The organism is Pseudomonas viciae, from assembly GCF_004786035.1.
Taxonomy (GTDB): Bacteria; Pseudomonadota; Gammaproteobacteria; order Pseudomonadales; family Pseudomonadaceae; genus Aquipseudomonas; species Aquipseudomonas viciae.
Genome location: NZ_CP035088.1, coordinates 5,047,955 through 5,509,327 on the forward strand (window position 1 = coordinate 5,047,955; position 461,373 = coordinate 5,509,327).

405 protein-coding genes, 5 tRNA genes, 3 pseudogenes and 2 riboswitches (2 of these 415 only partly in view) are annotated in these 461,373 nt (G+C 60.5%); of the genes and pseudogenes, 180 read left to right on the top strand and 233 right to left on the bottom strand.

The genetic code is table 11. From position 1 onward, the window contains the following. The 3 genes from rdgC to sugE form a co-directional block, all read left to right on the top strand. Nucleotides 1–486: the 3' portion of a recombination-associated protein RdgC gene (rdgC, locus tag EPZ47_RS22310; protein ID WP_135846711.1), read on the top strand. 435 nt of this gene lie to the left of the window's left edge; 486 of the gene's 921 nt are visible here — the last part of the coding sequence; its start codon lies beyond the left edge, outside the window; it ends in the stop codon at nt 484–486. A 190-nt stretch (nt 487–676) separates the two neighbouring features. Continuing rightward, entirely contained in the window at nt 677–1,642 is a 966-nt protein-coding gene (locus EPZ47_RS22315; protein WP_135846712.1) for a bile acid:sodium symporter family protein, read from the top strand. 117 nt (nt 1,643–1,759) lie between these two features. Beyond that, nucleotides 1,760–2,074: a quaternary ammonium compound efflux SMR transporter SugE gene (sugE, locus tag EPZ47_RS22320; protein WP_003204587.1), complete on the top strand. Its 315-nt coding sequence runs from the start codon at nt 1,760–1,762 to the stop codon at nt 2,072–2,074. 131 nt (nt 2,075–2,205) lie between these two features. Here the strand turns inward: sugE and EPZ47_RS22325 are convergent, their stop codons facing one another. The 4 genes from EPZ47_RS22325 to EPZ47_RS22340 form a co-directional block, all read right to left on the bottom strand. Further along, entirely contained in the window at nt 2,206–4,080 is a 1,875-nt protein-coding gene (locus EPZ47_RS22325; protein WP_135846713.1) for an MFS transporter, read from the bottom strand. Nucleotides 4,081–4,160: 80 nt separating this feature from the next. After that, the gene (locus EPZ47_RS22330; RefSeq protein ID WP_135846714.1) at nt 4,161–5,309 is read right to left on the bottom strand and encodes a TDT family transporter; all 1,149 of its coding nucleotides are present in this window, start codon (nt 5,307–5,309) and stop codon (nt 4,161–4,163) included. 103 nt (nt 5,310–5,412) lie between these two features. Then, complete coding sequence (locus EPZ47_RS22335) at nt 5,413–5,724, bottom strand: cupin domain-containing protein (protein WP_178084275.1); 312 nt, start codon at nt 5,722–5,724, stop codon at nt 5,413–5,415. 70 nt (nt 5,725–5,794) lie between these two features. Next, nucleotides 5,795–6,988, bottom strand: coding sequence for an MFS transporter (locus EPZ47_RS22340; RefSeq protein ID WP_135846715.1), 1,194 nt, complete (start codon nt 6,986–6,988; stop codon nt 5,795–5,797). A gap of 104 nt (nt 6,989–7,092) precedes the next feature. Here EPZ47_RS22340 and EPZ47_RS22345 point away from each other — a divergent pair, with 104 nt between their 5' ends. Together EPZ47_RS22345 and EPZ47_RS22350 are read left to right on the top strand one after the other, a co-directional pair. Then, nucleotides 7,093–7,632 carry a TetR/AcrR family transcriptional regulator gene (locus EPZ47_RS22345; RefSeq protein ID WP_135846716.1) on the top strand — a complete coding sequence of 180 codons (540 nt, stop codon included), beginning with the start codon at nt 7,093–7,095 and terminating at the stop codon, nt 7,630–7,632. Nucleotides 7,633–7,809: 177 nt separating this feature from the next. Continuing rightward, complete coding sequence (locus EPZ47_RS22350; RefSeq protein ID WP_135846717.1) at nt 7,810–11,280, top strand: hybrid sensor histidine kinase/response regulator; 3,471 nt, start codon at nt 7,810–7,812, stop codon at nt 11,278–11,280. Between the two features lie 133 nt (nt 11,281–11,413). Here the strand turns inward: EPZ47_RS22350 and EPZ47_RS22355 are convergent, their stop codons facing one another. Continuing rightward, a complete protein-coding gene (locus tag EPZ47_RS22355) occupies nt 11,414–12,802 on the bottom strand; it encodes a DNA recombination protein RmuC (protein ID WP_178084327.1) in 1,389 nt (462 codons plus the stop codon). 175 nt (nt 12,803–12,977) lie between these two features. Then, nucleotides 12,978–13,301 carry an SEL1-like repeat protein gene (locus EPZ47_RS22360; protein ID WP_135846719.1) on the bottom strand — a complete coding sequence of 108 codons (324 nt, stop codon included), beginning with the start codon at nt 13,299–13,301 and terminating at the stop codon, nt 12,978–12,980. Between the two features lie 908 nt (nt 13,302–14,209). On the opposite strand from EPZ47_RS22360, the gene EPZ47_RS22370 reads away from it, so the two are divergent. From EPZ47_RS22370 to EPZ47_RS22380, 3 genes are all read left to right on the top strand, one after another. Then, nucleotides 14,210–14,434, top strand: coding sequence for a hypothetical protein (locus EPZ47_RS22370; protein ID WP_007898912.1), 225 nt, complete (start codon nt 14,210–14,212; stop codon nt 14,432–14,434). Nucleotides 14,435–14,708: 274 nt separating this feature from the next. Further along, on the top strand, nt 14,709–15,191 hold the full coding sequence (locus EPZ47_RS22375) for a hypothetical protein (RefSeq protein ID WP_135846720.1): 483 nt from the start codon (nt 14,709–14,711) through the stop codon (nt 15,189–15,191). Between the two features lie 145 nt (nt 15,192–15,336). Next, nucleotides 15,337–16,617: an OmpP1/FadL family transporter gene (locus EPZ47_RS22380; protein WP_135846721.1), complete on the top strand. Its 1,281-nt coding sequence runs from the start codon at nt 15,337–15,339 to the stop codon at nt 16,615–16,617. Between the two features lie 89 nt (nt 16,618–16,706). Here the strand turns inward: EPZ47_RS22380 and EPZ47_RS22385 are convergent, their stop codons facing one another. From EPZ47_RS22385 to EPZ47_RS22395, 3 genes are all read right to left on the bottom strand, one after another. Beyond that, nucleotides 16,707–17,258, bottom strand: coding sequence for a glutathione peroxidase (locus EPZ47_RS22385; RefSeq protein WP_135846722.1), 552 nt, complete (start codon nt 17,256–17,258; stop codon nt 16,707–16,709). A 183-nt stretch (nt 17,259–17,441) separates the two neighbouring features. Next, entirely contained in the window at nt 17,442–18,650 is a 1,209-nt protein-coding gene (locus EPZ47_RS22390) for an MFS transporter (protein WP_135846723.1), read from the bottom strand. Nucleotides 18,651–18,702: 52 nt separating this feature from the next. Then, nucleotides 18,703–19,107, bottom strand: a complete 405-nt coding sequence (locus EPZ47_RS22395; RefSeq protein WP_135846724.1) for a MarR family winged helix-turn-helix transcriptional regulator — start codon at nt 19,105–19,107, stop codon at nt 18,703–18,705. A 315-nt stretch (nt 19,108–19,422) separates the two neighbouring features. Here EPZ47_RS22395 and EPZ47_RS22400 point away from each other — a divergent pair, with 315 nt between their 5' ends. Further along, nucleotides 19,423–19,698 carry a helix-turn-helix transcriptional regulator gene (locus EPZ47_RS22400; RefSeq protein ID WP_135846725.1) on the top strand — a complete coding sequence of 92 codons (276 nt, stop codon included), beginning with the start codon at nt 19,423–19,425 and terminating at the stop codon, nt 19,696–19,698. Between the two features lie 227 nt (nt 19,699–19,925). Here the strand turns inward: EPZ47_RS22400 and EPZ47_RS22405 are convergent, their stop codons facing one another. The 5 genes from EPZ47_RS22405 to EPZ47_RS22425 all read right to left on the bottom strand — a co-directional run bounded on the left by EPZ47_RS22405 (nt 19,926) and on the right by EPZ47_RS22425 (nt 34,210). Continuing rightward, entirely contained in the window at nt 19,926–24,764 is a 4,839-nt protein-coding gene (locus tag EPZ47_RS22405; RefSeq protein ID WP_135846726.1) for an RHS repeat-associated core domain-containing protein, read from the bottom strand. A gap of 132 nt (nt 24,765–24,896) precedes the next feature. After that, complete coding sequence (locus tag EPZ47_RS22410; RefSeq protein WP_135846727.1) at nt 24,897–27,734, bottom strand: hypothetical protein; 2,838 nt, start codon at nt 27,732–27,734, stop codon at nt 24,897–24,899. Next, a complete protein-coding gene (locus tag EPZ47_RS22415) occupies nt 27,724–30,234 on the bottom strand; it encodes a hypothetical protein (RefSeq protein WP_135846728.1) in 2,511 nt (836 codons plus the stop codon). The genes EPZ47_RS22410 and EPZ47_RS22415 overlap by 11 nt, the downstream gene beginning before the upstream one ends. 43 nt (nt 30,235–30,277) lie before the next feature. After that, nucleotides 30,278–32,623: a hypothetical protein gene (locus tag EPZ47_RS22420; protein ID WP_135846729.1), complete on the bottom strand. Its 2,346-nt coding sequence runs from the start codon at nt 32,621–32,623 to the stop codon at nt 30,278–30,280. Between the two features lie 138 nt (nt 32,624–32,761). Further along, complete coding sequence (locus tag EPZ47_RS22425; protein WP_135846730.1) at nt 32,762–34,210, bottom strand: hypothetical protein; 1,449 nt, start codon at nt 34,208–34,210, stop codon at nt 32,762–32,764. A gap of 700 nt (nt 34,211–34,910) precedes the next feature. Between EPZ47_RS22425 and EPZ47_RS22430 the strand changes: the two genes are divergently transcribed. Beyond that, nucleotides 34,911–40,001: an RHS repeat domain-containing protein gene (locus EPZ47_RS22430; RefSeq protein WP_135846731.1), complete on the top strand. Its 5,091-nt coding sequence runs from the start codon at nt 34,911–34,913 to the stop codon at nt 39,999–40,001. 323 nt (nt 40,002–40,324) lie between these two features. Here EPZ47_RS22430 and EPZ47_RS22435 read toward each other — a convergent pair whose 3' ends face one another. The 13 genes from EPZ47_RS22435 to cobO all read right to left on the bottom strand — a co-directional run bounded on the left by EPZ47_RS22435 (nt 40,325) and on the right by cobO (nt 55,578). After that, nucleotides 40,325–41,791: a hypothetical protein gene (locus tag EPZ47_RS22435; protein WP_135846732.1), complete on the bottom strand. Its 1,467-nt coding sequence runs from the start codon at nt 41,789–41,791 to the stop codon at nt 40,325–40,327. A 101-nt stretch (nt 41,792–41,892) separates the two neighbouring features. Beyond that, on the bottom strand, nt 41,893–44,106 hold the full coding sequence (locus tag EPZ47_RS22440; RefSeq protein ID WP_135846733.1) for an autotransporter outer membrane beta-barrel domain-containing protein: 2,214 nt from the start codon (nt 44,104–44,106) through the stop codon (nt 41,893–41,895). Between the two features lie 244 nt (nt 44,107–44,350). Beyond that, a complete protein-coding gene (locus tag EPZ47_RS22445) occupies nt 44,351–46,366 on the bottom strand; it encodes a hypothetical protein (RefSeq protein WP_135846734.1) in 2,016 nt (671 codons plus the stop codon). Nucleotides 46,367–46,557: 191 nt separating this feature from the next. Beyond that, on the bottom strand, nt 46,558–47,289 hold the full coding sequence (locus EPZ47_RS22450) for an adenosylcobinamide-GDP ribazoletransferase (RefSeq protein WP_135846735.1): 732 nt from the start codon (nt 47,287–47,289) through the stop codon (nt 46,558–46,560). A 2-nt stretch (nt 47,290–47,291) separates the two neighbouring features. Beyond that, on the bottom strand, nt 47,292–47,867 hold the full coding sequence (gene cobC, locus EPZ47_RS22455; RefSeq protein WP_135846736.1) for an alpha-ribazole phosphatase family protein: 576 nt from the start codon (nt 47,865–47,867) through the stop codon (nt 47,292–47,294). After that, nucleotides 47,864–48,919 (bottom strand): nicotinate-nucleotide--dimethylbenzimidazole phosphoribosyltransferase, encoded by a 1,056-nt coding sequence (cobT, locus tag EPZ47_RS22460; RefSeq protein ID WP_135846737.1) that lies wholly within the window; start codon nt 48,917–48,919, stop codon nt 47,864–47,866. Before cobT ends, cobC begins: the two co-directional genes overlap by 4 nt. Beyond that, on the bottom strand, nt 48,916–49,437 hold the full coding sequence (gene cobU / locus EPZ47_RS22465; protein WP_135846738.1) for a bifunctional adenosylcobinamide kinase/adenosylcobinamide-phosphate guanylyltransferase: 522 nt from the start codon (nt 49,435–49,437) through the stop codon (nt 48,916–48,918). The genes cobT and cobU overlap by 4 nt, the downstream gene beginning before the upstream one ends. A 132-nt stretch (nt 49,438–49,569) precedes the next feature. Next, a complete protein-coding gene (locus tag EPZ47_RS22470) occupies nt 49,570–51,021 on the bottom strand; it encodes a cobyric acid synthase (RefSeq protein WP_135846739.1) in 1,452 nt (483 codons plus the stop codon). Continuing rightward, nucleotides 51,018–52,010, bottom strand: a complete 993-nt coding sequence (gene cobD, locus EPZ47_RS22475; protein ID WP_135846740.1) for a threonine-phosphate decarboxylase CobD — start codon at nt 52,008–52,010, stop codon at nt 51,018–51,020. The genes EPZ47_RS22470 and cobD overlap by 4 nt, the downstream gene beginning before the upstream one ends. Continuing rightward, nucleotides 52,003–52,911, bottom strand: coding sequence for an adenosylcobinamide-phosphate synthase CbiB (gene cbiB, locus EPZ47_RS22480; protein ID WP_135846741.1), 909 nt, complete (start codon nt 52,909–52,911; stop codon nt 52,003–52,005). Before cbiB ends, cobD begins: the two co-directional genes overlap by 8 nt. Further along, nucleotides 52,908–53,558 carry a 5,6-dimethylbenzimidazole synthase gene (bluB, locus tag EPZ47_RS22485; protein ID WP_135846742.1) on the bottom strand — a complete coding sequence of 217 codons (651 nt, stop codon included), beginning with the start codon at nt 53,556–53,558 and terminating at the stop codon, nt 52,908–52,910. The genes cbiB and bluB overlap by 4 nt, the downstream gene beginning before the upstream one ends. After that, nucleotides 53,555–54,955 carry a cobyrinic acid a,c-diamide synthase CobB gene (locus EPZ47_RS22490; protein WP_135846743.1) on the bottom strand — a complete coding sequence of 467 codons (1,401 nt, stop codon included), beginning with the start codon at nt 54,953–54,955 and terminating at the stop codon, nt 53,555–53,557. The genes bluB and EPZ47_RS22490 overlap by 4 nt, the downstream gene beginning before the upstream one ends. After that, entirely contained in the window at nt 54,952–55,578 is a 627-nt protein-coding gene (gene cobO, locus EPZ47_RS22495) for a cob(I)yrinic acid a,c-diamide adenosyltransferase (RefSeq protein WP_135846744.1), read from the bottom strand. The genes EPZ47_RS22490 and cobO overlap by 4 nt, the downstream gene beginning before the upstream one ends. An 81-nt stretch (nt 55,579–55,659) precedes the next feature. After that, nucleotides 55,660–55,868: riboswitch (cobalamin riboswitch) on the bottom strand. 153 nt (nt 55,869–56,021) lie between these two features. On the opposite strand from cobO, the gene EPZ47_RS22500 reads away from it, so the two are divergent. Together EPZ47_RS22500 and EPZ47_RS22505 are read left to right on the top strand one after the other, a co-directional pair. After that, complete coding sequence (locus tag EPZ47_RS22500) at nt 56,022–56,606, top strand: hypothetical protein (protein ID WP_135846745.1); 585 nt, start codon at nt 56,022–56,024, stop codon at nt 56,604–56,606. A 131-nt stretch (nt 56,607–56,737) separates the two neighbouring features. Continuing rightward, complete coding sequence (locus tag EPZ47_RS22505) at nt 56,738–58,048, top strand: PQQ-dependent sugar dehydrogenase (protein ID WP_135846746.1); 1,311 nt, start codon at nt 56,738–56,740, stop codon at nt 58,046–58,048. Nucleotides 58,049–58,141: 93 nt separating this feature from the next. On the opposite strand, the gene EPZ47_RS22510 is transcribed toward EPZ47_RS22505, so the two are convergent. The 5 genes from EPZ47_RS22510 to EPZ47_RS22530 form a co-directional block, all read right to left on the bottom strand. Further along, a complete protein-coding gene (locus EPZ47_RS22510; protein WP_135846747.1) occupies nt 58,142–58,678 on the bottom strand; it encodes a C40 family peptidase in 537 nt (178 codons plus the stop codon). Nucleotides 58,679–58,843: 165 nt separating this feature from the next. After that, the gene (locus EPZ47_RS22515; protein ID WP_135846748.1) at nt 58,844–59,470 is read right to left on the bottom strand and encodes a C40 family peptidase; all 627 of its coding nucleotides are present in this window, start codon (nt 59,468–59,470) and stop codon (nt 58,844–58,846) included. Between the two features lie 212 nt (nt 59,471–59,682). Then, complete coding sequence (gene hda, locus EPZ47_RS22520; protein WP_003178999.1) at nt 59,683–60,387, bottom strand: DnaA regulatory inactivator Hda; 705 nt, start codon at nt 60,385–60,387, stop codon at nt 59,683–59,685. Between the two features lie 181 nt (nt 60,388–60,568). After that, nucleotides 60,569–61,642, bottom strand: a complete 1,074-nt coding sequence (locus EPZ47_RS22525) for an AI-2E family transporter (RefSeq protein WP_135846749.1) — start codon at nt 61,640–61,642, stop codon at nt 60,569–60,571. 33 nt (nt 61,643–61,675) lie between these two features. Further along, nucleotides 61,676–62,734 carry a DUF2066 domain-containing protein gene (locus EPZ47_RS22530; protein WP_135846750.1) on the bottom strand — a complete coding sequence of 353 codons (1,059 nt, stop codon included), beginning with the start codon at nt 62,732–62,734 and terminating at the stop codon, nt 61,676–61,678. Between the two features lie 364 nt (nt 62,735–63,098). Here EPZ47_RS22530 and purM point away from each other — a divergent pair, with 364 nt between their 5' ends. The 4 genes from purM (at nt 63,099) to EPZ47_RS22550 (ending at nt 66,019) form a co-directional block, all read left to right on the top strand. Beyond that, the gene (purM, locus tag EPZ47_RS22535; RefSeq protein ID WP_135846751.1) at nt 63,099–64,157 is read left to right on the top strand and encodes a phosphoribosylformylglycinamidine cyclo-ligase; all 1,059 of its coding nucleotides are present in this window, start codon (nt 63,099–63,101) and stop codon (nt 64,155–64,157) included. Continuing rightward, entirely contained in the window at nt 64,157–64,807 is a 651-nt protein-coding gene (purN, locus tag EPZ47_RS22540) for a phosphoribosylglycinamide formyltransferase (RefSeq protein ID WP_135846752.1), read from the top strand. Before purM ends, purN begins: the two co-directional genes overlap by 1 nt. 8 nt (nt 64,808–64,815) lie before the next feature. Continuing rightward, nucleotides 64,816–65,529, top strand: coding sequence for a DUF3108 domain-containing protein (locus EPZ47_RS22545; protein WP_134925419.1), 714 nt, complete (start codon nt 64,816–64,818; stop codon nt 65,527–65,529). Between the two features lie 295 nt (nt 65,530–65,824). Then, nucleotides 65,825–66,019, top strand: coding sequence for a hypothetical protein (locus EPZ47_RS22550; protein ID WP_025215049.1), 195 nt, complete (start codon nt 65,825–65,827; stop codon nt 66,017–66,019). Between the two features lie 83 nt (nt 66,020–66,102). Here EPZ47_RS22550 and EPZ47_RS22555 read toward each other — a convergent pair whose 3' ends face one another. From EPZ47_RS22555 to cysM, 5 genes are all read right to left on the bottom strand, one after another. Next, nucleotides 66,103–66,642, bottom strand: a complete 540-nt coding sequence (locus tag EPZ47_RS22555; RefSeq protein WP_135846753.1) for a DUF2058 domain-containing protein — start codon at nt 66,640–66,642, stop codon at nt 66,103–66,105. Nucleotides 66,643–66,668: 26 nt separating this feature from the next. Beyond that, nucleotides 66,669–67,502 carry a nucleoside triphosphate pyrophosphohydrolase gene (gene mazG / locus EPZ47_RS22560; RefSeq protein WP_135846754.1) on the bottom strand — a complete coding sequence of 278 codons (834 nt, stop codon included), beginning with the start codon at nt 67,500–67,502 and terminating at the stop codon, nt 66,669–66,671. A 187-nt stretch (nt 67,503–67,689) separates the two neighbouring features. Further along, entirely contained in the window at nt 67,690–69,936 is a 2,247-nt protein-coding gene (relA, locus tag EPZ47_RS22565; RefSeq protein ID WP_135846755.1) for a GTP diphosphokinase, read from the bottom strand. A 101-nt stretch (nt 69,937–70,037) separates the two neighbouring features. Next, the gene (rlmD, locus tag EPZ47_RS22570; RefSeq protein WP_135846756.1) at nt 70,038–71,408 is read right to left on the bottom strand and encodes a 23S rRNA (uracil(1939)-C(5))-methyltransferase RlmD; all 1,371 of its coding nucleotides are present in this window, start codon (nt 71,406–71,408) and stop codon (nt 70,038–70,040) included. Further along, nucleotides 71,408–72,310 carry a cysteine synthase CysM gene (gene cysM / locus EPZ47_RS22575; protein ID WP_135846757.1) on the bottom strand — a complete coding sequence of 301 codons (903 nt, stop codon included), beginning with the start codon at nt 72,308–72,310 and terminating at the stop codon, nt 71,408–71,410. The genes rlmD and cysM overlap by 1 nt, the downstream gene beginning before the upstream one ends. Nucleotides 72,311–72,566: 256 nt before the next feature. Here cysM and EPZ47_RS22580 point away from each other — a divergent pair, with 256 nt between their 5' ends. The 4 genes from EPZ47_RS22580 to EPZ47_RS22595 all read left to right on the top strand — a co-directional run bounded on the left by EPZ47_RS22580 (nt 72,567) and on the right by EPZ47_RS22595 (nt 77,350). Continuing rightward, nucleotides 72,567–75,317, top strand: a complete 2,751-nt coding sequence (locus tag EPZ47_RS22580; protein ID WP_135848054.1) for a response regulator — start codon at nt 72,567–72,569, stop codon at nt 75,315–75,317. A gap of 86 nt (nt 75,318–75,403) precedes the next feature. Continuing rightward, nucleotides 75,404–76,393 (top strand): 2-hydroxyacid dehydrogenase, encoded by a 990-nt coding sequence (locus EPZ47_RS22585; protein ID WP_135846758.1) that lies wholly within the window; start codon nt 75,404–75,406, stop codon nt 76,391–76,393. Nucleotides 76,394–76,511: 118 nt separating this feature from the next. Beyond that, nucleotides 76,512–76,946 (top strand): hypothetical protein, encoded by a 435-nt coding sequence (locus EPZ47_RS22590; RefSeq protein WP_135846759.1) that lies wholly within the window; start codon nt 76,512–76,514, stop codon nt 76,944–76,946. Next, the gene (locus EPZ47_RS22595; protein WP_135846760.1) at nt 76,946–77,350 is read left to right on the top strand and encodes an META domain-containing protein; all 405 of its coding nucleotides are present in this window, start codon (nt 76,946–76,948) and stop codon (nt 77,348–77,350) included. Before EPZ47_RS22590 ends, EPZ47_RS22595 begins: the two co-directional genes overlap by 1 nt. Nucleotides 77,351–77,406: 56 nt before the next feature. On the opposite strand, the gene EPZ47_RS22600 is transcribed toward EPZ47_RS22595, so the two are convergent. Then, nucleotides 77,407–77,874: a TlpA family protein disulfide reductase gene (locus tag EPZ47_RS22600; RefSeq protein WP_135846761.1), complete on the bottom strand. Its 468-nt coding sequence runs from the start codon at nt 77,872–77,874 to the stop codon at nt 77,407–77,409. A 114-nt stretch (nt 77,875–77,988) separates the two neighbouring features. On the opposite strand from EPZ47_RS22600, the gene arsC reads away from it, so the two are divergent. From arsC to EPZ47_RS22615, 3 genes are read left to right on the top strand one after another with little or no spacing between them, the layout of a single operon-like run. Continuing rightward, on the top strand, nt 77,989–78,342 hold the full coding sequence (gene arsC / locus EPZ47_RS22605; RefSeq protein WP_135846762.1) for an arsenate reductase (glutaredoxin): 354 nt from the start codon (nt 77,989–77,991) through the stop codon (nt 78,340–78,342). Next, on the top strand, nt 78,339–78,944 hold the full coding sequence (wrbA, locus tag EPZ47_RS22610; protein WP_135846763.1) for an NAD(P)H:quinone oxidoreductase: 606 nt from the start codon (nt 78,339–78,341) through the stop codon (nt 78,942–78,944). The genes arsC and wrbA overlap by 4 nt, the downstream gene beginning before the upstream one ends. After that, entirely contained in the window at nt 78,937–79,362 is a 426-nt protein-coding gene (locus tag EPZ47_RS22615) for a DUF2069 domain-containing protein (RefSeq protein WP_135846764.1), read from the top strand. The genes wrbA and EPZ47_RS22615 overlap by 8 nt, the downstream gene beginning before the upstream one ends. A gap of 98 nt (nt 79,363–79,460) precedes the next feature. Here EPZ47_RS22615 and EPZ47_RS22620 read toward each other — a convergent pair whose 3' ends face one another. Together EPZ47_RS22620 and ttcA are read right to left on the bottom strand one after the other, a co-directional pair. Further along, nucleotides 79,461–80,135 (bottom strand): DNA-3-methyladenine glycosylase I, encoded by a 675-nt coding sequence (locus EPZ47_RS22620; protein WP_135846765.1) that lies wholly within the window; start codon nt 80,133–80,135, stop codon nt 79,461–79,463. Between the two features lie 67 nt (nt 80,136–80,202). Then, nucleotides 80,203–81,027, bottom strand: coding sequence for a tRNA 2-thiocytidine(32) synthetase TtcA (ttcA, locus tag EPZ47_RS22625; protein ID WP_058542563.1), 825 nt, complete (start codon nt 81,025–81,027; stop codon nt 80,203–80,205). 393 nt (nt 81,028–81,420) lie between these two features. Between ttcA and EPZ47_RS22630 the strand changes: the two genes are divergently transcribed. Beyond that, the gene (locus EPZ47_RS22630; RefSeq protein ID WP_135846766.1) at nt 81,421–82,023 is read left to right on the top strand and encodes a Yip1 family protein; all 603 of its coding nucleotides are present in this window, start codon (nt 81,421–81,423) and stop codon (nt 82,021–82,023) included. A 158-nt stretch (nt 82,024–82,181) separates the two neighbouring features. Continuing rightward, nucleotides 82,182–82,676: a SprT family zinc-dependent metalloprotease gene (locus EPZ47_RS22635; protein ID WP_135846767.1), complete on the top strand. Its 495-nt coding sequence runs from the start codon at nt 82,182–82,184 to the stop codon at nt 82,674–82,676. Nucleotides 82,677–82,775: 99 nt separating this feature from the next. On the opposite strand, the gene EPZ47_RS22640 is transcribed toward EPZ47_RS22635, so the two are convergent. Next, complete coding sequence (locus EPZ47_RS22640) at nt 82,776–83,957, bottom strand: CaiB/BaiF CoA transferase family protein (protein ID WP_135846768.1); 1,182 nt, start codon at nt 83,955–83,957, stop codon at nt 82,776–82,778. Between the two features lie 154 nt (nt 83,958–84,111). Then, nucleotides 84,112–85,446, bottom strand: a complete 1,335-nt coding sequence (locus tag EPZ47_RS22645) for a dicarboxylate/amino acid:cation symporter (protein ID WP_135846769.1) — start codon at nt 85,444–85,446, stop codon at nt 84,112–84,114. A 334-nt stretch (nt 85,447–85,780) separates the two neighbouring features. Here EPZ47_RS22645 and EPZ47_RS22650 point away from each other — a divergent pair, with 334 nt between their 5' ends. Beyond that, entirely contained in the window at nt 85,781–86,779 is a 999-nt protein-coding gene (locus EPZ47_RS22650; RefSeq protein ID WP_135846770.1) for an AraC family transcriptional regulator, read from the top strand. Between the two features lie 162 nt (nt 86,780–86,941). Here EPZ47_RS22650 and EPZ47_RS22655 read toward each other — a convergent pair whose 3' ends face one another. The 3 genes from EPZ47_RS22655 to EPZ47_RS22665 form a co-directional block, all read right to left on the bottom strand. After that, nucleotides 86,942–88,288, bottom strand: coding sequence for an ATP-binding protein (locus EPZ47_RS22655; protein WP_135846771.1), 1,347 nt, complete (start codon nt 88,286–88,288; stop codon nt 86,942–86,944). Beyond that, nucleotides 88,285–88,962, bottom strand: a complete 678-nt coding sequence (locus EPZ47_RS22660) for a response regulator (RefSeq protein ID WP_135846772.1) — start codon at nt 88,960–88,962, stop codon at nt 88,285–88,287. Before EPZ47_RS22660 ends, EPZ47_RS22655 begins: the two co-directional genes overlap by 4 nt. A 105-nt stretch (nt 88,963–89,067) precedes the next feature. After that, nucleotides 89,068–89,667: a hypothetical protein gene (locus EPZ47_RS22665; RefSeq protein ID WP_135846773.1), complete on the bottom strand. Its 600-nt coding sequence runs from the start codon at nt 89,665–89,667 to the stop codon at nt 89,068–89,070. Nucleotides 89,668–89,810: 143 nt separating this feature from the next. Here EPZ47_RS22665 and EPZ47_RS22670 point away from each other — a divergent pair, with 143 nt between their 5' ends. Together EPZ47_RS22670 and EPZ47_RS22675 are read left to right on the top strand one after the other, a co-directional pair. Continuing rightward, nucleotides 89,811–90,602, top strand: coding sequence for a dienelactone hydrolase family protein (locus EPZ47_RS22670; RefSeq protein ID WP_135846774.1), 792 nt, complete (start codon nt 89,811–89,813; stop codon nt 90,600–90,602). A 90-nt stretch (nt 90,603–90,692) separates the two neighbouring features. Beyond that, complete coding sequence (locus tag EPZ47_RS22675) at nt 90,693–91,418, top strand: 4'-phosphopantetheinyl transferase family protein (protein ID WP_202879080.1); 726 nt, start codon at nt 90,693–90,695, stop codon at nt 91,416–91,418. A 114-nt stretch (nt 91,419–91,532) separates the two neighbouring features. Here EPZ47_RS22675 and EPZ47_RS22680 read toward each other — a convergent pair whose 3' ends face one another. Both EPZ47_RS22680 and EPZ47_RS22685 read right to left on the bottom strand, forming a co-directional pair. After that, the gene (locus EPZ47_RS22680) at nt 91,533–93,143 is read right to left on the bottom strand and encodes an ATP-binding protein (RefSeq protein ID WP_135846776.1); all 1,611 of its coding nucleotides are present in this window, start codon (nt 93,141–93,143) and stop codon (nt 91,533–91,535) included. Then, nucleotides 93,140–93,862 (bottom strand): response regulator, encoded by a 723-nt coding sequence (locus tag EPZ47_RS22685; RefSeq protein WP_135846777.1) that lies wholly within the window; start codon nt 93,860–93,862, stop codon nt 93,140–93,142. The genes EPZ47_RS22680 and EPZ47_RS22685 overlap by 4 nt, the downstream gene beginning before the upstream one ends. Nucleotides 93,863–94,657: 795 nt before the next feature. On the opposite strand from EPZ47_RS22685, the gene EPZ47_RS22690 reads away from it, so the two are divergent. Further along, complete coding sequence (locus EPZ47_RS22690) at nt 94,658–97,549, top strand: ribonucleoside-diphosphate reductase subunit alpha (RefSeq protein WP_135846778.1); 2,892 nt, start codon at nt 94,658–94,660, stop codon at nt 97,547–97,549. A 197-nt stretch (nt 97,550–97,746) separates the two neighbouring features. On the opposite strand, the gene EPZ47_RS22695 is transcribed toward EPZ47_RS22690, so the two are convergent. The 10 genes and pseudogenes from EPZ47_RS22695 to EPZ47_RS22735 all read right to left on the bottom strand — a co-directional run bounded on the left by EPZ47_RS22695 (nt 97,747) and on the right by EPZ47_RS22735 (nt 111,593). After that, a complete protein-coding gene (locus tag EPZ47_RS22695) occupies nt 97,747–102,993 on the bottom strand; it encodes a beta strand repeat-containing protein (protein WP_238346769.1) in 5,247 nt (1,748 codons plus the stop codon). A 39-nt stretch (nt 102,994–103,032) separates the two neighbouring features. Then, nucleotides 103,033–103,191: pseudogene (locus tag EPZ47_RS31030) on the bottom strand (calcium-binding protein); the annotation flags it as partial. Between the two features lie 56 nt (nt 103,192–103,247). Next, complete coding sequence (locus EPZ47_RS22700; protein WP_135846780.1) at nt 103,248–104,558, bottom strand: HlyD family type I secretion periplasmic adaptor subunit; 1,311 nt, start codon at nt 104,556–104,558, stop codon at nt 103,248–103,250. Further along, a complete protein-coding gene (locus EPZ47_RS22705; RefSeq protein ID WP_135846781.1) occupies nt 104,558–106,297 on the bottom strand; it encodes a type I secretion system permease/ATPase in 1,740 nt (579 codons plus the stop codon). Before EPZ47_RS22705 ends, EPZ47_RS22700 begins: the two co-directional genes overlap by 1 nt. 212 nt (nt 106,298–106,509) lie before the next feature. Next, the gene (gene flgE, locus EPZ47_RS22710; RefSeq protein ID WP_135846782.1) at nt 106,510–107,808 is read right to left on the bottom strand and encodes a flagellar hook protein FlgE; all 1,299 of its coding nucleotides are present in this window, start codon (nt 107,806–107,808) and stop codon (nt 106,510–106,512) included. 30 nt (nt 107,809–107,838) lie between these two features. After that, a complete protein-coding gene (gene flgD, locus EPZ47_RS22715; RefSeq protein ID WP_135846783.1) occupies nt 107,839–108,561 on the bottom strand; it encodes a flagellar hook assembly protein FlgD in 723 nt (240 codons plus the stop codon). 15 nt (nt 108,562–108,576) lie between these two features. After that, entirely contained in the window at nt 108,577–109,020 is a 444-nt protein-coding gene (gene flgC, locus EPZ47_RS22720) for a flagellar basal body rod protein FlgC (RefSeq protein ID WP_135846784.1), read from the bottom strand. Between the two features lie 3 nt (nt 109,021–109,023). Continuing rightward, nucleotides 109,024–109,431 (bottom strand): flagellar basal body rod protein FlgB, encoded by a 408-nt coding sequence (gene flgB / locus EPZ47_RS22725; protein ID WP_135846785.1) that lies wholly within the window; start codon nt 109,429–109,431, stop codon nt 109,024–109,026. Between the two features lie 354 nt (nt 109,432–109,785). Further along, complete coding sequence (gene cheR / locus EPZ47_RS22730; protein ID WP_135846786.1) at nt 109,786–110,613, bottom strand: protein-glutamate O-methyltransferase CheR; 828 nt, start codon at nt 110,611–110,613, stop codon at nt 109,786–109,788. A gap of 53 nt (nt 110,614–110,666) precedes the next feature. Next, nucleotides 110,667–111,593, bottom strand: a complete 927-nt coding sequence (locus EPZ47_RS22735) for a chemotaxis protein CheV (RefSeq protein WP_135846787.1) — start codon at nt 111,591–111,593, stop codon at nt 110,667–110,669. A gap of 78 nt (nt 111,594–111,671) precedes the next feature. Between EPZ47_RS22735 and flgA the strand changes: the two genes are divergently transcribed. The 4 genes from flgA to EPZ47_RS22755 all read left to right on the top strand — a co-directional run bounded on the left by flgA (nt 111,672) and on the right by EPZ47_RS22755 (nt 114,282). Continuing rightward, nucleotides 111,672–112,436, top strand: a complete 765-nt coding sequence (gene flgA / locus EPZ47_RS22740) for a flagellar basal body P-ring formation chaperone FlgA (protein WP_135846788.1) — start codon at nt 111,672–111,674, stop codon at nt 112,434–112,436. A gap of 173 nt (nt 112,437–112,609) precedes the next feature. After that, a complete protein-coding gene (gene flgM / locus EPZ47_RS22745; protein ID WP_135846789.1) occupies nt 112,610–112,927 on the top strand; it encodes a flagellar biosynthesis anti-sigma factor FlgM in 318 nt (105 codons plus the stop codon). A gap of 48 nt (nt 112,928–112,975) precedes the next feature. Continuing rightward, entirely contained in the window at nt 112,976–113,443 is a 468-nt protein-coding gene (locus tag EPZ47_RS22750; protein WP_135846790.1) for a flagella synthesis protein FlgN, read from the top strand. Nucleotides 113,444–113,535: 92 nt separating this feature from the next. Next, nucleotides 113,536–114,282: a flagellar brake protein gene (locus EPZ47_RS22755; protein WP_135846791.1), complete on the top strand. Its 747-nt coding sequence runs from the start codon at nt 113,536–113,538 to the stop codon at nt 114,280–114,282. A 63-nt stretch (nt 114,283–114,345) separates the two neighbouring features. Here the strand turns inward: EPZ47_RS22755 and EPZ47_RS22760 are convergent, their stop codons facing one another. The 5 genes from EPZ47_RS22760 to EPZ47_RS22780 form a co-directional block, all read right to left on the bottom strand. Then, a complete protein-coding gene (locus EPZ47_RS22760) occupies nt 114,346–115,713 on the bottom strand; it encodes an MFS transporter (protein ID WP_135846792.1) in 1,368 nt (455 codons plus the stop codon). A gap of 69 nt (nt 115,714–115,782) precedes the next feature. Then, entirely contained in the window at nt 115,783–117,024 is a 1,242-nt protein-coding gene (locus EPZ47_RS22765; protein WP_178084328.1) for a glutamine synthetase family protein, read from the bottom strand. Between the two features lie 281 nt (nt 117,025–117,305). After that, nucleotides 117,306–117,998, bottom strand: coding sequence for a sensor histidine kinase (locus EPZ47_RS22770; protein ID WP_135846794.1), 693 nt, complete (start codon nt 117,996–117,998; stop codon nt 117,306–117,308). Continuing rightward, complete coding sequence (locus EPZ47_RS22775) at nt 117,991–119,598, bottom strand: tetratricopeptide repeat-containing response regulator (RefSeq protein ID WP_135846795.1); 1,608 nt, start codon at nt 119,596–119,598, stop codon at nt 117,991–117,993. Before EPZ47_RS22775 ends, EPZ47_RS22770 begins: the two co-directional genes overlap by 8 nt. Nucleotides 119,599–119,871: 273 nt before the next feature. Then, nucleotides 119,872–119,948 (bottom strand) — tRNA-Arg (locus EPZ47_RS22780). 526 nt (nt 119,949–120,474) lie between these two features. On the opposite strand from EPZ47_RS22780, the gene EPZ47_RS22785 reads away from it, so the two are divergent. Then, nucleotides 120,475–120,801, top strand: a complete 327-nt coding sequence (locus EPZ47_RS22785) for an Arc family DNA-binding protein (protein ID WP_077048487.1) — start codon at nt 120,475–120,477, stop codon at nt 120,799–120,801. Nucleotides 120,802–120,926: 125 nt separating this feature from the next. Here EPZ47_RS22785 and mgtE read toward each other — a convergent pair whose 3' ends face one another. Beyond that, on the bottom strand, nt 120,927–122,369 hold the full coding sequence (gene mgtE / locus EPZ47_RS22790) for a magnesium transporter (protein WP_135846796.1): 1,443 nt from the start codon (nt 122,367–122,369) through the stop codon (nt 120,927–120,929). 321 nt (nt 122,370–122,690) lie between these two features. Here mgtE and EPZ47_RS22795 point away from each other — a divergent pair, with 321 nt between their 5' ends. Next, nucleotides 122,691–123,194 carry an outer membrane protein assembly factor BamE gene (locus EPZ47_RS22795; RefSeq protein WP_135846797.1) on the top strand — a complete coding sequence of 168 codons (504 nt, stop codon included), beginning with the start codon at nt 122,691–122,693 and terminating at the stop codon, nt 123,192–123,194. A gap of 40 nt (nt 123,195–123,234) precedes the next feature. Here EPZ47_RS22795 and EPZ47_RS22800 read toward each other — a convergent pair. From EPZ47_RS22800 to ltaE, 7 genes are all read right to left on the bottom strand, one after another. Next, a tRNA-Arg gene (locus EPZ47_RS22800) sits at nt 123,235–123,311 on the bottom strand. A gap of 72 nt (nt 123,312–123,383) precedes the next feature. Then, nucleotides 123,384–123,460: transfer RNA gene (locus tag EPZ47_RS22805), tRNA-Arg, on the bottom strand. Between the two features lie 108 nt (nt 123,461–123,568). After that, a tRNA-Ser gene (locus EPZ47_RS22810) sits at nt 123,569–123,659 on the bottom strand. Nucleotides 123,660–123,721: 62 nt separating this feature from the next. Continuing rightward, nucleotides 123,722–123,910: a carbon storage regulator CsrA gene (gene csrA / locus EPZ47_RS22815; protein ID WP_003178872.1), complete on the bottom strand. Its 189-nt coding sequence runs from the start codon at nt 123,908–123,910 to the stop codon at nt 123,722–123,724. A gap of 184 nt (nt 123,911–124,094) precedes the next feature. Next, the gene (locus EPZ47_RS22820; RefSeq protein ID WP_135846798.1) at nt 124,095–125,336 is read right to left on the bottom strand and encodes an aspartate kinase; all 1,242 of its coding nucleotides are present in this window, start codon (nt 125,334–125,336) and stop codon (nt 124,095–124,097) included. 89 nt (nt 125,337–125,425) lie between these two features. Continuing rightward, on the bottom strand, nt 125,426–128,047 hold the full coding sequence (alaS, locus tag EPZ47_RS22825; RefSeq protein ID WP_135846799.1) for an alanine--tRNA ligase: 2,622 nt from the start codon (nt 128,045–128,047) through the stop codon (nt 125,426–125,428). A gap of 146 nt (nt 128,048–128,193) precedes the next feature. Continuing rightward, nucleotides 128,194–129,198 carry a low-specificity L-threonine aldolase gene (gene ltaE / locus EPZ47_RS22830; protein WP_135846800.1) on the bottom strand — a complete coding sequence of 335 codons (1,005 nt, stop codon included), beginning with the start codon at nt 129,196–129,198 and terminating at the stop codon, nt 128,194–128,196. Nucleotides 129,199–129,399: 201 nt separating this feature from the next. Further along, a riboswitch (FMN riboswitch) is annotated at nt 129,400–129,567 on the top strand. Nucleotides 129,568–129,667: 100 nt separating this feature from the next. Between ltaE and EPZ47_RS22835 the strand changes: the two genes are divergently transcribed. Then, a complete protein-coding gene (locus tag EPZ47_RS22835) occupies nt 129,668–130,177 on the top strand; it encodes a 6,7-dimethyl-8-ribityllumazine synthase (RefSeq protein ID WP_135846801.1) in 510 nt (169 codons plus the stop codon). A 59-nt stretch (nt 130,178–130,236) separates the two neighbouring features. On the opposite strand, the gene astE is transcribed toward EPZ47_RS22835, so the two are convergent. The 13 genes from astE to acs form a co-directional block, all read right to left on the bottom strand. After that, the gene (gene astE, locus EPZ47_RS22840; RefSeq protein ID WP_135846802.1) at nt 130,237–131,244 is read right to left on the bottom strand and encodes a succinylglutamate desuccinylase; all 1,008 of its coding nucleotides are present in this window, start codon (nt 131,242–131,244) and stop codon (nt 130,237–130,239) included. 12 nt (nt 131,245–131,256) lie between these two features. Then, a complete protein-coding gene (locus tag EPZ47_RS22845) occupies nt 131,257–131,544 on the bottom strand; it encodes a hypothetical protein (RefSeq protein WP_003178862.1) in 288 nt (95 codons plus the stop codon). Between the two features lie 69 nt (nt 131,545–131,613). Then, complete coding sequence (astB, locus tag EPZ47_RS22850; RefSeq protein ID WP_135846803.1) at nt 131,614–132,960, bottom strand: N-succinylarginine dihydrolase; 1,347 nt, start codon at nt 132,958–132,960, stop codon at nt 131,614–131,616. A gap of 144 nt (nt 132,961–133,104) precedes the next feature. After that, nucleotides 133,105–134,574 carry a succinylglutamate-semialdehyde dehydrogenase gene (gene astD / locus EPZ47_RS22855; protein WP_178084329.1) on the bottom strand — a complete coding sequence of 490 codons (1,470 nt, stop codon included), beginning with the start codon at nt 134,572–134,574 and terminating at the stop codon, nt 133,105–133,107. Further along, nucleotides 134,571–135,596: an arginine N-succinyltransferase gene (gene astA, locus EPZ47_RS22860; RefSeq protein ID WP_135846805.1), complete on the bottom strand. Its 1,026-nt coding sequence runs from the start codon at nt 135,594–135,596 to the stop codon at nt 134,571–134,573. Before astA ends, astD begins: the two co-directional genes overlap by 4 nt. A 54-nt stretch (nt 135,597–135,650) precedes the next feature. Beyond that, a complete protein-coding gene (gene aruF, locus EPZ47_RS22865; RefSeq protein WP_003178851.1) occupies nt 135,651–136,670 on the bottom strand; it encodes an arginine/ornithine succinyltransferase subunit alpha in 1,020 nt (339 codons plus the stop codon). A gap of 243 nt (nt 136,671–136,913) precedes the next feature. Further along, complete coding sequence (locus EPZ47_RS22870; RefSeq protein ID WP_135846806.1) at nt 136,914–138,134, bottom strand: aspartate aminotransferase family protein; 1,221 nt, start codon at nt 138,132–138,134, stop codon at nt 136,914–136,916. A 400-nt stretch (nt 138,135–138,534) separates the two neighbouring features. Continuing rightward, entirely contained in the window at nt 138,535–139,515 is a 981-nt protein-coding gene (gene argR, locus EPZ47_RS22875) for a transcriptional regulator ArgR (RefSeq protein WP_135846807.1), read from the bottom strand. 113 nt (nt 139,516–139,628) lie between these two features. Continuing rightward, nucleotides 139,629–140,393, bottom strand: a complete 765-nt coding sequence (locus EPZ47_RS22880) for an ABC transporter ATP-binding protein (RefSeq protein ID WP_135846808.1) — start codon at nt 140,391–140,393, stop codon at nt 139,629–139,631. A 56-nt stretch (nt 140,394–140,449) separates the two neighbouring features. After that, nucleotides 140,450–141,148: an ABC transporter permease gene (locus EPZ47_RS22885; protein ID WP_135846809.1), complete on the bottom strand. Its 699-nt coding sequence runs from the start codon at nt 141,146–141,148 to the stop codon at nt 140,450–140,452. Continuing rightward, complete coding sequence (locus EPZ47_RS22890; protein WP_135846810.1) at nt 141,145–141,834, bottom strand: ABC transporter permease; 690 nt, start codon at nt 141,832–141,834, stop codon at nt 141,145–141,147. The genes EPZ47_RS22885 and EPZ47_RS22890 overlap by 4 nt, the downstream gene beginning before the upstream one ends. 90 nt (nt 141,835–141,924) lie before the next feature. Next, the gene (locus EPZ47_RS22895) at nt 141,925–142,698 is read right to left on the bottom strand and encodes an ABC transporter substrate-binding protein (protein WP_135846811.1); all 774 of its coding nucleotides are present in this window, start codon (nt 142,696–142,698) and stop codon (nt 141,925–141,927) included. 686 nt (nt 142,699–143,384) lie between these two features. Then, nucleotides 143,385–145,340 (bottom strand): acetate--CoA ligase, encoded by a 1,956-nt coding sequence (acs, locus tag EPZ47_RS22900; protein WP_135846812.1) that lies wholly within the window; start codon nt 145,338–145,340, stop codon nt 143,385–143,387. Between the two features lie 567 nt (nt 145,341–145,907). Here acs and EPZ47_RS22905 point away from each other — a divergent pair. The 4 genes from EPZ47_RS22905 to EPZ47_RS22920 all read left to right on the top strand — a co-directional run bounded on the left by EPZ47_RS22905 (nt 145,908) and on the right by EPZ47_RS22920 (nt 149,601). Continuing rightward, nucleotides 145,908–146,171, top strand: a complete 264-nt coding sequence (locus tag EPZ47_RS22905; protein ID WP_135846813.1) for a DUF2790 domain-containing protein — start codon at nt 145,908–145,910, stop codon at nt 146,169–146,171. 31 nt (nt 146,172–146,202) lie between these two features. Continuing rightward, entirely contained in the window at nt 146,203–146,418 is a 216-nt protein-coding gene (locus EPZ47_RS22910) for a hypothetical protein (RefSeq protein WP_135846814.1), read from the top strand. 487 nt (nt 146,419–146,905) lie between these two features. Then, the gene (locus EPZ47_RS22915; protein WP_135846815.1) at nt 146,906–148,153 is read left to right on the top strand and encodes a ribonucleotide-diphosphate reductase subunit beta; all 1,248 of its coding nucleotides are present in this window, start codon (nt 146,906–146,908) and stop codon (nt 148,151–148,153) included. A gap of 458 nt (nt 148,154–148,611) precedes the next feature. Then, a complete protein-coding gene (locus tag EPZ47_RS22920) occupies nt 148,612–149,601 on the top strand; it encodes a hypothetical protein (protein ID WP_135846816.1) in 990 nt (329 codons plus the stop codon). A gap of 5 nt (nt 149,602–149,606) precedes the next feature. Here EPZ47_RS22920 and EPZ47_RS22925 read toward each other — a convergent pair whose 3' ends face one another. Continuing rightward, on the bottom strand, nt 149,607–150,419 hold the full coding sequence (locus tag EPZ47_RS22925; protein ID WP_135846817.1) for a sulfite exporter TauE/SafE family protein: 813 nt from the start codon (nt 150,417–150,419) through the stop codon (nt 149,607–149,609). Nucleotides 150,420–150,531: 112 nt separating this feature from the next. On the opposite strand from EPZ47_RS22925, the gene EPZ47_RS22930 reads away from it, so the two are divergent. Both EPZ47_RS22930 and EPZ47_RS22935 read left to right on the top strand, forming a co-directional pair. Beyond that, nucleotides 150,532–151,308, top strand: coding sequence for an AraC family transcriptional regulator (locus EPZ47_RS22930; protein WP_135846818.1), 777 nt, complete (start codon nt 150,532–150,534; stop codon nt 151,306–151,308). Nucleotides 151,309–151,390: 82 nt separating this feature from the next. Then, nucleotides 151,391–151,708, top strand: coding sequence for a helix-turn-helix domain-containing protein (locus EPZ47_RS22935; RefSeq protein ID WP_063324696.1), 318 nt, complete (start codon nt 151,391–151,393; stop codon nt 151,706–151,708). Nucleotides 151,709–151,723: 15 nt separating this feature from the next. Here the strand turns inward: EPZ47_RS22935 and EPZ47_RS22940 are convergent, their stop codons facing one another. Next, nucleotides 151,724–152,782, bottom strand: coding sequence for an MBL fold metallo-hydrolase (locus EPZ47_RS22940; protein WP_135846819.1), 1,059 nt, complete (start codon nt 152,780–152,782; stop codon nt 151,724–151,726). Nucleotides 152,783–152,970: 188 nt separating this feature from the next. Here EPZ47_RS22940 and EPZ47_RS22945 point away from each other — a divergent pair, with 188 nt between their 5' ends. Beyond that, nucleotides 152,971–153,579: a TetR/AcrR family transcriptional regulator gene (locus tag EPZ47_RS22945; RefSeq protein ID WP_135846820.1), complete on the top strand. Its 609-nt coding sequence runs from the start codon at nt 152,971–152,973 to the stop codon at nt 153,577–153,579. A gap of 26 nt (nt 153,580–153,605) precedes the next feature. Here the strand turns inward: EPZ47_RS22945 and EPZ47_RS22950 are convergent, their stop codons facing one another. Beyond that, nucleotides 153,606–154,136, bottom strand: a complete 531-nt coding sequence (locus tag EPZ47_RS22950) for a DUF1003 domain-containing protein (protein WP_135846821.1) — start codon at nt 154,134–154,136, stop codon at nt 153,606–153,608. Between the two features lie 93 nt (nt 154,137–154,229). Next, the gene (locus EPZ47_RS22955) at nt 154,230–155,177 is read right to left on the bottom strand and encodes a LysR family transcriptional regulator (protein ID WP_135846822.1); all 948 of its coding nucleotides are present in this window, start codon (nt 155,175–155,177) and stop codon (nt 154,230–154,232) included. 14 nt (nt 155,178–155,191) lie between these two features. Between EPZ47_RS22955 and EPZ47_RS22960 the strand changes: the two genes are divergently transcribed. Together EPZ47_RS22960 and EPZ47_RS22965 are read left to right on the top strand one after the other, a co-directional pair. Further along, nucleotides 155,192–155,902: a CTP synthase C-terminal region-related (seleno)protein gene (locus EPZ47_RS22960; RefSeq protein WP_135846823.1), complete on the top strand. Its 711-nt coding sequence runs from the start codon at nt 155,192–155,194 to the stop codon at nt 155,900–155,902. Then, nucleotides 155,899–156,213, top strand: a complete 315-nt coding sequence (locus tag EPZ47_RS22965) for an antibiotic biosynthesis monooxygenase family protein (protein ID WP_135846824.1) — start codon at nt 155,899–155,901, stop codon at nt 156,211–156,213. The genes EPZ47_RS22960 and EPZ47_RS22965 overlap by 4 nt, the downstream gene beginning before the upstream one ends. Before the next feature lie 275 nt (nt 156,214–156,488). Here the strand turns inward: EPZ47_RS22965 and EPZ47_RS22970 are convergent, their stop codons facing one another. After that, nucleotides 156,489–156,815, bottom strand: coding sequence for a DUF2025 family protein (locus EPZ47_RS22970; protein ID WP_135846825.1), 327 nt, complete (start codon nt 156,813–156,815; stop codon nt 156,489–156,491). Nucleotides 156,816–157,059: 244 nt separating this feature from the next. Between EPZ47_RS22970 and EPZ47_RS22975 the strand changes: the two genes are divergently transcribed. Together EPZ47_RS22975 and EPZ47_RS22980 are read left to right on the top strand one after the other, a co-directional pair. Beyond that, a complete protein-coding gene (locus EPZ47_RS22975; protein WP_135846826.1) occupies nt 157,060–158,187 on the top strand; it encodes a glycerophosphodiester phosphodiesterase in 1,128 nt (375 codons plus the stop codon). A gap of 152 nt (nt 158,188–158,339) precedes the next feature. Beyond that, nucleotides 158,340–158,645: a PepSY domain-containing protein gene (locus EPZ47_RS22980; RefSeq protein ID WP_135846827.1), complete on the top strand. Its 306-nt coding sequence runs from the start codon at nt 158,340–158,342 to the stop codon at nt 158,643–158,645. A 78-nt stretch (nt 158,646–158,723) separates the two neighbouring features. On the opposite strand, the gene EPZ47_RS22985 is transcribed toward EPZ47_RS22980, so the two are convergent. Then, nucleotides 158,724–160,349, bottom strand: a complete 1,626-nt coding sequence (locus tag EPZ47_RS22985; protein WP_135846828.1) for a methyl-accepting chemotaxis protein — start codon at nt 160,347–160,349, stop codon at nt 158,724–158,726. 362 nt (nt 160,350–160,711) lie between these two features. On the opposite strand from EPZ47_RS22985, the gene EPZ47_RS22990 reads away from it, so the two are divergent. The 4 genes from EPZ47_RS22990 to EPZ47_RS23000 all read left to right on the top strand — a co-directional run bounded on the left by EPZ47_RS22990 (nt 160,712) and on the right by EPZ47_RS23000 (nt 163,607). After that, complete coding sequence (locus EPZ47_RS22990; RefSeq protein ID WP_135846829.1) at nt 160,712–161,734, top strand: transporter; 1,023 nt, start codon at nt 160,712–160,714, stop codon at nt 161,732–161,734. Nucleotides 161,735–161,889: 155 nt separating this feature from the next. After that, complete coding sequence (locus tag EPZ47_RS30255; protein WP_162893862.1) at nt 161,890–162,033, top strand: hypothetical protein; 144 nt, start codon at nt 161,890–161,892, stop codon at nt 162,031–162,033. A 77-nt stretch (nt 162,034–162,110) separates the two neighbouring features. Next, the gene (locus EPZ47_RS22995; RefSeq protein WP_135846830.1) at nt 162,111–162,305 is read left to right on the top strand and encodes a hypothetical protein; all 195 of its coding nucleotides are present in this window, start codon (nt 162,111–162,113) and stop codon (nt 162,303–162,305) included. A gap of 102 nt (nt 162,306–162,407) precedes the next feature. Continuing rightward, on the top strand, nt 162,408–163,607 hold the full coding sequence (locus EPZ47_RS23000; RefSeq protein ID WP_135846831.1) for an MFS transporter: 1,200 nt from the start codon (nt 162,408–162,410) through the stop codon (nt 163,605–163,607). Here the strand turns inward: EPZ47_RS23000 and arfB are convergent. Both arfB and EPZ47_RS23010 read right to left on the bottom strand, forming a co-directional pair. Continuing rightward, nucleotides 163,604–164,017, bottom strand: a complete 414-nt coding sequence (gene arfB, locus EPZ47_RS23005; RefSeq protein ID WP_060740976.1) for an alternative ribosome rescue aminoacyl-tRNA hydrolase ArfB — start codon at nt 164,015–164,017, stop codon at nt 163,604–163,606. The two genes, EPZ47_RS23000 and arfB, sit on opposite strands and share 4 nt — an antisense overlap. Before the next feature lie 161 nt (nt 164,018–164,178). Further along, nucleotides 164,179–165,597 carry an amino acid permease gene (locus EPZ47_RS23010; protein ID WP_135846832.1) on the bottom strand — a complete coding sequence of 473 codons (1,419 nt, stop codon included), beginning with the start codon at nt 165,595–165,597 and terminating at the stop codon, nt 164,179–164,181. Between the two features lie 934 nt (nt 165,598–166,531). On the opposite strand from EPZ47_RS23010, the gene EPZ47_RS30260 reads away from it, so the two are divergent. Continuing rightward, the gene (locus tag EPZ47_RS30260) at nt 166,532–166,669 is read left to right on the top strand and encodes a hypothetical protein (RefSeq protein WP_003178782.1); all 138 of its coding nucleotides are present in this window, start codon (nt 166,532–166,534) and stop codon (nt 166,667–166,669) included. Nucleotides 166,670–166,763: 94 nt separating this feature from the next. Further along, entirely contained in the window at nt 166,764–167,729 is a 966-nt protein-coding gene (locus EPZ47_RS23015) for a M29 family metallopeptidase (protein WP_135846833.1), read from the top strand. Between the two features lie 220 nt (nt 167,730–167,949). Here the strand turns inward: EPZ47_RS23015 and rluB are convergent, their stop codons facing one another. From rluB to EPZ47_RS23040, 5 genes are all read right to left on the bottom strand, one after another. Next, complete coding sequence (gene rluB / locus EPZ47_RS23020) at nt 167,950–169,185, bottom strand: 23S rRNA pseudouridine(2605) synthase RluB (RefSeq protein WP_135846834.1); 1,236 nt, start codon at nt 169,183–169,185, stop codon at nt 167,950–167,952. Between the two features lie 254 nt (nt 169,186–169,439). Then, nucleotides 169,440–170,399, bottom strand: a complete 960-nt coding sequence (scpB, locus tag EPZ47_RS23025; RefSeq protein WP_135846835.1) for an SMC-Scp complex subunit ScpB — start codon at nt 170,397–170,399, stop codon at nt 169,440–169,442. Between the two features lie 11 nt (nt 170,400–170,410). Further along, nucleotides 170,411–171,109, bottom strand: coding sequence for a segregation and condensation protein A (locus EPZ47_RS23030; protein WP_165826070.1), 699 nt, complete (start codon nt 171,107–171,109; stop codon nt 170,411–170,413). A gap of 129 nt (nt 171,110–171,238) precedes the next feature. Beyond that, nucleotides 171,239–171,868, bottom strand: a complete 630-nt coding sequence (locus EPZ47_RS23035) for an L-threonylcarbamoyladenylate synthase (protein WP_135846836.1) — start codon at nt 171,866–171,868, stop codon at nt 171,239–171,241. A 13-nt stretch (nt 171,869–171,881) separates the two neighbouring features. Beyond that, on the bottom strand, nt 171,882–172,745 hold the full coding sequence (locus EPZ47_RS23040; RefSeq protein ID WP_135846837.1) for a PHP domain-containing protein: 864 nt from the start codon (nt 172,743–172,745) through the stop codon (nt 171,882–171,884). An 87-nt stretch (nt 172,746–172,832) separates the two neighbouring features. Here EPZ47_RS23040 and EPZ47_RS23045 point away from each other — a divergent pair, with 87 nt between their 5' ends. The 11 genes from EPZ47_RS23045 (at nt 172,833) to EPZ47_RS23095 (ending at nt 185,143) form a co-directional block, all read left to right on the top strand. Further along, on the top strand, nt 172,833–173,429 hold the full coding sequence (locus EPZ47_RS23045) for a septation protein A (RefSeq protein ID WP_135846838.1): 597 nt from the start codon (nt 172,833–172,835) through the stop codon (nt 173,427–173,429). A 1-nt stretch (nt 173,430) separates the two neighbouring features. Beyond that, on the top strand, nt 173,431–173,730 hold the full coding sequence (locus EPZ47_RS23050) for a YciI family protein (protein ID WP_135846839.1): 300 nt from the start codon (nt 173,431–173,433) through the stop codon (nt 173,728–173,730). 106 nt (nt 173,731–173,836) lie between these two features. Beyond that, nucleotides 173,837–174,247, top strand: coding sequence for an SH3 domain-containing protein (locus tag EPZ47_RS23055; RefSeq protein ID WP_135846840.1), 411 nt, complete (start codon nt 173,837–173,839; stop codon nt 174,245–174,247). Nucleotides 174,248–174,254: 7 nt separating this feature from the next. After that, on the top strand, nt 174,255–174,932 hold the full coding sequence (locus EPZ47_RS23060; RefSeq protein WP_135846841.1) for a response regulator transcription factor: 678 nt from the start codon (nt 174,255–174,257) through the stop codon (nt 174,930–174,932). Nucleotides 174,933–175,191: 259 nt separating this feature from the next. Then, nucleotides 175,192–175,629, top strand: a complete 438-nt coding sequence (locus EPZ47_RS23065) for a Spy/CpxP family protein refolding chaperone (RefSeq protein ID WP_135846842.1) — start codon at nt 175,192–175,194, stop codon at nt 175,627–175,629. A gap of 65 nt (nt 175,630–175,694) precedes the next feature. Beyond that, nucleotides 175,695–177,035, top strand: coding sequence for a sensor histidine kinase (locus EPZ47_RS23070; RefSeq protein WP_135846843.1), 1,341 nt, complete (start codon nt 175,695–175,697; stop codon nt 177,033–177,035). 142 nt (nt 177,036–177,177) lie between these two features. Further along, the gene (locus EPZ47_RS23075; RefSeq protein ID WP_135846844.1) at nt 177,178–178,605 is read left to right on the top strand and encodes a di-heme oxidoreductase family protein; all 1,428 of its coding nucleotides are present in this window, start codon (nt 177,178–177,180) and stop codon (nt 178,603–178,605) included. 29 nt (nt 178,606–178,634) lie between these two features. Continuing rightward, the gene (locus tag EPZ47_RS23080) at nt 178,635–179,699 is read left to right on the top strand and encodes an imelysin family protein (RefSeq protein ID WP_135846845.1); all 1,065 of its coding nucleotides are present in this window, start codon (nt 178,635–178,637) and stop codon (nt 179,697–179,699) included. 2 nt (nt 179,700–179,701) lie between these two features. After that, nucleotides 179,702–180,799 carry a DUF1513 domain-containing protein gene (locus EPZ47_RS23085; protein ID WP_135846846.1) on the top strand — a complete coding sequence of 366 codons (1,098 nt, stop codon included), beginning with the start codon at nt 179,702–179,704 and terminating at the stop codon, nt 180,797–180,799. A gap of 155 nt (nt 180,800–180,954) precedes the next feature. Then, on the top strand, nt 180,955–182,103 hold the full coding sequence (locus tag EPZ47_RS23090; protein ID WP_135846847.1) for an efflux RND transporter periplasmic adaptor subunit: 1,149 nt from the start codon (nt 180,955–180,957) through the stop codon (nt 182,101–182,103). Nucleotides 182,104–182,116: 13 nt separating this feature from the next. Then, a complete protein-coding gene (locus tag EPZ47_RS23095) occupies nt 182,117–185,143 on the top strand; it encodes a multidrug efflux RND transporter permease subunit (protein ID WP_135846848.1) in 3,027 nt (1,008 codons plus the stop codon). A gap of 170 nt (nt 185,144–185,313) precedes the next feature. Here EPZ47_RS23095 and EPZ47_RS23100 read toward each other — a convergent pair whose 3' ends face one another. The 5 genes from EPZ47_RS23100 to colR form a co-directional block, all read right to left on the bottom strand. Continuing rightward, nucleotides 185,314–185,541 carry a hypothetical protein gene (locus EPZ47_RS23100; protein WP_135846849.1) on the bottom strand — a complete coding sequence of 76 codons (228 nt, stop codon included), beginning with the start codon at nt 185,539–185,541 and terminating at the stop codon, nt 185,314–185,316. Between the two features lie 2 nt (nt 185,542–185,543). Next, entirely contained in the window at nt 185,544–186,254 is a 711-nt protein-coding gene (locus EPZ47_RS23105; RefSeq protein WP_135846850.1) for a lipopolysaccharide kinase InaA family protein, read from the bottom strand. A gap of 4 nt (nt 186,255–186,258) precedes the next feature. Beyond that, the gene (locus EPZ47_RS23110; protein ID WP_135846851.1) at nt 186,259–186,927 is read right to left on the bottom strand and encodes a class I SAM-dependent methyltransferase; all 669 of its coding nucleotides are present in this window, start codon (nt 186,925–186,927) and stop codon (nt 186,259–186,261) included. A gap of 116 nt (nt 186,928–187,043) precedes the next feature. Next, nucleotides 187,044–188,321 carry a sensor histidine kinase gene (locus EPZ47_RS23115; protein ID WP_135846852.1) on the bottom strand — a complete coding sequence of 426 codons (1,278 nt, stop codon included), beginning with the start codon at nt 188,319–188,321 and terminating at the stop codon, nt 187,044–187,046. Then, nucleotides 188,311–188,994 (bottom strand): two-component system response regulator ColR, encoded by a 684-nt coding sequence (gene colR, locus EPZ47_RS23120; protein WP_025215158.1) that lies wholly within the window; start codon nt 188,992–188,994, stop codon nt 188,311–188,313. Before colR ends, EPZ47_RS23115 begins: the two co-directional genes overlap by 11 nt. 331 nt (nt 188,995–189,325) lie before the next feature. Here colR and EPZ47_RS23125 point away from each other — a divergent pair, with 331 nt between their 5' ends. Beyond that, entirely contained in the window at nt 189,326–190,069 is a 744-nt protein-coding gene (locus EPZ47_RS23125) for a phosphatase PAP2 family protein (protein WP_135846853.1), read from the top strand. Nucleotides 190,070–190,261: 192 nt separating this feature from the next. On the opposite strand, the gene groL is transcribed toward EPZ47_RS23125, so the two are convergent. The 4 genes from groL to EPZ47_RS23150 form a co-directional block, all read right to left on the bottom strand. After that, nucleotides 190,262–191,905: a chaperonin GroEL gene (groL, locus tag EPZ47_RS23135; protein ID WP_053124505.1), complete on the bottom strand. Its 1,644-nt coding sequence runs from the start codon at nt 191,903–191,905 to the stop codon at nt 190,262–190,264. Between the two features lie 49 nt (nt 191,906–191,954). Then, a complete protein-coding gene (locus EPZ47_RS23140) occupies nt 191,955–192,248 on the bottom strand; it encodes a co-chaperone GroES (RefSeq protein WP_024619193.1) in 294 nt (97 codons plus the stop codon). A 244-nt stretch (nt 192,249–192,492) separates the two neighbouring features. Then, the gene (locus EPZ47_RS23145) at nt 192,493–192,969 is read right to left on the bottom strand and encodes an FxsA family protein (protein ID WP_135846854.1); all 477 of its coding nucleotides are present in this window, start codon (nt 192,967–192,969) and stop codon (nt 192,493–192,495) included. Between the two features lie 66 nt (nt 192,970–193,035). Beyond that, nucleotides 193,036–193,767, bottom strand: coding sequence for a HugZ family pyridoxamine 5'-phosphate oxidase (locus EPZ47_RS23150; RefSeq protein ID WP_135846855.1), 732 nt, complete (start codon nt 193,765–193,767; stop codon nt 193,036–193,038). Nucleotides 193,768–193,931: 164 nt separating this feature from the next. Here EPZ47_RS23150 and EPZ47_RS23155 point away from each other — a divergent pair, with 164 nt between their 5' ends. Next, nucleotides 193,932–194,690, top strand: coding sequence for an SDR family oxidoreductase (locus tag EPZ47_RS23155; protein WP_135846856.1), 759 nt, complete (start codon nt 193,932–193,934; stop codon nt 194,688–194,690). A 65-nt stretch (nt 194,691–194,755) separates the two neighbouring features. Here EPZ47_RS23155 and apbC read toward each other — a convergent pair whose 3' ends face one another. After that, on the bottom strand, nt 194,756–195,850 hold the full coding sequence (apbC, locus tag EPZ47_RS23160) for an iron-sulfur cluster carrier protein ApbC (protein WP_135846857.1): 1,095 nt from the start codon (nt 195,848–195,850) through the stop codon (nt 194,756–194,758). Between the two features lie 217 nt (nt 195,851–196,067). On the opposite strand from apbC, the gene metG reads away from it, so the two are divergent. The 8 genes from metG to EPZ47_RS23200 all read left to right on the top strand — a co-directional run bounded on the left by metG (nt 196,068) and on the right by EPZ47_RS23200 (nt 202,852). Continuing rightward, nucleotides 196,068–198,113 (top strand): methionine--tRNA ligase, encoded by a 2,046-nt coding sequence (gene metG, locus EPZ47_RS23165; RefSeq protein WP_135846858.1) that lies wholly within the window; start codon nt 196,068–196,070, stop codon nt 198,111–198,113. 129 nt (nt 198,114–198,242) lie between these two features. Further along, on the top strand, nt 198,243–198,815 hold the full coding sequence (locus EPZ47_RS23170) for an Rnf-Nqr domain containing protein (RefSeq protein WP_135846859.1): 573 nt from the start codon (nt 198,243–198,245) through the stop codon (nt 198,813–198,815). Next, complete coding sequence (rsxB, locus tag EPZ47_RS23175) at nt 198,812–199,819, top strand: electron transport complex subunit RsxB (RefSeq protein ID WP_135846860.1); 1,008 nt, start codon at nt 198,812–198,814, stop codon at nt 199,817–199,819. Before EPZ47_RS23170 ends, rsxB begins: the two co-directional genes overlap by 4 nt. Continuing rightward, on the top strand, nt 199,806–200,792 hold the full coding sequence (locus EPZ47_RS23180; RefSeq protein WP_135846861.1) for an RnfABCDGE type electron transport complex subunit D: 987 nt from the start codon (nt 199,806–199,808) through the stop codon (nt 200,790–200,792). The genes rsxB and EPZ47_RS23180 overlap by 14 nt, the downstream gene beginning before the upstream one ends. Continuing rightward, the gene (locus EPZ47_RS23185) at nt 200,789–201,397 is read left to right on the top strand and encodes an RnfABCDGE type electron transport complex subunit G (protein WP_135846862.1); all 609 of its coding nucleotides are present in this window, start codon (nt 200,789–200,791) and stop codon (nt 201,395–201,397) included. The genes EPZ47_RS23180 and EPZ47_RS23185 overlap by 4 nt, the downstream gene beginning before the upstream one ends. Continuing rightward, the gene (locus tag EPZ47_RS23190) at nt 201,394–201,927 is read left to right on the top strand and encodes an Rnf-Nqr domain containing protein (RefSeq protein WP_135846863.1); all 534 of its coding nucleotides are present in this window, start codon (nt 201,394–201,396) and stop codon (nt 201,925–201,927) included. The genes EPZ47_RS23185 and EPZ47_RS23190 overlap by 4 nt, the downstream gene beginning before the upstream one ends. Then, the gene (gene nth / locus EPZ47_RS23195) at nt 201,924–202,562 is read left to right on the top strand and encodes an endonuclease III (RefSeq protein WP_135846864.1); all 639 of its coding nucleotides are present in this window, start codon (nt 201,924–201,926) and stop codon (nt 202,560–202,562) included. The genes EPZ47_RS23190 and nth overlap by 4 nt, the downstream gene beginning before the upstream one ends. A gap of 107 nt (nt 202,563–202,669) precedes the next feature. Next, nucleotides 202,670–202,852, top strand: coding sequence for a PA3496 family putative envelope integrity protein (locus EPZ47_RS23200; RefSeq protein WP_135846865.1), 183 nt, complete (start codon nt 202,670–202,672; stop codon nt 202,850–202,852). Nucleotides 202,853–202,906: 54 nt separating this feature from the next. Here the strand turns inward: EPZ47_RS23200 and EPZ47_RS23205 are convergent, their stop codons facing one another. After that, nucleotides 202,907–203,533: a response regulator transcription factor gene (locus EPZ47_RS23205; RefSeq protein ID WP_135846866.1), complete on the bottom strand. Its 627-nt coding sequence runs from the start codon at nt 203,531–203,533 to the stop codon at nt 202,907–202,909. A 468-nt stretch (nt 203,534–204,001) separates the two neighbouring features. Between EPZ47_RS23205 and EPZ47_RS30510 the strand changes: the two genes are divergently transcribed. Further along, the gene (locus EPZ47_RS30510; RefSeq protein ID WP_135846867.1) at nt 204,002–204,502 is read left to right on the top strand and encodes a hypothetical protein; all 501 of its coding nucleotides are present in this window, start codon (nt 204,002–204,004) and stop codon (nt 204,500–204,502) included. Nucleotides 204,503–204,588: 86 nt separating this feature from the next. Here EPZ47_RS30510 and EPZ47_RS23215 read toward each other — a convergent pair whose 3' ends face one another. Continuing rightward, nucleotides 204,589–205,806, bottom strand: coding sequence for an argininosuccinate synthase (locus EPZ47_RS23215; RefSeq protein WP_003204943.1), 1,218 nt, complete (start codon nt 205,804–205,806; stop codon nt 204,589–204,591). A 128-nt stretch (nt 205,807–205,934) separates the two neighbouring features. Beyond that, complete coding sequence (locus tag EPZ47_RS23220) at nt 205,935–206,915, bottom strand: flagellar protein MotY (RefSeq protein WP_135846868.1); 981 nt, start codon at nt 206,913–206,915, stop codon at nt 205,935–205,937. Nucleotides 206,916–207,106: 191 nt separating this feature from the next. Here EPZ47_RS23220 and pyrC point away from each other — a divergent pair, with 191 nt between their 5' ends. Further along, nucleotides 207,107–208,153, top strand: a complete 1,047-nt coding sequence (gene pyrC / locus EPZ47_RS23225) for a dihydroorotase (protein WP_135846869.1) — start codon at nt 207,107–207,109, stop codon at nt 208,151–208,153. Next, entirely contained in the window at nt 208,150–208,827 is a 678-nt protein-coding gene (gene rnt / locus EPZ47_RS23230) for a ribonuclease T (RefSeq protein WP_123346475.1), read from the top strand. The genes pyrC and rnt overlap by 4 nt, the downstream gene beginning before the upstream one ends. A gap of 99 nt (nt 208,828–208,926) precedes the next feature. Here rnt and EPZ47_RS23235 read toward each other — a convergent pair whose 3' ends face one another. Next, a complete protein-coding gene (locus tag EPZ47_RS23235) occupies nt 208,927–209,529 on the bottom strand; it encodes a peroxiredoxin (RefSeq protein ID WP_047227018.1) in 603 nt (200 codons plus the stop codon). A gap of 317 nt (nt 209,530–209,846) precedes the next feature. Here EPZ47_RS23235 and EPZ47_RS23240 point away from each other — a divergent pair, with 317 nt between their 5' ends. Together EPZ47_RS23240 and bfr are read left to right on the top strand one after the other, a co-directional pair. Beyond that, nucleotides 209,847–210,065 carry a bacterioferritin-associated ferredoxin gene (locus EPZ47_RS23240; RefSeq protein WP_003178704.1) on the top strand — a complete coding sequence of 73 codons (219 nt, stop codon included), beginning with the start codon at nt 209,847–209,849 and terminating at the stop codon, nt 210,063–210,065. 199 nt (nt 210,066–210,264) lie between these two features. Next, nucleotides 210,265–210,738, top strand: coding sequence for a bacterioferritin (gene bfr / locus EPZ47_RS23245; protein WP_135846870.1), 474 nt, complete (start codon nt 210,265–210,267; stop codon nt 210,736–210,738). A gap of 226 nt (nt 210,739–210,964) precedes the next feature. Here the strand turns inward: bfr and grxD are convergent, their stop codons facing one another. From grxD to EPZ47_RS23260, 3 genes are all read right to left on the bottom strand, one after another. Then, nucleotides 210,965–211,306 (bottom strand): Grx4 family monothiol glutaredoxin, encoded by a 342-nt coding sequence (gene grxD, locus EPZ47_RS23250; protein ID WP_135846871.1) that lies wholly within the window; start codon nt 211,304–211,306, stop codon nt 210,965–210,967. An 89-nt stretch (nt 211,307–211,395) separates the two neighbouring features. Then, complete coding sequence (locus EPZ47_RS23255) at nt 211,396–213,504, bottom strand: molybdopterin oxidoreductase family protein (protein WP_135846872.1); 2,109 nt, start codon at nt 213,502–213,504, stop codon at nt 211,396–211,398. A 131-nt stretch (nt 213,505–213,635) separates the two neighbouring features. After that, nucleotides 213,636–213,923, bottom strand: coding sequence for a hypothetical protein (locus tag EPZ47_RS23260; RefSeq protein ID WP_135846873.1), 288 nt, complete (start codon nt 213,921–213,923; stop codon nt 213,636–213,638). 406 nt (nt 213,924–214,329) lie between these two features. On the opposite strand from EPZ47_RS23260, the gene argF reads away from it, so the two are divergent. Both argF and EPZ47_RS23270 read left to right on the top strand, forming a co-directional pair. Beyond that, complete coding sequence (argF, locus tag EPZ47_RS23265) at nt 214,330–215,250, top strand: ornithine carbamoyltransferase (protein ID WP_135846874.1); 921 nt, start codon at nt 214,330–214,332, stop codon at nt 215,248–215,250. Further along, nucleotides 215,247–216,356, top strand: a complete 1,110-nt coding sequence (locus tag EPZ47_RS23270; RefSeq protein WP_135846875.1) for an ABC transporter ATP-binding protein — start codon at nt 215,247–215,249, stop codon at nt 216,354–216,356. The genes argF and EPZ47_RS23270 overlap by 4 nt, the downstream gene beginning before the upstream one ends. A 107-nt stretch (nt 216,357–216,463) precedes the next feature. Here EPZ47_RS23270 and EPZ47_RS23275 read toward each other — a convergent pair whose 3' ends face one another. Both EPZ47_RS23275 and ybaK read right to left on the bottom strand, forming a co-directional pair. Further along, nucleotides 216,464–217,252 (bottom strand): PhzF family phenazine biosynthesis protein, encoded by a 789-nt coding sequence (locus tag EPZ47_RS23275; RefSeq protein WP_135846876.1) that lies wholly within the window; start codon nt 217,250–217,252, stop codon nt 216,464–216,466. Nucleotides 217,253–217,430: 178 nt separating this feature from the next. Continuing rightward, a complete protein-coding gene (ybaK, locus tag EPZ47_RS23280; protein ID WP_135846877.1) occupies nt 217,431–217,901 on the bottom strand; it encodes a Cys-tRNA(Pro) deacylase in 471 nt (156 codons plus the stop codon). Between the two features lie 310 nt (nt 217,902–218,211). Here ybaK and EPZ47_RS23285 point away from each other — a divergent pair, with 310 nt between their 5' ends. The 11 genes from EPZ47_RS23285 (at nt 218,212) to EPZ47_RS23340 (ending at nt 230,697) form a co-directional block, all read left to right on the top strand. Beyond that, nucleotides 218,212–219,063 (top strand): MIP/aquaporin family protein, encoded by an 852-nt coding sequence (locus EPZ47_RS23285; RefSeq protein WP_135846878.1) that lies wholly within the window; start codon nt 218,212–218,214, stop codon nt 219,061–219,063. A 73-nt stretch (nt 219,064–219,136) separates the two neighbouring features. Continuing rightward, nucleotides 219,137–220,642 carry a glycerol kinase GlpK gene (gene glpK / locus EPZ47_RS23290; RefSeq protein WP_135846879.1) on the top strand — a complete coding sequence of 502 codons (1,506 nt, stop codon included), beginning with the start codon at nt 219,137–219,139 and terminating at the stop codon, nt 220,640–220,642. A 90-nt stretch (nt 220,643–220,732) separates the two neighbouring features. Further along, nucleotides 220,733–221,488, top strand: coding sequence for a DeoR/GlpR family transcriptional regulator (locus EPZ47_RS23295; protein WP_135846880.1), 756 nt, complete (start codon nt 220,733–220,735; stop codon nt 221,486–221,488). Between the two features lie 312 nt (nt 221,489–221,800). Further along, nucleotides 221,801–223,339 carry a glycerol-3-phosphate dehydrogenase gene (gene glpD, locus EPZ47_RS23300; protein WP_135846881.1) on the top strand — a complete coding sequence of 513 codons (1,539 nt, stop codon included), beginning with the start codon at nt 221,801–221,803 and terminating at the stop codon, nt 223,337–223,339. Between the two features lie 357 nt (nt 223,340–223,696). After that, a complete protein-coding gene (locus EPZ47_RS23305; RefSeq protein ID WP_135846882.1) occupies nt 223,697–224,611 on the top strand; it encodes a glutamate/aspartate ABC transporter substrate-binding protein in 915 nt (304 codons plus the stop codon). Between the two features lie 192 nt (nt 224,612–224,803). Further along, a complete protein-coding gene (locus EPZ47_RS23310; protein WP_135846883.1) occupies nt 224,804–225,550 on the top strand; it encodes an amino acid ABC transporter permease in 747 nt (248 codons plus the stop codon). After that, nucleotides 225,550–226,221 carry an amino acid ABC transporter permease gene (locus EPZ47_RS23315; protein WP_135846884.1) on the top strand — a complete coding sequence of 224 codons (672 nt, stop codon included), beginning with the start codon at nt 225,550–225,552 and terminating at the stop codon, nt 226,219–226,221. The genes EPZ47_RS23310 and EPZ47_RS23315 overlap by 1 nt, the downstream gene beginning before the upstream one ends. Then, entirely contained in the window at nt 226,218–226,952 is a 735-nt protein-coding gene (locus EPZ47_RS23320; protein ID WP_003204983.1) for an amino acid ABC transporter ATP-binding protein, read from the top strand. The genes EPZ47_RS23315 and EPZ47_RS23320 overlap by 4 nt, the downstream gene beginning before the upstream one ends. A gap of 161 nt (nt 226,953–227,113) precedes the next feature. Further along, nucleotides 227,114–229,018: a two-component sensor histidine kinase AauS gene (gene aauS / locus EPZ47_RS23330; RefSeq protein ID WP_135846886.1), complete on the top strand. Its 1,905-nt coding sequence runs from the start codon at nt 227,114–227,116 to the stop codon at nt 229,016–229,018. After that, entirely contained in the window at nt 229,015–230,343 is a 1,329-nt protein-coding gene (gene aauR / locus EPZ47_RS23335; RefSeq protein WP_135846887.1) for a two-component response regulator AauR, read from the top strand. Before aauS ends, aauR begins: the two co-directional genes overlap by 4 nt. A 24-nt stretch (nt 230,344–230,367) precedes the next feature. Beyond that, on the top strand, nt 230,368–230,697 hold the full coding sequence (locus tag EPZ47_RS23340; protein WP_178084330.1) for a GlpM family protein: 330 nt from the start codon (nt 230,368–230,370) through the stop codon (nt 230,695–230,697). 48 nt (nt 230,698–230,745) lie between these two features. Here EPZ47_RS23340 and EPZ47_RS23345 read toward each other — a convergent pair whose 3' ends face one another. Together EPZ47_RS23345 and EPZ47_RS23350 are read right to left on the bottom strand one after the other, a co-directional pair. Next, on the bottom strand, nt 230,746–231,360 hold the full coding sequence (locus EPZ47_RS23345) for an NAD(P)-dependent oxidoreductase (RefSeq protein ID WP_135846889.1): 615 nt from the start codon (nt 231,358–231,360) through the stop codon (nt 230,746–230,748). Between the two features lie 66 nt (nt 231,361–231,426). Next, nucleotides 231,427–232,305 carry an MBL fold metallo-hydrolase gene (locus tag EPZ47_RS23350; RefSeq protein ID WP_135846890.1) on the bottom strand — a complete coding sequence of 293 codons (879 nt, stop codon included), beginning with the start codon at nt 232,303–232,305 and terminating at the stop codon, nt 231,427–231,429. Nucleotides 232,306–232,417: 112 nt separating this feature from the next. Here EPZ47_RS23350 and EPZ47_RS23355 point away from each other — a divergent pair, with 112 nt between their 5' ends. The 8 genes from EPZ47_RS23355 (at nt 232,418) to EPZ47_RS23390 (ending at nt 242,500) form a co-directional block, all read left to right on the top strand. Beyond that, nucleotides 232,418–233,323 (top strand): LysR family transcriptional regulator, encoded by a 906-nt coding sequence (locus EPZ47_RS23355; protein ID WP_135846891.1) that lies wholly within the window; start codon nt 232,418–232,420, stop codon nt 233,321–233,323. Between the two features lie 114 nt (nt 233,324–233,437). Next, entirely contained in the window at nt 233,438–234,946 is a 1,509-nt protein-coding gene (locus tag EPZ47_RS23360) for a sigma-54-dependent transcriptional regulator (RefSeq protein ID WP_135846892.1), read from the top strand. 427 nt (nt 234,947–235,373) lie between these two features. Then, a complete protein-coding gene (gcvH, locus tag EPZ47_RS23365; RefSeq protein WP_135846893.1) occupies nt 235,374–235,757 on the top strand; it encodes a glycine cleavage system protein GcvH in 384 nt (127 codons plus the stop codon). 10 nt (nt 235,758–235,767) lie between these two features. Then, nucleotides 235,768–238,629, top strand: a complete 2,862-nt coding sequence (gene gcvP, locus EPZ47_RS23370; RefSeq protein WP_135846894.1) for an aminomethyl-transferring glycine dehydrogenase — start codon at nt 235,768–235,770, stop codon at nt 238,627–238,629. A 139-nt stretch (nt 238,630–238,768) separates the two neighbouring features. Next, complete coding sequence (locus EPZ47_RS23375) at nt 238,769–240,145, top strand: L-serine ammonia-lyase (RefSeq protein ID WP_135846895.1); 1,377 nt, start codon at nt 238,769–238,771, stop codon at nt 240,143–240,145. Between the two features lie 39 nt (nt 240,146–240,184). Next, nucleotides 240,185–241,309, top strand: coding sequence for a glycine cleavage system aminomethyltransferase GcvT (gene gcvT / locus EPZ47_RS23380; protein WP_135846896.1), 1,125 nt, complete (start codon nt 240,185–240,187; stop codon nt 241,307–241,309). Between the two features lie 395 nt (nt 241,310–241,704). Next, on the top strand, nt 241,705–241,917 hold the full coding sequence (locus tag EPZ47_RS23385; protein ID WP_003175786.1) for a cold-shock protein: 213 nt from the start codon (nt 241,705–241,707) through the stop codon (nt 241,915–241,917). A 94-nt stretch (nt 241,918–242,011) separates the two neighbouring features. Next, the gene (locus EPZ47_RS23390; protein WP_135846897.1) at nt 242,012–242,500 is read left to right on the top strand and encodes an RDD family protein; all 489 of its coding nucleotides are present in this window, start codon (nt 242,012–242,014) and stop codon (nt 242,498–242,500) included. 234 nt (nt 242,501–242,734) lie between these two features. Here EPZ47_RS23390 and nadA read toward each other — a convergent pair whose 3' ends face one another. Beyond that, complete coding sequence (nadA, locus tag EPZ47_RS23395; RefSeq protein ID WP_135846898.1) at nt 242,735–243,793, bottom strand: quinolinate synthase NadA; 1,059 nt, start codon at nt 243,791–243,793, stop codon at nt 242,735–242,737. A 327-nt stretch (nt 243,794–244,120) separates the two neighbouring features. On the opposite strand from nadA, the gene EPZ47_RS23400 reads away from it, so the two are divergent. From EPZ47_RS23400 to EPZ47_RS23425, 6 genes are all read left to right on the top strand, one after another. Beyond that, nucleotides 244,121–245,896: a copper resistance system multicopper oxidase gene (locus tag EPZ47_RS23400; RefSeq protein WP_135846899.1), complete on the top strand. Its 1,776-nt coding sequence runs from the start codon at nt 244,121–244,123 to the stop codon at nt 245,894–245,896. A gap of 19 nt (nt 245,897–245,915) precedes the next feature. Then, nucleotides 245,916–246,818 carry a copper resistance protein B gene (locus tag EPZ47_RS23405; RefSeq protein ID WP_135848056.1) on the top strand — a complete coding sequence of 301 codons (903 nt, stop codon included), beginning with the start codon at nt 245,916–245,918 and terminating at the stop codon, nt 246,816–246,818. 53 nt (nt 246,819–246,871) lie between these two features. Next, entirely contained in the window at nt 246,872–247,258 is a 387-nt protein-coding gene (copC, locus tag EPZ47_RS23410) for a copper homeostasis periplasmic binding protein CopC (RefSeq protein WP_135846900.1), read from the top strand. 4 nt (nt 247,259–247,262) lie between these two features. Continuing rightward, entirely contained in the window at nt 247,263–248,174 is a 912-nt protein-coding gene (gene copD / locus EPZ47_RS23415) for a copper homeostasis membrane protein CopD (RefSeq protein ID WP_135846901.1), read from the top strand. A gap of 261 nt (nt 248,175–248,435) precedes the next feature. After that, on the top strand, nt 248,436–249,623 hold the full coding sequence (locus EPZ47_RS23420) for a cyanate transporter (protein ID WP_135846902.1): 1,188 nt from the start codon (nt 248,436–248,438) through the stop codon (nt 249,621–249,623). Between the two features lie 134 nt (nt 249,624–249,757). After that, nucleotides 249,758–250,669 carry a DMT family transporter gene (locus EPZ47_RS23425; RefSeq protein ID WP_135848057.1) on the top strand — a complete coding sequence of 304 codons (912 nt, stop codon included), beginning with the start codon at nt 249,758–249,760 and terminating at the stop codon, nt 250,667–250,669. A gap of 6 nt (nt 250,670–250,675) precedes the next feature. Here EPZ47_RS23425 and EPZ47_RS23430 read toward each other — a convergent pair whose 3' ends face one another. The 6 genes from EPZ47_RS23430 to EPZ47_RS23455 are packed head-to-tail and all read right to left on the bottom strand — an operon-like array spanning nt 250,676 to nt 257,580. Beyond that, nucleotides 250,676–252,091: an amidase gene (locus EPZ47_RS23430; RefSeq protein ID WP_135848058.1), complete on the bottom strand. Its 1,416-nt coding sequence runs from the start codon at nt 252,089–252,091 to the stop codon at nt 250,676–250,678. 2 nt (nt 252,092–252,093) lie between these two features. Continuing rightward, the gene (locus EPZ47_RS23435; RefSeq protein WP_135846903.1) at nt 252,094–253,434 is read right to left on the bottom strand and encodes an aspartate aminotransferase family protein; all 1,341 of its coding nucleotides are present in this window, start codon (nt 253,432–253,434) and stop codon (nt 252,094–252,096) included. After that, complete coding sequence (locus tag EPZ47_RS23440; RefSeq protein WP_135846904.1) at nt 253,412–254,536, bottom strand: aminotransferase class III-fold pyridoxal phosphate-dependent enzyme; 1,125 nt, start codon at nt 254,534–254,536, stop codon at nt 253,412–253,414. The genes EPZ47_RS23435 and EPZ47_RS23440 overlap by 23 nt, the downstream gene beginning before the upstream one ends. An 8-nt stretch (nt 254,537–254,544) precedes the next feature. Beyond that, complete coding sequence (locus EPZ47_RS23445; protein ID WP_135846905.1) at nt 254,545–255,426, bottom strand: TauD/TfdA family dioxygenase; 882 nt, start codon at nt 255,424–255,426, stop codon at nt 254,545–254,547. Beyond that, nucleotides 255,401–256,966, bottom strand: coding sequence for an AMP-binding protein (locus EPZ47_RS23450; RefSeq protein WP_135846906.1), 1,566 nt, complete (start codon nt 256,964–256,966; stop codon nt 255,401–255,403). The genes EPZ47_RS23445 and EPZ47_RS23450 overlap by 26 nt, the downstream gene beginning before the upstream one ends. Beyond that, complete coding sequence (locus EPZ47_RS23455) at nt 256,963–257,580, bottom strand: thermostable hemolysin (protein WP_135846907.1); 618 nt, start codon at nt 257,578–257,580, stop codon at nt 256,963–256,965. The genes EPZ47_RS23450 and EPZ47_RS23455 overlap by 4 nt, the downstream gene beginning before the upstream one ends. Nucleotides 257,581–257,751: 171 nt before the next feature. Here EPZ47_RS23455 and EPZ47_RS23460 point away from each other — a divergent pair, with 171 nt between their 5' ends. Next, entirely contained in the window at nt 257,752–258,687 is a 936-nt protein-coding gene (locus EPZ47_RS23460) for a LysR family transcriptional regulator (RefSeq protein WP_135848059.1), read from the top strand. Between the two features lie 126 nt (nt 258,688–258,813). Here the strand turns inward: EPZ47_RS23460 and EPZ47_RS23465 are convergent. From EPZ47_RS23465 to EPZ47_RS23550, 18 genes are all read right to left on the bottom strand, one after another. Further along, a tRNA-Lys gene (locus EPZ47_RS23465) sits at nt 258,814–258,889 on the bottom strand. Nucleotides 258,890–258,952: 63 nt separating this feature from the next. Next, a complete protein-coding gene (gene queC, locus EPZ47_RS23470; protein ID WP_178084331.1) occupies nt 258,953–259,627 on the bottom strand; it encodes a 7-cyano-7-deazaguanine synthase QueC in 675 nt (224 codons plus the stop codon). 19 nt (nt 259,628–259,646) lie between these two features. Next, a complete protein-coding gene (gene queE / locus EPZ47_RS23475; RefSeq protein ID WP_135846909.1) occupies nt 259,647–260,294 on the bottom strand; it encodes a 7-carboxy-7-deazaguanine synthase QueE in 648 nt (215 codons plus the stop codon). A gap of 167 nt (nt 260,295–260,461) precedes the next feature. Beyond that, nucleotides 260,462–261,298 (bottom strand): tol-pal system protein YbgF, encoded by an 837-nt coding sequence (gene ybgF, locus EPZ47_RS23480; protein ID WP_135846910.1) that lies wholly within the window; start codon nt 261,296–261,298, stop codon nt 260,462–260,464. 6 nt (nt 261,299–261,304) lie between these two features. After that, nucleotides 261,305–261,802, bottom strand: coding sequence for a peptidoglycan-associated lipoprotein Pal (gene pal / locus EPZ47_RS23485; protein WP_003205029.1), 498 nt, complete (start codon nt 261,800–261,802; stop codon nt 261,305–261,307). Between the two features lie 52 nt (nt 261,803–261,854). Continuing rightward, on the bottom strand, nt 261,855–263,156 hold the full coding sequence (tolB, locus tag EPZ47_RS23490; RefSeq protein WP_135846911.1) for a Tol-Pal system beta propeller repeat protein TolB: 1,302 nt from the start codon (nt 263,154–263,156) through the stop codon (nt 261,855–261,857). Next, nucleotides 263,153–264,232 (bottom strand): cell envelope integrity protein TolA, encoded by a 1,080-nt coding sequence (tolA, locus tag EPZ47_RS23495; protein ID WP_122569385.1) that lies wholly within the window; start codon nt 264,230–264,232, stop codon nt 263,153–263,155. Before tolA ends, tolB begins: the two co-directional genes overlap by 4 nt. Continuing rightward, entirely contained in the window at nt 264,232–264,684 is a 453-nt protein-coding gene (tolR, locus tag EPZ47_RS23500; protein ID WP_162488970.1) for a protein TolR, read from the bottom strand. The genes tolA and tolR overlap by 1 nt, the downstream gene beginning before the upstream one ends. Before the next feature lie 23 nt (nt 264,685–264,707). After that, complete coding sequence (tolQ, locus tag EPZ47_RS23505; protein WP_135846912.1) at nt 264,708–265,403, bottom strand: protein TolQ; 696 nt, start codon at nt 265,401–265,403, stop codon at nt 264,708–264,710. Next, complete coding sequence (gene ybgC, locus EPZ47_RS23510; RefSeq protein ID WP_025215227.1) at nt 265,393–265,860, bottom strand: tol-pal system-associated acyl-CoA thioesterase; 468 nt, start codon at nt 265,858–265,860, stop codon at nt 265,393–265,395. The genes tolQ and ybgC overlap by 11 nt, the downstream gene beginning before the upstream one ends. Before the next feature lie 127 nt (nt 265,861–265,987). Then, nucleotides 265,988–267,049, bottom strand: coding sequence for a Holliday junction branch migration DNA helicase RuvB (ruvB, locus tag EPZ47_RS23515; RefSeq protein WP_003178599.1), 1,062 nt, complete (start codon nt 267,047–267,049; stop codon nt 265,988–265,990). After that, nucleotides 267,050–267,658, bottom strand: a complete 609-nt coding sequence (gene ruvA, locus EPZ47_RS23520) for a Holliday junction branch migration protein RuvA (protein ID WP_003205039.1) — start codon at nt 267,656–267,658, stop codon at nt 267,050–267,052. A 114-nt stretch (nt 267,659–267,772) separates the two neighbouring features. Further along, complete coding sequence (gene ruvC / locus EPZ47_RS23525; protein ID WP_046062629.1) at nt 267,773–268,297, bottom strand: crossover junction endodeoxyribonuclease RuvC; 525 nt, start codon at nt 268,295–268,297, stop codon at nt 267,773–267,775. 162 nt (nt 268,298–268,459) lie between these two features. After that, complete coding sequence (locus tag EPZ47_RS23530; protein WP_135846913.1) at nt 268,460–269,206, bottom strand: YebC/PmpR family DNA-binding transcriptional regulator; 747 nt, start codon at nt 269,204–269,206, stop codon at nt 268,460–268,462. 119 nt (nt 269,207–269,325) lie between these two features. After that, complete coding sequence (gene aspS / locus EPZ47_RS23535; protein ID WP_135846914.1) at nt 269,326–271,101, bottom strand: aspartate--tRNA ligase; 1,776 nt, start codon at nt 271,099–271,101, stop codon at nt 269,326–269,328. A 75-nt stretch (nt 271,102–271,176) separates the two neighbouring features. After that, entirely contained in the window at nt 271,177–271,398 is a 222-nt protein-coding gene (locus tag EPZ47_RS23540) for an FmdB family zinc ribbon protein (protein WP_003178589.1), read from the bottom strand. Between the two features lie 137 nt (nt 271,399–271,535). Continuing rightward, entirely contained in the window at nt 271,536–271,889 is a 354-nt protein-coding gene (locus EPZ47_RS23545; RefSeq protein WP_135846915.1) for a ribbon-helix-helix domain-containing protein, read from the bottom strand. Nucleotides 271,890–272,096: 207 nt separating this feature from the next. Continuing rightward, nucleotides 272,097–272,570 carry a Dps family protein gene (locus EPZ47_RS23550; RefSeq protein WP_135846916.1) on the bottom strand — a complete coding sequence of 158 codons (474 nt, stop codon included), beginning with the start codon at nt 272,568–272,570 and terminating at the stop codon, nt 272,097–272,099. A gap of 385 nt (nt 272,571–272,955) precedes the next feature. Here EPZ47_RS23550 and EPZ47_RS30630 point away from each other — a divergent pair, with 385 nt between their 5' ends. After that, complete coding sequence (locus EPZ47_RS30630) at nt 272,956–273,561, top strand: cold-shock protein (RefSeq protein WP_135846917.1); 606 nt, start codon at nt 272,956–272,958, stop codon at nt 273,559–273,561. A gap of 71 nt (nt 273,562–273,632) precedes the next feature. On the opposite strand, the gene EPZ47_RS23560 is transcribed toward EPZ47_RS30630, so the two are convergent. Beyond that, the gene (locus EPZ47_RS23560) at nt 273,633–273,839 is read right to left on the bottom strand and encodes a SlyX family protein (protein ID WP_135846918.1); all 207 of its coding nucleotides are present in this window, start codon (nt 273,837–273,839) and stop codon (nt 273,633–273,635) included. A gap of 4 nt (nt 273,840–273,843) precedes the next feature. Further along, a complete protein-coding gene (locus EPZ47_RS23565) occupies nt 273,844–274,269 on the bottom strand; it encodes an HIT family protein (protein ID WP_135846919.1) in 426 nt (141 codons plus the stop codon). Nucleotides 274,270–275,117: 848 nt separating this feature from the next. On the opposite strand from EPZ47_RS23565, the gene EPZ47_RS23570 reads away from it, so the two are divergent. Next, a complete protein-coding gene (locus EPZ47_RS23570; protein ID WP_135846920.1) occupies nt 275,118–276,434 on the top strand; it encodes an OprD family porin in 1,317 nt (438 codons plus the stop codon). A 163-nt stretch (nt 276,435–276,597) separates the two neighbouring features. Here EPZ47_RS23570 and EPZ47_RS23575 read toward each other — a convergent pair whose 3' ends face one another. Both EPZ47_RS23575 and EPZ47_RS23580 read right to left on the bottom strand, forming a co-directional pair. Further along, nucleotides 276,598–277,440 carry a mechanosensitive ion channel family protein gene (locus EPZ47_RS23575; RefSeq protein ID WP_135846921.1) on the bottom strand — a complete coding sequence of 281 codons (843 nt, stop codon included), beginning with the start codon at nt 277,438–277,440 and terminating at the stop codon, nt 276,598–276,600. Nucleotides 277,441–277,602: 162 nt separating this feature from the next. Beyond that, nucleotides 277,603–278,088 carry a YajQ family cyclic di-GMP-binding protein gene (locus EPZ47_RS23580; RefSeq protein WP_135846922.1) on the bottom strand — a complete coding sequence of 162 codons (486 nt, stop codon included), beginning with the start codon at nt 278,086–278,088 and terminating at the stop codon, nt 277,603–277,605. A gap of 143 nt (nt 278,089–278,231) precedes the next feature. Between EPZ47_RS23580 and EPZ47_RS23585 the strand changes: the two genes are divergently transcribed. Genes EPZ47_RS23585 through EPZ47_RS23595 form a run of 3 tightly spaced genes read left to right on the top strand, consistent with a single transcriptional unit; the run spans nt 278,232 to nt 281,816 of the window. Continuing rightward, a complete protein-coding gene (locus EPZ47_RS23585; protein WP_135846923.1) occupies nt 278,232–279,149 on the top strand; it encodes a putative 2-dehydropantoate 2-reductase in 918 nt (305 codons plus the stop codon). A gap of 46 nt (nt 279,150–279,195) precedes the next feature. Next, nucleotides 279,196–281,232 (top strand): sensor histidine kinase, encoded by a 2,037-nt coding sequence (locus EPZ47_RS23590; protein ID WP_135846924.1) that lies wholly within the window; start codon nt 279,196–279,198, stop codon nt 281,230–281,232. Nucleotides 281,233–281,234: 2 nt separating this feature from the next. Further along, a complete protein-coding gene (locus EPZ47_RS23595; RefSeq protein ID WP_135846925.1) occupies nt 281,235–281,816 on the top strand; it encodes a cob(I)yrinic acid a,c-diamide adenosyltransferase in 582 nt (193 codons plus the stop codon). A 74-nt stretch (nt 281,817–281,890) separates the two neighbouring features. On the opposite strand, the gene EPZ47_RS23600 is transcribed toward EPZ47_RS23595, so the two are convergent. The 4 genes from EPZ47_RS23600 to secA form a co-directional block, all read right to left on the bottom strand. Beyond that, nucleotides 281,891–282,835 (bottom strand): Nudix family hydrolase, encoded by a 945-nt coding sequence (locus EPZ47_RS23600; protein ID WP_135846926.1) that lies wholly within the window; start codon nt 282,833–282,835, stop codon nt 281,891–281,893. After that, the gene (locus EPZ47_RS23605) at nt 282,832–283,464 is read right to left on the bottom strand and encodes a glutathione S-transferase family protein (protein WP_135846927.1); all 633 of its coding nucleotides are present in this window, start codon (nt 283,462–283,464) and stop codon (nt 282,832–282,834) included. The genes EPZ47_RS23600 and EPZ47_RS23605 overlap by 4 nt, the downstream gene beginning before the upstream one ends. 168 nt (nt 283,465–283,632) lie before the next feature. Then, a complete protein-coding gene (gene argJ / locus EPZ47_RS23610; RefSeq protein WP_135846928.1) occupies nt 283,633–284,850 on the bottom strand; it encodes a bifunctional glutamate N-acetyltransferase/amino-acid acetyltransferase ArgJ in 1,218 nt (405 codons plus the stop codon). Between the two features lie 118 nt (nt 284,851–284,968). After that, a complete protein-coding gene (gene secA / locus EPZ47_RS23615; RefSeq protein WP_135846929.1) occupies nt 284,969–287,704 on the bottom strand; it encodes a preprotein translocase subunit SecA in 2,736 nt (911 codons plus the stop codon). A gap of 294 nt (nt 287,705–287,998) precedes the next feature. On the opposite strand from secA, the gene EPZ47_RS23620 reads away from it, so the two are divergent. Continuing rightward, entirely contained in the window at nt 287,999–288,454 is a 456-nt protein-coding gene (locus tag EPZ47_RS23620; RefSeq protein WP_135846930.1) for a DUF721 domain-containing protein, read from the top strand. A 63-nt stretch (nt 288,455–288,517) separates the two neighbouring features. Here the strand turns inward: EPZ47_RS23620 and EPZ47_RS23625 are convergent, their stop codons facing one another. Then, nucleotides 288,518–290,005, bottom strand: a complete 1,488-nt coding sequence (locus tag EPZ47_RS23625; RefSeq protein ID WP_135846931.1) for a helicase HerA-like domain-containing protein — start codon at nt 290,003–290,005, stop codon at nt 288,518–288,520. A 218-nt stretch (nt 290,006–290,223) separates the two neighbouring features. On the opposite strand from EPZ47_RS23625, the gene EPZ47_RS23630 reads away from it, so the two are divergent. From EPZ47_RS23630 to EPZ47_RS23640, 3 genes are read left to right on the top strand one after another with little or no spacing between them, the layout of a single operon-like run. Further along, on the top strand, nt 290,224–291,315 hold the full coding sequence (locus tag EPZ47_RS23630; protein WP_178084276.1) for an N-acetylglucosaminyl phosphatidylglycerol synthase: 1,092 nt from the start codon (nt 290,224–290,226) through the stop codon (nt 291,313–291,315). Nucleotides 291,316–291,331: 16 nt separating this feature from the next. Then, a complete protein-coding gene (locus EPZ47_RS23635; protein WP_135846933.1) occupies nt 291,332–292,099 on the top strand; it encodes an N-acetylglucosaminyl phosphatidylglycerol deacetylase in 768 nt (255 codons plus the stop codon). Further along, nucleotides 292,096–293,091: a glucosaminyl phosphatidylglycerol flippase gene (locus EPZ47_RS23640; protein WP_135846934.1), complete on the top strand. Its 996-nt coding sequence runs from the start codon at nt 292,096–292,098 to the stop codon at nt 293,089–293,091. Before EPZ47_RS23635 ends, EPZ47_RS23640 begins: the two co-directional genes overlap by 4 nt. A gap of 4 nt (nt 293,092–293,095) precedes the next feature. Here EPZ47_RS23640 and EPZ47_RS30270 read toward each other — a convergent pair whose 3' ends face one another. Next, nucleotides 293,096–293,269, bottom strand: a complete 174-nt coding sequence (locus EPZ47_RS30270; protein WP_178084277.1) for a hypothetical protein — start codon at nt 293,267–293,269, stop codon at nt 293,096–293,098. A gap of 57 nt (nt 293,270–293,326) precedes the next feature. After that, a complete protein-coding gene (gene purU, locus EPZ47_RS23645) occupies nt 293,327–294,175 on the bottom strand; it encodes a formyltetrahydrofolate deformylase (protein ID WP_135846935.1) in 849 nt (282 codons plus the stop codon). A 306-nt stretch (nt 294,176–294,481) separates the two neighbouring features. Here purU and mvaT point away from each other — a divergent pair, with 306 nt between their 5' ends. Further along, nucleotides 294,482–294,859 (top strand): histone-like nucleoid-structuring protein MvaT, encoded by a 378-nt coding sequence (gene mvaT, locus EPZ47_RS23650; RefSeq protein WP_003205091.1) that lies wholly within the window; start codon nt 294,482–294,484, stop codon nt 294,857–294,859. 92 nt (nt 294,860–294,951) lie between these two features. Here mvaT and sbcB read toward each other — a convergent pair whose 3' ends face one another. Continuing rightward, nucleotides 294,952–296,379, bottom strand: coding sequence for an exodeoxyribonuclease I (sbcB, locus tag EPZ47_RS23655; protein ID WP_135846936.1), 1,428 nt, complete (start codon nt 296,377–296,379; stop codon nt 294,952–294,954). 411 nt (nt 296,380–296,790) lie between these two features. Here sbcB and EPZ47_RS23660 point away from each other — a divergent pair, with 411 nt between their 5' ends. From EPZ47_RS23660 to EPZ47_RS23690, 7 genes are all read left to right on the top strand, one after another. Continuing rightward, a complete protein-coding gene (locus EPZ47_RS23660) occupies nt 296,791–297,516 on the top strand; it encodes an RDD family protein (protein WP_135846937.1) in 726 nt (241 codons plus the stop codon). After that, nucleotides 297,513–298,487: a stage II sporulation protein M gene (locus EPZ47_RS23665; protein WP_135846938.1), complete on the top strand. Its 975-nt coding sequence runs from the start codon at nt 297,513–297,515 to the stop codon at nt 298,485–298,487. The genes EPZ47_RS23660 and EPZ47_RS23665 overlap by 4 nt, the downstream gene beginning before the upstream one ends. Further along, on the top strand, nt 298,474–300,012 hold the full coding sequence (locus EPZ47_RS23670; protein ID WP_135846939.1) for a DUF4129 domain-containing protein: 1,539 nt from the start codon (nt 298,474–298,476) through the stop codon (nt 300,010–300,012). The genes EPZ47_RS23665 and EPZ47_RS23670 overlap by 14 nt, the downstream gene beginning before the upstream one ends. After that, complete coding sequence (locus tag EPZ47_RS23675) at nt 300,009–301,172, top strand: DUF4350 domain-containing protein (protein WP_135846940.1); 1,164 nt, start codon at nt 300,009–300,011, stop codon at nt 301,170–301,172. The genes EPZ47_RS23670 and EPZ47_RS23675 overlap by 4 nt, the downstream gene beginning before the upstream one ends. Beyond that, nucleotides 301,169–302,173, top strand: coding sequence for an AAA family ATPase (locus EPZ47_RS23680; RefSeq protein WP_135846941.1), 1,005 nt, complete (start codon nt 301,169–301,171; stop codon nt 302,171–302,173). The genes EPZ47_RS23675 and EPZ47_RS23680 overlap by 4 nt, the downstream gene beginning before the upstream one ends. Before the next feature lie 7 nt (nt 302,174–302,180). Then, nucleotides 302,181–303,512 carry a DUF58 domain-containing protein gene (locus EPZ47_RS23685; RefSeq protein ID WP_135846942.1) on the top strand — a complete coding sequence of 444 codons (1,332 nt, stop codon included), beginning with the start codon at nt 302,181–302,183 and terminating at the stop codon, nt 303,510–303,512. Nucleotides 303,513–303,855: 343 nt separating this feature from the next. Then, nucleotides 303,856–304,224 (top strand): DUF6124 family protein, encoded by a 369-nt coding sequence (locus EPZ47_RS23690; RefSeq protein WP_135846943.1) that lies wholly within the window; start codon nt 303,856–303,858, stop codon nt 304,222–304,224. Between the two features lie 154 nt (nt 304,225–304,378). Here EPZ47_RS23690 and EPZ47_RS23695 read toward each other — a convergent pair whose 3' ends face one another. Further along, complete coding sequence (locus EPZ47_RS23695) at nt 304,379–304,738, bottom strand: PilZ domain-containing protein (protein ID WP_135846944.1); 360 nt, start codon at nt 304,736–304,738, stop codon at nt 304,379–304,381. A gap of 275 nt (nt 304,739–305,013) precedes the next feature. Continuing rightward, entirely contained in the window at nt 305,014–305,388 is a 375-nt protein-coding gene (locus EPZ47_RS23700; RefSeq protein ID WP_135846945.1) for a tetratricopeptide repeat protein, read from the bottom strand. A gap of 228 nt (nt 305,389–305,616) precedes the next feature. Here EPZ47_RS23700 and pyk point away from each other — a divergent pair, with 228 nt between their 5' ends. Further along, nucleotides 305,617–307,068, top strand: coding sequence for a pyruvate kinase (gene pyk, locus EPZ47_RS23705; protein WP_135846946.1), 1,452 nt, complete (start codon nt 305,617–305,619; stop codon nt 307,066–307,068). Between the two features lie 138 nt (nt 307,069–307,206). Here the strand turns inward: pyk and EPZ47_RS23710 are convergent, their stop codons facing one another. From EPZ47_RS23710 to EPZ47_RS23720, 3 genes are read right to left on the bottom strand one after another with little or no spacing between them, the layout of a single operon-like run. Beyond that, a complete protein-coding gene (locus EPZ47_RS23710; RefSeq protein WP_135846947.1) occupies nt 307,207–307,956 on the bottom strand; it encodes an enoyl-CoA hydratase-related protein in 750 nt (249 codons plus the stop codon). Nucleotides 307,957–307,984: 28 nt separating this feature from the next. Then, nucleotides 307,985–308,920 carry an iron-sulfur-binding ferredoxin reductase gene (locus EPZ47_RS23715; RefSeq protein WP_135846948.1) on the bottom strand — a complete coding sequence of 312 codons (936 nt, stop codon included), beginning with the start codon at nt 308,918–308,920 and terminating at the stop codon, nt 307,985–307,987. Next, nucleotides 308,913–310,019: a GGDEF domain-containing protein gene (locus EPZ47_RS23720; RefSeq protein WP_135846949.1), complete on the bottom strand. Its 1,107-nt coding sequence runs from the start codon at nt 310,017–310,019 to the stop codon at nt 308,913–308,915. The genes EPZ47_RS23715 and EPZ47_RS23720 overlap by 8 nt, the downstream gene beginning before the upstream one ends. A gap of 406 nt (nt 310,020–310,425) precedes the next feature. On the opposite strand from EPZ47_RS23720, the gene EPZ47_RS23725 reads away from it, so the two are divergent. From EPZ47_RS23725 to EPZ47_RS23750, 6 genes are all read left to right on the top strand, one after another. Beyond that, on the top strand, nt 310,426–311,949 hold the full coding sequence (locus EPZ47_RS23725; protein ID WP_014339954.1) for a fumarate hydratase: 1,524 nt from the start codon (nt 310,426–310,428) through the stop codon (nt 311,947–311,949). Between the two features lie 212 nt (nt 311,950–312,161). Beyond that, the gene (locus EPZ47_RS23730; RefSeq protein ID WP_135846950.1) at nt 312,162–313,928 is read left to right on the top strand and encodes a sensor histidine kinase; all 1,767 of its coding nucleotides are present in this window, start codon (nt 312,162–312,164) and stop codon (nt 313,926–313,928) included. Then, nucleotides 313,921–315,246, top strand: coding sequence for a sigma-54-dependent transcriptional regulator (locus EPZ47_RS23735; protein WP_135846951.1), 1,326 nt, complete (start codon nt 313,921–313,923; stop codon nt 315,244–315,246). The genes EPZ47_RS23730 and EPZ47_RS23735 overlap by 8 nt, the downstream gene beginning before the upstream one ends. Nucleotides 315,247–315,554: 308 nt before the next feature. Continuing rightward, nucleotides 315,555–316,874 carry an MFS transporter gene (locus EPZ47_RS23740; protein ID WP_135846952.1) on the top strand — a complete coding sequence of 440 codons (1,320 nt, stop codon included), beginning with the start codon at nt 315,555–315,557 and terminating at the stop codon, nt 316,872–316,874. A 300-nt stretch (nt 316,875–317,174) separates the two neighbouring features. Then, on the top strand, nt 317,175–317,585 hold the full coding sequence (locus EPZ47_RS23745) for a heme utilization protein (protein ID WP_135846953.1): 411 nt from the start codon (nt 317,175–317,177) through the stop codon (nt 317,583–317,585). A gap of 198 nt (nt 317,586–317,783) precedes the next feature. Further along, nucleotides 317,784–318,404, top strand: coding sequence for a flavin reductase family protein (locus EPZ47_RS23750; RefSeq protein WP_135846954.1), 621 nt, complete (start codon nt 317,784–317,786; stop codon nt 318,402–318,404). 69 nt (nt 318,405–318,473) lie between these two features. Here the strand turns inward: EPZ47_RS23750 and EPZ47_RS23755 are convergent, their stop codons facing one another. Together EPZ47_RS23755 and EPZ47_RS23760 are read right to left on the bottom strand one after the other, a co-directional pair. Next, nucleotides 318,474–318,707: a hypothetical protein gene (locus tag EPZ47_RS23755; protein ID WP_135846955.1), complete on the bottom strand. Its 234-nt coding sequence runs from the start codon at nt 318,705–318,707 to the stop codon at nt 318,474–318,476. A 42-nt stretch (nt 318,708–318,749) separates the two neighbouring features. Next, complete coding sequence (locus EPZ47_RS23760; RefSeq protein WP_135846956.1) at nt 318,750–319,103, bottom strand: putative quinol monooxygenase; 354 nt, start codon at nt 319,101–319,103, stop codon at nt 318,750–318,752. Between the two features lie 327 nt (nt 319,104–319,430). On the opposite strand from EPZ47_RS23760, the gene EPZ47_RS23765 reads away from it, so the two are divergent. Continuing rightward, nucleotides 319,431–320,360 carry an AraC family transcriptional regulator gene (locus EPZ47_RS23765; protein WP_135846957.1) on the top strand — a complete coding sequence of 310 codons (930 nt, stop codon included), beginning with the start codon at nt 319,431–319,433 and terminating at the stop codon, nt 320,358–320,360. A gap of 153 nt (nt 320,361–320,513) precedes the next feature. Here the strand turns inward: EPZ47_RS23765 and EPZ47_RS23770 are convergent, their stop codons facing one another. The 6 genes from EPZ47_RS23770 to EPZ47_RS23795 all read right to left on the bottom strand — a co-directional run bounded on the left by EPZ47_RS23770 (nt 320,514) and on the right by EPZ47_RS23795 (nt 327,884). Then, on the bottom strand, nt 320,514–321,569 hold the full coding sequence (locus EPZ47_RS23770) for an ABC transporter ATP-binding protein (RefSeq protein WP_135846958.1): 1,056 nt from the start codon (nt 321,567–321,569) through the stop codon (nt 320,514–320,516). 15 nt (nt 321,570–321,584) lie between these two features. Then, on the bottom strand, nt 321,585–322,433 hold the full coding sequence (locus tag EPZ47_RS23775) for an ABC transporter permease (protein WP_135846959.1): 849 nt from the start codon (nt 322,431–322,433) through the stop codon (nt 321,585–321,587). Next, nucleotides 322,430–323,338 (bottom strand): ABC transporter permease, encoded by a 909-nt coding sequence (locus EPZ47_RS23780; protein ID WP_135846960.1) that lies wholly within the window; start codon nt 323,336–323,338, stop codon nt 322,430–322,432. Before EPZ47_RS23780 ends, EPZ47_RS23775 begins: the two co-directional genes overlap by 4 nt. A 143-nt stretch (nt 323,339–323,481) precedes the next feature. Next, nucleotides 323,482–324,585 carry an extracellular solute-binding protein gene (locus EPZ47_RS23785; protein WP_135846961.1) on the bottom strand — a complete coding sequence of 368 codons (1,104 nt, stop codon included), beginning with the start codon at nt 324,583–324,585 and terminating at the stop codon, nt 323,482–323,484. Between the two features lie 216 nt (nt 324,586–324,801). Next, a complete protein-coding gene (locus EPZ47_RS23790; RefSeq protein ID WP_135846962.1) occupies nt 324,802–326,250 on the bottom strand; it encodes an aldehyde dehydrogenase family protein in 1,449 nt (482 codons plus the stop codon). Next, on the bottom strand, nt 326,247–327,884 hold the full coding sequence (locus EPZ47_RS23795; RefSeq protein WP_135848060.1) for a 5-guanidino-2-oxopentanoate decarboxylase: 1,638 nt from the start codon (nt 327,882–327,884) through the stop codon (nt 326,247–326,249). Before EPZ47_RS23795 ends, EPZ47_RS23790 begins: the two co-directional genes overlap by 4 nt. Nucleotides 327,885–328,032: 148 nt before the next feature. On the opposite strand from EPZ47_RS23795, the gene EPZ47_RS23800 reads away from it, so the two are divergent. Beyond that, nucleotides 328,033–328,914 carry a LysR substrate-binding domain-containing protein gene (locus EPZ47_RS23800; protein ID WP_135846963.1) on the top strand — a complete coding sequence of 294 codons (882 nt, stop codon included), beginning with the start codon at nt 328,033–328,035 and terminating at the stop codon, nt 328,912–328,914. A 77-nt stretch (nt 328,915–328,991) separates the two neighbouring features. Here the strand turns inward: EPZ47_RS23800 and EPZ47_RS23805 are convergent, their stop codons facing one another. Continuing rightward, complete coding sequence (locus tag EPZ47_RS23805) at nt 328,992–330,011, bottom strand: alpha/beta fold hydrolase (protein ID WP_135846964.1); 1,020 nt, start codon at nt 330,009–330,011, stop codon at nt 328,992–328,994. 369 nt (nt 330,012–330,380) lie between these two features. Between EPZ47_RS23805 and EPZ47_RS23810 the strand changes: the two genes are divergently transcribed. After that, nucleotides 330,381–331,115: an EthD domain-containing protein gene (locus EPZ47_RS23810; protein WP_135846965.1), complete on the top strand. Its 735-nt coding sequence runs from the start codon at nt 330,381–330,383 to the stop codon at nt 331,113–331,115. 73 nt (nt 331,116–331,188) lie between these two features. Here the strand turns inward: EPZ47_RS23810 and EPZ47_RS23815 are convergent, their stop codons facing one another. The 19 genes from EPZ47_RS23815 to EPZ47_RS23905 all read right to left on the bottom strand — a co-directional run bounded on the left by EPZ47_RS23815 (nt 331,189) and on the right by EPZ47_RS23905 (nt 353,550). Beyond that, nucleotides 331,189–332,322, bottom strand: coding sequence for an FAD-dependent oxidoreductase (locus tag EPZ47_RS23815; protein ID WP_135846966.1), 1,134 nt, complete (start codon nt 332,320–332,322; stop codon nt 331,189–331,191). 397 nt (nt 332,323–332,719) lie between these two features. Beyond that, entirely contained in the window at nt 332,720–334,189 is a 1,470-nt protein-coding gene (locus EPZ47_RS23820; RefSeq protein WP_135846967.1) for an NAD-dependent succinate-semialdehyde dehydrogenase, read from the bottom strand. 16 nt (nt 334,190–334,205) lie between these two features. Then, complete coding sequence (locus EPZ47_RS23825; RefSeq protein WP_135846968.1) at nt 334,206–335,222, bottom strand: dihydrodipicolinate synthase family protein; 1,017 nt, start codon at nt 335,220–335,222, stop codon at nt 334,206–334,208. 27 nt (nt 335,223–335,249) lie between these two features. Beyond that, entirely contained in the window at nt 335,250–336,260 is a 1,011-nt protein-coding gene (locus EPZ47_RS23830) for an ornithine cyclodeaminase family protein (protein ID WP_135846969.1), read from the bottom strand. A gap of 99 nt (nt 336,261–336,359) precedes the next feature. After that, nucleotides 336,360–337,268 carry a LysR family transcriptional regulator gene (locus EPZ47_RS23835; RefSeq protein ID WP_238346673.1) on the bottom strand — a complete coding sequence of 303 codons (909 nt, stop codon included), beginning with the start codon at nt 337,266–337,268 and terminating at the stop codon, nt 336,360–336,362. 2 nt (nt 337,269–337,270) lie between these two features. Next, the gene (locus EPZ47_RS23840) at nt 337,271–338,056 is read right to left on the bottom strand and encodes a cyclase family protein (protein WP_135846970.1); all 786 of its coding nucleotides are present in this window, start codon (nt 338,054–338,056) and stop codon (nt 337,271–337,273) included. Continuing rightward, nucleotides 338,043–339,050: an NAD-dependent epimerase/dehydratase family protein gene (locus tag EPZ47_RS23845; protein ID WP_135846971.1), complete on the bottom strand. Its 1,008-nt coding sequence runs from the start codon at nt 339,048–339,050 to the stop codon at nt 338,043–338,045. Before EPZ47_RS23845 ends, EPZ47_RS23840 begins: the two co-directional genes overlap by 14 nt. Continuing rightward, nucleotides 339,041–340,033 (bottom strand): fumarylacetoacetate hydrolase family protein, encoded by a 993-nt coding sequence (locus EPZ47_RS23850; RefSeq protein WP_135846972.1) that lies wholly within the window; start codon nt 340,031–340,033, stop codon nt 339,041–339,043. Before EPZ47_RS23850 ends, EPZ47_RS23845 begins: the two co-directional genes overlap by 10 nt. Continuing rightward, nucleotides 340,030–340,602, bottom strand: a complete 573-nt coding sequence (locus tag EPZ47_RS23855) for a cupin domain-containing protein (RefSeq protein ID WP_135846973.1) — start codon at nt 340,600–340,602, stop codon at nt 340,030–340,032. Before EPZ47_RS23855 ends, EPZ47_RS23850 begins: the two co-directional genes overlap by 4 nt. A gap of 63 nt (nt 340,603–340,665) precedes the next feature. Then, nucleotides 340,666–341,622, bottom strand: a complete 957-nt coding sequence (locus EPZ47_RS23860) for a PDR/VanB family oxidoreductase (RefSeq protein WP_135846974.1) — start codon at nt 341,620–341,622, stop codon at nt 340,666–340,668. Next, entirely contained in the window at nt 341,622–342,659 is a 1,038-nt protein-coding gene (locus tag EPZ47_RS23865) for an aromatic ring-hydroxylating oxygenase subunit alpha (protein ID WP_135846975.1), read from the bottom strand. Before EPZ47_RS23865 ends, EPZ47_RS23860 begins: the two co-directional genes overlap by 1 nt. Before the next feature lie 49 nt (nt 342,660–342,708). Continuing rightward, complete coding sequence (locus EPZ47_RS23870; RefSeq protein ID WP_135846976.1) at nt 342,709–343,911, bottom strand: MFS transporter; 1,203 nt, start codon at nt 343,909–343,911, stop codon at nt 342,709–342,711. Nucleotides 343,912–344,037: 126 nt separating this feature from the next. Next, complete coding sequence (locus EPZ47_RS23875; RefSeq protein WP_135846977.1) at nt 344,038–346,566, bottom strand: efflux RND transporter permease subunit; 2,529 nt, start codon at nt 346,564–346,566, stop codon at nt 344,038–344,040. 4 nt (nt 346,567–346,570) lie between these two features. Then, nucleotides 346,571–347,674, bottom strand: a complete 1,104-nt coding sequence (locus EPZ47_RS23880; protein WP_135846978.1) for a YCF48-related protein — start codon at nt 347,672–347,674, stop codon at nt 346,571–346,573. A gap of 71 nt (nt 347,675–347,745) precedes the next feature. Then, nucleotides 347,746–349,110 carry a DUF1329 domain-containing protein gene (locus EPZ47_RS23885; RefSeq protein ID WP_135846979.1) on the bottom strand — a complete coding sequence of 455 codons (1,365 nt, stop codon included), beginning with the start codon at nt 349,108–349,110 and terminating at the stop codon, nt 347,746–347,748. 12 nt (nt 349,111–349,122) lie between these two features. Beyond that, a complete protein-coding gene (locus tag EPZ47_RS23890) occupies nt 349,123–350,802 on the bottom strand; it encodes a DUF1302 domain-containing protein (protein WP_135846980.1) in 1,680 nt (559 codons plus the stop codon). Between the two features lie 128 nt (nt 350,803–350,930). Further along, nucleotides 350,931–352,055, bottom strand: a complete 1,125-nt coding sequence (locus EPZ47_RS23895; RefSeq protein ID WP_135846981.1) for an FAD-dependent oxidoreductase — start codon at nt 352,053–352,055, stop codon at nt 350,931–350,933. 157 nt (nt 352,056–352,212) lie between these two features. Continuing rightward, nucleotides 352,213–352,596, bottom strand: a complete 384-nt coding sequence (locus tag EPZ47_RS23900) for a Rieske (2Fe-2S) protein (protein WP_135846982.1) — start codon at nt 352,594–352,596, stop codon at nt 352,213–352,215. 15 nt (nt 352,597–352,611) lie between these two features. Next, nucleotides 352,612–353,550: a VOC family protein gene (locus tag EPZ47_RS23905; protein WP_135846983.1), complete on the bottom strand. Its 939-nt coding sequence runs from the start codon at nt 353,548–353,550 to the stop codon at nt 352,612–352,614. Between the two features lie 327 nt (nt 353,551–353,877). On the opposite strand from EPZ47_RS23905, the gene EPZ47_RS23910 reads away from it, so the two are divergent. After that, entirely contained in the window at nt 353,878–354,789 is a 912-nt protein-coding gene (locus EPZ47_RS23910) for a LysR family transcriptional regulator (protein WP_135846984.1), read from the top strand. A gap of 23 nt (nt 354,790–354,812) precedes the next feature. On the opposite strand, the gene EPZ47_RS30945 is transcribed toward EPZ47_RS23910, so the two are convergent. After that, nucleotides 354,813–355,676, bottom strand: coding sequence for a methyl-accepting chemotaxis protein (locus EPZ47_RS30945; RefSeq protein ID WP_406550189.1), 864 nt, complete (start codon nt 355,674–355,676; stop codon nt 354,813–354,815). Further along, a pseudogene (locus EPZ47_RS30950) lies at nt 355,671–356,744 on the bottom strand (HAMP domain-containing protein); the annotation flags it as partial. The gene EPZ47_RS30945 and the pseudogene EPZ47_RS30950, both read right to left, overlap by 6 nt. A 432-nt stretch (nt 356,745–357,176) precedes the next feature. Here EPZ47_RS30950 and EPZ47_RS23920 point away from each other — a divergent pair. After that, nucleotides 357,177–358,334: an alpha/beta hydrolase family protein gene (locus EPZ47_RS23920; RefSeq protein WP_135846986.1), complete on the top strand. Its 1,158-nt coding sequence runs from the start codon at nt 357,177–357,179 to the stop codon at nt 358,332–358,334. A gap of 162 nt (nt 358,335–358,496) precedes the next feature. Here EPZ47_RS23920 and metE read toward each other — a convergent pair whose 3' ends face one another. Then, complete coding sequence (gene metE / locus EPZ47_RS23925) at nt 358,497–360,809, bottom strand: 5-methyltetrahydropteroyltriglutamate--homocysteine S-methyltransferase (protein WP_135846987.1); 2,313 nt, start codon at nt 360,807–360,809, stop codon at nt 358,497–358,499. 107 nt (nt 360,810–360,916) lie between these two features. On the opposite strand from metE, the gene metR reads away from it, so the two are divergent. Next, entirely contained in the window at nt 360,917–361,834 is a 918-nt protein-coding gene (metR, locus tag EPZ47_RS23930) for a transcriptional regulator MetR (protein ID WP_135846988.1), read from the top strand. 91 nt (nt 361,835–361,925) lie between these two features. On the opposite strand, the gene EPZ47_RS23935 is transcribed toward metR, so the two are convergent. From EPZ47_RS23935 to nosR, 4 genes are all read right to left on the bottom strand, one after another. Then, complete coding sequence (locus tag EPZ47_RS23935) at nt 361,926–362,423, bottom strand: GNAT family N-acetyltransferase (RefSeq protein WP_135846989.1); 498 nt, start codon at nt 362,421–362,423, stop codon at nt 361,926–361,928. Beyond that, nucleotides 362,420–363,058: a LysE family translocator gene (locus tag EPZ47_RS23940; protein WP_135846990.1), complete on the bottom strand. Its 639-nt coding sequence runs from the start codon at nt 363,056–363,058 to the stop codon at nt 362,420–362,422. Before EPZ47_RS23940 ends, EPZ47_RS23935 begins: the two co-directional genes overlap by 4 nt. A 17-nt stretch (nt 363,059–363,075) precedes the next feature. Then, nucleotides 363,076–363,492 (bottom strand): NUDIX hydrolase, encoded by a 417-nt coding sequence (locus tag EPZ47_RS23945; protein ID WP_135846991.1) that lies wholly within the window; start codon nt 363,490–363,492, stop codon nt 363,076–363,078. Nucleotides 363,493–363,680: 188 nt separating this feature from the next. Further along, complete coding sequence (gene nosR / locus EPZ47_RS23950) at nt 363,681–365,048, bottom strand: response regulator c-di-GMP phosphodiesterase, NosR family (protein WP_135846992.1); 1,368 nt, start codon at nt 365,046–365,048, stop codon at nt 363,681–363,683. Nucleotides 365,049–365,276: 228 nt separating this feature from the next. Between nosR and EPZ47_RS23955 the strand changes: the two genes are divergently transcribed. The 6 genes from EPZ47_RS23955 (at nt 365,277) to EPZ47_RS23980 (ending at nt 375,416) form a co-directional block, all read left to right on the top strand. Further along, nucleotides 365,277–367,568, top strand: coding sequence for a GGDEF/EAL domain-containing response regulator (locus tag EPZ47_RS23955; RefSeq protein WP_135846993.1), 2,292 nt, complete (start codon nt 365,277–365,279; stop codon nt 367,566–367,568). Next, a complete protein-coding gene (locus EPZ47_RS23960; RefSeq protein ID WP_135846994.1) occupies nt 367,565–369,439 on the top strand; it encodes a two-component system response regulator in 1,875 nt (624 codons plus the stop codon). The genes EPZ47_RS23955 and EPZ47_RS23960 overlap by 4 nt, the downstream gene beginning before the upstream one ends. Before the next feature lie 43 nt (nt 369,440–369,482). Then, nucleotides 369,483–370,442 (top strand): cytochrome-c peroxidase, encoded by a 960-nt coding sequence (locus EPZ47_RS23965; protein ID WP_135846995.1) that lies wholly within the window; start codon nt 369,483–369,485, stop codon nt 370,440–370,442. Further along, nucleotides 370,439–372,241, top strand: coding sequence for a DAHL domain-containing protein (locus EPZ47_RS23970; RefSeq protein ID WP_135846996.1), 1,803 nt, complete (start codon nt 370,439–370,441; stop codon nt 372,239–372,241). Before EPZ47_RS23965 ends, EPZ47_RS23970 begins: the two co-directional genes overlap by 4 nt. Continuing rightward, a complete protein-coding gene (locus EPZ47_RS23975; RefSeq protein ID WP_135846997.1) occupies nt 372,238–373,644 on the top strand; it encodes an ATP-binding protein in 1,407 nt (468 codons plus the stop codon). Before EPZ47_RS23970 ends, EPZ47_RS23975 begins: the two co-directional genes overlap by 4 nt. A gap of 152 nt (nt 373,645–373,796) precedes the next feature. Beyond that, on the top strand, nt 373,797–375,416 hold the full coding sequence (locus EPZ47_RS23980; RefSeq protein WP_135846998.1) for an FMN-binding glutamate synthase family protein: 1,620 nt from the start codon (nt 373,797–373,799) through the stop codon (nt 375,414–375,416). Nucleotides 375,417–375,555: 139 nt separating this feature from the next. Here the strand turns inward: EPZ47_RS23980 and EPZ47_RS23985 are convergent, their stop codons facing one another. Beyond that, nucleotides 375,556–376,977 carry an amino acid permease gene (locus EPZ47_RS23985; RefSeq protein ID WP_135846999.1) on the bottom strand — a complete coding sequence of 474 codons (1,422 nt, stop codon included), beginning with the start codon at nt 376,975–376,977 and terminating at the stop codon, nt 375,556–375,558. A 512-nt stretch (nt 376,978–377,489) separates the two neighbouring features. Here EPZ47_RS23985 and EPZ47_RS23990 point away from each other — a divergent pair. Continuing rightward, nucleotides 377,490–380,597 (top strand): transglycosylase domain-containing protein, encoded by a 3,108-nt coding sequence (locus tag EPZ47_RS23990; RefSeq protein ID WP_135847000.1) that lies wholly within the window; start codon nt 377,490–377,492, stop codon nt 380,595–380,597. 21 nt (nt 380,598–380,618) lie between these two features. On the opposite strand, the gene EPZ47_RS23995 is transcribed toward EPZ47_RS23990, so the two are convergent. The 7 genes from EPZ47_RS23995 to EPZ47_RS24025 form a co-directional block, all read right to left on the bottom strand. Then, complete coding sequence (locus EPZ47_RS23995; RefSeq protein WP_135847001.1) at nt 380,619–381,113, bottom strand: CS1 type fimbrial major subunit; 495 nt, start codon at nt 381,111–381,113, stop codon at nt 380,619–380,621. Nucleotides 381,114–381,288: 175 nt separating this feature from the next. Continuing rightward, nucleotides 381,289–382,554, bottom strand: a complete 1,266-nt coding sequence (locus EPZ47_RS24000; protein WP_238346771.1) for a hypothetical protein — start codon at nt 382,552–382,554, stop codon at nt 381,289–381,291. 149 nt (nt 382,555–382,703) lie between these two features. Further along, on the bottom strand, nt 382,704–383,909 hold the full coding sequence (locus tag EPZ47_RS24005; protein WP_238346772.1) for a hypothetical protein: 1,206 nt from the start codon (nt 383,907–383,909) through the stop codon (nt 382,704–382,706). Between the two features lie 94 nt (nt 383,910–384,003). Further along, nucleotides 384,004–384,486, bottom strand: coding sequence for a CS1 type fimbrial major subunit (locus EPZ47_RS24010; protein WP_135847003.1), 483 nt, complete (start codon nt 384,484–384,486; stop codon nt 384,004–384,006). Nucleotides 384,487–384,531: 45 nt separating this feature from the next. Then, the gene (locus EPZ47_RS24015) at nt 384,532–385,275 is read right to left on the bottom strand and encodes a molecular chaperone (protein ID WP_135847004.1); all 744 of its coding nucleotides are present in this window, start codon (nt 385,273–385,275) and stop codon (nt 384,532–384,534) included. 68 nt (nt 385,276–385,343) lie between these two features. After that, complete coding sequence (locus tag EPZ47_RS24020; protein WP_135847005.1) at nt 385,344–387,866, bottom strand: CS1-pili formation C-terminal domain-containing protein; 2,523 nt, start codon at nt 387,864–387,866, stop codon at nt 385,344–385,346. 126 nt (nt 387,867–387,992) lie between these two features. Next, the gene (locus EPZ47_RS24025; RefSeq protein ID WP_135847006.1) at nt 387,993–388,478 is read right to left on the bottom strand and encodes a CS1 type fimbrial major subunit; all 486 of its coding nucleotides are present in this window, start codon (nt 388,476–388,478) and stop codon (nt 387,993–387,995) included. Between the two features lie 429 nt (nt 388,479–388,907). Between EPZ47_RS24025 and EPZ47_RS24030 the strand changes: the two genes are divergently transcribed. The 4 genes from EPZ47_RS24030 to purT all read left to right on the top strand — a co-directional run bounded on the left by EPZ47_RS24030 (nt 388,908) and on the right by purT (nt 392,137). Next, nucleotides 388,908–389,474, top strand: coding sequence for a PadR family transcriptional regulator (locus EPZ47_RS24030; RefSeq protein WP_135847007.1), 567 nt, complete (start codon nt 388,908–388,910; stop codon nt 389,472–389,474). Further along, nucleotides 389,467–390,252: a siderophore-interacting protein gene (locus tag EPZ47_RS24035; protein WP_135847008.1), complete on the top strand. Its 786-nt coding sequence runs from the start codon at nt 389,467–389,469 to the stop codon at nt 390,250–390,252. Before EPZ47_RS24030 ends, EPZ47_RS24035 begins: the two co-directional genes overlap by 8 nt. A gap of 133 nt (nt 390,253–390,385) precedes the next feature. Further along, complete coding sequence (locus tag EPZ47_RS24040) at nt 390,386–390,853, top strand: VUT family protein (RefSeq protein WP_135847009.1); 468 nt, start codon at nt 390,386–390,388, stop codon at nt 390,851–390,853. A 102-nt stretch (nt 390,854–390,955) separates the two neighbouring features. After that, nucleotides 390,956–392,137, top strand: a complete 1,182-nt coding sequence (gene purT / locus EPZ47_RS24045; protein WP_135847010.1) for a formate-dependent phosphoribosylglycinamide formyltransferase — start codon at nt 390,956–390,958, stop codon at nt 392,135–392,137. A gap of 195 nt (nt 392,138–392,332) precedes the next feature. On the opposite strand, the gene EPZ47_RS24050 is transcribed toward purT, so the two are convergent. Continuing rightward, complete coding sequence (locus tag EPZ47_RS24050; RefSeq protein WP_135847011.1) at nt 392,333–394,747, bottom strand: glucose/quinate/shikimate family membrane-bound PQQ-dependent dehydrogenase; 2,415 nt, start codon at nt 394,745–394,747, stop codon at nt 392,333–392,335. A 532-nt stretch (nt 394,748–395,279) separates the two neighbouring features. On the opposite strand from EPZ47_RS24050, the gene EPZ47_RS24060 reads away from it, so the two are divergent. Next, nucleotides 395,280–395,510, top strand: coding sequence for a VF530 family protein (locus tag EPZ47_RS24060; RefSeq protein WP_135847012.1), 231 nt, complete (start codon nt 395,280–395,282; stop codon nt 395,508–395,510). A 9-nt stretch (nt 395,511–395,519) separates the two neighbouring features. Beyond that, entirely contained in the window at nt 395,520–396,158 is a 639-nt protein-coding gene (locus EPZ47_RS24065; RefSeq protein WP_135847013.1) for a Pr6Pr family membrane protein, read from the top strand. Nucleotides 396,159–396,306: 148 nt separating this feature from the next. On the opposite strand, the gene EPZ47_RS24070 is transcribed toward EPZ47_RS24065, so the two are convergent. Genes EPZ47_RS24070 through EPZ47_RS24080 form a run of 3 tightly spaced genes read right to left on the bottom strand, consistent with a single transcriptional unit; the run spans nt 396,307 to nt 397,653 of the window. After that, a complete protein-coding gene (locus EPZ47_RS24070; protein ID WP_135847014.1) occupies nt 396,307–396,516 on the bottom strand; it encodes a DUF1289 domain-containing protein in 210 nt (69 codons plus the stop codon). Next, nucleotides 396,513–397,037, bottom strand: a complete 525-nt coding sequence (locus EPZ47_RS24075; RefSeq protein ID WP_135847015.1) for a gamma carbonic anhydrase family protein — start codon at nt 397,035–397,037, stop codon at nt 396,513–396,515. The genes EPZ47_RS24070 and EPZ47_RS24075 overlap by 4 nt, the downstream gene beginning before the upstream one ends. Nucleotides 397,038–397,053: 16 nt before the next feature. Beyond that, nucleotides 397,054–397,653, bottom strand: a complete 600-nt coding sequence (locus EPZ47_RS24080; RefSeq protein ID WP_135847016.1) for a CoA pyrophosphatase — start codon at nt 397,651–397,653, stop codon at nt 397,054–397,056. A gap of 145 nt (nt 397,654–397,798) precedes the next feature. On the opposite strand from EPZ47_RS24080, the gene EPZ47_RS24085 reads away from it, so the two are divergent. From EPZ47_RS24085 to EPZ47_RS24095, 3 genes are all read left to right on the top strand, one after another. Continuing rightward, entirely contained in the window at nt 397,799–398,350 is a 552-nt protein-coding gene (locus EPZ47_RS24085) for an NUDIX hydrolase (RefSeq protein WP_135847017.1), read from the top strand. 41 nt (nt 398,351–398,391) lie between these two features. After that, the gene (locus EPZ47_RS24090) at nt 398,392–398,898 is read left to right on the top strand and encodes a L,D-transpeptidase family protein (RefSeq protein WP_135847018.1); all 507 of its coding nucleotides are present in this window, start codon (nt 398,392–398,394) and stop codon (nt 398,896–398,898) included. Nucleotides 398,899–399,381: 483 nt separating this feature from the next. Next, nucleotides 399,382–400,455: a scabin-related ADP-ribosyltransferase gene (locus EPZ47_RS24095; protein ID WP_135847019.1), complete on the top strand. Its 1,074-nt coding sequence runs from the start codon at nt 399,382–399,384 to the stop codon at nt 400,453–400,455. Nucleotides 400,456–400,541: 86 nt separating this feature from the next. Here the strand turns inward: EPZ47_RS24095 and EPZ47_RS24100 are convergent, their stop codons facing one another. Together EPZ47_RS24100 and purL are read right to left on the bottom strand one after the other, a co-directional pair. Continuing rightward, nucleotides 400,542–400,853, bottom strand: a complete 312-nt coding sequence (locus EPZ47_RS24100; RefSeq protein WP_135847020.1) for a YqfO family protein — start codon at nt 400,851–400,853, stop codon at nt 400,542–400,544. 4 nt (nt 400,854–400,857) lie between these two features. Continuing rightward, nucleotides 400,858–404,754 carry a phosphoribosylformylglycinamidine synthase gene (purL, locus tag EPZ47_RS24105; protein ID WP_135847021.1) on the bottom strand — a complete coding sequence of 1,299 codons (3,897 nt, stop codon included), beginning with the start codon at nt 404,752–404,754 and terminating at the stop codon, nt 400,858–400,860. Between the two features lie 288 nt (nt 404,755–405,042). On the opposite strand from purL, the gene mltF reads away from it, so the two are divergent. Continuing rightward, nucleotides 405,043–406,503 carry a membrane-bound lytic murein transglycosylase MltF gene (gene mltF / locus EPZ47_RS24110; RefSeq protein WP_135847022.1) on the top strand — a complete coding sequence of 487 codons (1,461 nt, stop codon included), beginning with the start codon at nt 405,043–405,045 and terminating at the stop codon, nt 406,501–406,503. Nucleotides 406,504–406,628: 125 nt separating this feature from the next. Here mltF and pdxJ read toward each other — a convergent pair whose 3' ends face one another. The 8 genes from pdxJ to lptF all read right to left on the bottom strand — a co-directional run bounded on the left by pdxJ (nt 406,629) and on the right by lptF (nt 415,082). Then, entirely contained in the window at nt 406,629–407,372 is a 744-nt protein-coding gene (gene pdxJ / locus EPZ47_RS24120) for a pyridoxine 5'-phosphate synthase (protein ID WP_135847023.1), read from the bottom strand. Between the two features lie 49 nt (nt 407,373–407,421). Beyond that, on the bottom strand, nt 407,422–408,111 hold the full coding sequence (gene recO, locus EPZ47_RS24125) for a DNA repair protein RecO (protein WP_135847024.1): 690 nt from the start codon (nt 408,109–408,111) through the stop codon (nt 407,422–407,424). Between the two features lie 167 nt (nt 408,112–408,278). Then, nucleotides 408,279–409,181, bottom strand: a complete 903-nt coding sequence (gene era / locus EPZ47_RS24135; RefSeq protein ID WP_135847025.1) for a GTPase Era — start codon at nt 409,179–409,181, stop codon at nt 408,279–408,281. Next, entirely contained in the window at nt 409,174–409,863 is a 690-nt protein-coding gene (gene rnc, locus EPZ47_RS24140; RefSeq protein WP_135847026.1) for a ribonuclease III, read from the bottom strand. The genes era and rnc overlap by 8 nt, the downstream gene beginning before the upstream one ends. Before the next feature lie 184 nt (nt 409,864–410,047). Further along, nucleotides 410,048–410,902 (bottom strand): signal peptidase I, encoded by an 855-nt coding sequence (gene lepB, locus EPZ47_RS24145; protein ID WP_135847027.1) that lies wholly within the window; start codon nt 410,900–410,902, stop codon nt 410,048–410,050. A 5-nt stretch (nt 410,903–410,907) separates the two neighbouring features. Beyond that, nucleotides 410,908–412,707: a translation elongation factor 4 gene (lepA, locus tag EPZ47_RS24150; protein WP_135847028.1), complete on the bottom strand. Its 1,800-nt coding sequence runs from the start codon at nt 412,705–412,707 to the stop codon at nt 410,908–410,910. A gap of 199 nt (nt 412,708–412,906) precedes the next feature. Next, nucleotides 412,907–413,968, bottom strand: coding sequence for an LPS export ABC transporter permease LptG (gene lptG, locus EPZ47_RS24160; protein WP_135847029.1), 1,062 nt, complete (start codon nt 413,966–413,968; stop codon nt 412,907–412,909). After that, nucleotides 413,961–415,082: an LPS export ABC transporter permease LptF gene (gene lptF, locus EPZ47_RS24165; protein WP_135847030.1), complete on the bottom strand. Its 1,122-nt coding sequence runs from the start codon at nt 415,080–415,082 to the stop codon at nt 413,961–413,963. Before lptF ends, lptG begins: the two co-directional genes overlap by 8 nt. Nucleotides 415,083–415,398: 316 nt before the next feature. Between lptF and EPZ47_RS24170 the strand changes: the two genes are divergently transcribed. From EPZ47_RS24170 to rlmF, 5 genes are all read left to right on the top strand, one after another. Further along, a complete protein-coding gene (locus tag EPZ47_RS24170; RefSeq protein ID WP_135847031.1) occupies nt 415,399–416,889 on the top strand; it encodes a leucyl aminopeptidase in 1,491 nt (496 codons plus the stop codon). A gap of 60 nt (nt 416,890–416,949) precedes the next feature. After that, complete coding sequence (locus tag EPZ47_RS24175; protein WP_135847032.1) at nt 416,950–417,378, top strand: DNA polymerase III subunit chi; 429 nt, start codon at nt 416,950–416,952, stop codon at nt 417,376–417,378. A 7-nt stretch (nt 417,379–417,385) separates the two neighbouring features. After that, nucleotides 417,386–417,751 carry a DNA polymerase III subunit chi gene (locus tag EPZ47_RS24180; protein ID WP_135847033.1) on the top strand — a complete coding sequence of 122 codons (366 nt, stop codon included), beginning with the start codon at nt 417,386–417,388 and terminating at the stop codon, nt 417,749–417,751. Nucleotides 417,752–417,929: 178 nt separating this feature from the next. After that, nucleotides 417,930–420,776 (top strand): valine--tRNA ligase, encoded by a 2,847-nt coding sequence (locus EPZ47_RS24185; protein ID WP_135847034.1) that lies wholly within the window; start codon nt 417,930–417,932, stop codon nt 420,774–420,776. Between the two features lie 193 nt (nt 420,777–420,969). Continuing rightward, on the top strand, nt 420,970–421,995 hold the full coding sequence (rlmF, locus tag EPZ47_RS24190; protein WP_135847035.1) for a 23S rRNA (adenine(1618)-N(6))-methyltransferase RlmF: 1,026 nt from the start codon (nt 420,970–420,972) through the stop codon (nt 421,993–421,995). A 175-nt stretch (nt 421,996–422,170) separates the two neighbouring features. On the opposite strand, the gene EPZ47_RS24200 is transcribed toward rlmF, so the two are convergent. Next, nucleotides 422,171–422,452, bottom strand: coding sequence for an HU family DNA-binding protein (locus EPZ47_RS24200; RefSeq protein ID WP_007905514.1), 282 nt, complete (start codon nt 422,450–422,452; stop codon nt 422,171–422,173). Between the two features lie 395 nt (nt 422,453–422,847). On the opposite strand from EPZ47_RS24200, the gene yejK reads away from it, so the two are divergent. The 3 genes and pseudogenes from yejK to EPZ47_RS30955 all read left to right on the top strand — a co-directional run. Next, on the top strand, nt 422,848–423,852 hold the full coding sequence (yejK, locus tag EPZ47_RS24205; protein WP_135847036.1) for a nucleoid-associated protein YejK: 1,005 nt from the start codon (nt 422,848–422,850) through the stop codon (nt 423,850–423,852). Then, nucleotides 423,852–424,208, top strand: coding sequence for a glutaredoxin family protein (locus EPZ47_RS24210; RefSeq protein ID WP_135847037.1), 357 nt, complete (start codon nt 423,852–423,854; stop codon nt 424,206–424,208). Before yejK ends, EPZ47_RS24210 begins: the two co-directional genes overlap by 1 nt. A 110-nt stretch (nt 424,209–424,318) precedes the next feature. Further along, nucleotides 424,319–424,402 (top strand): annotated as a pseudogene (locus EPZ47_RS30955) (hypothetical protein); the annotation flags it as partial. A gap of 569 nt (nt 424,403–424,971) precedes the next feature. Here EPZ47_RS30955 and EPZ47_RS24215 read toward each other — a convergent pair. The 5 genes from EPZ47_RS24215 to EPZ47_RS24235 form a co-directional block, all read right to left on the bottom strand. Further along, complete coding sequence (locus EPZ47_RS24215; RefSeq protein WP_135847038.1) at nt 424,972–425,910, bottom strand: glutathione S-transferase family protein; 939 nt, start codon at nt 425,908–425,910, stop codon at nt 424,972–424,974. Between the two features lie 79 nt (nt 425,911–425,989). Then, entirely contained in the window at nt 425,990–426,313 is a 324-nt protein-coding gene (locus tag EPZ47_RS24220; protein WP_135847039.1) for a GIY-YIG nuclease family protein, read from the bottom strand. A 41-nt stretch (nt 426,314–426,354) separates the two neighbouring features. After that, nucleotides 426,355–426,825, bottom strand: a complete 471-nt coding sequence (locus EPZ47_RS24225) for a nuclear transport factor 2 family protein (RefSeq protein WP_003178340.1) — start codon at nt 426,823–426,825, stop codon at nt 426,355–426,357. A gap of 87 nt (nt 426,826–426,912) precedes the next feature. After that, on the bottom strand, nt 426,913–428,217 hold the full coding sequence (locus EPZ47_RS24230; protein ID WP_135847040.1) for a CynX/NimT family MFS transporter: 1,305 nt from the start codon (nt 428,215–428,217) through the stop codon (nt 426,913–426,915). Between the two features lie 36 nt (nt 428,218–428,253). Further along, entirely contained in the window at nt 428,254–428,913 is a 660-nt protein-coding gene (locus EPZ47_RS24235) for a FadR/GntR family transcriptional regulator (RefSeq protein ID WP_135847041.1), read from the bottom strand. 161 nt (nt 428,914–429,074) lie between these two features. Here EPZ47_RS24235 and EPZ47_RS24240 point away from each other — a divergent pair, with 161 nt between their 5' ends. Beyond that, nucleotides 429,075–429,386: a type II toxin-antitoxin system MqsR family toxin gene (locus EPZ47_RS24240; protein ID WP_135847042.1), complete on the top strand. Its 312-nt coding sequence runs from the start codon at nt 429,075–429,077 to the stop codon at nt 429,384–429,386. After that, nucleotides 429,383–429,865, top strand: a complete 483-nt coding sequence (locus tag EPZ47_RS24245) for a type II toxin-antitoxin system MqsA family antitoxin (RefSeq protein WP_135847043.1) — start codon at nt 429,383–429,385, stop codon at nt 429,863–429,865. The genes EPZ47_RS24240 and EPZ47_RS24245 overlap by 4 nt, the downstream gene beginning before the upstream one ends. Before the next feature lie 56 nt (nt 429,866–429,921). Here the strand turns inward: EPZ47_RS24245 and EPZ47_RS24250 are convergent, their stop codons facing one another. From EPZ47_RS24250 to EPZ47_RS24265, 4 genes are all read right to left on the bottom strand, one after another. Beyond that, complete coding sequence (locus EPZ47_RS24250) at nt 429,922–430,686, bottom strand: amino acid ABC transporter ATP-binding protein (RefSeq protein ID WP_003178331.1); 765 nt, start codon at nt 430,684–430,686, stop codon at nt 429,922–429,924. A gap of 10 nt (nt 430,687–430,696) precedes the next feature. Beyond that, entirely contained in the window at nt 430,697–431,794 is a 1,098-nt protein-coding gene (locus EPZ47_RS24255) for an amino acid ABC transporter permease (protein WP_135847044.1), read from the bottom strand. Nucleotides 431,795–431,804: 10 nt separating this feature from the next. Further along, nucleotides 431,805–432,986: an amino acid ABC transporter permease gene (locus tag EPZ47_RS24260; protein WP_135847045.1), complete on the bottom strand. Its 1,182-nt coding sequence runs from the start codon at nt 432,984–432,986 to the stop codon at nt 431,805–431,807. A 65-nt stretch (nt 432,987–433,051) separates the two neighbouring features. Further along, nucleotides 433,052–434,083 (bottom strand): amino acid ABC transporter substrate-binding protein, encoded by a 1,032-nt coding sequence (locus tag EPZ47_RS24265; protein WP_135847046.1) that lies wholly within the window; start codon nt 434,081–434,083, stop codon nt 433,052–433,054. 473 nt (nt 434,084–434,556) lie between these two features. On the opposite strand from EPZ47_RS24265, the gene EPZ47_RS24270 reads away from it, so the two are divergent. The 5 genes from EPZ47_RS24270 (at nt 434,557) to EPZ47_RS24290 (ending at nt 439,787) form a co-directional block, all read left to right on the top strand. Further along, the gene (locus tag EPZ47_RS24270; protein ID WP_135847047.1) at nt 434,557–435,213 is read left to right on the top strand and encodes an alpha/beta hydrolase; all 657 of its coding nucleotides are present in this window, start codon (nt 434,557–434,559) and stop codon (nt 435,211–435,213) included. 92 nt (nt 435,214–435,305) lie between these two features. Then, nucleotides 435,306–436,781, top strand: coding sequence for an ATP-dependent RNA helicase RhlB (rhlB, locus tag EPZ47_RS24275; protein WP_135847048.1), 1,476 nt, complete (start codon nt 435,306–435,308; stop codon nt 436,779–436,781). Nucleotides 436,782–436,905: 124 nt separating this feature from the next. Continuing rightward, entirely contained in the window at nt 436,906–437,859 is a 954-nt protein-coding gene (locus tag EPZ47_RS24280) for an ornithine cyclodeaminase family protein (protein ID WP_135847049.1), read from the top strand. Nucleotides 437,860–437,945: 86 nt separating this feature from the next. Continuing rightward, nucleotides 437,946–439,073 (top strand): NAD(P)/FAD-dependent oxidoreductase, encoded by a 1,128-nt coding sequence (locus EPZ47_RS24285; RefSeq protein WP_135847050.1) that lies wholly within the window; start codon nt 437,946–437,948, stop codon nt 439,071–439,073. An 87-nt stretch (nt 439,074–439,160) separates the two neighbouring features. Further along, entirely contained in the window at nt 439,161–439,787 is a 627-nt protein-coding gene (locus EPZ47_RS24290) for a helix-turn-helix transcriptional regulator (RefSeq protein ID WP_135847051.1), read from the top strand. A gap of 157 nt (nt 439,788–439,944) precedes the next feature. On the opposite strand, the gene EPZ47_RS24295 is transcribed toward EPZ47_RS24290, so the two are convergent. The 6 genes from EPZ47_RS24295 to EPZ47_RS24320 all read right to left on the bottom strand — a co-directional run bounded on the left by EPZ47_RS24295 (nt 439,945) and on the right by EPZ47_RS24320 (nt 445,275). After that, nucleotides 439,945–440,721 (bottom strand): ABC transporter substrate-binding protein, encoded by a 777-nt coding sequence (locus tag EPZ47_RS24295; RefSeq protein ID WP_135847052.1) that lies wholly within the window; start codon nt 440,719–440,721, stop codon nt 439,945–439,947. 268 nt (nt 440,722–440,989) lie between these two features. Continuing rightward, nucleotides 440,990–441,442 (bottom strand): molybdopterin synthase catalytic subunit MoaE, encoded by a 453-nt coding sequence (moaE, locus tag EPZ47_RS24300; protein ID WP_135847053.1) that lies wholly within the window; start codon nt 441,440–441,442, stop codon nt 440,990–440,992. 3 nt (nt 441,443–441,445) lie between these two features. Next, complete coding sequence (gene moaD / locus EPZ47_RS24305; protein WP_135847054.1) at nt 441,446–441,688, bottom strand: molybdopterin converting factor subunit 1; 243 nt, start codon at nt 441,686–441,688, stop codon at nt 441,446–441,448. Beyond that, nucleotides 441,685–442,158, bottom strand: coding sequence for a cyclic pyranopterin monophosphate synthase MoaC (moaC, locus tag EPZ47_RS24310; protein ID WP_135847055.1), 474 nt, complete (start codon nt 442,156–442,158; stop codon nt 441,685–441,687). The genes moaD and moaC overlap by 4 nt, the downstream gene beginning before the upstream one ends. Before the next feature lie 261 nt (nt 442,159–442,419). Beyond that, on the bottom strand, nt 442,420–443,814 hold the full coding sequence (locus EPZ47_RS24315; protein WP_025215363.1) for a PhoH family protein: 1,395 nt from the start codon (nt 443,812–443,814) through the stop codon (nt 442,420–442,422). Nucleotides 443,815–444,150: 336 nt separating this feature from the next. After that, the gene (locus EPZ47_RS24320; RefSeq protein ID WP_135847056.1) at nt 444,151–445,275 is read right to left on the bottom strand and encodes a polysaccharide deacetylase family protein; all 1,125 of its coding nucleotides are present in this window, start codon (nt 445,273–445,275) and stop codon (nt 444,151–444,153) included. Between the two features lie 286 nt (nt 445,276–445,561). On the opposite strand from EPZ47_RS24320, the gene yaaA reads away from it, so the two are divergent. Further along, nucleotides 445,562–446,341: a peroxide stress protein YaaA gene (gene yaaA / locus EPZ47_RS24325; protein ID WP_135847057.1), complete on the top strand. Its 780-nt coding sequence runs from the start codon at nt 445,562–445,564 to the stop codon at nt 446,339–446,341. Nucleotides 446,342–446,350: 9 nt separating this feature from the next. Here the strand turns inward: yaaA and EPZ47_RS24330 are convergent, their stop codons facing one another. After that, nucleotides 446,351–446,680, bottom strand: coding sequence for a hypothetical protein (locus EPZ47_RS24330; RefSeq protein WP_135847058.1), 330 nt, complete (start codon nt 446,678–446,680; stop codon nt 446,351–446,353). Between the two features lie 472 nt (nt 446,681–447,152). Between EPZ47_RS24330 and EPZ47_RS24335 the strand changes: the two genes are divergently transcribed. The 10 genes from EPZ47_RS24335 to EPZ47_RS24385 form a co-directional block, all read left to right on the top strand. Beyond that, nucleotides 447,153–448,469 carry a nucleotide sugar dehydrogenase gene (locus EPZ47_RS24335; RefSeq protein WP_135847059.1) on the top strand — a complete coding sequence of 439 codons (1,317 nt, stop codon included), beginning with the start codon at nt 447,153–447,155 and terminating at the stop codon, nt 448,467–448,469. 101 nt (nt 448,470–448,570) lie between these two features. After that, nucleotides 448,571–450,052, top strand: a complete 1,482-nt coding sequence (gene alg8, locus EPZ47_RS24340) for a mannuronan synthase (protein WP_406550147.1) — start codon at nt 448,571–448,573, stop codon at nt 450,050–450,052. Nucleotides 450,053–450,087: 35 nt separating this feature from the next. Then, nucleotides 450,088–451,257, top strand: a complete 1,170-nt coding sequence (locus EPZ47_RS24345; RefSeq protein WP_135847061.1) for an alginate biosynthesis protein Alg44 — start codon at nt 450,088–450,090, stop codon at nt 451,255–451,257. A 15-nt stretch (nt 451,258–451,272) separates the two neighbouring features. Further along, entirely contained in the window at nt 451,273–452,778 is a 1,506-nt protein-coding gene (algK, locus tag EPZ47_RS24350; protein ID WP_135847062.1) for an alginate biosynthesis TPR repeat lipoprotein AlgK, read from the top strand. A 5-nt stretch (nt 452,779–452,783) separates the two neighbouring features. Next, nucleotides 452,784–454,268: an alginate export family protein gene (locus EPZ47_RS24355; protein ID WP_135848063.1), complete on the top strand. Its 1,485-nt coding sequence runs from the start codon at nt 452,784–452,786 to the stop codon at nt 454,266–454,268. A 26-nt stretch (nt 454,269–454,294) separates the two neighbouring features. Beyond that, nucleotides 454,295–455,884 carry a mannuronan 5-epimerase AlgG gene (gene algG / locus EPZ47_RS24360; protein ID WP_135847063.1) on the top strand — a complete coding sequence of 530 codons (1,590 nt, stop codon included), beginning with the start codon at nt 454,295–454,297 and terminating at the stop codon, nt 455,882–455,884. An 11-nt stretch (nt 455,885–455,895) separates the two neighbouring features. Beyond that, nucleotides 455,896–457,344, top strand: coding sequence for an alginate O-acetyltransferase (locus EPZ47_RS24365; RefSeq protein WP_135847064.1), 1,449 nt, complete (start codon nt 455,896–455,898; stop codon nt 457,342–457,344). A gap of 23 nt (nt 457,345–457,367) precedes the next feature. Beyond that, nucleotides 457,368–458,492: a mannuronate-specific alginate lyase gene (locus EPZ47_RS24370; RefSeq protein ID WP_135848064.1), complete on the top strand. Its 1,125-nt coding sequence runs from the start codon at nt 457,368–457,370 to the stop codon at nt 458,490–458,492. A 220-nt stretch (nt 458,493–458,712) separates the two neighbouring features. Further along, a complete protein-coding gene (locus EPZ47_RS24380) occupies nt 458,713–460,278 on the top strand; it encodes an MBOAT family O-acyltransferase (RefSeq protein WP_135847066.1) in 1,566 nt (521 codons plus the stop codon). 11 nt (nt 460,279–460,289) lie between these two features. Further along, nucleotides 460,290–461,373, top strand: partial view of an alginate O-acetyltransferase gene (locus EPZ47_RS24385; RefSeq protein ID WP_135847067.1) — the 5' portion only. The gene runs 92 nt beyond the window's last position; 1,084 of the gene's 1,176 nt are visible here — the first part of the coding sequence; it begins with the start codon at nt 460,290–460,292; its stop codon lies beyond the right edge, outside the window.

The window sequence follows — 461,373 nt, forward strand, 5'->3', positions numbered from 1 at the left end:
CGCGCCGAAGACCTGCTGTCGACCCTGCGCGAAGTCATCGGCTCGCTGCCAGTGCGCCCACTGACAGTCAAAATGGCCCCGAGCGCCACCATGACCGACTGGGTCAAGACCCAGAAAGCCGCGGACGACTTCTTCGTGCTGGACGAATGCGAACTGCGCGACACCCACGAAGACGGCGGCATCGTGCGCTGCAAGCGCCAGGACCTGACCAGCGACGAAATCCAGCTGCACCTGAACACCGGCAAGGTGGTGACGCAATTGTCGCTGGCCTGGCAGGACAAGCTGTCCTTCGTGCTCGACGACAAAATGGTGGTCAAGCGCCTGAAGTTCGAAGACTTGTTGCAGGACCAGGCGGAACAGGACGGTGGCGACGAAGCCCTCGGCCAACTGGACGCCAGCTTCACCCTGATGATGCTGACGTTCGGCGAGTTCCTGCCAGCGCTGGTTGAGGCGTTGGGCGGGGAAGAGATTCCGCAGGGGATCTAAAGGCCAGATTGGTTACCCTTGTGGAAGATTCCACAGGGGATCTAAAAGCCAAATGATTACCCTTGTGGGAGCGGGCTTGCTCGCGAAGGCGGTGGGACAGTCACAGAAATGTTGACTGACACGCCGCCTTCGCGAGCAAGCCCGCTCCCACATTGGTTTTTGTGGTGTTATTAAAAATAAGGATCAGGTCATGCGCGCATTGGCTGCATTGAGTCGCTTTGTCGGCAACACCTTCGCTTACTGGGTACTGATTTTCGCGGTGCTGGCCTTCTTACAGCCGCAGTGGTTCGTCGGCCTGAAAGTCGCCATCGTGCCCTTGCTGGGGCTGGTGATGTTCGGCATGGGCCTGGCGCTCAAGGTGGAAGACTTCGCCGAAGTGGCCCGTCATCCGGGCCGCGTCGCCCTGGGAGTGGTTGCTCAATTCGTGATCATGCCCGGTACGGCGTGGCTGCTGTGCCAAGTGTTCAGCCTGCCGCCGGAGATCGCCGTCGGCGTGATCCTGGTGGGTTGCTGCCCGAGCGGTACATCCTCCAATGTCATGACCTGGCTGGCGCGCGGTGACCTGGCCCTGGCCGTGGCGATTTCCGCCATCACCACCCTGCTCGCCCCTCTGCTGACCCCCGCGCTGATCTGGCTGCTGGCCTCGGCCTGGTTGCCGGTGTCGTTCTCGGCGCTGTTCTGGTCGATCCTGCAAATCGTCCTGTTGCCGATCGCATTGGGCATCATTGCCCAACGCCTGTTGGGTGCCCGGGTTCGTCATGCCGTAGAAGTCCTGCCGCTGATATCCGTGGTGAGCATCGTAATCATCGTCGCGGCGGTGGTAGCGGCCAGTCAGGCGAAAATCGCCGAATCCGGCCTGCTGATCATGGCCATCGTGATGCTGCACAACAGCTTCGGTTACCTGCTGGGGTATTTCACCGGGCGCCTGTTCGGGTTGCCACTGGCCCAGCGCAAGACCCTGTCGCTGGAAGTGGGCATGCAGAATTCCGGCCTGGGCGCCGCGTTGGCCAGCGCGCATTTCTCGCCACTGGCGGCAGTGCCCAGCGCGCTGTTCAGCGTCTGGCACAACATTTCCGGGGCATTGCTCTCGACCTATTTCCGGCGCATGAGCGAAAAACAGGACCGTGAACTGCTCGCCCGACAAGCAGCGGACTGACAGGCAGACTTGATCGAGCGGTCAATAATTGGCACTCTATCGCCCAGCGCGGGGACGACCCCGCCACTCGATCAAGCTCTATCCGGGGACGACCCCATCCATCGATGGAGGTGTGTGATGTCCTGGATCATTCTGTTTTTTGCCGGCCTGTTCGAAGTCGGCTGGGCGGTCGGCCTGAAGTACACTGACGGCTTCAGCCGCCCGCTCCCCACTGCACTGACCATTGCCGCCATGGCGATCAGCCTAGGCCTGCTCGGCCTGGCGATGAAGGAATTGCCCTTGGGCACGGCCTATGCGATCTGGACCGGGGTCGGTGCCGTGGGCACGGTGATCGCCGGGATCATTTTGTTTGGGGAATCGATGGCGTTGGTTCGGTTGGCCAGCGTGGCGTTGATCGTTGCCGGGTTGATCGGGCTCAAGGTCAGCGCCTGAATGCTCCTGCAGGAGCAAAGTCTGTGGGAGCAAGGCTTGCCCGCGATAGCGATCGCAAGGACGCATCGCGAGCAAGCGTTGCTCCCACAGGTTTTAATCCCACAAGCCTTTTGCTCCCACCGTTTTTCGTTCTAGCGGACAGTCCCGCGCAACTCTCCCACCAACGCCTGCAACTGCGAAGGCGTTGCCGTCTCGACCGCTATCGCCGACCCCGCCACCAGCGTCACCCGCGACCAAAACCGGCGAAACAGGCCCTTGGCCGGGTCACGACTGAAGAAACTGCCCCACAAGCCTTGCAATGCCAAGGGAATCACCGGCACCGGGGTCTCCTGGAGGATGCGCGTCAACCCACTCTTGAACTCATTGATCTCACCGTCAGCCGTCAGTTTTCCTTCAGGGAAGATGCACACCAGCTCACCGTCCTTCAGGTATTGGGCGATTCGTGTGAAGGCCTTTTCGTAGATGTGAATGTCCTCCTGGCGCCCGGCAATCGGAATAGTCCCGGCGGTACGGAAGATAAAGTTCAGTACCGGCAGGTTGTAGATCTTGTAGTACATCACGAAGCGAATCGGCCGACGCACCGCACCGCCAATCAGCAAGGCATCGACGAAGGACACGTGATTGCAGACCAACAGCGCCGCCCCCTCATCGGGAATCGCGTCGAGGTTGCGATGCTCCACGCGGTACATGGAATGGCTGAGCAGCCAGATCATGAAACGCATGCTGAACTCGGGGACGATCTTGAAGATGTAGGCGTTGACGCCGATGTTCAGCAGCGACACCACCAGGAACAGCTGCGGGATCGTCAGTTTGGCCAGGCTCAGCAAGACGATGGAGACAATCGCCGAGACCACCATGAACAACGCGTTGAGAATGTTGTTGGCGGCGATCACCCGCGCCCGTTCGTTCTCGACGGTGCGCGACTGGATCAGCGCGTACAGCGGCACGATGTAGAAACCGCCGAAAATGCCAAGGCCGAGGATGTCGATCAGTACCAGCCAGGCGTGGCCGAAGCCGAGCACTTGGAGCCAACTGTGCCCCTCGACGCTGTCGGGAATCCCACCGGAATGCCACCACAACAGCAACCCGAATACGGTCAGGCCGAAGGAGCCGAACGGCACCAGGCCGATCTCGACTTTACGCCCGGAGAGCCGTTCGCAGAGCATCGAACCCAAGGCGATGCCCACCGAAAACACGGTCAGGATCAAGGTCACCACGGTTTCGTCGCCGTGCATCCATTCCTTGGCATAGGCTGGAATCTGCGTCAGATAAATCGCCCCGACGAACCAGAACCAGGAGTTGCCGACAATCGAGCGCGACACCGCCGGAGTCTGTCCCAAGCCCAGTTTCAGAGTGGCCCAGGATTGGCTGAAGATGTTCCAGTTCAGGCGCATTTGCGGCGAGGCGGCGGCCGCGCGCGGAATGCTGCGGCTGGCCAGGTAACCAAGCACGGCCACGCCGATAATCGCGGTCGAGACGACGGGGGCGTAATGCGCCGAAGACATCATGATCCCGGCGCCGATGGTGCCCGCGAGGATCGCCAGGAACGTACCCATCTCCACCAGCCCATTGCCGCCGACCAGTTCGTCCTCGCGCAACGCTTGCGGCAGGATCGAATACTTCACCGGGCCGAACAGCGCCGAATGGGTGCCCATGGCGAACAGCGCCACCAGCATCAACCATAGATGATCGAACAGAAAACCCACCGCGCCGACCACCATGATGGCGATTTCGCCGAGCTTGATCAGACGAATCAACGCGTCCTTGGCGAATTTTTCCCCGAACTGCCCCGCCAGCGCCGAGAACAGAAAGAATGGCAGGATAAACAGCAACGCACAGAGGTTGACCCAGATCGAGCGGTCACCGTCGATGGTCAACTTGTAGAGGATGGCGAGAATCAGCGACTGCTTGAAAATGTTGTCGTTGAACGCGCCCAGGGACTGCGTGATGAAGAACGGCAGGAAGCGCCGCGTGCGAAGCAAGGTGAACTGCGAAGGGTGACTCATCTTCCATGTTCCTGAGTGGCGTGGACGCTTATTGGAATGAAGCTTTTCGATCCAGGCCACACATTACCTGTCTTTAGCGATTATTTCGCCAGCCCCGCAATACACGGTGACACGAACAACTCACCGTGCCAGGCCCCGAGAACGGTACGCCGAGCCACGATCAGCCACATCACCACCAGCATCGCCACCAACCCGCAACCGAACACGCTGAAAAAACCCAGGTTCAGCAGGTCCGCCAGCTTCAACGTGGTCAGCGCATACACCCCCAAGGGGAAGGTAAAGCCCCACCAGCCGAGGTTGAACGGGATACCGGCGCGCAGATAGCGTGCGGTGATCAGCATTGCCATCAACATCCACCAGAACCCCAGGCCCCATAGCGTGATGCCGGCCACCAGGCCCAAGCCGGCGGCGATGTCGCCGACGCCAGGCAAACCATTGGCAGTAAAGATCATGGGGGCATCGCTTCCCAGCAGCAACATGCCCAAGGCACCGGTGCCGATCGGGCCGAGGGCCAGCCAGCTCGAGGCGGCCATGTTTTCGTGGGGCAGTTTGTGCAGGGCCATGCGCAACAGCAAAATCGTCAGAATGCTGAACGCCACCGGTAGGGAAAAGGCCCAGAGTACGTAGCTGGTTACCAGCATGACCAGTTGCGCATGTGCGTCGGCCAGATGCGGTGCCAACAGCCCGCCGCTGGCGGCAGCGACTTCGGCGGCCACCACCGGCAACAGCCACACGGCGGTCATCTGGTCGATGCGGTGTTCCTGGCGAGTGAACATCAGGAACGGAATCAGCACGCCGCAGGCCAGAGACATGACCACGTCGATCCACCATAACGCCTCCGCCAACGGCAGCACACCGTCGCCCCAGCGCGGCAGGCCAAACACCAGAAAGCCATTGATGATCGTCGCCAGCCCCATGGGAATCGTGCCGAAAAACATCGAAACCGTTGAATGGCCGAAAATCCGCCGCGCCTCGTCGAAGAACAACACCCACCGTGCGCTGTACAACCCGGTGAACAACACGAACAGCACGATGTTGAACAACCACAACCCTTCGCCCAGGAGGCGCAGGCCCGGAACATTCCCAGGCCATTGCGCCAAGGCCAGCGCCAGGACACCGGTGCCCATGACCACGGCAAACCAGTTAGGCGTGAATTGGCGAATGGCTTCCAGTGGCCTGGGCAAATGACTCAAGGGACGAAAGCGGGTCTTGGCGGTGCAGCATGTCATGGCGAACTCCTGTCCTCGGATGAGGTGGAGCCATGCTAGATCCGGATCGAATATCTATATAACGGGTAATTTCTCTATATGTAATCGGTTTTACAGATAACCGTTAAACACTGCCTTCGGTTTCGATCACTAGAATTCGGGCTTCTCCCAACGGCTTGGCCACATGCTCGGTGCCCACCGAGGCGTAGAAAATATCCCCCGTCTGCAGCAACGTATCTTTTTCCACGCCCTGCTCCCGATAGCACATCTGCACCTGCCCATCGAGCACCACGAAAACTTCCTGACCGTCATTGATGTGCCATTTGTACGGCTGATCAGTCCAGTGCAGGCGCGTGGTGATGCCGTTCATGTTGGCAATATCCAGCGCCGCCCAGGCACGCTCGCCAGTGAAGGATTTGCTGCGAATAATTTTCAAGGAAATCGTCCGGCAAAAATGATGAGACGCCAAGACTAACCCACTGCCAGCGGCGCCTGCACTCCTGGTTTCAAGGCCGAACACCCTCGCCCGCCGGTTTTACCGACTGACGCACCAGCCCCAGTAGCGCAGCGGCCGATAACACAATTAACACTGCACCATAGCCATCGGTGGTCGGGATCAACCCGAACACCCGCGTCAGGTTCCCGGCCAGCAGCGATGGCAGGCTGAACGCCAGGTAGCTGAGGACATAAAACGCCGACATCAAGCCGGCCCGCTCGTGGGGCAAGGCCAGCGGCATGATGCTGCGCAAGGCGCCCAGGAACCCTGCGCCGAAACCGCTGCCGGTGACCAGCGTACCGGCGAAGAACAACGGCAAGCTGGCGCCGTGTACCGCGACCAGCACCAGCGCCTGGCCGATCACCAACAGGCTCGCGGACAGGCGCAGCATTTTGTCGGCTTCCTGGTTGCGTAGCGTATAGATGGACAACGCGCCGGTGAGTGTCAACACCGCCACCAACGCCCCACCGATCAGGTTGGACGTCGATCCGGTCGCTGCCCGTACCAGGGAAGGCGCCAGTGACAGATAGAAGCCGCCCACCGCCCAGGCCGCCAGGTTCAGCGGCAGTACCAACCACAAGGCCCGTCGCGCCTGGAGCGGCACATGCAAGGTCGGACGCAGGGACTGCCAGGCCCCGGGTTGCGGGCTGACGCTTTCAGCCAGGCGCCAGAGATAAAGGGCCTGGGCCAGGAACAGCCCGAGCAGAATCCAATACGTCAGTTGCAACGGCCGCGGCGCGAACTCAGCCAGCAGGCCACAGCCCAGCGCCCCGCACGCCATGCCCAACAAGGGCGCGACGCTGGTAATCAGCGGGCCTTGCCGACGGTCGAAGTCCAACAACGCAGCGCCCAGCACACTGGTCGCCATGCCTGTGGCGAAGCCCTGGATCAACCGGGCACCGATCAGCCAGGCGACACTGTCAGCGTTGATGAACAGCAGCATCGCCAGCATATTGAGCAACAGCGCCACGAAGATCACCGGTTTGCGGCCCAGGTAGTCCGACAGCGAACCCACGATCAGCAGGGCAGCCAACAGACTGAAGGCGTACACACCGAATATCAGCGTCAGGATCGCCGGGGAAAACTGCAATTGCTCCTGGTAGAGGTGATACAACGGCGTCGGCGCACTGGACGCGGCGAGAAAACCGAGCAAGGTAATCGCCAGGAATATCAGGCTGGCACCGGTTGAAGCTGGACGGGACATGGGCACGCTCCACAAAAGCCTTCGGCAAAAGCTAATTTTTAGCTTTTGCCGAGTGTGCTACTGGTATGCGCTTAAAGCAAATTCTTTGTGTTAAGGTCCGATGCATGGCTATTAAAGAAGGTTTACGCCCCGGCGGCAGAAGCGCCCGGGTCCAAGAATCGATTCATTCGGCGGTCCGCGAGCTGCTGCAAGAGCAGGATCGCGCCAGCCTGACCGTGCCGCAAATTGCTGCGCGCGCAGGCGTAACGCCGTCCACCATCTACCGGCGCTGGGGCGATCTGCCGGCGCTGCTGGCCGACGTCGCCATCGCCCGCATGCGCCCCGACAGCGAACCGGCCAACACCGGCAGCCTGCGCGGCGACCTGCGCGCCTGGGCCGAGCAATACCTGGACGAAATGAGCTCCGAGCCCGGTCGTAACATGATGCGCGACATCCAGGCCTGCGCCACGCCGGGGTATTGCGTGGGGATCATCAGCAGCCAGTTGCAGATCATCCTGGATCGCTACCCCGATGCGCCGAACCCGGGCGTCGATCGGCTGATCAATGTAGTGGTGGCGCCGACGGTGTTTCGCATCCTCTTCGCTACCGCGCCGTTGGCGGTCGAGGAGTTGTATCGGTTGGTGGATGTGGCGTTGGGTCAGTAACGCCGCCATCGCGAGCAAGCTCGCGATGAGGTCCGCCAGGCCCCCCATAACCCAATGCTGATCGCAACCCGCGACACCCCGCCACGCCTCGACCTTGGTCGACACTGACGAACCCGAGCGGGCATGCGAGACTGTCCTGCCGGGCTCAAGTCCCGGTGTCTTTGTCCGGGAGTTTCCATGTCGTTGTCCAGCGGGCTGATCGCCGTTGTCGCCCTGGCCTATATGGCCATCATGTTCGCCATCGCCTTCTACGGCGACCGGCGCAGCACGCCGCTGCCGCCGCGAGTGCGCGCGTGGGTCTACAGCCTGTCGCTGGCGGTGTACTGCACCAGTTGGACGTTCTTTGGCGCCGTGGGCCAGGCTGCCGAACAGCTCTGGTCCTTCCTGCCGATCTACCTCGGGCCGATCCTGCTGCTGGTGCTGGCGCCGTGGGTCCTGCAGAAGATGGTGATGATCAGCAAACAGGAGAACATCACCTCCATCGCCGACTTCATCGCCGCCCGCTACGGCAAGTCCCAATCCCTGGCGGTGGTGGTCGCATTGATCTGCCTGGTGGGCGTGCTGCCGTACATCGCCTTGCAACTCAAGGGCATCGTGCTCGGGGTGAACCTGTTGATCGGCGCCGGCGCCGACGCCATGGGCACCCGCGCCCAGGATACCGCGCTGATCGTCTCGCTGATCCTGGCGCTGTTCACCATCCTGTTCGGCACGCGCAACCTCGACGCCACGGAACACCACCGCGGCATGGTGCTGGCGATTGCCTTTGAGTCAGTGGTCAAGCTGCTCGCCTTCCTCGCCGTTGGCGCATTCGTGACCTACGGGCTTTACGACGGTTTCGACGACCTGTTCAACCAGGCGATGCTTGCACCGCGCCTGGAGCAATACTGGAAAGAAACCATCAATTGGCCGTCCATGGTGGTGCAGACCGGGGTGGCGATGATGGCGATCATTTGCTTGCCGCGACAGTTCCACGTGACCGTAGTGGAGAACATCGAGCCCCAGGACCTGCGCCTGGCCAAGTGGGTGTTCCCCGCCTACCTGGCCTCGGCAGCGTTGTTCGTGGTGCCCATCGCCCTCGCCGGGCAAATGATGCTGCCCAGCTCGGTGCTGCCAGATTCGTTCGTCATCAGCCTGCCGCTGGCCCAGGCCCACCCGGCCCTGGCGGTACTGGCGTTCATTGGCGGCGCCTCGGCGGCCACCGGCATGGTGATCGTCGCGAGCGTGGCGCTGTCCACCATGGTCTCCAACGACATGCTGTTGCCCTGGCTGTTGCGCCGCAACAACGCCGAGCGGCCCTTCGAAGTGTTCCGCCAGTGGATGCTCTCGGTCCGCCGGGTGAGCATCGTGGTGATCCTGCTGCTGGCCTACGTCAGCTACCGGCTGCTGGGGTCGACGGCGAGCCTGGCGACCATCGGCCAGATCGCCTTCGCCGCCGTGACCCAACTGGCCCCCGCCATGCTCGGCGCGCTGTACTGGAAACAGGCTAACCGTCGTGGTGTGTTCGCCGGCCTCGCCACCGGGATTTTCCTGTGGTTCTACACCCTGGTGTTGCCGATCGCCGCCCACAGCCTCGGCTGGTCGCTGAACAGCTTCCCAGGGCTGGCCTGGTTGCACGGCAATCCTTTGAACCTGCCGATTACCCCGCTGACCCAAGGCGTCGTGCTGTCCCTGACTGGCAACTTCACCCTGTTTGCCTGGATTTCCGTACTGTCGCGCACCCGCGTGTCGGAACACTGGCAGGCCGGACGTTTCATCGGCCAGGAAATCAGCGCCCGCCCCAACCCCCGCTCGATGCTGGCGGTACACATTGAAGACCTGTTGCAACTGGCCGCGCGCTTCGTCGGCGAAGAGCGCGCGCGCCAGAGTTTCATCCGCTTTGCCTACCGCCAGGGCAAAGGCTTCAACCCAAGCCAGAATGCCGACAGCGAGTGGATCGCCCACACCGAACGCCTGCTGGCCGGTGTGCTGGGGGCCTCATCGACACGGGCAGTGGTAAAGGCTGCGATTGAAGGTCGGGAGATGCAGCTCGAAGACGTCGTGCGCATCGCCGACGAAGCCTCCGAAGTGCTGCAGTTTAACCGCGCCCTGCTGCAAGGCGCCATCGAGAACATCACCCAAGGCATCAGCGTAGTCGACCAGTCCCTGCGGCTGGTGGCGTGGAACCGTCGCTACCTGGAGCTGTTCAAGTACCCGGACGGCTTGATCAGCGTCGGTCGGCCGATTGCCGACATCATCCGCTACAACGCCGAACGCGGCCTCTGCGGCCCGGGCGAGGCGGAAGTCCACGTCGCCCGACGCCTGCACTGGATGCGCCAGGGCCGCGCCCATACCTCGGAACGACTGTTCCCCAATGGCCGGGTGATCGAGCTGATCGGTAACCCGATGCCCGGCGGCGGTTTTGTCATGAGTTTCACCGACATCACTGCGTTCCGCGAAGCCGAAAAGGCCTTGACCGACGCCAACGAAGGCCTGGAGCAACGGGTCGCCGAGCGCACCCGGGAACTGTCACAACTGAACCTGGCGCTGACCGCGGCGAAAAGCACCGCCGAGGCGGCCTATCAATCCAAGACCCGTTTCCTGGCGGCCGTCAGCCATGACTTGATGCAACCACTCAACGCCGCGCGCCTGTTCTCCGCCGCCCTGTCCCACCAGCACGAAGGTTTGCCCAGTGAAGCCCGGCAACTGGTGCATCACCTGGACAGCTCGCTGCGCTCGGCCGAAGACCTGATCACCGACCTGCTGGACATTTCCCGCCTGGAAAACGGCAAGATCAACCCGGAGCGCAAGCCATTCGCTCTCAACGAACTGTTCGACACCTTGGGTGCGGAGTTCACGGCGCTGGCCCAGGAACAGGGATTGAAGTTCCGCGTGCGCGGCTCGCGACTGCGCGTGGACAGCGACATCAAGCTGCTGCGACGGGTTTTGCAGAACTTCCTGACCAATGCCTTTCGCTACGCCAAAGGCCCGGTGCTGCTGGGGGTACGTCGGCGCAACGGCGAGTTGTGCCTGGAAGTTTGGGACCGCGGACCGGGCATTGCCGAAGACAAACTGCAGGTGATTTTCGAAGAATTCAAACGCCTGGACAGCCACCAGACCCGCGCCGAAAAAGGCCTGGGCCTGGGCCTGGCGATCGCCGACGGGCTGTGCCGCGTGCTCGGCCATACCCTGCGCGTGCGTTCCTGGCCGGGGCGCGGCAGCGTATTCAGCGTCAGCGTACCGCTGGCCAGCACACAGGCCGTCCTGCCGAGCTCGGTGGCCGAGCCCAACGGCCATTTACCCAGCGGCGCCCAGGTGCTGTGTGTCGATAACGAAGACAGCATTCTGATCGGCATGAACAGCCTGCTGAGCCGTTGGGGTTGCCAGGTGTGGACGGCGCGTAACCGTGAAGAATGCGAGCGCTGGCTCGCCCAGGGCTGCCGGCCCCAACTGGCCCTGGTGGACTTTCATCTGGATAACGGCGAAACCGGCACCGAGCTGATGGCCTGGTTGCGCACCCGCATGGGCCTGCCGATCCCCGGCGTGGTCATCAGCGCCGATGGCCGGCCCGAAATGGTCGCCCAGGTGCATGCGGCGGGCCTGGATTACCTGGCCAAGCCGGTGAAACCGGCAGCGCTGAGGGCGTTGTTGAGTCGGCATTTGCCGTTGTAACAAACAAGCTGTGATTGTGCCACCTGTGGCGAGGGAGCCTTGTGGGAACAAGGCTTGCCTGCGATGGCGGTCTCAAGGAAGTCATCGCGAGCAAGCTTTGCTCCCACAAGATTCCCTCTCCACAAGTTTCTGCTCAGCCCTGGGTTTTCGCGCTGGTTTCTTCAGGCAACCCAGGCAACCCATCCGCGTCTTCCATCGCACGCTCAAGCAATTCGGCGGGCAAACTCTTGCTGGCCCGGGCGCCAAGCAACTTGAGCTGTTCGCTGCGGCTGATCAGATTCCCACGCCCTTCTGTCAGCTTATTGCGCGCCGCGCTGTAGGCTTTGTCCAACTGCTGAAGGCGGCTGCCGATCTCGTCCAGGTCCTGGATGAACAGGACGAATTTGTCATACAGCCACCCCGCTCGCTCGGCGATTTCCCGGGCGTTCTGGCTCTGGCGTTCCTGCTTCCACAAGCTGTCGATCACCCGCAAGGTCGCCAGCAGCGTGGTCGGACTGACGATCACGATGTTGCGGTCAAAGGCTTCCTGGAACAGGTTCGGCTCAGCCTGCAAGGCGGCGGAAAACGCGGCTTCGATCGGTACGAACAACAACACGAAATCCAGGCTGTGCAGCCCATCCAGACGCTTGTAATCCTTACCAGCCAAGCCTTTGACGTGGGCGCGCAACGACACCACGTGTTGCTTGAGGGCGAGTTGGCCAATGGCGTCGTCCTCGGCGGCCACATACTGCTGATAAGCCGTGAGGCTGACCTTGGAATCGACCACCACTTGCTTGTCGCCGGGCAGATAAATCAACACGTCAGGCTGGAAGCGCTCGCCATCCGGGCCCTTGAGGCTGACCTGGGTCTGATATTCGCGGCCCTTCTCCAGGCCGGCGTGCTCAAGCACCCGCTCCAGGATCAATTCGCCCCAGTTACCCTGGGTCTTCTGGCCCTTGAGGGCACGGGTCAGGTTGGTCGCTTCATCGCTCAGGCGCAGGTTCAGCTGTTGCAGCCGCTCCAGTTCCTTGCCCAGGGAGAAACGTTCCCGGGCCTCGGCCTGATAACTTTCTTCGACGCGTTTTTCGAAAGACTGGATGCGTTCTTTCAACGGATCGAGCAACTGGCCCAGGCGCTGTTGGCTGGTCTCGGCGAAGCGCTGCTCACGCTCGTCGAAGATTTTTCCGGCAAGCTCGGCGAACTGTGCCCGCAGCTCATCCCGCGAACCTTGCAGGTCATCCAGGCGTTGCTGATGGCTTTCCTGTTGCTCGCGCAATTCAGCATGCAACGACGCCGCCTGGACATCGAGCCGCCGCAGTTCCGCTTCCTTATTGGCGCGCTCCAGATTCCAGGCGTGGGCCGCATCCCGGGCATTGTCGCGCTCGATCTGCAGCAATTCGACTTCGCGACAGGCAGCGGCGAGCTCGGCTTGCTTGGCGGCATTGGCCTGGCTCAGGTCGCTGATTTCGTCACGGCAGGCATCGAGCTGGGCGTTGAGGCCGTCGTGGGCCATGTGGGCGGTGGCCAGGCGCTCTTCCAGCAAGGCCTGTTCATTCTGCGCGGCGCTGGCCTGGCGTTGCAGGTGCCAGGCCAGTGCGAGCAACGGCACCGCAGCGCCGGCCAGGCCAAACAACAGGCTGGTCAAATCCATAGCCATGACAATTCCTGCCGATCCAATAAAGCCCGAAGGTTAACCAAGCGGCCGGGGGTTGCCCAGCTCAGTCTTCGATTTCACCCAGAGCCTGGCGGGCACGGTGATCCCCGGCCCGGGCAGCTTGGCGCAGCAGCTCGTGACCAATGCGTCGGTCCCGGGCGTTCCCGCATTCACGGCACATCAACTGCCCGAGGCGACTTTGTGCAGCCACCACGCCTTCACGGGCTGGTTGCTTGAGCAGACGACCGGCCAGGTGTTTGACACTGGGGCTGTCTCCCAGGCGCGGGCTGTCGAGCAGCCACTCGGCTACACGCATCGACATACGCTTGGGTGAGGTAACACCGGAGGGTGTGGAAGTAACAGGATTTGATACTGAGCGAAACTTCATAAAGCACTGCGGGACAGATCAGAAGGCGCGCCACTCTACTCCTTTTTTCGCACGGGTAAAGTCGAAAAAAACCAGCACGCCCGTCCTAGAGCAAGCGCTTGGGACAATCCACAGAAGCTGTGGATAACTCAGTGGACAACCGACCCTGAACTCGCCGCAAGCCCTATGGAATGGGGCCTGCGCTCAAACTGACGATTTTTTCACCAGTAAAAAAAAGCGATGTTTTTCATTGACTTAAATTTTGGATACAGGCACCTACCCCAGATTGTTTGCACATGACAGTACGGTGACAAGCCCCATAGCGAGTGTGCACAAGTAACACCTAAACTGGTTATAACGCCGCGATTTCTTGGCGCATCCGGGGGTAAAAACCTGGGGATAACCCGTGGAGTGGCTTTTCTCCCGGCTGACCGGCATTAGGGTTACGCCCTATTTGAATATTTTTTAACCAACGCCCTTCCCTTCAGAGGGGTGATCCGTTAGTATCCGCAGCGTTAGTACCAAGCTGAAAGTCAATTCCGGGTCGAACACATCTCCGCGGTCAGCCTTCCCTCAAGAGAAGCCCTCACCGATAAAAAGAGACCGACCCCCTCGATGGTTTCCAGGTAAACCTTGCACCAACACAGCCTTTGACCCAATGCAAAGGGTGTTGCCAAGCACATTACTCTGACCGAACCAGCCTGCAAATTGATCAGGATCTTCACCCCGGGCCCAGAACCTTTGCCCTTGATGTGTTGCCTGCCCTCCTAAGTACCTACCTGCCAGCCCAAGCGCGCACTTTATATAGCGCTCAAACTGGCTGCTTTGTTCCAGTCGGGTTCTTCGTTCGACCAATGGTGGTCGACGTTACTGGAACGTTTTAACGTTGCACGGTTCTTAACCGTGTCATTTGTAGGAACACCCATAACATGTCTACTCAAATCCATACCCAGGACGCTATCCGCACCCTGACCAACGCTTTTGCCCCAATGAACTGCCTGATCATGGCCGCTCGCAAAGGCTGCTTCAGCTTCACCCTGGTCAACGAACACGGCATCGCTCGTCACAGCGAACGCCTGTACCCCGATCAATACTCCAGCGCCGAACCGCTGCAGGCCGTGATTGAGCGTACCCGTCAGGCACTGGTTGCCTGACACACCAGAAAGGCTGAAACCCAAAAGCCCCGCCGAAAAAGCGGGGCTTTTTGTTGCCTGGAATTTCTCAACCAAGCGCAACGGCTTAAGCACTGGGGGATATAACAGTTATAACCATTCGCTGAAGATGTTTTAAAAACAGTCCTTTACAGCGGAAATATGACACTACACTTCAAGTCAAGCGGCATGAACCGCTTACGGTGGGGCCTGACCGATCCACTGCTGCCAAGCCCACACCTTTCAGGCCCCGCCCCTTTCACACTTCGAGGGTTTTATGGGTATCGCTGCCAGCGAACTGTGTCGATATGTGATCCGCCCGACGCTCCTTTACCTGGGGCGCCACAGCACAACGGCGGAATCCCTGCTGCTAGGCATTGCCGCCAGCCAGTCGGCCCTGGGTTCGGCCCTGCATGACCGTCGCGGCCATGGCCTCTATCGCATTCCCGAGCCCCGCCACCAAGCGCTTTGGGACCATTACCTGGCGCTGGACCCGGAACGTGCCAGCCTGGTGCGCGGCCTCGCCAGTCAGCATGCCTTTCTCAGCGGCCCGCACCTGGAATTGACCGTCAACCTGCGCTACGCCACGGCCATTGCCTGGCTGCTGGTTGAGGAACAGAACACCCCGCTCCCCGACGCCGACGATCTACTGGGTATGGCCCGGATCTGGCGCCAGACGTTTCACCCTCAAGGGCGCCTGCGAGATTTCACCTGCGCCTGGCAAAACTGTGTCTCACCGCTGAATCAGGTCGCTTGCTGACAGGAAATTTAGAAACTTCCTACAACGTTCGCGAATTTGGTCGGATTGTCCTACAAAACCGCTCTAAATCAAGCGAAACAGGCTATAGCGCTTGAACGAAAATGTTGGTAATTTTCGCCCCGGTGATCATCAGGAGTTTCTAACAATGAAAAAAATCATGCTCAAAACCACCCTTGGCCTTGCCGTGACCTTGGCATCCACACAACTTTTCGCCAGTGGCTTTGCCTTGAACGAACAAAGCATCAGTGGCATGGGCACTGGTTTCGCGGGTCGCTCTTCCGCTGCCGACGACGCAAGCACTGTATTTGGCAACCCTGCCGGCATGTCGCGCCTCAAGCGCCAGCAAGTGACCGGTGGCTTCGCCGCCATTGACGCCTCCACCGACATCAACGATGCCAGCGGCACCCAATCCGGTACCAACAAGGGCGACATGGTGCCGCTCACCGGCGTGCCGATGGGCTATTACGTCAAGCCTATCGATGATCAATGGGCTTTCGGCCTGGGTGTCTACGCACCGTTCGGCCTGATCACCGACTACGAAAACAACTTCCAGGGTCGTAACTTCGGCAGCAAGAGTGAAGTGAAGGTCGTGACCTTCCAGCCAACCGTCAGCTACGCCTTCAATGACAAGGTGTCGATTGGTTTTGGGCCGACTATCAACCGGCTTTCCGGGTCTTTGGAGTCCTCGCTGACCACGCCGTTTTCGCCTAACGACGGTAAAGTGAAGATCAAGGGTGACGACATTGGCTACGGCTATAACGTCGGTCTTTTGGTCCAGGCGACCGACACCACTCGCGTTGGCCTGACCTATCACTCCAAGGTCAAGTACAAGCTTGAAGGCCATACCGAAGTAACCCCTGGTGCAGGTACGCCCGCCCCAGTTTTGGGTGCCGGACGTTACGATGCCTCGTTGGACATCACGACGCCTGAGTCGGTGGACTTCTCGGTTACCCAGCAACTCAACGATGCCTGGACTGTTTACGCCGGTAGCACCTGGACGCGTTGGAGCCGCCTGAAAGAAATTACCGTGAACAACGAAGGCGTCACGACAGCCGGTGGTGGGTTCGCACCCGCCCTCCTCGGCACCATCACCGAAGAACAGAACTGGCACGACACCTGGGCCTATGCCATCGGTACCTCCTACCAGTTGAACAAACAGTGGGTACTGCGTACCGGCCTGACCTTCGACCAGTCGCCTGCCAACAACCAGGACCGCTCGCCACGCATTCCGACCGGCGATCGGACCATCCTCAGCCTGGGTGCCGGCTGGAGCCCGACCGAAGACCTGACCATTGACGTGGCTTACTCCTACCTCAAGGAAGAAAAAGTCAACGTCGGCGGCAGCAATGCATTCGGCCAGAGCTACAACGCTGAATACGAAAACAGCGCCAACGGTTTCGGTGTCGGTGCGACCTACCGCTTCTGATGATTCACGGCGAGCCTGAACCGCTCGCCCGCTGAAACGAAAAAAGCCCCGCACTCTGCAAAGAGCCGGGGCTTTTTCGTGGCTGGCGGTCAGGGTTTGGAGGCGATGGCCGTCTCTACCGCCTTGATGAACTCAGGATCGTCAGGTTTGATCCGGCTGGAAAAACTGCCCACGACCTTGCCCTGGCGATCCACCACGTACTTGTAGAAATTCCATTTCGGCGCTGCGGATTGTTCGGCCAGGTGCTTGAACAACGGTATGGCATCAGCACCGCGCACCGGTTGCGGTTCGGTCATGGTGAAGGTCACGCCGTAGTTGACGTAACAGACCTTGGCCGTTTCCGCGCCATCCTTGGATTCCTGCTTGAAATCGTTGGACGGCACGCCCAGCACTTGCAGCCCTTGGTCTTTGTAGCGCTGGTTAAGCGCCTCGAGGCCTTTGAATTGTGGGGCGAAGCCACAGAAGCTGGCGGTGTTGACCACTACCAACGGCTTGCCGGCGAAGCGTTGGCACAGATCGATGGTTTCCTTGGCCCGCAGCTTGGGCAACGAACCCTCCAGCATTGGTGGGCAATCGGCCGCCCATACGTGCCCGGTCACAGCCAGCAACAGAGCGGGAACAGCAAGCCTGCGCATCAGCATGTCGCAATCTCCTTGAAAGCACCTCAGACCACGACGTTACTCCGCAGCGCCTGACCCCGTCCACCGCTCAGCAGTTGCCCATGCCCAATTGCATCAAGGCCAACCCGCCCTGATGCCAGCCCCACCAGGCAAACGCCAGCAGCAGACCGGCGCCAACGGCAATCAACCATGGGCCGACGCGACTCATGCCGCACCTGCCTGGACTTGCAGACGCGCCACCGGACGTTCGCGCACCGGCCAATTCAACGCCGCCGCCAACAGGCTGAGCAGGATCGACACCTGCCAGATCAAGTCATAACTACCGGTGCGGTCGTACACCACCCCGCCCAACCAGCCACCGAGGAACGAGCCCAACTGGTGGAACAGGAACACGATCCCACCCAGCATCGAGAGATTTCGTACGCCGAACAAGGTTGCGACCGTGCCGTTGGTCAACGGCACCGTCGACAACCACAAGAAGCCCATCGCCATCCCGAACGCATAGGCCGTGGTGGTCGTCACCGGCAGCCACAGGAACAAGCCGATCACCACCGCCCGCACCAGGTACAACCCAGTCAGCAGCCGCGGCTTGGACATGCGCCCGCCCAGCCAGCCTGCGGTGTAGGTGCCGAAGATGTTGAACAACCCCACCAGGGCGAGCACGGTCGTGCCGACGCTGGCCGGCAGGTGTTGGTCCACCAGGTAGGCCGGCAAATGCACGCCGATGAACACCACTTGGAAACCACAGACAAAAAAGCCAATCGCCAACAGCCAAAACCCGGAATGGCTGCAGGCCTCGCGCAACGCCTCGGACAAGGTTTGCTCATGGCCCATAAGCGGCGCCGGCACGTCCTTGAGCATGCTCACCAACGGCACGATCAAGGCCACCAGCAGCCCCAGCGCCAACAGGGCGGCAGACCAACCGAGCCAACCAATCAACCCCAGCGTACCGGGCAACATGGCGAACTGACCGAAGGAGCCGGCGGCACTGGCGATGCCCATGCCCATGCTGCGTTTTTCCGGCGGCACGGCGCGTCCAACCACGCCGAGGATCACCGAGAACGAGGTGCCGGACAGGCCGATACCAATCAACAGACCCGCGCTCAACGACAGCGACCAAGGCGAGTCGGCCATGCCCATGAACAGCAGGCCGACGGCATAGAGAACGCCACCGATCAGCACCACTTTCGCCGCACCGAAGCGGTCGGCCAGCGCGCCGGTGAAGGGCTGCGCCAACCCCCAGATCAGGTTCTGCAAGGCAATGGCGAAGGCGAACACCTCGCGCCCCCAGCCGAACTCGGCGCTCATCGGCGCCAGGAACAGGCCGAAGCCATGCCGCACACCCAAAGACAACGCCAAAATCAGCGCGCTGCCCACCAGGACCCAACCACAGGTACGCCACATCGATGTCATTGTTATTCTCCGCTCGCGGGTATATACCCGCTTATCATCGAACGAACCGGCATTACGCCAGTTCATCCAGCAAGGCCAGCAACGCCGCGCGCTTCTCGGCGCCCAGCTTATCGATCAACCGTCGTTGCGCCGCTTCCCAGGCCGGCAACGCCGCCGCCAACCGGGCATGCCCGGCTTCGGTGAGTTCGACGATGCGGTTGCGCAGGTCTTCCCCCTCGGCCAACGCCACCAACCCCTCACCTTCCAGCACCCGCAGGTTACGCCCCAGGGTGCTGCGGTCCAGGCCCATGGCCTCGGCCAGGGAGGAAATACTCGGCTGGTCGAGGCGCGCCAGGTTGCTCAGCAAAGAATACTGGGCAACGTTGATCCCGAAGCCATCGAGGGCGCCGTCGTAATACCTGCTGACGCCACGCGCGGCACGACGCAGGTTGATGCACAAACATTGGGAAGGAAGCATGGTGCGTGTATATACCCGTGATTAAGGGAATGCAAATTTTAATGGCGCAACACAAAACCTGTGAATCCACCAAACCCTGAAAAAGCCTAAAATATCAACCCGTTCGACCTGACAGCCATCGCGACCATTCATCACTCAGCGCCCCCCACCTGTAATGTCTGACAGGTTTCAGCTGGGTTGAATCGAGATATAACGAACCCGTGCCTCCAGCCCTGCACCAGGGCTTCGAAGAAGGGCCGTGTGAACCATGCCGTCACGCAGTAGGAAGATTCCGCCGCCCCCACGCCATCAATGATGATGAATGGGAGAATTTTCATGTACCACGCCACCGTTGTTCCTGGACACCCGTCGCCCTACCAGACCCGCTTCCAACCCACCGAAAGCAAACCGCCTCAAGCCGTCCGACTGACAAACCGGGAAAAGGAATTTTTGCAGTGGAGCGAGGTTGGCAAGTCTTCCTGGGAGATTGCCATGATCGTCGATTGCAGCGAGGCCAACGTCAATTATCACTTCAATAACATCCGCCGAAAATTCGGCGTCAGTTCACGTCATCTTGCGGGGAAGATTGCGCGTGAGCAGGGGTTGATCTGAGCGATTGATCGCGTATCTACCGCAAAATCTGAAACGAGCAATTCTGGGATGTCGGGCAGGAAATTGCAGCCCAGCTCAATCGCTGTGAAAAAAACGCCAGCCAAAAACATTCGCCACCATGAACAAGTTGGAACTTGGTCATGGTGGCGGGCTGGTGGCATTTACTTGAATGATTGGGTTGCGGGTTGACCTTTTTACTCCAACCAGAAAAGTATTTTGACGAGCACTTACTTTCTCCTTACTCCCCTCAGTTGAGCACCCAGTTCTTCTGTTCGTCTCGCCAGCCTGAAATACGTTTCTAAATTCCAGAGTGTGTCTTCATTATTCAGCGCCCTTGTATAGCTAGTAAAGAGTTGTTGTTGTTCCTTCGTTCTAGCGGCGTTTATAGCTGAGTTTCTAGCGGCTTGTTTTGCGATGTTTTCGGTTTCTCTCGCAGTATTTCTAGCGGTGGTTTCGGCGTTTCTAGCAGCGTCTCTTGCCATCTTTTTTATTTCGTAGAGCTTCTGGGCTCTACTAGGAGGAGATGGGGTTGCGACCGGAGGAACTTCGGGCTTTGAAATTCCGCGTGTTTGATCGAGCATGTTCTGCCCCCCAAAGAGTACTCCTGGGGCGGGTGTTCCTGGAGTACTAGGGGGCACTGTTGGCACGTTAGCAGTACGGGGGGCATCTCCAATTTTCAATACCATAACTGGATTACCAGCTCTCGCAGTCGCATCGGCTGCGGCCGCAGTCGTCCGGATTGAGGGTGCAATACCACCGCTACTAGAACCCCGCGTAAATGAAAGTGGTATTTTATATATCACATGCCCCGTCGGATCCGTAAAACTAATCGGATCCCCGTCACAATAAGCATAAGCATTCACCCCCCCATCCCCAAACGGACTCCAACTGTCCGGACTATGAAACCTCATCAGCAACGGATTGAACGCCCGGTAACCATTGCCCAGCAAATACCACCCGGTCTCATCCCTGACTTCACCGTTATAGCCCGGATGTGAAGCCACCACCTGGGTCGCATCGCGATACCCATAAGCGCTGTAAGCGATTTCAGTCACTTCACCGCCTTCAACCTCCCTGAGCACACTACCGCTGCCGTCACCGGCCAGTATTAAAGACTTTGGGGATGCACCTTCCTGCCGCTCGGCGAGCGTCACTCCATCGGCCGATAGGTAAGTCCTGCTCTGGGTCGGGCTGACTGAATTGACGGGTTTCCCATCGCGATAAAACTGTTGCTCCCGGTGGGTATCGCTGCCGCTGGCCGACAACTGATCGCCGCCGTCGTAAGCGTAAAACCGGCTCACCTCCGAATCGGGCCCACTCACTTCAACCAAACGGGACAGCAGATCATAGGACAAGGAGCGCCCCTCTTCGTCCTTGATCAGGTTGCCGTTGGCATCGTACTCAAGTTCGATATTCGGGTAATCGGCATGGCTGTTGGTGACGCGTGTCAGTTGCACCGGGTCCGGGCCGCTGTATTCGAAACGCGCCGTATTGCTTTCAGTGGTCTGGCCCTTGATGAAGGTCGTGCGCACTTCTTCATGATTATCCAAGGCATCGAAGAAAAACATCTGCCGTGTCATGCGGTTGCCAAAGGGGTCCACCGGCGACTGAGGCCCTTCACAGCGATATTCTTCGAGCCGCCCGCGAAGTTCGTATCGATAAGTCTCGTTGCGAAGCAAGGTATCGCCCTGGCTCGCGCCCTCACTCAACTCACGCTGTACGATCTGGTCCAGGCCATTCCAGACCTGTTTCAACCATGACTTGCTGCCATTGAGATTAAACTCGCGCAATGTTTCGCGCCCCAGGGCATCGTACTCAAGATCGATGACCGCACTACTGTTCGCGCTATCCACCGTCGCAATACGCTTCATCAAACCCTGGTCGTTATAGGTAAAGTCACTCCGGATATAGCCATCGGTGCCCACTTGGCCAAGTTGGGTATAGGTCAACCTGCCGTTGGTTAGATCATAGTCAAACAGCTGAACCTGCTCCGTGACATCTTGGTAACGAATCAGTCGCCCGAGCCGGCTATGGACATAAACCATTTCATAAGGATCAGCGACCTCCGTCACCGTGCGTGTTTCCGTCTTTATCTCGCCCTGAACGTCATAAGTCCGTTCCAGCTCAATGTCGAGCTCCGATGAACTGAGAAGCCGGGCGTTCTGCGAATCATAGTCATAGGTGGCTTTGATCGGCGTGGGCACTGCATTCAGACGACTGATCGTTTCTTCGCCCGCAACAGCGTTGCGAGTGAGCGGTTCATCCGTCAGCTCATAGGCATACTCATAGTGGATGACATCGCCGCTGGGCTGGATGACCCGATTGGCCTTGCTGTAGGTGGTGTCGTACTCATGCCGGGTGACTCGCCCGCCGGTCGTGGACAGGGTGATTCGCTCCAGGCTATCGAACGCCTGTGTACCCAGTTCCGTTGCCCCTACTTTGATCGACGTCGGCAGATCGCCACGGCTGTGGCCTGCGTATTCACGAACCACCTTGTCCGTTGTCGGTAAAGTGGTTTCAAGCATGCGATCAAACACATCGTAGGTGTAGGAGGTCTTGTATCCCGCAGCGTTTTCTTCCTGCACAGTGCGCCCCAGGCCGTCATACAGATAGCTATGGAGGCTGATAGAGTTTTCAGCCAGATCGAAACGTTGAACTTTCACCGGTTTTTCCAGGCGGTTGTTGGTCGTGACCGTCTGGCCCATGCCTTGGGTCCACTCTGTTTTGGTGAAGGCGATAGGGTCCTCCACGGTGTGTTGCGTGACGCCCGCCGGGTCGGTGCTGCTGGACTGTTGCCCCCAATCGTCAAAGGTGTAAGTGGTTTTCAAAGGCAGGGGTTGGAGTTCCAGCCAGTCGATTTCCTGCTCTTCAGTCAATTGCCCCAACGCGTTGTAGGTCGCCCGATAGATGTCTCGATAAGCGCCATTGGAGAAGTCGGCATCCTGCTGTTCTTCCCGGACAGCGCGGTTCAACCCATCGAACCAGGTACGGGTTTTGATCTTCTTGACGTTTTCAACTTCCTGGAATGCTTGCCCGGTCGAGGGCTCCTGGCCATCGTCTGTCGGGCGGACGAGCCGGTAAGTGTAGGCACGCGTCGCCGCGTAGGTGGGGTCATCGGGGGCGACCGTTTCCGTCAGTACCCGCACCAAGGCGTCATAGGTCGTGCGAATCCTGATGTCCTTGTCCTGGGTCAACAAGGGTTCGCCATTGAGCAGCGAGCGTTCGGCAGTGATAACTTTGACCAGGCCGTCGTGACCGGTGAGGGTCTCGGTTGTTGCGAACACGGTTTCACCGAGCAGCACTTCGTTGGCGTTATTGATTTTATTATTTTCCGACTTGTCCTCGTCCGTCTTGACCCGGTACTCGTACCCCGTCGTCGAGACGTAATTGCGGCCCCCACCCACCATGGTCAGTGTTTTCAGCTTCTCGAGCCCATGCAGCAACGGATCATCAGGCGTGTCGAAATAATCGAGGGCGCTGGTCTCCAGCAGCACTTCAGTCTGGCCAACCATCTGGTGCAAACTCTCCTCGGTCATGATCACTGAAACTTCGCTGATGGCACTTTTATCCAGCGCTGGCAAAGTCTTATAGCTGTACCGAGTTCGTAATGTCGGCGCACCGGCCTGCAGGTCAGGCACCAGTTCCGGATCCGTTGCCGGTATGATCGTGGTGTGTTCGACATGCCTGACAAAGCCATAAGGGTCTTTTGGGCACTTGTCGGGCACTCCACCAGCCGGGTAGTAGGAACTGGCCTCGGCGACGCCACTGGCCTGGACGCTCAAGGTCTGGTTGCCGTGGATGTCGTACTCACTTCGCTCGACATCTTCACGCCATTTACGCGCATCGTCCGTCAACTCCCAGCGGGTAATCGCCTCTTTGGGCAACTGGCACTGGCGTGGTTGCGCATCGAAAGACAACGTATCGTCGTCATCGGCGTAATAGCGGGTTTTTTGGGTCTGCTTGTGGGTGCCCTGCAGGGTGGTTTCCGACACCAGCAAGTGGAAACGGTTGAACCGGCGGGTCACGCTGCGTACCGCGTTGGTCCCGACCATCAATGTCTCGGTGGACTCATACTCGTACGGGTCGAGCTCCTTATAAAGGTTGTCCAGATGATCCTCCGTCCATCCGATGCCACTGCCATAGCCGAGAAAATTATGGCCGTCGGCGCCATAGGTGTACTTCACCACGATGGGACGCTGTCCACCGCCCGGATCGGTAATATGGTCGGTCACCCTGGGTAATTTGCGTTGCTCATTGCCGGCACCGGGAAAACCATGGCCCGTATCGTTGTACATAACGGTTTCATGGGCGCCCAAGGGCGTCCAGACCTCGCGAATGCAGGTGAGGTCTTTCTCCGGGTTGTATTTGAAACGCCAACCGGCATTCTCGGTGGTCGGCAAGGTAATTCGATCGACACGATCACTCTTCATGCTCAGGACCACCTCGGCCAACGGCGAACCATTGACGATCCTGAAGCCTATTTTGACGGCATTGGTGATGAGATGACGGGTAACTTGCAGCAATAGACCACCGCTGTCTCGGATGGCGCTGAGCATCGGCTCTCCGGAACCGACTGTCATATATTCCAAGGTAATTTCGTGTCCTTGCGGGGAATACATTCTTACCGGCACGGCCACCTGCGGGCTGGCACCTCTGAGTTCCAATATCTCGACAAGCCCGGCCTTGTGAACGATCTTGAACTGGTCGCCAGGCAGCTGGTAAAACTGAAAGTCCTCGATTTTTTGCTCTTTCATGCGCTTACGATTGGCCACGCCTTCATAGGGGCCAGTGACTTTGAATGTCTGCCCCGAATACACCGAAACGACTTGGGTACTGGGCGTGTACTGGCTAAGGGCAAGGTTCCAACCCTTGCCGTATCCGCTATCCGTCAGATTCAAAGGGTTGTAGTTAAGCGTCAATGGAACGGACGGCCCCCGCAGAGAATGACTGAACAGTTCCGGCAACGATAACGACACGGTATAAAAGCCGGTTCGTGGATCGACGCCCGTCTGGATGAAACTCATAAAGTTAAAGGCGTTGGAGTGCACAGCGGTGGACGCAGTCATGGCTAACCTCACGAACAATTCAATATAGATAGCTAATACATGCAATGCGACTGACGCCGCACTGCGTGCAAGCAACTTACCGAAATCCAAGCATGCTTTGATCAACTCTTCCGGACGGGCATACCTGATGACCTACACTTGTTCACTGTCATCAAAATGATCCACATATAATCGATTGCGGTCCGAAGCAGGAAAACCAATAGCAAGGCTGTGTTGATTACCTTCATCATCCGTCAAATAAACATTAATTTTTTTAGCCCTTAGAGGATGTAACTTCTCCCGTTGATCCTGCCGAATACCGTCGGAATGCTCGCAGCGAAACAAGCCAATTCTGAACTTACCTTCCGCCAGGGAATGCCCAGGTTTCATCTCGGTCTGCACGGGAAGACCAAGGTTCTGGACCAATAGCGTTTCATAACGCATGATATTTCCATCACTCGGCTTCAACGGATCGTTATAGCCATAGCCGGTGTAACTGAACATGGTTTCATTAGGGGCAGGGCTTTCCCATTGCACGATCGACCGCAACCCTCGAACCTCCGCCCTCAGGAAATCGACACCGACTTGACCTTCCCGCAGATAAGTCAGCGCCCAGTAATCCGTCGTCTTCAAGTACCAGTCGAAGTCATAATCACTGTCTGGATCACTCCCGCCACCTCCATCAATACGCTGACGTGTCAATTTATAGTGATCTATGTGGGGGGTTGGCGGAGGGACGGGGGTAAACTGAATAATCCCGTCTGGATGTCCCGGTGTCGGCTCAACGTCCGAGCGCCAGGGATGTCCCAACTCATCCTTAAACAGTGCATAAAATTGGGTGGCCTTGGTGGCGCGAGTCACCATGAATACATCGACCCTACTGGGTAGCGATGCACGGTCGTCAGGTTCCGGTTGTGTTTCGCGCGGAGCCGAACCCGGGTACGGTTTAAAACGGTTGAAATCCCTCGTCTGCGCCCACCTCCGTTCGGCTTCCGGCGAGCCCTCATCTTCAATACCCTCTTGCAGGGCCGGCACCTCAGGTACAAGTTGGTTTGATCCGACGTAGACCATCCTCAATGAATCTTCTTCCTCCTGGGTCAGCCTCGCGTCGCCATTGGTCTGGATAACCGCTTGCAATGACAACTGTTGAAACCCGTTGGCGAACAATTGGTCGGAACGCAATGACACCAACTTAAAGCTCGTGAGGCCCGACCACCTGGCTTCCTCAATGTGGGATGCCAGTTTTATGATGCTGTAACCCGCATAGACGAGCATGCCCGAGGCAGAAATCTCGCACCTGACGATGTCGTAGGGCCGACGAGGCGTCGCCGGGGCGGTGTAGACACCATCATTGCTGACAGTCCCGTCTCCAATCACCCGCCAGATGCGCTCAATAGTCGCCGGGGCGCCTGACTTCTCGGTTAACGTCACGGTCGCCGAGCGCCCCACATTGGCAGAATACCGTGGCTCTATTTCCAGCGTAGGTGCAGCCCTCGTCAGCACCACCGCGGCCTCAACCGTCTCGCCCGTGTCATCCTCGACGGTAATAGTGTCCACGACGGTGAATTCAGGCAGGGCAAGCAATACGGCGGCCGACGGCGGTGTATAGATGGCGGTATTACCGGTTGCGGAGAGTCTTCCATACGTGGGTTGTTTCCAGGTCAACGTCGCCCCCTTCAGCGCTGTTGCGACGAAGGTCACGGTATTCGTTTCCCCCTCGATGCGTGCTACGACCCCCGGCGAAATCGTCATCGATTGGGTCGTGACCAGCAACAACGCCTGGACTTTATGCTTTAGCTTTGTCTGAGGATCGACGTAGGAGGCCGTGATGATATTGCGCACCAGTTCCCGGCCTAAATCGGCAGCCGCGACTGGCTGGTAAAGCCCGGAGGTCGGGTTGATCGAACCCGCCGATGTGTTCGAGTTGAGACTCCTGACGCTCCAGCTGACATCCATCGCGGCGCCATTAAGATAAGCCTTGAATTCAACCGGCTCGCCACCAGCCTTCATTACGTGAACCCCAGGCTCGATGATCAGCGACGTGCTGGAGGGGGCCAGGCTGCCGAATATCACCAGGTCGGCAGGTTCACGGCGGGTATGTTCCACAAAGGTATTTTTTTGTCCGGGAAACAACAGACTGTGAATCAGCTCTAATTTGTCGTCGTCGGATCGATCGACATATTCCTGAGCCAGTACGATGGTGGCCGAATAGTCCTGGTCGCTGTCATCGGGAATCAGGTAGGGGAAACGTTCCGGGGGCGGAATATCCCCGCCATGGGCGCTGCCTCGCAGTTTGACCATGACCACCACAGCGCCGTCGGCTGCATTTTTCGCCCCGGCCACTGCGGCCCCGGGCGCCCGCTGGGTCAGGACAATGAAGTTCGTCGGGGTTAAATCACTGCCCCCCTTCAGATCGAGGATACCCAGCACATAAACCTGCTCCTCGGGCGGCAAGGCCTTGAACCGCTGGTCAAAGTACTCACCGAGCTTGGCCTGGCTGTCGCTCGGCCCCACGAGATTGCAGGAAAATCGGGTGCCCTTGGACAAATCCAGCGTTACCCTGCCCAGTCGATCGACCACCCCAACCACCAATGAGAGGTCCAGCTCCACTGTCAATGTATAGCCATGTGCCTCGGTAATGTCGAACTCATACAACAAGCCAACGGTCTTGTCATGAACGCTGAAGTTCCCGCCCAGAATACTCAAGGTCAGCTTGGCCCGGGATGTGTCCAGCCGTGCAGGTTCGAACGACAGCAGCGGCTTACCCAGCAGGATATTCTTCATGATCCCATATTCGGTTGCTGGGGTATTGAGGTCCATCGTGCCGGAGAAGGTCGGCAAATAGTTGGAGCCATCGTATTTATCCAGCCATTGCTGCTGGAGTACCCGATTAAGCCGCTCACGGTTGAAGACACATACAGCACCCCAACCCCAGGTAATCGAGCCTTCTTTCATTTTTTCAACAATATCGGCAATGGAGTTAGTGGCCATTTTGAGTGTCCTCAGCAAGTGAAGCGATCTGGTCCAGACACTCTTTGGCCTTTTCGCGGACGTCAGAGTCCTGGCTGAACTGTTCAACTTTTTCGTAGACGTCTTCCAGCAAACCGTTCAGGTCATCAAGAGCGGTAGTTTGTGGGATTTCAGGTGGAGGCTTCGCCGGAAGGGGAGCGAGTGGGAAGGAAAGAATAGTGAAGCCGGAAAATTGCACCCAACCCAGATCAACCATCGAAGTGATCAGAGCGAACTGACTGTTGGTTGTTTGACTGACGGTAAAAATCCCGCTATCTACATCAATGTTCCCAGCGTCTTCGGGTATACATTGCCAAATAACCGTTTCTGTTGGGGTGGCGCCACTGATCAAGGGGAGCAGCCGTACTTGATTTGCCGACACCCCGTCAAAACTGGTGTCTATAACCATTGAAATATAATGCCTGACGACAATCAGGGTTGTTTGCTCCACATTTGTCGCCGTGTTTTTAACAATGACTTTATCTATCGTGAAGGCCGGGGCGGGCGCTAACAGCTTCGGCGGAGCGTAGTATGTATTTTCCCCATTTTCATTAGCCGTTTCGTTAATACGACCGTCGCCCTCGACACGCCATCTCAAGGCCCCACTCGTGCTATGGGCCGAAAGCATGCGACTTTCTTCGGGTTCCCCAGCTTTAGAGCCATTACAAACCTCGATCAGCGGATTCAATGTGATTGCCCTGGCCACTACCGTCACCAGCGCCTTGCTTATATGGGGGGGATTGTTGCCGATACGCGCGGTGGCGACTATCTTGACCCGCTTATAGGTCCCATGGATATCCGCCAATGAAGGGGCGGTATATTCACCTGAAGTGGGATGTATGCGTCCGACTCCCACAGTACCGCCTTCAAGGTCCTCGACACTCCAGGTTACCCCTGACACCGAAGGCTCTGCCTTGAACGTATGGGTCCCATCGTAAGTCAACATGTGCTCTACAGGTTCGATGGAAAACGTGGTCAGGCGAGGACTGATGGAGCCGAATAGCGCCATTTCCCCGGTAAGGTGCAAAGTCTTGAGTTGTACAGCGTCTTCGCTGTTGAAAAAAAGCGTGTGCAGAACGAATACGTCGATCGCCTCAAGCCCATTGAAAATAGTCATGGCCGCATTGGCCACGGCATCGCCTATTCGAGCTTCGAAGTCACGTGAACTCATATAGTTTCGCACATCAGAAGGTAGGTCTCCGGCACCAGAAATATTCAAAGGTGCTTGATAGCCCGCCACCTCAACCTTAAGCCGTCGCGATGTTTCATCAAGCGAAAACTGATAGTTACCATTCAGTCCTATGGCGATCTGATACGAATAGGGTGTCCCATCCACCGTACATGTCATAGTGCGGTATTTATCATCGGCGCCCATACCCACTCTACAATAGGACAAAGCGTTTAAGGGAAAGAAGAGCGTCATGGTGAGTAAGCGATCACTGTCTATATAGATCGGCATCTTATAATCGGAGAATCGAGCCTTCTTACTACCAACGGTCACTTCAAACGGTGGAATCGCCAAATAACCCTCGGTATCTGGCTTAACCTTAAGATGATAGACGAATTGATTGCTATTCTTCGTACCGATGAATTCAGCATTTGGCGCATTGAACGCCCGGGCAGTACCTTTACCGATAATGCCATGCATGAAAAAGTGACTGCCAAAAATCATCATTGCATCAAGATCAGGCCGATCACTGGGTAAGGGATACAACCAATCCTCGCCTGGGGTACCGCCCATTATTTCGTCATCCATGGCGATGCGTACTTCAACGGCGCCGCTGCCAAAGTTCGCGGCTCCACGTGTAGCGGCGCCTTCTTCCATAATGGTGCGCAGCCTGAACTTCTGGGGTTTTATGAACGCCTGGGTGGTGGTCGCCAACGTCCCCAGGGAGAACGTCCGCTTTACCGGGTCGGCCTCCCGGAACTTGCGCTTGAAGAAAGCCCCAGCCATGCGGCGCTCATGCTCGACCCGGTCGCCCTTCACTTCCCAGATGTAGCGTTGGGAACGAGGATCGCCCAAGTCCAGCACCACTTGGCCATCCTTCTGGACGGTGCCTTGGATATCTTTCAGTTCTACCCTGTCACCCACCAATGTCGGATGATCCAGCGGGTCGTAAGAGCTGATTTTATTGATCTGAGCGAAGCCGAGCACGTCATCCATCGTTATATTTTTACCCCCGAGAATGGCCATGCTCATATTGGCTTCAGCCGAATCCAGGTCGGGGTTGTTCTCGAAGCTCAAACGTGGCGCATCGGTGACGTAGTCAATCAACCAAGTCCACGTCTTGTCTGTTGAACCATAGGGTTCACTGATAGCAGGCATCACCGAATGTTTGTCATGTTTTTCGATATATTCCTGCAGCAGTAACAGGTTGCATTTGCCTCGATCGTAAGCCACCAGCGCGCTCCATTCAGTGGTACGCGGTTTGATGGCGGCCCATTCCAGATATTGGGCAAGGGTTCTTCGCGGTGCGGCCATGATGTGTATCCTCTTCTCAGGACATGAAAGGACTTGCCGATCGTCACGAATGAATAGGCAAGTTATCCGTACACGTTGTGTCAGTGCGGGTAGTTGAAGAGCACTTTGTTTGGTTGGACAAAACTTCTGGGGCGGGCTTGGGCGCAAGGGGGGCGAGCGGTAAAGGAAGAATGGTAAAACCGTCGACCTGAAGCCAGCCTAAATCAATCCGCACGGTGATGAGTACAAATTGACTGCTGGTCGTTTGACTGACAGTGAATAAACCCGTGTCTTGATCAATCGTCCCGGCATCTTCGGGTATATATCCCCACATTGGTGGCTGTGGTGGAGTGCCGCCGCTTAGTTTGCAAGTCAACTTCACTCGATTGGCGGGCAAGTCCTCAAAATCGGTGTATATAACGACGGCCGAAACAAAATGTTTGAGTACCATCAAGGTTGTTTGCTCTTGATGGGTGGTTGTATGGGTAACGATTATTTTATCTAGCGTAAATGAGGGCCCGGGCGCTGCGTGCTTCAGCGGCGCGTAGTATGTATTCTCGCCATTTTCATCAGCGGCTTCGTTAATACGACCGCCGCCCTCGACACGCCATCTCAAGGCACCACCCATGCAATGGGCCGAAAGCGTACGACTTTCTGCTGGTTTCCCAGATTCGGAGCCATTACAAACCTCGATCAGCGGATTGAGCGTGATCGTCCTGGCCACCACCGTGATCAGCGCCCTGCTGATATGGCGGTTGCCGGGTCCGGTCGCAGTAACTTTTATCCGCTTATAAGTGCCGGAGATCTGTGCCAGGGATGGGGCGATATAAGCACCGGTGTCGGCATTCATTTGCCCCGCACCCGCAGCGTTACCCTCGAGATCTTCCACCGTCCATTTGACCCTTGAGGTGGCGGGCAGTGTTCTAAACTGGTGAGCCTGTCCGTGGCTCAACAGAACTTCCACTGGATCAATGACAAATGTGTCCAGGCCAGGGCCAATAGAGCCGAACAGCAGCATTTCACCCGTCAGATCGGCGGTCTTGAGTTGTATGGCATTCTCGGCATTTAATAAGAGCGTATTCAGCGTGAATACATCGATCTCTTCGAGGCCGTTGAATATTTGCATCGCTGTGAGGGCGACAAGATTGCCCAGCCCTGTTCGGAAGGCAGACGTGTCCATGTAGGAAAGCACGTCAAGTGGCAAGAGCAAGTTAGGAACGTAACGTACGAACGAATTGAATGAGCCCAGTTTCACCTTTAAACGATGCGACGCTTGATCCAGTGAAAATCGATAAGTGGCGCTCAAACCAAGGCCCATTAAACAATGGAATGGCACGCCATTCACGGTGCAGACCATCAGCCGTCTTACATCTTGAGAGCCCATGCCCACACCCAGCGATAGCGAGCCATCCGCGTCCCGGAAAAGTGTCATGGTGAGCCGATGATCAGCACTGAGATGAATGGGAAGTTTATAGTTGTGAAACGTCAGCTTTTTTGTGCCAATCAATGCCTCGAACGGTGGAATTTCCAGGTACCCTTCAGTTCCATACTTGACGCCAAGCCATTCGACGAATCCTCTGGAATCCGTTCGACTTTCAAATTGGGCATTGGGCGCATTGAATGCCCTGGCCGTGCCTTTACCAATAATCCCATGCATGAAGAAGCGGGAGCCGAACATCATCATTGCATTGAGATCCGCTCGGTCACTCGGCAGGGGGTATACCCAGTCTTCCCCTGGCTCCCCACCTTGGAGGTCATCATCCAAGGCGATGCGCATTTCAATGGCGCCATTGCCGTAGTTCGAGGCTCCACGAGAAGCCCCGCCTTCTTCCATGATGGCGCGTAGCCGGAAAGATTGAGGTTTCATGAAGGCTTGGCTGGTCTGTGCCAGCGTCCCCAGGGTAAATGTCCGCCGAACCCGGTCAGCCTCCCTGAACTTACGCTTGAAGAAGGCGCCGGCCGCCAGGCACTCATGTTCCGACTCATCGCCAGAAACTTGCCAGTGATGACCCTGGTAATCAGGATCGCCCAAATCCAGCAACACCTCGCCGTCTTCCGTGACCCCGCCCTGAATGTCTTTGAGCTGTACCCGTTCGACCTCCAATGTTGGATGGTCCAAAGGGTCGAAGGAGCTGATTCTATTGACTTGAGCGAAGCCGCCCGCGTCGTTCAGCGCTATGTTCTTGCCTCCGACAATGGCCATGCTCATGTTGACTTCGGCCTTCTGGCCGTCGGGGTCGTTTTCAAAGCTCAGGCGTGGCGCATCAGTGACGTAATCGAGCAACCAGTGCCAGGTGAACTCCGATGAGCCATAGGTTTCATTGATGGGGGGCATCGTCGAGTGTTTGTCGTGCTTCTCGATGTATTCCTGCAACAGCATCTGGTTACATTTGTTTCGGTCATAAGCCACCAGCGCACTCCACCCGCTGGTCCGTGGTTTGAGTGCGGCCCATTGCAAATACTCTGCAAACGTTTTCCGGGGCGCGGCCATGGTACTTATTCTCTTCTCGGGAAATGGAGTGGCTGCCAGTCCACTTAAAGTTGAGGGTCAATCCGCCAATACAAAACCGGCAGGTAGATAGGCTGTTTCCGCACCTTGCTCATAGGTAATAGTGACTTGCACATTGATGCTGCCACGCTTCAAAGGCTGAAACGCCGCAGGTAAAACAGCCTTTGCAATTAACCTGGCCGTAACGTCCGTATCCTTGACAACGTAGTTTTCAAGAATGAAGGCCGATACGGGAGAATCACTGTTGTTCTTCCCATTAATGACCGCATTGACGATCTGGTCTTCACGCATATACGGCCAGGCATGCAGGGTGAACAACTCGCCAACCGGGGTAATTCGGCTGACATAGATGGTCCCGTTGTTTTGCTGGGCCTGGGCGGACTGAATGGTCTGGTAACGATACTTGTCGATGGGCAATACGCGGACAATGAACACTTGCGACGGCACCGGTGCCGGTTCTCCCTGCTGCATTACGGTGTAATAAACCCGAACCGCCTTATCCAGGTTCGCAGGAATGTATTGTGGGGGAATGTTGTACGTACGCCCCTCAGGGGTCACGGGCGCCAAGGCAATATGTTTGCCACTGGTGCCGTAGCCGTCCCAATACACTTTGACTTCGTCATCGGGCCCATAGTTGGCTTGCGGGTCAATATCGATGGTCACGCCGGAGGCGCTTAAGCTCAGGACATCCAAGACGCCCTCACCCGGTACCGGATCCTCCGGATCGGGTCGGGCGTTCTGGACGATGACCATCGGCAGATTCAAAGGTGTGCGCACGTTGACCTGATAGGGTGTAGCCGAGAGCGCCGCACCGACCCTGGCATATTCGTAGCGCAAATCGATCCCGGCGCCCTGGCTGACGCTGACCCATTCGGCATCGAGCATGAATTCAAAAAAGCCTTTGTCCAGGGTCGATGCGTCGACCCTGGCCCGCAAGACGATCGGCACCACGCCCGTGGCGGATGAAACGGCATGGCAGAGAAGGTCATCACCGTCGCTCATGCCGGGATAACCCTCGATGCGCAACGGCAAGCCATCGGGAAACAACAGGGGGTTGATCGTGCCGCCCTCGTGTCCGACGATCGTCAACTCCGGCAACATCGCCGAGCTCGGGGCCAGGAGTTGAAAGGTTTGCCGAGCGGAGAAGGTGACGGCCTGCTCGGTGCCGACGTATTGGATACCGTAGTGCAATTCAATGGAGCCATCCTCGACCCGCATCAGGTCGGAGCGGTTGAGAAACAGGCCCAGGGGTTTGCCCGGCTGCCCCTCCTGAATAACGCTCGGATAGGCCAGCGCCGGGAAATATTCGCTGCCGTCAGGGTAAAACCTGCGGCAATGCAAAGTGACCGTATCGCCCACCGCCATCGCCTGGTACGGCACCATCCACGGGGTGATGATCAACTCCGCCTTCTCCAGGTCCAGATGAAGGTCATGGGCTTCTCTGATCTGCACCACCGGCAGTGGATTGGGCTGCATCCGAATCGTCATGCTCCGGGTTCCTTATGCTTTAAAAATACTTAATGAAGTTTTTTCAGCGATGCAAAGGACAGCTACTGGGCTCCTGTCTTTAAGATTTACGCCTGAACGAGCGGCTTTGGAACTATCAGAAGTGTTAGGTTTACGCGGAAAAATTTTCGGTTATATTTATGCGAACCGCATCCTCTAAAAGCTGAGATCAGAATATGAACACTTTCAGAAAGAGCTTTACCCTTCTTTTATTTAGTCTAATAGGTTCCCATTGCATAATCACCGCAAGCAATGCCGCAGGATACATTATGGTTCGTGAAGGTGATGGCGTCCGAGAGTGCAGCATCCCAGCTATTCCAGGGGAGTATTATGTTGGAAACTATGGATGCACAAATGATCAGGCATATACCGTTCGCTTCGTTAACGTACCGTCCGCACTCCACATCACTTTTTTGGATGATCGGTGGCCTGGAGGTAACTGCAGATGGAACGATAGTTGGGAAATAGAAGTTCGCATGACAAAAGACCCGACCACCACTCCCGCTGACAGCTACATATCTCTCGCTGTAATGTACTCAGCACCTTTGAACTCAGTCATTGCACCTGGCGTATTGAAGATCAGGCATCGCGCAGGCGACAGCCAGATCAATGGACATCTTAGCTGCGTAGCTGTCAGCGAAGGAAAATGAAATATTAATATTACGCTTCAAGAGACATTAATATGGCCACCACCACCGCGGTCCACTCCAACGCCTTCAACTTCCTAAGTTTCGTCCAATCCGGAGTCGACGCGCGCACGGGCCAATACACGGTTTCCTTATCTCTACCAGAAGTCAAAACCTGCGAACTCAGCGGCCCGGTGGTGCCCCTGACACTCAACTTCAACCCTCTCAACACCGTCGACGCCGGTTTTGGCCTGGGTTGGGAAATGGGCCTGACGCAATATGCGTCCGACACCCAGATCATCTCGTTGCATTCAGGCGAAACGTTCAGGGTGACGGGGCCCTACCCCGGTTTTACCCATCGCCTGCGGATGAAAGAGCAGAAAATAGAAAGCTTCCATTTATTCACCCTGCCCGATAACGATAACCGATTCAAGGTCGTGCACAAATCAGGGCTCGTGGAAGTGCTCGAATTGAAGGGGGCCTCGCCACAAGTGGCCGTGCCGGTAAAAATGTATTCCCCGCAAGGCCATGAGGTCAGCCTTGAGTACATTACCGCCCCCAGTGGCCAACCGATGCTCAGTGCCCTTCTCGACAGCACCGGGGCATTGCTGCGGATCACCCGCGATACGGCCGCGCATACCGTCACGTTTGCCATGGGCCTCACCAATGGGATCCCTTCGGCGCAAGTGGTGCTGAACCTGATAAATGATCACGTCGAACGCATCACCCTGCCGACCACCGAAGGCGCCGGCTGGCGCTTCGAATACCAGACGGAGAAAACCCTGAGCTGCATCAGCGCGGTCTGGACGCCTTTGGGTACCCATGAAACCATCCTGTACAACGACGAGGGCCATGGTTTCCCCGGCCGGGATACCCAACGCAAATTGCCCAGGGTGACCCGCCACACCACCGACCCGGGCGGCGATAATCCGCCCATTGTCGTGGCATACAGCTACGGGGCCGATAGCCATAATTTCCTCGGCTATGGCAGCGCCATCAACTGGGATGACGACGGCCTGGACAACCTCTTCAAAGTCCTCGAACCCTACACCTACACCACCACCGAAAGCCTGATGAGCGGGACCGAGACGGTGCGCAGCATCACCCGCACGTTCAACCGCTTCCACTTGCAGACCCAGGAAGTCATCGCCCAGGGCAACCACCAGAAAACCATACGCACCCGTTATTACGCCGATGATGACGACAAGCTGTCCTTCGACAACCAGCCACGGCAATGCCAGCTGCCAAGAAAAATGTCGACGTTATGGTCGATCAGTGATGACCCGCGCTTCTGGCGCATGGACACGGAAATCAGCGAATACGACATCCATGGCAATCAGACGCTACGGGTAGAGCCCAGCGGCGTGACCGAAAAAATCACTTATTACCCCGTTGAAGGGCTCGAAGGTTTTTGCCCGGCGGACCCTTATGGTTTTGTGCGGCATGTCCAGGAGAAGACTCTGGCGCCGGCAAACGACCCCGAGCGGGTTCCGGACCTTCAACCGGGCGCGCCGGTCATGCGCACCCGGTTTCGCTATGAGTCCTTGCCCCCCCTCACGCCCCTCGATGACAGCCCGATCACCTTGCCCTGGTTGTACGTGGTGGAAGAGCGCCTGTATGAATTGATCGACACGCCCGCGTCATCCTTCGGGCGCTCGAATGGGTTCGTGGCGCAAGAGCCGACGGAGCAACAGCTTTCACGCACGGTTTTTCACTACATCAATGCTCCCGCCGACCCACTGACCCACGGCCGGCGCTCCCGGCAAGCCATCACCCTGGGCAGTGACAGCGGCCCCACGTCCTTCATCGAATACAGCTACACAAAAAACCCCAGCAAGCAGTCATTGCGCACCGAGCAACGAGCATCGACCGATGTCGACAGTGCCGTACGCACAGTGGTCGACGAGCGCTCGATGCTCAACGGCGAACCGTTGCTGGTCACCGACAACGGCGTTCAACACAGTTATCGCTATGACGCCCTGAACCGGGTGCTGAGCGAAACCCAGGCCCCCGACAGCGACTACCCGGCCACGCGCCGCTACGGCTACCGTTTGATCCGCCCGGCCGATGCGGGGCAAACCCCGATAAGGACCCAGGCCTACCAGCAGATGGAAGACGTCAAGGGCGTGCGGGTGCGCACGTACTTCGACGGGCTGAGCCGGGCCGTGCGCGAGGAAATGGAAGACCACGACCACTCCGGCGCAAGCTATCGCGATATCTACACCGCGAAATACAACGCCAAGGGCTTTTTGGTCGAGGAAACGGAAATCGATTGGTTGGAAACCACCAACCTCAGCTTGACCACGTCCTACACCTATGACCTGTGGGGGCTGCAGGACAGCGTCACCCGGCCCGACGGGGTGAAGGAGTGGACCCTCAACAACCCGATAGCCTTTACCACCGAAACATGGATCGACGGCACCGCACGGGCCCGGACCATCACCAATCGTTTCGAAAAAACCGTCAGTGTCGAACACATCGGAGTAGATGGGCGACACCTCAGTCAAACAGCGTTCAAGTACGACGGGTTGGGCAATTGCACCCTGGAGATCGACGAACTCGGCCAGGTCACGCGCTATCGCTACGATGCTTTCGCGCGCTTGTGCAGTACCACCCTGCCCGACCTGACCACCGTCCATAACACCTACGCCGAGCACAGCCAGGCCGAGCTGCGCACCTCAATCGATGTCGAACCGGGCAATATCCAGGTGCCCATGCGCAACGTCGGCGAACAAGCATTCGATGGCCTGGATCGGCTGGTCAGCATCACGGTGGGCTCAAGACACGAGCAACAGGTATATGAAGCCGGCCATTTCCAACCCAAACACCGCATCACCCCGGCCGGCAACCAGATCAACTATCAATACAAGCGTGGCCTGAGCGAAAAACCGACACTCATCAGCGCCCCCGACGATGAGTCTTCCTTCGAAGTCGACGTGCTGGACGCTCGGCTCGACAGCTCGAAAAACAACCAGGGCGAATATCACTTTTCCTATGATGAAGTGGGACGCCTGACTGGCGAAACCTGGAAAGATGCCGTCGATAACAAAACCTACCGCACGAGCTACAACACCTCGCTCAAAGGCCGTCGCTTGAGCCGTACCGATATCGGCAACCATCAAACCCTGATGGATTACGACCGACGCAACGGGCGGCTACTCGGCATCGAGCAAGGTCAATTGCAGGCCGTCTTCGAATACGATGCAATCGGCCGCCTGTTCCGCACCACCAGTACCGACAAGACCACTCAAAATAAACTGACGACCACCCTGGAATTCGATGAGCTCGGGCGCGAAACCTTGCGCACCTTGGTTTTGCTCAACGCACAAGGCCAACCAATCGACGCCGAACGCTCCATCGAGTTGACCTACCTGGCCGACAGCAATGTAAAGACCCGGCACCTGCGGGTCACCGGCGCCAGCGCCCTGCTGGAAACCTACAGCTACGACCTGCGCGGTCGCCTGGAGCGCTATCGGTGTTCGGGCAGCGACTTGCCCAAGGACCGTTTTGGCAATGCCATCGTCAGCCAATACTTCGAGTTCGATACGCTGGACAACATCATTTATACGCGCACGGTGTTCAACGATGGACGCCTGGACATCGCGCACTTCACCTTCGCCGAGGACGATCCTTGCCAACTGGTGGGCGCCCGCCACAGCCATCCGGACTACCAGCACCTGGAAACCCGTTTCAACTATGACGCCGACGGTAACCTGGAACACGACGAGTTGGGTCGCCGGCTGAGCTATGACAGCCAGGGACGCCTGGTGGAAGTCAAAACCCCGGCGGGATTGTCCCTCACCGCGTACCGTTATGACCCCCATGACCAGTTGCAGGCGGTCACGCCCCAAGGCGATACCCAGACCTTGCGCTTTTACCAGGGCACACGGGTCACTGACACGCTGCACGATGATCATCATGTCCAGCTCCTCTACCATAAAGGCCAACCCCTGGGCCAACAAACCCCCAGTGACACCGGGCAGACACTGTTGCTGCTGACCGACGCCAAGCGTTCGGTCATCGGCGAAAACCAGGGCAACGACCTGCGCAGTGCCGTCTACGGTGCTTATGGCGAACGGGACGAGAACAGCAGCCTGCAGAGCTTGCTGGCCTTCAATGGCGAGGCGGTAGAAAGCACTGGATGGTATTTGCTGGGCAATGGTTATCGGGCCTACAACCCGAGTTTGATGCGTTTCCACAGCCCCGATGCCCTGAGTCCGTTCGGCTCGGGTGGGCTTAATTGTTATATGTATTGTGCCGGGAATCCGATTGCTTTTAGTGATCCGACTGGGCATCAAGCGCAGAACGAGCTCATTCATAACACTTGGTTCAACCTTGGCGCGGGCTTGGGCGTTTCGCTCTTCGCCTTGTTCGTATCAGTCTTTACACTTGACCCAGCTCCCATGATCGCGGCTTTGGCGGCTATTTCCGGATGGACAGCGAACACGACGGCGATGGTGACAATGGTGGTCGGGGCAACAGGGGCAGCTATCAATGCTGCAGGGCCTGCCATTGCGGGAGCCACGTTTATTGCGTCGTTGGGGGTGGGGGCTGCAGCAATGTTCTTGCAGGATCCGAACCTCAGGAGAGTCGCGCTGTGGGGTGATATAGTCCTCGCTGGGATTGCGTTGCCCAGGATCAAAATTCCGACGCTCAAGATTCCAACGATCATGGGGCCGACGGCGCAAGCCCCGAGTCCCACGCCTAGGCCTTCGACGAGTTCCTTCGGCCCTTTAGATAATTTAGATTTTGATCAGTTCGGGAGGGAGGAGCCGCGAAAGTCATTTTCCAGCGACGCTAGCAGTGAGCACCCGTTCCCCCCACTCTCAAGCGCGCCAAGTTCAAGAACGCCATCGCCTAGGAGCAGTGTTAGCTCACAAGGCTCTGGCAGCAGTAGATCAAAACGAAGCATTAGTGACACTAGCGAGGCCCAAAACGGCAATGGCGCTGGTAAACCTTCGCGAGAAGGCAACGCTCGTGATCGTACTCGTACTCGTACGAGGGAGGAATGGGTGGCGTTAGACCAAGCCAATCTGGAGGTAAATCCTGTAGAGGGGGGGCGAGATTGGTTTGCGCACAGAACAGCTGAGCACCCAGACCAGCTAACTTGGGTGAAGCGGAAGAAGCGGCCGAAGCCCACCATATGAGACCACAGGCAAGCCCAGATTGCCTGGCTTTCCCATAAAGAAACATCATTAAACAACGCCCAGCCTCCCCCAGAATACCAAGAAGGCTGGTCAGATTCATTGTGGCGGACACTCGCCTGATGTCAGTCAGGCAACTGTGGGAGCCAAGCTTGCTCGCGATAGCAATCTTTCTGTGCCGTTGATGTTGGATGTGCCGACATCATCGCGAGCTTGCTCCCACAGGGGGGCACCAGGCTGCATGCAAGGCTGTGATCACCTCGCAAAACGGTGATGCTCGTATTGGCGAGTCCAGCCAAAACACCTACCACAATGACCACCCGGACTCACTCGATCAGCGTCGGCGTCAAAAGGTCGAACCGTGTCCATCTTTCACCCCCATCGAAGCTGACTTTGGTCTCGACGGTGAATTTTTGATTAGCCATCAGAGACGACATAAAGGCCTTCGGCAGCCGGACACGTATCCCTGCCGTGACTTCCGCCTGTTGAACCCGATGCTCATTCAACACAATTTCGCTCACGTTTTGAGCCTGGGCATTCTTACCCAACACCGTAATGGTCACCAGGCACGCCTCGCTGATAAAGGCCCATGCACGTTGATAAACGGGCACTCCCGCATCGGTAATACTCGCTTTAGAGACAGGGTCGGTAAAAGGGGACTCAAGCTGAGGCACGTGGAATCGATACACAGGGTACGAGCCAATCGCTACCGTCAGGGTCCTGGACTGTTTGTTCGAGGAGTCTGCCAGGACCAGATCGTAATAAACCGTCACGCGCTTTTGGAACATCGCCGCAATATTGGCCGGTGGTACGCGCACTTGTTTTGTGCCCCAGGGCACGGGAATGGGGATGGCCCCCACCGTACCTGGCTCACCAAACTGCATATGGACGATATCGTCATTGTAATAGACGGCATCGTCAGGGATTTTCGCCGTGGCACCGACTATTACGTTCTGTGGGTTCAGGTCGGCATACTCCGCGGGGCTTCCTTCAGCCTCGATGATCCACGGATGAGGCACGTAATGCGGCGCGCGCACCACCGCTACTTGAAACGAAACCGCCGTGGACTCGGCTGTTTCATTACCGGCCCTGTCGGCCACGTGGTAGGAAATCGAGCGCATGCCATCGCCCACGATACGGATCAGCGCTTCAGGGAAATCAATGAATATGGGGTCTTCATAGTCATCCCGTGTAAGGTCCTTGATAACCTCTTCGTACTGACCGTTGTTTTCATTCAGCCATTTTGCCGTGATTTTATCGCCGGGATTGGGCTCCGTATAAGGAGGAACCCTCACGGTAACAACCCCGCCATGGTCGATGAGGTACTGCTCGGAGAGGCCCTTCTCGATGATGTACGGGTCGATCAGTAATTGACTGTTCACCGCCAGAATCGGCGCGGTGGTATCGAGCGTGATCACCAACACGGCGGATGTATCAGTCTCATGGTTATAACCCTGCGTCTTGTAATGCAACCGATGACGCCCGTCATTACCGCGCAGAAATCGTTGAAACAAGGTCACATACTGGTCGGATGGCTCAATATCTGCTCCCTCCCAGGTGCGGCGATCTACCGGGTCCGGGTTGTCGTCAAGAAACAGTTCAACCGACTCTTCACCCAGCTTAGGATCAGAGTGCTCCCACAACTCAAACCAGACCTTCAGGTCGTCGTGCGTGGCGGCTTCCGGGAGCAAATTGGGTTCACCACCCGGAATGTTATCGAGCAGTTCCTCCACGCTGGGTGCAAGCAGCTCTTTAGGGCTATAGGAAGACGACGTATTCGTTGACTCGCTCATGAACAAGACTCCTTAAAGAAGCGCGAGGACAATGACCGTGGCCGTTATCCTCGCAGCGTGTAAAGAACATTGAACGCGTCGTGCAGCGTCAGCCCATTGAATTACCAGAGATAGCGCACGCCCACGTTGCCCCCCCACGGTTGCTCGATCTTATTGCCGTTGCTGTAATCAAAATCAGCGTGGACCGACACCTTGTCGGTCAGTGTCACAGAGACACCCGCACCCAGCTCGCCGCGCGAACCCGAGAGATCATTGCTGAACTTGTTGTCGTTCACTTTCACTTCGTTGTTGTTGGCGAACTCGTGCACATACGCTGCACGCAGGTACGGCTGCAACACGTAACCTTCGCCTATGTCGAAGTTGCGTCCGACTGTCGCGCCGACCTTGCCCAACAGCGAATGCGTGCGGTCACCTTCGGCAGCCAAGCCGTTATCCAGGCGATAGTCCTTGCCCTGGATGATCACACCCGAGAGCTGGGTGTAGGGTTCGACAAAGTAGTCGTCGGCCAGCTTGAGGTGACGACCGAACTCCAGGGATGCACCGACGCCGTGGCTGTCATAGCGGCCCTTGGTTTTACGGCCATCGCTCAATTGGACCGAGGACTCGTTCTGGAAGCGGTTGAACTTGAGCACACCGTCGAAGTAGTAGCCGCTCTCCTCATCCAGCCACGTGGTGTAGGCACCCAGGTAGTAACTGTCGACTTCGCCCGTGGTGCCACGGCTAAGGTCCAGATCAGACTTGCTGTAGCCACCCAGCCCCCCCACCAACCACTGCCCATCACCGACCGGCAACGGTGCATCGGCACCCAACGACAGGCCCTGCTGGGTCTGTTTGTAAGCCACGCCAGCACTTGCGCCGACATCGAACTTGTTGCCATAGGCACGCATCCAGCCACCGGCCTTGCCTGTGTCTCTGCGCACTTCGCCCATGCGGCTGCGCAAGGTACTGAGTTCGCCGTACCAGACCGTCGGTGCGGCATTGAACAGCGCCAGCACTGATCGGGTACCGGGACTGATGACTTTTGAAGCGGTATTCAGGTACCAGTCATTGTCGCCTTGCTTGATCAGGTTGTAGGAGAAAGCCCCCAGGTCCACTTCCCCACCCAGCAAGGAAAACTGGGCATCGCCACCGCCGATGTGAACCACCGGAATGGAGCTCGCAGCCCCCGGCTCGGTGCCACTGCTGTCGAGCGCCACCAGATGATTACCGGTGGCCGTGCCGGTCACCGTCAGCGTATCGACCTGGCCCGTGGTGAAGTTGGTGTGCATGTAGAACGTGCCGTTGCCCGACAGCTCGCCCACGGTCAATTTGTAGAATTCGCCCGGGTTGCCGAACTGAATACCACCGCCGTTCATGTCCAGCTTCTCGACCTCGCCGTCACCAACCATCACCCACCGGGCTTCGTTGTTGATAGTCAGGCTCTCGACGTTTTCCAGGCGACCGGTGAGCGTCGCGAAGTTGTCGAACACAACGTTAGCGCTGCTGCCTTCCTCCACGATGATGTCACCGACCAATTGGCTGTTATCGGCCTTGAAATTCGCCGAAGAACCATTGACGACTTCCAAGAGCTTACCGTTGCCAGCCACCAGGGTAGAGCCGTTGTTGACTTCGATATTCACCCGTTCGTTGTTGGTCTGGGTCTGGCCATCGACAACGATCGCCGAACCGGTCAAGCCTTCGACGCGGGAGTTATCCAGGATCAATGCGTTGTCGGCGGACAGGTTGAGGTCGGCAAACACGTACACACCGTTGAGCCCCCCAACGATGGTGCTGTCGGTGGCGGAAATCTTGCCGCCGAAACTTTGTACGCCGACGCCATTGGCGTTGCTGGCAGTCACGGTGGAACCGGCCTCGAGTATCAGTTGGCTGCGGGCACTGAGGACTGCTCCCGCTCGCCCACCCACGATCTCGCTGTCGCTGACCACCGCGGTAGATCCACCGGCGGCCGAGTTTGCCAGGCGCAGCCCGACGTTGCTGCTGACGACTTTGCTGCCGTTGGCGATGGTCGCTTCGCTGCCAACTAAATTGACGCCGTTGGCATTGCCTTGAGCGGTGACCTGGGTATCGCTCAAATTGATCGTCGACCCGCCGGACGCATGGATCTGGTAAGTCGTGGCGCCATTGGCCGTCAGCTTGCTTTCGGTCTCCACCAGGTAATCGTCAGTCGTGGTGGTGGCATCGATGGTCTTGGACGCACCGTTTTCGATGAGCGTCTGTGCCAGGCCGGTCGGACTCAGTAGCAACAATGGCGCGAGGGTCACAAGTTTGAGAACGCGCGCAAGCGGCGTGATGGAGAATGAGTGGCTGACGGACATGAGTAACTCCTGGGTGAACAAGCTGTCTGGCAATCGCCCTTGCCTGGCGCCTTGCTGCCTTGCTCTGGACGATCAAAAGGCGGCAATCCTAAGCACTCGTTTCCGGAAGATATGTAGGACTTATCCCTGTGTTCGTGAGATTTTTCTCATTGCTTCGGTGTGAAATATCGATGTAGAGGTCCCTCCATGAGGGAGCGTCAACATGCACACCCGGGCAACAAACGCCCGGGTGCATGCTTCCAGGCTAAGGCCTTGGGATCTCGCACGGCGTGTCCGGCATGTGGAAGGCGGTGATGGTTGTGTGCGGTGTCGATTCAAGTATTTCCGAGCCGTCATCGTGGAAATACTGGATCTTCGCCCGGCCCCTGTGATTCGTTCCTGCGTTCTCGGTATAAAGCGGCAGGATATGGTCCGCATAAGGTGCCACTCGAATGATAAAGCCGGTCAGAGGTGTACCGGCAGCGCCCAACACGTAGTCTTGCCTGAATATCGCGGCGGTGATCGGATCTTCAGGGTCGTTCAGAAACTCCCCTCTCATGGGGGTGAAGACGAAATTGATTTCGTCACCATCCTCGAGCACGCCGGTGAGGTCAGGGATGGCGACCTGGAGCGCGCCATCGTCATCCAGCACCGAGCAGCCTGGATAAGGGGTAGAGATGGTAGGAAAACTCGCAGGTGGCAGTTCAACGGCTATGGCATTGACGTTGACCTCGGTTGGGATGGATTCCAGGTCATTCTCAATGCCTGGCGCGCTCAACTGATAGTGCACCGGTACCTTGGTGCCATTGCCCCCGTTCTTGATGTAAGTCCAAGGGATCTCGACGGTTTCGTCGTCGCCAGGTGTATGCTGCGTATCATCGAAGGTGATCTGGGCCTCAACGACACGAGTGCCATTCCAGAAAAAATCGATGACATGGCCGTCAACCGCCTCGTCGTACCAGGTAAAGGTGAAATCCGCCGCCTTGTCCTTGTCGTCCCGCGTCAACTGGTTGGTCCGGCTACCATCCCAATTCGTAACGACACCTATCGTCAAGCTTGGATGCACCGGATTGGGCCAGCCGGGAAACGGCCAGGGGACCCAGGGGATCGGCACCTCGAAGTTGACGTCGATATCGAGGTCTTCAGGTCCGAATAGCCGGTTTTTACGCACGACGTGATAACTGATGTTGGTCCCCTTGTCGCCAGTGGTGTTTTCGCCGTATTCCTCGAGCATGAGGAGTTTCGGTTCCACCGGGATCTCGATCCTGGCCGGCGGGTTAGGCCCAACAGCAACGTCCTCCAGCGTCGTACTCCCCCACTTCAATCGAATGTAGTCATAGCTCTTGTGATTGTCATACAGGGGAATCCAGACGCTCACCCCCGACAAAGCATGCTCGACCACCAACGGCCCCGGATCCGCCTGGGGGACCTCCGGTGCTTGCAAGTTGGTCGGTAGCCGTCCGAAGGTGAGGCTTATTTTCTGCCAAAGCGACAGAACGCTGGGATTGGTCGCCTTGTCGATCAAGACATAGATGAACACGCATTCGGCATCGCCAAACTCACGAACACGGTTGCCATCGATTTCTATCTCGGTGTCCGAGATGCCCGGGGCGGGGACATAGTCGAAGAAAATCGGGATGAGCCCAGTCGGCTCGTCAGGAATATGGGCAGCGTCCACCAGATAAACGGCGATTTGATCAGTCGCTTGCCAATCATCATAACCAGGAATCGTGGCCTTCAACTTGCTGCCGGGGGCCAGGTTGCTGTCATCGAAGTAGGTGGTTGCAAAGGTCAGTGCATCCGGCGGGGCACGATCATAGGGTGGCAAGCGGTCGCAAATGAGCGGAGTTATCGGAGATTCGTCTGGTACCTCTGCGTTATAGATCCAATGGTCATATCTAACGCGGCACGGAGAGTTTTGCGGAAGAGCCTCGACCCCGATGAGCATCGGGTAGGGGAAGGTTTCCGGAAAGTCGCTACCACCCATGGGTATTACAAACTCATGTTCTGCCATGATCTCAAAACGACCATTGCCAGTACGATCGAACATGACCTGGATTTTCTCCGGTACGCCCACAGGTGGTAGGGCATCCCACTTACGAATTTGCACCTTCAACCCGTCCTTCAGTTCGGGGCCGCTGAGCAGACCTGTGGCGATGTCCACTATAGGATGATCAATGATGATGTATTGGTTGCCCAACCTCGACTGGTGCTCGGTGCGCTCCCTGAGATAAGCGCTGTTTGCCTCACGTCGCGCCAGTTTTTTATCCGCATTAGCCATGTTATCGCTCTCCCATTGACAACGTTCAGCCGTTGAGACACCCACGGCCATCCAGTTTTTTGGCAGATCGATAACACCGGACACTACACAACGCTTCCCATCGCTCTGCGTGGCAGCCAAGGCCTTGAGCGAATTAAGCACCGGTTTTTAACGAGGCGATACTGTCAGAGTTGACAGGTGCTACCGCCCGTTCAGAGCAACACCACCCCCAGCAACACCGCCATCTCCAGCAATTCCAGCAAGGCCCCGGCGGTATCCCCGGTGCACCCCGCGAGCCTGCGCAGCATCATCTGGCGCAAGCCGATAAACACCGCCGCGGCGACCAGCAGCGCAACGACGCCAGCCCAGCCCACCACCAGCACACAGCCCAGCGCGCACACCCACAACACCTGCCACCCCGCACGCCGGGGCAAGTGATCGGCAAGTGCCTGACCCAAACCACCGGCACGCACATAAGGCGTGGTCAGGAACAGCCCAAGCAACGCGGCACGCCCCAACACCGGCACGATGATCAACATCACGCCCTGCCCTTGCTCGATCAACGCCAGTAGCGCGGTGAATTTGAGCAACAGCACCAACACCAGCGTGATGACGGCAATCGGCCCGCTGCGTGGATCCTTCATGATCAACAGCGTGCGCTCGCGATCGCCGAAGCCGCCCAGCCAGGCGTCCGCGCTGTCGGCCAGACCATCCAGGTGCAGGCCGCCGCTGAGCAATACCCACGCCGTCAGCAACAACGCGGCGTGCAGCAACGGCGGCGCGCCTAGCAGCAGAGCGTTGAGCACCCACAGCAAAACACCGAACAACAGCCCCACCAACGGATAGAACAGCAGCGAACGGCCCAGTTGCTCAGGCTCGGGCATGCCCGGCAGGCGTACCGGCAGGCTGCTGAGAAATTGCAGGGCGATCCAGAATGGCAGCATCTTCAGCCAACCTCTGTCAGCACGGCGTCGGACGACACTTGCAGAGAAAACAGCGCGCCGTGGGCGACTTCGACGTTGAGCAATTGTTCCCGAGGCAGGCCTCGGGCCCGGGCCAGCAGCAAACGCATCACGCCGCCATGGCTGATCAGCAAGATACGTTGCCCGGCGTAGGCCGCGTGCAGGCGTTCGACCGCTGCCAGCACGCGGTTGGAAAACGCCAGCACCGGTTCGCCATCGGGTGGCGTGAAGCTGTAGGGATCGGCCCAGAACCGGCCCAAGGCTTCGGCGTCGGTGTCCATCAATGCCGCCGCGCTGCGGCCTTCCCAGGCACCGAAATGCAGTTCTTGCAGGTCGTTGTCCAGGTGCAGCGGCACGCCGAGTTGGGCGCCGAGTTGTTCAGCGAAGCGGGCGCAACGCTGCAACGGTGAACTGACCAAGCGATCCCACGGTCCGCCCTGCTCCACCGCTGCGTGCATCTGTTCCCAACCCTTGGCGGTCAAGGCGTCGTCGAGGCTGCCACGCAGTCCGCCGCCCAGTTCGGTTTCGCCGTGACGCAGCAGGTCCAGGCGCAAGGTCATGCCGGGCGATCCGCCACGGCCGCTTCGGCGAACGTCGCCATCTGCCCGTGCAGATCACAGGCCAGGCGCAACAGCGGCACCGCCAGCGCCGCGCCACTGCCCTCGCCCAGGCGCAGGCCCAGGTCCAACAGAGGTTCGGCGTTGAGGGTTTCCAGCACGTGGCGATGGCCGGGTTCGGCGCCGCGATGGCCGAACAGCAACCATGGCCGGCACGCGGGATTGAGCCGCACGGCCACCAGGGCCGCAACACTGCAGATAAAACCATCCACCAGCACCGCGACGCCTTGCTGGGCACAGGCCAGATAAGCACCGACCAAGGCTGCGATTTCAAAACCACCGAGGTTGAACAAGGTCTGCAACGGGTCGTTGTGCTGGGCAGCGTGCAGCGCCAGGGCACGTTCGATGACCTGGGCCTTGCGGCTGACACCCGCCGCGTCCAACCCCGTGCCCGGCCCCACCAGATGCGCCACTGGGCAATCGAGCAAGGCGCAGGCCAGGGCGCTAGCGGCCGTGGTATTGCCAATGCCCATCTCGCCGCCGATGAACAGTTGCGCCCCAGTAGCGACGGCCCGGGCCACGCTATCGCGGCCGGCGTGCAAGGCTTGTTCGCCCTGGGACGCGCTCATCGCTGGGCCCTGGAGGAAGTTCGCCGTACCGGGGCCGACATTCAGATGGCGCACACCGGGCAGGGCCAGCGAAGGCATCACGGTGCCCAGGTCCACCACTTCCAGGGACGCGCCCAGTTGCCGCGCCAGGACGCTGATGGCCGCGCCACCGCTGACGAAGTTGAGCAGCATCTGCCCAGTGACTTCCTGGGGATAGGCCGATACGCCTTCGGCCACCACGCCATGATCGCCGGCGAAAATGGCGATCCACAGTTGATCCAGGCTCGGCTTGACCTGCCCTTGCAGGCCCGCCAGTTGCACCGCCACCGATTCCAGTCGGCCCAATGAACCGGCGGGTTTGGTCAGTTGTTGCTGACGGGCCGTGGCCTGCTCCAAAGCCTGGGTGTCGAGGGGCTTGCATGGGTCCAGCCACCAGCGGTGATTCATAACGCAGTACCTTTGAGAGTCAGGGGCAGGCCGGCGACGGTCAGCACGACGCGCTGACAACGTTCGGCCAAGGCTTGATGCAGCCAACCGGCTTCATCGACGTAACGGCGAGTCAACTCGCCCAGCGGCACGACACCCATTCCGGTCTCGTTGCTGACAAAAATGACTTCACCGGGCAACGCGGCCAGGCAGTCCAGCAGTGCTTCGCGTTCGGTATGCAGTTGTTCGGGATCGTCGAGCATCAGCAGGTTGGTCAGCCAGAGGGTCAGGCAGTCCACCAACAGGCATTGCCCGGGAGCGGCGTTTTCCCGCAACACTCGGGCCAGGGCCAAGGGCTCCTCCACCAGCGCCCATTCGGCCGGACGGCGGGCGCGGTGCTGGGCGACTCGCTCGTTCATCTCGCCGTCCAGGGGTTGGCTGGTGGCGATGTAGGTCACCGGCAGTCGAGTGTCCGTGGCGAGCTTTTCCGCCAGGCGACTCTTGCCGGAGCGGGCGCCGCCGAGGATTAGTTGCAGCATGTTGTTTACCTTTCAAATGGCGGTGTTGCTGATGGCCCCATCACGAGCAAGCTCACTCCCACAGGGGACTTATGTACACCGCAGATCCAATGTGGGAGCGAGCTTGCTCGCGATGGCGCCAGCCGAATCGACCTAAATCCCACAGAGTTCACGCAACACCACGGTATCCAAATGCCGCTCCACCAGATCCGCCAACCGCTCGATATCCCGCTCGCGCAAGCCGTGGTAATCCACCGTCTGCACAGACTGCAACCCGGCCCAGCGCAACAACGCACTGCTGGCCTGAGGCGATTCGAACAGGCCATGCAGGTAGGTGCCGAAAATCTGCCCGTCGAGGCTCTGGGCGCCGTCGCAACGGCCGTCCTCCAGATGCACCGCCGGGTTTTCCAGGGCCGGGCCTGTGGTCACGCCCGCGTGAATTTCGTAGCCGCTAACCTCAGCCTCTTCCAAGGCCAATCGCCCGCACACGTTGCGCAGTTGCTTCTCGTGTTCCAGGGTCGTTTCGAAAGCCAGCAGGCCCAGCCCGGCACTGGAGCCCGCCGCGCCTTCCAGCCCCAGCGGGTCGTGAACCTGCTGGCCAAGCATCTGCAAACCACCGCAGATGCCCAGCAACTTGCCACCGTAGCGCAGGTGACGCTGGATCGCCGTGTCCCAACCATTGGCGCGCAAGTAGGCCAGGTCGCTGCGCACGCTTTTCGAACCGGGCAGAATGATCAGGTCGGCCGGCGGGATGGTTTGGCCGGGGCCGATGAATTGCAGGTCAACCTGCGGGTGCAGGCGCAGCGGATCGAAATCGGTGTGGTTGCTGATGCGCGGCAACACCGGCACCACTACTTTGAGTACCTGCTCGACCTTGTCGATCTGGCGTTGGTCGAGGCCGTCCTCGGCTTCCAGGTGCAGGTCCATCACGTAGGGCAACACGCCGATCACCGGTTTGCCGGTGCGCGCCTCCAGCCAGTCCAGGCCCGGTTGCAGCAAGGCGATGTCGCCGCGAAAACGGTTGATGATGAAGCCCTTGATCCGCGCCTGCTCGCTGGGTGAAAGCAACTCCAGGGTTCCGACCAGATGGGCGAACACCCCGCCGCGATTGATATCGGCGATCAGCAGCACCGGGCAGTCCACCGCCTCGGCAAAGCCCATGTTGGCGATGTCACCGGCACGCAGATTGATCTCTGCCGGCGACCCGGCGCCCTCCACCATCACCACGGGATATGCGGCGCTCAAGCGTTGGTGCGAGGCCAGCACCGCTTGCATCGCGATGGCTTTGTAATCGTGATAAGCCACGGCGTTCATGGTGGTGACGGCGCGACCATGGATGATGACTTGAGCGCCAGTATCACTGTTGGGCTTGAGCAGCACCGGGTTCATGTCGGTGTGCGGTTCGAGCCCGGCGGCCTGGGCCTGCACGGCTTGGGCGCGGCCGATTTCGCCGCCGTCGGCGGTCACCGCGCTGTTGAGGGCCATGTTCTGCGGCTTGAACGGCACCACGCTCACACCCTGGCGCCTGACCCAGCGGCACAGCGCCGTGACCAGGGTACTTTTGCCGGCATCGGAGGTGGTGCCCTGCACCATCACAGTGGTCATTGAATGTCCTTGGTGTAAGCCTCAAGCGCCTGTTCCAGACGCAGGAACTCCGCGTCATCCGCCGGGAGCCCGAAGCGCAGGCTGCTGTTGTTCACAAACAGTCGCAGGAGAATGCCGCGATGGGCCATAAAATCGTGAAGCCCCACAGCGTGCTCGGTGACCAGCCATTGGAACAATCCGCAGCCGCCCTGGGGTTTGAAGCCATGGCGTTCCAGAGTCAGCGCCAGGCGTTGGCTGGTGGCTTCGCAGCGTTGGCGCTGGCGGACCTGGGCCCCGGTGTCCAGCAGACAGGCTTGGCCCAGCACCCGGGTGGGTCCGCTCACGGCCCACGGCCCGACCTGCTCAGCAAGCAACTTGAGTAACCGCCGCTCGGCCAGGACAAACCCCAGGCGAACCCCGGCCAAGCCAAAAAACTTGCCGAACGAACGCAGCACAATCAGCCCGACCTGATGGGTGTGAGCCGCCAGACTCAACTGCGGCGTGATGTCCATGAAGGCCTCATCCACCACCAGCCAGCCGCCGCGCTGGGCCAGGCGCGCATGCCAGTCCAGCAAGCGTTCGGGGGTCAGATTCAGGCCGGTGGGGTTGTTCGGGTTGACCACCACCAGTACGTCGAGGCTATCGAGGAAGAAATCCACTTCCGGCTCCAGCACTTCGCGCACGATGTAACCACTGCGGCGCCAGGCTTCGGCGTGCTCGGCGTAACACGGCGAGAGCACGCCGACCTTGCCGGCCCGACGCAGGCGTGGCAACAACTGGATGGCCATCTGTGAACCGGCCACTGGCAGCACATTCAACGCACCGTAGTAGTCGCAGGCAGCCTGCTCCAAACCATCATCGGTTTCCGGCAGGCGCGCCCAGGCTCGCAGGGGAATCGCCGGGACGTCGAATGGCCAAGGCGCCAGGCCGCTGGACAAGTCGAGCCAGTCGGCCTCGGCAATCCCGTATTGCCGGGCCGCGTTGCGCAGGCGTCCACCGTGCTCAAGCATAAAACTCAGCTCCCAGGCAGAGAATCAGCAACCACAACCATACCCCGCGCTGGACCAATTGCCAGCCGCGATCAATGGAATCGGCACTCGCCGGCACGCCCTCGCCCAGCGGTGGACGTTGGTGCAGTTCGCCGTGATACACCGCCGCGCCGCCCAGCTCGACGCCCAATGCGCCAGCACCGGCGGCCATCACCGGCCCGGCATTGGGGCTGTCCCAGGTCGGGCCCTGGCTGCGCCAGCATTTGAGCGCCAGGCGAGTTTGGCCGAGCACGGCGTAGGTCAACGCCACCAGGCGCGCCGGAATGTAGTTGAGCACGTCGTCGATTTTCGCCGCAGCCCAGCCGAAACGCTCGAAGCGTTCGTTGCGATAGCCCCACATGGCGTCGAGGGTATTGCTCAGCCGGTAGAGCACCACGCCGGGCGCACCGGCCACGGCGAACCAGAACAGCGCGGCAAACACCGCGTCGCTGCCGTTTTCCAGCACTGACTCGGTGGCGGCGCGGGCCACGGCGGTTTCATCCAGTTCAGCGGTTTCGCGGCTGACCAGATAGCCAACACGCTTGCGCGCCTCGTCCAGATCGCCACCGCGCAACGCCCGGGCCACCGGCTCGACATGTTCACCGAGGCTGCGCAGGCCGAGGGCGCAATACAACGCGAGGATTTCCACCAGCCAGCCCACCATCGGTGCCCAGGACAGGGCTGTGACCAGCAAGGTCAATGGCACCACAGCGATGATCCACGCCGTCACCCCGTGGCTGCGCCAGCCACGGCCGCCGGAATTGAAGCGTTGTTCGATACGGTCGGCAAAGCCGCCGAATGCCACCAGCGGATGCCAGCGCCGGGGCTCGCCCAACAGCGCATCCAGCGCCACCGCGGCGGCACTGAGCAACGCCACACTCATGGGCTCACTCCCCAATGGTTTTCATACAGCAGTTCATTCAGCGAACGCGGTTGCGCCCAGCCTTCCAGGGCGAGCATCGGCGCCGGGTAAAAAGCCTCGACCGGGCCCAGGCAGAGGATCGCCAGTGGCTTGGCACCGTCGGGCAGGCCCAGCAAGTCGGCCAAAGCCTGGGGTTCGAACAACGACACCCAGCCCATCCCCAACCCTTCGGCGCGGGAAGCCAGCCAGAGGTTCTGGATCGCGCAGGACAGCGAAGCCAGGTCCATTTCCGGCAAGGTCCGGCGACCGAAGATGTGCCGCTCGCGATCCTCCATCAACGCCGCCACCAGCACCTCGGCGCAATCGTTGATGCCTTCGACCTTGAGCTTCATGAAGTCATCGCTGCGCTCGCCCAGGGCCTCGGCGGTGCGGATGCGCTCCTGCTCCACCAGTTGGCGGATCTGCCCGCGCAAGGCGCGGTCGCTGATGCGGATGAACCGCCAGGGTTGCATCAGGCCGACGCTGGGGGCCTGGTGCGCGGCTTCCAGCAGGCGGCGCAGCAAGGCCGGTTCGACCGTGCCGCCAGTGAAGTGGCGCATGTCACGGCGTTCGGCGATGGCGCGATAAATGGCGTCGCGTTCGGCCTGGGAGAAAGCGGTGTCTGTCATGGCCTCTTCGCGAGCAAGCTCGCTCCCACACTGGCTGGCGCTGCACTTGAGATCACACAATCCCCTGTGGGAGCGGGCTTGCTCGCGAAGGCGGCCTCAAGGTCAGGTGCAAACAGCCCGGCAATCGCCCGCGGATTCGACGGAAAATAGAAATGCACATAAGAAGCCGTCATCCGCCCCTGCCGGAACACCGCCTCCGCCCCTCGCCCGCCATTGGGGCTATGCCCACGGGCTATCGGTTCAAGTTCAGTGCTAGTCAGGGAATGATGATAGGTATGCCCACGCAAGGCACCTTCCGGCAACTCCACCGCTTGCAACGCCAGGGCCGCCAGACGCTTTTGCATCTGCGCATCACCAGCGAGCAAACCCAACAGTTCGGCGCGGGTGCCGTCGACGTCAGTCAATGAATCGAGCAGATACAGCATGCCACCGCATTCGGCGAGCAACGGCTTGCCGGCAGCATGGTGAGCCCGGATTGCCGCCAGCATCGGCGCGTTCCGGGCCAACGCAACGTGGTGCAATTCCGGATAACCGCCGGGTAGATAGAGGCTGTCCGCCTCGGGCAGTTGGGTGTCATGGATCGGCGAAAAGAAGCTCAATTGCGCGCCCATGGCCCGCAGCAGATCGAGGCTCGCGCCGTAGGTGAAGGCAAACGCTTCGTCCCGGGCCACGGCGATACGCACACCGTCGAGCCACGGCTGCGGGGTAATCAGCTCAGGCGCGGCGAACGCCACCGCCGGCGGCAGCGCCACTTCACAACTGCCGGCCAAGGCCTCGGCTGCCGCGTCGAGGCGCAGGTCGAGGTCATTCAATTCGCTGGCCTGGACCAACCCTAGATGACGGCTGGGTAATTCGATACCGGTTTCCCGGGACAGCGCGCCGTACCAACGCAGACCTTCGGTCAGGCTGCCTTCAAGCAATTGCGCGTGGCGCAAGGTGCCGACGCGGTTGGCCAAGACCCCGGCAAACGGCAAGTCCGGCTGATAACGCGCCAGGCCCAAGGCCAGGGCGCCGAAGGTCTGGGCCATGGCCGTGCCGTCGATCACCGCCAGCACCGGCACGCCAAAATGCCGCGCCAGATCGGCGCTGGACGGCGTGCCGTCGAACAACCCCATCACCCCTTCAATCAGGATAAGGTCCGCCTCGGCGGCGGCTTCCCACAACAGCCGGCGGCTTTCCTGCTCGCCGACCATCCACATGTCCAATTGATAGACCGGCGCACCGCTGGCCCGTTCGAGGATCATCGGGTCGAGGAAGTCCGGACCGCATTTGAAGACGCGCACCTTGCGTCCCTGGTTGCGATGCAAGCGCGCCAGGGCGGCGGTGACGGTGGTCTTGCCCTGCCCCGAGGCCGGGGCGGCGATCAGCACCGCCGGGCAGTGGCGAGCATCACTCACAGTTCGACGCCTTTCTGCGCCTTGATGCCGGCCTGGAACGCGTGCTTGATCATGCCCATTTCAGTGACGGTATCGGCCAGCTCGATCATCTCCGGCTTGGCGCCACGCCCGGTCACCACCACATGCTGCATCGGTGGACGGGCTTGCAGATCGCTCAACACCTGATCGAGGTCGAGGTAGCCGTGCTTGAGGGCGATGTTCAGTTCATCGAGCACCACCAGGCCAATGGACGGATCGCTGAGCAATTGCCGCGATACAGCCCAGGCGGCTTCGGCGGCGGCGATGTCGCGCTGGCGATCCTGGGTTTCCCAAGTGAAGCCTTCGCCCATGACGTGAAAGCGCACCTGCTCCGGGAAGCGGCGGAAAAACAGCTCCTCACCGGTGCTGCTGCGGCCCTTGATGAACTGCACCACGCCGCATTGCATGCCGTGCCCCATGGACCGCGCCAGCATGCCGAACGCCGAGCTGCTCTTGCCCTTGCCGTTGCCGGTCAGCACCAGCAGCAGGCCGCATTCGTTCGGCGAGTTGGCGATGCGCTCGTCGATCACGGCTTTTTTGCGCAGCATGCGCGCCAGGTGGCGTTCGTCGCGATCAGATGCATTGCTGGTAGGGGAGTCGGTCATGGGGAAGCCTCCGTTGGGGACTGGATAACGGCGGGCGGGCACAAGAAAAGACGGCAACAAGCCTGGCATCGCCCACCGTGATGCCGTTGGATGAATCAGGCCGGTCTCCGGGCTCATGAGCGGCGCAATGCCGGTCTGTGCGCCTTCCCATGTCTGCGACACAGTGGCTTAAGCACAGCGTTGACTCATTTACCGTTGCGGGGGCAGCGCCGGGTTCGTGTGCACTCACCGGCTTCCCTGTTTCACTCTGTCGATCGCAATCACAGAGCACCTGAAACAAGCGGCGAAGGTTAGAGGGTTGGGGGTGGAGCGTCAATTAAAGCCGCCTGTCGGGGCAAGCATTGGCGCCCATCAATAAAGTGACGCCAATCTTGTGTGATCCTGCAGCAAGTGATATCAAAGCGACACTACGACCCGATATCACAAAAACAAGAGGGCAAAGCATGCAAGGGATGATCATCAGCAATCCAAAACTGGAATTCCTGCGCCCGGTGCTGGAACGTTGGTTTGACTGCATCGATCGCTACAATGCCGTGCGCGGTGATAACGACACGCCTTACTGGTTCGATGAAAAAGCCAACCTCGGCTTGCTGTCGGCTGCCGCCTGGATGGCCGAGATGGTCACACTGCAAAGCACCCCGACCCGCAAGCAGAATGAAGAAGGCGAACGCAACGTCAGCGCCGATTTGTTCATCGCCAGCACCGACGAACGCGCCTTCATCCAGGCCACCCAACGCTGGCCCAAGGTCAACAACCTGAACCTGACCCAACCCCTGTCGGAGGCCGCCAGCGATGCCAAACGCATCAGCTATTCCAGCGACCTGAAGCTGGGCTGCCTGTTCGTCGCCCCGCAAAAAGCCCAGCAGAGTGCCACGCCCGAAGAATTGCAGGACATGATCGACGACTTGCAGAAGGAGAACACCTGCGCCGTGGCCTGGTATTTCCCTTACGCCTACCGCAAGTTGCGCAACGAGGCCGGTCACTACCATCCTGGCATTGCGGTGCTGTTCAAACAGGCCCACGGCTGACTCAATCCACGCTAGAACTGTGGGAGCTCGCTCCCACAGGTGGGCTTACCTGCTGACACGCGCCTGCAGTTGAACCATCGCCTGTCTACGCTTCTCTATGAATAACTACATGCATTCATAGGGAAGCCAGCATGCTCAAGCCACCGCACCTTCTGATCGTCGCCCTTGCCGCCGGGCTTGTCGCTTGTGGCGAGTCTTCCACCTTGCAAGTGTCCGACGGCACCGGTCCTGCGCCGAAGCTGCCCGAACCGAACAAGACCCTGGTCCCGACCGTCAACATCGCCGAAGCGATCGGCTGGCCGGAAGGTGCCAAGCCCACCCCAGCCGAGGGCCTGCAAGTGGGCGCCTTCGCCGAAGGCCTGGACCATCCACGCTGGCTCTACGTTCTGCCCAACGGCGATGTGCTGGTGGCCGAAACCAACGCCCCGCCCAAGCCGGATGATGCCAAGGGCATCCGTGGCTGGGTGATGAAGAAAGTCATGGGCCGCGCCGGTGCCGGCGTGCCCAGCCCCAACCGCATCACGCTGCTGCGCGACACCAATCACGACGGCGTCGCTGAAACCCGAACGGTGTTCCTGGAGAACCTCAACTCGCCGTTTGGCATGACCCTCGTGGGCAATGACCTGTACGTGGCCGACACCGACCGGCTGATCCGCTTCCCTTACAAGGAGGGGGACACGCAAATCAAGGCGCAGCCGACCAAGGTCGTCGATTTGCCGGGCGGCACGCTGAACCATCACTGGACCAAAAACGTCATCGCCAGCCGCGACGGCAGCAAGCTGTACGTCACCACCGGCTCCAACAGCAACGTCGCGGAAAATGGCATGGAGGCTGAAGAAGGCCGCGCCGCCATCTGGGAAGTGGACCGCGCCAGCGGTCATCACCGCATCTTCGCCTCGGGCCTGCGCAACCCCAACGGCCTGGCCTGGGAGCCCCGCAGTGGGGCGCTGTGGACGGCAGTGAACGAGCGGGACGAGCTCGGCAGCGACCTGGTGCCGGACTACATCACGTCGGTCAAGGACGGCGCGTTCTATGGCTGGCCCTACAGCTATTACGGGCAGCATGTCGATGTCCGCGTCGAACCGCAGAACCCGGCGCTGGTGGCCAAGGCCATCGCCCCGGACTACGCCGTCGGCCCCCACACCGCCTCACTGGGCCTGACTTTCGCCGAAGGCAGCGCCTTACCCGCGCCGTTTACCGAAGGCGCGTTCATCGGGCAGCACGGCTCATGGAACCGCAAGCCCCACAGTGGTTATAAAGTGATTTTCGTACCGTTCAACGGCGGCAAACCGGTGGGCCAGCCCGTGGATGTATTGACCGGGTTCCTGAACGCCGACGAAAAAGCCCAGGGCCGGCCGGTAGGCGTGGTGATCGATAAACAGGGCGGGTTGTTGGTGGCCGATGATGTGGGGAACAAGATTTGGCGGGTGTCGACTAAATGACCTACCGAAAAAGCTGAGCAGACACTGAAACTTGTGGCGAGGGAGCTTGCTCCCTCGCCACAAGGGTTTTCTAGCGGCGCATATATTTAATGGTCAGGGATTACGCGCCAGATGCTCCGGCTGCAACACCCGCTTGGCGCTCAGATAGGCTTTCTGCCAATAGGCCTTGGACAGGCTGTCGAGCTTGACCGTACCGCCGGTGGCCGGCGCATGGACAAAGCGGCCCTCCCCGACATAGATCCCGGCATGACTGACCTGGGAGCCGCCGTTGGTGGCGAAGAAGATCAGATCACCCGTTTGCAAGGCCTCCTTGCCAACGCTCGGGGCGCGCATGCCGATCATTTCGCGGGTGGAACGCGGCAAGGAAATGCCGGCGGCGTCACGGTAGACGTAGCCAATCAGGCCACTGCAATCAAAACCCGAGTCCGGTGTATTTCCGCCCCAGCGATACGGCGTGCCCACCAACCCCAAGGCACGGAAGAGCACATCTTCGGCGGCCGGGGAAAAGGCTTGCGAGGGCGCAAAGACTACCGGAGCCCGTACCGGCGCGGGTGGCGGTGGTGTACGGCTGGCACAGGCGCTGAGCAGCGCGGCGAGACAGATGAGAGCGAGGCGGGCCGACGTCGACATATGCAGAACAATCCTGATCTGGATGCGGCTTTTCTGCCGTGGGCATGAAAACAAATCCGCCTGCGTAGTACGCAGGCGGATTGCCATCAATCAATGATCAAGGATTCTAGCGACTATGCGGCAAACTTCAAGTAAGACTTTAAGTTTGCCTTACAAACTGTGTGCTTACTTGCGAGCAGTGATCACAGTCGGTGCCATGGCGAGGGCACGCTTGGCTTCGATGAAGGTCTTGTTCCAGTAGCTGTCGCCCAGGCTGTCGATGCGCACGCCACCGCTGCGGCGGCTGCTGGAATGGATGAACTGGTTGTCACCCAGGTAGATCCCGGCGTGACTGACGCGACCACGACGACCGTTGGTGCTGAAGAACAGCAGGTCACCGGGCTCCAGTTGATTGCGAGCTACCAACGGGGCGTTCACGTTGATCATTTCGCGAGTGGAGCGCGGCAGGTTCATGCCGGCCTCTTCGCGGAACAGGTAACCGATGAAACCGCTGCAATCGAAGCCGGCTTCAGAGGTACCGCCAAAACGGTAGCGGGTACCGATCAACGACATGCCACGTTCCAGGATGCTGTCGGCCAGCACTGGAAGTTGATAAGGCTTGCTGCCGGCGAAGGCTGCCAGTTCTTTGTCGGAGGCCATTTCTTCCTGGAACGCAACGGAGGAAGACTGGGCGGTAACGGAATTCTGGACCTGTGGTTGTGGTGCTTGCTGGGACACTGGAGAGTGGGCAGCGCAACCGAACAACAGGGTAACGAGTGCGAGAGGCACGAGGGGTGCGAAGCGATTTAGCATGGGCACGACCGTGGCTGAAGTAGTAAAGATGGCGAGACTATGCCTTCTATCAACCTCATTTGCAAATTCAATCGATGCAAATGTGACTTCTCGGTTTTACGTTTACATCTAAGCGCTTAAGCCCGTTTTGAACGTCACGCAGCCTGCAGCCCAGCAGCGCCGCGGGCTTCGCCGCGCCCAGACAAGGCTATGAGCCACTATTTGCAACGGTTCTACCAGCCCAGGGTTTCTTTCAAAAAAGGAATAGTCAACTTGCGCTGGGCCTGAAGTGAGGCCTGGTCGAGACGTTCGAGCAATTCGAACAATGCGCTCATGCTGCGGGTGCCACGGGTGAGAATGAAATGCCCGACTTCATCGGTCAGGTGCAGGCCACGCCGGGAAGCGCGCAGCTGCAATGCACGGAGTTTGTCTTCGTCGGACAGCGGGCGCATCTGGAAAATCAGCGCCAGGGTGAGACGGGACTTGAGGTCCGCCAGCTTCACCGGCAGTTCCCGCGGCGAGGTCGAGGCGGCGATCAGCAAGCGCCGACCGCTGTCGCGCAACCGGTTGAACAGGTGGAACAGCGCCTCTTCCCAATCAGCCTTGCCGGCCACCGCCTGGAGATCGTCCAGGCAGACCAGTTCGTACTGCTCAAGGTTGTCGAGGATTTCAACGCCGCGATCCAGCAACTCCGCCAACGGCAGATACACCGCCGGCTCGCCCAACTGCTCGAAGCGCAGGCAAGCCGCCTGCAACAAGTGCGTGCGCCCTACCCCATCCTTGCCCCACAGGTAAATCAGGCTCTCGGTCCAGCCGGCGTCGGCTTCGCAAAGCCGCTCGACATAGCCGAGTGCAGCGGCATTGGCGCCTGGGTAGTAGTTGATAAAGGTGGCGTCATCACGCAGACGCACACCTAGGGGCAGCTGAATCGGTTTCATGCTGACTGAACAGTTCCAAAGGAACCGTTAGTGGCCTCTGTGTAAAGTGTGCAAAGTTTATACCCGTGGCGCGGACCGCACAATGCGCCGGACCACGAGCAAAATCAAAGGTTTGCAGCGCCAGGACAGCGGCGCGGCAGTTTCCCTGACGCTGGGGCAGCTGCCACGCCTGCCACTCGCCCTACAGATCAGGGTCTTCGGCGCCGCTATAGATGTCCGAATCCTTGTACAGATCGTGCATATGGCGCACCAGCACCATGATGACCGCCGCCACTGGCAGCGCCAGCAGGATTCCGGTGAAACCGAACAACTCGCCGCCCGCCAGGATCGCGAAGATCACCGCCACCGGGTGCAGGCCGATGCGATCGCCCACCAGCAACGGCGTCAGCACCATGCCCTCCAGGGCCTGGCCAACCATGAACACCGCCACAATGCCAATCATCGGGTAAAAATCGCCGCCGAACTGGAACAACCCGGCGACCAACGCCGCGCCAATCCCGATCACAAACCCCATGTACGGCACGATGGCCGCCAGCCCGGCGATCATGCCGATCAGCAGGCCCAACTCCAGCCCCACCAGCATCAACCCGGCCGCGTAGATAAAGCCCAGCGCCACCATCACCAGCAACTGCCCGCGTACGAACGCCCCGAGCACTTCGTGACATTCGCCGGTCAGGGTCATGATGCGTTCTTCACGGTGCCGTGGCAGCAGGCTGCGGATCTTGGCCATCATCAGGTCCCAATCCCGCAGCAGATAGAAGGCCACCACCGGAATCAGCACCAGGTTCGCCAGCCATCCCATCAACGCCAAGCCCGAGGCCGTGGCCTGGCTCAATACCACGCCAACGATGTCAGTGGTCTGGCCCATGTGCTCGCTGATGGCCGCCTTGACCTTGTCGAACTTCCAGAAACCGTCCGCCAAGCCCAACTTCGATTGCACCCACGGCACCGCGCTGTGCTGCAACCAGTCGAGCATCTGCGGCGCCAGCTCATACAGACGCACCAGTTGCTTGGCGAGCATCGGTATCAACACCAGCAACAGGGCGCTCACAATCAGCGTGAACAGCGCAAACACCGCCACCACGCCCCAAGTCCGCGACAGACCGAGTTTTTCCAGGCGATCCACCACCGGATCGAACAGGTAGGCCAACAGCAACGCAACCAGGAACGGCGTGAGGATCGGATGCAGCAAATAGATAAGCGCAAACAGTAGGGCGACCCCACCCAACCAGAACCAACGCCGCGTATCGCCCATGAACCACTCCTAGCTATATAAAAGAAAGAAAACCTACCAGCGGAAGCGCAGGCTGGGAATCGGCGCAGGCGTTGGCGCTGCGACCGGCGCCGAACCATCAGCAACTGGTTGGGCCGCTGGCTCCGGCGCGACGGCCTCACCGGGCGGAACTTCCTGCAATTTCGCCAGGGCCAGTTGCGCTTTCAACTGCTCGGCGCTGCCGTTGACCCGATAGACGATCCGGTCACCTTCAACCCGCTGCAATTGCCCACCAAACGGCTCGAGCAAACGCCCAAGCGCCGCATAACGCTCAAGGTTCATGCCCTGCACTTCCAACAATTGTTCGGTGGCCACGCCCGGCTTGGCGACGAAGCGCGGCGCCAGGCGCTGGCTCACCGCCAACATCACCGCATCGGCCAGGGCGGCAGGATCGGCGCCCTGGGCTGTGCCCTGCTCGCGCTGATCCCCCAGCCACAAGCGCCAGGTCCCCTGCCACTGACCGCCCTCTTCCTTGGCGTGGACTGCCAGCAAGGCGTCCGCCGCGTAGCGCTCCGAGGCATCCCGCAGCGGAGCGGGATCGTTGCCCTCCAGGTTCGGCGCGGTGGCGACGATCTGCTCGCTCAAGTCTGCCAACGGCAGCCGCAGCGGCAGGCCCCGGTGCTGGGCGGCGCGGCGCAATGGCGCGGCGCTGGCCTGGCCATCGCCCACCAGGCTGGAACCCTCGGTCGAATCGTTCAGCCACCAGCCCAGGATCGACGGCCGGTTCGCCCCCCACAGCGACAACCCCGCCGTGCGCAAGGCCCGATCCGTGCTCACCGGGTCGAAGTCGACCTTGAGGCTTTCCGGTGGGCCGGCGTCGTAGCCATATTGAAGAATGATCTGTTGCGGGTCCTTGCGGACCGCCGCCAGGCCAGGATTCTGGGCGGCCTTGGCGTCGCCGGTCAGGCGCAGAACCAGGGTGTCCAGGGCGCGCAGGGTCGCCTGGTTACGCTCCTCCGGGGCCTGGTTGCTGACCGGCTCAAGCACTTGATAAAGGCCATTGAGGGTTTCGGCATGGCTCGCCAGGCTGATCAGCGACAAGCAGCCCACAGACAAGAATTTGAACAAACGCATGGAAGATTCCCGGACATAACGGCTGGAACAGGCCGCGTGAAGAAGATTGAGCATGGCTGTGACCACAGCACCCGGCAAAACATTCACACGCCCGATGGAAGTTTCGCCCTGTCATCACCATAACCGGTTACCGCTACACCTTATACAGACGCGCTACACAGTACCAATATAAGAAATATCGGTTTTTTTCCGTGGATATGTCCCTGCCCGTCGGCGCGAGGATGGCCGCTGCCCCTCAAGCCTGATAAAATCGCGCGCCTTCGCAGACCGGCAATGGCTGGGCACCCGGAATAATTCGTACAACGGTTATTCAATGGCCCCGGCGTCGGTCGTTACCCAGAAATCCCCCCTAAAGGCCTGGATCATGAGCAAGCAACCCTCCCTGAGCTACAAGGACGCCGGTGTAGACATCGACGCCGGTGAAGCATTGGTCGAACGCATCAAGAGCGTCGCCAAGCGCACTGCGCGTCCGGAAGTCATGGGCGGCCTGGGCGGTTTCGGCGCCCTCTGCGAGATCCCGGCCGGCTACAAGCAACCGGTGCTGGTCTCGGGCACCGACGGCGTCGGCACCAAGCTGCGCCTGGCACTGAACCTGAACAAGCACGACAGCATCGGCATCGACCTGGTGGCCATGTGCGTGAACGACCTGGTGGTCTGCGGCGCCGAGCCGCTGTTCTTCCTCGACTACTACGCCACCGGCAAACTCAACGTCGACACCGCCGCCCAGGTAGTGACCGGCATCGGCGCCGGCTGCGAATTGTCCGGCTGCTCCCTGGTCGGCGGCGAAACCGCTGAAATGCCGGGCATGTACGAAGGCGAAGACTACGACCTGGCCGGTTTCTGCGTCGGCGTCGTGGAGAAGGCCGAGATCATCGACGGCTCGAAAGTCGCCGCTGGCGACGCCCTGCTCGCCCTGCCGTCCTCCGGCCCGCACTCCAACGGCTACTCGCTGATCCGCAAGATCATCGAAGTCTCGGGTGCCGACATCGAGAACACCCAGCTCGACGGCAAGCCACTGGCCGACCTGCTGATGGCTCCGACCCGCATCTACGTCAAGCCGCTGCTCAAGCTGATCAAGGACACCGGCGCCGTCAAGGCCATGGCCCACATCACCGGTGGCGGCCTGCTGGACAACATCCCGCGCGTACTGCCAAAAGGCGCCCAGGCGGTGGTCGACGTAGCAAGCTGGACCCGCCCGGCGGTGTTCGACTGGCTGCAAGAGAAAGGCAACGTTGATGAAACCGAAATGCACCGCGTGCTGAACTGCGGCGTGGGCATGGTCATCTGCGTGGCCCAGGAGCACGTCGAGACGGCCCTGAAGGTACTGCGTGAAGCCGGCGAGCAGCCTTGGGTCATCGGCCAGATCGCCACCGCCGCCGAAGGCGCTGCCCAGGTCGAGCTGAAAAACCTTAAGGCGCACTGATGTCCGCAACCTGTGACGTGGTGGTGCTGCTGTCTGGCACCGGCAGCAACTTGCAGGCCCTGATCGACAGCACGCGGACCGGCGACAGCCCGGTCCGTATCCGCGCGGTGATTTCCAACCGCGCCGACGCCTACGGCCTGCAACGCGCCAAGGATGCGGGGATCGACACCCGCGTCCTGGATCACAAGGCGTTCGAGGGCCGCGAAGCCTTCGACGCCGCACTGATCGAACAGATCGACACCTTCAATCCGCACCTGGTGGTGCTGGCCGGCTTCATGCGCATCCTCAGCGCCGGTTTCGTGCGTCACTACCAGGGCCGCCTGTTCAATATCCATCCCTCGCTGCTGCCCAAATACAAAGGGTTACACACTCACCAGCGGGCGCTGGAGGCCGGTGACACGGAGCATGGCTGCTCGGTGCACTTCGTCACCGAGGAACTCGATGGCGGACCACTGGTCGTACAGGCAGTAATACCGGTAGAGTTGCACGACACGCCACAAAGCCTGGCGCAACGGGTTCACGCCCGCGAGCACCAGATCTACCCGATGGCCGTGCGTTGGTTTGCCGAAGGACGGTTGACCCTCGACGATCGCGGTGCCTCACTGGACGGCCAGTTACTCGCCGCCAGCGGCCATTTGATTCGATACTAGGAGATTTTATGCGTCGCGCCCTGCTCTTCGCTTGCGCTCTGCTGGCCTTGCCCCTGGCACAGGCTGCAGAACTTCAACCGTTCTCCGCCAGCTACACCGCCGACTGGAAACAGTTGCCCATGAGCGGCACCGCCGAGCGCAACCTGACCAAGGAGGCCAACGGCACCTGGAAGCTGAGTTTCAAGGCTTCGATGATGATCGCCAGCCTGACTGAAGAAAGCACCCTGACCCTGGACAAGGACACCCTGCTGCCACAGTCCTACCACTTCGAACGCGGCGGCCTGGGCAAAGCCAAGAAGGCCGACCTGGACTTCGACTGGAACACCAAGATGGTCACCGGCACCGATCGCGGCGACGCGGTCAAACTGCCGCTCAACCGTGGCATGGTCGATAAATCCACTTATCAGCTGGCCCTGCAGCACGACGTAGCGGCCGGCAAGAAAAGCATGAGCTATCAGGTCGTCGATGACGGCGAAGTCGATACCTATGACTTCCGCGTGCTGGGTTCGGAAAAGGTCGACACCAAGGCCGGCCAGATCGACGCAATCAAGGTCGAGCGCGTGCGTGACCCGACACAAAGCAAACGCATCACCGTGCTCTGGTTCGCCAAGGACTGGGACTACCTGCTGGTGCGCCTGCAACAGGTCGAGACTGACGGCAAGGAGTACAACATCATGCTCCTGGACGGTACGGTCAACGGCAAGGCTGTGAAAGGCAGCTGAGCCACGCCGAAAACAAGAAGCCCTGCCTATGCGGGGCTTCTTTTTGCCTGGGTTTCCTGATTACCCAAATGAACCCACAGGTTTTTGCATTTACCGAAGGATTACCTCCTGCATGAAACCTTCTTCATGAACACCTCCTGCGACAGAATGCCGCGCACTGCCTGGCCTGCAGGAATATTGAGTTTTTCATGAAAACTTCTTAACGAACCCAGGCATTTACTTAGCCGGCTATCCAAATCTATAACAAAGTCCTGCACACGCCTTGCTGCAGATAACAGAGATTGGAGCTTGCAAGATGACTGTGAAAGTAACTGAACGTGATGACGCCCATATGTCCCACGAAGGCATTGCCGCCGGTATCCGGATCTGGGATGTGCATCAACAGGATTTGCTGGTGGGGATGTTCCATTCCGAGACGGATGCCCATAGCTACAAGGCTGAGCTGGAGCGCGAAGAAAGGCTGCGCTCGCGCGAGATGGCAGAATCGTAAGAATTGGCGATGAAAATCCTGTGGGAGCGAGCAAGCTCGCTCCCACAGGTTCTGTGTTTCAGCTCAATGGCATTGCGCCCGGCTTACCACATTAAATCATCAGGAATCTGATACGCCGCGTACGGATCATCCGCATCCACTTCTTCGGTCTGGGTATTGAGCTGGACGATGCGCTGGGGGTCGCGCTCCTGGATCTTCAGGGCCGCTTCGCGTGGGATCACTTCGTAACCGCCGGCATGATGGACGATCGCCAGCGAGCCACTGCTCAGCTTATTGCGCATCAGGGTGTTGACCGAGAGGCGCTTGACCTTCTTGTCGTCGACGAAGTTGTAATAGTCCTCAGTGGTCAGCTTCGGCAGGCGCGAGACTTCGATCAATTGCTTGATCTGCGCGGCCCGGGCCTTCTGCTCGGCCTTTTCCTGTTGCTGACGATTGAGTTCCTGGTCGCGCTTGACCTTCTCGGCCATGGCCTCCTGGGCCGCGCGCTGCTGGGAGTCATCCAGTTCGATCTGGCCTTTGTGGGCCAGACGCTGCTGCTTCTGTTTCTCTTTGCCGACCTGCTTGGCCTGCTTTTGGTTGACCAGCCCTGCTTTGAGCAACTGGTCGCGAAGGGAAAGGCTCATGGTGCTTACTCACTTAGGCAACGGCCTCAGCCACAGCTGGGCAAATTCTTTTCCTGGCGTTTGGCTTCGCCCCACAAGGCGTCCAACTCTTCGAGGGTGCAATCTTCCATGGGACGGTGGGTGTCGCGCAATGCCTGTTCGATAAATCGGAAGCGTCTTTCGAATTTCCCGTTGGCGCCACGCAGGGCCGTTTCCGGGTCAACTTTGAGGTGGCGAGCCAGGTTCACCACACTGAACAGCAGATCGCCGATCTCATCGCTGATGGCCACCGGGTCATTGTCGGCCATGGCTTCGAGCACTTCGTCCAGTTCCTCGCGGACTTTGTCGAGCACCGGCAACGGGCCTGGCCAGTCGAAACCGACCTGACCGGCACGCTTTTGCAACTTCGCCGAGCGGGATAACGCCGGCAAGGCCGCCGGCACATCGTCGAGCAACGACAACTGCTCCGGCGCCGAGGCTTTCTCAGCACGCTCCTCGGCCTTGATTTCCTCCCAGCGCCGCTTGACCTGCTCTTCGCTCAGGCGCGGGATGTCCACGGGCGCGTAGAGGTCACCGGTAGGAAACACATGGGGATGGCGCCGGATCAGCTTGCGGGTGATGCTGTCGATCACGCCGGCGAATTCGAAGCGATTTTCTTCCCGGGCCAGCTGGCTGTAATACACCACCTGGAACAACAGGTCGCCCAGCTCGCCCTGCAAGTGATCGAAGTCGCCGCGCTCGATGGCATCGGCCACTTCGTAGGCTTCCTCAAGCGTATGGGGAACGATGGTGGCGTAGGTTTGCTTGATGTCCCACGGGCAGCCGTACTGCGGGTCGCGCAGGCGGCTCATCAGGTGGAGCAGGTCTTCAAGGCTGTACATTAAATCCGTCCCATCACACAAAACACTGTGGGAAATAACCCAATGAGAGCAAGCCTGTGGGAGCAGGTCTGTGAGAGCAAAGCTTGCTCGCGATTGCGGTGGTGACCCCAACCTATATGGGGACTGACCCACCGTTATCGCGAGCAAGCTTTGCTCCCACAGGCTTGCTCCTACATTTGGACTGCGATTAACCCGGCGTCCGATTGCGCCGGGTCTCGATGATGTTCGGCAGCTGGGAAATCCGCCCCAGCAACCGCCCCAGCGCATCCAGCCCCGGAATCTCGATGGTCAGGGACATCAGCGCGGTGTTGTCTTCCTTGTTCGAACGGGTGTTGACCGCCAGCACGTTGATCCGCTCGTTCAGCAACACCTGGGACACGTCACGCAGCAGGCCGGAGCGGTCGTAGGCGCGGATGACGATGTCCACCGGATAGGTGAGCACCGGCACCGGGCCCCAGCTGACCTGGATGATCCGCTCCGGTTCACGGCCGGCCAGTTGCAGCACCGAGGCGCAGTCCTGGCGGTGAATGCTCACGCCACGGCCCTGGGTGATGTAGCCGACGATCGCATCCCCCGGCAACGGCTGGCAGCAGCCCGCCATCTGGGTCATCAGGTTGCCCACGCCCTGGATCTGGATATCGCCGCGCTTGCCTGGCTTGTAGCCGGTGGCCTTGCGCGGGATCAGTTCCAGTTGTTCGTTGCCGCGTTCCGGCTCCACCAGTTGCTGGGCCAGGTTGACCAGTTGTGCCAGACGCAGATCGCCGGCACCGAGGGCGGCGAACATGTCTTCGGCGGTCTTCATGTTGGCCTTTTCGGCCAGCTTGTCGAAGTCCACCTGAGGCAGGCCCAGGCGACTGAGTTCGCGCTCGATCAGGGTCTTGCCGGCGGCGACGTTCTGGTCACGCGCCTGCAACTTGAACCAGTGGACGATCTTCGCCCGCGCCCGCGATGTGGTGATGTAGCCCAGGTTCGGGTTCAGCCAGTCACGGCTCGGCGTGCCGTGCTTGCTGGTGATGATCTCGACCTGTTCACCGGTCTGCAGGCTGTAGTTGAGCGGCACGATCCGCCCGTTGATCTTGGCGCCACGGCAGTTGTGGCCGATCTCGGTGTGGACCCGGTAGGCAAAGTCCAGCGGCGTCGCGCCCTTGGGCAGGTCGATGGCGTGACCGTCGGGGGTGAAGATGTAGACCCGATCCGGTTCGATATCGACCCGCAGCTGTTCGGCCAGGCCGCCGATGTCACCCAGCTCTTCATGCCACTCGAGCACCTGACGCAACCAGGAGATTTTTTCTTCGTAGTGGTTCGACCCGGACTTGACGTCGGTGCCCTTGTATTTCCAGTGCGCGCAGACGCCCAGCTCGGCCTCCTCGTGCATGGCGTGGGTGCGGATCTGCACTTCCAGCACCTTGCCCTCGGGGCCGATCACCGCAGTGTGCAGCGAGCGATAGCCGTTTTCCTTGGGGTTGGCGATGTAGTCGTCGAACTCCTTGGGAATGTGCCGCCACAAGGTGTGGACGATCCCCAGCGCGGTGTAGCAGTCGCGCATTTCCGGGACCAGTACACGCACGGCGCGAACGTCGTAGATCTGGCTGAACTCCAGGCCTTTGCGCTGCATTTTGCGCCAGATCGAATAGATGTGCTTGGCCCGGCCACTGATGTCGGCTTCCACGCCGGTGGCCTGCAATTCTTCGCGCAGTTGGGTCATCACATCGGTGATGAAGCGCTCGCGGTCCAGGCGCCGCTCATGTAACAGCTTGGCGATCTGCTTGTACTGGTCGGGCTCCAGGTAACGGAAGGACAGGTCCTCCAGCTCCCACTTGATATGGCCGATGCCGAGACGGTGGGCCAGGGGCGCGTAGATGTCGAACACTTCCCGGGCGACGCGGTTGCGCTTTTCGTCATCGGCGGCTTTCACCGCACGGATCGCGCAGGTTCGTTCGGCCAGCTTGATCAGCGCGACGCGCACGTCGTCGACCATCGCCACCAGCATCTTGCGCAGGTTTTCCACCTGGCCCTGGGTGCCCAGGACCATGGACTGGCGCGGGCTGAGGCTGGCGCTGATGGCGGCCATGCGCAGCACGCCGTCGATCAGCTTGGCGACCACCGTGCCGAAGCGCTGGCTGACCACCGGGAGCTGGATCTGGCCTTCGCGCACGCCACGGTACAACACCGCCGCCACCAGCGAATCCTGGTCGAGTTTGAGGTCGGCGAGGATCTCGGCGATCTCAAGGCCCGTCTGGAAACTCGAGGTGCCTTCGGACCATAGGTTCTTCGCCGCGTTGTGTTGCTGTTCCGCCTCACGAGCGAACTCGCAGGCGGCCTTCAAGGCTTCGCGATCCAGTGCCGTGTCGATACTGACCGCGTGATCGAGCCAAGCCTCGAGATTGATACTGCCGTCGGTGTTGATCGGCTGGTGTGCTCTCACCTGTACCATCTTTACTTACCTTCCCTACGACGCAGATTCAATGCGTCAACATCGCTGCCCTTTGGTGTTCGTGTGTGCGCCCAAGGCTGTGGCGCGTTGGCACGAACGGGTCAGTCGGACAAGCCATCCTGGCTCGCTTCAAATAACGCCATGGCCTCGACATGTGCCGTCTGAGGAAACATATCGAGAATCCCGGCACGTTTTAACCGGTAGCCCTGCTTGATCAATTCGACCGTGTCCCGGGCCAAAGTTGCCGGGTTGCACGATACATATACCAACCGTCTGGCGCCCAGGGACGCCAACTTGCGCACCACCTCGAAAGCACCGTCACGGGGTGGGTCCAAGAGTACCGCAGAAAAGCCTTCGCCGATCCATTGCGCACCCGCCAGTGGCTGGGATAAATCGGCCTGAAAAAAGGCAGTGTTATTCAAATTGTTGCTGAGGGCATTCGCCGCCGCACGGTCCACCATGGTCTGCACGCCTTCGACGGCCACCACCTGGCGCACGCTCCTGGCCAGCGGCAAGGCAAAGTTGCCCAGGCCGCAGAACAGATCCAGCACCCGCTCCTCGGCTTGCGGCGCGAGCCATTGCAGCGCCTGGGCAATCATCGCCTCGTTGACCCCGGCGTTCACCTGGATGAAGTCCCCTGGCCGGTAAGCCAGGTCAAGATCCCAGGCCTGCAAGCGGAACCCCAGGGTTTGTCCCGGCTCGACCGGTTGTGGCTCGCCTTCGCCATGCAGCCACAACTGGGCTTCGTGGAACGCACAGAAATCCTTGAGGATGCTCAGGTCGGCGTCCGACAACGGCGCCATGTGCCGCAGCAACACTGCCAGGGACGAGCCGGCGAACAATTCCACATGCCCCAGCGCCTGGGGTTTGCTCAAGCGTCGGAGCATGTCCGGCAAGCGGCTCATGATCGGCTGCAAGGGCTGTACCAGCACCGGGCAATCGCCGATGGCGACGATGTCCTGGCTGCCAACGGCACGGAAGCCCACGTCGAGTTTTTTCGCCTTCTGGTCCCAGCGCACCGCCACGCGGGCGCGACGCCGATAACCGAATTCCGGTCCGCTCAACGGCGCGGCCCATTCATCCGGTTCCACCCCGGCCACTCGCGACAACTGCTCGGCGAGCATGCGCTGTTTCAGGGCAAGTTGTTCTTCATGGGGCAAATGCTGGACGCTGCAACCGCCGCAACGACCGGCATGGACGCAGGGTGCCGCTCGCCGCAGTTCACTGGACAGGAACACCCGCTCGGTGCGGGCCTCGACCACTTTGCCATGGGCGCCCAACACCCGCGCCTCGACCTCTTCGCCGGCCAGGGCACCGATGACAAACCAGGTGCGCCCGTCGACAAAGGCGATGCCTCGGCCATCGTTGGCCAGGCGCTCGATGGTCAAGCGCTGCTTTTTACCGGTGGGCACTTGCGGGGTCCGGCTTCCGCCGCTGGGCTGAAAGCGCAAACCTCTCTCTTGCTTGGCCATCAGTTGGGCGCGTCGAAAATGCCGGTCGACAGGTAACGGTCGCCACGGTCACAGATGATCGCGACGATCACCGCGTTTTCAACTTCCTTCGACAGGCGCAGCATGCCCGCGACGGCACCGCCCGAAGACACGCCACAGAAGATGCCTTCTTCGCGCGCCAGGCGACGGGTCACGTCCTCGGCTTCGCTCTGGGCCATGTCGATGATGCGGTCCACGCGCTCGGCCTGGTAGATCTTCGGCAGATACTCTTCAGGCCAACGCCGGATACCGGGGATGGCCGAGCCTTCCATCGGTTGCAGGCCGATGATCTGCACGTTCGGATTCTGTTCCTTGAGGTAGCGCGAAGTGCCCATGATGGTGCCGGTAGTGCCCATCGAGCTGACGAAATGAGTGATGGTGCCGTCGGTCTGGCGCCAGATCTCAGGGCCGGTGGTGGTGTAGTGGGCTTCGGGATTGTCGCCGTTGGCGAACTGATCCAGCACCTTGCCACGGCCTTCGGCCTGCATGCGCTCGGCCAGGTCCCGGGCACCTTCCATGCCCTCCTCCTGGGTCACCAGGATCAACTCGGCACCGTAGGCAGTCATCGCCGCCTTACGCTCGGCGCTGGAGTTGTCGGGCATGATCAGGATCATCTTGTAGCCCTTGATCGCCGCCGCCATGGCCAGGGCGATGCCGGTGTTGCCGGAGGTCGCTTCGATCAGCGTATCGCCAGGCTGGATCTGCCCGCGCAATTCACCACGGGTGATCATCGACAGCGCCGGCCGGTCCTTGACCGAACCCGCTGGGTTATTCCCTTCGAGCTTGAGCAAAAGCGTATTGCTGGTAACGCCAGGCAGGCGCTGCAAACGGACCAGCGGAGTGTTGCCGACGCAATCGGCGATGGTTGGGTACTGCAAAGTCATGGCGTATTCGCAATCCGGACTGCGGGGGCGCCTATCATACCGGCAAACCTTGCAAGGCCATATCACGCAAAGTGTGGTGGTTATGGCTTATGGGAATAAGCAACGCGCGTGGGGGGCTGCCGGATGTAAGCCCGTAAGGATGCACAGCGACATGAACTTTACGAAGATTGCCCGCCTGCAAATCGCTACACTGCGCAGGTATTGCGTGCCGGATGCGCGCAAAGCTCAATCAGACCGCTGGATGCAGGAGACAAGTGTGCTCAAGAAACTGGGAATCAAAGGCCGCGTGTTGTTGCTGACCCTGTTGCCGACCAGCCTGATGGCGCTGGTCCTGGGTGGTTATTTCACCTGGATGCAGCAAGCGGACCTGCACGCCCAGTTGCTGCAACGGGGCGAGATGATCGCCGAACAGCTCGCGCCGCTGGTCGCCCCGGCCATGAGCCGCCAGGACAGCGATCTGCTGGAGCGCATCGCGACGCAGTCCCTCGAAGAGACAGATGTACGCGCCGTCACCTTCCTCGCCCCCGACCGCACGCCGCTGGCCCATGCCGGTCCGACCATGCTCAACCGCGCACCGGAAGGTAATAGTGCGCAATTGCTGCAGCGCACTGGCAACGACGCCACGCGCTACCTGCTGCCGGTGTTCGGTAAACACCGCAACCTGGCCGGCGAACTGATCCCCGAAGAAGCCGACCGCCTGCTGGGCTGGGTCGAGCTGGAGTTGTCCCACAGCGGCATGTTACTGCGCGGTTACCGCAGCCTGTTCGCCAGCCTGCTGCTGATCGGCGCCGGCCTGGGCCTGGCCGCGTTGCTGGCCTTGCGCATGGGCCGCACGATCAATCGACCGCTGAGCCTGATCAAACAGGCCGTGGCCCAACTCAAGGACGGTCATCTGGAAACCCGCCTGCCACCACTGGGCAGCCAGGAGCTGGATGAACTGGCCTCGGGCATCAATCGCATGGCCGGCACCTTGCAGAACGCCCAGGAAGAATTGCAGCACAGCATCGACCAGGCCACTGAAGACGTGCGCCAGAACCTGGAAACCATCGAGATCCAGAACATCGAGCTGGACCTGGCCCGCAAGGAGGCCCTGGAAGCGAGCCGGATCAAGTCCGAATTCCTGGCCAATATGAGCCATGAAATCCGCACGCCGCTCAACGGCATCCTCGGCTTTACCCACTTGTTGCAGAAAAGCGAACTGACCCCGCGCCAGCTCGACTACCTGGGCACCATTGAAAAGTCCGCCGACAGCCTGCTGGGGATCATCAACGAGATCCTCGACTTCTCCAAGATCGAGGCCGGCAAGCTGGTGCTCGACAACATTCCGTTCAACCTGCGCGATCTGCTGCAGGACACCTTGACCATCCTCGCCCCCGCCGCACACGCCAAACAACTGGAGCTGGTGAGCCTGGTGTACCGGGACACGCCGCTGTCGCTGGTGGGCGATCCGCTGCGTCTCAAGCAAATCCTCACCAACCTGGTGAGCAACGCCATCAAGTTCACCCGCGAAGGCACCATCGTCGCCCGGGCCATGCTCGAGGACGAACACGAAGATAGCGTGCAGTTACGCATCAGCGTCCAGGACACCGGCATCGGCCTGTCCAACCAGGATGTGCGGGCGCTGTTCCAGGCGTTCAGCCAGGCCGACAACTCGCTGTCCCGGCAACCGGGTGGCACGGGGCTGGGCCTGGTGATTTCCAAGCGCCTGGTGGAACAGATGGGCGGCGAGATCGGTGTTGACAGTACACCGGGCGAAGGCTCGGAGTTCTGGATCAGCCTGCGCTTGCCCAAGACCCGTGACGATGCCGAAGACCTGCCCGGCCCGCCGTTACTGGGCCGGCGCGTGGCGGTGCTGGAAAACCATGAACTGGCCCGTCAGGCCTTGCAGCACCAGCTCGAAGACTGCGGCCTGCAAGTGACGCCCTTCAACACCCTTGAAAACCTGACCAACGGCGTGACCATCGCCCACCAGACCGATCAGGCAATCGACCTCGCCGTACTCGGCATCACCAGCAACGACATGCCGCCGGAACGCCTCAACCAGCACATCTGGGACTTGGAGCACCTGGGCTGCAAAGTGCTGGTGCTGTGCCCCACCACCGAACAGACGCTGTACCACCTCTCGGTGCCCAACCCCCACAGCCAGTTGCAGGCCAAGCCGGCCTGCACCCGCAAGTTGCGCCGCTCGCTTTCCGACCTGGTCAACCCGCGGCCGCCTCGCAGCGAACCCCACGAACCGGTGGCCAGCCGCGCACCCAAAGTGCTGTGCGTGGACGACAATCCGGCCAACCTGCTGCTGGTGCAAACCCTGCTCGAAGACATGGGCGCCAAGGTGTTGGCCGTGGAAAGCGGCTACGCGGCGGTCAAGGCCGTGCAAAAGGAAACCTTCGACCTGGTGTTGATGGACGTGCAGATGCCGGGCATGGACGGTCGCCAGAGCACCGAGGCGATCCGCCAGTGGGAAAGCGAGCGGCACTGCACGCCATTGCCGATCGTCGCCCTCACCGCCCACGCCATGGCCAACGAAAAACGCGCCTTGCTGCAAAGCGGCATGGACGACTACCTGACCAAACCCATCAGCGAGCGGCAACTGGCCCAAGTGGTGCTGAAGTGGACCGGCCTGGCCCTGCGCAATCAGTCGCCAGAGCGCAGCGGCGATGCCCAGGGCACCGGCGAACTGCTGGTGCTCGATCACGAAGAGGGCCTGCGCCTGGCCGCCGGCAAAGCCGACTTGGCGGCGGACATGCTGGCGATGTTGCTGGCGTCCCTGGAAGCCGACCGCGAAGCGATCCGCCAGGCCAGCGAAGCCAACGATCAAAATGCCCTGATCGAACGGGTCCACCGCCTGCACGGCGCCACACGCTACTGTGGCGTCCCGCAATTGCGCGCGGCCTGCCAGCGCAGCGAAACCCTGCTCAAGCAACAGGACCCCAAGGCTGCCGCCGCCCTGGAAGAACTGGAGCGCGCCATCAATCGCCTGGCGAGCGAGGCGCGTATCAGCGCCTGATCCAGGGCAATACCCTTGGAACCGGAATCGCTGAAAATCCATGCTCCTACCCGGACGGGCTTATTTTTTTATGCCAGGAGGCCGCCATGCGCGTGATTCTTTTCAGCAGCCAGACCTATGACCGCGACAGCTTCAGCAACGCCCTGGCGCCTGCCGGCCTTGAATTGCAGTTCCAGCCGGCACGCTTGAACCTGGACACCGTGGCCCTGGCCGAACGACATGACGTGGTGTGCGCCTTTATCAACGATGACCTCAGTGCCCCGGTGCTGGAACGACTGGCGAACGGCGGGACCCGGCTGATCGCCCTGCGCTCGGCCGGCTACAACCATGTCGACCTGCTCGCTGCCAAACGCCTGGGATTGAGCATCGTCCGGGTTCCGGCCTACTCGCCCCACGCCGTGGCCGAACACGCCGTGGCGTTGATCATGGCCCTCAATCGCTGCCTGCACCGCGCCTACAACCGCACCCGGGATGGTAATTTCAGCCTCCATGGGCTGACCGGTTTCGACCTGGTGGGCAAGACGGTCGGCGTGATCGGCACCGGGCAGATCGGCGCGACGTTCGCACGGATCATGGCCGGCTTCGGCTGCCAGTTGCTGGCCTATGACCCGTACCCCAACCCGCAGGTCGAAGCCTTGGGGGCGCGCTACTTGCCCCTGGCCGATCTGCTGGCGCAAGCGCAGATCATCAGCCTGCACTGCCCGCTCAACGAACAAAGCCGACACCTGATCAACGCCCAATCGCTGGCCGCGATGCAACGCGGCGCGATGTTGATCAACACCGGGCGTGGCGGCCTGGTGGACACGCCGGCCCTGATCGAAGCCTTGAAAAGCGGCCAGCTCGGCTACCTGGGGTTGGATGTGTACGAAGAAGAGGCCCAGCTGTTTTTCAAGGACCGCTCCGACCTGCCCCTGCAGGACGACGTGCTGGCACGGCTGCTGACCTTCCCCAACGTGATCGTCACCGCCCACCAGGCGTTCCTGACCCATGAAGCGTTGGCAGCCATTGCCATCACCACCCTGGACAACATCGCCGCCTGGGCGAAAGGCACGCCACAAAATCTGGTAGATAGCTAAACCTTGAGCCAGCTCCCACAGGGGATGGAGTTTCGTCGGCCTGATCTCCAGATGCCCGCCATCGAGACCATCCCAAGCCATGCCCCGTGCTAGCATATCGCGCCTATTTGGAGGACCCATGGCCGAACACGATTTCCGCTACACCCTGATGAACCCACAGCACACCTTGACCGAGGTCCGCGCCCTGGCGCCGGGCCGTTACCAGGTCACCGGCAATGGCGGTTCGATCCAGGCCAACGATGTACTGCTCGTCACCCTCAAGGGCAGCAAGGATTTGTCCATGCGCCTGACCGTGGACACCGTTCGGCATCTGCTCAAGCCCATGGGTCAATGGACCGCGATGACCACCGGTCCGGTGTTCGGTGAGCTGGCGATCCACACCTGGCAGGTCAATTGCGACAGTTGCGCCAAGGAACTGAGCTTCGAATTTGCCGTCGATGCCAAGCTCGGCGTCAAGGCCCAGAAACCGGCGGCCAGTGCACGCATCGCCGAACTGGGCTGGACCACTGTCGGTGAAAAACACCTGTGCCCTAAATGCCAGGAAGCCGCCTGATGAAACGCTTGGCCCTGGCCGCGCTGATCGGCGCCGGCCTGATGGGTTGCGCCGCCGAGCCGGTGCAACTGCAACATAACCGCAGCTACATCCTGGAATGGATCGGCGAACGGCCATTGATGGACTACAGCCACCTGACCATCACCCTCGGGGATGACGGCCGGGCCTACGGCAACGGCGGCTGCAATCACTGGTTCGCGCCCTACACCCTGGAAGGCCACCGCTTGAGCTTCGGCAAGATCGGCAGCACTCGCAAACTCTGCGCCCCGGCCCTGATGGAGCAAGAGACACGCTTTTTGCAAGCGCTGGAAAAGGTCGAGCGCTGGGACATCTCGCCCATCGAGCAGATGCGCTTCTGGCCGGCCCAAGGCAAGCCGTTGCGGTGGTGGTTGGAGGAAGGCTGAGGCCTGATCCCACTTGATCGTTCCCACGCTCCGCGTGGGAACGATCATCACAGGTGTTATTTAAGCGCCTGCAACGCCTCAAGCTTGGCCATCACCCCTGCCGCCGTCTGTTCCCCCAGCAACTGCTCGCGCACTTTGCCCTGGTTATCGATGATGTAAGTCACCGGCAGCCCTTCGCTGCGTGGAAGGTCGAAGATCTCGGCCGGATCCCGGGCCAGCACGGTGAAACGAATTCCCATCTTGTCGCTGGAGCTCTTGAGCTCCTCGCCCTGCACCTGGTCGAAGTTGACCCCGAACACACCGACATTGCGCCCCTTGAGCTGCTCGGCCAAGGCGTTGAACTCCGGGATCTCGGTGCGACACGGCGCACACCACTCGGCCCAGTAGTTGAGCACCAGCCATTGTTTGTCCAGCCGCTGCGAGGCAATGGCCTGGCCGTTCTGATCCACCCCGTAGTCGTTTCCGCAGCCGGCGAGCAACAAGATGCCGATGAATGTCAGTGCTGCCGTCAATCGCCTTGCCATGTGCCAATCCTTAGTCTGAATGTGAACGTCACCGCGACCTAACGCCCTGCAAGGTGCTAGAGGCCTCGCAGCACAGTAGAATAGCCGCCACCTTACGCAAGATGCGACCCGCTCATGACCGATCTGACGCTTTATCACAACCCGCGCTGCTCGAAATCCCGCGGTGCGCTGGAACTGTTGGAGGCCCAGGGCCTGGCGCCTACCGTGGTCCGCTACCTGGAAACCCCGCTCGACGCCGCTCAGCTTGAACGCCTGCTGGGCAAGCTCGGCCTCACCGCCCGGCAACTGCTGCGCACTGGCGAAGAGGAATACGCCACGCTCAATCTGGCCGACGCCAGCCTGAGCCAGGCTCAGTTGATCGCCGCCATCGCCGCCCACCCGAAACTCATGGAGCGGCCGATTCTTGAAACCGCAGACAAAGCCATGATCGGTCGTCCGCCGGAGAAGATCCTGGAGATCCTGCCGTGAGCACACCGTACATCCTGGTGTTGTATTACAGCCGCAGTGGCTCCACCAACGAAATGGCCCGGCAGATCGCACGGGGCGTCGAGCAGGCTGGGCTGGAAGCACGGTTGCGCACGGTGCCTGCCATTTCCACCGAATGCGAAGCCGTGTCGCCGGACATTCCCGAGCAAGGCCCGCTGTACGCCAGCCTCGATGACCTGAAGAACTGCGCCGGCCTGGCCCTGGGCAGCCCGACCCGTTTCGGCAACATGGCCGCGCCACTGAAGTACTTTCTCGACGGCACCAGCAACCTGTGGCTGACCGGTGCCTTGGTGGGTAAACCCGCCGGGGTGTTCACTTCCACCGCGAGCCTGCATGGCGGCCAGGAAACCACCCTGCTATCGATGATGTTGCCGTTGCTGCACCACGGCATGCTGATCACTGGCCTGCCCTACAGCGAATCGGCCCTGATCGACACCCAAGGTGGCGGTACGCCTTACGGCCCGAGCCATCACGCCGGAGCCGACGGTAAAAGCGGCTTGAATGAGCATGAAGTCGCGCTGTGTCGGGCCCTGGGCTTGCGCCTGGCGAAAACCGCACAACTGCTGGAGAACGGCCGTGGCTAAGAAGCCGAAAATCCTGCCGCCTATCCAATGGCTGGAACCGCGCGTACGCATTGCCCGCATCCTGAGCCTGCTGTGTTTTTTCGGCCTGGTAGGGCTGCTCAGTGCGTATTACCTGCTGATCGCAGACCTGCACGGCGCGCGGCCTTGGGTGATTCTGCTGATCGAGCTGGTGCCGCTGCTGATCCTCGCGCCCGGCATGCTCAGTGGCAGCGCCCGCGGGCATTCGTGGATGTGCTTCGTGGTGAACCTGTATTTCATCAAGGGCGCGCTGGCGGCCTATGACCCGAACCGGCAGGTGTTCGGCATGCTGGAAATGGTGGCGAGCGTGGCGGTGTTCTGCTCGGCCTTGTTGTATGTGCGTTGGCGGTTTCAGTTGAATCGACGACTTGCGGGGGAAGGCGATATTTCCGTCGCCTGATAGACCGCTATCGCGAGCAAGCTCGCTCCCACACTGGATCTTCGGCGTTCACCAATCCCTGTGGGAGCGGGCTTGCTCGCGAAAGGAGCAACTCGGTCTCAATGATTCACTGTATACGCCAGCATCATCGAAATCTGGCTCATCGGCCGTCCACCGCTCTCTTCATGCCACTGGTTAAAGGCACTCTGCACCGTCGCCAGGTCCCGCAGGCTGGTGGGGACTTTGTCGATGATGTCCTGGGCATTGAGCGCGGCCACCACGTCATAGCTGGGCACGAAGGTGTCCTTGCCCATCATCCGCAGGAAGCGCGGTGCCGACAGGCCGCCCAGTTGATGGCCGTGCTTTTTCAGGTAGGTCCACAGGCCGACGATGTCAGTCACCGGCCAGTCGGCGATCAGCGCACCGAAGCTGCCCTTTTCATGGGCCACGTCCACTATCAGTTGCGCGTTGCGCGGCACGCTCTTGAGCTTGCCCAGATGGCGGATGATCCGTGCGTCCTGCATCAGCCGCTCCAGGTGCTCGGCGCTCATCAGCACGACTTTTTCCGGGTCGAACTTGAAGAACACCTCTTCGAAAGCCGGCCACTTGGCGTCCACCAGACTGTGCTTGAGCCCGGCCCGGAAAACCCGCAGCGCCATGGTCGAGAGGTAGCGGTCGTCGCTGATCTTGCGCAACTGCGCCGGGGTCTTGGGAACCGGCAGGTGGGCTTCCAGTTCAGCCGCCGAACCGAAGCGGTTCAGACAATACTCGTGCAACCACTTGTAATCGCGCATGCCCTCTCCCGGGTCTGAAATGAAAACGGCGCTTCGCGAGCGCCGTGAATAGGAGCCCCTGCCCTCGTCAGAGGTTCACCACGTTGACGAACCGCGGCGTGGCGTTTTCATCAATGCGCAGGCTGGTGAAGTCGAACAGGTTACGGTCCGCCAGTTGCGATGGAACGACATTCTGCAAGCCACGGAAGATGCTCTCGGTACGGCCCGGGGTCTTGCGTTCCCACTCCTGGAGCATTTCCTTGACCACCTGGCGCTGCAGGTTTTCCTGGGAGCCACAGAGGTTGCAGGGAATGATCGGAAATTGCTTGAAATCCGAATAGGCCTGGATGTCTTTCTCGCTGCAATAAGCCAGCGGGCGGATCACCACGTTACGCCCGTCATCGGCCCGCAGCTTGGGCGGCATGGCCTTGAGCGAGCCGTTGTAGAACATGTTCAGGAAGAAGGTCTCAACGATGTCGTCACGGTGGTGACCCAGGGCCATCTTGGTCGCACCGATCTCATCGGCGAAGGTGTAGAGCGTGCCGCGACGCAGGCGTGAGCACAGCGAGCAGGTGGTCTTGCCTTCAGGGATCAGCTCCTTGACCACCGAATAGGTGTCTTTCTCGACGATGTGGTATTCCACACCCAGCGACTCGAGGTAAGCCGGCAGCACATGCTCGGGGAACCCGGGCTGCTTCTGGTCCATGTTCACCGCGACGATGTCGAACTTGATCGGTGCAACCTTTTGCAAATGCATCAGCACATCGAGCAAGGTATAGCTGTCCTTGCCGCCGGACAGGCAGACCATGACCTTGTCGCCGTCCTCGATCATGTTGAAATCGGCGACCGCCTCACCGGCCTGGCGGCGCAGGCGCTTTTGCAGTTTGTTCTGGTTGACCGTAAGAGTGCCCATGACGCGAAATCCGTGAGGTGTGACGAAAGGCCGGCATTTTACGCAAAAAATCCCGAATGTGGCACCGCCCCTGTGGCGAGGGAGCTTGCTCCCGCTGGGTTGCGAAGCAACCCTCTGGGCTCGTCCTGTTGGCGTCTGCTTCGCAGCCGAGCGGGAGCAAGCGCCCTCGCCACAGGAAATCTCTTCGCCATAGCGAGCCCACACAGATCACGTCGCGATTAGCCTGTTCCTTTACAGCGCGATTTGCTCTAAGCCCCCCATCCCCCTGGCGAGAACTCCTTTCTATACTGCGACATAAGGTCGCACACATATTCAGACCTTTACTTACTTGGCCACATTGGCCCGTAGGCGCTCCGTTGGGGGGCGATGGCAATAACAAAGGAGTGACTGACTATGATCCATCATGTCGTGGGGCTCTTTACCCACCCTGATCAAGAATGGAAAGAAATCCGTGGCGATCAGGAGGAAAGCATCAGCCACATGTACCTCACCCACACGCTGATCCTGGCGGCCATTCCCGCGGTATCGGCGTTTATCGGCACCACGCAGGTGGGATGGGTCATCGGCAATCGTCCACCGGTGATGCTGACCCAGGAAAGCGCGCTGTGGATGACCGTCATGTCGTACCTGGCCATGCTGGGCGGTGTGGCGGTGATGGGGGCGTTCATCCACTGGATGGCCCGCACCTATGACGCCAACCCGAGCCTGGCCCGTTGCATCGCGTTCGCCACCTACACCGCGACACCGTTGTTCATTGGCGGCCTGGCGGCGCTCTACCCGCACATGTGGCTGGGGATGATCGTCGGCACGGCGGCGATCTGCTACACGGTCTACCTGCTGTATGTGGGCCTGCCGACCTTCATGAGCATTCATCAGGACGAAGGCTTTCTGTTTTCCAGTTCGGTGCTTGCCGTCGGCCTGGTGGTGCTGGTGGCCATCATGGCGTTCACGGTGATTGTCTGGGGGCTGGGCGTCGGCCCGGTGTACACCAATTAAACGATAGAGCTCTCCAATAAGAAGCAGGATCTGCCAACACAGGCCGCCGCAAGGCGGCCTTCCTGTGTTTGGAGAGGGCAAAACGACCGCTGGGCGCCCGGGCGATTCGCAACGGCCGGCGGTTGCGGCATACTCGGGGTTCTGGAGACCCGTAAAGCATGCTCGAACACCTCAATACCCGCGTCGAAGAGTGTTACCAACAAGCCGAATCCTTTTTCAAACGTCCTTTCAAACGCCCAGTGGTCAGCTTCAAATTGCGTGGCCAGAAAGCTGGGGTCGCGCACTTGCATGAAAATCTGCTGCGCTTCAATCCACAGTTGTACCGGGAAAACGCCGAAGATTTTCTCAAGCAGACCGTCGCCCACGAAGTCGCGCACCTGATTGCCCATCAACTGTTTGGCGAACGCATCCAGCCCCATGGCGAAGAGTGGCAACTGATCATGCGCGGGGTCTACGAACTGCCGCCCAACCGCTGCCACACCTACGAAATCAAACGCCGCAGCGTGACCCGCTACATCTACAAATGCCCCTGCGACGGCAGCGACTTCCCGTTCTCGGCCCAGCGCCACAGCCTGGTGCGGCAGGGGCGGCGGTATTTGTGCCGTAGCTGTCGCAGTACCTTGGTGTTCAGTGGGGAGACGCGGGTGGAGTAGCCAAGGTTTGTGGTGTTCTTTGGGGCCCCTTCGCGAGCAAGCCCGCTCCCACAGGATCCAGTGTGTGCGAGCTTGCTCGCGATGGCTGCCTGAAAGGCGCTACAAAACCACCCCACTGCGACGCAATTGAGCTATCCGCTCAGCACTAAACCCCAACTCCCCCAACACTTGATCCGTATGCGCCCCCAGCCCCGCGCCAATATGCCGAGGCTCGGGCAGCCCTTGTGAAAATTTCAACGGACAAGCCATCTGCGCCTGGCTCGAACCATCGCCACGGGGCACTTGGGTCACCACTTCCCGGGCCTGCAATTGCGGATGCCTGAGGGCTTCGTCCAGGCTCAGCACCGGCTCGACGCAGGCATCAATCCCGGCAAACAAGCGGCAAAGCTCGGCGAAGTCATGTTTCTCGAACTCGGCTTGCAGGGCCTGCTTGAGCGCGTGCTGCTGCTCAGGCTGGGGTGACAACCCTTGGGCCGCCAGTTCCGGTCGCCCCAGAGCATCGCAAAGCGCCTGCATGAAGGCCGGCTCCAGGCTGCCCACCGACATCCAACGACCATCCCGGGTGCGGTAATAGTCATAGAAGCTGCCGCCGTTGAGCATCTGGTTTTCCCAACCCGGTTCCACACCGCAGGCCAGGTAACCGGCGCCGGCCAAGGCGTTCAGGCTGAACACACAGTCGGTCATGCTCACGTCCAAGTGCTGGCCCTGCCCGCTCTGCTGACGGGCGATCACCGCCGCCAACAGTCCGATCACCCCGTGCAGCGAACCGCCGGCAATGTCCGCCGCCTGGATCCCCAGCGGCAGCGGGCCGCTGTCGGCACGGCCGGTGTGACTGGCCAGCCCCGCCAGGGCCAGGTAGTTGATGTCGTGCCCGGCGCGGTCCTTGTAGGGCCCGGTCTGGCCGTAGCCGGTGATCGACACGTAGATCAACCGTGGATTGATCGCCTTCAAGGCCTCGTATCCCAGGCCCAGCCGCTCCATCACACCGGGACGGAACTGTTCCAGCAGGATGTCGTAGTCCTCCAGCAACGGCTTGATCACGTCCAGGGCTTGCGGTTGCTTGAGATCCAGCGCGAGGCTGCGCTTGTTGCGGTTGAGGTAGGCATGGCTGGCCGAGGCACCTTGGTCATGGGGCGGCAGTATCCGCAAGAGATCCGGGCGGGTCGGCGACTCGATGCGCAACACCTCGGCGCCCATGTCCGCCAGCAACAACGAGGCGAACGGGCCGGGCAGCAGGGTCGAGAAGTCCAGAACCTTGAGCGATGCCAGTGGACCTTGCATAGCGGTCTCCGGTGGGTGATGGACTCAAGACTAGGCAGGGGTTGGTGGTAGGGCAATCACCGCAGGTGCCAGTCTGGATGACCATTGCGCTCAGCGTGAGAACTCTTCCAATAAAAAAACCCGCCGAAGCGGGTTTTTCATTGCAACTGGAAGGTTACTTCACAGCGCTTGGAACCGAGCCCTCGGCCACGGTTTGCTCGTCTTCTTCACGAACGTCAGAGATACCGCGACCACCGGAAGCCAGCTCGGTTTGCAACTGGTCTTCGTCCAGCTCCTTGACCCACTTGGCAACCACGATCGTGGCAACGGCGTTGCCCACCAGGTTGGTCAGGGCGCGGGCTTCGGACATGAAGCGGTCGATACCCAGGATCAGTGCCAGACCGGCCACCGGCAAGGTACCCACGGCCGACAGGGTGGCCGCCAGCACGATGAAGCCGCTACCGGTCACGCCAGCAGCACCTTTGGACGACAGCAGCAGCACCAGCAGCAGGGTGATCTGGTGAGTCAGGTCCATCGGGGTGTCGGTGGCCTGGGCAATGAACACCGCGGCCATGGTCAGGTAGATCGAAGTACCGTCGAGGTTGAACGAGTAGCCAGTCGGGATCACCAGGCCTACTACAGACTTCTTGGCACCCAGGCGCTCCATCTTGATCAGCATGCGTGGCAGGGCCGATTCCGACGAGGAAGTACCCAGCACGATCAGCAGTTCTTCACGGATGTAGCGGATCAGCTTGACGACGCTGAAGCCGTGGGCGCGGCAGATGGCGCCCAGTACCACCAGTACGAACACTACGCAGGTGATGTAGAAGCAGATCATCAACTGGCCCAGTTGCACCAGCGAACCGACACCGTAGGCGCCGATGGTGAAGGCCATGGCACCGAACGCACCGATCGGCGCCAGCTTCATGATCATGTTGATGATGATGAACATCACGTGGGCGAAGCGGTCGATGAAGTCCAGCACCGGCTTGCCGTAGGACCCCAGGCGATGCAGGGCGAAACCGAAGAGCACCGAGAACATCAGCACTTGCAGGATGTCGCCGTTGGCGAACGCGCCGACGATGGTGTTCGGGATCACATTGAGGATAAAGGCGATGATGCTCTGGTCTTTACCGGCCGAGATGAAACCGGCGATCTTGCTGGTGTCCAGGGTCGATACATCGATGTGCATGCCGACACCCGGTTGCACGATGTTAACCACGACCAGGCCGATCAGCAGGGCGATGGTGGAGACAATTTCAAAGTACAGCAGCGCATAGCCGCCGGTCTTGCCGACCGATTTCATGTTCTGCATACCGCCGATGCCGCTGACGACGGTACAGAAAATGATGGGGGCGATGACCATTTTGATCAGCTTGATGAACCCGTCACCGAACGGCTTGAGGGCAACACCGGTCTGTGGGTAGAAGTGGCCGAGCAAAATACCGATGGCAATGGCTACGATCACCTGGAAATACAGGGATTTGTACAGGGGCTGACGAGTCGTCATGGCAAACCTTCCTCAAGCGTCCCGTGTGACAACATCCATCTGTCGTCCACGGCACCTCAACTTCGCGAACCCTCCTGCACTGGAGGGATTTGTTTTTGTCGGCTGCACGCGGCAGACCTACTCAACGTATTGCAACGCACATGCCATTTTCGAGAAAGCTCCTACACCCCGTATTACACGCGGGTTTGCGAATTCCACAGGGGTTAAACTCGGCGCACACGATGGCGGTTTTCCGCCCGAAGGCCGCTCCCTGTTCCGGGATTTGGCGGATATCCGCCTTGTTCAGCCCCCACCCCCTGCTACCATCGCCCGCTTAACGGACGGATTTTTTGTCATGCGCCAACGCACGATCGCCAGTCACTTCGCCCGCGCTGCCCTGGGCGGCGCACGTCGCCAGGGGTTCGACTATTTTCCTTTGCTGCAACAGTTGGGCATCAGCCCTGAGCTGCTGGATGAACCGCGCGCGCGAATCGCTCCGGAACAGTTCACCCGCCTGTTGCAAGCGCTGTGGCAAAGCCTGGACGACGAATACCTGGGGTTCGGCCGGGGCCTGAGCAAACCCGGGACGTTTGCCATGATGTGTCACGCGCTGATCCACTGCCGCACCCTGGGTAAAGCCCTTCAGCGCGGCCTGTTGTTCTACAGCCTGTTCCCTGATGCCCCGGACCTGACGCTGGAGACCGAAGGCGAGCGAGTACGCCTGGTGCTGGACGACTCGACGTTGCGGGACCCGGATCATTTCCTGAGTGAAAGTCTGCTGGTGATCTGGCATCGCCTCGGCAGTTGGCTGATCGGCCAGCGGATCGACCTGGAACAGGCGACCTTCGGCTACGCCAAGCCCGCCCACGGTGCCGAATACGACTTGCTGTTTCCCTGTCCGCTGGTGTTCGAAGCACAACGCTGCAGCCTGTTGTTCCACCGTCGCTACCTGGACATGCCGTTGCTGCAGGACGAACGGACCCTCAAGCATTTCCTCGAGCGCTCCCCCGCCGACCTGCTGTCGCGACCCGACGATGGCCACAGCCTGAGCAGCCAGTTGCGCCGCCTGCTCAGCCGCGACACGGCACGCTGGCCCGACCTGGACAGCGTCGCCGCGCATCTGCACATCAGCCCCCAGACCTTGCGCCGGCATCTGCGAGAGGAAGGCACCAGCTTCCAGGAGCTCAAGGATCAGCTGCGGCGGGATATCGCCATCTATCACCTGGGCCGCGCGGACCTGTCGTTACAGCAGATTGCCGAGCAGTTGGGATTCTCGGAGCCGTCGGCGTTTCACCGGGCGTTCAAGAAGTGGACGGGGGTGACGCCGGGGGCTTATCGGGAGCAGGAGAATTGAGTGGTGAGATCCAACTTCTGTGGGGAGCCCCCCCGGCCCCTTCGCGAGCAAGCCCGCTCCCACAGTTGATCTGCGGCGAACACAGATTTGTGGCTATTGAAGATCCAGCGTGGGAGCGGGCTTGCTCGCGAAAGGGCCCGCCGACACAGCGAAATATTCCAGTCAAACCACCGAAAAGTGAATCCTGAAAGCCGCCCCGCCCAGCTCGGAATCCCCCAGGGTCAACCTGGCGCCGTAGCTTTCGATGATGTCCTTGACCACCGCCAGGCCAATGCCCTGCCCCGGGTGCTGGCGATCCAGCCGTTCGCCACGCTGGAGAATCCGCGCGCGTTGATCCGGTGGCACGCCCGGCCCGTCATCCTCGACGCATAACTCAATACCGCCAAGCGTCTGGTGCACACTGACGCGCACCTCGCCCAGGCAGAGCCGATAAGCGTTTTCCAGCAGGTTGCCGAGCATCTCCAGCAAGGCGCCCTGTTCGATCGGCACCTGGCAGTGCTCTGGCAGGTCGAAACTGACATTGACCCGTTTGTCGCGATAAACCTTGTCCAACGTGTCGCACAGGCTTTGCAGCACCGGGCGCAAGCGCACCTGATGGCGCACCAGCCCGCTTTTGCGCAGGCTGGCGCGCTGCAGCTGATAGCCGATCTGCTGGCTCATGCGCTCGATCTGGGTTTGTAGCACCCAGGCCTGCCCACGATCCTCGGGGCGCCGGGCCATGTCTTCGCTGACGCCCTGCAACACCGCCAGCGGGGTTTTCAGGCTGTGGGCCAGGTCATCGAGAGAGTCGCGGTAACGGCTACGCTGCTCCCGCTCGCTGTCCAGCAGGCGATTGAGGGAACCGGTCAGGCGCAATAGCTCGCGGGGATGCTCGGTACTGAGGCTTTCCCGCGCTCCACTTTCAATTTCGTCCAGCTCCTGACTCAGCCGCCGCAATGCCCGAAGCCCCCAGGTCAGGCCGATCCACAACAGGGCCAGCAGCACCAACAGGGCGGCGCCAAAACCCAGGTAGAGATTGTCCCGCAACCCTTGCAGGGTTACCTCGTAGTCGCGCACCGGTTGCAGGGTGACGATGCTGAACGCCGCGCTCTGGCCGCCGAGCAGCTTGATCTCGACGTCATAGACAAAAAATTCCTGGCCGTCGTTCTCGCGGATGCGCGCGAACTGGTTGCCCTGGCCGTCATAGCGCGGCGTGTAGTTGATGTTTTCTTCCTGGGTCGCCTTGGATCGCCAGACCAACCGCCCTTCACGATCATAGATGTAGCCCAGCAGGCGGGCGTCGGCGAGGTTGAAGCGCTCATCGGGCAACTGTGCCGGCATCTTCAATTGCTTGTTTTCCACCCGGGCGGCGGAAATCAGGGTGGTCACGTCCGAAGCCAGGCGTTGCTCGATGGACTCCTGCAACGCCAGGCTGAACGCACCTTGCATGGCCGGTAACAGCGCCAGCATGAACAGTACCGCCAGGGTCATGGCGGCCAGCATCAAGCGCAGGCGTAGCGAACGAATCACTGGCAGCGCTCGTTGAACAGGTAACCCAGGCCACGCACGGTGTCGATCGGCTTGAAGCCGGCCGGCGCTTCCAGTTTACGGCGCAAGCGTCCCACCAACACTTCGATGACGTTGGGATCACGCTCGTCGTCATCGGGATAAAGCTGCTCCATCAAGCGGTCCTTGGCGACCACTTGCTGATGATGGCGCATCAGGTATTCCAGGATGCGGTATTCATAGGCGGTCAACGCCAACGGCTCTTCGCCGAGGGACGCCTGCTTGCGGTTGAGGTCCAGCACCAGCGGACCGGCGACGATGGTCGACTGGGTGAAACCACTGGAGCGGCGCAACAGGGCATTCAAGCGGGCCTCCAGTTCTTCGAACTGAAACGGCTTGACCACGTAGTCGTCGGCCCCGGCGGCCAGGCCTTCGACCTTGTCCTGCCAGTTACCCCGGGCGGTCAGGATCAGGATCGGGAACGCCTTGTCCTGGGAACGCAGCCGGCGGATCAGCTCCAGCCCGCTGATGCCTGGCAAGCCCAGGTCAATCACCGCCAGGTCGTGGTTGAACTCATGGACTTGATACAAGGCTTCTTCAGCATTGGCCACGGCCTGCACCACATGGCCGCTGTCGGTGAGACGGGTTTGCAGGTGATGACGCAATAACGCTTCGTCTTCGACAACCAGTAATTTCATGGAGCCTCTCCCCAGGCAAATCAAACAGTCCAGCATTGCGCCTCGCAACGAAAGGCGCCGGATCGTCTTGGGCCGATCCGGCGCAATGCACTCACCATCGACCGCTTAGAACGTGTAGTTGGCGGACAGGTAAGTCTGGGCACTGCTGGTCAGGTCCAGCGAGCCGACCTTGCCGCCACCGTGCGGGCTCATCTCAGTGCTGGCGTTGCTGCGCAGGTAACGGTAACCCAGTTCCACCGAGGTGTTCTGCGAAATTTGTTGCAGGACGCCCCCCTGCAAGCCCACCGCGTAGCCGATGTCAGTGTCGCGGCTGTAGCCAGGGGAATCCTGGGTCAGTTTGGTCAGGCCCGCCGTGCCGCCGCCGAACAGTTTGGTACTGGCGGTCACCGGATAGAACACGTCGTAGCTGCCCAGCAGATTTTCCTGGCGCAGTTTGATGCCATTGTGGGTCCCCGAGACATTGTCGTAGGTGGCGTAGTAGCGACCCTGGTCGTTTTGCCGGCCCAGGCGCACACCGTAAGTGGTGTCCTTACCGATGATGCCGTCGGCGTTGGGGTTGTTCAGGGCACTGTCCAAGGCATCGGATTTCTTTACCTTGTCACTGGTCTGGCCGAGGGTCAGGCTGGCGAAGTTGTCATCGGCGTGGGCCATGGCGCTGACGCCCAACACGGTGAAAGCCAACAGCAGTTTTTTCATCTGAGTCATGGTCAAGCTCCTTTGAAGCGTGAAGTGTGTGTGAAGTCGCAGTCACGTTAACCAGCACTCCCTGAACACCTCTTGAACGTTCTCTGAACCTGCGCTGAATGAATCGGCTAGTCTGTTCGAACTACTTTTTAAGGAGATCCGTCATGCGCAGGTTGCTTGCTGTTGTCCTTCTGGCCCTGAGCGGTACGAGCCACGCCGCCATTCAGACCCAAGAGATTCCCTACAGCAGTGCCGACGGCACAAAGCTGATCGGCTATTACGCCTATGACGACGCCATCAAGGGTCCACGCCCGGGCGTGGTGGTGGTGCATGAATGGTGGGGGCTGAACGATTATGCCAAGCGCCGCGCCCGTGACCTCGCGGGCTTGGGCTACAGCGCCTTGGCCATCGACATGTACGGCGATGGCAAGAACACCGAGCACCCCAAGGACGCCATGGCCTTCATGCAAGCGGCGCTCAAGGACGGCAAGGCAGCCAGTGCGCGCTTCCAGGCCGGGCTCGACCTGCTGAAGAAACAACCCCAGACCGACCCGGACAAAATCGCCGCCATCGGTTACTGCTTCGGCGGCAAGGTGGTGCTGGACGCGGCACGCCAAGGTGTACCACTGGCCGGTGTGGTGAGCTTCCACGGCGCACTGGTGACCAACACCCCGGCCACGCCTGGCAGCGTCAAGGCCAGGATTCTTGTCGAACACGGTGCGCTGGACAGCATGGTCACCGGGGACAACGTGAGCGCGTTCAAGAGCGAGATGGACAAGGCCGGCGCCGACTATAAATTTGTCAGCCTCAAGGACGCCAAGCACGGCTTCAGCAACCCGGACGCCGACCGCCTGAGCCACGGCGAACATGGCGGGCCGGACATTGGCTACAACAAAGAAGCCGATGAAAAGTCCTGGGCGGATATGCAGAAGTTCTTCAAGAAACTTTTTAACTGACGCAGACCTTGTGGCGAGGGGATTTATCCCCTCGCCACAAAAGCTCGGCCCCACTACCCAGCGCCAAGCCAACCCGGCAAAATGCCGGGCATGAATGCACTCCCCGCCCTGCCCGCCTGCTGTACGCCTCTGGATGAACACTGGCTCCTGCCCGATGCGCTGCCCAATACCGTGCTGCTGAGCACCCGCTTCGATCCGTTGCTGCTGAGCGGCAATGACTTTTTGCACAGTGCCATCGAACCACCCGCAAGCATCCAGCGTTCGGTGGCCAAGCGTCAGACGGAGTTTCTTGCCGGGCGGATCTGCGCCCGAGCGGCGTTGCGCCAGCTGAACGGCCAGACCTGCGTGCCGCCCATCGGCGAAGATCGCGCCCCCGTATGGCCGGCCCATGTCAGCGGTTCGATCACCCACAGCACGGGTCGGGCGGCAGCCATCGTCGCCAGGAAAGATCACTGGCAAGGCTTGGGCATGGACCTGGAAAACCTGCTCGACGCCGAACGGGCCGAGCGCCTGGCTGGCGAAATCCTCACCCCGCCCGAGCTCCTGCGCATGACCACCCTCGCGCAAGATGAGCGGGCATTGCTGGTGACCCTGACCTTTTCAGTGAAGGAAAGCCTGTTCAAGGCGCTGTACCCGATCGTCGGGCAGCGCTTTTATTTCGAGCATGCCGAAGTGCTGGAATGGACACACAGCGGACAGGTGCGACTTCGGCTACTGACGAACCTGTCGACCGAGTGGCGCCATGGCAGCGAGCTGCAGGGGCAGTTTGGGGTCAAGGATGGGCAGTTGTTGAGTCTGGTGGGGATCAAGGCCTGAACTCAGTAGTGCCTGGAAGGGCCCCATCGCGAGCAAGCTCGCTCCCACATTGGAATGCGGTCCTCTGTGGGAGCGAGCTTGCTCGCGATGAGGCCGGCACAGGTGCCACACCTCTCAAGACCTATCCTGATGCCTCGGCCAACTCAAGCTGAAACAGGCCCCACCCAGGCTCTTGCTCTTGCCGACCAACGCCCGGCCGTCGTGCCAATGAATGATCCGTCGCACAATCGACAACCCCAACCCATGACCACCCGAAGCACGGGCGCGGCTATCGTCCAGGCGCAGGAAAGGCTTGAACACTCGCTCCCACGCCGCCTCCGGCACGCCCGGCCCATCGTCCTCGACGTCGACCCGACAACGCAACTGGCCCACCTGGTAGCTGACGGTCACCCGCGAGCTGGCGTGGCGCATGGCATTGCCTACCAGATTCTGCAGGGCGCGGTGCAGGAAGCGTGGCTCGGCCTCGACCCAGGCGCCGTCACAATCGGCGGCGGACAGGCATAGACCGCGCTCGACCGTAACCCCCACCCGCAGCGGTCCCAACTCCTCGATCACTTGATTGACCAACGCATCCAGATCCACCCGCTGGAAATTCAGGGCCGGCGAACCCTGCTCCAACCGCGCGTAGGTCAACATCTCGTCCACCAGTCGATCGAGGTCTTCGATGTCGTGGTCCATACCCGCCAGGTATTTGTCCCGGGCCTGGGGCGTGGTGGCGCTGCCGAGCATTTCCAGGCCAAAACGCAGGCGTGCCACCGGGGTACGCAGTTCATGGGACACCGCGCGCACCAGCTCACGCTGAATCGCCAATAGCTGCTGCAAATGCTCGGCCATGCCATTGAACGCGGCGGCCAACCGCCCCACCGAGTCGGCCCCCCGGGCCGGTACGCGGGTTTCCAGGCTGCCCTGGGCGATCTGGGTCGCGGCCGATTCCAGGCCGCGCAGCCGCCGCTCCAACTGGCGCACCAACAGATAGACGATCAAGCCGATCAGGCTCAGCCCCAGCGCCGCGATCAACACCAACCATTGCGGTGGATAAGGGTTCATCTGGTACAGCGGGCCGATCTCCAGCACCCACGGCGTACCGACCATGCCGGCGAACACCCGGATCGAATCGCCGCCCTTGCCCAGCGCCATCACCGTGTCACCCTCGGACACCCGACGGCGCTGGTCTTCGTCCATGTCCGCCGCCGCGACAGTCATCAGGCGCAGGTCGAAACCGAAACCTTTTTCCTGCTTGAGTTGCGCGAGCCGTTCAGGCTGCTCGCCGACCGGGTAGCGCACCAGCTCGTCGGCCAGCAGGTAGATGGTCGCCCGGGCCAGTTGCTCGCTGATCTGTTGGACCTCCCCCACCAGCATCAGTTGTTCGCCATCGCTGACCAACCGATAGACCTTCGCCGCATGGGGCCCGGTCTGCTCCACCAATGCCTGGCCGCGCAGCACGCCAGTGCGCTGGCGGAGGTCCAGGTCGGTCTGGGCAAAGGTCTGCAAGGCCAGGGGGATGCCGAGCAGGCGCTCCCACACCGCCAACGCCCGCCGACGCTCGGTGTCGTTCATTGCCCGCAGGTTGTCGGCCATCAAGGAAAACGTACCGTGGGCCAGGCGCTCACGGTATTGCTCGCTGCGCGTCTGGTTGAGCAGATGCAAGGCCAACACGCCGAGTACCGCCACGAGCACCAGTGCGGCACACATGCCGCCATAGATGCGCAGGAAGATCGAGTTCACGGCGCCGGGTCTACGCAAGCTTCAGGAACGAACAGGTAGCCTTTGCTGCGAATGGTCTTGATCAGCCGTGGATGGTCCGGGTCGTCGCCGATCTTGGGGCGGATGCGCGAGATGCGTACATCGATGGAGCGGTCTTGGCCGTCATAACCGATGCCACGCAGGGCCGTGAAAATTTCCTCCCGGGACAGTATGCGTCCGGCATTGGACACCAGCAGCCACAGCAGGTCGAATTCGGCACTGGTCAGTTCGATGCCATTGCCCTGCAACCAGGCTTCGCGCAAGGCGTTGTCCACCACCAGCGGACCGAATTGCAGGCGCCGCTGCTTTTGTGGCCCCGACGGTTCCGGTTCGCTACGCCGCAGCAAGGCCTGGATGCGCGCCAATAGCAAACGCGGGCGCACCGGCTTGCAGACGTAGTCGTCGGCGCCCAGGTCCAGGCCCTGGATCTGATCGGTGTCATCGGTGCGGGCGGTGAGCATCAGGATCGGCCCGTCGTAATGCGCGCGCACCTTGCGGCAGATGCTCAGGCCGTCCTCGCCGGGCAGCATCAGGTCGAGAATCACCAGGTCCGGCTGCTCGGCGATGATCCGCGCCGCCGCCACGGCGCCGTTACCTTCGATGGCCACGCGCAGGCCGTTGCTTTCAAGGTATTCACGGGTCAACTCGGCCAGACGCTGGTCATCCTCGACGATCAATACCTGCCAGGCTTCTTGTTCCACGGGGGCCTCGTCTTGTTGCGAATATAAAAGGAAGGATCGGCACTCACCTGTGGCGAGCAAGCTCCCTCGCCACAAAAGGTGCCCACTCCAGGTATTCGAACACAGCGCCTCCCCCATCTTTTTGTCATGTTAAAGGAGGATAAACATGCTCATGCACGGGCCGATTGTATAAACGTCGCCCTCGGAGAAAACAAGCGGACAAATGCATTCGGTCGCGCGCGACTTGTGTGGTAACGTCCGCGCCCGAAAAAACCATCGGGCTGTTTTCGAGCCGTCAAAACGATGAAAAAAGGTCCACTCCAGCTAGGTCGCGGCCTACAGAGCAGTTCCACGTTTCGCACACAAATTACGCACAGGCTTATCCACAGGTAGTACGTTGCATTCACCCCCCAAAACGCATTATCTTGTAGCCCGCCGCGTAAAAAACCCTACATGTAGGGTTTTAGGCCAAAAACCAAACACAAGTCGGACAGAGAATTCAAGCGCTTTTCTTGCTTCTGTCTACCTGAAACAGCGCATTTTTCCCAAGCCCAGACCGCCCCTGCGGATGGCAACTGTTTCAAGGTCGAAAACGACCGAAACGGTACGGGTGTTGCAGTCCATTGCTGCCACCCCGCAATCCGGTTTCGAGCCTTGGCTTGGAACCCCAGAACTTCGGATGGAAGCGGCATTTAACGCCTGCCTCCTACTGTCCCGAAGTTGTTATGCCCGGCGCCAGTCGGTTGTAGTGCTTCAGGACGGAACGGTGGGCACCGTGATGGTGCCCAAACAAACATAAAGAACGTGGAGACACCCATGCACACCGACACAACTCGCGAGAACCCGCAGGGCACCGCGCCGCTGGCCGCCGATTCGAGCCCGGATCTGTCCGCCACCGCGCCGGGCCAACTGCGTGTGATCAAGCGTAACGGCACTGTCGTTCCTTACACCGATGACAAGATCACCGTCGCCATCACCAAAGCGTTCCTCGCAGTTGAAGGCGGCACCGCTGCCGCTTCGTCGCGAATCCACGACACCGTGGCCCGCCTGACCGAGCAGGTCACCGCGACCTTCAAGCGTCGCATGCCATCGGGCGGCACTATCCACATCGAAGAAATCCAGGACCAGGTCGAACTGGCCCTGATGCGTGCCGGCGAGCAGAAAGTGGCTCGCGACTACGTGATCTACCGTGATTCGCGCGCCAAGGAACGTGCCATCCGCACCCCGGCCGACGCACCGGTACAAGCTCACCCATCGATCCGCATCGCCCGCGCCGACGGCAGCCTGGCGCCGCTGGACATGGGCCGCCTGAACACCATCGTCACCGAGGCCTGCGAAGGTCTGGAAGAAGTCGATGGCGACCTGATCCAGCGCGAAACCCTGAAGAACCTCTATGACGGCGTCGCACTCAAGGACGTCAACACTGCGCTGGTGATGACCGCGCGCACCCTGGTGGAACGCGAGCCGAACTACTCCTTCGTGACCGCCCGCCTGCTGATGGACACCCTGCGTGCCGAAGGCCTGAGTTTCCTGGAAGTCGCCGAGAGCGCGACCCACCACGAGATGGCCGACCTGTACGCCAAGGCCCTGCCGTCCTACGTCGCCAAGGGTATCGAATACGAATTGCTGAACCCGGTGCTGGCCGAATTCGACCTGGAAAAACTCGGCAAGGCCATCAACCACGAGCGCGACCAGCAGTTCACCTACCTGGGCCTGCAAACCCTGTACGACCGTTACTTCATCCACAAGGATGGCGTGCGTTTCGAACTGCCGCAGATCTTCTTCATGCGCGTGGCCATGGGCCTGGCGATCGAAGAGAAACAGCGTGAAGACCGTGCCATCGAGTTCTACAACCTGTTGTCGTCCTTCGACTACATGGCCTCGACCCCGACCCTGTTCAACGCCGGTACCCTGCGTCCACAGCTGTCGAGCTGCTACCTGACCACCGTGCCGGACGACCTGTCGGGCATCTACGGCGCGATCCACGACAACGCCATGCTGTCGAAATTCGCCGGCGGCCTGGGTAACGACTGGACTCCGGTTCGCGCGTTGGGCTCGTACATCAAGGGCACCAACGGCAAATCCCAAGGCGTCGTGCCGTTCCTCAAAGTGGTCAACGACACTGCGGTCGCGGTCAACCAGGGCGGCAAGCGCAAAGGCGCGGTCTGTGCCTACCTGGAAACCTGGCACATGGACATCGAAGAGTTCATCGAGCTGCGCAAGAACACCGGTGATGACCGTCGTCGTACCCACGACATGAACACCGCCAACTGGATCCCTGACCTGTTCATGAAGCGCGTCTTCGATGACGGCAAGTGGACCCTGTTCTCGCCGTCCGAAGTACCGGACCTGCACGACCTGACCGGCAAGGCTTTCGAAGAGCGCTACGAGTACTACGAAGCCCTGACCGAGTACAACAAGATCAAGCTGTTCAAAGTCGTCCAGGCCAAAGACCTGTGGCGCAAGATGCTCTCGATGCTGTTCGAAACCGGCCACCCATGGCTGACCTTCAAGGATCCGTGCAACCTGCGCAGCCCGCAGCAGCACGTGGGCGTGGTCCACAGCTCGAACCTGTGCACCGAGATCACCCTGAACACCAACAAGGACGAGATCGCGGTCTGCAACCTGGGCTCGATCAACCTGCCGAACCACATCGTCGACGGCAAGCTGGACACCGCCAAGCTGCAACGCACCGTGAACACCGCCGTGCGCATGCTCGACAACGTGATCGACATCAACTACTACTCGGTGCCGCAAGCGAAGAACTCCAACTTCAAGCACCGTCCGGTCGGCCTGGGCATCATGGGCTTCCAGGACGCTTTGTACCTGCAGCACATCCCGTACGGTTCCGATGCCGCGGTCGAGTTCGCCGACAAGTCCATGGAAGCGGTCAGCTACTACGCGATCCAGGCTTCCTGCGACCTGGCCGACGAGCGCGGCGCCTACGAGACGTTCCAGGGTTCGCTGTGGTCCAAAGGCATCCTGCCGCTGGATTCGCAACAGATCCTGATCGCCCAGCGTGGCCAGAAGTACATCGACGTTGACCTGAACGAATCCCTGGACTGGGCACCGGTTCGCGCCCGTGTACAGAAAGGCATCCGTAACTCCAACATCATGGCCATCGCACCGACCGCGACCATCGCCAACATCACCGGCGTGTCGCAGTCGATCGAACCGACCTACCAGAACCTGTATGTGAAATCGAACCTGTCGGGCGAATTCACCGTGATCAACCCGTACCTGGTTCGCGACCTCAAGGCCCGCGGCCTGTGGGACTCGGTCATGATCAACGACCTGAAGTACTACGACGGTTCGGTGCAGCAGATCGAGCGCATCCCGCAAGAGCTCAAAGCGCTCTACGCCACCGCGTTCGAAGTGGACACCAAGTGGATCGTCGACGCCGCCAGCCGTCGCCAGAAGTGGATCGACCAGGCTCAGTCGCTGAACCTGTACATCGCTGGCGCCTCGGGCAAGAAGCTGGACGTGACCTACCGCATGGCCTGGTACCGTGGCCTGAAAACCACTTACTACCTCCGTGCCCTGGCCGCCACCAGCACCGAGAAGTCGACCATCAACACCGGCAAGCTGAACGCTGTTTCCAGCGGCGGCAACCACGGTGACGATTCGGTCCTGGCTGCTCCAGCAGGTCCGGCGCCAGTGCCAAAGGCCTGCGCGATTGACGAGCCGGATTGCGAAGCTTGCCAATAAGCTGAGTGGGTGGGCGCGTAAAGGCGCCTGCTGAAAGAAGCCCCCGATAGACCGCTGGTTTATCGGGGGTTTTCTTTTGCCTGCGGGAAAGTTCGCTAAAAAAAACGGCAAAGCCAGGGTTGTGGCTTTGCCGTTTGTGTTTATCTCACCGCAACATCCACTGAAAAGCGACGGATGCTGCGGTGGCCAGATGGCACTTAGACCGGAAGGGTGAAAGAGTCGCCGTTGTTGGTAAAGAACGTCTCGATGGTGTTTGCGCCTGCATACCAGTCTTTCAGGAAAACACCGGAATCCAGGTTGCCGCTCTGGTAATCGGCGGCATTGAAGATGTAGGCGCCTGTATCGATTCGGATAACCTGCACGTCGTTGACGCTCTGGATGTTTTTCAACGTGACCGTATCGGCACCTGTCGTTCCTGTATCTTCAATGGCGACCATGGTTTTGGAGTTGACCACGTAGGCATCCCCCCCTTCCCCGCCATAGGCGTCACCGGACGCATTCATGTTGAAGGTGTCAAAACCCGCACCACCATGAAGTTCATAGCCATAACCGGTTCCCGTCAAGGTGTCGTTACCATCGCCGCCATAGGCAATACCGGAAGAGACCGTCAGCGAGTCACTGCCAGCCTCGCCGTAAAGCACGCTGCCAGCGTCGTTACCGCTGCTACGCATGGTGTCATTGCCATTGCCGCCATAAAGCGTATCGGCCTCGACGCTGGTGGAAGGTGTCAATCCGAGAGCGCTGGTATCCGTTGCAGTACCGCCATAGATAAAGTCATCGCCATCACCGCCATAGAGCAAGTCGTTACCCGCACCACCTTCCAGCTTGTTCGAGTAGGCGTTGCCCGTCAGCGTGTCGTTGAATTGCGAGCCGATCAGATTATCGATATTGGCCAACACGTCGCCTTGGGCATCACCACCCGACGCGGTTCCCGCGAGCAGGTCGATCTGCACAGCATCGCTGCTGGTCAGGTACCAGGCACCGTCACCACGGCCCAAGCCATTGAGCGTGTCGGCGCCTGCACCACCGATAAAGTTTTCCGCAGCGGCGGTACTGCCGGTGAAAGTATCGGCCTGGGCAGTGCCTTGGAAAATCTCAATGGAGGTGTAGCTATCGCCTGCCGCGATACCCCCCACCAAAGGCGCACTCAGATCCAGCGTGATGCCTGAGCCTTCATTGGAAAAGCTCAGCATGTCCATGCCGGTGCCGCCATTGAAGACATTGACACCTGCGTCACCGACAAATACATCACTGTAATTGGAGCCTGTAATCACTTCGATGCTGCTGTAGGTATCCCCCGCCGCGATCCCGGTATGGACGCCCGTCTGCGTGTTGATGGTCAAGCCCGCGCTGCTGTCAGCGTAGCTGACCGTGTCGTTTCCGGCACCGCCGATGAACTGGTCCGCACCCGCACCACCGAGCAGGAAATCATTGCCCACCCCGCCAGTGATGATGTTGTCCGAGGCGTTGCCGTAACCGACGAAGTTGCCCGTACCGGTGTAGGTCAGGCGCTCGACGTTGGCCGCCATCGTCAGGTTGAGGAGGTTCGTCTGGATTTCGTCATCGCCTTCGCCGGCCACTTCGATGACGTTGACCGACGTTCCGCCGATGACGTAAACGTCATCACCGGCACCGCCCCTGAGGGTGTGCCCGGTGCTTTGGGCGGTCAGCCTGTCGTTGAAGGACGAGCCGACCACGGTTTCGAAGTTCGACAGTTTGTCGCCCTGCGCATCACCGCCGACACCCACTGCGCCAGCAATCAGGCTGACGGTCACGGCACTGGCCGAGGTGGAGTAGTCGATGGTATCGATGCCGCCGGTGCCGTCGAACTGGTCTGCCGCTTCGCTGGCAGTAAACGAATCGTGGTTCTGCGAACCCTGGATCGTTTCGATGCCCACGTAGGTATCGCCGGCAGCAATGCCACTGTTCACACCGGTCTTGGCGTTGATGCTCACCGCCACGTTACTGTCGGTGTAGCTGACCGTGTCGTTTCCGGCGCCGCCGATGAACTGATCCGCACCCGCACCACCGAGCAGGAAATCATTGCCCACTCCGCCAGTGATGATGTTGTCCGAGGCGTTGCCATAACCGACGAAGTTGCCCGTGCCGGTGTAGGTCAGGCGCTCGACGTTGGCCGCCATCGTCAGGTTGAGGAGGTTCGTCTGGATTTCGTCATCGCCTTCGCCGGCCACTTCGATGACGTTGACCGACGTTCCGCCGATGACGTAAACGTCATCACCGGCACCGCCCCTGAGGGTGTGCCCGGTGCTTTGGGCGGTCAGCCTGTCGTTGAAGGACGAGCCGACCACGGTTTCGAAGTTCGACAGTTTGTCGCCTTGCGCATCACCGCCGACACCCACTGCGCCAGCAATCAGGCTGACGGTCACGGCACTGGCCGAGGTGGAGTAGTCGATGGTATCGATGCCGCCGGTGCCGTCGAACTGGTCTGCCGCTTCGCTGGCAGTAAACGAATCGTGGTTCTGCGACCCCTGGATCGTTTCGATGCCCACGTAGGTATCGCCGGCAGCAATGCCACTGTTCACACCGGTCTTGGCGTTGATGTTCACCGCCACGTTACTGTCGGTGTAGCTGACCGTGTCGTTTCCGGCGCCGCCGATGAACTGGTCCGCACCCGCACCACCGAGCAGGAAATCATTGCCCACTCCGCCAGTGATGATGTTGTCCGAGGCGTTGCCATAACCGACGAAGTTGCCCGTGCCGGTGTAGGTCAGGCGCTCGACGTTGGCCGCCATCGTCAGGTTGAGGAGGTTCGTCTGGATTTCGTCATCGCCTTCGCCGGCCACTTCGATGACGTTGACCGACGTTCCGCCGATGACGTAAACGTCATCACCGGCACCGCCCCTGAGGGTGTGCCCGGTGCTTTGGGCGGTCAGCCTGTCGTTGAAGGACGAGCCGACCACGGTTTCGAAGTTCGACAGTTTGTCGCCTTGCGCATCACCGCCGACACCCACTGCGCCAGCAATCAGGCTGACGGTCACGGCACTGGCCGAGGTGGAGTAGTCGATGGTATCGATGCCGCCGGTGCCGTCGAACTGGTCTGCCGCTTCGCTGGCAGTAAACGAATCGTGGTTCTGCGACCCCTGGATCGTTTCGATGCCCACGTAGGTATCGCCGGCAGCAATGCCACTGTTCACACCGGTCTTGGCGTTGATGTTCACCGCCACGTTACTGTCGGTGTAGCTGACCGTGTCGTTTCCGGCGCCGCCGATGAACTGGTCCGCACCCGCACCACCGAGCAGGAAATCATTGCCCACCCCGCCAGTGATGATGTTGTCCGAGGCGTTGCCGTAACCGACGAAGTTGCCCGTACCGGTGTAGGTCAGGCGCTCGACGTTGGCCGCCATCGTCAGGTTGAGGAGGTTCGTCTGGATTTCGTCATCGCCTTCGCCGGCCACTTCGATGACGTTGACCGACGTTCCGCCGACGACGTAAACGTCATCACCGGCACCGCCCCTGAGGGTGTGCCCGGTGCTTTGGGCGGTCAGCCTGTCGTTGAAGGACGAGCCGACCACGGTTTCGAAGTTCGACAGTTTGTCGCCCTGCGCATCACCGCCGACACCCACTGCGCCAGCAATCAGGCTGACGGTCACGGCACTGGCCGAGGTGGAGTAGTCGATGGTATCGATGCCGCCGGTGCCGTCGAACTGGTCTGCCGCTTCGCTGGCGGTAAACGAATCGTGGTTCTGCGAACCCTGGATCGTTTCGATGCCCACGTAGGTATCGCCGGCAGCAATGCCACTGTTCACACCGGTCTTGGCGTTGATGTTCACCGCCACGTTACTGTCGGTGTAGCTGACCGTGTCGTTTCCGGCGCCGCCGATGAACTGGTCCGCACCCGCACCACCGAGCAGGAAATCATTGCCCACCCCGCCTGTGATGATGTTGTCCGAGGCGTTGCCATAACCGACGAAGTTGCCCGTGCCGGTGTAGGTCAGGCGCTCGACGTTGGCCGCCATCGTCAGGTTGAGGAGGTTCGTCTGGATTTCGTCATCGCCTTCGCCGGCCACTTCGATGACGTTGACCGACGTTCCGCCGATGACGTAAACGTCATCACCGGCACCGCCCCTGAGGGTGTGCCCGGTGCTTTGGGCGGTCAGCCTGTCGTTGAAGGACGAGCCGACCACGGTTTCGAAGTTCGACAGTTTGTCGCCTTGCGCATCACCGCCGACACCCACTGCGCCAGCAATCAGGCTGACGGTCACGGCACTGGCCGAGGTGGAGTAGTCGATGGTATCGATGCCGCCGGTGCCGTCGAACTGGTCTGCCGCTTCGCTGGCAGTAAACGAATCGTGGTTCTGCGACCCCTGGATCGTTTCGATGCCCACGTAGGTATCGCCGGCAGCAATGCCACTGTTCACACCGGTCTTGGCGTTGATGTTCACCGCCACGTTACTGTCGGTGTAGCTGACCGTGTCGTTTCCGGCGCCGCCGATGAACTGATCCGCACCCGCACCACCGAGCAGGAAATCATTGCCCACCCCGCCAGTGATGATGTTGTCCGAGGCGTTGCCGTAACCGACGAAGTTGCCCGTACCGGTGTAGGTCAGGCGCTCGACGTTGGCCGCCATCGTCAGGTTGAGGAGGTTCGTCTGGATTTCGTCATTGCCTTCGCCGGCCACTTCGATGACGTTGACCGACGTTCCGCCGACGACGTAAACGTCATCACCGGCACCGCCCCTGAGGGTGTGCCCGGTGCTTTGGGCGGTCAGCCTGTCGTTGAAGGACGAGCCGACCACGGTTTCGAAGTTCGACAGTTTGTCGCCTTGCGCATCACCGCCGACACCCACTGCGCCAGCAATCAGGCTGACGGTCACGGCACTGGCCGAGGTGGAGTAGTCAATGGTATCGATGCCGCCGGTGCCGTCGAACTGGTCTGCCGCTTCGCTGGCAGTAAACGAATCGTGGTTCTGCGAACCCTGGATCGTTTCGATGCCCACGTAGGTATCGCCGGCAGCAATGCCACTGTTCACACCGGTCTTGGCGTTGATGTTCACCGCCACGTTACTGTCGGTGTAGCTGACCGTGTCGTTTCCGGCACCGCCGATGAACTGGTCCGCACCCGCACCACCGAGCAGGAAATCATTGCCCACTCCGCCAGTGATGATGTTGTCCGAGGCGTTGCCATAACCGACGAAGTTGCCCGTGCCGGTATAGGTCAGGCGCTCGACGTTGGCCGCCATCGTCAGGTTGAGGAGGTTCGTCTGGATTTCGTCATTGCCTTCGCCGGCCACTTCGATGACGTTGACCGACGTTCCGCCGACGACGTAAACGTCATCACCGGCACCGCCCCTGAGGGTGTGCCCGGTGCTTTGGGCGGTCAGCCTGTCGTTGAAGGACGAGCCGACCACGGTTTCTATGGCCGTCAATGTATCGCCCTGAGCATCCCCACCCAGGCCAGTCCCTGTGATTAGATTGACTGTCACTCCTGCAGTCGAATTCACGTAGGACGCCGTATCGACACCTGTTCCTCCATTCAGGACGTCCGCGCCAGCGCCCCCCTCCAGCCAATCGTTGCCGTCCCCACCACTCAGCGAGTCATTCCCTGCTAACCCGTACAGCTCATCCGCGCTCGAAGTCCCAACCAGAGTGTCCGTACCCGATGTCCCATTTATCACTGCCATTATTTCTTCCTTGCCGTATTGATGAATCGGTTGTGCGTCGACTAATCAGCAGAGCCTCATCCTTCCCGGAAGGCCCGCTGAGCATGGTCGCTGATCGGTTTAAGCAAATAGGACATGACGTTCCTGGAGCCGGTCTGGATCATCGACTCCACGGGCATTCCCGGAACCAGGGCAAGCCCTTGCAGCTTTGCCAATTCGCTTTGAGGAATCTTGATACCCGCCCGATAAAACCCTATTCCGGTACGTTCATCCTGAATCAGATCCGCTGACAACCGCACCACGGTGCCGGTCAGTTCGGGTGTAGTGCTGCGGTTGAACGCGCTCAAGCGTAAGGTCGCGGATTGCCCGACCGTTAGCTGGTCAATGTCCTGGGCACTGATTTTCGCCTCCACCAGCAGTTCATCGTCGGCGGGTACGATCTGCATGAGCCCCTCGGCCGGTGAGATGACGCCACCGATTGTGTGCACGGCCAATTGCTGCACGCGTCCGGCAATAGGCGAGGTGATGTCGATGCGTTTGAGCTGATCGCTGGCAGTGATTTCCCGCTCGATCAATTCGCCCTGGCGGGCCAGCAAATCTCTCAACTCTTGGGACACTTCACTGCGGAAAGTCTGGTCAACCTGGAGTCGTTGCAACTCGGTTTCGGCGATCTTGCCCCGCGCCTCGGCAATGGAGGCCATCAGTTGTCCACGCTCCCCACGCAGCCGGGCGATACCCCGAGCCAGGGCATTGACCCGGTCGAGGGTCATCATCCCTTTATCGAACAGTTTCTTGACGGCCTGGTATTCGCTATCGATCAGTTCGATTTCTTCCTGCTTGGTTTTCTGCTGGATGTCGTGGCCGGCAATGGTTTCATTGAGTTGCTGGACACGCTCGCGCAGCTGTTTCTTCTGGCCTTCGCGGGAAGCACGTCGATCAATAAACAATTGCTGCTCAATGGCCATGACCGACTTGGCCTCCTCCAGGCTCATGCGGGTCAGCAACTCTTTGGGTATCGCCACTTCGCGGGCATTGTCCCGCTCGGCCTCCAAGCGAGCCAGACGGGCCCAGGCCTGGTTCAAGGATTTACTGACAATGGCTTGGCTGGCGGCGGGCAGTGTGGCATCGAGGCGCAACAGCACATCCCCGGCAGCGACTGTCTGCCCTTCCTTGACCAACAGTTCGGCCACTACGCCGCCGGTAGGATGCTGGATGGTCTTGACGCTGCCTTCCACGGCCACCACGCCCGTCGCGATGACCGCGCCGGACAGACTGGTGCTCGCTGCCCAGGTCAGCCCTCCGCCGAGCAGCACCACCAAAGAGATTGCTCCCCAACGCAAATGGCGGGACAAGGAGTCGGTCAGGCTGGCTTCTTGATCGGTGTGCATCAGTTGGATACTCCCAGTTCCACAACATTATTGGAGGGCCGGGAGGTAGCAGCAGGAGGTCGCTTCAGGACGACATCCCGGGGGCCGTAAGCTGTTTGCACGCCGTTCTCGAGGATCAGCACCTGATCGATCACCGCCAGAATATTGGTGCGATGGGCAATTACCACCACGATTGCGCCACGAGCCTTGAGCGCCAGGATGGCCTTGGCCAGCGCCTGTTCGCCTTCGGCATCGAGGTTTGAATTTGGCTCGTCCAGCACCACCAGGAACGGCTCACCGAACAATGCCCTGGCCAGCGCCACCCGTTGTCGTTGGCCGGCCGAGAGGTTGATCCCCCCCTCGCCCACTTGAGTCTCATAACCTTGGGGCAGTTGCAGAATCAGCTCATGAACCCCGGCTAACTGCGCAGCGCTGACAATCGCGCTGTCCTGTGCCAAGGGGTCCAACCGGGCGATGTTCTGGGCGACGGTTCCGGTAAACAGTCCGACGCTTTGCGGCAGATAACCGATCAGCTTGCCTCGAGCCTGCTCGGTCAGCAGATCCAGCGGTGCGCCATCGAGCCGGACGTGCCCCCGCGCCGGAGTCCAGGCGTTGACCAACACGCGCGCCAATGACGACTTGCCCGATGCGCTCGGCCCCACCACACCGACAGCGGTGCCTGCGGCGACCATGAAGTTGATATTTTGCAAGGTCAGACGCTGCGCGCCGGGCGGCGCGGCAAACACACTTTCGACCTGCAAACTGCGATGGGCGGTGGGCAGTTCGGTCTTGCTTTGGGCATCCGGGAACAGAGAGAACACTTCCAACAGCTTCTTCCAGGCGATCTGAGCACCCAACAGGCTGCGCCACGTGGCAATGACCTGCTCCGCCGGTGCCAGAGTCCGCGCCACAATAATCGAGGCCGCGATCATCGTGCCACCGCTCAAGTCGCCTTGGATCACCAGCCATGCGCCCAGGGCCAGGGCGGCCGACTGAACGACCTGGCGCAAGGTCTTGGAAATGCCACCGTAAAAGCCGCCAATGTCGATCGAGCGGCGCTGCAGGGTGATGAAGGTGCTGTGATTTATCTGCCAGATATTCGACGTGTTGGCCAACATGCCCATGGCCATCAGCGCTTCGGCGTTCTGGTGAGCTTGCTGACCCAGGTGATTGCGCTTGTTCAACGCATCGGCCGAAGCCTGCATCAGTTTGCGGGTTTGCCGGTCAGTGATCAGGGTCAGACCAATGAGGATAATCATCAGGCCGGCGGCCAAAAGGCCGAACAACGGATGAATATAAAAGCAAACCGCAAGGTAAACCGGCATCCAGGGCAAATCGAAAAAAGCCACCAGGCCCGGTCCGCCAATAAAACCGCGAATCTGATCCAGCTCCTGGGCCGGCTTCAACGCATCGCCGGTAATGGGCGTTTTCAGCGACGCACCGGCGATGACATTGAAGACCTTGGCGGACAACGCCAGATCCAGCGAGGAGGCAATTCGAACCATGACCCGGGAGCGAATGACATCCAGCAGGCCTGAAAGCGCATAAACCCCCAGCGCCAGCAGCCCCAGGGCGATCAGGGTCGGGACGCTCTGGCTGGGAATGACCCGGTCGTAGACTTCCAGCATGAACACCGGGCCAACTAGCGCCAGAATATTGATCACACCGGAAAACAGCGCAGCGCCCAGCAGCCCCCGACGCAGTACCGATTTCAATGAAGGTGCAACGACAGGCGCACTGATAGCGTTCTGGGGTTTCAACTGGTGTCCGTCCCTTGGTTTTCGTGACATCCCTGTCGTCAGTCAATACAGACTCGATGACAGTCGTATGGAAACTTGACGCTCGGTGAGCGTTTAGGACTGAAGTGCAAGTTCCGCACCAGCCAGCCGACAAACGGTCGTTATTCCGTGAAGAATTTCGCGCATAAAAAAACCGATGCCTCGGGACATCGGTTTTTTAAAACAGCCAGCTATCAAGTCATCTGAATGATGGTCTGCATGATGGTGCTCTGGGTGGAGATGGTCTTGGCGTTCGCCTGGTAGTTGCTTTGCGCCTTGATCAGCTCGACCAGTTCGTTGGTCAGGTTGACGTTGGACTCTTCCAGGGAGTTGGAGACGATCGAACCCAGGGTGCCGGTTTGCGGGGCATCATAGCCCGGAATGCCCGACGCAAAGGTCTCCTTCCAGCTGGTGCCGCCCACAGGCTGCAGGCCTTGTTCGTTGGTGAAGCTGGCGAGCGCCAGCTGGCCAATCGGCTTGGTCTGGTTGTTGCTGAAGTTGGCCAGCAATACACCGCTGCCGTCGATGGTCAGGTTGGTGATCTGGCCAGTGGCGTAACCGTTCTGGGTCGGAATCGAGCGCGCGGTGTCGGCGTTGTACTGGGTGGTGTTGCCCATGGAGATCGTGATGGTTGGCGCACTGGCGGCACCGTTGGCGGTCCACACGCCGTTGGTTACGGTGCCTGGCACCCAGCCGGTCAGTACCAAATCGCTGTTGATAGTCGCTGGCGGGGTGCTGACCTGGACCAGCTTACCGCTCGAATCAAAGGTCATGGTCGAAGGAACCGGTGCGGTCACACCCGTCGTAGTCGGCAAACTGCCGTTCAGGTTACGACCATCGATCAAGGTATAGACATTCCAGGTGTTGCCGGCAGTCTTGACCATGTATTGGTCCATGGAATGCTGGTTACCCTGGGTGTCGTACACCGGGGTGGTGAACTGCTTGGTGAAAGTGGCCGTATCGGTCGGATTGAACGCCGCCGTGATCGGCAACGCCGTCGAGTTCAGGTTGATTGTCGACGAAACCAGGCTGGTGGCAGTCGGCGGCAGGTTGGAGGTGTCGATGCGCAGGTCGGTCAGAATACCGTTGAGGATATTGCCATTGGCATCCACACCATAGCCCTGCAGGCGCGAGGTGCCATCGGTGTTGGTGATGAAGCCATCCTTGTCGGTCTTGAACGTACCGGCACGGGTGTAGCTCAGGGAACCGTCGTTGCTCAGGACAAAGAAGCCGGAACCCTGGATACCCATGTCCAGCACGTTGCCGGTGTTGTTGACGTCACCCTGGCCGAACTGCTGGGAAACGTTGGCCAGGCGCACGCCGTTGCCGACGGTCTTGCTGCCCGAGCCGAGCCTGGTGGCCGAGTAGACGTCTTCGAATTCCGCGCGGGACGATTTGAAGCCGGTGGTCGCCACGTTGGCGATGTTGTTACCGGTCACGTCCAGATGTTTGCTGGCAGCATAGAGACCGCTAAGGCCGATGTTGAAAGACATGTTCCACTCCTTTTGCCGGGTTAGTCGGCTCTACATACCAATAGTTTGTACTTTGGACAGGGCAATGCTGCCCAGCCCGGCCAGGTTGAGCATCAGCTCACCGCCCGTCTGGCTGATCGTCACGCTGCTGACCGTTGCCGGCAGGTTGGTGATCAGCGACGTAGCCTTGCCGTCGATGGTGGTCGAGGCCGTAAAGGTGTAAGTGCCCGACTCGACCGTAGTGCCCGAGTCGTTCTTGCCGTCCCAGATGAAAGCGGCATTGCCGGCATTCTGGCTGCCCATGTCGATGGTGCGGACGGTCTTGCCATCCTTGTCCACGACCTTGAGCTCGAGGGAGGACACCGAAGTCGGCACCACCACCGTGCCGTTAAGGCTTTTGGAGGTATCGACCACGGCCTTGTTGCCTGGAGCAATGACCGAGCGCCCGACCAGTGACGAAGCCTGCAAGGCCTGGGACGAGCTGTAGTTGCTGGCGAGACCGCTCACGGTGTCGTTAAGGGTGGTGATGCCTTCCAGGCTGCTGAACTGCGCCAACTGAGCAACGAACTCGCCGTTATCCTGCGGTTCCAGCGGGTTCTGGTTTTTCAGCTGGGTGACCAGCAATTGCAGGAACGCATCCTTGCCCAGCTCCTTTTTGCCAGTTGTCGCACCTGTCAGCGAGGACAGGCCATCGGTAGTGGCGTTGGTCTTGACCGAGGAGTTGGCCAGAATTTCGTTAAGGCTCAAACCACTGGTGGTGTTGGTAACGCTCATGTGACTCGCCCCTTATCACTGACCGAGGGTCAGGACCTTCTGCATCATGGTTTTGGCGGTGTTCATCATTTCGGCGTTGGTCTGGAATGAACGACTGGCAGAAATCATGTCAGCCATTTCTTCGACGACGTTGACGTTCGGGTAGTAGACGTAACCCTTGGCGTCAGCGGCCGGATGGTTCGGCTCGTAACGTGCGTCGAGGTTGCTCTGGTCTTCGACCACGCCAAGCACCTGTACGCCCTGCCCGGCCGCGTCCTGCTCCTGGAACAGCGAGTCGCTGCCGCCGGACTGGCCGCCCTGGAACATGGTGGCGAATACCGGGTGACGGGCGCGGTAGGTCTGGTCGATGCTCGACGAAACGGTCTCGGCGTTGGCGATGTTACTGGCGACGGTGTTCAGGCGAGTGGTCTGGGCACTCATGGCACTGCCGGCGATGTTGAATACGCTCGCAATCGACATGGCTTACTCTCCGCGCAGGGCCGATACCAGCCCTTTGAATTTGCTGTTGAGCAGGGTGAAGCTGGCCTGGAAGTTCACGGAGTTTTCCGTGTAGTTGGACTGTTCCAGTTGAGCGTCCACGGTGTTCTGGTCGATCGAAGGCTGCATCGGCGTCCGATACATCAGCGACTCATCACCATTGCCCAAGCCTTCGGCTTCGATATGACGACTGTTGGTCATATTCAAAGCGAAATGGCCGTTCTTGGCTTTCTCGTTCTGCTCGGCGAGCACTTTAGAAAAGTCCAGATCCCGAGCCTTGTAGTTCGGGGTATCGGCGTTGGCGATGTTGTTGGCCAGGACTTCGGCACGTTGGGCGCGGAAGCCCAGGGCCTTTTCGTGGATACCGAGCGCTTTATCGAAGCTGATGCTCATGTCGGAAACCTATGGGTGACCAGAATTTACGTACGATGAACTTAGCAAGCGTCGTGCCACTTTGAAAAAGCCCATAAACCGGGGCTTTGCGAGGATCGGCAACGCGGCAATGCCAGAAAAGCGGCAATCGGCTTCCGCTGGCTGCCGCTTTTCTGCCGCTTCTCGAGGGCAATGACATTCAAACTGTGGGAGCGGGCTTGCTCGCGAATGCAGTGTGACAGCGACATTTATTTCGATTGACACACCGCCTTCGCGAGCAAGCCCGCTCCCACAGGGATAGTGGCGGGAGAAAGTAGGCGGGCATAAAAAAACGGGAGCCCCTGAGGACTCCCGTTTTTTGACAACCCCAGCGAATCACTTCGCCTGGTAAATGATCCCCGGACTGCACTGGACCATCTGGTAATGATCGGGCAAACCGTTCAACGCTTCGGAGGCACCGAGGAACAGGTAGCCGCCAGGCTTGAGGGTGCTGTGGATCCGCAACAGGATGTCTTTCTTCACTTCGGCGGAAAAGTAGATCAGCACGTTGCGGCAGAACACGATGTCGAACTTGCCCAGGCTGGCATAACTGTCCAGCAGGTTGAACGAGCGGAACTCCACCCGGCTCTTGATCGGTGCCTTGACCACCCATTTACCCGGCCCTTTCGGGTCGAAGTAGCGTTGCAGACGATCAGGCGACAAGCCGCGGCCAATGGCCAGGCTGTCGTACTCACCGGTCTTGCAGTTATTGAGCATGGTCCCGGACAGGTCCGTGGCAACGATCTGCACGCCGCCTTTCAACTGGCCGATGTTGGTCCGCTCGAATTCATCGATGGACATCGACAGCGAATAGGGTTCCTGCCCCGACGAGCAGGCCGCCGACCAGATCCGCAGGCGTTGGCCCGGGCTGGCCTTGATGGCCGCCGGCAACACTCTGTTCTTCAACACCTCGAACGGATAGGTGTCGCGAAACCACAGGGTTTCGTTGGTGGTCATGGCGTCCACCACCATCTCGCGCAAACCACTGCGCGGCTGGGTCTGGATACGTTGCACCAGTTCGCCCAACGATTTAAGGCCCTGTTGCTCCATCAACTTGTTGAGACGGCTCGACACCAGGTATTGCTTGTTCTCACCAAGCAAAATGCCACAGGCTTTTTCCAGGAAGACCCGGAACTGTTCGAAATCCAAATTACCCGTAGACAAGATACCGCCTCTTTCATTGTGTTGGCTTGCCGGGCGCACAACGCGCCCGACCTTTATTCTGCTGCTTTGATCCGGTCGACGACTCGGGAGGCCAGGTCATCGGGCCGGAACTTGGCCAGGAAGTCATCGGCACCGACCTTCTTGACCATCGCCTGGTTGAAAACCCCCGACAACGAAGTATGCAAAATGATATGCAGCTTTTGCATACGCGGGTCGTTGCGAATTTCCGACGTCAGGGTGTACCCGTCCATTTCCGGCATTTCGATGTCGGAGATCATCATCAGGAACTCTTCTTCGGGCTTCTTGCCCTCATCGACCAGTTGGCGCAGGTAATCCAGCGCCTGCCGCCCGTCATTCAACGCTACCACTTCAACGCCGATCGTTTGTAGACAACGGGTGACCTGCTTACGTGCTACCGAAGAATCATCGACAGTCAGTACCCGCAGCGATATCGCCTTGTGCTGGGTTTCGGCATCCACCACACCCAAGGAGATCGTCTCGGTGGTCGGCGCCACCTCGGCGAGGATCTTCTCCACGTCGATGATTTCCACCAACTGGTTATCGACCCGGGTCACCGCCGTCAGGTAGTGATCGCGGCCCGTGCCCTTGGGTGGTGGATGAATCTCTTCCCAGTTCATGTTGACGATGCGCTCCACCGAGCGAACCAGGAAACCCTGGGTCTTGGTGTTGTACTCGGTGATGATCACGAACGGATTGCTCTGATCCAGCAGCCGACCGGAACCGGTCGCCATGGCCAGATCGAGAATCGGGATGGTCGCTCCCCGGATATTCGCCACACCGCACACGACGGGACTGGACTTGGGCATCAGGGTCAGCTTAGGACATTGCAGCACCTCGCGGACCTTGAATACGTTGATTCCATACAATTGCTGGCCGTCGAGACGGAACAGCAACAGCTCCAGGCGATTCTGACCGACCAGCTGTGTACGCTGGTTTACCGAGTCCATTACTCCCGCCATGCCCTGACTCCTACCTAACGCTAATGTGTCCGACGCGCATTCATCACTAAACGGCACGGGGCTTGCTATTCAACCGGCATGAACGCACAAACGACATTTTCTCGACGCCTGATCACTCACTGCCGCCATTGGCTCGGTGCACTGTTGGCTGTCTGCCTGTTCACTTCGGGCGGCCCTGCCCTCGCTGCTGTTCCGGTTACCTTGCCTGATCTACTTATCGGCGTCACTCAGGGCTTTCTTGAATTCACCGTAGAAGACTACCTGGCTACCAGTCAAACCGAAGGCCGCTACGAAATCGAAGTCAACCAACTCGACCCACGGTTGCGCATGCCGATGTGCGACAAGGAATTGACTGCTTCGCTGGAGAGCCCGGCCCGGCCCATGGGCCGCGTCACCGTGAAAGTGCGTTGTGACAGCGCTGCGCCCTGGACGGTGTTCGTGCCCGCTCAAGTGCGCCTGTTCCGCGAAATTGTCACCACCACCCGTCCGCTCAAGCGAGCCGGGATTGTCGAGCCTCAGGACGTGGTGTTGCGCGAACGGGATATCAGCCAGATCACCCAGGGTTTCCTGACCTCCGTCGACCAGGCGATCGGCCAGAAACTTGTCCGACCAATGGTCGCCGACCAGGTCGTTACCCTGGTGCACCTGGAGCAGGCCGAAGTGATCCGCAAAGGCGACCAGGTAGTCATCACCGCCCGCAGCGGAACCTTGGCCGTGCGGATGCCGGGCGAAGCCCTGTCCAACGGCGGTATGCGTGAACAGATCCGGGTAAAGAACCTCAACTCCCAACGGGTAATCAAGGCGCAGGTGATGGCCCCAGGCCAGGTGGAAGTGGCTATGTAGCGATAAGGTAGAGACGGGTAGAAAGCTGGCGCTTGATCCCGGTGTTCCCTAGACTGTGCCTTACGCAAAGGCAAGCGCAGACGTGCGCACGTTCATTGAATAAATGAGCCTAAAGTTTTTTTGGGGATGGCCGAAAACATGGCAAGCGTCCAAATACCCAGAGGTTTTTTACCATGGTCATCGATTTCAATCGTTTAAACAGCTCTTCACCGTTGACAGGCACTACGCGTACCAGCGTGAGCAAGGAAACTGTCGAAACCGACAAATCCGCACCGCTGCCTACCCCGGCCGAACAAGTCAGCAACGGAGAGTCGGTACACCTCAGCAATGAGGCTCAGCAGTTGCAGAAGGTCACTGACAAGCTGCGCGATCAACCTGTCGTCGACAACGCCCGCGTGGCCGAGTTGAAAGCAGCAATCGCCGATGGCAGCTATAAAGTCGACAGCAGCCGCGTAGCCAGCAAACTGCTCAACTTCGAAGCCCAGCGCTAGGCTGCCGCCAGCGCCAGGCTTTTGGACGCTTAAGACCCAAGGCCAGCCATGCACGACACTAATTTGTTGCAACTGATCACCGACGACTTTATTCCAGCACAACAATTGCTGGAGTTATTGCAGGCCGAATCCCTGGCACTGCATGGTCGCGATATGCCCTTGCTGGAAAATATCCTGGCGCAGAAACAGGCATTGATCATCTTGCTCGATCAGCATGGCCGCAAGCGCAGCGAGACCCTCGCCAGCCTCAACCTGCCCGCCAACCACGAAGGCCTTGAACAACTGGCCAGCCAATCATCGATCGGCGATCAGTTGCTGTCCCAAAGCGCAGTGCTCAATGAGCTGCTCGCCCAGTGCCAGGCCGCCAACGTTCGCAATGGCCAGTCGATCCAGGTCCAGCAGGCCGCCACTGCCAACCAGTTGCGCATCCTCAATGGCGGCGAAGTGCCGACCCTGTATGACGCTCGCGGCTCGACCGCCAAGATGGTCAAGCACCGCCCGCTCAGCCAGGCATGAAACGAACAATGCCTGCGCTCTATCAACGCGCGATACATGCTGGCAAAATGCTGGCTTTTTGTAGTCGTATTTTGCCTGGAGATTGACCCACCGTGTTCAATGACTCAAACGCGGATGATGCTCCGCAGCCACCCAAGGTGCTCAGCACGCCCCTGGAAATCGCCGGCAACCTGCGGATGCTGCAAGATAGCCATGACCCGTTGATCATTACCTTCCACGAACGTACCCAGCGCTTCCAGAGCTACCTGGTGGACATCGATCGCGAGAGCAACTCCATCGCCCTGGATGAAATGATTCCCCGGGACGGTGAACGCTTCCTGCTGGCAGGCGAACCGTTTCGTGTCGAGGGTTTCCATGACGGCGTGCGCATCGCATGGGAAGGCAAAGGCCCCTTGACCATCACCGAATCCAGCGACGGTCGCTGCTATCGCGGCGCCTTGCCCGACGAAGTGGTCTACCACCAACGCCGCAACGCCTTCCGCGCCGCCCTGAAACTGGCGCAACTGGTGGACGTCGAACTGGGTGGCGAAAAGCTCAAGTCCTCCGTCAACGGCAAGCTGCTGGATATCTCGGCAACCGGTTGCAAGCTGCGCTTCGAAGGCGACATTACCGCGCGCCTGCAATTGGGCCAGGTTTACGAACGTTTCATCGCAGCCCTGCCCTTTGGCAACATGACTGCACCGGTTGAACTGCGTTACCTGCATTTCGAAGAGCGGATCAACACCACCTTCGCGGGTGTGCGCTTCCACAATATCACTGGCCTGGTGCAACGGCAGGTCGAGCGTTTCGTCTATCAGCTGCAGCGCGAAGCCCGGCGTTTCGATAAAGACGACCTCTGATCTGCTTCGCGCCACGAAAAACGGGCAGTCCCTTGCGGTAACTGCCCGTTTTTTATGCCTGGTTCAAGGCCTGGCTTGAGTAAAACTGGGGGTCTCTGGCTCGTCAGGCGCCGCTTCGGTTTCAGCGACCGGCTCTGCAGCCGGTTCTGACTCAACGTCCGGATTGGCCGGCGCCTGCATCTGCTCCTGCACCACCTGCTCATCCACTCGCGGATCGAGGCACGCCACCAGGGGTGAACTCGACATGCTGTCGGGCATTGCCACGTGATGCAGCGGTGCGTCATCGACCTGATGCAGGTTGGTCACCGCTTTCGGCCGGATCCGCCACACCAGCACCAACGCGAAGAACGCGAAGAACGCATATAGCATCTGACTGCCAAACATCTTCATCAGCACCCCGGCCACCAGCGGCCCGATACTGGCACCGACGCCGTAGGTCACCAACAGCATTGCCGTGAGCGACACCCGACGATCCCCTTCGACATGGTCGTTGGAAAACGCCACCGCCAGCGGATACAGGCAGAACTGCACCAGCGAACAGAAGAATCCCGCGACGAACAGCACCTCCAGCGGTACTTTCGGCAGGATCGCCAGCGGTAACGCGCACACCACCAGGACCAGCGCAAAACACCGAATCAGCAACGCCCGATCATAGCGGTCGGACAGCCAGCCCAGCGGCCACTGCACCAACAGTCCGGCGAAGATGCAGCTACCCATGAACAGACCGACCTGCTCGGTCGACAGGCCCTGCTGAGAGGCGTACAGCGGTGCCAGGCCATAGAACGAGCCGACGATCAGCCCGGAGCCCAACACCGTGCTCAACGACTGCGGCACGCGCTTGATGAAGAATCGCGGCTCCATCGGCGCCGGATGCAGCGCCGCCGGGTGAATCCGCCGGGTCAGCGCCACCGGCACCAGGCACAGGGCGAAACACAGCGCCACCAGCATCAGCAGCTCCAGCCCAAGGGCCGGGTGCATGACCAGGATCAGTTGACCCAGTACCAGCCCCAGGTACGAGGCGATCATGTAGCCACTGAACACCACGCCACGCTGCTTGGCCTCCGCCTGTTCGTTGAGCCAGCTCTCAATGACCATGTACTGGCACATCATGCCCAGGCCGACAATCGTCCGCAGCACGATCCAGGCCGGCAACCAGTCCACCAGTCCATGGCCCAGCACCGCCGCCCCGACGATCCCGGCGCAGGCCGAATAGGCGCGGATATGCCCGACGCGAGCGATCAGCCGGTGGCCGATCTTGCCACCCAGCACCAGGCCAAAGTAGTTGGCGGCCATCAGCGCACCGACCCACAGGCTGTCGACATGGTCGGCGGCCAGACGCAGGGCTAGGTAAGTACTCAACAAGCCCGAGCCGATCAACATCATCAGCGAGGCGAAATACAGTGCTCGAAAAGGTTTCCAGATTTGGCGCATCGGCGTTCCGAGCGGCTCCTTGAGATAAGTAAGGGCTACCCCTGAAGATAGCCCTAATGCGACGGTTCGTTATGCCTGGGCCGCTAGAACACGCCGCTCCCAGGGAGTGATTTCATCAAAGAAGCTGGTCAGTTCCATGGACTTCGAAGCGACGTAGCCTTCGATGAACTCCGCACCGAACAGTTCCTTCGCCAGATAGCTACGCTTCAGACGCTCCAGGGCGGCATGCAAGGTACATGGCAGCGACAGATTATCCGGCACTTCGAACTCGCCCTGGATCGCGGCGCTCGGCTCCAGGTGATTTTCAATGCCATAGAGCCCGGCTGCCAGGCTGGCGGCAATCGCCAGGTAAGGGTTGGCATCCGCTCCCGGCAAGCGATTCTCGACCCGACGAGCCACCGGCGAACTGGCAGGGATACGCAACCCGGCCGAACGATTGTCATGGGACCAACAGGCATTGTTCGGCGATGCAAATGGGTGGCACAGGCGCTGGTAGGAGTTCACGTTCGGCGCGAACAACGCAGTGAAATCGGCCATGCCGGCCTGTTGTCCGCCGATGAAGTGCCGGAAAGCTGCCGTCGGCTCACCCGTCGCATCACTGAACACATTGCGACCGCTGCCCAGCTCGACGACGCTCTGGTGGATATGCATCGAACTGCCTGGTGTATGGGCCAGGGGCTTGGCCATGCAAACCACAGTCAGGCCGTGCTTGAGCGCCACTTCCTTGAGCAGGTGCTTGAACAGGAACGTCTGGTCGGCCAGCAACAAAGGGTCGCCGTGGAGCAGATTGATCTCGAACTGGCTCACGCCCATTTCATGCATGAAGGTGTCGCGAGGCAAGCCCAGCGCCGCCATGCATGCATAGACTTCACTGAAGAACGGTCGCAGGCCATTGTTGGAGCTGATACTGAATGCCGAATGACCTTCTTCTCGACGGCCATCCAGGCCCACCGGCGGCTGGAACGGCTGGGTCGGGTCCGGGTTGGGTGCGAAGACAAAGAATTCCAGCTCGGTGGCCACGACTGGCGCCAGGCCCAGGGCCGCATAGCGAGCGATGACGGCCTTGAGCTGCCCGCGCGTGGAAAGCCGGGAGCTTTCGCCGGTCAACTCATCGGCGTCGCAAATCGCCAAGGCACGGGGCTGTTGGCTCCAGGGCAGGCGATGGATCTGTTTCGGATCGGCCACCAGCGCCAGATCGCCGTCGTCGCTGCCATAAAAGCGCGACGGCGGATAACCACCCATGATGCATTGCAGCAGCACGCCCCGCGCCATCTGCAACCGTCGACCTTCGAGGAAACCCTCGGCGGTCATCACCTTGCCTCGCGGCACGCCATTCAAATCCGGCGTAACGCATTCAATCTCATCAATGCCCGTCAGTCGCTGCGCGAGTGAACGCTGGCCATCGGTCGTCATGACGCAATCCTTGTTATGTGCGAGCCGCGAACGGCAACCCGTACAAAATAGGCTTCACCTGTTCGGAATATCAAGCATCCCAGGACAATAAACCCCAAGCTTCTGGAATACATTGTGGGAGCGAGCTTGCTCGCTCCCACAGGGGATTTGTGTTGGTAGGGTTATTTGCGCAGGCAGGCTCAGGGCAGATAAATCCGGAACACCCCACCACCGAGCACACCGCCATTGGCAATCTCGGTGCGCCCGCACAGGCCGCCACGCTGATGCAGCCCGGCGATCCGCGCGGCGAAGTACAAGCCCAGCCCGGTGCTGCCGCTGCTGTGGTTGATGCCCTGCACATACTCGGCCTGACGCTCGATCATCTCGGGCGGATAACCTTCGCCGTCATCATTGATGGTCAGCACCAACTGCCCGGCTTCGTCGCTCGCACTGATCAACAACGTTTGGCGCGCATGGCGAATGGCATTGTTGATGCTGTTATCGAGCACCGAAGCAATCAGCTCGCGATCGAAAAAGCCCAGAGGACTGAGCGGATCGACTTCGTACGTCGCCATGATCCCGCGGCTACGGAACACGTCCTGATGGCCGGCCAGCTGCGCTTCGATAAAGTCATCCAACTCATGGTAGGCCGGGTGCAGCGGCAGCTGGTTGACGCCCAGCTTGTACAGCCCCAGCAGTTGCACCAGCAAGCCATTGAGATGAGCGAACTCGAACTCGATGACGCCCTGCTCCGAAGTCTGCCGCTCGGGATCGGGCAAACGCTCAAGCCATTGCGTATGCGCCTGCATGAGCAAAGTCAGGGAGTTCTTCATGTCGTGTACGGTAGACGCGATCACCGTGGAAAAATCGAGTGCCTGTTCGCTGTCATTCATCGCCAAATGCCTTGCTTCGCAGTTTCTGATAACGCGCAAAACGCGCATCGGTGTCGGGCATCATGCCCACCAGTTTCAGGCAGGCGCGACATTCCTGCAGCAGCTCCGATTCCACGCTGGTATCGGTACCATGCAGCAGGGACTGCGCCATGTTCAGGGCAATACTGATGTTCTTCGGTTGCATCTTCAGGGCACGACGGAACAGCTCCCGCGCCTCGGGCAACGCGCCGGTCTTGTAGACGCGCACGCCTTCGCGGTTCAGCTCGGCGGCGGCATTGCCTTGATTGAGAATGTTCGGGTCGTCGGTCAGCTTGGCAATGCCTTGCATCACCGTCGGGTCGTCGCCGTAGATCTCCGCGCAGTTCTTGAGCATCGACTCGCCGGCACTGGTCTGGCCGAGCATTTGTAGCTGCTTGGCCACCAACAAGGCCGCTTCGGCACTCATGAACTGCTCCATGCCGTCGAGGCGCTGCAAGGCCTGCTCAGTGAGCTTTTCGGCAGTTTCAGCATCGTTCAACAGCAGGCTCGTGGCCTTCATCAGCCGCGCCCGCACCTGCAGTCCCGGGTCATTGAGGTTTTCCTTGGCCACAGCACTGAGGGTCGTGTTGATCTCCAGCCGGGTCCGGGTATCCAGACCCTTCTCGCTGCCCTTGCTGATCAGTGCATGGGCCAGGCCTAAATTGCTTTCCGGATCCTTGAAGCGCGACTGCGCCCCCTGCCCGACCGCCTGGCGATAAGCCTTGGACGCCGTTTCGTAGTCTTCGTTGGTCATCGCCAACTTGCCCAGCAGCGATTGCCGGCGCACCGCCAGCGGCGACAGGCGCACCGCCTCTTCCAGTACGTGTTGCGCCTGTTTCGTATCGCCTTCGGCCACCAATACTTCTGCCATGCCGTCGTACAACGCCGGCATCATCGGAAATACCTTCAGGGCCTTCTCATAAACATCCTTGGCCTGGCCGACCTGGCCACGTTTGAATAGCAACTTCCCCAGGCCCGCATAGGCCCATGGCAACGGACGGTCGGCGAGGATGGTGTTGTACAGACGCTCCAGGGCTTCGTTCTGATTCAAGTCGCGCAACGCATCGGCCCGATAACGCAGGCACAACGGTCCATAACGCGGATCCTGTTTGCACAGGGCGATGCAGGCATTGAGCACCTCCATCGGCTTGCCACGATCAAGGGCTTGCAGGATCGGCTTGAGCAGGGTCTTGCGCTGCTCCAGCCGCTCCAGCCGCTGAGCCAGGCCGGAGCGATTGAACGGCTTGGTCAGGTACGCATCGGGCTCATGCTCCAGGGCACTGAGCACCATCGCCTGACTGCTTTCAGCCGTCACCATGAGAAACACACTTTCATGGCTGATCAGCTTCTCGACCATCAAATCTTCAAGCACCTGCTGGCCGTTCTTGCGGCCGTCGCCCAGGTGATAATCCTGCAAAATGAAGTCATAGCGTTTCTGCGAGCACATGCGCAGCGCGACTTCACCGGTGTCAGCGGTGTCCACGTCCTTGACACCCAGCTCACGCAGCATGGACCGGACGGAGCTGCGAAAATCCGAGAAATCATCGACGATCAGAAAACTTTTTTGGTGGTACGCCAGCATCGAGGATGTCCAGGCAAGTAAGAAGATAACCCAATGGCAAGCAACGAAACGCTGTCTCATAGCCGGCAAGGCGCGCAGATGATAGCCACCAGCCACTTACGATCAAGGGTTTTCCGAACCTCTTGTCCTGGCTGTGCCGTGGTGCACATTGCACGCCGTTCCTGCACGCCGAAACGCTGGAGAGAACGGGGCTCAACAGGTTATCGGCCGAAAATGACGTTCCGTTAAGCAGATTATAGGCAAGAGGCTTGAAGGGTTTGGTGCGAGAAAATATGGTGTCCCAGGGCAGGTTCGAACTGCCAACCTTCCCCTTAGGAGGGGGATGCTCTATCCAATTGAGCTACTGAGACACGAGTCGACCACGAGAAACGCGGTGCGAAGGACGGCGTGCATGTTAACGGCCAGTCCTGCGTTTGTCATGTCGTCCATGGTTTTTAAGTGTAGCCAAAGGGTACCGCTGGCCAGACTCACAGGTCGAAGACAGCTGATATTCAACCGCCACTCATCTGCCCTGACTCACCTCACGCTAGTAAATCGGCAAATTGCCACTATCCTATACAAAACAAGGACAGCACGCGCCTTTGCCCTCGCGCCGGTTATCCGCCGGACGGTATGGCACATAGACACGATGCAGTGGTCACAAATGCGGACCTGTTGATTTTTCAAACCAGTCCGCATTTTTGATGAAGGGTGCTGGCATAACGCCTTTACCCGGATCAATATTTGTCACAGAATTGGCGCCAATGATCTGGCAATTTTGAGGCATGATGCGGGCCTCTTAACAATTCAGGTTGAACATTTGGCTACAGGCCTTGTCCTAACGACATCCTGCGGCCAATCCCGAGAACCGCTCCCCTGAACTAACCGGTTAAATATATGCGCCCATTGAAACAGGCAGTTTACTCCAGCCGTACAGCTGACAAGTTCGTGGTACGTCTGCCAGACGGAATGCGGGAACGCATTGCCGAGGTGGCTCGCAATCATCATCGCAGCATGAACTCTGAAATCATCGCGCGCCTTGAGCAAAGCCTTATTCAAGAAGGCGCTCTTGGTGAAGAGCTCAGCATGCGCTTGGACAGCCCTGAGCTGTCCTTGCATGAGCGCGAGCTGCTGCAACGATTCCGACAACTCTCCCATCGCCAGCAAAACGCCCTTGTTTCGCTGATTGCCCATGATGCCGAAATGGCCGCAGACGCGTCCTGATCGCAACGAATATCTTAAAGCCAGCCTTGTGCTGGCTTTTTTTTGCCTGGCGTTTGGCCCTGATTTGAATTTTTGAGCATCCATGAAAAAGCCCGCCAGATAGGCGGGCTTTCTTGACGAGTGATTCAGAGCAGGAAAATCGTCGCCAACCCCAGGAAAATAAAGAACCCACCGCTGTCAGTCACAGCGGTGATCATTACGCTGGCACCCATGGCAGGGTCACGCCCCATGCGGGCCAGGGTCATGGGAATCAATACCCCCATCAGCGCCGCCAACAACAAGTTGAGGGTCATCGCGGCGGTCATGACCACCCCCAGCGACCAGCTGCCGTAGAGCAGATAAGCCACCACACCGATCACCCCACCCCAAATAACGCCATTGATCAGGGACACGGCCAGCTCCTTGCGCATCAATCGCGAGGTATTGCCGGTACTGACCTGGTCCAGCGCCATCGCGCGGACGATCATGGTGATGGTCTGGTTGCCGGAGTTGCCACCGATGCCGGCAACGATGGGCATCAACGCCGCGAGCGCCACCAGCTTCTCGATGGAGCCCTCGAACAACCCGATCACCCGAGAGGCGACAAAAGCCGTAATCAGATTGATTGCCAGCCAGGCCCAACGGTTACGCAGGGATTTCCAGACCGAAGCGAAGATGTCTTCTTCTTCGCGCAGACCGGCCATGTTGAGGACTTCGCTTTCGCTTTCCTCACGAATCAAGTCGACCATTTCATCGATGGTCAGACGGCCGATCAGCTTGCCGTTCTTGTCGACCACCGGCGCAGAAATCAAGTCATAACGCTCGAACGCCTGGGCCGCGTCATACGCGTCTTCGTCCGGGTGGAAGCTCACCGGGTCGCTGGCCATCACCTCGGCCACTTGCTTTTCCGGATCATTGACGAGCAAACGCTTGATGGGCAGCACGCCTTTGAGCACGCCGTCGTAATCGACCACAAACAGCTTGTCGGTATGCCCCGGCAGCTCCTTGAGACGACGCAAGTAACGCAAGACCACTTCAAGACTGACATCCTCACGGATGGTCACCATCTCGAAGTCCATCAGCGCACCGACCTGCTCCTCGTCGTAGGACAATGCCGAGCGCACACGCTCGCGCTGCTGGCCGTCGAGGGTTTCCATCAGTTCGTGGACAACGTCCCGTGGCAGCTCGGGCGCAAGGTCTGCGAGTTCGTCGGCGTCCATTTCCTTGGCCGCCGCCAACAACTCGTGATCATCCATGTCGGCGATCAGGGTTTCACGAACCGAGTCGGACACTTCGAGCAGGATGTCACCGTCGCGATCAGCCTTGACCAACTGCCAGACCGTCAGACGCTCTTCCAGTGGCAGGGCTTCAAGAATGTAGGCGACGTCGGCGGAGTGCAGGTCATCGAGCTTGCGTTGCAGCTCAACGAGATTCTGCCGGTGGACCAGGTTCTCGACCCGGTCATGATGCGGGCCTTCCTGGCGATGCGTCAGGTCTTCCACGACCCGCTGGCGCTGCAGCAGCTCAACGACTTGAGCGAGACGATCCTGAAGGCTTTCCTGCGTTTTTTTGACTTCTACTTGGGACATAGGCGAACTCCACTCCCAGCAGTGGAGCACGCCGGAAGGATCAATCAGTTAATTCATGATTGGCAAAACTAGATATTGAGTAACTACTGGGTAAGTCCATGGAAATATTCCAAAGCCCCGGCGGGGCTGACGGGCGCAATCATACACCGCTTGACGCTTTAAAACGCTAAAAAATCATGGCAAGAACAAGCGCTTGCGAGACAAACCTGAACGCAGGCTGAACCTCTGGCTTTGGACGACTTATCCTGAAAAGAAAACACACGCCCCAGGAGAGATGCAGCGGCTAGCCTTCTGTTTTTTATCGTCAAGGAGGACGCTCGCATGCCCGCCAATCATTACCTTTTTTTGCTCGCCACCCTGCCCTGCCTGCCTGTATGGGCTGCCGGGCAGACCGTGCATCGCTGCGAAAGTAGTGTGGGGCACGTCACATTCACGACGTTGAGCTGCGGCCCGGGAGAAGACCTGTCGCTGCAGCAGATTCATCCGTACAGCCCGGGCACCAGCGGACCGATAACCGAGTCGTTACTGCCCGAAGCAGAGCCCCGACAAACATCCAGTAATAGAACCTCGCGCAAGGAGCTGACCGTTGTCGGCCAGTTCGAAGACCGCTGCGCAAATCTGATCGACGCCAGGCAACGCCGCGACGCGATCATGAACCAGCGCATCATCGCCGGCATGAGCCAGCAGGACGTAGAGAGCGCCCTGGGCAAACCCCACTCAATCAAAATAAGGAATTCGAGCACGCGGTATACCTACAAAGCGAAAAAAGGTCGCAGCGCGGAGATCGTGTTCGACGAGAAAGGATGCGTGAAAGGCAAATCGTAGACAGCAAAAAGCCCGCGTTAAACGCGGGCTTTTTGGTGTTTGGTGCACTCGACAGGATTCGAACCTGTGACCGCTCGGTTCGTAGCCGAGTACTCTATCCAGCTGAGCTACGAGTGCAGATTGTGGTTTTATACCAGATCACAACTGGTTGAAGCCAAGTAATTTGCATTGCTGCAAACAACTCTTAAATGGTGCACTCGACAGGATTCGAACCTGTGACCGCTCGGTTCGTAGCCGAGTACTCTATCCAGCTGAGCTACGAGTGCATTTGTTGCCGCGCATTATAGGTCGTCGAATCTTTTTGTAAAGCGCTTTTTTCCAGTAATTTCAACAACTTACGGATGAAGCCAGATTGCGTCGCACTAAATAAATAATGGCGGAGAACGGGGGATTCGAACCCCCGACACCCTTTTGAGGTGTACTCCCTTAGCAGGGGAGCGCCTTCGGCCACTCGGCCAGCTCTCCGCAACACGGGGCGTATATTAACCACCTTCATCCCCGTTTGCAAACATAAAAATCGATAAAAATTAATGGCTTGGTTCGTCGTCCTTCTCTTTCTTGATACGCAGGTAAATTTCCTCCCGGTGCACAGCGACCTCTTTCGGGGCGTTCACGCCAATACGCACTTGGTTTCCTTTGACGCCGAGCACGGTCACGGTGATTTCGCCATCACCAATAATCAGGCTTTCTGCGCACCGACGAGTCAGAATCAGCATACCTTTCTCCTCACGCAATTCAGTAAAGGGACAACAGTCTGCAAAAAAAAGGCATTGGACCGACAACCGGAACGGTCGCAGCCTACAGGCCTAAGTATTGACCAGCGCGCGCAAAAGAACAGTTTTGGGACGCGCCATTCAAAAAAACAAAGGGCGCGGTATAACCGCGCCCTCAAGGCAACGCTTACTCGCCCTGTCGGGCAGCTGCGTCGAGTTCGAAAGCCGTGTGCAGGGCGCGCACGGCCAGCTCCAGGTACTTCTCTTCAATCACTACGGAAACCTTGATTTCCGAAGTAGAGATCATCTGGATGTTGATGCTTTCCTTGGCCAGGGATTCGAACATGCGGCTGGCCACGCCTGCGTGGGAGCGCATGCCGACACCAACGATCGAAACCTTGGCGATCTTGGTGTCCCCTACCACTTCCCGGGCACCGATCTCGCCAGCGGTCTTGTTCAATACAGCTTCAGCGGCCTGGTAGTCGTTGCGGTGTACGGTGAAGGTGAAGTCGGTGGTGTTATCGTGCGCGACGTTCTGCACGATCATGTCGACTTCGATGTTCGCGGCACTGATCGGGCCGAGAATCTTGAACGCCACGCCGGGGGTGTCTGGCACGCCACGGATGGTCAGCTTGGCTTCATCGCGGTTGAAAGCGATGCCGGAAATGATCGGCTGTTCCATGGATTCCTCTTCATCAATAGTAATGAGGGTGCCCGGACCCTCTTTGAAGCTGTGCAGAACGCGCAGCGGAACGTTGTACTTGCCAGCGAATTCGACCGCCCGGATCTGCAGCACCTTGGAACCGAGGCTGGCCATTTCCAGCATCTCTTCAAAGGTGATCTTGTCCAGGCGCTGAGCCACAGGCACTACCCGTGGGTCAGTGGTGTAGACACCATCCACATCGGTGTAGATCTGGCATTCGTCAGCCTTGAGGGCTGCCGCCAGTGCTACGCCAGTGGTGTCGGAACCGCCACGGCCGAGGGTGGTGATGTTGCCCTGCTCGTCCACGCCCTGGAAACCGGCGACAACCACAACGCGGCCCGCCTTCAGGTCGCCGCGAATTTTCTGATCGTCGATCTGCAGAATACGCGCTTTGTTGTGCGCGCTGTCTGTCAGGATACGCACCTGATTACCGGTGTAGGACACCGCTGGCACGCCACGCTTGATCAGCGCCATGGCCAGCAAAGCAATGGTCACCTGCTCGCCGGTGGAAACGATCACATCCAGTTCACGGGGAACCGGTTGCTGGTCGCCGCTGATTTGCTTGGCCAGATCGATCAGACGGTTGGTCTCGCCGCTCATTGCCGACAGCACAACCACCAGGTCATCGCCCGACTCACGGAACTTCTTAACCTTGTCGGCGACCTGTTCGATTCTCTCGACAGTGCCGACCGAGGTGCCTCCAAATTTCTGTACGATCAAAGCCATTTCAAAGCCGCCTCTGCCCATGAAGGGCGCCCAATAATCAATCAACAGCGACCGGGCCCGCCACTAGACTGCAAGCCCGGGACGCTGCCTTAAATACCCTGCTCTACAAATGCAACGGTCTGGGCCAGTGCCGCGTCCAGTGCGCCGGCGTCGGTACCGCCGCCTTGCGCCATGTCCGGACGACCACCGCCCTTGCCGCCCACTGCCGCAGCGGCCTGCTTCATCAAATCACCGGCTTTGAGTTGGCCAGTCAGGTCCTTGGTCACGCCCGCGACGAGAACGACCTTTTCCTCATGGACACCGCCGAGCAGGATCACTGCGCGGCCGAGTTTGTTTTTCAGTTGATCGACCAGCCCCAACAGAGCCTTGCCGTCCTGGCCGTCGAGACGCACAGCCAGCACTTTCACGCCCTTGACGTCCACGGCCTGGGCCGACAGATCGTCGCCCGCGGCGCTGGCAGCCTTGGCCTGCAACTGCTCGAGTTGCTTTTCCAGCAGACGGTTGCGCTCCAGCACAGCCGACAGCTTGTCGATCAGGTTGTCACGGCTGCCCTTGATCAGGCTCGCCGCTTCCTTGAGTTGTTCTTCAGCCGCGTTGAGGTACGCCAGGGCCGCAGCGCCGGTGACCGCTTCGATACGGCGTACACCAGACGCCACGCCGCCTTCGCTGATGATTTTCATCAGACCGATGTCGCCGGTGCGGTTGGCATGAATGCCACCGCACAGCTCAACGGAGAAGTCGCCCATGCTCAGCACGCGCACGCTGTCACCGTACTTCTCGCCGAACAGCGCCATCGCACCTTTCTGTTTGGCGGTCTCGATGTCGGTTTCTTCGGTTTCTACCGGGGAGTTCTTGCGAATCTCGGTATTGACGATGTCTTCCAGCGCCTTGAGTTGCTCAGGCTTGATGGCTTCGAAATGGCTGAAGTCAAAGCGCAGGCGCTGACTGTCGACCAACGAACCTTTCTGCTGGACATGGTCACCCAGTACCTGGCGCAACGCCGCGTGCAGCAAGTGCGTCGCGGAGTGGTTCAGCGACGTGGCGTGACGAACCTCGGCATCGACATGAGCGGCCACCGGGGCTGCGATCATCAGGCTACCCGAAGCCAAAACGCCGTGGTGCAGGAACGCCCCGCCGGTCTTGGTGGTGTCGCGCACATCGAAGCGCGAGCTACCGGCCTGCAGGTAACCGCTGTCGCCGATCTGGCCGCCGGATTCAGCGTAGAACGGCGTCTTGTCCAGCACGATCACGCCCTCCTGGCCTTCGCTCAGGATGTCGACCGACTGTCCGTCCTTATAAATAGCCACGATCTTGGCCGAACCGGTGGTGCCGGCATAACCGGTGAATTCGGTGGCGACGTCAACCTTGACCAGGCTGTTGTAGTCCATGCCGAAGGAGCTGGCGGAACGCGCGCGCACCCGCTGGGCTTCCATCTCGCGCTCGAAACCGGCCTCGTCGAGGGTCAGGTTGCGTTCGCGGGCGATGTCGCCGGTCAGGTCCATCGGGAAGCCGTAGGTGTCGTACAACTTGAACACCACGTCACCCGGGACTACGTTGCCCTTGAGCTCGGCCAAGTCCTGCTCGAGGATCTTCAAGCCTTGCTCCAAGGTCTTGGCGAATTGCTCTTCTTCAGCCTTGAGCACACGTTCGATGTGAGCCTGCTGGGATTTGAGCTCCGGGAAGGCTTCGCCCATCTCGGCCGCCAGTGCCGCGACGATCTGGTAGAAGAAGCTGCCCTTGGCGCCCAGCTTGTTACCGTGGCGGCAGGCACGACGGATGATGCGGCGCAGCACATAACCGCGGCCTTCGTTGGACGGCAACACACCGTCGGCAATCAGGAAGCCGCAGGAACGGATATGGTCGGCCACCACTTTCAGCGAAGCCTGGTTGTCGTTGGTGCAACCGATGGCCTTGGCGGACGCGCTCAGCAGGCTCTGGAACAGGTCGATTTCGTAGTTGGAGTGAACGTGCTGCAACACCGCACTGATTCGCTCCAGGCCCATGCCGGTGTCGACCGACGGCGCAGGCAGCGGATGCAACACGCCATCGGCGGTGCGGTTGAACTGCATGAACACGTTGTTCCAGATCTCGATGTAGCGGTCGCCGTCTTCTTCCGGCGAGCCTGGTGGGCCGCCCCAGATGTCGGCGCCGTGATCGTAGAAAATCTCGGTGCACGGGCCACACGGGCCGGTATCGCCCATGGTCCAGAAGTTATCGGACGCGTAAGGCGCGCCTTTGTTGTCGCCAATGCGCACCATGCGCTCAGCCGGGACACCGACCTCTTTGGTCCAGATGTCATAGGCTTCGTCATCGGTGGCGTAGACCGTTACCCAGAGCTTTTCCTTGGGCAGGTTCAGCCACTTGTCGGAGGTCAGGAAGGTCCAGGCGAAGGTGATGGCGTCGCGCTTGAAATAGTCGCCGAAGCTGAAGTTACCCAGCATTTCGAAGAAGGTGTGGTGACGGGCGGTATAGCCGACGTTTTCCAGGTCGTTGTGCTTACCGCCGGCGCGCACGCATTTCTGGCTGCTCACCGCACGGGTGTAGGCACGTTTTTCCTGGCCCAGGAAGCAGTCCTTGAATTGGTTCATCCCCGCGTTGGTGAACAGCAGGGTCGGGTCGTTGCCCGGAATCAAAGAGCTGGAGGCTACTCGGGTGTGGCCTTGCTCTTCGAAGAAGCGAAGGAAGGCTTCACGGATTTCTGCGCTTTTCATTAGGTTCTTCCACGGAGGCTGCGGCCAAAGGCCTGTGCAAAACGTCAACAGACGAAGCAACGGCAAAGGGCCGCATTATATCGGCCCTTCGCGTGGGGTACAGCGTGTTTATGCGATAGAAACGCTCAATTGGCGCGCTTGACGGGTCAGTGGCGGGAAAAATCGACGAAAGTGGCGATCACTTGGTCGATTTGCGCCCCGCTCACGTCCATGTGCGTCACCATTCGCAGGCGTGGCGCCGCGCTGAGCTTGACGCCCCGTTCATCGGCAAATGCCTTGATCGCCTCGGCCCGCTCGCCCATTTGCACGTAGACCATGTTGGTCTGCACCGGCTCGACCTCGTAACCCGCCGCCCGCAAACCCTCGGCGAGCCGCTGGGCATTGGCATGGTCATCGGCCAGGCGCTGGACCTGATGTTCCAAGGCATACAACCCCGCCGCCGCGAGGATCCCGGCTTGGCGCATACCGCCGCCGACCATCTTGCGCAACCGCCGCGCCTTGCCGATCAACTCGGCGCTGCCGCACAGGACCGAGCCAATAGGTGCGCCAAGGCCTTTGGATAGGCACACCGAGACCGAATCGAAATATTGCGTGATCTGCCGAGCATCGACGTTCAGCTTGATGGCGGCGTTGTACAGCCGCGCGCCGTCCAGGTGCAGGGCCAGGCCATGCTCCTGGGTGAAACGCCGGGCCTGGGCCAGGTAATCGAGCGGCAACACCTTGCCCTGCATGGTGTTTTCCAGGGCCAGCAGACGAGTGCGGGCAAAATGAAAGTCATCGGGTTTGATCGCCGCCGCGACATGCGCCAGGTCCAGGGAGCCGTCCGCCTGTACCTCAAGGGGCTGGGGCTGGATCGAACCGAGTACCGCCGCGCCGCCACCTTCGTATTTGTAGGTGTGGGCCTGCTGGCCGACGATGTATTCGTCACCGCGCTCGCAGTGGGCCATCAACCCCAACAGGTTACTCATGGTACCCGTAGGCACGAACAGCGCCGCCGCGAACCCCAGACGCCCAGCCAGTTCGGCTTCGAGGCGATTGACGGTCGGATCTTCGCCGTAGACATCGTCGCCGGTAGGCGCGCTGGCCATGGCGTCGAGCATGCCGGCGGAAGGTTGGGTGACGGTGTCGCTGCGAAGATCGATAACGCTCATGAATCTGGCCTCGGGTGCGGGTGAGGGGAATTCCCTTTCGAAGGTCAATTACTGCGGTCATGGCGACGATTAATCAAGGCCAGTCGAAGGAAAAGATCACCTGCACCTGAAGATCACTCATAACCCCTGTGGGAGCGAGCAAGCTCGCTCCCACAGGGGTTATGTGTTAAAAATCCTCCGCCGCCAAAAACCATGGCGGCAAAACGTTCTCAGGGCGGGGTGTAATTCCCCACCGGCGGTAATTGCACGCAAGGTGCATAGCCCGCGAGCGCTTGGCGATACACGGCTTTGGCGGTGTAGCGGCAAGGTCAGCAGACCCGGTGTGATCCCGGGGCCGACGGTCATAGTCCGGATGAAGAGAGAACGGGATCGACACCCAAGGGCCGACTGCGACTGTCTGTGCGCGGCGTACCCTCGAATCCCCTTCGATTCATGACGCCCTGTTTTTCACACAAACAGGAACCAGAACATGCAACCCACTGCAATCGACAGCAAAAGCAAAAGTCATCCGGGCGAGCGCGTTGCGTTCATCCAGGCCTGCTGGCACAAGGAAATCGTCGACCAGAGCCGCAAAGGCTTCGTCGCGGAAATGATCAGCCAGGGGTATCAGGAAAGCGACATCGATTTCTTCGAAGTCGGCGGCGCCTTTGAAATCCCGCTGCACGCCAAGCTGCTGGCCAAGTCAGGCCGTTACGCCGGCATCGTCGCTGCCGGCCTGGTGGTGGATGGCGGCATCTACCGTCACGAATTCGTCGCCCAATCGGTGATCAGCGGCCTGATGCAGGTTCAGTTGGAAACCGAAGTGCCGGTGTTCTCGGTCGTGCTCACCCCCCATCACTTCCATGCTGGGGAAGAGCATCAGAAGTTCTTCTTCGAGCATTTTGTGCACAAGGGCCAGGAAGCGGCGAAGACCTGTGCCGATACGCTGCACAAGACCCGGGCGTTGCGGCGTAGTGAGCAGCGGGCGGTAGCGGTTTAAAGCTGCAAAAAAACTGTGGGAGCGAGCTTGCTCGCTCCCACATTTGTTTTGTGGGGACTTCAGATCAGGTTTTCGTCAGTCGCCGGCACGATCAGGATTCCCGCCCGCAAGCCATTCTTGACCTTGGGGTTCGGAAAAATGATCCGGGCACCCTCTTCTTCAATCACCCAGCGTGTCTGGGCGATGTCTTCGGCCAGCACATAGCCTTTGGCCAACTCCGAGAAGTTTTCAACGCTCGCCGGCAGATTCAGGCGGAAGCTGTCGCTGTGCTTGATGATTTCCCGCGCCACGCTGAACAGCTGCAGACCATCGAGCCCCTCATCCATTTCAGGTTCGCGGCCTTCGATGATCTGTTGCAGGCGGGTTTCCAGCAGGCTGACGTTGACGCCGTCGTTCTGCCCGAACGGCCGGGCCTTGCCCAGTTCCAGTGTGAAGGACTCGGCGCCGAGCTGGTCGTAGGTATAGGCACTGAACACAATGGACGGTTTGTTCTGCAGCAGCACCGCTTCCATGCCGGCGGCGCGCAGGCGTGCCAGTTCACGGCGTGAATGCTGGCGGCCTTCTTTCCACGGGTAGAGGGCGAACTGCTCGATCTTCGAACCGCGAATGGCAGTGTGCAGGTCGTAATGCAGGCGGCTGCGTTCTGGCCGGCTGAAGAAACTCGCGGCCAACCGTTCCAACTCACAGGCCCGCAGCGCCTCGACACCACCGCTCAGCTCATGGCGACCATTGAACAGCCGGTTGACGTCCTGTTCGACGAAACGCTCTCCGCGCCGAATGGCCTCGGGGTTGCCGAACAGAAACAGAATGCGTGCCCGAGGCTTCAAATCGCCTCGGGCAATGTCATGCAGCAAGCGGTCGAGCAATTCGATGGGCGCGGTTTCGTTACCGTGGATACCGGCCGACAACAGCAGGTCCAAGCCGTTATCCCGGGCTTCGGGCGGTTTGACCTCCAGCGCGCCCTCACTCAACCAGCGCATCCGTACGCCTTCGACAGTCAGTTGAGTCTTCTCCGCCGGTTCACGGCCAGCGAGGGTCAGTTCAAGCAGTTTGCCGAGGGCGAGCATAGCGCGGTTTCCTTAATGGTCGTGGCCGCAATCCGGGCCATGGACATGGTCATCGTCGCCGACGTCCGCCGGTTCCATTTCCAGTTGCAGGCTGACCAGATTGGTCGCCAATGGACGCAACAACAGGTTGGCGTATTCCTCATCCCCTTCTTCGACATCGACGCCAATCAACAGCTGGCCGCGGCCGTCCTGCTGGATCCACAACTCCTTGCCTTGCCACATCACCGCGACGCGGGTGCAGGAGGTTTCCAGTTGGGTGCCGTCGGTGTCTTCAAGGATCAGCTGCAGGGTATCGCTCATGTTTTAACGTTCTCGTCTGGGGATAAGGCAACGCGCCCTGCTTTGACTGTAGTCAGGTCGCGCGCGCTTTCAATTGATCTGGAAAGGATAAACCGCGCCAAGTTTAAGGATTTGTGTCAGTTCATCCAGTGCCGCACGGCACTCGAGCAACAACTGCGGGTCCGCCAGATCGTTTTCGGCCATGCGGTCGCGGTAGTGCCGCTCGACCCATTGGGTCAGCGAATCGTACAACGGCGCGGTCATGATAACCCCTGGGTTGACGGCCGCCAGCTCGGTTTCATTCAGGGCCACGCGCAACCTCAGGCACGCCGGGCCGCCACCGTTCTGCATGCTCTGCTTGAGGTCAAAGACCTTCACCTCGCGAATCACCCCGCCGGAGCCCGTCAGGCCTTGCAGGTATTGCCAGACGCGCTCGTTGCTGCGGCACTCTTCCGGGACGATCAACAGCATCGAGCCGTCGGGACGCGACAACAACTGGCTATTGAACAGGTAGGAACGCACGGCGTCATCGACCGTCACCGCCGAACGCGGTACACACACCGACTGAAATTTCCCACCGACTTTGGCGAGTTTGCTGCTCAGCTCGGCCAGCATCTTGTCGGTCTCGAGGAACGCATCCTCGTGATAGAACAGCACTTCGCCGTTGCCCACCGCGATCACGTCGTTGTGGAACACACCCTGGTCGATCACCGACGGGTTCTGTTGGGCGTACACCACGCCCTCTTCCCTCAACCCATGCAGACGGGCAACGGCCTGGGAGGCTTCCAGGGTCTGGCGCGCCGGGTATTTCTGCGGTGCGGGGTAACGGGTGTCGAAAGCACTGCGACCGAAGACGAAGAATTCGACACCGGCCTCGCCGTAGGCGCGGCAGAAACGGGTGTGGTTGGCCGCGCCTTCGTCGCCGAACTGTGCCACCGCCGGCAATGCGGCGTGATGGGCGAAGTGTTGCTGGTTGGCGAACATCGCCCCCAGCACGCGACTGGTGGTCGGGTGTTCGATACTGCGGTGGTATTTGCAGTTCAGGTTGGCGGCGGTGAAATGCACGCGACCGTCAGCGGTATCAGCACTCGGGCTGACGGTGGCGGCGTTGGCCACCCACATGCTGGAGGCCGAGCAACTGGCGACCAGCAGCGGCATCGCTTCTTTCGCGGCCTGCTGGATGACCTGGGCATCGCTGCCGGCAAAACCCAACCGACGCAAGGCCGCCACGTCCGGGCGCTCCTGTGGCGCCAGCACCCCTTGCTGGAAACCCATGTCCATCAGCGCTTTCATTTTCGCCAGGCCCTGCAACGCCGCTTCCTTGGGGTTGGAGGACTGCTGGCTGTTGCTCTGGGACGCGACGTTGCCGTACGAGAGCCCGCCGTAGTTATGGGTCGGCCCCACTAGACCGTCAAAGTTGACTTCATAGGATTTCATCAGCGAGGCTCCACGAGAATCTGTTTTTTTATAGGCATCAAGTAACGGTTCATCGAACACCGCGGCGCGGCTATCGCGGGCAAGCCTTGCCCCACAGGTTTTGCATAACGCCTGTGGGAGCAAGGCTTGCCCGCGATGGCGGTCTCAAGACATGCGCACGCCGGGGGTCAGGGCAGCCGGCATGGCAAGGCTCGGAGTTTCCAGGGAAGCCACCGGGTACGCGCAATAATCTGCCGCGTAATAGGCACTGGCGCGGTGGTTGCCCGAAGCGCCGACACCGCCGAACGGTGCGCTGCTGGCAGCCCCCGTCAGTTGTTTGTTCCAGTTGACGATACCGGCACGACTCTCCAGCCAGAACTGCTGGTAACGCGCTTCGGAGTCCGACAGCAAACCGGCGGCCAGGCCATATTGAGTATTGTTGGCCTCGGCGATCGCCGCTGGGAAATCCGTGTAGCGAATCACCTGCAGCAACGGCCCGAACAGCTCCTCGTCAGGACGCTCGGCCACCGCCGTCACGTCGAGGATACCCGGCGTCAGCAACGCCGCCTGGGCCTGGGGTTGGGTCATGGCCAACAGCGGCACGGCGCCCAGGCCCAACAAATGGTTCTGCGCGTCCATCAACGCCTTCGCCGCGGCCAGGGAAATCACCGAGCCCATGAAAGGCGCCGGTTGCTGGTCGAAGGCTCCCACCTCGAGGGTCGAGCTGACCGCCACCAGGCGCGCCAGCAAGGCATCGCCCCACGCACCTTCCGGCACCAGCAGGCGGCGCGCACAGGTGCAGCGCTGGCCGGCAGAAATGAACGCGGACTGGATAATGGTGTAGACCGCCGCATCGACGTCCGCTACCTCATCCACCACCAGCGGGTTGTTACCGCCCATTTCCAGCGCCAGGATCTTGTCCGGGCGTCCGGAGAATTGTTGATGCAAGAGATTGCCGGTGCGGCTGGAGCCAGTGAAAAACAGCCCGTCGATCCCCGGGTTCGCCGCCAGGGCGATACCGGTTTCCCGCGCGCCTTGCAGCAGGTTCAGCACGCCCGCTGGCAGGCCGGCCTCGACCCAGCACTTGACCGTCAGTTCGGCGACTTTCGGCGTCAGCTCGCTCGGCTTGAACAGCACGCTGTTGCCGGCCAGCAGGGCGGGCACGATGTGGCCGTTGGGCAAGTGGCCAGGGAAGTTGTAGGGGCCAAATACCGCCACCACGCCGTGAGGCTTGTGGCGCAGCACGGCGGTGGCGTCGCCCAGGGGGCCGCTCTTCTCGCCGGTCCGCTCACGGTAACTCTGTACCGAAATGGCGATTTTGTTGACCATGGTGGTGACTTCAGTGGCTGCTTCCCACAACGGTTTGCCGGTTTCTTCACCGATACACTGGGCCAGTTCTTCAGCATGGCTTTTCAGGGTCGCGGCAAAGGCCTCCAGTACCTGGATGCGCTCATCCAGCGTGCGCCGAGCCCAGTCCGGAAACGCCTGGCGCGCGGCCTGCACCGCCGACTCCACTTGCGCAGCCGTGGCGCCCTTGCCCGACCACAGCACCTGCTGCGTCACCGGGTTCAACGACTCAAAAACGTCGCCCTGGCCTTCCAGCCAACTTCCTGCGATGTACAGCGAATTCATTATTTCGACTCCCGAGCAGCAGACAACGCGACGGCACGCACCTGATCGCCGGCGTTGAGTTGAAGACGTTTGGCGGTCAGCGGATCGACCACCAGGGTGCCCGCAGCCAAGCGCGCCGGCGCGGCCGTGATACGGCAGTCCTCGCGCTTACGGTTATGAATGATGAATGGCGTGGCGTCATCACCCGGCGTGCCAATGGCCAGCACCAGCGCCTGGCTGTCGCGAATCGCGCGGATTTTGCCGGTTTCGCATTCCACCGCCGGGCCGGCGTCGAAGATGTCGACGTAACCCTGGTAGCTGAAACCTTCACTCTTGAGCATCGACAACGCAGGTTCGGTGTCAGGATGAACCTGGCCGATCACCGCACGGGCGTCCTCGGACAGGAAACAGGTGTACAACGGGAACTTGGGCATCAGCTCGGCGATGAACGCCTTGTTGCCCACGCCGGTCAGGTAATCGGCCTGGCTGAATTCCATCTTGAAGAAGTGCCGGCCCAGGCTTTCCCAGAACGGCGAACGACCGTTGTCGTCAGACATGCCGCGCATCTCGGCGATGATCTTGTTGCCGAACAACTGCGGGAATTCAGCAATGAACAACAGCCGCGCCTTGGCCAGCATCCGGCCATTGAGGCCGCTACGGAAGTCGGCGTGCAGGAACAGCGAACACAGCTCGGAATTGCCGGTCAGGTCGTTGGCCAAAAACAGCGTCGGGATTTCCCGGTAGATATTCAGTTCCTGGGAGGCGCTGACCGTCAGGCCGACCCGGAAGTTGTACCAAGGTTCACGCAGCCCCACGGCACCGGCGATGGCGGAAATGCCCACCACGCGACCGTCATCGTCTTCGAGCACGAACAGGTAGTCCGCGTCACCGCGCCCGGCTTCGCCGCGAAAGGTCTTCTCGGCCCAGCCGACCCGATGGGCCAGACGCTCTTCGTTGGCCGGCAAGGTGGTCAAGCCAGTGCCAGTGCTGCGGGCCAGGGCGATCAGAGCGGGTAAATCGCTGCTGCGTACGGGACGAACGATCATGCTATCTCCTCAAACGGGCCGCTTGCGCCACCCGCGAAACTCAGCTGTAAGGCGTTAAACCGCCACCAGGCGCACGCTGGCACCTTCACCAACGCCCAAGGCCTCGGCCGCTTCCATGTCCAATGTCACAGGTTTGCCCGGCGCGTAGTCGAGCTCGAGCAGCACGGCGCGGTAGTCCTGCAACTGGGCATTGGCCACCAGGTATTGGCGGCCGGCGCCCTTGACCGGTTCGCCGATCTTGACCGGCACCACGCGGCTCTGGGCAATCGAGCGGATTCCCGAGACACGCGCATGCAAGGTCGGGCCACCGTCAAAGATGTCGATGTAATGATCGGTCTCGAAGCCTTCGCGCATCAGGATGTCGAAGGTGATCTGCGCCCGCGGATGAACCTGGCCCATGGCCTCCTGGGCAGCGTCCGGCAACAGCGGCACGTAGATCGGGTAATGCGGCATCAGCTCGGCGAGGAAGGTGCGGCTTTTCAGCCCGCACAGACGCTCGGCGGCAGCGTAGTTGAGGTCGAAGAAATTACGGCCGATAGCGTCCCAGAACGGCGAGTCGCCATTCTCGTCGCTGTAGCCAACGATCTCGGTCACCACCGAATCGGCGAACCGCTCCGGATGGCTGGCGACGAACAACAGGCGCCCGCGAGAATTGAGTTCCGACCATGGCGAGCCGACCAACTCTGGAACCACATAGAAACTGGTCAGCAGGCTGTTACCGGTCAAGTCGTGGCACTGGGAGAGCACGTGGATCTTGTTGTGGATCTTCAGCTCACGGGAGGCGTGGACGAAGGTCTCGTTGCGAAAGCTGTAGAACGGCTCGGAATAACCGGCCGACGCGACGATGGCCGAGCAACCGGCCAGTTTGCCGGTGGCGGTGTCTTCAAGGACGAAGAAATAGCTTTCCTCGCCGTTGAAGCTGACTTCGGCGGCAAACGAGGCTTCGCTCGCGGCGATCTTGTCGCTCAGGCGTTCCACGTCATCCGGCAAGGAAGTGACACCGATCGGACTGTCCGCAGCCAGACGCTGTACCTCGCCCAGATCCGCCATTTGCGCGGGGCGCATCACCAGCATGGTGTCACTCCTTAACTTGAAATAAAGGGTTCGACCGTCAGGTCGATACACAGAAAAAAACTAAACGAACACGCTGGCCCGCATTGCATCTGCGGCGGTCTTCGATTTTTCAGCCGCTGCAAGACTCCTGTGGGAGCGAGCTTGCTCGCGATAGCGCAGTGTCAGCCAACATTCATTTCACTGAGACACCGCCATCGCGAGCAAGCTCGCTCCCACAGGGGGATTCAGCTCAGCCCTCAGCCCTCAGGCCTGAGTCAGCTTCGCCGCAGCCCGCTCGAAACGGTCCAGGCCGGCATCGATGTCAGCATCTTCCACCACCAGGCTCGGGGCGAAGCGAATCACGTCCGGACCGGCTTGCAGGATCATCAGGCCTTCCTGTTCGGCGGCGTTGAAAATGTCCTTGGCCTTGCCTTTCCAGGCGTCGTTCAGCACGCAGCCAATCAGCAGGCCCAAGCCACGCACCTGGGTGAACAGGCCGTACTTCTCGCCGATCTGTTCCAGACGCGCCTTGAACTTCTCGTGCTTGGCTTTGACACCGCCGAGCACTTCAGGGGTATTGACCACATCGATCACCGCTTCAGCCACCGCGCAGGCCAGCGGGTTGCCGCCGTAAGTGGTGCCGTGGGTGCCGACGACCAGGTGCTTGGCCAGCGCTTCGGTGGTGAGCATCGCCGCGATCGGGAAACCGCCGCCCAGGCTCTTGGCGCTGGTGAGGATGTCCGGGATCACGCCGTAGTGCATGTAGGCGAACAGGTGGCCGCTGCGGCCCATGCCGGTCTGCACTTCGTCGAACACCAGCAGCGCGTCGTGGGCATCGCACAGGTCGCGGGCACCTTGCAGGTAAGCCTGTTCAGCCGGCAGCACGCCGCCCTCACCCTGGATCGGCTCCAGCACCACGGCGCAGGTCTTGTCCGAGATAGCTGCTTTCAAAGCCGCCAGGTCGTTGTAAGGAACGTGGGTGATGCCGGTAATTTTAGGACCGAAACCGTCGGAGTACTTCGACTGCCCGCCGACGTTGACGGTGAACAGGGTGCGACCGTGGAAACTGTTGAGCGCGGCGATGATTTCGTATTTTTCGCTGCCGAAACGATCGAACGCGACACGACGGGCCAGCTTGAAGGCGGCCTCGTTGGCTTCAGCGCCGGAGTTGCAGAAAAACGCGCGCTCGGCAAAGGTGGCGTTGACCAGCTTATGGGCCAGGCGCAGGGCCGGCTCATTGGTGAAGACGTTGGACACGTGCCACAGCTTGTTGGCCTGCTCGGTCAGTGCGCCGACCAGCGCCGGGTGGGCATGGCCCAGTACGTTGACTGCGATACCGCCGGCGAAGTCGATCAACTCACGACCGGACTGGTCCCACACGCGGGAACCGGCGCCACGCACAGGAATGAAGGCAGCAGGTGCATAGTTGGGAACCATCACCTGGTCGAAATCGGCGCGTTGTACCGCGGCTTGCTCAACGGACATCGGAGTCTCCTGAAGAGGAACGCCCGCCTGAAACTGGCGAGCGATGAGAGGATTGTAAGGACAGTTTTCAGCCCGGCCTTGCCGCCAAGCGACAACTTCTTATAGCGCCAACCCACGTTTTTCGCGGGTTTACGGCAATGCGACAAATAGCGTCGCAAAGGCGCAGTTTAAACGTTGGCAGCGGATTTGAGGCGCCCGCCTCGAGATTTGATTCAGACGCTTCCCCCTTGCCAGGCACAACACTTGTGGCGAGGGGATTTATCTGTGGGAGCAAAGCTTGCTCGCGATGAACGATAACTCGGTTAGCCTGCACAAACGTGGCGCCTGCATCGCGGGCAAGCCTCGCTCCCACAGGCCCTGCTCCCACAGACCCACTCACCACAAGGCGGCTGTGCCAGCCTTAGCCCCGCTCGGACGGCACCGACGACAGTTCGAACGGGCTGCTGCTGCGCCGCTGGTTCCGATCTTCTCGCGGCGTGGCGCCGAAGAAGTTGCGGTAGGCGCTGGAGAAGTGTGGCCCCGAGGAGAAACCGCAAGAGAGGCCGATCTGGATGATGGATTTGCTGGTCTGCATCAGCATCTGCCGGGCCTTGTTCAGGCGCAGTTCCAGGTAGTACTGGCTCGGCACACGATTGAGGTACTGCTTGAAGATTCGCTCCAACTGCCGACGGGACACGCACACATGCTGGGCGATTTCGTCAGTGGTCAGCGGCTCTTCGATGTTGGCCTCCATCAACAGCACGGCCTGGGTGAGCTTCGGATGGCTGGAGCCAAGACGGTTCTGCAACGGGATACGCTGGCGCTCGCCACCCTCGCGGATGCGCTCGACCACCAGTTCTTCCGACACCGCACCGGCCAGTTCCGCGCCATGATCGCGAGCCAGCACCGCCAGCAACAGGTCAAGCACCGACATGCCGCCGCAAGCGCTCAGGCGATCACGGTCCCAGTCGAACAGATGGCTGGTGGCGATGACCTTGGGAAAGCGTTCGGAGAAGTCGTCCTGCCAGCGCCAATGCACGGCGGCACGGTAGCCGTCGAGCAAACCCAGTTGAGCCAAGGGATAGACCCCGGCGGACAAACCGCCAATCACACAACCGGCCCGCACCAGTTGCTTGAGGGCGCTACTCAGGGGTGAGGCCAGCGCGGTCGGCGGCTCATCGGCCAGCAGGAACAGCTTCTGGAAGCCTTCGAGCTTGCCGACCCAGGGTTCACCCGGCAATTGCCAGGCGCCCTCAGCGGGCGGTTCGGCCTGCAAGAACGACAGTTCGTAGACAACATCCGGATGCACCCGCTGAGCAACACGCAAGGCCTCCTCGGCCAGCGCCAGCGTCAAGGCTTTAGTGCTGGGCCAAATCAGGAAACCAATTCGATGGGCAGTCATGGCGGGCAATCCGAAGCGAAAACAGTGTTAAAGCCGAAAGCGGCTGCAACCAAATTAGACCATCTGGCGCGCGGCGCGCAGCATGACCCAAATCAGGTGCGTAACGGGAGCGATTACTTGAGGCTGCCCGAAAGAAATTGTTGCAGGCGCTCCGATTGCGGATTGACCAGCACTTCGCGTGGGTTGCCGCTTTCTTCGACGATGCCTTTGTGCAGGAACACCAGTTGGTTCGAGACTTCGCGGGCAAAGCCCATTTCGTGAGTCACCACCACCATGGTCCGGCCTTCCAGGGCCAGGGCCTGCATCACTTTGAGCACGTCACCCACCAGCTCCGGATCGAGGGCCGACGTCGGCTCATCGAACAGCATCACCTCAGGCTCCACCGCCAGCGCCCGGGCAATCGCCACGCGCTGTTGTTCGCCGCCGGACATGTGGCCCGGGTAAGCGTCCTTGCGATGCGCCACGCCGACCTTGTTCAGGTAATACTCGGCCTTTTCGCGAGCCTCGGCCTTGGCCACGCCCAGCACATGCACCGGCGCTTCCATGATGTTTTCCAGCGCGGTCATGTGGGACCACAGGTTGAAATGCTGGAACACCATCGACAATCGCGAACGCATGCGCTGCAGCTGCTTGGCGTCCGCAGCCTTCAAGGCGCCATCCTTGCCGGCCACCAGTTTCAGCTCTTCGTTGTTGAGCAGAATCTTGCCGGCATGGGGTTGCTCAAGCAGGTTGATGCAACGCAGGAAAGTACTTTTGCCCGAGCCACTGGAGCCGATGATGCTGATCACATCGCCGGCGGCGGCTTTCAGGGACACGCCCTTGAGCACTTCGTGACTGCCATAGCGTTTATGCAGGTCTTGGACTTCAAGCTTGTACATGCGGTCGGTTCTCACAAAACGTCAGTCGTTGAGCAGTCGATCGGATCGATGCGTTATCAGTGCTTGCGCGGGGCCAGGTAACCCAGCCAGCGGCGTTCGGCCAGTTTGAACAGGCGCACCAGGATGAAGGTCAGGCACAGGTAGAAAACGCCGGCCGTGATGTAAGCCTCGAACGGCAAGTAGTACTGCGCATTCACCGTGCGCGCGGCACCGGTGATGTCAATCAGGGTCACGATGGACGCCAGACTGGTGGTCTGCAGCATCATGATCACTTCGTTGCTGTATTGCGGCAGCGCCCGGCGCAGGGCCGACGGCAGCAGGATCCGGCGATACAGCTTGTAGCGCGACATGCCCATGGCCTTGGCCGCCTCGATCTCACCGTTAGGCGTGGCCCGCAGGCTGCCGGCGATGATTTCGGCGGTGTAGGCACTGGTGTTGATGGCAAAGGCCAGGCATGCACAAAAGGTCGCGCTGGACAGCCACGGCCAGAGGAAACTCTCGCGCACGGCTTCGAACTGCGCCAACCCGTAGTAGATCAAGAACAGCTGCACCAGCATCGGCGTGCCGCGAATCACGTAGGTGTAGAGCCACGCCGTCATGTTGACGACCGGCTGCTTGGACACCCGCATCAGCCCCAGAGGCAGCGCCGCCAGCAGACCGAAAAACAGCGACAGCGCCAGCAGCTTCAAGGTGGTCAGCAGGCCACTGAAGTACAGCGGCAGGGCTTCATAAATGACGTTGTAGTCGAAGATCATAGATCAGCCGCCCTTACGCCTACCGAGTAGCGCTTCTCAAGGTGACGCAATGCCAGCAACGAGACACTGGTGATCACCAGGTACATCGCCGCCACTGCCAGGAAGAAGGTGAAAGGCTCGCGAGTGGCATCCGCTGCCTGCTTGGCCTTGAACATCATGTCTTGCAGGCCCACCACCGAAATCAGCGCCGTAGCCTTGGTCAACACCAGCCAGTTGTTGGTGAAGCCCGGAATCGCCAGCCGGATCATCTGCGGCACCAGCACCCGGAAAAACACCTGGAACCCGTTCATGCCGTACGCCATGCCCGCCTCGGCCTGCCCCTTGGGGATCGCCATGAACGCACCGCGAAAGGTTTCCGACAGGTACGCACCGAAGATGAAACCCAGGGTGCCGATACCGGCCGCCAGCGGGTTCAGGTCGATGTAATCGTCATAACCGAGCATCGGTGCTACGCGGTTGAGCAGGTCCTGGCCGCCGTAGAAAATCAGCAGGATCAGCACCAGATCGGGAATGCCGCGAATGACCGTGGAATACAGGTCACCCAACCACGCCAACCAACGCACCGGCGAGAGGCGCAACGCGACCCCGATCAGCCCCAGGACAATGGCCAGGACCATGGACGACAAGGCGAGCTGAAGCGTCAACCATGCGCCATCGAGGATGACAGCCCCGTAGCCTTTCAACATGATTCAGGTCCTCGAAAGTGGGATGAAAAAATGGCGCAAACCGCAGAGATCCTGTTGCTTGCGCCATTTCGCACGAGTGGCGGGACGTCGTTACTTGCCGTAGATGTCGAAGGCGAAGTACTTGTCCTGGATTTGCTTGTATTTGCCGTTCTCGCGAATAGCGGCAATCGCGCTGCTGATCTTGTCTTTCAGCGCATCACCCTTGCGAACCGCGATACCAATACCGTCGCCGAAGTATTTCTCATCGGTGAAGGCCGGGCCGACGAACGCAAAGCCTTTGCCGGCGTCGGTTTTCAGGAAACCGTCATCCAACAGCGTAGCGTCTGCCACGGTACCGTCGAGACGGCCGGCGGCTACATCCAGGTAGATCTCGTTCTGCGAACCGTACGGTTTGATCTCGGCACCCAGCGGGGCCAGGACTTCACGGGCGAAACGCTCGTGGATCGAACCGCGCTGCACGCCGATGTTCTTGCCCTTGAGCTCGGCCAGGCCGTCGCTGACCTGGGTACCGGCCTTCATCACCAGACGCGCCGGGGTGTTGTAGTACTTGTTGGTGAAATCAACGGATTTCTTGCGATCTTCAGTGATCGACATGGACGACAGAATCGCGTCGATCTTGCGGACCTTGAGCGCCGGGATCAGGCCGTCGAATTCCTGCTCGACCCACACACACTTGACCTTCATCTCTTCACACAGCGCATTGCCGATGTCGTAGTCGAAACCGACGATGCTGCCATCCGGGGCTTTCGAGGCAAACGGAGGGTACGCCGCTTCGATACCGATCTTCAGAGGCTTCTCATCGGCGAATGTCGGCAGGGACAGCACGGACAGTGCCAGGGCGCCAAGCAGCACAAGTTTCTTCATCTTGGAACTCCATCGGTAAAGGGCGAAAACGGCAGAGTGAGCAACAGCCCAATATGCGAATGGGTGGAACGAACTTTGGTGCTGCGTCCTAGGAAGCCCACGTTTTATTCAACGTGAGCCACGACGAGCGAGTGATCGGCATTCTAACGACAGGTCCGAAGCCGATATTTCTTCAATGCGACAACAAATTACAGAAGCACCGAGAAAGCTGTTCAAGCACATTGACAGCCCCGCAAATTCATGCAAGAGCAAAAGAAGGGAAACCGATCTATGCTGCAAATAGCGGGCCCATTATTCGCAAACCCTTCTAATCCGGCAAGCACAGCGTGTCGGCTTATTTTATGAGGGGTAGGCAAAGGCCCTGAAACGGGGCTTTGCGTTTCCCGCCGCCCCGTTGTGGCGCCTTTGGTTACACATTTCGAAACACGGGTAACGTTCGGAAGCGTCCTGCTTTGAAGGTCGATATTTATTCGCCGACTGCTCCAGGCGCGCTGAGTTGTGGGAGCAAAGCTTGCTCGCGATGCAAGCGCCTCGGTTTCTGAAGGACCGCATCGCCTGCATCGCGGGCAAGCCTTGTTCCCACAAATCGGGGATAAATCCCCTCTCCACAAGGATCCACGCCGGACGCATAAAAAAGCCCCACCCGGCAAATACCGGGCAGGGCTTTTCGGTGTTACACGCTACCGTCAGGCGACGTTCATGGTCTTGTGCGTCTCGATCAGATGCGCCACCACACCCGGGTCGGCCAGGGTGGAGATATCACCCAACCCATCGTATTCCGCCGTGGCGATCTTGCGCAGGATGCGGCGCATGATCTTGCCGGAACGGGTTTTCGGCAGGCCCGGGGCCCACTGGATAACATCCGGCGAGGCAATCGGACCGATCTCCTTGCGCACCCAGTTCTTCAGCTCCAGGCGCAGGGCTTCGCTGGTTTCCTCGCCAGCATTCAAGGTGACGTAGACATAGATGCCCTGCCCCTTGATGTCGTGCGGCACACCGACCACCGCCGCTTCGGCGACTTTCGGGTGGGCGACCATGGCGCTTTCGATCTCGGCCGTGCCCATGCGGTGGCCGGACACGTTGAGCACGTCATCCACTCGACCAGTGATCCAGTAGTAACCGTCTTCGTCACGACGCGCACCGTCACCGGTGAAATACATGCCGCTGAAAGTCTTGAAATAGGTGTCGACAAACCGATCGTGGTCGCCGTACAGCGTCCGCGCCTGGCCTGGCCACGAATCGAGGATCACCAGGTTGCCTTCGGCAGCGCCTTCCACCAGGTTACCGAGGTTGTCCACCAGCGCCGGCACCACACCAAAGAACGGACGCGTGGCCGAACCCGGTTTCAACGCCGTAGCACCTGGCAACGGGCTGATCAGCACGCCACCGGTTTCGGTCTGCCACCAGGTGTCGACGATCGGGCAACGCTCCTTGCCAACATTCTTGTAGTACCAGCCCCAGGCTTCCGGGTTGATCGGCTCGCCCACCGAACCCAACAGGCGCAGGCTGCTGCCATCAGCGCCTTCGACGGCGGCGGTACCCGAAGCCATCATCGCGCGGATGGCGGTCGGCGCGGTGTAGAGGATGTTGACCTTGTGCTTGTCGATGACCTTGGCCACCCGGGTAATGTCCGGATAGTTCGGCACGCCTTCGAACAGCAGCGTGGTCGCGCCATTGGCCAGCGGGCCGTAGACGATATAGCTATGGCCGGTGACCCAACCCACGTCAGCGGTGCACCAGTAGACTTCGCCAGGCTTGTAGTCGAACACCCGCTCATGGGTCAGCGCCGCGTACAGCAAGTAGCCGGCCGTGGTGTGCTGCACGCCCTTGGGCTTGCCGGTGGAACCGGAGGTGTAGAGGATGAACAGCGCTTCCTCGGCACCCATTTCCTTCGGCGCGCAAACGGTGCCGGCCACTTTCATCAGGTCTTCGTACCAGATGTCACGGTGCTGGTTCCACTTGATGCCGCCACCGGTGCGCTTGCACACGATGACCTTCTGGATGCTGCTGGTTTCCGGGTTGGTCAACGCGTCATCGACGTTGGCCTTGAGCGGGATCTTCTTGCCGGCGCGAACGCCTTCGTCGGCGGTGATCACCACTTTGGATTTGCAATCGATGATCCGACCGGCCAGTGCTTCAGGCGAGAAACCGCCGAACACCACCGAGTGAATCGCGCCGATCCGGGCACAGGCCAGCATGGCGACCACGGCCTCGGGGATCATCGGCATGTAGATCGTCACCACGTCGCCGCGATGCACGTCCTGGCCGCGCAGGGCATTGGCGAACTTGCAGACTTCTTCATGCAGCTCGCGGTAGGTGATATTGCGGCTCTCGGCAGGGTCATCGCCCTCCCAGATGATCGCAATCTGATCACCGCGCTCGGCCAGGTGACGGTCGAGGCAATTGTAGGAAACGTTCAAGGTGCCATCGGCAAACCACTTGATATCGACATGGTGATCATCGAAGGATGTCTGCTTCACCGTGGTGAAAGGCTTGATCCAGTCGAGACGCTTGGCCTGCTCGCGCCAGAAGCCATCCGGGTTGACCACCGACTGCTGATACATGGCCTTATAGGTCGCCTCGTCAGTCAACGTGTTAGCCGCAACCTCGGGACGAACGGGATACAGAGAAGCCGCACTCATGTTTCTTACCTCGGTGACATAGTTGTTTTTGTATGGTCCCGTTGTAGCCCGGGGCGGGCCTATAGAACCATTCGACGATGGTAGTAACAAGTCCCTACAAAATGTCGGTACTAACGTGCAAGGCCCTGCCCGCAGGCTTTTCCCTGTGTGAGAGTGGGCTTGCTCGTGAGGGAGGTGGGTCAGTCAATATCAATGTTCGATGCACGCCGTCTTCGCGAGCAAGCCCGCTCCCACAGTTGAATTTCAGTAAACGCCTATTTTGTGTCCAACACAGCCCCCCCTGTGGGAGCGGGCTTGCTCGCGAAGACGGCAGTAAATCCAGCATAGATGTAACAGACAGCCAACGGTCCCTAGGACGATTATTACCAGATCAACCAACAGTGTTTATCAAAACCCGGTCTTTTTGCGATTAACCCCACCCCCTAAAATCCACCTCGCCAACCGGCAAACACGATTAACGCAACACAGCCCCCACGAAGGCCGTTAATCCAACCTCCAAAACCAAGCTCCACACGCAACCCCAGAAAGGTTGCGTGACCCCACTCGACCTCAAGAAAGGTGAATCAGATGAAAGCTTTATGGGTTCCAGTCCTCGTCGGCCTTTGCGCCAGCGCGATGGCAGACGAAGCCCCGGCCGATGTCGCCCAGCAAAAACCCGCCATTGAGGAGTACACCTACTCCACCCACCTGGACATCGCCAAAGTCATCTCCATGAGCGAGATCCCCAATGTCTGCGAAGTGGTCCCGGCGAAGATGGAATACGACGACTCCAAGGGCCAACGCCACATCCTGCGCTACAGCGTCATGGGCAACGGCTGCTCCAACGGCTGATCGACCTTTAACCCCATCGGGAGCAACCACCATGAAAACCCCACTGATCCTCGCCCTGACCCTGTCCGTGCTGGCCGCCAATACCTTCGCCGCCGACGGTTTCGATCGCACCGGTTCCGCGGTCGCTGAAGACGGCTACGACCGCACCGGTTCTGCCACCGTCGCGCAAGACGGCTACGACCGTACCGGCTCCGCTACCGTCGCGGAAGATGGCTACGATCAAACCGGTTCGGCCCGCATCGGCTGATCATTACTGGCATTTTCCACGGCCCGGTTTCGATCGGGCCTGGTTGTGTCTGGAACCGCTTAAAACCCTCCACAAACACAACATGTAGTGCAAAACCGCAAAAAACGCTGGTTTTTTGATCAAAAAAAACCGCCATGCGATCCATGCAAAAAAAATCTTCAGCGGCCAAAGCCTTGTAAACCCTCGCTCCCACGCGGATATGCCACCCGCCAGCCCCTGCGTGGGCTATTTCGCCGCACCACGTAGGCAAAAAAGTCCTTATAATGCCGCCTTAAACGGGCCTGCAATATTCCCTTACAGGGAATCACGCCAGCCTGAAGCCACGCAGGGGCCAATCACCGCCCAGCGTTCACAGCCGCTTCAGCATGACCCGTACATTTTTCTGTTTGTTGCCTGCGTCAGCTGCAAGAAACGATTTTTCCAAGATCCACCGTGGCCAGTAGGGCCCTCATCGGGCATCTGGCCCTCACGCAGGAGACGACACGTCATGCTGAGCTGGGACGAATTCGACAAAGAAGACGGCGAAGTCGCTGTAAAAGGCGCCAACGCCGGCCACGCTTCTGAAGCCAACATGGACCGCCTCGACAGCGCCGGCGGTGCCGCCGCCCTCGAAGCCCGGGCCGTGACGGCCAGCGACTCGGCCGCGATCATTCGCGCCAAGGCCGCCCTCGACAAACTCGACGTCGCCGAAGGCCTCGCCGAACTCGAAGGCGCCTCCGCCCGTGTCGCCGTCGATGAAAAGCGCATGATCAACTGCCGCGCCGACCTCAACCAGCTCGTGCCGTTCAAATACGACTGGGCCTGGCAGAAGTACCTGGACGGCTGCGCAAACCACTGGATGCCGCAAGAAGTCAACATGACCGCCGACATCGCCCTCTGGAAAGACCCGGAAGGCCTGACCGACGACGAGCGCCGCATCGTGATGCGCAACCTGGGCTTCTTCTCCACCGCCGACTCCCTGGTTGCCAACAACCTGGTCCTGGCCGTGTACCGCCTGATCACCAACCCGGAATGCCGCCAGTACATCCTGCGCCAGGCCTTCGAAGAGGCGATCCACACCCACGCCTACCAGTACTGCATCGAATCGCTGGCCATGGATGAAGGCGAGATCTTCAACATGTACCACGAGATCCCATCGGTCGCGAAAAAAGCCGCCTGGGGCCTGAAATACACCCGTTCGATCTCCGATCCGAAGTTCGAAACCGGCACCCCGGAAACCGATAAAGAGTTGCTGCGCAACCTGATCGCCTACTACTGCGTTCTGGAAGGCATCTTCTTCTACTGCGGCTTCACCCAGATCCTCTCCATGGGCCGCCGCAACAAAATGACCGGCGTCGCCGAGCAGTTCCAATACATCCTGCGCGACGAATCCATGCACCTGAACTTCGGCATCGACGTGATCAACCAGATCAAAATCGAAAACCCGCACTTGTGGGATGCCGAGATGAAGGAAGAAGCGACCCAGATGATCCTGCAAGGGACTCAGCTGGAAATCGAATATGCACGCGACACCATGCCTCGCGGCGTGCTGGGCATGAACGCGGCGATGATGGAAGACTATCTGAAGTTCATCGCTAACCGTCGCCTGTCGCAGATTGGTCTGAAGGAAGAGTACCCAGGGACGACTAACCCGTTCCCTTGGATGAGCGAGATCATGGACTTGAAGAAAGAGAAGAACTTCTTTGAGACTCGGGTGATTGAGTATCAGACGGGTGGGGCGCTTAGCTGGGATTGATTCGAAAGAAAAATCCTAGGCTGCACGCGTAACTAAGAACCCCGTGAAAACGGGGTTTTTTGTATTCTACGGAACCAAAACCGCGTTTAACTTCAGGACAGGTACGTTACCTCTGCCCTACGAAAAACTCAGAATCGTTCCGTATTGACGCCGTATTGCCTAGTCGGATTTTTGCGAGGGTTTTGAGATTCAATCAGAAGCCGTCGTCCATTGTTCGGGCGGCGGTTTTTTGTTGGTGATATGGAATTTGGGGCTGCTCCGTAGCCCAGCGGTAGCAAGCTCCCTCGCCACAGGTTGGTGTCAGGGCGCAGGTGGGTGGCAGGTTTGATGGCCGGGTTGATTTTGGGAATCGCGAGCAAGCTCGCTTCCACAGGGGGTTTATGGCGTGTTGAAACTTTGGGTGCAGCCCGCCGCGTCCTTCGGTATTAATACACTTCCTCTCACGGACCCGAGCCCCGATGAAATTTGACACCGCCTACTGCCTCAGCCTCGATGCCAAGCTTTCGATCTATGACGTTCGAGATCTGAATTTCGACGAGACCATGGCATTCGATTCGGCCAAGGAGCGTTTTCAGTGCCCCAACGATGCCTGTCGGGCGGCGTTTGATGAGGAGAACCGGCTGACGACGTTCAACGCCAAGAACGTCAACTACATCCGCACGCCACATTTCAAGAATCAGCCAACGACCCAGCATATCGAGGGCTGTCCTTATGTCAGTCCGAAAACGCAGGGGTTGGGTGCGGAGGGTGTTGAGGCGGAAACGGATGACGACCGTGAAGAGCATTTTCCGTCGGAGCTGTTGCTGACTCGGCGTCAGTACGTGCGTAAGCCGTCCGAACTGTCAAAGGATGTTGAAGCGACTCGGCCTACGCCCCCCTCCGTCTCGTCCCACGGTGATAACACTCATTCCGCCCAGGACTCGACACCGGACAAGACCAGTGTCTTCGCCCACCCGGTGGAATGTTTCGTCTCGAATTTCGATAACAAGGACCTGCTCAAGCGCATGCCATTGAAGATTGGCGAGCACACGGCGCCCTATGGGTCGTTCTTCAAGAAGATCGAGTACCTGCTGGACAACAAGGGGTTGATTTACTGGGGCAAGATCAAGGAGATCAAGGATTACACCCAGAGCTTTCGCATCGATTTCGAAGCAAAGGTCTGGTTCAAACAGCCGGACGAGGAGAAGAAAAAGCCATACTCGGTCAACGTTTACCTGAGCAAGAAGCTGATCGACAACTACCGCAAGCGCAAAGCGTTTCTGGAAGAGATCAGGCACGCCGTCGACAGTGAGCGGGATTTGTATTGCTTCTTTTATGGCGTGACGCCGGAGTTGAAACAGGTGCCGAGCAAGAAGAACCCCGAGCAGACGTTCGGGGTGTTCAGTGCCAATATTGAGAATCTGGATCACTTCATTATTCGAGAGGCGCCAGGATTGACTGATCAGTAGTTACCCTACCCCTGCCACATCCCAACCATCACCAACATCAACAGCCCCACATACACTCGCGCATGCAGGCGATCCGGTATCCGCCCGATCCATGGCGTTGCCAAGCGAATGCCCAGTAGCGCGCCAAGCGTGAGTGCAACAAAGGCCAGTAGGTCGACATAACCGATAAACCACGGGCCGAAGTCTATATCGGTGAAACCGGCCAAGGCCATGTAGGTAACAGTACCGGCCAGGGCAACGGGCAAGCTCAGCGGGTTAGCCATGGATGTGGCCTGGGACATGCTCAGGCCACAACGGCGCAGCAGCGGCACGGTCATGACGCTGCCGCCAACCCCCAGGACCGTGGCGATGATTCCGATGGTGGTGCCGCCCAACGCGCTCTCCATCGTCGCCAAAGGGCGTGGGACGGCATCGCGGGAGTGTGTCAGAAAACCTCGCCGCAGCAGGCAATCCAGAATGGTCAGGCCCAGGTAGGCAATGAAAGCGTAGCGAATAATCTCGCCGCTGAGCCAAGTGGCGGCCGCTGCGCCGAGGATCGCCCCCAGGGCAATGAAGCCGCCGAACGGCCACAAATAATGACGAATCAACTGACCGGCTCGGTGATGTTTTCCTGTGGCGACCAGGGCGTTGACGATCATGACGCAGGTGGAGGTGGCGACGGCGATGTGCATCGCCGACTCACCGATGACATCACCGGCGTGATGAGCCGTCAGCATGCGATACATCAAGGGCACCACGACAAAACCGCCGCCGAACCCGAACAGCACGGCTGTCACGCCACTCAGGCAGCCGAAGCATGCGAGCAATACATAGGACATTGAGGTGAATCCGTGAAATGGGGGGCGCCCACGATAGGTAAGCGACGCCTGGCCTGCTGTAGCAAACAAGCCAATAATGTTCGCGTTTACGCCAGCCACGAGTGGCCCTTCGATGCGCAACACTTCGATCGATTTATTGGATGCAACCCCCAGGGCGGTCGTCGCCATTGGCACCGATTACTCCCACGGACATTTGCTGCCGTTGCACCGCCATCGTCGGGCGCAGTTACTCTATGGCGCCACCGGTGTGATGCAGGTGAGCACGGCGGACGGCAATTGGGTGGTGCCGCCGCAACGGGCGGTGTGGATTCCGCCCGGGGTTGCCCACGAAGTGCTGATGCTGGGCGTCAGCACTCGCAGTTTGTACATCGAACCGGCAGCGGTGACGGCCATGGACACCCGCTGCCAGGTGATCAATGTGTCGCCCTTGATGCGCCAGTTGCTGATGGAAGCCGTGGAGCTTGCGCCGGACTACGATGAGGTTGGGCGCGATGGGGCGCTGATCGACTTGCTACTGCACGAACTGCTGCGCAGCAACCATCTGCCGCTGCACCTTCCACTGCCCCAAGACCCACGCCTGCTCGGCCTGTGCCAGGCATTTCTGAAACACCCAGACGCCCACGCCTCGCCCGGGCAATGGGCGACGCAGTTACATATCAGTTTGCGGTCGTTCAACCGCCTGTTCAGCCAGCAAACCGGGGTAAGTTTCAGCCAATGGCGGCAACAGGCGTGTGTGATGTCGGCATTGTCTCGATTGGCCGTAGGCGATTCGGTAACCCGCATTGCCCTTGATCTGGGCTACGACAGCCCCGCCGCATTCTCCACCATGTTCCGCCGGATACTGGGTCACGCGCCGAGTGCCTGGTTGGAAAAGACCGCTGGTCATTGATCAAAAAAATGAGATTGATCCGGATTCAAAACAACTGTACAAAAACACAGTATTTTTTGAATCCACAGCTTTGGAGAATCCCATGGCCTCTCTCGCAATCAAAACCACCCTGCAACGCATCGCTGTCTATCAATTCACCCCAGCCCACAGCGCGCAGGCCCGAGCCATGCTGGGCTGGAGTGTCGAGGAGCTGTCGCGGCAGTCCGGCGTTTCGGTCCAAGCCATCCGGCGCTTCGAAGCCGGGGGTGAGCTGCTCGACGTGACCCGCCTGGCGTTGGCCTTTCGGCTGGAAGCCGAAGGCCTGGTGTTCTTCCCTGGGTTCGCCCCGGGGCGAGGCATGAACATCAAGGGCGCCACGCCGGATCCGATGGAGCGCCCAGACTACGCAATGATCGAATGATCGATGCGTCTGGAGTCAGGCCATGTCGGGCTGGTCCTGATAAGCCGAGGGCTCCACGTCCAGCCACCAGGCCCGGCCACGTTGTGGCTGAGTCAGGGTGAATGCTTCGCCCATTTGCGGCGTGGCGATGCTGACGTTGCGCTCCCAGGCCAGGGCCAGGATACGATCGAAGGGTTCATACCAGGCATGCATCGCCAGGTCGAATGTGCCGTTGTGGATCGGCAGCAACCAGCGGCCCTTGAGGTCGATATGAGCCTGTAGGGTTTGTTCCGGCTGCATGTGGACATGCGGCCAGTCGACGTTATAGGCACCGGTTTCCATCAGCGTCAGGTCAAAGGGGCCGTATTGCTCGCCGATGCGTTTGAAACCATCGAAATAACCGGTGTCGCCGCTGAAGAAAATCCGGGTGTCGGCGTCGATCATCACCCACGAGGCCCATAACGTACCGTTGCTGTCGAACAGGCCGCGACCGGAAAAATGCTGGGATGGCGTGGCAATGAACTCGATACCCTCCACTTCGGTGCCTTGCCACCAGTCCAACTGACGGACCTTGCTGGCGTCGATGCCCCATTTGATCAGGGTGTCGCCCACGCCCAAGGGAGCCAGGAAGTGGCGAGTCTTGGCAGCCAGTTTGAGAATGGCCTGATGGTCGAGGTGATCGTAATGATCATGGGAAAGGATCACTGCTTCGATCGGTGGCAGTTCTTCCAGGCTGATGGGTGGCTGATGAAAACGCTTGGGACCGACCCATTGCACGGGTGAGGCGCGTTCGGAGAAAACCGGGTCGGTCAGCCAGAACTTGTCCCGCAGCTTGAGCAGCACGGTGGAATGGCCGAGGCGCCAGACACTGTTGTTCGGCGCGGCCAGCAGGGCGTCACGCGTCAGCGGTTGAACCTCGATGGCGCCGGTAGGCCGGGTAGCGCGCGGCTTGTGGAAGGTCATGTTCCAGATGATGCGCAGGGTCGTGCCAAACCCTTGCCGCGGAGTGAAAGCGTGATTGCGATACTTGCCCTGTTCCTGCCGGGATGAAGGCTGGGCGGACGGGTTGTCGGTGGGAAAAGAGGGGATGGTCATGGTGCGATAACTCCAAGGGCGTCGTCGGAACTCCGATTCGCCGTTGTGGGACGCTGGATGGCCGTTGCATGCACGCTCAGCCGTTTGACGCACAAACTACACCACTCGGTGTAGTTTCTAGATTGCATGAATCCCGGGAGCAAGTAAACTGCCGAGTGTAAATTCCCTCCTCAACCGACGAATGCCCCATGACCGTACCGCAGCGCCTTACCGAGCGAAAACGCGAAGCCATCCTTCAGGCCGCGATTGCTGAATTTCGTAGCAGCGGGTTCGAGATCACCAGCATGGACAAGATCGCGGCGACCGCTGGCGTATCGAAACGCACGGTGTACAACCACTTCCCCAGCAAGGAAGAACTGTTTGCCGAGATTCTGAATCGGTTATGGAACAGCATTACCGCAGAACAGGACATGCCTTACAGCTCGCAGAAGCCTCTACGGGAGCAGCTTCGGACATTGCTGCAAGCAAAATTGCACATGCTCGCGGACGATAACTTCCTCGACCTGGCGCGCATCGCCATCGCCGCCACGATTCATTCTCCCGAGCGGGCCCAGGACATGGTCGCGCGCATGGGCCAACGCGAAGAAGGCTTGACCGCCTGGATTCGTCTGGCACTGGCCGATGGTCGATTGAAACCCGTGGAACCGGCATTTGCCGCCCAGCAAATGCATGGGCTGCTCAAGGCATTCGCCTTCTGGCCACAAATATCCATGGGGCAACCGAGCCTGAACCAGGATGAACAGACGCGGGTGATCGAGTCAGCCCTGGACATGTTTCTGGCCCGCTACCAGGCCTGAGCGTCAGTTCACTGCGGATAGGGCTACTAAAGCGAAGGCTTACTGACAAATTTCTGGTGCATTTCGGTGGTCAGGCTGTCGATACGCTCAGTCAATGCCTTGGTCATTTCCGTCAGGCGGGTGTTCTGCTCCAACAACTCGAGCAACTGCGCGGTGTTCTGCGCGGCCTGGGCCTGACGTTCACTGTTAGCAATCGCCAGGGCTTCACGATGTTGAGCGTCGGCTTCCGCCTGGGCTTTATCCCGAGCAGCCTGTCGGGTTTGCGCCAGCAGGATCAGTGGGGCGGCATAGGCCGACTGCAGGCTGAACGCCAGATTCAACAAAATGAACGGGTAGGCATCGAAATGAAAGACCCCCATCAGGTTCAGGCTGATCCATAGCAGCACGATCAGGGTTTGCGCACCGAGGAACATCGGCGTCCCGAAAAAGCGCGCGAACGCCTCCGCGCGCAGCGCAAAGCGGTCATTGCCAAAGGTCGGCGCCAGATGAGCGTGAGGGCGATGAAAACGCAAGTGGTCAACTGGAGCTGCGGTAGAAGGTTGCGAGGGTTTCGTCATCGTGATGATCTCCGCCTGGGGCTAGGGCTTAAGGCACTATAACCGCTGGGGGGCATCCTCCATTGATGCCATACGCACCCTGCTCGTTAAAAGTCAGCGCCACCGTAGATTACGCCCCAACTCGTCGAACAAGGTCACCACCGAACGCAAGGCTCGGCAGTCCGGGCGGGTCAGGAGCCACAGGGCCGTGTCATATCCCTCCAACGGTTCGCCAAGAGGCATCAGGCCCTGGCTTTCATCGATCAGAAAGTCCGGCAGCGCCGCGACCCCCAAACCGGCCCGCACCAACTCGGTGACCGAAAGCATGCTGTTGCAGCGATAAGCAGGCACCACGCCGGGTAAATATTGCCGACGCCAGGCCACGGTGGGGTGATCCGGGAGGAAATCGTCCGGCGCGATCCAGGTCATGACCGCCAGATCATTCGGGTTCACCGAGCGCAGATAGGTGGCGCCGGCACATACCCGGTAAGCCACATTGCCCAGGTTTCGACCGACCAGATGTTCCGGCGGCGTACGGGTCAAGCGCAATGCAATGTCGGCATCACGGCGGCTCAGGTTGGCGAAGTCATTCGAGGTGCTCAGTTCAAGAGTCAGTGCCGGGTAGGCGGGCATGAACCGCGCCAGCGCAGGCAGCAGCAATGCTTGCAGGACCGAATCGGTGCATGTCAGTCGTACCGTGCCGCTGACGACCTCACCGCCCTGCTCCACACCGATCCGCGCCGCATCCAAAGCCTGCTCGGCGCGCTCGGCCTGCTCAGCCAATGCCTGGGCCAGGCTCGTAGGCAGATACCCGGAACGGCTTTTTTCGAATAAGGGTTGGCCCAAGGCCGCCTCAAGTCGGCGTACCGCGCGAAATACCGTGGACACGTCCACATGCAGCAGTCGCGCGGCTCGGGCCAACGAGCCGCCACGGACCAACGCCAGGATCAGGGACAGATCGGGGTAGTCCAGACGATAGTGCGTCGATGCATTGAACACTTGGGTAAACGCCAATATTGATTGCGTGAACGCCAATCTATAGTGGCCACCAGGAATCAACAAGCGGCGAATCTCTCATGGAAAACCAGCGTCCTTTACACATCGCTTTGGTCGGCGACTATGACCCCCAGATAACGGCTCATCGGGCAATCCTTATCGCCCTTGAGCTCATCACCAGACAAACCGGCCAAGACATTCACTTCCAATGGTTGGCAACCGACTCCATCGCTGACAACAGCGTTCTAAATGACTTCAACGGCGTCTGGTGCGTGCCCGGCAGTCCTTACCGAAGTGAAGACGGCGCCATGCAAGCGATTCGTTTTGCCCGCGAACAGCGTCGCCCTTTCCTCGGCACCTGCGGTGGTTTTCAGCATGCCGTGCTGGAATACGCTCGCCATGTGATGGGTTGGGCCGATGCCGCCCATGGCGAAACCGCTCCCGAGGCTGAACGGGCGCTGCTGACACCGCTGAGCTGTGCCCTGGTCGAAACCATCGATAGCCTTCAGCTCGAAGCGGGCTCCTTGATCGCCAAGGCCTATGATCGCCAGACGGTTTTCGAGGGCTATCACTGCCGCTTCGGGGTCAATCCGGATTTTGAAAAAGACTTGCTGAGCCAGCGCCTGCACGCCGTTGCCCGGGATTCGGCCGGCGACTTGCGGGCCGTGGAATTGCGTGACCATCCATTCTTTGTCGCGACGCTATTTCAGCCGGAACGCGCTGCGCTGGAGGGTCGTGTGCCGCCGTTGGTTGCTGCGTTTGTGGAGGCCTGCGCGAGGACAAGGCCATGAGTGCACACTACTACGCGGTGATTTTCACCTCCCTGCGCACCGAGGGAGACCAAGGCTACGCTGAAGCCGCAGAACGCATGCTGGCCCTTGCGCGAGAGCAGCCGGGGTTCCTCGGCGTCGAGTCGGCCCGTGGCGAAGATGGCTTAGGCATCACCGTGTCCTACTGGAGCAGCGAAGCGGCGATCCTGGCCTGGAAACAACACCCCGAACATAGCGCAATCCGGGAGCGCGGCCGTTCAACCTGGTATGCCCATTGCCACACGCGTGTGTGCAAGGTTGAACGCGATTATGCGTTCCGACGACAAACCTGATGCCAGGATACAAAACCTGATGTGTGTGCGGGCTTACTCGCGAAAGCGGTGGGTCAGCTTGCAGCGATGTTGAATGTGTCGACGTCTTCGCGGGCAAGCCTTGCTCCCACACTGAATCTCGGGTGTTCACAGATCCTGCCTTCACCACAATCCCCTGTGGGAGCTGAGCTTGCTCGCGATAGCGGTGGGTCAGCTTGCATCAATACTGAATGTTCCGCCGCCATCTCGGGCAAGCCTTGCTCCCACAGTGTCTTTGTTCAACTCGAGATCGGGGTTCAGCCTGTCACCAACTGCCGCACCGCCATGATCTCCGGCAGGTCGCTGCGCGCCATGTACACCCGCAAAGGTTCGCTGAGGTTGATCCGGTCGTCGATGTGCTGGTCCAGCAGTAACTGGATCCGCTCGCGTTTGAGGGCCATGGTGCCGTCCGCCACGGGGGCCCAGACAAATTCGCAGGTGGGGATGATGCCGTCGTCGGCCACGTCCATGCCGAAGGCGTCTTCGCTGAAACGTACGATGTATTGGCCGGTCTTGCGGTTCAGGCCGACAAAACCCTTGAGCTGGTCGGCGGCCTGGCAGATGAATGTCGAAGTGGTGCGCATGGTAAACCTCACGGATGCGTCTCGCAGGACGTCTGATCGATGGTTTACACACAAGGCAAGTGAACGATGGTTTCAGGTTTCCCTCTGCCGGGGAAACTGGTGCGGCTAAGGGTACTGCAAAGCATCCCGAAAATGCGTGGGAAAAATCTGCTTTGCACATATTTATGTCGGTATAGCGATAGCGCCGCTGGCGTTCAGTTGTTAAAAGATAGGTCTTTGCAAAACCTACGAAAGGATCTCGAGCATGCCTGTCACCTTCACCCGCAGTGCGTTGATGCTGAGCCTGTTGCTCGGCCTCGGTCAGACACAGGCCTCCGAGGCCCCGACTCCCAAGGCCTTGGCGGCCCTTCAGGGGATCCCCCACCCGGCAGTGATCGCCCACCGCGGCGCCTCGTTCGACGCGCCGGAATCGACCGCGGCAGCCTACAAACTGGCCCGCGACCTGGGCGCCGACTACTTGGAACTGGACCTGCAACGCAGCAAGGACGGCGTGTTGTTCGTCCTGCATGACGACAGTCTGCTGCGCACCACGGATGTCGCCAGCAAGTTTCCCGAGCGCAAGGACAGCACCGCCAACCAATTCACCATGGCGGAACTCAAAACCCTCGACGCCGGCAGTTGGTTCAACGCGGCCTATCCAGACCGCGCCCGCCCTTCGTTCGTGGGCCTGAAAATCCTGACTCTGGATGAAGTGATCAATATCGCCGAGGGCAACACGCAGCAAAAACCCGGGCTGTACATCGAAACCAAGGAGCCGAAACTGTTCCCTGGCATCGAGCGCGACCTGAAGGATAAATTGCAGGACCGCGGCTGGCTGAGCCCGTCCGGCTCAAAACTGGCCAAGCGCGCCACCGGAGTGGGCCAGGGCAAGGGCAAGGTGGTCTTGCAGACCTTTGAAAGGAGCAGCCTCGAACTGCTGCACAAAGAGATGCCGAAAGTGCCGAAGATCCTGCTGCTGTGGGTGGGCGAAGGCAACATCGAGCCCAAGTCCAAGGTGCCGTTCGCCGAGTCCGGCGAAACCGACAAAGCGGCCTATTACGCCAAACAGGAACCCAAGGACCGGGCGGAGTTCGAAAAATGGGTGCAGTACGCCAAGACCCTGGGCGCCATCGGCACCGGACCGTCTGCAGCGTTGACCCAGGGTGGCAGCCAGAGTTACTCGAACCTGGTGCAGCCGTGGATGAACCAGTACACCCATGATCAGGGTCTGTTGGTGCATGTCTACACCGTGGACGATGCGGTGGACTTCAAGAAAGTCATGGAGGCCGGCGTCGACGGCATCTTTACCAACCGCGCCAGTGAACTGCTCAAATACTTCAAGCGCCCCGAGACTGGCAACGTCGCGCAGTTGCTGGAAAAGAACGGTTACTGAACCCAAACACGCCCATAGGGGTAAAGACTTTGCCCCATGGGCCCTATTCGGCACTTCAGAAGTTTTTTCGAATTAAGGGTGAATTAAGTTGCCAGAGATAATCTGGCCCCACTTAAACGACTCACCCCTTAATGACACCAAGGAAAGAACTTATGAAAACTTTGACTGCCCTGTTTACCGCCGCTGCCCTGACCCTCAGCGCTGGCCTGGCCCAGGCGGATGTGCGAGTTGACCAGATCCCACAACTTGTCAAGGAAGGCAAGATCAAGTCGCTTGAATCGATGAACGAAGAAGCCCTGAAGTTGCACCCGGGCGCGAGCATCACCGACACCGACCTGGACAACCACTTCGACGGTTATGAATATGAAGTGGAACTGAAAACCGCTGACGGCAAAGAGTTCGACGTGGACTTCGATGCCACGACCGGCAAAGTACTGAGCAACAAGCAAGACACTTGATCCATCGGCAAAAAAGAGCCGCGTAACCCTAAGGTTGCGCGGCTTTTTTGCATCTATCAACAACTACGCTAACTGCTGTCAGGCACTCAACCGCGCCGTCACTTCATTCAACTGCCCAGACAAGCCGTGCAGGTTACGACTGGCGGCTTCGGTGCGCTGCACGTTGTCCAGGTTGGTGCTGGCGATACAGGTGATCTCAGTCAAATTGCGCGAAATGTCTTCGGCCACGGAGGTCTGCTCTTCGGCGGCGGTGGCGATCTGACGATTCATGTCGCGGATCGCTTCGACAGCCTGGGTGATGCGTTCGAGCATCGCACCGGCCTGGGTCACCTGTTCCACACTTTCTTCGCTGCGCGACTGCCCGCTTTCGATGGCCTGGGCCGCGTCCACCGCACCGGTTTGTACGGTCTGGATGATCTGGTTGATCTCGATGATGGATGAAGCCGTGCGCTGGGCCAGGCTGCGCACTTCATCGGCGACCACCGCGAAACCGCGCCCCGCCTCACCGGCCCGAGCCGCTTCGATGGCTGCGTTGAGGGCCAGCAGGTTGGTCTGCTCGGCGATCCCGCGGATCACCTCCAGCACCTTGCCGATGCGCCCACTGTCGGTTTCCAACTGACGAATGACCGTGGCGGTGTTGGCGATCTCTCCGCGCATGCGGGTGATGGTGTGGATGGTCCCTTGCATAACCTTCTCGCCCTGTTGCGCCGATTGATCAGCGTCATCGGCCGCCCGTGCTGCGTCGGCGGCATGACGGGCGACTTCCTGGGCCGTGGCGGACATTTCGTTCATCGCCGTCGCCACCTGATCGGTGCGTTCGAATTGCTCGCTGGTGCCCTGGCTCATCAGGCTGGCGATGGCATTGAGCTCACCGCTGGCACTGTCCAGTTCCGTGGCACTGCGTTGCAGCCGGGTAAAGGTTTCAGCCAGGAAATCACGCAGTGTGTTGGCCGCTACCGCCAGATTGCCCAACTCGTCCTGACGGTTACTCGTCACACGCTCAGCGAAACGCCCATGACTCAGTCGGGTCACGTATTCGATCAGGTTACGGATCGGCTGAACCAGGTTGCGATTGACCAGCCACAGGCTGAACAACCCGATCAGCAGGCCCGACACCAGCATGACCACAGTGCCCAACATAATCGTGCGGTCAGCGCCGACACTGATTAACGTCGATTGCTCGGTGGCCAGTTTGCGCAACTCCACCACCAGCGCACTCATCTGCTCACTGGCCGCACGGTCCACACCTTTGACCGCCGCATCGCCCGCCGCTGCGTCGCCACCGGCCGCCACAAATGCATCGCGGCCCTTTTGGTACGCCGCGCCCAATTGACGGTGTTCGTCTCGCAAGGCCTCGATACGCGTCTTGATCGGCGCCGGCACACCCTCACGCCCGATCAATTCACCCAGAATGCCCTGGACATCACGCTGGCGCTCCTCGAACTGCTTCCAGTATTTATCCAGATCCGCCGGCTGCTTGCCGCGCAGCAGGACGTTTTTCCATTCCTGCACCTGCACCTTGAATTGCAGGTTGGCCTCATCGATCAACTGCGAGGCACGCAATGGGCCGTCGATCAGGTTGCGATAATTCTGGATGCCATCGGAAAGAAAATGAAAAGACGCCAGGGCGATCAGCAGCATCGCCAGTAGGCTGCCGCTCAGCAGGGTGAGAATCTGGGCTCTCAGGGATTTTTGTAGAAACATAGAGGGGATCTCTTGAGAAGAAAAAATAATCGAACCCACGGAACGACGTGTCCCAACCTCCATGTTCGTGCCGCAACCGAATGCGGTGGATATGTACACACCATCGGCCTGCCAGGGGCGTTCTTGAGCCTTCCCGACCATCGGTAGCCAGCAGGAGTGGTCGGTTGTCGGACCTCACAAAAACGATGCGACAACCAAAGCGCGGCGATCTGCGCCATCCATCATCGATGGACATTGCAACTCCCGGTAACTGCCGGTTTGGCGGTGCTGCACAACTGTCACAAAAGCATCAAGAAAGCTTGCGATGATGCCCTCCAAGTGAACCTGTAGCCGCCACAGGCACTTCCCGCCAGCGAGACTTCATGAACCACAGCATCGATCAAAGCCACCGCGATCCGGATCTGTTCGGCCTGCTGTACGGGTTTCGTTTCCGTCCCGGCGAGCGTGGGCAGGAGATTGATTCGGCTCAGGCCTTACGGAGCCTGCAACACCCGCAAGAGGCCGATGAGTTCCTCTGGCTGCACCTGAACCTGGCGCATGCCGCGTGCGAGCGCTGGATGAAAAGCCATCTGACCTTGCCAGATGAGTTTTTCGAAGCCCTGCACGAAGGCTCGCGCTCGACCCGCATCGAGCACGTGGACTCGGCGCTGCTGGCGGTGGTGAACGATGTCGTGTTCAACCTCAGCAACCTGGTGTCTTCGGACGTCTCCACATTGTGGGTGTGCGTGCACAGTCGCTTGATTGTCAGCGCGCGACTGCAACCGTTGCACTCGGTCGATAAGCTGCGCTCGTCGGTCAAGGCCGGCGAGCGCTTTCGCTCGCCGCTGGAGCTACTCGTACACCTGCTGCGCGACCAAGGCGAAGTGCTGACCCAGATCGTGCGCAAGACCAGCCTTAGCGTCGACCAGATCGAAGATCAGTTGCTGTCCTCACGACTGTCCACCAACCGCGCCGAGTTGGGCAGCCAACGTCGGATACTCGTGCGCCTGCAACGCCTGCTGGCCCTGGAGCCGGGTTCGTTGCTGCGTCTGCTCAACCGCCCGCCACAATGGTTGCAGAAGGAAGACGTCAAGGAGCTGCGTAAATCTACCGAGGAGTTCGCCCTGATCATCAACGACCTCACCGCGCTGGGCGAACGGATCAAGCTGTTGCAGGAAGAAATCGCCGCCAACCTCAACGAACAAAGCAACCGCACCCTGTTCACCCTGACGGTGGTCACCGTGTTGGCGTTGCCCATCAACATCATTGCCGGCTTCTTTGGCATGAACGTCGGAGGCGTGCCGCTTGCCGGCGATCCCGAAGGCTTCTGGATCCTGGTGGCGCTGGTGGCAACCTTCACCCTGATTGCCGGCCGATGGGCATTTCGCAAGCGCCGCGACTATTGAGTCACAGCATTGAGCATGACCTGTCCAGACAACCCCTTTTGTCGGCACAGCGGGATTTAAAAGTCTTTTTGTCATTTCTCCTGGGGTATCCTGCCCAGGCTTTTTAAAAGCGCGGATCTACCAGATCTATCAACAGACTTTGCGAGGAGCGCGATATGCACGAGATCCCTAATCTCCCCTTCCCAAGCCTGCACGACACTGAGCAGACGACCACGCTACAAGCCGGGGGGCAACCAGACGCCCAGCAACCCGAGCCCAAGGAAGCCACTGAACGCCGCCAGGCCGACAGCGAAGACTGATTCACCCGCACCACCAGACCGTGTGGAAAGCGCTAATATGCGCTTTCCACACTGCCTGAATCCCGAGCCCCCGCACCATGACCGATGACACCCCGACCTTCAGCGAAGCCCAGGCCAGCGTACTGATCGGCACCGCCGAGAAAATGGTCGAGATCTGGACACGCCTTTCTCCTGAGAAACAAGCCGCCCTGCTGGCTCGTTTCGGCACCGAAGAAAACGCCCTTGCGGCACTCGTCACCACGCACCTGGTCGGCGGGCAAAACGACCGCTGAGCAACCATTGGACAAATAGTTTTACTTTTCCACGCGCTGCCGCCACGGTCGCCGTTATCATAAGCAGCCTATCTATCCTGCTGCTCCGTGGACCTTTACCCCATGTCAGATTCCCAGCGCCCCCTGGCGGTCACGCTGCAAGTCGTTTCCATCGTCCTGTTCACGTTCATTGGTTACCTGAATATCGGTATTCCCCTGGCCGTGCTGCCTGGCTATGTCCATGGCGAGTTGGGTTTCGGCGCGGTGATCGCCGGGCTGGTGATCAGCGTTCAGTACCTGGCCACCTTGCTCAGCCGTCCTTATGCGAGCCGGATCATTGACAATCTGGGCAGCAAACGCGCGGTCATGTTCGGCCTCGCCGGCTGCGGGCTGAGTGGTGTGTTCATGCTGGTGTCTGCCTGGACGCCACACCTGCCCATACTCAGCCTGATCAGCCTGTTGATCGGGCGCCTGGTGCTGGGCAGCGCGGAAAGCCTGGTGGGCTCCGGTTCGATTGGTTGGGGCATCGGCCGGGTCGGCGCGGCCAATACCGCCAAGGTGATTTCCTGGAACGGGATCGCCAGTTATGGCGCGCTGGCGATTGGTGCGCCGTTGGGGGTCTGGCTGGTCAATCACCTGGGGCTGTGGAGCATGGGCGTCAGCATTATCTTGCTGGGTTTGTTGGGGTTGGCACTGGCCTGGCGCAAGACCGCTGCGCCCATCGTCGCTGGCGAGCGCCTGCCGTTCATGCACGTGCTGGGGCGCGTCTTGCCGCACGGCTGTGGCCTGGCCCTGGGCTCCATCGGGTTTGGCACCATCGCTACGTTCATCACCCTGTATTACGCAACACAGCATTGGGACAACGCGGTGCTGTGCCTGAGTCTGTTCGGCGCCAGCTTCATCGGCGCGCGTTTGCTGTTCGGCAACCTGATCAACCGCCTGGGCGGCTTCCGCGTAGCGATCGTCTGCCTCTCGGTGGAAACCTTCGGCCTGTTGCTGCTGTGGCTCGCACCGGATGCCCATTGGGCCCTGGCGGGTGCGGCGTTGAGCGGTTTCGGCTTTTCCCTGGTGTTCCCGGCGCTCGGCGTGGAAGCGGTCAACCTGGTACCGGCCTCCAGCCGTGGGGCGGCGGTGGGTGCTTACTCGCTGTTCATCGACTTGTCGCTGGGGATCACCGGCCCACTGGCTGGTGCAGTTGCGGCAGGCTTTGGCTTTGCTTCGATCTTTTTGTTCGCCGCACTGGCAGCCCTGGCCGGGTTGTCGCTGAGTGTCTACCTGTACCGGCAGGCACCGGGGTCTCGCCAAGGGCGGGAGAAAAACTAGAAGTCCACCTTACCGCGACCGGCCTTGATCGAGCCGCGCTTGGTCTTGGATTCCAGGCGACGTTTTTTCGAGCCCAGGGTCGGTTTGGTCGGGCGGCGCTTCTTTTCGACCTTGGTGGCGCTGAGGATCAGTTCGCTCAGGCGCTCCAGGGCATCGGCCCGGTTCTGTTCCTGCGTGCGATATTGCTGGGCCTTGATGATCAGCACGCCGTCGCTGGTAATGCGACTGTCGCGCAAGGCCAGCAAGCGCTCCTTGTAGAACTCGGGCAAGGACGAGGCCGGAATGTCGAAGCGCAAGTGCACGGCGCTGGACACCTTATTGACGTTCTGCCCCCCGGCGCCTTGGGCGCGGATGGCCGTCAACTCGATCTCGGCGTCCGGGATGTGCACAGTGTTGGAAATCGCCAGCATGGAAAACGTCCGGGTTCAGGCCCCACAGGATACCCCGAATCCCCCAGCCAACGATCAACCTTGTGGGAGCGAGCTTGCTCGCGATTGCAGCGTGTCAGTCACCATTGATGCTGCTGACCCAACGCCATCGCGAGCAAGCTCGCTCCCACAGGGTTTCGTGCTTACTTGGCAGCCGCTGCCACGGCCATTTCATGCCGGGCACTGCGCTTGTTCTTGATCACGTAGCACACCCACATGAACACCACCCACACCGGAATCGCATAGACCGAGATCTGGATGCCGGGGATCAACAACATCACGCCCAGAATGAACACCACGAACGCCAGGCAGACGTAGTTGCCGTACGGGTACCACAGCGCCTTGAACAGCGGCGTCTGGCGGGTCTGGTTCATGTGCTGGCGGAACTTGAAGTGCGAGTAGCTGATCATCGCCCAGTTGATCACCAGGGTCGCGACCACCAGGGACATCAGCAACTCCAGCGCATGCTGCGGGATCAGGTAGTTCAGCAACACCGCCACCAGCGTGACCGCAGCCGAGGCGAGGATCGAACGCACCGGCACGCCACGCTTGTCAATCTTCGCCAAAGCCTTGGGCGCATCGCCCTGCTCGGCCATGCCCAGCAACATGCGGCTGTTGCAGTAAGTGCCGCTGTTGTACACCGACAGCGCAGCGGTCAACACCACGAAGTTGAGGATGTGCGCCGCCGTGTTGCTGCCCAGCATCGAGAACACCTGCACGAACGGGCTGCCGCTGTAGGCATCGCCGGAGGCGTTGAGGGTGGTCAGCAGGCTGTCCCAAGGGGTCAGGGACAACAGCACCACCAGGGCACCGATGTAGAAAATCAGGATCCGGTAAATCACCTGGTTGATAGCCTTGGGGATCACGGTTTTCGGTTTGTCCGCCTCAGCCGCGGTGAAGCCAAGCATCTCCAGGCCACCGAAGGAGAACATGATGATCGCCATGGCCATCACCAGCCCGCTCACGCCGTTGGGGAAGAATCCACCGTGGGCCCACAGGTTGGTCACCGACGCTTGTGGGCCGCCGTGACCGCTGACCAGCAAGTAGCTGCCCAGGGCAATCATGCCGACAATCGCCACGACCTTGATGATCGCGAACCAGAATTCGGCCTCGCCGAAGACTTTGACGTTGGCCAGGTTGATCGCGTTGATCAGCACAAAAAACGCGGCAGCCGAGGCCCAGGTTGGAATGTCCGGCGCCCAGTAGTGGATGTACTTGCCCACCGCCGTCAGCTCGGACATGCCCACCAGGATGTAGAGAATCCAGCAGTTCCAGCCCGACAGGAACCCGGCGAAACCGCCCCAGTATTTGTGGGCAAAGTGACTGAAGGAACCGGCCACCGGCTCTTCGACGATCATTTCGCCCAACTGGCGCATGATCATGAAGGCGATGAAACCGCAAATAGCGTAGCCGAGGATCATCGACGGGCCAGCTGACTTCAGCACCCCCGCCGAACCAAGGAACAGGCCGGTGCCGATCGCGCCGCCGAGGGCGATCAGTTGAATGTGGCGATTTTTCAGGCCGCGTTTCAGCTCGCCTGAATGCGAGTTTTGTCCACTCATGAAAAGGGTCTCACGCAAGGTTTGATGATGTTCGTTAGACGTTGCCGCTCAAATCGGATTTCAAGCAGCGCCGATCAAACCCCAGCGCAGGCACCAGGAATTCAGCGTTTTAACAACGGTCATGCGTCACCTGTTTGTTTTTATCTGTGACGAAATCGAACCCGACACGCTTGTGACGTGGCGGAGTGAACAAGGCGGATAACCTTGAAAGTGCGTGGGTACGCGAAGGGTCACAGTAAAACGCGGCGCATTGTACACCGCCGACCCCCTGCTGCCAGACACCACCAGATCAGCGTGTCATTTGCCGGGATTGCACGTGGCCGCCTCGAAGGTCTCGGGCGACTGCAAAAATGCGTCCAGGCCCTTGCGAGCCCTCGATGGGTGTGGCGCGAAAAACGCCACGACGGGAGAAATGGAATCGAGCTACGGCGTTCATTGCGCCTCCTTCTTGTTATGCACCTGCACGACAGGCATGGGACGCATCTCACCCTTCCCGCAGACTTGAAACAAGCGGGTCAGAGCCCTGGAAAACCCACCAGCACAGGCCCTGCGGAAGTTTTTTCTTACAGCCTTTGAAAACACCGTTCCCGGCCATCCCCACGGGCGCCAATCGTCAGTATTTCTTTACAACCTGTAACGCATCATTTCCACGTAGGAATTTCCGTAACCCGACTGCAAATTGACGGTAGGTAGCTACCTAATAAAAAAACTCTTCAGCCGGCTGTTTTTGAATGAGTAATTTCTTCGCCGAAAATGGAATAAAAAATTCAAAAGAAAAAAATAAAATTATTTTTTGCATTCCAAAAAACCCTGGACTAGGTTTCAGCGACTTGCCCACGCATCGTGCCGGCAAGTTTTGCGGTGGCGCTTGCGGTCAGTTTTCACTCAGCCCATCGCTCCGCACTTTCCGTAAAAGTCATCTAGGAGATTCACTATGCAAGCACTGGACAAAGACTTGGAAACCGAACTGCAACTGGACGAATGGTTTGAAGCACCGACCCATGAGGCCGCCGTTGAAATGATGCAAGCCGACGCCGTCGTTCCGTTCGGCACGGCGATGTGGCCGCTCTAAGCACTACCCGGCGGTGCTGATCCGGCCGGTCAGCTCCGCCACTGTCGCGGATGTGTCAGGGAAGCCAACTACATTTGTCAGGGGAAGAAAAAGCATGGACACACAACGAGCCATCTCACATTTCCTTTACTACCTCGAACACCATCCCGCCCTGGCCGGCATCCAGCCCGCCAAGGTGTTGCTCGGCCATACCGCCGACTACGAAGCACTGACCGGTGCCATCGCCGAACAGGCCGGCAGTGGCTCGCCCTTCCGGTTCAGCGCCATGCGCCTGGACCTTGAACCCACCGAGCGCCTGTCCAAAGCCATTGCCGACAGCGATCTGTATATTTTCTTCTACGACTCCTCCACCCTGCCCAACCCGCGCCCCGAAGGCCCGGACTTTGTCCGCGCGCTGCAAGGCGTGATGGCCGACAACTGGAAGAAATCGCTACTGTTCAAGGACTACGGCGATTATTTCTACGACACCTTCAGCGTCATTCCCCAGCGCATCGCCGGGCTCAACAGCCACCTGATCCGGCGCATGTCCCAGGCGACAACCTTGAGCTTCCAGGATGACCTGGGGTCGTATTTCGACACGCCCCTGCACAGCGTCAAAAAATGGACCGACATCAACGGCCTCGGCAACTATGACTTGGCCCCCGGCGAAATCGCCACCCACAGCGACACCATCAATGGCCGGGTGAGTTTCCTCGGCACATTCCTGAGCACCATCCCGTTTGCGCGCAAATACGGCGTGCTGCAATCGCCGCTGGAGCTGTGGATTGAAGACTCCACCATCCAGAAAATCGCCACCGACGTGCCAGGCCTGGAGCACGACTTCAACAAGTACCTGGACGCCAACCCATCCAACCGCCGCATCGAGGAACTGGGGATCGGCACCAACGAAGGGGTCAAGAGCCTGTACGCCCGCAATGCCGGTTTCGAGGAGCGCCATTGCGGCCTGCACCTGGGGCTCGGTGGCGGGGCCAAGGGTAGCCATCATCTGGATCTGATTTTTGAGCGGGGGATGTTGGCGCTCGATAATGAGCCGATGTTTGATGGGCGGTTTGTGCTTTAGGTTGGGATTTCTGTAAGGCTGATGCCGCCATCGCGAGCAAGCTCGCTCCCACAGTTGAGCTTCAGCGAATGGAAGATCTGCGACCGACACCGTCCCAGTGTAGGAGCGAGCTTGCTCGCGATGGCGGACTATCTGTACCGCATCACTAAACCAAGCTAAAAAAAAACGCCAACCACAAGGGGTTGGCGTTTTTTCTTGCAGCTAGAAACTCACAGCTGCCTCACTCCGGCTTGCGACGCCCAAACCCCGGACGCTGCCCGGAACCTGCCGGTGCCCCACGGCGCTTGCCCGATGGCGTGTCGCGGTCGACCAGGACGATGCCCGGGCGCTTTTTCGGTGCGGGCTTGGCCGGGCGCTTGGTGTCGGCCGGGCGATCAGCCACTGGCGTGCCACGGCCTGCAGGAGCACCGCGACCTTCACTGCGTTCAGTGCGGCCATTGGCCGGGCGTGGCGTGCGCGGGCCGCGCTCGCCATCCTGGCGTGGTGCTGGCTTGCGGGCCGGGCGCTCGCCTTCGATCTGTGGCTCGCGCGAAGGACGTGGGCCGGTCGGCGCACCGTCAGCAGCCGGACGCAGGGTACGCACGCGCTCGGTCTTGCCCATCGGACGCGAGGATTTACGCTGCATCCGCTCCAGTTTGTCCTTGCTCTTGGCGGTCATCTGCGGCATCGCCACCGGCTTGAGGCCTACTTCGGCCGCCAGGATGTCGACTTCATACTGGCTCATTTCGCGCCAGCGGCCCATCGGCAGGTCGGAGTTGAGGAACACCGGGCCGAAACGCACGCGCTTCAGGCGGCTGACCACCAGCCCCTGGGATTCCCACAGGCGACGCACTTCACGGTTACGGCCTTCCATCACCACGCAGTGGTACCAATGGTTGAAGCCTTCACCGCCGGGCGCCTGCTTGATGTCGGTGAAACGCGCCGGGCCGTCTTCCAGCACGACGCCAGCCTTCAGGCGCTCGATCATTTCGTCATCGACTTCACCACGTACGCGCACGGCGTATTCGCGGTCCATCTCGTAGGACGGGTGCATCAAACGGTTGGCCAGCTCACCGTCGGTGGTGAACATCAGCAGACCGGTGGTGTTGATGTCCAGGCGACCGATGTTGATCCAGCGGCCTTCTTTCGGACGTGGCATTTTATCGAACACGGTCGGACGGCCTTCCGGGTCGTCACGGGTGCAGATCTCGCCGTCGGGTTTGTTGTACATGATCACGCGGCGCACCGTTTCGGCGGCCTCTTCGCGCTTGATCACCTTGCCATCGATGGTGATGGCGTCGTGCATGTCGACACGCAGGCCCAAGGTGGCATCTTTGCCGTTGACCTTGATCCGGCCCTGGGTGATCCAGGCTTCCACGTCGCGGCGCGAGCCTACGCCGATACGGGCGAGGACTTTTTGCAGTTTCTCGCCTGCTGGGCCGATTTCCTGGCTGTCGTTCTGGTCTAGGTCTTTCATTCTGGGCACCTCCCGGTGTGGTCGGGTCAGGCCAGGCCTGACACTTTGAAAACGGGTCTTCGACGAAGGGATCGCCAAAGGGTCGCGAATCATACGCCTGTTGTGGCGTTTGCGCATCAGAGACTAGTTGATCAACCCACGCTCAGCGGTTTTTCCGCCGACCGGTGATGCACTGTATTCATGTGGGAGCGAGCTTGCTCGCGATAGCGGTGCTCCGGTCGCGGAGCCACAGAGGTGTGTTCCAAAAAACGAGATCAATCGTCGAACTGACGCCGTTCGTTTTCAATCGCTTCAGCCAAGGCCCGGGCTTCGGCTTCTTCATCGCTCAGCTCAGGCTCGGGTTCACGCGGTTCGAGGGCGGCGACGGCGGCCAGGAGTTTTTCCCGAGCCTCGGCAACGCCAAGAATGTCTTCTTCAGGCTCGGGTTCAGGCTCGGTCTGAAGCTCAACTTCACCGTCGGGCGGCGAGAGTTCATCCGGCTCGCCTTCAGGACCGGGGCCTTCACGCAGCAGGTCGTCGAAATCGGTCTTTAGGCCCTCCTCCATGGTGTCCAGCTCCAACAACAACGTGTGGAAACTGGTCTCCTCCTTGGGCTCCTCCGGCTCGGCGCTGGCGTCGGCCAGTTCCTGCAGGCCCTGGGGCACCGGGGCGTCGTCGAAGTCCAGCATCGGCTCGGGTTCAAGCTCCCGCAGTTCAGCCAGGGGCGGCAGGTCGTCCAGATTCTTCAAGTTGAAGTGATCGAGAAAAGCCTTGGTGGTGGCGAACATCGCCGGCTTGCCCGGCACATCGCGATAGCCGACGACCCGGATCCACTCACGCTCCAGCAACGTCTTGACGATATGGCTGTTGACCGCCACGCCCCGTACATCCTCGATCTCGCCCCGGGTGATCGGTTGGCGATAAGCGATCAACGCCATGGTTTCGAGCATGGCGCGGGAATAGCGTTGCGGCCGTTCCTCCCACAGACGCCCGACCCAGGGCGCGAACTTCTCGCGAATCTGCAGGCGATAACCGGAAGCCACTTCCTTGAGCTCGAAAGCCCGCCCCTCACAGGATTTACCCAGCAGTGTCAGGGCTTTCTTGAACACGGCCGGCTCAGGCCGCTCGCCTTCTTCGAAGAGTTCGAACAGCCGCTCCATCGATTGCGGCTTTCCCGAGGCCAACAGGAAAGCTTCAAGCAAGGGGGCCAGCTCGCGGGGTTCAGTCAGATTCATTGATTTGCTCGTTATTCGGCTCGTGCCCGCACGTGGATCGCTGCGAACGGCTCATTCTGCACCAGCTCGACCAAGGATTCCTTGACCAATTCCAGGACCGCCATAAACGTCACCACCACACCCAGCCGCCCTTCCTCGGCGGTGAACAGCTCGACGAACGGCACAAAGCCGCCGCCCTTGAGCCGCTCCAGCACATCGCTCATGCGTTCGCGGGTGGACAGCGCTTCGCGGCTGACCTGGTGACTTTCAAACATATCGCCGCGGCGCAGGACCTCGGCCATGGACATCAGCAACTCTTCCAGGCTGACATCCGGCAGCAACTTGCGCGCCCGCGCTTCGGGGGCATCGAGCTTGGGCACCACCACATCGCGCCCGACCCGGTTCAAGCCATCGAGGCCTTCGGCCGCGACCTTGAAGCGCTCGTATTCCTGCAAGCGGCGGATCAGCTCGGCCCGCGGGTCGTCTTCTTCCGCTTCGACCTCGGCCGAGCGCGGCAGCAGCATCCGTGACTTGATCTCGGCGAGCATGGCCGCCATCACCAGGTATTCAGCCGCCAGCTCCAGGCGCACCGACTGCATCAGCTCCACATAGCCCATGTACTGGCGGGTGATTTCCGCCACGGGGATGTCGAGGATGTTGATGTTCTGTTTGCGGATCAGGTACAGCAGCAGATCGAGCGGGCCCTCGAAGGCTTCGAGAAACACTTCCAGCGCGTCCGGCGGAATGTACAAGTCCAGGGGCATTTCCATGACCGCCTGGCCATAAACCATGGCGAACGGCAGCTCCTGCTGGGCGCCGGCCTGGCTGTCGGCGCTTTCCACTGTTTCCACAGCCGACATTCAGGCCTCGACCATGAACGGCGCCGGGTCGCCACAACCGACACGTACCACCTGCGGCTCGCCGTCGGCCAGGTTGATCACCGTGGACGCCGACATGCCACCGAAACCGCCATCGATGATCAAGTCCACCTGATGTTCGAGTATCTGGCGCATCTCATAGGGGTCGGTCAACGGCTCCGTGTCGCCGGGCATGATCAGCGTCACGCTCATCAGCGGCTCGCCCAGTTCCGCCAGCAGCGCCAGGGCAATGGGATGGCTCGGCACCCGCAGGCCGATGGTGCGTTTTTTCGGGTGCAGCAACAGCCGCGGGACTTCCCGCGTGGCGTTGAGAATAAAGGTGTACGGCCCCGGCAAATGGGCCTTGAGCAGACGGAAGGTGCCGGTGTCGATCTTGGCGAACAGGCCAAGTTGCGACAGGTCGCTGCAGATCAGCGCGAAGTTGTGCTTGTCATCCAACTGACGCAGGCGTCTTACCCGCTCAACAGCGTTCTTGTCACCGATCTGGCAACCAATGGCGTAGGCGGAATCGGTGGGATAGACCACCACACCACCACCACGGATGATTTCCACGGCCTGTTTGATCAGGCGCGCCTGCGGGTTTTCCGGATGAATCTGGAAAAATTGACTCACGTGTTCTACCTGTTCAGACGGCGGCGGTAACGAGATCATGTTTGAATCTACACCATAGTGGCGGCAGATCTTCCGGCAACGGGCGATATTCGCCGATCTCGGACCAGCCTCCAGGGCCATGGAAATCACTGCCGGCGGTGACCAGCAGACCGAACTCACGGGCCAGAATCGCCAGGCTGCCGACCTGCTCGGCCGGCTGATGGCCGTTGACCACCTCGATGGCATGGCCCCCTGCTTGAATATAGTCGGCGACCAGGCGACGACGCTTGCTGCGGGTGAAATCATAGTGCCACGGATGCGCCAGGCTGACCCAGGCCCCGGCGGCCCGCAGGGTTTCGACGGTCTGCTCCAGCGTCGGCCAGTGCTGCTTGACGTCCCCCAGCTTGCCGGCCCCCAGCCATTTGCGGAACGCTTCGGCGCGGTCCTTGACGAACCCTTCGTGCACCATCCAATCGGCAAAGTGCGGCCGGGCCGGTGCGTTGCCGCTGTCGCCCAGCTCCTGCTGGATCTGCCGGGCACCGTCCAGGGCACCGGGCATGCCCTTCAGTGCCAGTTTGCGGCTGATCTCTTCGGAGCGTAGCCAGCGGCCGTCGTGCAGTTGCGCGATGGCCTGGACCAGCGCCGGCGCATTCACATCAAAACCGTAGCCCAGCACGTGAATGGTCGCCCCGCCCCAGGTACAGGACAACTCGACCCCATTGACCAGTTGCATGCCCAGCGCAGTCGCGGCGCTGCGGGCCTCGTCGAGACCTTCAAGGGTGTCGTGATCGGTCAGGGCCAGGACCCGCACGCCGTGCTCGAACGCCCGCGCCACCAGAACCGCAGGCGCCAGGGCACCATCGGAGGCCGTGCTATGGCAGTGCAAATCAACATTCACGAGAGTTTGTTACCTCAAATCAGCTGGCCCTATCGCGGCCAAGGATGTTTGTTATTATGCCGCCACATCCTGCTTCTGGCTGCCACTGTGAAACAATTCATCGACTTCATCCCGCTCCTGCTGTTTTTCATCGTCTACAAACTTGATCCACGAACCGTCGATATCGCCGGTCACTCCTTGACTGTAGGCGGTATTTACAGCGCCACCGCAGTGCTGATCATCAGTTCCCTGGTGGTTTATGGCGCACTGTTCGTGTCCCAGCGCAAGCTGGAGAAAAGCCAGTGGCTGACCCTGATCGCCTGCCTTGTGTTCGGCAGCCTGACCCTGGCCTTCCACAGCGAAACCTTCCTTAAATGGAAAGCCCCGGTGGTCAACTGGCTGTTCGCCCTGGCCTTCATCGGCAGCCACTTCATCGGTGATCGCCTGCTGATCAAGCGCATCATGGGCCACGCCATCAGCCTGCCAGACCTGATCTGGACCCGGCTGAACATCGCCTGGATCGCGTTCTTCCTGTTCTGTGGTGCCGCCAATCTATTCGTTGCGTTCACGTTCCAGGACTACTGGGTCGACTTCAAGGTCTTCGGCAGCCTGGGCATGACGCTGTTGTTCCTGATTGGCCAGGGCATCTACCTGTCCCGTCATCTGCACGATGCCGACCCCACTACGCCAAAAGCCGAGGACTGACATGCTCTACGCAATCATTGCCACCGACGTCGCCAACTCCCTGGAAAAACGCCTGGCCGCTCGCCCCGAGCACCTTGCACGCCTGCAACAGCTCAAGGCCGAAGGCCGTATCGTGCTGGCCGGCCCGCACCCGGCGGTAGATAGCAATGACCCGGGCGCAGCGGGTTTCTCTGGCAGCCTGATCGTGGCCGAGTTCGATTCCCTGGTCGCCGCCCAAGCCTGGGCCGAGGCCGATCCGTTTGTTGCGGCCGGTGTCTATGCCAATGTCGTGGTCAAGCCGTTCAAGCAAGTCCTGCCGTAAATCCCCAAGCGCAATGAGCCTGCGCGGCTCATTGCGCTCAATTGCTCATTGTTCTCGTTTGCCTGCCGACAACCTTTCTAATCTCGATTGGAAATCAGGAGTGGCAATGCGCAAAGGTCCGTTGTGCCTGTTATGGGTCACGTTGGCGATCGGGGCACCCGCCCATGGCGAGGAGAGCACCGAGGGCAGCCATTCGGCGCCCTTGTCCCTGAGTGCCGGCGGCCAGATCGCCGAACTGCAGCAACGCTTGAAAGACAGCGAGCGCCAGCGCGAGGAGTTGAGCAAACAATTGCAAAACGCCGACAGCGAACGCGAGAGTGCCTTGCTCGCCCGGTTGCGCCAGGAGAACCAGCGCCTGAAGCTGCAACTCAAGGAAGCCCAGTCCAACCCCCTGCCACGCTTGTTGACCGATCAACAGCAATGGTTCGTCATTGGCGCCGGGGTAGCGCTATTGGCCCTGCTCTGCGGTATCTTTGCCAGCGGTGGACGTAGACAACGTCGGCAATGGCTAAATTGAGTGAGTCATGAGTGAGCTGTTACTGATTGATGATGACCAGGAGCTGTGTGAGCTCCTTGGCAGTTGGCTGGGCCAGGAAGGTTTTCAGGTCCGCGCCTGCCACGATGGCCATAGCGCCCGCAAAGCCCTGGCCGAAACCGCCCCGGCGGCGGTGGTGCTGGATGTGATGCTGCCCGACGGTAGCGGCCTGGAACTGCTCAAGCAGCTACGCAGCGATCATCCGGATCTGCCGGTGCTGATGCTCTCGGCCCGTGGCGAACCGCTGGACCGCATCCTTGGCCTCGAACTGGGGGCCGACGACTACCTGGCCAAACCCTGCGACCCGCGTGAACTGACCGCCCGTCTGCGCGCCGTGCTGCGCCGCAGCCACCCGGCGGCAGTGTCCAGCCAGATCGAACTGGGTGACCTGACCTTCAGCCCGGTGCGTGGCGTGGTCAGCATCGATGAACAGGAACAGACCCTCACCGTATCCGAAAGCCGCCTGCTAGAAGCGTTGCTCAAGCAACCGGGCGAGCCACTGGACAAGCAGGAACTGGCGCAGATCGCCCTGGGCCGCAAGCTGACCCTGTACGACCGCAGCCTCGATATGCACGTGAGCAACCTGCGCAAGAAAATCGGCCCCCACTCCGACGGCCGCCCCCGCATCGTGGCCCTGCGTAGCCGTGGCTATTACTACAGCCTGTAGGAGCTGCCGAAGGCTGCGATCGTTTGATCCTGACTTGTAGGCGTTCCCTTGCGACTCAATTGTCTGGAAAAAGATCGCGGCCTCGCTGCACTCGACAGCTCCTACAGGTGATAGGCCTGACGCTGAGTGGCCGGTGTTTGTCAGCTCCGCACCAAATCGTCTTTACCCAAGCTTTACCCTCCCCTGACCGCCGCTGACCTTGATCTCCGTAATCTGCACACATCCGGAACTGACCGGGAATGAGACAAGGAGATACCCCATGCGCAAGACCCTTATCGCTCTGATGTTCGCTGCCGCCCTGCCCACCGTCGCCATGGCCATGCCTGGAGACGCCGGCCCGATGGGTCCGATGGACGGCCCGCGTCATGGCGGCCAGATGCACGACAAAGGTCCCTTCAGCCAACTGGACCTGAGCCGCGAACAACGCCAACAGATTCGCCATATCATGGGCGAACAGCGCCACGAACAACGGGAACTGGTCGACAAGTACCTGGCCAAACTGTCGCCAGCCGATCAAAAAGCCATGAAAGACGAAATGGAGGCCCGACACCAGAAAGTCGACGCCCAGATCCGTGGTTTGCTCAAGCCTGAGCAGCAAAAAGAGTTCGACGCGATCCAGAAGAAGCAAGCCGAGCGCCGCGCCGAATGGGCCGAGTTCAAGGCCTGGAAAGCGCAGCAACCGCAAAAAGCGCAATAATGTACTGAAGTGCCCCAGCCCAACGGCAACCGCCGTTGGGCTTTCTTTGTTTTCGAGGATTTACCGTGCGTTCATTGTTCTGGCGCATCCTGGCCAGTTTCTGGCTGGCCATCGCCCTGGTTGCAGGGCTGTCGATTCTCATGGGCCACATGCTCAACCAGGACGCCTGGATCCTCAGCCGCCATCCGGGTCTCAACACCCTGGCCGAAGAGTGGACGCGAACCTACGAAAGCCAGGGCGAAGAGGCGGCGCAGGACATCCTGCAAGGGCGCAAGCGCCAGTACCACATCGACGTCCAGGTGCTCAACGAGAGCGGCGACCCGGTGGTGCGCGGCACCTTCCCGCGTCGCGCGGCAGCCTTCGAGGCGCGACAGAACAACGATGACCGACGCCTGCCGTGGCGGCGACTGACCGATGAGTTCACCAGCGCAAAAACCGGCGACACGTACCTGTTCATTTACCGCATCCCCCACCCCGAACTGGACGCCTGGCACCGCGACAGCTTGCTGTGGCCCCTCAGTGCCTTGGGGATCGCCCTGGTGGTGCTGACCCTGTTCAGTCTGCTGGTGACCTTCTCCATCACTCGCCCGCTGAACCGTCTGCGCGGCGCCGTACATGACCTGGGCCAAGCCACCTACCAGCAGAACAGCCTCGCCAAGCTGGCCAACCGTCGGGACGAGTTCGGCGTGCTGGCCACCGATTTCAACCGTATGGGGGCACGCCTGCAAAGCCTGATTGCGAGTCAACGGCAGCTATTGCGAGATGTCTCCCACGAACTGCGCTCGCCTCTGGCCCGGTTGCGCATCGCCCTGGCACTGGCAGAACGGGCCAGCCCCGAGGAACGGGAAAAGCTCTGGCCGCGCCTGACCCGCGAATGTGATCGCCTGGAAGCGCTGATCAGCGAAATCCTGGTCTTGGCTCGGGTCGATGCCGACAACGCCAGCGCTGAAGAGGTGGATCTCAACGATCTGCTGATTACCCTGCAAAAAGATGCGCAACTGGCTTCCCCCGAACAGAGCGTGCAACTGGAAACGGAACCGAACCTGGCCCTGAAGGGCTGGCCAACCATGATCGAACGGGCGGTGGATAACCTGCTGCGCAACGCCCAGCGCTTCAACCCAGCCGGGCAACCCATCGAGATGCGCGCGGTGCGCCAGGGCGAACGGATCCTGATCAGCGTGCGCGACCACGGGCCTGGGGTGGACGCCGAACACTTGGGTCAGTTGGGCGAGCCGTTCTACCGAGCGCCCGGCCAGACCGCCGCCGGCCATGGCCTGGGCCTGGCCATTGCGCGCCGTGCCGCCGAACGCCATGGTGGCGCGTTGGTGCTGGCCAATCACCCAGGGGGCGGATTCATCGCCAGCCTGGAGTTGCCGTTGGTGCCGGGGGCTATTGGCCAACCCTGAGGGATGAGCCTGTGGCGAGGGAGCAAGCTCCCTCGCCACAATGAATCAAACAGCCCCCTCGAACCAAACGATAATTCCTCTTATTCAAAGCGCCCCGCCCTGTTAGACTTTGCGCCCCCGTTTCGCTCTCCCTGGATGCCCGATGCCGTCGTTGCCTCTTCGTTTTTGCGCGCTGTTCATGGCCTTGGGCCTGAGTGCCTGCGATGATGCCCCGCGTTTTATCCAGGCCGAACCCGGCGAAGCCCGGTCCGGTGGCGCCGCAACGGTGCGCAAGACCGATCAGAATGCCTTCTCCCTGCCCTCGGCCAACCTGCCACCCTCACGGCGCGTGGACTTCAGTGTCGGCAACAGTTTCTTCCGCAGCCCCTGGGTGATCGCGCCATCGACCACCACCGCCCGCGACGGCCTCGGGCCTTTGTTCAACACCAACGCCTGCCAGAATTGCCACGTCAAGGACGGTCGCGGTCATCCGCCGGCGCCGGACGCGACCAGCGCGGTGTCGATGCTGGTGCGCCTTTCGATCCCCGACGCGCCGGCCTACACCAAGGTCATCGAACAACTGGGGGTAGTGCCGGAACCGGTTTACGGTGGGCAGTTGCAGGATATGTCTGTGCCCGGCGTCGCCCCCGAAGGCAAGGTGCGAGTCGATTACACCCCCGTGCCCGTGCGTTTCAAGGACGGCACCGTCGTGGAACTGCGCAAGCCGAGCCTGCAGATCACGCAACTGGCTTATGGACCGATGCACCCGGACACGCGCTTCTCCGCCCGCGTCGCGCCGCCGATGATCGGCCTGGGGCTGCTGGAGGCGATCCCCGACGAAGCCATCCTGGCGAACGCCGAGGCCCAGGCGCGCGAGAACAACGGCATCGCCGGGCGCCCCAACCAGGTCTGGGACGATGCCCAGCAAAAAACCGTACTGGGGCGCTTCGGCTGGAAGGCCGGGCAGCCCAACCTCAACCAACAGAACGTCCACGCGTTCTCTGGTGACATGGGGCTGACGACCCGCCTGCGGCCCTTCGACGATTGCACCGAGACCCAGGTCGACTGCAAGCGCGCCCCCAGCGGCAACGGCCCCGACGGCGAGCCGGAAGTCAGCGACAACATCCTGCGCCTGGTGCTGTTCTACAGCCGCAACCTCGCCGTGCCAGCCCGTCGCGAAGTGAATTCACCTCAGGTGCTGGCCGGCAAGAATCTGTTTTTCCAGGCCGGTTGCCAGTCCTGCCACACCCCGAAATACACCACGTCCACCAACGCCGCCGAACCGGAACTGGCGAACCAGGTCATCCGTCCTTACACCGACCTGCTGTTGCACGACATGGGCGAAGGCCTGGCCGACAACCGCAGTGAGTTCAAGGCCAGCGGCCGTGACTGGCGTACCCCACCGCTGTGGGGCATCGGCCTGACCGAAACCGTCAACGGCCACACCCAGTTCCTGCATGACGGTCGCGCCCGCAACCTGCTCGAAGCCGTGCTGTGGCATGGCGGCGAAGCGCAAGCGGCGCAGCGACAGGTTTTATCGTTCAATGCCCAGCAGCGTGCTGCGTTGCTGGCGTTCCTGAATTCCCTTTAAACGCACTTTCCGAAAAACGGGAGCCCGACATGTTCCGTCCCAAGCTGTTGTTCACCAGCCTCGCCGCCCTCGCCCTCGGAGCCTGTTCGCCCCAAGACCCGCAAGCGGTCACCTCGGCGGCCATCGCCAAGCAAGTGATCCTGCCGACCTACAGCCGCTGGGTCGATGCCGACCGGCAACTGGCGACCAGCGCCCTGGCGTTCTGCCAGGGCAAGGAAAACCTGGAAACCGCCCGCGCCGACTTCCTCAAGGCACAAAAAGCCTGGGCCGAGTTACAACCGCTGCTGATCGGTCCGCTGGCCGAGGGTAACCGCGCCTGGCAGGTACAGTTCTGGCCCGACAAGAAAAACCTGGTGGGCCGTCAGGTCGAGCAACTGGTCAACAGCCAGCCGCAGATCGACGCCGCGGCCCTGGCCAAGTCCAGCGTTGTGGTCCAGGGCCTCTCAGCCTATGAGTACCTGCTGTTCGACGCCAAGATCGACATGGCCGACAGTGCACAGAAAGCCAAGTATTGCCCACTGCTGACCGCCATCGGTGAGCGCCAGAAGCAACTGGCCGAAGAGATCCTGTCGCGCTGGAACACCAACGACGGCATGCTCGCCCAGATGAGCAAATTCCCGAACCAGCGCTACGCCGATTCCCACGAAGCCATCGCCGATCTGCTGCGGGTCCAGGTCACCGCCCTCGACACCTTGAAGAAAAAACTCGGTACGCCAATGGGCCGCCAGAGCAAGGGCGTGCCGCAACCGTTCCAGGCCGATGCCTGGCGCAGCCAGTCGTCGCTGCAAAGCCTGGAGGCCAGCCTGAGCGCCGCTCGAACCGTCTGGGTGGGCGTCGATAACCAAGGCCTGCGCGGTCTGTTGCCAGGCGACCAGAAGCCTCTGGCCGACAAAATCGATGCGGCGTACGACGCCTCGTTAAAGCTGTTCGCCAGCAGCCAGCGTTCGCTGAGCGAAATGCTCGGCGACGATGCCGGGCGCCAGCAACTCAACGATTTGTACGACAGCCTCAACGTCGTCCATCGCCTGCATGAAGGCGAACTGGCCAAGGCGCTGGGTATTCAATTGGGCTTCAACGCCAACGACGGTGACTGATCATGTTTCGACGTCAGGCTCTGGCACTGGGCAGTCTGCTGCTCGGCGCCGTTACCCTGGGCGGCTGGACGCTGTTCAAGCAGAAGGACAAGAGTCCGCTGTTGCTTTCGGCACGGGACGATGGCGACGGCAAGCACTACGCCGTGGGCTATCGGCTGGACGGCAGCCGGGTGTTCGTCACCCAGGTCGGCCAGCGGTGCCATGACATCATCAACCATCCGACGCTGCCGATTGCGCTGTTCGTCGCCCGTCGGCCCGGCACCGAAAGCTACCTGATCGACCTGCGCGATGGTGCGCTGCTGCAAACCATCACCTCGTTGCCGAACCGGCATTTCTACGGCCACGCGGTGATCCATAACAGTGGCGAATGGTTGTATGCCACCGAGAACGACACCACCGATCCGGGACGTGGCCTGTTGGGCGTGTACCGTTTCGAAGGCGAGCGGCTGGTGCACAGCGGCGAGATTTCCACCCACGGCATCGGCCCGCACCAGGTGTCATGGATGCCCGACGGCGAGACGCTGGTGGTGGCCAATGGCGGCATTCGCACCGAGGCCGAGAGCCGGGTCGAGATGAACCTCAACGCCATGGAGCCAAGCCTGGTATTGATGCAACGCGATGGCACACTGTTGAGCAAGGAAACCCTTGCCCAGTCGATGAACAGCGTGCGTCACCTGGGCATCGCCCGCGACGGCACCATTGTCTCCGGCCAGCAGTTCATGGGCGCTGCCCACGAGCCCTCGCAATTGCTGGCGATCAAGCGGCCAGGCCAGCCGTTCCAGGCGTTCCCGGTGCCCGAGCAGCAATTGCAGGCCATGGGGCATTACACCGCCAGCGTCGCCGTGCACAGCGACCTGCGCCTGGTGGCCTTGACCGCGCCCCGTGGCAACCGCTTTTTCATCTGGGACCTGGACAGTGGCGAAGTACGCCTGGATGCGCCGCTGCCGGACTGTGCCGGCGTGGGTGCGGTGGCCGACGGTTTCGTCGTGACGTCGGGCCAGGGGCGTTGCCGCTATTACGACTGTCGGCAGACACAACTGGTTGCAAAACCGCTGGATCTGCCGGCAGGGCTCTGGGACAACCATTTGCATCTGGCCTGATGCAAGGGAGCGAAGCCTATCGGCGCCAAGCGCCCTGACTTTTGGGAATATTCCTACGCCAGGCAGGCTTATAGCGGCTGGAATCGCCCGCACACTCAGAGTAATGTGCCCGCCTGTCTGTCTTTTCTCTCGGCTTTTTTCCAAGGAAGTGGAACATGCTGCGACGCCGCATGCTGATCATGTTGGGGGTTGTCCTGCTGGTTGTGCTGTTACTGGCCGGCTACAAGGCCTTCTCCGTCTACCAGCAGATCCAGATGTTTTCCGTACCGAAACCACCGGTCAGCGTCGCCGTGGCCAAGGCCGTCGAGCAGCCCTGGCAGGCCCGTCTGCCGACCGTTGGCAGCCTCAAGGCGCTGCAAGGCGTGGACCTGAGCCTGGAAACTGCCGGAACCGTGCAGAAGGTGCAGTTCCAGTCCGGGCAGAAGGTCAAGGCCGGCCAGCCGCTCCTGCAACTGGACAGTGACGTCGAAAGCGCCCTGCTGGAAACCGCCGAGGCCGACCTTGGCCTGTCACAATTGGATTTCGGTCGCGGCCGACAACTGGTGGGCAGCCAGGCGATCTCCAAAGGCGAGTTCGACCGGCTCGCGGCACAGCTGAAAAAGAACCAGGCCACGGTCAATCAACTCAAGGCATCGTTGGCCAAGAAGCACATCCTGGCGCCGTTCAGCGGCACCATTGGCATTCGCCAGGTGGACGTCGGCGACTACCTGGCCAGCGGCACAGTGATCGCCACCCTGCAGGACCTCAGCAGCCTTTACGTGGATTTCTACGTCCCCGAGCAAACGGTGCCCAGGCTCGCGGTTGCCCAGTCAGTCAACGTCAGCGTCTCGGCCTATCCCGGGCAGAATTTCGTCGGCACCATCAGCGCGATCAACCCCAAGGTCGAGGACAGCACCCGCAACGTGCTGGTGCGCGCCACCCTGGCCAACCCCGACGGCAAACTGCTGCCCGGTATGTTCGCCAACCTGCAGGTGATCCTGCCGGACGTGGCCGCCGGCATCGTCGTACCGGAAAGCGCCGTGACCTACACCCTCTATGGCAACTCCATGTACGTGGTGACGCAGAAAAAAGCCGCCGACGGCAGTGTCGAGAAAGACGACAAGGGCCAGCCGATCCTGATCGCCGAACGGCGCTTCGTTGAAACCGGCGAGCGACGCGACGGGCACGTGCTGGTTTCCAAAGGCGTGCAAAGCGGCGAACAAGTCGTGATCGCCGGCCAGCTCAAACTCGATAACGGTACGCCCATCGCCATCAGCGACGACAAGACCCTGACCGAACAGAACAGCCCGCCGCGCGCGGACTGATCAAGGAACCCCCATGGCTTTTACCGATCCGTTCATCCGCCGTCCGGTGCTCGCCACCGTGGTCAGCCTGTTGATCGTGCTTCTGGGTTTCCAGGCCTGGAGCAAGCTGCCCCTGCGCCAGTACCCGCAGATGGAAAACGCCCTGATCACAGTGACCACCGCTTACCCCGGGGCCAACGCCGAAACCATCCAGGGCTACATCACCCAACCGATGCAGCAGAGCCTGGCCAGTGCCGAAGGCATCGACTACATGACCTCGGTCAGCCGCCAGAACTTCTCGGTGATATCGGTCTATGCCCGCATCGGCGCCAACAGCGACCGACTCTTTACCGAACTGCTGGCCAAGGCCAACGAGGTCAAGAACCAACTGCCCCAGGACGCCGAAGACCCGGTGCTCAGCCGCGAGGCCGCCGATGCCTCGGCACTGATGTACATCAGTTTCTTCAGCAAGGAACTGAACAACCCGCAAATCACCGACTACCTCTCACGGGTGATCCAGCCCAAGCTGGCGACACTGCCGGGCATGGCCGAAGCGGAGATTCTCGGCAACCAGGTCTTCGCCATGCGCCTGTGGCTGGACCCGGTCAAGCTCGCCGGCTTCGGCCTGACCGCCACCGACGTGACCAATGCCGTGCGCCAGCACAATTTCCTCTCCGCTGCCGGTGAAGTGAAAGGCGAGTATGTGGTCACCAGCATCAACGCCAACACCGAACTCAAGTCCGCCGAGACCTTCGCCGCGATCCCGCTCAAGACCGACGGCGACAGCCGCGTGTTGTTGCGGGACGTGGCCCGCGTGGAAATGGGTGCCGAGAACTACGACACCATCAGCTCCTTTGGTGGCACGCCCTCGGTGTACATCGGGATCAAGGCCACGCCCGGCGCCAACCCGCTGGATGTGATCAAGGAAGTGCGCAAGATCATGCCGGACATGGAGGCCCAGCTCCCGACCAACCTCAAGGCCGAGATCGCCTACGACGCCACCCTGTTCATCCAGGCTTCCATCGACGAGGTGGTAAAAACCCTGTTCGAGGCGGTGCTGATCGTCATCGTCGTGGTCTTCTTGTTCCTCGGCGCACTGCGCTCAGTGGTCATCCCGGTGGTGACCATCCCGCTGTCGATGATCGGCGTGATGTTCTTCATGCAATTGATGGGCTACTCGCTGAACCTCCTGACGCTGCTGGCCATGGTGCTGGCCATCGGTCTGGTGGTGGACGATGCCATCGTGGTGGTGGAAAACATCCACCGGCACATCGAGGAAGGCAAGAGCCCGTTCGAGGCCGCGATTGAAGGTGCTCGGGAAATCGCCATGCCGGTGGTTTCGATGACCATCACCCTGGCAGCGGTGTACGCGCCGATTGGCCTGCTCGAAGGGCTGACCGGAGCGTTGTTCAAGGAGTTCGCGTTGACACTGGCCGGGGCGGTGGTGATTTCCGGGATCGTCGCCCTGACCCTGTCGCCGATGATGTGCGCCCTGCTGCTGCGTCATGACGAGAACCCGTCGGGGCTGGCCCATCGGTTGGACGTGGTCTTCGAACGCTTGAAGAGCCGCTACCAGCGCCTGCTTCACGGCACCCTCAATGCCCGCCCGGTAGTGCTGGTGTTCGCCGGGATCATCCTGCTGCTGATTCCGGTGCTGATCATGTTCACCAAGTCCGAATTGGCACCCGACGAGGACCAGGGCATCATTTTCATGATGGCCAATGCCCCGAAGACGACCAACCTCGACTACCTGAACGCCTACACCGATCACTTCATCACGATCTTCAAGGAGTTCCCCGAGTACTACTCCTCGTTCCAGATCAACGGCTACAACGGCGTGCAGTCCGGCATCGGCGGCTTCCTGCTCAAGCCCTGGAACGAACGCAGCCGCACCCAGATGGAAATCCTGCCTGAAGTCCAGGCCAAGCTGGAGAACATTCCCGGCTTGCAGATTTTCGGCTTCAACCTGCCCTCGCTGCCGGGCACCGGCGAAGGCCTGCCATTTGCCTTCGTCATCAACTCGCCGAAGGATTACGCCACACTGTTGGAGATCGCCGAGCGGGTTAAGGCACGCTCATTGGAATCCGGCAAATTTGCCTTCATGGACATTGACCTTGCCTTCGACAAACCCGAGGTGGTGGTAGACATCGATCGCGCCAAGGCGGCCCAGATGGGGGTTTCGATGCAGGACCTGGGCGGTACCCTGGCAACCCTGCTGGGTGAATCCGAGATCAACCGTTTCACCATCGAAGGACGCAGCTACAAGGTCATTGCCCAGGTTGAACGGCCATTTCGAGACAACCCGGATTGGTTGAACAATTACTACGTGAAAAATACCCAGGGTGAGCTGCTGCCGCTGTCCACCCTGATCAAGGTCAGCGACCGGGCGCGGCCACGGCAACTGAATCAGTTCCAGCAGCTCAATGCGGTCACAATTTCCGGCTTTCCCATCGTGAGCATGGGCGAAGCCATCGAGACGGTCCGCCAGATCGCCCGGGAAGAAGCACCAGTAGGGTTCGCCTTCGATTACGCCGGAGCTTCGCGACAATTCGTCCAGGAAGGCAGCGCACTGTGGGTCACCTTTGCCCTGGCCCTGGCGATTATCTTCCTGGTGCTGGCGGCCCAGTTCGAAAGCTTCCGGGATCCGCTGGTGATCCTGGTAACGGTGCCACTGTCCATTTGCGGCGCGTTGATTCCGCTGTTCCTTGGCTGGTCGAGCATGAACATCTATACCCAGGTGGGGCTGGTGACGCTGATCGGCCTGATCAGCAAGCACGGCATCCTGATCGTCGAATTCGCCAACCAGTTGCGCCAGGAACAGGGCCTGACGCCACGGGAAGCCGTGGAACAAGCCGCGTCGATTCGCCTGCGACCGGTGCTGATGACCACCGCGGCGATGGTGTTTGGCATGGTGCCACTGATCCTGGCCACCGGTGCCGGTGCGGTGAGCCGCTTCGACATCGGCACGGTGATCGCTACCGGGATGTCGATTGGCACCTTGTTCACACTGTTCGTGCTGCCTTGCGTCTACACACTGCTGGCCAAGCCGGACAAACCCTGAGGACTGTTCAAACACACCTCATTTTGGTACGGGATGCTGTTGTGGCGAGGGAGCTTGCTCCCTCGCCACAGGGTGAGTATTTGGCTGCAGACGGGGGGAGGCATTGAAGAACCTCTACGCAAAAATAAAGGCCTCACATAGGTGAGGCCTTTATTTTGGCTTCATGATGCTCAACTCTGCGGCCTCATCCCTTGAGAAAGACTGAACATGAACAGCAGCAGATCATTATCCGGTCGGATCGCCTCGCTGGCCTTGACCACCCTGGGCACAGGGCAATGGGCGTCGATGTGGGAAGCACTGAGGATCTGCGAACGCGGCTGTTCCCATACAGCCACCGCCATCGATGCAACTGCCAGGGCTCCTACTAAAAATAAACCTCTAGCAATTTCTAGTTTCATCGCTATAAACCTTTGATAGCGCTGCCAAACGCCGCCTCATAAAAGTAGACGAGTTTTTTCCAGTCGGCGTCGCTGAACGACGAATGGCGCCGCAGCTGCTTCAGGTCATGGGATGCAGCGCTCCGGGCAGTCAGGCGCTGGCGACACTTTTCAAAATCCAGCAAGGCCACTTCGGCCCGGGCCGCCTCACCCTCCCCGGTCACGCGCACAAACACGTGCTTGATGTAGATACAACCATGCTGCCAACGGCCCATGTGCATGCGGGCCAGGCTTTCAGCCAATGCTGCGAGGATTTGGTCATGCACTGCTTCCCCATGACGCTCGCGCCCACCTGCGGCATACCAATGCTTGATCTCTTCGAAACCTTCGAGTGCCTGGGTCACCAGCAGCGCACGCCACTTATGAACCGGGTCCCGCTGGGCACCACAGAAAATGAGCTGGGGGACGCGCACACCAAGCCGGGTCAACGCCAGGAGTGCATCCCGCTCACGCAACACAGTCGGTCGACCGAACGGGTACAGCCAACTGCGATGAATATGGCCGGTCTGACGCTTGGCATACAACAGCTTGCCATCCTTGCTCTTGATCCGCTGCACACCGCTTTCACCGCCACGGCGCACATTGGGTTCTTCCACCCACTCCCCCTGCTGACTCCAGAAGTATTCGAAGTCGTCAAAGGGAATCGTTGATGCCTGCGCTACCTGGACACCCATGCCGTCACCTCTTGCGTAATACGTAAACTCGCCACATGGCATACAGCGGTAGAAAATCCAGTCGTTCCTGAATGCGAAACCCGGCCTGCCGAAACTCTTCTTCTACTGTAGCGACCGGTAACACAAATCGATTCTGGTAGGTTCTTTGCCCACGAGTGCGCTCCTCGCGCTTGCGTTTCCAGGCCTTGAAATTGCCATCGACCCACAACGAAACGATCACGCTATCGCGGGTGACACGCTCCAATTCCCTGAGAATCGCCAGTCGATGCGCGGGTTCACCGATGTGGTGCAACAGACGCATGCAAAAAACGCTGTCGACGGCGTTATCAGGTAAAGCAATGTCGAACGCAGAAGTGTGCAAGGGTTGTACCCGTTTCACGACATCAGCCGGTTGAGACGTCAATGCGGTCTGGAGCATGGCTTGGGAATTGTCCGCGCCGATGATCACCCGATTCGGCTTTTCGGCCAACAAGGGCCAGAAGCGCCCGGCACCGCAGGGCAGATCCAGCACCAGACCCGGATCGCCCACAAGCGCTAACGCGCGCCTGGCCAGTTGTTGATCTCTCAGGTTGGAAAGACGGCGACTCACACCGCTGCGATGCTTACGAAAATATCTTCGGGCATGCTGCTCATCGTATTTTTCGGAAAAATCGAGCTTGATGGGTTTGGACATTGAGGAGGGCCTCTCTTTCTGATCAGCCCCACCTTATGAATTGGTTTGTCATCTCTTTGTGAAAAAAAAGTCATGTAAACAACCCAATGTTTACAAGACTTTTCCAAGCCAAGGGCTCACCCCTTCGAACTCAACTCCACCTCGAAATGGCACCCGCTGGGTTCCATCGTGCTGAGGCTGACCGTCCAGCCCTGGTTCTCGCAAATCCGTTGCACCAGTGACAACCCCAACCCCAGCCCCTCGCCACGCTTTTCATTGCCGCGTACAAACGGCTCGAACATCGCCTCGCGCTTCTCCTCCGGGATGCCCACGCCGCTGTCCTCGACCACGAATCCGGTAGTGGTCAACGAGAGGCGGATGAAACCCTGGTCGGTGTAGTGCAAGGCATTTCGCAGCAGGTTGCCCATGACCGCGGTCAGGAATGTGGCGTTATACAGCGTGTCGACGGTTTGCCCCGGTTCGAAGATCAGCATGAGGCCTTTTGATTCGATGGGACCACGCCACACCCCGAGGAGGTTTTCAGCCACCTGGGCAAGGGTCAGCCGAGGTGACATGCCGTTGTCTTCACGCTCTGCCCTGGCGAGCATCAAGAAGGTTTGCACCAGCTCGCGCATCTCTTCGCTGGCCCGGCTAATGCGCTCCACCTGCGTGCGGCCACGCGGATCCAGGGCCGGGTTTTCCAACAGCAGCTCGCAGGAGGTCGCCAGGACCATCAACGGTGTACGCAACTCGTGGCTCACGTCGCTGGTGAACAACCGCTCGCGAGTCAAGGCCTGGCGCAACCGACCCAGTGTCGCGTCGAACGCCACGGCCAGTTCGCCCACTTCATCGGCGGCGTAATCCGGAGCCAGCGGCGGAGCGAGTCCGAGGAGCTGGTCGCGATGCCGTACCTGCTGGGCCAAGCGAACCACGGGGGCCATCACCCGACGTGCCAGGACCCAGCCCAGGAATACCGCCAGCGCCAAGCTGAGCACGAAGCCCACCAGCACCACGGCGAACAGCACGCGCTCACGTTCCTCGAAGTCGCTCTGGTCTTGCAACAGCACGTAGTGCCGACCGTCAACGATCTCGACCATGGCGTGATAGGACAATTGCTCGCGAAACACCTCGTGGAAACCACGCTCCAGGTGACGCAGATCCTTGGGCAACTCGAAGTCACCCGGGCCGCCGCTGAAATAAAACAACTGGTCAGGTTCCGGACGATGGTTCCAGTCCGAGACGCTGTCCATCAGGAGCAGGCGTTGCAGATCGCCGCCAAGTCCGGCGGAAATCAGCTTTTCTTCCACCAGGTGGACCGTCGCCACGATGCCCATGGCGAACGCCCCGGCGACCAACGCGCTCATCAGCGCAAACGCGATGATGATCCGTTGGGCAAGGCTCTGCTTAAACTCCATCTCGGCCCTCGGCCAGGCGATACCCCACGCCGTGCACAGTGTGCAACAGCGGCTTATCGAACGGCTTGTCGATCACCTGGCGCAGTTGATGGACGTGGCTGCGCAGACTGTCGCTGTCCGGGCAATCATCGCCCCACAGCGCTTCTTCGAGGATTTCCCGGCGCAGCACGTGGGGGCTTTTCTGCATCAATACCGCCAGCAGCTTCAGGCCTACGGGGTTGAGCTTGAGCAGTTTGCCTTCACGGGTCACTTCCAGGGTGTCGAGGTCGTAACTCAAGTCGCCGACCTGCAAGGCACGGCGGCCACCGCCCTGGGCTCGTCGCATGACGGCTTCGATCCGCGCCGCCAGTTCCGACAGGGCAAAGGGTTTGATCAGGTAATCATCGGCCCCGGATTTGAAGCCCTGCAGACGGTCGTCCAACTGATCCCGGGCGGTGAGCATGATCACTGGTGTATCGCGTCGGGCATCTTCGCGCAGGCGTTTGCACAAGGTGTAGCCGTCGATACCCGGCAACATGATGTCGAGCACGATCAGGTCGTAGTGTTCGGTGGCCGCCAAGTGCAGCCCCGACAAACCGTCCTGGGCACAATCGACGGTATAGCCCTTGAGCCCCAGGTAATCGGCCAGGTTGGCCAGGATGTCGCGGTTGTCTTCAACCAACAGAATTCGCATGGGCATCTCCTCTGCGCACGTAGGCAGTCGTCGTGGCCCGCGCAGCTTAAGGCCAAGTTTGGCTCACGGCTAGGGTTGTATCGGTGGCCCTGGCGAGTATGTCCATGTAGGAGCGGGCTTGCTCGCGAATGCGCGGGACCAGCCGCTATCCATGTTGAATGTACCGACGCTTTCGCGAGCAAGCCCACTTACACATAAGTCGAGTGAGCCAAGAAACGCGGCGGCGTGGGCATTGACGAGTTTTTCACCCAACATTCACACCTCTCCAACGCAACGCAGACCAGACTACGCGCAACGCGCTGCTTACGAAAAACCCATCAAAGGTACTCTCATGGTTTCCACCGCCATCCGCCCCGCTTCCAGGCCGCTGAACTTGCGCATCGCCCTGGGCCTGCCCGCCGTTGTCGCGGTGATTATGGTGTTGTTGGAACTGACCACACTGGACATGAACCTGGCCAAGCTGTTTTACGACCCGGTTGGCGCGGAGTTCATCGGTCGGCACAGTTTTTTTCTGGAAGATATCCTGCACGACCGGGCCAAAGAGGTGGTCATCGCATTTTCCGCACTGGCGGTCCTCGGGTTTATCTGTACGTTTTTCGTCGCCCGGCTCAAACCATTCCAACGCGAACTGGGCTGCCTGGTGTTGTCCCTGGCCCTGGCGACCTCTTTCGTCACACCGATGAAAGCCGTGACGGCGGTGCAATGCCCCTGGAGCCTGAAGGAATTCGGCGGCAAGGAAACCTACAGTGAGCTGCTGAGCCCGCGCCCGGCCACCGACAAGCCCGGCCGCTGCTGGCCCGGCGGTCATGCCGCCACCGGGTTCACGCTGTTTGCGCTGTTCTTCGCGCTGCGCGACCGCCGCCCGCGCCTGGCCCGGCAAGCCCTGGTATTCGCCTTTGCCCTGGGCACGGTATTTTCCGTGGGTCGAATGATGCAAGGGGCGCACTTCTTTTCCCACAACGTGTGGACCGCGGTGTTCTGTTGGCTGATTTGCCTGGGGTGTTACTACTACATCCTGTATCGACCGGCCGCCATGACTGATCGCGTAGCGCTGAGCCAACCCGCCAACGCCTGAACATGATTCAAATGTGGGAGCGAGCTTGCTCGCGATTACGGTGTATCAGTTCATATACCCGGCGCTGACCCACCGCTATCGCGAGCAAGCTCGCTCCCACAGGGGGATTGGCCCCGCGCCATGAACCCAAGGCAATAAAAAACCCCGCCTGCTTTCGCAGGCGGGGTTTTTCGCTACAGGGGTAAGGCTGGCTTACATCATGCCGCCCATGCCACCCATGCCGCCCATGTCTGGCATGCCGCCGCCCGCTGGAGCGTCTTCCTTGATTTCAGCGATCATCGCCTCGGTGGTGATCATCAGGCTGGCAATCGACGAAGCCGCTTGCAGAGCCGAACGAGTCACTTTGGCTGGGTCCAGGATACCCATTTCGATCATGTCGCCGTATTCGCCGGTAGCAGCGTTGTAACCGTAGTTACCCGAACCCTGCTTGACCTTGTCGACCACAACGCTTGGCTCGTCACCGGAGTTGGCAACGATCTGGCGCAGAGGAGCTTCTACAGCGCGACGCAGCAACTGGATGCCCACGTTCTGGTCATCGTTGTCGCCTTTGAGTTCGCTGATGGCTTGCAGGGCACGAACCAGTGCCACGCCGCCGCCAGGTACCACGCCTTCTTCAACGGCTGCGCGGGTTGCGTGCAGGGCGTCTTCAACGCGGGCTTTCTTCTCTTTCATTTCAACTTCGGAACCGGCGCCAACCTTGATCACTGCAACGCCGCCGGACAGCTTGGCCAGGCGCTCTTGCAGTTTTTCACGATCGTAGTCGGACGAAGTCTCGGCCACTTGTGCGCGGATCTGGGTAACGCGAGCCTGGATGTCAGCCTCGACGCCAGCACCGTCGATCACGGTGGTGTTTTCCTTGGACAGGATCACGCGCTTGGCGTTACCCAGGTGCTCCAGGGTGGTGCTTTCCAGGCTCAGGCCGATCTCTTCGGAGATAACGGTACCGCCGGTCAGTACGGCGATGTCCTGCAGCATGGCTTTGCGACGGTCGCCGAAGCCTGGTGCCTTGACGGCAGCAACCTTGACGATACCGCGCATGTTGTTCACAACCAGGGTCGCCAGGGCTTCGCCTTCAACGTCTTCAGCCACGATCAGCAGTGGGCGGCCGGCTTTGGCAACGGCTTCCAGCACTGGCAGCATTTCGCGGATGTTCGAGATCTTTTTGTCGACCAGCAGGATCAGCGGGCCGTCGAGCTCGGCGGTCATGGTGTCCGGCTTGTTGACGAAGTACGGGGACAGGTAGCCACGGTCGAACTGCATGCCTTCAACAACCGACAGTTCGTTTTCCAGGCCCGAGCCTTCTTCAACGGTGATCACGCCTTCTTTACCGACTTTTTCCATGGCTTCGGCAATGATGTCGCCGATGGAGTTGTCGGAGTTGGCCGAGATGGTGCCGACCTGAGCGATTGCCTTGGTGTCAGCGCATGGCTTGGACAGGGCTTTCAACTCTTTGACGATGGCGATGGTCGCCTTGTCGATGCCGCGCTTGAGGTCCATCGGGTTCATGCCGGCAGCGACGGCTTTCAGGCCTTCGTTGACGATCGATTGAGCCAGGACGGTAGCGGTGGTGGTGCCGTCACCAGCGTCATCGTTGGCACGGGAGGCAACGTCTTTGACCAGTTGCGCGCCCATGTTTTCGAAGCGGTCTTTGAGCTCGATTTCTTTGGCTACGGAAACGCCGTCCTTGGTGATGGTCGGAGCGCCGAAGCTCTTCTCGATGATCACGTTACGGCCTTTCGGGCCCAGGGTCGCTTTTACTGCGTCAGCCAGGACGTTGACACCGGCGAGCATTTTCTTGCGGGCGGAATCGCCGAATTTAACTTCTTTAGCAGCCATGATCGATATTCCTTAAATACTTTGTAGTCGCGGAAAAATGAGCGGGGAATCAGCCTTCGACAACAGCGAGGATTTCGCTCTCGCCGATAACCAGCAGGTCTTCGCCATCAACTTTCACAGTGTTGCTACCGGAGTAAGGGCCGAAAACAACCTTGTCACCCACTTTCACGGACAGCGCACGTACTTCACCGTTTTCCAGTGCTTTGCCTGGGCCTACAGCGAGTACTTCACCCTGGTTTGGCTTTTCAGCAGCCGAACCTGGCAGGACGATACCGCCAGCGGTTTTCTTTTCTTCTTCGCTGCGACGGACGACGACGCGGTCATGCAGAGGACGAAGCTTCATTGTCGATCTCTCCTAATTGTGGTTTTCATCGGCCGGTGTAGTCCCGGCGGGTTTAACGAATCCGGCGGTGCCGGGTGCGGTTCGTCAAGCGAACCGCGGAAGTCTGTCCGGTGTTGCCACCGGAAACCTTGCGGTGACCCATACATAAGGGCGGACAAGCCGATTACAAGGGCCGGGTATGAAATTTTTTACTTCACGCAGCCAAAAACGAACACGGCACCTGAAGGTGCCGTGTCGCTGGTTTTTACCGAGGGTCGCGGTGTTCGAATTCGCCTTCGATCACGTTGGGCTCGCGGCCCAACGGTTCGCGCGGAGCTGGCCCGCCACGGGGCTGCAGGTCGTCGGCAAAGGCCCGCTGGCGCATCGCCTGCTCTTCGGCGCGCTGGCGCATTTTATTGGCCAGCATCCGACGGGTGAATGGCAACAGCATGAGCAGGCCCAGCACGTCGCTGATGAAACCAGGCAGGATCAACAGACCGCCACCCAACGCCAGCATCAGGCCTTCAAGCATGGTCTGGGCAGGCAGCTCGCCTCGGTTCAGGCTTTCACGGGCACGCAATGCCGTGGCGAGGCCGGCGATACGCAGCACGAACACGCCGAGCATCGAGCCGAGAATGACCAGCAACAGCGCCGGGAAAAACCCGATCGCACCGCTGACCTTGACGAATACGAACAGCTCCAACACCGGGAACAGCAGAAAGAGCAACAAAAAAGGGCGCATCAAATGGTTCCTCAACGCAAGAATGCCTTGCTATGAAACCTTAAATGACGTCGCCCTTTCGTGAATTCAAGCGTCAGCCGCGGTATTTTTCGGCCATTGCTCGGCGTGAGCCAGATAAACCAAGGCTTCGCGTACTTGTGTCGGGGTGTTGCAGGGCTCTTGAAACGCCAGCCAATGCAGGCCCTGGCCAATACGCAGGTGCATGCCTTCGCTGTCGATACCCACCAGTTGCGCCGGTTCGGTGTGCGGCAGGCCGGCGAGATCCACGTAATGGGCGATGGCCTTGGTGTGATCAGCGTTCATGTGCTCGATCATGCTGGCTTCGGCTTTGCCGGCAAAGGGGTTGGCCAGGGTGAGCTGGTCGATCCAATGAATGGCGCCGAAGCCGCCGATGTAACGATGACGCACCGGTTCAAGCACCCAGAAATCGAAATCATGGGCCTTGTGATAGTTCTGCGAGTCAGGGAAGTAGCGGTAATAACGCTCAGCGGCGGCGTCGATGGCGGCGCGGTCTTCCAGTTTCCGGGCCTCGGCCAGGTAGGTCAGGCGCCCGACCGCCTGCACATCTTCGGCACCCCGCTCGCCCACCAGCATCGAACACTTGGGGTCTTTTTGCAGGTTGTGGGTGTGCTGGGCGATGCGGCTGATCAGGATCAGTGGCCGGCCCTGTTCGTCCAGGCAATACGGCACCACGGAGCCGAACGGAAAACCGGGCATGGACTTGGAATGGGTGGAGAGCATTCCACGGTATTCCTTGAGCAGCAATTCTCGGGCATGCTTGGCAGCTTCAACGCTCAATTTATGACTCCTTTGATAGAAACCGTCTTAAAAACGGTCGGGCAACTGGACTCTGTTCCAGTGCGCCAGCGGGGGCAGTTCTCGTGTGCAGCCGGGCTACACCGTCGCAGATCGAGAGGCCTTCAAAAGGACTTCCTTCACCGTTCTGCCACCGGGACATGAGAATGCAACTCACCGACAAAGTAATCATTATCACCGGCGGTTGCCAGGGCTTGGGCCGCTCCATGGCCGAGTATCTGGCTGGCAAAGGCGCAAAGCTCGCCTTGGTCGACCTCAACCAGGAAAAACTCGATCAGGCGGTTGCCGCGTGCGCGGCCAAGGGTGTCGAAGCCCGGGCGTACCTGTGCAACGTCGCCAATGAAGAACAAGTGACCGACATGGTCGCCCGGGTAGCCGAGGATTTCGGCGCGATCCACGGGTTGATCAACAACGCCGGGATCCTGCGCGACGGCCTGCTGCTCAAGGTCAAGGACGGCGAAATGACCAAGATGAGCCTGGCCCAATGGCAGGCGGTGATCGACGTCAACCTCACCGGTGTGTTCCTGTGCACCCGTGAAGTGGCGGCGAAAATGGTCGAGCTGAAGAACAGCGGCGCGATCATCAACATTTCGTCGATCTCCCGCGCCGGCAACGTCGGCCAGACCAACTACTCGGCCGCCAAGGCCGGAGTAGCCGCGGCCACTGTGACCTGGGCCAAGGAACTGGCGCGCTATGGCATCCGTGTCGCCGGCATCGCCCCCGGCTTCATCGAAACCGAGATGACCTTGGGCATGAAACCCGAGGCCCTGGAAAAAATGACCTCGGGGATTCCGCTCAAACGCATGGGCAAGCCTGAGGAGATTGCTCATTCGGCGGCGTACATCTTCGAGAACGACTACTACACCGGTCGGATTTTGGAGATGGATGGTGGGTTGCGGATCTAAGGACCTGCACACAGCCAATGTGGGAGCGAGCTTGCTCGCTCCCACATTGGATGGCGTTTCAAGCATCAATCATCGCTGACAGTGATGTTCGGCATCGCCGGTGATGCGGCCTCTTGCAACACGATCCGCGCGCCCACGTGACGGGCCAGCTCCTGATAGACCATGGCGATCTGGCTGTCCGGCTCGGCGATGACGGTTGGTTTGCCGCCGTCGGCCTGTTCGCGGATCAACATCGACAACGGCAGCGAGGCCAGCAGTTCGACGCCGTACTGGCTCGCCAGCTTCTCCCCACCCCCTTCGCCAAACAGATGCTCGGCATGCCCGCAGTTCGAACAGATATGCACGGCCATGTTTTCCACCACGCCCAGCACCGGAATGTTCACCTTGCGGAACATTTCCACGCCCTTGCGCGCGTCCAACAGGGCCAGGTCCTGAGGCGTGGTGACGATCACCGCACCGGCCACCGGGACTTTCTGCGCCAGGGTCAGCTGGATATCGCCAGTGCCTGGCGGCATGTCGATCACCAGGTAATCCAGGTCGCCCCAGGCGGTTTGCGTCACCAGTTGCAGCAGGGCACCGGAGACCATTGGCCCACGCCAGACCATCGGCGTGTTGTCGTCGGTCAGGAAGGCCATGGACATGACTTCCACGCCATGGGACTGGATCGGCACGAACCATTTCTGGTCCTTGACCTGCGGCCGGGTGCCCTCGGCAACGCCGAACATGATGCCCTGGCTCGGACCGTAGATGTCCGCGTCGAGAATCCCGACCTTCGCCCCTTCACGGGCCAGGGCCAGGGCCAGGTTGGCGGCGGTGGTGGACTTGCCGACGCCGCCCTTGCCCGAGGCCACGGCGATCACGTTCTTGACGTTCGCCAGCCCCGGTACCTGCGCCTGGGCCTTGTGGGCCGCAATCACGCTGGTGACTTCAACCTTGGCGCTGGCGACACCGTCCAGGGACTCGATCGCCATTTGCAGCATCTGCGCCCAACCGTTCTTGAACAGATCGGCGGCGTAGCCGATCTCCAGCTGGACGCTGACACGCTCGCCCTGGATGTCGATGGCGCGCACGCATCCGGCGCTGACCGGGTCCTGGTTCAGATAAGGGTCGGTGTACTGGCGAAGGACGGCTTCCACCGCTGCGCGATTGACGGCGCTCATGGGCAACTCCGATAGCAAGACTTGAAAAACAGGCCGCTATCCTACGCCCCACATGCTGTTGTGGCGACCCGATTACCGCGGTGCGAACACCTTTTGTGCCTGGCTCACACCTTTCGCCATTCCCAACCGATGTATCCGGAAACAGACCCGAAAGGTGAAAAAAAGCCGCCAGCGCTTTATAGTGGCCGACCTCCGTTTCATCAAGTAGCCGAGCCCCATGTCCGAGCCACGCAAGATCCTCGTCACCAGTGCCCTGCCCTATGCCAATGGTTCGATTCACCTCGGCCATATGCTGGAGTACATCCAGACCGATATGTGGGTGCGCTTCCAGAAGCATCGCGGCAACCAATGCATTTATGTCTGCGCCGACGACGCCCACGGTTCGGCCATCATGCTGCGCGCGGAAAAGGAAGGCATCACCCCGGAACAACTGATCGCCAACGTCCAGGCTGAACACAGCGCCGACTTTGCCGAGTTCCTGGTGGACTTCGACAACTTCCACTCCACTCACGCCGAAGAAAACCGCGAGCTGTCGAGCCAGATCTACCTGAAGCTGCGCGACGCCGGGCACATCGCCACCCGTTCGATCACCCAGTATTTCGACCCGGAAAAGAAAATGTTCCTGGCCGACCGCTTTATCAAGGGCACCTGCCCCAAATGCGGCACGGAAGACCAGTACGGCGACAACTGTGAAAAATGCGGCGCCACCTACGCACCGACCGACCTGAAAGACCCGAAATCGGCGATTTCCGGGGCGACGCCGGTGCTCAAGGATTCCCAGCATTTCTTCTTCAAGCTGCCGGATTTCCAGCAAATGCTGCAAACCTGGACCCGCAGCGGCACCCTGCAGGACGCGGTGGCCAACAAGATCGCCGAATGGCTCGACGCCGGCCTGCAACAGTGGGACATCTCCCGCGATGCGCCGTACTTCGGTTTCGAGATCCCCGACGAGCCGGGCAAATATTTCTACGTGTGGCTGGATGCGCCCATCGGCTACATGGCCAGCTTCAAGAACCTCTGCGACCGCACGCCGGAGCTGGACTTCGACGCGTTCTGGGCCAAGGACTCCAGCGCCGAGCTGTACCACTTCATCGGCAAGGACATCGTCAACTTCCACGCGCTGTTCTGGCCCGCCATGCTTGAAGGCGCCGGTTTCCGTAAACCGACCGGCATCAATGTCCACGGCTACCTGACCGTCAACGGCCAGAAAATGTCCAAGTCCCGCGGCACCTTCATCAAGGCCCGGACCTACCTGGACCACCTGTCGCCGGAATACCTGCGCTACTACTACGCGGCCAAGCTCGGCCGTGGCGTCGACGACCTGGACCTGAATCTCGAAGACTTCGTGCAGAAGGTCAACTCCGACCTGGTGGGCAAGGTGGTCAACATCGCCAGCCGCTGCGCCGGTTTTATCCACAAGGGCAACGCCGGTGTCCTGGTAGCCGGCAACGCCGCGCCGGAGCTGACCGACGCCTTCCTGGCCGCGGCGCCAAGCATCGCCGATGCCTATGAGAGCCGCGACTTTGCCCGGGCCATGCGCGAAATCATGGCCTTGGCCGACCGTGCCAATGCCTGGATCGCCGACAAGGCCCCCTGGTCGTTGAACAAACAGGAAGGCAAGCAGGACGAAGTCCAGGCGATCTGCGCCCTGGGCATCAATCTGTTCCGCCAGTTGGTGATTTTCCTCAAGCCGGTGCTGCCGCTGCTGGCCGCCGATGCCGAGGCATTCCTCAACGTCGCGCCGTTGACCTGGAACGATCACCAGACCCTGCTGAGCAACCATCAGTTGAACGAGTTCAAGCCGTTGATGACCCGTATCGACGCCACCAAGGTGCAAGCGATGACCGACGCTTCCAAGGAAGACCTGGCCGCCAGCCAGACCGACACCGGCGCGCCGGCCGGTAACGGCGAACTGGCCAAGGATCCGTTGTCGCCGGAAATCGATTTTGACGCCTTCGCCGCCGTTGACCTGCGCGTGGCATTGATCGTCAAGGCCGAAGCCGTCGAGGGTGCCGACAAGCTGCTGCGCCTGACCCTGGACATCGGCGACGAGCAACGCAACGTGTTCTCCGGCATCAAGAGCGCTTACCCGGACCCAGCCCAGCTCGAAGGCCGGCTGACCATGATGATCGCCAACCTCAAGCCACGCAAAATGCGCTTCGGTGTTTCCGAAGGCATGGTGATGGCGGCAGGCCCCGGCGGTGAGGAAATCTACCTGCTGAGCCCCGACAGCGGCGCCAAGCCGGGTCAGCGGATCAAGTAAAGGACTGCGCGTTGCACCGATCCCACAGTCGCCTTGCAGGCGGCTGTGGGATTTTCATATCTGGCCCACCCTGCCCGCGTGCCGGATAATGCCTAATCTTGTAACAGGCCTTTTATCGCCGGCACGCCCATGACCGAATTTGCTCTCACATTGTTCAGCGCCGCCCTGATCAACAACCTCGTGTTGCACTGGCCGCTGGGCGTCGATCCACTGCTGGCGACGAACGCCAGAAGGCAAGTACACGCCTTGGGCCTGGCGACGGCGTGCCTGATGCTGATTGTCGGCACCTTGGGCTATCTGCTGGATCATTGGTTGCTGGCTCCGGCAAACCTGACATCCCTGCGGTTGCTTGCATGGCTGTCCTTGAGCGTGTTGTTGATCGGGCCAGTGCTGCGTCTGCTGGCGCGCTGGCTGCCGGCATTGCCGTTCGAGGGCCTGTGGCCACTGTTGCTTGGCAATGCCGGCATACTGGGCGTCACGTTGCTCAACAGCCAGGATGACCAGGGCCTGGGCCAGGCCATCGCCTTGAGCCTGGGTGGCGGGCTGGGATTCTGGCTGGTGTTGAGCCTGTTCGATGATCTGCGCCAGCGCACCTTCAATAACGATATTCCCTTGCCCTTTCGGGGCCTGCCGATTCAGTTGATCAGCGCCGGACTGATGGCGGTGGCATTTCTCGGTTTGCGCGGGCTGGTCAAAACATGAGTCTGATTCAACGTATCGACGCCCTGCTGCCGCAGACCCAATGCGGCAAGTGTGGCCACCCCGGGTGCAAGCCCTACGCCGAGGGTATCGCCCAGGGCGAGCCGATCAACAAATGCCCGCCCGGCGGGCGTGAAACCATCGCGGCCCTGGCCGACCTGATGAAAATACCGGTATTGGAACTGGACGCCAGCCGTGGTCCAGCCCCCGCGCAGATCGCCTTTATCCGTGAAGCTGAATGCATCGGTTGCACCAAGTGCATTCAGGCATGTCCGGTGGACGCGATTGTCGGCGCGGCGAAGTTGATGCACACCGTCCTCATCGACGAATGCACCGGCTGCGATCTTTGCGTGGCGCCCTGCCCGGTCGATTGCATCGAGATGCGGCCCTTGCCGATGGCGAACGTGCTGCCGATTGTCGGCGGCCTGGCCTTCAGCCCCGAAGCGCAACAAGCGCGAGCTGCCAAGCGTAATCACGCCCGGCGGCGTTTCGAACAGCGCAATGCGCGGCTGCGGCGCGAAGAAGAGCAGCGCCAGGCCGAGCGTCTGGCCCGCACCCAGCGCGCGGCCCAGGCTCCGACTCAAACCCTCGATCCCGTACAAGCTGCGCTGGAGCGAGTGCGGGCGCAAAAAGCCGCCAGCGCCGATGCGGCCCTGAAAAAAGCCAAGGTCGATCTGGCCATGAGCCGGGCGCAGTTGAACAAATCCTTGAAAGCGTTCGGCCATCCGCCGACCTTTGAGCAGCAGTCGCAATTGATCCTGCTGCAACGCCAGTTCGAAGCCGCGGAACAAGCCCTGGCTCAACTGGAAAGCAACCCGTCGCCGAGCGCTGCGGCCCCTGCACCAGCGCAAAACGCCGAACTGAAGCGGGCCAAGATCCAACTGGCGATGCGCCGGGCCGAACTCAGCAAGGCCCGGGCTGCGGCGGCATCGGTTGAGCACCTGCAAGCGCTGGAGCAAGCCGTGAAGGACGCCGAACACCAGGTGGACGCCCATGCCGCTCCCTGAGCCCATGGACGAACGGCTGCAGCAAGCGATGAAGCGAGTGCTGCTGGCGACGCTGCCTGGCGTGCTGGCGTTGCTGTGGTTCCATGGCTGGGGCGTGGCGCTCAATCTACTGTTATCCGGCCTCACCGCCCTGGCGGTCGAAGCCTTGGTGTTACGTGTGCGGCGCCGGCCTCTCATGCCTGAACTGAGCGACGGCAGCGCGCTGGTCAGCGCCACGCTGCTGGCCTTGGCCCTGCCGGCGTATTGCCCCTGGTGGCTGACCGTCACGGCGGCCGCCTGCGCCTTACTGTTCGGCAAGCACCTGTGGGGCGGTGTCGGCAGCAACCCGTTCAACCCGGCAATGCTCGGGTACGCCTTGGTGCTGGTGGCGTTCCCCGCCCATATGAGTCATTGGCCCGCGCCCCACGGCGTGGGTTTGCTTGAAGGCTTGCAACAAGTGTTCGGCATGCAGACGGCGCCCGATGCCTGGGCCGGAGCGACCGCGCTGGACAGTCTGCGAACCAACAGGAGCCTGACCATCGACGAATTGTTCGCCAACGATCCGGCGTTCGGGCGTTTCGGTGGCCGAGGTATCGAATGGATCAACCTGGCGTTTTTGGCCGGCGGTCTGTTTCTGCTGCAACAACGCGTGTTCAGTTGGCATGCGCCAATAGGCATGCTGGCCAGCCTGTTCATCGTCAGTTTGTTGTGCTGGAACGGCTCGGGCTCCGACTCCCATGGCTCACCGTTGTTTCATCTGTTCACCGGCGCAACCATGCTCGGCGCATTTTTCATCGTGACCGAACCGGTCTCGGGCGCCAAAGCCGCGCTCGCACGGCTGCTATTTGGCGCAGGCGTGGGGCTGCTGGTTTACCTGATCCGAACGTGGGGTGGTTACCCTGATGGCGTAGCCTTTGCGGTGTTGCTGATGAACCTCGGTGTACCAGCACTGGAGCGGTTTGCCGAGGCGCGACAACGGCGGCAACTGACATGAAAAAACCTGGCGGCGTTGTAATCCTGATCCTGCTGATCAGCCTCGGTATCGGTGCGACTTACCTCGCGCAGCTCAGCACCGCCGGACGCATCGAGGCACAGCAACAAGCGATCGCCAACCGAAGCCTTCTCGAGGTGCTGCCAGCCGAGCAATATGACAACCAGCCATTGGCGCAGCCTGTCATGACGGACCCACTGGCCCTGGCCCATAGCACGCTGCTGGGCGGTTATCTGGCGACCCGCAGCGGCCAGCCAAGCGCTGTGCTGTTACGCAGCCAGGTGCTGGGCTATGAAGGCAGCATCCAATTGCTGATTGCCATCGACCCGCAGGGTCGGTTGCTGGGCGTGAAAACCCTGCGCCAGGCCGAAACACCCGGGCTGGGTGCGGCGATTGCCGGCTGGCCGAACACTTGGTTGCAAACCTTCAACGGTAAATCGCGCCAGGACCCGGACGACAACGGTTGGGCCTTGAAAAAGGACCGCGGGCAGTTCGATCAACTGGCAGGCGCGACGGTGACCTCCCGGGCAGTCCTCCAGGCGATTCACGATGCGTTGCGTTACTTCGACGAACACAAGGCTCAACTGACCGCGGTGGCTAGCGAATGAATAAACCATGGGTACTGACAGGCGGCCTGTTGCTCGTCCCGCTGATCGGTGCGACAAACTCGCTGGCCGGCGCATTGGGGTTATGGCTGGCCTGGGTCGTGATTACCCTCGGCCATGGCTTGGCGATGGGACTTGTCCGGCCCCGCCTGACAGCGTATCAACGGCAGCTCGCCTCCGTCTTGCTGGCCGCCACCCTGACCGCTTGCGCAGGCCTTGCCGCACAGGCCTGGGCGCTGGAATTGTATCGGCCGTTGAGTCTTTATTTTGGCTGGATCGCCTTGAGCTGCGTGGCACTGGAGCATGAGGGGGGCTTCATTGAGCCCCGCTTGCCTGCAAGCCTCAGGCTGGCGGGGCTGTTCGGCCTCTGGATGATCGGCCTGGGCGCCTTGCGCGAGCTGATCGGTAGCAACCTGCCCCTGGCCCTGCTCGCCCCTGGCGGGTTCATTCTGCTCGGCCTGCTGCTGGCGGCTTGCCAGGCGTGGACGGCCGCCAAACCCCATTCAACCATTGAGGAAACGCCGCGCCCATGAACGCCGCAAAACGCCTGGAAATATTTCGCCGTTTTCACGAAGACAACCCGGAACCGAAAACCGAACTGGCCTACTCCTCGCCATTCGAGTTGTTGATCGCGGTGATTCTGTCGGCCCAGTCCACTGACGTCGGCGTCAACAAAGCCACGGCCAAACTGTTTCCGGTGGCCAACACACCGGAGGCGATCCATGCCCTGGGCGTCGAAGGGCTGTCCGAATACATCAAGACCATTGGCTTGTTCAACAGCAAGGCGAAAAACGTCATCGAAACCTGCCGCCTGCTGATCGAGCGCCACGGCAGTGAAATCCCACAGACTCGCGAAGCGCTGGAAGCCCTTCCAGGCGTGGGCCGCAAAACCGCCAACGTCGTGCTCAATACTGCGTTTCGTCAGTTGACCATGGCGGTCGACACCCACATCTTCCGCGTCAGCAACCGCACCGGGCTGGCGCCGGGTAAAAACGTGGTGGAGGTGGAGAAAAAACTGATGAAGTTCGTACCCAAGGAATTTCTCCTGGACTCTCATCACTGGCTCATTCTCCATGGGCGATACGTGTGCCTGGCACGCAAGCCCCGCTGTGGCAGCTGCCGAATCGAAGACTTGTGCGAATACAAGCACAAGACCTCCGACGATTGAGACACTATTGATTTTATCGATCTATCGATTGAAAAAATCTTTTTTACCCGCCCGTGGTTTATCGATATAAGGAGCGCCAATGGCAGTCTTAGCCTGGAGTCGAACCCATGAGTGCTGGCAAAGAACAACTGGATGTAGAAGACGATTTCATCGCCGTTGAGGCTGACGACGCGGAACCTGTGGTCGTGGAAGTGGCGAAAACCAATCTGAGCAAACGCCGCACCATTGATAACCTGCTGGAAGAGCGCCGCTTGCAGAAACAACTGGCCGATTACGATTTTGACCTCTGACACGTAAAAGCCTCCCTGATGGAGGCTTTTTACTGAGTACGCGTGATCGAAAACTCACACCAACCCATTGCGCTGCGCCAGCTCGATCAGATCGACCAGCGAGCGTGCATTGAGTTTCAACAACAAGCGCGTCTTGTAAGTACTGACCGTCTTGTTGCTTAAAAACATCCCATCGGCAATTTCCTTATTGGTTTTTCCGCGCGCCAGTTGCTGCAGAACCATCATCTCTCGCCCAGACAAACGGTCCACCATATCGGACTCGCTGGCGTTGCCAAGACTCGAACGCACCGTATGCAATGCCTGATTGGGAAAGTAGCTGTAACCGGACAGTACTGCCTTTATCGCACTCAACAACTCCGTGAGGTCCTGTTGCTTGCATACATAACCGGCCGCGCCCGTTTGCATGCAGCGCATCGAAAAATGCCCGGGCGCCTGGGAGGTAAGCACCAATACTTTCAGCGGTGAAGGGTTGACAGTCAGGCGCGCGATAACCTCCAACCCGTCCAGTTTCGGAATACCGATATCCAGGATGACAATGTCGGGCGCAAGTTCACGGGCGAGTTGTAAGGCATCGACACCATTGTCCGTTTCGGCAACCACTTCATAACCATGACGCTCCATTAGTAGACGTACAGCAAGACGAATGACGGGATGATCATCCACGATCAGCACTTTATTCATGGGCAAATCCAACTTCGCTGTTCGAATTTTTAGAGCACGCACAATAGCCTAGTCATTTCTACCTTGGCATGCCGCCCCCCCCTGAGTGCTCGCACCGAGAGACGCAACCTACAAGCAATACAGAAAAATCCTACAAATTACCGTGAAAATAATGTGCCATAAATTTTCTCACGGAACGCTGACTCCCCTCCCTAACCACCCGACACCTTTTCGGACAATGTGTTTTTCTGCACTTGGCTATCCCGTATGCAGAGAGATAAAAGTCATTCCACTCATAAAAAGTAACTGAATTATTATCGATAAAACAGCAACAACCTCACTAACACGGCTAAAACTTATATAAAACCAGCGAGCACAAACCCAACGTCCAAAACAGGATATGACCCCTCCCCATAGTCAACCGACAATTCATTAACAACTCACTCATTTCATTCAATCATCGAGCATAAATAACCATGAGCCATCACCATGAACAAACCTTTGAAAACCATCACCAACCCCATGACCCTGATCGCTATATTTGCAACGTTGTCTGAAACCTCTGCGGCGATTTCCCTGCCTTTCCTGGATGACCAGGACCGTGAATATTATCTGTGGTTTTTGATCAGCTTTCCGTTTTATCTGCTGTTGCTTTTTTTCATCACACTCAACTTCAACTATCGCTCGTTATATTCACCGTCAGATTTTCGCAAGAGCAAACACTTCATAAAGACCATGGATGACTCGACCTGCCGTCATAGACGAGTGTTACGTCGGGCCGATAAAGTCAAAAAATCAGTCATGCGCGGTCATCGGCGCAAACACGATCCACAACGGTTCATTTTTCTGCTGTTCAGCCCATCGGGAGAGCTGATTGCAGTGTATCGGGCCAAACCCTTGAAGCCGGCTACGGGACACACTGAAATTGTTCTGTACGTCATGCACAGCCGCGACAACGCAGACGGTGTACCGGACAGGCAGGAGGGGTGAGCGCTCAAGGAATAGCGCTGCACAACAGGAGGGAGCCACAAACAAAAACGGCCTGCTCATGGCAGGCCGTTTTCATATCGCCAGGGTCAGAACAGCTTGCGACCCTTGTTCGCCGCAATACGCATGCGCAGGGCGTTGAGCTTGATGAAACCGGCTGCGTCGGCCTGGTTGTAAGCGCCACCGTCTTCTTCGAAGGTCGCGATGTTGGCATCGAACAACGACTCATCGGACTTGCGACCGGTAACGATCACGTTGCCTTTGTACAGCTTCAGGCGTACCACACCGTTCACGTGGGCCTGGGAGGCGTCGATCATCTGCTGCAGCATCAGACGCTCAGGGCTCCACCAGTAACCGGTGTAGATCAGGCTGGCGTACTTGGGCATCAGCTCGTCTTTAAGGTGAGCCACTTCGCGGTCCAGGGTGATCGATTCGATCGCCCGGTGAGCGCGCAGCATGATGGTGCCGCCCGGGGTTTCGTAGCAACCACGGGACTTCATGCCGACATAGCGGTTCTCGACGATGTCCAGACGGCCGATGCCGTGTTCGCCACCGATGCGGTTCAGGGTCGCCAGCACGGTGGCCGGGCTCATTTCCACGCCGTCCAGGGCGACGATATCGCCGTTGCGATAGGTCAGTTCCAGGTATTGCGGGGTATCAGGAGCTTTCTCCGGGGAGACCGTCCAGCGCCACATGTCTTCTTCGTGCTCGGTCCAGGTGTCTTCCAGCACGCCGCCTTCATAGGAGATGTGCAGCAGGTTGGCATCCATCGAGTACGGGGATTTCTTCTTGCCGTGACGCTCGATCGGGATCGCGTGCTTCTCGGCGTAGTCCATCAGCTTTTCACGGGACAGCAAGTCCCACTCACGCCAAGGGGCGATGACTTTCACGCCCGGCTTGAGAGCATAGGCGCCCAGCTCGAAACGCACCTGGTCGTTGCCTTTGCCGGTGGCGCCATGGGAAATGGCGTCGGCGCCGGTTTCATTGGCGATTTCGATCAGGCGCTTGGCGATCAACGGACGGGCGATAGACGTACCCAGCAGGTACTCGCCTTCGTAAACGGTGTTGGCGCGGAACATCGGGAACACGAAGTCGCGGACGAACTCTTCGCGCAGGTCATCGATGTAGATCTCTTTGACGCCCATGGCCTGAGCCTTGGCGCGTGCAGGTTCGACTTCTTCGCCCTGCCCCAGGTCTGCGGTGAAGGTCACCACTTCGCAGTTATAAGTGTCCTGCAGCCACTTGAGGATCACCGAAGTGTCCAGGCCGCCGGAATACGCCAGAACGACCTTGTTTACGTCCGCCATGCCATCACTCCACGGGTTGTACGGAAAGCCGGGAAGTCTAACGTCCAATGCGGATAATTTACAGGGGCGCGACAGCTTATGACGACGAAGCGACAGATTATGTCGACCGCGCGACGATCAACCCGGGATCAGGACGTCCGCGCAGCGGCGGGAGCGGCCGTAGGGATCGGTGCCTTGGCCGGAGCGGCGGCCGGCGCCGGGACCTTGGCTGGAGCCACAGCGGGCGCTGGCTGCGGTGCGGGTGCCGGTGCTTCAACCGGCGCCCCACGCTCCAGGCGCACGACCACGCGACGGTTCTTGGCCCGGTTGGCGGCGTTGGTATTGGACACCAGGGGATAACGCTCGCCATGGAACCGCAGGGTGATCTGTGACTCCTGGAAACCATTGGCCTTGAAGAAGTCCTGGACCGCCAGGGCGCGGCGACGCGACAGTTCACGGTTGGTCAGACGGTTGCCGCTATTGTCAGAGTGACCGTCGAGCTCGACACGATTAACGCTCGGGTCGGCCTTGATGAAGTCGAGCATCACCTGCAACTGGGCCTTGGCCTGAGCATCGAGCTCGACCCCTTCGCCGGGGAAACCGATCTGGGTTTGCTTGATCTGCTCGAAATTCTTCGGTAACAGTTTCGCCACGCAGCCTTGATAGTCACTGAAGGCCTTATTGAAGCGCACCGGCAACAATCGGACTTCCGAGACCCGCCCGTCCTCGGTGTTGCGTCGCACCACAGGGCTGCGCCCGTCCATCAGCCCACTGATCAAGCGACCTGCCTGGATCTGGGAGCTGTTGAACAAGACATCGCCACTGCCAATCCTGACCGAGCCCAGGTTGATGTCGCCGCGCCCCGGTTGCCATGGCGCCGCAGCCGCCAGCAAGGTCGCCGAACCGCCACCGAGCATCGGGTTATAGGCCTTGAGCCTGAATGTGGCCTGCTCGCCCGCCCGACGCACGAACTCGCCGCTGCCGAAATCGGTGATCGGCTGGCTCAGCCGACACTCGAACTTGTCGCCTTCGACCGTCCACTCAATGCTCTCCAGACGGGTCTGGAAAGTGAGCGCCATGGCGGGAAGGCTGGCAAACACACTGAGCAAGGCTAGATAACGCTGGCGCACGGGAGGCTCCACTGACTTTTATACAAAGATCGACACATGCCGAGGGCATGACGCCTGTCCGGGGCACTGCACGGATTCGTGGCACACCTGTAGGAGCTATCGGTAAGTTGCGGCAGAACTTGATAGCGGGTGCCTGAATCGGTCTTTTCCGGTAGCATTCCCCAGAGTTTGACCCGCCTGGAAGCCCCCCAATGTCCGACCGCCTGACCCTGCTGCGTCCCGACGACTGGCATATTCATCTTCGCGATGGTGCTGTGTTGACCCATACCGTCGCCGATGTCGCGCGCACCTTCGGGCGCGCAATCATCATGCCTAACCTGGTTCCGCCCGTGCGCAACGCCACCGAGGCCGACGGCTACCGCCAGCGTATCCTCGCCGCACGCCCGGCCGGCAGCCGCTTCGAACCGCTGATGGTGCTTTACCTCACCGATCGCACCCAGCCCGAAGAGATCCGCGACGCCAAGGCCAGTGGCTTTGTGCACGCCGCCAAGCTGTATCCGGCCGGCGCCACCACTAACTCTGATTCCGGCGTCACCAGCATCGACAAGATTTTCCCGGCGCTGGAGGCCATGGCCGAAGTCGGGATGCCGTTGTTGATCCATGGTGAAGTCACCCGGGGCGACGTCGACGTGTTCGACCGCGAGAAAATCTTCATCGACGAGCACATGCGCCGCGTCGTGGAGCGTTTCCCGACACTCAAGGTGGTGTTCGAACACATCACCACCGGTGATGCCGTGCAGTTCGTCAACGAGGCCCCGGCCAACGTTGGCGCGACCATTACCGCCCATCACCTGCTGTACAACCGCAACCACATGCTGGTGGGCGGGATCCGGCCGCACTTCTATTGCCTGCCGATCCTCAAGCGCAACACTCACCAGGAAGCTCTGCTCGACGCCGCCACCAGCGGCAGCGCCAAGTTTTTCCTCGGCACGGACTCGGCGCCCCACGCCCGCCATGCCAAGGAAGCCGCCTGCGGTTGCGCCGGCTGCTACACCGCCTATGCCGCCATCGAGATGTACGCCGAGGCGTTCGAGCAGCGCAATGCGCTGGACAAGCTCGAAGGCTTCGCCAGCCTGCACGGCCCGCAGTTCTATGGCCTGCCCGTGAACACCGATCGTATTACCCTGGTCCGCGACGAATGGACCGCCCCCGCCAGCCTGCCCTTCGGCGAGCTGACTGTCATCCCGCTGCGCGCCGGTGAAAAACTGCGCTGGCGCCTGCTGGAGGAAAACGCGTGAGTGAAGATCATTTCGACGACGAACAGGACGGCAATGGTGGTTCGGGCGGTGCTCGCCACCCCATGGCCGCCCGGTTCCGGGGTTATCTGCCGGTCGTCGTCGACGTAGAAACCGGTGGTTTCAATTCCGCCACCGACGCCTTGCTGGAAATCGCCGCGACCACCATCGGCATGGACGAAAAAGGCTTTGTGTTCCCTGACCACACCTATTTCTTCCGCGTCGAACCGTTCGAAGGCGCCAACATTGAAGCCGCAGCCCTGGAATTCACCGGGATCAAGCTCGATCACCCATTGCGCATGGCGGTGAGTGAAGAGACCGCCCTGACCGACATTTTCCGTGGCGTGCGCAAGGCGCTGAAGGCCAACGGTTGCAAGCGAGCGATCCTGGTCGGCCATAACAGCAGCTTCGACCTGGGTTTCCTCAACGCCGCCGTCGCGCGCATGGACATGAAGCGCAACCCGTTCCACCCATTCTCCAGCTTCGACACGGCAACCCTGGCTGGCCTGGCGTATGGCCAGACCGTACTGGCCAAGGCCTGCCAGGCGGCCGACATCGATTTTGATGGCCGTGAAGCCCACTCGGCCCGTTACGACACCGAGAAAACGGCGGAGCTGTTCTGCGGCATCGTCAACCGCTGGAAACAGATGGGTGGCTGGCAGGATTTCGACGACTGACATCGGCCTGGCTCCCTCGCCACGGGATCCATGCTCCGCCTAGAAACACCCATAAAAAAACCGGCCCTATCGAGGGCCGGTTTTTTATGCCTGTTGCGCTTACAGCTTGTCGCTGTGCTCGCCCAGGTAAGCGGCAACGCCTTCAGGGGATGCAGTCATACCCTTGTCGCCTTTCTTCCAGTTGGCCGGGCAGACTTCGCCGTGCTCTTCGTGGAATTGCAGCGCGTCGACCAGACGGATCAGCTCTTCCATGTTACGGCCCAGCGGCAGGTCGTTGATGATCTGCGAACGGACAACGCCTTTGTCGTCGATCAGGAACGCGCCACGGAAAGCCACGCCGCCTTCGGACTCAACGTCGTAGGCCTTGGCGATTTCGTGCTTCATGTCGGCAGCCATGGTGTATTTCACCTGACCGATACCGCCAGCGTTGATAGCCGTGTTGCGCCAGGCGTTGTGGGTGAAATGCGAGTCGATCGAAACAGCAACCACTTCAACGTTGCGGGCCTTGAAGTCGTCCATGCGGTGATCCAGTGCGATCAGCTCGGACGGGCAGACGAAGGTGAAGTCCAGCGGGTAGAAGAACACCAGGCCGTATTTGCCTTTGATGGCCGAGGACAGGGTGAAGCTGTCGACGATTTCGCCGTTGCCGAGCACGGCCGGGACGGTGAAGTCAGGGGCTTGTTTGCCTACGAGTACGCTCATTGGATATCTCCTGGTGTAGTAACGTGAAAAACAAGGTCCGCGCCAGCCTGCCACCCTCAGGCGACAGCCCTGTGACACGAACCCGCTTTGCAAGGGCCGACCATCATACACCGCGAATTTGGGCTGTCTTCAACGGTTTTTCGGCGGTACAGAAAAATCTCTGTAGCACTTGATGACACCTCAATGGCCTCGGGCAAAAACCGTTCGTCAGCCAGGCGCCGCTCTGGCACAAGGGTTTAAGAAACCACTTTGACAATCATTCTCGTTAACATTAAGATCCGTCTCAATTGAGTCACAACCAGCGACGGTTCTTGCTTATGTACGTATGCCTCTGCACTGGCGTCACCGACGGACAAATCCGCGAAGCGATCTATGAAGGTTGCTGCAGCTATCGCGAAGTCCGCCAGGCCACCGGCGTAGCCAGCCAATGCGGCAAATGTGCCTGCCTGGCCAAGGAAGTGGTCCGTGAGACCCTCGCCAAAGTGCAAACGGCACAGGCTTCGATTCCTTATCCGGTAGAATTTACTGCCGCTTAAATCCAGCTTTCTAAAGAACCGGACTCAATGTCCGGTTTTTTTATGCCTGTAAATCAATTGCTTAGCCTCCAGACGCGGAACACAAACATTCTTATTCCGATTAATTTTCATTTATTATTCAATAACTTAGGTTTGACACTGATAAATGTGCGGCTCAAACTCGGCCTTATACACAGCACCTACAGGACAGGCCCTCACCATGAAAGGCGACATTACAGTCATCCAGCATCTCAACAAGATCCTTGCCAATGAGCTGGTCGCGATCAATCAATACTTCCTGCATGCGCGCATGTACGAGGATTGGGGCCTGAACAAGCTGGGCAAGCACGAGTACCACGAGTCCATCGACGAGATGAAACACGCGGACAAGCTGATCAAGCGCATCCTGTTCCTCGAAGGTCTGCCGAACGTTCAGGACCTGAACAAGCTGCACATCGGCGAACACACCCGGGAAATGCTCGAGTGCGACCTGAAAATCGAGCGCGCCGGCCACAAGGACCTGAAAATCGCCATTGCCCATTGCGAAAGCGTTGGCGACTTCGGCAGCCGTGAACTGCTTGAGGACATTCTCGAGTCCGAAGAAGAGCACATCGACTGGCTGGAAACCCAATTGGGTCTGATCGACAAAGTCGGTCTGGAGAACTACCTGCAATCGCAGATGGGTGAAGAGTAACCTTCCCCGACAGTGAGCCACTAAAAAGCCCCGCCCTCTTTCGAGAGGCGGGGCTTTTTATTGCCTGGATTCCCAGGCCACCGAAAATCCACTGTGGGAGCGGGCTTGCTCGCGAATGCGGTGGGTCAGGTAAAGAAGTGCTAACTGACCCACCGCATTCGCGAGCAAGCCCGCTCCCACATGTCCGTGTTCAACTCATCATGTGGTGAACACAGATCATCATGGATCAGGCTTCAGTCTTGTTCGCCGCAGCTTTTTCTACCGCTTCCTTGATCGTGGCCTGCAGAGAGCCGTCAGCGGCCATCTCGGTCATGATGTCGCTACCACCGACCAGCTCCCCACCTACCCACAGCTGTGGGAAAGTTGGCCAGTTGGCGTACTTGGGCAGGTTGGCGCGGATTTCCGGGTTCTGCAGGATGTCCACGTAGGCAAACTTCTCGCCACACGCCATCACGGCCTGAGCAGCCTTGGCCGAGAAACCGCACTGTGGCGCGTTCGGCGAGCCTTTCATGTAAAGCAGGATGGTGTTGTTGGCAATCTGGTCTTTAATCGTTTCGATGATATCCATGGAGCACCTCGGCTTAAAACTCTTGCGACTTAAGTTGTCGACACGGTGACGCATTGTAACGGAAAGCCGAACGTGCTCCAGAGACAATTTTACGCAGCCGCCACCTTCACCGGTACGCCGTTGAGCGCCGCATTGCCGGACAACTCATCGAGCTGACAATCATCGGTCAGGTCATTGGCGCTGGAGCCCGGCTGGCCACTGGCGATGGTCATCTGCACGCCCGGCCGGGCATGGCCCCAACCGTGGGGCAGGCTCACCACGCCTTTCATCATGTCCAGGCTGCCCTGCACTTCGACTTCGATCATACCCACCCGCGAACTGACCTTCACCCGCTGTCCGTCGACAAGCCCGCGACTGGCAAGGTCATCCGGGTGCATCAGCAACTGATGACGCGGCTTGCCCTTCACCAACCGGTGGAAGTTGTGCATCCAGGAGTTATTGCTGCGCACATGGCGACGGCCAATCATCAGCAACTCGTCAGGTGCGGGAGCCTGCAACGCGGCAAAACGCTCCAGGTCGGCGAGTATCACCGCCGGCGCGGCTTGCACCCGTTGGTTTTCGGTTTTCAACCGCGGGGCCAGGTTGGGCTTGAGTGCGCCGAGGTCAATGCCGTGGGGATGGTCGAACAAGGTCGCCAGGGACAGTTTGTGTGGCGAAGCATCGCCATACGCCCCGGCCCGCAGACCGAAATCGATCATTTGCGCTGGCGGCATGGTCGGTTTGAGTTCCTTGCCGGTTCGGGCCGCAAAGGCCTTGGCCAGGCCGACAAAAATCTCCCAGTCATGCAACGCCCCTTCTGGCTTGGGCAGAATGGCCCGGTTGAAGCGAGTCACGTTGCGCACTGCGAACAGGTTGAACGTGGTGTCGTAATGGTCGTTTTCCAGCGCCGAGGTCGAGGGCAGGATCAGGTCGGCGTAGCGCGTGGTTTCGTTGATGTACAAATCGACGCTGACCATGAACTCCAGCCCGTCCAGCGCCTGCTCCAGTTGCCGCCCGTTGGGCGTGGACAGCACCGGGTTGCCGGCCACGGTGACCAGCGCGCGAATCTGGCCTTCGCCTTCGGTGAGCATTTCCTCGGCCAGGGTCGATACTGGCAACTCCCCGGCGTACTCGGGACGCCCGGACACCCGGCTCTGCCAACGGTTGAAATGCCCGCCCGAGGTGGTGGCCACCAAATCCACCGCCGGTTCGGTGCACAGCGCCCCGCCCACCCGATCGAGATTGCCGGTGACCAGATTGATCAGTTGAATCAGCCAGTGGCACAGCGTGCCAAATGCCTGGGTCGAAACCCCCATCCGCCCGTAACACACTGCGGACGGCGCTGCGGCAAAGTCCCGAGCCAATTGGCGGATCTGTTGCGCTGGCACGGCGCAAAGCGGACTCATCGCCTCAGCCGTGAAGGTGGCAACGGCCTCGCGCACCTCTTCCAGGCCGTCCACCGGCAGATGGCTGTCGCGGGTCAGGCCCTCGCTGAAGAGCGTATTGAGCAAGCCGAACAGCAGCGCGGCATCGCCACCGGGGCGCACGAAGACATGCTGGTTCGCAATGGCCGCCGTTTCGCTGCGGCGCGGATCAACCACCACCACTTTGCCGCCACGGGCCTGGATCGCCTTGAGGCGCTTTTCCACGTCCGGCACGGTCATGATGCTGCCGTTGGACGCCAGCGGATTGCCGCCCAGGATCAGCATGAAATCGGTGTGATCGATATCCGGAATCGGCAGCAACAGGCCGTGGCCATACATCAGATGACTGGTCAGGTGATGAGGCAGTTGATCCACCGAGGTCGCCGAGAAGCGGCTGCGGGTTTTCAACAGGCCGAGGAAATAGTTGCTGTGGGTCATCAACCCATAGTTATGCACGCTGGGGTTGCCCTGGTAGACCGCCACCGCGTTCTGGCCGTGGCGCTCCTGGATACCCGCCAGGCGCTCGGCCACCAGCGCGAAGGCGTCGTCCCAGGCAATGGGTTGCCATTCGTCGCCAATCCGCTGCATAGGCTGACGCAGGCGGTCCGGATCGTTCTGGATATCCTGCAGGGCCACCGCCTTGGGGCAGATGTGGCCTCGGCTGAAGCTGTCCAGAGCATCGCCCTTGATCGAGGTGATCGCCAGGCCCTGGCCGTCGGTTTCGGTGGTTTCGAGGGTCAAGCCGCAGATGGCTTCACACAGATGGCACGCACGGTGGTGGAGAGTCTTGGTCATGGCCAGTCTCTGTTTTATTCGTAGCGGGCACTTTCGGCCGCGGGAACAAAACTATGGCGCGTGATCCCCAGCAGCGCCAGCGACGTTCGTCCTGTGAATTGCCGGGCATCAGGCCCGCCGATGCAGGGGCGTCAAGGCCGCTCGGGAGGCGGCGCCAGCAGCTGGATTTCCTCGACGGTTTCCACCTGCTCCTGGGCAATGGGCACGCCCGTCAGCTCGCCAATCAGGCGCCAATGCTCGTCGAGTCCATTGCTGATGGTGGCCATGCGATCGATCATTCTGCGGCCTGCGGCCTTGGTTACCTCGTCGTCGCTGCGCAACAATTCGAATGACATGGACGTCACCGAAGCGGTCAGATGAGTCAGGGAACGTGCCGTCAGCCCCAGTAGTTCCATTAATTGTTGCTCTTTCGAATCCATTTCGGGGGCTCCTGCGTCTAGAGGCTCATTTATAACCCAGCCCCTTGCTTTAGGAAATGTTTCGCACCCGACAACAGACAGGCGAAAACCTGGAATGACAGGCCACAGACCGACTCCCCACTACGCCATACCCGCCCTGCTCGATTGCCAAGCTGCGCAACGCCAGTGTACAAATGGGCCGCTGCTGTCAGGAAACCGGCTTCATACATGCCATCGCAGACCTGCGATGGCCTCGCTGAAATCCCCTAAACACCGTAGCCTATTGGTAAGACGCGACATTTAATGTCAATATCGCGCCTTCCCCTATTTTCGTCGCCCCGTGCGGCTTTTGCCGCAGGTCTCGCCCGTTTTTTGAATAAACAAGGCTTTGAGCATCTGCGGTCAGTTACAAAAAAGGTAGTCAATCATGAGCGCAAGGCACTTTCTCTCCCTGATGGATTTCACGCCCGATGAGTTGCTCGGCGTGATCCGTCGAGGCGTGGAGCTCAAGGACCTGCGTAACCGCGGCGTACTGTTCGAGCCCTTGAAAAACCGCGTGCTGGGGATGATCTTCGAGAAGTCATCGACCCGCACGCGCATCTCTTTCGAAGCCGGCATGATCCAGCTGGGCGGCCAGGCGATCTTCCTGTCGCCGCGTGACACCCAACTGGGCCGTGGCGAACCCATCAGCGATTGCGCCATCGTCATGTCGAGCATGCTTGACGCCGTGATGATCCGTACCTTTGCCCACAGCACCCTGACCGAGTTCGCGGCCCATTCCCGCGTGCCGGTGATCAACGGTCTGTCCGATGACCTGCACCCCTGCCAACTGCTGGCCGACATGCAGACGTTCCTCGAACACCGTGGCTCGATCCAGGGCAAGACCGTGACCTGGATCGGCGATGGCAACAACATGTGCAACAGCTATATAGAAGCGGCGATGCAATTCGACTTCCAGCTGCGCATCGCCTGCCCCGAAGGCTACGACCCGAACGCTGAACTGGTTGCCAGGGCCGGGGATCGAGTGACCATCGTTCGTGATCCGAAACAAGCCGTGGCCGGTGCGCATCTGGTGAGCACCGACGTCTGGACCTCCATGGGCCAGGAAGAAGAAACCGCCAAGCGCCTCAAGCTGTTCGCGCCGTTCCAGGTCAACCGTGCCCTGCTCGACCTCGCGGATGAGCAAGTGCTGTTCATGCACTGCCTGCCGGCCCACCGTGGCGAGGAAATCAGTTTCGATTTGCTGGACGACCCACGCTCAGTGGCATGGGACCAGGCAGAGAATCGGCTTCACGCGCAAAAGGCCCTGCTCGAGTTTCTTGTCGAGCCAGCGTACCGCCACGCATGAGCCACTCGCTGCTGCTGAATTTGCACAACCTGGCCTGCGGCTATCAACACCAGCGAGTGGTGCAGAACCTCAACCTGCACCTCAATGCTGGTGACATCGGTTGCCTGCTCGGCTCGTCCGGGTGCGGCAAGACCACGACGTTGCGCGCCATCGCCGGCTTCGAACCGGTGCATGAGGGTGAGATCCAACTGGCCGGGGAAACCATCTCCCGCGCCGGCTTCACCCTCGCCCCGGAAAAACGCCGCATCGGCATGGTGTTCCAGGACTATGCGCTGTTCCCCCACCTGAGTGTGGCCGAGAACATCGCCTTTGGTATTCGCAAGCATCCGAACCAGGACCGCGTCGTCGAAGAACTGCTGGAACTGGTCAACCTGAAAAGTTTGGGCAAGCGCTTTCCCCACGAATTGTCTGGAGGCCAGCAACAGCGTGTGGCCCTGGCCCGTGCGTTGGCCCCGGAGCCGCAGTTGCTGTTGCTCGACGAGCCATTCTCCAACCTCGATGGCGAGCTGCGACGCAAGCTCAGCCATGAGGTGCGGGACATTCTCAAGGCCCGTGGCACCAGCGCGATCCTGGTCACCCACGATCAGGAAGAAGCTTTCGCGGTGAGTGATCATGTCGGCGTGTTCAAGGAAGGTCGGCTGGAACAATGGGACACGCCCTACAACCTGTACCACGAACCGCTGACGCCCTTTGTCGCCAGTTTCATTGGCCAAGGCTACTTCATTCGCGGCCGGCTCGAGAGCCCGGAATCGGTGCAGACCGAGCTGGGCATCCTGCGTGGCAACCGGGCCTACACGTGGCCGATCGGCTGCGCAGTGGACGTACTGCTGCGCCCGGACGATATCGTCTACGCACCGGACAGCCCGCTCACAGCCAGCATTGTCGGCAAGACATTCCTGGGAGCCTCGACCTTGTATCGCCTGCAATTGCCGACGGGCGCGCAACTGGAATCGATCTTCCCAAGCCATGCCGACCATCAGGTCGGGGACACCGTCGGTATTCGCGTGGCGGCTGAACACCTGGTGCTGTTCCAGGCCTCGGGCAGTACCGCTGCCCATATACCGCCGGTGGACAGTGGCGTGCGGCGCTATAGCACCGCCAGCTAACAACGCGAATCCATCGTGGGAGCGGGCTTGCTCGCGAAAGCGGTGGGTTCAACTTGCATTGATATTGAATGTGCCGCCTTCGCGAGCAAGCCCGCTCCCACAAAGGATCAGTGTTGACCCAGCATCAACGTCCCGCTGGCCACCAACGTCGCATTCCCGCCAATCTTCACGCGCTCCCCCTCCAGCCGGCAGAACAACGCCCCGCCCCTGGCCGAGCACTGGTAAGCCGTCAGCCCCTGTTTGCCCAGGCGCTTGGACCAGTACGGAATCAGGCTGCAATGGGTCGACCCCGTCACCGGATCCTCATTGATGCCAATCGCCGGTGCAAAATAACGCGAGACAAAATCATGCTTGCTGCCCGGAGCAGTCACGATAGCGCCCGGCCACGGCAGGTTCGCCAGGGCCACCATGTCCGGTTTGCAATCGAGCACCGCCTGCTCCGACTCCAGCACCACGAACAGGACGTTCGAACTGAGCACATCCACCGCTTCGACACCCAGGGCGCTCTGCACGGCCAGGGACGCACCTAACTCACTAGGCATCATGGCGGGAAAATCCAGCCACAACCGATCGCCTTCGCGACTGACGCTCAACGGCCCGGATTTGCAGATGAAATCCAATCGCTCGGCGGTTTCGTGGTAGACCTCGAACAGCACGTAGGCGCTGGCCAAAGTGGCATGCCCACACAACGGGACTTCAGTGGTGGGGGTGAACCAGCGGATATGCCAATACTGGCCTTCGCGTACCAGAAAAGCGGTTTCAGCCAGGTTATGTTCGGCGGCGATCTTTTGCATCAGGTCCTCGGCAAGCCAGGCGTCAAGCCGATAGACCATCGCCGAATTACCGCCAAACGGCCGATCACTGAACGCGTCGACTTGATGAAACGCAAGCTGCATGGCACTTCTCCTTTTTATTGATGCGCCAGCATGAGGGCCCGCGCTCCCGGTTTTCCAGTGACAGATCAGCGCAATTTTCACCCTACAGATTAGCGTGAGAATCCTGCCAGGCTTGAGCCCTTCACCATTGTGGCGAGGGCGCTTGCTCCCGCTGGGGTGCGAAGCGGCCCCAGTGGATTCAGGCCCGCCCGATATCCGCAAACGTCGCCCCGGTATGCTCGGCCAGAACCGCGGGCGCCAGCTCCACCTCCAACCCCCGCCGCCCGGCACTGACAAAAATGCTGGCCAGTGGTTGCGCCGAGTTGTCGATAAAAGTACGCAGACGCTTCTTCTGCCCCAGTGGGCTGATGCCACCGAGCAAATAACCGGTGGAACGCTGCGCGGCGGCCGGGTCGGCCATCTCGACCTTTTTCACCCCGGCGGCATGGGCCAGGCCTTTCAAATCCAGGCTCCCGGCCACGGGCACCACCGCCACCAGCAATTCACCTTTCTCGCTGGCCGCCAGCAATGTCTTGAACACCTGCGCCGGCTCCAGCCCGAGCTTTTCCGCCGCTTCCAGGCCATAGGACGCGGCCTTGGGATCGTGTTCATAACTGTGGATGCGATGTTCGGCGCGCACTTTCTTCAGCAGATCCAATGCGGGTGTCATGACGGCTCCTGACAAGCAAATCAAAAAACAGTGGGCCGGATTCTAAGCCATCGTCAGCCAAAAAGGCGTCAATACGGGCGGAGCGATGGCGATGAAACCGTCATTCACGCCACGAATAGTTGAAATATGACCGACGGTTCACTTTCGACCTTTGACACTAGCGTTTCTTGTCTATATTTTTTCGAAACTGAAAGTCATAACGCATGTCTCAAACAGCAACCCGAGATCAGGATGGAGGTCCTGCCTCGGCGGAAATCGCGCCATCGGGCTGTATCGAAGGCGCCGCAAAACAACAAGAACCGAGGTTTGAATGACAATTGCTTCACAACAGCCGTCCCTTTCCAGCCAGTGCATGGCCGAATTCCTGGGGACCGCCCTGCTTATTTTTTTTGGTACCGGTTGCGTTGCGGCGCTCAAGGTCGCGGGTGCGAGTTTCGGCCTGTGGGAAATCAGCATCATCTGGGGCATCGGCGTCAGCATGGCGATCTACCTCAGCGCTGGTATTTCCGGTGCGCACCTGAACCCCGCCGTCAGCATCGCCCTGTGCATTTTCACTGACTTCGAAAAGCGCAAACTGCCGTTCTATATCGTCAGCCAAGTGGCCGGTGCGTTCTGCGCTGCGCTGCTGGTCTACACGCTGTACAGCAATCTATTCTTCGATTTCGAACAATCCCGGCACATGATTCGTGGTAGCCAAGCCAGCCTCGAACTGGCCTCGGTGTTCTCGACTTACCCGCACCCGGCGCTGTCCACCGGCCAGGCGTTCGTGGTGGAAATGATCATCACCGCCATCCTGATGGGCGTAATCATGTCCTTGACCGACGACAACAATGGCCTGCCCCGTGGCCCGCTGGCGCCACTGCTGATTGGCCTGCTGATTGCGGTGATTGGCAGCTCGATGGGGCCACTGACGGGTTTCGCGATGAACCCGGCACGGGACTTCGGCCCTAAACTGATGACTTTCTTCGCTGGCTGGGGTGAAATTTCCCTCACGGGGGGACGCGACATCCCGTACTTCCTGGTTCCGATTTTTGCACCGATTTTCGGTGCGTGCCTGGGTGCTGCGGCCTATCGCGGGCTGATTGCCCGCCATCTGCCCAGCGCCACACCTGCTACAAAGGATGCAACACCGGCCATTGACGGCAAGCCCAGAACATCCTGAAACAGTGTGCGCACGCGGTCCTTCCAGCGTGCGCCATGGCTTCTCCCCTTATTTTCGTCCCAAGGCAATCGACATGACCGACATTCAGAACAAGAACTACATCATTGCCCTCGACCAGGGTACGACCAGCTCGCGCGCGATCATTTTCGACCGTGACGCCAACGTGGTCTGCACCGCTCAGCGCGAATTCGCCCAGCATTACCCACAGGCCGGTTGGGTCGAACACGACCCGATGGAGATTTTCGCCACTCAGAGCGCGGTGATGGTCGAAGCCCTTGCCCAGGCCGGCCTGCACCATGACCAGGTCGCCGCCATCGGCATCACCAACCAGCGTGAAACCACCGTGGTCTGGGACAAGACCACCGGCCGCCCGATCTACAACGCCATCGTCTGGCAATGCCGTCGCAGTACCGAGATCTGCCAGCAGCTCAAGCGCGACGGCCACGAGCAATACATCAACGAAACCACCGGTCTGGTCACCGATCCGTATTTCTCCGGCACCAAGCTCAAGTGGATCCTGGACAACGTCGAAGGCAGCCGCGAGCGTGCACGCAACGGTGAACTGCTGTTCGGCACCGTCGACAGCTGGCTGATCTGGAAATTTACCGGCGGCAAGGTCCACGTCACCGACTACACCAACGCCTCGCGCACCATGCTCTTCAATATTCACTCACTGGAGTGGGACGCGAAGATGCTCGACATCCTCGACATCCCCCGCGAGATGTTGCCGCAAGTGAAGTCTTCCTCGGAAATCTACGGCCGTACCAAGAGCGGCATCGCCATCGGCGGCATCGCCGGCGACCAGCAGGCGGCCCTTTTCGGCCAAATGTGCGTAGAACCGGGCCAGGCGAAAAACACTTACGGTACTGGCTGCTTCCTGCTGATGAACACCGGCGCCAAAGCCGTCAAATCCAATCACGGCATGCTCACCACCATCGCCTGCGGTCCGCGCGGCGAAGTGGCCTACGCCCTGGAAGGCGCGGTGTTCAATGGCGGCTCCACGGTGCAGTGGCTGCGCGATGAATTGAAAGTCATCAACGATGCCCACGACACCGAGTACTTTGCCAGCAAGGTCAAGGACAGCAATGGCGTCTACCTCGTACCCGCCTTCACCGGGCTGGGCGCGCCGTACTGGGACCCCTATGCCCGTGGCGCGCTGTTTGGCCTGACCCGCGGTGTGCGAGTCGATCACATCATTCGTGCGGCGCTGGAGTCGATTGCCTACCAGACCCGCGACGTACTTGACGCCATGCAGCAGGATTCGGGCGAACGCCTCAAGGCCCTGCGCGTGGACGGCGGCGCGGTGGCGAATAACTTCCTGATGCAATTCCAGGCCGACATCCTGGGTACCCAGGTCGAACGCCCGAAAATGCGCGAAACCACCGCCTTGGGTGCCGCGTACCTGGCCGGCCTGGCATGCGGCTTCTGGGGCAGCCTGGAAGAACTGCGCGGCAAGGCGGTGATCGAGCGCGAATTCGAACCGCAACTGGACGAGCAAGCGAAAGAAAAACTCTACGCCGGCTGGCAGAAAGCGGTCAGCCGCACCCGCGATTGGGAGCCTCACGAAGACGCTGAATAAGCTGAGGCCGGGCACGATAAGGCTGGGAAACTGGTCGGGAGTGGATTCCTGCGGCATCATGGGCAAATTTCGGCAGCCCAAAGGACGCCCATGAATCTGCCTCCCCGTCAGCAGCAAATCCTCGAACTGGTCCGCGAACGCGGTTATGTCAGCATCGAGGAAATGGCGCAGCTATTCGTTGTCACCCCGCAAACCATCCGCCGCGACATCAATCAGCTGGCGGAAGCGAACCTGTTGCGCCGCTACCATGGTGGCGCTGCCTACGATTCCAGCGTGGAAAACACCGCCTACGCCATGCGCGCCGACCAGATGCGCGACGAGAAGCAACGCATCGCCGAAGCCATTGCCGCGCAGATCCCCGATCACGCCTCGTTGTTCATCAACATCGGCACCACCACCGAATCCATCGCCCGGGCGCTGCTCAATCACAACCATCTCAAGGTCATCACCAACAACCTGCATGTGGCCTCGATCCTCAGCGCCAAGGACGACTTCGAGGTCCTGATCGCTGGCGGCAACGTACGCCGTGACGGCGGCGTCGTCGGCCAGGCCAGTGTCGACTTCATCAGCCAGTTCAAAGTCGACTTCGCCCTGGTGGGCATCAGCGGCATCGATGAGGACGGCAGTCTGCTGGACTTCGATTACCAGGAAGTACGGGTTTCCCAAGCGATCATCGCCAATGCCAGGAAAGTGCTGCTGGCGGCGGACTCCAGCAAATTCGGACGCAATGCCATGGTTCGATTGGGCCCCATCAGCCTGATCGATTGCCTGGTCACCGACCAGCAACCAGTGCCGGCTTTGGCGCAATTGCTGAGCCAGCACAAGATTCGGCTGGAGGTGGTCTGACGCCCTCCCCAATACCCTGTGGCGAGGCCGCTGTGGGAGCAAGGCTTGCCCGCGATGACGGCGACACGGTTTCTACATAGAACGAGGTGCCTGTTTCGCGAGCAAGGTTTGCTCCCACAAATCCCCTCGCCGCAACGGCCACCCTGTCGGCTTCAACCCTTCTTCATGTTCGAAAATTTTCCTTTCAGCTTCCTTTGATCAGTATTTTCAATCGAAGTCAGCTGGCTGTTGCCGAGTTTATGGGCTAGTATTTTCGCAAATGAACATTAATGTTCGAATTCAAATATTACGAAAAGAACCCGAGGCCAGCCGATGCCCACTTCCACCTTGCCTACGCCCCCTCTCGCCGAGATTTACGATATCGCCGTCATTGGCGGTGGTATCAACGGCGTGGGGATTGCCGCGGACGCTGCCGGTCGCGGTCTTTCGGTGTTCCTTTGCGAAAAGGACGACCTGGCCAGCCACACATCGTCGGCCAGCAGCAAGCTGATCCACGGCGGCCTGCGCTACCTCGAACATTACGAATTCCGTTTGGTGCGTGAAGCACTGGCCGAGCGCGAAGTGCTGCTGACCAAGGCCCCGCATATCGTCAAGCAAATGCGCTTCGTGCTCCCCCACCGCCCGCACCTGCGTCCGGCCTGGATGATTCGCGCCGGCCTGTTCCTCTACGATCACTTGGGCAAACGTGAGCAGCTCGCCGGCTCCAAGAGCTTGAAGTTCGGTGCAGATAGCGCCTTGAAAAGCGAAATCACCAAAGGCTTCGAATACTCCGACTGCTGGGTCGATGACGCGCGGCTGGTGGTGCTCAACGCCATGGCGGCCCGGGAAAAAGGCGCGCATGTCCACACCCGTACCCGCTGCGTTAACGCCCGCCGCAGCAAAGGCCTGTGGCATCTGCATCTGGAGCGCGCCGACGGCAGCCTGTTTTCGATACGCGCCAAGGCCCTGGTGAACGCCGCCGGCCCGTGGGTCGCCAAGTTCATTCGCGATGACCTGAAGATGGAATCGCCCTACGGCATCCGCCTGATCCAGGGCAGCCACTTGATCGTGCCGAAACTCTACGAAGGCGAGCACGCGCACATTCTTCAAAACGAAGACCAGCGCATCGTGTTCACCATTCCATACCTGAACCAGTTCACCCTGATCGGCACGACCGACCGTGAATACACCGGTGACCCGGCCAAAGTGGCCATTACCGAAGGCGAAACCGATTACCTGCTGAAAGTGGTCAACGCGCACTTCAAGAAGCAGATCAGCCGCGACGATATCCGGCACAGCTATTCCGGTGTGCGCCCGCTGTGCAACGACGAATCCGACAACCCGTCGGCCGTCACCCGCGACTACACCCTGGCGCTCTCCGGCAGTGGTGAAGAAGCCCCGTTGCTGTCGGTGTTTGGTGGCAAGCTGACCACCTATCGCAAACTGGCCGAATCGGCCATGGCGCAGCTGGCCCCGTATTTCACGCAGATGCGTCCGAGCTGGACCGCCATAGAAGCCCTCCCTGGCGGCGAAAACATGACCACCCCGCAGGCACTCTGCTCGGCGATCCGCGACAAGTTCGACTGGCTGCCGACCGACATCGCCCGGCGCTGGGCCACCACCTACGGCAGCCGCACCTGGCGCATGCTCGAAGGCGTGCACAGTCTCGGCGATCTGGGTGAGCACATCGGTGCAGGTCTTTACACTCGGGAAGTCGACTACCTGTGCAGCGACGAATGGGCCGTCGATGCCCAGGACATCCTGTGGCGCCGCAGCAAGCTGGGGCTGTTCACCACTGCGGTCGAACAGGAAAAGCTGCAGCAGTACCTGAGTAAAGTTGAGCAAAACCGTCGCAAGATCGAAGCGGCCTGATCGGTTAACCGCTTACATGAAAGCCCCTGAATCTGTCGATTCAGGGGCTTTTTGCTATCTGGCGTCCACCGATACCCCCTGTGGGAGCGAGGCAGGCCCAAGCCATTCGGTTTTCCGAACAGAACCCGCCAGTCAATTCGGCTAACCGGATAATCAAGCCGCCAAAAACCTGAAACAAAACATTAATTTTATTTTAAAACAACAAGTTACGATAGCAGCCCTGGCCTGGCACGAGTCATGCTCTACACTCCGGGAGACGAATGCCTGGACGCCAACACAACAGGAGCTACCGAGCATTCGAAGCACTCAGGGCCGACGAACCGGCTAAATAAGAAAAACAATGTCGAGGAAATATAGATGCGCATCGTTCCCCATCTCCTGGGCGCAGCCATTGCTGCTGCTCTGATCAGCACTCCGGTTTTCGCAGCCGAACTGACCGGCACGCTGAAAAAGATCAAAGAGTCCGGCGTCATCACGCTTGGCCATCGCGACGCCTCCATTCCGTTCTCCTACATCGCGGACGCTTCCGGCAAGCCGGTCGGCTATTCCCACGACATCCAGCTGAAAGTCGTCGAAGCGATCAAAAAAGACCTGGATCTGCCGAACCTGCAGGTCAAATACAACCTGGTCACCTCGCAAACCCGTATCCCGCTGGTGCAGAACGGTACCGTGGACCTGGAGTGCGGCTCCACCACCAACAACGTCGAGCGTCAGCAGCAAGTTGACTTCTCCGTGGGCATCTTCGAGATCGGCACCCGCCTGCTGTCCAAGAAAGACTCCAAGTACAAGGATTTCGACGACCTCAAGGGCAAGAACGTCGTGACCACCGCCGGCACCACGTCCGAGCGCATCCTCAAGGCGATGAACGCCGACAAGCAGATGGGCATGAACGTTATCTCCGCCAAGGACCACGGCGAATCCTTCCAGATGCTGGAATCGGGTCGTGCCGTTGCGTTCATGATGGACGACGCCCTGCTGGCAGGTGAAGCAGCCAAAGCCAAGAAAGCCGACGATTGGGCCGTGACCGGTACCCCACAGTCCTACGAAATCTACGGCTGCATGATGCGCAAGGGCGACGAGCCGTTCAAAAAGGCTGTCGATGACGCCATCAAGGCCACCTACGCGTCGGGCGAGATCAACAAGATCTACGAAAAATGGTTCATGCAACCTATCCCGCCAAAAGGCCTGAACCTGAACTTCCCGATGAGCGACGAACTCAAGGCACTGATCGCCAAGCCGACCGACAAAGCGGCTGACGACAAGAAATCCTGATTTCTGACTAACCTTATCCCCTGGAAGAGCCCGGCTCTTTCAGGGGATGGTCACTCCCTGCTGGCATATTCTGGAAACACTCGAACCGGTGGCTGTCGAGCCGATCGCGTGTGCCCGACCCTCAAGTCGGGACGGGAACGGAGTTTCCCCAGGCGGGCACTTGTACATCGAACGATCTGAGGGGAGACCCTAATGAATTACAACTGGGACTGGGGCGTGTTCTTCAAGTCCACCGGCGTGGGCAGCGAGACCTATCTCGACTGGTACATCGCCGGCCTGGGCTGGACCATCGCCATCGCCGTCGTGGCCTGGATCATCGCCCTGCTGCTGGGCTCGGTACTGGGCGTGATGCGCACCGTGCCGAACCGGCTGGTGTCGGGTATCGCCACTTGCTACGTGGAACTCTTCCGTAATGTGCCGCTGCTGGTTCAGCTGTTCATCTGGTACTTCCTGGTGCCGGACCTGCTGCCCGCCGATATGCAGGAGTGGTACAAGCAGGACCTGAACCCGACCACCTCGGCCTATCTGAGCGTCGTCGTGTGCCTGGGCCTGTTCACCGCCGCCCGGGTTTGCGAGCAGGTGCGCACCGGTATCCAGGCGCTGCCCCGTGGCCAGGAATCCGCGGCCCGTGCCATGGGTTTCAAGCTGCCGCAGATTTACTGGAACGTGCTGCTGCCCCAGGCCTACCGGATCATCATTCCGCCGCTTACCTCGGAATTCCTCAACGTCTTCAAGAACTCCTCCGTGGCCTCTCTGATCGGCCTGATGGAGCTGCTCGCGCAGACCAAACAGACCGCCGAGTTCTCCGCCAACCTGTTCGAAGCCTTCACCCTGGCGACGCTGATCTACTTCACCCTGAACATGAGCCTGATGCTGCTCATGCGCATGGTCGAGAAGAAGGTCTCGGTGCCCGGCCTGATCTCCGTGGGGGGTAAATAATGGAATTCGATTTCAGTGGCGTCATCCCGGCCATTCCCGGTTTGTGGAACGGCATGCTGATGACCCTCCAACTGATGGTCATGGGCGTCATCGGCGGGATCATCCTGGGGACGATCCTGGCGCTGATGCGCCTGTCCCATAACAAGCTGGTCTCCAACATCGCTGGCGCCTACGTCAATTACTTCCGCTCGATCCCGTTGCTGCTGGTGATCACCTGGTTCTACCTGGCGGTGCCGTTCGTGTTGCGCTGGATCACCGGCGAAGATACCCCGATCGGTGCGTTCGGCTCCTGCGTCGTGGCCTTCATGATGTTTGAAGCTGCGTATTTCTGCGAAATCGTCCGGGCCGGCGTGCAGTCGATCGCCAAGGGCCAGATGGGCGCCGCCCAGGCACTGGGGATGAATTATGGCCAGACCATGCGCCTGATCATCCTGCCCCAGGCGTTTCGCAAGATGACCCCACTGCTGTTGCAACAAAGCATCATCCTGTTTCAGGACACCTCGCTGGTCTACACGGTCGGCCTGGTGGACTTCCTCAATGCTTCGCGGGCCAATGGCGACATCATCGGCCGCTCCAATGAGTTCCTGATCGTCGCAGGTCTCGTGTACTTCACAATCAGCTTTGCCGCCTCGCTGCTGGTCAAGCGTCTGCAAAAAAGGTTCGCCGTATGATCTCTATCAAGAACATCAACAAGTGGTATGGGGACTTCCAGGTACTGACCAATTGCAGCACCGAGGTCAGCAAGGGTGAGGTTGTGGTGGTGTGCGGCCCTTCGGGTTCGGGCAAATCCACGCTGATCAAGTGCGTGAACGCCCTGGAACCGTTCCAGAAAGGCGACATCGTGGTCGACGGCACGTCCATCGCCGACCCGAAGACCAACCTGCCGAAACTGCGTTCGCGCGTGGGCATGGTGTTCCAGCATTTCGAACTGTTCCCGCACCTGACCATCACCGAAAACCTGACCATCGCGCAGATCAAGGTGTTGGGCCGCAGCAAGGAAGAGGCCACCAAGAAAGGCCTGCAATTGCTTGAGCGGGTCGGTCTGTCGGCCCATGCCCACAAACACCCGGGCCAACTGTCTGGCGGCCAGCAGCAGCGCGTGGCGATCGCCCGTGCCCTGGCGATGGATCCGGTGGTGATGTTGTTCGATGAACCGACCTCGGCCCTTGACCCGGAAATGGTCAACGAAGTGCTCGACGTGATGGTGCAACTGGCCCACGAAGGCATGACCATGATGTGCGTGACCCACGAAATGGGCTTCGCCCGCAAAGTGGCGAACCGGGTGATCTTCATGGACCAGGGGCAGATCATCGAAGACTGCAAGAAGGAAGAGTTCTTCGGCGACATCAGCGCCCGCTCCGAACGTGCGCAGCATTTCCTTGAGAAAATCCTGCAGCACTAAACAACACGCACCGCTCCTGTGGGAGCGAGCTTGCTCGCGATAGCGGACTGCCAGTCAACATCATTGTAGGCTGATCAGCAGTCATCGCGAGCAAGCTCGCTCCCACAAGGATCCAGTGTTGGTTTGTCGATTTGTGTTGTGGTTGACCCAAGGCTTCTGTGATGAAATGCGACCCCACCCTCTATCGCGCCGCGCCGCCATCACTTGCCGTGAAACCTCGCCTGATCCGCCATCTGTTCCTGCCGCCGCTGGTCATCGCCCTGATGATCGGCCTGGGTTATCTCGGCTTCTGGATCAGCGAGCACTACGGCGTTCGCGGCCTCGCCGAGAACGGCGAGCGCCAGTTGGAGCTGCACGCCCGCGCGGTGGAGAGCGAGATCAGCAAGTACACCTACCTGCCCAGCCTGCTGGAGCTTGAGTCCAGTGTTTCGCAATTGCTCGACGACCCGACGCCCGAACATCGCAAAACCGTCAACGAATACCTCGAAGGCCTGAACCGGCGCAGCCGCAGCCGGGCCATCTATGTCATGGACACCACCGGCCGGGTCATGGCCACCAGTAACTGGCGCGACGTCGACAGTTACCTGGGAGAAGACCTGTCCTTCCGCGCCTATTTCCAGAACGCCGTGCGCGGCCAGCCGGGGCGCTTCTACGGCATCGGCAGCACCAACGGCGAGCCCGGCTATTACCTGGCCCATGGCTTGGAACAACAGGGCAAGATCATCGGCGTCGCCGTGGTCAAGGTGCGCCTCGAAGCCTTGGAAGAACGCTGGCAGCGCGCGCGCCTGGAAGCGTTCGTCAGTGACGAGAACGGCATCATCATCTTGTCCAGCGACCCGGCGCGGCGGCTCAAGTCCGTGCGCCCGCTCAGTGATGAGACCAAGGAGCGCCTGGCCCGCAGCCTGCAGTACTACTGGTTTCCGCTGAACGAACTGGTGCCCCTGGCCAGGGAACGACTGGCCGAAGGCATGGAGAAGCTGACCTTCCCGGCCAACACCGAACTGGTGTCCGACGAACGCGCCATCAGCTACTTGTCCCAGACCCGGCCCCTGAGTGACACGCCGTGGAATTTCACCCTGCTGACCCCGCTTGAAGACCTGCGTCGCCAGGCGATCAACCAGGGCATCCTGGTGGCGGTGGCGTTCGCCCTGGTGGCGTTCCTGCTGATTGCCTGGAACGAACGGCGCAAGGTCATTGCTACCCGCCTCGCCGCCCGGGAAGCCTTGCAACAAGCCAACAATCAGCTCGAGCGTCGGATTACCGAACGCACCACCGACCTGCGGGCCAGCAACGAACGCCTCAAGGGCCAGATCCGCGAGCGGCGACAGGCCGAAGAGACCTTGCGCCGGGCCCAGGACGAACTGGTGCAGGCCGGTAAACTGGCGGCCATCGGCCAGATGTCCACCAGCATCGCCCACGAACTCAACCAGCCGCTGGCGGCACTGCGCACCTTGTCCGGCAATACCGTGCGCTTCATGGAACGCGGTCAATTGGATATCGCCAGCGCCAACCTCAAGACCATCAACGATTTGATCGACCGCATGGGCCGCATCACCGCCAGCCTGCGCTCCTTTGCCCGGCGCGGGGACGACCAGGGCCAGGCCAGCCTCGGCAAGGGCGTCGAGGCCGCGCTGCAACTGCTCGGCGCACGCCTGGAAAGCTTGAACATCCAGATCCATTCCAGTTTCGACGACGTCCAGGTGCAAATCGACCAGACGCGCCTGGAGCAGATCCTGGTGAACCTGATCGGCAACGCCCTGGACGCCATGCAGACCCAACCCGAGCCGCATCTGTGGCTCGAAGGCCAGGCCGGCGACGGCAAATATCGCCTGCGCGTGCGCGATAACGGCCACGGCATCGATCCAGAAGCACGCAAGCATCTGTTCGAACCCTTCTTCACCACCAAACCCGGCGAACAAGGCCTGGGTCTGGGCCTGACGCTCTCCGCCAGCCTGGCCGCCGCCACGGGTGGCTACCTGGGCGTCGAGCACCCGGTCGAGGGCAATGGAACCACGTTTGTCCTCAGTTTACCGTTGGTAAGCCTTTTACCTGCCGAGCCGCTATGAACAACGACCTGAGCGTACTGATCGTCGAAGACGACCCCCATGTCCTGCTGGGCTGCCAGCAGGCGCTGACCCTGGAAGACATTCCCTGCGTCGGCGTGGGCAGCGCCGAAGAAGCCCTGGAGCGGGTCGGCGATGACTTTGCCGGCATCGTCATCAGCGATATTCGCCTGCCAGGCATCGATGGCCTGGAGCTACTGACACGCCTCAAGGCACGGGACCGCAGCCTGCCGGTGGTGTTGATCACCGGGCATGGCGACATCTCCATGGCGGTCGGCGCCATGCAAAAAGGCGCCTACGACTTCATGGAGAAACCCTTCTCCCCGGAACGTCTGGTGGACGTCGCCCGCCGCGCCCTGGAACAGCGCAGCCTGGCCCGTGAGGTCTCCTCCTTGCGCCGGCAACTGGCCGAGCGCGATACCCTGGAAGGCCGGATCATTGGCCGTTCACCGGCCATGCAGCACCTGCGAGCGCTGATCGCCAACGTCGCCGATACCTCGGCCAACGTGCTGATCGAAGGCGAAACCGGCACCGGCAAGGAATTGGTCGCCCGCTGCCTGCATGACTTCAGCCGCCGCCACGAAAAACAATTCGTCGCGCTGAATTGCGGCGGCCTGCCGGAGAACCTGTTCGAAAGCGAGATTTTCGGCCACGAGGCCAACGCCTTTACCGGCGCCGGCAAACGTCGGATCGGCAAGATCGAACACGCCGACGGCGGCACGCTGTTTCTCGATGAAGTGGAAAGCATGCCCCTGCCCTTGCAGATCAAACTGCTGCGGGTGTTGCAGGAACGCACTCTCGAACGCCTGGGCTCAAACCAGAGCGTCGCGGTGGATTGCCGGGTGATTGCCGCCACCAAGTCCGACCTGGACGAAATGGGCCGGGTTGGGCAGTTTCGCAGCGACTTGTATTACCGCCTCAACGTGGTGACCCTGGAACTGCCCCCCCTGCGCGAACGACGCGAAGACATCCTGCAATTGTTCAAGCACTTTCTCCAGCAATCGTCCCTGCGCTTCGACCGTACGGTGCCGGAGCTGGATAACCAGACGCTGTCGAACCTGATGAGCCACGACTGGCCGGGTAACGTGCGCGAACTGCGCAACGTCGCCGAGCGCTACGCCCTCGGTTTACCCGCCTTCAAGAAGTCCGGAGCCAGCAGCGGCAACCAGAGCCTGGCCTTTGCCGAAGCAGTAGAAGCTTTCGAGCGCAATTTGTTGGTGGACGCGCTGCAACGCAGCGGTGGCAACCTGACCCAGGCCAGCCTGGAATTGGGCATGGCCAAGACCACGCTGTTCGACAAAGTCAAAAAGTATGGCCTGAGCCATTAACCGGGGCGTAAACCTGTGGACTTGATTTTCAAGGCGGCGCTGGGTGCGGCCGTGGTGGTCATCCTGGCGATGCTGGCCAAGACCAAAAACTATTACATCGCCGGGCTGGTGCCGCTGTTCCCGACATTCGCCCTGATCGCCCATTACATTGTCGGCAAAGGCCGCTCGGTAGAGGACCTGAAGACCACCATCGTGTTTGGAATGTGGTCGATCATTCCGTATTTCGTCTATCTGGCGACGCTGTATGTAATGGTCGACCGCATGCGCCTGGAGGCGTCCCTGGCCGTGGCGGCGGTGGCATGGCTGATGGCCGCGACGGTGCTGGTCAGCGTCTGGGTGAGGGTTCACGGCTGATGGTGCCCGGCAGGAGCCGTCGCGGGCTCCTGCACGGTGAAGGGTGGATCAGTACCCGACGGTGAACCGCTCCCGCGAAAACTGCGGCGTTTCCACTTCATCGATCATCGCGATGGCGAAATCGGCAAAGCTGATCCAACTGCGTCCGGCATCGTCGAACAACAGGTGATCCTTGCCGAGACGAAACTGCTCCGTGCGCTCGGTTTCGACGAACTCCGCCGAAGGCGAGAGGAAGGTCCAGTCCAGGTCCTGCTCCTTGCGCAGCACGTCGAGGAACAACGCACCGGCGCTGGCTTCGGCAAGGTATTCCTCCGGGAAGCCCTCGCTGTCGATCACCCGGCTGTTGTCCGGCAGCAACAACGAACCGGCCCCGCCCACTACCAGCAGCCGCTTGACCCCAGCGGCCTTCAGTGGCGCGATGAGCTTGTCGGCTGGCACGCTGGCAAAGTGGGCCGCGCTGATCACCACGTCATGACCGGTGACGGCTGCGATCAAGGCCTCGCTGTCCAACACGTCCAACTGCTGGCAGACCACCCCGGCCCTTTCGCCGATTTTTGCGGTATTGCGGGCAATGGCCGTCACGCTGTGACCACGACGCAGGGCCTCTTCCAACAGTTGGCTGCCGGCCCGACCGGTGGCGCCGATGATTGCGATTTTGCTCATGATGTTCTCCAGTGATTAGCGATGTTTGAAATGAATGCTCTTGGGGTTCCGATCACAGATCGGGTTTCACCACTTCATCTCCCCCTTGGCCACCTTGGCACTGAGTTCCAGAGAGCTGTCTTCGCCCAGGTTCGGGTAGCGTTGCTTCATGGCGGCGATCAGCGCGGCGGAGTCCTTGGCCCGAGCGGTTTCCTCGTCGAAGGCCTTGATGTAGCCGGCGGTGAATGTCACCGGGGCCAGGGACCGGGCACTTTCACCCAGGTAATGGCCGGGGATCACAGTGTTCGGTTGCAACTTTTCAATGCCCGCCAGCGTCGCCAACCAATCTTGGTGAGATTTCGGCGTCTGGGTGTCGGCCATCCAGACGTGAATGTTCTCGGCCACCACCACGCCGCCGACCACCGCCTTGATCGATGGAATCCACACAAAGCTACGGTCCGGCTGCGGGCCATCAAGACCGACGATCTGCAAGCGTTTGCCTTCCAGGGTCAGGCTGTCGCCCTTGAGGACCTGAGGCACGATGGCTTTGCCTGGCGCGTCAGTTTTCAGGATCGGCCCCCAATATTTCAGCTTGCCGTCCATGGTGTGCTGAATGTGCTCCACGGTCGGCGCGGATGCCAGGACCTTGGCCTCAGGGAAGGCGGTGGTCAGGGTTTCCAGACCAAAATAGTAGTCGGGATCACCGTGACTGATGTAGATCGTGGTCAATCGCTTACCACTGGCGCGGATCTTTTCCACAACCTGTTCGGCTTGGGATTTGCCGAACTGGGCGTCCACCAGGATCGCTTCTTTTTCGCCGCTGACCAAAACCGAGGTCACCGGAAAAACCGCCGCCGCGCCTGGATTGTAGACATCGAGCGTAAGGTCGGCTGCCCAGGTGTGGGCCGCGAAAGCCATCGAGGCAGTTGCCAGCAGCAGGCGCTTGAGTGGGGTAAATCCGGTCATGTGTGCTCCATTGTCGAAATGCCCGAAAGGCGATGAGACTGAGCTTAGTTACCTGATTCATTCTAAAAAATGCGATGCTGAAACATAGTTTGTTTCTAAAACCGGGCTAATCATGGATCGTCTACAAGCAATGCGGGTGTTCGTCACGGTGGTGGACCTGGGCAGCCAGTCGGCGGCGGCCGAGCACCTGGACCTGTCACGCCCGGTGGTATCGCGTTATCTCGCAGAGCTGGAGGACTGGGTCGGTGCCCGGCTGATGCACCGCACCACCCGCAAGCTGAGCCTGACGGCCGCAGGTTCCGAGATCCTGCCGCGCTGTCGACAGATGCTGGAGCTCTCTGGCGACATGCAAGCAGCGGTCACCACTCAGGGCGATGCGCCACGAGGCATGCTGCGCATCAGTGCCAGCACCTCGTTCGGCCAGGCCCAATTGGCGGCCGCCATGACCGAGTTCGTCGTGCGCTACCCAGGGGTGAGCGTCGACCTGCAAATGCTCGACCGCACCGTGAACCTGGTGGACGAGCGCATCGACCTGGCGATCCGCATGAGCAACGACCTGGACCCGAACCTGATCGCCCGTCGCCTCACAGTCTGTCGCTCGGTGATCTGCGCCTCGCCCGGTTACCTGCGTGAGCACTCGACACCGCTGCGCGTGGAAGACCTGAGCCGGCACAACTGCCTGACCCACTCCTACGTCGGCAAGAGCCTTTGGCATTTCGAGCAGGACGGCGAGCAGGTTTCGGTGCCGGTGCAAGGTAATATCAGCGCCAACGAAGCCAGCACATTGCTTCAGGCCACGATAGCCGGCGCCGGCGTGGCGATGCTGCCCAGCTATCAGGCCGGCACCCACATCAAGAACGGCGAACTGATCCGCCTGCTGGCCCACGCCGAACCCCGGCAGATGAACATGTACGCGGTGTATGCATCCCGCAAACACATGCCGTCGGCGCTGCGCAGCCTGCTGGATTTTTTGGTGCTGCGGTTTCCCGAGAGGCCGGAGTGGGATGTGGGGTTATAGCTGCCTCCCACAGGGGATCTCTGTACGATCTCAAGCTTTTCACCAGGATTTCACCAATAGCCCGCCCCAAGGCATACTTGCCACCCTCCGCATTCCAGAACCCAAAACCGCCCCATGCGTATCCACGTCAGTTTCATCGACCGCGTCGGCATCACCCAGGAAGTCCTGGCGTTGCTCGGTGGGCGCAATCTCAATCTGGATGCGGTGGAGATGGTGCCGCCCAACGTCTACATCGACGCCCCGACCCTCAGCCCGCAAGTGCTGGACGAGTTGCGCGAGGCGCTGTTCAGCGTGCGGGGCGTGGAGGCGGTGACCGTGGTGGACATCCTGCCGGGCCAGCGCCGGCACTTGCAGCTCGATGCCCTGCTCGCGGCCATGACCGATCCGGTGCTGGCGCTGGACAGCGCCGGCAAGGTGTTGCTCGCCAACCCGGCGTTGATCGCCCTGTACGGTCGTGAGCCGGCCGGGGAAAGCGTCGCCGAACTGTTCGCGGACGAAGCGCTGTTGGGCGCCCTGCTGGAGAATGGTTTCCGCCTGCCGCTGCGGGAAATCACCCTCAACGGCCAGACCTTGCTGCTGGACGCCACCCCCATCACGGACGCCGGCGCCCTGCTGACGCTCTATCAGCCGAACCGCATCGGCGAACGCCTGTCGGCGCTGCACCACGACCACGCCGAAGGCTTCGACGCGCTGCTCGGTGAATCCCCGGCGATCCGCACCCTCAAGGCCCGGGCCCAGCGGGTCGCGGCCCTGGATGCACCGCTGCTGATCCAGGGTGAAACCGGCACCGGCAAGGAGTTGGTGGCCCGGGCCTGTCACGCCATCAGTGCCCGTCACAGTGCGCCGTTTTTGGCCCTCAACTGCGCCGCGCTGCCGGAGAACCTGGCCGAAAGCGAACTGTTCGGCTACGCCCCCGGCGCCTTCACCGGCGCGCAACGGGGCGGTAAGCCGGGGCTGATGGAGTTGGCGAACCAGGGCACGGTGTTCCTCGATGAGATCGGTGAGATGTCGCCGTACCTGCAAGCCAAGCTGCTGCGCTTCTTGAACGACGGCAGCTTTCGCCGGGTCGGCGGCGACCGGGAAATCAAGGTCAATGTGCGGATCCTCAGCGCCACTCACCGCAACCTGGAAAAAATGGTCAGCGAAGGTTCGTTCCGCGAAGACCTGTTCTATCGCTTGAACGTGCTCAACGTCGAAGTCCCACCGCTGCGTGAGCGCGGCCAGGACATTCTGCTGTTGGCGCGTTATTTCATGCAGCAGGCCTGCGCGCAGATCCAGCGCCCGGTCTGCCGCCTGGCTCCCGGCACCTACCCGGCACTGTTGGGTAATCGCTGGCCGGGCAACGTGCGGCAATTGCAGAACGTGATCTTCCGCGCCGCCGCCATCTGTGAAAGCAGCCTGGTGGACATCGGCGACCTGGACATCGCCGGTACTTCCGTGGCGCGTCAAGGCGATGTGGAAGTCGAAAGCCTGGAACAGGCCGTGGAAAGCTTCGAGAAACACCTGCTCGAAAGCCTTTACGTCAACTATCCCTCCACCCGCCAACTCGCCAGCCGCCTGCAGACCTCCCACACCGCGATCGCCCACCGGTTGCGCAAGTATGGGATTTCCGGGAAGCCGTAGCCTTACGCGGTCGAATGTGGGAGCGGGCTTGCTCGCGAAGGTGGTGTGACAGTCAATGGGATATCGATTGACCCACCGCCTTCGCGAGCAAGCCCGCTCCCACAAGGAATCTCCAGTGGCTTCAAAACCGAGCCAAAACCGACCTCCACCTGTACTGAAAGCGCTACAGTGGAACGTTATCGCTACAGCAGCCGCTAAGCAGCGCCAAGTAAGGCTTTGATCCCACAACGATTTTATCCAGGCCTGCAACTGTAGCGATTTCGCTACAACCGCATTCATTCGTCTCGCAAAAAAATCAACCAACGCATTGATTTATAAACACTTATCAACATTGGCCGTATTCTTGCTAAGGGTATAGCCATTCGGCCGGGCCAAGCCCCGCGCCTTTCTTCGCGTCCACCAGACGAATCTGGCCCCAGGAGTTTCCATGAGCGAGTTGCGTTTCACTGAAGATCACGAATGGCTGCGCACTGAAGCCGACGGCAGCGTTACCGTCGGTATTACCGCGTTTGCCCAGAACGCCTTGGGCGATGTGGTCTATGTTCAGTTACCGGAACTGCAAAGCTACGACAAGGGTGCCGAAGCCTCCACCGTGGAATCGGTGAAAGCGGCCAGCGGCGTCTACATGCCACTGGACGGTGAAGTGCTCGAAATCAACCCGGCCCTGGAGAGCAATCCGGAACTGGTCAACGAAGATCCGCTGGGCGAAGGCTGGTTTTTCCGCTTCAAGCCCGCCGACGCCGCCCAAGTTGACCAACTGCTGGATCAGGACGCCTACGACCGCCTGATCAAAGCCAACGCCGAAGCCTGAGGAGCGCAACATGACCGTTAATCTCGGCACCGCCAACGAATTCATCGCCCGCCACATCGGCCCGCGGGCCAGCGACGAGCAAGCCATGCTCGAACGCCTGGGCTACGACTCCCTGGAAGCGTTGAGCGCCAGTGTCATCCCGGAAAGCATCAAGGGCACCAGCGTGCTGGACATGGGCGACGGCCAGAGCGAAGCCGATGCGCTGGCCTCGATCAAAGCCATTGCCGCCAAGAACCAGCTGTTCAAGACTTACATCGGCCAGGGCTACTACAACTGCCATACGCCGGCGCCGATCCTGCGCAACCTGCTGGAAAACCCGGCCTGGTACACCGCCTACACGCCGTACCAGCCTGAAATTTCCCAGGGCCGTCTCGAAGCGTTGTTGAACTTCCAGACCCTGATCAGCGACCTCACCGGCCTGCCGATCGCCAACGCTTCCTTGCTCGACGAAGCCACCGCAGCCGCCGAAGCCATGACCTTCTGCAAGCGCCTGAGCAAGAACAAGGGCAGCAATGCGTTCTTCGCTTCCCGCCATTGCCATCCGCAGACCCTCGACGTACTGCGCACCCGTGCCGAGCCCCTGGGCATCGACGTGGTGGTCGGCGATGAACACGAATTGAGCGACGTCAGCGGCTTCTTCGGCGCACTGCTGCAATACCCGGCCAGCAACGGCGACCTGTTCGACTACCGTGAACTGACCGAACGCTTCCACGCCGGCAACGCCCTGGTGGCGGTCGCAGCGGACCTGCTGGCCCTGACCGTGCTGGCGGCGCCAGGTGAATTCGGCGCCGACGTGGCCATCGGCAGTGCCCAACGCTTCGGCGTGCCACTGGGTTTCGGCGGACCGCACGCGGCGTATTTCTCCACCAAGGATGCTTTCAAGCGCGACATGCCGGGCCGTTTGGTCGGTGTTTCCGTGGACCGCTTCGGCAAACCGGCCCTGCGCCTGGCGATGCAGACCCGCGAGCAACACATCCGTCGCGAGAAAGCCACGAGCAACATCTGCACCGCCCAGGTGCTGCTGGCCAACATCGCCAGCATGTACGCCGTGTACCACGGTCCCAAGGGCCTGGTGCAGATTGCCAACCGCATCCACCACTTGACCGCGATCCTCGCCAAGGGCCTGGGCGCGTTGGGCTTGAACGTCGAGCAAGAAAGCTTCTTCGACACCCTGACCCTGCACACCGGCGCGCAAACCGCCGCCCTGCACGACAAGGCCCGCGCCCAGCGCATCAACCTGCGCGTGGTGGACGCTGAACGCCTGGGCCTGTCCCTGGACGAGACCACCAACCAGGCCGACGTTGAAGCACTGCTCCGTTTGATAGGCAGCCTGTTGGCCGACGGTAAGGCACTGCCGGACTTCACTGCGCTGGCCGCCACCGTGCAAAGCCGCATCCCGGCCGAACTGGTGCGCCAGTCGGCGATCCTCAGCCACCCGGTGTTCAACCGCTACCATTCTGAGACCGAGCTGATGCGCTACCTGCGCAAGCTCGCCGACAAGGACCTGGCCCTGGATCGCACCATGATCCCGCTGGGCTCCTGCACCATGAAACTCAACGCCGCCAGCGAAATGATCCCGGTGACCTGGGCCGAGTTCGGCGCCCTGCACCCGTTCGCCCCCGCCGAGCAAAGCGCCGGCTACCAGCAACTGACTGACGAACTGGAAGCGATGCTCTGCGCCGCCACCGGCTATGACGCGGTGTCGCTGCAACCCAACGCCGGCTCCCAGGGCGAATACGCCGGCCTGCTGGCGATCCGTGCGTATCACCAGAGCCGTGGCGAAGACCGTCGCGATATCTGCCTGATCCCGTCCTCGGCCCACGGCACCAACCCGGCCACCGCCAACATGGCCGGCATGCGTGTGGTCGTGACCGCCTGTGATGCCCGCGGCAACGTCGACATCGAAGACCTGCGCGCCAAGGCCATCGAGCACCGCGAACACCTCGCGGCGCTGATGATCACCTACCCGTCCACCCACGGCGTGTTCGAAGAAGGCATCCGCGAAATCTGCGGCATCATTCATGACAACGGCGGCCAGGTGTACATCGACGGCGCCAACATGAACGCCATGGTCGGCCTCTGCGCCCCAGGCAAGTTCGGCGGCGACGTGTCCCACCTGAACCTGCACAAGACCTTCTGCATCCCCCACGGCGGTGGTGGCCCGGGCGTCGGCCCGATTGGCGTCAAATCCCACCTGGCACCGTTCCTGCCTGGCCATGCCAACATGGAACGCAAGGAAGGCGCGGTGTGCGCGGCGCCGTTCGGCAGCGCGAGCATCCTGCCGATCACCTGGATGTACATCCGCATGATGGGCGGCGCCGGCCTCAAGCGCGCTTCGCAACTGGCGATCCTCAACGCCAACTACATCGCCCGGCGCCTGGAAGAGCACTACCCGGTGCTCTACTCCGGCAGCAACGGCCTGGTGGCCCACGAATGCATCCTCGACCTGCGTCCGCTCAAGGACAGCAGCGGCATCAGCGTCGATGACGTGGCCAAGCGCCTGATCGACTTCGGTTTCCACGCCCCGACCATGTCGTTCCCGGTGGCCGGCACGCTGATGATCGAGCCGACCGAAAGCGAATCCAAGGAAGAACTGGACCGCTTCTGCGACGCCATGATCTGCATCCGCGAAGAAATCCGCGCGGTAGAAAACGGCAGCCTGGACAAAGACGACAACCCGCTGAAAAACGCCCCGCACACCGCCGCGGAAATCGTCGGCGAGTGGACCCACCCCTACAGCCGCGAACAGGCGGTATACCCGGTGGCGTCGTTGATCGACGGTAAATACTGGCCGCCGGTGGGCCGGGTCGACAACGTGTTCGGCGACCGCAACCTGGTCTGCGCCTGCCCGTCGATCGAAAGCTACGCTTGACCTGTGGAGGGGGCGGGTTTGCCCGCCCTCTCAACAACACCGCATATCCCCTTGTGGGAGCGAGCAAGCCCGCTCCCACATTGGATCTACGCCAAACTCATATTCGTCGATCCTCATAAAAAGAAACCGGAGAAACACCATGTCGTTAAGCGTGTTCGACCTGTTCAAGATCGGCATCGGCCCTTCCAGCTCCCATACGGTCGGCCCGATGCGTGCCGCCGCCCGTTTCGCTGAAGGGCTGCGTCGTGATGACCTGCTCAATGTCACCACCAGCGTCAAGGTCGAGCTCTACGGCTCACTTGGCGCCACCGGCAAAGGTCACGGCAGCGACAAAGCCGTGCTGCTGGGCCTGGAAGGTGAGCACCCCGATACCGTGGATACCGAAACCGTCGATGCCCGCCTGCAAGCGATCCGCAGCAACGGTCGCCTGAATCTGCTCGGCGAGCACGCCATCGAATTCAACGAAAAACTGCACCTGGCGATGATCCGTAAGCCGCTGGCCTTTCACCCCAACGGCATGATCTTCCGTGCCTTCGATGCCGCGGGCCTGCAAGTGCGTAGCCGCGAGTACTACTCGGTGGGCGGCGGTTTTGTCGTCGACGAAGGCGCGGCCGGCGCCGACCGTATCGTCGAAGATGCCACGCCCCTGACCTTCCCCTTCAAAAGCGCCAAGGACCTGCTGGGCCATTGCACCACCTACGGCCTGTCCATCAGCCAGGTGATGCTGACCAACGAAAGCGCCTGGCGCCCCGAAGCCGAAACCCGCGCCGGCCTGCTGAAGATCTGGCAGGTCATGCAGGATTGCGTAGCCGCCGGCTGTCGCAACGAAGGGATTCTGCCGGGTGGGCTGAAGGTCAAGCGCCGCGCAGCGGCGCTGCATCGCCAGCTGTGCAAGAACCCCGAAGCCGCGCTGCGCGATCCACTGTCAGTGCTGGACTGGGTCAACCTGTACGCCCTGGCGGTCAACGAAGAAAACGCCTACGGCGGGCGCGTCGTCACTGCGCCTACCAACGGCGCGGCAGGGATCATCCCGGCCGTGTTGCATTACTACATGCGCTTCATCCCCGGCGCCAATGAGGATGGCGTGGTGCGCTTCCTGCTGACCGCCGCCGCCATCGGCATCCTGTACAAGGAAAACGCCTCCATCTCCGGCGCCGAGGTCGGCTGCCAGGGTGAAGTCGGCGTGGCCTGCTCCATGGCCGCCGGTGCCCTCTGCGAAGTGCTGGGCGGTACGGTGCAACAAGTGGAAAACGCCGCCGAGATCGGCATGGAACACAACCTCGGCCTGACCTGCGACCCCATCGGCGGCCTGGTGCAGGTGCCATGTATCGAGCGCAACGCCATGGGCTCGGTGAAAGCCATCAATGCGGTGCGCATGGCCATGCGCGGCGACGGGCATCACTTCGTCTCCCTCGACAAAGTCATCCGCACCATGCGCCAGACCGGCGCCGACATGAAAAGCAAATACAAGGAGACCGCCCGCGGCGGTCTGGCGGTCAACATCATCGAATGCTGATGCGCGCTTGCCTCACTTCCACATTTTCCAGGAGCTGATATGTCCACCGAACAACTGCTGAAAACCCCGCTGCATGCGCTGCACCTCGAACTCGGCGCGCGCATGGTGCCATTCGCCGGCTACGACATGCCGGTGCAGTACCCACTGGGCGTGATGAAAGAACACCAGCACACCCGCGACCAGGCCGGGTTGTTCGACGTCTCCCACATGGGCCAGATCCGCCTGACCGGCGCAGGTGCTGCCAAGGCTCTGGAAACCCTGGTGCCGGTGGACATCATCGACCTGCCAGTGGGCATGCAGCGCTACGCCATGTTCACCAACGACAACGGCGGCATCCTCGACGACCTGATGGTCGCCAACCTGGGTAACGACGAGCTGTTCCTGGTGGTCAACGCGGCGTGCAAGGATCAGGACCTGGCGCACCTGCGCGCCCATATTGGCGAGCAGTGCAGCATCGAACCGCTGTTCGAAGCCCGTGCCCTGCTCGCCCTGCAAGGCCCGGCCGCCGTCACCGTGCTCGCCCGCCTGGCGCCGGACGTGGCGAAGATGACCTTCATGCAGTTCCAGCGCGTCACGCTATTGGGCGTGGACTGCTTTGTCAGCCGTTCGGGCTACACCGGTGAAGACGGTTTCGAAATCTCCGTACCCGCCGCCGACGCGGAAAAACTCGCCCGCGCCTTGCTGGCCGAGCCGGAAGTCGCGGCCATCGGCCTCGGCGCCCGTGACTCCCTGCGCCTGGAAGCCGGCCTGTGCCTCTATGGCCACGACATGAACACCGAGACGACACCGATCGAAGCCAGCCTGCTGTGGGCCATTTCCAAAGTGCGCCGTGCCGATGGCGCTCGCGCCGGTGGTTTCCCCGGGGCTGAGAGCGTGTTCGCCCAACAACAGGGCAGCGTGAAGCGCAAACGCGTCGGCCTGCTGCCCCAGGAACGCACACCGGTGCGTGAAGGCGCGGAGATCGTCAACGAAGCCGGCGAGATCATCGGCTCTGTGTGCAGCGGCGGTTTCGGCCCCACCTTGGGCGCTCCGCTGGCGATGGGTTACCTGGACAGTGCCTATGTAGCGCTGGATACGCCGGTCTGGGCCATTGTGCGTGGGAAAAAGGTGCCTTTGCTTGTAAGCAAAATGCCATTCGTTCCACAGCGCTACTACCGCGGCTGATTGGTTGTTTCTATAAGTAACGCGGTTGCGTTATACGTGCACTAATGTGTCACGCAACCGCCATAAAAGGGTGCATATCTTTAGACACTCAACCGACCTTATAACGATCGTAAACAATTGAACTAGCCTATCGAATAAGCCCTGCTCCGCAAGCGGCATAAATGCTGGCCAGCTGAGCAAATACGGGCCTTGCAGGGGGGTTGTTTTTTTATTCGAAGTTGGCGTAGAGTTTGGTCACTGTGTTTGCATGGGTCGCTTGGAATCGTGACCTGGGCAGTAGCTTATGAAGTTCGCTACATCCCGTTCGACGTCTCTTACTTTCCTGCAACCCAGCCCCAGTACTCTTTCATGTGAAAGAGGCTGTCATCAATTTTAGCGTCAAAGGAAATAAGAAAATGTCTCAACGTCAGAGCGGTACCGTCAAGTGGTTCAACGACGAGAAGGGTTTTGGTTTTATCACGCCTGAAAGCGGTCCGGATCTGTTCGTGCATTTCCGCGCCATCCAGGGCAATGGCTTCAAGAGCCTGAAAGAAGGCCAGAAAGTCACCTTCGTTGCCGTGCAAGGCCAGAAAGGCATGCAAGCTGACGAAGTACAAGCCGAAGCCTAAGGCTTTCGCGAACTAAAAAGCCCCTGATTGATATCAGGGGCTTTTTTATGGGCGTAAATCCGTAAAATGGCTTCTTTTTTCGTCCGAGGCCGTCATGCCGAAACACCTGCTCACCCCCCAGGGCGACTTCCCCCCCGTAGGCCTTGGCCGTCGCCTGGCCGCGATGTTCTATGACTTTTTGCTGTGCACGGCGCTGCTGATCGTCACCAGCGGCGTCTACAAGATGATCCAGATGGCGATCATCGGCGAAGAAAAAATGCGCGCCCTCACGGAAGCGGGCGCCTTGGACGGCGACCCGTTGCTGTCCACCGTGCTGCTTTTCGTGCTGTTCGGCTTCTTCGCCAAGTTCTGGACCCACAACGGCCAGACCCTGGGCATGCAGGTGTGGTGCATCCGCGTACAGAACGCCGATGGCACGGCCATCACCCTGTGGCAGGCGCTGTTGCGCTTTGTGGTGTCGATCGCGTCATTGCTGCTGGTGGGGCTGGGCTTTATCTGGGCGCTGTTCGACAAGCGCAAGCGCAGCTGGCATGACATCTACTCGGATACGCAGTTGGTACGGGTTCCCAAGAAGACCAAGTGAAGCCACCACCAGACCCCGTGGCGAGGGAGCTTGCTCCCGCTCGGCTGCGAAGCAGTCGTAAGAGGCTTGTGCGATCTATCTGAAGATATCGGGTGCTGACAAGAGGGGCTGCTTCGCAGCCCAGCGGGAGCAAGCTCCCTCGCCACAAAAAGCCTCATAGACCTCAAGGCCTTCCCAAGCTTCAAGCCCCTCTATAAGCCTCAAGACCTTCGAAAGTCTCAAGCCTCCCAACAATCAGGCATTCCCCGCCAGCTTCATCCGCGCGGCCTGGGTAAAATCCAGCATGCGCTTGAGCGGGCGAATGGCCTGGGGGATCAGCGCCGGGTCGACGAAGATCTCGTTGGTGCCCTCCTGCAAGCTCTTGAGGGTGCGTTCCAGGGTGTTCATCGCCATCCACGGGCAGTGCGCGCAACTGCGGCACGCCGCGCCGTTACCGGCGGTAGGGGCTTCGATGAAGACCTTGTCCGGGCACAGCTGCTGCATCTTGTAGAAAATCCCGCGGTCGGTGGCGACGATCAGGGTCTTGTTCGGCAGGCTCTGGGCCGCGGCGATCAACTGACTGGTGGAGCCCACCGCGTCGGCCAGCTCAATCACCGCCGTTGGCGACTCCGGGTGCACGAGGATCGCGGCGTCCGGATACAGCGCCTTCATGTCCTCCAACTGCTTGGACTTGAACTCTTCGTGGACGATACAGGCGCCGTCCCAGAGCAGCATATCGGCGCCGGTCTTGCGCTGGATGTAGGTGCCCAAATGCTTGTCCGGGCCCCAGATGATGGTCTCGCCGTTGTCCATCAGGCTCTCGACGATTTCCAACGCACAGCTGGACGTCACCACCCAATCGGCCCGGGCTTTGACCGCCGCCGAGGTATTGGCGTACACCACCACGGTGCGCTCCGGATGCTGGTCGCAGAAAGCAGAGAACTCATCCACCGGGCAACCCAGGTCCAGGGAGCAGGTGGCTTCCAGGGTCGGCATCAACACACGTTTTTCCGGGTTGAGGATCTTCGCGGTCTCACCCATGAACTTGACCCCCGCCACCACCACGGTCTTGGCCGGATGGGCGTTGCCGAAGCGGGCCATTTCCAGGGAGTCGGACACGCAACCGCCGGTCTCTTCGGCCAGGGCCTGGATGATTGGGTCGCAATAGAAGTGCGCGACCAGCACCGCGTCCTGAGCCTTGAGCTCGGCGGCGATGGCGGCGCGGTACCAGGCCTCTTGCTCGGCGCTCAGCGGTTTGGGCTGCTTGGCGTCGAGGTGGGCCTGGACCAGAAGGCGTTCGGAAATTTGCGTCATGTTCGCAAGACCTGCAAGCGCGTTTTGCGCGAAAGTCGAGTATACACCCGGCTCCGGACCACTCGGGTACCGCCGGGAAAGTGGGTATCAATCAGGCACGGGACAGCGTGAAGCCGGCAAGGCTACAGAATATCCCGTCGATGCAAAAGATCATTCTGACCTGTGCCCGCCCACAGAACCGGACGGGGTCCACTGTGGGCTCCCTCCCCCCCGCCAAGCTGACTGAAATGTAATCACCCGCCGCGCCGGCTTATGTCATCTTCTTTTCAAACCTGCACAGGGAACTGTTCCTGTGCTCGCTGCGAATCGACTGACGGATTTCCATCGATGCAAACAAAAACTTCCCGGCGAACCTTCGTCAAAGGCCTGACTGCCGGCGGCATCCTCGGTGGCCTGGGGTTATGGCGCTCGCCCGTCTGGGCGGTGACCAGCCCCGGCCAACTCAACGAAATGACCGGCACCGAATTCGAGCTGTTCATCGGCGAAAGCCCGGTCAATTTCACCGGCCGTCCGCGCACAGCCCAAACCATCAACGGTGGCATTCCCGGCCCGCTGCTGCGCTGGCGCGAAGGCGACACCGTGACCCTGCGGGTGCGCAATCGCTTGAAGGACGCCACCTCCATCCATTGGCACGGTATTTTGCTGCCGGCCAACATGGACGGCGTTCCCGGGCTGAGCTTCAAAGGCATCGAGCCCGACGGCATGTATGTCTATCAGTTCAAGGTCCGTCAGAACGGCACTTACTGGTACCACAGCCACTCCGGCTTCCAGGAGCAATCGGGGGTCTATGGCCCGCTGGTGATCGACGCCAGGGAACCCGAGCCTTTCCAGTACGAGCGGGACTATGTGGTGATGCTCAGCGACTGGACCGACGAAGACCCCGGCGCCATCATCCGCAAGCTCAAGAAACAGTCGGACTACTACAACTACCACAAGCGCACCGTCGGCGACTTCATCGACGATGTGAGCAAGAACGGCTGGGCCGCCACCGTAGCGGATCGCAAGATGTGGGCCGAAATGAAGATGAACCCCACGGACCTGGCCGACGTCAGCGGTGCCACCTACACCTATCAGATGAACGGCCAGGCGCCGGATGGAAACTGGACCGGCCTGTTCAAACCTGGCGAGCGGCTGCGCCTGCGCTTGATCAACGGTTCGTCCATGACCTATTTCGATGTGCGCATTCCCGGCCTGAAAATGACCGTGGTGGCGTCCGACGGACAGTACGTCAAGCCAGTGAGCGTCGATGAGTTGCGGATCGCCGTGGCCGAGACCTACGACGTCATCATCGAACCCAGCGCAGAGGCCTACACCTTGTTCGCCCAGTCGATGGACCGCACCGGATACGCCCGCGGCACCCTCGCCACCCGGGCTGGCCTTTCGGCGCCGGTGCCAGCGCTGGACCCACGACCGCTAGTGACCATGGACGACATGGGCATGGGCGGCATGGACCATGGGGCGATGCAGGGCATGTCGGGGATGGACGACAGCCAGATGCAGGGCATGGATCACAGCCAGATGCAGGGCATGGACGACATGGCCGGCATGGACCACGGTTCCATGCAAGGCATGGGCGACATGCAGTCCCATCCGGACACCGAGAAAGACAACCCGCTGGTGGACATGCAGGCCATGAGCGTCAAGCCCAAGCTCGACGACCCGGGCATGGGCCTGCGCAACAACGGACGCAAGGTGCTGACCTACGCCGACCTGCGCAGCACCTTTCCCGACCCGGACGGCCGTGATCCGGGGCGAACCCTCGAATTGCACCTGACCGGGCACATGGAGAAATTCGCCTGGTCGTTCAACGGCGTGAAATTCTCCGACGCCGCGCCGCTGCTGCTCAAGTACGGCGAACGCCTGCGCATCGTGCTGATCAACGACACCATGATGACCCACCCCATTCATCTTCACGGCATGTGGAGCGACCTGGAGGACGAAAACGGCCAGTTCATGGTGCGCAAACACACCATCGATGTGCCACCGGGTTCCAAGCGCAGCTACCGGGTCACCGCCGATGCCCTGGGGCGCTGGGCGTATCACTGCCATCTGCTGTTTCACATGGAGATGGGGATGTTCCGTGAAGTTCGGGTGCAGGAATGAGGAGCCCAGCATGAGCATTATGACTAAACACCGCACCCTGCCCGTGGCTGTCATTGCCAGCCTGACCCTCGGCACCACCGCCTCGGCCTGGGCGGCGGGCAACGATATGCAAGGCATGGATCACAGCCAGATGCCGGGGATGGACCACAGCCAGATGCAAGGCATGGATTCGATGCAGGGCATGGAACCGATGCAATCGGCGCCGACCACCAGCCGCACGCCGATCCCCGAACTGACCGCCGCCGACCGCGCCGCCGTCTACGAGGATCATGGCGGACATGCGGTGCATGACAGCGCCATCAATTCGTTTTTCCTGATTGACCAGCTGGAATGGCAAGACGCCGATGACGGCAGCGCCCTGAGCTGGGACGCCTCCGGTTGGATCGGCGGCGATATCGACCGCTTGTGGTTGCGCTCCGAAGGTGAACGCCTCAATGGCAAGACCGAAGAGGCGGAACTTCAGGCGCTGTGGGGACACGCCATCAGCCCTTGGTGGGACGTGGTCGCCGGCGTACGCCAGGACTTCAAGCCTGGCGATCCGCAAACCTGGGCCGCCTTCGGCGTGCAGGGCATGGCGCTCTACAACTTCGAAGCCGAGGCCACCGCATTCATCGGTGAGGGTGGCCAGAGCGCGGCGCGCCTGGAAGGCGACTACGACATACTACTGACCAATAGATTGATCCTGCAGCCCACCGCCGAGGTCAATTTTTATGGCAAGAACGATCCTGCCCGCGGCGTCGGTTCGGGGCTGTCGGACACCGAACTCGGCGTGCGCCTGCGTTATGAAGTCCGTCGTGAATTCGCACCATACATTGGCGTCACCTGGAATCGGGTCTACGGCAACACCGCCGACTACGCCCGGGAAGAAGGCGAAGACCGCAGCGAAGCGCGCCTGGTGCTGGGCCTGCGCATGTGGTTCTGACCCGCTGATCTGTTCCACTAAAAACTAAAAAACCGAGCTGTAGGAGTCCTTGCATGTCATTACTCAAAACCGCTGTTGTTGCTGTCACGCTGTCCGCCGGCCTGTTGCTCAGTGGCTTGGCCCAGGCCCATCCGAAACTGCTGTCCTCTACCCCCGCCGAAGGTGCGGACGGGGCTGCACCGGCAAAAATCGAACTGCATTTTTCGGAAAACCTGATGACCAAGTTTTCCGGCGCCAAGCTGATGATGACTGAAATGCCCGGCATGGCGGCCCATTCGCCGATGCCCATGCCAGCCAAGGTGTCCGGCAGCGATGACCCCAAGACCATGGTCATCATCCCGAACACCCCGCTCAGCGCAGGCACCTACCAGGTGCAGTGGCGCGCGGTGTCATCCGACACTCATCCGATCACCGGCAACGTCACGTTCAAGGTGAAGTGATTCGATGAGCGAGTCCATCAACATCGCCCTGCGCTTTGCCCTGTACCTGGATTTGATGTTGCTGTTCGGCCTGGCCGCTTTTGGTCTCTATAGCCTGCGTGGCAAAGAGCGGATGTCGGGTGCGCTGTTGAGTTTCGCGCCGTTGCTGCTGACCACGACCGTGCTCGGCGTGCTGTTGTCCGTGCTCGCCATGGTGTGCATGGCTCGGGCCATGAGCGGTATTGCGGACTGGGCCGAGCTGTGGCAGCACATTGAAATGATGGTATTCGAGACCGACGTGGGTTGGAGCTGGAACCTGCGGATCGCGGCGCTCGTGCTGGCTGGTTTCGCCGTGATGCTCAATAAACGTTGGCCGAGCGCCAGCTTGGCCCTGGTCCTGCTGGGCGGCGCCGTAGCGTTGGCAACGCTGGCTTGGGCCGGGCATGGCGCCATGGACGAAGGTGAGCGCCGCAATTGGCACTTCATCACCGACTTTTTGCATTTATGGGCCGCCGGTGGCTGGGTTGGCGCCTTGGCCGCATTTGCCCTGCTGCTGCACCAGGCCGAACCTCGACTGCCGGTTCTGGCGCGCACGCTGACCGGGTTTGAAACAGCCGGGGCGGTGATGGTGTTGGTGGTCGGGGTGACGGGGGTGGTGAACTATCTATTCATCGTCGGCCCGAATATCGAAGGGCTGCTGGACAGTACCTATGGTCAGTTGCTGGCGCTCAAACTGGTGTTGTTCGCGGTTATGCTGGTGTTCGCCGCGCTGAATCGTTTTCACCTCAGCCCACTGCTGGAGCAGGCCCGGCAGACCGGGGAGCACAGCGTCGCGGTGAATGCCCTGCGACGCAGCATGGTGCTGGAGCTCTGTGTGGCAGTGGTCATTCTGGGGTTGGTGGCGTGGCTGGGGACGTTGAGCCCGGTGATGGAATAGGAGGTTGTGAACTACAGCAAATCCTGTGGGAGCAAGGCTGCCCGCGATGAACGATAACGCGGTTCAGCTGTTAGAGCGCGGCGCGGCCATCGCGAGCAAGCTTTGCTCCCACAGCGGGGACAAATCCCCTCGCCACAAGAGCACCGGATCTTCACGACTCGGGCGCGGCATTTAATTATTCAATACGCCGCGCCAGTTTTCAGTTTGCCCATAGCAGGGTGCCGTAGCCTAAATAGGGCTTTGTTAAGCCAAGGCTCTGTTATGGAAAACGTTCGAACCTCAAGCACCCACGCCGTCTGGCTGATGGTCAGCATCGTGTTGGTGGCGCTGAATCTGCGGCCCTCCATGGCCGCGGTCGGGCCGTTGTTGTCGGCCATTCGCGGCGAGGTGCCCTTGAGTTTCAGCACGGCCTCGCTGCTGACCATGCTGCCGGTCATGGCGATGGGCCTGGCGATGTTCCTGGGCATGCGCATCGCCCTGCGCATCGGTGAACACCGCACCATTGTGCTGTCGCTGTTGATCATCGGCATCGCCACGGCATCGCGTTTGTACCTGGACAGCGCCGCCGAGCTGATCATCAGTGCGGTGTTGGCCGGGCTCGGTATCGCCCTGATCCAGGCCGTGATGCCGGCGCTGATCAAGTCGCGCTACGCCGACAACGTCTCCTTGTTCATGGGCCTGTATGTCACCTCGATCATGGGCGGGGCGGCGATTGCCGCGTCGTTTTCGCCGTTTGTCCTGACACAAACCGGCAGCTGGCGCATCGGCCTGGCGATCTGGGCGCTGCTGGCGCTGATCGCCCTGGGTTGCTGGTACGCCCAGCGCTCAGCCGTCACCCCGTTACCCGAAGCACCTGCCCGGCAGAAAGAATCGTTCTTCAGCAACTCCCGGGCCTGGTTGCTGGCGATTTTCTTCGGCCTCGGCACTGCTTCCTACACCTGCGTGCTCGCCTGGCTGGCGCCGTACTACGTGGAAAAGGGTTGGAGCGAACAACACGCCGGCCTGCTGCTGGGGTTCCTCACGGCCATGGAAGTGTTGTCTGGCCTCGTCACCCCGGCGATTGCCAACCGCAGCCAGGATAAACGCCTGGTCCTCGCCGTTCTGCTGCTCCTGATCATGGGCGGTTTCTGCGGCCTGATCCTCAGCCCGGAACGCTTTAGCCTGTTGTGGCCCTGCCTGCTGGGGCTGGGCATCGGCGGCCTGTTCCCGATGAGCCTGATCGTGTCTCTCGACCACCTGGACAACCCACGCCGGGCCGGTGGCCTGACGGCGTTCGTGCAAGGCATCGGCTACCTGATCGCAGGGCTCTCGCCGTTGATTGCCGGGATGATTCGCGATCAGTTGGGCAGCTTCGAATGGGCCTGGTGGTCGCTCACCGCGGTCATGGCTCTGATGGTCCTGATGGTCCTTCGCTTCAATCCCAAGCACTACGCGCGGCATATCAGCTAATCGCCGAAGACAGCCCCGCGCACAAAGTCAAAGGGCGGCATTACGTGCCGCTCCACTTTTCAACACTCAACCACGACGGCAGACCGACTCGTCCCTCACGACGCTGCGGTCTGTAACGCAGGAATAAGACCTTGATGAAACACGTCGGTTTTGCAGCCGCTCACTGGGGCATGCTCATCTGGGCGATGCTGATCGCCTCGTCGTTCTTCGCCGCGGCACAGGTCAGCCAGACGATCGATCCGATCTTGCTCACCGGCCTGCGGCTGCTGTTTTCGGCAATGATGTTCCTGCCGCTACTGCTCCTGAAACACACCTCACCCATCTCCACCAGGGGCCTGCTAGCCCACGCGGTACTCGGCCTGCTGCTGGCGACTTACTTTGGTTCGCTGTTCGAAGCACTGCGCTATACCTCAGCGGTCAACACCGCGACGTTGTACACGCTGGTGCCCTTGATAACCTTGTTTTTCGAGGCATTCCTGCTGCCCAATCCAAGCCTCAAGACCCGCGTGCTGCCCATGCTGGTCGCGGCAATCGGCGCGCTGCTGCTGACCCTCAAAGGCTCGGCCCCAGGGCAATTGCCTGCGCTCTATCCGTCGCTGGTCTTCGGCGTCGGTTGCCTGGCGATGGCGTTGTACTCCCCCCTCAGCCAGCGCTTCAAAGCCTCGGTATTGAAGGGCCGGGAACCCGTGACGATGACGTTCTGGAACATGTTGTTCGGCGCGCTGTTTCTGCTGGTGTTCTGCCTGTTCAGCGGCGGGTGGCGCAGCGGCGTGCAATTGTCGACGCTGGATATCGGCTGGCTGGTGTACCTGGCATTGTTCGGCACACTCGCCACTTTCTGGTTGCTGCACCGGGCAATTGGGGTGATTGCGCCGTCGACAGTGATTTCCTATGTGTACCTCAACACCCTGTTCGTGACGTTGATCCATTGGTTCTGGCTCAGGGAGCAACCCATGATGATCGAAATCATCGGCGCCACCCTGGTGGGCGTTGGCATGCTGACCCTGGTGGCCGGCAGCCGCATTGCCAAGGTTGCCACGGCTTGAGATTCGTCAGTAGGTCGATGCCTCGCAAGGCGTAACCGCGCTCCAACGTTCCAGCTCCCGTTCAAGGAAACCGGCCACCGCCAACAGACGCTGCTCTTGCCAGTGCGGCCCGACAATCTGGATGCCGATGGGCATCCCGGTGGCGGGGTCGAACCCGGCACGGATCACCACCGCGGGGGAGCCGCTGAGACTGAACGGGAACACGAAGGCATACCGATCGCGATCTTGCAGGGACTCTCCATGACGGAATGCAACGTCCGGGAATACCGGACAGATGAACAAATCGTGCTGCTTGAAGAACTTCGCCAACTGATAGCGGAAGGTATCGATCATGATCCAGTCGCGCTTGACGTCATCCACGCTCAATTTCACGGCTTCGCTCATGTCCAGCAACTGAGCGATAGGCGCAGTGAACTGGCGTTTGTTCATGGAATCGAACAATTGCCGCCAGCCGCGTCCGGCATCAGCGCCGGTGATGAACACCCGCCATAGCACATCGCAGGCCTCGCCGAGCAACGGCGGCGCAACCGTATCCACCTGCGCCACCACCGCCCCCAGGCACCGTTCGACCTGCTGCAGCACCTGGCTCACCGCCGCGCTGACGGGGGTTCGGCTCGACTGCGAAAACAGCGCGACGCGCAGTTCGGCCAGCGGCTCGCTGGCGGCGAACGGCACATCGACGGTATCCGGGTCATAGCCGTCGGCGCCGCTGATCAACTGACCAAGCAGCGCCAGGTCATCGACATAACGCCCCATCACGCCAAAGGCCGAGGTCATATGGAACAGCCCGGACCGGTCATTGGGAAACTGACCGGTCAACGGCACCCGACCCTGGGTCAGTTTCAGGCCGCAGATACCATTGAAGTGCGCGGGAATCCGCACACTGCCACAGGCATCGGAAGCCAGCCCGGCCGGCGAGCAGCCGGCGGCAATCGCTGCCGCTTCACCGCCGCTGCTGCCTCCAGCGGAGCGCCGCAGGTCGTGGGGGTTGAGGGTACGACCGTAGATCAGGTTCTCGGTCTCGAAGGCCATGCACAATTCCGACACATTGCTGATGCCCAGAATGATCGCGCCGGCCTGTCGAAGCCGGGCAACCGTCGTCGCATCCTCCTGACTGGCATCGCCCATCAGCTCCCCCACGCCGCGGGACATCTTGAATCCGCGAACGTGGAGGACGTCCTTGATGGTGATGGGAATGCCGTGCAATGGACCGCTGATCTGCCCAACGCGTGCCAGCTCATCCGCCTCACGGGCCTGGCGCCGCAACACCTCTACCGGCGCCAGTTGAATTAATGCGTTGATGTGCCGGTTACGCTCGGCGATGCGTTGCAGGTAGAACTCCAACAACGTCACGCTGGTCAGCACGCCGCGGCGCAGCAGACCCGCCATTTCCCGCAGGGTCAGCGTGTCAGGATTGAACATGTTCATGATGCCTTCCTGCCGCGCAGCCACTTGTTGGGCAACTGGTACATATTGCGCACCACCAGGGAAAACGCCTTCACCGCCAGCGCCGGGCGCCGGTCGATGGCTTCCAGGGCTTCTTCGATCATCACCAGGACATGGTGCAACGCTTCGGCGCTGATGTTCAGCGGCGGATAGAAGCGCAGTACCGGGCGTGTGGCCTTTTCATTCATCGAATGCCCGGCATGCACGCCACGCTTGCCCAGTTCCATGCTCATCAAGGCTTCATAGACCGAGCCGCGCAGACGTAGGCCGGTCATCAAACCGACGCCTGGTACGTCCTCGACGATGTGCGGATAGCGCAAGGCCAGCCGTTGCAGGCCATGACGCAATAAACCACCGTTGACCCGCGACTGCTCCACCAGGTTGTGTTGCTCGATGTAGTCAATGGCCGCGAGCGCCGAAGCACAGGCCACCGGGTGCCCGCCGTTGGTTCGTGTGTCAGGCTCGATTTCGCTGAGCGGATACTGGGTGACCAGGCGCTGGCTGTACATGGCGCAGGCAAACGAGGTGTAGCCGCCGGTCAAGCCCTTGGAGAGGATCATGATGTCGGGCACTACTTCGTCATATTGCACAGCGAACCATTTGCCGCAGCGCCCGAAACCGGTCTGGATTTCATCGGCCACCAACAGCGTACCGGTGGCATCGCACAAGGCCCGAAGATTGGCCATGTAGCCCACCGGGGGCACCTGTAAATGAGCACCACCCAGAATCGGTTCGACGTACACCGCACACACGCCCTCGCCCACGGCTTTTTGCAGGGCGGCGAAATCGCCGTAGGGCACGCAGGTCACGTCAGGGGGATCGATACCATAGCTGGCATGGTTCTGTTGCTGGCCAAGAATGCTCATCGCCGCCAAGGTCTTGCCATGGTAAGAACCGCTCATCACCACGATTCCACGCCGATGGGACTGGACTTTCAACACATACCGCAGGCTCTGCTCGACGGCTTCGGCGCCCGAGACCATGAATTGCACATCGCCCCATTCCCCCGGCACCAACTGGCACAGCCGCTCGGACAGGGTGTCCTGAAGCGGGTGGCGCCGGCCTTCCGGCACCCAGGCCATCTGATTCAATTGCACCTGCACCCGCTCACGCACCGTCGGATTGCGATGGCCGACGATAAACACGCCATAACTGCACGCACAGTCGATAAAGCGCTTGCCGGTGTGGTCGGTGACATGAATGCCATCGGCCTGTTGCTCGACGCTGGTCTTGCCCAGGCGATACAGCTTGGCCGCCGACGCACTCCAGTGGCGCTGGCAGTCATCCAACAGTTGTTCATGCGGCCTGAGTAAGGACATGGCTTAACGTTTCCTTGATGATGTGCGCAGCACGTTGAATGTGTTCAGGGCGAGCGCTGATCGGGCAGCGCAAGATCAATTCGCGGCCACGGGGCGCGCTGACATAGACGCCTTGCTGGTAAAGCGCTTCGCAGAGCATGGCCGGTTGCAGGTCATCGGTCAGCGGTAAACTGACCCAGGCCCCCACGGCCACGGCCCCGAATGAAGCCAGGGTTTGTGCCAGGTACTGGCCGTTTTCCTGGCATTGCCAGGGCGAATCGTGGGTTTGCACGTAATCCAGCGCGGCCAGGGCCGCCACGCAGGCCATTGGATTACCGGCGGTGGTGCTACCGTGTTTGGCCGGGCTGCTGCGCCCATAGACCTGCCAGGCCATGTGCTCGCTGCAGGTATAGGTGCCGATGGGAATCGCGCTGCCGCCCAGGGGCCCGCCGAGCACGACAATGTCCGGAACCGGGCGATAACGCTGGAAACCGAACAGCGAACCCAGGCTGCCGAGGCAGCTCTGGGTGTCGACCGCGATGACCGGCGCCGACGCCTGTGCCGCGCGAGCATGCAACTGCTCGATCAAGGCCGGCTCGAGCAGTTGCAGCCGGCCGTTTGCATCCGTGCGGGTGCTGCTGTGGCACACCGCAAAGCAGTCGCTCCAATCCACCGTGTCCAGGTCAGCGAGATGACGAATCGCCGCTCGCTTGAACCCCAGGAAACCCTGCACGCCAAGATCGCCCTGCGTGGCATTGAGGCAACGCCCGTAAGTCAGCGAGCCGTAATCCCCCCCCTGGATGAACACAATGGTGTTGCCCTTGGGCTTGAGTCCCTTGCACAACTTCAAGGCGCCCTCAAAAGCCTCATCGCCGGAGCTGCACACATATGAGCTGACCAGCGGCGCGGGCAGCAGCTCGGCCAGACGTCGGCACAAGGCAAGCAACGGTTCGGACATCAGTACCCGATTGGACAGGCCCATGATGTCCGCCTGGCGGCTGACCGCCTCGATCACGGACGGCACCTGGAAGCCGAACCCGCCGCTCAGATCGATAATCTGCCGGCCATCGCCGTCGAGGTAGGTCTCGTACTGTCCGCTGATAATGTATTTGTTGTTCTTCATGAGGAGTCTCAGCGGTAGCTCAAGGCGTTGAAAATGCGCCGACGCTCATCGACGATGGTTTCCCGACCGTGCATGACCCGACGGTTGTCGATCATCACCACGTCGTGATCCCGCCAGCCCACCGGACAGGTGTACTGCTCGGACACCTCGGCGATCTCGGCCAGGAACTCGGCGGGAATCGGCTGCCCGGACACCGTATCGATCACCGGAGCTTCGTAGTTGAAGGACGGCCCCAGGATGCTGTTGGCAAAAGCCGGGCGCTGGCTGAAGGCGGATGTCAGGATCGCCGACGTGCTGAAGGCGTAGTGGATCGAGTCGTCGGCGGGGTTGAAGGAAATCTGGGTTTGCGGATCATCACCGATGACCTGCAACAGGTCGTCGATACCCACGGCCGCCGGGTCCGACAACGTCGCTGAGTAGTGACAAACCAGGCGGCGCCATTTTTCTCCCGCCACGGTTCGGCTGTAGCGAATAGGGTTTTCTTCAAAGAAACTGCGACAGCCTGGGGACAGTTTCGCCAGTACCTTCTCACCGTCGCACAAGGTGGTTTGCGAGCCCTTGCGCGGCGCTTCCTGGCAATAGAACCAGGTCATGTCCGGCCAGAACGGTGAGTTGCCATTTTCGCAATGCAGGCCGACCGCCTGGCGCCCGGCATCCACCAACTGCGCCGCGCCACCGACCATGACCCGTGCCGGATCCAGGCTCAATCGCGAGCTGTTTTGCTTCACGTACGCGCTGAAATCCTCGGCGTTGTGGATACAGTTGCGCAACAACACGACACCGTAATGCCCCAGCAGCTCATACAGCTCGCCCTTACCCAGGCTGGCGAAATGGTGCGGCTCGACGATGGATACGTCCGGGTTCTTAAAGTGAAAGGCAGGTGTGCTCATTGGATGCATTCCTTTGCAGAGTGGAAAAAACACTGGCGATATCGGCACGTTTCGGCCGGCCGGTGACGGTATAAAGCTGCTCGAGCAACGGATCGTCCTTGGTCAACAACCAGAGTCGGTTCGGGCGTTCGATGTCAGAGAAACGCCCCGCCGACCAGGCAACCAGCTCATTACGCGCCGGTGGCGACTCGACGCACAGCAACGCCACCAGACCGTGAAGCTCATCAAAAAACACCGCAGCGTCGTTTACGCCTGGGTATTTTCGATACTCAAGCTCAACCTGCTCGGGGCTGACGTTGCGGCCATTGGGCAGGCAAATCACGTTCTTCTTGCGCCCATGCACATAGAGGTAGCCATCGGCATCCAGGGTCCCCAAGTCACCGGTATCCATCCAGCCGTCGCCGGACATGGAGCAGGCGCTAGGGTCGGTGCCCGAGTAGCCGCTGAACAGCGAGCTGCTCTTGACCTCGATGGTCTGGTCGGCACCGATACGCACTTGGACATGGGGCAACGGCTTGCCGACGCTGCCAAGACGTTGCTGCTCGACGGTATTCATGCTGACGACCGAGGCGTTCTCCGAAAGCCCGTAGCCCTGGTACACCCCAATACCTAGCTCAGCCAGACCGCGCAGGACATCAATACTCACCGCCGCACCGCCGCAGGTGATATGCACGCCGGATTTCAAGTAACGCGCGAGGCCCTCGCCCTGCTCGCCCCCCTCGTTCAGTTGTTCCAGGAAGCGATTGACCATGACCGGCGGAACGGTCAGGGCCGTTGGCTGGACTTGCAGGAGCCAGTCGACCAGGCGCTGCGGTGAAGCGCCAGGCTCACCGAGCAACGGTTCGTTCGGCGGTAGAAAATGCACGGTCCCGCCAGCCAGCAGCGGCAGATACGCGGCGGTCACCTGTTCAAGCAACAAACTCAACGGGACCAGCGACAGGTAACGACGATGAGCATTGGCTGGCATGCCTTGGCGCAGCGACGCCAGCACTGTGCCAACCGCCTGGGTACTCAGGCGCACACCCTTTGGCCGGCTTGTGGTGCCCGAGGTGTGAATGATTTTGCAGATCCAGTCATCGTCGCCGTCCGGCGTATATAACAGTGGCTGCTCGATCAGCGGTTCATTGAGGCGTTGCAGGCGGCTGTCGGGAAAATTCAGCTTCCAGCGTTGCGCCAGGGTTCGCTGCCCGGCGGCATCCACCAGAAACCCGTCGCACCCTCCAGCCAAGTGCTCAGCCTGGGACTGGCTGAACGCCAACGGCAAGGGCAACGCAGTGATCCCGGCGAACAGGCACGCCAGGTCGGCCACCAGCCAGTCACTGCTGTTACGTGTCGCAATCCCCAGCACGACCTGATCGCCATGAGCCTGGCTTGCGAAACGCCGCTGCAGTGTTGCCGCCAGATTGAGCGAGCGATGTTCCAGCTCGCCATAGGTCAATTCCACGGGCTCATTACCCGATTGCGACCAGTCAACCGCACAGATGGCCTGGCGGTTGTCCCGCAACGCGCGTTGCAACTGACTGATAAAGCCGCCGCTCATGGCCGCGCCCTCACCAGAGAATCGCTGGGCAATTGCGTGAATGAAGTATTGAGGGTCATGGCGGCGAAACGTGAACGCTGTGGATCTACCCGGATAAAACCGGTGACTGGCAACTTGGCGTAATAGCTGCCCCATTTCTTGCCGTCGCCGTCGGCCAGGCGCGTAGGGTCTGCGGTCAGCAGTGGCTCGAAATCGATCTGGCAACTCTCCATCATTTGCCGGACTCGAGGGGTCACCGTGCACAACAGGTAGTGCCCCCCCATGCACCAGGCCAACAACGGAATCATGTTGACCAGAATCATTCCGGCCGTCAGGTGATGGGAGATCAGGTTACCGATCTCGACAATGTTCGAGCGATCAATGGTTTTCTCGAAACGCTGGGACAATATCTCGTTTATCGGTTGTGTCAGGTATTGCTCGGAAAACAACGTGCGGTGGTCCGCAAACGTAATACCGGCGCAAGCAAGAATACGATCTGCCGGATCCTGAGTGACCGCAAAGTATTGCGGATTCGGTTCAACCGAAGCGGAATAAGAACTGCGAAATTTCTCCTTCACTACTTCTGTGGCTTGCACCCATAACGGCGTCTTAGTTTCAGCGACACGTATTTGCATTTCGTCCTCCTCCGTCCTTGTGCAGGATTCCTGTAAAAAGCGAGGCGAGCATATTGGGGAAAAGTCCTACAGACCATTTAAAAAATAAATTGCTTCCGCTAATATGTAAATAAACGTCTTTGTCATAAAAACATAGGACGCTAGTCCATGGATTGCGCCAAGAAGGATCTTATGCTCAATAGTAATTTGCTTAGAAAGCTGGACATGCAGGACTTGATGGTGTTTGTCGCAGTGTACGAGCAGAGCAGCGTCACCGAGGTGTCCGAGGCCCTGTGTGTCAGCCAGTCAACCGTGAGCTACTGCCTGAAGAAGCTGCGCACAAGCTTCGAAGATGAACTTTTCGTTAATACCCGCAGTGGCATGCGCCCCACCAGCAAAGCCACCGCCATGTACAGCCATATACTGAAGATTCTCAAAACAATAAATATCTGCCACTCCGGCATTGAGGCATTCGACCCGACCCAAAAAGAGAGAGTATTCAATGTTTGCGCGCCCGAGTACTTTGAACTTCTTATCTTGCCAAAATTAGTCAAATGCTTTATCGGCAGCCGTCTTCCGGTCATCATTAACATAACGAAATTTCACAGAGATATTCCCGCCGAGGAACTGATGGATGGCCGCTTCGACTTGGTCATTTGTTTTGGCCCAAACCTCCATCGCGGTGGCAAAGGTTTGCGCTCGCAAGTATTACTGGAAGATGAGTTGATCTGCGTAGTTGATAAAAACTTCACGCTGACGCAAGAGGACTTCAGCCTGGAGACATTTGCCGCGTGCCAGCATGTTTTTCCGACGCCCTGGACATCCGACACCAACATGATAGATGGATGGCTCGCCCGCCAGGGCTACACCCGCCAGATTGTCGCTCGGGCCAACAGTTATGTGGCGGCACTCAATATGATCAGCGGGACCGACTTCATCCTCACCCTGCCTCGGCGCATCCAGGCGTTGACCTGCGATGAACACAAATTCAGCCATCGCCGAGCACCGACGGGTTTACCGAACTTCACGCTGGAGATGATGTGGAGCGAAAAACCGAGCCTGGACAACGCCAACATCTGGTTTCGCGAACAGATCGTAAAAGTATGCGCTGAGGACGGCCTGCTTTAATCGACCCGGGAGCCACTCGAACCGTCGAGTGGCTCAGGATGGCGGCCTGCGACTTTTCATCAGGCAAAAAAAAATCCGGAAATCCTCACTTTCGTGGGCCTTCCAGACTTTTAAAACTGCTAAAAATGGTGGGTCGTGTGGGATTCGAACCTACGACCAATTGGTTAAAAGCCAACTGCTCTACCAACTGAGCTAACGACCCGCTGTGTGGTGGCGCGTATAATACTGATTTTTAAGGACTATTCAACACTTAATTTGAAATAAATCAAAAATAACGGGTTGGATCGCTCACGCCCGCCGCTGCGAAGCCTTCTGCACGCAGGCGGCAGCTGTCGCATTTGCCGCAAGCACGGCCCTGATCGTCGGCCTGATAGCAGGAAACGGTCAGTCCGTAGTCCACGCCAAGCTTCACCCCAGCCTTGACGATATCGGCCTTGCTGAGATTCTGCAGCGGCGCCTGGATACGGAAGCCCTGTCCCTCTACACCGGCCTTGGTCGCCAGATTGGCCATGCGCTCGAAGGCTTCGACGAACTCCGGGCGGCAGTCCGGGTAGCCGGAGTAATCCACGGCATTGACGCCAATGAAAATGTCACGGGCGCCCAGCACTTCGGCCCACCCCAGCGCCAAGGACAGGAACACCGTATTGCGCGCCGGCACATACGTCACCGGAATGCCTTCGCTCGGTGCTTCGGGTACAGCAATGGAACTGTCGGTCAGGGCCGAACCACCAATGCCGTTGAGGTTCAGGCCAATCACCTTGTGTTCCACCACACCCAAATCCCGGGCAACCCGCTCGGCGGCGTGCAGCTCGGCACGGTGACGCTGACCGTAATCGAAACTCATGGTGTAGCAGCGGTAGCCTTCAGCGCGGGCCATGGCCACCACCGTCGCCGAGTCCAGGCCACCAGACAGCAGGATAACCGCACGTTTTTCTGCAATGTTCGCTTGCTCAGTCATATCAGCGCCCCGGTTCGTCGTTCCAAAGATATTTGTGCAACTGCAATTGCAGGCGCACCGGCAGATTGTCCGCCACCACCCAGTCCGCCAGGTCCCGGGCGTTCAAATCGTGATGACTCGGCGAAAACAATACTTCGCCGGCACGCTGGTCGAGACCGTACTGAATCAGTTTGGACACCGCCCAGTCATAGTCTTCCCGCGAACAGATGACAAACTTGACCTGATCGTTGGACGTCAGCAGCTCGATATTCTCATAACGGTTGCGATGCGCTTCCTTGGAACCCGGGGTTTTCAGGTCCACGACGCGACTGACGCGCGGGTCGACGGCCGAAATGTCCAAGGCACCGCTGGTTTCCAGCGAAACCTCATAACCGGCATCGCACAGCTGCTTGAGTAATGGGATGGCATTGGGTTGCGCCAATGGCTCGCCCCCTGTGACACACACATAGCGCGGACGATAGCCGGCCACTTGCTCAAGGATATCGTCGAGGGTTCGCAAGGTGCCGCCGTTGAACGCGTAGGCACTGTCGCAGTACTGGCAACGTAACGGGCAGCCGGTGAGGCGCACAAAAACTGTGGGCAGCCCGGCCGTTCGCGTTTCACCCTGCAACGAGTAAAAAACTTCGGTGATTCTCAATGTGTCTTGCATAGTCGCCACGGGCGTAACAGCTAAACAGGCTGTCCGCCTCCGTCAGGCACTTGAAGGAACCCCGCCAACGCGCAGATCCCAAAAAGCGTGTTTCATAAAAAGGGCGTGAATTCTAACGAAAAAACCCGCGACAGGCGCGGGTTTCTTCAATACAGGGTCAAACCGGTCTACATGCGCTGCAGATCACGCTGGGCCAACTGGGCGGCGGAGGTACCCGGGTATTGGGCCACCACCTGCTGCAGAATGCCTTTTACCTTGTCAGTGTGACCGAGGCGGCGCTCTACGTCAGCCAGCTTGTACAGTGAATCCGGCACCTTGGCGTGCTTGGGGTACAGCTGCGAAACCTTGGCGAATGCCTGGCCGGCGCCTTGCAGGTCGCCCTTGGCCAGGTTCACTTCACCCAACCAGTATTGGGCGTTGCCCGAATACTGGCTGTTTGGGTATTTGCGCAGGAAAGCGGCAAAGGCCTGGCTGGCCTTGTCGAAATCCTTGGCCTTGATCAGGTCGAAGGCAGCATCGTAATAGAGCTTTTCCTTCGCCGGATCAGCCGGCTCGCCACCGGCGGCCGGTGCTGGAGCAGTTGCCCCAGCGCCTGCGGCTGCACCGGGGGCGTTCAAGTCGCCACCGGCAGGAGAATTCTCAGGAGTCGCGGCAGGTGCAGGTGCAACGCCGGTTCCTATGCGCCGATCAAGATCCTGGTATCGCTCCAGGTTTTCCTGCTTCATGCGCGAAATATCATTTTGCAGAACTTCAATCACGCCTTGCTGGCGCGACAGCTGATCCTGCATTTGTTGGAGCTGGTTGAACAGCTCGCCCTGTGCCGAGACAGGGGCCGAAACCCCTCCCCCGGCATAGGCGCCGTTCGTACCGTAACCTGCAGGCGGATAGCTGCTCCCGCTATTGTTATAGCCGGTATCGTTATCGACCACAGGAACCGCAGCCCACGCCGCAAGCGGCGCGAGGCTGAGAGCCAGAACAGTTACAGCACGACGGCACGTTCGCATGACGAATTACTTACGCAGTTCGACGCGACGGTTTTGAGCCCAGGACTGCTCGTCGTTGCCGGTAGCAACTGGACGCTCTTCGCCGTAGGAAACCAGTTCCAGCTGAGCTGGGGAAACACCTTGCAGTACCAGGTAGCGTTGAACGGCTTTCGCACGACGCTCGCCCAGTGCCATGTTGTACTCACGAGTACCACGTTCGTCGGTGTTGCCTTCCAGAACAACGCGAGCGCCGTTCGACTTCAGGTCTTTGGCGTGAACGTCCAGAGCGCGCATGGCTTCTGGCTTCAGGTCCGAGCTGTCGTATTCGAAGTAGAAGGTGGTGATTGCGCGCAGAGCAGCTTCTTCGCTCAGGGAGCCGTCAACTGCACCAGTGTTAGCGCCGTAACCAGCGTTTGGATCAACAGCGCCTTCACCGGCGTTGTCGCCGCCTTTGGACGAGCAACCTACAGCTACAGCCATGGCCAGAGCCAGCGCAGCAAATTTACCAAACTTCAGCATTTCCATCGTGAAACTCCTAATGAACCCCAGTGTGTTAAGTAAAACGTATAGCGCCGCGTCAGTTCAGGTAAGGGGACCAGGACGGTTCTCTGACTTCGCCTTGTGCGGTAGGAAGCGGGAGCCTCACGCGTCCATTAATGGACACGAGCATCAAGACTCCCCGGCCCTGCTGGCGGGTGGCGTAGATTACCATGGTGCCGTTGGGCGCAACAGTAGGTGACTCGTCCAGAGTGCTATCAGTGAGGATTTTTACGCTACCGCGCTGCAAATCCTGGGCCGCCACCTTGAAATTAGTGAAACCATCCTGGCGATGGATCATCACCAGGGTCTTTTCGTCCGCCGACAGTTTAGGGTTGGCGTTGTAGTTACCCACGAACGTCACACGCTCGGCACCGCCACCACCCGCACTGGTCTTGTAGATCTGTGGCTTGCCGCCACGGTCGGAGGTGAAGTAGATGGTCGAGCCATCCTTGCCCCAGAACGGTTCAGTGTTGATGCCCGGGCCGTTGGTGACGCGGGAGATCGAACGCGAAGCCAGGTTCATCACGTAGATGTCCGGGTTACCGTCCTTGGACAGCACGAACGCCAGGCGGGTACCGTCCGGCGACCAGGCTGGTGCGCCGTTGAGGCCTTCGAAGTTGGTGATCTGCTCGCGGCGACCGGTATCGATGTGCTGCATGAAAATACGTGGACGCTTCTGCTCGAACGACACATAGGCGATGCGCTTGCCATCAGGGGCGAAACGCGGCGACAGGATCGGCTCGCGCGATTGCAGCAGGGTCACTGCACGGGCGCCGTCATAGTCGGAACGCTGCAGGGTGTAGCGGGTGTTGTTTTCGGAGAAGCGCTCGGCCGTCACGTAGAGCATGCGGGTAGAAAACGCGCCCTTGATGCCGGTGAGTTTCTCGAACGACTGGTCGGCGATGTAGTGCGCCATGTCGCGCAACTGATCGACACTGCCCGACACGCTGCCGGTCAGCACTTGCTGCTCGGTGGCGACGTTGAACAGGGCGTACTGCACCTGCAGGCGACCGCCAGCCGGAACGATGCTGCCGACCATGATGTACTGGGCGCCCAGGGCCTTCCAGTCACGGTAGATGACTTCGCTGGCCTGGGTCGGCAGGCTGATCATGTTCTGCTTCGGAATCGGCGCGTAGTAACCCGAGTTGCGCAGGTCGTTGCCGATGATTTCCGCCATGTCGTCCGGCAGGACGCTACCGCCCTGCCAGCCGAACGGTACGACAGCGATCGGGGTGGCCCGATCGCTGCCGCTGGTGACCAGAATGTTCTTTTCCTCTGCTACCGCTATCCCTGCCAGGCAGCAGATAACGACCAGCATTGATCGAAGAAGGTTTCTCACAAGGCTAGATCCTCAGGTGTGAATGTCATCTTGAATGAACGATAGGGAGCAAAGTCGCTCGGTTTCATTCCTTGCATTTCCGTCAATCGCCCAATGTTCTTGACCGCTGCAACCGCCGAAGCGTCGAACGGACCGTCACCGCTGGACTTGGCAACGCTGACCGAGGTTACCGTACCGTCGGGCAACATGCCGATTTGCAATACTACCGTCATGCCTTTACGCGCCGAAGGTGGGCGAGCCCAGCCTTCCGCCGCTCGGGCGCGAATCAAATCATCGTAACTGCCGGCGACTTCATCGCCCTGCTCATCGGCCAATGCCTGCTGGCGCTCCGGCGTGTCGGAAAGCAAATCTGCCAGGGCCTGGGCCTTTTTGTCTTCGGCGGATTTACGCGCTGCGTCCTGGGCCTTTTTCTTGGCGGCGTCGGCGGCGGCTTTCTTCTTCGCGTCTTCGGCGACTTTCTTTTTCGCCTCGTCAGCTTCAGCTTTCTTCTTGGCGTCTTCGGCCGCTTTTTTCTTCGCGTCCTCGACGATCTTTTTCTTCGCTTCTTCAGCGGCCGCTTTCTTGGCCTCTTCTTCAGCGGCTTTCTTGGCTTCTTCTTCGGCTTTCTTCTTGGCTATATCAGCCAATTGTTTCTCTTCGGCCTTTTTTGCCTCGGCGGTTTTCTTCGCTTCGTCGGCTTTCTTGGCTTCATCAGCCTTTTTTGCCTCGTCCGCTTTCTTCGCCTCGTCGGCCTTCTTGGCTTCCTCGGCCTTTTGAGCCGCTTCCTCTTTCTTTTGTTCCGCTGCCTTTATCGCTTCCTGCTCGACCTTCTTCTGTTCCATCTGCTCGACTTCAGTCTGACGCGCAGCGGATTTCTTCGCCTCACCGGCCAGCTTCTGGTTGGTCTGCGTGGTGGCCTGGCTTTTCGACTTGAGCTGGTACAACGTCGCCTGCACGATCGGCTTGGCCGGCGGCAGCTCCGGGGTCATGGCAAAACTGACGAACAGCATGCCGAACACCAGCACATGCAGGCCGATTGCCAGGACACTGGGCCAGAAGTAGCTTTCCGAGGCGGACGGCTCTCGCTGTTGCTGCATCAGGGCGCCTCAGTGATCAAGCCAACGTTACCGACCCCGGCTTTCTGCAAACCGCCCATGGCGCCCATCACGGCACCGTAGTCGACGGTCTTGTCGCCGCGAATGAAGACCTGGGTGCGCTTGCCGTTACCGTTGCCGGCATTGATGATCTTGGTCACCGCGTCGGTCATCTGCGGCAACGTCATGGCGCGGTCCTGCTGCTTCTCGGTGTCGACTTCGCTGCCAAGGTTCCAGTAGTAGGTCTTGTCAGCCTTGATCGAAATGGTCAGTACCTGGGTGTTGTTGTCCTGCGGCAAGGCTTCGCTGGAAACCTTGGGCAGATCGACCTTCACGCCCTGATTGAGCATCGGCGCGGTCACCATGAAGATGACCAGCAGCACCAACATCACGTCGATGTAGGGCACCACGTTCATCTCGGCAACCGGCTTGCGCTTGTTTCGGGCTCGAGCGATTAAAGCCATGGGGAAATACCTGCTTATTCTTCGCTGGTGTGCACTTTGCGGTGCAGGATCGCCTGGAACTCATCGGCGAAGGTGTAGTAGCGGCTGGTCAGCGTTTCGCTGCGGGCAGCGAAGCGGTTGTAGGCGATAACGGCCGGAATGGCCGCGAACAGGCCGATGGCGGTGGCGACCAGTGCCTCGGCGATACCCGGGGCTACAGTAGCCAGGGTCGCTTGTTGGGCGGAGGCCAGGCCACGGAAGGAGTTCATGATCCCCCACACGGTACCGAACAGGCCGATATACGGGCTGACCGAACCGACGGTGGCCAGGAACGACAGGCCCTGTTCGAGTTTTTCTTCCTCACGGGAGATAGCCACACGCATGGCACGGGCCACGCCTTCCATCACCGCTTCCGGGTCAACGCCTGGCTGCTGGCGCAGACGGGAGAATTCCTTGAAGCCGGCACGGAAGATCTGCTCCACGCCCGAATCCGGGTCCGGGTTGCTACCGGCCTGGCGGTAGAGTTTGGACAGGTCGATGCCGGACCAGAAGCGCTCTTCGAAGCTCTCCAGGGCACGGCGACCGGCGCGCAGCATATTGCTGCGCTGAAAAATCATGATCCATGAGGTCACCGATGCGGCTACCAGGATCAGCATTACCAGTTGCACCACGACACTGGCATTGCTGACCAGGCTCCACATGGAGGTATGGTCGACGACGTTAGCTTCCACGCTTTATCTCCTGCTCTGAGTGTGTACCCGCGCCGCTCACGCCGGCAAAGGCCGCACGTAGAGCTTCGGGAATGGCCCGGGGTTTCAAACTATGGGTGCGCACACAGGCCACCAAAAACTGCCCTTCACAGAGCAGCACATTATCCGTAGCCCGCCTGACCTGCTGCTTGAAACGCAGGCTGACACGGTTCAATTCGATGACATCGGCACTTACCAGAAGCTCGTCATCCAGTCGCGCCGGCGCGTGGTAGCGCGCTTCGCTGGAATGCACGACGAATAACAGGTCCTCCCCTGCCAGTGCGGATTGGGCAAAACCCAGTTCCCGCAGCCGTTCGGTTCGAGCCCGTTCCATAAACTTGAGGTAATTGACGTAGTAAACGATGCCGCCGGCATCGGTGTCCTCGTAATAAACGCGACAGCGATGTGCGAACGACTCCAGCCCGTTTTGCGCGCGCATACTCTAGTGCTTACTCCTCAGGTTGCCAATCGGCCAGGCAACTGTTTTTTCATTCTCGAAGGCATTGACGCTCCGAGTGTCGTCTGGGACAGCACGAACCCGAAAAAAGTCGTTGCACAAAGCTCGTTCAATCGTCCACGGCATCGAGGAATTCGTCTACCACCGGCATCTCACCCATTCGTGTCGGGATGTTTAAGCCGAAATGCAAATAGGCATGGCGGGTCACCACGCGTCCACGGGGGGTGCGCATGATGTAGCCCTGCTGGATCAGATACGGTTCCAGCACATCCTCGATGGTGTGGCGCTCTTCGCTGATGGCCGCGGCCAGGCTGTCCACACCCACCGGCCCCCCGTCGAATTTCTCGATCATAGTCAGCAGCAGGCGCCGGTCCTGGTGGTCGAAGCCGCGCTCATCGATGTCCAGCAGGTTCAATGCCAGGTCGGCAATCGGCTTGGTGATGTGGCCCTTGGCCCGGACTTCGGCGAAATCCCGGACCCGGCGCAGCAGTCGGTTGGCGATCCGTGGTGTGCCCCGGGCCCGACGGGCGATCTCATAAGCACCGTCCGGGTCCAGCGGCAGCCCGAGGATGCCTGCCGAGCGGCTGACAATCGTCGCCAGGTCGGCGTTGTTGTAGAACTCCAGGCGCTGGACGATCCCGAAACGGTCGCGCAGTGGATTGGTCAGCATGCCAGCGCGGGTGGTGGCGCCCACCAGGGTGAAAGGCGGCAGGTCGAGCTTGATGGAGCGCGCCGCCGGCCCTTCGCCGATCATGATGTCGAGCTGGAAATCTTCCATGGCCGGGTACAACACTTCCTCGACGATCGGCGACAGGCGATGGATTTCGTCGATGAACAGCACGTCGTGGGGCTCAAGATTGGTCAGCAGCGCCGCCAAGTCACCCGGCCGCTCAAGGACCGGCCCGGACGTGCTCTTGATCGACACGCCCATTTCCTGGGCAATGATGTTGGCCAGGGTGGTCTTGCCCAGGCCCGGCGGGCCGAAGATCAAGGTGTGGTCCAACGACTCGCTGCGCCCACGGGCGGCCTGGATGAACAGCTCCATCTGCTCGCGCACAGTCGGTTGACCGATGTAGTCGGCCAGGCTGACGGGGCGAATCGCGCGGTCCTGGATTTCCTCGCGGTCACGGGGCGCGCCCGTGGCGGCGATCAGACGGTCAGCTTCAATCACTTAAATCATTCCCTTCAGGGCACGACGAATCATATCTTCGGTGCTCAGGCCTTTTTCCTTGATGGCGGAAATCGCCTTGCTGGCTTCCTGCGGCTTGTAGCCCAGGGAAATCAGCGCGGTAACCGCATCGCTTTCGGCACTGACCGCAGGTGCCGGCGCGTCCGGCTGGTTCGGCACCAATGCGAACATCGCCGGTACGGCTTCCCAGGCCTTGAAGCGGTCCTTGAGCTCGACCAACAGGCGCTCGGCAGTTTTCTTGCCCACACCTGGCACTTTGGTCAAGGCCGAGGTGTCCTGGGACTGCACGCAACGCACCAGCTCGTCGACTTCCAGGCTCGACATCAAGGCCAGGGCCAGTTTCGGGCCGACGCCATTGAGGCGAATCAACTCACGGAAGAAATCCCGCTCGCGCTTGCCGACGAAGCCATAGAGTAACTGTGCATCCTCACGCACGACCAAATGGGTGTGCAGGGTCAGCGGCTCACCGACCGACGGCAAGCGATACAGCGTGGTCATGGGCACTTCAAGCTCATAACCCAAGCCATTTACATCCAGAATCAGGTGCGGCGGCTGTTTTTCAGCCAGGGTGCCGCGCAAGCGTCCAATCACGTTTCAGATCCTTGGGCGTAGGCCAGCTGCTGGCTGGCGAGTCACAGCCAGAGCAGGAACGCCGACAACACAGGCGCAAAATGCTCGGGCTCACGAAAGATTGCGCTGATGCTATCAGAGACGCAGGCGCCCGCCACGACTGCGTGCGGCTCCCAGGCCGTGAGGCAACAGACTGGAACGGGTATGGGCATGGCAAATGGCGATGGCCAGGGCGTCGGAGGCGTCGATTTGCGGCTTGCTGACCAGTTTCAATAAGTGCATCACCATCATTTGCACCTGTTCCTTGTTCGCCGCGCCCGTTCCGACAACGGCCTGCTTGACCTGGGTGGCCGTGTATTCGGCGATCTCCAGGTTTTCCTCGGCGCCAGCCACGATCGCCGCGCCCCGGGCCTGCCCCAGCTTCAGGGCAGAATCGGCGTTGCGCGCCATGAAGACCCTTTCGATGCCCATGGTGACCGGGCCGTAGGTCTGGATGACTTCGCGCACGCCGCGATAAACAATCTGCAAACGCTCGTGCAACTCACCGGCACCGGTACGAATACAGCCGGAAGCGACGTACACGCAGCCGCGCCCGGTGTCGCGAACCACGCCGTAGCCGGTGATGCGCGAACCGGGGTCGATGCCAAGGATTAAAGTCATAGCGCCTGCGGTTTGAGGGGAGTTATTCAGACCTGTGGGAGCGAGCTTGCTCGCGATGGCGTCGGATCAGCAAGCAAAGCGTTGACTGAAGTACCGCTATCGCGAGCAAGCTCGCTCCCACATTTTGGTCATTAGCAATCGTCAATGTTTGACCAGGCCTTCTCAGCCAAGCTGTTCAGCCACCGACTCCGGAATATCGGCATTGGAGTAGACGTTCTGCACATCGTCCAGGTCTTCGAGCATGTCGATCAGCTTGAGCACCTTCTCGGCGCCTTCCAGGTCGAGCTCGGCGCTGGTGGTCGGTTGCATGACGATTTCCGCGTCGGCCGGCTTGAACCCAGCTGCTTCCAGGGCGTTGCGCACGGCATAGAAGCTGACGAACGAAGTGAATACGTCGAACGAACCGTCCTCATGACTGACCACGTCATCGGCGTCGGCTTCCAGGGCCGCCTCTGTCAGGGCATCTTCATCGAGGCCCGGCGCGAAGCTGATCTGCCCCTTGCGCTCGAACAGGTAAGCCACCGAACCGTCAGTGCCCAGGTTGCCACCGCACTTGCTGAAGGCGTGACGCACGGCTGCCGCGGTACGGTTGCGGTTGTCGGTCATGCACTCGACCATCACCGCCACACCGCCCGGGCCGTAACCTTCATAGGTCAGCTCTTCAACGTTGTCGGCCTCGGTCGCACCCGCGCCCCGGGCGACGGCCCGGTCGATGATGTCGCGGCTCATGTTCGCACCCAGTGCCTTGTCCAGGGCCAGGCGCAAACGCGGGTTGGAACCCGGATCGCCGCCACCCTGGCGGGCCGCGACCGTCAGCTCACGGATCCACTTGGTAAAGATCTTGCCCCTCTTGGCATCCTGACGTTCTTTGCGGTGCTTGATGTTCGCCCACTTGGAATGACCTGCCATAACTCGCTCCGGTTTTGCTTTGAAACATTGCCCGCCCTGCGCTCACGCAGCAGCCGGCAATCAGAAATATGGACCCCAATGAAAAGGCGCATCCGAAGATGCGCCCTCAGGTGCCGGCCTTACTCAGCCTTTGGCTGTTCACGCAGACGGATGTGCAACTCGCGCAGCGCCTTGGCATCCACCACGCCCGGAGCCTGGGTCATGACATCGGCCGCGCTCTGGGTTTTCGGGAACGCGATCACTTCACGGATCGACTGGGCGCCGGTCATCAGCATTACCAGGCGGTCCAGGCCGAAGGCCAGGCCACCGTGGGGCGGTGCACCGTACTTCAGCGCATCGAGCAGGAAGCCGAATTTCTCTTCCTGTTCCGCTTCGTTGATGCCCAGCAGACGGAAGACCGCCTGTTGCATTTCCTTGCGATGGATACGGATCGAACCGCCACCCAGCTCGGTGCCGTTCAAGACCATGTCGTAAGCGCGCGACAGAGCGGTGGCCGGGTTGGCCTCCAACTCTTGCGGCGAGCACTTCGGCGCGGTGAACGGGTGGTGCAGCGCCGAGAAGCTGCCATCGTCGTTCTCTTCGAACATCGGGAAGTCGACGACCCACATCGGTGCCCACTCACAGGTCAACAGCTTCAGATCGTGACCCAGCTTGATGCGCAGCGCGCCCAGGGCTTCGCTGACGATCTTGGCCTTGTCGGCGCCGAAGAACACGATGTCGCCGTCAACCGCACCCACGCGATCGAGGATCACGTTCAGGTTGGCTTCAGGGATGTTTTTCACGATCGGCGATTGCAGGCCGTCGACACCGGCGGCGCGCTCGTTGACCTTGATGTACGCCAGGCCCTTGGCACCGTAGATGCCGACGAACTTGGTGTAATCGTCGATCTGCTTGCGCGGCATGCTGGCCCCGCCTGGCACACGCAGGGCCGCGATACGGCATTTCGGGTCGTTGGCCGGACCGCTGAACACCTTGAAATCGACTTCCTTGAGCTGGTCGGCCACGTCCACCAGTTCCAACGGGTTACGCAGGTCCGGCTTGTCGGAACCGTAGCGGCGCATGGCCTCTTCGAACGTCATGTGCGGGAATTCGCCGAACTCCAGACCCAGCACTTCCTTGAACAGGTTGCGGATCATGCCTTCGGTCAGGCCCATGATGTCTTTTTCGTCGAGGAAGCTGGTCTCGATGTCGATCTGAGTGAACTCAGGCTGACGGTCGGCACGCAGGTCTTCATCGCGGAAGCACTTGGCGATCTGGTAGTAGCGATCGAAGCCGGCCACCATCAGCAGTTGCTTGAACAACTGCGGCGATTGCGGCAAGGCGAAGAAACTGCCGGGGTGTGTGCGGCTCGGCACCAGGTAGTCGCGGGCGCCTTCCGGCGTGGCGCGAGTCAGGATCGGCGTCTCGACGTCAAGGAAGCCGTTCTCGTCCAGGTAACGGCGGATGCTGGTGGTCATGCGCGAACGCAGACGCAGCTTCTCGGCCATTTCCGGGCGACGCAGGTCGATGAAGCGGTAGCGCAGTCGGGTTTCTTCGCCCACATCGGAGTATTCGTTGAGTGGGAACGGCGGGGTTTCCGATTCGTTCAGCACTTCCAGCTCATAACCCAGCACTTCGATCATGCCAGACGCCATGTTGGCGTTGCCGGCACCGGCCGGACGCAGGCGGACCTTGCCGGTGATCTTGACCACATATTCGCTGCGCACGCGGTCGGCGGTGGCGAAGGTGTCCGCGCGGTCCGGATCGAACACCACCTGGGCCAGGCCTTCACGATCACGGATATCGAGGAAAATCACCCCGCCATGGTCACGGCGACGATGGACCCATCCGCAAAGAGTAACTTCCTGACCTTCCAGGCTTTCGTTCAGTTGGCCGCAATAATGGCTGCGCATCATGGTAGTGGTTTCACTTCTCGTAATTCGAAATTCGGTTGGAGGCCCTGCCCGTGCAAGAACTCGCGCGTGTTCAACTCAATCAGCTTTGTCGCCACCGGCCAGGTTTTTCTTGGCGCCGGTCTTGAAGTCGGTTTCATACCAGCCGGTGCCGCCGAGGCGGAAACCTGGCATGGACAGCATCTTTTTCAGTTCCGGCGCCTGGCAGGCAGGGCAGTCGACCAGCGGTGCCGCGCTGATCTTTTGAATGGCTTCCATCTGATGACCACAGGAAGCACATTGATAGTCGTACATCGGCATGGGGGTTGTCTCGGCGATCAGGTTACTCGCGCAAAGACTGGGCTTTGCGGCAAAGAGCGGGATTATATCCATTAAATGCGGCCTGTGCAGCCGTAAGACGGCACAGGTCGCCCCCATCATTTGATGGAGCTATGCGCTCAGCCTGCCAACGAGGGCTCCACAACCGCCATCCCGGTCTCCTTCAAGCTGTGCACCACGCAAACCACCCGCACCAACCCACTGAAATTGCGTACCCCGCCATGGCGCAGATGCACCTCCCGGTCCACATGGGACAGCAACGTGCTGACGGAACAGCTGTTGAGCCGGGCCATGGCGCCGAGAATATCCCAATAGACCTGTTCCAGGCGCAGACAGGTAGCAAACCCGTTCAGGCGGATGGATCGGGCCAAGGGACGGGCCAGCTGCATGTCGAAGCCACTGACGAACGGGTCGATGCTTATGGGCTGACAACGCCCAAGCGCGCCCTCCCTGGATTCTTTTCCTTGAATCATACCGTTGACACTCCTTTGCCATACGAACCTCTCAATTGGGACAACCAATCTGTGGCTCTATGGAAGCTCAACGGCATCGCCAGATCCAGATGACTTTATGACCATCGACGTAGGACAAGCCAGCAGCAGACAGGCGACGAGTTACGCCGTCCTACACCTGACGCGCAGGCAATGATACCGATGGCCACATCAGCAGCTGCGCGACGATTACTGCCCTTCGAGCAACGAACGCAACATCCATGCGGTCTTTTCGTGGACCTGCATGCGCTGGGTCAGCAGATCGGCGGTCGGCTCATCACTGACCTTGTCCAATAAAGGAAAGATGCCACGGGCCGTACGCGTCACCGCTTCCTGGCCCTCGACCAGTTGCTTGATCATGTCCTCGGCGCCAGGTACGCCCTCCTCTTCCTTTATAGAAGACAAGCGCGCATACACCGAGTAAGCGCCTGGGGCCGGGAAGCCAAGGGCACGAATGCGCTCGGCGATCAGGTCCACCGCCAGCGCCAGTTCGTTGTATTGCTCCTCGAACATCAGGTGCAGGGTCCGAAACATCGGCCCCGTGACGTTCCAGTGGAAATTGTGGGTCTTGAGATACAGCACATAGGTGTCCGACAACAGGCGCGACAGCCCGTCGACGATGGACTTGCGATCTTCTTCACTGATACCGATATCAATTGCCATGCTGGTTGATCTCCTGACGGTGATGAATTTGACAATTTAGTGGATATCGCCGCCGGCAGCCTGCGACAAATTGCCAATCCTGCTGAACCGACAAGCCTGGACACCTGACGGTTCCGGCCAGCTGGGAAAATTCAACGCCCTTTGCCAGCCCCCTTCAAGTGCCGATTGGCTTTTCCTGGCCGACGAACAGCGTGGTACACGTCCGTAACGCGTTTGAGAAGGCCGGGGCTTTGCTGTTAAATAGGCAGTGTGTCGCTACGCCTATTTTTCCGGGTATGGCGCATAGGCTGATTCGGAGACGTGTCCAACGCCTCTCATTGTTTCGAAGCGAACCGCCTCCGACCAGCTCTTCCTTGTGATCTGTCTTAACCGTGAGCCAATCAAAATGTTGAAAATCGTCCACTTGCTAATGGGCGCAGCTGCCCTGCTGCTGTCCTTCATCCCTAGCCTGGGTTCCGAAGCCACACCTTACCTGCAACATCCCGATGCGCTGTACCTGGCCTTTTTCGGCCTGCTCAACCTGACCCTCGCACCTGTTATCCCTTACTGGAACAAAGGTCCACGTCATCAACTGCAAAACCTCGTCAGTGCCCTGCTGGTGCTGGCCGTTGCCGTGCAAACCCTGGCCCTGCTGGCACCCATGCCGGAAATCGCCGGTCAACCGGCCATCCTGCTCAGCCTGGCTGCGGCCCTGCTGGCGGTAGCACTGCACCTGGCCGTCAGCTTCTACAAGAAGTCGTCACCCGCCGCCGCGCCGCAGAACTACGACATGTCCAACCGCGATACCGGCACCGTGAAGTGGTTCAACACTTCCAAAGGGTTTGGTTTCATTTCACGCGACTCCGGCGATGATATTTTCGTGCATTTCCGGGCCATTCGTGGCGAAGGCCACCGCGTCCTGGTAGAAGGCCAGCGCGTGGAGTTCTCCGTGATGAACCGCGACAAGGGTCTGCAGGCCGAAGATGTGATCGCCGCGCTGCCGCGCCGCTGATCCAAGCGTAAAAAAACCGCGATGCAGCCAGGCTGCTCGCGGTTTTTTATTGCCTGCCAATCAGGGCGGGGTCAGTAATGAGGCGGTGGTGCTTCCTCTTCGAAGGATTCGAATTGCCCGGCCATGTCTTCCTGGCGCTTGAGCAACGCTGCCATCTGCAGCTGCAAACGCTCGACAACGCGCTGCTGCTCCACCAGCACGTCGTTCAATGCCTGGATGGTGTCATCCTGAAACGCCAGGCGGCTTTCCAGATCGGTTACACGCGCTTCAAGGTTCATGGTTTCAGCCCTCCAGAAACTTGAAATCATTGGCGAGGGCCACTCGCAAGCGTTCGCGAATGGCCGTCACCTGTTCGGCATTATACGGCTTGGCCGGATGCTTGCCCCAGACCGGCGCGGGCCAGGCGGCATCATCGCGCTTGCGCACGATGACATGCATGTGCAATTGACTGACAACGTTACCCAAGGTTGCAACGTTCATCTTATCGGCGTCGAACGAATCCTTGAGGGTTTCGGCCAGCGCCGTGGTTTCTTTCCACAGTTGCTGTTGATCGGCGTCATCCAATTGAAACAATTCGCTGATATCTTCCCGCCGCGGCACGAGAATGAACCACGGGTAATTCGAATCGTTGGACAAGAGCAACCGGCACAGCGGGAAATCACCGATGGGCAATGTGTCTTGTTGCAATCGTGGGTCTAAGGCAAACACCGCGTACTCCTCGTTATTGATTCTGCCCGGCTCAGCGCCTCGCAGGCCTGCATCAGGCACAGACCCGCAGCATACCTGCGAACGCCTACGCGTTCACTGTGCGCTCCAGCTGGCATTAACACGGGCAACACGCGCACCAACACAGCGCAACAGGCCCCGCAAGCGCCTGAGACGACCATCCCAGGGGGATACACGAAGCGCTGCCGCTGTAAAATTATCGTACAGCTTGAAAATTTTTTGCACCAAAACAGCACAACGCGTCTACGCTCAGTGCACGAAGCATCCGGGATTTACTCACTGGTAGGGTGAACCGGTAACGTTTTTGGTGGTCTCGCGACATTTTTGCGCCCCAAACACGAGAGCTGCACGGCAGTCAACCCTATTTAAAACAAGGCCTTTGGAGCCCGGTTTCATGAGGTTTCACCACGTCAAAACACAGAATGTGAAAAAAACGTGAACAAAATCCGGGTTTGAGCATGCTTGTTGCATTCATCCCAGACATCGCCAGCAAGGTGTCGCCGGAAGCGAAAACCAGCTGGCCTATAAATAAAGTGGCAAGGTTGCCCTCAAGGAGCTTCAAGCGCAGTAACAAAGGACTCTTTACACCGTCGCCGGAAAAAAGAAGCAACTTCGAGTTGTGAGTCCGATTGCGCCGGAACAGCCGAAATACGACATGGATCGAGCCATTGGCGACATGGTCGTAAAGAAGCTAAAAGGTTGGATGGGCAAGTATCGCCAATAATGTCGTCGTGATATAAGTTTGCGCCGACACAAAAAGAAAGAGCCGCCCAGATAAAAAAACAGGTGGGACGGCAGTACTCTTCTAAAAACCAAAGGAGCAAATCACGATGCGCGTGATGAAGTGGAGCATGATCGCACTGGCTGTTTCGGCCAGTACCTCGCAGTTCGCAATGGCCTCTTCCCAGGAAGAATCCAAGGGCTTTTTTGAAGATCAGAGCCTGGTCGCCAAAACCCGTATGGAATACATGAACCGTGACTTTAAAAGCGGTTACGGTAACGCTCGTAGAGCCAATGGCAACAACACCACCAGCAATACCGCCAAAATAAATGGCTATCGTCAGGAGACAGGTCTTAGCGAGCTGCTCACTTACCAATCGGGCTTCACTCAAGGCACCGTCGGTGTCGGTGTCGACGCATTTGCTGGCGGTGCTATAAAACTGGACGGCGGCAAGGGCCGCGCCGGTAACGGCCTGTTCGCCAACAATGGCGAAGGTGACCAGGAAGATACCCAGTCGCGTGCCGGTGGCGCTGTTAAATTCCGCCTGTCCGACACCGTACTGAAGTACGGTAACCAGTTCGTTGGCAGCCCGGTTTTCTCCACTGACGACAGCCGTTTACTGCCTGAAGTAGCGACCGGTACTTTGATCACCAGCAAGGAAATCAAAGGTCTGGAACTGAGCGCAGGTCGCTTCACCGCGCTGAGCTCGCAAACTGGCATGGGTCGCGACAGCATCAACGGCAAAGGCGCAGCAGGCCTGACCAGTGCCAACATTGCTGGCGCAACTTATCAATTCACTGACAATTTCGTGGGCACCGTCGCCGCCTCCGACGTTGAAGACTATTTCAAGAAGCAGTACCTCAACCTGAACTACACCTTGCCGATCGCAGACACCCAGTCTCTGAATTTCGACTTCAACGGCTACCGCACAAGCGGTGATGGCCAGGAATTGAACGGCGAAGTCGACAACAAAATCTGGAGCCTTGCAGCAGCGTATACCTTGGGCGCCCACAAATTCACCATTGCTCACCAGCGCTCCAGCGGTGATGCCGGTTACTCCTACGGCATCGATGGCAACGGCACAATTTTCCTGGCTAACTCCATTCAGATCTCCGACTTTAACAACAAGGACGAGCGCTCCTGGCAAGCGGCCTATAACCTCAACATGGCAACCTATGGTGTGCCAGGTCTGAGCTTCATGGCCCGCTATGTTACAGGTGATAATATCGACACTGGCGTATCTGGTGCTGAAGGTAAGGAACACGAACTTAACTACGAGGCCAAGTACGTCCTGCAGGAAGGTCCGGCTAAAGACCTGTCCTTCCGTTTCCGTAGCGCGGTTTATCGTGCCAACGGCGACCTGGGTCAAAATAGTAACAACAACGACGTTCGCCTGATCGTCGAATACCCACTGAGCATCTTGTAATTCAGTGCTAATTCGATAGCTGCACCCGCAACAAACAAAAACCGCTCACCTGATCCAGGTGAGCGGTTTTTTTGTATCCGCTACATATCAACTCTATGACAACTAATTAATAGCAAGCTAACTAAACATAACCTGACCCTAACGCCAGGTTATATTCAAATCGTTATTGCGGTGCCCCTTCCTGGACCACCCGAATAACCCGCTGCGGAAACGGAATATCAATACCCGCTTCTTTCAAACGATCCCGGGCCTGTTCATTGAACATGAACATCATGCTCCAGTAATCCGCCGTCTTGACCCAAACCCGCAACGACACCGTGATCGAACTGTCGCCCAAAGTGGAAATCACCGCTTCCGGCGCCGGCTCGGCCAAGACGCGCTCATCCTTGGCCAAATCCAGCAACACCTGCTGGGCCTTTTTCAGGTCGGCCTGGTAATCCACGCCCACGTCGAACACGACTTTGCGGGTCGGCTGGCGATTGGTGTTGGTGATGATGCCGTTCGACAGGTTGCCGTTGGGCACGATGACGGTCTTGTTGTCGCCGGTGCGAATCACCGTGTGGAAGATCTGGATGCTGTCGACCGTGCCAGCCACACCCTGGGCTTCGATCCAGTCGCCGATGCGGAACGGACGGAACAGCAGGATCAGCACGCCGCCGGCGAAGTTCGCCAGGCTGCCCTGCAACGCCAGGCCGATCGCCAGGCCGGCGGCACCGATGGCGGCGACGAATGAGGTGGTTTCCACACCGATCATCGACGCGACGCTGACGATCAGCAGTATTTTCAGGATGATGTTTGCCAGGGTACTGATAAACCCTTGCAGCGCCAGGTCAGCGTTACGCAGTGCCAGCAAAGCACCCAGTTTTTGCGTCACCTTGTTGATCAGCCACCAGCCGATGGCCAGGGTGATGATCGCCAGCAGCACCCGGCTGCCATATTCCATGATCATGGGGATCCAGGTCTGGGAAGCCTTGACCAGGTTGTCCACTTCAGCGTTCAAGTCCATCTAATTCTCCTTTGTTCCTGTTACCACGAAAGACCTGCAGAGACGCGTTGTGGCGAGGGAGCTTGCTCCCGCTTGGGTGCGTCGCGCCCACCTACTAAGGGGCTGCTACGCAACCAGCGGGAGCAAGCTCCCTCGCCACAGTGTCTCCATACAACTGAGGTATCAGTCGCGAAAGTTATTGAACTGCAATGGCATGCCGAATTCCTTGGCCCGCAGTGCCGCGATGGCTTCCTGCAAGTCGTCACGCTTCTTGCCGGTGACGCGCACCTGCTCGCCCTGGATGGCGGCCTGTACCTTGAGCTTGGCGTCCTTGATATGAGCGACGATTTTCTTCGCCAGTTCCTTGTCGATGCCTTCCTTGAGCACGGCTTCCTGCTTCATCAGCTTGCCCGAGGCATAGGCATCCTTGACCTCAAGGCACTGCACGTCGATCTTGCGCTTGACCAGGGCCAGCTTGAGGATCTCGATCATCGCCTCGAGCTGGAAATCGGCCTCGGCGGTCAGGTTGACGGTCAGGTCCTTTTCCTTGAACTCGAAACTGCCCTTGCCCTTGAGGTCATAACGACGGTCGAGTTCCTTGACGGCGTTTTCAACGGCGTTGGTGACTTCGTGTTTGTCCAGTTCGGATACCACGTCGAATGACGGCATGTAGTGTTCTCCAAATAAAAAGGCGCGCCCGTAACGAAGGCGCGCACTTGGCTTGTGGTTAAAATCGGGCTCATTATAACGGGTCTTTTCTTGCCGATACCGCGAGCCCCTCAGATGCCTGCGCCAAACCGAGTAAAAAACTGATGTCCACCACCTGGCATGTCCTCGGGGCCGGCAGCCTCGGCACCTTATGGGCCACCCGCCTGGCCCGGGCCGGCCTGCCGGTGCGGCTGGTGCTGCGCAACGAAACCCGCTTGCAGGCCTATCGGGCCGCCGGTGGCCTGACCTTGGTGGAACAGGGCCAAGCGCAGTGTTACCCGGTGCCTGGCGAAACGGCGGTCAGCCCCGAGCCGATCAACCGCCTGCTGGTGGCCTGCAAGGCCTATGATGCGGAGGCGGCCGTGGCCTCGGTGGCCCATCGCCTGAGCGCCGAGACGGAACTGATCCTGCTGCAGAACGGCCTCGGTAGCCAGGATGCGGTGGCCAATCGCGTGCCCCAGGCCCGTTGTATCAGCGCCTCCAGCACCGAAGGCGCGTTCCGCGACGGTGACTGGCGCGTGGTGTTCGCCGGCCACGGCTACACCTGGCTGGGCGACCCCGCCCACCCGGTAGCACCGTTCTGGCTGGATGACCTGAGCGCCGCCGGCATTCCCCACCAATGGAGCGCCGACATTCTCACGCGGCTCTGGCGCAAACTGGCGCTCAACTGCGCGATCAACCCACTGACCGTGCTGCATCACTGCAAGAACGGCGGCTTGCAGACGCATCACTGTGAAGTGGCAACCTTGTGCGCCGAACTCACCGATCTGCTGGAGCGCTGTGGTCAGCCGGCGGCAGCCGAAGACTTGCCGAGCGAAGTCGAACGGGTGATCCAGGCCACCGCCGCCAACTACTCCTCGATGTACCAGGACGTCGCCAACGGCCGCCGCACCGAAATCAGCTACTTGCTCGGCCACGCCTGCAAGGTCGCCCAGCGCCATGGGTTGACGGTGCCGCACCTGGAACAGCTGCGCCAGCGATTGATTGTGCACTTGAACAACCTCGGATTGCCCAGCGACTGAGCAGCGGCTACGCTGGCCCTCGTGTTCCTTTTTTGCGACGAGCCTGATGCCATTGCGCCAGCACCTTGAAAACCTCCCGGTCGGCCAGAAACTGCTGGCCGCCCTGTTGGTGTTGTTGACCACTGTCCTGCTGGTGGCCAACCTGACCTTTATCAGCGCCGCCTATTACATTTCCCAGGAAAGCATGGCGCCCCAGGCCCTGCAGACCATCGGCCGGCTGGTGGCCAATCCGAGCCTGATCTCCGATGCCCTGCAATCGCCACAAAATGCCAAGCGCCTGCTCGATGAGCTCAACAGCTATGCACCGCTACGGGCAGCGGCGCTGTATGACGGCCAGGGCGAACGCCTGGCGCAATTGCAACATGCCGAAAAACTCAAGCTGCCGGACCATTACCGCTATATGCAGGCCTGGCAGGCCGGTGAATTTCGCAGCAACCAGGTCATCACCCTGCCCCGCCCCGGTACGGAGCCGGGCCACCTGTTGCTGGTGGCCAGCAGCGAACTGCCGACGGCGTTCTACACAGGCACCCTGACCGCCAGCCTGGGCATCCTGATTTTCAGCGTGTTGCTCTGGCTGATCATTGCCCAGCAGATCAAACGCCTGATCACCCAGCCGATCCATCAGCTCGAAGAACTGTCGCGCCAGGTCACCCGCGAGGAGAACTATTCCCTGCGCGCCGCTCGCGGCAACCACGATGAAATCGGCAGCCTGGCCGAGGCGTTCAATACCATGCTCTCGCGCATCGAAGCCCGGGAACAACAACTCAAGCGCGCCCGAGATGACTCCCAAGCTGCCTACGACCAGGCCCAGGGCCTGGCGGAAGAAACCCGCCACACCAACCGCAAGCTGGAGCTGGAAGTCCAGGTGCGCAGCAAGATCGAAAAGAAGCTCACGGGTTTTCAGAACTACCTCAACAGCATCATCGACTCCATGCCGTCGGCGCTGATCGCCCTCGACGAGCAGCTCTACGTCACCCAATGGAACCAGGAAGCCAGCGCGCTCTCCGGAACGCGGCTGGACGAGGCGCTGAACCAGCCGATCTTCCTCGCCTTCGAACCGCTCAAGCCCTACCTGCCGCAGCTCAAGCAAACGGTCGAGCAGCACACGGTGGCCAAGATCGAACGCGTCACCTGGACCAAGGACGACGAAGCCCGACACTACGCCCTCACTTTCTACCCGCTGATGGGCGGCGCCGGGCGCGGGGTGGTGATCCGCATCGATGACATCACCCAGCGCCTGTCGTTGGAAGAAATGATGGTGCAATCGGAAAAGATGCTCTCGGTCGGCGGCCTCGCGGCGGGCATGGCCCACGAGATCAACAACCCGCTGGGGGCGATCCTGCACAACGTGCAGAACATCCGCCGACGCCTGTCGCCGGAACTGCCCAAGAACCTCGAACAGGCCGAGCAACTGGGTATCGAGTTGCAAGAGGTCAATCGCTACCTTCAGGGCCGGGAGATCCCGCAACTGCTCGACGGCATTCAACAGGCCGGCGCCCGGGCCGCGAAAATCGTCACCCACATGCTCAGCTTCAGCCGTCGCAGTACCCGGCAGATGGCGCCGTGCGACCTGCCAGCGCTGATCGACCAGGCGGTGGAAATCGCGGGCAACGACTTCGACCTGGCAATTGGTTTCGACTTCAAGGGCCAGGCGATCATCCGTCAGTTCGACCCAAACCTGGGCCCGGTGCCTGGCACGGCCAACGAGCTGGAGCAGGTGCTGCTCAACCTGCTGAAAAACGCCGCCCAGGCGATCCACCAACGCCAGGACGACAGCGAGCCAGGGCGTATTATCCTGCGCACGCGATTGAATCCGCCGTGGGCGGAGATTCAGGTCGAGGACAACGGCATCGGCATGAGCGAGAACGTGCGCAAGCGCACCTTCGAGCCATTTTTCACCACCAAGGAAATCGGCCAGGGCACCGGCCTGGGGCTGTCGGTGTCGTATTTCATTATCACCAATAATCACAAGGGCCAGATGGAAGTGCAGTCGGCGCCAGGCCAGGGCACCTGCTTCACCCTGCGCCTGCCCCTGGCAGGCACTTCGATGGTGGCGCAGGAAAACAAGCAACTGGAGCGCTGAGCATGGGTTTTCGCCTGTCGAAGATTTACACCCGCACCGGCGACAAAGGTGAAACCGGGTTGGGAGATGGCCGCCGCGTGGCGAAGGATCACCCTCGGGTCGAGGCCATCGGTGAAGTGGATACGCTGAACAGTCAGCTGGGGTTGCTGCTGGCCGGTCTTGCCGCTGAAATGGGTCAATACCCGGCGCTGAAGGAGGTCATCGACGTGCTGACGCCCTGTCAGCATCGGTTGTTCGACCTGGGCGGTGAACTGGCAATGCCGGCCTATCAAGCACTGACCACGGCGGAAGTCGAGCGCCTGGAAGCGGCGATTGATGTGTGGAACGAAGAACTGGGGCCGCTGGAAAACTTCATCCTGCCCGGTGGCTCGACACTGATTGCCCTGGCTCATGTCTGCCGCAGCCTGGCCCGCAGCGCCGAGCGCCGTTGCCAGCAGTTGAACGCCGTGGAGCCGTTGGCCGGGCCGGGGCTGGCCTATATCAATCGGTTGTCGGACCTGTTGTTCGTGGCGGCGCGGGTCATCGCCCGGCGGCAGGGGGTGGCGGAGGTGCTTTGGGTGGCGGCGGCCAAGCCTGCGGGGTGATCACAGAGGTGTATCGTTTGTGAGTTCCTCATCGCGAGCTTGCTCGCGATAACGTCAGCAGCCACACCACAAAATCAAGCCTCAGGCCAAAACGCCCGAATCCCCGCCACACCCTGCGCCCCGGCCTCCCAGGCCTTTTGCCGTTCGCCAGGCCCGACCCCGCCCAACAGATAAACCGGCTTGTTGAAACCCTCGACCAGCCGTGCAACCTCTTCCCAACCCAACGGTTGAGCGTCTGGATGGGTCTGGGTCGGTTGCACCGGTGAAAGCGTGACGAAGTCCACGTCCATCTGCAGTGCCAGGGACAGCTCCTCGGCGTTGTGGCAGGAGGCCGCCAGCCAGCGATCTTTGCCGAAGGGGCGCCCTGCCGCCGCATGCTTGCGCAGTTGCGCAGCGGTGATGTGCCAGCCGGCGGAGGGGAAATCCCCCAACCATTCGAACGGTCCCTTGAGCATCAACTGGGCCTTGCCGGCACACAGCCCCACCGCGTCCACCGCCAGATCGCGATATTGCGGGTCGTAGCCGTTGGGCGCGCGTAGCTGGACCAGTTTGATCCCGCCGGCGATGGCCTTCTGCATGCCTCGCAGCAGGGCCGGTGTTTCGAGGCCTTCAGGCGTGATCAGGTACTCACTCGGCAAACGGGCTGCCGCGACGATCGGCTGGTTGGCCGCCGGAAACTCGTAGTTCGGCAGATCCCGGGCCGCGACCCAAGCCAGCGGTTGCCCTTCGGCGCCATGGGGCTCGCCGGTGAACGCCGAGACTTCCCAGACATCCAGCAACACCTGTTTGTCCGGGTAGTCGTGGCGCACTTTGATCAGTGGCCGCGCCGCGCCGACCACAATGCCCAGCTCTTCCTGAAGTTCCCGGGCCAGGGCGGTTTCGACGGACTCATCGGCCTCGACCTTGCCACCGGGAAACTCCCACAGGCCGCCCTGGTGCTGAGTGTCGGCACGACGAGCGATCAGGATTTTGCCAGCGGCGTCACGAATGACCGCCGCCGCTACGTGTATTCGTTTCACCGCGCAGTGTCCTCCAGGCCGGCCTGTTGCCACGCCTTGAACGCCGGCCATTGATAAAGGGTTTCGACATAGGCCGCATCGACCTCCGGCAGTTCCACCTGATAAGTGCGCAGGCGCACGGCAATCGGCGCGAAAAACGCGTCGGCCAGGCTCAAGGGACCAAACAGGTAGGGACCGCTCTCGGTGGCCGCGGCTCGGCATTCAGCCCACAGCGCCAGCATCCGCTGGATTTCCGCCTGGACTTCCACCGGCACGGGCGACAGCGGCGCATCACGGAGCAAGTCAAAGGGCATGTTGCTGCGGATGGCGAAGAAACCGCTGTGCATTTGTGCACAGGCCGAACGTGCCTGGGCCCGAGCAGCGACATCCTTGGGCCAGAGACCGGCGCTGGGGAACTGTTCGGCCAGGTATTCGGCAATTGCCAGGGAGTCGGCAATCACACCGAACTCGGTCTTGAGCAACGGGACTTTGGCGGTGGCTGAATACTTGAGCAGTTTCTCGCGGGTGTCCGGCTGGTCGAGCCTGACCAACTCTTCGGTGTACTTCGCGCCGGTCAGCGCCAGGGCCAAAGCGCCGCGCATGGACCAGGAAGATAGATCTTTGTCGCCGATGATCAGGTGCAGGCTCATGTGGATTCCTTTCTTGTGGAGCAAACTGTGGATCTGGCAGGCCGCCTTCGCGAGCAAGCCCGCTCCCACAATGGATTTACGGTGTGAACACGTTTTATGTCACCCAACAAATCCCTATGGGAGCGGCGGTGCGGCGATCCGACTTGCTCGCGAATGGGACGACTCGGTTTAAGTCCGATACTCAGCGTTGATCTTCACATACTCGTGGGACAGGTCGGTAGTCCAGATGGTTTCGCTGCAATCACCACGCCCCAGCTCGATGCGGATGGTGATTTCTTCCTGTTGCATCACTGCCGCACCCTGGGCTTCGGTGTAGGTCGCAGCGCGAGCGCCCTGGCTGGCGATGCAGACCTCACCCAGGAACACGTCGATCTTGCTCACGTCCAACTCCGGCACGCCGGCACGGCCGACGGCGGCGAGGATCCGGCCCCAGTTTGGGTCGGAGGCGAACAACGCGGTCTTGATCAGCGGCGAGTGCGCCACGGTGTAGCCGACGTCCAGGCATTCCTGGTGATTACCACCGCCGTTGACCTGCACGGTCACGAACTTGGTTGCGCCTTCACCGTCACGGACGATGGCCTGGGCCACTTCCATGCACACTTCGAACACGGCCTGCTTCAGGGCCGCGAACAGCGGACCGCTGGCCTCGGTGATCTGCGGCAGGTTGGCTTTGCCGGTGGCGATCAACATGCAGCAGTCGTTAGTCGACGTGTCGCCATCGATGGTGATGCGGTTGAACGACTTGTTGGCGCCGTCGAGCATCAGGTCTTGCAGCACCTGCCGGGAGACGTTGGCGTCGGTGGCGATGTAGCCGAGCATGGTCGCCATGTTCGGACGAATCATGCCTGCGCCTTTACTGATGCCAGTGACGGTGACGGTCACGCCGTCGTGCTGGAACTGGCGGCTCGCGCCCTTGGGCAGCGTGTCGGTGGTCATGATGCCGGTGGCGGCCGCAGCCCAGTTGTTTTCCGACAGGTCATCGAGCGCGGCCTGCAGCGCGCCTTCGATCTTCTCGACCGGCAGCGGCTCGCCGATCACACCCGTGGAGTACGGCAGCACCTGGCTGGCGTCGACACCGGTCAGCTCGGCCAGCTTGGCGCACGTGCGCTCGGCGGCAGCCAGGCCTGGCGCACCGGTGCCAGCGTTGGCGTTACCGGTGTTGGTCAGCAAATAACGCACCGGCCCCTGCACACGTTGCTTGGCCAGGATCACCGGCGCCGCGCAAAAGGCGTTGAGGGTGAACACGCCGGCAACCGTCGAGCCTTCGGCGCAACGCATCACCACGACATCCTTGCGCCCGGGGCGCTTGATACCCGCCGAAGCGATACCGAGTTCAAAACCGGCAACCGGGTGCAACGTTGGCAACGGACCAAGACCAACAGCCATGAATGCGCTCCTCAAATAGATGTATATCGGCACCGTCTTTAATCGAAACGGTGGATCAAAATGGCAAAACGCCGCGATGGTGAGTCGCGGCGCGGGTCATTCAGCGTTGAAACGGGGGTTATTGGATCTGCCCGTGGCAATGCTTGTATTTCTTGCCCGAACCGCAATAGCACAGTTCGTTACGGCCCAGCTTCTGCTCGTTGCGCACTGGCGCGGTCGCCAGCGCGACATCCACATCGACGCCCTCCTCGGCTACCACGTCCAGGCCAGGGGCTTGGGCGTGTTCGAATTGCATGCGTGCGGCCAGGGCTTCGGCTTCCTGACGCAGGCGGGCTTCTTCTTCGGCCGGGTCTTCGCGGCGGACCTGAACGTGGGACAGCACACGGATCGAGTCGCGCTTGATCGAATCCAGCAGCTCGGAGAACAGCGTGTAGGACTCGCGCTTGTACTCCTGCTTCGGGTTCTTCTGGGCGTAGCCACGCAAATGGATGCCGTGACGCAGGTGATCCATGGTCGACAGGTGGTCTTTCCACAAGTCATCCAGGACTCGCAACACAATCTGCTTCTCGAACGAGCGCAGCGCTTCGGCGCCGGCCTGGTCTTCTTTCTCGTTGTACGCGGCGATCAGCTCGGCCAGCAGCTTCTCGCGCAGGGTTTCTTCGTACAGGTGATCGTCTTCGTCGAGCCATTGCTGGATCGGCAACGCCACGCCGAAGTCGCTCTGCAACGCAGCTTCCAGACCGGCGACGTCCCACTGCTCGGGCAGCGACTGCGGCGGAATGTGAGCGCTGACGGTGGCGTTGAGCACGTCCTGGCGGAAATCGGTGATGGTCTCGCCAATGTTGTCGGCGGCCAACAAACTGTTACGCATGTGATAGATCACTTTACGCTGTTCGTTGTTGACGTCGTCGAACTCGAGCAGTTGCTTGCGAATGTCGAAGTTGCGGCCTTCGACCTTGCGCTGGGCCTTCTCGATGGCGTTGGTCACCATGCGGTGCTCGATCGCCTCGCCCGGCTGCATGCCCAGGGCCTTCATGAAGTTCTTCACCCGGTCAGAGGCGAAGATACGCATCAGGCTGTCTTCCAGGGACAGGTAGAAGCGGCTGGAACCGGCGTCGCCCTGGCGACCGGCACGGCCACGCAGTTGATTGTCGATACGGCGCGATTCATGACGCTCGGAAGCGATCACCTGCAAACCGCCGGACTCCAACACTTGCTGGTGACGCTTCTGCCAGTCGGCCTTGATCTGCGCGATCTGCTCGGGGGTCGGGTCTTCCAGGGTAGCTACTTCCACTTCCCAGTTGCCGCCCAGCAGGATGTCGGTACCACGGCCGGCCATGTTGGTGGCGATGGTCAGCGCACCCGGGCGACCGGCCTGGGCGATGATTTCGGCTTCTTTCTCGTGGAACTTGGCGTTGAGGACCTTGTGCTCGATGCCTTCCTTGTTGAGCAAGGCGGACATGTGCTCGGAGGTTTCAATGGTGGCGGTACCCACCAGGATCGGACGACCCTGGGCCATGCCTTCCTTGATGTCGTTGATGATCGCCGCGTATTTCTCTTCGGCGGTCAGGAACACCAGGTCGTTGTAGTCTTTACGGGCCAGTGGCTTGTTCGGCGGAATCACCACCACTTGCAGGCCATAGATCTGGTGGAACTCGAACGCTTCGGTGTCAGCGGTACCGGTCATGCCGGACAGCTTGTTGTACAGGCGGAAGTAGTTCTGGAAGGTGGTCGAGGCCAGGGTCTGGCTCTCGGCCTGGATGTTCAGGTTTTCCTTGGCTTCGATGGCCTGGTGCAGGCCCTCGGACAGACGACGACCCGGCATGGTACGGCCGGTGTGTTCGTCCACCAGCACGACCTGGCCGTCCTGCACGATGTATTCGACGTTGCGATGGAACAGCTTGTGGGCACGCAGGCCTGCATAGACGTGGGTCAGCAGGCCCAGGTTGTGGGCCGAGTACAGACTCTCGCCTTCGGCCAGCAAGCCGACACGGGTGAGCATTTCCTCGACGAACTGGTGACCGGCTTCGTTGAGCTCGACCTGGCGGGTCTTCTCGTCAACGGTGTAGTGCCCGGGCTGGGTGACTTCGCCTTCGACTTCCTCGACGTGCAAGGTGAGCTGCGGGATCAGTTTATTGATCTCGATGTACAGCTTGGAGCTGTCCTCGGCCTGACCGGAAATGATCAGTGGGGTACGGGCTTCATCGATGAGGATGGAGTCGACTTCGTCGATCACGGCAAAGTTGAGTTCACGCTGGAATTTTTCTTCCATGCTGAACGCCATGTTGTCGCGCAGGTAGTCGAAACCGAATTCGTTGTTGGTGCCGTAGGTGATGTCGGCAGCGTAGGCGGCGCGCTTCTCTTCCGGCGGCTGGAACGGCGTGACGACGCCGACGGTCAGGCCGAGGAATTCGTAGAGCGGGCGCATCCAGTTGGCATCGCGGCGGGCCAGGTAGTCGTTGACCGTTACCACGTGCACGCCCTTGCCGGACAGTGCGTTGAGGTAGACGCCCAGGGTGGCCACGAGGGTCTTGCCCTCACCGGTACGCATTTCGGCGATCTTGCCTTCGTGCAAGGTCATGCCGCCGATCAACTGAACGTCGAAGTGGCGCATGCCCATGATCCGCTTGCCGGCTTCACGGGCGACCGCAAAGGCTTCGGGCAGGAGCTGGTCAAGGGTTTCCCCCTTGGCGATGCGGTCCTTGAATTCGGCAGTCTTGGCGCGTAACTGATCGTCCGAAAGGGCCACCATTTGCTCTTCGAAGGCATTGACAGTCTGTACCGTCTTGAGCATGCGTTTGACTTCACGCTCGTTCTTGCTTCCAAAAAGTTTCTTTAACAAAGGCGCAAACATATCGGCAGGATCTTCCACACTAAAGGGATGGAGGGCGGCCCCATGAGTCGCCCGAGCAGCCCTCATGGCCGCATGCGAACGAGCATTCTACCCGGAAACGATGGAGAGGAAAGTGGCGTTATTCCACGATGCTGGCACAGCGCTGTGACGGGGCCTCCCTAAAATAAGGGCTTTTGCGCGAACTTCAACCCACAAAGCACAGAAGTTACGCGTTGATTGGGCGGGCGACAGCGGTCGAGGCGGCCTCGGCGCTTTCTGCTACCATGGCGCCTCTGTCACTTGCGGTATTCATTCATGGCCTTTCGCCCTCTTCCAGCCAAGGCTCCCGCCGTCCTGCTGCGCGAAGCCAAACCGCTGAAAGCCATCTTCGGCCACGCCAAACGCCTGGGCCACTTGCAGCGCCTGCTCGACAGCCAGTTGCAGCCGGCCGCCCGCGAGCATTGCCACGTGGCGTCCTGGCGCGAAGGCAGTTTGTTGCTGATCGTCACCGACGGCCATTGGGCCACGCGCTTGCGTTACCAGCAAAAGCGCCTGCTGCGTCAATTGCTGGCGTTCGAAGAGTTCGCCAACCTGACGCGGATTCTGTTCAAGGTCCAGCCGCCCACGGTGCAGGTCGGCGTCAAGGGGCATACGCTGGATTTGTCCACCGATGCCGCCGCGACGATCCAGGCCACGGCGGATGGCATCAGCGACCCCAACCTGCGGGCAGCGCTGGAGCGGTTGGCGGCGCATGCCAGGCCCAAGGACTGAGATTTTCATTGCCTGTTGGAACGCCATCGCGAGCAAGCTCGCTCCCACAGGTTGAGTCCAGACCTACCGGCGCTTGCTACCCCCCAGCAACGACCCCATCAACCCGCGCACCAATTGCCGCCCCAACTGATTGGCCGCCTGGCGCATCGCCGACTTCAAAGCCTGGCCGGCAGCCGTGCCAAGAAACTCCCCGGCTTTCTCGGTGAAGCTCGGCTCTTCGGCCGTTGGCTTGCCCGAGGCCTCTTCTGCCTGCGGCTCCAGCCCCTTGCGCCCCATCAGCACTTCATAGGCCGATTCGCGATCAATGGGTTTGTCATAACGCCCTTGCAATGGCGAACTGGCAATCAGCCCGGCGCGCTCGGCCTCGGTCAGTGGGCCAATGCGCGACTGCGGTGGCGCCACCAGCACGCGCTGGACCACTTCCGGCGTGCCTTTTTCCTGCAAGGTGCCCACCAGGGCTTCACCGATGCCCAGTTCAGTCAGCACCGCCAGGGCCTCGAATTGCGGGTTCGGCCGGAAACCATCCGCCACCGCCCGCAACGACTTCTGCTCCTTGGCGGTAAAGGCCCGCAGGCCATGCTGAATGCGCAACCCCAACTGCGCCAGAACGTCGTCTGGCAAATCCCCCGGTGACTGGGTCACGAAATACACCCCGACGCCCTTGGAGCGAATCAGCCGCACCACTTGTTCCAGCCGCTCCTGCAAAGCCTTGGGCGTGCCGGCAAACAGCAAATGCGCCTCATCGAAGAACAGCGCCAGCAGCGGTTTGTCCGCATCGCCGCGCTCAGGCAATTGCTCGAACAGCTCGGCCAGCAGCCACAGCAGGAACGTTGCGTAGACCTTGGGGGCTTCGTGAACCAGACGGCTGGCGTCGAGCAAGTGGATGCGGCCGCGACCATCGCTGGCCGGTTGCAGGATGTCTTCGAGTTGCAAGGCCGGCTCGCCGAACAACGCGTCCGCGCCCTGCTGCTCCAGGGTGGACAAGCGTCGCAACAAGGCTTGGCTGGAACCGGTGGTCATCAGGGCCGCATCGTCGCCCAGCAACTCGGGGTTGTCCTTGAGGTGATTGAGCAGCGCCTTCAGGTCCTTGAGGTCCAGCAGCAACAGGCCTTCGCGGTCGGCGACCTTGAAGGCGGCGTACAACGCCGATTGTTGGCTGTCCGTAAGCTCCAGCAGGCTGCCGATCAGCAAGGGGCCCATTTCACTCAGCGTCGTGCGCAACGGATGACCGGATTGACCGTGGATGTCCCACAAGGTCACTGGATAAGCCTGAGGCTTGTGGCCGAGCCAGGGCATGCCGGCGATACGCTCGGCGACCTTGCCCTGGGGATTGCCAGCGGCACCGAGGCCGCACAGATCACCCTTGATGTCCGCGGCGAACACCGCCACGCCGGCATCGCTGAAGGCTTCGGCCAGGCGCTGCAAGGTGACGGTCTTGCCCGTGCCGGTGGCGCCCGCCACCAGACCATGACGGTTCGCCAGGCGCATGGCTTGGGCGATGGGCTGGCCGGCAAGGTCGGCCCCGATAACGAGTTGCGATGAGTCAGGCATGTGGTCACCCGTGGTATTTGCGATATGACGCCATTTTGCACGCTTATATAAAAGCACATGTGGGCGCGGGCTTGCTCGCGAAGAGGCCATCACAAACACCTATCACCTCACTGACACCCCACCTCCACAACCCCAACCGAACATCTATTCTTACTAAAGGTCAACACAGGAGAACACAGACCGGAGGGACGTTCATCGTGCATATAGCGGACATAACCATGTTCTACGCCCCCGCCAGCGGAGGCGTGCGAACTTATCTGGATGCCAAGCACCGGCGCCTGGGTGATCGGCCCGGGATTCGCCACAGCCTATTGATCCCCGGCGCGCATTTGAGCGAGCACGATGGGATCTACAAGGTTCCAGCCCCCGCACTGCCGTTTGGCAAGGGCTATCGTTTCCCACTTCGCCTGGCACCCTGGCGTAATGTCCTGCGTGATCTGCAGCCGGATCTGATTGAAGTCGGCGACCCCTACCTCACCGCCTGGGCCGCCCTGGATGCCCGGCGCCAGCTCGATGTACCCGTGATCGGCTTTTACCATTCCGACCTGCCGCTGCTGGTGAGCAACCGCATGGGTAACTGGTTCACGCCCAATATCGAAGCCTATGTCAGCAAGTTGTACGGTAATTTCGACCGGGTCCTGGCGCCGAGTCAGGTCATGGCCGACAAACTGACCGGACTGGGCGTCAAGAACGTCTACGTGCAACCGTTGGGCGTGGACCTGCAAACCTTCAACCCCACCGCCCGCGACCCGGGGCTGCGGGCCGAGCTGGGCATTGCCGAAGACACGCGCCTGCTGATTTTCGCCGGGCGCGGTTCCAAGGAAAAAAACCTGCCGGTGCTGCTCAAGTGCATGAAACGCCTGGGCGAACGCTACCACCTGCTGCTGGTGGGCTCCTCGATGCCTGCCGTGGTGCCGGACAATGTCACGGTGGTCGACGAATTCTGCCCGGCGCCGCAAGTCGCCCGGCTCATGGCCAGCGCCGACGCCCTGCTGCACGCTGGTGATCAGGAGACCTTCGGCCTGGTGATTCTCGAAGCCATGGCCAGCGGGATTCCCGTCGTGGCAGTGGCGGCCGGGGCCTTCACCGAAATCGTCCATGAAGACTGCGGCCTGCTGTGCACGCCCAACAATCCACAGGCCATGGCCAACGCCGTGCGGCAACTCTTCTCTGAAGGCTGTAAACGTCGTGGTGTATTGGCGCGCCGGCATGTGGAGCATCACTATGCCTGGGATACGGTGGTCAACAGCCTCTTGGGCCATTACCACTCGGTGCTGGGCGAACAACTGCCACTGTTGGCCAACGCGTGAGGCGAGGTCCGTGTCGATGAATCACTCGCCCAGCGTGTTATTGGTGCTGCACGACGTGGCACCGCAAACCTGGCCCGACTACCAGCCCTTCGTCGAGGCCGTCGACGCCCTCGGTCACGTGCCGATGACCTGGCTGGTGGTGCCGGACTTTCACCGCAGCAATGCCCTGGAGAATCATCCAGGCTTTCGGCGCCTGCTCGACAGCCGGGTCGAGCGCGGCGACGAATTGGTGCTGCATGGCTATTACCATTGCGACGACGGTCCGCTGGCCCTGCATCCCAAGGACTGGTTCATGCGCCGGGTCTATACCCACGAAGGCGAGTTCTACAACTTGTCCGAGCAAGCCGCCCTCGCCCGCCTGCGGGCCGGCATCGAAACCTTCCAGCGTTACCACTGGCCGTTGGAAGGCTTCGTTGCACCGGCCTGGCTGATGAGCGAAGGCACGCGCCAGGCCTTGCGCCAGTTGCCCCTGAGTTACACCAGCGATAGCCAACACCTTTATCGCCTGCCGGACTTCAGCCCTATCAACGCCCCGGGGCTGGTCTGGAGCGCTCGCAGTGCCTGGCGCCGTGGCCTGTCGAAAATCCTCAGCGACCAGCGTGAACAGCGCTGGCGCCAAGCCCCGGTGATTCGCCTGGGCCTGCACCCGGTGGACATGCGCTACGGATTCTCCCGGGACTATTGGCTGCGAACCCTCGAACGCCTGCTCAATGACGGCCGCGTACCACTGACCAAAGCCGGCTGGCTGGCGACCCAGGGGCTACAGGTCAGCAGCGCCGCATGAAACGGCTGATCTGGCTGGCCGTCGCCCTGCTCACGGCGTTGTTGGTTCCGCTGCTGGTGGGCGGCGGGGAGATGTGGTCACGGGTGCAACGCTTTCCCGTGTCGCTGCTGTTGCTCATGCTCGGCATGATTGTGCTGTGCTGGGGCCTGAACTCAGTGCGCCTGCGCCTGCTGCTGGGCGAACATCGCGGGCGCATCGGCGGGCTGAAAAGCATGGGCGTGGTGATGTCCACCGAGTTCGCCATGTGCGCGACGCCCGGCGGCAGTGGCGGGCCGCTGACGCTGATGGCCCTGCTGGCGCGCAACGGCGTACGCCCGGCCCATGGCAGTGCGGTGTTTGCCATGGATCAGTTGAGCGACCTGCTGTTCTTCCTATGCGCCCTGGTCGGCATCCTGTTTTACGCGCTGTTCCAGAACCTCAGCCAGCGCCTGGAATGGATGCTGATGTTGAGCGCGGTTTCATTGTTTGGCGGACTGTTGGCCTGTGTACTGGTGGCCCGCTACCACCGCCGGCTGATTCGGCTCAGCGCTCGGCTGCTGTGCCATTTGCGCGTAAAGAGCAGCACCCGCCGCCGCTGGGCGCGCAAGATCCTGCACTTTTTGGCGGCGTTTACCGACACCTTGAAGTTGCCGCGACAGACCCTGTTCCAGGTCTTCGGCCTGACGTGCCTGCATTGGGCACTGCGCTATAGCGTGTTGTACCTGGCGTTGAAAGGACTGGGGGCGGATGTGCAGTGGGCCTGGAGTTTCCTGATCCAGATGCTGTCCTTGAGCGCAGGGCAGTTCAGCCTGCTACCGGGCGGTGCCGGGGCGGCAGAGTTGACCTCGGCGGCGCTGCTGGCGCCCATGGTGGGCAAATCCACCGCGGCGGCGGCGATTCTGATCTGGCGAGCAGTGACCTATTACTTCTACCTGGTGGCCGGCGGGCCGGTGTTCTTTTTGATGGTCGGGCGACCGTTGATCAAGAAGCTGATCAAGCTCAGACAGGCGTGACCGATCACGGCTTCTGTTCGGGCTCGTCCTGGGGATGCAGTTGCTCCCACAATTGCGCGGCGTCGGGAAACTCAGTGCCGTCTTCCGGGCCCAACGCGTCAGGGTCGTAACGGCTGAGGCAGCCCTCACCCAGGGTCGCCGGCGCTCGGGAAGTGGCTTTGTCCAATGGATCGGTCATCGCGAGCCTCATGTAAAAGGGCCTGGCGATCGCTCGTCCAGGCCCTTTGAGTGCAAGTCAGAACACCACGGTCTTGTTGCCGTGCACCAACACCCGATCTTCCAGGTGATATCGCAAGCCCCGCGCCAACACCATCTTCTCCACGTCGCGACCGAAACGAACCATGTCTTCGATGCTGTCGCTGTGGCTGACGCGCACCACGTCCTGCTCGATGATCGGGCCGGCGTCGAGCTCTTCGGTCACGTAGTGGCAGGTGGCGCCAATCAGCTTCACGCCGCGCATCGAGGCCTGGTGGTACGGCTTGGCCCCGACGAACGACGGCAGGAAGCTGTGGTGGATGTTGATGACCTTATGGGCGTATTCGCTGCACAAGGCCGGCGGCAGGATTTGCATGTAGCGCGCCAGCACCACCACCTCCGCCTCGTGCTGCTTGACCAGCCGCGAGACTTCGGCGAACGCCGGCTGCTTGTCCTGCGGGTTGACCGGTACGTGGTAGTACGGGATGCCGTGCCACTCCACCATGCTGCGCAAGTCGTCGTGGTTGGAAATCACACAGGCGATGTCGCAATCGAGCTCATCGCTGTGCCAGCGGTGCAACAGGTCCGCCAGGCAATGAGACTCACGACTGGCCATCAGCACCACGCGTTTTTTCTGCGCGGTGTCGGTGATGCGCCAGTCCATCGAGAACTCTTCGGCAATCGGTGCGAACGCCTCACGAAAAGCTTCGATGCCAAAGGGCAGCGAGTCGGCACGAATCTCGTGACGCATGAAAAACCAGCCGCTGTGATTGTCCGAGTGATGGCTTGCTTCAGTGATCCAGCCGTTATGGGACGCCAGAAAGTTACTGACTTTAGCAACGATGCCGACGCGGTCCGGGCAAGCAATCACCAGCCGAAAAGTGCGCATTAGGGGAACTCCAGAACTTCGCAAAGGCGGCCATTCTAGCCATTGCGCAGCAAAACTGCAGTATCGATGACGCACCGCGCCCCTCGCGACAACCCCAGGCCGCGAACGGCGTGGCCTGGGGCGGCAAGCTATAATTGCAAACAGATGTGAGACGGCATTGCAGTATTTAACTGCAATGCCCATTTTTGTGGCAGTGCACTAATTAATTAAATAAAACACGGCTTAAATGTTTACTTGATGAAACTGTCTGATTACTATTGTCGCACTGTGTCCTTGTCACCCCGCGTCCTACATAAGGTAGTCCCCATGTCCTTGATCAATGAATACCGCGCCACTGAAGAAGCCATCAAAGAACTGCAAGCCCGTCTGAAAAACCTGTCCCAAGACGACAAACTGCAAACCGAGCTTGAATTCGAAGGCAAACTGCGCACGCTGATGGGCGAGTACTCCAAGTCCCTGCGCGACATCATTGCCCTGCTGGATCCAGAAGCCAAGTCGAGCAAAGCCCCTCGTGGCGCGGTAAAAACTACCGGCACCAAGCGCGCTCGCAAAGTTAAGCAATACAAAAACCCGCACAACGGCGAAGTCATCGAAACCAAAGGTGGCAACCACAAGACCCTGAAAGAGTGGAAAGCCAAGTGGGGCGGTGACGTGGTTGAAGGCTGGGCAACCCTGCTGGGTTAAGCCTCACCGGTTCGCATCGCTCTTTGCGAACACAATAACGCCAGCGTTTGCTGGCGTTTTTTTATGCCGGTCTTTTATTTCCTGGCACGGCCTCAAAGGCTTAAGCGTTTACGCAATTGCTGGCTGTAGCCCTGCCATTCAATGAGTACCTCTCGCTGCAATGGCGTAGAGAGGGACATCCACTCTCTCATTGCCTCATCAAAACTGTTCAAGGTATTAGGCGCTCCCCACTCCGCAGAAGACAGACGTTGTTGACAGAAAAGTCTCCAGCGCCCCTGCTCTTCGGGATTCAACGTGTCTGGAAAGTTGCGCGCACGATATCGAAACAATAATTCCGGCAAACGCTCGTCATCGAAAGGCCAGTGTTCTTGCGCCAACTGAGCTGGATCCGAAATGCGAACTTGCTCACATAAACGACGATCGCGATCGCCGATGAAGCCTGTGTATAACTGTTGCTCGGGATCCTCACTGGCAGTGAAATCCTCACGACCATAAATAGCCTGAAGTTTGTCCTGCCAAACTTTCTGTGCGTCAGTTAGTCGCAACGCCCGCTGCTGATAAGCGTCCATGTCCAGTTGCAGCCGCTGCTGGTCCTCGGCGCGCAGCACCGACAACGGCGCAATCACCGGGCACTTGTTGATATGAATGAGTTTGAGGGGCACTGGCAATTCCCCTTCAAGCAGCTCTTCACGGCGGGTATATAAACGCTGGCGCAGAATGTCCGCATCGTGCTCCAGCAAGCCCTGGGGGTCCAGGTGCAAGTCGCAGACAATCAGGGCGTTGCGGTTTTTCGGGTGCCAGGCCAGTGGCAGGACCACACCGATATAGTTGCGCGCAGCCGAGAAACGCCCGGAAATATGCACCATGGGCTGCAGCAGGCGGATCTGGTCCATCACCTTCTGTTTGCTGCGCAACTGGAACAGCCAGTCGTAGAGTCGTGGCTGTTTTTGGCGAATCAGCCGGGCCAGGGCGATCGTTGCACGCACATCTGACAACGCATCGTGCGCCTGGCCATGGTCGATGCCGTTGGCGGCGGTCAGGCGCTCGAGCTTGAGCGTGACGCGACCCTCCTCTTGCGGCCAGACAATGCCGTCGGGGCGCAACGCATAGGCGGCGCGCACCAGGTCGATCAAGTCCCAACGGCTGTTACCGCCCTGCCATTCCCGCGCATAGGGGTCAAAAAAATTCCGATACAGGCTGTAGCGCGTCATTTCATCGTCGAAGCGCAAGGTGTTGTAGCCGGCGCCACAGGTGCCGGGGGCGGCCAGTTGCGCGTGGACCCGGGTCATGAAATCGGCTTCGCTCAAGCCTTTTTCGGCCAGGCATGCCGGGGTGATACCGGTGATCGCACAGGCTGCCGGATGGGGCAGAATGTCATCGCTGGGCTGGCAGTAGAGATTCACCGGCGCGTCGATTTCATTGAGTTCGAAATCGGTACGGATACCTGCCACCTGCAAGGGCCGATCGCAACGCGGGTTGATACCGGTGGTTTCGTAGTCGTACCAGAAGATGGAAGTCACGGGCAGTTCCTGAGCTGAAGACTGGCGAAGTCTAGGCGCTCGCACCTGCCTGCGGCCAGCGCTCCTGTAACTTTTGAAATCAATCCGGGACCTGGGGCAAGCGCAAGATCCATAAACACCCGAGGACCCAGTCTGGGAGCGAGCTTGCTCACGATGACGCCTGCATATTCAACATCGATGCAAACTGACCCACCGCTATCGCGAGCAAGCTCCCACAGGGGGACCTGCGGTGAATGCAGGGTCTGTGGACTCCCGAGAACAAGGCTGCTGGAGGCTACAGACTGTGCTCGCCCGCTCAATCCCGTTGAATCCATAAAATGACATACACAGTTATATCGTTTGCCCGCGCGAAGGCTGCTAGCATCGATGCCGACATTGAACCTTCGAACCGGCCCATCACTCAGGTTGCCCATGCTCGAGACACCAGCACTGCAAAGGAACGCGACGCTGCCCGTGCCACTGGACACGCGGTATCAGGTTGAGACGCCCGAAGGCATCGACCTGCCACTGCGCCCGGCGGGGTTGATGCCTCGTTCACTGGCCTTTGCCATCGACCTGGGCATACGCGGGCTGGTGCTGGGCCTGCTCTTTCTCATCCTGGCGTTTTTCGGTGAACTGGGCATGGGCCTGGGTTCCATCCTGCTCTTTATCATCAGTTGGTGGTACATGGTGCTGTTCGAGGTGCTGAACCAGGGGCGCTCTCCCGGCAAGCAGATCATGGGGTTGCGCGTGGTGCAGGACGACGGTCGCCCCATCGGCTGGTCCGCCTCATTGATCCGCAACCTGTTGCGCTTCGTCGACATGCTGCCCTTCGCCTATGCCTTCGGGGCAATCAGTTGCCTGCAACATCCGGCCTTCAAACGCCTGGGCGACCTCGCGGCCGGCACGCTGGTGGTGTATCGCGAGCAACCGGTCAAGCGCCCCGCATTGCCATTGATACAACCGATACGAGCACCGTTTGCCCTGAGCCTGAACGAGCAACGCGCGGTACTGAGTTTCGCCGAGCGCCAAGCCCAGCTTTCCCCTGAACGAGTCAACGAACTGGCTGCCATCCTGGCCGCGCCATTGAAGCTGCAGGCGCCCAACGCCGTGGCCGAACTCAATGGCATTGCCCGCGGTCTGTTGGGGCCGACATGAAGCAAAGCCTGTTCGAAAGCCGCCACCAAGGGGAATGGGAAGATTTGTCGCGCCTGCTCGATCAACTGGAGCGCAGCCGCAACGTTTCCCAGAGCAGCGATTTTCCTCCTGCCTATCGACGGCTTTGCCACCATCTGGCGCTGGCCCAGGCCCGGGGCTACAGCAGTTTGCTGATCGACACCCTGCAACAACTGGCGCTGCGCGGTCACCAGCAACTCTACCGGGACCGCAGCCGCCCCTCGGCCAGTCTCTCGGCTTTTATCCTCGCCGGTTTTCCTCGACTGGTCCGCGAACAATGGCGCTTCGTACTGGCCGCCAGCCTGATGTTCCTGGGCAGCCTGGTGGGCATCGGGCTGTTGGTCTACCTGTTCCCCGAGTTGGTCTACAGCTTGCTGAGCGCCGAAGAAGTCAGCCAGATACGCAGCATGTACGACCCGGCCGCCGGGCACCTGGGGCGCTCGATCGAACGAGCCGCCAGCGAGGATTGGGTCATGTTCGGTTACTACATCATGCACAACATCGGCATTGCCTTTCAGACGTTTGCCAGCGGCTTGATGTTTGGCCTGGGCAGCGCGTTCTTCCTGTTCTTCAATGGCCTGACCATTGGCGCGGTGGCCGGGCACCTGACCCAGATCGGTTCGGGAGGAACGTTCTGGTCGTTCGTCATCGGCCACGGCGCCTTCGAACTCACCGCCATCGCCCTGGCCGGCGCCGCGGGCCTGCAACTGGGCTGGGCCTTGATCGCGCCGGGGCGCCTGACCCGGGGCGAGGCCTTGCGGCTGGCGGCGGGCAAAAGCGTGCTGATGGTCGGCGGGGTGATACTGTTTTTGCTCATCGCCGCGTTCATCGAGGCCTACTGGTCTTCCAGCGCCGTGACGCCCGCCACCAAATACACAGTCGGCGCGTTGTTGTGGCTGCTGGTGATCAGTTATCTGCTGTTTGCCGGACGGGTCCGCCATGCGCCTGAGTGACGCCACGGTCGTTATCCGCCCGCGCACCACCTGGGAAGCCATGGACCTCGGCGTGCTGATGAGCCAGCAACATCGACGGCTGCTGATGACCAGTTGGGCCATCGTCACGCTGCCGGTGTATCTGCTGCTGGCGCTGTTGCTGTGGGATTCGCCGTCCCTGGTCGTGGTGGTGTTCTGGTGGTTGAAACCGGCCTTTGATCGTCTGCCGTTGTACATTCTCTCCAAGGCGCTGTTTGGCGAAACGCCCACTTTGAAACAGGCCTTGCGACAGTGGCCCGCGCTGCTCAAGCCCCAGTTGTTGGCGAGCCTGACCTGGCGCAGGTTTAGCTTGAGCCGCAGCTTCCTGATGCCCGTGGTGCAACTGGAGGGCCTCGCCGGTGAGGCACGGGAGCAGCGCCTGCGGGTCCTACTGCAACGCAGCGGCGGCGCGGCGCAATGGCTGACCATCATCGGCATGCACCTGGAAACCGTCCTCTGGTTCGGCCTGATGGCCCTGTTCTATCTGTTCGTGCCACAACAAGTCGAACTGGAATGGGACTGGCAGATGCTGGTCGCAGCGGCCGAGCACGATTGGTTGTGGTTCGAACACCTGGTCAACCTCCTCTATCCCCTGCTGTTGATCGTCTGGGAGCCGATCTATGTCGCCTGCGGCTTCAGCCTCTACCTGAACCGACGCACGATCCTCGAGGGTTGGGACATCGAACTGGCGTTCCGACGCCTGCGCCAGCGCCTGAGCGGCATAGCCCCGATGCTGATGTTGCTGGCACTGATGCTGCTACCACTGGCCCCCCCGGCATGGGCCGACGAGGACAGCATCGGCCCCGACAGCCCCCGGTTGCTCAATCAGCCCCTCACCAGCGAAGCCTCCCGGGACAGCATCAAGACGATCCTCGATGCCCCACCGTTCAAGAACCCGGAAGCAGTCACCCATTATCGTTTCGGCGAAGAAACCACCGACGCTCCCGAGAAGGGCGAAGCCCCAGGCTGGTTCAAGTCGTTGTTCAAATGGATGAGTGGCCAACGCTTCGACATCGCCGCCACACTGATCCAGATCGTGCTCTGGGCCTGCCTGGTGGGCGCGATTGTCTGGCTGGCCTGGCGCTATCGTGAACGGCTCAAGGCCCTGGTGAATCGCCGACCGACGCAACGCCTGCCGGTGGAACGGCCTGTACCTGCGCAGATGTTCGGCCTGGATATCCGTGAAGAAAGCCTGCCGGTCGACGTGGCGGCCAGCGTCGAGCAGTTGTGGTCCAGCAACCCCCGCGAGGCCCTGGGCCTACTGTACCGGGCCCTGCTCAGTCGCTTGCATCACGACTTCAAGGTCCCCTTGAAACCCGCCGACACTGAAGGCCAGGTACTGCAACGCGTCGAACAGCTTCAACAGGAAAACCTGCTGGGGTTCAGTAAAAGCCTGACCCTGCATTGGCAGAACATTGCCTATGGGCATCGTGCGCCGCCGCCCCATTTGCAACAGGAACTGTGTGACCGCTGGCGCGGGTTGTTCGGTCCGGGAGTGTCTCGATGAGCCGGAGCCCGGGGTTGCTGGCCGGGGTAGTACTGGCCGCGCTGATGTGCGCATTGGGCGCTTACCTCTACGTCAAGGCCGTGCCCTATCAGGAGACCGTCGATCACGGCCCCTCTCCCGAAGCCCGGGCCAACCCCTACCTGGCCGCCGAACACTTCCTGCGCAAGCAGGGTATCAACGTCGAGCACGTCAATAACCTTGGCGTGCTACCCAACCTGGAGCCGCACCAGCGCAGCCTGCTGTTGCTGGGTGAACGAACCAACATGACGCCACGGGAAGTCGATCAGTTGATGAACTGGACCCGGGCCGGTGGGCGCCTGTTGTTTGTCGCCGAGGCCCTGTGGGATGACAGCACCGGCAGCAGCGGCGACTTGCTGCTGGACCGCGTGCGCCTGCGTCAACTCTTGAGTGAGGACCTCAAGGAACCGCCAGCGGAACTCATCAAGGATCGTTACCCCAAGCTGACCAAGTTGTACCTGGAGGACGAAGAGGCGCCGGCGTATATCGGCTTCGATACGGATTTCCACCTCGAAGACCCGCACAACCTCGCCCAGGCCTGGGCCAACAGCGAACTGGCGACTCACATGATGCAGCTGACCCTCGGCCTGGGCTCGATCACCGTGATCACCGACGCCGAGCTGTGGAAGAACGAGCACATCGACCAATACGACAACGCCTGGCTGCTCTGGTACTTGAGCGCCGACACGGACGTCACGCTGCTGTTCAACACCGACCACGACAACCTGCTGACCTTGCTGCTGCGCTATTTCCCCCAGGCATTGGTGGCGCTGCTGGCGCTGATTGCCCTGTGGCTCTGGCGCTCGGCGGTACGCCATGGCCCGCTGCAACAACCGGCCCCCAAGGCGCGGCGTCAGTTGGAAGAACACTTGCAGGCCAGCGCCGGTTTCCATCTGCGCCATAACGGCCAGCAGCAGCTGTTGCAGACGTTGCAACAGGACGTGCTGCGCCGGGCCCGCCATCTTCATCCCGGCTTCGAACAACTGGTCGTCGCCGAACAATGGCAGGTGCTCGCCCGCCTGACCCGCCAGCCCACGCGAGCCATCAGCCAGGCCTTGAGCCCCCGACCGAAACAGCGCATGTCCCGCGCTGAGTTCTGCCGCCAGGTCGCCCATTTGCAAACCCTTAGGAATGCCTTATGACTGAACAGAACGAACCTGCCGACGGCCAGACCCACGCCGTCCAACAGCGCCAGCGCGCCAGTCAGTTGGCCCAGGCGATCCGCACCGAGCTGCACAAGGCGGTAGTCGGCCAGAGCGCGGTGATCGACGATGTGCTCACGGCGCTGATCGCCGGCGGTCACGTTCTGCTCGAAGGGGTTCCCGGGTTGGGCAAGACCTTGCTGGTGCGTGCCCTGGCCCGTTGTTTCGGTGGCGAGTTCGCCCGCATCCAGTTCACCCCCGACCTGATGCCCAGCGACGTTACCGGGCACGCGGTGTACGACTTGCAGACCGAGCAGTTCAAGCTGCGCAAAGGGCCGGTGTTTACCAACCTGCTGCTGGCCGACGAGATCAACCGCGCACCGGCCAAGACCCAGGCCGCGCTGCTCGAAGCCATGCAGGAACGCCAGGTCACCCTCGAAGGCCGCGCCCTGCCCATCGCCCAGCCGTTCATGGTGCTCGCTACCCAGAACCCCATCGAACAGGAAGGCACCTACCCGCTACCGGAAGCCGAGCTCGACCGTTTCATGCTCAAGGTGCGCATGGACTACCCCGACGCCGACCAGGAATTGAACATGGTGCGCCAGGTCAGCCGCTCGACCCGCGCCGACATGCTTGACGTGCAGCCATTGCGTACGGTGTTGCAGGCCAAGGACGTGCAAGCGCTGCAACGCATCGCCAGTGATCTGCCGATGGACGAGCAGGTACTCGACTACGCCGTGCGCCTGGCCCGCACCACCCGCAGTTGGCCGGGTCTGACCCTCGGCGCCGGGCCTCGCGCCTCGATTGCCCTGGTGCGTTGCGCCCGGGCCCGGGCGTTGTTGCGCGGCGGCGAGTTCGTGGTGCCGGATGACATCAAGGGCTGCGCCCTGGCCGTGCTGCGCCATCGGGTACGACTGGCGCCGGAGCTGGACATCGAAGGGCTGACGGTGGATCAGGTGCTGGGGCAGTTGCTCGATCAAGTGCCGGCGCCGCGGTTGTGATGAGGCCATGAAACCCTCCCGCCTGCTGTTGACCTGGCTCGCCATCCTCCTGGCCCTCGGCATCGCGCTGGGCACGCTGCGGGCGTTGGGCATTGCGCTGCCATCGACGCTGCTGTCGATCAACTGGTGGTTGATGCTGGCGCTGCTGGCCCTGGCGCTGCTCGACGCCGTGCGCCTCAGGCGCTTGCCCTCGCCCCGGGTGCGACGGCAGATGCCCGGCAGCCTGGCACTGGGTCGATGGGGCGAAGTTCGCCTGGAAATCGGCCACGACTTTGCGCAGCCGCTGAACGTCCAGGTCTTCGATCACGTACCCGACGGCCTGGATTTCGAAAACCTGCCCCTGTCCGTCGCGCTTCAACCCGGCCAGCACAATCAGGTCGGCTACCGCCTGCGTCCGCTCAAACGCGGTCACTTCACCTTCGCCCAGTGCGAAATCAACCTGCCGAGCCCGTTGGGCCTGTGGACCGACAAGCGCCTGCTGGACGCGATCGATGAGACTCGGGTCTACCCGGATTTCGCCAGACTCTACGAAGGCCAGCTATTGGCGGTGGACAACTGGCTGAGCCAGCTCGGTATCCGTCAGCGGCAACGGCGCGGCCAGGGCCAGGAGTTCCATCAACTGCGCGAATTTCGCGAAGGCGACAGCCTGCGTCAGATCGACTGGAAGGCCACCGCCCGCCATCGGACACCGATTGCCCGGGAATATGAGGACGAGCGCGACCAGCAGATCATCTTCATGCTCGATTGCGGCCGGCGCATGCGCAGCCAGGACGGCGAGCTGTCGCACTTCGACCACGCCCTCAACGCCTGCCTGCTGCTCAGCTACACCGCCCTGCGCCAGGGCGACGCCGTGGGCCTGGGCACCTTCGCCAGCGAACAGCCGCGCTACCTCGCACCGGTCAAAGGCACCGGCCAGCTCAACGTCTTGCTCAACACCGTGTACGACCTCGACAGCAGCCAACGCCCCGCCGACTACCAGGCGGCCGTGACTCAACTGCTGGCCCGGCAAAAACGCCGGGCGCTGGTGGTGCTGGTGACCAACCTGCGGGACGAGGACGACGAAGAACTGCTGGCCGCCGTCAAACGGCTGGGCCAACACCACCGGGTACTGGTGGCCAGCCTGCGGGAAGAGGCGCTCGACCGCTTGCGCCAAGTGCCGGTGCAAACACTGCCTGAGGCCTTGGCTTACTGCGGCACGGTGGACTATGTGAATGCGCGGGCCGAACTGCATCAGCAACTGGGCGCCCATGGCATCCCGACCCTGGATGCGCGCCCCAGTGAATTGGGGGCGCAATTGGTGACGCAATATCTGGCCTGGAAAAAGGCGGGGACCGCCTAGGTCCTACAGCGAACAAGCAGAGGTCCGGCTGACTACAGCGCCTTGCGCAACGGACTACAGATCCGCCAGAATCCGCCGGCTTGTGCACCTTGGTCTTGCCCCGTAACTTGATTCGCGTCGCTGATATCCAGCGATCGGGTTTAGTCGCCCGGCGGTTTGACACGATGTGCACAAGCGTCATCCAGTGGGGTTCCCCTATCCCTTACTTGATGGTGGCTGTACGCAGGGCGCCCCCGGGCGCGCCGGACTTCGTGTCTCCGCCGGTCGACTAACCTGCGTCCAGCCGCCACCCTACATTCGTTTAGTCGCGAACCGGGTGGAGGCCCCATTAAGGAGACCTATCATGTTCAAGGCTACACCCAACCCACCACACACCGACCCACTATCCCCCCACGAAACCCTCGACCCCGAAAAACTCGAACAGGCCGCCCAAAGGGCCCTGGACTACTACCTCAAGCCGGACAACGGCCAAGCCGACAAGAAAACCGACAAGCAACTGGACTACTTCATCGTCGCCCCCGACGCCGACCCCGAAGGCATGCTCGCCCACAGCTACGAAACCTTCTGCTCGGTGAGCACGCTGATCCTGGATTTATCCGAAGACCTCGAAGGCGCCCCGCGCAACCTGGCCCTGGCGATTCACCAGATGGGCGAGATGGGGGTGTTGTTGCTGGAGAGGCTGCTGGATAACGAGGCGAAGATTCAGCGCTGAAGGCCGAATGACCTGTAGAACTACAGGGTGCATAAAGGACCCGTGGGAGCGAGCTTGCTCGCGATAGCGGTGGATCAGCTTGCATCAATGCTGAATGTGTCGCCGCCTTCGCGAGCAAGCTCGCTCCCACAGTTGGATTGAGTACACCCGCGGTTTAAGCCGATTCCGGCAACGGATAAAAACTGAAATATTGCTGCAACGCACTGATCAGTTGCAGGTACTCCGGCGGCGTCCAGTGCAGTCTGAAGCCGGCATCGAAATGCATCGGCGTCACGTCTTCATGGCACCACAGGCAGTTGGCTTTCAACTTGATGTTTTGTTGCGGTCCCTCGTCGGAAGGGATTTTCAAGTGCAGTTCAAAGTCGGCGCCAACCATCAAGGGCAGATGACTGATCAGCATCAGGCCATTTTCAGAGACATTGCCCAGAAAACCGATGGGCCTGTCATTGACGCCGTTGAACACGCGCAGGAAGCACGGCAACTGGTGCCGTTCGATTCGCCTTTTTTTGTACATGTCTTGTATCGCTTTTAAACGACCCCGGACAGGGGAAACGAATACTTCGGAACGAACCTTATACCAGTCCGCTCTCCCCGATCCCGGTGCCAGACACTTGACAGCGTCCAGGCCATACCTCTGCCGGTCACAGGTGCTTCTTAACATTAGAGACTCAGCTCTAATACGACTTGTACAAATATAGCTCAAGGTTTGGCGACAGCCAGCCCAGGTACGCACCTTTCATCTACCCCAACGCAATCACCTGCCGATGGCAAAGGGTTGGACGAACGGTCTCAGGACGCGGAGGGGCGGATCGCCGAGGCGCTGCGGGTCGGGTAATGACCCAGGCTCTGCAAGGTTTCGAGCCGCGCGCGGGCACGGTAAGCGTATTCGCTGTTAGGGTATTGGGTGAGGATGAACTGGTAGGTCTGCGCCGCATCGATGAACAGCTTCTGCCGTTCCAGGCACTGGCCGCGCAGCATCGAGACTTCCGGCTGCATATAGCGGCGGGCACGGCTGGCGCGGTCGACCTGGGACAATTCGAGCATCACTTGCTCGCAATTACCGCGGTCATAGGCCTTGTAGGCCAGGTTCATGTGATGGTTCATCGACCAACGGGTGCAGCCCGTGACGCTCAGGGCCAGGGCAACGAAAAGCACGAATCGCATGGGGAGGTTCTCCTGTCTTGAGCTCTGTATCGACCTGGGCAAGAAAATCTTCAGCCCGAAAACGCTTGCCTCGCCACAAGAGCGATGTTCGGCTTTAGCGGTTAAAGACGCAAAAATTTTCAGGAATGTTCATTTCGAAAAACAAACGAAAAAGTAGTGCATATGAACAATGACTACACCCAAAGAGCATAGTAGCCTTCGCTGGCGCTTGAACTTGAGGAGTCTTGCATGTCCGTCCGTCGCACCAAAATCGTCGCTACCCTTGGCCCGGCCAGTAATTCGCCGGAAGTTCTTGAACAGCTGATTCTGGCTGGCCTGGACGTTGCCCGTCTGAATTTCTCCCACGGCACCCCCGAAGAGCACAAGGCCCGTGCCAAGCTGGTGCGCGACCTCGCCGCCAAGCATGGCCGTTTCGTTGCCCTGCTGGGTGACCTGCAAGGCCCGAAGATCCGTATCGCCAAATTCGCCAACAAGCGCATCGAGCTGAAGATTGGTGACACCTTCACCTTCTCCACCAGCCATCCGCTGACCGAAGGCAACCAGCAAGTGGTCGGCATCGACTACCCGGACCTGGTCAAGGATTGCGGCGTGGGCGACGAGCTGCTGCTCGACGACGGCCGCGTGGTAATGCGCGTCGATACCGCCACCGCCACTGAACTGAACTGCACCGTGACCATCGGTGGCCCGCTGTCGGACCACAAAGGCATCAACCGTCGCGGCGGTGGCCTGACGGCGCCGGCCCTGACCGAGAAAGACAAGGCCGACATCAAGCTGGCCGCGGAAATGGAAGTCGACTACCTGGCCGTGTCCTTCCCGCGTGACGCTGCTGATATGGAATACGCCCGTCAACTGCGCGACGAAGCCGGCGGTACTGCCTGGCTGGTGGCGAAAATCGAACGCGCCGAAGCGGTGGCCGACGATGAAACCCTCGACGGCCTGATCAAGGCGTCCGACGCCGTGATGGTGGCCCGTGGCGACCTGGGTGTGGAAATCGGCGACGCCGAGCTGGTGGGCATCCAGAAGAAAATCATTCTGCATGCACGCCGCCACAACAAAGCGGTGATCGTCGCGACCCAAATGATGGAGTCGATGATCCAGAACCCGATGCCGACCCGCGCCGAAGTGTCCGACGTAGCCAACGCCGTGCTCGACTACACCGACGCCGTGATGCTCTCGGCCGAAAGCGCCGCCGGCCTCTACCCGCTCGAAGCGGTGCAAGCCATGGCGCGCATCTGCACCGGCGCTGAAAAGCATCCGACCAGCAAGACCTCCAGCCACCGTATCGGCAAGACCTTCGAGCGCTGCGACGAGAGCATCGCCCTGGCGACGATGTACACCGCCAACCACTTCCCGGGCGTGAAGGCGATCATCGCCCTGACCGAAAGTGGCTACACGCCGCTGATCATGTCGCGCATCCGTTCCTCGGTGCCGATCTACGCGTTCTCCCCGCACCGCGAAACCCAGGCCCGCGCCGCCATGTTCCGTGGCGTCTACACCGTGCCATTCGACCCGGCCGCCCTGCAACCGGGCGAAGTCAGCCAGGCGGCGGTGGATGAACTGGTCAAGCGCGGCGTGGTGAAAACCGGCGACTGGGTCATCCTGACCAAAGGCGACAGCTACCACACCATCGGCGGCACCAACGGGATGAAAATCCTGCACGTTGGCGACCCGATGGTCTGAGTGACCTGCTGCTCGAAAAACAAAAGCCCTGCCATGTGAATGGTGGGGCTTTTTGGTTTCTACCTGATGCACAGGTATCACCTCGTCGGCAGCTATCGCGAGCAAGCTCGCGATAGGGCCAGCCCAGGCACTACAAAGTTAATGCCTGTTGATAAACCCCGACAACGCCTCTAACGCCTCGGGCGAGCGCAGGCGTTGGGTGAACAGTTTGCCCTCCTCTTCGATCACCCTGCGCAGTTGTTCCCGATCCGGTGCTTTCATCAGTTGCTTGCTGACGCGCACCGCGTCAGGCGGCAGCGATTCGAAGCGCAGCGCCGCCTCCCGAGCCTTGGCCAATGCCGCTTCACCACTGCCCAACGCCTCGGTGGCGATGCCCCAGGCGACCGCCTGTTCGCCGCTGAAGCCCTCGCCCAGCAGCAACAATTGCGCCGCCCTGGCCTGGCCGAGCAGGCGCGGCAGGATCAGGCTGGAACCGAATTCCGGGCACAGCCCCAGGTTAACGAACGGCATGCGCAGCCGCGCATCCCGGCTGACGTAGACCAGGTCGCAATGCAACAGCAAGGTCGTGCCGATCCCCACCGCCGACCCGGCCACCGCGGCGATCACCGGTTTGCGGCAATCGAGCAAGCTGAGCATGAACTGGAACACCGGGTTATCGAGGTCGGCGGGTGGCTGTTCGAGGAAGTCGATGATGTCGTTGCCAGCGGTGAAGCAGTCACTGGAACCTGTGAGCAGCACCGCACGGATCTGCGGATCGGCATCCGCCATCGCCAGGGCCTGCGCCAATTGACTGTACATCGCCCGGGTCAGAGCGTTTTTCTTGTGCGGGCGGTTCAAGCGCAAGGTCAGCAGACCGCGTTCGCGTTCCAGCAGCAGGGTTTCGGTCATGGTCGGTCTCGCGTCTGAAGATCAGCGCTCAACCACGGGGCAGGAAGACGTCGGCCAGCAGTTGATTGCGCGGCAGGCCGGCCAGGTACAAGCGCTTGGCAAAGGCTTCGACCCGGTCGGGATGGCCGCAGAGTAAGGCTTGGGTTTGCCGGGAAACAAGCCGCAGTTGCGCCAACGCAGGCGGCGCCTCGGCCGCGGTCAGCAGCTCGACGCAGAGGTTTTCATGCTTGGCCGCCAGCGCCGCCAGGGGTTTGGCCAGGTAATGCCCGGCAGCATCATGGGCCACGTGAATAAGGCGAATCGAGCCTTGGTGATGCTGGCGCAGGGCTTCGCGCAGGATGCCGAACAGTGGCGCCAGGCCGGTGCCGGCGGCCAGCAGCCACAGGGGTTTGGCGTGCCAGTCGGGGTCATAATGCAGGGCGCCGCCGCGCAACTCACCGAGGCGAATCGGGTCGCCGCCTTTCATTTTTCGCGCCGCATCGATGAATCGGCCGGGCTCACGGCAATCGAGGTGGAACTCCAGGAAGCGGTCTTCCTCGGGCAGGCTCGCCAGGGAATAGGGCCGGGCCACGTCACCGGCCCATAGCACCAGATGCTGGCCAGCCTGGTAACGTAGCGCCCGCTCTGGGGTGACGCGCAAGCGCAGCACATCAGGGCCCAGCCAATCCACCGCCGCCACTTGGGCTGCCTGGCCGTCGCGTTGCGGGTCGAACGTATGAATCTGCACATCCTCGACCACCTGGCACTGGCAGGCCAGCCGCCAGCCTTGATCGCGCTGCGCAGGGCTCAGTGCGTCGGGCCGACTGTCGCGCACATCGCCGTCCACGCATTGCACCAGGCACGCGTGGCAACTGCCGGCGCGACAACTGTAGGGCACCGGCACGCCGGACTGATTCAACGCGTCCAGCAAGTTACTGCCTGCCGCCACCGTCCACTGCTTGCCGGCGACTGTCAGTTCAGGCATCGACATTCTCCCAGGCCGCGGCGCATCGATTGCGGCCGTCTCGCTTGGCTCGGTACAAAGCCTGGTCGGCACGCTGCAAGGCGTTGTCCAGGTCATCGCCCACTTCCAGCAGGGTCAGACCCGCCGACAGGCTGAGGGGGCCGACCTGCAGGCCAATCAGTTCGACTTCAGTAAATGCCAGCCGCAGCCGCTCGCAACAGGCGGTCAGGCGCGAGGGATCACAGGCGGGCAACAACATGACGAACTCTTCACCACCGTAACGGGCCAGCACATCGCCTTCGCGCAGACAGGCCGTGGCAACGCCAGCGAAGGCCTGGAGCACCTGATCGCCAGCGGCGTGGCCGTGCAGGTCGTTGATGCGCTTGAAATGGTCGAGGTCGATCAAGGCCAGGCCATGGGCGACGCCAGGCCTGAGGGTGTTGAGCTCGCGGGACGCCAGGCGCAGAAAGTGCCGGCGGTTGAACAGGCCCGTCAGTTCGTCGGTGGCCACCAGGTCTTCGAGCTGGCGCATCATGCCGCGCAGGGTGTCCTGGTGCGCTTGCAGGGCAAACCGTCGCTGGCGCATGCGTTGGCGTGAGGTCTGGACATAGCGGGCGTAAAACACCAGCCACACCAGCACGAGAAACAGCACGCACACCTGCAAGCCGGCCAATGTGGGGTCGGGAAGCTGGAAGAAATAGCCGTCCCAGAGGGTAATGCCAGTGAAACCGACAAACACCAGCATCGCGCAGCGCACGAAAGCCCGGCGCGACAGATGGAACAGGCCGAACAGCAGGATCAGCACATAAAACACCAGGAACACGCCCCGCGCCTGATCCAGGTGCGCCATCATCCAGGTCTGCCAGCCCAGGCCGATCAACACCTGTATTTCAGTGAGGCTGGGATCGGCGAAGCGCAGGTTGCGGTCGGTGATAAACAGCGCGAACAGCCCTGCCTGGCACAGCACCACCAACACACTGCCGATGATGACATCGCGCAACGAATCGAGGTAATGACCACTGAAAAATGCCAGCCACAGCAACACCAATGCCAGCGCGTAAGTGGCAGCTGCCAAGGCGAAGCGTTTCAGCAAAAGACGTTGGATGGCGTTATGGGTCAATCGTTGACTCACCATGGGAAAGGAACTGACAGGAGGCGTCCTACGCTACAGGCCAGACGCCACTTTAGTGGCGTGCAGGGCAAATGACCATTCAATTCTGGAGCAGAAAAATGGCGTCAAAGCAATGGCCAAAATTGACGCAGTTGTCTGATGTCCCTGGCGAGCGTTTACCTGTGGTGAGGGAGCTTGCTCCCTCACCACAGGTTTCCACATCCGACCTCATCAATCCGTCGCTATCGCGAGCAAGCTCGCTCCCACAGGGTGCCCGCCTGCGATATACTGCCGCGCCTTTTTAGTGTCGCGCCAGCATGCCCGGCGTGCCTTAAGAGGTGCCGCCCGTCGACCGATGCACCCAAACGGCCGGCACCTTATTGAATGTTCCCGTCTTTAGAGAGGAGCGCGACTCATGACCGTGATCAAGCAAGACGACCTGATTCAGAGCGTTGCCGACGCCCTGCAGTTCATTTCCTACTACCACCCCGTGGATTTCATCCAGGCGATGCACGAGGCCTACCTGCGCGAAGAATCGCCGGCGGCCCGTGACTCCATGGCGCAGATCCTGATCAACTCGCGCATGTGCGCCACCGGCCACCGGCCGATCTGCCAGGACACCGGCATCGTGACCGTGTTCGTGCGCGTGGGCATGGACGTACGTTGGGATGGCGCAACCATGAGCCTGGACGACATGATCAACGAGGGCGTACGCCGCGCCTACAACCTGCCGGAAAACGTCCTGCGTGCGTCGATCCTCGCCGACCCGGCAGGCGCGCGCAAGAACACCAAGGACAACACCCCGGCGGTCATCCACTACTCCATCGTCCCGGGCAACACCGTGGAAGTGGACGTGGCAGCCAAGGGCGGTGGTTCCGAGAACAAGTCGAAAATGGCCATGCTCAACCCGTCCGACTCCATCGTTGACTGGGTGCTGAAAACCGTTCCGACCATGGGTGCCGGCTGGTGCCCACCGGGCATGCTGGGCATCGGCATCGGCGGCACCGCCGAGAAAGCCGCGGTGATGGCCAAGGAAGTGTTGATGGAGTCCATCGACATCCACGAGCTCAAGGCACGCGGCCCGCAGAACCGTATCGAAGAGATGCGCCTGGAGCTGTTCGAGAAGGTCAACCAACTGGGCATCGGCGCCCAGGGCCTGGGTGGCCTGACCACCGTGCTCGACGTGAAGATCATGGACTACCCGACCCACGCCGCCTCCCTGCCGGTGTGCATGATCCCCAACTGCGCCGCCACCCGCCACGCCCACTTCGTGCTCGACGGCACCGGCCCGGCGTCGCTGGAAGCGCCACCCTTGGACGCCTACCCGGAAATCGTCTGGGAAGCCGGCCCATCGGCTCGTCGCGTGAACCTCGACACCCTGACCCCGGAAGACGTGCAAAGCTGGAAACCGGGCGAAACCGTGCTGCTCAACGGCAAGATGCTCACCGGTCGCGACGCGGCGCACAAGCGCATGGTCGAGATGCTGAACAAGGGTGAAACCTTGCCGGTGGACCTCAAGGGTCGCTTCATCTATTACGTTGGCCCGGTTGATCCGGTGGGTGACGAAGTCGTCGGCCCGGCCGGCCCGACCACGGCCACGCGGATGGACAAGTTCACCCGCCAGATCCTCGAGCAGACCGGCCTGTTGGGCATGATCGGCAAATCCGAGCGCGGCCCGACCGCCATCGAAGCGATCAAGGACAACAAGGCTGTCTACCTGATGGCCGTCGGCGGTGCCGCTTACCTGGTGGCCCAGGCGATCAAGAAATCCAAGGTATTGGCCTTCGCCGAACTGGGGATGGAAGCGATCTACGAGTTCGAGGTCAAGGACATGCCGGTGACCGTAGCGGTCGATAGCAAAGGCGAGTCGGTGCACATCACAGGTCCAGCCATCTGGCAGAAGAAGATCAGTGACAGCCTGGCGGTGGAAGTGCAGTAACACGCACTTTGCTGCTGTGAAAAAGGCCGGTGGGCGACAAGCTCACCGGCCTTTTTTTGTGCTCACAACATTTGATGTCCACCACAGATCCCTGTGGGAGCGGGCTTGCTCGCGATAGCGGTGGGTCAGCTTGCATCCATGTTGGATGGGCAGCCGTCTTCGCGAGCGCCATGCTATCGTGCCCGCCCGACTGTCTACCTGTTTATGCCAGTATGCTGCCGACTACCCGTACCTTGCGCCTGTCGTTGTACACCTTGCTGATCCTTGCCGGCGCAGCGGTTGCCGCCACCCTGGCCGTGCGTCACGCCGAACGCGAGGCCCTGGAGGAAGACGCCAGCCGGGCGAACCAGCAGTTGGCGCTGTACGCCAATTCATTGCACACCCTGATCGAACGCTACCGCGCCCTGCCCGCCGTGCTGGCGTTGGACCCGGAGTTGCGCGCGGCCCTCAAGGGGCCCGTCAACGCGGTGCAGCAGGACGCCTTGAACCGCAAACTGGAACAGATCAACGGCGCCGCGCAATCTTCCACACTGGAACTGCTCGACCACACCGGCCTGGCCGTGGCGGCCAGCAACTGGCGTCTGCCCAGCAGTTATGTCGGGCACAACTATGGCTTTCGCCCCTATTTCCTCCAGACCCGCACCCAGGGCACAGGAAGGTTTTATGCGGTGGGCGTGACCAGCGGCATCCCGGGCTATTTCCTCTCCAGCGCGGTGACCGGCGATAACGGCGAGTTCCTCGGCGCAATGGTGGTGAAGCTGGAGTTTCCGGAGCTTGAGCGTGAGTGGCGCCAGGGCAGCGACACCCTGCTGGTCAGCGATGCCCGAGGCATCGTCTTCATCGCCAATCGCCCAGGCTGGCGTTATCGCCACTTGCAGCCCCTGACCGACAGCGACCGCGCCGAACTCAAGACCACTCGCCAATACGACAAGCAACCGTTGCAACCCCTGGCCTATGAACCGCTGCGACGCTTTGACGACAACAGTCACCTGGCCCGGGTCGAAGCCCCCGATGGCCCGGCCGATTACCTGTGGGAATCCCTGCCGCTGAGTGCCGAAGGCTGGACGCTGCACTTGCTGCGCCGCCCGCAAATCGCCTTCGAAGACCGTCGCAATGCCGGGCTCGCCGCCGCCGGATTGTGGCTGACCCTGGTGTTCCTGCTGCTGTTTCTCAACCAGCGTTGGCGCCTGGCGAAACTGCGTCAGCGCAGCCGCGAAGAACTTGAACGATTAGTAGAAGAGCGCACCCGGGACTTGCGCACCGCCCAGGACGGCTTGGTGCAATCGGCCAAGCTTGCGGCGCTGGGGCAGATGTCGGCGGCCCTGGCCCATGAGATCAACCAGCCGCTGACCGCCCAGCGCATGCAACTGGCAACCTTGCGCTTGCTGCTTGATCACGGCCGGGTCGACGATGCCTACAAAGCCCTCAAACCACTGGACGACATGCTGACGCGCATGGCCGCCCTCACCGGTCACCTGAAAACCTTCGCCCGTAAAAGCCCCAGCGGCCTGCGCGAACGCCTGGACCTGGCGGCGGTGGTGGACCAGGCGCTACAACTGCTGGACACCCGCCTGCGCGACGAACAGGTCAGCACTGTGCTGCACCTGACGCGCCCGGCGTGGGTACGTGGCGATGCGATCCGTCTCGAACAGGTGTTGATCAACCTGCTGCGCAATGCTCTCGACGCCATGGCCGGCCAGCCCCTCAAGCGCCTGGAAGTGCGCCTGGAAGCCGATGATCAATTGTGGCGCCTGACGGTCAGTGACAGCGGCAGCGGCATCGCCGAGGAACACCTGGCCCAGGTCTTCGATCCGTTCTTCACCACCAAGGCGGTGGGCGATGGCCTGGGCTTGGGCCTGGCGGTTTCGTTTGCGATCATTCATGAATCCGGTGGACGGCTGTCGGCGGACAACCATGAGCACGGCGCGGTGTTCTGCGTGACCTTGCCCATCGATCAGGAGGCGCAGTTGCATGCTTGACTCAGTGATAGTGGTCGACGACGAAGGCAGCATCCGCAGCGCCGTCGAGCAATGGTTGAGCCTGTCGGGGTTCCAGGTGCAGTTGTTCAGCCGCGCCGAGGAATGCCTGGCGCACTTGCCGGAACATTTTCCTGGGGTGATCCTGAGTGACGTGCGCATGCCCGGCCTCAGCGGCCTGGACCTGCTGGCCGAAGTGCAACGGCGCGACCCCGACCTGCCAGTGATTCTGTTGACCGGTCACGGCGATGTACCGATGGCCGTGGAAGCCATGCGCGACGGCGCCTACGATTTCCTGGAAAAACCCTTCAGCCCCGAAGCCCTGCTCGGCAGCCTGCGCCGGGCCCTGGACAAGCGCACCCTGGTATTGGAGAACCGTCGCTTGCATGAACAAGCCGACGCCAAGGCCAAGCTCGACACAACGCTGTTAGGGGTTTCCCGGGCCCTGCAAAACCTGCGGCGCCAGGTGCTGGACCTGGCGACACTGCCGGTCAACGTGTTGATCCGCGGCGAAACCGGCAGCGGCAAGGAATTGGTCGCTCGCTGCCTGCACGACTTCGGCCCGAGGGCGAGCAAACCCTTCGTCGCGTTGAACTGCGCGGCGATTCCCGAGCAGTTGTTCGAGGCGGAACTGTTCGGCCACGAAAGCGGCGCCTTCACTGGCGCCCAGGGCAAGCGCATCGGCAAACTCGAATACGCCGACGGCGGCACGCTGTTCCTCGATGAAATCGAGAGCATGCCCCTGGCGCAACAGGTCAAGCTGCTACGGGTGTTGCAGGAGCAGAAACTCGAACGCCTGGGCTCGAACCAGAGTATCCCGGTGGACCTGCGCATCATCGCCGCCACCAAGCCCGATCTGCTGGACGAAGCTCGGGCCGGACGGTTTCGTGAAGACCTGGCCTATCGCCTGAACGTCGCCGAGTTGCGCCTGCCGCCGCTGCGTGAACGCCGCGAGGACATTCCGCTGCTGTTCGAACACTTCACCCACAGCGCCGCCGAACGCCTGGGCCGCCGCGCCGCGCCCCTGAGCGGCCCGCAATTGAGCCACCTGCTCAGCCACGACTGGCCGGGCAACGTGCGAGAACTGGCCAACGTGGCCGAGCGCCAGGTATTGGGGCTCGATCAACCCCACACCCTGGAAACAGAACCTGGGCAGTCCCTCGCCGCCCAGCAGGAAGCCTTCGAAGCCCAATGCCTGCGCGCCGCCCTGACACGGCACAAAGGTGATGTGAAAGCGGTGCTCGAAGAACTGCAACTGCCGCGCCGCACCTTCAATGAAAAAATGCAGCGGCATGGGTTGAGTCGGGAGATGTTCTTGTAGTGCCGCTGAATTTTCTGTGCCGGTCCCGGCCCCATCGCGAGCAAGCTCGGCGCCCACATTTTGACCTGCGTACACATACCCTGTGGGAGCTGAGCTTGCTCGCGATGAGGCCAGCCCAGACAGCACATCTGCCCCACGGATAAGCGGATTCCCGCTCACACCCAATCCAGAACAAGCGGATTTCCGCTCACTCAACGCCGCAAACCCCTCTAGCCCGGCCTTCCAGCAGCTGGCACAGCTCCTGCTATAGCCCTGTCAGGCTGCGTTCCCACGCGCTCCACAAAAACAATTAAACGAAGGATCCTTCAATGGATAACTCCAACGCCCTGCCCCTTGGGTCGGCTGCCGTGCCCGCCCGTGAAAGAACCACCGCCAGCCGGATCAAATCGATCTTCAGTGGCTCGGTCGGCAACATGGTCGAGTGGTATGACTGGTACGTCTACGCCGCTTTCTCGTTGTACTTTGCCAAAGTCTTTTTCCCCAAAGGCGACACCACCGCCCAACTGCTCAACACCGCCGCGATCTTCGCCGTGGGCTTTTTGATGCGCCCGATCGGTGGCTGGCTCATGGGCCTGTACGCTGACCGCGCCGGCCGCAAGGCCGCGTTGATGGCTTCGGTGTACCTGATGTGCTTCGGCTCGCTGATCATCGCCCTGAGCCCCAGCTATGAAACCATCGGCGTCGGCGCGCCGATCCTGCTGGTGTTTGCCCGCCTGCTCCAAGGCCTGTCGGTGGGTGGCGAGTACGGCACGTCGGCGACCTACCTGAGCGAGATGGCGACCAAGGAACGTCGCGGCTTCTTCTCCAGCTTCCAGTACGTGACCCTGATCTCCGGCCAGCTCATCGCCCTCGGCGTGCTGATCGTGCTGCAACAGTTCCTCACCACCGAACAGCTGTATGCCTGGGGCTGGCGCATTCCGTTCGCCATCGGCGCATTGTGCGCGGTCGTGGCGCTGTACCTGCGACGCGGCATGGAAGAAACCGAGTCGTTCACCAAGAAAGAGAAGTCCAAGGAAAGCGCCATGCGCACCTTGATGCGCCACCCCAAGGAACTGATGACCGTGGTCGGCCTGACCATGGGTGGCACCCTGGCGTTCTACACCTACACCACCTACATGCAGAAATACCTGGTGAACACCGTCGGCATGAGCATCTCCGACTCCACCACCATTTCCGCCGCCACGCTGTTCCTGTTCATGTGCCTGCAACCGGTGATCGGCGGGCTGTCGGACAAGGTCGGTCGCCGGCCGATCCTGATTGCCTTCGGCATCCTGGGTACGCTGTGCACCGTGCCGATCCTCACCACCCTGCACACCATCCAGACCTGGTGGGGCGCGTTCTTCCTGATCATGGCCGCGCTGATCATCGTCAGCGGCTACACCTCGATCAACGCCGTGGTGAAGGCCGAGTTGTTCCCCACCGAAATCCGCGCCCTGGGCGTCGGCCTGCCGTACGCACTGACCGTATCGATCTTCGGCGGCACCGCTGAATACATCGCGCTGTGGTTCAAGAGCATCGGCATGGAGACTGGCTACTACTGGTACGTGACGGCGTGCATCGCGGTCTCGCTGCTGGTGTACATCACCATGAAAGACACCCGCAAGCACTCGCGGATCCTCACCGACTGACATACGAGTCGTACAAACAAAAGGGGCGAACCTGAACAGGTTCGCCCCTTTTTTCGTTCCATGTCTGAAGATTTATCTGACATTAATCTCTGGTTAATGCCTGCTCTTCATTCTCACTCTCAACCAAACGCAATTCGATACGTCCTGTGATGAGGTTTCCAAACCGCTCTGAGGCGACCACAAACACATCGAATTGATAGATTGGTTTAAGCGTTTTTTTGCGCTTTTTAATCAAATTAACCAGCGTAATATGAATTCCACACCCAAGGCACTTAACGCCAACCACTCTGGAGCACGACCATGAAAACCAAACTGATCCTCGCCCTGACCCTGTCGGTACTGGCTGCCAACACTTTCGCCGCCGATGGCTTCGACCGCACCAGCTCGGCTATTGCCGCTGATGGTTACAACCGCACTGGCTCTGCCACTGTTGCTGCTGATGGTTACGACCGTACTGGTGGCGCCGCTGTCGCTGCTGATGGCTTCGATCGCACTAACGGCGCTACCGTTGCCGAAGATGGTTTTGACCGCACTGGCGGCGCTACCGTTGCCGAAGATGGTTTTGATCGCACTGGCGGCGCTACCGTTGCCGAAGATGGTTTTGATCGCACTGGCGGCGCTACCGTTGCCGAAGATGGTTTTGATCGCACTGGCGGCGCTACCGTCGCTGAAGATGGTTTTGATCGCACTAACACTGCTGCCATCAGCTAATCCGATAACCCCACCCTCACAGCCCGGCTTCGGCCGGGCTTAGTTGTTTTTAGGGCATGGAAAAGGAAGGCGGACACTGGTTTCGTAGTCGCCACGAATCAAGCCCGCTCCCACAAGATGCTACGGTGCTGACAAAAACAGCGGGGACCTGCACTATCCTCAACTCCCTATATACCCAACGAAGGACCGCCTTCAGCTATGCCCGACGACATCCACTACTACGAACCCGCCCTAGGCCACGGCCTGCCCCACGACCCGTTCAACGCCATCGTCGGTCCGCGTCCCATCGGCTGGATTTCGTCACAGGACGCCGAAGGCCGCCTGAACCTGGCGCCTTACAGTTTCTTCAACGCCTTCAACTACATTCCGCCGATCATTGGTTTTTCCAGCGTCGGGCGCAAAGACAGCCTGAACAACATCGAACAGACCGGCGAGTTCGCCTGGAACCTGGCCACCCGCCCGCTGGCCGAGCAGATGAACCAGAGCTGCGCGATGGTCGCACCTGAGGTCAATGAGTTCGAACTGGCGGGTTTGACGCCGGCGGCGTCACGGGTGATCCAGGTGCCGCGCGTAGCGCAAAGCCCGGTGTCCTTCGAATGCAAGATCACTCAGATCATTCAGTTGCAGCGAGCAGACAAAGGGCTGGTGCCGAGCTGGCTGATCCTAGGCGAAGTGGTCGCCGTGCATATCGCCAAGTGGCTGTTGAAAGATGGGGTGTACGACACCGCTGCCGCCGAGCCGATCTTGCGCGGTGGCGGGCCGGCGGATTATTTCCAGTTGGGGCCTGAGGCGTTGTTCAAGATGCATCGCCCTCGATAGAAGCAGCGCTATCCTCCGTGGCGAGGGAGCAAGCTCCCTCGTCACAAAAGCAATCCCATCGATGCTGGTTTACCAGACCAACCCACCCTCGTCGTCAACACCCTTGAGATGCGTCAACTGCACAGCAGCTGCATCGTCGGCTTCGGTAGCAGTCTTGAAGCTGTGCTCTTCAAGCACCTTGTTAAAGCGCGGCGCACCGGAGCCGCCAATGGCTTTGGTGGCAATAGCGGCGAAATAACCACCGCCCTCCCGGGGAACGACTGCGGAAACAGCTTCAAAGGTTTCAAAGGCTTTGCGTGCCATGTTTGTGCATCCTGGCGGTGAAAAATGACCGCCATTAAACCTTCAACCAGCCAGTTTGTGTACCTTCGCCAGACACCCTTCGGTCGCCTGGGCGGCGGATACGTCCCTGAAGGTGTGGAAGTCCAGGCTGCTGACCACCAGGTCCTGCACCAGCTCGGCGAAAATCGCCATGGCCGGAGAGTTGAAGTAGGCATCCATCGCCGACTGATTGAACCAGAGCCCGGACACCAGCCACAGATCCGCATCACACTGGGAATGTTGCAAGGCAAAGTGCAGGCAACCGGGGGCCTGGCGCGAAGGCGCGATCAGGGTACTCAGGCGTGCCCCCAATTGCTTCGAGCAACCGGCACGGGCGCGGACAAAAGCCATGTGACTGACGGGGATCTGTGTAGACATGTTCAACCCTCCCAGGTAATCCGTTGTGCAGCCGGGGACAGGCTGCGACAGGATCAAAGGTTAAGCGTCGCCACGCCAGCCTGGTTAGTCGATTCCTGCCGACCCATTGCACAATCCTGCCCACCGACGTAACAAAACTCGACATGGATAGGGCTGGAATCCGGATAGTTGAAACAAAAGGTTTCAAGCAAGTTTCAGCAGCATTGTCCGGCCCTGATCCGAAGTACCGTGCAGGATCAGGCAAGCTTTCAACAGGATGTGGCTATCGCTGCATCTTGCACAAACTTAAGCTTTGTTCATCGCTCCCTATTTCCTGAGGATTCCGGCATGTCGCCGCTCGATCACGCCCACGTCCCGCTGGACACGTACCTGGAACAACAGCGCGCCGAACTGGCATCGATCATCGACCGTAACACCAGCGAAGATGGTAGCTACGCCACGGCCATCGGCTCGCTGAACCTGTCGCGTCACAGCAAGCCTCATAAATTTGCCCCCGTGCTGGCACAACCGGCGCTGTGCATCATGGCCCAGGGCAGCAAGCAGGTGCACCTGGCGGACGAACTGTTCAACTACGACCCGCTCCACTACCTGGTGGTCTCGGTGTCGATGCCATTGAGTGGGTGCGTGACCGCCGTTTCGCCCGAACAGCCGATCCTGGCCCTGCGCCTGGACATCGACCCGGCGGAAATCACCGCGCTGATCGCCGACGCCGGCCCCTTGGGCGTGCCGACCCGCCCCACGGGGCGAGGCCTGTACGTCGAGCGCCTGGACACGCCGATGCTCGATGCCGTACTGCGCCTGGCGCGGCTGCTGGACAGCCCGAAAGACATCGCCATGCTCGCGCCGTTGGTGCGCAGGGAGATCCTGTACCGCCTGCTGCGCAGTCCACAGGGCTATCGCCTGTATGAAATCGCTATCACCAACAGTCAGAGCCATCGCATCAGCCAGGCGATCAAATGGCTCAACGGCCATTTCGAACAGCCGTTGCGCATCGATGACCTGGCTCGGGAAGTGAACCTCAGCGTCTCGACCTTGCATCACCGCTTCAAGGCCATGACCGCCATGAGTCCGCTGCAATACCAGAAACAATTGCGCCTGCAGGAGGCCCGACGGCTGATGCTGGCCGAAGGGCTGGAAGCTTCGGCGGCTGGGTATCGCGTGGGTTATGAAAGCCCTTCGCAGTTCAGCCGCGAATACAGCCGGCTGTTCGGCGCGCCGCCGCTGCGGGATCTGGCGCGATTGCGGATGACCGTCTGATCCGTTTTTTTGTTGACTGGGCCGGCCTCATCGCGAGCAAGCTCGCTCCCACATTGGGTCTGTTGTGAACAGAGAATCTGTGTTCACTGAAGATCCCCTGTGGGAGCGAGCTTGCTCGCGATGGGGCCAGTAGAAGCGCCTCATCTCTTGAACTCAGGCACTGAGCAACCGACACGCCTGCGCCGGTATCGTCACCGACACCGCATGCCCGATCCCCAGGTCCATGCCCTGGCAAGGCGTACTCAACGCCGTGAACGAAATCCCGGAACACTCCACCGTGGTCTCGACGGTCGCGCCGATGTCCCGCACGAACGTCACCTTGCCCAGCAACCGATTACCCGCCGCGACCTGGGGCGCGGACAGTTGCAGGTCTTCGGGGCGCACCAGCAACTTGATCTTCTCGCCGACGACGGTGCTATGGCTGGCCGGCACTTCCAGAGAATCCCCGCCCGGCAGCCCGACCCGCCCGTTGCCCAGCGTGGTCGCGGGGAAGATGTTGCCTGAACCGATGAAATCGGCGACAAATTCATTGGCCGGGTGCCGGTAGATCTCAATCGGCGTACCGACCTGTTGCACCCGATGCTCACCCAGTACCACCACGATGTCGGCCATGGTCATGGCTTCGCGCTGATCGTGGGTCACCAAAATGGTGGTGATGTTCAGCCGCTGTTGCAGTTGGCGGATTTCCACTTGCATCGATTCGCGCAACTTGGCGTCCAGGGCCGACAGCGGCTCGTCCAGCAGCAGGATTTTCGGCCGGGCGGCAATGGCCCGGGCAATCGCCACGCGTTGGCGCTGGCCGCCAGAAAGCTTGGCCACGGGCCGATCGATCATCGCCTGGAGCTGGATCAGTTCCAGCAACTCCACCACCCGCGCCTGTTGCTCGGCCTTGCTCACGCCCCGCAGCTTCAGCGGATAGGCGATGTTCTCGCCGACGGTCATGTGGGGAAACAACGCCAGCGATTGAAACACCATGCCGAAGTTGCGCAGGTGCGCCGGGGTATGGCCGATGTCTTGGCCATCCAGGCGGATTTCGCCACCGCTGAGGCTTTCCAGGCCAGCGATCATACGCAGCAGCGTGGTCTTGCCACAGCCCGAAGGCCCGAGGAAACACACCAGCTTGCCCTCGGGCAAATGCAGGTTAACGTCCGTTACCGCGCAGGCCGAGCCGTAATGTTTCTCGACGTTTTCCAGTATCAGTCCAGTCATGTCTTCACCTCGAAATCAAAAGGAAACGCCGCCCTCGCCCACCAGTTTCTCCAACGCCCAGATCAGCACGAAGTCGATCAGCACGATGAGCACGGCAAACGAAAAAACGGTGGGGTCCAGGGACGACACGGTGCGGCTGTACATCCAGATCGGCACGGTCATGACATCGATGGTGTAGAGGAAATAGGTCACGGTGAATTCGTTGAACGAGACAATGAACGCCAGCAGCATCCCGGCGAGAATTCCCGATTTCATCAACGGCACCACCACATCGACGATGGCCCGCTGCGGTGTGGCCCCCAGCATTCTCGCGGCCTCTTCAACTTCACTGCCGATGCCGAGCATGGCGGCGGTGCAGTTCTTCACCACGAACGGCAAGGCCAAAATGACGTGGGCAATGACCAGCCGCGAGGTGCTCATCTGGAACGGCAGGCTGTCGAACACCAGCAGCAACGCCAACCCCAACACCACCATGGGAAACACCAGTGGTAGCGACATCAGTTGCAGCGCCACGGCCTTGCCACGGAACTCGCAACGGGTCAGCGCGTAGGCCGCCGGCACCGCGATCAGCGTGGCGAAAATCATCGTCAGGCAGGCCACCAACAGGCTGGTCCCCATTGCCTGGCCCAGGCTCAACACGTCGCTGGCATCCGGCGAGACGAAGGTATGCCAGGCGGCCCGATACCATTGCAGGCTGTAGCTGCTCGGTGGGAAATCCAGGTTCGCGGCGCCGCTGAAGGACATGACGATCATGGTCAGGATCGGCAGTACCGCCAACAGCAGGATGAAGCCCGATAGCAGCCCAACGCCTCGCCCGGTTTCACCGGGCAACAGCGACTGGCGTTTTTTAGTCAGCGCACTCATTGAGAAGCCTCCAGCATCCGCCGACGACGGCCGGTGAAATATTCGGACAGGGTCATGATCATCAGCGTCGTGACGATCAGCACCACCCCGGCGGCGGACGCGGCCGGCCAGTTCATCAACGGGGCGATCTGGTCGTGGACCATCACCGCCAACATTGGCACCCGTCGACCACCCAGCAGCAGCGGCACGACGAAACTGCTGGCGTTGTAGGCAAACACCAATGTCGCGCCGGTGATGATGCCCGGCAGACTCATGGGCAGCACCACTTGGCGAAACACCTGAAAACGGCTGGCGCCGAGGGTGGCGGCGGCCTCTTCATAACTGCGGGCAACGCCACGCATGGCGCTGGCGATGGGCAGCACGGCCAGTGGAAATGCCGTCTGGACCAGACCCATCAACACACCATTCTGGTTGTACAGCAGCATGATCGGCCGCTTGATCAGGCCCAAGCCCATGAGCGCCTGATTGAGCATGCCGGCAGGACCAAGGATCACCAGCCAGCCATAGCTTTGCAGCAGCAGGTTGACCAACAACGGCAACAGCACCGCCGCCAGGAACACCCGCCGCAATAATGGCGAGGCCAGGCGCGACATGGTGTAGGCCACAGGGATCGCCAGCAGTACGGCGATCACCGCGCTAATCAACGCAAGGCGCAAGGTCAGCAGCAGGGACTTGAGGTAATAGGGCTCCAGCAACTGCCCGTAACTGGCGAGACTGAACCCACTCCACTCCGCGCCCTTGGTGCCGACACTCATGCGCAGCACCAACAGACTGGCAGCGATCAGCACACCGAGAAACAACATCGACGGCGACAGGAAAAGCCAGGCCCGGCTGGTGGGTGAAATACCCCGGGTGACACGCATGGGCGCAACACTCTGGGGATGAGCTAACGGTTGGTGTTCCATGGCAAGGTCTCGTCAGTGGAAAACGACAGAACAAACACAATTTCAGATCCACTCATTTCCGATGAGGGCAAGGCACAGTCAATATCTCCATCGACTGCTCCACCGCCTTCGCGAGCAAGCCCGCTCACACAGTGGAGTTCGAATCAGGAAGAGAAGATTTCCGTGTACCGGCGAATCCATTGGTCATGCACCGTCGCCAGGAACGCGTTGTCGTGCATGATCGCCTTGTCGGCGATTTGCTCCGGGGTGAGGATGTACGGGCTCTTGCGCGCTTCGGCGGAGATGATGGCCTTGGCGTTGACCGGGCCGTTGAAGATGTCTTCGGCCATCTTGCCCTGCACCAGCGGGTCGAGGGAGTGGTCGATGAAGGCGTAGGCCAGGTCGGTGTCGCCCGGGCGGTTTTTCGGCATGACCGAGAGCATCAGGTCGGTGTAGAACCCCTCCTTCATGCCAAACGTCGCCCCCAGGCCGTAAGCCGGGTCGCGGATCTGCTTGGGGAAAAACGCCGGCGCGTACAACCCGCCCATGTCCAGGGAACCGGTGCGAAACAGCTCGGCGATCTGGTTCGGGTTTTCCCCCAGGGTCACCACCCGGTCCTTGAGCTCGGCGAGTTTCTTGAAGCCGGGTTCGATGTTGTGCTCGTCACCGCCGGCCAGCTTGGCGGCGATGATGATCAGGTCCATGGCCTCGGTCCAGTTCGGCGGCGGCAGGAAAATATTCGGCGCCAGGTCCGCATCCCAAAGCGCGGCGTAGCTGCCCGGCGCCTGCTGTAAGGTCCGGGTGCTGTAGACCAGGCTGTTGCACCACAACAGGTAACCAATGCCATGGCCGCCGGCGCCCGTGCGGTATTGCGCCGGCACATCGGCCAGGTTGGGAATGCGATTGAGGTCGGGCTTTTCCAGCAGCCCGGCAGCGGCCAGGCCCTCGGCGCCGACGCCTGCCAGGGTGATGATGTCGTACTGCGGTCGGTCGCCACCGGCCTTGAGCTTGGCGACCATTTCCGACGTGCTGCCGGTGCGGTCGGCAATGACCCTGGCCCCGGTCTTGGCCTCGAAGGTCGCCGCGATGTTGCGCAACGCCGCCAGACCGGTGTCGTCGGACCAAGTGAGCAGGCGCAAGGTCTTGCCGACGAACCGCGTATCACTGGCCCGAGCGCTGATGAAGGGCACGCTCATGGCGGCCGCCGCTACCGAAACCACACTTGCGGTCTTGATGAATTGACGTCTGTTCAGATCATGCTCGCCCATGGAGGACTCCCTTTATTCTTTTAAGTATGAGGTGGGTAAAAACCGCTGCGCCCGCACCGTTCGACGTCGAGCAAAGCCCCGTACTGCCTGGGCTTTGCCGCCGCCTGCGGCCATCCTGGGGTTGTGCAAAATCCCTGACTATCGAAAAAAACTCATTGAAGCCATGTTCCTGGCGCATGCCTTTTTTCGAGGCATGCGTGACCTGATAACGCGCCTTCAGACCGCCCGGATCACATGCTTGATTTCCTGAAACGCCGCCAATCCCCAAGGCCCCAATTCGCGGCCGAGACTGCTCTGCTTGTAACCGCCCCAAGCCGCCTGGGGGAAAATCACCTGGGGGGCGTTGATCCACACCAGTCCTGCCTGTAAGGCGTTGGCCACCTGTTCGGCAGCCGTCGTATCACGGCTGACCACACTGGCCACCAGGCCGAAACGACTGTCGTTGGCCAAGGCGATGGCCTGCGCCTGGCTGCTGAAACGGCGTACGCACAGCACGGGCCCGAAGATCTCCTCGCACCACAACGCACTGTCCAGGGGCACGTCAGTGAAGATTGTCGGCTGTAAAAAAAAGCCGCGCGGCAAATGCGCCGGTCGCTGCCCACCACTCACCAGCGTCGCTCCGGCGCTCAAGCCTCGGTCGATGTGCCCCAGCACCCGCTGGTATTGCGCCTGGTTGACCAGCGCGCCCATCTCCACATCCGGGTCGAACGGGTCGGCCACGCGGATCGCCTCGGCGCGGGCCTTGAGCCGTTGCAGGAACTCATCGGCCAGCTCATCGGCGACCAACACGCGACTGGTGGCCGAACACATCTGCCCGGCATTGAAGAAACCGCCGCCACAGGCCAGTTCCACCGCCAGGTCCAGGTCGGCATCGGCCAGCACCAGTAAGGACGATTTACCGCCCAGCTCCAGGCTCACGCCCTTCACCGTTTCCGCCGCCCGCTGCATCACCTGCACGCCCACCGCATTGCTGCCGGTGAAGGAAATCTTCGCCACCCGTGGGTCCGCCGCCAGCGGCGCCCCGACTGCCAGGCCTGTGCCGCACACCAGGTTGAACACCCCGTCCGGCAAACCGCAGCCGGCGATGATCGCGGCCAGTTCCAACTCCGGCAACGGCGTGACTTCCGAAGGCTTGAGCACCACGCAACACCCGGCAGCCAAAGCCGGAGCGAGTTTCCAGGCGGTGGTGACCATCGGAAAATTCCACGGCACGATCAAGCCGACCACGCCGCAGGGTTCGCGGCGCAGGCGTGCGCTGAAATCATCGCTGGGCAATGCCAGCGGACTGTCCTGGCGGGCGTCCAGACCTTCGGCCAGCTCGGCGTAGTACTCGAAGGTGGCGACCACATCGTCGACATCGATGGCCGCTTCGAACAACGGTTTGCCGTTGTTGCTCGATTGCAGCTGTATCAGCCGCTCACGAGCGGCCTGCACGCCAGCGGCAATACGGCGCAAAAGTGCGCCGCGCTCGGTGCCAAGGGTGTTCGACCATGGGCCGAAAGCCTGGGTAGCGGCACTCAAGGCTTGATCGACAGCGTGCTCATCACCGCCATAAACGGTGGCCAGCAGCGCCTCGGTCGCCGGGTTGATCACCCGCAGCGGTTGATCACCGGCCAACCATTTACCGTTGATGTACAGCCCGTCTTGCGTGGTGAGGAAACTCATTTCGACACCTCTGCCATCCAGCCTGCCTGATCGATTTCGATCAGGGTCGGACCTTGCCGATCACTGGCAGCGAGCAATGCACCGTGCAGTTGCTCCACGCCATCGATGGCTTGTGCAGCGCAACCCAGCGCCTTGGCGACGCCGATGAAATCCGGGGTGTAGATGTCCACGCCCACCGGTTCGATGGCGCGGTTGACCATGTATTTTTTGATCTCTTCATAGCCCTGGTTATTCCACAGCAGCACGATCACTGGCGTACGCGCTTCCACCGCGCTGGCCAGCTCCGGCAGGGTGAACTGCAACCCGCCATCGCCGATCAGGCACACCACCGGCGGGCGACCGTGCCCCAGGTCCCTACCGCCGAGCCAGGCGCCGATGGCCGCCGGCAACGCATAGCCGAGGGTGCCGTAGCCGGTGGACGAGTTGAACCAGCGGCGCGGCTGCTCCGGGTTGAAGGTCAGGTTGCCGGTGTACACCGGTTGGGTGGAGTCGCCGACAAATATCGCCTCGGGCAACGCCTGCAGGACAGTGTCGAGGAAGAGGGTTTGGGCGCGGGTCGCAGCGTCCCAGCTCCCTGCCAGATCGGCCCGCAACCGCGCAGCGCGAGCCGCGCCCCAATCGTTGCGGCGCTCGGCCAAGGGTTGCGCGTTCAACGTGTCGAGCAAGGCCCGGGCGGCGGTGCGAGCATCGGCCACCAGCGCCAGATGCGGCGGATAGTTGCGCACGGTCTGGTCCGGGTCGATGTCGATACGCAGCAACGCGCCGGGGATCTCGAAACCGCCGGCAAAGGTGATGTCGTAGTCGGTTTCGGCCAGTTCGGTGCCGATGGCCAGCACTACATCAGCCTCGGCCACCAACGCCCGGGTGGCGACCAGGCTCTGGGTCGAGCCGATCAGCAGAGGATGCCGGGACGGCAATAGCCCCTTGGCGTTGATGGTCAACGCCACTGGCGCGCCGAGGCGTTCGGCCAGTTCGGTCAATTCGACCGCTGCGTCGATGGCGCCGCCACCGGCCAGGATCAAGGGCCGCTTGGCCGTCGCCAGCATGGCCGTCATTTGCTCCACGGCATACGGTGCAGCGCCAGCACGGCTGATGCTCACCGGTGTGCTGGCGAGCAAAGCGTCAGCGTCTTCGACCAAAACATCCAACGGAATTTCGATATGCACCGGCCGCGGACGCCCGGCCTGGAACAAAGCGAAAGCCCGGGCCAGCACGCCGGGCAATTCGGCGGCGGACATCAGCGTGTGGGAAAACGCCGCCACCCCGCCCACCAACGCACCCTGGTTCGGCAACTCATGCAACTTGCCGCGTCCGCCGCCCAACTGGCTGCGCGATTGCACGCTGGAGATCACCAGCATCGGGATCGAGTCGGCGTAGGCCTGGCCCATGGCGGTGGTGATGTTGGTCATGCCGGGGCCGGTGATGATGAAACATACGCCGGGCTTGCCGCTGACACGGGCGTAGCCGTCAGCCATGAAGCCTGCGCCCTGTTCGTGACGCGGGGTCACATGGCGGATGCTGGAACGGGCCAGCCCGCGATACAACTCGACGGTGTGCACGCCGGGAATGCCGAATACCTGCTCCACGCCATACGCTTGGAGTAACTTGACCAATACTTCGCCGCACGTCGCCATTGCCATTACCTTTTTTCTTGTCTTGGACTGAGCCCTGCGAGGCTCTTTTTGTCCTTGGAATGGCGTTATTGGAACGGGCCGGCCATAGCCGCAACAATGGATAAAAAGTCATACTAGCCATGTCCTCACGTCATGGCTTGGATCCGAAATGAAACGACTTCCCCCACTGCCGGCACTGCACACGTTTCTGATCACGGCCCAATGCTGCAACTTCACCCGGGCCGCCGAACAACTGCACATTACCCAAGGCGCGGTGAGCCGGCAGATCGCCGGGCTGGAAGATCATTTGGGTTATGCGCTGTTCCAGCGCCAGGCCCGTGGCCTGAGCCTGACCGCCGAGGGCCAGGCTTGGCTGCCACGGGTACAGCAGGTGTTCAGCCTGATCGACGAGGCGGTGGAGCAGATCGGCGAAAAGCGCCAGACCCTGCAACTCAAGGCGCCGACCTGTGTGATGCGCTGGTTGCTGCCACGCCTGTTGCAATGGCAAAAGGAACGCCCGGACGTGCCGGTGGAACTGACCACTACGGTCAGGCACGGTGTGGACTTCCAGCGCGAAGCCTTCGACGCCGCGGTGGTCTATGGCCCACCACCCGACGCCTCACTGGCGTGCCTGCACCTGTTTGATGAACAACTGACCCCCGTGTGTTCCCGCCCGATACTGGAAGGCTCCGTGCCGCTGCGTGAACCCGCCGACCTGCAACAACACCTGCTGTTGCACCCCACCCGTGACGAGCGCGACTGGAACGCCTGGCTGGAGGTGGCGAATGTGCACTTGAGCAACGTCAGCAAGGGTCAGCATTTCGAAACCCTCGACCTGGCAATGTCCATGGCGTCCCAGGGCACGGGCGTGGCGATTGGCGACTGGTCGCTGATCGGCGACGACCTGAGCGCCGGGCGGCTGGTGATGCCGTTCGAGCTGAAGGTCAAGACCGGCTTGGGTTATCACCTGGTGCACCCGCGCAAACCCGAGGCGTCGGAACCGTTGCAGGAGTTGATGGGCTGGTTGGTGGAGCAGGCCCGAGCGCGGTAGCCGCTTCGCACAGCCCTCTGTGGCGAGGGAGCTTGCTCCCTCGCCACAGAGGGCAAGCTTTTAGAAAGAGTGTTTTATCAGAGCAGATTCGGCGCCTGTACCGGCTCGATCTGCGCCCAGTGCGAGGTGTCTTCGCGGTGTTGCTGCAAGTAAGGCAACACCGCCCCCAGCAACGGTGCCTTGAACGCATCCTGGAAACGATGGGCCAGGCCCGGGATCAGCTTCAACTGGCTGCCTTGGATGTGCGCCGCCAGATGCACACCATGCATCACCGGCAACAACGGGTCAGCAGTGCCGTGAACGACCAGGGTCGGTACCCGCAGTTGATTGAGCAGCGCCACCCTGCTCGGCTCGGCCATGATCGCCATGATCTGGCGCTTCACGCCCTCGGGGTTGAAGGCCCGGTCATAGGCCAGTGCCGCCTGATGCAGCAGCACCTGGCGGTCGTCGACCACCATCGGGCTGCCCAGGGCGGCCAGCAGATCGGCCTGCTGCTCAAGGGCCATTTCGCGATTCGGCGCACCGCGCCGGGACAACAGTTGCACCAGCCTTTCGCTGGGCGCCGGCAGGCCTGCGGCGCTGGAACTGGTCATGATCAGGGTCAGGCTTTCAACCCGCTCGGGTGCCATGGCCGCCATGTGCTGGGCGATCATCCCGCCCATGCTTGCCCCCAGTACATGGAAGCTTTGCACGTGCAAGGCGTCCATCAGCCCCAGTCCGTCGTCAGCCATGTCGGTCAAGGTATAGGGCGCGGCCACGGGCAAGCCGAGTTTGTAGCGCAGGGCTTCGAAGGTCAGGTTGGCGCTGCCCGGCGCCTGGCGCCAGGTGGACAAGCCCACATCGCGGTTGTCGTAGCGGATCACCCGGAAACCTTGCTCGCACAGGGCAACCACCACCTCATCCGGCCAATGGATCAGCTGCCCGCCCAGCCCCATCACCAACAGCAACGCCGGATCCGAGGCACGGCCGATGCTCTGGTACGCCAGGCTGACCTGCTCCAGATCGACCCGTTGGGTCGCAACATTGACGTCACACCGAGACGCCGCAATCGACGGCAGGCCGAACAACAACGCGGCCAGGAAAATGAATACACGCATGAAGAAACACCGAAACGCAGAACCCCAGTAGAGCGCGAGTCTGATGAAGTTTGTTCAAGCGCGCTGCCACAGTTTCGTGACAGTTTGATGAAGATTGCCCAGTGGTTGCCAGCCGGATCGATCGAGGTGCTGGCCGAGGATACCCGGCGGCCGGGTTCGACGTGTTCTTCCGGGCCGAGAGCAAATCTCGTCAAGCATGTTGTTTAGTGATACCTGCCAACAGAAACACCGATTGGTTATCGGGGCTTTTTTCGACTTATCGTTCATGTCTGAAAAAGTCTTACGGTGCATACCTTCTGAAAAAACCGCATTCAGTGTTTAGAACGACAAAAACAATTTAATTAAACCCTGCCAGACGCGAGAGTCATCATGATTAAAATGCTAGCCGCCGTACGCCGAAAACCCGGAATGACCCACGCTGAGTTTTTGGATTATATAGAGCACCAGCACGGAAAAATCGCTCGAGCCAAACCCTTGGGTGTCAAACGATACGTGCAGAATCATGTCATCGACGCGGCGTTCGGAGTTGACGCCGACATGACCTACACAAAAACCTTCCACAGGGATTCCATCACGGAGTTATTTTTTGACGACATGTCAGGTTTGATTCAAACCTTCAGCGATCCCTATACCCAACAAACCGTCGGACCTGATGCAAGAAATTTCGCTGACCTGGCCAACCAGGCCGCTCAGTTGATGGATGAGCTAGAGACCTCCAACGCCGGTGCCGCCCCCCTCGAATGGAAGGCGATGGTCTTCCTGAAAAAGAACCCGGCTGTGACCCTGGATACCTTTTTCACCCAGTGGGACCTGGCCCACGATGCGATCACCAATCAATACCCAGATTTCCAAAAGGCGCTACGCCGACATGTGCGTTCCAGGTACCTGCCCGAAGGTGACCGAGTGACCTCCTACTTCGGACCAGACATCGCGGTATACGAAGGGGTTTGCAGCATGTGGTTTGAACATGAAGCCGACTTTTCTATCTTTCGCCAATATCAGCGAGCACTGTTCCAACAGCTTTCTGACGAAGGCGTCGTGCTGTCCTCAGAGTCTTTTTTCGTGTATGTCAAAGAGGTGGTCATTATGGATCTGAGCCAGTAACAACTTAATCAATGGGGCGGCTGTTCTACATCACTTCAATGCCGGTTAGATGTAGAACAGCGACTCATTTAACTCAGATTGGCTCAGCCAACGTAGCAGTGGACTCGCGCATGATCTGAGCATGCTCTTCCTTGTCACCCCCACTTTTTTCTATCTCGCACAGCCGTGCGGAATTCTCGACCACCAGTTGGCAACGTTCCCAACGCCGCGCTTCAAACCGGCTCAGGGCCGCCTGTAGATCGTGACCTGCGAACAGTTCTTCGGCGAGCACGATGGCGCTCTCGATGCCAATGCCAGCCCCGGAAGCCAGATGTGGCGTGGTGGCATGCACCGTGTCCCCGATCATCACGATGCGGCCTTTGTGCCAGGGCAGCGGGACCAACAGATTGGCCAGCGGGCGGTAGTCGATATTGGCGCCCGGCTCGGACAGTTGCGGCACCAGCGTTTGCAGGATCGGGGCCGGGAACTCGCCCAGAAGACGTGCCATTTCGCTTGCCCAATTGGCCGGGTCAATCCATTCGGAAAAATCGCGGCTTTCCATGAGGAACATATACATGTGCGTTTCGGAAATCGGATTGACGCCGACCTTGGTGCGTCCCAGCCAATGACTGGGCCGCACGATTTCCGGCGGGCGCTTGAGCACCGCACGCCAGACACTCTGGTGAATGGGTTTTGGCGAGGGTGCTTCTGGAAAAAAGTCCGTTCGCATACGCGAATGCACGCCATCGGCGGCAATGACCAGGTCGTAGCGCCCGCAAGTACCGTCGGTGAAAGACACTTCAACGCCATCCACGTGCTCGACGATGCTGTCGAACGTAATGCCCAGGCGCACGTTAGTGCCGACTTCCCGGGTCTTATCGGCAAAAATTCGCGCCAGCACTGGGCGCAGGATGCCGCCGCCACAGGGAATCTGTTTATCGCTGACCGGAGGTCGCAGCGCCAACTGCACGATCAGGTCGCCTGCGGGTGAAAACACATCGAAATCGGTCGACAGATACCCTTCGCTGGCCACCCTTTCAAGGATGCCGACCGTATCAAGCGCTCGCAACGTCGGCCCACTGAGCGTAATACCAGCCCCCAGGGGACACCACAAAGGATCTATTTCGACCAGGTCGACTTCGACGCCCTGACGGGCAAGCTGGATAGCCGCGGTCATGCCGGAAAACCCTCCTCCGATGACCAGGACCTTATTGACTGCTGCAATCATCACGCTCTCCTAATTATTCTTATTTCAATCGGGCTGACATTGCATGGCGCACCGACGAGCTCTGCAGCACTATCGACTCAATGCCGCAAGTTCATGAAATTCCGACTGACAAAGCCGGATCAACGACGAGACTATCGAATCGGCTATCCGCGCTGAAATCGCTTTCCACAATCCGAGGTATCGCTGGAGAAGATGGCTGTCGCTGTGCCCTCCACACACCCAATGTGGAAGCGGGCTTGCTCGCCATAGCGGAGGGTCAGTTGACGGTGATATTGGGTGTGCCTACGCCTTCGCGAGCAAGCCCGCTCCCACAGGTTTTTGTGTTGTGTGCAGATGCGGTGAACACCCACAAACCCGATGTGGGAGCGGGCCTCCAAGGGCCTTTAACTCCATTAGCTCAAACGCTTTCCAAGCCATCCCAACAGAGGTATTTCACCTCAAGGAACTCATCGATCCCAAGGTGGGATCCTTCCCGACCAAGACCGCTCTGCTTTACACCACCGAAGGGGGCGACCTCGTTCGAGATCAACCCGCAGTTGATCCCGACCATGCCCGATTCAATGCGCGCGGCGTTACGCCAGATCCGCGCCGCATCACGGCTGAACAAGTAGGCGGCAAGGCCATACTCGCTGTCGTTGGCCATGGTGATCGCCTCGTCATCCGTCTCGAAACGCAACAGTGGCATGACCGGGCCGAAGATCTCCTCCTGGGCAACCTTCATCGTATGTGTCACATCCGCCAGCACCGTAGGCTGGAAGAACCCGCCACCGATTGCATGACGGCTACCGCCGGCCAACAGGCGGGCACCGTGCGCCAGCGCATCATCGACCAGCGCTTGGGATTTCTGCACCGCGGCGGCGTCTATCAACGGCCCCACCTGCACACCGGGCTCCAGACCGTTGCCCACTTTAAGCCGTGCCACGCGTTCGACAATGCGCTCGGCCAGTGCGTCATACACCCCAGCCTGCACCAACACCCGATTCGCGCCGATGCACGACTGGCCGCCGTTGCGAAACTTGGCCAACATCACTCCGTCGGCAGCCGCATCAAGGTCAGCATCGTCAAAGACGATGAAGGGTGCATTGCCGCCCAGCTCCATCGAGCATTTCTTGACGGTCTGCGCCGCTTGCGCCAACAGCAGTCGGCCCACTTCAGTGGAACCGGTAAACGTAAGCTTGCGCACCAACGGGTTGGCCGTGAGTTCCCCAGCGATATCCCGGGTGTCATTACCGGTGATCACACTGAAGACACCCGCTGGCACTCCGGCACGCTGGGCAAGTTCGGCGAGGGCAAGCGCCGTCATCGGCGTCTGGCTTGCCGGTTTCACCACCATCGTGCAGCCCGCGGCGAGTGCCGGAGCGGCCTTGCGGGTGATCATGGCGGCCGGGAAGTTCCACGGCGTTATGGCGGCGCAGACTCCGATGGGCTCACGCAATGCGACGATACGCTGGGTGTCTTTCACACCGGGGATCATGTCACCGCGCACCCGCGTGGCCTCTTCCGAAAACCAGCGGACGAAGGAGGCGGCGTAATCGACTTCACCACGGGCCTCCTCCAGTGGCTTACCCTCCTCCAGGGTAATCAGCGTGGCAATGTCCTCACGGTGTTCGACCATCAACTCATACCAACGGCGCAGCACCTCGCCACGGCGTTTAGCCGTCAAGCGTCGCCATGGACCAAAGGCCTCATGCGCCGCATCGATTGCCCGGCGTACTTCGGGCACGCGGCAGCGCGGCAGCTCGGTGAGCACCGCTTGATCCACCGGATTACGCAGGGTGTACTGACCGTGCGGTGTCTCGTTCAGCCACTCGCCAGCGATGTAGGCACCGGTACGCCACAGCGTGGGGTCTTTAAGTAAATGCTTCACTTGGCAATCCTCGTAATCAGCAAGGGTGACGCCCGATCATGAAGGCGCTATCGGGATCGGCAGTCACCGGCAGGCCCGCCGCAACCAGCCCTTGACGCAGGGACTTCATCAGGCGATCCGGCACGCGCATCGCCGGGGCACGCAGTGGGCCGCCGTTGAAGCCGGCGAGCCAGTCCTGGTATTTCCACATCGTGCGATTGAGCACCCCGGTACCGCCGGCATAGGTTTGCGCGGCGGCGCCGTTGGCGCTGCGTGCCGGATTGACCTTCCAATACAACTCCATCGCCTCCTCGAACCGCCCCGTGCGTGCCAGTTCGAAAGCTTTCGGGTAGTAGTCGCTCATCCAGGCGGTGTTGCTGGTGCCGGAAAACTGCAGCTTCATCAGGCTCATCAACGGAATGGCATCACCTTCAATCGGGCAACTGATCACGACCTGATCACGGAAGTGGTAATACATTTCGCAAATGCCCGCCGGCAGCGGAAACCCTTGCTCCGACTTGATGGCCGCGATATTCGGACAATCGGCCAACAGACGACGAACCAACTCCAGCGACATCCCCGCCGGATGCACGCGCTCAAAGCCCCATAGCGGAATCGGGAACAACATGACGGCAAGCTCGGTCGCATCGCAGAATGACTTGGTGTAGTCGTAGATTTCCTGCTCGCTGGTCGGCCAGAACTGCGGTGGATAAGAGAGCAGGACGATGTCGGCACCGGCATTCTCGGCGAGCTTCACCGCCTCGATGTTCTCCGCCAGCGTGCCAAACGCCGCGTGGAAAAACAGGATCAGGTCTTTCCCCGACTCACGGGCCCAGGCGGTGAATTGCGCGTTTTCCTGGGCAGAGATCGCCAGCTCGCTGCACAGCAAGGTGCTGCTGTAGCCCAGCCCAACCGTGTGCTCGATATCGTGGCGAATGCCACGTTCATTGAGCCGCTTGAGATCAGCACTGAAGCTTGGGATGGTGACCGCCGAGCAGCCCACCAGGTTTTCACGGGCCCAGGCACGGGCATCAGCTTTCTTGTAAGTGGCCATGATGATTTCCTTCGATCAGTGGAGGGGTTATTTCGAGACAGGGACAATGCTGGCAGGCAGCTCGATGCCGAGGCCTTGTTGCCTGGCGCGTTCGTACAGCGCTTGTGCGATGACGACATCCTGTAGCGCCGAGCCGACCGATTTGTAGAGAACGATGTCGCTTTCGTTTTGGCGCGCAATGACACGCCCCGCCACCAGATCCGCCAGCGCGACTAATTTGTCGGCGACATAAACACCGGCGCTGATCGCGGCAATCGCGTCGCCGGTGTCGTGAAGCACCTCTTGCGGCATATCCGCGACGATGCAAACGGCTCGCTCCATCGTGGCCGGGTCGACCTCCCGTTGCTCAGGCAAGGTGGAACCCAAGGACACGACCGTAGCGCCCGCAGAAAGCCACGCGCCTTGCAGCACCGGAGATTCGTCACGACTGCGTGCGGCACAAATCACTACGTCACAGTCCTGCACGGCCTCTTGCGCAGTGTTCACCGCTTGGATATCCAGCCCAGGCCTGAAGCTTTCGGCAAACCGCTCACGGCTTGCCGGCGTTGGACTGAACACCCGCACCTGGGCGACATCCCGCACCGACTTAAGGCAGTCCAGCGCGCCACGGGCTTCAAACCCGGCCCCAATCACGCCCACCCGCAGCGCTCGTTGCGGCGCAAGTAAATCGACCGCCAACGCAGCGGTTGCAGCGGTGCGCAGGCCCGTCACCCGATTGCCGTCGATCAGCGCACTGAGGGCCATGGTTTGCTGATTGAACAAGGCGATCAGGTAGCTGGCGCAGCGTGCCCGCATGGAGGCTGCGATCAATTTGCAACCCATATGACCGCCAGCGGGAGGTACGGCAGTCAAGCTGCGCAGCCAGATACCGTCGCCCCGCGCCATGGAACGCGGCGGCACCATGGCATCCGATGTCGGGCAGGCATACGCCTCGGCGAGCGCGGCAACGGCTACGCGCCAGTCGGCGAGCGAAGCGACATCGGCGTCGCTGAGAAAGAGCGTCGGGGCAACTACTGGGGGCACTGGGGAGTCATGCATGTCGCTAACCTCGCAATCGGGTATCAGCCATTGATTGACTGACACCCTACGAGGCGCGCACCACGCCGAATACTGCTGGGGATCGAAAGCAGCTATCGCTCAAATCGATGGCATGGACAGATTGCAGATCAACCGTCGCACTTCACGGGAGGCACGCGTCACAGGACGACGGGGAGACTCGACAAGCACGACAAAACGCTCGAGAACGGGCTCGACGATGCGCGATGAAATCAGCCGTTGATCCAGCGAGCCCGGTAGCACAGAGGCAATCGCATAACCTCCGCCTGCCGCAACCACTTCGTACTGGAGCTGGACGGAGTCGGCCTCCACGGCAACGCTCAGTTCCATGAAGTGCTCGAGCGCCAGGTGATCGAGCCTGGCTCGCAACAAATGGGGACGCCCGGGGACCACCAACGGCAATCCGGATAATTGCTTCAATGCAATGTCCCGCTCAGCGAGGACTGGATCACTGGCCGGCCCGATCAAATGCAGCGGCAACCTGGCCAGCAGATACGCCTCGCCGATGCTCGCTTCGTTCTCGCGCAACACGAGCGCCATGTCGAGACGCCCATCCTGCAACTGCTCTTCGAGCTGAGCACTCGCGCCCTCGATCAAGTGCAACCTCACCCCCGGCATCTGCGCCTGCACCGCCGCAAAAAGCGTACCGGCAAACCGCCGTACCGCAGACGGCAGCATCCCTACGACCACCTCCCCCACCGGCTTGCCACGCCGGGTACGAATGTCGTCGGCCAGGCCTTCAGCGTCCGCGAGAAGACTCGATACGCATGGCAGCAACTGCTCGCCAAACTCAGTCAGGACCACCCCACGTCCGGTACGCTGGAACAGCCGCTCGCCACACTGCGCTTCAAGCTGAGCGATATTTCGACTCACCATCGACTGGGGCATATCCAGTAGAACAGCCGCTTTGCTCAGGCTTCCAGCCGCCGCGACCCGTACGAACAATGTCCATCGAGGATCGACAATCGTCAAAGCAGTGGCCACAGGCACGCTCACTCCTCGAAAATCGCCACGGCGCGGACGAAACCGGCGGAGGCGTGCCGGATCTTGTAGGGGAAACAGGACACCTGGAAACCATGGGCCGGCAAGCACTCCAGGTTGGCCAGTTTCTCCATCTGCCCGTAACCGATGTCGCGCCCGGCCTTGTGTCCTTCCCAGATGATCGAGGCGTCGCCCGTGGCCGCGAAGCGTTCGCGCGTGTACTTGAAGGGCGCATCCCAGCTCCAGGCATCGGTGCCGACCACGCGCACGCCATGCTCCAGCAGAAACAACGTGGCTTCGCGGCCGATGCCAACCCCGGCATCCAGATAGCCCGGCTGACCAAACAGCGCCCCGGCGCGGGTGTTGACCAGGACGATGTCCAGCGGCCGTAGCACGTGACCGATGCGCTCCAGCTCCGCTTGCACTTCGGCGGCGCTGACCACATGGCCATCCGGCAAGTGACGAAAATCCAGCTTCACGCCGGGTTGCAGGCACCAATCCAACGGCAGCTCGTCGATGCCGAAAGCCGGCTTGCCGCCGTCGGTCGTCGAGGCGTAATGCCAAGGGGCATCCATATGAGTACCGCTGTGAGTGGTGATCTGCAGGCGTTCGGCGGCCCAGGACTCATTGCCCGGCAGCTGTTCCTTGGACAGCCCGGGAAACATCGCGGCCATTTCCGGCCAGCCTTGCTGGTGATCCATGTAGTCGATTTTCGGCAGCAACGGTGGTGGATCAGTGTACGGGTTGTTGTCCAGGGTCACGGACAGGTCCACCAGACGGCGTTTAGTCGATTGCATGTTCGCTCACTCCAAGCGCCACCCGCCCACGCGCACGACGCGCAGGGGTAGCAGCATTCAAACTATTACGGATCAACGCGCCGGCAGAGCCGTCATGACGAAAGCCAAGGGCACGGGCAAGGGGGGTTTTCATCGCCGGGAAATTGCCGAACAACGCTTGCAGGCCAGCATCCGGTGCGAAGCTGATCAACCCGCGGCGCTCTTGGCCGTAGGCTACGGCCAGGGCATCGATGACCTGGGCAATGGACAGGTGCAACAGCGGTAATTGCCAGACCCGTGAGTCGCCGAGCTCGGCGACTGGCAGCTCGGCGGCCCGTAGCAGGTTATCCACGCAACACTTCACCGACATCCACCATGCCTGCGCCTGCGGCGAAACCGGACAGCAATACGGCTGGCCTTCGGCGAAGGCATGCAGCAGATCGCTCATGAAAGCCGAACGCAGGCCATTGGGTTCACGTGGACGCGCAACGATGCCGGGCAGGCGCACCGCTCGGCCGTCCACCTCGCCTCGGCGGGCAAGGTCGTTGAGTGCCATTTCCACCATCGCCTTGTGCGTACCGTAGCTCAGCTGCGGGCGCGGCGCGGCGCGCTCATCGATGCGCGCCGGCAGGTCGCCACCGTACACCGCCACGCTGCTGGCATACACCAGCACCGGCCGGCCGGGCTGTTCGCGCAGCTGGTCAAGCAACTCCAGGCTCGCCTGCAGGTTGACCTGATAGCCCAGTGAATAGTGCTGCTCGGCCGCCCCACCGGGGATACTCACCAAGTGAAAAACCACATCGATGCCATCGGCCAGCGCACGACGCAACAACGCAGCGTCAGTCACGCTGCCGCAATGCCGGCGCAGGCGCTTATCTTGTGCAAACCCCACCAACTCTTTATCCAGCAGGATCAACGCGCTGATCGGCTGGCCTTGTAATTCATTGGTTTCGAGCAATCGTTGCACCAGCGCCCGCCCGACAAAACCATTGGCCCCGGTAATCATCACGCGCATGGGAGACCTCCGCACACGACACGCTGGTCTATCGCCCCGAATACCGACTGCCCTTGTTGATCGAAGACTTCCATGCGCACGCGATCACCGAAGCGCATGAAGGGCGTGTGCGGGGCACCCTGCTCAATCATCTCAACCGCACGACGCTCGGCGATGCAGGCCGCGCCAACACTGGGGTCGGCATTGGAAACGGTGCCGGAACCGATCAGGCAGCCCGCCCTGAGGCGTCGGGTCAGTGCCGCGTGAGCAATCAGTTGATGAAAGCCGAAATGCATGGCGCCGCCATTGGCGTGACCAAACCACTGCCCGTTCCGATCCACCCGCAACGGCAAATGCACCCGCCCACCACGCCAGGCTTCGCCCAGTTCGTCAGGGGTCACCGCCACCGGGGCAAAACTTGATGAGGACTTGGCCTGGATAAAACCAAAGCCGGTCTTCATTTCACGTGGTGCGAGCCCTCGCAGGCTGACATCGTTGACTTGCACAATGAGCCGGACATGGCTTGCGGCCTGTTCTGCCGAGCAGCCCATGGGCACGTCATCGACCAACACCGCGAACTCCCCTTCGAAGTCGATGCCATGGGCTTCACTCGGTAGAACGATGTCATCGTGGGGGCCCAGGAAATCATCGCCACAGCCCTGATACATCAGCGGAGTGTGTTCAACACCTTCAATTGGATCGAGCCCAAAAGCCTTCTGCATCCGCTCCCCATGGCTGAGAAAAGACGAGGCATCCAACCACTGCCAGGCACGCGGCAACGGCGCAGCGGCTTGCTGCGGATCGAAAGCAAAGGCACCGGCCTGGGAGCCCGCATTCAAGGCCTCATACCGCGCGCGCAACGCGCCCTCGACGTCGGACCACCGATCGATGGCGTCCTGCAGCGTCGCGGCAATATCACCGGCATCCACCGCCCAGGCCAAGTCGCGCGACACCACCAGCAGGCGACCGTCGCGGCTGTGATTCTTGAGGGTACTGAGCTTCATGCCTGCTCTCCTTGCAGCTCGGGGGCGAAGCGGCCATCGAGCAGGACAAACAGCATGCGTGCCATCTGCTCGGTGCGATTACTCCAGGCGTGGTTGGTGCCTCGCTGCACGACGATGTCACCGCGCTTGAGATGCACCTCCTCGCCATCGAGCACCAACCAGACCTCGCCCTCGGTGACCACGCCATAATCGAGCGTTTCGGTGCGGTGCATCAGCTTGTGCTTGGAATCCGCCTGCCCTGTCCCGGCATGGGCCTGGCCAATTTCGGCGAAGGCCGCCGCGGCATCCTCGGCACTGACCTGGTTCTGCACGCTGTCCGGCGGAATATCCACCACGCGGATGACACTGCCCAACGGTGCCGGGCTCAGTTGAAGCGGCTTGCTGGTGGGGTCGTCACCGTTATCCAGCACGGCCGGGCTGGCGCCACTGTTCCAGATCTCATGGAAGACCGTACCGGGTACCGCCTTGAGCGGGAAGCTATTGGGCGTCGGTCCGCTGAGCGCGACCACCGCCCGGCCCTGGGCATCGTGCCCGGTGACTACGCGTTTGAAACCAGGAAGTTGTTGCATGTTCGACTCCTCAATCAGTTGGCGAAACGCGACAGCGGGTAAAGATGGATTCATGAAAAAACCTTAAAGATCGAGCACCAGTCGGGCGCTCCTGGCACGCGAGCAGCACGGCGTGAACTGGTCGTTGCGGGCTCGTTCGGCATCGGTCAAGAACATGTCGCGGTGGTCCGGCTCGCCTTCCAGCACGCGCGTGATACAGGTGCCACAGATGCCCTGCTCGCAGGACAACGGGATGTCGATACCGGCCTCCAGCAGCACCTGCGCCACGCTGCGATCGGCAGGTACCTGCAGACACAGCCCCGAACTGGCGAGCTGCACCTCAAAGCCCCCCGCCTCACTGGCCGGGGCTGCGGCGGCGGCGGCAAAGTACTCACGGTGCAATTGCGCCTCGGCCCAGCCCCGCTCGCGCGCCGTACCGAGCACGTGTTCCATGAAGCCGTTAGGGCCACAGACGTACAGATGACGGTCATCGGCTGGCATGGATAAAACCTGGGCGGCGTCAAGACGCTGGGACTCCTCGCCATCGTCCACATGGACATGCACACGGTCGGCGAATGGCGAATGGCGGATGTACTCGATAAAAGCCATGCGCCCGGCCGAACGACCACAGTAGTGCAGCTCAAAAGGTGCGCCGATCCGCGCCAGGCGCTCGGCCATGCAGAGGATCGGGGTAATACCGATACCGCCTGCGAACAGCACGCTGTACCCCGCCGCATGCTCCAGCGGGAACAGGTTGCGTGGCTCGCTGATGCGCAGCCGGCTGCCTTCGTGCACGTGTTCGTGCATGGCCTGCGAACCGCCGCGAGACGCCGGGTCGAGCAACACGCCCAACAGGTAGCGGTGGCATTCTTCCGGGTGATTGCACAGCGAGTACTGGCGCACCAGGCCATTGGGCAGGTGCACGTCGATATGCGAGCCGGCACTGAAAGCAGGCAGCATGGATCCCTCTACCGGGGCCAGTTCAAAACTGTAGATGCCTTCGGCTTCGCGATGCTTGCGGGTAACGACTACCTCGATCATCACGGGGTACCCACTGACTGCTCGGCGGCGATCAATCGGCGCAGAACCCGTCGGCAACGCACGGCCCCGGCATCGACTGGCAGCAACACAGGGTTGAGGCCGAGCAGATCAACCTCGCCAATCTGGCGCTGTTGTGCCTCGACCATGGGTTTGTCTTCACCGGCGAAAATGCCGATCAACATGTTCTGGATGAAGGCATTCAACTGCTCATTGTGCTGCTCGAAATTGCGCGTATTGGCGAAGAAGTAATGGGTATTCGCCGCGTCCTGCGGGGTCATCAGATGCAGGTTCCATGTCACGGGCCCCTCCTCCCTCGGGCGCCCTGGCGCAGTGGCGCCGCTGCCCAGCAGCATCAGGCCAGGGGCGTGCCAGATGACCTCGGCCCACACGTCCGCTCGAGTCGGGTCTTCAAGATGAGCGCCGAAAGCCGGCGGGGGAACGTCATCAGGCGCCCACCAACTGATGCGCACGCGATCGTTGGGCAACTCCTCGATGCTGGCGCGCGTGCGTGACAACGCTCCCCCACCGAGCGTATCGGGGTGCAGGAAATCAACGTGGCTCAGGTCCATGATGTTGTCGGACAGCAGCTCGTAGTGCGCGCGGGTTGGCAAATACCCATGTCCCTTGGCATGGGGGAGTGCCTGCTCAAAAAAGGAAAAATCGGGGATCAGCGCATCGCTGGCCAGGGCCGGGTCGCCAGGCCAGACCCAGATCGCCCCATGGCGCTCAACGGCGGGGAAGGAACGAACACAGGCGGCCTTGGGGATATTCCCATCGCCGTGGGGATTGTCCGTACATTGGCCACTGCCATCGAAACGCAAGCCGTGATACGGACACTGAACGCTGTCGCCGACGATCTTGCCCATGTGCAGCGGGGCAAAACGGTGAGGGCAGCGATCAGCCAGAGCCTGGAGGGTGCCCTGGCTGTCGCGAAAGAACACAATGGGGCGCTCGACAATGGTTCTGCCCAGCATCCCCCCTGGCGCCAGCTCGTCTGCCCACCCAGCGATGTACCAGGTGTTGAGCAAATAACTCATGATGTTCTCCTCGTTGTTCTTATTTTGATAAAACGTCGAATGGGCCAGATCAGCGCTCAGGGTCCACGGCGACAGAGGCGGGAAAAGCTGCCCCGCGGCCACGCAACCGAATGCATGCCAAGGCCACCAGTATTTGGAAGGCCGCAACGATCCCCAGCGCAGCAGGCAAAGCGCTGCTCACCCCACCGGTAATCGCCAGCACCACCAGCGGGCTGGCGAACTCACCGGCAAAGAACATCGCCGTGAAGCCGCCGGCGGCGCGACCACGCTGCTGGAAGTCGATCTGGGCCATGATCCAGGTGAGCAGAGTCGGCATCATCAAGCCGATGCCCAGGCCGTTGATCAGCACGGCGATCACCACCCATCCATGACTGTCGGCCACCGCCAGCAACCCGCCACCGATACCGGCCGCGACGAAGGCCAGGAGCACCTGTCGGTACGCCGCTACCCCCCTGAACAGACGGAAACTCAGGGCGCCGACCAGCACGCCGAACTGACTGGCGCCCATGGTCATGCCGATCTGCTGCGACCCTTCGACATGCAGCAGATTGAGCAGGTAACCGACTTGTACCGGCACGATAAACAGGCTCAAGCCGGCCAGGAATGACAGGGCATACAACGGTGCCAGGGGGCGCCAGGGGAATGCCCTCCTCACCGCCGTTGTCGCCGTGACGACATGTGCGCGTGGCTCCCACAGCAACCAAAGCATCAGTGGCAGGAACACCAGCCCCACCCCATACAGGGCGAACGGGGTGCGCCAGCCGTGCTCGCCGAGCACGCCGCCGACGGAAATGAAAATCGCCGCCGACAACGAGGTCGCAACCATTTGCAGGGCGAACATGCGTTCACGTCGCGCGCCGCTGTAGTAGTCGCCCATCATCGTGGTGCAACAGGTCATGATCGCCGCCTCGGCCACGCCGATACCGGCGCGGCTGATAACGATGACCTGCAGCGACTCCAACCAGAGCGGCAACACGCCACAGACGGTGTAGAGAAACATCGCGCCGATCAGCAATGGCTTGCGCCCGAGCCGGTCGGCGATGATCCCGGCCACGGGTGCCAACAGCGCAATCATCAACGCCGGGAGCGTCAGGGCAATGGGCACCAGCACGGCCACACCCGGTGTATCCGCGAAGTGCTCCTGCATCCGCGGCAGTATGGGGGCCAGCAGCACCGCACCGAGCACCGGCAGGCAACTGCCGAGCAACAGCAACAACGACTGTGGCAAACCGGCCTGGCGTTCAACACTCATCGTCCACCTCCGATGCTTGGGCTGCGCAGAACGCCATGCCGAAGGCGCTCAGGCCGGCTATAAGGTCAAGCCATAGAGGCTGCTGGAACAGATACATACGAGGCATGGCAACGTCCTTTCTTGTTGTTATGGCGCGACCGGATTAGCCGCCGCAGAGACTGTTTTCTTGCACGCTGAATGCTGCACCCTGGTTACCTGCTCGGCGGTGACGGGCACCTGCGGCACACTCGTCAGGCCATGGCTTTCATCCCAGGGTTGGTGCTCGGCCTGTCCCTTGCACACCCGCTTGCTTGGCAACAGGAAGTGGGCCAGGGCCGGCAACAGAACCAGCGCACCGACCATGTTCCAGACGAACATGAAGGCCAGCAGCACGCCCATGTCAGCCTGGAACTTGATTGGCGAAAACATCCAGGTGGCCACGCCGATCGCCAGGGTCACACCGGTCAGCATCACCACCTTGCCGGTGGACAGCAGTGCCTGGTAATACGCCTGCGACAAGCTGGTGCCCTGGCGCATATGGCCGAGCAGGATGCTCATCACATACAGCGCATAGTCGACGCCGATGCCCACGCCGAGGGCGATCACCGGCAGGGTCGCGACCTTGACGCCGATGTTCAGCCAGACCATCAGCGCCTCGCAGAGGATCGATGTGAGCATCAGCGGGATCACCGCACAAATCGTCGCGCGCCAGGAGCGGAAGGTGATCAGGCACAGCAAGATCACTGCGCCGTAGACCCAGAACAGCATTTCGCGATTGGCCTGCTTGACCACGATATTGGTCGCCGCCTCGATCCCGGCATTGCCTGCGGCCAGGAGGAACTGGACCTCGTCGGTATTGTTCGCCGCGGCGAACTGTTCGACGTGCTCCACCAGGCGGGTCAGCGTTTGCGCCTTGTGGTCGGAGAGGTAGACGTACAGTGTCAGCAGGCTACAGTCTTCGTTGTACAGCCCGCGCGGCGCCCCGGCGGTGACCATGTTGAGCATTGCCTGGTTGTTCTGCAGCTCGTACCACTTCGGGCTGCCTTCGCTGAGGCCGACCAGCATCCGGCGATTGAGCAGCGCCAGCGAATTGGTCGAATCAACCCCTGGCAAGGTGCGCAATTGCCAGTCGAGCGCATCGACCTTGCGCAGGATGTCGTAACGCGAACAGGCGCTGGCGGGCGTCTTGATCATGACCGCGAACAGATCGCTGCTGGCGCCGTAATGATGGGTAAGAAACGCATCATCCTGGTTGTAGCGCGAGTCGGCCCGCAGCTCGGGTGCGCCCGCATCCAGATCACCGATTTTCAATTGCAGGCTGACCACGAAGCCGGCGGTAGCCAGTGCCAGGCTCAGCGCAATGCACAATGCAGCCCAGCGACGCTGGGTGAACAGGTCGAGGAAACGCCAGAACCCGTGGCGACTCTGGCCAGCTTGTTCAGCGTGCTCGCTTTTCAGACTCAGTCGCGCAGCGTGGCGGCTGACACCAACATAGGAGAGCAGTACCGGCAGCAGGATTAAATTGGTGAAGATCAGCACGGCCACGCCAATGCTGGCGATCATCGCCAGATCCTGGATCACCTGGATCTTGATGATCATCAGCACCGCAAAGCCGACCGCGTCGCAGAGCAGCGCGGTGAGACCGGCGAGAAACAGGCGGCGGAAAGTGAAACGCGCGGCGACCACACGGTGCATGCCCCGACCGATGTCTTGCATGATGCCGTTCATCTTCTGTGCGCCATGGCTCATGCCAATGGCAAACACCAGGAACGGCACCAACACCGAATAGGGATCCAGTTGATAGCCCAGCAGCGGCAGCAGGCCGAGCTGCCAGACCACCGCCACCAACGAGCAGAACACCACCAGCAAGGTGCTGCGGATGCAGCGGGTGTACCAGTAGAGCACCACGGCGGTGATCAGAATGGCCACGGCAAAGAACATCAGGATCTGCCGCAGACCGGCGATCAGGTCACCGATTTTCTTGGCGAAACCGGTGATGCGAATGTCGATGCTATCGCTCTGGTATTGGCTGCGCAGCGACTCCAGTTGTTGCGACAGCCTGGTGTAGTCCAACGGTTGGCCGTCGGGGGTGCGCTGCAGCAGGGGCACATGGATGATGCTCGATGCCTGGTCGAACGCCACCAACTGGCCGATTTCGTTGGACAGTTGCACATTGCGTCGCAGTGCCGCGAGGCTGGCGGCGCCGCCATCGTAGTTATCCGGAATGACTGGCCCACCGTCCAGGCCTGCTTCGGTCACCGCCACCCAGCGCGTGGCCGGCGTCCACAGCGACTTCATGTACGCACGGTCGACACCGGGCAGCAGATAGATCTTGTCGCTCAACGCCTGGAGGGTCTTGAGGTAGGCGCTGTCGTAGATGTCGCCCCGCTTGTTGACCACCGCGATGCGCACCGCGTTACCCAGCCCGCTCAACTCCTTCTGGTGCTCAAGGTAGTTGGCGATATAGGGGTGATGGGTGGGGATCATTTTTTCGAAACTGGCGTTGAGCTCGACACGACTGGACTGCCAACCCAGCACCAGCGTGGTCGCCAGGCACAGCAGCAACACCCATAGGCGATGGTTGAACAGTGCTCGCTCAAGCACCGAGCCGGAACGCGGATCAAAGTCATCGAACGCATTCGCAGGAGACTGGGGGAAATTACCAGGGGACGTCATAACCTCACTCCGAAGCGGCAGTGGACGGCTGCGCAATACGCTGCAGCCCGGTGAAACCGGCAACGACCAGGCTGCCATCGGCGGCCTCGATCAGACTTGAAACAGGCTTACCCAAGGGCTTGCCCAGTGGCAGCAGCGCCGCCCCGGTCTGCTCACCGTTGAGAAACAGTGCGCCGCCCTGGTTGACCAGCAACACCTGGCCGTCGGCCAGGCGGGTGGCGTCGTTGAAGGCAATCGGCATGGGGACTGACAGGCGCTGGAAGCTTTCGCCACCGTCATTGGAGATAAAGGCATTGCCCCTCAGGCCGCCAACCAGCAAGGCGCCATCGGCGCGGCTCTGCAAGGTGAAAAAACTGCCTTCATAGGGGCTTTCCAACTGGCTGAACGAAGCCGCGTCGTCATCCGAGCGCGCCAGGTAACCCTGCTCGCCCGCCAGGAACCAGCGCGCGCCTTGGTGACTGATGGCGTACAAGTGCATCCCGTTCGGGTTGGCGATGTGCCCCATCAGCGACTGCCACGTGGCACCGCCATCGGAGGTCCACAGCGCCAGCCCGTAGGCGCCGACGATCAGCCCGTGTTGGGCATCAATGAACTCGAACGCCAGGAAGGGTTTGTCCGCCCCATCGGCGACGAGACGCTCGGCACTTTGTACGCGTGCCAATGCGTCATCCGGGTTGGCAGCGTTGGGCTGGTCAGCCTTCGCTGCGTCCAGTTCGAGCTGGGCCGCACGGGCGCCGTCGAGTTGCAGCGTCCAATGCTCGCCACCGTCACGCGTGGCCAATACCACGCCCGCGTGACCGACGGCCCAGCCCTTTTGCGCATCAACGAACTGCACCGCCGTCAGGCTGACCGAAACCGGCACCGAGGCCTGACGCCAGCTTTGCCCATTGTCGTCGGAGAGCAGCACCAGGCCGCGCTCGCCCACGGCCACCAGACGTGTGCCGGCACGCGCCAGGTCGATCAATACGCTGTTCTGCGCAGCCGGTACCCGCATGGCCGGGGTACTGAGCGGCACGTCCACCGCAGCCGGCCCGGCCAGGCACACGCTCGTGGCGAAGGGCAAATACAGGGCCAAGAGCACAGTGCCCGCCTGACTGATTCTGTTCATAACCTACCTCGGAAAAACACTCGCACCTCAAGGGCAAGCCGACAGGCCTGCCCTTCACGCTCAGCTCAGACTCAACGCACGCCGCGCCCGGCCATCGCCGCTGGCGAGAACTCGGAGGCCTTGTAGCGATCGACCGCGTGATACTGCTCCGGCAATCCGGCGTAGACGTTCTGGATAAACCACGCCCCCGAAGTCAGGTCATAAAAACCGGCAGACAGTTGCACCACGGCTGGCAAGTCGGGCAGTACGGAAGGCAGGGACCAGAGGGTCTTGGCCAGTTGGCCGCTGGCGTCCCAACGGTCGCCGAGCAGGGCTTGCCAGCTGTCTTCGTCGAGGTAGTAGCGACCTTTGGGCAACTGGTGACGCTTGCCGGCGGCCAACGTCGACTCGACTACCCAGACGCGGTGCAACTCCCAGCGCACGTAGTCAGGATTCAGATGGTGCTTGGCGAACAGGTCTTGCGGCTGGGCGGCGGCCTGCATCTTGTTGGTGTTGTAGGGAACATACATTTCCTGCTTGCCCACCAGTTTCCAGTCGAACCGGTCCGTACGTCCCTGCCACACGAACAGTTCGTCGAAGGACATGACCCCGGCAGTGGACGGCGTAGGGGTATCGCAGCAAGCGTTGGGCAGCGTGCGCACCCGGCGCTGGCCGCTCAGATAGACATGGGCCTGGGATTTGTCGCCGTTGATGTTCTCGCGCCCCAGGATCTGCTCGCCGGCACGAATCGCCGGGCCGAGATTGACAAAGCGCACCTGCCAATAATCACCCGAGTAGTTTTCAGGGCTGCCTTCCTCGAAGTAGTAGGGCATTTCCTGGGTCAACAGGCCGTCGCTGGTCATCACCTGGTTACCGTCGGCCGTCATCAGATAATGGCGAAAATGCCCCGCCACCGAGGTGCCGCGCCAGTTCAGCAAGTGATTCCAAATGGCTTCGGTACCATTCTGGGGAATCGGAAACGGGATCCCGCCAAAGGCACCGTCAGGGATCAGGCCGGCGCTGCTGTCGACCAGTTTGGCGCGGGTCGCATTCTTGAACGTGTTGTCATAGACCCACTGTGGCGCGGCCGCCGTGCGCCGGGTCGGATAGACGTCGATGCGATAGGTGTCCGGGAAACGCTTGAACAGCTCCTTGGTGCCGTCGCTGAGCTTGTCGGCGTACTTCGCCACGTTCTGCGCGGTGATGCTGAACAAAGGTTTGTCCGCGGCAAACGGATCGCCGCGCTTGCCGCCCGGTGTGTAGGCCGGATCAACCTTGGTGTAGCCACCGTCCCAGGCCGGAATGCTGCCGTCGGCATTACCGGCTTTCTCGGCACCGAAGGGCGTCAGGGTCTTGCCCAGCGCGGCCGCTTGTTCGGCGCTGGCGGCCAAGGCCATCGGCGCGGCGGCGGCCAGCAGGGTTAAGCACAAGGCCTTTAGAGTGAACTGAATGGTCATGCGCAAATCCTCTTAGAACGTGGTCTTGACGGAGAAAGCCAGGTAATCCCGGTCCTTCAGCGACTGCTTGTAATTGAACTGGTTGGCGGCGTTGAGGCTGGTGTCCTCGGGCCCGTAGAAGTGGGTGTAGGTCAGCCCCACAGTCACTTGGTCCAGGTAGGTGGCGGAGACACCGATGTTCATATCCCCCCCTCTGTCGGGGCCGAACCCGCTGATCACAGCCGACTTGCCCATGGGGAAATAACTGATGCCCAGCGGCACGCTGATATCCACGCCCGGGAAGAACTGGCGATAGGTGGGCGTGTAAACCAGTTTCAGGCCCAGGGCGTCGTCGGTGGCGTTAGGATCAAGGGCTGCGCGGTTCTTGGTCACGGCGAGCAGGCGGTTCCAGGCCACTTCCCCTGTCAGGCTGGCTTCATTGGCGACGAAGGAAGGGCCCAGCGATGCCAGGACGTTGAGGTTGACGTGAGCCGTACGGCCGACGGCGTACAGGGCATCATCGTTGTTGTCCGCCTCGACGCCCGGCAGGACGGTCTGGGCGTTGGACACCAACGGCATGTTCCAGCGCATCGATGCCTCGCCGGCAAAGCTGTACTCGTCCACGGAGGTGGCGAAACTGGCCCCCAGGACACGGATATCTTCCGGATAGACCCAGGAGTACTCGCCGACTTTGCCAGTACCGAAATCCGGCCCGGTGGCATTCGGCTTCAAGTACAACGTTGGGGTTTTCTCGTGATATTGGAGCGCGTACAGACCGTAGTCCGTCGTCCCGGTGTTGTACTTGAGCTGCAGGCCGCCCTGACCGGAGCTCCTGGCTTTCTTGTCCTTGCCATGGAAAAACGCAGCCGGGCTATTGGCATTACCGCCCAGGAAATCCGGAAACGGTCCGCCAGTGATCAGCCGTTCATTGCCGTCGCCGATGGTATCGCTGGTGGAGAAGTAGCTGCCGGCGCCCGGCAAGCGAGTGGCTTCCCACTCCAACTGGTAGAAGGCGCCCAATGACACATCGTCGGTCAGTTGGTAGGCGGTCGAGAGCTGGTTGACCGGCCGGGTGATTTCCTTGAATTGGGTGTTGGGCACCGATTGCGCCTTGACCACATCCACCGGTGCCATGGCACCGGCAATACCGTTGCCGCCGAAAAACAGGCTCTCGCCCCAGATCAGGCCGTGGCGCCCGGCGCGAATCGATAAGGCACGGTCGGCCAACTCACCGTTCCAATAGACAAAGGCATCCAGCAGTTCACCGTCACCACCGTGCAGTTGACGGGTGTCGCTGGTGAACTCGTCGAAGCCCACCGAACGTTGGTTGGCACTGGCCGCGTCGTTGTTGTCGTTGCGGTCCTGGTAGACGGTGTCGTACCACGCGGCACCGCTCAAACGGGCACCGAAGTTGTGAAAACCAATGTCCAGTTCGGAAAGAATATCCAGCCGATTGGAGATCAACCCCTTGCCGAAGTTGTGATCGCCGTCATTCTGGTTCAGCGCCGTCTGGCCCTCGCTGAGTTTGCTGCTGGGCTCCTTCAGGCGCCAGGCCGCGCTGTACTTGAGCGTGTTGTCCCAGCGCAAACTGAGATCGGGATTGCCGGTATCGATCTGAAAGGCCTGGGCAACCGAAGCGCCAAGCCCCAGGCTGGCCGCCAGGGTCAGGGTGAAGGGGACGCGCCGCGACGCAGCGATCTTGCGAGTAGCCATCGAAGTAACCCTCTTTATTGTTGTTGTATGTCAGCTCTTCTGGTGAAACGGCGCCCGCAGTCCAACCGGGCCAAGCCTGCACAGGCATGAAACATCCATGGGAGAGCGAATTCAGTCTTGCCGGCGCCTCAGATGGGCTCTGCCGTGACCTCGAGCATCCGCCTGACCAGGCCGATCCGGTCGAAACTGCTGTCGTGGGCCATTTCCTTGTCACCGGCCAGCACCGAGCTTTCGCTGATGAATTTGCAGCGCTCGTATCGGCGCGCCATGAAGCGTTCGAGCTGCTGTTCGACGCTGCCACCGGCGACCAGCTCTTCGCCGAGCACGACAGCATCTTCAATGGCCATGCCAGCGCCCTGGCCCAGGTGCGGCGTCGTGGCGTGCACCGCGTCGCCAATCAGCACGACACGGCCGCGGTACCAGGGCTCACTGACGAACACCACCTCCAACGGCTTGTAGACCACCTGGTCACTGTCGAGGATCTGCTCGCGCAGTTCACCGATCAGCCCGGTAAAACCACTCAGGCGCTGGCGCATCTGGGTCGCCAGCGTGGCGGCATCCATCCGGGGGTTGGCGGGTTCATGGGAGGTGACGAACATGTACATCTGGTCACGACCCAGCGGCACCAGTCCGGCATTGCCAGCAGGGCCTTGGAAGGTAGCCAGGTGATCGATTCCAGCGGCGCGTGGAAAGTTGTAGCGCCACACCGACTGGCCGGTGAAACGCGGCCGGTACTGCTCGCCGAACAGCAAACCGCGCATTTGCGAGTACAGGCCATCGGCCCCCACGACCAGGTCGTAACAACCGCGACTGCCGTCGGTGAACAGCACATCAACGCCCTCGTCCACCTGCTCCAGGGTTTGCACGCTCAGGCCCAGGCGAATCGAGGCACCCAGGGCAATGGTGGTTTCGCAGAGGACTTGATGCAGGGCCAGGCGCGAGATGCCGACGTTGGCCGGGTATTCGGGGCCGGCCAGGCGCTGGCCGGGTATTCGCGCCAGCTGTTCACCCGCTGTGGTATTGATGGTCACATCCTCGAACGCGTAGGCAGCATCCAGGTAGCCGTCCAACACACCCAACTTGGCCATCTCACGCACGACGTTGCTCTGCTGGATGATGCCGACGCCGTAGACTGTCCATTGCGTCTTGAGCTCGACAAGTTCGACTTCGATGTCCTGGCGACGCAAAGCGATCGCGGCGCACAGACCACCGATACCACCACCGACGATAAGCACTTTTTTCACTGCTTTCATGCTTGTCTCACTCTTATTCTTGTTATTCACGCAAGCTTTCTGCCGGAGCGATCCGAGGCCTCACTACCGGCTGTTTCTGCACGCATTCGCTACCGCGTTGTGCTCACTTTCTCGGCAAAGCAGGCGTTTGACTAATCGCATGTAGGGATACGATGTATCAGCAACCGCGATACGTTGATTCAGGTGCACACGCCTCCAATTGACCCGCTTCGAGCACCAGCCAATCAGCCTCCGCATGCCATTGCAGAGCACTCAGGCTTTCCCCCAGGCACGGTCCGTAGATGCACAGGCCACTGTCCGGAAGGAACCGGGCACCGTGGGCGTAACAGACAATCTGGCTGCCATCGACACTGAGAAAACGATCCTTGCGGTACTCCAGGCGCACCTGCAGATGCGGGCAACTATTGCGATAGACCCGCACCTCGCCGCCATGGCGCAGGGCAAACACGCTGTCCTTCCCTGTGTCCAGAGGATCGAATCCGCGGGCCTGCCCTTCGAGCAATTCATCCAGGCGACATAGCGCAAGGGCGTCGAGACTCATGGACAAACTCCGCACTCAGGCCTGCTTGGGCGGCGGACCGCTCGGGAACCATTTTTCCCGGGAAGTGAACAGGAACAGCTGCGAGTTATCCGCCGACAAAGGCGCCTGACGCGCTTGCCAGGCATCATCGTGCTTGTCCATGTCGGCGTCGTATTCGATGTGGCAGCCCAATGGGCTGTTGAAGTACCAGAACCAGTTGGAGCCAAAGAGGTGACGGCCTGGGCCCCAGAAGCTGGTCCAGCCTTGCTGTTCGAAGCGTCGCCCGGCCAGCAGCACTTCCGTGCCGCTGCCCATGTGAAAGGTAAAGTGCTCGCAACCCTTCATGTGCGGTGGCGTCTGGATCATGAACAGGCAATGATGGTCATCGGAACCGGCTGGACGCATGAACGGGCCAGCACCAACGAAGGTATCGGTGGTCATGAAGCCCAGGCGCTTGTAAAAGGCCTCGGCCTTCAGCGCATCCGGCACGAAATACACCACATGAGACAGGGTGCGCGGCAGGGCCTGCATATCGGGGGTGATACCCGGTTGATTGACCGGGCGCTGGGGGGCATGGCCCGGCGCATTGGTCAGGTCGGCTGGCGCGCTGTACGGACGCCGCACACTGATCTGAAAACCAATGGCGAACCCCATATCGTCAACACTGTGCACGGAGCCATCGGCACCACGGATCACCAGGCGATCGCGCCCCAGCTCATCGGCGATGGCCTCGAGATCCGCACCGCTGGCCACGCCATAGATGGTTTCACGAATCGAGGGTGCAGGCCCGATGGCCGCCGGCAGACTGGCATCGTCAGCCCGGCGGATAATCACGGCAGTGCCGTCGAGGGCTTCAAAACGACCGCCCTCGCTGTCGACATCGACAGGTTGCAGGCCGTAGTCACGCAGGCAATGGGTACAGGCTTGAATGTCGTCGACGCCAAAAATCAAGGCATCAAGGCCAATGATGTTCATTGAGTTACCACTCCATTGTAATTATTCAGCGCAGGCCAGCACCCCGCTTACGGGAGCCGTGCCAGGCGAAGCGCTGCCGAGGCGGGTCTTGGAGTCGATCAAGCGTCACGGCCAACCGACTGTGGGTCGATACTGAAGTGGCGAAAACGCACTGACTAATCGCTTGTCGGGATGCGACCTATCGGTAAACGCGATACCTGGCTGCGCAGCGCCAAACGACGTGAAAAATCGCAAAGACATCGGTCGACGCACCTCTTCACGGGGCTTGACGCCGCGATAGGAAGGTCGGAAGGTATTTACAAAATAAATACAAAAATCGAGACCGCCATGCGTTTTAACCACCTGGATCTCAACCTCCTGGTGGCGCTTGATGTGTTACTGGAAGAGCAGAACATCACCCGCGCCGCCGAACGCCTGCACATGACCCAATCCGCCACCAGCGGCGTACTGGGCAGGCTGCGGGTCTATTTCGAAGACGAACTGCTGGCGCAGGTCGGGCGCAAGATGCAGCCCACGCCCTATGCCCGTGAACTGGCGGCGCCAGTGCGCCAGATACTGCTGACGATCCAGTCCTCGATCACCGCCAAACCGGTGTTCGACCCCGCCACCAGCAAGCGCCATTTCCGCCTGATCACCTCGGACTATCTGATCAGCGTCCTGTTTGCCCGGGTGATCCAGAAGATCTCCCTGGAAGCTCCGCACATCACCTTCGAGCTGCTTGGCCCCGGCGACACCTCAACCGAGCTGCTGATGCGCGGCGAGGCCGACATGATGATCGTGCCTGAGCGCTATCTCATTGAAGGCCACCCATCGCAGTTACTGTTCGAAGAAGAGCACGTTTGCGTTGTGTGGGACGGCAACACCCAAGTGGGCGATAGCATCACCCTCGATCAGTACATCGAGATGGGTCATGTCTCGGTGATTTTTGGTCGCAACCGACAACTGAGCGTCGAAGAATGGCTGATGGCCCAGTACGGTTTCACGCGTCGCATGGAAGTGGTGACCCACGACTTCAACACCTTGCCGCAGTTGATCGTCGGCACCCAACGCGTCGCCACCATGCTCCAGCGCATGGCCAGGCTCTACGCCAACTACCTGCCGCTGCGCATCTTGCAGCCGCCGGTGAAAATCCCGGTGATGCGTGAGTTCATGCTCTGGCATCGCACCATGGACGGGGATCCGATGCACCGTTGGCTGCGAGCGAAAATCAGTCAAATCATCAATGAGCTGGAGCAGTAGCCGCTCCCTTGCCCGGAACCGGGTCAGGTGCGGAAATGCCCGACGGCCGCCTTGAGTTCACCGCTAACCTGTTGCAGGTCGGCCGTTGAGACTTGCAGTTGCTGGCTTTCCCTGGCGCTGCCCTCGGTCACTTCGCGCACCCGCGTCATACTCTGGCTGACTTGCTCGGCCACCACACTCTGCTGCTCGGCGGCTGCGGCAATCTGCTGGTTCATCTGCTCGATGCTGGACACCGCCCGGGTGATCCGCGCCAGTGCCTGGGAGGCTTGTGCGGCAAGCACCACCGTTTCATCGCTCAACACATGGCTGCCTTGCAAGCGCTCGGCGGCTTGTTGGGCAACGCTGCTCAGACGAACGATCAACCCTTCGATTTCCGTGGTCGAACGCTGTGTACGCCGTGCCAGGCCGCGCACCTCGTCGGCGACCACGGCGAAACCGCGACCATGCTCGCCAGCCCGCGCCGCCTCGATGGCGGCGTTGAGCGCCAGCAGGTTGGTCTGCTCGGCCACCGCCTTGATGACATCGAGCACGCCACCGATCGCTGCGCTCTCCACCAGCAACGAGCGCATGGCTTGCGCACAACCACTCATCTCCACCGCCAGATGGTCGATCTTGCCCCCCGCCTGGCGCACCAGTTCATCACCCTCACGCGCCTGTTCGTCGGCATGCGCCACCGCTGCGCGGGCCTCACCCGCGTTGCGGGCAACCTCCTGCGCCGTGGCGGCCATCTGTTGCATGGCGGTGGCGGCCAGTTCGGTTTCCTGGCGTTGGTGCTCGACACCACGGCTGTTGCTCTGGGTCACTTCGGCCAGGCTGCCGGCCATGCCGTTGAGCGAGCCGACCCCACGGTCGATGCGCCCGACCAATCCGCGCAGGCTGCCCAGCATGCTGCTCACCGCGCCCAACAACTGGCCCAGTTCATCGCGACGAACACGGCCTGACGGCGGATCGCTCAGATCTCCCGCTGCCACCCGCTGGACCAGCTGCACGGCCTGGCGCAGCGGCTGCACTATCAACTGACGGATCAGCAGGCTGGCCCCGATGCCCAAGGCGAGCGCCAGAAAAGTGATCAAGCCCAATTGGCGATCGGCGCGGCGATTATCATCCAGCACCGCCTGCCTTTGCTGTTCATCGGCCAGGGCCAGCAGCTTGCTCACCTGCTCGGTTTGCGCGTTCATCGCCGCACTGCTTTGCGCGCTTTGCCCACGGCTGGCGACAAACTCGACGAAGGCCTTGCGGTAGTCGCCCAAGGCTGTGCTCGCCTCCTGCAGCGACTCGCCTTGCTGCTCGCCAAGATCGAGCGCCTGCATGGCGGCCAGCAGGTCACTCATGCTCATTTCCCAGTCGCTGCGGTAACGCTCCTCACCATCGAGCGAGTAGTACAGTTCGCTGTCACGCAGCTTGGCGAGTTTGTCGCGCAATGCAGCGGTCTGCTCAAGCAGCACCATCTGATTGCTGGTCGGGGGTGTGCCCTGCCCCAACCGGGTATTCAGCGCATCCAGTTGATCGAGAAACAGCAGGGTAAAGCTATCGCCTGCCGTCTGCGCCAGCGTCTGCATGCGCAAGCGGGCTTCGCGAGCCCGACGCAACGAATCGGCATAGCCGAGAAACTGCTCCAGGTAAGCACTGACCGCCGTGCGCACCGTGGCGCCCGATGCGCTATTGGCCGGTTCCTCATCAAGTTGCTGGTTCAGCTTGCCGATTGTCTCGCGCACCTGCTCCAGGCCCTGCGGAGCAAGATCCAGGGCAAATGCCTTTTCGGCGATGCGGGCACGCAGGATCAATGCCTGGATCGACGACTCCTGACGCGATTGCTCACCGCGCTGCTGCAACACACCCAGAGAGTGAAAAGCCGTGGCCGCCACCCCCAGGGTAACCAGCAACACCAGGCCAAAACCCAGCGACAGCTTGGCACCCACCGACAGATTGCCAAGCACACGGCTCAGTACAGGCATGTCCAATTCCTCCCACGGTAGTGGAAACACATCCTGCCCTTGGCGCCCAGGCTGATCGCAGTGCCGGAATTAGACTCACTCATTTGCCGATACCTTGTTCTTGTTGTTGTGCGCGCCCGGGACTCCAGCCAACGGCGCGGTGTAGCGCCAACTCTAGTGAGTCGTACCTCAACGACACCAATCGCATCCCGCGTTATGAGCAATCGCAAAGTACGATGATAGGTATCTGGATTTGCTGCTTGATCTGTGAGTAGAAAACCCCTAGGCCAATGACACACATACGCTCCATCACCGTTCGCAATACCTCCCATCCCGACTTGCGATTGGCCAAACAATTGCCCTCCCCTTAGCCTGCTTCGAACCGCCAGGTCAGGCTGTCATCCGCTCCGGACCTGGCTGCCTGCCTTTGTTTGCACAAGGACAATAACAATCATGTTCCGCTACTTCCCGACCAACTACGTGTGGAATCTTTCCGTCGACCTCGCCATTGAAATGGGCGCCCGCATCGGCGAAATCGAAGAAATGTGCGCGCCGCTGCAAGAGGCCGCCAAGCAGCCGGATGCCGCCGGCAGCAAGGCCTTCCGTGAAACCTGGGCGAAAATGGCCGACAAGCTTTGCGGCTTGGCCGAGGAAGATGAAGCCAAAGGTCGAATGTTGTCAGCCGGCGAAAAATACAACCGCGCCGCGACCTATTACCTGAGCTGCGAACGCCTGCAGGCCCATGGCGCCCCTGGCCGTACGGAGCTGTACCAGCGCTTTTTACACACCTTCCAACGCGGTATCGAACTGGCGCAGGAAAACTGCGAGCGCGTTGAAATCCCTTACGAGGGCAAACACATTTCCGGTCTGCTGGTCCGTGCCGAAGGCGTCGGCGGCCCAGCGCCGATTCTGGTGCAGGTCAACGGACTGGACTCCACCAAAGAAATGAAATACCGCGTTGGCCTGCCCGCCTGGCTGGCCAAACGTGGCGTGTCATCGTTGATCATCGACCAGCCTGGTACCGGCGAAGCCCTGCGCCTGCATAACCTGACTGCGCGCTTTGACAGCGAACATTGGGCCAGTCGAGTGGTGGACTGGCTGGAAACCCGCAGCGATATCGACGCCAAACGCATCGGCATGGAAGGCGTGTCGCTCGGCGGCTATTACTGCCCCCGCGCGGTAGCCTTCGAGCCGCGCTTTGCCTGCGGGGTAGTCTGGGGTGCCAACCATGACTGGCGTGATGTACAGAAGCGGCGCATGGAAAAAGAAGGCAGCTTCCCAGTTCCGCATTACTGGTCGCACGTAGCCTGGGTATGGGGCGCCAAAGACACCGATGAGTTCATGACCATCGCCGAGAATGTCCACCTGGACGGCATACTGGATCGCATCAAGGTGCCGTTCCTCGTCACCCATGGTGAGAAGGACTCGCAGATTCCATTGAAGTGGGCGCACCGTACCTACGAGCAGTTGGTCAACAGCCCTAAGCGCGAGCTGAAAATATTCACCGAACGCGAAGGCGGCGTCCAACATTCGAGCTTCGATAACAGTATCAATGCCGGCCAGTACATTGCCGACTGGGTCGCTGAAGTGCTTGGAGGGCGGACTGCCTGAGGGGGTGCTGCAGAATCCGGCAGGGCTGCGAGGAGATGAGGATTGTGTAGGAGCTGCCGAAGGCTGCGATCTTTTGATCTTGTTTTGCTGATCTTCATTCAAGACCCAATTGTCTGGGGAAAGATCGCAGCCTCGCTTCGCTCGACAGCTCCTACGCGGCTCTTACGCCAACTGGCTTCTCAGTTGCCGCGCCGCCGCCACCATGTTCACCAACGCCGCTTCCGTCTCCGGCCAAGCCCGGGTTTTCAGCCCGCAGTCGGGGTTGATCCACAACCGCTCGGCGGGGATCCGCTTCACTGCCTTGCTCATCAGCGCGACCATCTCAGCCGTGTCCGGCACCCGTGGCGAGTGGATGTCGTAGACGCCCGGCCCGATGTCGTTGGGGTAGTCGAATGCCTCGAACGCGTCGAGCAGTTCCATGTCCGAACGCGAAGTTTCGATGGTGATGACGTCAGCGTCCATGGCCGCGATAGCCTGGATCACGTCGTTGAATTCGCTGTAGCACATGTGGGTGTGGATCTGGGTTTCGTCGCTCACCCCCGACGCGCTCAAGCGGAAGGCCTCCACGGCCCAGTCCAGGTACTCCCGCCATTGCCCGCGACGCAGCGGCAAACCTTCGCGGAACGCCGCCTCGTCGATCTGCACGATCTTGATTCCGGCCTGTTCCAGGTCCACTACTTCGTCGCGCAGGGCCAGGGCCAGTTGGCGGGCCTGGACTTGACGCGAGATGTCCTCACGGGGAAACGACCACATCAGCATGGTCACGGGACCGGTGAGCATGCCCTTCATGACCTTGTCGGTCAGGCTTTGCGCGTAGCGGATCCAGTCGACGGTCATGGCTTTCGGCCGGCTGATGTCGCCGTAGATGATCGCCGGTTTCACGCAACGCGAGCCGTAGCTCTGCACCCAACCGAAACGGGTGAAGGAGTAGCCGTCCAGTTGCTCGGCGAAATACTCCACCATGTCGTTGCGCTCGGCTTCACCGTGCACCAGCACATCCAGACCCAGGCGTTCCTGGATCTGCACGGCATGGCGGATCTCGGTGTGCATGGCGTCCTGATAATCATTGGCCGACAGCTTGCCTTGCTTATATGCCTGACGCGCCAGGCGAATCGCCGGAGTCTGCGGGAAGGAGCCGATGGTGGTGGTGGGAAACGTGGGCAGTTTCAACCGGGCATGCTGCTGTTCGATGCGCTTGGCAAACGACGAACGCCGCTGGCTGTCCTGTGGCCCGATGGCGGCCAGACGAGCCTGGACCTCGGCTTTGTGAATGCGCGTCGAGTTGGCGCGACGGGCCTGCACCTCGCGGCTGTCGGCCAAGGCCTGCTGTACGCCGGGGGCCTGCGGATCGTTGAGCGCATCGCGCAACACCGCCACTTCACCGCACTTCTGCACGGCGAAGGCCAGCCAGCCCTTGAGTTCCGGATCGAGCCGGTCTTCGCGCTCCAGATCCACCGGGCTGTGCAGCAATGAACAAGAAGTGCTGACCCAGAGGTTATCGCCAAAACGCTCCTGGGCCGGTTGCAACTGCGCCAGTGCCTGTTCCAGTTCGCAACGCCAGACATTACGGCCATTGACCAGCCCCACCGACAGAATCTTGTAGGTGGGCAGGCGGTCCAGTACCTGGCCCAGTTGCTCCGGCGCACGCACGGCGTCGATGTGCAAACCGTCCACCGGCAGGCTCACCGCCAGGCCGAGGTTGTCTTCCAGGCCACTGAAATAAGTCGCCACCAGTTTCTTCAGCGGCGAGTACTGGAGAATGTGATAAGCCCGCTCGAACGCGCTTTTCCAGGCCAGGGGCAGGTCGAGGGTGAGGATCGGTTCGTCGATCTGCACCCACTCCACGCCCTGGGCCTTGAGGCGGTTGAGGATTTCACCGTAGACCGGCAGCAGGCGCTCCAGCAGCTCGAGCTTGTCGAAATTCCCACCCTTGGCCTTGCCCAGCCACAGATAAGTCAGCGGGCCGATGATCACCGGTTTGACCTGGTGCCCCAGGGCGTGGGCCTCGTCGACTTCGTCGAACAACTGCTCCCAGCTCAGGGTGAAGGTCTGATCCGCGGAAAACTCCGGGACCAGGTAGTGGTAGTTGGTGTCGAACCACTTGGTCAATTCCTGGGCGTATTGCGCCTGGCCGTGGTCGGTACCGCAACAGGCGGCCGTGGCGCCACGGGCCATGGCAAACAGCGTGTCGAGGGTCGGTTTACCCTGGGCACTCAAGGTGCTGTGGAAACGCGGCGGAACGGCGCCCAGGGCCAAGGTGTGACCGAGCACCTGGTCGTACCAGGCAAAGTCACCGACCGGCAGCAAGTCGATGCCGGCATCTTTCTGCAGTTGCCAGTGCCGGGCCCGCAGTTCGCGGCCCACCGCTTGCAGCGCGGCCGGGGCGAGGTCGCCCTTCCAGTAGGCTTCGAGGGCTTTTTTCAGTTCGCGGTCGGTGCCGATGCGTGGAAAACCGAGAGAGTGGGCCAGGGCCATGGTATGCGTCCTCCTATAAAAGATGGCGCCATTGTCGACAGCTCACCCTACATGAGACAAACTCAACCTTTTCGTGTTGATCACAAGTTTTCCTCATGGAGGCCACCGTGCTTGAAATCCGTCACCTCAAGACCCTGCACGCCTTGCGCGAAGCCGACAGCCTGGTCGAAGCCGCCGAACGCCTGCACCTGACCCAGTCCGCCCTCTCCCACCAATTCAAGGAACTGGAGGAGCGCCTGGGGATGCCGTTGTTCGTGCGCAAGACCAAGCCGGTACGCTTCACCAGCGCCGGCCTGCGCCTGCTGCAACTGGCCGACGCCACCCTGCCCCTGTTGCGCGGTGCCGAACGGGACATCGCACGGCTGGCCGGCGGCACCGCCGGACGTTTGCACATGGCGATCGAATGCCACAGTTGCTTTCAGTGGCTGATGCCGACCATCGACCAGTTTCGCGACGCCTGGCCGGAAGTCGAACTGGACCTGGCTTCGGGCTTCGCCTTCGCCCCGCTGCCGGCCCTGGCCCGGGGTGATCTGGACCTGGTGGTGACCTCCGACCCGCTGGAACTGGCCGGCATCACCTACGTGCCGCTGTTCACCTACGAAGCGATGCTTGCCGTGGCCAACCAGCATCGCCTGGCGGGCAAGCCCTACGTCGTGCCGGAAGACCTGATCAGCGAAACCTTGATCACCTATCCGGTGGAACGAGACCGGCTGGACATCTTCACCCGCTTCCTGGAGCCGGCCGACATCGAACCGGCCCAGGTGCGCACCTCCGAACTGACGGTGATGATGATGCAACTGGTGGCCAGCGGCCGAGGTGTGTGCGGCATGCCGCACTGGGCACTGCATGAATACAGCTCGCGGGGCTACGTGAAAGCCAAGCGGCTGGGGGAGAAAGGCTTGTTTGCCACGCTGTATGCGGCGGTGCGTACCGACATGCTCGATGCGCCGTACATGCGCGATTTTTTGCTGACGGCCAAGGACACTTCGTTTTCCACGTTGGATGGGGTGAGTGCTGTTCGGTGATACCGCGTCGCGCCTATCGCGAGCAAGCCCGCTCCCACAGGAGATCGCTGGTTGACACAGAACGTGTGCTCATCTCACAAGGGCGGTGGGATTAGAGCTCAAGCCACATATGGATTTTGTCGAGGTATTCGTCGCCCACCCGTATCGCCATTGGTTCGAGGCCGTACAGCACGAAACCGCAGCGCTGGTAGAGCTTGACGGCCGGGGCGTTGCCGGCGGTGACGGTCAATTGCACCAGGCGCAAAAAGCTGTAGCGACGGGCTTCGTCGAGGGCGGCCTGTACCAGTTGGTAGCCCAGGCCTCGATGACAATGGGCTTGGACGACGTACATGCCAAACAACGTCGCTTTGTGCCGGGCCTTTTCCCGGGGCTCCAGGGACAGCCCGACAATCCCCACCAACTGATCCTCGACAAACGCCCCCAGCACCACATCCAGCCGATTGGTCAGGCGCGCTTCCCACCAATTGATGGGCAGCGCCGCCCGCTCGTTGACGCTGGAGGTGAAGGCCTGCGGATGAAGCGCGTAGGCCTGGAGCATCAGCTCGCGATACGCCTGGGCATCGCCCGCCCGCAGCCGTCGAATGCTCACGCCGAACGCCGTTGCTCAAACATCAGGCGCAACGCCAGCGCCCCCAGCACAAAGCCCATGAAATAACGCTGGGCCGCCAGCCAGGTCGGGTTGTGGACGAACCACGAGGCAATGCCGGCGGCGAACAGGGCAATCAGCAGGTTGACGCTAAAACTGACGCTGATCTGGGTCAGCCCCAGGATGATGCTCTGGGTGAACAGCGAACCGTGTTCCGGGCTGATGAATTGCGGGAACACCGAGAGGTAAAACACCGCGATCTTCGGATTCAGCGCGCTGGTGAGAAAGCCCATGGTGATCAACTTGCGCGTCGAGTCCGCCGGCAGCTGCTGGGCCTCGAAAGGCGAACGCGCCCCGGGCTTCACGGCCTGCCAGGCCAGCCAGAGCAGGTACAGCGCACCGGCCCATTTCAACACTTCATAGGCCACCGGCACTGCCAGGAACACTGCGGTGAGCCCCACCGCCGCGGCGAACATGTGCACGAAAAACCCGGCCACCACCCCCAGCAAGGACGTGACACCGGCCTTGCGGCCCTGGCAGATCGAACGGGAAATCAGATAGATCATGTTCGGGCCGGGCGTGAGCACCATCAACAACGCCGCGGCGGCGAAAACCAACAGGTCCGGCAATGGAATCATGAGCATCAATCCTTGAGTCAGCAGGTCACGAGGTGTGTGGCTCGATAAAACGGCAGGATCACCTCACCTGTCAACGGTGCCAACACAAGATCGCTGTCGCCGGCCGGGTCGATCCAGCGCACTTCCTCAATTTCAGCGGCGGGCGAAACCGGGGCGTCGATGGTCAGCAAAAACACTTCAGCCTGCACGGTAAAACCCGGCTCGTTGGCGGCCGGAGCGCTGAACGAGCCCAGGTAACGGGCTTGTGCCGGATCGATCGTCAGGCCAAGTTCCTCTTCCAGCTCCCGGGCCAGGGCCTGGACCGGCTGTTCATGGGCCTCGATCTTGCCCCCCGGCTGCATGAAGGCCAGGGTGCCGCGTTTGCGCACCAGCAGGGTTCGACCGTCAGGCCCGATCAACAGGGCCGCGGCAATGCGGATGAGGGAAGTGGTCATGGGAGATCAAAGCCTTGGGCGGGGAAATGCCGGGGGAGATTACAGGCCAGGGGGAAACGAGCAAAGCCCAGAATCCACACATCCCCATGTGGGAGCGGGCTGCTCGCGAAGGCGCTGTGTCAGGCAACATTGATTGCGACTGATACTCCGCCTTCGCGAGCAAGCCCGCTCTCACAGTTGAACTGCGGTCAGCCCAAAATCGGCTTCGGCACCGAGGGGTCCGCTTCCTCCTCAGGGATTTTGACGAACACGCTGTACCGGGCCCCTTCCATCGATTCGAAGGCGATGAGCTTTTCCACCAGCGGAGCGCTCAGGACCTTGCCAGCGTTCAGCAGCAACATACCGTTGTCGGCGTTGAGGTTGCGCGCCAGGATCATCCCAGGCCCCAACTCCCGGGTGCTCATGACCTTCACCGTCGGATCGGACAAGGTCACGTCGTCCAGGTATTCGCCACAAGCCTTGATGAAGTCCTCGATCATGTCCGGGTCGTACAGCTTGCCGGCGTATTTGCGGATGTAGACCAGCGCTTCGTCGCTGTTCATCTGCCGCTCGAGAATCAACCCGCGCTGCAGTTCAATGAAGTCCACCGCCAGTTTCAACAGCCGCGAACCGAACGGAATGGCCTCGCCCTTGAGGTGCTCGGGAAAGCCGCTACCGTCCCAGCGCTCCTGGTGATGGCGGATGATCCGTGCCGCATCCTTCATCGGGTCCAGGGTCATCAGCAGCGATTCGCTCTGCTTCGGATAGGCGCGGTACAGCTCAAGTTCAGTGTGGTGCAACATGTCGGCGGGCGTGACCATCATGTTGTCGGTCCAACTCAGCTTGCCAATGTTGTAGAGCGCCGCAGCCATGGTCAGGTCGCGGTCGGTGGACTCGTCCAGGAAGTGCAGCCGACTGTAGACGCGGATCAGCTCGATGATCTGCCGGTTGGTCTGCTTGGCCTTGGGCAGGCGCAGGTTGGCGATCAACGAAAACACTTCGGTGCTGGTTACATAGCTGCGCTTGAGCTCGTCATAGGCCAGGTCGAGCATGTCGGCGGTCTGCTGCAACTCGGAGGTGCGCGAGGCCACGCGTTTTTCCAGGGTGGCGTTGAGGGTCTTGAGTTGCTGGTTCTGTTCGCTGTTCAGCGCTTCGAGGCGCTGGCGCTCGCTTTCGGAATGTTGGTGGGCCAGGGCCTGACGCAGGGCCTGTATCAGTTCCTCATCGTTCCAGGGCTTGCTGAGGTAGCGATAAAGCTGCCCCTCATTGATGGCCTTGGTCATCATATCCACGTCGGCGTAACCGGTGAGCAGGATGCGCAAGGTCGACGGGTAAAGCTTGCGAATCTGCGCCAGCAGCGTCGCGCCGTCCATGTTCGGCATGCGCGCATCGGTCATCACCAGGTCGACCGGCCGCTCCTTGAGGATTTCCAGGGCCTTGGCCCCGCTGTCGGCCAACAGAATTTCATACGGTTGGCTGCGCAATAACCGCCGCAGGCTATTGAGAATCGACTCTTCGTCATCGACCAGCAGCACCGTCGGCTTCGTAACCGGAACGTCCGGCGATTGATCTTCCATTAGAACCCCCTCCTATTCACGACAACTGTTCTACCCTACCCCCGAAATACAGGCTAGTAGATTGCGTAAATTTAGGCAGGAATTGCCATTACAGGCCGAGCGCATCCCGATGAGCCGACTATGCTGTACCTCATGAAGGGCCAAGTACAGGCCAGAATACTCATGCCACAGAAAGGGATATCAGATGCTCCCACGGTTCTATAGTCAGCATCAAAGCGGTGCACGGCCATGAGCCTGCCGATGGAGAAAGGCAATCGGCGGATCCTGATTGTTGACGACACCCCGACAATTCATGAGGACTTTCGAAAAATCCTCAGCCCCCAGGTGACCACCGAAGACAGCCTGAGCAGCGCCGAAGAAGCCCTGTTCGGCGCGCCGGTGGTGGTTTCCAACCAGAGTTTCGTACTCGATTCGGCGTTCCAGGGCATGGAAGCCTTGAATAAAGTCGAATCAGCGCTGGCCCAGGGGCAGCCCTTCGCCATGGCCTTCATCGACATGCGCATGCCACCAGGCTGGGACGGCCTGGAGACCATCGAACGGCTGTGGCGAGTCGACCCCAAGCTGCAAGTGGCCCTGTGCACCGCATACTCGGACTATTCCTGGGAGGACATCTCCGAGCGCCTCGACTTGGGCGATCGCCTGTTGATCCTGAAAAAACCCTTCGATGCCATCGAGATCCGCCAGATGGCCAGCGCCTTGACCGTCAAATGGCAAATGACCGAAGACGCAGCGCTGAAAATGGACATGCTCGAACGGGCAGTCGAGGAACGTACCCGGGAGCTCGCCGACGCCAACATCATCGTGCAGAACAGCCCGACCATCCTCTATCGCCTGCGCGGCGAACCGCCGTTCCCGTTGATGTACATCTCCCACAACATCACCAAGTTCGGCCATTCAGCGGCGCAACTGATCAATTCGCCGGATTGGGCGCAAATCCTGATTCACCCCGACGACCAAAGCAAAGTCGACGACGCCATGGTGCGCGTCCTGGGTCGCGATACGGCGGGCGCCTCCATCGAGTTCCGCATGCGCACTGGCGACGACACATTCCGCTGGGTGGAGAATCGCTACATTCCGGTGCGCAACGAGCAGGGCCTGCTGTTGGAGGTGGAGGGCATCATTCTCGACATCACCGAGCGCAAGCTGGCCGAAGAGAAGATCGCCCTGCTGGCCCGCACCGACGGCCTGACCGGGCTGGCCAACCGCGCCACCGTAATCGAGCGCCTGCACCAAGCCTTCGCCGCCGCTCGTCGGGGAGCGGCGCCGTTTGCGATGTTCTATCTGGACCTGGACCACTTCAAGCGGATCAACGACACCTTGGGCCACCCCATCGGCGATCTGTTGTTGCAGGAGGTCGCCGCGCGCATCAAGGCCTGTACCCGGGAAAACGACGTGGTGGCGCGCCTGGGTGGCGACGAGTTCGCCATCCTGCAACTGGATGTCCATGAAGCGACCCATTGTGCCGCGCTGGCGGCCAAGATCCGCGATACCCTGGTGGCGCCCTACTCCCTGGACGGCAACGACGTGCGGATCTCGGTGAGCATCGGCATCGCCCTGTACACCCCGCAGAGCCTGAGTGCCGACAGCTTGATGGCGCAATCCGACATGGCGCTCTACCGCTCCAAGGAAAAGGGCCGCAACCAGTACCATTTCCACAATGAAGAAATTAACCAGGAGGTCACGGACCGCGTCGCCCTGGCCAATGACCTGCGCCAGGCCATCGAAAACAAGGAACTGCAACTGCACTACCTGCCGGAAGTCGACCTCGGCACCGGCAAGATCCTCGGCATGGGCGTGCAGGTACGCTGGAACCATCCGCAGCGTGGCTGGTTGGAACCGGCGGCCTTCATGCCGGCCGCCGAGAAAACCGGGATTATCATTGGCCTCGGTCATTGGGTGCTGGACCAGGCCTGCCAACAGATGCGCCAGTGGCGCGACCAAGGCATGGCGCCCCCGGTGATCGCCATCGACCTGTCCCTGACCCAGCTCAAGACCGGCCCGGAACTGATCTACGACGTGCTGCGCACCACGGCGCGTTGGGAACTGGCGCCCTGGGACCTGCGTTTCGACGTCACCGAAGCCACCCTGGCCCAGACCAAATGGACCCACAACGACGTGCTGCCGCGCCTCTGCGAACTGGGCGTGCAGATCGCCATCGATGATTTCGGCACCGAATATTCTTCGTTCGACTACCTCAAGACCTATCGGGTCAACCACCTCAAGCTCGCCCAGCGGTTTCTCGACAGCGCCAACGACGATCCAGAGAACGCCGTGACGTTGCGGGCGATCATCAACTTTGCCAAGGATGTGGGCATCGGCATCATTGCTGAAGGCGTCGAGACCCAGGAGCAGCGCACCACGCTGATGTCCAGCGGCGGGGCGATGCAAGCCCAGGGGCATTACTTCAGTACCGTGGTCGATAGCGGCCAGGCCGCCGAACTGCTCAAGGCCGGCACCATTGTTCCGGTAACGGACCACTGGACCCGACCTGCCAACCAGCTATCGGAGAGCAACCCATGAACCCCATGTCGGTGCCAGCCAACCGGCGAATCCTGGTGGTGGACGACACACCGGCGATCCACCAGGACTTTCGCAAGATCCTCAGCCCTTCCGCCGGTAACGATGACTCACTGGACGACACCGAGAGCCTGCTGTTCGGTACACCGCAAGTCAACCGGCTGCAATTTCAGATCGACTCGGCCTATCAGGGCGAAGAAGCCCTGGAACTGGTCAAGCGCGCCCAGGCCGAAGGCCAGCCCTATGCGCTGGTGTTCGCCGACATGCGCATGCCCCCGGGCTGGGACGGCCTGCAAACCATCGAGCAACTGTGGAAAGCCGACCCGCGCCTGCAAATCGCCCTGTGCACGGCGTTCTCGGATTATTCCTGGGAAACCATGGCCGAACGGATCGAGTTCGATGATCAGTTGCTGATCCTCAAGAAACCGTTCGACACCCTGGAAATCCGCCAGATGGCCAGTGCCATGACCTGGAAATGGCAGCTGGCCCAGGACGCGGCGAGAAAAATGCGCAGCCTGGAGCGCACGATTGAAGAGCGGGTCCAGGAACTGCTCAAGGTGTCTCACCTGCTGCAATACGACGTGCTCACTGAGCTGCCCAACAGCATGTTGCTGGGCGATCGCCTGACCCAGGCCATGGCCCAGTGTCGCCGGCATGACCGGCAACTGGCGGTGATGTTCATCGGCCTGGACCGCTTCAAGCGCGTCAATAACGCGCTGGGCCATCCGGTGGGCGATGAAATGCTCAAGCGGGTGGCCCGGTCGCTGGCATCCGTGGTGCGTGAGTCCGATTCGGTGTTTCGCTACGGTTCCGACGAGTTCGTGGTGCTGGTGGGGGACGTCGCCGACCCGCAACAGACCAAAGGCGTGGCGGAAAAACTGCTGGCGGCCATCAACACCCCTCAACCCATCGACGGCCATGACCTGACTGTCACCGCAAGCCTGGGCGTCAGCGTGTATCCGGCCGACGGTTTCGATGCGGTGGCGCTGATCAAGAAAGCCGAGACGGCGATGCGCAATGTCAAGGAAACCGGCCCCAACGATTACCGGTTTTTCACCGAAGACATGAACCGCCGGGCCCGACAGCAACAGACCATCGAGTCCGGCCTGCGCCTGGCGCTGCAACGCAAAGAGTTCGTACTGCATTACCAGCCCAAGCTCGACCTGACCAGTGGCAAAGTCGTCGGCGTCGAAGCCCTGGTGCGTTGGAACCGCCCGGAGCATGGCCTGGTTTTCCCGTCAGACTTCATCCCGGTGGCCGAGGACAGCGGGCTGATCGTGCCGCTGAGCCAATGGGTGCTCCAGGAAGCCTGCCAACAGGCCTGCCGCTGGCAAGCCCAGGGGATGCGGCCGCTGTACCTGTCGGTGAACATCTCGGCCATCGACTTTCGCCAGCGCGGCTTCGTCGAAGGCATCGCCCGTACGCTCAAGGAAACCGGATTCGACCCGACACAGTTAGAACTGGAGATCACCGAAAGCGTGCTGATGCAGAACATCGATACCACCGTCGCCACCCTCAAGGCCATCAAGCACCTGGGGATACGGCTGGCCATTGACGATTTCGGCACCGGCTACTCAAGCCTGAGCTACCTGCAAAAATTTCCCGTGGACGTGTTGAAGATCGACCAGTCGTTCGTGGGCGACCTGAGTATCGACAGCAACGACGCCAAACTGGTCAGCACCATCATCAGCCTGGGCAAGAGCTTGAACCTGCACATCATCGCCGAAGGCGTGGAAACCCTTGAGCAGTTGGAGTTTCTCAAGCTCCACGAGTGCGAGGAGGCCCAAGGTTATTACTTCAGCAAGGCGGTGGAACCACAGGCCTTCGCCGACTGGATGACCGAATGGGAAAAACGCCAGAACCCGTTTTCGTGAACAGCTGAGACTCATAAACCAAAAGTTTCAAGGAAAACATCCCATGGCATCACATGGACTGATTCTGGCTTTCGGCCTGCTCGTGGGATTAAGCATGGCCGCCCATGCTGAGCCGCTGGACGAACCCCTCAAACCACTCCCTCCCGCCCCGGCACTGGACCCCAAGCGCGTCCAGTTGGGCCAGCGGCTGTTCCATGACCCGCGCCTGTCGGTCAACAACACCCTGTCCTGCGCCAGTTGTCACCGCCTGGACAAGGGCGGTGCCGACGACAAGCCGTTATCCCTGGGCTTTGACGGCAAACCGGTGGAGGTCAATACGCCTACCGTGTTCAACGCCAGCCTGAACTTCCATCAGTTCTGGGATGGCCGCGTCGACACCTTGGAGGAACAGGTAAACCTCGTGGTAACCAGCCCCGTGGAAATGGGCAGCACCTGGGAATCGGTGGTCAAGCGCATCGCCGATGACCCGGGCTATGCCAAAGACTTTAAAGAGGCGTACCCCGACGGCGTCACCCAACGCAACATCCAGGCGTCCCTGGCCGACTTTGAACGCACCCTGCTGACCCCCAACTCGCGCTTCGACCAGTATCTGCTGGGCGATACCGACATCCTGACGCCCCGGGAAAAGTTCGGTTACCAGCGTTTCAAGGAATACGGCTGCATCGCTTGTCACCAGGGCGTAAATATCGGCGGCAACATGTTCCAGAAATTCGGTGTGATGGGCGACTACTTCAACGACCGGGGCAACCCTACCCGGGCCGACGAAGGGCGCTTCAACATCACGGGCGATGAAGCCGACCGCCAGGTTTTCAAGGTACCCAGCTTGCGTAACGTGGCGGTCACCGCCCCCTATTTCCATGATGGATCCGCGCCGACCCTCGAGCGCGCGGTGGAGGTCATGTTCAAGTACCAGTTGGGACGCGAGCCGGTGAAGAACGATATGCAATTGATCGTCGAATTCCTCAAGACCCTGACCGGTGAACGGGAGGGCAAGCCCTTATGACACTCCTTCGTCGCATCGGTCTGGCGCTCATCGGCCTGTTGCTGGCTTCCGTCCTGCTGTTCATGTACATCAATTCAGGTGCCCAACAGGCCGCCTCCTACATAGAATCCCGGGACCTGATCCGCCTGCTCAAGCAGCAGGATGCCATCTGGGACAACGAAGTGCTCAAGGCGCGGATTGCCCTGAGCCACAATTACGACCCCCTGGTCTCGCCGCTGCACGAGATGGCGCGCCTCTGGCAGCGCCTTGACGCCATTGAATCGGAGCCGGGTCGCCACAAGCCGTCACTCTGGGAGGCCCAACGCGACGAATACCTCAAGGCCGTCAAGGAAAAAACCCGTCTGGTGGAACAGTTCAAATCCCACAACTCGGTGTTGCGCAACTCCCTGCACTTCCTGCCCACCGCCGAGGACGACATCCAAGGCCAGTTCGCCCGACTGCCCGACACGTACAGACTGGAGTTGCAGAACGTTGCCATCGATACCTACGACCTGTTGCTCAGCAGCATGGAGTTCGCCCAGGTCAGCACCAGCGATACAGCCGCCGAGGTCCTGCTGGGTTTGAACCAGCTGGATGTCAACAAGGAGCGCCTGCCGGAGGGGCTGCGCAACTCCGTCGAAACCGTGCGCAAACACATTGGGGTGATCCTGCGCGAACAGCCCCAAGTCAATGAGTTGCTACAGGGAATCGAAGCGATCCCCGTGGCCGATCGCCTGGATACCATCACCAACCTGCTTGAGAAAGACCAGGAAAAAGCCGCCGCCAAGTACCAGCGCAACCACGTTTACCTGCTGGTGTTCGCCACATTCCTGGTGCTGATCCTGATCTGGCTGGCGATTCGCTTGGTGCGCAGCTTCGCTGAGATCAAGCGGGTCAACAACGCCCTGCAAACCGCCAACGACGAGTTGGAACAACGGGTCGAAGAGCGTACCCGCCAGCTCAAGGATACCCAGAGCGAGTTGATGGACACCGCCCGCCAGGCCGGCATGGCGGAAATCGCCACCAACGTCCTGCACAACGTAGGTAATGTGCTCAACAGCGTGAACATTTCCGCCGACCTGATCAGTCGTAAACTGCGCAGCAGCAAGGCCCAAGGGTTGGGCAAGGCGATGCAACTGATCAACGAGCATCCCCACGACCTGGGGCACTTCCTCACCGAAGACGAAAAAGGCAAGCTGCTGCCTGGCTACCTCAACCAACTGGTCGAAGCCATCGCGGTCGAACAGCAAGGCCTTACCGACGAACTGGCCCAGTTGAGCAAGAGCGTGGACCACATCAAGGACATCGTTTCCACCCAGCAATCCTATGCCGGCGCCAGCAGCCTGCTGGAGCCCCTGGTGGTCAGCGAGTTGCTCGAAGACGCCTTGCGCATGAACTCCGGCGCACTCACCCGCCATCATGTTACGGTGATCAAGGAATACGGCGACGTGCCGCGGATCATGGGCGACAAACACCGCTTGCTGTTGATTCTGATCAACCTGATCAGCAACGCCAAATACGCCATGGGGGGGATTTCCAACCATGCACGGAACATGACCCTGAAGGCCGAAGTCGTCGATGGCGAGACTCTGCAAATCAGCGTCAAGGACGAAGGCGAAGGCATTCCGGAGGAAAACATGACACGCATCTTCGCCCACGGTTTTACGACCCGTAAGGAAGGCCACGGTTTTGGCCTGCACAGCTGCGCATTGGCGGCCATTGAAATGAACGGCCACCTCACCGCCCACAGTGAGGGGCCAGGCAAGGGGGCGACGTTCCAATTGCAAGTGCCCCTGAAACTCGCAGAAGGTGAACCATGAATAGCATGAGTAACCGCCGCATCCTGCTGATCGACGACACGCCCGCCATTCATGATGATTTTCGCAAGATCCTCACCCCGCAGGATGAGAGCAACGCCGACTTGCAGGACATGGAAAGCGCGCTGTTCGGCGAAGCGCCGAAACCTGTCACCACGGTGTTCGAACTCGACTCGGCCTATGGCGGTCAGGAAGGCTTGAACAAATTGCTGGAGGCGACAGCCAAAGAGCGTCCTTATGCCCTGGCCTTCGTCGACATGCGCATGCCCGAAGGCTGGGATGGCGCCAAGACCATCGAAGAACTCTGGAAGCGCGACCCGCTGTTGCAGGTGGTGGTCTGCACGGCGTATTCGGATTATTCCTGGGATGAACTGCTGGACCGCCTGAACGGCCATGATCGGTTACTTATCCTGAAAAAACCCTTCGACAACATCGAAGTCCAGCAGATGGCCAACACCCTGACCACCAAATGGGAAATGACCTCCCGTGCGCAACTGAAAATGAACAAGCTCGAGGACCTGGTGGAACAGCGGACCCTGGCGTTCAAACAGGCCAGCGAGCTGCTGCAAATGGAAATCGACGAACGCAAGATGCTGGAAAGCCAGTTGGTGCAGTCGGAAAAACTCGCCTCCCTGGGTCAGTTGGCGGCCGGGGTGGCCCACGAAATCAACAACCCGATCGGTTTCATTTCCTCCAACCTGGGCGCCCTGGACGGCTACTTTGGCAAACTCCAGGAAATGCTCACGGCCTATGGCAGCGCCGAGGGGGCCATCGCCTCGCCGGAACTGGTGGTGAACTTGAGGAAGTTGCGCGAACAGGTGGAGCTGGACTTCCTCGTCGAGGACATCCCCTTGCTGATCAAGGAATCCAAGGATGGCATCGGCCGAGTCGGGCAGATCGTCAAGGACCTGAAGGACTTCTCTCGTGTGGATTCCAACCAGGAATGGCAGATGGCCAATTTGCAGCAGGGCATGGATTCGACGTTGAACATCGTCGCCAATGAAATCAAGTACAAGGCCGACGTGGTCAAGCAATACACCCCGCTGCCGGAAGTCGAATGCCTGCCCTCGCAGATCAACCAGGTGATCATGAACCTGATCGTCAACGCCGCCCAGGCCATCGGCCCCGAACGCGGCACCATCACCCTGCGCAACGGCGTAGTCGGTGACCGCGTGTGGATCGAAGTGGCCGACAACGGCTCGGGCATCCCACCGGAAACCCTGCAAAAAATCTTCGACCCGTTCTTCACCACCAAACCCGTCGGCCAGGGCACGGGACTTGGGCTGTCACTGTCCTATGGCATCGTGAAAAAGCACCACGGCGAGATAACGGTACACAGCGAAGTCGGCGTCGGCACGACGTTCCGCATTGAACTGCCGATGCGGCAGCTGAAACAGGCGGTCTGAACGCAAACCGTGCTTGATAATTCACTGGATTCGATCGTTCCCACTGTGTGGGAACGATCGAACTGGCCTTTGTGGCGAGGGAACTTGCTCCCTCGCCACGGATTGCATTCCAAGCTAATGTCTCGCTAATTGCTCAAACCCAAGGAAACCGCATGAGCCTGTCTCTGTTGAGCCGTTACGCCTTTTTTGCTGGCTGTGTGATCTTCACCCTCGCCAGCCTGCCGTTTCTGCAACACGACTGGCTCTGGCCATTCACACTGGTGACCGGGCTGTTGAGTCTGCTGGGGCTGTTCGACCTGCTGCAAAGCCGCCACGCCGTGCGGCGCAACTATCCGATCCTGGGCAATATCCGCTACCTGGTCGAAGGCATCCGTCCGGAGATCCGCCAGTACCTGCTCGAATCCGACAGCGACGCCCTGCCCTTCTCCCGCGCCCAACGCTCACTGGTGTATTCCCGGGCCAAGAACGAAAGCGCCGACAAACCGTTCGGCACCTTGATCGACGTCTACCAGACCGGCTTCGAATTCATTGGCCACTCCATGCGCCCGGCACCGCTGAGCGACCCCAGCGGTTTTCGCGTGACGGTCGGCGGTCCGCAATGCACCCAGCCATACTCGGCCTCTGTGCTCAACATCTCCGCGATGAGCTTCGGTTCCCTGAGCGCCAACGCCATCCGGGCGTTGAACCAGGGCGCCAAACTCGGCAACTTCGCCCACGACACCGGTGAAGGCAGTATCAGCCCCTACCACCGCGAACACGGCGGCGACCTGACTTGGGAGCTGGGCAGCGGCTATTTCGGTTGTCGCACCAGCGACGGGCGCTTCGACCCGGAGCGCTTCGCCGCCCAGGCGCAGAACCCGCAGGTGCGAATGATTGAAATCAAGATGAGCCAGGGCGCCAAACCCGGCCATGGCGGAATTCTGCCCAAGCACAAAGTCACCCGGGAAATCGCCGAAACCCGCGGCATCCTCATGGGCGAGGATTGTGTTTCGCCGTCATGCCACAGCGCGTTTTCCACACCGATCGAATTGATGCAGTTCGTCCAGCAACTGCGTGAACTGTCCGGTGGCAAACCGGTGGGCTTCAAGTTCTGCCTGGGTCACCCGTGGGAATTCATGGGCATCGCCAAGGCCATGCTGGAAACCGGGATCCTGCCCGACTTCATCGTGGTGGACGGTAAGGAAGGCGGCACGGGCGCGGCGCCAGTGGAATTCACCGACCACATCGGCGCGCCACTGCGCGAGGGCCTGCTGTTTGTGCACAACACCCTGGTGGGCCTGAACCTGCGGGACAAGATCAAGCTCGGCGCCAGCGGCAAGATCGTCAGCGCCTTCGACATCGCCAGCGTCCTGGCCATCGGCGCCGACTGGGCCAACGCCGCGCGCGGCTTCATGTTCGCCATCGGCTGCATCCAGTCTCAAAGCTGCCACACCAACAAATGCCCCACCGGCGTCGCCACCCAGGACACCCTGCGCCAGCGCGCCCTGGTCGTCCCGGACAAGGCCCAACGGGTCTACAACTTCCACCGCAACACCCTCAAGGCCCTGGCCGAAATGCTCGCCGCCGCAGGCCTCGAGCATCCATCGCAATTGCAACCCAAGCATTTGGTGCGGCGTATGTCCGCGACTGAAATCAAGTTGTTTTCCCAGTTGCATGTGTTCTTGAAGCCGGGGGAATTGCTGACCGGTGAGGTCAATGGGGCGTTTTATTCGCGGATGTGGCAGATGGCGCGGGCGGACAGTTTTGAACCGCGGGAGGTGACGGCGGCGTAGCGGCGGTACTTAATCCTGGGTTCTGTCGGTAGCCGGTCTACTGTAAGAACTAACAGGTGCCCCGCCCGTGGGTTCACCGGCCGCCCCAACAAAAAGCCCCGATCATCCGACCGGGGCTCTGTTTTACATCGCGGTTAACTTACGACGCCGAACGCACCGCTCCCTGCACGTCACCGGTCGGTTGCAACTTGAAGGTATAAAACAGCACCGTCAGCAGCACCAGGAACGCCGGGCCCACGTACAAGGCCACGCGGGTGTCCGGGAAGTACGCCATCAGGCCCACCACCAGCACCAGGAACGCCAGCGCCAGGTACGAACTGACCGGGTACAGCCACATGCGGTATTTCAGGGCCGCACGCTCTGAAGCGCTCAGGCTTTTACGGAATCTGAGCTGGGCCAGCAGGATCATCACCCAAGTCCAGATCGCGCCGAAGGTGGCGATGGAGGTCACCCAGACGAAGACTTTCTCTGGCACCAGGTAGTTGAGCAGCACGCCCAGAAGCAATGCCGCGATGGACAGCAGTAGCGCGCGGCGCGGCACGCCGTTGGCCGAGGTGGTGGCAAAACCGGCCGGGGCCTGGCCGTTCTGCGCCAGGCTGTAGAGCATCCGCCCGGTGCTGAAGATGCCGCCGTTGCAGGACGACAGCGCCGCGGTGATCACCACGAAGTTGATGATCCCGGCGGCGGTCTTGATGCCCAGGCGCTCGAAGGTCATCACGAAAGGGCTGCCCTGGGTGCCAATCTCGTTCCACGGGTAGATCGAGAGGATCACGAACAGCGCGCCAACGTAGAACAGCAGGATCCGCCAGAACACCGAGCCGATGGCGTTGGGGATGGTTTTCTGCGGGTTCTTCGCTTCACCGGCGGTCAAGCCGATCATCTCCACGCCCAGGTAAGCGAACATCACCATTTGCAGGGACATCAACACGCCCTGCATGCCATTGGGCATGAAGCCGCCGTGGGTCCAGAGATTGGAAATGCCCAGGGCCACGCCGTCGTTGCCAAACCCGAAGGCGATGATGCCGACGCCGCCGATGACCATGGCGATGATGGTCACGATCTTGATCAGGGCGAACCAGAACTCGAACTCACCGAAGGCCTTGACCGCGATCAGGTTGATCGAGCCCATGCTGATCAGTGCGGCCAGGGCCCAGATCCAGCGGGGCACGTCGGGGAACCAGATGCCCATGTACACCGCCACCGCGGTGATCTCCGCCACGCAAGTCACCAGCCACAGGAACCAGTAGTTCCAACCGGTCAGGAAACCGGCCAGCGGCCCGAGATAGTCCTGGGCATAACGGCTGAACGAACCGGCCACCGGGTTGTGCACGGCCATCTCACCGAGGGCGCGCATGATCACCAGGATCGCCAGGCCACCAAGAATGTAGGAGAGCATGATCGCCGGACCGGCCATTTCGATGGCCTTGGCCGAACCGAGGAACAGCCCGACACCGATACAGGCGCCAAGCGCCATCAGGCGGATATGCCGCTCACCGAGCTCACGTTTGAGCGGACCACCCTGAGCGGTCTCGCCATGGGGCAGATGATTGCCGACAGGCATAGGGATACAACCTCGTCTTGTTATTGGATTAACCACCGAGTCTCCAAAGCCGCAGGTTGGTAAACCTGCCACCTTGCCGAAACCAGTCTGCTTCGTGGACAGACCGCCCTGTAGAACAACGCCCTCAGGGTCAGCGGGTCGTGCAGTATAAAAAGCCAGGGATAGAGAGTTTCACTGTAAAACCAGGGAAATTCAGGGATAAGCCGCAGTAAAAACTGGGTTTATGGAGATGCATTGCCTGGGATTGCAGATATTTCAGCGATGTAAACGCAGGCGAGTATTGCACAGAGAGGGTGCAGCGTCATGCCGTGGCACAGCGACGGCGTTCGGCATCCGATGGCTCTAGCACAAGGCTCTTTGGCACAGTTGAGCCTGCGGCGAGGGAGCCCATTAGACAATGACGTCAACGAGCCCTTGTGAATTGGCTGCCAACAATTTCCCCTCCCCCCACGCCAACCACCGTCTAAGCTTCAACCAAGTCCGATCAATCTGCGTGAATGGATCAGTCGACTATGGGCGCTTTGTGGCAAACCGATTCGAATACTCCTATGGCCCCGACTGAACGTATGGAAGAAGCACCTTTACCCCCAAAAAAACGCCGCGCACGACATGGCTGGCGGGCGTTTTGGTTGTTGCTGTTGATTATCGTCGTAGTGGTCGGCCTGGCTGTGGCCAAGGAAATGCGCACGTCGCGATTTCAGGCCCGAGAGATCAGCAAGTACGCCGCGTCCTTGAGTTATTCGGTACAGCCGGGGGCCAGCGATGCCATCGTCTATCCGGGTACGGGCCCGTTCGACCGGCGGTTGGGCTATAGCTCAATGGGGGAATTCCTGCCGCGCTTGCTCAAGCGCGATTATGTGATCCAGGCCCAGGCGCGCTTTTCGCCGGCCTTGATGGACTACGTCGAAAGAGGCCTGTTCGTGCCCTACGCGGAGAAGATCCAGGTCGGGCTGACCATTACCGATTGCCGCGCCGCACCGGTGTATCAGTTCAAGTACCCGCAGCAACTGTATGCGAGTTTCGAAGCGATCCCGCCGGTGGTGGTGCAAAGCCTGTTGTTTATCGAAAACCGCTTTCTGCTCGACCCCAAGCAACCGTTGGCCAACCCGGCGGTGGACTGGCCGCGCTTCGGCATGGCGGCGTGGTCGCAAGTGGCCAAGCTGTTGAGTTTGCCAGGGCAGTCCGCCGGCGGCAGTACGCTGGCGACACAACTGGAAAAGTACCGCCACTCCCCCGAAGGCCTCACCGTGTCGGGCGCGGAGAAGATCCGCCAGATGATTTCCGCCAGCGTGCGCGCCTACCAGGCGGGCCCGCAAACCCTCGAAGCACGGCAGCGGATCGTGCGCGACTACCTCAACAGCGTGCCGCTCTCCGCCGTGCCCGGGCATGGTGAAGTGCACGGTATGGCTGAGGGCCTGCGGGTCTGGTACGGCGCCGATTTCAAGCGAGCCAATGAGCGCCTGTTCAGCACCGCGACGGATCCCCAGAGCCTGGCGGAAAAAGGCCTGGCCCTGCGGGAAATGCTGTCGTTGATGATCGCCCAGCGCCGGCCGTCCCATTACCTGTCCAAGGGCCGCGAGGAACTGGCGCGCCTGACCGACAGCCACGTCCGGCTGTTAGCGCAAAACGGCGTGATTGACGGCGCGCTGGCCGAGGCGGCCCTGGCGAGCAAGGTCAGCTATCGCGACTGGGTCCAGGACCCGACCGTGCAGCCCAACGAAACCAACAAAGGCATCAGCGCCGCCCGCAGTCGCCTTGCCACACTGCTCAACCGTCCTTTATACGACCTCGATCGCCTGGACCTCTCCGCCACCAGCACCTTGCAAAGCGACTTGCAGGCGCAGGCCACCGAGTACCTCAAGCGCCTGGCCGACCCGGCGTTCGCCGCCGAGATCGGCCTGATGGGTGAACGCCTGCTGACCCCCACCAGCACCACCCAGGTGCGCTACAGCTTCACCCTGCTGGAACTGACCCCCGACGGCTCGCGGGTACGCGTGCAAACCGACAGCACCGACCAGCCTTTCGATATCAACGAAGGCAGCAAACTGGAATTGGGCTCCACCGCCAAGTTGCGGGTCCTCACCACGTACCTGCAGATCATCGCCGAACTGCATGAACGTTATGCCCAGGAGACCCCGGCGGCGTTGAAAAAAGTCGAGGTCGCCGAGCCGGACCACCTCTCGCGCTGGGCCGTCGACTACCTGATCCAGAACAGCGACCGCAGCCTGCCGAAAATGCTTGAAGCGGCGCTGGATCGCACCTATTCGGCCAGCCCGGGCGAGGCGTTTTTTACCGGCGGCGGGCTGCATACCTTCCACAACTTCCGCAACGAGGACAACGGGCGCATCCCCACCTTGCGCGACTCCCTGCGTGAATCGATCAACCTGCCGTTCATCCGCCTGATGCGCGACCTGGTGCGCCACGCCACCTACGCCGGGCCGAACAACAGCTCCGAACTGCTCAAGGACGACAAAGACCCGCGCCGTCAGGAATACCTGGCCCAGTTCGCTGACCGCGAGGGCACTTCGTTTCTGCTGAAGTTCTGGAAGAAGTACCAGAAGAAAGACACTGGCCAGCGCCTTGAAACCTTTCTCGACGGCATGCGCCCCACTGCGATCCGCCTGGCCGCCGTGCACCGCTACTTCTTTCCCGGCGACAGCCAGGAGAGCTTCAACCTCTTCGTGCGCTCACACCTCAAGTCGGCCAAGAGCGCCGAAAAACTGACCGACGAACGCCTGGAACGGCTCTACCAAAGCTACGGCCCCGGCGCCTATGACCTGCCGGACCAGGGTTTCATCGCCAAGGTCCACCCGCTGGACCTGTGGTTGATGGGCTACCTGCTGAACAACCCCGACGCCAAATTCAGCCAGATCGTCAAGGCCAGTGAGTTCGAGCGCCAAGAGGTCTACAGCTGGCTGTTCAAGAGCCGGCACAAGAGCGCCCGGGACAGTCGCATCCGCACCATGCTGGAAATCGAAGCGTTCCTGGACATCCACCAGCGCTGGCAGAAAGTCGGCTACCCGTTCGACCATCTGGTGCCTTCGCTGGCCACCGCCATCGGCAGCTCCGGCGACCGCCCTGCCGCCCTGGCGGAACTGGTAGGCACCATCCTCAACGACGGTATCCGCCAACCGGCGCTGCGCGTCGACAGCCTGGACTTTGCCGTCGATACGCCATACGAGACACGGCTGGTGAGCAACCCGGATAACGGCAAGCGGGTGATGCCGGTGGAAGTGGCCCGGGCCCTGCGCGGCGCGCTGTCCCAGGTGGTGGATGCCGGCACCGCGAAACGCGTTGCCGGCAGTTTCAAACTGGCCGACGGGACCCCGCTGGCCATGGGTGGCAAGACCGGCACCGGCGACAACCGTATCGAAGCCGTCGGTTCCGGGGGACGGGTGATCAGCTCCAAATCGATCAACCGCACCGCCACCTTTGTGTTCTACATCGGCGACAGCCACTTCGGCACTCTCACCGCCTTTGTCCCGGGGGCTTCGGCGCAGAACTTCAAGTTCACCTCAGCCCTGCCGGTGCAAGTGCTCAAGGGCATGGCGCCGTTTCTCTCGCCTTACCTGCAACCGGGTAGCCATACCCAGTGCAAGCCGTTGGTGGCACGGCAATGAGTCACGGCGTGGCGCGCTGAGTTACAGGCTGACCCGAGGGACCGCATCGTAAATGACGGTGAATTGGCCGGTGTACAAGCCCGGCTGGCGCTCGACCGGCATGGCAATCGGACGAATGACCATCTCGGCCTGAGTGCCCGGCGTGGACGTGGCATCATCCACTACTTCTCGAGGCGAGCCATTCAGGTACACGCCGTTAAAACTAACAATCAGGGGAATGTCAATCCGGCCATTGTCCAGATAAACCTCGCCCTCCTGTATGTAGGCATGGATCGAGCCGTCGGTATTTTTCACGTCAAAGGTCTGGCGTACGAAACTCAAGCTGTTTTTCACGGGATCGTAATACATGTATTCATCCCTACCGAACTCCGGATCGCGAGGCTGCACATGGAACTGCTTGTTTGGGATATTCGCAGTGATGTGAATGGATGCCCGTGCGTCATCAGCTGCGGATACCCACGAGGAACTCAAGGTAGCGGTGCCCAACACAGTGGTGCAGATAAGTTTTTTAAGCATGGTTAACTCCTGTTTACAGCGATTAAAAAACAATAAGTGTGCTGGCCTGAATCCCGCGCCCACCCCGGAACCCAAATGTGGGAGCGAGTCTGCTCGCGATGACGGCGGCACATTCAACATGGGTGCAAGCTGACCCACCGCTTTCGCGAGCAAGCTCGCGCCCACAGGGGATCACCTAAACCTCTGAATCCCAGATCACCGTGACATTGCCGCTGTAGTGCTTGGCATCCCCGGCCAGCATTTCTTCCACCTGATTGCGGCCGACTTCGAAATGCAGGGTGCCCGGCCTGCGGTCGATGTAGTGCCCCGGCTGGAACAGCTCGGTGCCGCTGCCGTCGAGGTAGAGCCGGCGGCGGTTGACCGGCTGGCCGGCTGCGTCGGTCAGGCCGTTGGGCAGGGTCACGCTGACATTGACCGGCACCAGGTTGCCGGCGCTGGGAGCCCAGAGCATGCAGGTGTTATCACTGGCATCGGCGAATTGGCATTGCAGGTTCATCTTGAAACGCGATGAGGCCCATATATGGAAGGTCTGGTCACGAAACAGCCGCGTTGGTTTTTGCCCCTGGTTCAGCCAGGTTTGCCAGCCGCCTTGGGGTTCGAGCACTACTTTATTGCCGCCAGGAGGCACTTCGACCTTGAGGGTATGTTCGACATCAAGTTTGAAATTGAGCGCGATTATTGAATCATTCGGAATCATCACATCGCCCATATCGAAGTCCTGCCCCGGGCCAACGCTATACGTCAGTGAGCCCGTGTATTGGCCGGCCGACATGTTCAAGGGGTTGGGGGTACGCAGCTCATAGGCAAAATCCAGGTAACGGTAAGTCATGCTGGGGATCAAGTAACGAGCTCTTTTGGCACATACACCTTCTACCGGGGTCGTCCAGAAAAAACCGTACCAATTAACGTTATAAGGTGCATTACCGCCGAATCGACATGGCGAGGGTGCACTGACCCAGCTAGAGCCCCATAACATGTTATGAGCCTTTAAAGCGTCAACACCTCCACCGACCAAGTCGGCTGCGTTAACAGGAAGTCGGTATTCCGAACCTATGCCGGACAAACGTATTTCAACGACTTCAGTTTCACCCGTACTTGCATGGGTTACTTGTAGCGAGCGCCAACCGGCAGGCACTTTGAACATCGCACCTTGCCGAGCGTCCCCATGATTCGCCTCGATAGGAAGGGTCGAACTGAAAGTGATAGGCAAGCGAATGCTGAACATCGTCTTACATTGATTTGGAAATGACGCGCAGTAACCCGTGGTCGGGGTGGTATTGCGAAATTTATTCTCTTGAGGCTTAGCTGGGTCCGGCCTGAAGACTGCAGTGATCTCCCGGGTCAGCGCATTGGCCGTCGAAACCCCTGTCAACAACAAGGCAAAAACCGTGACTGCGCGGCACAACGAAACACCACGCTCGAAGATGTTTGAATGACTCATTTTCACTCCAATAAAACTGCGGCGGGCAAGCCCTATATCTGTGGGAGCAAGGCTTGCCCGCGATGGCGGCGGTACATTCAATATCGATGCAAGCTGACCCACCGCCATCGCGAGCAAGCTTTGCTCCCACAGAGGTCAGTAGGAATCACCTAGATTTCCGAATCCCAGATCACCGTGACATTGCCGCTGTAGTGCTTGGCCTCCCCGGCCAGCATTTCTTCCACCTGATTGCGGGCGACTTCGAAATGCAGGGTGCCTGGCCGGCGGTCGATGTAGTGCCCGGGCTGGAACAGTTCGGTGCCGCTGCCGTCGAGGTAGAGCCGGCGGCGGTTGACCGGTTGGCCGGCGGCGTCGGTCAGGCCGTTGGGCAGGGTGACGCTGATATTCACGGGCACCAGCAGGCCGGAACTGGGTGCCCAGAGCAGGCAGGTGTTATCGCTGGCATCGGCGAATTGGCACTGCAGGTTCATCTTGAAACGTGACGAGGCAGAAATATGGAAGGTCTGGTCACGGAACAGGCGCGTTGGTTTTTGCCCCTGGTTCAGCCAGGCTTGCCAGCCGCCCTGGGGTTCGAGGACTACTCGGTTGCCGCCGGGGGGGACTTCGACCTTGAGGGTGTGCTGGACTTCGAGATTGAAATTGAGGGTGATCGCCGAGTCGTCCGGGATCATGACGTCGCCCAGGTCCACGTCCTGCCCTGGCCCGACGCTATAGGTCAGCGATCCGGTGTATTGCCCGGATGACATCTTCAATGGGTTAGGTGTGCGTAGCTCGTAAGCAAAGTCCAGATAGATGTATCTCATGCTTCCGTGAGGGATCAGGTAATTAGCCCTTTTCGCACATACGCCCTCCGTCGGCGTTTTCCAGAAAAAGGAGTAGGTCCTATCGGTATAGCCTCCGACTCCACCGTATCGACATGGCGAGGGCGCATACACCCAATCAAGACCGGTCCATAACATCTGGTGGGCTCTTAGGCTACTCACATCTCCACCGACCAATTGGACCACATCACTATCGGGGAAAAATTGTTGCGATCCCACGCCGGCCCAGCGCACTTCAACAACCTCTGTTTCGCCCGTACCCGCATGAGTAACTTGTACCGGGCGCCAATTGGCAGGCACTTTAAACATCGCACCTTGCCGAGGGTCTTCATGACCCGCCTGGATAGCGCCGATCGCATTGGCAGAGACACGCAATAGAATGCTGAACATTCCCGTCGCTCTGCACTCCGACGGCCTAGCTGCGCAATATCCACTCACCGGCGTAGTGTTAGTGAACTTGTTCTCTGTGGGTTTCGCAGGATCAGGACGAAAAAGCGCACTGATATCCTGCGTCAATGCATTGGCCGTCGGCATGCCTGTAAACAACAGAACAAAAACCGTGACTGCGCGGCGCAACGAAACACCGCACTCAAAGATGTTTGAACGACTCATATCCCCCTCCCCCAAACTACGGCGCAATCGCATCAAACACCATATGCACGGTCCCGTAGTAATCCCCAGGCGCATACTCCTCAGCCGTCTTGACGGCGATGATTTCCAACCCCACGCGCCGACCGGGCCGGGCCTCGGCAGCCGAGACCACCTGGGCCGAATCCAACGTCAGCTCAACGTTGTTGAACAGCACCCGCAGGTCGATACGCTCACGGCCGTTGGACAGGTAGGCCTCCTGGTCCAGTCGGGCACCAATGGCCCCGTTGATGTTCTTCACTTCGTAATTGGTCCGCAGCGGAATGAGCCCGGCGGTCAGGGAACTGAACAACATCGGCTGTTCGCGCTCGACCAGTTGCGGATCGACCGGCAATACGTGGAAGTCAATCGTCGGGATGGTGACGAAGAGTTCGAAGGTCTCCCGCTCCTCCGCCCCCCAGGCTGCCATGCTCGGCAGCGCCAGGGTGGTGAACAGCAGGGTGTGGATCAGTGTCTTGAACATGGTGATTACCTGTGGCGTCAACGACGGTTCGGCGAAGGCACGCCGTCAGCCTTTGATCTCGACGGTTTTTTTCTCGGTGCCTTCGATCAGGTCGAAGCGGTATTCACGCCCCGGCTCCTTATCGAACGCGAAGGTACGACCGGCCATGACGTGGTGCTTGGTGGTGGGCCGGCAATCGTTGTCTGTTTTCGCCAGGCAATCCTTGAACTCGTCGATCACCACCACACTGTTGCCGTTGTTGCGCAGCAAGTAGCGACTGGCGCTGTTATCGATGACGGTCTCGAAACGAGTGTCCTTGGGCCGGACGAAAAACACCGTGCCGAAACCGGCGAGCACCTTCACCCCGGCGGCAACGCGTTCCTTCTTGTATTCCTCGCGCTCCTCGGCGCTGACCGCAAACTCGTCCTCGGCCTCCGGCACCACCGGCACGAAGCGCACCCGGAAGTAGCGCTCTTTGCTGCGGTCACCCATGAATAGCAAACGGGTACCCTGCATGGCGTTGGCCGGCACGATCAGCCGGGCCGGGCTGGCCATCAGACCGTTCCTGGCGAGGACGCCGTCCTGATCCTCCAACGGCACCTCCTGATAGCTGCCGTCCTCGCCGTAGAGAATCTCCAGGATGGAGACCTTGACGAACGCCGTGGACGTCCCGCCGTTGAAGATCCGTTTCATGTAGGTGCTTTTGTCGCCCTCGAGGTAGTCGTAGACCACCCCGACATTAATCTGCGGCCCGGCCTGGGCCATCATGGAAAGCAGCGACACACCACACAGAGCCAATAAGCGCTTCATTACCAAACCTCTCCAATTGAAGGCGGCCGATGGCGACCGCTTCACGCAATACTGTTGTTAAAACGCGTTCAACCTGCCGTTTCGAGCGGGTTGCCGGTGCCGGCCAGGGTGTCCGGCGTACAGCGCAGATCGCCGATCAGCAACACATCGCCGTCGTTGCTGGCGTTGTCCGGGTCGAGGCGGAACTGGCAGAGCAAGTCGTTGCCATAGCGCACCTCCAACGTCGGCGAGCCGGCGTTCATCTCCATGGAGAAGAACCCGTCCACTTCGCTGACCCCGCGACTGGCGTGATTGATCACGTGATGGCCCTTGAGCGGCTGCCCCTGCCCGTCCAACAGGCGACCGAGCACGGTCACGGTTCGCATCACGCTGACCTTGCGGTAGTCCACGCCGCCCTTGTTCAAGTGATAGCGGGTGCGCGAGGGGGCGATGGTGGCCGCTGGCGGGTGGATGCCGTCGAAGTCGAAGGTGAGCATGCTGTTTTGATAAGCGGTGATGGGCACGAAATTGCGGCCCGGACGCAACGTGGTGGTGCCACCGGTCAAGTCGTCGGCGAGCAGGACGATATCGTCCAGATCGGTTTCCACATCGACGATCATCCCCGAGCCGCCACTCTGCGACAGACCGGTGAAGGCGACCTTCTGGCTGCCCACCGCGACCGTGCTGCTCAGGTTCAAGCCACCGGTGAGGTTGTCGTTGTAGGAAGAACGCTGGATGAAGCCGTCGCCATACAGCGAATCGGTTTCGAAACTGGCCAGGCCCGACAGGCCCACGCCGTAGGTATCGACCAGGGCCGTGGCGGACACGCTTTGCAGCACATGGTCTTCAAGCGTGCGGCGATAGGTTACCGACCCGTTGTGGTCTCGGTCGCCGTCGCGCGAGGTGCGGGTGCCAATGCTGCCCGACCAATATTCGCCCGGCCCACCCAGGGCCACGTTGACGCTCAGGTCCAGGCCGCGATTGCGGCGGTCGGCGGTACTCGAGGTGGCCGGGCGGTCGAACACCGACAGCCGCCAATTGGCATCGCTACCACCCAACTTGCCGCGCTGGGACCAACCCAAGTCCAGGCCGGCGCCCTGGACATTGCCTTCGCTGTAGAACAGCCGCCCGTTGACCGATGTTTTGTTGCTCAACCGATGGTTGACCGACAGCGAGGAATTGCTGGTCTGTCCGACGAACACGTTGCGCTGACGAATGCGCGTGCCATCGGGCAAGGTTTCGTAGGTGTTGCGGGTGTCCAGCCAACTGCGGTTGTGGCTGGCCACCACGCTACCCAGGCCGTAGCTGTACAGCCCTTGCAGATCCATGCCGGTGCCGTACTGCTCGGTCTGGTAGACGTTGGCAAACAGGCTGGTGTTGCTGGCCAGCGTCCAGTCCAGCGAGGTGCCGTACTGCAACTTGTCTTGCACCTGGCGGGTGGATAACCCCAGCACCACCCGAGGATGCAGCAAGTAGTTCAGGCCCACACCGGCGGTGGTGAAGCCTGTGGGCTGGTCATCCCAGTTGCTCAGCAACTTGGTCTCGCGCCCGGCGAACACGTTGTAGCGCCAGCGATCATCGGCGCTGCTCCAGTTGTTGGGCTTGTAGACCAGCTCCTGGGTGGTAGCGGTGGTCTGGCCGTCTTCGATCAGCCGCACTTCCACTTCATAGATGCCGCCGGGCAACGGCCGGGTGTCGAGGCTCTGCAACCCGGCGCTGACTGCCTGGGTGTTGATCAACAGGCCGTTGCGGTAGATCTCCACCGCGGCCTGACGGCTGGCGGTGACATAGATCGGATACACGCTGGGCTTGGGATTGTTGATGACCAGGCTGTCGGAACTGCCGTACATGACCCCGATCGCCGTGTCCGGGGTGGCGCCGAACGAGCGGATCTGACGAGTCAGGCCATTGGAGCCCGGCATGAAATAGCCCAGGCGGAAAAAGCTGTCTTCCATCTCGCGCTGGGTGAACAGCTCGTGGACGGCGTGATAGAGCTTGTCGTCCGGACCGCCCTGGCGCGACAGCTGCAGGTCGAAGGACTGGGTCCAGTTGCCCAGGCTGGAACTGGCATTGAGGCCATAGCGCCCGCCAGTGTCTTGCTCCTGGCCACCGTTGAGATTGAGTTGGTTATTGAAGATCAGGCCGAGGCTGCCCTCTTGTGGCAGGTCGTGGAAACGCTTTTCTGCGGTGCCGCGCTCGACCTTTTCGGTGAGGATCGACACCAGGGAATGTTCAAGGCTGTAATGCACCGCCAGCAACCCCAGGGTGCATTGAGACTCACAGGCGCCGAGGGGGCGTCCCTGTTTGAGCAGGTGCTCCCATTGATCACGGTCGGCTGCCGAAATCGGGCTGTCCTGGGTATCGGTGAATTCAAGCAGGGTCATGCGATCGTCCCGGGTCAACACCACCATGGCTTCGCCGAGGTACTGTTGATCGAGTTCTATACGAACCGCCAGAGGCACGTCGAAAAAGTGGGCTTCAAACTCGTCCGGCAGCCCCTTGGCCTGGGATAGCAGGCTTCTGGGCGTCGTACCGGGGGCAGTCGGCGCAGCCAATGCACTCGCGCACAAACACAGCGCAAGGGCACCCGCGATGGGTGTCATCGGAAACATCAACGGATTCTCACAATCAGCGAACGATCAGGGCGTTTCAGATGCGGGCCGCCCGGCAGGGGAGCGCCGGACGGCCTGCGGCAATGCCCGTGGAATGAGGTGAAACTCACCGGGCATCGAACTGCATCACGGGCGAGGTACGGCGTCGAAGATCACGGTCATGTCGGCGGTGTACAGGCCGTTCTGGGTATCCAGAGGCTTGGCCGCGACGATGGTCATGTCAGCCTGGGTACCTGGAGTGGACGTTGCGTCATCCACCACTTCTTGAGAGAGGGCGGTCAGGGTGACGCCGTTGAACTTGGTGGTCAGGGCGATGGCATCACTGCCGTTGTACAGCGATGCCGGGCCACCTTCGATGTAGGCATGGACCGAACCTTCGGTGTTCTTCACGTCGAAGGTCTGGCGCAGGGAAGACAAGGTGCCGCTGACCGTGTTGTAGCTCATGACTTCATCCTTACCGAAGTTCGGGTCACGTGGCTGCACATGGAACTGCAGGGTCGGAATGTTCGCAGTGATGTGGATCGCGGAGCGTGCATCATCGAGTGCGAATACCTGCGAAGCGCTCAGGGCAGCGGCGGTCAGGGAAGCAGCGGTTACGAATTGTTTGAGCATGTTGTTAACACCTGTTCTTAAGCATAAAGAGAAGGGTTGAAGTTGCAGCCCAACAACCGCTTGGCCTGTCCCTTCAACGCCGGGGCATGATCGGCTCTCTTTAATAAAAAATAAGCAGGCACTTTCCCACAAGCGCGTAGTACATCCGGTATATGAAATAGAGAAAAAGACACTAAGTTTGATAAAAAAGAAGTTTGGATGTCAGAAACAACCCACATAACCAGGCTACACGGGACTTAATCATTACAATTGTATGCAACCCCTATCCCTGCCGGCCCCGGACATAGAGCATTCGTGTAAGGTTTTTTTGCAAAACCCAAGTAAGTCCCGGTAAATAAAAATACATCTTAGTTCCAGAACATATCAAAGATACATCTTTGGATAAAGATATATCTCAATTCTATCTTATGCAGAATGGAGAACAGGCATATGACAGTTACTTATTCCCTTCCCAAACACGATGGCTTCGAAGGTCGCCCGGCAGTCCGTGAGCGTGGCAGCCGTGGACCGAGGATCTTCGCCTCCGGTGACCTGAAATTGCTGTCGCTGGCGCTGATTGCCGAACAGCCTTGCCATGGTTATGACCTGATCCGCCGGATCGAGCAGATGTTCGACGGCGCCTACAGCCCCAGCCCCGGCGTGATCTATCCGGCCCTGACCTTCCTGGAAATGAGCTCAATGGTCACCTGCGGGGTCGACGACGGAAAAAAATGCTACAGCGTGACCGACGCCGGACGTCTATCCCTTGAAGAGCAGGCCGTGGCGCTGGAGGAGGTGCGGATGCGCATTGAAACCAGCAAGCGCACGTTGCGCGGACAGGATCGCCCCCCGGAAATCCACGAAGCGGTGTATAACCTGCGACATGCGCTGCAAAAGCACCACGGCCGCTGGAGCCCGGAAGAAACCCAGCGGGTGCGCGACCTGCTCAACGACACCGCCAAAGCCATCATCGACGGCCCCGACCGTCCACCTGTTTCGGAGTCAAGCAATGACTGAAGTCGATCCAAACACCATTCACCGCGTCAACCACGAGATCAAACGCCGCCGCCTGGAAGTCTTGCGCGTGCAAGACCTGACCCCACGCATGCGCCGCATCACCGTCGGAGGGCCGGAACTGGCCGGGTTCGTCAGCCTGGGCACGGATGATCACGTGAAGCTGTTTTTCCCGCAGAATGCCGAGGAACGCGCCGCCCTGGACACCATCGACCCGAGCGCCGGCAAGGCCCAGGGCCCGATGCCGGAAATGCGCGACTACACCCCGCGCCGTTATGACCTGGACACCCTGGAGCTGGACATCGATTTCGTGCTCCACGGCGACGGCCCTGCCGCGACCTGGGCGACCCAGGCGACGCCCGGGCAATACCTCAACATCGGCGGGCCACGGGGTTCGATGATCGTGCCGGACATCTTCGACAGCTACCTGCTGATCGGCGACGAAACCGCCCTCCCCGCCATCGCCCGCCGCCTCGAAGGCCTGGCGCCCAACCGCCGGGCGCTGGTGGTGGTGGAAGTGGAAAACGGCGCCGAGCAGCAGATTCTCCAGAGCCCGGCACACGTGCAGGTGATCTGGGTGCTGCGCGAAGGTCGCCAGGACAACCTGCTGACCACCGTGCAACAGCTGGAAATGCCCAGTGGCAAGCTGTACGCCTGGGTCGCCACCGAGAGCAAGGTATCGCGGCAGATTCGCAAGGTGTTGCTCGAGGAGAAGGGGGTGGATCAGGAGTTCTTGAAGGCGGTGGGGTATTGGAAGGCGGAGGGGAGTGAGGAGGAATGAGGTGCGGCGTGCTGGCCTGCTAAAGTACCCTGCACCACTGACCGTGCACACTTGTGTGGGAGCAAGCTTTGCTCCCACAGGGCTATCGTTGCTCTTGAATGCTTGATCAAAACTCCACCAGGTACCCCGCCCCATGCTTTTCCTGCTCGCCTACATCGCCAGCGTCGTGCTGATCAACTATGCATTCTCCGCCGCGCCGCACCTGGACATCATCTGGTCGGCCTGGGGCGGCTTGGTGTTTATCCTGCGGGACATGGTGCAGACCCGCTTCGGCCATGGCGCCATCGTGGCGATGCTGGCGGCGCTGGTGTTGTCTTATGTCACCTCGGACCCGACCATCGCCCTGGCCAGCGCCACGGCGTTCGCGGTCTCCGAGTGCATCGACTGGCTGGTGTTCACCATCACCAAGCGTCCGCTGCATGATCGGCTGTGGATCAGTTCGGCCCTGAGCATTCCCCTGGACACCTTTATCTTTTTCGGCCTGATCGACGCGCTGACGCCGCCCGTGGTGATCACCGCCCTGGCCTCGAAATTCGCCGGGGTCACGGTGGTCTGGCTGATCATGGCCTGGCGTTTACGCAAGCAAACCGTCGCCGGCTGAAGCCAAACCCCGTGGTTCATGTAAAATGCCGCGCTTTCTCCCTATGGGAAGCTCGCCCGGCGCGCAACCCGCGATGATCCGCTCCTGTTTGAGGACCTTCAGATGACCCGTATCGGAACTCCATTGTCGCCCACCGCGACCCGCGTTTTGTTGTGTGGCAGCGGTGAGCTGGGCAAGGAAGTGGTAATCGAACTGCAGCGCCTGGGCGTTGAAGTGATTGCCGTGGATCGCTACGCCAACGCGCCGGCCATGCAAGTGGCCCACCGCAGCCATGTGATCAACATGCTCGACGGCGCCGCCCTGCGTGCGGTGATCGAGGCCGAGAAGCCGCATTTCATCGTGCCGGAAATCGAAGCCATCGCCACCGCCACCCTGGTGGAACTGGAAGCCGAAGGCTTCACCGTGATCCCTACCGCCCGTGCCGCGCAGTTGACCATGAACCGTGAAGGCATCCGGCGCCTGGCCGCCGAAGAGCTGGGGCTGCCGACTTCGCCGTACTTCTTCGCCGACACCGTCGAAGACTACCGCAAGGCCGTCGAAACCCTAGGTTTCCCCTGCGTGGTCAAACCGGTGATGAGTTCCTCGGGCAAAGGCCAGAGCCTGCTGCGCAGTGCCGATGACGTGCAGAAAGCCTGGGACTACGCCCAAGAAGGCGGCCGTGCCGGCAAGGGCCGGGTGATCATCGAAGGCTTCATCGATTTCGACTATGAAATCACCCTGCTCACCGTGCGTCATGTCGGCGGCACCACCTTCTGCGCGCCGGTCGGCCACCGTCAGGAAAAGGGCGACTATCAGGAGTCCTGGCAGCCGCAAGCCATGAGCTCGGTGGCCCTGGCCGAATCCGAGCGCGTGGCCAAGGCAGTGACCGAGGCCCTGGGTGGTCGCGGCCTGTTTGGCGTCGAGCTGTTCATCAAAGGTGATCAGGTGTGGTTCAGCGAAGTTTCGCCGCGCCCCCACGACACCGGGCTGGTGACGCTGATTTCCCAGGACCTGTCGCAGTTCGCCCTGCACGCCCGCGCCATCCTCGGCCTGCCGATCCCGCTGATCCGTCAGTTCGGCCCATCGGCCTCGGCGGTGATCCTGGTGGAAGGTCAGTCGACCCAGACCGCCTTCGCCAACCTCGGCGCCGCCCTGAGCGAACCGGACACCGCCCTGCGCCTGTTCGGCAAGCCGGAAGTCAACGGCCAGCGCCGCCTGGGCGTGGCCCTGGCCCGCGACGAATCCATCGAAGCCGCCCGCGCCAAGGCGACCCGGGCGTCCCAGGCGGTGAAGATCGAGTTGTAAGCAGTATCGCTTGCCTCATGGTGATCTGTGGGAGCAAGGCTTGCCCGCGATGAACGATAACGCGGTCCACCTGAAGACCAGGGCGCCAGCATCGCGAGCAAGCTTTGCTCCCACAGTTAACTTGGGGTGACATCGGGCTAAAGAAAAAGGCGACACCCGCAAAGGTGTCGCCTTTTTCATGAGCGCCGGTTTTGCTTAATCCGGCAGCTTGTACGCGATCACATAGTCACCCTGCTTGGTGCCCAGGGAACCATGACCACCGGCAACGACCAGCACGTATTGCTTGCCGTCCTTGCCGGTGTAGGTCATCGGCGTGGTCTGGGCGCCGGCTGGCAGGCGGCCTTCCCACAGTTGCTTGCCGTTTTTCACGTCATAGGCACGCAGGTACTGGTCGAGGGTGCCGCTCAGGAACGCCAGGCCGCTGGCGGTGGTGAACGGGCCACCCAGGCTCGGTACGCCCATGCTCAGCGGGATCGGTACCGGCGAGCTGTCACGCACGGTGCCGTTCTTGTGCTTCCACAGGGTTTTATTGTTGGTCAGGTCCACCGCCGCGACATAACCCCACGCAGGCGCCTGGCAAGGCAAGCCCATGGGCGAGAGCAGCGCTTCGAGGATCACGCCATAGGGCGCGCCCTTGTTCGGCTGTACGCCTTCGGTCTCGCTCTTGCGACCCGGACCACCGGCCACTTCTGCCGCCGGTACGAGCTTGGACTTGAACGCCATGTAGCTCGGGTTGACGAAGGCGATCTGGCGCACTGGGTCAACCGAAATGCCGCCCCAGTCAAACACGCCGAAGTTACCTGGATAGACGATCGAGCCTTGCAGCGATGGCGGCGTGAACATGCCGTCATAGCGCAGCGACTTGAAATCGATCCGGCACAGCATCTGGTCGAACGGGGTCACGCCCCACATGTCCCGTTCCTGAAGGACCGGCGGCACGAAGTTCAGGTCAGACATCGGCTGAGTCGGCGAAGTGTGATCGCCTTCCACCGCGCCTTGCGGCACCGGGATTTCCTTGATCGGCACGATCGGCTGGCCGTTGCTACGGTCGAGCACGTAGATGCTGCCTTGCTTGGTGGAAGCCAACACAGCCGGTTTCACACCGTCGGCGGTCTTCAGGTCCATCAGGGTCGGTTGACCGCCGACGTCCATGTCCCACAGGTCGTGGTGGGTGAACTGGAAGTACCAGCGCACCTTGCCGGTGGCGATGTCCAGGGCGGTCAGGCCAGCGGCGTATTTTTCCGATTCCGGCGTGCGGTTACCACCGAACTGGTCGGGGGTCTGGTTGCCCATCGGCAGGTAGAGCATGCCGAGTTTTTCATCGACGCTGAACATCGACCACATGTTCGGTGAGTTGCGGGTGTAGGTCTGGCCTTCGGCAATCGGCGTGGTGTCATCCGGTTTGCCGCTGTCCCAGTTCCACACCAGTTTGCCGGTGTGTACGTCGTAGGCGCGGATCACACCGCTTGGCTCGTCGGTGGAGACGTTATCGGTGACGTGGCCGCCAATCACTACCAGGTTTTGGGTGACTGCCGGTGGCGATGTCGAGTAGTAACCGCCCGCCGTGAAGCCACCGATGTTGGCGGTCAGGTCGACCTGGCCTTTGTCGCCGAAGTCTTCGCACATCTTGCCGGTGTCGGCGTTGAGGGCGATCAGACGGGTATCGGCGGTCGGCAGGAAGATCCGCCGTGGGCACGAGGTGCTGGCCGGCGTGGTGCTGGCAGTGCCGGTGGGGCTCTGTTCGGCCGAGGCGTAGGCGGCGTCATCGTGATAGGTCACGCCACGGCAGGTCATGTGGGCCCACCCCTTGAAGTTTTCGGCTTTTTGCGTGGAAAGCTTCGGATCGAAACGCCAGATTTCCTTGCCGGTTTCCGGCTCCAGGGCAATCACCTGACTGTGGGGCGTGCACACGTAGAGCATGCCGTTGACCTTCAGCGGGGTATTTTCCGCGGTGGTCTCACCCGGATCGTTCGGCCCTGGCAGGTCGCCGGTGCGATAGGTCCAGGCCGGCACTAGTTTGCTGACGTTCTCGGGGGTGATCTGCGCCAGCGGCGAGTAACGATCGCCATGGGCGCTGCGGCCATAGGAATTCCAGTCGCCGTCCGGCATCGCCGGTGCAGTGTTGGTCATCCCTGGCACGCTGTCGCGGTCCAGTTGGCCCTTGATCTCGCCCGGGTTGGTGAACTGGCTGGCGAGGGCGGCGACACCGGCGATGACCACGGCGGCACCCAATGCGCGGGTTCCCGTGGCCGGGGCATCGGCGCTCAACAGCGGGCGGCGGAACCACGGCAGCAACATGACGATGCCCAGGGCAAACAGCATCGCCAGGCGCGGCACCAGTTGCCACCAATCCAGGCCCACTTCCCACAACGCCCACACGGTGCTGGCGAACAGCACCAGCGCGTACAGGCCCAGGGCCGCACGACGGGCCATGATCAGCAGCACGCCGGTCAGCGCCAGGCCGATACCGGCCAGCAGGTAATACCACGAGCCGCCAAGCGTGCTCAGCTTGACTCCCCCGGCCAACAGGGCCAGGCCCATCAATAGAAGCAGAATGCCGAGCAGGCTCGGTAGCAGACGGCTTCGACTCAAAGCACCCTCAGTGCTCATAGTGTGATTCTCCGTGAGGTTTTAAGGAGTCCCGCGCAAGTAGTCACTGTAGATGACGATCTTGCGGGGGCATGGTTCAGTAAAAAAGGTAATTGGGTGGACGCGGACCATTGTGGGAGCGGGCTTGCTCGCGAAAGCGGTGTGTCAGGCGACTTCTACGCCGGAGGTGAAATCGTCTTCGCGAGCAAGCCCACTCCCACAGAAAGTCGTTCGTCATGCGCCCAAAGACAGCGCTGTCTTTCAGAGTCTGAACCTTGAGCATAGAGAAGGCTTTCTTTGATCTTTGACTGGAAATGAGCTGAACGCAGAAGCTTCGCCACAACAGAAGAAGCGTTTCAGCAGGCGGCGCAAGGATAATGTTCTGTTCTCAATAGAGAAAGCGCTTTTGTTGACATGGATCATTTCGGTTTTGGTAACAGTGTGCCGGGCACGATCCAGGCCTTGAGACGAGATGATGAAGGCTATGCTTCCACCACAGGGGCACCTCGGCTAAGGTGCGCGGCTTTACACCCTTTTCGCGCAAAGGCCTGCCATGAACGAACCGAACAACAACCCGCTGCACGGCGTGACGCTGGAGCAGATCCTCAACGCCCTGGTGCAGCACTACGAATGGTCGGGGCTGGCCGAGCGCATCGATATCCGTTGCTTCAAGAGCGACCCGAGCATCAAGTCGAGCCTGACCTTCCTGCGCAAGACGCCGTGGGCGCGGGAGAAAGTCGAGCGCCTGTACATCAAGTTGATGCGCACCAAGCGGCCAGTCTGAGCCGTGGCCATGGATCTGCGTCTTCGTCCCGCGCAGCTCGTGGCGGTGGCGGCGTTGCTCGGCTGGACCGGTTTGAGCGTCCAGCTGTACCTGATTCTGTTGGGCCGGTGGGAACTGGGGGCAAGCCTGCTGGGCGGGCTGGTGAACTTCTTCAGTTTTTTCACGGTGGTGACCAACACCCTGGTGGCGGTGGTGCTGACCTGGGAACTGACCCCTCGCAAATCTGCGGCGCGGCGCTGGTTCCTGCTGCCCGGCGTGCGCAGTGGCATCGCCGTGAGCATCGCCCTGGTCAGCCTGGCCTATAACCTGCTGCTGCGGCACCTGTGGCAACCCGAAGGCTGGCAGTTCGTGGCCGACGAGTTACTGCACGACGTGGTGCCGTTGATGTACCTCGCCTATTGGTGGCTCTCTGTGCCAAAAGGGACCTTGCGTCTGGGCCACATCGGGCTTTGGGTGATCTACCCCTTGGTGTATTTCGCCTGGCTCCTGCTGCGCGGGGAATTACTGGCGGCCTACCCCTACCCTTTTATTGATGTGGCGACCCTGGGTTATCCACAGGTGTTCATCAATGCCGGGGGGATATTGGCCGGGTTTGTCGGGATTGCGTTGGCGGTGGTGGGAGTGGATCGGTGGTTGGGGCTGAAATAGAAGCCTGTGGAAGCTGAGAGCCAACCTGTGGGAGCAAAGCTTGCTCGCGATGCAGGCACCCTGGTCTTTCAGATGGACCGCGTTATCGTTCATCGCGGGCAAGCCTTGCTCCCACAGGTTTGGCTCCCACAGGGATTTGTATCCACAGTCACCGCCTCACCGGCAACATCCACACCAGCCCACTGCTCTTGGCCCGTTCATGACACAACGCCAAGACACTGCGCCGTTCCTCGTTGTCCATCCGACTCCAACGGGTGATTTCCGCCACGGTGCGCTGGCAGCCGGTGCAGATGTCGTCATCGTCCAGCGCGCAGATGTTCACGCAGGGCGAAGGCACCGGGCGTTCGGGGGCATTCATTGTTCTTGCTCAGCGAGGTCGCGGGCATAGCGCTGCGCGTTGTGGAGGTAGTGGGCCGCGCTGGCTTCGAGCATTTTCTTCTGGGCCTCGGTCAATTCCCGCACCACCTTGCCGGGCGAGCCCATCACCAGCGAGCCATCGGGGATCTCTTTGTTTTCGCCGATCAGCGCATTGGCGCCGATAATGCAGTTCTTGCCGATCTTCGCGCCGTTGAGGATCACCGCGTTGATGCCGATGAGGCTGTAGTCGCCCACCGTGCAGCCGTGGAGCATGGCGTTATGGCCGATGGTCACGCCAGTGCCGATGGTCAGCGGGTAGCCCATGTCGGTGTGCATCACCGTGCCGTCCTGCACATTGCTGTTCTTGCCGATCAGGATCAGCTCGTTGTCGCCGCGCAGTACCGCGTTGAACCAGACGTTGGCGCCCTCTTCGAGGCGGACCTTGCCCACCAGCGTGGCGTTGGGCGCGACCCAGCTTTGTGGGTGGGTTTCGACATGGGCATCGCCCAGGCGGTATTTCATGGGAATCCTCGGGGCTTCAGGTATTGATGAAACTCTTGGGCGGTGTGTGCAGGTCGATGCCAGCGTCGTACAACAGGTTCACCAGCTCGACCACCATGATCGCCGTCAGGCCCCAGATCTTGTATTCGCCAAAGCGATAGCTGGGCACGTACCAACTGCAACCCTGGTAATCGATGCGGTGCGTGTGTTCGCGAGGATCCTTGCGGAAAAACTCCAGCGGCACGCTGAACACCGCGGCGATCTCGGCATCGTTGGCCTGGTACTCGACATAATCCGGGATCACCCCGACATAAGGCGTGACCTTGATGCCATGCAACGAAATCAGTGGGCTGAGGGGGCCGATCACTTCCACCAGGCCGGGGGGCAGGCCGATTTCTTCCTCGGCTTCGCGCAGGGCGGTGAAGATCAGGTCCGGGTCTTCCGGGTCGCGACGCCCGCCGGGGAACGCCACTTCGCCGCCATGGGTCGAGAGACCGCTGGCGCGCAGGGTAAGGACCAGTTCCGGTTCATCACTGCGGGTAATCGGCACCAGCACCGCCGCTTCAGGAAAACGTCGGTCGGTCTCCAGGGTTCGCGGGGTATGGTTGCTTACTCGATGCAGTAGCTCGTCCAGCATGAGACTTCTCGATTTATTCGCTACCTTGCATCATGCACCAATCAAGCAAGGGGCCCAACCCCCGCACCGCGTCGTGTCGCGAAACGACAACTTGCCGACCCCGCCCTCGCACGCCAAGATAGGCGCAGCATTCAGGAATCCAAGCATGAAATTCTGCAGCCAGTGCGGTAACCCGGTGACCCAGCGCATACCCGAAGGCGACTCGCGCCTGCGCTTTGTCTGCGACACCTGCCACACCATCCATTACCAGAACCCCAACATCGTCGCCGGTTGCGTGCCGACCTGGGGCAGCAAAGTCTTGTTGTGCCGCCGCGCCATCGAGCCACGGCGTGGTTACTGGACCCTGCCGGCGGGCTTCATGGAGAACGGCGAAACGGTCGAACAGGCCGCCGTGCGCGAAACCGCCGAAGAAGCCTGCGCCCGCGTGCGAAATTTAAGCATCTATACGCTGATCGACGTACCGCACATCAGCCAAGTGCATGTATTCTTCCGCGCCGAACTGGTGGACGAGGATTTCTCCGCCGGGCCCGAGAGCCTGGAAGTGAAACTGTTCGAAGAAGCGGAGATTCCCTGGGATGAACTGGCGTTCCGCACGGTGGGCCGGACCCTGGAATATTTTTACGCGGACCGACGAACCGAGGATTACCCGGTGCGATCCGAATCGATCCCGCCACTGGCTCAGCCTGCCAATACATAAAAAATCAATATAGCCGCGACACCTCTAGGGATATCGTTTCAATGCGCTGGTTGCTTGTCCTGTTCTGCTTGTCGTTCACCGCTGTGTCCCAGGCCTCTGCACTGGGAACCTACAACGGCAAAACCATCGAAAAAGTGCTGGTGCTCAAGTCCGCCCATCAATTGCAATTGATCAACGACGGCAAGCCGCTCAAGACCTATCGCATCTCCCTGGGCAAGGGCGCCAAGAAGGGCCCCAAGCTGATCGAAGGCGACAAGCGCACTCCCGAGGGTTTCTACTGGATCGACTGGCGCAAGACCAGCGACCGTTTCTACCTGTCGATGCACATCTCCTACCCCAACATCAGCGACTCCGCCCGCGCCCGACGCGAAGGCGTGGAGCCGGGGGGCATGATCATGATCCACGGCACCCCGGATTCGGAAGAAAACCCCGAGCAACTGTTCCATACGCTGGACTGGACCGATGGCTGCATTGCCATGCGCAATGTCGACATGCGCGAGGTTTGGAACCTGGTGCCGGATGGGACGATGATCGAGATCCGTCCGTAGCCTCACGCTTCTGTGGCGAGGGGGATTGATCGTTCCCACGCTCTGCGTGGGAATGCATCCCGTGACGCTCTGCGTCACCTTCCAGAAGCGGAACGCGGAGCGTCCCTGGCGACATTCCCACGCAGGAGCGTGGGAACGATCGATGTGTTTTTTCAGCCTTAAAAATCACATGATTGTGATTTGTTCCATGAGAGCTTGCTCCCGCTGGGCTGCGCAGCAGCCCCCAAAGCAGTCATGCCTGACATACCGAGTTGTCAGGACTTGGGGCTATGTCCCTCCCACTTCTTGTTACAAGTCCCCGAAAGCGCAACGCAACCGTCCCCCCCACCTTGATCTACCCTCAGAACTGATGCGGTGGGTCGAGGCTCTGCCCAGTAGGTCGCCCCCGCAGAATTCAAAGTGAGACGTGTCACGTCGAAGCATAGGTAGTCATGACGTATGTGATTCGACAGGGCTTCACCGTTCCAGATGAGACATCAAATCATGACAACTCATAACGGTTTTACCCGGGCGACAGCTGTCGTCGCGGTAGCGTGCGCGTGTGTGTGGCAGTCGGGCTCCAAAGCGTGGGGGGCCGATGAAAAACAGGAGCAGTGGTATACCGCCTGGCTTCAGGTCACGGCGGATCCAAGCGTGGATATCCACAAAACCACGCCCTCGTTGCGCTGGCGTACCGACATGGACACGCTCTACCGGGGGGATACGACGGGTCAGGGCCTCAGTGCCTTCACGAAGGGGCTGTTGCCCAAAGCCGTGGACTTCCCCGAGATCGAATGGAGGTACGACTGGTACAGCCACGGAGGCGGGATCGCTAAGTCTGTGTTTAGCAGCACAACGCGCAAAAAGAGCGTCGCCGAGCACTACGCCAGCGAGTGGTTGTACGAGTTCAAAGCCCCCCATGGAATCGACCAGGTGCAATCGGGGGGGCACTTTCCCGGCGAGGAGGAAATCAGCTTCCCGGGCGGGGTCAAGGGGCACTTCATCAAGCAGGCCTGCAAGCCAATCGATTTTGTCGATTGCGTGCAGAACCCAAACTACCGTGAACCCACCGGCCGCGAGACGATGCAGGACGTCGCCGCGATGTCCATCGACTGGCGCCGGCTGACGCCTCCAGTGGGACTGGCATGGGTAACGACCAAACAATCCCTCTGGGCAGTCGGCTCTACGACGGTCAACCCCGTGCAGGGCGCGGATGCGCTTACCCATGGGTTACGGGGCTGGAATTCTTTGCCACCGAACTTGAGATACGCGTTGGATCAGGAGAGCCACCTGGCTCATTCGATCGTTATGGCATTTCGAGACTATAGCGAAGCCAAGTTCTGGGCAACCGAGAGAGCCTCAAACGGCGGTTGGGTCTATGAAGTCAGGTCCAACGTCGTAGCGGTGGATTTGTCGGTACCTAATGCTGGTCCGCGTGAAGGCGGCTTCGCGTTCATCGGCGGTATCAAGGGAGGCCTGCTGTTGAACGCCCGTCGTTTCGCGAAAGGCGTGAGTGAACCGGTCGAGTGCATCGGCATAGAAAAGGAAGCTTGCAGGCTCGAGAACATCCACCAATAGAGTAGGTCGGGTTTTCAGCATTAATCACGCCCAATAAAAAACCCGCTGAATCAATCAGCGGGTTTTTCATTCAAGCGCCAGAAGGATCAAAAATCCTCCAACCGCCACACCTCATACGCCGGTGTCTCGTAGGGATGGCTCTGCTTCAACGCCGCCACCACCGAACGGATCAACTCATCGGCAACGACAAGCTCCACCTTCCACTCCTCGACCTGCTCGACCTGCCCCGCTTCGCCAATGAACGGCTGGCTGCCGTCCAAGGGGCGAAACTGGCCCTGGCCCAGCACTTGCCAGGCGCAGTGGTCATAGTCGCCGATCCGCCCGCCACCGGCGGAGAATACGGCGCTTTTGACCACCTCCAGGTGGCTGGCCGGGACGAAGAAGCAGAGCTTGTACACCGCCTCAGTTCACCCAGACGCGGGCGTTGCGGAACATGCGCATCCATGGCGCGTCTTCGTTCCAGTCGTCCGAACGCCACGAGTTCTGCACTGCGCGGAAAACCCGCTCAGGGTGCGGCATCATGATCGTGACGCGGCCGTCGCGGCTGGTCAGGCCGGTGATTCCGCGCGGCGAGCCGTTCGGGTTGGCCGGGTAGGTTTCGGTGACCTTGCCGTGGTTGTCGACGAAACGCAGCGACACGCAACCGGACAGGTCGGCTTCGAGCAGGGCTTCTTCGCTTTCGAATTCGGCATGGCCTTCGCCGTGGGCGATGGCGATCGGCATGCGCGAACCGGCCATGCCCTGCAGGAAGATCGAGTTCGACTCCTGGACCTGGACCATCGCCACGCGGGCTTCGAACTGCTCGGAACGGTTACGCACGAAGTGCGGCCAGAACTCGCTGCCCGGGATCAGCTCGTGCAAGTTGGACATCATCTGGCAACCATTGCACACGCCGAGGGTGAAGCTGTCGGTCCGTTCGAAGAAACCCTGGAACGCATCACGGGCGCGGCTGTTGAACAGTGCCGACTTGGCCCAGCCTTCACCGGCACCCAGTACGTCACCGTAGGAGAAACCGCCACAGGCGACCATGCCCTTGAAGTCGTTCAGGTCGACACGGCCAGCCAGGATGTCGCTCATGTGCACGTCGATCGCGCTGAAACCGGCGCGGTCGAATGCCGCCGCCATTTCCACCTGACCGTTGACGCCCTGCTCACGCAGCACCGCCACCTGTGGGCGAATACCTTTCTTGATGTAAGGCGCGGCCACGTCGTGGTTGACGTCGTAGCTGAGCTTGGCGCTCAGGCCCGGGTTGTCTTCTTCCAGCAGCGCGTCGAATTCCTGCTCGGCGCAGTCGGCGTTGTCGCGCAGGCGCTGGATCTGGTAGCTGGTTTCCGCCCACTGGCGCTGCAACAGGCTGCGCTGGCCTTCGAAGACGGTGTCGCCGTTGAAGGTGATGTTGATGTGGGCGTTGTTGATCGGCTGACCGATCACCGAGACGCAGTCGGCCAGGCCAGCCGCGCTGAACTGGGCGAGGATGTCCGGGGTGGCGTCCTGGCGAACCTGGATCACCGCGCCCAGTTCTTCGTTGAACAGGATGGCCGGGATTTCAGCGGTGGACTCGGCAACGCTGTCGAGGGTCAAGCTCAGGCCGCAATGGCCGGCGAAAGCCATTTCCACCACGGTGGTCAGCAAACCACCATCGGAACGGTCATGGTAGGCCAGCAAGTGACCGTCGGCGTTGAGGCCCTGGATGACGGCGAAGAACGCCTTCAGGTCTTCGGCATCATCGACGTCCGGCGCTTGCGAGCCGAGCTTGCCGTGCACCTGGGCCAGGATCGAGGCGCCCATGCGGTTCTGGCCACGGCCCAGGTCGATCAGGATCAGGTCGGTGGTGCCTTTGTCCATGCGCAGTTGCGGGGTCAGGGTCTGGCGGATGTCGGTGACTGGAGCAAAACCGGTCACGATCAGCGACAGTGGCGAGGTCACGCTCTTGTCCACGCCTTCATCGTTCCAGCGCGTGGCCATGGACATGGAGTCCTTGCCCACCGGAATGGTGATACCCAGCTCCGGGCACAGCTCCATGCCGACGGCCTTGACGGTGTCATACAGACGGGCGTCTTCACCCGGGTGGCCAGCGGCGGACATCCAGTTGGCCGACAGCTTGATGTCGGAGATCTTGCCGATGCGCGAGGCCGCGATGTTGGTCAGGGTCTCGCCAATCGCCATGCGGCCCGACGCCGGAGCGTCCAGCAGTGCCAGCGGCGTACGCTCGCCCATGGCCATCGCTTCGCCGGTGTAGACGTCGAAGCTGGTGGCGGTCACGGCAACGTCGGCCACCGGCACCTGCCACGGGCCGACCATCTGGTCACGGGCCACGAGGCCGGTGATGGTGCGGTCGCCAATGGTGATCAGGAAACTTTTGCTCGCCACGGCCGGGTGGTGCAGTACACGTTCGATGGAATCAGCAACGTCGAGCGTCGACGGGTCGAAATCATCGCCCAGCTCGGCTTCGCGAACGGCCGAACGGTGCATGCGCGGGGCCTTGCCCAGCAACACTTCCAGCGGCATGTCCACCGGGCTGTTGCCGAAATGACTGTCGGTGACGGTCAGTTGCGGCTCGGCGGTGGCTTCACCGACCACGGCGAACGGGCAGCGCTCGCGCTCGCAAATGGCCTGGAAGCGTTCGAAGTCGGCCGGGCCGACCGCCAGGACGTAACGCTCCTGGGATTCGTTGCTCCAGATTTCGTGCGGGGCCATGCCCGGCTCGTCGTTCGGAATGTTGCGCAGTTCGAAGCGGCCACCACGGCCACCGTCGTTGACCAGTTCCGGGAAGGCGTTGGACAGGCCACCCGCGCCGACGTCGTGGATAAAGCTGATGGGGTTGTGTTCACCCAGCTGCCAGCAACGGTCGATGACTTCCTGGCAACGACGTTCCATTTCCGGGTTTTCCCGCTGGACCGAGGCGAAGTCCAGGTCCGCCGAGCTGGTGCCGGTGGCCATGGAGGAAGCCGCGCCGCCGCCCAGGCCAATCAGCATGGCCGGGCCACCGAGGACGATCAGCTTGGAGCCGACCAGGATTTCGCCTTTCTGCACGTGGTCGGCGCGGATGTTGCCCATGCCGCCGGCGAGCATGATCGGTTTGTGGTAACCGCGAACTTCTTCACCACGCGGAGTGGTAATGGACTGTTCGAAGGTACGGAAGTAACCGGTCAGGGCCGGACGGCCGAATTCGTTGTTGAACGCCGCGCCCCCAAGAGGACCTTCGATCATGATGTCCAGGGCGTTGACGATGCGCTCAGGCTTGCCGTATGGCTTTTCCCACGGCTGTTCGAAGCCCGGGATCTGCAGGTTCGACACGGTGAAGCCGGTCAGGCCAGCCTTGGGCTTGGCACCGCGACCGGTGGCGCCTTCGTCGCGGATCTCGCCACCGGAGCCGGTAGACGCACCCGGGAACGGCGCAATCGCGGTCGGGTGGTTGTGGGTCTCGACCTTCATCAGGATGTGCACCGGCTCCTGGACCGCACCGTACTGGCGGGTCTCAGGGTTCGGGTAGAAGCGACCGGCGACGTTGCCGACGATCACCGCGGCGTTGTCCTTATAGGCCGACAGCACACCTTCGTTGTGCATCTGGTAGGTGTTCTTGATCATGCCGAACAGGCTTTTTTCCTGGCTCTGGCCGTCAATGTCCCAACTGGCGTTGAAGATCTTGTGGCGGCAGTGCTCGGAGTTGGCCTGGGCGAACATCATCAGTTCGATGTCGTGGGGGTTGCGCTTCAAGCCCTGGAAGGCGTTGACCAGGTAATCGATCTCGTCTTCGGCCAGGGCCAGGCCCAGCTCGGCGTTGGCTTTTTCCAGCGCGGCGCGGCCGCCGCCCAACACGTCGATGGCGGTCAGTGGCTTGGGTTCGGCGTGGCTGAACAGGCCGGCGGCCTGTTCCAGGTTGCCCAGTACGACCTGGGTCATGCGGTCATGCAGGCCGTCGGCGATCAGTTGGGCCTCGGCCTCGCTGAACTCACCGGCGACATAAAAGGCAATACCGCGCTCCAGGCGCTGGATTTTCGCCAGGCCGCAGTTGCGGGCAATGTCACTGGCCTTGCTCGACCACGGCGAAATGGTGCCAAAACGCGGCAACACCAGGAACAGGCGACCGGCCGGCTCCTGGACGGGAACACTGGGACCGTACTTCAGAAGGCGCGCAAGCACCTGCTGTTCGTCGCCGGTCAAACCGCCGGTGACTTCGGCGAAGTGAGCGAATTCAGCATACAAGCCACTGACAGCCGGTACCTTCTGGCTCAGTTGCTCAAGGAGTTTGCTGTGGCGAAAGGCAGAAAGGGCAGGAGCGCCGCGCAGGATCAACATCTTCGGGACAGCCTCGGGAAGGGGGTGTGCTTTGAGGCCGTGCATTCTAGCCTAAACCGCCGGCAACGGCACCCGAAACGGCACGTGCGGTGCAGGCCGAATGTCGGTCTGTGCGCCAATGACCCTGTCGGGGGCCTAATGCCGTGACCATGGCGAGTTATTTTTCAGCGGTGCAAAGCTCGTCCCACGCCAGCCCGCCTGCGTTACGGACATGTTTTGCAACGGCTAGCAGACTGGCCTTTTGCTGTCGAGATATGGCGGCAGGGGCCGTTTGCGTATACTGCGCAGATGTTTTCCCCAACGGCTTTGCGTCCGCGGTACGCCAAATGGCTGATCGCTACCGGACTCTTCCTGGTGCTCAGTGGTTGTGTTGAGAAACCCAACACACTGGAGCGCGTAAAGGAGGATGGCGTGCTGCGGGTGGTTACCCGAAACAGCCCTGCCACCTACTTTGAGGATCGCAACGGTGAAACCGGCTTCGAATACGAGCTGGTGAAGCGCTTCGCCGAGGATTTGGGGGTGGAACTGAAGATCGAGACCGCCGACAACCTCGATGACCTGTTCAACCAGGTCGGCAAACCCAACGGCCCGGTGTTGGCGGCTGCCGGCCTGGTCAGCAGCGAGCCACGCAAGAAACAGGTGCGGTTTTCCCACGCCTACCTGGAAGTCACCCCGCAAATCATCTATCGCAACGGCCAGTCCCGCCCCACCGACGCGGCCGCCCTGGCCGGCAAGAAGATCATGGTGCTCAAGGGCAGCACCCATGCCGAACAACTGGCGCAGTTGAAACAGCAATATCCAGGCATTGAATACGAAGAGTCCGACGCCGTTGAGGTGGTCGACCTGTTGCGCATGGTCGATGAGGGCCAGATCGATCTGACCCTGGTCGATTCCAACGAAGTGGCGATGAACCAGGTGTACTTCCCCAACGTACGCGTGGCCTTCGACCTGGGCGACGCCCGCAGCCAGAGCTGGGCGGTGGCGCCCGGCGAAGACAACAGCCTGCTCAACGAGATCAACAGCTACCTCGACAAGGTCCAGAAGAACGGCACGCTGCAACGCCTGAAAGACCGCTATTACGGGCACGTCGATGTCCTCGGCTACATGGGCGCCACCACCTTCGCCCAGCACTTGCAGCAACGGCTGCCCAAATACGAGCAACACTTCAAGGCCTACGCCAAGAAAGAGAAAGTCGATTGGCGCCTGTTGGCCGCGATCGGCTATCAGGAATCGCTGTGGCAACCGACGGTGACGTCCAAGACCGGCGTGCGTGGCCTGATGATGCTGACCCAGAACACCGCCCAGGCCATGGGCGTGTCCAACCGCCTGGATCCGAAGCAGAGCATCATGGGCGGCGCCAAGTACCTGGCCTACATGAAGGACCAATTGGACGAGAGCATCCAGGAGCCGGACCGTACCTGGTTCGCCCTCGCCGCCTATAACGTGGGCAGCGGTCACTTGGACGACGCCCGCAAACTGGCGGCCAAGGAAGGGCTGAACCCGAACAAGTGGCTGGATGTGAAGAAGATCCTGCCGCGCCTGTCCCAGAAACAGTGGTACAGCAAGACCCGCTACGGCTACGCCCGGGGCGGCGAGCCGGTGCATTTCGTGGCGAACATCCGTCGCTACTACGACATCCTGACCTGGGTCACGCAGCCGCAACTCGAAGGCAACCAGGTGGCCGAGGGCAACCTGCACGTGCCGGGTGTCGACAAGAGCAAGCCGAACCAGGAAACCCCACCGCTCTGATTGCCATACACCACCCTTAATGTGGGAGCGGGCTTGCTCGCGAATGCGATTTGTCAGTTAACGATTATGTCGACTGATACACCGCTTTCGCGAGCAAGCCCGCTCCCACAGGGGATAGTGTTGGATCAAGGCTTAGCGGCAGCCAGGATCAGCGCTTTCATTTCCGACACCGCCGACTTGAACCCGACAAACAACGCATGGGCCACCAGCGCATGGCCGATGTTCAGTTCATTGATGCCCTTGATCGCCGCGACGGCTTCGACGTTGTGGTAGTGCAGGCCATGGCCGGCGTTGACGATCAGGCCCTGGGCCAGGCCGAAGGCCACGCCATCGGCCACCCGTTGCAGCTCATCGGCCACGGCCGTTGGCGTTTCGGCATCGGCATAACGGCCGGTGTGCAATTCGATGGCCGGGGCGCCGACACGCTTGGAGGCTGCGATCTGCCGCTCGTCGGCATCGATGAACAGCGACACCTCGGCACCGATCTTCGACAGCCGCTCCACCGCCGCCCTGATCCGCGCTTCCTGCCCCGCCACGTCCAGGCCGCCTTCGGTGGTCAGCTCCTGACGCGTTTCCGGCACCAGGCAAATGTGTGCCGGGCGGATGCGCTCGGCGAACGCCATCATTTCTTCGGTCACGCCCATTTCGAAGTTCATGCGGGTTTGCAGCACGTCCTTGAGCAGCAGCACGTCGCGCTCCTGGATGTGGCGACGGTCTTCACGCAAGTGCACGGTGATGCCGTCGGCGCCCGCCTCTTCGGCGTCCAGTGCGGCCTTGACCGGATCCGGGTAGCGCGTACCGCGGGCCTGGCGCAGGGTGGCGACATGGTCGATGTTCACGCCGAGAAGAATGCGATTGCTGGTGCTCACGAAAAGGCTCCTGAATGGACAAATAGTCGGCCCACAGCATACGGGTTGATCAGGGCTTGCGAAACAGCTCGCGACTGACCAGCGGCCGACCACCCAGATGAACCGCCAGGGCCTGGCGCATCAGACGCTTGGCCGCAGACAACGCGCCCGGCGCACTCCAGTCCGCCTCGGCCATGGCCAAAAGCTCGGCACCGTTGAACAGCCCGGGTTGCAACAGGTAGACCTGCTCCAGGCCGGCATCCACCTGCAAGCGGTACAGACCGTCTGCTGCGATAGGCTCGCCGTGCAAGTCGGTGTTCAGGGCGAACCCGTAGCCGAGGTCGTCCAGCAACCGCCATTCGAACGAGCGCAGCAGCGGCTCCAGCGCACGGCCTTCGGCCAGGGCCTGCAGCGTGGCGGCGTAATGGTCGAAGACGGCGGGATGGGGATCTTCGGCGGGCAGCAGGCGGATCAGCAATTCATTAAGGTACAAACCGCTGAACAGCGCCTCGCCATTGAGCCACGCCGCGACGCCGTTGCTTTCCATGCGCCCGACGTTCTTCAACTCGCCCCGACCGCGGAATTCGACTTCCAGCGGCACAAACGGCCGCGCCAGCGTCCCGGCCTTGCCCCGCGCGCCCCGCAACACCGCCCGCAGCCGACCTTGCGGCGTGAGGAAATCCACCAGGGCGCTGCTTTCGCGGTAGGCGCGTGAGTGCAGGACGTAGGCGGGTTGGGCGATGGGTTGGGTCTGGGACATGGAAACGAAGTCTCACGGGCCGAGCACAATTTATAAACAACATAAAACCAATGTGGGAGCGGGCTTGCTCGCGAAGGCGGTGTGTCAGTCAACATAATCGTTAACTGACACACCGCCTTCGCGAGCAAGCCCGCTCCCACAAGGTCGGTGGTGTGCCGCTGGACGAGTTACAGGTCGCCGTAACCCAGCGACCGCAACGCCCGCTCATCATCGGACCAACCGCCCTTCACCTTGACCCACAGGTTGAGCATGATCTTGGAGTCGAACAGCAGCTCCATGTCCTTGCGCGCTTCGGTGCCGATGCGCTTGATGCGCTCGCCCTTGTCGCCAATGATGATTTTCTTCTGGCCGTCACGTTCGACGAGGATCAACGCATGAATGTGCAGAGTCTTGCCCTGTTGCTTGAACTCTTCGATCTCGACCGTGATCTGGTAGGGCAGCTCGGCGCCCATCTGGCGCATGATTTTTTCGCGCACCAGTTCTGCGGCGAGGAAACGGCTGCTGCGGTCGGTGATCTGATCTTCCGGGAAGAAGTGATCGTTTTCCGGCAGGTGCTCGGCAATCACCCGCTCCAGCGCCTCGAGGTTATGCCCGTGCTGGGCAGAGATCGGAATGATCTGGGCGTTCGGCAGCTGTTCCTGCAACCAGGACAGGTGCGGCATCAGCTCAGCCTTGTCTTCGATGCGGTCGGTCTTGTTCAGTGCCACGATCAGCGGACCGGTCACGTACTGGACGCGTTCGAGGACCATCTGGTCTTCGTCGGTCCACTTGGTGCGATCGACCACGAAGATCACCACGTCGACGTCTTTCAACGCCGCCGAAGCGGTCTTGTTCATGTAGCGGTTCAAGGCCTTTTCGCCGCCCTTGTGCATGCCCGGGGTGTCAACGTAGATCGCCTGCACGGCGCCTTCGGTCTTGATGCCCAGCATGTTGTGGCGAGTGGTCTGGGGCTTGCGCGAGGTGATCGCCAGCTTCTGGCCCAGGATGTGGTTCAGCAGCGTGGACTTGCCCACGTTCGGCCGGCCGACGATGGCGACATAGCCGCAGCGGGTGACGGTTGTATCAGTCATTGCCATTCTCCACGCCCAGGGCAATCAGTGCTGCGGCGGCCGCTACCTGTTCGGCAATACGACGACTCACACCCTGACCTCGGCTTTTTTCATTCAGTAGGACAACTTCGCATTCGACGAAGAACGTTCGGCAATGCGGCTCGCCCTGGATATCCACCACTTCGTAGCGCGGCAGTTCGCAACTGCGCGATTGCAGGAATTCCTGCAGTCGGGTCTTTGGGTCCTTGTTGGTGTCCACCAGCGTCAGGCTGTCGATCTCGGAGGTCAGCCAGGCCAGCACGCGCTCGCGCGCCATCTCCATGCCCGAGTCCAGATAGATCGCGCCAATCAACGCCTCCAGGGCGTCGGCCAGAATCGACTCGCGACGGAAACCGCCGCTCTTCAATTCACCGGACCCCAGGCGCAGGTATTCGCCCAGGTCAAAACCACGGGCCAGCACGGCCAGGGTCTCACCTTTTACCAATCGTGCGCGCAAACGCGACAGCTGGCCTTCGCGGGCCAACGGGAAACGCTCGAACAGCGCCTCGCCAGCCACGAAGTTGAGGATGGCATCACCGAGGAACTCCAGGCGTTCGTTGTTGCGCCCGGCAAAACTGCGGTGAGTGAGGGCCAGGACCATCAGTTCCTGGTCCTTGAAGGTGTAGCCGAGCTGACGCTCGAGACGACTTAGAGAAGCGCTCACGGTTTACCCACGCTGAGTTCGTGGCTGGATTCCACCGCCACGGCGGCAAGGCACCGTTGGCTTGGGACAATTAACGCTGTGTTCAAAAATAACGTCCTGAGTATCGTTGGCTTCATGCCTTCGGGCAGCCTTGTACGGGCTCCAGAAATGCATTCGGCGCTGTGTTCAACAGCGCCGTGTGTGATTACTTGATCAGGCCAACCCGCGAAAAATTCGGCAGGTGACTGAGTTTGGGTTCCGGCCAGCTCATCCAGACCGCGAAGGCCTTGCCGACGATATTCCGGTCGGGGACCATGCCCAGCATGTCCTTGGGAATGTTTGGATCATCCCAGTAACGGCTGTCGTTGGAGTTGTCACGGTTGTCGCCCATCATGAAATAGTGCCCGGCCGGCACGGTCCACGAGCGGTCCGGCGCGGCGCGGTAGCGGCTCATTTCCTTGCGGATCAGGTGTTCGGCCTCACCGAGTTTTTCCTGGTAGAGCTCAGCGCTGCCCAGGGTACCCGGCTCGGAGCCGATCAGTTGTTCGGCCACCAGTGCACCATTGACGAACAGGCGCTTGTCGGCGGTGTAGCGGATCGAGTCGCCCGGCAGGCCAACGACACGCTTGATGTAGTTGACGTTCGGGTCGCTCGGGAAGCGAAACACCATCACATCGCCGCGTTGCGGGTCACCGACCTCGATGACTTTCTTGTCGATCACCGGCAGGCGGATCCCGTAGGAAAACTTGTTCACCAGGATAAAGTCGCCTACATCCAGGGTCGGCTTCATCGAGCCGGACGGGATCTGGAACGGCTCCACCAGGAACGAGCGCAGCACCAGCACGATGAACAACACCGGGAAAAACGACTTGCCGTATTCGACCAGCAGCGGTTCCTTGTTGAGTTTTTCGACCACCACCCCATCAGGCTGGCTGACGCTGCCCTGATAAGAGGCAATGGCCGCCCGGCGCCGAGGCGCCAGGAACAACAGATCAAGCAACGCCAACAGGCCGCAGACGAACACGGCGATAACCAGCAACAGCGGGAAATTTAGCGACATAGGACCTAACTATCCAACCTGAGCACCGCAAGGAAGGCTTCCTGTGGAATTTCCACATTACCGACCTGCTTCATGCGTTTTTTACCGGCCTTCTGCTTTTCCAACAGCTTGCGCTTACGGCTGACGTCGCCGCCGTAGCATTTGGCCAATACGTTCTTTCTGAGCGCCTTGACGGTTGTACGCGCCACAATCTGCCCGCCAATGGCGGCCTGGATTGCCACGTCGAACATCTGCCGCGGAATCAGTTCCTTCATCTTCTCGGTCAATGCACGACCTTTGTAGTGCGCGTTGTCACGGTGCACGATCAATGCCAGGGCATCGACCTTCTCACCGTTGATCAGCACATCCAGCTTCACCAGATTAGCCGATTGGTAACGATCGAAATGATAGTCCAGCGAAGCATAGCCGCGACTGGTGGATTTCAGGCGATCGAAGAAATCCAGTACCACTTCGTTCATCGGCAGGTCGTAGGTCACCTGGACCTGCGTGCCGAGGAACAGCATGTCGTGCTGTACACCACGCTTCTCGATACACAAGGTAATGACGTTGCCCAGGTGTTCCTGAGGCACGAGGATGTTGGCCCGCACGATAGGCTCGCGCATATCCTCGATGGCCGACAGGTCCGGCAGCTTGGACGGGTTGTCGACGTAGATGGTTTCGCCGTTCTTGAGCAGCAGCTCGAAGATTACGGTAGGCGCCGTGGTGATCAGGTCCAGGTCGTACTCGCGCTCCAGGCGCTCCTGGATGATTTCCATGTGCAGCATGCCCAGGAACCCGCAACGGAAACCGAAGCCCAGGGCGTCGGAGCTTTCCGGGGTGTATTGCAGGGACGAGTCGTTCAGCGTCAGCTTTTGCAGGGCCTCGCGGAAGTCTTCAAAGTCGTCGGAGCTGACCGGGAACAGGCCGGCGTAGACTTGCGGTTGGATCCGTTTGAAACCTGGCAGCACATCGACGTCGGGGGTGGAGCTCAAGGTCAGGGTGTCACCAACCGGCGCCCCGTGGATGTCCTTGATGCCGGCGATGATGAAGCCCACTTCACCGGCCTTCAGGTCGACGGTGGCAGTGTGTTTCGGGTTGAATACACCGACGCTGTCCACCAGGTGGATCTTGCCGGTGGACTTGACCAGGATCTTGTCGCCCTTCTTCACGCGGCCATGGCGCACGCGAACCAGGGAGACCACGCCCAGGTAGTTGTCGAACCAGGAGTCGATGATCAACGCTTGCAGCGGATCTTCGATGTTGCCGGTCGGCGCGGGAATGGTGGCCACCAGGCGTTCGAGCACTTCGTCCACGCCCAGGCCGGTCTTGGCGCTGCAGGTGACCGCGTCGGTGGCGTCGATGCCGATGATTTTCTCGATTTCTTCCTTCACGCGGTCCGGATCGGCCTGGGGCAGGTCGATCTTGTTCAGCACCGGCATGACTTCCAGGCCCTGCTCGATGGCCGTGTAGCAGTTGGCAACCGACTGGGCTTCGACGCCCTGGCCGGCATCGACCACCAGCAAGGCACCTTCACAGGCCGCCAGCGACCGGCTGACTTCATAGGTAAAGTCGACGTGGCCCGGGGTATCGATGAAGTTCAGCTGATAGGTGACGCCGTCGCGGGCCTTGTAGTAGAGGGTAACGCTGTGGGCCTTGATGGTGATCCCGCGCTCACGCTCGAGGTCCATGGAGTCCAGGACCTGGGCTTCCATTTCGCGCTCTGCCAGGCCACCGCACATCTGGATGAAGCGATCAGCCAGCGTCGACTTGCCATGGTCAATGTGGGCGATGATGGAGAAATTGCGGATATGACTCAAATCACTCACGGATCAACACTCAAAAAGGCTGCAGGCATGGCCCGCCGAAAAATAGCCGGGAATTGTACCTGATACACCGCGCAAGTGGGAGCAAAGCTTGCTCGCGAAACAGCCACCTTAGTTTCTGAAAGACCGCATCGCCTGTGTCGCGAGCAAGCTTTGCTCCCACATAGCCTTGCTCCCACAGCCCCCTGCTACAGGTGCGCGATCAACCCGCCCGACGCAGCAACCAGAGCCCGGCCAGTGCGCAGACAGCAGCCGGTACCAGCACCGCGAACAGCGGCGAGAAACCGAACACCAGGCTCGACGGCCCCAGCAAATCCTGGGCAATACGGAAAGTGAAGCCCACCAACACACCGGTAAATACCCGTTGACCGAGGGTCACCGAACGCAGCGGGCCGAAGATGAAGGAGATCGCCATCAGCACCAGGGCGGCGGTGACCAGCGGTTGCAACACCTTGACCCAAAAAGCCAGCCAGTAGCGGCCATTGTTCAGGCCCTGGTCCGCCAGGTAGTGGATATATCCCCACAAACCCGTAATCGACAGGGACTCCGGCGCCATCACCACGGTGCTGAGCAATTGCGGGCTGATCGACACGTCCCAACGCTCCTGCGGGGCGGCGACCACTTCGGTGCGCTTGTCATGGAACAAGGTGGTGGTGACATCGTTCAGTTGCCAGTGATCCTCGGCAAATTTGGCGCGCTTGGCGAAGCTCGACGACAGCATGTGCCGCTGCTCGTCGAAGCGATAACGGGTCACGCCATAGAGGATGCCATTGGGCTGGACCGAGTTGATGTGGATGAACTCATCGCCCTGGCGGTGCCACAGGCCATGCTTGGCGCTTTGCGCGTCGCCGCCGCCCTGGGCCAGGGAACGGTTGGCCTGGGCGGTATTTTCGGTGGCCGGGGCGATGTATTCGCCGATCAACACACCCACCAGCATCAACACCAGCATCGGCTTCATCACCGCCCAGACGATCCGACCAATGGACACACCCGCGGCGCGCATGATGGTCAGCTCGCTGTTGCTGGCCAGGCTGCCCAGGCCGATCAGGCAACCGATCAGTGCGGCCATCGGCAACATGTCGTACAGACGCCGCGGCGCAGTGAGCAGTACGTAGCTCGCCACGTCCGTCAGGGTGTAGGTGTCGCTGACGTCGCTCATTTCATCGATGAAGGCAAACAGGGTCGCCAGGCCAAGGATGATCCCCAGCACCGCAAGGATCGCCATGAACACGCTGCTGCCGATGTAGCGATCGAGCTTAACCACGGGCCACCTCCAGCACGCTGCGGCGACTGGCCAGTTTCAAGCGTAGTGGCTCCCAGTAGAGCAAGCCCAGGCCGATGGCCAGGAAGATCGAGTGCACCCACCACAAGCCCAGGGTCGGCGGAATCTTGCCTTTCTCCAGCGCACTGCGAGCAGAAATAAGGATGGTCAGGTAAGCCATATACAGAAGAATCGCCGGCAGCAGCTTGAGGAAACGACCCTGGCGCGGGTTGACTCGCGACAGCGGGACCGCCATGAGGGTCACGATGAACACCAGCAGCGGCAGCGACAGGCGCCATTGCAGCTCGGTGCGCGCACGGATGTCATCGCTGCCCAGCAGGCTGGCGGTGGGCATCGCGTCACGGTCGGTGACTTCGTCGCTGACCTCAGGCTTGGGCAGCAGCACGCCATAGGTGTCGTACTTGATCGCCCGGTAGTCGGCCTGGCCCGGTTTGCCGTCGTAGCGGTAGCCGTTTTCCAGGATCAGGTAGCGGTTGCCGTCCGGGTTGATTTCCTGGCGGCCCTTCTCAGCCACCAGCACGGAAATGCCGCGATCCTTTTTAGTATCGGAAGACAGGTTCTTTTGCGTGATAAAGACGCCGCCCAGGTTGATCCGGTCGTCCGAGAGCTGTTCGGTGTAGGTGACCCGGCTACCGTCGCGCAGGGCCTGGAAACGACCCGGCACCAGGGTGTCGAATTCGGTCATGGCGTCCTGCTGGTTGATCAGCAGTTGGAACTGGTTGGCGCCCTGGGGCGACAGGCTCAGGCTCAGCCAGGCCACGACCAGCGCCACCAATGTGGCCGGGAACAGCGTGATGCGAAACAGGCGCTGCTGGCTCATGCCGGTGGCCGACAGCACGGTCATTTCGCTGTCCAGGTACAAGCGGCCGTAGGCCAGCAAAATGCCAAGGAACAGCCCCAGCGGCAGGATCAGTTGCAGGAAGCCCGGCAGGCGGAACCCCATGATCAGGAACAGGGAGCCCGGGTCCAGGGCGCCGGAGGCCGCCTGGGCGAGGTATTTGATGAAGCGTCCGCTCATGATGATGACCAGCAGCACGGCGCTCACGGCACTCAAGGTCAGCAGGACTTCGCGGGATAGATAACGAAAGACGATCAAACCAGACACTCCAGGGTTGTCAGGCTAAGGCGGCCAAACAAGCAAACGTATCGAGCCGGCCCGCCAACGCGAACCGCCGAAAAAAGAGCCGCATTATCCTGTGATTGGAGGCGCCTGTCACTGCGCACGCTTTAAACCGCTGCTTAAAGCCGCAAAGTTAGCGTTGCCAGTGGGGTTGTCAGGCTCGGGCGCCGGGGTTCAAACTGCGGCCTTTGTCGCCGGCAAACACCGGCGCTTCTTTTATATAGAAGAAGCTCGCGCAGCGCGCCATCGTCTCGGCGCCTGGCATCTTGATCATTGACTCAGGGATCCGGACATGGAACTGGTTGTAAAAAGCGTCAGCCCAGAAACGTTGAAAACCGCCACGCTGGTGGTCGCCGTCGGTGAAAATCGCAAACTCGGCGTGGTCGCCACCCAGCTCGATACCCTCAGCGGCGGCGCCCTCAGCGCCGTGCTCAAGCGCGGCGACCTGGCCGGCAAAGTCGGCCAGAGCCTGTTGCTGCACAACCTGCCCAACCTCAAGGCCGAGCGCGTGCTGCTGGTGGGCGTGGGCAAGGACGCCGAACTGGGCGACCGTGCGTTCCGTAAAATCATCGCCGGCGTGCTGGGCACCCTCAAGGGCTTGGGTGGCGCTGATGCCGCCCTGGCGCTGGACGAGGTGGTGGTCAAGGGCCGCGACAGCTACGGCAAGAACCGATTGCTGGCCGAGACCCTGGTGGACGGCGAATACCAGTTCGACCAGTTCAAGAGCCAGAAAGCCGAACCCCGTGCCCTGAAAAAAATCACCCTGCTGACCATCAAGGCCGCCCAGGCCGAAGTCCAGCGCGCCGTGACCCACGCCACCGCGATTGCCAATGGCATGGCTTTCACTCGCGACCTGGGCAACCTGCCGCCGAACATCTGCCACCCAACGTTCCTCGGCGAACAGGCCAAGGCACTGGGCAAGGAGTTCAAGGGCCTGAAGGTCGAAGTCTTTGACGAGAAAAAAATCAAGGACCTGGGCATGGGTTCGTTCTACTCCGTCGGCCAGGGCAGCGCCCAGCCGCCGCGCCTGATCGTCATGCAATACAACGGCGGCAAGAAATCCGAGAAGCCTTACGCGCTGGTCGGCAAGGGCATCACCTTCGACACCGGTGGCATCAGCCTCAAGCCCGGTGCCGGCATGGATGAAATGAAGTACGACATGGGCGGCGCCGCCAGCGTGTTCGGCACCCTGCGGGCCGTGCTCGAACTGCAGCTGCCGATCAACCTGGTGTGCATCCTGGCCTGCGCCGAGAACATGCCAAGTGGCACGGCCTCGCGCCCGGGCGACATCGTCACCACCATGAGCGGCCAGACCGTGGAAATCCTCAACACCGACGCCGAAGGCCGCCTGGTGCTGTGTGACGCCCTCACCTACTCCGAGCGCTTCAAGCCGCAAGCAGTGATCGACATCGCGACCCTGACTGGTGCCTGCATCGTCGCCCTGGGCTCCCACACCTCGGGCCTGCTGGGCAACAACGACGAACTGATCGGACAATTGCTCAGCGCCGGCCAACAGGCCGACGACCGCGCCTGGCAACTGCCGCTGTTCGATGAGTACCAGGAACAACTGGACAGCCCGTTCGCCGACATCGCCAACATCGGTGGCCCGAAAGCCGGGACCATCACCGCAGCGTGCTTCCTGTCGCGCTTCACCAAGAACCTGAACTGGGCGCACCTGGACATCGCCGGCACGGCCTGGACCAGCGGCGGCAAGGACAAGGGCGCCACCGGCCGTCCGGTCCCCCTGCTGACCCAATACCTGCTGGACCGCGCCAAGGCCTGACACCGATGACCGTCGTTGGCGTCACCCTCAGGTGGCGCCATCGGCGGCTCAGGAACTGCAATGACCAAAGTCGATTTCTACATCCTGCCCAGCGCCGATCCGTCGGCGCGGCTGGATTTCGCCTGCAAGCTCACCGAAAAGGCTTGGCGCATGGGCCACCGCATCTACCTGCATTGCAGCGATGCCGCCCAGCGCGAGGATTTGGACGCACGCTTGTGGGCCTTCAAGGGCGAAAGCTTCGTACCCCACGGCCCGGCGGAAAGCGAACCCGAGGGGTTGATCGTGCTCGGACTGGGGGATGACTGCGGTCAGCACCAGGACCTGCTGGTCAACCTTGATCTGAAAGTACCGGCCTTTGCCCAGCGTTTCGCCCGTGTGGCGGAAGTGGTGGTGGAAGACCCGGCCATCCGTCAAGCCGCGCGGGAGAGTTTCCGTTTCTACCGTGAACAGGGCTATCCTCTGCAAGACCACCGTTTACAGCGACTCTGAGCCTACGATGGACACTCCAAAAACGCCGCAAAAACCCGCGCACTTGCTGGACGACCTCGAGTCGATCCGCCAACTGCTCGGCGACGACAACCTGCAACCACCGCTGCTGACCGATACAGTGGAGCACGAGCCCGTCCACGACGAACAGATTCCCCTGCTGTTCGAGCCGGTCAACGGCCAACCCCAACCCAAACCTGCCGCCAAGGCCGAGCCCAAAGGGCCCGACGCCCTGCTGCACCTGGACAGCGAACTGCGCGCCGCCGCGCAATTGATCATGCAAGACGTCATCGACGACTTCGCCCCGCATATCGAGACCGAGATCAAGCGCCGACTGGATGCGCGGATGGAGCGGTTGTTGAGTCAGTACGAGTAACCCGTTCTACCCACCGAATAACCCTGTGGGAGCGGGCTTGCTCCCACATTGCTTAACTGTGTTCACAAACTATCCGTCGGGCTGCTCGCTTACAGCTTGCCGCTTGTGGCTTGCATCTCCCCCGCCCGCTATACTTCCCGGCTTTTCCTGAATAAATGCCAATAGGGTCCCGCCGCGCATGGATAAGACCTACCAGCCGCACGCCATTGAAACTTCCTGGTACAACACCTGGGAGTCCGAGAATTATTTCGCTCCGCAAGGCGCGGGCGATTCCTACACCATCATGATCCCGCCGCCGAACGTCACCGGCAGCCTGCACATGGGCCACGGCTTCAACAACGCGATCATGGATGCCCTGATCCGTTTCCGCCGCATGCAAGGCCGTAACACCCTGTGGCAGCCGGGCACCGACCACGCGGGTATCGCCACGCAGATGCTGGTGGAGCGTCGCCTCGAAGCCCAGGGCCAGAATCGCCATGACCTGGGTCGCGAGAAATTCCTCGAGAAAGTCTGGGAATGGAAAGACGAGTCCGGTGGCAACATCAGCCGGCAGATCCGTCGCCTCGGCTCGTCCGTGGATTGGAGCCGCGAGCGCTTCACCATGGACGATGGCCTCTCGGAAGCGGTGAAAGAAGCCTTCGTGCGCCTGCATGAAGACGGCCTGATCTATCGCGGCAAGCGCCTGGTCAACTGGGACACCAAGCTGCACACGGCGATTTCCGACCTCGAAGTGGAAAACCATGACGAGAAAGGTTTCCTGTGGAACCTGAAATACCCGCTGGCCGACGGCGCGAAAACTGCCGAGGGCAAGGATTACCTGATCGTCGCCACCACGCGCCCGGAAACCATGCTCGGTGACGCCGCCGTGGCAGTGAACCCGAATGACGAGCGCTACCAGGCCCTGATTGGCAAGTTCGTCGAACTGCCGTTGGTCGGCCGGCGCATCCCGATCATCGGCGACGACTACTGCGACCCTGAATTCGGCACCGGCTGCGTGAAAATCACCCCGGCCCACGATTTCAACGACTACGAAGTCGGCAAGCGCCACAACCTGCCGCTGCTGAACATCTTCGACAAGAACGCCAATGTTCTGCCCGCCGCCCAGGTGTTCAACCTCGACGGCACCCTGAACGAAAGCGTCGACGGCCAGATCCCGGCCGAATACGCCGGTCTCGACCGCTTCGAAGCGCGCAAACAGATCGTTGCGGCGTTCGACGCCGCCGGCCTGCTGGTCAGCGTCGACGACCACGGCCTGAAAGTCCCGAAAGGCGACCGCTCTGGCACCATCATCGAGCCGTGGCTGACCGACCAGTGGTACGTGTCCACCAAGCCGCTGGCCGAGCCGGCAATTGCCGCCGTGGAAGACGGTCGCATCCAGTTCGTGCCCAAGCAATACGAAAACATGTATTTCTCGTGGATGCGTGACATCCAGGATTGGTGCATCAGCCGTCAGCTGTGGTGGGGCCATCGAATCCCAGCCTGGTACGACGAATCGGGCAAGGTCTACGTCGGCCGCGATGAGGCCGAAGTCCGTGCCAAGCACAACCTCGGCCCGGACGTAGCGCTGCAACAGGACAACGACGTACTCGACACTTGGTTCAGCTCGGGCCTGTGGACCTTCTCCACCCTGGGCTGGCCGCAACAGACCGAGTTCCTGAAGAAATTCCACTCCACCGACGTACTGGTCACCGGTTTCGACATCATTTTCTTCTGGGTCGCCCGGATGATCATGATGACCATGCACTTGATGAAAAACGAGGACGGCACGCCACAGGTACCGTTCAAGACCGTTTACGTCCATGGTCTGGTGCGCGATGGCCAGGGCCAGAAAATGTCCAAGTCCAAGGGCAACGTCCTCGACCCGCTGGACATCATCGACGGTATCGACCTGGAAACCCTGGTACAGAAACGCACCTCCGGCCTGATGCAGCCAAAACTGGCGAAAAAGATCGAGAAGGCCACCCGCGAAGAGTTCGCCGAGGGCATCGCCAGCTACGGCACCGACGCCCTGCGCTTCACCTTCTGCTCGCTGGCGTCCACCGGTCGCGACATCAAGTTCGACATGGGCCGCGTCGAAGGCTATCGCAACTTCTGCAACAAGATCTGGAACGCCGCGCGCTACGTGCTGGACAAAGGCGAAGACTGCGGCCAGAACGGCGAAGCCTATGAACTGACCCTGGCCGATCGCTGGATCATTTCGCAGCTGCAACGCACCGAGGCCGAAGTGACGCGCCAGCTCGATCAGTTCCGTTTCGACCTGGCGGCACAGGCCTTGTACGAGTTCATCTGGAACCAGTATTGCGACTGGTACCTGGAACTGTCCAAGCCTGTACTGTGGGATGAAAACGCACCGGTCGAACGCCAGCGCGGCACCCGCCGTACCCTGGTGCGCGTATTGGAAGTGGCCCTGCGCCTGGCGCATCCGTTCATGCCGTTCATCACCGAGGAAATCTGGCAGCGCATCGCACCGCTGGCCGGCGCCCAAGGCAAGACGATCATGCTGCAACCTTGGCCGGTGGCCAACGAAACCCGCATCGATCCGGCGGCCGAAGACGACATCGAATGGCTCAAGACCTTCATGCTGGGCCTGCGTAACATCCGCGCCGAAATGAACATCGGCCCGGGCAAACCCCTGACCCTGTTCCTGAAGAACGCCAGCGCCGAAGACCTGCGCCGCCTCAACGAAAATGAGGCGCTGCTCAAGAAACTGGCGAAGCTCGAATCGGTGACCGTCCTGGCGGCCGGCGAAGAAGCGCCGTTGTCCGCTACCGCCCTGGTCGGCGAGATGGAAGTGCTGGTGCCGATGGCCGGCCTGATCGACAAGGCCGCCGAATTGGCGCGCCTGGACAAGGAAATCCTGCGCCTCAAAGGCGAAGTGCAGCGGGTCGGTGGCAAGCTGTCCAACGCCGGCTTCGTCGACAAGGCCCCGGCCGAAGTCATCGAGAAGGAACGGGCCAAACTGGCCGAGGCCGAACAGGCCTTGGGCAAGCTGGCCGAGCAGCACGCGCGGATTGCCAGCCTGTAACGGTGGCTCGCAATGAAGAAGGAGGTCCTGATGGACCTCCTTTTTTATGCCTGGCACTTTTTCCCAAACAATGAAGACCCCTTGTGGGAGCGGGCTTGCTCGCTCCCACATTTAAACCGCGCAGTCATCAAGACAGGGCTGGATGTGGGACAATACCCGCCACTTTTTGAACCCTCCCCGAATCGACCCGCCCATGACCGCCCCCCGCACACCCAAACCTGCACGCCAAAAGCCCAAACCCGCCACCGAGGCCAAAGCCGTGGCACCGCGGGAGAAGGCCAGCCTGCACCCGCGCAACCGCCACCAGGGCCGTTACGACTTCCCGGCGTTGATCAAGTCCACGCCTGAATTGGCCAAGTTCGTGATCATCAATCCGTACGGCAAGGAAAGCATCGACTTCGCCAGCCCCGAAGCCGTGCGAGTATTCAACCGGGCGCTGCTCAAATCCTTCTATGGCATCGCCCATTGGGACATTCCGGCCGATTACCTGTGCCCTCCGGTGCCAGGCCGTGCGGACTACGTGCACTTCCTCGCCGACTTGCTCGCCAGCCACAACGACGGTGAAATCCCGCGCGGGGCGGCGGTCAAGGTGCTGGACATCGGCACCGGCGCCAACTGCGTCTATCCGCTGATCGGCCATAGCGACTACCGCTGGCACTTCCTGGGCTCGGAGATCGACCCGACGGCCATCGCCTCGGCCAAGGCCATTGTCCAGTCCAACGGCTTGAACAAGGTCATCCAGTTGCGTCAGCAAGCCAATCGCAAGCACATCCTGCTGGGCTTGCTGGAGGACGCCGAGCGGTTCGACCTGACGATGTGCAACCCGCCGTTCCACGCGTCGCTGGAGGAAGCCACCAAGGGCAGCCAGCGCAAATGGCGGGCGCTGGGCAAGGCCGATCCGAAACGCAAGCTGCCGGTGCTGAACTTTGGCGGTCAGGCCGCCGAACTGTGGTGCGAGGGCGGGGAAGCCCGGTTCGTGACGCAACTGATCAGCGAAAGCGCACAGCTTGCCCGGCAAGTGCTGTGGTTCAGCACGCTGGTGTCGAAGGCGTCGAACCTGCCGGCGATTCAGGCCGCGCTGAAAAAGGCCGGCGCACTGCACAGCCAGGTGGTGGAAATGTCCCAGGGGCAAAAGCAGAGCCGCTTCGTGGCCTGGACCTTCCAGACTGAGGAGCAACAGCAAGCTTGGCGCCAGTCGCGGTGGGCCCGCAAGAACTGAGTGGGAGCTCGGCTTGCCCGCGATGAAGGTGACTCGGTTTCAGAAAGATCGCATCGCCTGTGTCGCGGGCAAGCCTTGCTCCCACAAACTCCCCTCGCCACAGGCCCCTTTATCCAAGACAACAAAAAACCGTGCCCGGATCACTCCGCGGCACGGTTTTTTTATTGCAGCAGTCTTACTTGTTGACCGCGTCGGTCAGGCCTTTGGCCACAACCAGCTTGATCACTTTCTTGGCAGCGATTTCGATGGCAGCGCCAGTCGAAGGGTTACGGCCAGTACGGGCAGGACGCTCGGTGACTTTCAGCTTGCCGATACCTGGCAGAGTGATTTCGCCGCCATTTTCCAGCTGATCGGCAACGATTTGGCCCAGTTGGTCCAGAGCGTTACGCGCGGTGGTTTTCGGCGCGTCGATTGCTTCAGCGATGTCAGCGATCAGTTGGTCTTTAGTAAGAGCCATGTAGTGTTCCTTCCCTATCAAATTCATATGGATTGCAGAGTGCAGTGTCAGCCATCGAGCCCGATCTCTCTTGATCAGGCACCCTCGGCAATCACCACGACGGATCGGGGTAATAGATGCCGAAAACCGGGTTTGGTTCGACCTGACAAATGCTGAATGCACGCTTAACGCAGTGACTTCGCGTAAGACCGGGCAAAACTAGCACAGAGCAGGGGAAATATCCGCTTCTAGCTACCCATTTGGTCAGGTTTCTTGCGCTAAAACGGTAAAAAATTGCATATGGGCTGTCGCAAGGGTCTGAAAGGGCCTTTGCAAGGTTCCAAAACCAGTGATTGCGGTACACTGGGCCTTTTTTGGGGAGCGCCCCCTCCTCTCTTTCATCAGCCGAGAAACCCATGCCGATCCGTCATTGCATCGTCCACCTGATCGACAAAAAACCCGACGGCACACCCGCAGTGCTCCATGCCCGCGACTCTGAACTGAGCGAGTCCACGGCCATCGAGAACATGCTCGCCGACCTTAACGAGAGCTACAACGCCAAACAAGGCAAGGCCTGGGGCTTCTTCCATGCCGAATCCGGGGCACATCCGTTCAGCGGCTGGCTGAAGGAATACCTGGAGGGTGGCAAGGATTTCACCGCCTTCAGTCGCGTGGCGGTGGAACACCTGCAAAAGCTGATGGAAGAGTCCAACCTGTCGGTGGGCGGCCACGTGCTGTTCGCGCATTATCAACAAGGCATGACCGACTACCTGGCCATCGCCCTGCTGCACCACAGCGAAGGCGTAGCGGTGACCGATGAACTGGACGTGACCCCGTCCCGGCACCTGGACCTGGGCCAGTTGCACCTGGCGGCGCGGATCAACGTGTCGGAATGGCAGAACAACAAGCAATCCAAACAGTACATTTCCTTCATCAAGGGCAAGAACGGCAAGAAAGTCTCGGAGTACTTCCGCGACTTCATCGGCTGCCAGGAAGGTGTCGACGGCCCCGGCGAGACCCGCACCCTGCTCAAGGCCTTCAGCGACTTTGTCGAAAGCGAGGACCTGCCGGAAGACGACGCTCGAGAAAAAACCAAGACCCTGGTGGATTACGCCAGCAGCCAGGCCAAGCTCGGCGAGCCGATGGGCCTGGAAGAGCTGTCCGAACTGATCGACGAAGATCGCCCGAAAGCCTTCTACGACCATATCCGCAACAAAGACTACGGGCTGTCGCCGGAAATCCCGGCGGATAAGCGCACCCTCAACCAGTTCCGCCGCTTCACCGGCCGCGCCGAAGGCCTGTCCATCAGCTTCGAAGCGCACCTGCTGGGCTCCAAGATCGAATATGACGAAGAAGCCGGTACGTTGATCATCAAGGGTCTGCCGACGTCGCTGACCGATCAGCTCAAGCGGCGTAATTGATGCTCGGTGGGGTACTGAAGAAGTTTCTGCTGGTTCTGCTGGTGGTGGTGACTTACCAGAACTGGGGCAAGATCGAGCGGGTGTTCAACCCGTCGCAGATGCTGCCTGAACAGATCCGGGCCGATGCCCGGGTCGTGCTGTATGTCACCGACTGGTGCGGTTACTGCAAGGCGACCCGACGATTCCTGGATGAGAAAGGCGTGCCGTTTCGCGAGTTCGATATCGAGAAGGATGCCCAGGCGCGCAAGGCCTACGAGGCGCTGGGCGGTCGGGGAATTCCGATCCTCGATGTGAATGGCACGTTGATTCGTGGGTATGAACCGGAGAACATTCTCAAGGCGTTGTCTGCTTTATAGTTCTGGTGCATTTTCAACGGGAGCAGCACGAGCGGTTCAATCAGCCCCGCAACAACGATCTTCAACCTGCAAGGTCTGATTCCTCCCAACGCGGCACACCTGGTTCTTTGCGAGCTGTCTACGACCACATCCGCAACAAGGACTACGGGTTGTTCCCGGACATCCCGGCGGATAAACGTACCCTCAACCAGTTCGGCAACGACCGACGGCATGTGGAGTTGAATCTGCGCAACCTCAAAACTACCCTGGGGCGTTAAGTACTTAGCCGCAAGAAATAAAAACTTAATAGCGAATCATCATAAAAAACTGTCGACCCTGACAGTACCCCCTCCTCAAGCTACTGCATAACTTAATATTAAGAGGAATTTCATCCCTCTTAATATTAAAACTCAGAGCAACCGGAGAAAAAAATGACTCTTACAGCCCCCGCTTTTACTAGCCCCGCACCAAATAGTAGAGGAAATAATCCTCCTTACGTCACTGGTAGGGGTCACCCATATAGTGCAGTAACCATTTGGGAAAGCAACACCAACGCCACTCTGGGAACCGCTATTTGCAATGTAAATGGAGATTTTGCTACCACGTTAGATCTCGCTCAAGCAAGCCACCAAAATCCTGGCGCGGTGTTAGTGATCGGTGGAATCTGCACGACTCCCACGGACTCGTCGGGTTATGCCACAGACTTAATGTTCTACCTTTGAACAATAAAAAATCTGGGGTTGCCCTTAGAAACAAGGGCAACTCCTCGTAATCTAACCAACATTCACGTTTTCGAAAAAAATTTGAAGCCTAGCCTTGGAAAGTGCACATGCACCACCCCGCCACGTTCGTCTTCGCGACGCAGAATCAATTCTTCGCTACCCGCAAACAACAACTCCCCAGCCACCGGATCGACGCCATAGTCCGTCGCGGCGATGGTCACCTGCTGCCCTGCCGTGAACCCGTTCGGTTCATCGAACGACTCCTCCGGCAGCGCTGCCGGTGTCGCGTTGCGGGCAACGTCCAAGGCTTCTTCGGCACTCATCTGACTCGACGCGCCATGGCCGAAACCCAGCACTCGCGTGAACCACGCCGAAACAGCCGGATACGCGTCCACCAGCGGCGAAGTTACCGGGGTGCCCTTGAGGAACCACAGCGGATGGGCCATGGCGAAGTCGGCAATCGACGGATCACCCAACAGGAAATCGCCCTCCTCGCGCTGCAACTGTTGCTCCAGGCGGGCCATGATCGTCGGCCACTGGTGCTTGGCCTGATCGGCGGGCAAGCGCGTGGTCGTGCCGCCACTGAACAGCCCGGCGCGGTCGCTGATGAACGCCTTGATGGCTTCAGGCGATAGCTTGGCGAAACGCACCGCCACCGACTCAGGCTGGAACACCAGGCTCACGGCATGCTGGAACACCACCGAGTCGGCCCAGGCAGCAAAGGATGCAGCCAGCATCTCCCGACCTTCGGGGAACAGGGCCGGCGAGGCTTTTTCCTGCTCCAACCGACGGGCGATCAGCGACGTATCGCAATAGATATCCGCGCCGATCTGCAATACCGGTGTCTTGCGATAGCCACCCGTCAGTGCCGTCAGGTCAGGCTTGGGCATCATCGGCGGGATACTCACCGAACGCCAGGACAGGCCCTTGAAGCCCAGCAACAGCCGGGCTTTTTCCGCGAAAGGAGACGTCGGGTAATGATGAAGAATCAACTCTGGCATGGGATTGGCCACTGCTGGGAGGAAGTCCCGCAGCTTAGCGCGCCATGGACGCAGCGCCCACCCTCCTGATAAAGACTTATCAGTGCGGCTGATGGAGCTGCGTGGCACTCGCCACCAGGCATTCCTTGGCGCTTTTCCTGAGCTTTTTGATCAGTCGCTCCTGGCGCAGGGCTTCGCCCTTGTCGCGACAGGCTTCGGTGTACACCAGCGCCACCGCCGGGCTCGAGAGAAAGAAGCGCGCGCCCTTGCCACTTTGATGCTTGGCGAAACGCCGCACCGGGTCATCACTGATGCCGCAATACAGCGAGCCGTTGGCGGCCCGCACCAAGTAGACGAACCAGGGCTTGCCCGGTTCGGTCGTGGCTTGCACAGGCAGATCGGAAGATGGATTGGTGGTCGTCACGACAGGTTCAACGGGCGCAAAGGAAACAAGCCGCGATCTTATCAGCGACTGGCCTGGAACGCCCGCAGCCCCTTGAGCGCCTGGGCCCTGACGGCGTTGCGCACCAGCGGCGTCCAGCCCAGCAGCAGCCCTTTGGTGCCCAACGCCTGACGGGACCAACGCCACAGGTCAAAGCTGTCATGGTGCTCGCAGATCTTGCCGTCGCGAAAAACGAACCGCGCCTGGATGTCATTGATCACGACGTTACCCGTCTGGCTGAACAGGTAGGTCGCCACCCAATGAGCTCCACCGGTACGCTCATCGCTGCGCACGTTATCGAAGGTCAGGGAGAAATCCTTGGCCCGGGTGGTGAGCATGCGCCACATGTCACCGGCATCACGTCCACGCAATTCACCAAACGCCGGGTCGCTGAACACCACATCGTCGGTGTAGCAAGCGCTCATCGCTTCGGCGTCCAGGCGCTGGAAGGCCTGGTAAAAGCGGGTGATCAAGGCGTTATGGGCATCACTCATGGACAGACTCCGAAATTCGCTTCAATAGGCCTGCACGATAATCTGCCACAGCAGGGAAGACTATCGTCATTCGCCATGAAAATGACATCAACGAAGATCGGTAACTTTTTCGCTGCTGACCCCCACGTACAACGCCCGACCTGCGCCGATGCCCGCGATGATCGCACCGAGGCCAATCAGACCGAAGATCCAGCCCAAGGCATTCCAGCCGCCGGTCACGTCGTGGACTACGCCCACCGCGAACGGCCCCAGCGACGCCAGCGTATAACCAAAGCCCTGGGCCATGCTGGAGAGGTTCGCGGCCACATGGGCGTCTCGCGAACGCAGCACGATCAGCGTCAGCGCCAAGCTGAACGTCGCGCCCTGCCCCAGGCCGAGCAGGATTGCCCAGCCCCACAAACCTTCGAGCGGCGCATAAAGACAACCGAACAGCCCGCCCAGCGCCATGAACATGGCGATCACGATGGCCAGGCGCTGGTCCTTGCCACGCGTCGCCAGCCAGGGTGCCGCCAGAGAACTGATCAACTGCACAATGACTGAGCCGGACAGCACCAACCCGGCCTGGGTCGGGCTCAGGCCCCGGCCAATGAGGATCGACGGCAGCCAGCCAAACACGATGTAGGCCAGGGACGATTGCAACCCCATGTACAACGTCACCTGCCAGGCAAGGGGATCGCGCAGCAAGCCGCGAACCCGATACGCCACCTGGTGGGCACCGTGTTTCTGGCCCACTTGCGGCAACCAGAACACTGCCGCCAGCAGCGCCGGAACTACCCAGAAACCCAGGCCCAGGGTCCAGCTGTGGCCCAGGTGCTCGCTCAATGGCACCGTTGCCCCGGCCGCCATCGCCGCGCCCAGACACAGCGCCATGGTATAGACACCGGTCATGGCACCGGCCTGTTTGGCGAAGTCGCGCTTGACGATGCCCGGCAGCAGCACGCCAATCACACCGATGCTCGCACCGGCCAGGATGCTGCCCGCGAACAGGCCGGCCTGGCCGAATGAGCTGCGCAAAATGATCCCGCCAGCCAGCGTCAGCAAGATCCCCAGCACCACGCGCTCAGCCCCGAAGCGCCGCGCCAACACCGGCGCCAGCGGCGCGAACAGCCCCAGACAAAGCACGGGCAGCGTAGTCAGCAAACCGGCTTGGGCAGCCGACAGGCCAAGGCTTTGTGAAACCTCGCCGAGCAACGGGGCCATGCTCGACAGCGCCGGACGCAGGTTCAGCGCCACCAGGATCAACCCCAGCAGCAACAGCCAAGGCCTGCACACCAAGGGCTGGCTCCGCTGGGCCTGCTCATCATCGGCCTCGGCGTCGATCAACAGTTGTTCAAGTTCGGCGGTGCGTTTGGGCGTCGTCGAGTGGGTACGGTCAAGCAGATCGCGGGACATGGAAAACTCGAGTTCAGGGCTCAGGATTTCAAGAGCTCAGGGTTCATTGATCAACTGGCGGCACAGGGCCTTGGCCCGTTGCGGATCCTGTTGCTCGACGGCTTCAAGGATTTCGACGTGTAGGTCGAACACATGTTGATGGCGCGGGGTGATGTTGAGGCTCTGGCGCAACTGTGCGCCGATGACGCTGGAAAAGTAGCGATAGAGCTCACTGAGCGCAGGGTTGTGCGCGGCATCCACCAGGAGGCGATGGAACACCAGGTCGCAGGCAATGTAGTGCTCCAGGTCGCCGTGGTAATGCTCACCGCTGTCCTGCAGCGCCTGGCGCAAGGCAATCAAGTCTTCAGCGGTGCGTCGCAGCGCGGCCAGGCCGATGGCCTCGACCTCCAGGATATGCCGGGTTTCCCGGGCCTGCTCCAACGAACAGCGCGACAACACCTTGAGGGTATCCAGCGGATCAACCACCGCCCGCACGTAGCTGCCGTCGCCCTGGCGGATCTCGATCAACCCGGAAAACGCCAGCACACGCATAGCTTCGCGCACGGTGTTGCGGCTGATACCCAGCTCCGCCACCAGCTCCGGTTCGGTAGGCAGGCGCTGGCCGACAGCCCACACGCCGTCGCTGATGCGCCGCCGCAATTGCTCCAAGGCCTGATCAACCAGGGAGCGCTTTATTAATGGAGAAATGTCTGACATCGGATTCGCCTTTTCATCCAATCATAGGATGAATTTCCTGACATGTTAGTCAGCTTCGCGTAGGACGGCAACCGCCTAGGGTCAATGGAGGGAAGAAGCAGAATTTTCGATTAGTCAAAATTACCCTTATAGGGTAATTTAAGGATAAGACACAGGGCTTTATGGACAAGAGCACACCTCATTACGATATGGCTGTGATCAAGGCGGACATCAAGCGGCTTGGAAGAAACGCTTTTACCACCACTGCAAAAAAAACCGCGTGGACGCTTGGCTTGAACGTTTCGGACATGTTGGAGGTTGTTTGTGAGCTTGAGCGCAAGCAGTTCTACAAATCCGTGACGACCTACGACGATCATCGGGTTTGGCATGACGTCTATCGCACCCACTCACACGGTCTGGAGATTTACATCAAAGTGACCTACCGCCCAAGCGGAGGCCCACCGGTAATTTCATTCAAGGAGAAAAACCCATGAAGACTCAACAGTGTTTCAGCTGTGGTGCTCCGCAGGGCATGCTGCATTTCGAAGGCCGCGCAGAAACCCTGTGCGTCAAGGGACTGGAGCGCCGGGTCGATGATTTGTCTGGCTGGGAATGCCTGATGTGCGGCGAGGTCGAGCTCGATACCAGTTGCTCGGATCGCTATACAGATGCGGGAGATGAGCTGGTCACCGCTGCCAGGAAGATGATCGGCGAAGAAATGAAACGCATCCGTCGCAAACTGCACTTGTCTCAAAAAGAAGCGGTGGCATTGTTATCAGGCGGCGGCCACAACGCGTTTTCCCGCTATGAGCGCGGCGAGGTACTACCACCAAAAGCATTGACGTTGCTGATGCGCCTGCTTGACCGTTACCCGCATTTGCTTGCAGATGCACAGGCGTTAGCTGAAGAAACGGACTTGAGAAAATTCAGGACAACGGTGCACAAAGAGCACGAAACCCTCACGAATCATTGAACCTGCTGCAAAAAATAAACCCGGACAAGTCCGGGTTTATTTCACTGCCTAAGGGATCAATGCAGGATCTGGCTCAGGAACAGCTTGGTGCGGTCGTTCTGCGGGTTGTCGAAGAAGTCGTTCGGCGCCGCCTGCTCGACGATTTCGCCCTTGTCCATGAAGATCACGCGGTTGGCCACGGTACGGGCAAAGCCCATTTCGTGGGTTACGCAGAGCATGGTCATGCCGTCTTCGGCCAGGCCGATCATGGTGTCCAGTACTTCCTTCACCATTTCCGGATCGAGGGCCGAAGTTGGCTCGTCGAACAGCATGATTTTCGGCTTCATGCACAGGGCTCGGGCGATGGCTACACGCTGTTGCTGACCGCCGGAGAGCTGGCCCGGGTACTTGTGCGCCTGCTCTGGAATGCGCACGCGCTCCAGGTAATGCATGGCGATTTCCTCGGCCTTGCGCTTGGGCATCTTGCGTACCCACATCGGCGCCAGGGTGCAGTTCTGCAGAATGGTCAGGTGCGGGAACAGGTTGAAGTGCTGGAACACCATGCCGACTTCACGGCGGATCGCTTCGATCTGCTTGAGGTCGTTGGTCAGTTCCACCCCGTCGACCACGATGCGGCCCTGCTGGTGCTCTTCCAGGCGGTTGAGGCAGCGGATGGTGGTGGACTTGCCGGAGCCCGATGGGCCGCACAGCACGATACGCTCGCCCTGCTTGACGTTCAGGTTGATGTCTTTCAACACGTGGAACTGGCCGTACCACTTGTTCACGCCCTGCATCTGAATAATGCCTTCAGGGCTCACAGGCTGTTTGATCGCTTCACTCATGAGTCAACTCCTAACGCTTGTGGCCAGTGTCCAGCTTGCGTTCCAAATGCATGGAATAGCGGGACATACCAAAACAGAAAATCCAGAACACCAGGGCGGCGAACACATAGCCTTCGGTGGCCATGCCCAGCCATTTCGGGTCGGCGGCAGCTTGTTTCACGCTGTTGAGCAGGTCGAACAAACCGATGATGATCACCAGGCTCGTGTCCTTGAACAACGCAATGAAGGTGTTGACGATACCGGGGATCACCATCTTCAAGGCTTGCGGCAGAATCACCAGGCCCATGCTGCGCCAGTAGCCCAGGCCCATCGCGGCGGCCGCTTCGTATTGACCCTTGGGAATGGCTTGCAGGCCGCCCCGTACCACTTCGGCAATGTAGGCCGACTGGAACAGGATCACCCCGATCAGCGCCCGCAGCAGCTTGTCGAAGTTCATGCCTTCGGGCAGGAACAGCGGCAGCATCACCGACGACATGAACAGCACCGTGATCAACGGCACGCCGCGCCAGAACTCGATGAAGGTCACGCAGACCACACGGATCGCCGGCATGTTCGAGCGGCGACCCAAGGCCAGGACGATGCCCAGCGGCAGAGCGCCGACGATACCGACGGTGGCGATCACCAGGGTCAGCATCAGGCCGCCCCATTGGCTGGTCGCCACGGCGTCCAGGCCGAACACGCCACCGTGCAGCAGGCACCAGGAGATGATCGGGTACAGCACCAGGAAGCTCAGGCCATAGATCGCCTTGCGCGGGAAGCGCGAGATGAACAGTGGCGCCACACCGATGACCGCCAGCCACACGGTCAGGTCTACACGCCAGCGCAGGTCCGCTGGGTAGTAGCCGTACATGAACTGACCGAAACGCTGCTGGATGAACACCCAGCAGGCGCCTTCCTTGGTGCAGTCGGCGCGGGTGGTGCCGACCCAGTTGGCATCGAGGATCGCCCATTGCAACAGCGGTGGGACGATCAGGTAGATCAGATAAAACGCGAACAGCGTCAGCAGCGTGTTGATCCAGCTGGAGAACATGTTGGCGCGCATCCACGCCACCACGCCGATGCTGCTGCCCGGCGGGGGCATGTCAGGTTTGAAAGTATGAGTCGTCATGCGCGTTTCCTCACCGCTCGATCAGCGCAATGCGCTTGTTGTACCAGTTCATCAGCAAGGAAATGCTGATACTGATCGCCAGGTACACACTCATGGTGATGGCAATCACCTCGATGGCCTGGCCGGTCTGGTTCAACACCGTACCGGCAAACAGCGAAACCATTTCCGGGTAACCGATACCGGCTGCCAGGGACGAGTTTTTCGCCAGGTTCAGGTATTGGCTGGTCAGCGGTGGAATGATCACGCGCAGGGCCTGCGGGATGATCACCTTGCGCAGGGTCGGACCGTTGCGCAGCCCCAGGGAACGGGCCGCTTCGGTCTGGCCGTGGCTGACCGACTTGATGCCCGAGCGCACGATCTCGGCGATGAACGCCGCGGTGTACACGGTCAAGGCCAGGGTCAAGGCCAGCAGTTCCGGGATCAGCACCCAGCCACCGACGAAGTTGAAGCCCTTGAGCTCCGGCATTTCCCAACTCACTGGCGCACCAAACAGCAGCGCGCACAGGGTCGGGATCACCAGCAACAGCGCCAGGCCGACCCAGAACTTGTGGAACGGCTCGCCGGTCGCCTCGAAACGCTTGTTCGCCCAGCGCGTCATCAGCACGATGGCGACGATGGCCAGCACGATGCTGATCACAAACGGCCAGAACCCGTCTGCGGTCAGGGCGGCCGGCATGTTCAAGCCCCGGCTGCTGACAAAGAAGGTGTCGCCCAGGTTATGGGCGGCACGCGGGCCAGGCATGCTGAGGAACACCGCGAAGTACCAGAACAGGATCTGCAGCAGCGGCGGGATGTTACGGAAGACCTCGACATAAACAGTCGCCAGCTTGGAAATGATCCAGTTCTGCGACAGTCGCGCCACGCCAATGATGAACCCGAGGATGGTCGCCAGGATCACGCCGATGAAGGTCACCAGCAGCGTGTTGAGCAACCCGATGACAAAGACGCGGGCATAGCTGTCCGCTTCGGTGTAGTCGATCAGGTGTTGGGCAATGCCGAACCCGGCACTGCGTTCCAGGAAGCCGAAGCCGGAGGTGATACCCCGATGCTCGAGGTTGGTCTGCGTGTTATCGAACAGAAACCAGCCCAGCGAAATAACCGCCACGACCGTGACGATCTGAAATACCCACGCACGCACTCGTGGATCGCTGAGGCTGAGCCTCTGCTTAGGTGCGCCGATTGAATTTTGCATGAAGTGCCCCGCAAAGAATGGAACAGAACATCACCCGGTGGTTGGCCCACCGGGTGATAGAACCATCAGCGCACTGGTGGTGCGTATTGAATGCCGCCAGCGTTCCACAGAGCGTTCAAGCCGCGATCGATTTCCAGCGGAGTGCCCTTGCCGAGGTTGCGCTCGAACATTTCGCCGTAGTTACCGACTTGCTTGACGATCTGCACGACCCAGTCTTTCGGCAGTTTCAGGTCTTTGCCGTATTCACCGTCGGCGCCCAACATACGAGCGACGTCAGGGTTCTTGGTGGCCTTGGCTTCGGCCTCGACGTTCTTCGAGGTCACACCGGCTTCTTCAGCGTTGAGCAGCGCGTAGCCGGTCCAACGCACGATGGCCAGCCACTCGTCGTCGCCATTACGCACGACCGGACCCAGAGGCTCCTTGGAAATGGTTTCCGGCAGAACCACGTAGTCCTTCGGCGAAGCCAGCTTGCTGCGCTGGGCGAACAGCTGGGACTTGTCGGAGGTCAGCACGTCGCAACGACCAGATTCCAGCGACTTGGCGCTTTCATCGGAGGTGTCGAAAGTGATCGGGGTGTACTTCAGGCCGTTGGCGCGGAAGTAGTCGGAAACGTTCAGCTCGGTGGTGGTACCGGCCTGGATGCAGATGGTTGCACCGTCCAGTTCCTTGGCGCTCTTGACGCCCAGCTTGTTGTTCGCCAGGAAGCCGATGCCGTCGTAGTAGGTAATGAAACCTGGAAACTTCAGGCCCATGCCAGCGTCACGGGAGCTGGTCATGGTGGAGTTGCGCGAGAGCATATCGATTTCGCCCGATTGCAGCGCAGTGAAGCGCTCCTTGGCGTTCAACTGGCTGAATTTGACCTTGGTCGCATCACCAAATACAGCAGCGGCCACGGCGCGGCAGAAGTCAGCGTCGATACCGACGATCTTGCCGGTCGAATCAGGCACCGAGAAACCCGGCAAGCCATCACTCACACCACATTGCACAAAGCCTTTCTTCTGTACGGCATCCAGGGTTGCACCCGCCTGAGCGAACCCGCTGACGCCGAGTACTGCCGCTGCAGTCACGACGGCCAGGGTGGATTTCAGTAACTTCATTCAAACCTCCAGTTTTGCTCTTGTTGTGTCGGAGCTCGAGCCCTGTCGCACCCTTTTGAGGCATTGCCGACCCTTGTTGGCTTTTTTTCGGGTCAACCGACGTTTGGACCTTCGCTATGAGTCTATTAATGAGAACGTCCACACACAGTGGTCATACCCACCTCTCACCAATCGGCCGAACGGGCTGTAGCCCTTCACGTTCGCGAAGCCCGAAGCGGCTACTGGCGAACATTCATCACCGGATTTCTGATATCCCATGCGGCGCGTCGAACTGATAGTGTTACCGCGCAGCATGAGAATCATCACTCAGCTATACCCATAGCAAAGCCCGTACCAGACCGCTGCGCTTGGCCCTTGTAAAACACGTCAAGACAAAAACTTTCAACTTTGCGACATCTAATTAACTGAGGCACCGGGCACGCACTGTAATCACGCACTGATTGGGCGCGCCCGCACAGATTTGGAGCACAACCATGACCGACCCCTTGATTCTCGAGCCCAGCGGCACTGCCGACGCGTGCGTTATCTGGCTCCACGGCCTGGGCGCCGATCGTTATGATTTCCTGCCGGTCGCCGAAATGTTGCAGCAAAAACTGCTCACCACGCGTTTCGTTCTGCCCCAGGCACCGACCCAGCCAGTAACGATCAACGGCGGCTATGAGATGCCCAGTTGGTACGACATCCGCGCCTTGAGCCCGGCGCGGGCCATTGACGAACAGCAACTGGAAGCCTCGGCGCAGCGGGTCAGTGATTTGATCGACATCCAGCGATCCAGCGGAATAGACGCCTCGCGGATTTTCCTGGCAGGTTTCTCCCAGGGCGGCGCGGTGGTCTATCACACGGCATTCGTGAAATGGCAGGGTCCGTTGGGCGGCGTGATCGCGCTGTCTACTTATGCACCGACTTTCAGCGATGAACTGCAATTGTCGGCCAGCCAGCAACGCATTCCGGTACTGGCGCTGCACGGGCAATACGACGAGGTCGTGCTCAACCCGATGGGCCGTACCGCAAAAGAGTATTTAAAGCAGCATGGTGTCACCGTGACATGGCAAGAATACCCAATGGGCCACGAAGTGTTACCCGAGGAGATTCGCGACATCGGTTCCTGGCTGACCGAGCAGCTGCACTAAAAAGGCTCATCGCCACCTTTGATGATCACACTACGCCGCGCCCGTTTCTTGCATTACACTGGCCGGCGTACATTCCTTAACCAATCGATGAGATGACCGTGCTCAAAGCACTCAAGAAGATGTTCGGTAAAAGCGAGGCCGAGCAACTCGCGCCTGGCGCAAGCGCCCCTGTCAACGGCCAGAGCCGTACCGATGCGCAACAACCGCGCCGTGCTGCCCCTGCTGCACAGGCAAAAAAAGAGCCGGTGACCCCACCCGCCGCCCAGCCTGCCACGGCCCCTGAACCAGAAAAGCCACGCAACGAAGCCCCCAAGCCGCGCCGCGAACGCGCACCGAAACCGCCGGTCGTCGCCTGGAAGCTCGAGGACTTCGTCGTAGAACCCCAGGAAGGCAAGACCCGCTTCCACGACTTCAAACTCGCCCCTGAGCTGATGCACGCCATCCAGGACCTGGGCTTCCCGTACTGCACGCCGATCCAGGCCCAGGTGCTGGGCTTCACCCTCGCCGGCAAAGACGCCATCGGCCGCGCCCAGACCGGTACTGGCAAGACCGCCGCGTTCCTGATTTCCATCATCACCCAGTTGCTGCAGACCCCGCCGCCTAAAGAGCGCTACATGGGCGAGCCGCGGGCACTGATCATCGCCCCGACCCGCGAACTGGTGGTACAGATCGCCAAGGACGCCGCCGACCTGACCAAGTACACCGGCCTGAACGTGATGACGTTCGTGGGCGGCATGGACTTCGATAAACAGCTCAAGCACCTCGAAGCGCGCCACTGCGACATCCTGGTCGCCACACCGGGCCGCCTGCTGGACTTCAACCAGCGTGGCGACGTGCACCTGGACATGGTCGAGGTGATGGTGCTGGACGAAGCCGACCGCATGCTCGACATGGGTTTCATCCCGCAGGTGCGCCAGATCATTCGCCAGACCCCACCGAAAAGCGAACGCCAGACCCTGCTGTTCTCCGCCACCTTCACCGAAGATGTGATGAACCTGGCCAAGCAATGGACCACCGACCCGTCCATCGTCGAGATCGAGGCGCTGAACGTCGCCAGCGAAAACGTCGAACAGCACATCTATGCAGTGGCCGGTGCCGACAAGTACAAGCTGCTCTACAACCTGGTCAACGACAACGGTTGGGAGCGGGTGATGGTCTTCGCCAACCGCAAGGACGAAGTACGGCGCATCGAAGAACGCCTGGTGCGCGATGGCGTCAACGCTGCGCAACTGTCGGGCGACGTACCACAGCATAAGCGCATCAAGACGCTGGAAGGCTTTCGCGAAGGCAAGATCCGCGTGCTGGTGGCCACTGATGTGGCCGGACGCGGTATCCACATCGACGGCATCAGCCACGTGATCAACTTCACGTTGCCGGAAGTGCCGGATGACTATGTGCACCGGATTGGCCGTACCGGGCGTGCAGGCGCTGCTGGCGTATCGATCAGCTTCGCCGGTGAGGATGACTCCTATCAGTTGCCATCGATCGAAGCGCTGCTAGGGAAGAAGATCAATTGCGAAACCCCACCGACTCATCTGCTTCGGCCGGTTGAGCGCAAGCGCCCTTAACCGTCGCCTGGAACCAGAAAGCGCAGCCGCAAACGCTGCGCTTTTTTTTCGCCCGGGATATTGCCCAACAGAACTAAAAGTCCATAATGGACAAATTAGTTTACACAAGCACCCCGGAGTCCCGATGTCCAGCACGCCCTACGTGATGACCCAAGCCCAGGCCCGAGAACTGCTCGGACAAGTCGACGTACCGCAGATCCTACGCAAGCTGTTCCGCGACCTCGCCGCCGGGCAGGCCGTCCAACCGGCCCAGCAACTGGTGGTTTTTCCCCAAGGCGCCGGGGACTTCATCAACTACCTGGGCGTGCTGGCTGAGGATCAGGTCTACGGGATCAAGACCTCACCCTACATCGTGCGCGAGCAAGGCCCGCTGGTCACCGCCTGGACCTTGCTGATGTCGATGCAGACCGGCCAGCCGCTGCTGCTGTGCGATGCCACCGAACTGACCACCGCCCGCACCGCCGCCACCACCGCCGTCGCCGTCGATGCCCTCGCCCCACGCGAGGCCAGGCGCCTGGCGGTCATCGGCAGCGGCGCGGTGGCGCGCGCCCACGTGCAGTACGTCAAGGGCCTGCGGGACTGGCAAGACATCAGCCTCTATTCGCCGAGCCTGAAGGGCAAAACGGCACAAGAGCACGCCTTGATCACCGGCCTGGACCCGCGCCTGCACATCGCCGACAGCCTTGAAACGGCGCTGCATGACGCCGATGTGGTGATGCTCTGCACCTCGTCCGCCAAATCGGTGCTCGACCCGCAGAGTTTGAGCAAACCAGCCCTGATCACCTCCATCAGCACCAACGCTCCGCGCGCCCACGAAGTACCGCCGCAAAGCCTCAACGACATGGACGTGTTCTGCGACTATCGTCAGACCACCCCGGGCTCGGCCGGTGAAATGCTGATTGCCGGCGAACAGCACGGCTGGGACGCCTCGAACATCGTCGGCGATTTGCCCGAACTGCTCAGCGACTACGTGGCACGCCCCGACTACCAACGCCACGTGTTCTTCCGCTCCATCGGCCTGGGGTTGGAAGACGTTGCGTTGGCGAATGCGCTTTACCGGTTGCACCACCACAACTGACACGACTCGATTCCCTGTGGGAGCGGGCTTGCTCGCTCCCACAAGTTCCTACGAACGCCCGGCACCCTGCTCCACAGGAGAGCGTCATGACCTCAGCAGATTTCATCATCATCGGCGGCGGCATTGCCGGTGCTTCCACCGGCTATTGGCTGGCCCCCCATGGCCGGGTCATTGTGCTCGAGCGCGAATCCCATCCGGCCTACCATTCCACCGGACGCTCGGCGGCGCTATACACCGCGGCCTATGGCACGCCTCAGGTGCGGGCGTTGACCCAGGCCAGTCGGGATTTTTTCGATGCCCCACCAGCCGGTTTTTGCGAACACCCGCTGCTCACCCCACGGGGCGAAATGACCGTGGACTTCACCGGCGACCCGGCCGAATTGAACAACCAGTACCTCAGCGCCAAGGCCACGGTGCCGCAGATGCAACTGCTCAGTGCCGAAGAAGCCTGCGTGCGATTGCCGATCCTGCGACGGGACAAGGTCCACGGTGCAATCTACGACCCCACAGCCTGCGACATCGACACCGACGCGCTGCACCAAGGCTACCTGCGCGGTATCCGTCGCAGCGGCGGCCAAGTGCACACCGACAGCGAAGTCCTCGGCCTGAACCGTGACGACCAAGGGCTGTGGCAGGTAAAAACCGCCGACCAGACCTTCAGTGCGCCGGTGCTGATCAACGCCGCCGGAGCCTGGGCCGACCAGGTTGCGCAGATGGCCGGTGCGCAAAGGCTGGGCCTGCAACCCAAGCGGCGCGCGGCCTTCATCTTCGCCGGCCCCGAGGGTGTAGATATCCACAATTGGCCGATGCTGGTAAGCCTCGACGAATCGTTCTACATGAAGCCAGACGCCGGCATGTTCCTCGGCTCACCGGCCAACGCCGACCCGGTGGAGCCTCATGATGTGCAGCCCGAAGAGCTGGACATCGCCATGGGCATCTACCAGATCGAAGAGGCCACCACCCTGACCATCCGCCGCCCGACCCGCACTTGGGCCGGGTTGCGCAGCTTCGTCCCCGACGGGGACCTGCTGTCCGGTTTCGATCCACAGGTCCCCGGGCTGTTCTGGGTCGCGGCCCAGGGCGGCTATGGCATCCAGACCTCCCCGGCCATGGGCCAGGCCAGCGCGGCGCTGGTACGTGGCGAACCGCTGCCCGAGGCCCTGGCCCGTTTCGGCCTGAGCAGCGCCATGCTCTCGCCGACACGCCTGGGTTGAATCCACCCAGGTGACGCATCGCCTCGATTGCGGCACACTCCCCGCGCCCCTGCTTCACGGGGCGCTGACGCTGCCTGGAGCCCTGTCATGAACGCCCCTCACACTGATCCGGCACTGGATAATTTCCACACCATCGCCGACGCCATCGCCACCCTGTTCTACCCCCACGCCGAGGTGGTGCTGCACGACCTTCGCTCGCAGAAAGTCGACTACATCGCCAACAACCTGTCCAAGCGTGAGATTGGCGATGACTCATCCCTGGAAGACATGCTCAGCGAAGACGTCAGCGAACGTAACATCGGGCCGTACGAAAAGCTGAATTGGGATGGGCAGAAGATTCGCAGCCTCAGCAGCGTCCTGCGCGACGCCGACGGTCATCCGCTGGCAGTACTGTGCATCAATCTGAATATTTCGCTGTTCGAGAATGCCAAGGCCGCGCTGGACCTGTTCCTCTCGCCGAGCAAGTTGATCCCGCAGCCGGACTCACTGTTTCGCGATGACTGGCAGGAGCGGATCAACACCTTTCTCCATGCCTGGATGCGCGAACGCCAGCTGAGCCTGAACCTGCTGACCCGCGACCACAAACGCGAACTGGTGCTGGCGCTGCACGCCGAGGGCGCGTTCAAGGGCAAGAGCGCGTCCAACTACGTGGCCAATGTGCTGAACATGGGGCGGGCGACGGTGTACAAGCATTTGAAGGAGTTGAAGGGCTGAGGGTTTTTGTTGCCTGGCCTGGCCTGGCCTGGCCTGGCCTGGCCTGGCCTGGCCTCATCGCGAGCACGCTCGCTCCCACAGTGGATCTCGTTGAACACAAAAACTGTGTCCGCCGCAAATCCGTTGTGGGAGCGAGCTTGCTCGCAATGGCGATTGATCAGTCGCCGTAGATATCCGACTTGAAATACTTGGCCTGGATCTTCTGATACTCCCCACTGGCCCGAATCCCATCGATGGCCTTGTTCAAGTCCGCCACCAACTCGGTATTGCCTTTACGCACCGCGATACCCGCGCCTTCACCAACGTATTTCGGATCCTTGAGTTCCGGCCCGACAAACGCGTAGCCCTTGCCCCGAGGCATCGACAGGAAGTCCTCCAGCGGGATGGTATCGGCGAAAATCGCGTCCAGGCGACCGGACGCCAGGTCCATGTAGATTTCTTCGTTGTTGCTGTAGCGCTTGACCGTCACGCCCTTGGGTTCGAAGACTTCAGTGGCGAAGCGGTCGGTGGTGGTAGCGCGCTGCACGCCCACGGTCTTGCCCTTGAGGCTGGCGTACTGGTCATCGACCACCGCGCCTTCCTTCATGACCAACCGTGATGAGGTGAAGTAATACTTGTGGGTGAAATCCACCGACTTCTTGCGCTCTTCGGTAATGGTCATGGACGACAGCGCCAGGTCAATTTTCTTCACCTTCAGCGATGGAATCAGCCCGTCGAATTCACCTTCGATCCACTCACACTTGACCTTCATCTGCGCGCACAAGGCATTGCCGATGTCGTAGTCAAAACCTTCGATTTTCCCTTCCGAGGTCTTGGAAGCAAACGGCGGGTAAGCCGCCTCGATGCCGATGCGCAAGGTTTTCTCGGCGGCGAACAGGCTGCTGGAGGCCAGCAGGCTCAAGGCCAGGCCGGTGATGAGGTGGCGTTTGTTCATGATCGATCTCTCGCGGGTTGTTGTTGGTTTGGCAGAGAAAGGTGGGCGTGACTATTTTGTACTTATAAATCCATACTGGACTTTAATGTACACATCGTCAATTGGGGAAAGCGGGAAAATGATGGAAGGCTGATGGCCCCTTCGCGAGCAAGCCCGCTCCCACAGAGGCCCTGCGTTGAGCACAAATATGTGTACGACACAGATTCCCTGTGGGAGCGGGCTTGCTCGCGAAGGCGGACTCACAGCCTCCAAATGACTGACAGGCTGCCTACTGCTTCCAGCGACCCGCCGCCGCATGATCACTGTCGCGCCCTTCCACCCAGCGCGGGCCGTCGGCGGTGTTTTCCTTCTTCCAGAACGGCGCGCGGGTCTTGAGGTAGTCCATGACAAAGGCGCAGGCGTCGAATGCCGCCTGGCGATGGGCACTGGCGGCCGCGACAAAGACGATCGGTTCGCCCGGTTCCAGGGCACCGATGCGGTGCAGCACCTCCAGCTTGAGCAGCGGCCAGCGCTGCTCGGCCTCGGTGGCGATCTTGCCCAGGGCCTTTTCGGTCATGCCCGGGTAGTGCTCCAGAAACATCCCGGATACCTCGAGACCGTCATTGAAGTCACGCACGTAGCCGACAAAACTCACCACCGCCCCCACACCGACATTGGCCGCGTGCATCGCGTTGACTTCGGCACCCGGGTCGAATGGCTCGGCCTGCACACGAATAGCCATGGTTCAGCCTCCGGTCACGGTGGGAAAGAACGCCACTTCGTCGCCATCCACCAGCGGCTCGTCGAGCTGGCACAGGTCTTCGTTGCGAGCGCACATCAGGTTTTGCTCGCTCAGCACCTCGGCACCGTCACGTTGAGCGAGCAGCGCGCGCACGTCGTCAACCGTGGCGAAATCACCTTCCACCTTTACCGAATCCACCCCAAGCGCTTCCCGGTAACGGGCAAAGAACTTCACCGTGATTTTCATTGTGCATCCGCCTGGAAATGGCCGCTCTTGCCGCCGAGCTTTTCCAACACCCGCACGCCTTCGATGGTCATGCCCCGATCCACGGCCTTGCACATGTCATAGATGGTCAGCGCGGCAACGCTGGCGGCGGTCAGTGCTTCCATCTCCACGCCGGTCTGCCCCGACAGCTTGCAACGGGCAACGATGCGCACCCGGTCCTCGCCTTCGGCATTGAGCTCGACCTTGACGCTGGTGAGCATCAACGGATGACAGAGCGGGATCAGATCACTGGTTTTTTTCGCGGCTTGAATGCCGGCAATGCGCGCAACAGCGAACACATCGCCCTTGGGATGGCCGCCGCTGACGATCATCTGCAGCGTGTCGGGCAACATGCGCACAAAGGCTTCGGCCGTGGCTTCACGGAACGTCACGGCCTTGTCGGTCACGTCGACCATGTTGGCGCGACCTTGGGAATCGAGATGAGTCAGCACAGGGTTACTCCTGATCGGGAGTGTCGATTGTAAACCTGTGGGTCAGATTCCGGCAGGGCTGATTGTCGCACCTGTGTGGGGGCCGGTAACTTCCCAAACAACAAATCCTCTTGTGGGAGCGGGCTTGTTCGCGAAGGCGGCGTATCAGCTACAAATATGCTGTCTGACACGCCGCCTTCGCGAGCAAGCCCGCTCCCACAGGTTTTTTTCGTACATCCATAAAAAACCGGGCGACCCTTTGGTCGCCCGGTCTGGGTGGGGTTACAGATGCGATTCGGCGTATTCGGCCAGAATCGAGCGCGGTACGCCCTGCAGGGTGATGTGGACCCCGTTGGGGAAATCCTTGAAGCGTTCGGTCAGGTAAGTCAGCCCGGAGCTGGTCGCGGACAGGTAAGGGGTGTCGATCTGCGCCAGGTTACCCAGGCACACCACTTTAGAACCGGCGCCGGCACGGGTGATGATGGTTTTCATCTGGTGCGGGGTGAGGTTCTGGCATTCGTCGATCAGGATCAGGCTCTGCTGGAAGCTGCGGCCTCGAATGTAGTTGAGGGATTTGAACTGCAACGGCACTTTGCTGAGGATGTAGTCGACGCTGCCATGGGTGCTTTCGTCATCCATGTGCAAGGCTTCGAGGTTGTCGGTGATGGCGCCCAGCCAAGGTTCCATTTTTTCCGCTTCGGTGCCGGGCAGGAAGCCGATTTCCTGGTCCAGGCCCTGCACGCTGCGGGTCGCGATAATGCGCCGGTAGCGCTTGCTGACCATGGTCTGCTCGATGGCGGCGGCCAGGGCCAGGATGGTCTTGCCGGAACCGGCGGCGCCGGACAGGTTGACCAGGTGGATATCCGGGTCGAGCAAGGCGAACAGGGCCAGGCTCTGGTAGATGTCACGCGGCTTGAGGCCCCAGGCTTCCTGATGCAGCAAGGGCTCCTGGTGCAGGTCGAGGATCAGCAGCTTGTCGACGTGGATTTCCTTGATCCAGCCGACGAATCCTTGTTCGTCGATGATGAACTCGTTGATGTGCACCGCTGGCAGGTTGTCGATCAGTTGCACCTGGTGCCAGGTGCGGCCATGGTCCTGGCGGGTTTCAACCTTGCTCACACGGTCCCAGAAGGAGCCGGTCATGTTGTGGTAGCCGTTGGGCAACAGCGAGACATCGTCGACCAGTTGGTCGGTGCTGTAGTCCTCCGCCGCGATCCCGCAAGCGCGGGCCTTGAGGCGCATGTTGATGTCTTTGGTCACCAGCACCACGGCCTGATCCTTGTTGCGCGCGTGCAGGTCGATCAACTGGTTGATGATGATGTTGTCGTTCAGGTGTTCCGGCAGCACCAGGTTGGGTTCGGTGCGTTTGCTCATCAGGATCGAGAGCAGGCCCTTGGGTCCACTTTTGCCACGCTGGATCGACACCCCGAGTTCAACGTCCTCGGGAGAGGCATCGCCCAGGGTTTTGTCGATCAGGCGGATCGCCTGCCGGCATTCGGCGGCGACGCTATGGTGCCCGCTCTTGAGCTTGTCCAGCTCCTCAAGCACGGTCATCGGGATGGCAACGTGGTGTTCTTCGAAGTTCAGCAGTGCGTTTGGATCGTGGATCAATACGTTGGTATCGAGTACATAGAGGATTGGCTGGTTGGAGGAAGGGCTACGTCCGTGGTCATCCATACTCGGTCACCTATGTGGGGGCCATTCGACGCAATACCGTGACAGTGCTGCGCCTCGAAGTAGCCACCGAATTCACCCGCGAGGATTCAGGTGAACTGCACACAATCTGGGTCTTGGAAGACGCCACCTGTGTTGCAGGTTTCGGCGGTCTGTCTTCTTGATACTCCAAAAACCATGACAGGAAAAAGTACTTTGACGTTTTTTTGAAGTTTATTTTTCAGAGTGACGAATAACCCTTGGCGTACCGCCGTCGCACCGTTAAAGTCGGAAGTCCGGTCATCATGAATGTATGCCGATTTTTCCTTCCTCCCCAGTGTTTACGGGCCTTTCGCGACATCAGCGAAACGCGTCCTGACAATCCTCCCAACCGATCCCGCTTTGCGCCGTTTGCGTGATGAGCCAGGGCATCGCTGTTTTCACCGCATCCTGCTTGGCGTTGAAGTTGATCACCCCGTGGCGCCACAACAGCATCAGTGTCAGCGCGCGCTGGGCGCTTTGCTCGGGTTTGAGCCGACTATTACTATCCTGGGGATCGATATCCCACAGTGCCACTTGCAGGCCCTGGTTCCTGAAAAACGATTGGGCATCGCCACGGCGCTGGCCCTGGGGTGGGCGGAACAGCGGCACATAATTCTCCGGCAACTTCCCCTTGACCAGCTCGACGCTGCGCCTTACCGAATCCTGCCAGTCTTGCCAATGACTGTGGGAGCGAAACTCCCAACCCTGCACCCCCACGCACTGGCCTGAATACAGCGTTTGGAGGCTGTTGACGGAGCGATCCGCCAGGCGTGTCTGGATGTCCTTGCCCAGCACAAAAAAGGTGCCACTCATGTTCGACTTGCGCAGATACTCGGTCAGCCACGGCGTATGGTCCGGCACGACGTTGGCCCCGCTGTCGAAGGTCAGCAGGAACATGCGGTCGTTCATGTCGTCGCCGTTGCGCTCGTAGTCGCCGAAACGTTCGATTTCACTACTGGTCTGCGGAAACAGCGCGGCCTTGCGCAGCAATTCATCGCGGTATTGGGTGTGGAAGATCCGGCTCGGCTCGGCCCACTTGATGTAATAGGAGTTGTCGTCAAGCTGGAATCTGCCTGCCTCTTCGCGCAGGGTGGCCATGTTCTCCACCAGGTAACAGAAAGAAGCATCCTGATCACAGCTGCGCTGGGCGAAGTTGTAGTTGCTCAGCAAGCGCTGCCACAGCCGCGCGCGAAGGGTATCGATCGCCGCCATATTGACCGTGCGCAGCCCCAGGTACCGCTTGAGGGCGATTTCGTCCATGGCATCGGTGTCCAGCAAGACTCGCGCAAACATCAGGATCTCGGCCCGCGAAGCCACGTCGAACAGGGTCGGGTTGCTGAGTTGCTCCGGCCAGGTACTGCGGTCCAGGCTGGCGACGTCGTTGGGCGCGGCAACGGCGCCGAGGCTCAACAGCCAGGCCGATAACAAAAGGACGATACGCAAAAGGAATGTCTCCATAACGAAACCCGCGCGGCATCATAGCTGATCCAGGCACAAGACCCGCCTGCGAATGCCTCGTGGCAAATGCGCGACTGTGGCTAAAGGGTTTCTGTGGCGAGGGAGCTCGCTCCCTCGTCACAAAAGCGCCCGCCCTATAGCCCTATAAAGCACTCGCCGTACGGGTATAGCTCGTGCAACGCCCGCCACCACCGATCACCTATCGCCCCAATAGCTGGAGTCCACCCAAACAACCCCCTAGAATCGCGGCACCTTTGAAGGAGACGATTGCATGCTGATGGTGATTTCCCCCGCCAAGACCCTCGATTACGAAACACCGCCGGCCACCGAGCGTTTTACCCAGCCGCAATACCTGGACCACTCCCAGGCGCTGGTCGAACAACTACGTGAGCTCTCGCCGGCACAAATCAGCGAACTGATGCACGTCTCTGACAAGATCGGCGGCCTCAATGCCGCGCGGTTCGGCAGCTGGACGCCAGCGTTCACCCCAGCCAACGCCAAACAGGCCCTGCTGGCCTTCAAGGGTGATGTGTACACCGGCCTTGATGCACAAAGCTTTGACGAAGCTGATTTCGATTACGCCCAACAGCACCTGCGCATGCTCTCCGGCCTTTATGGCTTGCTGCGCCCGCTGGACCTGATGCAACCCTATCGCCTGGAAATGGGCACGAAGTTGGCCAATGCCCGGGGCAAGGACCTGTATGCCTTCTGGGGAACGCGGATCAGCGAATGGCTGAATGAAGCCCTGGCTGACCAGGGCGATGACGTGTTGTTGAACCTGGCTTCCAATGAGTACTTCTCGGCGGTCAAGCGCAGCGCACTGAAAGCGCGCGTCATTGATACCGAATTCAAGGACCTGAAGAACGGCCAGTACAAGATCATCAGCTTTTACGCCAAGAAGGCCCGGGGCTTGATGAGTCGCTTCGTGATCCAGGAACGTATCGACGATCCTGCGGCACTCAAACAGTTCGACGTGCAGGGCTACCGCTTCAACGCCCAACAGTCGACCCCGGAAAAACTGGTTTTCCTGCGCGACCACGCCCCTGAATAATGCACCCCTTTATATCGCCCCCTGATCGGGGGCTTCGATTGAACTCGAACCTGTCATCCAACTTACCCCACCACTTCGCCAGTTCCATGGCGCCAATAAATCACCCCTCCCCCTCGCTAACTTTTTTTTCACTCGACACTCGTCAGTTTTTTGCGTAGTGGCACCAATTTTTTTCGCCAGTAGTGGCAAAAAAACATCCAGCCGACCTAACTCCCCATTTATAAAGGCCAAAATGGCAAGTGCCATCATATTGAGAGCAGTGCCATCTTTCATAATATTTCGAAAAATTTCGAAAATCGCGATGAGCGGATCGGAACTATGTGAAATTGCACGGCTCATACCACCCGTAACGATTCTCACGGAGCGTGTAAGAGATGACTTACATAGGCCGTCGATCCAAGTAACCAAGTTGTCATGGCAATTTAGTGAAACGGTCGCCTATTTGGATCCATCTTATGAAGGACAGGAGATAACGCACCATTACTATCCCCTACAAGGCCAAGGCTGCGCCCCTATAACGTGCTCACCCGAGCACACAAGCTTCTGATTTTGTGGGCTTTTTGCCAGGGATCAGGGGTAAAGGATTTTTTGCACGAGTGTTCTCGATAATGAGGACTGGCTGCATAACAGGGCAGGTCATAACAACTAGGCCGCTTTGCGCACAACTTGAGTGCACTTATTTAGACACTCGGAACTTAGTATGCCTGCACACGGCACTGTGGCGCCTGCATTCCACACTTCCGAGTGCTCGATGACCGCTGAACACTATTAACTCCGGCCATTTATTGGCATGAAAACAGAGGTAAATGCGATGCGCATTAGCATATTTGGTTTGGGTTACGTCGGTGCAGTATGTGCCGGTTGCCTGTCTGCACGGGGCCATGATGTAGTTGGCGTAGATGTCGCCAAAGACAAAATCGACATGATCAACGCCGGTAAATCGCCGATCGTTGAACCGGGTCTTGGCGAGTTGCTGGCTCAAGGTATCGAAACAGGCCGCCTGCGCGGCACCACCAACTTCGCCGAAGCCATTCGCGATACTGACCTGTCGATGATTTGCGTCGGTACTCCGAGTAAGAAGAACGGCGATCTGGAACTGAACTATATCGAAGCCGTGTGCCGCGAGATCGGTTTTGTCCTGCGTGACAAGACGACCCGCCACACCATCGTGGTTCGCAGCACCGTACTGCCAGGTACCGTGGCAAACGTGGTCATCCCGATCCTCGAAGACTGCTCCGGCAAGAAGGCCGGCGTTGATTTCGGTGTCGCGGTCAACCCTGAGTTCCTGCGCGAAAGCACCGCGATCAAAGACTACGATCAACCGCCAATGACCGTGATCGGCGAGTTCGACAAAGCCTCTGGCGACGTTCTGCAATCGCTGTACGAAGAGCTCGATGCGCCGATCATCCGCAAGGACATCGCCGTCGCTGAAATGATCAAGTACACCTGCAACGTATGGCACGCCACCAAGGTGACCTTCGCCAACGAGATCGGCAACATCGCCAAGGCCGTCGGCGTCGATGGTCGTGTCGTGATGGACGTGGTCTGCCAGGACAAGGCCCTGAACCTGTCCCAGTACTACATGCGCCCTGGCTTCGCCTTCGGCGGCTCGTGCCTGCCCAAGGACGTCCGCGCCCTGACCTACCGCGCCAGTTCCCTGGACGTGGAAGCGCCACTGCTCAACTCGCTGATGCGCAGTAACGAATCCCAGGTGCAGAACGCCTTCGACATCGTTTCCAGCCATGACAAGCGCAAGGTCGCCCTGCTGGGCCTGAGCTTCAAGGCCGGCACCGACGACCTGCGCGAGAGCCCGCTGGTAGAACTGGCGGAAATGCTGATCGGCAAGGGTTTCGAGCTGAAAATCTACGACAGCAACGTCGAATACGCCCGCGTCCACGGCGCGAACAAGGACTACATCGAGTCGAAGATCCCTCACGTCTCGTCCTTGCTCAACTCCGATTTCGACGCAGTGATCGATAGCTCCGACATCATCATCCTGGGCAACCGCGATGAGAAGTTCCGCGCACTGACCGAGAACGTACCGGAAGGCAAGCAGGTCATCGACCTGGTTGGCTTCATGTCCAAGGCCACCTCCGCGAGTGGCCGGACCGAAGGCATCTGCTGGTAAGTCTGTTTGCCGGTCGGGTTCGCGCCCGGCCGGCCTTTCGCCTGCCTTAACCCATCGGGCCGCCCACAAGGCCCGCCCGAGAATAGAGACGGATGCAGATTATGCACAGGCTAAAGCACGGCCTGCTTCAGGCCGCCGGTTGGCTGTTTTACTTGATTTTATTGATGGGCATCGCCATGGCGTTGCCTGCGTCCACGTTCGACTCCGAATCCAAGGATTTCATCTTCCTGATCGGCGCCGTGGGCATCTGGCGTTACTCCATGGGAGCGACGCATTTCGTGCGCGGCATGATCTTCCTGTACATCGTCTACCCTCACCTGCGCCGCAAGGTACGCAAGCTGGGCAAGGCGGCGGATCCGTCCCACGTGTACCTGATGGTCACCAGCTTTCGAATCGACGCGCTGACCACCGCCCAGGTCTACAGCTCGGTGATTCGCGAAGCCATCGACTGCGGGCTGCCCACCACTGTGGTCTGCTCCATCGTGGAAATGTCCGACGAGCTGCTGGTCAAGAGCCTCTGGGCCCGCATGAACCCACCAGAGCGGGTCAAGCTGGACTTCGTGCGCATCCCGGGTACTGGCAAGCGTGACGGCCTGGCCTTCGGCTTCCGCGCCATTTCCCGCCACTTGCCGGACGATCGTGCGGTGGTAGCCGTGATCGACGGCGACACCGTGCTCGCCGAAGGCGTGGTACGCAAGACCGTGCCGTGGTTCCAGTTGTTCGGCAACGTCGGCGGCCTGACCACCAACGAGTTCTGCGAAGTGCGCGGCGGCTACATCATGAGCGAATGGCACAAGCTGCGTTTCGCCCAGCGCCATATCAACATGTGCTCCATGGCCTTGTCCAAGCGCGTGTTGACCATGACCGGACGCATGTCGGTGTTCCGTGCCACCGTGGTGACCAACCCGGACTTCATCGCCGACGTGGAAAGCGACTCGCTGCAACACTGGCGCCTGGGCCGCTTCAAGTTTCTCACCGGTGATGACAAGTCGAGCTGGTTCAGCCTGATGCGCCTGGGCTACGACACCTTCTACGTGCCCGACGCCGCGATCAACACCGTCGAGCACCCGCCGGAAAAGAGCTTCATCAAGGCCAGTCGAAAACTGATGTTCCGCTGGTACGGCAACAACCTGCGGCAGAACTCCCGGGCACTAGGCCTGGGCATGAAGCGTCTGGGCCTGTTTACCTCGGTGGTGCTGTTCGACCAGCGCGTGTCGATGTGGACCTCGCTGCTGGGTCTGACCGTGGCACTGATCGCCAGCTTCAAGTACGGCACCGCATTCATCCTGGTGTACCTGCTGTGGATCGGCATCACTCGGTTGATCCTGACCTTGTTGCTGTCGTGCTCCGGACACCGGATCGGCCCTGCCTACCCGGCGATTCTCTATTACAACCAGATCGTCGGTGCACTGGTGAAGATTTACGTGTTCTTCCGCCTCGACCAACAGTCCTGGACTCGCCAGCCCACCCATCTGACCCGTGATCTCGCCAGCTTTCAACGTTGGTTCAACACTTGGTCGTCTCGGACCATGACCTTCTCCGCCGGCAGCATTTTTGTCGCCGTGCTGCTGACGATGGTCTGACCGGACTTGAATGAATTAACTAGGAAATCGCCCCTATGAACACCGCCGTGAATGTCAACGTAGTGCATGAATCCGAAGCCCAGCGCCAACACGCCCGAGTGAAAATCCCGGCCAAATTGCGCTTCTTCGGCCCAGACCGAACGCCGATGGAAGTCAAGGTCCTGGACCTCTCCGCCGGTGGCCTGTGCTTCAACGCCGGACAGATGCCGCTCAAGGTCGGCGAGTCCTACAAGGGCCGCCTGCAGTTCGTGATCGACAACCTTGGCCTGGCCATGGACGTGGATCTGCAGATCCGCTCCTACGATCGCCAGACCGGTCGCACCGGTTGCCAGTTCCAGAACCTGGAGCCTCGGGACATCTCGACACTGCGTCACATCATCACTTCGCACCTGGCCGGTGACATCGTCGGCGTCGGCGATGTGCTGGCGACCTTGCAGCGCGACAACTTCACCAAGGCGCGCAAGCAAAAAGACGAGAACGGCGGCATGAGCGCCATCGCCCGCCTGCGGGCCGTGACCTTCAGCCTGGCGATCTTCCTCGTCGGCCTGGCGGCGTTCGGTTTCATCTTCAAATCGGTGTACGGCATGTACTTCGTCAGCCACGCCCAGGCGGGCCTGGTGAACGTAACGGGCACGGCCATCACCATGCCGCGCGACGGCACCGTGCAAAGCCTGGTCAAGGCTGACGGCGTGGCCGCCAAGGGCGCCCCGCTGGCAACCTTCAGCACCAGCATGCTCGACGTGCTCAAGGGCCATCTGGACGACAACCAGCTGCAACCGGCCAAGGTCGAGGAACTGTTCGGCAAGCAAATGACCGGCACCCTGACCTCCCCGTGCGACTGCATCGTGGCCCAGCAATTGGTGTCTGATGGTCAGTACGCCAGCAAGGGCGACACAATCTTCCAACTGGTCCCACGAGGCACCGAAGCCAACGTCGAGGCGCGTTTCTCCTATCGCCAGTTCGGCGACGTGCGTCCAGGTACCCAGGTCAGCTTCCAGGTTGCCGGCGAAGACACCATTCGCACCGGCAAGATCGTTAGCAGCACCAGCCTGAAAAGCGCCGACCTGTCCTCCGATATCCGTGTGCTGATCAAGCCTGACGAGCCTCTGGACAGCTCGCTGGCTGGCCGTCCAGTAGAAGTCAACAGCGACCGTGGCCCGAACCTGAGCTGGCTGATCGACAAAGCCATGGCCGTCGGTCTTTAAGTCGAGGATATGCCCGTGACCATTACAAAAATCCTGAACACGCCACAGTTCCTGTGGGAGCGGGCTTGCTCGCGAAAGGATCAACGCGGTCTTACCGTGGCACCGCAGCGCCTGCATCGCGAGCAAGCTCGCTTCCCCACTGGCTATGCTTTTTGTGCACTGGCGCTGGCGATCGGCCTCAGCGGCTGCGCTGGCCTGCCCGACCAGCGCCTGGCCAACGAAGCGCTCAAGCGCGGCGACACGTCGCTGGCGCAGCAGAACTATCAGCAACTGGCAGACCTGGGCTACAGCGAAGCCCAGGTGGGCCTGGCCGACATTCAGGTGGACAGCCACGATCCGGAGCAGATGAAAAAAGCCGAGGCGACTTACCGCGCCGCGGCTGACATCTCGCCACGCGCCCAGGCTCGCCTGGGTCGCCTGCTGGTGGCCAAGCCCGGTTCCACCGAGGCTGAAAAACACGAAGCCGAAGGCCTGTTGAAGAAAGCTTTCGCCAACGGTGAAGGTGGCACCCTCATACCGCTGGCGATGCTGTACCTGCAATATCCCCACAGCTTCCCGAACGTCAATGCCCAGCAGCAGATCAGCCAATGGCGCAGTGCCGGCTACCCGGAAGCGGGCCTGGCGCAGATCCTGCTCTACCGCACACAAGGCACCTACGACCAGCATCTGGACGAAGTGGAAAAGGTCTGCAAGGCCGCATTGGCCACCACCGACATCTGCTACGTCGAACTGGCCACGGTCTATCAGAAACGCGGCCAGCCGGAACAGCAGGCCGAGTTGCTCAAGCAGATGCAAGCCGGTCACCGCGCTGGCGTGGTATCCGCCCAACGCGTGGACAGCGTCGCCCGAGTCCTGGCCGATGCCAGCCTGGGCAAGACCGACGAAAAAACCGCCCAGTCGCTGCTCGAAGAAATCGCCCCTGCCTACCCCGCTGCCTGGGTCAGCCTGGCGCAGATTCTCTACGACTTCCCCGAACTGGGCGACGTCGACAAGATGATGCAATACCTGGAAAACGGCCGTGCCGCCGACCAGCCTCGTGCCGAGCTGCTGCTGGGCAAGCTGTACTACGAAGGCAAGTGGGTTCCGGCTGACGCCAAGGCCGCCGAGGCGCATTTCCAGAAAGCCGTTGGCCGCGAAGTGGCCGCCGATTACTACCTCGGCCAGATCTATCGCCGCGGTTACCTGGGCCAGGTGTACTCGCAAAAGGCCCTGGACCATCTGCTCAAGGCCGCGCGCAACGGCCAGAACAGCGCCGACTTTGCCATTGCCCAGTTGTTCTCCCAGGGCAAGGGCACCAAGCCCAACCCGCTCAACGCATATGTGTTCAGCCAGTTGGCCAAGGCCCAGAACACCCCGCAAGCCACTGAACTGGCCCAGACCCTCGAAGCCCAATTACCGCCGGAGCAGCTCGCACAAGCCCAGCGCCTGCTAAAACAAGAGCAGGCCATTCGCGGCGCCATGAGCCCCGATACGCTGGAACTGCAAGCCCTAAAAGAAGATGACGGCGAGGAACCTCTATGAAGCCTTTGAAGCTCAATCCTTTTGTTCAGGCCGGTATTGGCCTGTCGTTTGCCCTGTTGTGGTCCTGTCCGACCCTGGCGGCCCTGACCGATGACAAGAACTTCGGCCTGGAAGTGAAAATCACCGGCCAGTCCGAAGACGACCGTGACCTCGGTACCCAGAGCGGTGGCGACGTCAACGGTATCGGCCTGGACGTGCGCCCATGGATCTATGGCGAACGCGGTGCCTGGAGCGCCTACGCCATGGCCCAGGCCGTGACGTCTACCGACATCATCGAGACCGATACGCTGCAACAGTCCGATGACGCGACCCAGCAAACCGACAGCGGCGATCGCGAAGCCAAGAAAAGCTACCTGGCCATGCGCGAATTCTGGATTGGCTATCGGGGCCTGACCCCTTATCCGGGCGAGCAGTTGAAGTTCGGTCGCCAGCGCCTGCGCAACGACGACGGCCAATGGCGCGACACCAACATCGAAGCCCTGAACTGGACCTTCGACACCACGTTGCTGCGCGCCAATCTGGGTGTCGCCGAACGCTTCAGCGAATACCGCACTGACCTCAAGGAGCTGTCGCCCCAGGACAAGGATCGCCTGCACGTCTACGGTGACGTGGGTTACCAGTGGATGCCCGGCCAATGGGCCGGTATCCGTGCCCACCACTCCCATGACAATGGCAGCCTCGATTACCCGACCCCGGGCGAAGCCACCGACACCCTGGACAAGACCCAGAACGGCGACATCTCCTGGCTGGGCCTGGAAGCCAACAGCGACGCCTACAACTGGCGCAACACCAACACCGTCAATTACTGGGCGAGCCTGACCGGCATGACCGGCGACCGCAACACTGCCAACCCGCTCAACGCCGACGGCACGCGCCCGACAGAAGCCAAGCGCAGTGACGACGTCGACGGCTGGGCCACTGACCTGGGTATCCGCCTGCGCCTCGACCCGCAATGGCAAGTCGGCGCGGCCTATGCCCGCGCCAGCGAGGACTACGAACAGAACGGCCTGCAAAGCAACCGCTCGAACTACACCGGCACCCGCTCGCGGGTCCACCGTTTCGGCGAGGCTTTCCGCGGCGAAATGGCCAACACCCAAAGCGCCAGCCTGTTCGGTTCCTGGCAGTTGCGTGACGAATATGACGCCAGCCTGGTGTACCACAAGTTCTGGCGTGTGGACGGCAACAAGCCGGTGGGTAGCAACGGCATCAATGCCGTGGAGAACAACACCGACGACGTGACCGGCGCAATTCTGTCTACCTCGTCCCTGCCGCTGCGTGACGGTAACAAGGACCTGGGCCAGGAAGTCGACCTGGTGGTCACCAAGTACTTCAAGCAAGGCCTGTTGCCAGCCGCCCTGAGCCAGTCCATCGATGAGCCGTCGGCGCTGGTGCGCTTTCGTGGCGGGGTGTTCAAGCCAGGCGACGCCTACGGCAAAGAGGTCGATTCGTACATGCATCGCGCCTTTGTCGACGTGATCTGGCGCTTCTGATGCGAATGACCATGGGAGTGCCCGATATGAACCGCTACCTCAGGAACAGCCAGGCGATGAAAGGTTCGATCAGCCTGTTGGTCGCAGCGATGCTGCTGGCCGGCTCGCCGGCGTTCGCCAACGTTGAACCGGTGGTCAAGCCGGGCAACGTGGTCAAAGGTCTGCAACAAGCCAAGACCTACACCGTCAGCAGCGCACCGACCGCACCACTGGAACTGGCCAAGCCGACCCTGCCCGACCTCACCGGTTTCACCGCCGAAGCGGTCGCGAAGAAAATCGTGCGGACCAAGCCCGGCAAGGTCAGTGTGCGCCGGATGATGCAGGAAAACGCCTTGAAGGACTTCATCGGCGGCGACAACAAGATGGCCGAGTGGGTGGTGCGTCAGCACGGTATCCCACAGGCCATCTTCGTCGACGATGGCTACATGAACCTCAAGGACCTGGCCAAGAAAGTACCCAAGTACGTCATCGAAACCTCGCCAGGTATCTACCTGGCGAGGATTCCGATCGTGGTCGGCCAGAAAGGCATCCTGGAAATCGACAAACAGACCCAGGAACTGCGCCTGTCCCAGGAGGGCGGCGCGTTCCTGGTCAACGATGGCCAGATGTTCATCCGCGACACCAAGGTCACCGGCTGGCGCGAAAAGGAAAATGGCCCCGCCACGTTCCGCTCGCCCAAGGAATTCCGTCCGTTCCTGCTGTCGTGGGGCGGTACCGAGACCTACATCGTCAACACCAAGATGGCCAGCTTCGGCTACGCCAACAGTAAGTCGTACGGGGTGAGTATTTCCCAGTACACGCCGAACATGGCCAAGGTCCTCAAGCGCCCCGAACCGACCGGCTGGATCATCGGTTCCGAGTTCTCGGACATGTGGTACGGCTTCTACTGCTACGAGACTCGTGACTTTGTGGTCAAGGGCAACACCTACAAAGACAACATCGTCTACGGCATCGACCCCCACGACCGTTCCCATCGGCTGATCATCGCCGACAACACCGTCTACGGGACCAAGAAGAAGCACGGGATCATTATTTCCCGTGAGGTCAACGACAGCTTCATTTTCAACAACCGCAGCTACGACAACAAACTCTCGGGCCTGGTGATCGACCGTAACAGCGTGAACAACCTGATCGCCTACAACGAGATCTACAAGAACCACACCGACGGCATCACGCTCTATGAGAGTGGTGACAACCTGCTGTGGGGCAACAAAGTGATCAGCAACCAACGCCACGGCATCCGGATTCGTAACAGCGTGAACATCCGCCTCTACGAAAACGTCTCCATGGCCAACGGCCTGACCGGTGTCTACGGCCACATCAAGGACCTGTCCGACACCGACCGGGACATCAAGCTCGACCCGTTCGATGCCCAAGTCTCGCTGATCGTGGTCGGTGGTGAATTGGCTGCCAACGGCAGCGGCCCGCTGTCCATCGACTCGCCCTTGAGCGTTGAGCTGTACCGCGTGTCCATGCTCGCGCCGACCAAATCCAGCGGCATCAGCTTCACGGGAATCCTCGGCGAGCGCCAGGATGAAATTCTCGACCTGCTGGTGCGCCAGCAGAAAGCCGTGCTGATCGACCCTGTCGAACGCCAGACCGAATTGCGGGACTGAGGATGACCTTTATGAACCCACAAATGATCAAACTTCTGGGCCTGTCCGCCCTGACTGCCGGCATTCTCGCCGCTACCAGCGGCGCGCGCGCCGACGAAACCAAGGCACCGACCTTCACCGCCGAACCGTGCTGCAACCTGTGCCCAGCGGCCCACGATGCGAAGAACTACACCACGCGTTATCAGCAGAACTTCACCACGCTGGTGCAGGCCCAGGGTGACTGGCTGTTCCGGACCCAGGAAGACCTGCGTACCGAATTCAACACCACCCCGGCCGGCTACAAGCGCATGCAGCAGCTGCACGATGCGTTCAAGGAAAAAGGCATCGAGCTGGTACTCGTCTACCAGCCGACCCGTGGCCTGGTGAACCGCAACAAGCTCAATCCACAGGAAAAAGCCGCTTTCGACTACGAAAAGGCCCTGGGCAACTACAAGTCCATGCTCGGTCGTTTCGCCCAGATGGGTTATGTGGTGCCGGACCTGTCGCCACTGACCAATGAAAGCCTGCCCGACACCCTGCCGGCCCACGACTTCTACTTCCGTGGCGACCAGCACTGGACGCCGTACGGCGCCCAGCGCACCGCCAAGATCGTCGCCGAGAACGTCAAGCGCATCCCGGCCTTCGCCGACATTCCCAAGCGTGAGTTCGAGACCAAGAAGTCCGGCCGCATGGGCAAGACAGGCACCCTGCACAACATGGCCGGGCAGCTGTGCGGCACCAGCTATGCGATCCAGTACATGGACCAGTTCACCACCGAGCCTAAAGGCGAGGCTGGCGACGGCGACCTGTTCGGCGATTCCGGCAACCCGCAGATCACCCTCGTGGGCACCAGCCACAGCGGTAAGAACTACAACTTCGCCGGCTTCCTGGAAGAAGCCATCGGCGCCGACATCCTCAACGTTGCCTTCCCTGGCGGCGGTCTGGAGGGCGCGATGATCCAGTACCTGGGCAGCGAAGAATTCCAGAAGAATCCACCGAAGATCCTGATCTGGGAATTCTCGCCGCTCTATCGCCTGGACCAGGAAACCATCTACCGCCAGATGATGGCGCTGCTGGACAACAACGGTTGCGAAGGCAAGCCGGCACAGATGAGCAGCAAGACTGCGCTCAAGCCTGGCAAGAACGAATTGATGGTCAATAGCAAGAATATGGACCTGCGTAACGGCAGTCACCAGATCGACATCCGCTTCGCCGATACGTCGGTGAAAACCTTGCAAGCCACCCTCTGGTACATGAATGGGCGCCACGAGGATATCAAGATCGAAAAACCGGATACCTCGGAAACTGACGGACGTTTCGCCTTCCAATTGCGTACTGATGAGGACTGGGCTTCCCAGACCCTGCTGGCTGTAGAAGTCCAGGGGCCTGAAGCCGGTAAGGAGCCACTGCAAGTTGAGGCGAAAGTCTGCAAACGCAACGTATCTCCGCAAGCCGAACAAACGGCTCAAATCGGACAATGAGGTCTCGTCTCATGACTAGAACCATGCGCACCCGAACGTTGAAAACGCTGCTGGCGCCGTCCCTGCTGACCCTGGCGATATTCGCCGGGGCCACGCAGGCGGCAGCCCCGCTGCGCCCGCCACAGGGTTACTTCGCACCGATCGAAAAGGTCAAGACGGGCGACGCGGCCCAAGGCTGCGACGCGACACCAACACCCTATACCGGCTCCTTGCAGTTTCGCAGCAAGTACGAAGGCTCCGACAAGGCCCGTGCAACCTTGAACGTGCAATCGGAAAAAGCCTTCCGTGACAGCACCGCCGACATCACCAAGATCGAGCGCGGCGTCAGCAAGCAAGTGATGCAATTCATGCGTGACGGTCGCCCCGAGCAACTGGAATGCACCCTGAACTGGCTGACTGCCTGGGCCAAGGCCGACGCCTTGATGTCCAAGGACTTCAACCACACCGGCAAGTCCATGCGCAAATGGGCCTTGGGCAGCATGGCTTCGGCCTATGTGCGCCTGAAGTTCTCCGAGTCCCGCCCACTGGCCAATCACCAGGAACAGGCACAACTGATCGAAGGCTGGTTCAGCCGGATGGCCGATCAGGTGGTCAGCGACTGGGACAACCTGCCACTGGACAAGACCAACAACCATTCCTACTGGGCCGCCTGGTCGGTGATGGCCACCTCTGTGGCGACCAACCGTCGCGACCTGTTCGACTGGGCCGTCAAGGAATACAAGGTCGGTGTCAATCAAGTCGACGCCGAGGGCTTCCTGCCCAACGAGCTCAAGCGCAAGCAACGGGCCCTGTCCTACCACAACTATGCCCTGCCGCCGCTGGCGATGATCGCCAGTTTCGCCCAGGTCAACGGCGTGGACCTGCGCCAGGAAAACAACGGTGCCCTCAAGCGACTGGGTGACCGGGTGCTGGCCGGGGTGAAAGATCCGGACATCTTCGAAGAGAAGAACGGCGACGAACAGGAAATGAAGGATCTGAAGATCGATTCGAAATTCGCCTGGCTCGAACCGTTCTGCAGCCTCTACACCTGCCCCGCGGATGTGCTGGAGCGCAAGCATGAAATGCAACCGTTCAAGACTTTCCGCCTCGGTGGGGACTTGACCAAGGTGTATGACCCTTCGTGGGAAAAAGGTGAAAAAGGAAGCTGATGCCGTATCCCCTGCCTGGCAGGGAACCTTGTGGGAGCGGGCTTGCTCGCGAATTCGGTCTGTCATCCAGCAATGATGTCGACTGATACACCGCCTTCGCGAGCAAGCCCGCTCCCACAGGGCAGTGTCAGACATGAACTGTGTTACGCCCCCCGGTTTTCATGGGGGGGTTTGGGGGGGCTCTGGCCCTTGACTGTTGATTCAACATGGAGAGATCGGGATGGTATTTTCATCCAACGTGTTCCTGTTTCTGTTCTTGCCGATCTTTCTCGGCTTGTACTACTTGAGCGGGCAACGCTATCGCAACCTGCTGCTGCTGCTCGCCAGCTATGTGTTCTATGCCTGGTGGCGGGTGGATTTCCTGGCACTGTTCGCCGGCGTAACCCTGTGGAACTACTGGATCGGCCTGAAGGTCGGCGCCGCTGGCGTGCGCACCAAACCGGCCCAACGCTGGCTGTTGCTCGGCGTGGGCGTGGACCTGTGCATCCTGGGCTACTTCAAGTACGCCAACTTCGGCGTGGACAGCCTCAACGCGATCATCACCGGCTTCGGTTTGAATCCGTTCATCCTGACCCACGTGCTGTTGCCGATCGGGATCTCGTTCTACATCTTCGAGTCCATCAGCTACATCATCGACGTCTATCGCGGTGACACCCCGGCGACCCGCAACCTGATCGACTTCGCAGCGTTCGTGGCCATTTTCCCGCACCTGATCGCCGGCCCCGTGTTGCGTTTCCGCGACCTGGCCGATCAGTTCAACAACCGCACCCACACCCTGGACAAGTTCTCCGAAGGCTGCACGCGCTTCATGCAGGGCTTCATCAAGAAAGTGTTCATCGCCGATACCCTCGCCGTGGTGGCCGACCATTGCTTCGCCTTGCAGAACCCGACCACGGGCGACGCCTGGCTCGGCGCCCTGGCCTACACCGCACAGCTGTATTTCGACTTCTCCGGCTACAGCGACATGGCCATCGGCCTGGGCCTGATGATGGGTTTCCGTTTCATGGAAAACTTCAAGCAGCCCTACATCAGCCAGTCGATCACCGAGTTCTGGCGGCGCTGGCACATCAGCCTGTCCACCTGGCTGCGTGACTACCTCTACATCACCTTGGGCGGTAACCGCAAAGGCACGCTGATGACCTACCGCAACCTGTTCCTGACCATGCTGCTCGGTGGTCTGTGGCACGGTGCGAACATCACCTACGTGATCTGGGGTGCCTGGCACGGTATGTGGCTGGCCATCGAAAAAGCCGTGGGCATCAACACCACGCCACGCAGCATCAACCCGATCCGCTGGGCGCTGACGTTCCTGCTGGTGGTCATGGGCTGGGTGATTTTCCGCGCAGAGAACCTGCACGTGGCCGGTCGCATGTACGGCGCCATGTTCAGCTTCGGCGACTGGTCGCTGTCGGAACTGACCCGCGCCAATCTCACTGGCCTGCAAATCGCTACGTTGGCGGTGGCCTACATCACCCTCGCCTTCTTCGGCCTGCGGGACTTCTACACCAATCGTCCGCCGGTCAAGACCAAGCCTGAAGTGAGCACCGAGGCTGATGGTCCGGCCACTGCACAACCGGGTCTGATCAAAGCCGTGCCGGGTGAAAATCCGACGAATATCCATGAACCTGGCTACACCGTTGGCGTCGAAGCCCAGGTGCAACCGGCCTACTGGACCGCGGACTGGTCACGCTACGCGATGCGCGCCCTGGTGCTGCTGTTGTTCATCGCCTCGATTCTCAAACTCTCGGCGCAAAGCTTCTCGCCGTTCCTTTACTTCCAGTTCTGAGGGATCTGAACATGACCCGCTCATTACGCATCTTTTACATCGCACTGTTCATGCTGATCCTGACAGCACTGGGCATGTGGTCGATGCGCAGCTTCTTCGGCTTCAGCACCAACCCCGACGCGACCGTGCTTAACGGTCGCTGGGCCAAGGCCGTGGAAACTCACTACGACGAAGAGTTCCCGATCAAGCGCCTGGGTACCAACATCTGGGCGGCGCTGGACTACAAGCTGTTCAACGAAGGCCGCAAAGGCGTGGTCCTGGGCCGCGACCAGTGGCTGTACAGCGACGAGGAGTTCAACCCGATCGTCAATGAAGATTTGAACCTGCAAGGCAACTACGCGCTGGTCGAAGGCGTACGCCAGAAGCTCAAGGAACAAGGCATCACCCTGGTGATGGCGATCCTGCCGGCCAAGGCGCGCCTGTATCCAGAACACATGGGTGAAGTGAAGCCGTCCAGCATTCACACCAACCTCTACCAGGACTTCCACGCTCGCGTGGCGGCAGACAAGATCATCGCCCCTGACCTGCTCGGCCCGCTGCAACAGGCCAAACAGAACGGCCAGCAAGTGTTCCTGCGCACCGACACCCACTGGACCCCGGAAGGCGCGCAAGTGGCCGCCGAGAACCTGGCCAAAGCCATTGCCGAGAAGACGCCGCTCAACGGTGAGCCGCAGCGCTTTATCACCACGCCTGCAGAAAAAATCACCCACAAGGGCGACCTGCGCCAGTTCCTGCCGCTGGACCCATTGTTCGAAAACCTGATGCCTGCCCAGGAGCCACTGGTCAAGCGCAACACCCGCGAAGCCGACGATCAGCCGGCCAGCGATGACGCGTTGTTTGCCGACGCCCAGGTGCCTGTGGCCCTGATCGGCACCAGCTACAGCGCCAACCCCAACTGGAACTTCGTCGGTGCACTCAAGCAAGCCCTGCACAGCGACGTCGTGAACTACGCCGAAGACGGCCATGGCCCGATTCTGCCGATGCTCAGCTACCTCAAGAGCGACGCCTTCAAGAACAGCCCGCCACAGGTGCTGATCTGGGAGTTTCCTGAACGTTATCTGCCCGTGAACAACGAAATCGGCGACGCCGACCCGC

Coding starts and splice junctions, on each gene's coding strand:
- bfr (WP_135846870.1), top strand. CDS start 210,265: ATGAAAGGCGACATTACAGTCATCCAGCATCTCAACAAGATCCTTGCC.
- EPZ47_RS24090 (WP_135847018.1), top strand. CDS start 398,392: ATGCGCTGGTTGCTTGTCCTGTTCTGCTTGTCGTTCACCGCTGTGTCC.
- EPZ47_RS22965 (WP_135846824.1), top strand. CDS start 155,899: ATGAGTGCACACTACTACGCGGTGATTTTCACCTCCCTGCGCACCGAG.
- EPZ47_RS23725 (WP_014339954.1), top strand. CDS start 310,426: ATGACCGTGATCAAGCAAGACGACCTGATTCAGAGCGTTGCCGACGCC.
- gcvT (WP_135846896.1), top strand. CDS start 240,185: ATGTCCACCGAACAACTGCTGAAAACCCCGCTGCATGCGCTGCACCTC.
- EPZ47_RS23895 (WP_135846981.1), bottom strand. CDS start 352,055: ATGAAAGCAGTGAAAAAAGTGCTTATCGTCGGTGGTGGTATCGGTGGT.
- EPZ47_RS23575 (WP_135846921.1), bottom strand. CDS start 277,440: ATGGACTTGAACGCTGAAGTGGACAACCTGGTCAAGGCTTCCCAGACC.
- EPZ47_RS23870 (WP_135846976.1), bottom strand. CDS start 343,911: ATGAGTGTTGAACGCCAGGCCGGTTTGCCACAGTCGTTGTTGCTGTTG.
- EPZ47_RS23310 (WP_135846883.1), top strand. CDS start 224,804: ATGAATTACAACTGGGACTGGGGCGTGTTCTTCAAGTCCACCGGCGTG.
- EPZ47_RS22880 (WP_135846808.1), bottom strand. CDS start 140,393: ATGTACAAGCTTGAAGTCCAAGACCTGCATAAACGCTATGGCAGTCAC.
- EPZ47_RS30270 (WP_178084277.1), bottom strand. CDS start 293,269: ATGACCGATCCATTGGACAAAGCCACTTCCCGAGCGCCGGCGACCCTG.
- EPZ47_RS22545 (WP_134925419.1), top strand. CDS start 64,816: ATGCGTCGCGCCCTGCTCTTCGCTTGCGCTCTGCTGGCCTTGCCCCTG.
- EPZ47_RS22920 (WP_135846816.1), top strand. CDS start 148,612: ATGAAATTTGACACCGCCTACTGCCTCAGCCTCGATGCCAAGCTTTCG.
- EPZ47_RS22905 (WP_135846813.1), top strand. CDS start 145,908: ATGAAAGCTTTATGGGTTCCAGTCCTCGTCGGCCTTTGCGCCAGCGCG.
- EPZ47_RS24380 (WP_135847066.1), top strand. CDS start 458,713: ATGGTATTTTCATCCAACGTGTTCCTGTTTCTGTTCTTGCCGATCTTT.
- EPZ47_RS22895 (WP_135846811.1), bottom strand. CDS start 142,698: ATGAAGAAACTTGTGCTGCTTGGCGCCCTGGCACTGTCCGTGCTGTCC.
- EPZ47_RS24065 (WP_135847013.1), top strand. CDS start 395,520: ATGGATCTGCGTCTTCGTCCCGCGCAGCTCGTGGCGGTGGCGGCGTTG.
- EPZ47_RS22645 (WP_135846769.1), bottom strand. CDS start 85,446: ATGACGACTCGTCAGCCCCTGTACAAATCCCTGTATTTCCAGGTGATC.
- EPZ47_RS22985 (WP_135846828.1), bottom strand. CDS start 160,349: ATGTTTCTACAAAAATCCCTGAGAGCCCAGATTCTCACCCTGCTGAGC.
- EPZ47_RS23350 (WP_135846890.1), bottom strand. CDS start 232,305: ATGACCGGATTTACCCCACTCAAGCGCCTGCTGCTGGCAACTGCCTCG.
- rluB (WP_135846834.1), bottom strand. CDS start 169,185: ATGAAAGACCTAGACCAGAACGACAGCCAGGAAATCGGCCCAGCAGGC.
- EPZ47_RS23375 (WP_135846895.1), top strand. CDS start 238,769: ATGTCGTTAAGCGTGTTCGACCTGTTCAAGATCGGCATCGGCCCTTCC.
- EPZ47_RS24230 (WP_135847040.1), bottom strand. CDS start 428,217: ATGTCCCGCGATCTGCTTGACCGTACCCACTCGACGACGCCCAAACGC.
- astA (WP_135846805.1), bottom strand. CDS start 135,596: ATGATCGTTCGTCCCGTACGCAGCAGCGATTTACCCGCTCTGATCGCC.
- aauR (WP_135846887.1), top strand. CDS start 229,015: ATGAACAACGACCTGAGCGTACTGATCGTCGAAGACGACCCCCATGTC.
- ybgC (WP_025215227.1), bottom strand. CDS start 265,860: ATGCGCGCGCAAAACGGGCTGGAGTCGTTCGCACATCGCTGTCGCGTT.
- EPZ47_RS23570 (WP_135846920.1), top strand. CDS start 275,118: ATGCGCGTGATGAAGTGGAGCATGATCGCACTGGCTGTTTCGGCCAGT.
- EPZ47_RS23735 (WP_135846951.1), top strand. CDS start 313,921: ATGCTTGACTCAGTGATAGTGGTCGACGACGAAGGCAGCATCCGCAGC.
- EPZ47_RS24235 (WP_135847041.1), bottom strand. CDS start 428,913: ATGTCAGACATTTCTCCATTAATAAAGCGCTCCCTGGTTGATCAGGCC.
- EPZ47_RS23830 (WP_135846969.1), bottom strand. CDS start 336,260: ATGCATGACTCCCCAGTGCCCCCAGTAGTTGCCCCGACGCTCTTTCTC.
- secA (WP_135846929.1), bottom strand. CDS start 287,704: ATGTTTGCGCCTTTGTTAAAGAAACTTTTTGGAAGCAAGAACGAGCGT.
- ruvC (WP_046062629.1), bottom strand. CDS start 268,297: ATGACTTTAATCCTTGGCATCGACCCCGGTTCGCGCATCACCGGCTAC.
- EPZ47_RS23855 (WP_135846973.1), bottom strand. CDS start 340,602: ATGCAACAACTTCCTGGTTTCAAACGCGTAGTCACCGGGCACGATGCC.
- flgB (WP_135846785.1), bottom strand. CDS start 109,431: ATGAGCATCAGCTTCGATAAAGCGCTCGGTATCCACGAAAAGGCCCTG.
- EPZ47_RS23445 (WP_135846905.1), bottom strand. CDS start 255,426: ATGAGCACACCTGCCTTTCACTTTAAGAACCCGGACGTATCCATCGTC.
- EPZ47_RS23690 (WP_135846943.1), top strand. CDS start 303,856: ATGTTCAAGGCTACACCCAACCCACCACACACCGACCCACTATCCCCC.
- EPZ47_RS24060 (WP_135847012.1), top strand. CDS start 395,280: ATGAACGAACCGAACAACAACCCGCTGCACGGCGTGACGCTGGAGCAG.
- EPZ47_RS24370 (WP_135848064.1), top strand. CDS start 457,368: ATGCGCACCCGAACGTTGAAAACGCTGCTGGCGCCGTCCCTGCTGACC.
- EPZ47_RS23560 (WP_135846918.1), bottom strand. CDS start 273,839: ATGAACCTTGAAGCGCGTGTAACCGATCTGGAAAGCCGCCTGGCGTTT.
- scpB (WP_135846835.1), bottom strand. CDS start 170,399: ATGAATCTGACTGAACCCCGCGAGCTGGCCCCCTTGCTTGAAGCTTTC.
- yaaA (WP_135847057.1), top strand. CDS start 445,562: ATGCTGATGGTGATTTCCCCCGCCAAGACCCTCGATTACGAAACACCG.
- EPZ47_RS23200 (WP_135846865.1), top strand. CDS start 202,670: ATGAGTGCTGGCAAAGAACAACTGGATGTAGAAGACGATTTCATCGCC.
- pyk (WP_135846946.1), top strand. CDS start 305,617: ATGTCCGTCCGTCGCACCAAAATCGTCGCTACCCTTGGCCCGGCCAGT.
- EPZ47_RS22735 (WP_135846787.1), bottom strand. CDS start 111,593: ATGGCGGGAGTAATGGACTCGGTAAACCAGCGTACACAGCTGGTCGGT.
- EPZ47_RS24365 (WP_135847064.1), top strand. CDS start 455,896: ATGAACCCACAAATGATCAAACTTCTGGGCCTGTCCGCCCTGACTGCC.
- EPZ47_RS22650 (WP_135846770.1), top strand. CDS start 85,781: ATGCGCCAACGCACGATCGCCAGTCACTTCGCCCGCGCTGCCCTGGGC.
- EPZ47_RS23320 (WP_003204983.1), top strand. CDS start 226,218: ATGATCTCTATCAAGAACATCAACAAGTGGTATGGGGACTTCCAGGTA.
- EPZ47_RS23625 (WP_135846931.1), bottom strand. CDS start 290,005: ATGCCTGACTCATCGCAACTCGTTATCGGGGCCGACCTTGCCGGCCAG.
- EPZ47_RS22390 (WP_135846723.1), bottom strand. CDS start 18,650: ATGACATCGATGTGGCGTACCTGTGGTTGGGTCCTGGTGGGCAGCGCG.
- EPZ47_RS23790 (WP_135846962.1), bottom strand. CDS start 326,250: ATGAGTTTCCTCACCACGCAAGACGGGCTGTACATCAACGGTAAATGG.
- EPZ47_RS30945 (WP_406550189.1), bottom strand. CDS start 355,676: ATGCTGGGCAGCCTGCGCGGATTGGTCGGGCGCATCGACCGTGGGGTC.
- EPZ47_RS23215 (WP_003204943.1), bottom strand. CDS start 205,806: ATGGCGGACGTAAACAAGGTCGTTCTGGCGTATTCCGGCGGCCTGGAC.
- EPZ47_RS24030 (WP_135847007.1), top strand. CDS start 388,908: ATGACAGTTACTTATTCCCTTCCCAAACACGATGGCTTCGAAGGTCGC.
- pal (WP_003205029.1), bottom strand. CDS start 261,802: ATGGAAATGCTGAAGTTTGGTAAATTTGCTGCGCTGGCTCTGGCCATG.
- EPZ47_RS22525 (WP_135846749.1), bottom strand. CDS start 61,642: ATGGGCGATACGCGGCGTTGGTTCTGGTTGGGTGGGGTCGCCCTACTG.
- EPZ47_RS23715 (WP_135846948.1), bottom strand. CDS start 308,920: ATGCCTGAACTGACAGTCGCCGGCAAGCAGTGGACGGTGGCGGCAGGC.
- ttcA (WP_058542563.1), bottom strand. CDS start 81,027: ATGGGCACTCTTACGGTCAACCAGAACAAACTGCAAAAGCGCCTGCGC.
- EPZ47_RS23100 (WP_135846849.1), bottom strand. CDS start 185,541: ATGAAACTAGAAATTGCTAGAGGTTTATTTTTAGTAGGAGCCCTGGCA.
- EPZ47_RS23155 (WP_135846856.1), top strand. CDS start 193,932: ATGCAACTCACCGACAAAGTAATCATTATCACCGGCGGTTGCCAGGGC.
- EPZ47_RS22340 (WP_135846715.1), bottom strand. CDS start 6,988: ATGTCCCGTCCAGCTTCAACCGGTGCCAGCCTGATATTCCTGGCGATT.
- EPZ47_RS23770 (WP_135846958.1), bottom strand. CDS start 321,569: ATGACTGGACTGATACTGGAAAACGTCGAGAAACATTACGGCTCGGCC.
- pyrC (WP_135846869.1), top strand. CDS start 207,107: ATGTCCGACCGCCTGACCCTGCTGCGTCCCGACGACTGGCATATTCAT.
- EPZ47_RS23780 (WP_135846960.1), bottom strand. CDS start 323,338: ATGGAACACCAACCGTTAGCTCATCCCCAGAGTGTTGCGCCCATGCGT.
- EPZ47_RS24005 (WP_238346772.1), bottom strand. CDS start 383,909: ATGCCGACGGCCAATGCATTGACGCAGGATATCAGTGCGCTTTTTCGT.
- EPZ47_RS23675 (WP_135846940.1), top strand. CDS start 300,009: ATGAGCCGGAGCCCGGGGTTGCTGGCCGGGGTAGTACTGGCCGCGCTG.
- cobT (WP_135846737.1), bottom strand. CDS start 48,919: ATGAATCACCGCTGGTGGCTGGACCCATGCAAGCCCCTCGACACCCAG.
- mvaT (WP_003205091.1), top strand. CDS start 294,482: ATGTCCTTGATCAATGAATACCGCGCCACTGAAGAAGCCATCAAAGAA.
- EPZ47_RS23550 (WP_135846916.1), bottom strand. CDS start 272,570: ATGGCAATTGATATCGGTATCAGTGAAGAAGATCGCAAGTCCATCGTC.
- EPZ47_RS22670 (WP_135846774.1), top strand. CDS start 89,811: ATGCGCAGGTTGCTTGCTGTTGTCCTTCTGGCCCTGAGCGGTACGAGC.
- EPZ47_RS23865 (WP_135846975.1), bottom strand. CDS start 342,659: ATGAGTTATTTGCTCAACACCTGGTACATCGCTGGGTGGGCAGACGAG.
- EPZ47_RS23085 (WP_135846846.1), top strand. CDS start 179,702: ATGTTTCGACGTCAGGCTCTGGCACTGGGCAGTCTGCTGCTCGGCGCC.
- acs (WP_135846812.1), bottom strand. CDS start 145,340: ATGAGTGCGGCTTCTCTGTATCCCGTTCGTCCCGAGGTTGCGGCTAAC.
- EPZ47_RS22435 (WP_135846732.1), bottom strand. CDS start 41,791: ATGAGCGAGTCAACGAATACGTCGTCTTCCTATAGCCCTAAAGAGCTG.
- EPZ47_RS23945 (WP_135846991.1), bottom strand. CDS start 363,492: ATGACCACTTCCCTCATCCGCATTGCCGCGGCCCTGTTGATCGGGCCT.
- EPZ47_RS23960 (WP_135846994.1), top strand. CDS start 367,565: ATGAACCCCATGTCGGTGCCAGCCAACCGGCGAATCCTGGTGGTGGAC.
- EPZ47_RS23275 (WP_135846876.1), bottom strand. CDS start 217,252: ATGCAGCTTGCGTTTCATCAAGTCGACGCGTTCAGTGATCGGCCGTTT.
- EPZ47_RS23815 (WP_135846966.1), bottom strand. CDS start 332,322: ATGATTGCAGCAGTCAATAAGGTCCTGGTCATCGGAGGAGGGTTTTCC.
- EPZ47_RS30260 (WP_003178782.1), top strand. CDS start 166,532: ATGCAAGCACTGGACAAAGACTTGGAAACCGAACTGCAACTGGACGAA.
- EPZ47_RS24315 (WP_025215363.1), bottom strand. CDS start 443,814: ATGGATGACCACGGACGTAGCCCTTCCTCCAACCAGCCAATCCTCTAT.
- metE (WP_135846987.1), bottom strand. CDS start 360,809: ATGGCCCTGGCCCACTCTCTCGGTTTTCCACGCATCGGCACCGACCGC.
- cysM (WP_135846757.1), bottom strand. CDS start 72,310: ATGACTTTGCAGTACCCAACCATCGCCGATTGCGTCGGCAACACTCCG.
- EPZ47_RS22515 (WP_135846748.1), bottom strand. CDS start 59,470: ATGCTAAATCGCTTCGCACCCCTCGTGCCTCTCGCACTCGTTACCCTG.
- EPZ47_RS24070 (WP_135847014.1), bottom strand. CDS start 396,516: ATGAATGCCCCCGAACGCCCGGTGCCTTCGCCCTGCGTGAACATCTGC.
- EPZ47_RS22440 (WP_135846733.1), bottom strand. CDS start 44,106: ATGTCCGTCAGCCACTCATTCTCCATCACGCCGCTTGCGCGCGTTCTC.
- EPZ47_RS23065 (WP_135846842.1), top strand. CDS start 175,192: ATGCGCAAGACCCTTATCGCTCTGATGTTCGCTGCCGCCCTGCCCACC.
- EPZ47_RS24270 (WP_135847047.1), top strand. CDS start 434,557: ATGACCGACCCCTTGATTCTCGAGCCCAGCGGCACTGCCGACGCGTGC.
- EPZ47_RS22590 (WP_135846759.1), top strand. CDS start 76,512: ATGGCCGAACACGATTTCCGCTACACCCTGATGAACCCACAGCACACC.
- EPZ47_RS24245 (WP_135847043.1), top strand. CDS start 429,383: ATGAAGACTCAACAGTGTTTCAGCTGTGGTGCTCCGCAGGGCATGCTG.
- EPZ47_RS23785 (WP_135846961.1), bottom strand. CDS start 324,585: ATGGGCGAGCATGATCTGAACAGACGTCAATTCATCAAGACCGCAAGT.
- flgM (WP_135846789.1), top strand. CDS start 112,610: ATGGTCATCGATTTCAATCGTTTAAACAGCTCTTCACCGTTGACAGGC.
- EPZ47_RS23730 (WP_135846950.1), top strand. CDS start 312,162: ATGCTGCCGACTACCCGTACCTTGCGCCTGTCGTTGTACACCTTGCTG.
- EPZ47_RS22775 (WP_135846795.1), bottom strand. CDS start 119,598: ATGCTGGCGTACCACCAAAAAAGTTTTCTGATCGTCGATGATTTCTCG.
- cobC (WP_135846736.1), bottom strand. CDS start 47,867: ATGACCTTGCGCCTGGACCTGCTGCGTCACGGCGAAACCGAACTGGGC.
- EPZ47_RS23860 (WP_135846974.1), bottom strand. CDS start 341,622: ATGATCGAGGTAGTCGTTACCCGCAAGCATCGCGAAGCCGAAGGCATC.
- EPZ47_RS23235 (WP_047227018.1), bottom strand. CDS start 209,529: ATGAGCGTACTCGTAGGCAAACAAGCCCCTGACTTCACCGTCCCGGCC.
- EPZ47_RS24175 (WP_135847032.1), top strand. CDS start 416,950: ATGACCAAAGTCGATTTCTACATCCTGCCCAGCGCCGATCCGTCGGCG.
- EPZ47_RS22345 (WP_135846716.1), top strand. CDS start 7,093: ATGGCTATTAAAGAAGGTTTACGCCCCGGCGGCAGAAGCGCCCGGGTC.
- EPZ47_RS22635 (WP_135846767.1), top strand. CDS start 82,182: ATGCTCGAACACCTCAATACCCGCGTCGAAGAGTGTTACCAACAAGCC.
- yejK (WP_135847036.1), top strand. CDS start 422,848: ATGCCGATCCGTCATTGCATCGTCCACCTGATCGACAAAAAACCCGAC.
- EPZ47_RS23440 (WP_135846904.1), bottom strand. CDS start 254,536: ATGAAGAACAACAAATACATTATCAGCGGACAGTACGAGACCTACCTC.
- EPZ47_RS23680 (WP_135846941.1), top strand. CDS start 301,169: ATGACTGAACAGAACGAACCTGCCGACGGCCAGACCCACGCCGTCCAA.
- aspS (WP_135846914.1), bottom strand. CDS start 271,101: ATGATGCGCAGCCATTATTGCGGCCAACTGAACGAAAGCCTGGAAGGT.
- EPZ47_RS23760 (WP_135846956.1), bottom strand. CDS start 319,103: ATGTCTACACAGATCCCCGTCAGTCACATGGCTTTTGTCCGCGCCCGT.
- EPZ47_RS22945 (WP_135846820.1), top strand. CDS start 152,971: ATGACCGTACCGCAGCGCCTTACCGAGCGAAAACGCGAAGCCATCCTT.
- argR (WP_135846807.1), bottom strand. CDS start 139,515: ATGACTGCCCATCGAATTGGTTTCCTGATTTGGCCCAGCACTAAAGCC.
- EPZ47_RS22375 (WP_135846720.1), top strand. CDS start 14,709: ATGGGTATCGCTGCCAGCGAACTGTGTCGATATGTGATCCGCCCGACG.
- EPZ47_RS22665 (WP_135846773.1), bottom strand. CDS start 89,667: ATGACTCAGATGAAAAAACTGCTGTTGGCTTTCACCGTGTTGGGCGTC.
- glpK (WP_135846879.1), top strand. CDS start 219,137: ATGACCGACATTCAGAACAAGAACTACATCATTGCCCTCGACCAGGGT.
- EPZ47_RS23270 (WP_135846875.1), top strand. CDS start 215,247: ATGAGCCACTCGCTGCTGCTGAATTTGCACAACCTGGCCTGCGGCTAT.
- EPZ47_RS23180 (WP_135846861.1), top strand. CDS start 199,806: ATGCCGCTCCCTGAGCCCATGGACGAACGGCTGCAGCAAGCGATGAAG.
- glpD (WP_135846881.1), top strand. CDS start 221,801: ATGCCCACTTCCACCTTGCCTACGCCCCCTCTCGCCGAGATTTACGAT.
- EPZ47_RS23975 (WP_135846997.1), top strand. CDS start 372,238: ATGAATAGCATGAGTAACCGCCGCATCCTGCTGATCGACGACACGCCC.
- EPZ47_RS23460 (WP_135848059.1), top strand. CDS start 257,752: ATGCTCAATAGTAATTTGCTTAGAAAGCTGGACATGCAGGACTTGATG.
- EPZ47_RS24260 (WP_135847045.1), bottom strand. CDS start 432,986: ATGCAAAATTCAATCGGCGCACCTAAGCAGAGGCTCAGCCTCAGCGAT.
- EPZ47_RS23850 (WP_135846972.1), bottom strand. CDS start 340,033: ATGAAGCTCAGTACCCTCAAGAATCACAGCCGCGACGGTCGCCTGCTG.
- EPZ47_RS23010 (WP_135846832.1), bottom strand. CDS start 165,597: ATGAGTGGACAAAACTCGCATTCAGGCGAGCTGAAACGCGGCCTGAAA.
- alg8 (WP_406550147.1), top strand. CDS start 448,571: ATGCACAGGCTAAAGCACGGCCTGCTTCAGGCCGCCGGTTGGCTGTTT.
- EPZ47_RS22640 (WP_135846768.1), bottom strand. CDS start 83,957: ATGCAAGGTCCACTGGCATCGCTCAAGGTTCTGGACTTCTCGACCCTG.
- EPZ47_RS22585 (WP_135846758.1), top strand. CDS start 75,404: ATGCGCGTGATTCTTTTCAGCAGCCAGACCTATGACCGCGACAGCTTC.
- EPZ47_RS24225 (WP_003178340.1), bottom strand. CDS start 426,825: ATGAGTGATGCCCATAACGCCTTGATCACCCGCTTTTACCAGGCCTTC.
- EPZ47_RS24335 (WP_135847059.1), top strand. CDS start 447,153: ATGCGCATTAGCATATTTGGTTTGGGTTACGTCGGTGCAGTATGTGCC.
- EPZ47_RS22820 (WP_135846798.1), bottom strand. CDS start 125,336: ATGGCTTTGATCGTACAGAAATTTGGAGGCACCTCGGTCGGCACTGTC.
- EPZ47_RS23965 (WP_135846995.1), top strand. CDS start 369,483: ATGGCATCACATGGACTGATTCTGGCTTTCGGCCTGCTCGTGGGATTA.
- EPZ47_RS22385 (WP_135846722.1), bottom strand. CDS start 17,258: ATGCTGATGCGCAGGCTTGCTGTTCCCGCTCTGTTGCTGGCTGTGACC.
- EPZ47_RS24200 (WP_007905514.1), bottom strand. CDS start 422,452: ATGGCTCTTACTAAAGACCAACTGATCGCTGACATCGCTGAAGCAATC.
- lepB (WP_135847027.1), bottom strand. CDS start 410,902: ATGTCGCTAAATTTCCCGCTGTTGCTGGTTATCGCCGTGTTCGTCTGC.
- EPZ47_RS23295 (WP_135846880.1), top strand. CDS start 220,733: ATGAATCTGCCTCCCCGTCAGCAGCAAATCCTCGAACTGGTCCGCGAA.
- EPZ47_RS23670 (WP_135846939.1), top strand. CDS start 298,474: ATGCGCCTGAGTGACGCCACGGTCGTTATCCGCCCGCGCACCACCTGG.
- moaD (WP_135847054.1), bottom strand. CDS start 441,688: ATGAAAATCACGGTGAAGTTCTTTGCCCGTTACCGGGAAGCGCTTGGG.
- EPZ47_RS23125 (WP_135846853.1), top strand. CDS start 189,326: ATGGTTTCCACCGCCATCCGCCCCGCTTCCAGGCCGCTGAACTTGCGC.
- EPZ47_RS23605 (WP_135846927.1), bottom strand. CDS start 283,464: ATGAGCCTGCACCTGATCATCGGCGACAAAGATCTATCTTCCTGGTCC.
- EPZ47_RS23695 (WP_135846944.1), bottom strand. CDS start 304,738: ATGTACAAAAAAAGGCGAATCGAACGGCACCAGTTGCCGTGCTTCCTG.
- EPZ47_RS22890 (WP_135846810.1), bottom strand. CDS start 141,834: ATGTTGAAAGGCTACGGGGCTGTCATCCTCGATGGCGCATGGTTGACG.
- EPZ47_RS24000 (WP_238346771.1), bottom strand. CDS start 382,554: ATGAGTCATTCAAACATCTTCGAGCGTGGTGTTTCGTTGTGCCGCGCA.
- EPZ47_RS22795 (WP_135846797.1), top strand. CDS start 122,691: ATGCCCGCCAATCATTACCTTTTTTTGCTCGCCACCCTGCCCTGCCTG.
- EPZ47_RS24185 (WP_135847034.1), top strand. CDS start 417,930: ATGGATAAGACCTACCAGCCGCACGCCATTGAAACTTCCTGGTACAAC.
- mltF (WP_135847022.1), top strand. CDS start 405,043: ATGTTTTCCCCAACGGCTTTGCGTCCGCGGTACGCCAAATGGCTGATC.
- EPZ47_RS22555 (WP_135846753.1), bottom strand. CDS start 66,642: ATGAGCCTTTCCCTTCGCGACCAGTTGCTCAAAGCAGGGCTGGTCAAC.
- EPZ47_RS23630 (WP_178084276.1), top strand. CDS start 290,224: ATGTTCTACGCCCCCGCCAGCGGAGGCGTGCGAACTTATCTGGATGCC.
- EPZ47_RS23095 (WP_135846848.1), top strand. CDS start 182,117: ATGGCTTTTACCGATCCGTTCATCCGCCGTCCGGTGCTCGCCACCGTG.
- EPZ47_RS23640 (WP_135846934.1), top strand. CDS start 292,096: ATGAAACGGCTGATCTGGCTGGCCGTCGCCCTGCTCACGGCGTTGTTG.
- EPZ47_RS23170 (WP_135846859.1), top strand. CDS start 198,243: ATGACCGAATTTGCTCTCACATTGTTCAGCGCCGCCCTGATCAACAAC.
- EPZ47_RS22595 (WP_135846760.1), top strand. CDS start 76,946: ATGAAACGCTTGGCCCTGGCCGCGCTGATCGGCGCCGGCCTGATGGGT.
- EPZ47_RS23955 (WP_135846993.1), top strand. CDS start 365,277: ATGAGCCTGCCGATGGAGAAAGGCAATCGGCGGATCCTGATTGTTGAC.
- cobD (WP_135846740.1), bottom strand. CDS start 52,010: ATGCTTGAGCACGGTGGACGCCTGCGCAACGCGGCCCGGCAATACGGG.
- EPZ47_RS24010 (WP_135847003.1), bottom strand. CDS start 384,486: ATGTTCAAGACACTGATCCACACCCTGCTGTTCACCACCCTGGCGCTG.
- grxD (WP_135846871.1), bottom strand. CDS start 211,306: ATGGATATCATCGAAACGATTAAAGACCAGATTGCCAACAACACCATC.
- EPZ47_RS22550 (WP_025215049.1), top strand. CDS start 65,825: ATGACTGTGAAAGTAACTGAACGTGATGACGCCCATATGTCCCACGAA.
- EPZ47_RS23845 (WP_135846971.1), bottom strand. CDS start 339,050: ATGCGCGTGATGATTACCGGGGCCAATGGTTTTGTCGGGCGGGCGCTG.
- EPZ47_RS22835 (WP_135846801.1), top strand. CDS start 129,668: ATGCAACCCACTGCAATCGACAGCAAAAGCAAAAGTCATCCGGGCGAG.
- EPZ47_RS23285 (WP_135846878.1), top strand. CDS start 218,212: ATGACAATTGCTTCACAACAGCCGTCCCTTTCCAGCCAGTGCATGGCC.
- EPZ47_RS24025 (WP_135847006.1), bottom strand. CDS start 388,478: ATGCTCAAACAATTCGTAACCGCTGCTTCCCTGACCGCCGCTGCCCTG.
- EPZ47_RS24265 (WP_135847046.1), bottom strand. CDS start 434,083: ATGAAGTTACTGAAATCCACCCTGGCCGTCGTGACTGCAGCGGCAGTA.
- EPZ47_RS23015 (WP_135846833.1), top strand. CDS start 166,764: ATGGACACACAACGAGCCATCTCACATTTCCTTTACTACCTCGAACAC.
- EPZ47_RS23305 (WP_135846882.1), top strand. CDS start 223,697: ATGCGCATCGTTCCCCATCTCCTGGGCGCAGCCATTGCTGCTGCTCTG.
- purM (WP_135846751.1), top strand. CDS start 63,099: ATGAGCAAGCAACCCTCCCTGAGCTACAAGGACGCCGGTGTAGACATC.
- EPZ47_RS24095 (WP_135847019.1), top strand. CDS start 399,382: ATGACAACTCATAACGGTTTTACCCGGGCGACAGCTGTCGTCGCGGTA.
- mazG (WP_135846754.1), bottom strand. CDS start 67,502: ATGTACAGCCTTGAAGACCTGCTCCACCTGATGAGCCGCCTGCGCGAC.
- tolA (WP_122569385.1), bottom strand. CDS start 264,232: ATGCAGCAACAGCGAGAGCCGTCCGCCTCGGAAAGCTACTTCTGGCCC.
- EPZ47_RS23545 (WP_135846915.1), bottom strand. CDS start 271,889: ATGATTCAAGGAAAAGAATCCAGGGAGGGCGCGCTTGGGCGTTGTCAG.
- EPZ47_RS22405 (WP_135846726.1), bottom strand. CDS start 24,764: ATGACTGCGTCCACCGCTGTGCACTCCAACGCCTTTAACTTTATGAGT.
- EPZ47_RS22600 (WP_135846761.1), bottom strand. CDS start 77,874: ATGGCAAGGCGATTGACGGCAGCACTGACATTCATCGGCATCTTGTTG.
- EPZ47_RS23745 (WP_135846953.1), top strand. CDS start 317,175: ATGAAAACCAAACTGATCCTCGCCCTGACCCTGTCGGTACTGGCTGCC.
- relA (WP_135846755.1), bottom strand. CDS start 69,936: ATGGTACAGGTGAGAGCACACCAGCCGATCAACACCGACGGCAGTATC.
- csrA (WP_003178872.1), bottom strand. CDS start 123,910: ATGCTGATTCTGACTCGTCGGTGCGCAGAAAGCCTGATTATTGGTGAT.
- purN (WP_135846752.1), top strand. CDS start 64,157: ATGTCCGCAACCTGTGACGTGGTGGTGCTGCTGTCTGGCACCGGCAGC.
- EPZ47_RS24280 (WP_135847049.1), top strand. CDS start 436,906: ATGTCCAGCACGCCCTACGTGATGACCCAAGCCCAGGCCCGAGAACTG.
- EPZ47_RS24035 (WP_135847008.1), top strand. CDS start 389,467: ATGACTGAAGTCGATCCAAACACCATTCACCGCGTCAACCACGAGATC.
- EPZ47_RS23530 (WP_135846913.1), bottom strand. CDS start 269,206: ATGGCAGGTCATTCCAAGTGGGCGAACATCAAGCACCGCAAAGAACGT.
- EPZ47_RS23970 (WP_135846996.1), top strand. CDS start 370,439: ATGACACTCCTTCGTCGCATCGGTCTGGCGCTCATCGGCCTGTTGCTG.
- EPZ47_RS23090 (WP_135846847.1), top strand. CDS start 180,955: ATGCTGCGACGCCGCATGCTGATCATGTTGGGGGTTGTCCTGCTGGTT.
- purT (WP_135847010.1), top strand. CDS start 390,956: ATGACCCGTATCGGAACTCCATTGTCGCCCACCGCGACCCGCGTTTTG.
- copD (WP_135846901.1), top strand. CDS start 247,263: ATGAGCGAGTCCATCAACATCGCCCTGCGCTTTGCCCTGTACCTGGAT.
- EPZ47_RS23385 (WP_003175786.1), top strand. CDS start 241,705: ATGTCTCAACGTCAGAGCGGTACCGTCAAGTGGTTCAACGACGAGAAG.
- EPZ47_RS22870 (WP_135846806.1), bottom strand. CDS start 138,134: ATGTCCGTTGAGCAAGCCGCGGTACAACGCGCCGATTTCGACCAGGTG.
- EPZ47_RS23140 (WP_024619193.1), bottom strand. CDS start 192,248: ATGAAGCTTCGTCCTCTGCATGACCGCGTCGTCGTCCGTCGCAGCGAA.
- flgC (WP_135846784.1), bottom strand. CDS start 109,020: ATGTCGATTGCGAGCGTATTCAACATCGCCGGCAGTGCCATGAGTGCC.
- EPZ47_RS24180 (WP_135847033.1), top strand. CDS start 417,386: ATGGACACTCCAAAAACGCCGCAAAAACCCGCGCACTTGCTGGACGAC.
- EPZ47_RS22765 (WP_178084328.1), bottom strand. CDS start 117,024: ATGACCGCCGAGGGTTTCCTCGAAGGTCGACGGTTGCAGATGGCGCGG.
- EPZ47_RS23000 (WP_135846831.1), top strand. CDS start 162,408: ATGTCAGATTCCCAGCGCCCCCTGGCGGTCACGCTGCAAGTCGTTTCC.
- EPZ47_RS23875 (WP_135846977.1), bottom strand. CDS start 346,566: ATGACGTCCCCTGGTAATTTCCCCCAGTCTCCTGCGAATGCGTTCGAT.
- EPZ47_RS23435 (WP_135846903.1), bottom strand. CDS start 253,434: ATGTCCTTACTCAGGCCGCATGAACAACTGTTGGATGACTGCCAGCGC.
- argJ (WP_135846928.1), bottom strand. CDS start 284,850: ATGGCTGTTGGTCTTGGTCCGTTGCCAACGTTGCACCCGGTTGCCGGT.
- colR (WP_025215158.1), bottom strand. CDS start 188,994: ATGCGAATTCTGTTGGTTGAAGACAACCGCGACATCCTGGCCAACCTG.
- EPZ47_RS22630 (WP_135846766.1), top strand. CDS start 81,421: ATGATCCATCATGTCGTGGGGCTCTTTACCCACCCTGATCAAGAATGG.
- EPZ47_RS22750 (WP_135846790.1), top strand. CDS start 112,976: ATGCACGACACTAATTTGTTGCAACTGATCACCGACGACTTTATTCCA.
- EPZ47_RS24085 (WP_135847017.1), top strand. CDS start 397,799: ATGAAATTCTGCAGCCAGTGCGGTAACCCGGTGACCCAGCGCATACCC.
- flgA (WP_135846788.1), top strand. CDS start 111,672: ATGAACGCACAAACGACATTTTCTCGACGCCTGATCACTCACTGCCGC.
- EPZ47_RS23710 (WP_135846947.1), bottom strand. CDS start 307,956: ATGACCGAAACCCTGCTGCTGGAACGCGAACGCGGTCTGCTGACCTTG.
- EPZ47_RS23810 (WP_135846965.1), top strand. CDS start 330,381: ATGATTAAAATGCTAGCCGCCGTACGCCGAAAACCCGGAATGACCCAC.
- rlmD (WP_135846756.1), bottom strand. CDS start 71,408: ATGGCCAAGCAAGAGAGAGGTTTGCGCTTTCAGCCCAGCGGCGGAAGC.
- EPZ47_RS23995 (WP_135847001.1), bottom strand. CDS start 381,113: ATGCTTAAAAAACTTATCTGCACCACTGTGTTGGGCACCGCTACCTTG.
- EPZ47_RS23665 (WP_135846938.1), top strand. CDS start 297,513: ATGAAGCAAAGCCTGTTCGAAAGCCGCCACCAAGGGGAATGGGAAGAT.
- EPZ47_RS24250 (WP_003178331.1), bottom strand. CDS start 430,686: ATGAGTGAAGCGATCAAACAGCCTGTGAGCCCTGAAGGCATTATTCAG.
- nth (WP_135846864.1), top strand. CDS start 201,924: ATGAACGCCGCAAAACGCCTGGAAATATTTCGCCGTTTTCACGAAGAC.
- EPZ47_RS23205 (WP_135846866.1), bottom strand. CDS start 203,533: ATGAATAAAGTGCTGATCGTGGATGATCATCCCGTCATTCGTCTTGCT.
- EPZ47_RS24285 (WP_135847050.1), top strand. CDS start 437,946: ATGACCTCAGCAGATTTCATCATCATCGGCGGCGGCATTGCCGGTGCT.
- EPZ47_RS23900 (WP_135846982.1), bottom strand. CDS start 352,596: ATGAGTCTCGACGCCCTTGCGCTATGTCGCCTGGATGAATTGCTCGAA.
- EPZ47_RS23055 (WP_135846840.1), top strand. CDS start 173,837: ATGCGCAAAGGTCCGTTGTGCCTGTTATGGGTCACGTTGGCGATCGGG.
- EPZ47_RS24295 (WP_135847052.1), bottom strand. CDS start 440,721: ATGAACAAACGCCACCTCATCACCGGCCTGGCCTTGAGCCTGCTGGCC.
- EPZ47_RS23985 (WP_135846999.1), bottom strand. CDS start 376,977: ATGCCTGTCGGCAATCATCTGCCCCATGGCGAGACCGCTCAGGGTGGT.
- rhlB (WP_135847048.1), top strand. CDS start 435,306: ATGACCGTGCTCAAAGCACTCAAGAAGATGTTCGGTAAAAGCGAGGCC.
- EPZ47_RS22970 (WP_135846825.1), bottom strand. CDS start 156,815: ATGCGCACCACTTCGACATTCATCTGCCAGGCCGCCGACCAGCTCAAG.
- EPZ47_RS22990 (WP_135846829.1), top strand. CDS start 160,712: ATGAACCACAGCATCGATCAAAGCCACCGCGATCCGGATCTGTTCGGC.
- EPZ47_RS24040 (WP_135847009.1), top strand. CDS start 390,386: ATGCTTTTCCTGCTCGCCTACATCGCCAGCGTCGTGCTGATCAACTAT.
- EPZ47_RS23400 (WP_135846899.1), top strand. CDS start 244,121: ATGCAAACAAAAACTTCCCGGCGAACCTTCGTCAAAGGCCTGACTGCC.
- cobO (WP_135846744.1), bottom strand. CDS start 55,578: ATGACCGACTCCCCTACCAGCAATGCATCTGATCGCGACGAACGCCAC.
- nadA (WP_135846898.1), bottom strand. CDS start 243,793: ATGACGCAAATTTCCGAACGCCTTCTGGTCCAGGCCCACCTCGACGCC.
- EPZ47_RS23185 (WP_135846862.1), top strand. CDS start 200,789: ATGAAAAAACCTGGCGGCGTTGTAATCCTGATCCTGCTGATCAGCCTC.
- EPZ47_RS23620 (WP_135846930.1), top strand. CDS start 287,999: ATGGCCTTTCGCCCTCTTCCAGCCAAGGCTCCCGCCGTCCTGCTGCGC.
- apbC (WP_135846857.1), bottom strand. CDS start 195,850: ATGAGCGCCGTCAATCGCGCAGCGGTGGAAGCCGTCCTTCGCCAGTAC.
- EPZ47_RS24075 (WP_135847015.1), bottom strand. CDS start 397,037: ATGAAATACCGCCTGGGCGATGCCCATGTCGAAACCCACCCACAAAGC.
- era (WP_135847025.1), bottom strand. CDS start 409,181: ATGACTGATACAACCGTCACCCGCTGCGGCTATGTCGCCATCGTCGGC.
- EPZ47_RS23420 (WP_135846902.1), top strand. CDS start 248,436: ATGGAAAACGTTCGAACCTCAAGCACCCACGCCGTCTGGCTGATGGTC.
- EPZ47_RS22910 (WP_135846814.1), top strand. CDS start 146,203: ATGAAAACCCCACTGATCCTCGCCCTGACCCTGTCCGTGCTGGCCGCC.
- EPZ47_RS24330 (WP_135847058.1), bottom strand. CDS start 446,680: ATGAGCCGTGCAATTTCACATAGTTCCGATCCGCTCATCGCGATTTTC.
- EPZ47_RS22980 (WP_135846827.1), top strand. CDS start 158,340: ATGAAAACTTTGACTGCCCTGTTTACCGCCGCTGCCCTGACCCTCAGC.
- EPZ47_RS24080 (WP_135847016.1), bottom strand. CDS start 397,653: ATGCTGGACGAGCTACTGCATCGAGTAAGCAACCATACCCCGCGAACC.
- EPZ47_RS24345 (WP_135847061.1), top strand. CDS start 450,088: ATGAACACCGCCGTGAATGTCAACGTAGTGCATGAATCCGAAGCCCAG.
- groL (WP_053124505.1), bottom strand. CDS start 191,905: ATGGCTGCTAAAGAAGTTAAATTCGGCGATTCCGCCCGCAAGAAAATG.
- EPZ47_RS22975 (WP_135846826.1), top strand. CDS start 157,060: ATGCCTGTCACCTTCACCCGCAGTGCGTTGATGCTGAGCCTGTTGCTC.
- EPZ47_RS23765 (WP_135846957.1), top strand. CDS start 319,431: ATGTCGCCGCTCGATCACGCCCACGTCCCGCTGGACACGTACCTGGAA.
- flgE (WP_135846782.1), bottom strand. CDS start 107,808: ATGTCTTTCAACATCGGCCTTAGCGGTCTCTATGCTGCCAGCAAACAT.
- EPZ47_RS22470 (WP_135846739.1), bottom strand. CDS start 51,021: ATGACCACTGTGATGGTGCAGGGCACCACCTCCGATGCCGGCAAAAGT.
- EPZ47_RS24215 (WP_135847038.1), bottom strand. CDS start 425,910: ATGCCAGAGTTGATTCTTCATCATTACCCGACGTCTCCTTTCGCGGAA.
- EPZ47_RS23405 (WP_135848056.1), top strand. CDS start 245,916: ATGACTAAACACCGCACCCTGCCCGTGGCTGTCATTGCCAGCCTGACC.
- EPZ47_RS23455 (WP_135846907.1), bottom strand. CDS start 257,580: ATGCAAATACGTGTCGCTGAAACTAAGACGCCGTTATGGGTGCAAGCC.
- EPZ47_RS22380 (WP_135846721.1), top strand. CDS start 15,337: ATGAAAAAAATCATGCTCAAAACCACCCTTGGCCTTGCCGTGACCTTG.
- cbiB (WP_135846741.1), bottom strand. CDS start 52,911: ATGAGTGTGGCGTTGCTCAGTGCCGCCGCGGTGGCGCTGGATGCGCTG.
- purU (WP_135846935.1), bottom strand. CDS start 294,175: ATGCGCACTTTTCGGCTGGTGATTGCTTGCCCGGACCGCGTCGGCATC.
- EPZ47_RS22770 (WP_135846794.1), bottom strand. CDS start 117,998: ATGAATGACAGCGAACAGGCACTCGATTTTTCCACGGTGATCGCGTCT.
- EPZ47_RS23800 (WP_135846963.1), top strand. CDS start 328,033: ATGAAACGACTTCCCCCACTGCCGGCACTGCACACGTTTCTGATCACG.
- nosR (WP_135846992.1), bottom strand. CDS start 365,048: ATGGAAGATCAATCGCCGGACGTTCCGGTTACGAAGCCGACGGTGCTG.
- arsC (WP_135846762.1), top strand. CDS start 77,989: ATGACCGATCTGACGCTTTATCACAACCCGCGCTGCTCGAAATCCCGC.
- EPZ47_RS22425 (WP_135846730.1), bottom strand. CDS start 34,210: ATGACGATTCGGATGCAGCCCAATCCACTGCCGGTGGTGCAGATCAGA.
- EPZ47_RS23430 (WP_135848058.1), bottom strand. CDS start 252,091: ATGTTCAATCCTGACACGCTGACCCTGCGGGAAATGGCGGGTCTGCTG.
- EPZ47_RS24290 (WP_135847051.1), top strand. CDS start 439,161: ATGAACGCCCCTCACACTGATCCGGCACTGGATAATTTCCACACCATC.
- purL (WP_135847021.1), bottom strand. CDS start 404,754: ATGTTGATCCTGCGCGGCGCTCCTGCCCTTTCTGCCTTTCGCCACAGC.
- EPZ47_RS23315 (WP_135846884.1), top strand. CDS start 225,550: ATGGAATTCGATTTCAGTGGCGTCATCCCGGCCATTCCCGGTTTGTGG.
- EPZ47_RS23980 (WP_135846998.1), top strand. CDS start 373,797: ATGAGCCTGTCTCTGTTGAGCCGTTACGCCTTTTTTGCTGGCTGTGTG.
- EPZ47_RS23635 (WP_135846933.1), top strand. CDS start 291,332: ATGAATCACTCGCCCAGCGTGTTATTGGTGCTGCACGACGTGGCACCG.
- EPZ47_RS24210 (WP_135847037.1), top strand. CDS start 423,852: ATGCTCGGTGGGGTACTGAAGAAGTTTCTGCTGGTTCTGCTGGTGGTG.
- ybgF (WP_135846910.1), bottom strand. CDS start 261,298: ATGCGAACGTGCCGTCGTGCTGTAACTGTTCTGGCTCTCAGCCTCGCG.
- arfB (WP_060740976.1), bottom strand. CDS start 164,017: ATGCTGGCGATTTCCAACACTGTGCACATCCCGGACGCCGAGATCGAG.
- EPZ47_RS22845 (WP_003178862.1), bottom strand. CDS start 131,544: ATGAGCGATACCCTGCAGCTGATCCTTGAAGACACCGACGGCACCCAA.
- EPZ47_RS22690 (WP_135846778.1), top strand. CDS start 94,658: ATGCACACCGACACAACTCGCGAGAACCCGCAGGGCACCGCGCCGCTG.
- hda (WP_003178999.1), bottom strand. CDS start 60,387: ATGAAACCGATTCAGCTGCCCCTAGGTGTGCGTCTGCGTGATGACGCC.
- EPZ47_RS22360 (WP_135846719.1), bottom strand. CDS start 13,301: ATGAAGTTTCGCTCAGTATCAAATCCTGTTACTTCCACACCCTCCGGT.
- EPZ47_RS24240 (WP_135847042.1), top strand. CDS start 429,075: ATGGACAAGAGCACACCTCATTACGATATGGCTGTGATCAAGGCGGAC.
- recO (WP_135847024.1), bottom strand. CDS start 408,111: ATGTCCCAGACCCAACCCATCGCCCAACCCGCCTACGTCCTGCACTCA.
- EPZ47_RS23355 (WP_135846891.1), top strand. CDS start 232,418: ATGGATCGTCTACAAGCAATGCGGGTGTTCGTCACGGTGGTGGACCTG.
- EPZ47_RS22410 (WP_135846727.1), bottom strand. CDS start 27,734: ATGGCCACTAACTCCATTGCCGATATTGTTGAAAAAATGAAAGAAGGC.
- EPZ47_RS23145 (WP_135846854.1), bottom strand. CDS start 192,969: ATGCGCCCTTTTTTGTTGCTCTTTCTGCTGTTCCCGGTGTTGGAGCTG.
- rlmF (WP_135847035.1), top strand. CDS start 420,970: ATGACCGCCCCCCGCACACCCAAACCTGCACGCCAAAAGCCCAAACCC.
- EPZ47_RS23345 (WP_135846889.1), bottom strand. CDS start 231,360: ATGAGCAAAATCGCAATCATCGGCGCCACCGGTCGGGCCGGCAGCCAA.
- EPZ47_RS22700 (WP_135846780.1), bottom strand. CDS start 104,558: ATGCACACCGATCAAGAAGCCAGCCTGACCGACTCCTTGTCCCGCCAT.
- EPZ47_RS22450 (WP_135846735.1), bottom strand. CDS start 47,289: ATGCTGCCATTCTGGATCGCCCTGCAATTTCTCAGCAGCCTGCCGGTA.
- EPZ47_RS22325 (WP_135846713.1), bottom strand. CDS start 4,080: ATGAGTCACCCTTCGCAGTTCACCTTGCTTCGCACGCGGCGCTTCCTG.
- astE (WP_135846802.1), bottom strand. CDS start 131,244: ATGCTCGCCCTCGGCAAACTGCTTGAACTGACCCTCGCTGGCCGTGAA.
- EPZ47_RS23060 (WP_135846841.1), top strand. CDS start 174,255: ATGAGTGAGCTGTTACTGATTGATGATGACCAGGAGCTGTGTGAGCTC.
- EPZ47_RS23105 (WP_135846850.1), bottom strand. CDS start 186,254: ATGGGTGTCCAGGTAGCGCAGGCATCAACGATTCCCTTTGACGACTTC.
- EPZ47_RS24170 (WP_135847031.1), top strand. CDS start 415,399: ATGGAACTGGTTGTAAAAAGCGTCAGCCCAGAAACGTTGAAAACCGCC.
- EPZ47_RS23590 (WP_135846924.1), top strand. CDS start 279,196: ATGCCATTGCGCCAGCACCTTGAAAACCTCCCGGTCGGCCAGAAACTG.
- EPZ47_RS23260 (WP_135846873.1), bottom strand. CDS start 213,923: ATGGATTCGAAAGAGCAACAATTAATGGAACTACTGGGGCTGACGGCA.
- EPZ47_RS22995 (WP_135846830.1), top strand. CDS start 162,111: ATGACCGATGACACCCCGACCTTCAGCGAAGCCCAGGCCAGCGTACTG.
- EPZ47_RS24015 (WP_135847004.1), bottom strand. CDS start 385,275: ATGAAGCGCTTATTGGCTCTGTGTGGTGTGTCGCTGCTTTCCATGATG.
- ltaE (WP_135846800.1), bottom strand. CDS start 129,198: ATGAGCGTTATCGATCTTCGCAGCGACACCGTCACCCAACCTTCCGCC.
- EPZ47_RS22935 (WP_063324696.1), top strand. CDS start 151,391: ATGGCCTCTCTCGCAATCAAAACCACCCTGCAACGCATCGCTGTCTAT.
- EPZ47_RS23755 (WP_135846955.1), bottom strand. CDS start 318,707: ATGGCACGCAAAGCCTTTGAAACCTTTGAAGCTGTTTCCGCAGTCGTT.
- EPZ47_RS23585 (WP_135846923.1), top strand. CDS start 278,232: ATGTCCACCACCTGGCATGTCCTCGGGGCCGGCAGCCTCGGCACCTTA.
- EPZ47_RS23450 (WP_135846906.1), bottom strand. CDS start 256,966: ATGAGCGGCGGCTTTATCAGTCAGTTGCAACGCGCGTTGCGGGACAAC.
- flgD (WP_135846783.1), bottom strand. CDS start 108,561: ATGAGCGTTACCAACACCACCAGTGGTTTGAGCCTTAACGAAATTCTG.
- gcvP (WP_135846894.1), top strand. CDS start 235,768: ATGACCGTTAATCTCGGCACCGCCAACGAATTCATCGCCCGCCACATC.
- cobU (WP_135846738.1), bottom strand. CDS start 49,437: ATGCTGCAACTAATCCTCGGCGGCGCCCGCTCCGGCAAGAGTCGCCTG.
- EPZ47_RS23775 (WP_135846959.1), bottom strand. CDS start 322,433: ATGAGTGCGCTGACTAAAAAACGCCAGTCGCTGTTGCCCGGTGAAACC.
- EPZ47_RS23580 (WP_135846922.1), bottom strand. CDS start 278,088: ATGCCGTCATTCGACGTGGTATCCGAACTGGACAAACACGAAGTCACC.
- EPZ47_RS22505 (WP_135846746.1), top strand. CDS start 56,738: ATGCTCAAGCCACCGCACCTTCTGATCGTCGCCCTTGCCGCCGGGCTT.
- moaE (WP_135847053.1), bottom strand. CDS start 441,442: ATGGCTATTCGTGTGCAGGCCGAGCCATTCGACCCGGGTGCCGAAGTC.
- EPZ47_RS23805 (WP_135846964.1), bottom strand. CDS start 330,011: ATGCGTGTATTCATTTTCCTGGCCGCGTTGTTGTTCGGCCTGCCGTCG.
- EPZ47_RS22660 (WP_135846772.1), bottom strand. CDS start 88,962: ATGAAATTACTGGTTGTCGAAGACGAAGCGTTATTGCGTCATCACCTG.
- EPZ47_RS23660 (WP_135846937.1), top strand. CDS start 296,791: ATGCTCGAGACACCAGCACTGCAAAGGAACGCGACGCTGCCCGTGCCA.
- EPZ47_RS22350 (WP_135846717.1), top strand. CDS start 7,810: ATGTCGTTGTCCAGCGGGCTGATCGCCGTTGTCGCCCTGGCCTATATG.
- bluB (WP_135846742.1), bottom strand. CDS start 53,558: ATGACAGACACCGCTTTCTCCCAGGCCGAACGCGACGCCATTTATCGC.
- EPZ47_RS22785 (WP_077048487.1), top strand. CDS start 120,475: ATGCGCCCATTGAAACAGGCAGTTTACTCCAGCCGTACAGCTGACAAG.
- EPZ47_RS23825 (WP_135846968.1), bottom strand. CDS start 335,222: ATGGCCACTTACAAGAAAGCTGATGCCCGTGCCTGGGCCCGTGAAAAC.
- EPZ47_RS23940 (WP_135846990.1), bottom strand. CDS start 363,058: ATGATTCCATTGCCGGACCTGTTGGTTTTCGCCGCCGCGGCGTTGTTG.
- EPZ47_RS22925 (WP_135846817.1), bottom strand. CDS start 150,419: ATGTCCTATGTATTGCTCGCATGCTTCGGCTGCCTGAGTGGCGTGACA.
- gcvH (WP_135846893.1), top strand. CDS start 235,374: ATGAGCGAGTTGCGTTTCACTGAAGATCACGAATGGCTGCGCACTGAA.
- EPZ47_RS23240 (WP_003178704.1), top strand. CDS start 209,847: ATGTACGTATGCCTCTGCACTGGCGTCACCGACGGACAAATCCGCGAA.
- alaS (WP_135846799.1), bottom strand. CDS start 128,047: ATGAAAAGCGCAGAAATCCGTGAAGCCTTCCTTCGCTTCTTCGAAGAG.
- EPZ47_RS22940 (WP_135846819.1), bottom strand. CDS start 152,782: ATGACCATCCCCTCTTTTCCCACCGACAACCCGTCCGCCCAGCCTTCA.
- ybaK (WP_135846877.1), bottom strand. CDS start 217,901: ATGACACCCGCATTGGATCTGCTGAAGAAAGTGCGCGCCGAACATCGC.
- argF (WP_135846874.1), top strand. CDS start 214,330: ATGAGCGCAAGGCACTTTCTCTCCCTGATGGATTTCACGCCCGATGAG.
- astB (WP_135846803.1), bottom strand. CDS start 132,960: ATGAAATCCTATGAAGTCAACTTTGACGGTCTAGTGGGGCCGACCCAT.
- aauS (WP_135846886.1), top strand. CDS start 227,114: ATGAAATGCGACCCCACCCTCTATCGCGCCGCGCCGCCATCACTTGCC.
- rsxB (WP_135846860.1), top strand. CDS start 198,812: ATGAGTCTGATTCAACGTATCGACGCCCTGCTGCCGCAGACCCAATGC.
- EPZ47_RS22395 (WP_135846724.1), bottom strand. CDS start 19,107: ATGCTTCCTTCCCAATGTTTGTGCATCAACCTGCGTCGTGCCGCGCGT.
- EPZ47_RS23685 (WP_135846942.1), top strand. CDS start 302,181: ATGAAACCCTCCCGCCTGCTGTTGACCTGGCTCGCCATCCTCCTGGCC.
- metG (WP_135846858.1), top strand. CDS start 196,068: ATGTCCGAGCCACGCAAGATCCTCGTCACCAGTGCCCTGCCCTATGCC.
- EPZ47_RS23255 (WP_135846872.1), bottom strand. CDS start 213,504: ATGACCAAGACTCTCCACCACCGTGCGTGCCATCTGTGTGAAGCCATC.
- EPZ47_RS23080 (WP_135846845.1), top strand. CDS start 178,635: ATGTTCCGTCCCAAGCTGTTGTTCACCAGCCTCGCCGCCCTCGCCCTC.
- EPZ47_RS24050 (WP_135847011.1), bottom strand. CDS start 394,747: ATGAGCACTGAGGGTGCTTTGAGTCGAAGCCGTCTGCTACCGAGCCTG.
- aruF (WP_003178851.1), bottom strand. CDS start 136,670: ATGCTGGTGATGCGCCCCGCGCAAATGGCGGATCTGGGCGAGGTACAG.
- EPZ47_RS22530 (WP_135846750.1), bottom strand. CDS start 62,734: ATGCGTTTGTTCAAATTCTTGTCTGTGGGCTGCTTGTCGCTGATCAGC.
- EPZ47_RS22445 (WP_135846734.1), bottom strand. CDS start 46,366: ATGGCTAATGCGGATAAAAAACTGGCGCGACGTGAGGCAAACAGCGCT.
- EPZ47_RS22950 (WP_135846821.1), bottom strand. CDS start 154,136: ATGACGAAACCCTCGCAACCTTCTACCGCAGCTCCAGTTGACCACTTG.
- EPZ47_RS23905 (WP_135846983.1), bottom strand. CDS start 353,550: ATGAACATCATTGGCCTTGATGCCTTGATTTTTGGCGTCGACGACATT.
- mgtE (WP_135846796.1), bottom strand. CDS start 122,369: ATGTCCCAAGTAGAAGTCAAAAAAACGCAGGAAAGCCTTCAGGATCGT.
- EPZ47_RS23115 (WP_135846852.1), bottom strand. CDS start 188,321: ATGGAGTTTAAGCAGAGCCTTGCCCAACGGATCATCATCGCGTTTGCG.
- EPZ47_RS24255 (WP_135847044.1), bottom strand. CDS start 431,794: ATGACGACTCATACTTTCAAACCTGACATGCCCCCGCCGGGCAGCAGC.
- EPZ47_RS23390 (WP_135846897.1), top strand. CDS start 242,012: ATGCCGAAACACCTGCTCACCCCCCAGGGCGACTTCCCCCCCGTAGGC.
- EPZ47_RS23920 (WP_135846986.1), top strand. CDS start 357,177: ATGTTCCGCTACTTCCCGACCAACTACGTGTGGAATCTTTCCGTCGAC.
- EPZ47_RS24020 (WP_135847005.1), bottom strand. CDS start 387,866: ATGTTTCCGATGACACCCATCGCGGGTGCCCTTGCGCTGTGTTTGTGC.
- EPZ47_RS22430 (WP_135846731.1), top strand. CDS start 34,911: ATGGCCACCACCACCGCGGTCCACTCCAACGCCTTCAACTTCCTAAGT.
- EPZ47_RS22330 (WP_135846714.1), bottom strand. CDS start 5,309: ATGACATGCTGCACCGCCAAGACCCGCTTTCGTCCCTTGAGTCATTTG.
- EPZ47_RS22370 (WP_007898912.1), top strand. CDS start 14,210: ATGTCTACTCAAATCCATACCCAGGACGCTATCCGCACCCTGACCAAC.
- EPZ47_RS23750 (WP_135846954.1), top strand. CDS start 317,784: ATGCCCGACGACATCCACTACTACGAACCCGCCCTAGGCCACGGCCTG.
- EPZ47_RS22400 (WP_135846725.1), top strand. CDS start 19,423: ATGTACCACGCCACCGTTGTTCCTGGACACCCGTCGCCCTACCAGACC.
- EPZ47_RS22760 (WP_135846792.1), bottom strand. CDS start 115,713: ATGCGCCAAATCTGGAAACCTTTTCGAGCACTGTATTTCGCCTCGCTG.
- EPZ47_RS23075 (WP_135846844.1), top strand. CDS start 177,178: ATGCCGTCGTTGCCTCTTCGTTTTTGCGCGCTGTTCATGGCCTTGGGC.
- EPZ47_RS23890 (WP_135846980.1), bottom strand. CDS start 350,802: ATGGCTACTCGCAAGATCGCTGCGTCGCGGCGCGTCCCCTTCACCCTG.
- EPZ47_RS22315 (WP_135846712.1), top strand. CDS start 677: ATGCGCGCATTGGCTGCATTGAGTCGCTTTGTCGGCAACACCTTCGCT.
- EPZ47_RS22915 (WP_135846815.1), top strand. CDS start 146,906: ATGCTGAGCTGGGACGAATTCGACAAAGAAGACGGCGAAGTCGCTGTA.
- EPZ47_RS23795 (WP_135848060.1), bottom strand. CDS start 327,884: ATGGCGACGTGCGGCGAAGTATTGGTCAAGTTACTCCAAGCGTATGGC.
- EPZ47_RS22675 (WP_202879080.1), top strand. CDS start 90,693: ATGAATGCACTCCCCGCCCTGCCCGCCTGCTGTACGCCTCTGGATGAA.
- EPZ47_RS23990 (WP_135847000.1), top strand. CDS start 377,490: ATGGGCGCTTTGTGGCAAACCGATTCGAATACTCCTATGGCCCCGACT.
- EPZ47_RS30630 (WP_135846917.1), top strand. CDS start 272,956: ATGTTGAAAATCGTCCACTTGCTAATGGGCGCAGCTGCCCTGCTGCTG.
- EPZ47_RS23110 (WP_135846851.1), bottom strand. CDS start 186,927: ATGTCCAAACCCATCAAGCTCGATTTTTCCGAAAAATACGATGAGCAG.
- EPZ47_RS23595 (WP_135846925.1), top strand. CDS start 281,235: ATGGGTTTTCGCCTGTCGAAGATTTACACCCGCACCGGCGACAAAGGT.
- EPZ47_RS30510 (WP_135846867.1), top strand. CDS start 204,002: ATGAACAAACCTTTGAAAACCATCACCAACCCCATGACCCTGATCGCT.
- EPZ47_RS23050 (WP_135846839.1), top strand. CDS start 173,431: ATGCTCTACGCAATCATTGCCACCGACGTCGCCAACTCCCTGGAAAAA.
- EPZ47_RS23885 (WP_135846979.1), bottom strand. CDS start 349,110: ATGACCATTCAGTTCACTCTAAAGGCCTTGTGCTTAACCCTGCTGGCC.
- EPZ47_RS23700 (WP_135846945.1), bottom strand. CDS start 305,388: ATGCGATTCGTGCTTTTCGTTGCCCTGGCCCTGAGCGTCACGGGCTGC.
- EPZ47_RS22510 (WP_135846747.1), bottom strand. CDS start 58,678: ATGTCGACGTCGGCCCGCCTCGCTCTCATCTGTCTCGCCGCGCTGCTC.
- EPZ47_RS22885 (WP_135846809.1), bottom strand. CDS start 141,148: ATGATCTTCGACTACAACGTCATTTATGAAGCCCTGCCGCTGTACTTC.
- EPZ47_RS23360 (WP_135846892.1), top strand. CDS start 233,438: ATGCGTATCCACGTCAGTTTCATCGACCGCGTCGGCATCACCCAGGAA.
- EPZ47_RS23540 (WP_003178589.1), bottom strand. CDS start 271,398: ATGCCGATGTACGACTATCAATGTGCTTCCTGTGGTCATCAGATGGAA.
- EPZ47_RS23880 (WP_135846978.1), bottom strand. CDS start 347,674: ATGAACAGAATCAGTCAGGCGGGCACTGTGCTCTTGGCCCTGTATTTG.
- EPZ47_RS23910 (WP_135846984.1), top strand. CDS start 353,878: ATGCGTTTTAACCACCTGGATCTCAACCTCCTGGTGGCGCTTGATGTG.
- EPZ47_RS23840 (WP_135846970.1), bottom strand. CDS start 338,056: ATGCAATCGACTAAACGCCGTCTGGTGGACCTGTCCGTGACCCTGGAC.
- queE (WP_135846909.1), bottom strand. CDS start 260,294: ATGCAAGACACATTGAGAATCACCGAAGTTTTTTACTCGTTGCAGGGT.
- EPZ47_RS22960 (WP_135846823.1), top strand. CDS start 155,192: ATGGAAAACCAGCGTCCTTTACACATCGCTTTGGTCGGCGACTATGAC.
- EPZ47_RS30255 (WP_162893862.1), top strand. CDS start 161,890: ATGCACGAGATCCCTAATCTCCCCTTCCCAAGCCTGCACGACACTGAG.
- EPZ47_RS22620 (WP_135846765.1), bottom strand. CDS start 80,135: ATGCGCGATTACAAGTGGTTGCACGAGTATTGTCTGAACCGCTTCGGT.
- EPZ47_RS22500 (WP_135846745.1), top strand. CDS start 56,022: ATGCAAGGGATGATCATCAGCAATCCAAAACTGGAATTCCTGCGCCCG.
- sugE (WP_003204587.1), top strand. CDS start 1,760: ATGTCCTGGATCATTCTGTTTTTTGCCGGCCTGTTCGAAGTCGGCTGG.
- copC (WP_135846900.1), top strand. CDS start 246,872: ATGTCATTACTCAAAACCGCTGTTGTTGCTGTCACGCTGTCCGCCGGC.
- EPZ47_RS22415 (WP_135846728.1), bottom strand. CDS start 30,234: ATGGCCGCACCGCGAAGAACCCTTGCCCAATATCTGGAATGGGCCGCC.
- EPZ47_RS22930 (WP_135846818.1), top strand. CDS start 150,532: ATGCGCAACACTTCGATCGATTTATTGGATGCAACCCCCAGGGCGGTC.
- algG (WP_135847063.1), top strand. CDS start 454,295: ATGAACCGCTACCTCAGGAACAGCCAGGCGATGAAAGGTTCGATCAGC.
- EPZ47_RS23425 (WP_135848057.1), top strand. CDS start 249,758: ATGAAACACGTCGGTTTTGCAGCCGCTCACTGGGGCATGCTCATCTGG.
- EPZ47_RS23740 (WP_135846952.1), top strand. CDS start 315,555: ATGGATAACTCCAACGCCCTGCCCCTTGGGTCGGCTGCCGTGCCCGCC.
- EPZ47_RS23190 (WP_135846863.1), top strand. CDS start 201,394: ATGAATAAACCATGGGTACTGACAGGCGGCCTGTTGCTCGTCCCGCTG.